Source organism: Hoeflea sp. YIM 152468 (genome assembly GCF_029210485.1).
GTDB lineage: Bacteria > Pseudomonadota > Alphaproteobacteria > Rhizobiales > Rhizobiaceae > Hoeflea.
Genome location: NZ_JARGET010000029.1, coordinates 1 through 347295, shown reverse-complemented (window position 1 = coordinate 347295; position 347295 = coordinate 1). Strand labels below are relative to the sequence as shown.

Here is a 347295-nt window from a genome sequence, read left to right as displayed (position 1 = left end):
TGAATCACGATAAAACTAGTCAGGGAAGCCCTGCCGATTCAGTCAGAATGCCCGCCGCTCTAGCTGCCCATCGCTGATAGGGCTGCTTGCCAACCGGCTGCGTCTCAAGGCTTGCCTTTAGGATTGATGATGCTTCATCAGGCGTAAAATGCTTGGCTCGCAGCTTCTTGGCCTTGGGGGCCTTCATTTTGAAGCCCGCCACCGGATTAGATCGGACTATCTGGTTATCCACGGCCCATGTGAAGACGCTGCTTAAGGCTGAAATATCGCCATACTTGATGGTGCGGGCCGACACCGGCTTTCCAGTTGTTGGAGAGGATTGATTCAGTCTCCAGTCCTTGAAGGCTATAATGTCTCTTGTCGTTACCCGCGTAGCATCATCATGCTGAAGAAACTCAGCAAGGGTCTTGAAAGCGCGTTCATAAGTCTCATGGGTGCTTTGGGATTTGCCTAGCCGCTCGGCTTCCGCCCACCACCGGTCAACCAAGCCCTTCAGGGAAACGGTTGCTTGTCGCGCATCGGCGGAAGAGGGGCGAGTTGCGGGCTCTTCCCATGCGGGAAAGCGGCTTGCATTGGGGTCACCCGTGAAGTCGGCTTCAAGGGCTTTCCTCGCGGAATATGTCATTCCCTGCTCAATTGCCCTCGCGCATTCTTTTAGCAGGACCTCGCGGCTATTGGTGCTCACGGCAGTAATGCCATGATTCATCAAAACGCGGTCTAGGAGCGGCCCGATCCGCTCCCCGAGCGCCAAGGTATTGTCAGTTTCTCTCAGATTGCGAAAGTGCTGCGCGGTACTCTGTTGGCCCAGGGCGATTTCATCAAGGGACGGTCTAATGATGATCGGGTTTCGGTTCTCATCGAACTCTACGCCGAGCGAATGAAGCCGGTCCACATCGATTGCCCAGGCATCATAGAAGGCCTTGGACAGGGAAACTGCTTGGCGGTGGGTGAGGTCGATTTCACCGCCCGCCCTAGCCGCCCTGAAGATCGCTTCAAGATAGGCTTCGGCCTCAGCCTGTCGGATTTTCACTTCCGAGGGGTCGTTTGATCGAAGGGAGAATCGGATGGCTTTCGTACGTGGGCCAATCGAGACAGTGGCAATATGTCCCCCGAACGGAATCGAGAGTGTCTTGCCGACAAGTTTGGAGGCGACTTCCTGCGGGATCCGCCTATTGAATTGCCTGAACTGTGAGCCTTTGCGCCGCATGGGTCTCGTTAAGCGATACAACATTGTTACACACCTTTGTAACACACATAGGTGAGCGCAACATCCTGTTTGAGCTTAACTTTTTGATTCCCTTGGTAGTAGGGAATGAATGGTGCCCAGAAGAGGACTCGAACCTCCACACCGTTGCCAGTACCAGCACCTGAAGCTGGCGCGTCTACCAATTCCGCCATCTGGGCATTGGAGCCGATTTAGGAGGTCCACGCGCTCGTGTCAATGACCGAATGGCTCGCGCAGTGTTTTAATTGGTGCACAGCAAGATAAATTCGTCTGCTGGGGCACAAGCGGCCACAGATCGCGGTCAACCGGACCGCGGCTGGTTGGAAAACTGCCAGCCTGTTCGCGCCCCTTCATGTCGCAGTTCAATCTTTCGAGGCCATGCGCGGCGCGTTATGCAGGTCTATGACCCAATCGCCAGAAACATTGACAGTCGACCGTGGTTCCAGCGCCTACGACCCTTCGCAGGCCTCGCAGGCCTCGCAGGCTTCGCTGGCTACGCGGGGCGGGCTGCTGGTGTTTGGCGCGGCCATGACCTGGAGTTTTGGCGGCGCCATCGCCCGTGGTCTTAACGTCAGCGATCCCTGGACCATCATTGCCTGGCGGTCCTTTTTCGCTGCCCTGTTCCTGCTCGCCTTCATGCTGTGGCGCGACGGACCAGCAGGCACTGTGCGGCTGTTTCGAACCATGGGGCTGCCGGGCGTGGGCGTGGGGCTCTGCTTTGCGACTGCATCGATTTCCTTCGTGGTTGCGCTCGGCTACACCAGCGTCGCCAATATACTGCTGATGCAGGCCGGCGTGCCACTGATCGCAGCGCTGCTCGGTGTCGTCTTCCTCGGCGAAGCGGTGGACCGGGTCACCTGGGCGGCAATTCTTGCGGTGATTGCCGGCATCGGGGTGATGGTGTCCGATTCCTTCGCTGCCACCGTGTCCTTCATTGGTGACGGGCTGGCCCTGATGATCGCGGTGTTCTTCGCCGCAGCCACGGTCATCACCCGGCGCTATTCCGGCGTCAGGATGACGCCGGCGGTGTGTTTTGGCGTGATGGTCGGCACAGCCGTCGGCGTAACCCTGTCATCAGGGCTGATCGTCAGCGCAAGCGATCTTGGCCTGCTGTTCGTGTTCGGCGCCCTCAATCTGGGACTTGGCATGGCAATGTTTGCCACCGGCGCACGGCTGATCCCGTCGGCGCTGGCGGCGTTGATCTCGACCATGGAGCCGGTGTTCGGGCCAGTCTGGGTCTGGCTGATTCACGCCGAAGTGCCGGCGCCCAGAACGCTTGTCGGCGGCGGCGTGGTGTTCCTGGCGCTGATCGGCCACATCTTGTGGCAATGGCGCCTGAGCCGCCGCACCGCGTTGCCGCTGCCCAACTAAGGCACGTCGCGTTCAAATGGGTTGATTTGGACGCGAGGCGCTGTAGAGCGCATTCGCTGCAATGCCGGCTGACAGTCGGCGGAGCATGTCAGTCGCTGATCTTCAGCGCCTCGATGAAGGCTTCCTGCGGAATGTCGACCTTGCCGAACTGGCGCATGCGCTTCTTGCCGGCCTTCTGCTTGTCCAGGAGCTTGCGCTTGCGAGTGGCGTCGCCACCATAGCATTTTGCGGTCACATCCTTGCGCATCGCCGAAATCGTCTCGCGCGCCACCACCTTGCCGCCGATCGCCGCCTGGATCGGGATCTTGAACATGTGCCGCGGGATCAGCTCCTTGAGCTTTTCGCACATCACACGGCCACGCTTTTCCGCTGCCGAGCGGTGCACCAGCATCGACAACGCATCCACCGGCTCGTCATTGACCAGGATAGACATCCGCACCAGATCGCCTTCCTCGTGGCCGGTGATCTGGTAGTCGAAGCTGGCATAGCCCTTGGAGATCGATTTCAGCCGGTCGTAGAAATCAAACACCACCTCGTTGAGTGGCAGCGCATAGGTCATCATCGCCCGTTTGCCGACATAGGACAGGTCGGTCTGGATGCCGCGGCGATCCTGGCACAATTTCAGGATGGTGCCGAGATGTTCGTCCGGCGTCAGGATCGTGGCCTTGATCCACGGCTCCTCGATGTTCCTGATCTTGACCACATCGGGCATGTCGGCCGGATTGTGCAGTTCGATCACATCGCCATTGGTCATGTTGAGCCGGTAGATCACCGACGGCGCTGTGGCGATCAGGTCGAGATTGAACTCACGCTCCAGCCGCTCCTGGATGATTTCCAGGTGCAGAAGGCCGAGAAAGCCGCAGCGGAAACCAAACCCGAGCGCTGCCGAGGTTTCCATTTCAAACGAGAACGAGGCATCGTTGAGCCGCAGCTTGCCCATGGCGGCACGCAGTTCTTCAAAATCGGCGGCATCGACCGGAAACAGGCCGCAGAACACGACCGGCTGCGCCGGCTTGAAGCCTGGAAGGGCCTCCGCCGTCGGGCGCTTGTCTTCGGTGATGGTGTCACCGACGCGAGTGTCGGCCACTTCCTTGATCGAGGCGGTGATGAAGCCGATTTCACCGGGTCCGAGAGAGTCCATGATCACCAGCTTGGGGGTGATGACACCGATCCGCTCGACCGTGTAGCGGGCGTCCGTGCCCATCAGCCGGATCTGCTGGCCCTTCTTCATTTCGCCATTGATGACCCGCACCAGCACGATGACGCCGAGATAGGTGTCATACCAGCTGTCGACCAGCATCGCTTTCAGCGGATCCTTGACCGTGCCGCCCTTGGGCGCTGGCAGGCGGGTGACGATGGCCTCCAGCACATCGGGTATGCCGATGCCGGACTTTGCCGAAATCATCACCGCGTCGGAAGCATCAAGCCCGATCACCTCTTCGATCTGTTCCTTGATCCGGTCAGGCTCGGCCGCCGGCAGGTCGATCTTGTTGAGCACCGGCACGATCTCGTGGTCGGCATCCAGTGCGGCATAGACATTGGCCAGCGTCTGCGCCTCGACCCCCTGGCTGGCGTCGACCACCAGCAGCGAGCCTTCGCAGGCCCGCAGCGAGCGGGACACTTCATAGGCGAAATCGACATGACCCGGCGTGTCGATCAGATTGAGCACATACAGCTCGCCGTCCTTGGCGGTGTAGTGCAGCCGGACGGTCTGGGCCTTGATGGTAATGCCGCGTTCTTTCTCGATATCCATCGAGTCGAGCACCTGCTTGCTCATCTCTCGTTCGGCTAGACCACCGCAGGTCTGGATCAGCCTGTCGGCCAGTGTCGATTTGCCGTGATCGATGTGCGCGACGATCGAAAAATTGCGAATATGGGAAAGGGGCGTGTTTGTCATACGCGCGATTTAGCAGTCCTGCAGAAAAACGCAATCGCGGAAACGTCCTGACCCATGGGTTCTCGCCACTGGCGCATCCTTTGGGGGACCGGGGTTTTCCGTCGGCGGGGTCCGCCGCCGTGCTCTCCCTTCATTCATGTCCACCGGGCGACCGGCACAGGCGCAAGCGGCCTTCCGCTCTGGCGGAAAAGCTCAAGCCGACCGCGTCCACGATCCGCACCGCGCTCACGTCGGCACCGGCTTTTGCGGCGATAACATTACGACGGCAATGCAACCCGATCAGGTTGCCAAGACGATCGCACCTGTTGTGCGGCTGTTTTCCAGATCGGCGTGCGCGCGCTGCCTCCGATAGCTTGCAGACCGTGGGCGGTTCGATCTTCAGCGTCCCTGTTCGCACAGCATCAAACAGCCGTTCACACTACATCTGCATCTGGCTGCGTGTCGCAGTGTAGTGCCCGTAATTCGGACGCGACAGGGTTAGGGGTTTCGATGCCATGGAGCCGATATCCTTCTCGCCAATCGGCCCGGACGCCTGACCGAAGCTGACAAGATGGCCGCGGATGGCCAGGGCTGCGATCGACCGGTCGAGGCTGTCGCGGCCGATGGCGCGGGCCCATTGCACCAGAAGCGAACCGACACCGCCGGCTGCGGCATGGACCTCCCTGTATTCCGGGCGCTTCAGGGGCACTGCCTAAAAGGTTACTGCCTTGAATTTGCGTGCTTGTTCCGTCGGCGCCTGTTCCGTCGGTAGGCGCTCCATCGATGAGGCGCCATAGAAGCCATGCCAGTTTCGGGTCCGGTTGAGCACGAAACTGGCATCCTCGGGCGACGACACCGGTCCGCCATGAACCAGGACGATCGCATCCTTGTTGACCTTCAATGCGGCCTCAGCCCAGGCGTCGACCATCGCCGGGCAGTCTTCCAGCCTCACCGGCGTGCGACGACAATGTTATTGCCGCGAACATGCAGAAATCGTCTCCAACATCACCAACCGCAACACCCATGGGGCGGCAGAGGCCATGCGGGTGCATCTGGCAAGCGTGCTGGGCGACATGTTTCCGAATTGACAGGAGGTTGTCCACAGGCCACAGGCCAGGTTCTGGAGTGAGGTTTTCCGGCGAGGTGAGGCAGTCCTGTCGCATTGTAGCGGGGTGCAAGCCAAATACAGGCCATTCCGGACAGCAGCCTTATCATGTGAGGGTGACCACGAATGTGAGGATGAACACAGAGAGGCTTGTCATCACATTAAAAATGTTTGATATTCCGGCCGTTCAAGTTTGAAACCAACTGGGAGGATTGGCTATGGAAGACCAGAACAAAAAATCCGTATCTCGACGCTCGTTCTTGAAAAAGGGCTCGATGATCGGTGGCGTCGCTGCGGCTGGCGCATTGTCCGCGCCGGCAGTGCTGGCGCAGGCGCCATTGGTGGTAAAGATGCAGACTTCTTGGCCTGCCTCCGACATCTGGATGGACTTTGCCCGTGAATATACCGCCCGTGTCGAGGAAATGTCCGGCGGGCGCCTCAAGATGGACCTTTTGCCTGCCGGTGCGATCGTCGGCGCGTTCCAGGTCATGGATGCCTGCAATGACGGCGTTCTCGATGCGGCGCACACTGTGCCGGTCTACTGGTATGGCAAATCCAAGGCTGCATCGTTCTTTGGTACCGGCCCGGTCTTCGGCGGTTCGGCAACCACCATGCTCGGCTGGTTCTACCAGGGCGGTGGCGCTGAGCTGTACCGCGAACTGACGCAGGATATGCTTGGCCTCAATGTTTATGGCTATATGGGCATGCCAATGCCCGCGCAGCCCTTCGGCTGGTTCAAGGGCGAAGTGAATACCGTCGCCGATATCCAGGGGTTCAAATACCGTACAGTCGGCCTGGCAGCCGACCTGCTGCAGTCGATGGGCATGTCCGTCGCCCAGCTTCCCGGTGGTGAAATCGTTCCGTCCATGGAACGCGGCGTGATCGACGCCTTCGAGTTCAACAACCCCTCGTCCGACCGCAGGTTCGGCGCTCAGGACGTTGCCAAGAACTATTATCTTTCGTCCTACCACCAGGCGTCCGAAGCCTTCGAGTTCATCTTCAACAAGGACTTCATGGACGATCTCGACCCCGACCTTCAGGCTATCCTGAAATATGGTGTCGAGGCCTCAGCCACCTCGAACCTCGCGCTTGCGATGCGCGAATATTCGAAGGACCTGGCGGAGCTGCAGTCCGATGAAGGCGTCACGGTGCATCGCACGTCGAAGGAAATCCTTGCCGCGCAGCTGGGGGCCTGGGACACGCTCATTGCCGATCTGGAAGGCGACGCCTTCAACAAGAAGGTGATGGACAGCCAGCGTGCATGGGTCGAGAAGGTCGCTTATTACGAGCTGATGAACGCCCCGGACCTGGGGCTGGCCTATGAGCACTACTTCCCTGGCAAGCTGAAGATGTAAGCCTGACCGGGTGAATGCTGCAATGGTCCGGCGGGCAATGCTCCGCCGGACCCCTCTGGCACAAAAAGTGGTTGAACATGGTTCAATATATCCGTTTCGCAGATAGCTTGTCCGCGGCCTTCGGCAAGGCGTTCGCCTGGCTGATCATCATGATGGCCTTCGGCACGGGCTATGAAGTGGTGTCGCGTTACCTCTTCAATGCCCCCACCCCCTGGGCGCTCGATGTCTCCTTTATCATGTATGGATCGCTGTTCATGATGGGCGGCGCCTACACGCTGTCGCGTGGCGGTCATGTGCGGGGTGACTTCGTGTATCGTCTCTGGCGTCCACAGACCCAGGCGAAAGTGGATCTGTTGCTCTATCTGCTGTTCTTTTTCCCCGGAGTGACGGCGTTGATCGTGACCGGCTGGAAATATGCGTCCCGTTCCTGGGGCTACGGTGAGGTCAGCGTCAACAGTCCAGCGGGCATCCCGATCTATCAGTTCAAGACGGTGATCATGGCTGCGGGCCTTCTCTTGTTCATCCAGGGTATTGCTCAGGTTTTCCGATGCATTGTCTGCATGCGCACCGGCCACTGGATTGAGGCCGATGAAGACGTGCGCGAAACCGAAGATCTATTGTTGACGAAGGCCAACGAGGCCGAAACTGGCGGACACATATGACCGACCCTCAAATTGCCTTGATGATGCTGGGCCTGTTCATCTTCATGGTGTTCCTGGGCTTTCCGATCGCATTTACACTGATGGCCATGGGCATCGGCTTTGGCTACTACGCCTATTTCGATCCCTCGCGGATGTGGCGCTCCTATTTTCGCCTCGATGAGATGGCGAGCACCTGGGAGAGCATATCCCTCTGGGTAGACGGGCTCTTCAACAACCGCATCTTCGACCTGTTCATCAACCAGACCTATACGGTGATGGCCAACGAGGTGCTGACGGCGGTGCCGCTGTTTTTGTTCATGGGGTACATCGTCGAGCGCGCCAACATCGTCGACCGGCTGTTTTCGACGCTCAACCTCGCCTCCAAGCGGATACCGGGATCAATGGGCGTTGCCGCGCTGATCACCTGTGCGCTGTTTGCGACCGCCACCGGCATTGTCGGCGCCGTGGTCACGCTGATGGGGCTTTTGGCGTTGCCTGCGATGCTGAAAGCCCGCTACGATCCGGCGTTTGCCTCCGGCATCATCTGCGCCGGCGGAACCCTCGGCATCCTGATTCCGCCCTCGATCATGCTGATCGTCTATGCCGCGGCGTCGGGTGTCTCCATCGTCAAGCTCTATGCCGGCGCGCTTCTGCCCGGCTTTACCCTCGTGGGTCTGTACCTGGTTTATATTGTCGGCCGGTCGCTTCTGCAGCCAAGCGTTGCGCCACGCCCGACCGACGAGGAAGTGCCAGATGTGCCGATGGGCCGGTTGCTGTTCCTGATCGCCACTTCATTCTTTCCGCTGGCGTTTCTGATCATTGCTGTGCTGGGCTCGATCCTGTTCGGCCTGGCCACACCAACGGAGGCCGCCTCGATCGGTGCGCTCGGCGGCATAGCTCTCGCTATCGCTTATGGGGCCATGACCTGGCAGCGGCTGCGCGAAAGCGTTTATCTGACGGTGCGGACCACGGCGATGGTGTGCTGGCTGTTTGTCGGCTCCTATGTGTTCTCTTCGGTGTTTTCCTATCTGGGCGGCGAACAGATCATCTCCGAATTTGTCATGGGGCTGGATCTGACGCCGCTGCAGTTCCTGTTGCTGGCCCAGCTGATCATCTTCCTGCTGGGATGGCCGCTGGAATGGTCGGAGATCATCATCATCTTCGTGCCGATCTTCCTGCCGCTGCTGGCGATCTTCGACATTGATCCGCTGTTTTTCGGCATTCTTGTCGCGCTCAATCTGCAAACATCGTTTCTGACACCGCCGATGGCCATGTCAGCCTATTATCTCAAGGGGATAGCGCCGCCGGAGGTGAAGTTGACGCAGATCTTCACCGGGGTCATGCCGTTCTTGTTCATGGTCTTCCTGTGCATGGCGCTGATGTATACCTTCCCGCAGATCGTCTACTACCTGCCGGAACGCTTCTATGGGAACTGATCCGATGACGATGACCGGTCTGAGTGCCGTGGAGGCGCGGGACAGGATGGCCAGCGGTGCGCTGAGCGCCGTTGACTATATGCGGGGCTGCCTCGACCGGATTGCGGCCACGGACGGTGAAATCCAGGCTTTCGAATGGTTCGATGCGGATTTTGCTCTTCGCCAGGCCGAGGGTGCGGATCAGCATCGCAAGTCCGGCCGCCCCATCGGGCCGCTGCACGGGCTGCCGGTGGCGTTGAAGGACGTCATCGACACCCGCGGCATTCCGACGGCCAATGGCACCCAGGTCGATGCCGGTCGCGTTCCCGAACACGACGCGGTCATCGTCGAGAAGTTGCGCGCGGCGGGCGCCATCATCATCGGCAAGACGGTCACGACAGAACTTGCGTTCATGCACCCGAGCAAGACACGCAACCCGGTCAATCCGGCCCATACACCCGGCGGGTCGTCCTCGGGCTCCGCCGCTGCTGTTGCAGCGGGTATGGTGCCGCTGGCTGTCGGCACCCAGACCGGCGGATCCGTTATCCGGCCAGCCGCCTATTGCGGCATCACCGGCTTTTTGCCATCGACGGGCAGCATCCCGCGCACCGGCGTACTGACGCAGTCGCCAACCCTTGACCGGCTCGGGGTATTCGCGCGCTCGGTCGAAGACGCGGCAATGCTGGCCGAGGTGCTGTTCGGCCATGATGATCTCGACAAGGCGACTGCGCCGGCACCGTTTCCGCGCCTGTTGTCTGTGGCGTCCGCCGCTGTGCCGGTGCGGCCGCAATTCGCATTTGTCCGCACGCCTTACTGGGACAAGGCCACCGAGGCTTGCCAGCAGGCGTTGGAGGAATTGGTCGACGAATTGGGCGAGGGCTGTTTCGAGCCGGTCCTGCCTGAGGCCTTCGGCGAGGCGGCAAGTGTGCGCGAGCGGATCAATCTGGCGGAAATGGCCAAGTGCTATCATCGCTACAGGCGCGACGGTGCCGATCAATTGTCACTGCGCCTGTCCGAAGCGCTCGAGCGGGGTGGCAAGGTTACCGCGCATGACTACATCGCGGCGCTGGACTGGCCTGACTATCTCTATTCCGCCCTTGATGCTGTTTTCCAGCGATGTGATGCGATCCTGACGCCTGCGGCTCCCGGATCTGCACCAAAGGGTCTGGAGAGTACCGGCGATCCGGTGTTTAATGGGATCTGGACGCTGTGTGGCACGCCGGCGATTACGCTTCCGCTGTTTGCCGATGAGGACGGCATGCCGATGGGGGTGCAGCTTGTCGGACCGCGCGGTGGTGATGCCCGCCTGCTTAGAACCGCCAGGTGGCTGGTGAAGCATATCGAAACCGACGGCCAGGGAGACTGACGACCATGGAACGGATTCTCACGATTTTCGCCTTCATCATCCTCTGCGGCTTTCTGGGTGTGCTCGTCTACAAATTGCCACGGCTCGACCTTGGCGCGGTGGTCGCGCTGACCGTTGGGATGGCCTTCTACGACCTGTTCATTCACAAACGACCGTCACGCTGAAGCCTCAAGGCCGGCACTGCCGGAACGATTGTTTTGGCTGTGGAGAGGTTTTGGCGGCGGGCAGCCGGATGGGTTCGAGACGGCGCCTTCTCGGGACATTTCTCCGGCAGGCATGACTGCTCGAACTCGGGCCTGTGTTCAGGGCATCGGCTCACATGTGCATCGACATGACTTTCCGCACGCTGGCGCGCTCCTGCATGGCGGAGAAGTGCCTGGAAATGGCCGGGAAGTCATCGAGATTGACGCCGTCGCCCTTCATCCAGCGGGTGATGACGAACAAATAGGCATCACACATCGAATAGGTGGGGCCCATCACCCACGGCCCCTTGAGATAATGGTGTTCGATGATGCGGGCACAATCGGTCATGTTGGCTGTCACCTTGTCGCGCAATGTGGCTTGAGCATCCGTGTCGTCGGTCCAGCGGCTGCCACGCTGCTTGTGGGCATGATTCACATGCACGGTGGCGGCGAGATAGATGTTGAAAGCCTGCGCCTGGGCAAAGCTGAACCGGTTGCCCGGCGCCAGATTGGCGTCAGGGAAAATCTGCGCGATATAGGCCAGAATCGCCGGTGTTTCCGTCAGCGTGCCCTCCGCCGTAATCAGCGCCGGCACCCGGCCTTTCGGATTGATCGCCAGATAGTCGGCTGACTGCTGTTCGGCAGCGCCAAAATCCACCAGCCGGGCCGTGTAGTCGGCGCCGGCGTCTTCGAGCAGGATGTGCGGTGCCAGTGCGGCGGTGCCCTTGGCGTAGCAAAGCGTAATCATTGTGCGGCCTTCTCTCAGTTCCGGGTCATTGTTTCCCCGACACTAGCCAAAACCGCCGTCTTGCAAAGCGGTTTTTGCGTAATTGCTGATTACATAAATGATTAGTAATTATTCCTTTTTGTTAGGAACGCTCACAGCTATAAATACGGCTCTACCATTCAGGTTTATCGAGGCGGTTTTGTTGGCAAGCATGCAGGAAATGGACGTATCGGTCTGGCGCGGCGATGCGGGCGGTGGCGGGCTTGAGCAATTCAAGGTTCCGGCTCAGGAAAGTCAGACCATTCTCGATGTGGTGGCCTGGATCCAGCAATATGCCGACCCGACGCTGTCCTATCGCTACGCCTGCCGGGTGGGCATGTGCGGCTCCTGCGCGATGATGGTCAACGGCGTGCCGCGCTGGACCTGCCGCACCCATGTCAACAAGGTGCTCAAGGACAACGCCATCACCATCGCGCCGTTGCGCAACCTGCCGGTGATCAAGGATCTCGCCACCGATATGGACCCGTTTTTCGACAAATGGGTGGCCGCTGGCGGTGTGCACCACCCGGGCAAAAGCCGCGACGACGCCATCGAGATCCTCGACCCGGCAACGCCTGCACGCGTCGAGACAGACACCGGCATCGAATGCATCAATTGTTCGGTCTGCTATGCCGCTTGCGACACTGTGGCCAACAATGCCGATTTTCTCGGACCCGCGGCGCTGCAGCGGGCCTGGACCCTCTATCTCGATCCCAAGGACGCCGATCCGAGCGCTATTCTTGATGCGGTGTCGGGCAGGGGTGGGTGCCACAATTGCCACAGCCAGGGCAGCTGCACGCTCTATTGCCCCAACGAACTCAATCCGATGAAGGCGATTGCCGGCCTCAAGCGCGTCACTGCCGCAGCCTTCTTCAAGGGCGGGCGATAGCCATGCTCGATCTCCGGCTCTATATGGCGCAGCGGCTGAGCGCGATGGTGATGATCCCGCTGACACTCGGTCATATCGCGGTGATGATCTATGCCATCCAGGACGGGCTGAGTGCCGCCGAAATTCTTGGCCGCACCCAGGGCAGTGTCATCTGGTTTGTATTTTACGCCGTGTTCGTGCTGGCGGTGTCGCTGCATGCCTCCATCGGGTTGCGCGTCATCGTGCATGAGACGCTGGGGCTGAAAGGTCTTGCGCTGGAGGTGTTCATGTGGCTCACGGGCCTGCTGCTGCTTGGCACCGGCCTGCGCGCGGTCTTGGCGGTGACGCTATGATGATCCGACCGCACCGGACCCAGCCGCTGTGGATGGCCTATCTGTTGCACCGGCTTTCCGGACTCGGTCTGGCGCTGTTCCTGCCGGCGCATTTCTACCTGCTGGCACTGGCGCTGAACGAGCCGCAAAGGCTCGACGACTATCTGCGCTTTGCCGACAATCCTCTGGTCAAGATCGCCGAGTTCGGCCTCGTCTTTCTGCTCGCGGTTCACGCCTTTGGCGGTCTGCGTCTTCTGGCGCTGGAATTCCTGCCCTGGTCGCCGCGGCAGAAAACCCTGGCCGCGTCGGCGGTCGCCGCCGCCTTTCTGGTGGCCGGCACATTTTTTCTGCAGGCAGTATGAGCATGAGCAAGATCACAATCGACCGTCACGACACTGACATTTTGATCCTCGGCACCGGCGGTGCTGGAATGTTTGCGGCTTTGCACGCGCTGCAAACCGCGCCGGCAGGCACCAGAGTAACCATTGCGGTCAAGGGCCTGATCGGCAAATGCGGCTGCACCCGCATGGTACAGGGCGGCTACAATGTGGCGCTTGGCGGCGGTGATACGGTCGAGCGGCATTTCATGGACACCATCAATGGCGGCAAGTGGCTGCCAAACCAGGATATGGCCTGGAAGCTGTGCGAACAGGCGGTGGTGCGGGTGCGCGAACTCGAAAACGAGATCGGTTGCTTCTTTGACCGCAATGCCGATGGCACGCTGCACCACAAGGCCTTTGCCGGCCAGACCGCCGACCGGACCGTGCACAAGGGCGACCTCACCGGCATCGAGATCATCAACCGGCTGATGGAGCAGGTGCTGTCGCGGCCGGTGGAGAAACTGCAGGAACACCGCGCCATCGGCCTGATTCCAACGAAGGACGGCTCGGGGCTGGCCGGCGTGCTGATGATCGACATGCGGACGGGTAAATTCCGCTTTGTCCGCGCCAAGACCGTGCTGATGGCCACGGGCGGCGGACCGACCATGTACAAGTACCATACGCCATCGGGCGACAAGACCATGGATGGGCTGGCCATGGCGCTGCGCGTCGGCCTGCCGCTGCGCGACATGGAGATGGTGCAGTTTCACCCGACAGGCCTGCTTGCCGGCGACCACACCAAGATGACCGGCACGGTGCTGGAGGAGGGGCTGCGCGGGGCCGGCGGGCAATTGCTCAATGGCGCCGAACGCCGGTTCATGTTCGACTATGACGGTCTCGGTGAGCGCGCCACCCGCGACGTGGTTTCCCGCGGCATCTATGCCGAAATGCAGAAGTCCAACACGTCGCGCAATGGCGGCGTCTATATCAAGATGAGCCATCTCGGGCCTGAAATGGTGCGGCAGAAATTCTCCGGCATGGTCAAGCGCTGCGCCGATTCCGGCTTCGACCTGGCCGGCGGACTGGTGGAAGTGGTGCCAACGGCGCACTACTTCATGGGCGGCGTGGTGGTCGACACCGACACCCGCACCGAAATGGAAGGCCTCTATGTGGCCGGCGAGGATGCGGGCGGCGCCCATGGCTCCAACCGGCTTGGCGGCAATGGCGTGGCCAATTCCACCGTCTATGGCGGGGTGGCCGGCGACATCATGGGCATGGATATCCGCAGGATGGGCGCGCTGCGTGATCCCGACGAGAACGTGCTTGACGCGGAGGTGGCGCGCGCCTGCCAACCGTTCGGCCGCAAACCGGCGAACATCCAGGAACTGCGGCACGAATTGCAGGAAGCCATGTGGGAAGATGTCGGCGTCATCCGCACCCGGCGCGGCATGGAGCGCGGTCTTGGCCGCATTGCCGACATATCCGATGAACTGAGCGAGGTCGGCGTCGCGACCGGCAACCTGGCCTTCAACCTGACCTGGCACGACTGGCTCAATGTCCGCTCACTATGCGATGTCTCCGAAGTCATCACGCATGCAGGGCTGGCGCGGGAGAATTCGCGCGGCGCGCATTATCGCGAGGATTTCCCCGAGCCGGGTGACCTCGACAGCTCCTGTTTCACGGTGGCGCGGAAGTCAGGCCATGACATCGAGGTGGATTGCGAGCCAGTGCAGTTTACCATCGTCCGGCCGGGCGAAACCATCCTGCCCGCAGGTGAACCCGAAACTCTGGTGGAGGCGAACTGATGATCCCCATAGACATCATTCAAAAGACGGCCGAGACCCTGATGGACAAGGCGGCAATCGAAATTCCGCAGGATTATCTTGATGGTCTGCAGGCCGCCGCCAATGTCGAGGACGGCGATCTTTCGTCTTTCGTGCTCGAGGCGATGCTGGAAAACTACAAGGCGGCCAAGGAAGACCGCCGCGCCATGTGTGGCGACACCGGCACCCCGCGCTGGTACGTCAAGATGGGCAACGAAACCCGGATCGAGGGTGGCCCGATCGCGCTTGAGGCGGCGCTGCGCCGGGCCACCGCCAATGCCACCAACGGCGTGCCGCTCAGGCCCAACCGGGTGCATCCGCTGTGGCGCACCGATCATGACAACAATGTCGGCATCGGCGCGCCCGAGATCGAATATGGCTATGAGCCCGGCGGCGAATGGATCGACCTGATCACGGTTCACAAGGGCGGATTGTTCGGCACCGACTACCGGATGCTGTTTCCCTCCGATGGCATCCAGGGCATCAAGCGCTTTTATCTCGATTGCCTGGTGGCCTTCGGCAAGCGCGGTCTTGCCTGCCAGCCGGCCATCATCGGAATCGGGCTTGGAGGCTGCAAGGACACCTGCATGGTGCTGGGCAAGCGCGCTGCCTGCCTGCGCGTGGTGGGGTCCCGCAATTCCGATCCGCGCATCGCCGAACTGGAGCTGGAGCTCAAGGAACTGGGCAACTCCATCGGCATGGGCGCCATGGGCTTTGTCGGCAAGTCGATGGTCATCGACGCCAACATCGAGGTAGGCTATTGCCACACTGGCGGCATGCAGATGTCGGTGCATGCGTTCTGCCTGTCATCGCGCCGCGCGGTGGCGCGGGTCTTTGCCGACGGACGGGTGGAATACCGCACCGATCCGGACTGGTTCACCGATTATCAACGCCGGGAGACAGTGGAATGGGACATGCCTCAAAACCACGAAAAATCCGCCTGAGCACCACACCGACACCGGAAGCCCTAGCCGAATTGCGGCTGGGCGACGTCGTCTATCTCGACGGGCTGATCTATACGGCGCGTGAAGGCGTCTACAAGCGCGCGCTCGAGGACAAGGCCAATATCCCGATGGAATTGCCGGGCGAAAGTGCTGCCAATTTCCATTGCTCGCCCGCCGCCGCGATCAACGAGGACGGCACATTCCGGCTTGGTGCGGTGACCGCCACCGCCTCGTTCCGATTTTCCAAGTGGATCGGCCAGTGGATGGCCAAATCCGGCGCCAAGCTGATCATCGGCAAGGGCGGCATGAGCGTCAAGGATTATCAGGAACACTTCGTTCCCAATGGCGCCATCTATCTTACCACCGTGGGTTATGGCACCGGCGCCTTGCTTGGTCGCGGCGTCAAGCGGGTCAAGACGGTGCACTGGAACAAGGAACTCGGCCTGGCCCAGGCGATGTGGGTGTTTGAAGCCGACAACATGGGCCCGTTCATCGTCGAGAGCGATCTGGCCGGCAATTCGCTGTTTGAACGCGAGAACGCCAAAATTTCCGCAAATCTGGAGAAAGTCTACGAAGGCACAGTTCCGGCGGTGCTCAAACGCTTTGGTGAAACCGATGATCGCTCCGACGAAATGATAGGGTAGGCCATGACAACGAATGACAATCCGTTCATGGGTTACAGCGGCCGCATCGCCACCCAGGATGGTGTTTACAGCCAGTCAGAGGTGGGCCTCGCCAACCGCAACTCCGGCATTTTGCTGGAGACTCTGGCGCTCGATGTGACGCCTACAGGCCTGCATTATCTGCTCACCCATTTCGATGTGCCGCTGATCGACCCCGGACAGTATCGACTCGATTTCTCCGGCGGGTTCAATGCACCCTTCGAACTCGATCTTGATGAGATCAAATCGTTGCCGCAGGTGACGCTGCCGGTGACTTTGGAATGCGCCGGCAATGGGCGCTCCGGCGTCTCGCCGCGTTCGCATTCGATGCCGTGGGCCTACGAGGCGGTTGGCACATCGGAATGGACCGGCACGCCGCTCAAACCGCTGATCGAGCGGGCGGTGCCGAACGCCGATGCGGTGGAGATTGCCTTCCTTGGCGCCGATTACGGTTTCGACAAGGGTGTCGGGCACTGTTTCGGTCGCTCGCTGACCATGACGCAGATCGCAGATCTGGACGTCATGCTGGTCTATGCCATGAACGGCCAGCCGCTGCTGCCGCAGCATGGGGCGCCGCTCCGGTTGATCGTGCCCGGCTGGTATGGGATGGCCAGTGTCAAATGGCTGGACCGCATTGAGGCGCTGAGAGAACCCTTTGACGGATTCCAGCAGGTCCGTACCTACCGATTCCGCGAGCATGACGGGGATCCCGGCCGGCCGGTTACCACCATGCGGGTCAAATCTCTGATGGTGCCCCCCGGCGTTCCAGACTGGGGAACGCGAAAGCGCTACCTCGAACCGGGGCCGGTGACGCTGCTTGGCCGCGCCTGGTCTGGCGGCGGGGTGCCGATTGCCAAGGTCGAAGTGGAACTTGACGGAGAATGGCGCCAAGCCCGGCTTGAGCCGCAGATTTCCAGATATGCCTGGAGCAAATGGACCTGTGACTGGTCTGCCAGCCCCGGCAAGCATGTGCTGCGCTGCCGCGCCACCGATGCGGACGGACACATACAGCCACTTGACCCGCCGTGGGATGTCTCCGGCTTTGCCAACAACGCGGCACAGAAGGTGACTGTTTTCGTCGGCGAACCCTGACCCGGCAGCCTCCCAGCTTTTTGAACGCTCGCCCGAATGAAAAGCAAGTCTGAGTGACCGCGGCTCCCGCCCGCCGGTCCAATCCCGAATTGTGACATGAACCAATGAGCCGACTGACTGATTTCGCCTGTTTCCGCAAAGCCCGATTGTTGTTTCCGGGGGTTCTTACCTCGCTGACAGTGGCCTTGGCGGCAAAATTCATCTCTGAGCATTATGGCGCGCCGGTGATGCTGATGGCGCTGCTGATCGGTATGGCGTTCAATTTTCTTGTCGAGGACGGCGGCATCTGCGTCGCCGGCATCGAGTTTTCCTCGAAAGTGCTGCTGCGCTTCGGCGTGGCCTTGCTCGGCCTCGGCATCACCGTACAACAGATCGCCTCAACCGGCTCGGAAGTGTTGCTGATCACGCTCGGCGGCGTGGCGTTGACGATTGCCCTGGGGCCGGTGCTCTCGCGCGGACTCGGTCGCGGCACCCGCTTTGGGCTGCTGATTGGCGGTGCGGTGGCCATATGCGGCGCGTCGGCGGCGCTGGCGATTTCCTCTGTTCTGCCGAAAGGCGAGACACTGGAGCGCGACACTGTTTTTACCGTTATCGGGGTGACGGCGTTGAGCACGCTGGCGATGATCCTCTATCCGATCATTGCCGAACTCATGGAATTGTCGGACGTCGCCACCGGCGTCTTTTTCGGGGCCACGATTCACGATGTTGCGCAGGTTGTCGGCGCCGGCTATTCGGTCTCGGACCAGGCCGGCGAAACCGCCACTTTTGTCAAGCTGTTGCGGGTGGCGCTGCTGGTGCCGATCGTCGTGGTTCTGTCATTTGTGTTTTCCGGCTCGCGCGAGCCCGGCACCAGGCGGTCGCTGCCGATCCCGTTCTTCGTTATCGGTTTTGCCGCCCTGGTGGTCGCCGGTTCCTATGATGTCGTGCCGGTCGAGGTCAAGGACGGGTTGCTGGCTTTCTCGCGCTGGTGCCTGGTGGTTGCGATTGCCGCACTGGGCATGAAAACCTCGCTGCGCAAGCTCGGCGATGTCGGCGGCAGTGCCATCGTGCTCATCTGCACGCTCACCGGCATTCTGGCGGTGTTCGCGCTGACGGCGATCAAATTCCATATGGGTTGAGACGGGGTGGCTGGGTTTTTCAATGCCGGACCAGGTCAAGCGTCCGGTATCGCGCCAGGCTCTCCGGCAGTTCATCGAAGCCCAGGCCGGGCGCGTCCGTGATGGCAAAAACCCCCTCCTTGCACATGCCGTCGGGAAAGAAGGCGTCGCGCAGCGGATTGGTGTTGATGTCGACCTCCAGGAGGCCGTCGCTGCCGACAGCCGCGAGCAAATGGCCGGAGGCGATCAGGCCAATGCCGCCGCCGAGAAAATGCGGGCAATAGGTCCGTCCGCCGGCGCGAATGGCCTGTCCGATCCGGTGGCAGCCGGTGATGCCGCCCCATTTGGCGACGTCGGGCTGGATGAAGCCGAGATGGCCCGCCTCGATGGCGGCGTCGAAATCGTCAAAGCCGGTGATGTTCTCACCGGCAGCCAGCTTGATGCGGCTGGAATTTGCCAGTTCCGCCCAGTGCCCGGCTGGCATATCGGCCCGGATCGGCTCTTCCAGCCAGCCCAGCCCGAGGTCGCCAGCCTGAGCGACAAAGCGGAGCGCCTGCCGCAGATCCCAGGCCTGATTTGCATCGGCGAACAAGCGCTCGCCATCGTGCCGCCCGGCACAGAGCGCGCGCAGCAGGGTGAGGTCGGTGTCGGCGTGAAAGCCGATCTTTACCTTCATCGCCCGGTAGCCCAGTTGTCTCACCCTGGGCACAATATCGTGTGCCGCGCCGATATGAATGCCGCTGGCATAGGCGGGCACGGCCCTGGCCGCGTCCGGATTGAGATGGAAAGCCAGCGAGACGCCTTTGCGGCGGGCGAAGAGATCGTGCAGAGCGGTGTCGAGCCCGGCAATCACCTGCGCGAAGGGGCCCCATTCGCCACATTGCAACGCCCGGATATGGGTTGTGGTCATCAGATGCTGGAACAGGTCGGAGGCGGCTTCAGCCCGAAAGCCGATCACCAGATCGGCGATGTCTTCCATCAACAACCGCGCCCGGTGCTCGGCGCCGGCTGCGGGCCAGTTGGCAAAGATTTCGCCCCACCCGAAAGCCCCCTCTGCATCGGTGAGCCGCACGAACACCGCCGGGCGGTTGGTCATGGCGCCGAACGACGTCATCACCGGAGTGGTGACCGGTACGCGGTAGGTGGAGACTTCGACGCGGGCAATGCTGATACCTGTCACCAGAAAAACTCCCTTGCAAGCAGGACCGTGCCGGAGATGAACATCAGGGCAATGATCAGCCGGCGGAATTGATCGTCATTGAGCCGTTTGAAGGTGATGATGCCGATCTGGGCGAAGGTCAGCGTCACCGGCAATGTCACCGCGAACAGCTTCAAACTATCAAAACCATAGACGCCTTTGATTGCAAATCCGACCGCCGTGAGTCCCAATACGATGACGTTGAAGGGTTGCAGCACGGCGCGGATTTCCGCCTTCGGCCAGGGCCGCATCGAACACCACATCGTCGGCAGTGCCCCTGAAAGCGAGGCGGCGCCGCCCAGAACGCCACCGAGAAATCCAACAAAGCCGTCAGCGATGGGGGTCGGCCGCTCGAACCGGGGCAGGGCGCTGCGCAGCGAGAAGAAGCCGCCATAAAGAATCATCATCGCGGCGATGACCAGCTTGATCACCAGCGGTGGAAAAACAGACAATGCCGCAATGCCCATCGGAATGCCGACCAGAGCAGGCATCAGAAAGCGGGCCAGCCGCCCGGGATTGTCGAGCACCGAGCTCCGTACCACCCAGACGCCCTGCAGCCCGCTGATCACCGACATAAGGGCGACCAGGGAGACGGCTTCAAGCGGCGGCAGGATCTGCAGCCAGAAACCCAATGCGAACATCGCGGTGCCGAAGCCGGCCAGACCATTGACGAACCCTCCGAGCGCGGCGCCTGCGGCCAGTATGGCAATGAACTCAAGTGTCACTTGGGGGCGGTGTCCTCAAAGTTCTGGGCGGGAATGCGCCGATCCGGACCGCTTCGAGCAGCTTGCCGTGAATTTCCTCTATCACCCGCGCCTTGGTGGTGTCGCCGCGGCTGATCAGGCCCAGATGGCGCACGGGGCCGTTGGGCAGCGGCAGACGTTTCAGCGGCAACGGGTTGGCGTTCTGGAAACAGCGGCGAGGGGCGATGGAGACGCCGAGATTGCACAGCACCATGGTGGAGATCGCCTCCAGCCCTTCCAGTTCCATGCTGTCGTGTACATCGATCTTCTGATCCTGCAGCCAGGTTTCGATCAGGCTCCCGACCACCGCGTCACGGCTGAAGCGGATGAAGGGGTTGGACTTGAGCAAATGCACCGGGTCGTTGCTCTCGGTTTCCAGCGAGGCCAGCAATTGTAGCGGCTCTTCCGCGACTTGGAGCCAGTTGAGACCGCGCGGGATGAGCTTTGGTCTGGAGATCACAGCGGCGTCGAGGTGGCCGCGTTCCACCTGGTGCAGCACCTGGGTGGTCAGGCCCGGCTGGACGGCCACATGCAGATCGGGGAAGGCAGATTTCAGCAGCGAAATCGTCATAGGCACCAGGCCGGCAAGTGTCGTCGGCACCGCGCCAAGCAGCAGGTCGCCCCTCAGCCCGTCGTCGCCGAGTACGGAGGGAACCAGATTGTCATAGGCGCGCACCACTTCGCGTGCCTTCGCCACCAATGTGCGGCCGACCGGCGTGAGTTCCGGGGTCCGCTTGGAGCGGTCGAAGATAACAATTTCCCATTCTTGTTCCAGCGCTTTCATCTGCTGGCTGACAGCGGCATGCGTGACGAATACTGCGTCGGCGGCAGCGCTGAAAGTTCCGTGCTCCGCCACCGCAAGAAGCGTTTTCAGCAATCGTATCGTCATCGCTCTTCCAGAATTAATGTAAGCAAAATCTACACAACTTGTAACCATTTGTGGCTTTTTACAAATGTGACTTACCAATATGGTTTTTGCAATGGCTTACTTGGTTGAACGAGCGACAAATCTGCCCGGACAATCCGCGGATCATGCAACTGGGAGGAAGACATGAACTTAACAAAACTAGGCATGGCGTGCGCACTCACGCTCGGAATGATGACGACGGCGGCTCTGGCCGAGTATCCTGATCGCCCGGTCAACATGATCATCCCCTACGGCGCGGGCGGCGCCACCGACATTTCCGCACGCGCAATCGCCGAGGCTCTGACGGAAGCCGCTGGCACGCCAATGGTGATGTCCAATGTCACCGGCGCCGGTGGCGCCACCGGGTCGGTTGCGGTGCAAAACGCCAAGGGAGATGGCTACACCATGCTGTTCGCCCGGGTTGGCTCGCATACGGTCAATCCGGCGATGAAGGCAACGTTGCCGTATACGCTCGATGATTTCCGCTTTGTCACTGTCTATGAGATCAACCCGGTCGTCTGCGCGGTGACGCCGGCCTCCGGGATCACTTCGATGGATGATCTGATTGCCAAAATCAACGAGGGCGGCGTTTCCTATTCGTCGTCGGGGGTCGGATCGCTGCTGCAATTGGCAGCGGTGATGGTGATGAAGGAATTCGGCATCGGCAATCCGCTCGAGGCGACGGTTCACATTCCGCAAAAGGGGGGCGGCGCGGCGGCAACGGCTGTGCTCAACGGCACCGTCACCTTTATCTGTACCAACTCGTCCGCCCTTGCCGGCTTTGTCGCCAATGGCCAACTCACTCCGCTTCTGGTGACCACGCCAGAGCGGCTGAACGGCTTTGATGCGCCCACGGCGGCCGAACTTGGCAAGCCAGCGCTCGAACAGCTTGTCGGCTGGACCGGCATTGCCGGCCCGGCGTCGCTGACCGATGATGTCGCGACAAAATGGGGCGAGTGGATGGCCACTGCTGTCCAGGACGAGAAATTCCTCGCGGTCATGGAAAAGGCCGGTTCGGTCATCGAGCTGATGAGCCCGGAGGAAGCCAAGGCTTTCATCGACGGTCAGTATCAGACCTTCCGCAAGCTGGTTGATGATCTCGGCATGCGTATCGAGGGATAGTTCTATCGCCGGCTGTGATTGAAGAATGCGTCGGATCAGGTCAAGATCCGGTGCATTCTGCGACGGGGAGGAAGCTAAGGTGCACGATCGGACACTCCACATTCAACTGGGCATCGGGGCCATCGTCGCAGCGGCTTTCCTGCTGCTTGTCGCCATCCCGGTCTGGGTTTCTTCGCCCAGCAATGTTCCCAATATCATTCTGTCTCCGCTGTTCTGGCCCTGGGCGCTTGCTGGCCTGACCGGGATCACCGGTTTCGGCATGATCCTGACGTCGATCCGTCAGCCCGCAGCCACCAAACCCGAGGTTTGCGATGTCGATGACGCACCAAAGGCCTGGGGCCGTCTTGCCAGCATCGCCGCCGTCATGGCTGTCACCATGCTGATGCTTCCCCGCATCGGCATGGTCTGGACCTCGATGCTGGTGTTCGCAGTCACCGCATTTCTCGTTCGCACCAATCATCCGAGGATTGCGCTGACCAGCGCGGTTCTGGTGCCGCTGGTGCTCTACGCATTCTTTGCCCATGTCGCCGGTGTTGCGGTTCCGCAGGGTGATTTCGTGAGGCTTCCGTGAGTTTTATCGACAATCTGATGATGGGTCTGTCGATGGTCGCCAATGTCGGGAGTTTCCTTGCGCTCGGCACGGGTGTTGCGGTCGGTGTGTTCGCCGGCGCGATTCCCGGAATGTCGGCCACGATGGCCGTGGCGTTGACCTTGCCCTTTACGTTCGCGCTGCAGCCGATAACCGGCATCCTGTTGCTGCTCGGCGTCTACAAGGGCGGTATCTTCGGGGGCTCCATTCCCGCCATCCTGATCAAGACGCCGGGCACCCCGGCCTCCTCGGCCACAGTCCTTGACGGTTATCCGCTGGCGGAAATGGGCCAGGCCGGCAAGGCACTCGGCATGGCGCTGTGGGCTTCGTGCACGGCTGACTTGATTTCCAACCTGGCACTGATCCTGTTTGCCGGTTTTCTTGCCTCCTTCGCGCTCAGTTTCGGTCCGCCGGAGTTCTTCACCCTGATGCTGTTTTCGCTGACCATCATCGCCGGCGTGTCGGGCGAAAGCCTGTTGCGTGGCGCACTGTCGGCAATGCTCGGCCTGTTGCTCGCCACGGTTGGCCTCGATCTGATCTATGGCACCAACCGGTTCACCTTCGGCAATGCCAATCTGATGGGCGGACTCAACTTCATCGCTGTGCTGATAGGATTGTTTGCCATTCCCGAAATCATCGCCATGGTCTGGAATCCGAAGGTCTTTGATGGTCAGAAGCGATCGATGGGCAAGAGCTGGGTGTCCTTCGCCGACTACAGGCGTTGCTTCAAGTCGATTGTCCGCGGCAGCTTCATCGGCGTCTTTCTGGGCGCCATCCCCGGCATCGGCGCTGCCCCGTCAGCCTTCCTGTCCTATTCGGAAGCACGGCGGACGTCACCCAACAGGGACAAGTTCGGCAAGGGCGAACTCGAAGGTGTCGCCGCCGCAGAGGCGGGAAACAACGGGGTAGCCGGTGCGACCCTGATCCCGCTGCTGGCGCTGGGAATTCCAGGTGACGTCATCACGGCCATAATCATTGGCGCGTTCATGATCCACGGCCTTCAGCCGGGGCCAATGATGTTCATTCTCAATGCCGACATCATCTATGCCTTGTTCATCGGCCTCATTGTCAGCTCGGTTTTTCTGTTCTTCATCGGTTCGGTGGCCATCCACGGGTTCAAGTATGTTGCCGACATTCCGCGCGGCGTTCTGTTTCCGGCCGTGCTGGTTCTGTGCATCTTCGGCGTGTTTGCGGTCAACAATTCGATCTTCGATGTCGGCGTCATGTTCGCTATGGGCTGGGTCGGTTATTTCATGCTGCGCTATAGAATCCCCGCTGCCCCCTTTCTCATTGCCTTCATCCTCGGCCCGCTGCTGGAGGACAATTTCCGCCAAGCCATGCTGATGTCGGGCAGTTCGCCGGTGATCCTGTTCCGGGGGCCAATCACCTGGTTCTTCTGGGCACTGACGGTGATCACGGTGTTTGCCATCATCCGGGCCGGTATCAAGGCGACGCGCAGACAGGGGCCGCTCAAGGTGGAAAGCCAGACATGATGCGCTGTGCCGGTTCTTACTGGTGATTGCTGCAACTGCTGGAGAATGAAACAGGCATGACCCGACGGGTCAGAGCCGGACAAGGATGAATGCAATGCGTGGTGCAGACCTTCTGGTGCAGACCCTGGGCCTGGCCGGAGTGACGAAAATCTTCTCGTTATCGGGCAACCAGATCATGCCGGTCTATGATGCCTGCCTCGATGGGGGCATCGACATCATTCACACCCGCCACGAGGGCGCTGCGGTGTTTATGGCCGATGCCTGGGCGCAGCTGACCGGTGAAATCGGTGTCGCCCTCGTGACCGCTGCGCCGGGAGCCGCCAATGCCATGGGACCCCTGTTTTCGGCCCGGCAGTCGGAAAGTCCGGTGCTGCTTTTGACCGGAGATTCGCCGCGCGGCCAGGACGGCAAGGGCGCCTTCCAGGAGTTCGATCAGGTTCCGATGACGGCGCCGCTGACCAAATTGTCGATGCGCGCCGAATCTGCGGCCACGCTTGGTGACACGATCGCGCTGGCGATCCGCACCGCGCTGTCGGGCAGGCCGGGACCGGTGCATGTGGCGTTGCCTTTCGACGTCGTCGAGGCGGATTGCGGTGGCGCGTCTCTGCCCTCTGCGGCGGCGATGGCGCGCGACCATGGTGGCATGAACGACACCGATCTGGACTCCATCATCGAGATGCTGGCGGCGGCGGCAAGGCCGTTGGTGCTGTGCGGTCCGGCCTTGAACGCCACCCGCCAGGGCACGGTGCTCACCGCCTTGCAGGATGTGCTCGACGCGCCCGTGGTCGCAATGGAGAGCCCGCGCGGGCTCAGGGATCCGTCACTCGGGAATTTTGCACGGGCACTCGAGCGGGCGGATCTGGTGATCTCGCTGGGCAAGCCGATCAATTTTACCCTCGGCTTTGGCGCGACTGCGGTTGCCGGGGCCGATTGCCGTTGGATAGTCATCGACAGCGATGCCGCCGAACGCGCCCGTGCGGCCCTCAATCTCGGTGACCGGCTTGCGCTGGTGATCGACACCAACCCGCTCGATGCCGCAGACCAACTGATGGATGCGTGCAAGGGAGCGGAAGCCCGCCGGGGCTGGCGCGGCGAGGTGGCCGGGCTGATTTCCTGCCGCTGCTATGATGTCGCCGCGCCGGGCGCCGATGGCAAGATCACGCCGGCGCAACTTGCCGCTGCCGTGCAACGACAGATCGAAGCTGCCAATGAAGCCGTTCTGATCTGCGATGGCGGCGAATTCGGCCAATGGGCGCAAGCCGGCACCCACGCCGCCGAGCGGATCATCAACGGACCATCGGGTGCAATTGGCGGCGGGCTCTGTTACGCGCTCGCGGCCCGCACCGCGCGTCCTGATGCCACCGTATTCGCGCTGATGGGCGACGGCACCGTCGGCTTCCATCTTGCCGAGTTCGAGACAGCGGCGCGTGAAAATCTGCCTTTCATTGTGGTCATCGGCAATGATGCCTGTTGGAACGCGGAGCATCAGATCCAGTTGCGCGACTACGGCCCGGACCGGCTGATTGGCTGCCAGCTCAGCGGCGCGCGGTATGATCGGGCGGTGGCAGCGCTTGGCGGACATGGCGAGTACGTTACCGATCTTGCCGATCTCGATGCTGCGCTCGGCCGGGCCGTGGCGTCAGGCAAGGTGGCTTGTGTCAACGTCGTCATTGACGGCCAGCCAGCCCCGAGCGGATCGGCGCACTGAGAATCGCCGCCGGTTGCCTCGGCCTGGGAACAGGTGGCTCCCCGGGAGCAATGCTGAGCAGCCAGCCCGGCGGTTCATGGCCAGTTGTGGCCTGCCAGTTTTCAGCGGCCGCGCACCCGGTTTGCAGCACCGGATCAATCTCAGCCCTGACATGCCGCTTGCGCCCACATTGGGTGACAGATTTTTTTTGGGTTTGACTTCGCTGGCGAAACCGGCCGAAATACCTGCTTGGAAGACTGATTTCAGCAAGCCATGGTGGCGCGGATTGGTTCCGCTTGAGCGTCCTGCGCTCCGGCGTGGACGCTTGATGCAGATAAGCGGCCTTGGAAGAACAGAGATGGCGAGTCGCCTGTCGCGTCCAGATGGTCGCGCGGCTCTGCGGAGGATGATGTGAATGATGGGTGTTGGCGAAGGTGAAGCGTCGTGATTGATCCGCGCAAACGAGACTTTCTGACAGGCTTGTTCGAGACAGCGGTTGCGCGCGCCGACCCCCGGCGGGCACTGCGTGATGCGCTGCCACCAAAACCCAAGGGCAAAACCGTGGTCATCGGTGCCGGCAAGGGGGCCGCGCAACTGGCGGCTGCGTTTGAAGACCTGTGGGATGGTCCGCTGACCGGTACGGTGGTGACGCGGTATGGCTATGCCGCCCCCTGCCGGACAATCAAGGTGCTTGAGGCCAGCCATCCGGTGCCCGACAGCGCAGGGCTTGCCGCATCGGAGGCCCTGTTTGATGCCGTGTCAGGTTTGAGCGAGAACGACCTCGTCGTTGCGCTGATCTGTGGCGGCGGGTCGGCGCTTCTGCCGGCGCCTCCGGACGGGCTTTCGCTTGCGGATGAGCAGGACCTCAACCAGGCGCTGCTCGCATCGGGTGCCCCGATCGGGGTGATGAATGCCATCCGGAAACATGCGAGCCGCATCAAGGGTGGACGGCTGGCTGCTGCGGCCGCGCCCGCCAAAGTGGTGTCGCTGGTTGTGTCCGATGTGCCCGGCGACGAGGCCTGTCAGGTGGCGTCCGGCCCGACGATCCCTGATCGCGTCACGCTGCCGGAGGTTCTGGCGATGGTGTCAGCGCGCAACATTGCGCTGCCTGAAAAGATCCAGGCCCATCTTGCCGCGGGCAAGGACTTGCCGCCGCGTCCCGACGATCCGGTGTTCGCCAGCAATGAGGTTCGCGTTATTGCCTCGGCGCGATTGTCGCTGGAGGCGGCTGCCGAAATGGCCAGGCGTGCCGGCGTTGATGCCGTCATTTTATCGGATGCAGTGGAAGGCGAAGCCCGCGATGTCGGCTTGGTTCATGCTGCCATTGCCAGGGAGGTGGCGAGCCGCGACCGGCCATTCACCAAGCCGGTGGTCATCCTGTCGGGTGGAGAGACAACGGTGACCTTGCGGGGCAAAGGCAAGGGTGGACGCAACACCGAGTTCCTGCTGTCCTTCGCCGCTGCCATCGACGGGATCGACGACATCGCCGCCGTTGCGGCCGATACGGACGGAATAGACGGTTCGGAAGACAATGCCGGTGCTTTTGCCGACGGCGGCACGGCGCAGCGGCTCAGAGCTGAAGGTCTGGATCCGCTTGCGCATCTTGGTTCGAACGATGCCTGGACCGCGTTCAACGCGATCGGCGACCTGTTCGTGCCCGGGCCGACCGGGACCAATGTCAACGATTTCCGTGCGATCCTAATCGGCAACCTGCCTGATTGAAGCTGAACTGCCTGATGGTCGCGCCGCCTCTCCTTCACGCGCCGGACTTCTGCCATTTGCCGGTCGAAAATGGTGTCATGCACCCGACAATTGCTTGCGGACGCTGTCGAGCAGGCGGCGGTGGATGTGAGAGTGGCGATTGCGCAGATGCATCGCCACGTAAACCGACTGGGGGATGCTCGGCGCGTCCTCGATGAAGCCGAAGCCACCGGTCGCCACCATTTCCGCAGCCGAATCCTCCAGAACGTAAGCCGTGCCGCCAAGCGCTGTCAGCAGACCGCAAACGGTGATGTTCTGGCCGCTCGACAAGGGCGCCTCGGCGAGTCTGGCGACCACCTGGCGGTGAACCTTGTCAAAAGCAGGTGAGTAGTTGGTGAAGATGTAACTTTGCGGCTCGATGTCGGCGATGCGCCGAACATTTGAGCTGATCATCCGGTAGGCAAGCTCGCCGATGAGTTCGTGATGCAGATCGGGCAGGTTCTTCGGCGTGAACATGATCGACAGATCGATCTCGCCCGCCAGCAGATCGATGCTCATCTGGTTGGAGAAATCGAGTTCGATGTAAAAAGCGGCGTCAGGCAGCACCTTGCGGAAACCGGCGACCCAATCGGCGATGTGGCTTGAGGCCAGATCATGCTGCATGCCGATGCGCATCGATTCCGAAAAATTGCCGGTGTTTTGAACCGAGCGCCGGGCTTCGGTCCATTGATGACGCAGGGTGCGGGCGTGATCGAGCAGCCGGTATCCGGCAGGTGTCGGCTCGGTTCCGGCGCGGCTGCGGGTGAACAATCTGCGCCCGAGTGTTGTCTCAAGCGCGTTGATTCGACCCGAGACCGTGGACTGGGTAAGGCTCAAGCGCTCGGCTGTGCGATTGAAGCTCTTTGTCTCCATCAGGTCGAGGAATGTTTCAATCAACTCGATTTGCACAGCGGCTCTCCCCCCAAAAAATGTTGCTTTGCACCCTAATCGGATTTTCCGATTAATAAAGGCATTCTGACGGAATTGCGGATTGGCAGAACCGGTCAGATACTCCTGCACAGCAGCTGTTTGCGGGAGAGTGGTGTGAGTGAGATTGCAGCGCATGCGCGGGTTGTCATTATCGGAGGCGGCGTGGTCGGGGTCTCGGCGCTTTATCATCTCGCGAAAGCCGGGTGGACCGACTGCGTTCTGCTCGAGAAAAACGAGCTGACGGCGGGCTCTACCTGGCATGCAGCGGGCAATGTGCCGACATTTTCTGCGTCCTGGTCGATCATGAACATGCAGCGTTACTCGGCCGAACTGTATCGCGGGCTGGCCGATGCCGTCGAGTATCCGATGAATTACCATGTCACCGGCTCGATCCGGCTCGGCCATTCGAAAGAGCGGTTGCGCGAGTTCCAGCGGGTCGCGGGGATGGGCCGCTACCAGGGCATGGATCTCGACATTCTGGCGCCCGGCGAGATCAAGTCCCGCTATCCCTTCGCCGAGACCCATGATCTCACCGGCGCGCTCTACGATCCCTATGACGGGGACATTGACCCGGCGCAACTGACCCAGGCTTTGGCCAAGGGTGCGCGCGATCTGGGCGCCAAAATCTATCGCTTCTGCCCGGCTATTGGGGTGCGCCGCGAAAACGACGAATGGCTGATTTCGACCGGCAAGGGCGACATTCGCTGCGAATACGTGGTCAATGCGGCAGGCTATTATGCCCGCGAAATTGGCAAGATGTTCGGCCGTGACATGCCGATGATGGTGATGAGCCATCAGTACATGCTGTTTGACGAGGTGCCGGAACTGGCAGCCTGGAGCAAGGAAGTCGGCCACAAACTGCCGCTGATGCGTGACGTCGACAGTTCCTACTATCTCAGGCAGGAGAAGAACGGCTTCAATCTGGGCCCCTATGAACGCAATTGCCGGGCGCATTGGGCCACGCCGGATGACCCGATGCCAGCCGATTTCTCGTTTCAGCTGTTCCCTGACGATCTCGAACGGCTGGAGTGGTACATCAATGACGCGGTCGAACGGGTGCCGCTCTTGGGCACCGCGGGGCTGACCAGGAACATCAACGGGCCGATCCCCTATACGCCGGACGGCAACCCGCTGATCGGGCCAATGCCCGGCGTGCCGAATGCGTTTGAGGCCTGTGTCTTTACGTTCGGCATCTGTCAGGGCGGCGGTGCGGGCAAGGTGCTGGCCGAATGGGTGATGGAGGGTGAAACCGAGTGGGACATGTGGTCTTGCGATCCGCGCCGCTTCACCGGCTTCTGCGATCAGGACTATGCGACCGCCAAGGGCATGGAAGTCTATGGCCACGAATACGCGATGCATTTTCCCCATCATGCCTGGCCCGCTGGCCGCAACAAGAAGCTCTCGCCGGTGCATGACCGGATCGCGAGCCTTGGCGCTCAGTTCGGCGCCTACAATGGCTGGGAGCGGGCCAACTGGTATGCGCGGCCTGGCGACGACGTGAGCGAGGAGGCGACACAGACATGGAACCGTGCGGGCGCCTGGTTCGAGGCGGTCAAGAGCGAATGCCTGGCAGTGCGGGACGCGGCGGGCATTCTCGATCTGCCGGGATTTTCGCGTTTCCGGGTCGAAGGCGCTGGCGCGCGCGACTGGCTCAATTCGCTGATCACCGGCACAGTGCCGGCACCTGGCCGCATCGGGCTTGGCTATTTCGCCGATGCCAAGGGCCGCATCGTCACCGAGATGTCGCTGATGGCGCTGGATGAGAATTTCTTCTTCCTGATCACGGCCGCGACGGCGCAATGGCATGATTTCGAATGGCTGACCAAACATCTGCCGGGTGGCACCGATATTGTCATCCAGGATGTCACCGAGGCGTTTTCCTGCCAGATCCTGACCGGACCGAAATCCCGCGAAATCCTGTCCGGCATCACTGATGCCGATTTGAGTAAGCCATGGCTAACGCATCAGTCAGCGCAGATTGCAGGCGTCTGGTGCCAGTTGGTGCGGGTCTCCTTCGCCGGTGAATTGGGCTGGGAAATCCATTCCAGGATCGAAGATACAATGCGGATCTTTGATGCCGTGATGGACGCTGGCGAACCGCATGGACTCAGACCGTTCGGCATGTTCGCGCTCAATTCGCTGCGGCTGGAAAAAGGCTACCGCGCCTGGAAGGGTGACCTGTCGACCGACTACACCATCCTGCAGGGCGGCCTGGGCCGCTTCGTCAAATGGGACAAGCCGGACTTCCTCGGCAAGCCGGCGCTCGAGGCGGAGAAGCAGCGCGGGGTCGCCAAGCGGTTCGTCACGCTGACCGTCGAGGCCGGCGAATGCGATGCACCCTACATGTCGACGCTCTGGCACGGTGGCAAGGTGGTGGGCGAAACCACATCCGGCGGCTGGGGTCACCGGATCGGCAAGTCGATCGCGCTCGGCATGCTGCGGGCCGATCTGACGGAGCCGGGCACCGAGCTTGAAGTCGAGATATTCGGTGAGCGGTTCCCTGCCATCGTGCAGGCTGACCAGCCATTGTGGGATTCGAAAAACGAGAGGATCCGGGCATGAGCGTTACCGTCCCCGACAAGGCCCGCGCGGTCATCGTCGGTGGCGGGGTGTCGGGCTGCTCGGTTGCCTATCATCTGGCCAAGCTCGGCTGGCGCGACATCGTGCTGCTCGAGCGCAAGCAACTGACCTGCGGCACCACCTGGCACGCAGCCGGCCTGATCGGGCAATTGCGGGCGTCGCTCAACATGACGCGGCTCGCCAAATATTCGGCCGACCTCTACGTCAAGCTGGAGGCCGAAACCGGCGTTGCCACCGGCATGCGGCAATGCGGCTCGATCACGGTGGCGCTGAGCGAGGCGCGCAAGGAGGAGATCTACCGCCAGGCCTCGCTTGCCCGGGCTTTCGACATCGATGTGCAGGAGATCGGGCCTGACGACGTTCTGACGATGTATCCGCATCTCAATGTTTCCGATGTCACAGCAGCGGTGCATCTGCCGCTCGACGGGCAATGCGATCCGGCCAATATAGCCATGGCGCTGGCCAAGGGTGCGCGGATGAACGGTGCCCGCATCATCGAAGGCGTCAAGGTGACGGCGATCACCAGTGCTGATGGAAAGGTCACCGGGGTCGACTGGCAGCAGGGGGAGAGCAACGGGTCGATCGCGGCTGACATCGTGGTCAATTGCGGCGGCATGTGGGGCCGCGATCTTGCAGCCCAGTCCGGTGTGACGTTGCCGCTGCATGCCTGCGAACATTTCTACATCGTCACCGAAGCGATTCCGGACCTGACACGACTGCCGGTGCTCCGCGTGCCGGATGAATGCGCCTACTACAAGGAAGATGCGGGCAAGATGCTGCTTGGCGCCTTCGAGCCTGTCGCCAAACCCTGGGGCATGGGCGGCATTCCGGAAGATTTCTGCTTTGACCAGTTGCCGGAAGATTTCGACCATTTCGAGCCGATCCTCGAACAGGCGGTCAACCGGTTGCCGCTGCTTGCCACCGCCGGCATTCATACCTTCTTTAACGGACCGGAGAGCTTTACCCCGGACGACCGCTACTATCTGGGCGAAGCGCCGGAGGTCAGTGGCTACTGGGTTGCCGCCGGATACAACTCCGTCGGTATTGTCTCGTCGGGCGGCGCAGGATTTGCGCTGGCGCAGTGGATCAATGATGGTGAACCGCCGTTTGACCTGTGGGAAGTCGATATCCGGCGGGCGCAGCCGTTCCAGAAGAACCGGCACTATCTGCAAAGCCGCGTCACCGAGACCCTCGGTCTGCTTTACGCCGACCACTTCCCCTACCGGCAGATGGAAACCGCACGCGGCATCCGGCGGTCGCCAATCCATGAACAGCTCAAGGCGCGCGGTGCCGTGTTTGGCGAAATGGCCGGCTGGGAGCGGGCCAACTGGTTTGCCGATGCGGGTCAGGACCGCGAATACTCATACGCCTGGAAGCGGCAGAACTGGTTTGACAATCAGAAGCGCGAGCACACAGCGGTGCGCGAGGCCGTCGGCCTGTTCGACATGACCTCGTTCGGCAAGATCCGTGTCGAGGGGCGGGATGCGCTGGCCTTTGTGCAACGGCTCTGCGCCAATGAGATGAATGTCGAGCCGGGGCGGATTGTCTACACCCAGATGCTCAACACCCGGGGCGGTATCGAGTGCGATCTGACGGTCACCCGGTTGTCGGCGACGGCGTTTCTGCTGATTGTTCCGGGCGCCACGCTGCAGCGGGATCTGGCTTGGCTGCGGCGTCATCTGGGTGACGAATTTGTCGTCATCACGGACGTGACTGCGGCGGAATCGGTCCTGTGCGTCATGGGCCCCGATGCCCGCTCGCTGCTGCAGGCTGTCAGCCCGAATGAATTTTCCAATGCGGCACAGCCGTTCGGAACGGTGCGCGAAATCGAGATCGGTATGGGCCTCGCCCGCGCTCACCGCGTTACCTATGTCGGCGAACTCGGCTGGGAACTCTATGTGTCTTCCGACCAGACCGCCCATGTGTTTGAAGCGCTGGCGGAAGCCGGCGCCGATCACGGGCTGAAACTCTGCGGGCTGCACACGCTTGATTCCTGCCGCATCGAAAAGGGCTTCCGGCATTTCGGCCATGACATCACCGATGAGGATCACGTGCTCGAAGCCGGTCTCGGTTTCGCAGTCAAAACCCAAAAGGGTGAGTTCATCGGTCGTGACGCGGTATTGCGGAAGCGCGATGAAGGGCTGTCGCGCCGGCTGGTTCAGTTCCAGCTCACCGATCCCGAGCCGCTGCTGTTCCACAACGAGGTGATCGTCCGCGACGGCGAGATCGTCTCGATCATCACGTCGGGCAATTACGGCCATCATCTCGGAGGCGCCATCGGGCTTGGCTATGTGCCCTGCGCGGGCGAGAGCGCGCAAGAGCTGCTTGGCTCCACTTACGAAATCGAGATTGCCGGGGAGCGCCATGCAGCAATTGCGTCCCTCAAACCGCTTTACGACCCCGGCTCGCTCCGCGTCCGGATGTGACCTGAAATCTTCTTTGGACCTCAAGGAGACCACGATGGAAGCCGCACCTGAAACCAACACTGCACTTGAGTCTCCCCCGGTTGAAAAGCTGAGCCGCCGATCTGGCGGCCGCGCCAACCGGGTTGCGGTCAGGACCGCGCCGCTGGCCGACAGTCTGAGGCCGATCCGGGCCGGGATGAGTGGTGGGCAATACTCGCCGCTGTCCCATGCCAATGTCCTGCGTATTCACCAGGCAGCGCTTGACGCGCTGGAAACCATCGGGCTTTCCCAGGCGCCGCCATCGGGTGTTGAAATTCTCACCGGCGCCGGGGCGATCCTCGGCGATGACGGGCGGATACGGTTTCCGCGCGCGCTGGTTGAGGACATGCTGGCGCTGGTCAACAAGGACCTGGTGCTGTTCGGCCGGGATCCCAAACATGATCTCGATCTGTCGGGCACCCGGGTCCACTACGGCACTGCCGGTGCCGCGGTGCATGTGGTTGATATCGAAAACCGGAGCTACCGCGAATCCACCGCGCAGGATCTGTATGACGCGGCACGGATCACCCACGCGCTCGACAATGTCCATTTTTTCCAGCGCGCCATGGTCTGCCGCGACGTTGTCGACAATTACGAGATGGACATCAACACCATCTACGCCTGTTGCGCCGGCACCACCAAGCATGTCGGCACCAGCTTTTCCGATCCGTCGCATTTGGAAGGCTGCATGGAACTGATCCACATGATCGCGGGTGGCGAAGCGGCCTGGCGGGCGCGGCCATTCGTGTCGAACTCCAATTGTTTTGTGGTGCCGCCGATGAAATTTGCGGAAGAGAGCTGCATCACCATGGAGAAGTGCATCCGCGCCGGCATGCCGGTGCTTCTGCTGTCTGCCGGGCAGGCGGGCGCCACAGCGCCGCCGTTGCTGGCAACCGCGATCGTGCAGGCGGTGGCCGAATGCCTGGCGGGTGTTGTCTATGTCAACGCCATGGCGCCGGGTCATCCGGCCGTGTTCGGCACCTGGCCGTTCGTGTCCGATTTGCGCTCGGGCGCAATGTCGGGCGGTTCGGGCGAACAGGCTCTGCTGACGGCGGGCTGCGCCCAGATGCACCGGTTTTACGGACTGCCAGGCGGCGCTGCCGCAGGCATCGCCGATGCCAAGCTGCCGGACATGCAGGCAGGCTGGGAGCAGGCGATTTCCAACACCATGGCAGGGCTCAGCGGCCTCAACATGGTTTATGAATCCGTCGGCATGCACGCCTCTCTGCTCGGCTTTTGCATGGAATCCCTGGTGCTCGGCGATGATCTTCTGGGACAGGTGCTGCGCTGCGTGCGCGGCATTGATGTCACCGAGGACGGCGTCAGCCTTGATGCGATGCGCGAGGTCTGTCTTGAAGGTCCCGGCCATTATCTCGGCCATCCGCAGACACTGCAGGTGATGCAGACCGAGTATGTCTACCCGGCGGTGGCTGACCGGACCAGCCCGAAGGAATGGGCGGAGACCGGCAAACCGGATCTGGTGCAAAAGGCCATCGCACGCAAGAACCGGATTCTTGCGGAATCGTCGGCACCCCAGCTTGACCCGGCGGTGGATGCGGCAATCCGGGCGGCGTTCAATATCTATGTGTGAAGTCAATTCGATGACGTTCAGGCGCTGATCGACCACCGACAGGTTTGCGTTACTGATCGAGAACATTTGGGAGCACTGCGATGCGCTACGGTTTTATCGGTCTGGGCAATCTTGGTGGACATCTGGCCGCGAGCCTGTTGCGCGAAAATTTTGATGTCACGGTCACGGATCTCGACCCGAAGCTGGGCCGGCGCCATCTCGGCATGGGCAAGGGGTGTCTCTGGGCCGACACGCCGGCGGAGCTGGCGCGCGGCTGCGATGCCATCATCACCTGTCTGCCGTCGCCGGCGGTGTCTGAAAAAGTGCTCACCCAAATGCTGACCACGGCCCGGCCCGGAACAACCTGGATCGAGATGTCGACCCTGGGCCGCGACGACATTTTAAGGCTTGCCACGGTCGCGTCGGCAAACGGCGTCGAAACCATGGAAGCCCCGGTAACCGGCGGCGTGCATCTGGCGGCGCAGGGCAAGATCACCGTGCTTGCCGGCGGCGAGGCGCATCTGTTCGACAAGCACAAGCCTGCGTTTGAGGCCATGGGTGACAAGATTTTTCACATGGGGCCGCTCGGCTCGGCCTCGCTCATCAAGGTGATCACCAACATGCTGGCCTTCATCCATCTGGTGGCCGATGGCGAAGCCTTGATGCTGGCCAAGCGCGGCGGCCTCGACCTGAGGACCGCCTGGGAAGCGATCGCCGCCAGTTCCGGCTCCAGTTTCGTGCACGAGACCGAGGGGCAGCTCATTCTCAATGGCAGCTATGATGTGGCCTTCACCATGGATCTGGCGCTCAAGGATCTCGGGTTCGCAATGAATTTCGGGCGTGAGTTCGGCGTGCCGATGGATCTGGCGGGGTTAACCAACCAGGCCTTCGTGCGTGGCAAGGCTGCCTATGGCGGTCAGGCGCAATCGACCCAGATCGTGAAATTGCTGGAAGACGCCCTCGAAACCGATCTGCGTGCGCCGGGTTTTCCATCCAGACTTGAATAGAGCGCCATTGCGCCGCACATATCTGGGACATCATCGCTGTCAGGAGCGAGACTGATGTCGATCAATACGCGTGTGCGCCTCGTGATGCATGATTGCCTGGCAATAGCTGCGAACAGGAGATGTCATGTTCAGAAATGCCGTCCAACTATTCGAGATATTCGGCTTCAAGCTCAAGGTCGATCCCAGCTGGCTGCTGATTGCGGCGCTGATTGTCTGGAGCCTGTCGACGTCGTATTTTCCGGGTATTTTCCCCGGCCGGAGCAGCACGCTTTACATCGTTCTGGGCATTGTTGCGATGCTTGGCATGTTCACATCATTGATCCTGCATGAATTGTCGCACTCGCTGGTGGCGCGATCTTACGGATTGAAAATAGGCGGGATCACGCTGTTCATATTCGGCGGCGTGGCGGAGCTTGAGGAAGAGCCGCACGATCCGAAGTCGGAATTCCAGATTGCCATTGCCGGGCCGCTGATGAGCCTGTTTCTGTCCGCCCTGTTTTATGGTCTGGCACATCTGGCTGCCACCGGGACCGAGATCGGACTGGTGGGTGCCGTGTTCGGCTATCTCGGACTGATCAATCTGGTGCTGGCGGTGTTCAACATGGTTCCCGCGTTTCCGCTTGATGGCGGACGGGTGCTCAGAGCCGCGATCTGGCATGTGACGCAAGACCTGATGCGGGCCACGCGCATTTCCAGCCGCATCGGAACAGGCTTTGGTCTGTTCCTGATGCTCACCGGCGCCCTTGCGGTTTTTTCCGGAGGTGGGATTGGCGGCTTCTGGCAAATCCTGATCGGCTTTTTCATTCTCAATGCGTCGACCGGCAGCTATCAGAATCTGCGGGTCAAAGCGGCACTGCGCGGCAAGACGGCCCGAAGCCTGATGAGCGAACGGGTGCATACGGTTGATCCCGACACGTTGATCAGCAGTCTGGTTGACGATGTGATGTTGCGCCACGGGGTCAGCTTTGTGCCGGTCATTTCAGGCGAAAAATTGCTTGGTTATGTCGATGCCGCCGGAGTGCGTTCGGTCGACAAGCAGGAGCAGGCGGTGCGGCGTGTTGCCGAGATCCTGGTGCCAGCGGACCCGGACAATACAGTTCAGCCGTCGATACCGCTCAATGCGGTGTTCAAACAGATGGCCGCCTCATCGCGGCGCAAGCTGATGGTTGCGGAGGGAATGCACCTGGTGGGCGTGATCTCCCTGTCCGACCTGATGCAGCATCTGGCGCTCGAGCGGGAGCTTGGCACGGCGCCGTGACCCGGCAAACCGCTGCCGCGATACACGCTTGTGTAAAGCCTGTCGCGACGTCCGGGGTCCGGAAGGCGGCCGGATGGTCTGTTGCTCGAGGGCGTCTGGCGCAAGACTGCGGCTGGCGCTTCAAGCTGTCTCGTGAATCGCACGAGGCTCTGGCGGGTATCTGTGCCGTTTGTCTCCTGCAGGTCGATGTGTCAGCTTCATCGCGGGCTCGGCAGGGTTACTGATTTGCGCCATTGCGAGAGAAACCGTGCCCGCTTGGCGCGGTCAAGTGAGACCAGCAGTGCCGGCGTCAGCGGGATCGGTCTGAGCGCCAACTCATCGTCACCACTCAATCGTGCCAGTGCCGCCGGACCGTTTAGCGGTGTGAGCAGCCGGGTTTCGCCGTCAAGGATCGCCCGGCCTTGTGGCGACAGCGCCAGTTCCAGAAAGGCGCGCGCCGCAGGCGCGTCGCGGGCTTCGCGCGGAATGTAGCCGGCTCGGGACAGCACCAGCGTATAGTCGCTCGGCAAGATGACGCCGATGCGTTCATCGCTTTCGGCGCGAGACAGGGCATAGGAGCCCAGCACATTGTAGCCGACAAAGGCGCGGCCATCGGCAACCCGGTCGATGACTTCCGAGCTGCAGCAGAAGGTGGCGACGCTGTTGCGGCCGAAGCCTTCGATCAGCCGGCCCCAGGTGCTCGCTTCGGTGGAATCCTGAAACGCGAACAGGTATCCGACGCCGGAGTTCTCGATGTCATAGGTGGCGATGCGTCCGTTGAGTTTGTCCGACTGCCGCATCAGATCGATCAGGTCGAAGCGGCTGTGTGGAGGGCCCTCGGCAGCGAAGGCTTCCTTGTTGTAGACCATCACTGCCGGCTCATAGGTCAGGCCGATCAATTCGCCGCGCCACTGCGCCCAGTCCGGCAGGCTTGTCAGCACCGGTGTTCCGATAACACGCGCGCAGCCGCCATTGACCAGCCGGACCTGCTGGGCGATCGAGGACGAGATCACCAGATCGGCGAAAAAGTTGGCGCTGGCACAAGCTTCCGACACACTTTTGTCGAGGCTGTTTGAGGTGTCCTGGATATAGGTGACGGACATGCCCGGATTGATCGCCTGAAAGGCCGATATCAAGGGCTGCATGAAATCGATGTCGGTGACACTGGCGATAACAAGATCCGAGGTGGTGCTGCCGATGGCGTCAAAGCGCGTGACGGTTTCTGCAGCGTGCGACAGACCCGCCAGGCCAGCAACGAGGCTGATGGCGGTTGTCAGCACGAATCCCGTGAGCCGTTTCATTGGGCAATTTCCCCCTCGGAAAACGGTGCAGCCGGGGCAGTGAGCGGCAGCTCGATGCCTACCTCGAAAGTGTCACCTGCTCCACCTGCGGTCCGCAACGTCCCCTGGTGGAACTCGGCGACTTCAGCAACAATTGCCAGGCCGAGACCGGCGCTTTGGGCGTTGGAGGGGTCCCGCGCGAAACGCTGCCCGATTCGCTGAAGCTGATCGGGGCTCATCCCCGGACCCTGATCGTGGGCTGCAATCAAAGCTCTGCCTTGACTGGTAACACTGACCCGCAAGCAGACCGGCGGCCTGCCGTGGGCGAGCGCGTTGGTGATCAGATTGCGCGCCGCTTCGCGCAAGCTGAAGGCGTCGCCTGCCACCATCACCGGATCGGCGGGCAGGTCAAGTTCGATGCCTTCGGCGCCGCCGGTTCTACGGGCTTCGCGTTCAGCCTCCACGGCCACACGCCTCAGATCGATCTGTTCCAGCGTGGCTGAATCAGCCCTGTGAGTGACCAGCGCATGAGACAGCAGTTGATCCGTCAGGCGGCTTACGCCGATCGCCCGGTCACGGATGCGCCGTTGCAGCGCCTTGAGCTTGCGCGGGTCCGTTTCTTCCATGGCCAGTTCGGTTTTGGCCCTCAGTGCCGTGATCGGAGTCCGCATCTGATGCGCGGCGTCGGCAACAAAACCCTGCATGGCGCTGACGCGCCTGTCGAGCCGGGCCATGAAGCGGTTGATGGCGGCGACCAGAGCCTCGACCTCGCGCGGTGTGGTGGTGGAAAATGGTGTAAGATCCTTGGGGTCCCGGGCCAGCAGTGCGCGTTCGATCCGGCGTAGCGGACTCAAAGCCAGGTGCATGGCCAGCAGCGCCAATGCCAGAGTAACCCCGCCAGCAACGATGACACCGATGATGGCGCGCGCAACAATTTCGTTTGCCAGTTCGGCGCGGGCACGCAAGGTTTGCGCCACAATCACCGTAATCGGGCCGCGCACCGCGCGTTCCGCAAGAAACCGCTGCATCTTGATGGCGCGCACCGCTTCGCCGGAAAACACGGTGTCATAAAGCAGCGGATCGGACTCGCTGCCGGAGGCTTCGGGCAACGGAAAGCTCTCGTCCCCGGTCAATGTCTCGCCGTCCGGTGCGATGATCCGGTAAAATATCCGGTCTTCGGCAGCCAGCGACAGCAGGCCAAAGGCCGACAGCGGGATATCGATCATGGTCTCGCCTTCCACAACACTGATGCGCTCGGCGATTTGCAGGGCGGCTCCGGTCAGCAGCCGGTCGAAGGCGCGTGTGGCGGCGGTTTGCCCGTAACTCAAGGCGGCCACAACCGTGCCGGCTGCAGCAAGTGTGAGCAGCAGGGTGAGCAGCACCGTCAGCCGCCATGCAATGGAACGAAACCGGCCGGCCGGCAGAGATGGCATGCTGTCGCTCACCGGGCGACCATCTTTGATGTCGGTGATAGGGCCTGATAGCCCAGCCCCCGCAGGGTGCGGATTTCGAGGTCCGCACCGCAAAGCTTGCGCCGCAACCTGCCGACATAGAGTTCGATGGCATTTGGTCCGGCGTCCGCTTCCATGCCGAACAAACGGGTGACAAGCTCGTCTTTCTCCAGAACGCGGCCCTTGTGGATGAGGAATATCTCCAGCAGCACTTGTTCACGTGGGGTGAGCTGGAGTGGTTCCCCATTCACTGTCGCCAGACGCGTGGCCATGTCGAATTCCAGATTGCCAGCGGAAAGGCGCGCACCAGCCTCGCCGGAGCGGCGGCGTACAATGGCGCGCACCCTGGCTTCGAGCTCGCCCAGATCAAACGGCTTGACCATGTAGTCATCGGCGCCGAAATCGAGAGCGCCGATCTTGTCGTCGACGGCCAGACGTGCGGTCAGGACCAGCACTGGCACGGCATCCTTGCGCTGCCGCAGCCATTTGAGAAAGTCCAGGCCGGACCCGTCAGGAAGGTTGATGTCGAGGACCACAAGATCGTAGGCTGAAGCAGAGGCAAAATGCTTGGCATCCTCCAGCGACACAGCGCGATCGCAGATATGCCCGCCACGGCTTAACCGTTCGGTGATGGCTTCTGAGACGTCGTCAGTGTCTTCGACGACCAGAAAATGCATCTCGATTTCCTCCTGCGCTCAAACACCCGGCTGACAGCTTGTTGACAGCTTGTTACGTTAGCATAGCCACCATTCCGCCTTAGAGGAAAGGCGGTGTGTTCATTCGGGAGAAAATCATGAAGAACTTTGTTACGCGGCTTGCCGCGACCGCTGTTGCAGTCGTTTCCTTGACGGCTGCCGCTCACGCCTTTGATCCGGGTTCCACCGAGTGCATTGCACCAGCCAACCCTGGCGGCGGCTGGGATTTCACTTGCCGTCAGGTCGGCAAGACATTGCAGGACCTCAAGCTCATTCCTGGCACCATGCAGGTGACCAACATGGCCGGCGGCGGTGGCGGCGTGGCCTTTGCCGAAGTCGTCAACAAGCGCAACGACACCAACAATCTCGTGGTGGCGGCCTCCTCGGCGACATCCACCCGTCTGGCGCAGGGCGCCTTTCCGGGCAACACAATGGATCAGGTTCGCTGGATCGGTGCCGTGGGTGCGGATTACGGCATTATCGCCGTTGCCAAGGATTCACCGATCACCACACTGCCCGAGCTGATGGAGAAGATCAAAACAGATCCGACATCGGTTTCGATCGCCGGTGGCTCTGCAGTGGGCGGTTGGGATCATCTCAAGGTGCTGATCGCCGCCAAGAAGTTCGGCATCGATGATGTTCGTACCATCAAATACGTGGCCTTCGATGGCGGCGGCGAGGCTGTCACACAGTTGCTCGGCGGTTCGGTTCAGGCTTTCACCGGCGACGCCTCCGAAGCCAAGGGATTTGTCGATTCAGGCGACATCAAGGTGCTGGCCGTGCTCGCGCCGGAGCGGCTTGAAGGTGACTTCGCATCGTTTCCGACAGCCAAGGAGCAGGGCATTGATGTGATCGGCGCCAACTGGCGCGGTTTCTACGGCCCCGGCGGCATGTCCGACGAAGCCTACGACTATTGGGTCAACGCCATCGGTACCGTTTACGACAGTGCCGAATGGAAGGACGTGATGACCCAGAACGGCCTGGCTCCGCTCGACATGCGTGGCGCCGACTTCCAGGCCTTTGTGGCTGAATCGGTCGATTCGATCACCACGATTTCCAAGGAAATCGGCCTGATCCAGTAAGCAACTGCCGATGCGTCTCCGCCCGGAAAGCGGGCGGAGACTTTTGACTTCCAGCGCGGCAGGCTGGGCATCACGGGGGAGGGCGCCATGAGCGACCGGATATTGGGGGGCATGGGCCTCCTGTTAGCTGCATTTTTTATCTGGCAAGCGACGCTGATCAAGGAAAGCTTCATTTCCGATCCGGTCGGCCCCAAGACCTTTCCGATCATCATCGGTCTGCTGGTCGGCATTTCCAGCCTGGTGATTCTGCTGAAGCCGGATGAAGAGCCGGAATGGCCTGATTTCCGCCGGCTGTTTGAAGTCGGCATGACGGTCGCGGTGATGGTGGCCTATGCCTATGCATTGCCGAGCGCCGGCTTTGTCGTGTCCACGGCTGTTGCTGCCAGTTTTCTGTCCTGGCGGCTGGGCACACCGCCGCTCCAGGCCGTCATTGCTGGTCTGGTTATCGCCGTCGGCATCTATGTCGTTTTCCATCTCATCCTGGGTCTGTCGCTGGCGCGCGGCCCATGGGGTTTTTGAGGCAGGGTCATGGATACACTTTACGCACTTGCACACGGGTTCTCCATTGCGCTGACATTCCAGAATCTTGGTCTGGCGCTGATCGGCTGCTTTCTCGGGACCATCATCGGCGCGCTGCCCGGGCTCGGACCATCGAACGGGGTGGCAATTCTCATTCCGCTGGCCTTCACGCTCGGCCTTCCGGCGGCGCCGGCTCTGATCCTGCTGACCAGCGTTTATTACGGCGCCATGTATGGCGGCCGGATCTCCTCGATCCTGCTCAACATTCCCGGAGACGAGCCAGCCCTGATGACGACGCTGGACGGCTACCCGATGGCCAAGAAAGGCATGGCCGGCGAAGCGCTGGCTTTGTCAGGCATTGCTTCTTTTGTTGGTGCCTTCTTCGCCACCTGGGGCCTGGTGTTCCTGGCGCCGCAGTTGGTCAAGGTAGCGCTGCTGTTCGGACCGGCTGAGTATTTTGCCCTGTTCGCGCTGGCTTTTGCCACGCTTGGCGGCATCGCCAGCAAGAACCAGGCAAAGGCGGCGCTTGCCGCAGGGCTGGGTCTCGGGATTGCCATGATCGGCGTTGACGGCCAGACCGGAGTGCCGCGCTTCTCGTTCGGCGAAGTTCATCTGTATGATGGAATCGATTTCCTGGTGGCGATTGTCGGCCTGTTCGCCCTGTCGGAAGTGTTCATCTTCCTTGAACACCGCGGGACAACAAAGGCCACCGGCGACGCCAGCAGCGTCAAACTTGGCCGTCTGACGCCGCCGTTGTCGATGCTCAAGCAGACCACTCCCACCATGGCGCGGTCGACAGTTCTGGGCTTTATTGCCGGTGTCTTGCCAGGCGCGGGGGCCTCGCTCGGGTCCTTCATTGCCTATTCGGTGGAAAAGCGGCTGGTCGACAAGAACAAGACCTTCGGCACCGGCGATCCGCGCGGCGTGGCGGCGCCCGAGGCGGGCAACAACGCGGCCGCTGGCGGGGCTCTGGTGCCGATGCTGGCGCTCGGCGTGCCGGGGTCGGGCACCACCGCGGTGCTGCTTGCGATGTTGCTGGCGCTCAATATCACACCCGGACCGCTGTTGTTTACAAACAATCCGGATGTCGTCTGGGGACTGATTGCGGCGCTGTTCATCGGCAACGTCATGCTTCTGATCATGAACATTCCGATGGTCAGCCTGTTCGTGCGGGTGCTGCTGGTGCCGCCGCGCTATCTGATGCCTGCGGTGGCGATGATCTCGTTTGTCGGCATTTACGGTATCTCCGGCTCGACCTTCGACCTGATGGTGATGGTGTTCTTCGGCGTGCTGGGCTGGCTGTTGAGAAAACTGGAAGTGCCGCTGGTGCCGGTGATCCTCGGCGTGCTTCTGGGCAATCAGATGGAGGCCAATATGCGCCGTGCCATGACCATTTCCGATGGCGACTGGAGCGCGCTGTTTGCCTCGCCGCTGTCCATCGGACTTTGGCTGTTCGCATTCTTCGGCTTCATCATGCCGATTGTCGCGGGCCGGTTTTTCCGGACCAAATATCCCCGCACGGACAGTGAGTTGGATCCGGATTGAGGATTGGCAGAGCAAACCACTGGTCAGAGCGTTGATAAACCAATAGGTTTTCGCAGATTGCGGCTGATTCCTCCCGCACCTGCCAGCCTCTCGCACCCGCCCAGGAGAAACACAGAATGAAGACGGGTTCGTGGAAGTTTCCACTGATCACATTTGGCATCTCCTTGCTTGGCGCCGGATTGACTTACGCCTTGTCCTTCCCGGCACCGTTTCTCACCGGTCCGGCCGTTGCGGTGACACTTGCCGGGCTGGCCGGGATCAGGACCGAGGCGCTGCCGCAGCGCTTGCGCGATGGAGTGTTCGTTGTTCTTGGACTGACCATCGGCCAGGGGGTGACGCCCGAAGTGTTCGAAGCGATGCGAAGCTGGCCGGTGACGCTGGTGGCGCTCGCCGCCAGTCTGTTTGCGATCATATTTCTCACCCGTGCGGCGCTGGTGCGGTTCTGGTCGATGGACAAGCCGACTGCCTTCCTCTCCTCTTCCCCGGGACATCTGAGCTACGTGCTTGGATTGACGGAAGGGGTAAAAGCCGATCTCCGGACCGTGAGTATCGTGCAATCGATTCGGGTTCTTGCTCTTACACTGCTGGTGCCCGTGGCGGTGACGGTGACGGGACAGGTGCCCGAGGGGGCGATTGAGGCTGCCGCTGAAACGGCGCTCGGTCCGTTGGTGGCGATGGTCGTTGCCGCGGGAATTGCGGGGTATGTCCTGCAGCGGCTTCGGCTGCCCGCGGCCTATCTGATTGGCGGCATGCTGGTGTCAATCATTGCGCATGTGAGCGGGCTGGTAACGGGGGTTACGCCCGCCTGGCTTGCGGCGATTGCCTTCATTTCGCTGGGTGGCTTGATCGGTTCGCGGTTTTCCGGCGTGAGCTGGGTGCAAATGCGCCGGGCCCTGAGTGCCGGTGTCTTTGTCACGCTGCTCGGGGTGGCCCTGGCTGGCGGGTTCGGGCTTGTGGCCCACTGGATCACCGGAATGGACCTGATCGCCATACTGATTGCCTTCGCCCCCGGCGGGCTCGAGACCATGGCGGCGATGTCGGTCATTCTGGATATTGATCCGACCTTTGTGGCAAGCCATCATGTGGCGCGCCTGCTGATGCTGACCGTGATCGTGCCGTTTTTCGTCCTGCGCCGCCGCGACGAATAGTCTGCTGCACCGCTTTTCCCGGTTTCCGGCATTTTATTGCGGCGCCACCTGGACTATGAGGGAGGGGTCAGAAACGATAAACCGTGGAGTGCATTGTGAGCGTTACCAAAGAACAGGTTCTGGCCAAGCTGAAATCGGTCAAGGGACCGGATCTGGAAGGCAATATCGTTGATCTTGGACTGGTCTCTGAGGTTTTCATCGCCGATGCGAAAGTGTATTTTTCGCTGACTGTTCCCGCCGCGCGTGCGCAGGAGCTTGAGCCGTTGCGCGAAGCCGCCGAGCGGGCCACCAAAACAATTCCGGGCGTCAAGGGCGCCATGGTGGCGTTGACGGCCAGCCGCGAACCCGGCTCGACGGCGCCCACAGCCCCGCGCCCGGCGCCGCAGCGCGCCGCTCCTGCGCATGCGCCGGCGAAACCCGCCCAGCCGCAAGGCAAACCCAAGACAGATGTGCCGGGAATCGCCACGATCATCGCCGTCTCATCGGGCAAGGGCGGTGTCGGCAAGTCCACCACCGCCGTCAATCTGGCGCTCGGATTGCAGGCGACCGGTCTGCGTGTCGGAATTCTTGATGCCGATATTTACGGGCCGTCCATGCCGCGCCTCCTGGGTATTTCGGGCCGTCCCGAGCAGTTGGAAGGCCGGATACTCAAGCCGATGGAGAATTATGGCCTGAAGGTCATGTCGATGGGATTTCTGGTCGACGAGGACACGCCGATGATCTGGCGTGGCCCGATGGTGATTTCGGCGCTGAACCAGATGCTGCGGGAAGTCGCCTGGGGCGAGCTTGACGTTCTGGTCGTCGACATGCCGCCCGGCACCGGCGACGCCCAGCTGACGATGGCGCAGAATGTACCGCTGGCAGGGGCCGTCATCGTCTCCACACCGCAGGATCTGGCGCTGATTGATGCCCGCAAGGGTCTCAACATGTTCAACAAGGTCAACGTGCCGGTGTTGGGCATCGTCGAGAACATGAGCTACTTCATCTGCCCCGATTGCGGCGGCCGGCACGATATTTTCGGCCATGGCGGCGCCCGCGATGAAGCCGCCCGCATCGGCGTTCCGTTCCTGGGCGAGGTGCCCCTGGCGATGCCCATTCGCGAAACCTCGGACGCGGGCCGGCCGGTGGTGGCTACCGCCGCTGACGGGCCGCACGCGAAATCCTACCTCGAGATTGCGGCCAAGGTCCGCGCCCGGCTGGAGGAGCTGTCGGGAGACGGTGCGCGCAAGATGCCGGAGATCGTGTTCGAGTAGAGCGCCGGTCAGTCGCCGGCACTTAACTGGGTAAACATTGCCAGCAAGCCCTGATCGAGCGCGTCGTTTTGCGGCTCGCTCTGCGATGAGGTGCAGGCGATCACGGTGTCTGTGGCCGGATCGCAATAGAGAAACTGCCCATGAATGCCGGCGGCCAGATACGCGTTTGAACCGCCGCCGACCTGATACCAGTTGTTGCGGTACCGGCCGGTTTTGAGAAAGTCGGCTTGCGTTCCGCGGGCCCAGGCCTCCGAATCACCGTTTTTCTGCATGTCGTCGATCCAGCGCTGCGAGACGATCCGGTTTCCATTGACGGTTCCGCCATTGATCAGCATCTGTCCAAGCGCCAGCAGATCATGCGGGCGGCAGGAAATGCCCCCGGCGGTGCGCGGCGCGCCCTGCGGGTCCACCGTGACATAGGCGTCGGCGGAGGCGCCAAGGGGTTGCCACAGAAGGCGGGAGCACAGGTCGGTAAAACGCTCACCCGAGACCCGCTCCAGCACGATGCCGAGCAGGTCGGAATTGGGCGAGAGATACCAATGGTCGGTGCCGTGCGGACCCGAGGCTTTGCGCAGGCTGCACAAGAAGGACAACATGGCCTCGTCCTTGCCGGATGGCGGATTCCAGGACATGGCGCGACGGTAGCGAGCATAGTCCTCCTCGGACAAATAGGATTCGTCGAAATCCAGACTGACCCGCATGTCCAGCAAATGCTGCACGGTGGCGTCGGCAAAGGCGCTGTTGCGGGTTTCGGGAACCAGCTCGCCGATTGGTGCGGAAGGGTCAAGAATTCCCTGATCCTCAAGCATGCCGGCGACCAGCGCTGTGATGGATTTGGCGATCGAGAAGATCAGATGCGGGTCGGTGCGGTCGATACCCTTGGCGTGCCACTCGCAGACAATCCTGCCCTGCCTGGAGAGCAGGAAGCTGTCCACCTGACTGTGTCCGAGCAGATCCGCTATGCTATGGCGAAGGCCTGCCGCTGCCGGCCGGCCAAGCAGATCGGGATTGTCCACCAGTTTGGGCAACGACGTGGCGTCAGCCGTCTTTATGCGCGCGGAGCGCACCATTTCCGCCACATTCCGGAAGCTCCAGAAGCTGTAGGGACGGGTGCGCCAATTGGCGAGTGTGACTGCTTCGCGCGGGAAGCCATTCACCGCCTCGAATTCTGTGGATTTCGGCATGACATTCCTCATTTCGGCGCCTCTCGCCGCAGTGCGGTAAAAAAACTTGAATGTAAGGGTTTCCTTTTTCTGGAAGCATTCTAAACTGGGTACTCTTCCGATTGGAAGTGCAGCCTGAAGTCCGGAGCCAGATAATGCGGTTAACACGACAAACCAATTATGCCATGCGGATATTGATGTATTGCGCAGCGAACGAGGCGCCCCTGAGCCGCATCGGCGAGATCGCCAAGGCCTACTCGGTGTCGGAACTGTTCCTGTTCAAGATCCTGCAGCCGTTGACCAAATCCGGGCTGATCCATTCGGTGCGCGGGCGCAATGGCGGCATCCGGCTTGGCCGCGAGGCTGACAAGATATCGCTGCTGGACGTGGTCAAGGTGACGGAAGATAATTTCGCCATGGCAGAGTGCTTCGAGAACGATGCGAGCGAATGCCCGCTGGTGGATTCCTGCGCGCTGAACTCGGCGTTGCGAAAGGCGCTGGGCGCGTTTTTCGACGTGCTGGCAGAGTATTCGATCGATGATCTGGTCAAGGCCCGGCCTTCGATCAATTTCCTGCTCGGGCTTGAGGAACAATCAACCGTGCCCGCCGCGTAAATTCATACGTCCAGTTCCAGACCGATCTTGCGGCCCTCGTAAATCGCATAGGGCGCCTGCCTTGGGGCCGCAGCATCCCCGATTTCCCGGAAGTCTACACCCTGCTGCCGCAGAGCCAGGGCCAGACTGTTTTCGGCCCGGTTGGCGGTGGCGAACACCAGCGTCTCTGCCTCGATCTCGGTCTCGCTGCCATCAAGGAAGGACTGGACTGTTGCCAACGTCCCCGTCCAGCGGGTGACGGCACTTTCGACGATGAACCTCACTCCCAGCCCGATCAATGTCCGGCGCAACGGAAAATCCGCGGCAGTGCGCTGCAGCTCCATGCCAATCATCGGATCTGGGGTGACGATGGTGACCTCATGCGTCTCCTCGGCTAGCTTCCAGGCGGTGCCGCAGCCTTTCCAGTTGCCGCCCTCATCCAGCACGATGACACGCTTTCCCGGCCTTGCCTGCCGCGCCATGATTTCTTCAGCCGAATGTACCCGGCCATTCTCGATCCCGGCGAGAGTTTCGAGATGCGGAATGGCTTTCTGAAATCCGGAGTGGGCGGGTGTCGACCCCGTCGCCAGGATGACCACGTCTGCCCGCTCGGCAACAACATCATCTGCATCCAGATAGGCATTGAGCCGCACCTCGACCTGGAGCTTCGTCAATTGCCGCTCATACCACTCGATGAGGTCGATGATCTGGCCGCGCCGCGGTTGTAATCCGGCGAGACGGAAAGCACCGCCAAGGTGGTGGGACGCCTCCGCCAGCACCACGCGGTGGCCGCGTTCGGCGCTGACGCGCGCCGCTTCGAGGCCTGCCGGGCCGCCGCCGACCACCAGCACGGTTTTGCGTTCTTGAGCCGGCGAGACCCTGTCGCCGCCCCATTCTGCCTCGCGGCCCGCCGAAGGATTGACCACGCAGGATATCCAGTAATCCCGCGACCGTCGGCCCCAGCACATCTGGTTGCAGGACAGGCAGCCGCGAATGTCCTCGGGCCGCCCCTCGCGCGCCTTGTTGGCGAGATGCGGATCGGCGATCTGGCCCCGGACAATGGACACCAGATCGGCCTGTCCCTCACCAAGCAGGGTTTCGGCGTTGTGAGGTGTCCGGATGTGGCTCTCGGCGGTCACCAGCGCGTGTCTGACCACGCCCTTGAGTGCGCCCGCCAGATCAGCGCCGAGTTTTTCAGGATAGATGAAGCTCGGGATCAGCTTGTAGAAATCGAAGTAACTGCCGGTTCCGCAGGTGACATAGTCGATCATCTGCTCGCGATCATGGCGCTCGATGATCTCGCTGATGGCTTCGCGCTGCAGCGCCACTTTGACATCTGGTTCGTCATTGACGGCCAGGCCGATGACGAAATCATCACCGCAGGTCTTGCGGATGCGGTTGATGATGTCGCGGGAGAAGCGGGTCCGGTTTTCGAGGCTTCCGCCCCATTTGTCGTCGCGCCGGTTCGACCACGGCGTCCAGAACTGGTCGACCAGGCCATGATAGGCGGCCCAGACTTCAACACCATCAAAGCCGGCCTCCCGGCACCGCCGCGCGGCGTCGACGAAGCCGGTGATGGTTTCCTCGATTTCGTTCTCGCTCATGGTGTGAGAGCCGTCGCTGTCGTGGTAGCTCGGCATGCCCGAGGGGGACCAGGCCGGATGAAAGGCGTTGTCCTGATCACCGTGGCTACCGATATGATAAAGCTGCTGGATGGCGACGGCGCCGTTGTCCTTGATCGCGTCGGTGACCTTTCGGAAATGCGGGATCACGGCATCGTCGCTGTGGCGGAAATTGCCGCGTGTCAGCACCGCGGCGGCATGAACCGGCATCGGTTCGACCACCACCATGGCAGCACCGCCCATGGCCCGTTCGGCGTAATAGGCGGCGTGGCGTTCGGTTGGCAGGCCCTCGACGGCCATGTTGGCGGTGTGGGCGCCAAAGACGATGCGATTGCGCAAGCTGTGACCGCGCAAGTCAACCGGGGCAAACAGTCTCTTGAAATGGCGAGCGGTCATTGATGCCTTCCCCAAGGGTCTGGCGGGCATATTAGCATGGGAGCCTTGCCCCATTGTGCTGGCCGCGAAACCGGCTGCTCTAATTGCGCTTGCGGCACGAGGATCGCATCGCCAGCGCCGACCGTTGCCGCGGTGGGGTTGTAAGCATCGGCCGGCTAATTTAAACGATTGAAACAGTAAAAACAGACTATGGGCGCAACAATCCTGAGAGGGAGCAAGCCGTGGGCAAGACACAATCGCCGGAGTGGTGGCGCGGCTGCGTCATCTACCAGGTCTATCCACGGTCCTTTCAGGACACATCTGGCGATGGAATTGGCGATATTCGCGGCATCATCAATCGGCTCGACCACATCGCCTCCCTGGGGGTCGATGCCATCTGGCTGTCCCCCTTCTTCAAGTCGCCGATGGCGGATTTCGGTTACGACGTGTCGGATTATTGCGATGTTGATCCGATGTTCGGAACTCTCTCGGATTTTGACGAGTTGATCGAGTGTGCCCACGCCAGAGGGCTCAAGATCATCATCGACCAGGTGATCTCGCATTCGTCCGACCAGCACGCCTGGTTTCAGGAGAGCCGAACGAGCCGGGACAATCCGAAAGCCGACTGGTATGTCTGGGCCGATGCCAAGCCCGATGGCACCGCACCCAACAATTGGCTGTCGGTTTTCGGTGGGCCGTCGTGGGAATGGGATACGGTGCGGCGGCAATACTACATGCACAATTTCCTCGCCTCGCAACCGGATCTCAACTTCCACAATGGCGATGTCCAGAGCGCCATTCTCGACACGGTGCGGTTCTGGCTCGACCGCGGTGTCGACGGCTTTCGTCTCGATACGGTCAATTTCTATGTTCACGACAAGCAGCTGCGGGACAATCCGCCGCTAAGCTTTGATGCGGAGGACGGCAATTTCATGGGTGTCGATGCGCCCGACACCAACCCCTACGGGTTTCAGGATCATCTTTACGACAAGTCACAGCCGGAGAACATTGTCTTCCTGCAGCGGCTCCGCGCCTTGCTGGACAGCTATGAAGGCCGGACAACGGTCGGTGAAGTCGGCGACGGCCGCCGCTCGCTCAAGACCGTTGCGGCCTACACCAATGGCGGCGACAAGCTGCATATGTGCTACACCTTCGATATGCTTGGCGGAGAGTTTTCGGCCGAACACTTCCGCCGCAGCATCGCCAATTTCCAATCGGTGGTGAAAGACGGCTGGGTCTGCTGGGCCTTCTCCAACCATGATGTCGAACGGCACGTCTCCCGCTGGACGCAGGACGGCGATGATCCCGAGCATCTTGCCCGCCTCGCCATTACCCTCTTGTCATCCTTTCGCGGATCGATCTGCCTGTACCAGGGCGAGGAGCTGGGGCTCAACGAAGCCGATATTGCTTTTGAAGACCTCACCGATCCCTACGGCATCCGCTTCTGGCCGGCCTACAAGGGGCGGGACGGCTGCCGCACACCGATGGTCTGGGAGAAAAACGCAGTTCATGCCGGGTTCTCGGATGCGGCCCGAACCTGGCTTCCCATTCCTGAAGCCCATCTGCGGCAGGCGGTGGACCAGCAGCACCATCGGAGCGGATCTTTGCTCAATCACTACCGAAACACGCTGACATTCCGCAAGTCGCACGCCAGTCTTGTCGACGGGCCGATGGCATTCCTTAAGACCAATGGCGATCTTCTCGCCTTCATTCGGGGTGAGGGGAGCGAACGGCTGCTGTTCGTGTTCAATCTCGGCCGGCGGCCTGTCCAATGGACCCCGCCATCGGATCTTGCGATTGCCGAAGTGACCCGGTTGCCGGGGTTTGCGCCGGTCCATGACGGAGACACGGTCACCCTGGCAGCACTGGATGTCTTCTGTGCCCGGCTGAGCTGAACCCGGCCAGTCCAGATTGCGAGGCCCGCCTAGGGATCGATGATCTCGAAGGCATCGACATCGATCATGCCACGGTCCGAGATCTTGAGATGCGGGATCACCGGCAGCGGCAGAAAGGCCAGTTGCAGAAAAGGTTCGTCCAGCGTGCCGCCAAGCGCCTTTGCCGCCTGGCGCAGCGGGATCAGGGTCTCGCGCACATGCTCGTAAGGCTGATCACTCATCAGTCCCGCCACAGGCAGGGCGATTTCCGCCACCACCTTGCCGCCGGCGGCGACGACGAAACCACCACGGATTTCGCTCAGGCGATTGGCGGCCACGGCCATGTCGGCTTCCGACGCACCGACAACGCAGATGTTGTGGCTGTCATGGCCGACGGTGGAGGCGATGGCGCCGCGCTTGAGGCCAAACCCCTGGACAAAACCGGTGGCGATGTTGCCGTTCCGGCCGTGCCGCTCGATCACCGAGATCTTGAGAATGTCACGGCTCAGATCAATCTGCTTCTCGCCATTGTCGATCGCCAGGTCGAGATCGCGGCGCTCGGTGATGATCTTGCCGGGAACGATGCCGATCACCGGGGTCTGGCTGTGGTTCTTGCGCACGGTGAAGGAGCCGGTGTCGACCTGTGGCGCGCGAACGCTGTCGGTGCCGACGAGATCGGTCACGGCGCGGGTGGCAAAGAGCGCATCAGTGACCTGACGGCCGGCGGAAAACACCATCTGCGCATTGCAGCCCTCAAGGCTGTCGAGCACAACCAGATCGGCGCGCCAGCCCGGCGCCACCAGACCGCGATCCCTGAGCCCAAAGGCACGGGCAGCCGAGATCGAGGCGGCGCGGTAGATTGCCAGCGGTTCGACGCCCTGGGCGACGGCATGGCGGATCATGTAATCAAGGTGGCCGTGTTCGGCAATGTCGAGCGGGTTGCGGTCGTCGGTGCACAGCGCCAGGAAGGCCGAATTGCGTTCGGTGATGATCGGGATCAGCGCATCGAGGTCGCGCGACACCGAGCCTTCGCGCACCAGCACATGCATGCCCTTGGACATTTTCTCCAGCGCCTCTTCAGCGGTGGTGGATTCGTGCTCGGTGCGGATGCCGGCGGCGAGGTAGCCATTCAGCCCCAGCCCGCGCAAAAGCGGAGCGTGGCCGTCGATATGGCCGCCCTGAAAGGCTTCCAGCTTGGCCATGCAGGCGGGGTCCCTGGCCAGCACGCCGGGAAAATTCATGAATTCGGCGAGGCCGATCACCTGTGGATGATCGCGGAAGGGCAGCAGGTCGTCGATATCAAGCCGCGCGCCGGCGGTTTCAAGATGGGTGGCAGGCACGCAGCTCGACAGCTGCACGCGGATGTCCATGATGGCCTGTTCGGCGCAATCGAGGAAGTAGCGGATGCCGGTGGCGCCGATGACATTGGCGATCTCATGCGGATCGCAGATCGCCGTGGTGATGCCGCGCGGCAGCACGCAGCGGTCAAACTCATGCGGCGTGACCAGCGAGCTCTCAATATGCAGATGGGTGTCGATGAAGCCGGGCACGACAATCCTGCCGGAGATGTCGATCTCCTCAATGCCGCTGTAGCTTTCCAGCGTCCCGACGATGCGGTCGTCGCAAATGGCGATGTCGCCCTGGCGCAGCGCGCCGGTGGTGAGGTCGAACAGCCTGCCGCCCTTCAAGACGATGTCGGCAGGCGCTTTGCCCGCACCCTGGTCAATCATGTCGCCAAGTCTGTCTGTCATGGCTGGTCCCCGTGCCGTGAATGCATGGTGCGATCAAATCTCTTCCTGTGATCGATAACGGATCGGCCTTGGTTCGAAGAGATATGGCGTTCTTTGCGCATCCAGTCGGCTGCGCCGCTCTGTGGATCAAATCAAAAACCGGCCGGCTTGTCAGCCGGCCGGTGGAGGTTACCCGAAAACCGGGCTTACATCTTGTCTGTGACTTCCGAAGTCCACGCGCCTTGCGGCTCCTTGGTGATGATCCCCTGATCGAGCAGCGCCTTTGCGGTCCGCTCATAGGCTTCCGGGATCAGCTTGGCATCGGGTTCGCCGATCAGCTTGGCCACTTCGCCCATCATCCGGGTCTGGTGGTTTTCGTCCTGGCCGCCATTGTCCATGACGATGCCGGCGGCTTCTTCGGGATTGGCAATGGCGTAGGCCCAGCCCTTCATCGAGGCTTCGACGAACTTGACCATTTTCTCGACATAGGCCGGATCCTTGAGATCCTCTTCCATGGCATAAAGACCGTCTTCAAGCAGGTCGTTGCCCATGGCGGAATAGTTGAAGACAACGAGGTCTTCCGGCTTGTAGCCGGCGTCCATCAACTGCCAGTATTCATTGTAGGTCATGACCGAGATGCAATCCGCCTGCTTCTGGATCAGCGGCTGCACGTCAAAGCTCTGCTTGAGCACGGTGACGCCATCCGCGCCGCCTTCGGTCGACAGGCCAAGCTTGTTCATCCAGGCAAAGAACGGATACTCGTTGCCGTAGAACCAGACACCCAGGGTGCGGCCCTTGAAGTCAGCTTCGGTCTGGACCGGACCGTCGGCCGGGCAAACCAGCTGCATGCCGGCCTTCTTGTAAGGCTGGGCGATGTTGACCAGACCAACGCCCTTTTCGCGGGCCGCGAGCGCGCCACCCATCCAGTCGACGATGACGTCAGCGCCACCGCCGGCAATAACCTGTTCGGGTGCGATGTCGGGACCGCCGGGCTTGATTTCGACGTCGAGACCGGCTTCTTCGTAAAAGCCCTTGTCCTTGGCAACATAGTAGCCAGCGAACTGGGACTGTGCGACCCATTTGAGTTGCAGTGTCACCTTGTCGGCAGCACTGGCAGCGCCTGCCATCAGTGTCATGGTGAGTGCCAGTGTCAGTCCTAATGTTTTTTTCATTTTTGGTTCCTCTCTGGTTGCGGCTTCAGGGCTATCTATCTGCGATAGCTCGGATGCCAGAATGTGACAGAGCGCTCAAGAAGTGCAAGCGCCCCGTAAAACAGTGACCCGACAATGGCCGCCATGGCGATCTCCGCCCAGACCATGTCGAGGTTCATCCGACCCACTTCGGTCGAAATGCGAAAGCCCATGCCGACGATCGGCGTCCCGAAAAACTCGGCGACGATGGCACCGATCAGCGCCAGGGTGGAGTTGATCTTGAGAGCATTGAAGATGAAAGGCATTGCCGCCTGTAACCGCAGCTTGAGCAGCACCTGCCAGTGGGTGGCGCCATAGGTGCGCATCAGATCGCGTTCCATGTCACTGCTGGCGGCGAGGCCTGCCAGCGTGTTGACCAGCATCGGGAAGAACGTCATCACGATCACGACCGCTGCCTTGGATTGCCAGTCGAACCCGAACCAGATTACCATCACCGGCGCAATGCCGATCATCGGCAAGGCCGAAACCATGTTGCCGATGGGCAGCAGACCATTGGCGAAGAAGCGAAACCGGTCGGCGAGGATGGCGACCAGAAAGCCGGTCAGAGAGCCAACCACATAGCCGAACAGAACCGCCTTGAGCACGGTCTGTTTGAAATCGGCGGCAAGGATCGAGGTCGAGTTGGTGATCTTGAGCCCGATGGCTGAAGGTGGTGGCAGCAGCACAAAGGGCACGCCGGCGCCCCTGACAATGCACTCCCACAGGATCACCACCCAGAGGCCGAACAGCGCTGGAACAATGATGGCCGTGCCGCCGCCGCCATCGCTGCCGCGGCTGCCGTCGCCCGAGAGCACGGTGACAAGACGCCAGCCCAGAAGCCAGGCTGCGCCCAGGGCAGCAAAGTAGCCCCGGCTCGCGGTGCCGAAGGCATCGGCGAGGCCGCCAATCAACACCGCCGCGGCGCCGAAGCTTGCCAGCGTCAGGACCGCGGCTTCCAGAGCGAAGCTCAGCCGCAGCATCGACGCAAGCGCGCCTGCGAGCAGAATCGCCACCACGATCAGCGGCGTGCCCGAACCCATGCTGTCGGTGAAGGGAACAGCGGTGAGGCTGTACAGAGTTGCCAGCAGCGACATCAGCGCCTGCCAGTTGGGGCGAAACACGCTCATTGGCTCTTGGCTCCCATGCGGGTGTTGACGAAACGTCCGACAACATCAACGGCGGTGACGAGAAGGATCGCAACAATCGAACCGGCGATCAGGGCCGCGAAGATGTCGACCGTCTGGCTGTAATAGGATCCGGCCAGCAGTTTGGAGCCGATGCCGGCAACCGCGCCGGTGGGCAATTCGCCGACAATGGCGCCAATCAGGCTGGCAGCAATCGCCACTTTCATCGAGGTGAAGAAAAACGGCACCGAAGCCGGAATGCGCAGCTTCCACAAGGTCTGCATCCTGTTGGCGGAGTAGGTCCGCATCAGGTCGAGATGCAACACGTCGGGCGAACGCAGGCCCTTGACCATGCCGACGGCAACCGGGAAGAACGACAGATAGGTCGAGATCAGCGCCTTGGGCAACAGTCCGGTGACGCCAATGGCGGCCAACAGCACGATAATCATCGGCGCGGTCGCCAATATCGGAATCGTCTGCGAGGCGATGATCCAGGGAAGGAACGAACGGTCGAGCGCCGGGATATGGACAATGCCGATGGCGATCGCAACGCCGAGCGCTGTCCCCATGGCAAAACCAAGCAGCGTCGCCGACAAGGTCACCCAGGAGTGGTAGACCAGACTGCGCTTGGACCAGGGTTTGACGGTCAGCGTGTTCTTCCACAGATTGGTTGCAACCTGATGCGGCGCCGGCATGGTTGGTTTCGGCTGACTCATGGTTTTCTTGAGGAATTCGACGCTGGTGCGGGTCTCGCCGGCCCGCCGGTCGAAATCACGCTGGAAGGGCGCGTTCATCGAATAGGCAGCGAAGTACCAGGCGATGAGGATCACCAGCAGGATTGAGCCGACCGGAACCAGCCGGTCCTTGATGAAGCCTGTAGCGGTCATCCGTGCCTCCCTTGCGGCCAGACAATCAGCGCGACCGCGATGATCCCGAGCGATATGCCGCCGATCTGCATCGTGGTCGGACGTTCGCCAAAAATCAGCAGCCCGATCAGGTTGATCAGGACCAGTTGCAGCACGGCGGAGAGTGAAATGGCGATGGCGAGACCGCCTTCGCGCATCACCCGCACCATCATCAGATTTCCTGCGGTGTACAGCGCGATGGCAAACACCAGCAACCAGACCGATGGCCGGTCGACATAGAGCCGGAGGCTGCTTGCCGCGATCATGAAAATCACCATCACGGCTGACAGCCAGATCATCAGCGAGCCACTCATTGCACACCTCCCCGCCAGCACGGCCCCCGGGTCGCAATCCGCTTTTCAGTGGTGTCGCCGCGACGGGTGGGAGCGTCACGTAAGCCTTTGCGCTTGCAAAAACGCAAGGCGGCAGCGTTGCGTTCGAAGACGCTGAGATCGAGAGCGTCGCGGTGTGCTGTCCTGGCTGCATCGAGCCGCACCTTGCCGATGCCCTCGCCACGCCCGCCGGGCCGCAGAGAGAGCGCGGCAACCATGCCGTCATGGGTGGGGAGCGCGCTATTCATCATAGCTGTGTCCGGCTTTCAGGCCCTCACGGACCTGGTGGGCGATCCTGAGGAACTCCGGCGTCTCGCGAATGTCGAGCGCCCGGTCGGTGCCCAGATTGCAATCGATGATCTCGTGGATGCGGCCCGGACGCGGGCTCATGACCACGATCTTGGTCGACAGGAACACGGCTTCCGGGATCGAGTGGGTGACAAAGACCACGGTCTTCTTGGTCTTGGCCCACAGCTTCAGGAGTTGCTCGTTCAAGTGGTCGCGGACAATCTCGTCGAGCGCGCCAAAAGGTTCGTCCATCAGCAGCATCGCCGGCTCGACCGCCAGCGCCCGGGCGATGGAAGCCCGCTGCTGCATGCCGCCCGAAAGCTGCCAGGGGAACTTCTTCTCGAAACCCGTCAGATTGACCAGTTCCAGATTGCTGACGATCCGTTGATTGCGGGTCGCCTTGTCGAGCCCCATCACTTCCAGCGGCAGAGCAACGTTCTCTTCGATGGTGCGCCAGGGCAGCAGCGCCGATTGCTGAAACACATAGCCGTAGGCCCGGGCAAGACGTGCCTCATCCGGTGTCATGCCGTTGACCGACACCGTGCCGCCGGTGGGCGTTTCCAGATCGGCGATGACCCGCAGCAGCGTGGTCTTGCCGCAGCCCGACGGGCCGATCAGCGAAACGAATTCGCCCTCGGCGATATCCAGCGTGATGTCTTTCAGCGCATGAACCGGACCGTCATTGGTCTCGAAGGTGAGGTCCAGATTTTGGGCAGAGATGACTGTCTCAGGCATGTTTTGCCGCTTTTGTTTTCATTGTATTCCCCGATATTTGATAGTTTTTTCAGACCTGGCCTTCAGTGTGCCCGACCCCGGCAAGTCTTCTGCTTACACCCCGCTTGCCGGAATGCCCGCGCGTTCGACCTTGCGCGGCGAGGACAGCTCCTTCCAGGTCGACAGCGCCTTGTTGGTTGGTGTCACCGGCTCGCGCTTGACGAACTCGCCGTGGCCTTCCTGCGGCCTGACCTCGCCATCGTCGACGGCAACCCGGCCGCGGGTCAGGGTGTAGCGCGGCAGACCCTTGACCTGCTTGCCTTCAAAGACGTTGTAATCGATCGCCGACTGCTGGGTCTTGGCCGAAATCGTCTTGGATTTCTCCGGATCCCAGACCACCAGATCGGCATCGGCGCCAACCAGAACCGCACCCTTCTTCGGATAGCAGTTGAGGATCTTGGCGATGTTGGTCGAGGTGACGGCGACGAATTCGTTCATGGTCAGCCGGCCGGTGGCGACGCCATGGGTCCAGAGCATCGGCATGCGGTCTTCGAGACCACCGGTGCCGTTGGGGATCTTGGTGAAATCGCCGACGCCGAAGCGTTTCTGTTCGGTCGAGAAGGCGCAATGGTCGGTGGCCACCACCTGCAGCGAGCCTGCCGACAGGCCTGCCCAGAGCGAATCCTGGTGCATCTTGTTGCGGAAGGGCGGGCTCATCACCCGGCGCGCGGCGTGGTCCCAGTCGGGATTGGCATATTCGCTCTCGTCAAGGGTGAGATGCTGGATCAGCGGTTCGCCCCAGACCCGCATGCCCTTCTGGCGGGCGCGGCGGATGGCTTCGTGACTCTGCTCGCAGGAGGTGTGCACCACATAAAGCGGGGTGCCGGCCATGTCGGCGATCATGATGGCGCGGTTGGTGGCTTCGCCCTCGACTTCCGCCGGGCGCGAATAGGCATGGGCCTCGGGGCCGTTGTTGCCTTCGGCCAGCAGCTTTTGCTGCAATTGCGCCACCACGTCGCCGTTTTCGGCGTGGACCATGGCGATGCCGCCGAGTTCGCCGACACGCGAGAACGAGGAGTACATTTCGTCATCATCGACCATCAGCGCACCCTTGTAGGCCATGAAGTGCTTGAAGGTGGTGATGCCCTTGTCCTTGACCACGGTCTCCATCTCGTTGAACACCTGCTCGCCCCACCAGGTGATCGCCATGTGGAACGAGTAGTCGCAATGGGCGCGGGTCGACTTGTTGTCCCACATCTGGATCGCCTCGAGAAGCGACTGGCCGGGTGCGGGCAGGGCGAAATCGATCACCATGGTGGTGCCGCCCGACAGCGCCGCGCGGGTGCCGCTTTCGAAATCATCGGTCGAATAGGTGCCCATGAACGGCATTTCGAGATGGGTGTGCGGGTCAATGCCGCCGGGCATGACATAGCAGCCGGTGGCGTCGAGCGATGTCTCGCCGACCAGATTGGGGCCAATGGCGGTGATGACGCCGCCCTCGATCAGCACGTCTGCCTTGTAGGTCAGATCGGCGGTGACGATGGTTCCGTTCTTGATGACGGTGGTGCTCATGATGCACGTCCTCTTGCTGTTCCAAATTTTGTTTCGATCAGCCGTCTTGGCGCGGCTTTCTCTGTCATTCTGATGCTCTAGTCCGCATAGCCGGGGTTTTCCCGGTCGAGCACCTGTTTCATTTCCTCAAAATGCGAAAACTCGGCGTCCTTGTAGACGTCCCATTCCTGTGCCACCGATTCGGCCAGTTCGTCATTCATGATGTTTAACGGCTGGCCGGTGGAGTAGGCCAGCACCATGGTGCGCGCGGCGCGTTCGAGATGGTACATGGCGTCAAAGGCTTCGGCGACGGTCGGGGCAACGGTGGTGACGCCGTGATTGGCCATCATGACGGATGAATGATTGCCGATGGTGGATGCGATGCGCTCGCCCTCGGCTTCCTCCGATGCGATGCCGCCAAACTCCATGTCCATCGCCAGCCGGTTGAAAAACCGCGCTGTCACCTGATCGACCGGCTTGATCGACGGGTCTTTCAGCGTCGCCAGAGTGGTGGCGTAGGGCGGATGCAGATGCAGCACGACGCGGGCGTGCGGCACGCGGCGGTGAATGGCGGAGTGGATTGCCCAGGCCGACGGATCGGGCGCGTTGTCGCGCTTCATCGTCTCGGGATCGTCGGCATCGACCAGCAGCAACTCGCTGGCCTTGGCGCGGGAGAAGTGTTTCCAGCGCGGATTGACGAGAAATTTCCTGCCGTCGGGCGACACCGCGGCGGAGAAGTGATTGGCGACGCCTTCGTGCCAGTCGTAATAGGCCGCCAGTCTGAGGGCTGCTGCAAGGTCTATGCGAAGTTGGCTCTCGTCGCTGCTCGTAAGCGGCAGGACGTTGGCTGATGCAGTCATATCGTTACCTCGGGCCGTTGCTGAGATGGAGCCATCCCCCTCCCCTTGGAGGGGAGGGGTTAGGGGTGGGGGGCACATTGGTCATTTCATCAACCCCAATTCATGCAGAATCTTCTCGATACAGGAGTCAAACGAATCCGCCAGTTCTCCGGTGTTAAATCGGATCACGCGATACCCGGCCTCTGCCAGCCAGGCGTCGCGATTTTTGTCCTTTGTCATCCCAGATGGAGTGAAATGATGCTCTCCATCCACTTCAATCACAAGCCTGGCCGAGTGAATCGCGAAGTCTGCTACATATGGGCCTATCGGGGTTTGCCGGCGGACGTGAATTCCGTAAAGTTTTTTGAAATCTTTCAAGTCTTGCCAAAGCTGCTTTTCGCCATCGGTCATGGTGCGGCGAAGCTGCCGCGCCCGCGACAGGGCTTTGGGTGAATTCAAGCTTGGTGACACAATGAGCCCCCCACCCTCAATCCCTCCCCTCCAGGGGGAGGGAGGTTTGCTCAGTGCAATAGGCACCATCACTCCACCACCCCTGCGGTTTCGACCACCGCATGCATCAGCACATCGCAGCCGGCGCCGGCCCACTCTCTGGTGATCTCTTCGGCCTCGTTGTGCGAGAGACCGTCAACACAGGGGCACATCACCATGGCGGTCGGCGCCACGCGGTTGATCCAGCAGGCGTCGTGGCCGGCGCCGGAAATGATGTCCATGTGCGAGTAGCCCAGCCGTTCGGCTGCGTCGCGCACGGCCTTGACGCAGGTCTGGTCAAATTCCGGCGGGTCGAACTGGCCGACGATCTCGGCCTCGAAACCCACACCAAGCGCGTCGCAGAGTTTCGGTGCTTCCGCCATCAGCCGCTCGACCATGCCGTTGAGCGTATCAATTTCATGGCTGCGGAAATCGATTGTGAAGACCGCCTTGCCGGGGATGATGTTGCGCGAATTGGGATAGATGTCGATATGGCCGATGGCGCCGACGGCGTTGGGTGCATTGTCCATGGCGATCTGATGCACCAGTTCGGTGATCTGGGCCAGCCCGCGGCCGGCATTGAGACGCATCGGCATCGGCGTCGAGCCGGTGTGGCTTTCCTTGCCGGTGACGGTGCACTGGACCCAGCGCAGGCCCTGACCATGGGTGACAACGCCGATGTCCTTGTGGTTGGCTTCGAGGATCGGGCCCTGCTCGATATGCAGCTCGAACAGCGCATGCATCTTGCGGCTACCGACCTGCTCGTCGCCCTTCCAGCCGATGCGCTCAAGCTCGTCACCGAACCGCTTGCCCTTGGCGTCCTCGCGGTCATAGGCCCAGTCCTGCTGGTGCACGCCGGCAAAAACGCCGGAAGCCAGCATGGCGGGGGCAAAGCGGGTGCCTTCCTCGTTGGTCCAGTTGACCACGACGATCGGATGTCTGGTCTTGATGTCGAGATCATTGAGCGTGCGGACCAGCTCGAGCCCGGCCAGAACACCGAGCACGCCGTCATATTTGCCGCCCGTTGGCTGGGTGTCGAGGTGGGAGCCGACATAGACCGGCAACGCATCGGGATCGGTTCCCGGCCTTGTCATGAACATGTTGCCCATGGTGTCGACGCCCATGGAAAGCCCCGCCTGTTCGCACCATTTGCGGAACAAATGCCGGCCTTCGCCGTCCTCGTCGGTCAGGGTCTGGCGGTTGTTGCCGCCGGCGATGCCGGGCCCGATCTTGGCCATGTCCATGAGCGATTCCCAAAGCCTGTCGGCGTTGATGCGAAGATTGGCTGCGGGTGCGGACATGGTCGTCTCCTATTTCAGTTCGACTTCGACAAAGCTCATCATCTTTGTCCCGGCATTGATGATATCGTGCTCGACTCCGAGCGGGCGGCGATAGGCTTCGTCCGCAGTCCCGGCTCATTGATCTCCATGACGCGCGCGGTGACCGGGGTGACGACATGGTCATGGCCGCGAACATGCCATCCGGTTTCAGCCCCTGAAGCAAAATCGAAGCGCGTCACACAGACGCGGTCATCATCGACCAGGGTGGTTGCGGTGGCAAGCTCACGGGTCATGGGTCAGCTCGGGAAGGTAAACACGGCGCCGGACTTGATGCCGTTGGGCCAGCGCGTGGTGATGGTTTTCAGACGGGTGTAAAACCGGATGCCTTCCGGGCCATAGATCGAATGGTCACCGAACAGCGAGCGCTTCCAGCCGCCGAAGGAATGATAGGCCACCGGCACCGGGATCGGCACGTTGACACCTACCATGCCGACTTCGATTGCGTCGGAGAAGGCGCGGGCGGCGTCGCCGTCGCGGGTGAAGATCGCGGTGCCGTTGCCATATTCATGGTCGTTGATCATCTTGACGGCGTCATCGAACGTGCCGGCCCGGACAACGGACAGGACGGGACCAAAAATCTCTTCCTTGTAGATGGTCATGTCGGTGGTGACCCGGTCAAACAGCGTGCCGCCGACAAAATAGCCGTTCTCGTAGCCTTGCAGCGAGAATCCGCGTCCGTCGACGACCAGTTCGGCGCCTTCGGACACGCCCTGGTCGATGTAGCCGAGCACCTTTTCCTGGTGCATCTTGGTGACCACCGGGCCCATTTCGGCGGCCTCGTCGGTGGCCGGGCCGATCTTCAGCGCCTCGACCCGCGGCTTGAGCTTGGCCACCAGCGCATCGGCGGTCTTGTCGCCCACCGGCACCGCAACCGAAATCGCCATGCAGCGTTCGCCGGCTGAGCCGTAGCCCGCGCCCATCAGCGCATCGGCGGCCTGATCCATGTCGGCGTCGGGCATGATCACCATGTGGTTCTTGGCGCCGCCCAGAGCCTGCACCCGCTTGCCGTTGGCGGTGCCGCGCGAATAGACATATTCGGCAATCGGCGTCGAGCCGACGAAGCTGATCGCCTTGACGTCGGGGTGATCGAGCAGCGTGTCGACGGCAAGCTTGTCGCCATGCACGATGTTCAAGACGCCATCGGGGAAGCCTGCTTCCTGGAACAGCTTCCAGGCCAGCATCGGGGCGGAGGGATCACGCTCGGAGGGCTTGAGCACGAAGGTGTTGCCGCAGGCAATGGCGATCGGGTACATCCACATCGGTACCATGGCCGGGAAGTTGAACGGGGTGATGCCGGCCACGACGCCAAGCGGCTGACGGTCGGCGATGGAATCAATGCCGGGGCCGACATTGCGGGAGAAATCGCCCTTCAAGAGATTGGGGATGCCGCAGGCGAATTCCACCACTTCGATGCCGCGGGTGACTTCACCAAGCGCGTCATCATGGGTCTTGCCGTGCTCGCGCGAGATTTCACGGGCGATGTCGCCGGCGTGACGGTCAAGCAGTTCCTTGAGCCTGAACATGAAGCGGGCGCGCTTGAGCGGCGGCAGATCGCCCCACGCCGGCTGTGCCGCCTTGGCGGAGGCCACGGCTGCGTTGATTTCCTCGACCGTCGATAACGGCAATTCCGCGATCTGTTCGCCGGTGGCCGGGTTGAACACCGGTGAGCGGCGGTCCGATCCGGATATCGTCAGTTTGCCGTCAATGGCATTTTCAATGACCTGCATGGTTACGCACCTCCTTCGAGAACATTGCGCAGTTTTTCGAACAATTCGTCGATCTGGTCCCTGGTGATGATCAGGGGCGGCGAGAGCGCAATGATGTCGCCGGTGGTGCGGATCAGCAATCCGTCATCATAGGCCTTGAGGAAGGCCGAGAAGGCGCGCTTGGTCGGTTCGCCGGCAATCGGATCGAGCTCGATGGCGCCGATCAGGCCGGTGTTGCGAATGTCGATGACATGCGGGCAATCCTTCAGCGAATGCAACTGCTCTTCCCAGTAGGGCGCGATGTCGGCGGCGCGGGTGAGCAGGCCTTCTTCCTTGTAGGTGTCGAGCGTGGCAAGCGCCGCTGCGGAGGCGATCGGATTGCCGGAATAGGTGTAGCCGTGGAAGAACTCGATCATGTGCTCGGGGCCTTGCATGAAGGCGTCGTGGATCTCGGAGGTGACAAAGACCGCGCCCATCGGAATGACGCCGTTGGTCAGGCCCTTGGCCGAGGTGATCATGTCCGGCATGACATCGTAATGCTGGGCGGCAAAGGGGGAGCCAAGGCGGCCGAAGCCAGTGATGACCTCGTCGAAAATCAGCAGGATGCCATGCTTGGTGCAGATCTCGCGCAGTTTCTTGAGGTAGCCCTTCGGCGGGATCAGGACCCCGGTGGAGCCTGCGACCGGCTCGACAATGACAGCGGCGATGGTCGAGGCGTCGTGCAAGGTGACGATGCGCTCGAGTTCGGAAGCGATGTCGCCACCATGCTCGGGCTGACCCCTGGTAAACGCGTTCTGGGCCGGCAGGTGGGTGTGTGGCATATGGTCGACGCCGGTCAGCAACGTGCCGAACATCTTGCGGTTGGAGACGATGCCGCCGACCGAGATGCCGCCGAAATTGACGCCGTGATAGCCGCGCTCACGCCCGATCAGGCGGGTGCGGGAGCCGTTGCCTTTGGTGCGGTGATAGGCCAGCGCCACCTTCAGCGCAGTCTCGACCGATTCAGATCCGGAATTGGTAAACAGCACATGGTTCATGCCATCGGGTGCAATGTCGACCAGACGGTTGGCCAGCTCAAACGCCTTGGGGTGACCCATCTGGAACGCGGGTGCGTAATCCAGCTCGCCAGCCTGCTGGGCAATGGCCTCGGTGATCTTGGGGCGGCAGTGTCCGGCATTGACGCACCACAGGCCGGCGGTGCCGTCCAGGATCTGGCGGCCATCGGAGGCTGTGAAGTGCATATCCCTGGCGCCGACCAGCATGCGCGGGTTCTGTTTGAACTGGCGGTTGGCGGTAAACGGCATCCAGAAGGCCCGAAGGTCATTGGGGGATGTGTTGAGCCGGTTTGACATGGTTGACGCGCCTCCTGACGCATGGGTTCCCTATCGTGGGTCAAGTGCCAATTCGAAGGCTTTATTTCCACATGCAAGCTGTGTTACGAAATTCTTGACTGTTTGATAAAACTCTAGCAGGGCCAATCACCCGGTCAAGGCCAATTCGGCGTTGTCCAAAAGCGAGCTGAAGTGACGGCTCAGGATCGATCGAAAGGGCAACATGGAGCGCTGCACTTGAAAGCACGGGCCACAGAGACCCAGCGCAAGACGCGCATCCAGAAGGAAAACGAGGCGCGCATCCTCGATGCAGCTCTTGAATCATTTTCGGCGCACGGTTTTCGCGGCGCCACGATCGATCAGATTGCCGACCATGCGGGCATGTCGAAACCGAACCTGCTTTATTATTTCCGGCGCAAGCAGGATATATACGAGGCGCTGATTGCCAGGCTGCTCGATACCTGGCTCGAGCCGTTGCGGGAATTGAATCCTGCCGGCGATCCGTTGCCGGAACTGCGATCCTACATCCGCCGCAAGCTCGAGATGGCGCGTGACTTCCCGCGCGAAAGCCGCTTGTTTGCCAACGAGATTCTGCAAGGCGCGCCGCGCATCAAACGCTTGCTGGAAAGCGACCTCAAGCCGCTGGTCGATGAAAAGGCCGAGGTCTTGCGAGGCTGGATGAAGGCCGGGCAGATCAATTCGGTCGACCCCCGGCATCTGATTTTCTCGATCTGGTCAACAACCCAGCATTACGCCGATTTCGATGCCCAGGTGCAGGTCGTGCTCGGGCCTGATCGTGGCGCAGAAGGCCGGTTCGAGGACGCGGCAAGATATCTCGAGACCCTGTTCCTCGATGGGTTGCGGCCGCAAGTCAAACCCGATTCCGGGCCACGCGTGCGCAGCTTCTGATCGCCTGATGGCCAGGTTGCCGTCAGTCGATCAGGCCGACGGCGCGGCGGGCTTCCTCGGTCCTGAGCGAGAAGTCGCCGCCATCATGGCCGCGCGCTGCGTCGGTGCTCAGCCAGGCGATAGCCTCTCCCACCCATTCGGGCGTGATGTGCCTGGCCCAGTCGAGTTGGCTGACCGGATTGACGCCGGAATCCCGGATCGAGCGCTGCATGCTGGTGGCAACGGTTCCGGGCGAGAGGCCAACAACCCGGATGTTGTCGGCGGCGTTTTCCACATGAGCGCAGCGGGTCAGCGACAGGACGCCGGCCTTGGTGGCGCAATAGTGGCTCCAGCCCTCGAGTGCGCCGGTGGCAGCGCCTGAGGACATGTTGATGATCACGCCGCTACCGTTTTTCTTCATCACCGGAATGGCTGCCCGCAATCCGTGATAGACGCCCTTGAAATTGATATCGACAATTTGCCCCCAGGCTTCGGGGTCCGACTCGGCGAGCCGGGCGATGGGATCGATCACACCGGCATTGTTGACCAGGATATCGAGACTGCCAAACTGCTCGACTGCCTTTTTGACGGCAGTGTCGACATCGGCATAGCGTGCGACATCACAGGTGACCGCCAGCGCCTGGCCGCCGATCTCGGCGGCAATCCGCGCGGTGTCGCCGGTTGACCGGGCCGCCAGCACCACATTGGCGCCGTAGCCGGCGAGGATGCGGCTTGCCGCTTCGCCAATGCCGCGGCTTGCGCCGGTGATCAGGGCGGTCTTGCCGGTCAAATCGATGCTCATGCGTGTCTCCTTCGTGGCTGCGCCGCTCGGTCCTTGATGGCGCGCAATCAACGCGGCGATTGGGCTTGGTCGCTGTCATCTGAAGTGATGCAAGCTCATAAAGCAAGAAACCCGGATGCGTGTCTGGTGCTGCGAGAGCGCGGGGGGTAGGCGGGTGAGCCGGTGGAGAGCGCCGGGGCGCTCTCCTGGCATGTCGATCAAGGCGATTTGGCTGATCAGCCCGGCATCCCGCTATACGGCGCCGGTGTATTCGCCGCGTGCCGGATAATCATTCTTGATGGCGAAATCGAGTGCGCCGACCAGTTCGGAGAAATGCGGACGGACAAACGGCATGGTCTGCACGGACGCATAAAACAGTGTCTGCTGCGGGGTCACCATGAACAGGCCGGGTTCGGAAAACAGTGCCGGTTCCTCGATGCCGATTGAGGTCTTGCCACGCGAGGTGGAGATATAAAGCCCCCATTCGCGGGCCTTGGCCAAGGACAAATCGTAACCGAAGCGCAAAGTGTCCGCGCCAATCTTTTCAGCCATCTGCCGTGTCCGCTCCTGGCCATCCGAGCTGATCGCGATGGTGGCCACGCCGCGCTCGGCGAAATCGGCTGTGCGCTTTTGCAATTCGGTCAGGTAGGTGGCGCAGATCGGGCAGTGCAAGCCGCGGTAAAAACAGATGATGGTGCCGCGCTCGGACGCGTCGGCGGAAAGGTCGAAATCGCCGTGAGCGAGCGTTGGCAATTTCAGGTCGGGGGTTTTCTGGCGAGGCATGAGCATCGGGGAGGCCTTTCAAAGCGGAAATTGCATGAGCAGGGATTGCGACGCCACAATAGCGGAGTTATTATCCGTAAACGCCAAATAATCTGACCATAACACCGGAGTTGCCGTCATGGATCGACTGACCACGCTGATGGAACGGTTCGCACTGCAGGTGAAGCCGGCGGCGTTGCCCGCCGCTACACTGGTGGTGATCGCAGACCACGAAGGTGTTGCCGCGCAGGTCTGGTTCGGACGACCCGGCCTTGGGGCCGGGTTGGATGCGGGCCGGGTGGTGTTTGCGGCTGAAGTCGATTGGGGCGGTGCATCCAACCCGCTGCTGGCGGCATTGCCTGACAGATTCGGGTATCCGCTGTCTGCGGATCCGGAAACCGCGAGCCTGGTCAACATCATGTGCCAGGAATTCGAGGCGGCCCGTTGCGGCTCCGCTTCCGTCGTCAACCGGCTGGGAGAAGTGCTGATCGTGCGTCTGCTCAGAGCCCAGATCGAGGCTGGCTCGACAGAGCCGGGCCTGCTTGCCGGTCTCTCCGAGCCGCGGCTCAGCCGGGCCATCGTTGCCATTCATGAAAGTCCGGGCCGGCCCTGGCGCAATGATGACCTGGCGGAGATCGCCGGTCTCTCGCTGAGCCGGTTCTCGGAAACGTTTCTGACGATCGTGGGCGAAACGCCGGCGGCCTATCTGCGCAGATGGCGGCTCGTTCTGGCTCGCCAGGACCTGCAGAAGGGCGATCGTGTCGACGCAGTGGCACGGCGCTATGGTTACGATTCCGCCGAGGGATTTGCCCGGGCGTTCAAGCGCAGCTACGGGCTCAATCCGTTGGCGATGCGCAGTCTCGGCTCAAGAGATCGGGGTGAAGAGCGTGCGGCATGACGCGGTGAATGATTTCGCTGCAGGCAGCCGGGTCTGGCGAAACCAGGTCAACCGGACGTAAATCCGCGCTGCTGAATCACTTTGTTGGTCCACGGCTGCACGATCGCATCAGCATCGGTGTCGAGCAGGATCGGCGGCTGACCTGTCATCATTGCGACACCGGCGCATAGCTGTAGCGAAAATCATCCATGTCGCGTTCGATACGACGCAGATCTGATTGCAGCCGGCCCATATCCCGCTCCAGGTCGCGAATTTTCCAGCGGTTGTCGTCGATCCGGCGCTCGATGGTGCGGCGGTCATCGGTGCCGGCGCTGATCAGGGTTTCATCGTCACGAATGTCCTGTTCAATGCCGCGAATGCGCGATTGGAGACTGCCGAGTTGGCTTTTCTTCTGATGCTGCAGACGTCCAAGGTCGTAGCCTTCACGAAACCCCGGCTCCAGCTCGAGAGGGCAGACATTGGCATAGGCCTTGCCCTGGCTGCCGACACTCAGGCCGTTAAGCGGCGTGCAATAGCGCGGCAGACCCTGCTGATAACCCTGATACCAGAGGGTCTGATCGGCGGTGACGCCGGCCTTGGTGCAGGCCTTGACGTGACTGGCGAAGCGATCCTGCGGGGCGTAGCCATTGGCGCCATCCTGCTCGCCGATCACCCGCCAGTCGGCAACGGCGCACTCTTCCTTCGACATCGTCTGGCAAGATGCGAGGACAAGACAGGCAATCAGGATCAGTGCGGTTGGAATTCTCATCGGACCCCCCGGCCAATTGAGCTGCAGCTCCGGAACGATAGCAATCCCGACACAGCCAGGCAACTGACCGGTGCATGGCGCGCGCCCGGGACATGACAAAGGCCCTGTTTTGCGAAAAACAGGGCCTTTGCAGATTGCTTCGTCTGGCTGGCTTACTCGGCAGCCTGCTTGGCCATCGGATTGTTCGGATGCGTGGTCCAGTTGGCGTAATCCGGGTCGATCGGTCGGCCGGTGCGGGGATCCGATCCCTCGGTCATCTCGACCATGGTGATGCAGTCATCGACCGGACAGACATTGACGCAGAGATTGCAGCCGACGCACTCGTCGTCCATCACCTCGAAATGCCGCACACCGTCAACCATCGATGTGATGGCCTGGTGCGAGGTGTCCTCGCAGGCGATGTGGCAGCGACCGCATTTGATGCACAGGTCCTGATCGATCCGGGCCTTGGTGATGTAGTTGAGGTTGAGATACTGCCAGTCAGTGACATTTGGGACCGCACGGCCCTGGAAGTCGGCGATGGTGGCATAGCCTTTCTCGTCCATCCAGTCGGACAGGCCTTGCGTCATTTCCTCAACGATCTTGAAGCCGTAGGTCATGGCCGCGGTGCAGACCTGCACCGTGCCGCAGCCCAGCGCAATGAATTCGGCGGCGTCGCGCCAGGTCTGCACACCGCCGATTCCGGAGATCGGCAGGCCGCGGGTTTCCGGATCGCGGGCAATTTCGGCGACCATGTTGAGTGCGATCGGCTTGACAGCGGGGCCGCAATAGCCGCCATGCGAGCCCTTGCCATCAATCGTTGGCATCGGTGCAAAACTGTCGAGATCGACCGAAACAATCGACGAAATGGTGTTGATCAGTGACACCGCGTCGGCGCCACCGGCCTTTGCGGCCCGCGCCGGATAACGCACATCGGTGATGTTGGGTGTGAGCTTGACGATCACCGGCAGGCGGCAATATTGCTTGCACCATTCAGCGACCATCTGAATGTATTCGGGAACCTGACCGACAGCCGCCCCCATGCCGCGCTCGCTCATGCCGTGCGGGCATCCGAAATTGAGCTCGATGCCGTCGGCGCCGGTGTCCTCGACGCGGGGCAGGATCGCCTTCCAGCTGGCTTCCTCACACGGCACCATGATCGAGACGATCATCGCCCGGTCGGGCCAGCGTTTCTTGACCTCGGCAATCTCGCGCAGGTTGATTTCGAGATCCCGGTCGGTGATCAGTTCGATGTTGTTGAGACCGAGCAACCGCCGGTCGGGACCCCAGATGGCGCCGTAGCGCGGCCCATTGACGTTGACGACCGGAGGCCCGGCCTCACCGAGGGTCTTCCAGACGACGCCGCCCCAGCCGGCCTCGAATGCGCGTTCGACATTGTAAGCCTTGTCCGTGGGCGGCGCAGATGCGAGCCAGAACGGGTTGGGGGATTTGATGCCGAGAAAATTGGTGGACAGATCAGCCATGATATCTCTTCCTCTCTCAAGCCATCAGGGCTTTGTGAATGCTTTCTGCAGCGGTCTTGCCGTCCTCGACGGAGACCACGGTGAGATCTTCGCCACCGGCAATGCAATCACCGCCGGCCCAGACTTTCGGATGCGACGTGCGGCGACCATCGCCAACGCGTATGCGGCCTTTTTCCAGCTCGATCGAACCACCGGCCAACGGGCCGGCATCCGGTGTCTGGCCGATGGCCTTGAACACCTGATCGGCGTCAAGGGTAACCAGTTCGCCGGTGCCGACAAGCTTGCCGCCGGTGTCCAGCTCGGTCTTTTCCAGTGTGATCCCGGTCAGAACGCCACCGGAAACGTTCAGACTGCTCGGCATCAGCCAGTGCCGTATGACAACGCCATGGGTCTGAGCCAGCTCCTGCTCATAGAGCGAGGCGTTCATGTATTCCTGGCCGCGCCGGTAGACGACGGTGACGTCCTCGGCGCCGAGCAGCTTCGACTGCATGGCGGCATCAATTGCGGTCATGCCGCCGCCAATGACGACGACACGGCGGCCGATTTCAAGTTGAGACAGGTCTTCTGCCTGACGCAGCACGCCGATGAAATCGACGGCGTCGACAACGCCTGCGGCGTCCTCGCCCTCAAGCCCCAACGCATTGACGCCCGGCAAACCCAACCCAAGAAACACCGCATCGAAATCCGCGGTCAGCTGGTCAAGCGTGACATCGCGGCCCAACGCCTTGCCATTCTCGATGCTGATGCCGCCGATCTGGAGGATGAAATCAACTTCATCCTGCGCAAAATCATTGGTGGTCTTGTAGGAGGCGATTCCATATTCGTTGAGTCCGCCGGCTTTCTCGCGGGCTTCGTAGACAACGACATCATGACCGAGACTGGCCAGCCGGTGGGCGCAGGACAGGCCAGCCGGGCCGGCGCCGATGACGGCGACTTTCTTGCCCGTCGATGCGGCGCGGGCAAACGGGTGCGGTTGCTCGCGTTCCATGAAGGTGTCGGTGGCATAGCGCTGCAGCAGCCCGATCTTGACCGGCTTGCCTTCGGCGATTTCGCGCACACAGGCTTCCTCGCACAGCGTTTCCGTCGGGCAGACGCGGGCGCACATGCCGCCCATGATATTCTCTTCGAAGATCGTTTTGGCAGACCCGACCGGGTTGGCGGCCTGGATCTTGCGAATGAACATCGGAATGTCGATCGACGTCGGACAGGCGGTCATGCAGGGCGCGTCGTAGCAGAAATAACAGCGATCCGCTTCGACAAGCGCTTCGTGCGGAGTCAACGGTGGATGGATATCGGAAAAATTATCGGCATAGTCGGCGCTGGAAAGACGATTGGCCTTTACATCGCTGGTCTCGGACAAAGTCATCAGGACCCCCCTCATTGCGAGAACCTCGTTGGGCGCGGTATTTTCGGAGCAACTCCTCAGTGCTTCCGACGCCGCCTAGGAGAAAGAATGAAACGGTTTTATCAAAAGGTCAAATTTTTTATCGAATGATCAAAAAATGACCCTGGCTCTCCACATTGCGCTTTGGCAGAAGACCGGTAAAAATGATGCGAATCAAGGAGCTTGGCTGTGACTGACTACCCGATTGCGGACTATGACGATGCCTACGCAAATGGCGCTCACATTGCCGGAGCCGCGGATTTTCCGCCTCGCTGGGCCGGATTGGCAGAGGAATTTCGCGGTCAGTTGGACAAGGCGGGGAGGGCGCGGCTCGATCTCGGTTACGGCGCGGCGGTGCGCAACCGTCTCGACCTGTTCCTGCCGGAGGGGCCTGCCCAAGGGCTTGCGGTGTTCGTCCATGGCGGCTTCTGGAAGGCGTTTGACAAGTCCTCCTGGTCACATCTGGCTGCCGGTCCGCTGGCGCATGGTTATGCCGTGGCGATGCCAAGCTACACGCTTTGTCCCGACAACCAGATTGCAGGCATCGCGCGCGAGATCGCCGCGGCCGTCAGTTTTGCCGCCAAGCAGATTTCCGGGCCGCTGCGTCTGACCGGGCATTCGGCCGGTGGCCACCTGGTCACCCGGCTGATCAGCGGGGCGCCGTTGTTGTCAGACGATGTCCTCAGCCGTGTCTGCGGCGTCACCTCGATTTCCGGGGTACACGATCTGAGACCGCTGATGCAGACCGGGATGAACGACGTCTTGCAGATCGATGCGGCGGAAGCGCAAGCCGAAAGCCCGGTGCTGCTGGCGCCGCTTGCGCCGGTGCCGGTCACGGCCTGGGTTGGGGCTGAGGAACGGCCGGAATTTGTTCGCCAGAACCGGGCGCTCTACGAGATGTGGCGCGGCTTTGCCACGCCGATGCATCTCCATGAGGATGCCGGCAGGCATCATTTCGATGTGATTGACGGACTTTCCGACCCGGATTCGCCGTTGTGCCGGGCCTTTCTCGGGCTCGCCGGGTGACCCGGGCCGGGTCAGGCCATGAGCGGCCATGACCGGCTATGTCCGGCCGATGGCGCTGGCGGATTAAAGGTTTCTTCACGGCAGAGGTCTAACTTCGCGGCGAGTATTTCTGCGGCCCGGTCATCAGCACCGTGACGCATGCCGATCACGGAGCCCGGAATCTGCCATGATGCACACCAGGGCCATGACGGGCCTCCTTGTCTTGCTGGCGGGTCATGCCACATCGTCGAATGCCACAGCGGGCGAGATGCTGCCCGATCCCGCGTTCGCGCAAAGCTCGTTTGCGGGCGAGTGGTGGGCTACGCCCAACATCAAACTGGACTACAAACCCGGCGCGCTGTGTGGGCTTGTGGCGGGCGGCTCGGGCCAGCCCTGGGACGCCATTCTGGGGTTCAACGGTCTCAGCCTTGAAGCCGGCGAGCGGTACCGGCTGACGCTGGTCGCTTCGGCTGCTCCGGGCGGGCCGATGCGGGCGCTGGTGCAAAAGGCGGCAGAGCCCTGGACCGCGGAAGGTGAAATCAACCGCCGGCTTGCGGTTGACAAGCAGAGCCTGAGTGAGAATTTCCTGGCCCGACAGACCCACCCGGAGGCGCAACTGGTGTTCCAGCTCGGCGGCGCAGATGCGCCCTGGCGGTTCTGCCTGCATTCGGCATCGTTGCAGTCGGGTCTGGAGCCGGCGTCGGCCAAGGCTGCGGAGGCAGTTCCGGCAATACGGGTCAACCAGCTTGGCTATTTCCCCGATGGTCCAAAGCGCGCCACCCTGGTGCGCAACGACAATACGCCGGTTGAGTGGACACTGCTGTCGGCCACTGGCGCGACGGTAGCATCAGGGCGCAGCAAGCCCTTAGGCCACGACGCGTCTTCCGGGCTGAATGTGCACACGCTCGATTTCAGCACTTACCGCACCCCCGGCGAGGGCTACCGGCTTGTTGCCGGCGGCGAGACCAGCCCGGTTTTCGCCATTTCCGCCACCGCCTATGGCCTGTTGCGCGAAGATGCACTGAGCTATTTTTACAAGCTGCGCAGCGGCATTGAAATTAGCGAAGAGCTGGCCGGCAAAGGCTATGGCCGTCCGGCGGGGCATGTGGGCATCAGGCCCAACCGCGGCGATACGGCGGTCGGCTGCGTTGACACCCGCACCGCGCGCAAGGTTTACGGCAAGGCCTGGAGCTGCGGCTACAAGCTCAATGTTGCCGGCGGCTGGTATGACGCCGGTGATTTCGGCAAATATGTGGTCAATGGCGGGATCGCCACCGCGCAACTGCTGGCGAGCTATGAGCGGGCGCTGAACCATGGCGGCGGCGGTTCTGCGGCGCTCACGGACAATCTGGTGCGCATCCCCGAGGCTGGAAACGGTGTTGCCGACATTCTCGACGAAGCCCGCTGGGAGCTCGATTTTCTGATCTCGATGATGGTGCCCGAAGGTGAGGCGCTGGCCGGAATGGCGCACCACAAGGTGCACGGCAACCGCTGGACGGTGGGGCCGATCCTGCCGCACCGTGACCGGGAGGAGCGGGTGCTGCACCGGCCATCGACGGCGGCCACCCTTAATCTGGCGGCAGCGGCAGCCCAGGGTGCACGGCTTTTTGCCGCGATCGACAAGACCTATGCCAAGCGGCTGCTGGCGGTTGCTGAGCGCGCGTTCCGTGCCGCAGAAGCCAACCCGGCGCTTTACGCGCCGTCCACCAATGGCAGTTTTGGCGGCGGCGATTATGAGGACGACGATGTCAGCGACGAGTTCTACTGGGCCGCGGCTGAGCTGTATCTGAGCACCGGCGATCGTGCCTGGCTTGAGCGCGCCAAGGCGTCGCCGCATTGGTCGGGGCAGGTGTTTCACGCCGATGGCTTCAACTGGCGTTCGGTGGCGGGGCTGGCCCGGCTTCAACTGGCCTCGGTGCCGTCGGATTTGCCGCAGAGCGATCTCAAGGCGATCCGGTCATCGGTCACGCAGGCCGCCGACAGCTATCTCAAGGCGCAAACGAGGGAGGCTTTTGGCTTCATGTACCGGCCGGAACAGGGCTTCGGCTGGGGGTCGAACCACTCGCTGATCGAAAACATGATCGTCGTCGCCACCGCCTATGACATCACCGGCGACCGGCGCTATCTGCAGGCGGTGCGCGAGAGCATGGACTATATTCTGGGGCGCAATGCGTTGGGAATATCCTATGTCACCGGCTACGGGACGACGTACGCGCACCGGCAATATTCGAACATCTTCGCCGCCTCCACCGATCCGTTCTACCCGCCGCCACCCGACGGGGCGCTTGCCGGTGGTCCGAACAGCGGGCTGGCCGACGATTATGCCATCGGCAAGCTCACCGGCTGCGCGCCGCAAGCCTGCTATGTCGATGACGCGCGGTCCTATTCGACCAACGAGATCGCCATCAACTGGAATGCGCCACTTGTCTGGATTGCCTCGTTTCTCGCCGACGCAAACTAGCGCCCGACCGGTGGCGATGGACAGCGCAACCGCATCTTAAGCCATGCCTGCGACAATAATCCAAACAGACAGTCCGGGATTTCGTTCATGACCACGATCGCGCTTGTCGGCACAGGTTTTGTCGCCGACTACTACATGACCACACTGGCCAATTATCCCGAACTGCGGCTGGCCGGAGTCTGGGATCGCGACGCTGGGCGGCTTGGCCAGTTCTGCCGTTTTCATGATGCGCGGGCTTACGGCTCACTTGAAGAGTGCCTTGATGATCCCGAGGTTTCCATCGTCGTCAATCTGACCTCTCCGGAAAGCCATTTTGCGCTCAACTGCAAGGCTTTGAACGCCGGAAAGCACGTCTACTGCGAAAAGCCGCTGGGCATGAGCTACGATGAAGCCAGTGAAGTCGTCGCGCTTGCCGAGCGAAAAGGCCTCACCATCTGTGGCGCACCGGCCAACGGGCTTTCCGACGCGCAAGCGCTGACAGCGGAGCTGATTGCCGGTGGCCGGATCGGCGCGCCGCGGCTGGCCTATGCCGAGATGGAAGACGGCCCGGTGTTCAAGGACAACTGGCCGACATGGCGCTCGCGTTCAGGCGCCAAATGGCCCGGAGTGCACGAGTTCGAAATCGGCTGCACGCTGGAGCACGCCGGCTACGGCCTGTCCTGGCTGGTGGCGTTGTTTGGCGCGGTCGAGAGCGGGCAGGCCTTCTCCGCATTGACCTTTCCCGACAAGGGCCCCGGCACCGGCGGGCTTGCGATGGCGCCGGATTTTTCGGTCGGGTGCCTGTCGTTCCGGTCGGGCGTGACGGCGCGGCTGACCTGCGGCCTTGCCGCACCGCGTGACCGGTCGCTGACCATCGTCGGCGACGAAGGCACGCTTGTCGTGCGCGATCTGTGGGATGACCGCTCGCCGGTGCATCTGAGCCGGTTCGAGGGCCGCCGGCCGTTGCTGCAACGTCTGGCCGGCAGGATCGAGCGCCGGCGCGGGCGGGTGTTGCCGCTCAGGCTGACCCATGGCCGCGCCGTTGCCTATCTGGCTCCGCCGAAGGCAGGCAAGCTTGCCTCGTTTCCATCACAGATCGATTTTGCGCGCGGCATAGCGGTCATGGCCGATGCCATCGCGGCCGGAGAGGCGCCGTTCTTCTCCGGCACGCGGGCCTTGCATCTGACCGAACTGGCATTGGCGCTCAATGCCGGTGTGGGGAGGTTCACACCGCGCTCTGTATTTTAGCGCGTTTCATCCTGCGACGGTGGCTGGCTGAGGATGGTCTCGATGATGCGGAGAGTGATCACGCTGTCGTCAAGGCTGTTGTCTGGTTGCCGGGTCATTCCCTGGCGAATGGCGTTGGATGCCGCTTCGATCTCAAACTGCAGGCCGGTGCCTGGAAAATCAAACCCGTGCCGGGTGGTGGCAGGCAATGGCAGGTGCCGGAACAGTTTGCGGCGGATCCGGGCCGGCAGCGCGTTGCCGCCTGGCTGGGCGAGATCCGCCAGACGGCGGCTGGGGTAAATCGCAAAGCCTTGCGCCTTGATGAACACAGGCCCGATCACCAGCACCCCCTTGTCGCCTTCGATCACCATGCGGTTTGCACCATTGCGGTCAAGGCTGCAGCCGATCCGGGCATCCGCGCCGGCAAACGCCATCCGCACCTCCGCGGACATGTCGACGCCTGACGGCGCGGCGCGCCAGCTTGCCGAGACCGAGTCGGGTTCGCCGAGAAAGTAACGTGCAAGCGAGATGGGGTAGACGCCCAGATCGTGGAGTGCGCCGCCGCCTTGGGATTTATCGAACAAGCGGCTGTGCGGGTTGAAATCCCGCTTCCAGGCGAGATCGGCCTCAAGCCGACGGACGGTGCCGATCGAACCGTCGCGCAGCGCGGCACGCGCGGCTTTGATTGCCGGCAGATAGCGGCTCCACATCGCCTCCATGACGAAGACGTTGGCGCTACGGGCAGCAGACTGAATTTCCACAGCCTGCGCCAGGCTGGCGGTCAGGGGTTTTTCCACCAGCACCGGGATGCCCGCAGCAATGCAATCGAGGCTCTGGCGGTGATGCGCCATGTTGGGCGTGGCGATATAGACCGCGTCGACAGCTTGTGCGGCAATCATCTCGCTCAGGGAGGCAAAGGCCGCGACACCGGGCTGCCGGCCGGCGAAGTTCTGCGCTCTCGATGGGTCGCGCGAGCAGACGGCGGCAAGCGAGGCGCCACGGGCCAATGGCATGTCGGACGCGAACTGCTTTGCGATGGCGCCGGTTCCGGCTATGCCCCAACGGATGATCTTCGGCTGTGTCATGCCTGGTTTATAGGCGCAGGCTGGTGAAGGCGGGGTAAAAATCAAACTGTGGGGCGGCAGCCGTGATTCGTCACCTGACCCGGCTCACCAGGGCAGTGCGGCGCCTTGATAGTCAAAGAAGCCACCGCTTTCGGCCGGAGTAAGCCGGTCGAGCACGTCAAGCAGAAGTGCTGCCGTGTCTTGTGGCTTTCGCACGGTCAGGCCTTTTTTGGCAAAGCCTGATGACAAGCTGGTCTCGACGGTTCCCGGGTGCAGCGCCACGCAGATTGCATCGGGGGATTTCCGAGTCAGTTCGATTGCGGCGCTGTGGACGAACTGATTGAGCGCGGCCTTGGAGGCACGATAGCTGTACCAGCCACCCAGGGCATTGTCGCCGATCGACCCGACTCTGGCCGACAGGGTGGCAAAGACCGCTTTGCCGTCTTTTGCCAGCAGCGGCAGGAAGTGTTTCATCACAAGCGCGGGGCCCATGGCGTTGACCGCAAAGGCGTGGGCCATATGTTCGGGGGTAATCGCGGCAAGGGTTTTTTCCGGTCTGAAGCCGGAGCCGTGCAGGAAGCCGGTGGCATTGAAGACGAGCCGAAGCTCGAGGTCCACTGCAGCGGCAGCTTTTGCCGCGCGGATGATGGTGTGTTCGTCCAGCAGATCGATGTCGGGATCTGACGCGCGCGAGTAGCCGATCACCCTGGCAAACACGCCAGATTGGGTCAGGGCTTGGGATAGCGCGGCGCCTATGCCGCCGGTGTCGCCAATAACGACTGCCAACCCGCCGCTCATCATGCTGTTCATGAAACTGCTCCGTTCACGCGCCCGGTCAGACTGTCTTGTTCATTTGGTGTGGCGGGCCATGACCATCATGTAATCGGCCATGAACATCTCCGGATCGGTGTCGACCATGACCAGATGGTCAGGTCTGCCATCAAAGCAACGGGCTCGGCTCTGCGTGCCGCCGGGCTGGAACAGGGTCTGGCCAATGGCCGGACCGTCGGTGACAACTGCCAGCGCCCCCTTTTGCAGACGGAAGGCACCGGGAACGGTCAACCAGGATAGCGCCATCACATCATGGGGTACACAGCCGCCGATCCCGAGATAGGACCGGTAGAACCGGGCGTAGAATTCGGCCATCTCAGCCAACGGTTCGCCCAGAAGCGGAGATTCCTTCGCCAGTGCCTGCATGTAATCGGGCGTAAACACCACCGGCATGGTGCAATCCAGCGGTGCCAGAACCAGCGGCCACTCGGCGGCCAGTACCTGGTCGGCAGCGTGCGGATCGTTCCAGAAATTGGCTTCGGCCACAGGTGTGACATTGCCCTTGCGATGCACCGCGCCACCCATGACGACAACGGCCTTCAGACGGGTGACGATTTCGGGGTCCCGTTCGAGCAGCCGGGCCAGATTTGTCAGCGGTCCGATCGCACAGAGCACGACCTCACCGGGAAAGCGTTTTGACGCCTCGATGATGTAGTCGACGGCGTCCAGCCCATGCTTGGCTCTGCTTGTGGCGGGAATGGATACGCCGCCAAAGCCGTTGGCGCCGTGCACCAGATAACCCGGTTCATTGGCCGGTATCAAAAGCGGCGCAGGCTCGCCTTCGGCGACATCCGCATCCGATCCCCAATGCTCAAGCAAGGCAAGCGCATTGCGGGTCGATTCATCCGTGCGGACGTTGCCGAATATGGTGGTCAGCGCCAGCACCTCGATGTCGGGATGGGCGATGGCATAGGCAATGGCCATGGCGTCGTCGATCCCGGGATCGGTGTCGATAATGATTTTGTGCTTCATGGATGGTCCCCGTACCTGACTGCGGCATGCAATGCCATGCGCAACGGTTCGCCGCAAGGCAATCAGTCGTCAAGGTAAGCCAGGTGCAAGTTTGTTCGTTCATTTCTGCTGTTGACCGGCGGCAAAGCGGGAGGCTTCCCGCTGTCGTGGGACGGACGTTACCTTGCCGGGTGACGTCCGTCAGCCGCTGGAGACTGCCTTGATACGAGCCGGTCTGATGACAGGGGAGGCAGGGTGACTTGCCCGCATGCGGCCATCCACCTGGTTTGAAGTTGCCGGCACGACTGCGCGCCTTGCCTGCAGGTAAAACATTGCCGGTGAGATAGGTTTCCATCAATGCAGCTTGGTACAGGCCGGTAATCGCAATGCAGAATCCGGGTGAGACTTCGACCTTTGCAGCGGTATTTGGGGTGGCAAGACTGATCGTCCCGAGCCTCGCCTATGGGAAAATAATAACCCCTGAATTTCGCCTGTATATTAATGTTATCTAAAGTTCGCAGTATTGTTAACCGTATCTTAAAGTGAATGCCCCAATTGTCATCCAAAAGGAGACAAACATGGGCCCTCTCAAGACATTTTTTGCCGTCAGCACTTCATTGATGATGATCTCGCCGGTGCTTGCCGAACCGATGAAGCCTGATGTGCATCAACTCATTACACCTTCAATTATTGAAGAGATGCGGAGCTGGATCGAGACCGACATCGTCAGAATTTCGATCGAAGCCCAGAATGCGCGCCTGCAGAAGTTGCCCCAGGACCAGATTGACGCCCTCGACAAGCAATGGGTGGCGGAACGCGAAAGCGACGACAAGCCGTTGATTGCTGCGACATTGTCCAACCCATTGTCGGTCTACCTGACACGGCTGCAAGGCAAGTCACTTGGTCTTTATGCCGAGATATTCGTGATGGATCAGAATGGGCTGAATGTCGGCCAGAGCTCGATCACCAGCGATTTCTGGCAAGGCGACGAAGCGAAGTTCCAGAAGACCTATGACGTCTCGGGCGAGGCCCTCTTCATCGATGAGCCGGAATGGGATGACGATTTCAAGATTTGGCGCGGGCAGGTCAGCTTCACGGTGACCGATGAGGCAACATCGATCGGGGCGGTGACAATGGAAGTCAACCTGACCGAATTGCAGCGCCGCGTCGCCGCAGGCGCGTGATCCGCCAGCACCACTCCATCAGGTAACGCACGGGTAAACCGAGGCGTCATCGTCAAGACCCAACAGGACATAAACCATGCTCAAGAACCTATCTGTCAGCACCAAGGGGTTCGCCGCCTTCGCGATCCTTGCTTTCATTGCAATTGGCGCCTCCGCTTTTATCTATGCACGGGCGGTGACTGCGACCGATCTCGTCGAGCATAGCCAGATCATGGGCGAATTGCTCGACGAAACAGCCGAATTGTCGGGCCAGGTCAATCAGGCAAACCTAGCCCTGAAGAATTTCCTGCTGACCGGTAACCGGGATTTCGTCAACGAATACACCAGCACCAGCGCCGGTATCGATGCCCAGGTAGCATCTCTGAAGGATCGCTATTCCGAGCATGCCGCCGATGAAGTCGCGATGCTGACCGACGCCACTTCGGTGATCGCTGAATGGCGCACTTCGGTAGTCGAGCGTCAGATCGGGCTGATGCGTGATCCCATGACGGTTGAACTGGCCCGGGTGCTGGAACTGACAGGCAGCGGCTCGAAGCTGCTGAGTGATTTTGATGTCAAGATCGGAACAGTCACAGCCAATGTCCGGGAGGCGGCTGCGGTCGCATCTGCAGACCAGATGTCGGCCTTGTCGGCGGTTGAGACAATCAGTCTGGCGGCATCCGTCATCGTCGCGCTTGTTGCCGCCTTGATGGGCTTTTTGAACTTCCAGTTGGTGTCCCGTCCGCTTGGACGTCTGGCCGATGTGACGGCAAGGCTCGCCAATGGCGAACTCGATGTGGCCATCGACAAGGGCGGCAAGGACGAGATTGGCCAGATGGCGGAAGCCATGCAGGTTTTCCGCGAGGCGGCGATCGCCAACCAGCAATTGCAGGCCGATGCCGAGCAGAACCGCAAGCAGGCAGAAGCCAACCGCATTGCCGATCAGGAGCGGGCCGAAGCCGACGCGGCTGAGCGCATGAAAATCGCCACCTCCGGGCTTGCGACGGGTCTCAAGCGACTGGCTGCGGGCGATCTCTCCTTCCAGCTCGACGAAACCTTCGCGCCGGACTTCGAACCGCTGCGTCATGACTTCAATCAGTCGATCCGTCAGTTGGGCGGAACCATGGCGTCCATCACCGACAGCGTATCGATGATGGAAACCGGAACCCGCGAAATTGCCAACGGCACTGATGACCTGTCCAAACGCACAGAGCGCCAGGCTGCAGCACTTGAAGAAACAGCGGCGGCTGTCGAGGAAATCACCTCCAACGTGGTCAGCTCCACCAAACGAACCGAAGAGGCGCGTGGCGTTGCCTCCCAGGCCAATTCCTCCGCGACTCAGTCGTCGGAAGTCGTCGGGCAGGCCGAAGATGCGATGCGCCGCATCGAAGAGAGCTCGAAGCAGATTTCCAACATCATCGGCGTGATTGATGAAATTGCATTCCAGACCAACCTGCTGGCGCTCAATGCGGGCGTCGAGGCAGCGCGGGCTGGGGAAGCCGGCAGGGGCTTCGCCGTTGTTGCCCAGGAGGTGCGCGAGCTGGCGCAGCGATCGGCCAATGCGGCAAAGGAAATCAAGGAGCTTATCGAGAACTCCTCGACCGAAGTTTCCAGCGGTGTCGACCTTGTCCGCAAAGCCAGCGAAGCGCTGCGCACAATCGGCGGCTTCATCACCGACATGAACCTGCACATGGATGCGATCGCGATTTCGGCGAAGGAACAATCCACTGGCCTGTCGGAAGTCAATCAGGCGGTCAATTCGATGGATCAGACCACCCAGCAGAATGCTGCGATGGTGGAGCAATCCAGTGCAGCCTCATCGGAACTGGCGAAGGAAGCAGCCAAGCTGCGCGACTTGATCTCGCAGTTCAAGATCGATGGTGCCGCAACCGCCCAATCGGCCGCCCTGCACGAAACCGCCCGAACCATGGCGCGGGCGGCTCAACCGGCGGCCCCGGCTGCAAAGACTGCCCGGCCGCAGATGCAGAGCCAGGGCAATGCCGCGGTTGCACAGGAATCCTGGGAAGAGTTCTAAGTCCGGCCAAGCGGACCGGGCTTCACTGACAATGGAGAGAACCCGCTTCGAAAGAAGCGGGTTTTTTCGGCCTCCATATCCGGTGTCTGCCGCACCGAGAGAAGCAGACATCAATTACGTTCCTGAAACTAGGAGTTGCCGGATAAGCGGCAGGCTTCAGCGGCAGTAAATATTGGCCAGGGTTCGCAACATTTCGAGAACCGGTTCGGAATTAATCGAGTAGTAGACAGACTGCGCTTCGCGGCGGGTCTTGACCAGTTGGCGTGTTCTCAGTTTGGCCAGATGCTGGGACAGTGCCGACTGGCTCAGATCCACTCTTTGTGCAAGCGTCCCCACCTGCATTTCGCCCTTGGCAAGGTTGCAAAGGATCATCATCCGCTTCTGATTGCCCATTGCCGCCAAAAGATCGGCAGCTTCTTCTGAATGGGATTCAAGATGTTGCGCATTAATCATGTCAAATATTCCATCGTCTTCCCGCGTTGCCACGGCCTCAATAAATAATCCAAATACTCAAAAACTCATGCAACATATTTCAACCATAAAACGGTCAATGTACACCCCTATTATTTGACAGCGTACGCGAGAGTTCGGCAAGCGTGGAACGAAGCTTCGATGCCTGCTCGAGGGGCGCGTCAAATTCGATGCGCAAGAGATCATCGCCATGGACAAGGTCCAGGCCCGCGCAATCAATCCCGCAAACCTTCCAGCCTGTCTTTTTCGATTTGCCCAAGCCCCGGGCATAGGCATCCACGGCGTCGGGATGGTCAGCATTCATGTGTGCAATTGCGCCCGGCTCGATATCGGCAACATCGGCGATGGCTGGCGACGTGATAAGAAGATCCGAGCGGTCCAGCACAAAGGCCCTGCCGAAGCCGCCGTTCAGGCTGCCGGACACCGGGGCCATCCGGAAAAATGCGAAGTCGGGGAAGTCAGCATACAGCGCAGCCTTGGGATGGCGCGCTATGAAGCGGGCCCGCAGCCTTGCATGGGCAGGATCATCGCGGGCAACGCGCTCGGCTCTGGTTCGTACTGTAATGCGGGGATGGGCCAGCGGGTCGCCCTTGCCGGGCTCACCGAAAAGCAGCGAGGCTCGCGCGTCGGCGAGCAGTGCGGTTGTGTGGGTTGAAAGTCCCGAGACCAGGATCAACGGGGTTCCGTCAACGTCGGTTCCGGTCAGAACCCGGCTGGCGAACGGAAAACCGGTCTCGGGCTCGAGCACACCGATGGCACCAAACCGCGCGCCACGGATGAGGCGCCGTGCAAGACGACGTGCCTCCTCATCGGTGTCGCGAATGGTCTTGACCTGTTCTTTCACCGCCCGGCCGCCCGCTATTTCGGCGCCATGCGGATCGCGCCGTCAAGCCGGATGGTTTCGCCATTGAGCATGACATTGTCGATGATGTGCATGGCGAGGCTGGCGTATTCTTCCGGCTGTCCCAACCGTGAAGGGAACGGCACCGAGGCGCCAAGGCTGTCCTGAACTTCCTGGGGCATGCCGAGCAACATCGGGGTGGCAAAAATACCCGGCGCGATGGTCATCACCCGGATGCCGAAGCGGGCGACTTCGCGGGCAATCGGCAGCGCCATGGCGTGAACGCCGCCCTTGGAAGCGGCATAGGCCGCCTGGCCAATCTGGCCGTCAAAGGCCGCGACCGAGGCGGTCGAAATCACGATGCCGCGTTCGCCGTCGGCAAGCGGGTCGAGCTTGGCTGCACGGTCGGAGAAAAGCCGCAGCATGTTGAAGCTGCCGATCAGATTGACCTCGATGACCTTGCGGAACAGGTCGAGATCATGCGGACCTTCACGGCCAACGACGCGGCCGGCTGGCGCAATGCCGGCGCAGTTGATCAGGATACGGGCTTCGCCATGGGCCTTTGCAGCTTCAGCAAGTGCGGCTTCGGCGGCTGCGGCGTTGGAGACGTCGCAGGCAATGGCCTTGCCACCGATTTCGGCGGCAATTTTTTCTGCCTGGTCGATATTGATATCGAGCAGCGAGACCTTTGCGCCGGCGGCTGCCAGTGCCCGTGCCGTTGCGGCGCCGAGGCCCGAACCCCCGCCGGTTACGATGGCGGCTTTGCCCTTAACTTCCATATTTCACACTCCTTGGCTGCAATCTGTTTGTAAGCACCGGTTTCAATCAGCGGTGGTGCCGCGTCAGGCCCCGGACAATATCGTCGGCAGTGATGGAACCTGTCACCACGCCCTTGTCAATCACGCCAATTGTCCCGTTTCGCTTGGTCAACGCATCCATCACGTCGGACAACGGCGTATCGGGTGTGACCGAAGCCGACAGCGGCGATTGGCCGCGCGATGCATCGGGTTTGCCGGGGGTCATGACATCGCGCGCCGTCAGCATGGCGATCGGGTTCATGTTGGCGACGAAATCGGCGACATATTCATTGGTCGGCGAATTGACGATTTCGCGCGGGGTGCCGCACTGGATGATGCGGCCGCCTTCCATGATGGCAATCCGGTTGCCGAGTTTCATGGCCTCATCAAGGTCATGGCTGACGAAGACAATGGTTTTGCCAAGCCGTGACTGGAGTTCAAGCAGCTCATCCTGCAGCCGGGTTCGGATCAAGGGGTCAAGCGCGGAGAACGGCTCGTCCATCAGCAGGATCGGTGCGCCGGTGGCGAAGGCGCGGGCCAGGCCGACCCGCTGTTGCATGCCGCCAGACAGTTCCGCAACCATCCGCTCCGACCAGTCGGACAGGCCGACAAGCGCCAGTTGTTCCTTCACCCGCTGGTCGCGTTCCTTCCGGGGAACGCCGGAAATTTCCAGGCCGAAGCCGACATTGTCGGCGACGGACCGCCAGGGCAGCAGGCCAAACTGCTGAAACACCATCGACACGGTGTCCATGCGCAGTTGCTTGAGCAGTCTGTCGTCGCAGGCTCCGACATCAAATGTCTCGTCACCGCATTCGACGATGAGTGTGCCGCGGCTGATCGGGTTGAGGCGGTTGACGGCGCGCAGAAGCGTGGATTTGCCTGACCCCGACAGTCCCATCAGCACCAGGATTTCGCCTTCATTGATATCGACTGTGCAATTGTGCACGCCGAGAACGTCGCCGGTCTCCTCCTGGATCTCGGTGCGTGACTTGCCGGCGTCGGCAAGCGCCAGGCTCTCGGCGGTGTTGTCGCCGAAGATGATGGAGACATTGTCAATGCGGACCGAGCCGCGATCAGCATCCAGACTCATGATGTGGCTCCGATGCGTACCCGGCAGATGCGGTCCAGAATGATGGCGAGAATGACAATGGCAATGCCGGCTTCAAGCCCGAGCGGAATGTTGACCGTGTTGAGTGCGCGCACCACTGGCTTGCCAAGCCCGTTTGCGCCGATCAGGGCGGCGATGACGACCATCGACAGTGACAGCATGATGCATTGGGTGAGACCCGCCATGATGGTTGGCAGGGCGGCGGGCAGTTCGACCTTTCGCAACAATTGCTGCGGCGAGGCGCCAAAGGCCATTCCGGCCTCGACCATTGGTCTTGGGACCGATGTGATGCCCAGATAGGTCAACCGGATCGGGGCCGGGGAGGCGAAGATGATCGTGACCAGCAGGCCTGGAGCAAGGCCGAGACCGAAAAGGATGAGCACCGGGATCAGATAGACGAAGGTCGGCATCGTCTGCATCAGATCGAGCACCGGTTGCACATAGGTGTAAAGCTTGGGCCGGTGCGCCAGCCAGATGCCGATCGGCACGCCGATGAGCATGGACATGAAGGCTGCCGAAATCACCAGCACGAGGGTTTCGACGGTTTCCTTCCAGAGTCCCTGATTGATGATGAACACCAGTCCGAGAACAATGCCGAGCGCCAGTTTCCAGGATTTCTGAATGCGCCAGCCGATCAGCGCAACCACCAGAACCAGGGCCAGCGACGGCAACCACAAAAGCCCGTCAATCATGCTGTCGAGCAGGAACTTGAGCGAGTCGGCGATGGAATCGAAAGCGAACTCGAAATTGTCGGTGAGGAAGTTGAAGAAGCTCTTGCCCCACTTTCCGACCGGAATTTTCCAGGCCGTGATGATGTCCGTGATGCCGTCCATGACTTGTCCCCCGACGCACAATTCGGTCCGGGGCGGCTTTGGCAGCCCCGGACCGTTGTGTCTTTATTACATGCCGAGCTTGGCAGCGACAGCCGCGGCAGCATCGCCGCCGTCGAAAGTTGTCACGCCTTCAAGCCAGGGCTTGACCGCATCCGGATTGGCCTTCAACCAGGCCAGACCTGCGGCGTCGGCGTCTTCACCCTTGAGGATGTCGTCCATGATCTTGTTTTCCATCGACAGCGTGAAGGACAGGTTCTTGATCAGGGTTCCTGCATTGGGGCACTCGTCGGTGAAGCCGGCGCGCACATTGGTGTGCACGGTGGCTGCGCCAAAGCCGGAATCGCCCATGCCATCAAGGTATGCGATCGACATCTCGCCCATGATCGGATGCGGGGTCCAGCCGAGAAATGCGATCCATTCCTCGTTCCGGATCGCCTTTTCCGCCTGCGACAGCATGCCGGCTTCCGAGCTTTCAACCAGCTCGAAGCCGTCCAGGCCATTGGCCGGATCTTCGATCATTTCCAGCACGATGCGGTTGCCGTCGTTGCCCGGTTCAATGCCGTAGATCTTGCCGTCGAACTTGTCCTTGAACTTGCCGATATCAGCAAGGCTCTTGACCCCGCCTTCCGCGGCATAGGTCGGCACGACCAGGCCGTAGCCGGCGCCATCAAGGTTCTTGGCAACGGTCTCAACCGAGCCGTCATCAAGGAAAGGCTGCACATCGGCGGCCATCGACGGCATCCAGTTGCCGAGGAAGACATCCATGTCCTTGTTCTTGAGTGACTGATAGGTGACCGGCACGCTGAGCACCTGCACCTCCTGCGTGTAGCCCAGGGCTTCAACCACGACACCGGTGACGGCTGTGGTGGCCTGAATGTCGGTCCAGCCGACATCGGCAAAGCGAATGGTCTTGCACGCTTCCGCGTCTGCTGCGTGGGTTGTTGCGGTTCCTGCGAGCAGAATGGCGGCAAATGTAAGAGTCAGTTTTTTTATCATAGTCGGTATCTCCCGTGTTCCGATCGAAGAAACAACCACCTCTGGGCAATGAACTCAACCCGCCATGCGTTCAAAATTCGGAGCGCAGGCCAAAACGGCTGTTGAAAGCAGCGGGGCAGGGGTGGAGTTTGGCACCGGCAGTTGGCAGTAAGGATCATACCGGCAGCCTGAAACGCCACGCTGGCGGTTGCGGCCTTGATCCGGGCTCGCGGGAACACCGGGCATTAAGGGGGTCACCTTGGCCAAGCTGTATTTCAGTTATTCGACAATGAATGCGGGCAAGTCGACGCTTTTGCTGCAGGCGTCGTACAATTACCGCGAACGCGGCATGCGCACGGTGCTGTTCATCGCCGCCTTCGATGATCGTGGCGGGGCGGGACGCGTTGCCTCGCGGATCGGACTGGATTGCGAGGCCCACACCTTCCGTCGCGAAGATGATTTGTTCTCGATTTTCGAAACGCTGCAAGCCGAAGGCGAAATCGCCTGCGCCTTCGTCGACGAGGCGCAGTTTCTCACCGAGGCTCAGGTGTGGCAATTGGCACGCGTCGCCGATCGTCTGTCAATTCCGGTGATGACCTATGGCTTGCGCACCGATTTTCGCGGACAGCTGTTTCCTGGTTCCCAGACCCTGCTCGCCATTGCCGATGAATTGCGGGAAGTTCGCACCATCTGCCATTGCGGACGCAAGGCGACCATGGTTGTGCGCATGGATGATCAGGGCGACGTCATCCGCGAAGGCGCTCAGGTCGAAGTCGGAGGCAACGAGAAATATGTGTCGTATTGTCGCCGTCACTGGGACGACGTGATGAGCCCGGGAGCGGCTGAATAGCGGGATCGATGTGCCCTGGCCGGGTTTGTTTTGACGAAGAGCGGCCAGTTGACACTTGCGCAGCGGTCGCAGCGAGATTGATCTCGCAGCAGTGCGCGTTATAACCATGCTTATCTGCAATTGCGAACGGAGTCATTTATGCGTATTTCCCTATCCATGCTGTTTGGGGCCGTTATTGCGGCGGCCGTTTCTGTTCCCACCGCAGCCCTTGCTGACGGCGATGCCGCCAAAGGCGCCAAGGTTTTCAAGAAATGCGCCGCCTGCCATACCGCAGTGGAAGCCAAGAACAAGGTTGGCCCGCATCTGGTGGATATCATCGACCGTCCGATCGCCTCGGTCGAAGGCTACAAATATTCAAAGGCGATGAGCGAATATGCTACCGAGGTTCCAACATGGACCGTCGAGGCGCTGGAAGCCTACCTGCGCAGCCCGAGAGGCGTGGTCAAGGGCACCAAGATGGCCTTCGCCGGGCTCAAGAAGGATGATGAAGTCGAGAATGTCATCGCGTATATGACAGACCCGGCCGCGGCCGAGTAAAGCCGGTCAACAATAATTCGCATTGAAAGGCTGTTCCTTCGAGAGCAGCCTTTTTTTTCGCCGTTATTGTACCTACCTGTTTCTGGCTTGAGGTTTGCGGCACGACTATCCGGTGCTAAAAGCATCTGAGGAATTTCTACTTACGATCAATAAGGGTCGCGCTGGTTTTTTGGCGCAGCACAATGGGGAAGCCGGGCATGGCGAATATCAAGAGTTTGGACGCGGAAATCGAAAAAACCCGATCCGTTGTCGAGGAAATGCGAACCAAGATCGAGGCTTCCGGGAGTGTGCTCGAGAAGCTGTCAGAAGCCGACGCGGAACTTGGCGATCCGCAATTCGACATCGAAAATGCCCGGATCCAGGATGTGCTGCGCCAGCAGCGGATGATGGAAACCAACATCGCCGATCTGATCATCGGGCTGGAAGATGCGACCAATGTTTTCGGAGCCGAATTCGAAAGCATGAAGGGGTTTTCCGGTATGGAAAGCTTCGTGGCGATTTTTTCCAAGGGGCGGGCGCAGCGCATGCGCAGCGATCGCGTCCGCAACATGTCGTTGTCGGGCAACCTTCAGGAACTGCTGAAGAAATCCGACACCATCACCAGCATCCTGAAAGACCAGAAGGACATTCTCGACAGCCGCTACAAGACTTCCGAGGCCAGCCTGATCAAGGTCATCGAGCGCCGCAAGGTGACGATGGCCAATCTCGAGGCCACGCAACAGCGGATCGTCGAGCTCAATCCGCAGCTGATGGACATCGAAAATCAAATTGCGGCGTCCACCGACCAGAAAACCCGCACCGACCTTGAGAGCGACCGCTCCAAGCTTGCCACCGAATACAATGAACGGCAGGCCAAAGAACAGGAGCTGCTGGCCGAGAGCCAGACGCTCGAGCGCTACACCTCGATGTTCCAGACATTTGTGGATTCGCTCAACAATCAGATCGCGGCACAGAACACGCTGATCAACAAGCTGACCATCGATACCGAACAGCGCATCGTTCTTTACAAGGCGCTTGAAGACTCGCTGAAAACCGCGGCGCAGCAGGATGTCGCCCACAAGATCAACACGCTTGGCAGCCGCGTCGATACCGCGGCAGAAGAAACCATGGCCGGCATTGGCGCCGCAGCGCAGACCCATATCGGCGACCTTCTGGAAATGCACGAGAAGAACATGTTGTCGACCAAGGACATCCAGCGCCGCAAGCAACTGGCCGACGATGCCTTCGCCCGGCGCTTCTCCGAGGTGCTGGAGAAGCACAATTCCGCCAACTACGTGCAACCCTGAGCCCGGCATGGTGACGCGGGGGGATTGTCATGCGCGCTGACACCGGCGCGGCCGGAGCCTATTTCAGGTCGATGCATGCGGCCTTGAAAGGCTTGCGTGTCTACCTGGCCGACGCCAATTCACCGCTCTACGCCCATGGCCTGATCGGACAGGTGATCATTCCCTATGTCGACCGGCTGGAAGCAACGTTTTCGGCCTGGGAAAACCGCGTCGGCTTTCTCGACCGGTTCAGGATCAGCCGGGCGGACAGCGGCTTTCCGATGTTTCAGAATGTGCTGACGCTGGAAAATGACCGGGCGAGTGCGGACGAGCGGTTGGCGGCGATCGCCGATGTCGAGACGCTGAAGGCGGAGATGGCCGACTTCATCCTGCGCCACAAGCAGTTTCCCAGCGCGTTGCAGGCGCAAATTGCCGAGCGGCTCTATCTGGAAGACATTGGCAAGGACGCGGTGTTTGCCCCCTTCATTCTGCCCGAAACGATCCGCGTTTCCGTCAATCCGAAGAACGGCCGGCCATTCTATGTGGTTCACTGGGGTGTTTTTGACGGCAGCCAGACGCTGCCCATGGTCTATATGGCAACGATCGAGGATTCGAGCGAAGCCATTGCCAAGATGCTGGTGGGACCAGATCGCAAGCTCAAGCCGGATCTGGAAATCCCGCTGCCGGTCGGCGGCCTGCTCAACCCCGAATTCGCCCGCGGCTTTGATGTGTTCGCGGAAAAGAACGGCGCCTATTCGCTGTCGCCCGCCACAATTGCCCAGAACATGGATGCTGATTTCGAACATCTGCACCCCAAGCAATTGCGGCGTTTCGTGCTCGGCCCGTTCTACTCGTCCGGCGTGACCGACAACAGTGACCGGATCTCGACCATCCTGTCGAAGGTCCGCAAGGACGAGAACGCCTGGCTTCTGACCTGGACCCTGCAGGAAGTCTTTTCCAAGGCGGAAAGCCCGGCCAGGCGGGGGCTGTGGAATTCGGTGCCGGCGCGGGATGTGTATCATATCGAAACCGACGATCTGGAAGCGGCACGACAGGGCGTCAGCGCCTATCAGAAGCACGCGCTGGTGCCGCACGACGCCTATCAGGCGCTTTATGCATCCGGCGAGGCCGAGAGCATCTTCTCGGGCTTTACGGTGCATGTGGTGTCGGGCAATCAAGTCATCAGCGAGGTCTAAGCGCATGAGCCAGTCGACGGGATTGACGACGATTTCCGAGGAAGACATCGCCCGGCATCAGGCGGTGGCGCAGTCGATGGTGAGCCGCGTTGTGGTGATGGTGGCGCAGGAAGGCGGTTCCACGACGCCGCTGGCCGGCACCAACCGGCGGTTTGTTTCCACGGTCTCAACCCGGGGCATGCGCCAGACGCGTGAGGTTGAGCTGGGCCAGACCATCCAGGCTGTCCGCGCCAATGACCCGATGCTGTCGATCCCGCAGCACACGCTGTTGTTTCGCACCCGCCGCGGAATTTCGGTGGCGCTCGCGGTGGCGGAAATGTTTGCCCGGCAGACAGATCTGGAAAGCCTGCAATCCCGCAATGCCGGCGCTCCGTTGCAGGGCGTGGAGGCCGAACGGTTCAAGCGCCTGCTTTCGGCTTCGGCCTATGTGGCGGCGTTCACGCTTGCGGCCTATATCCTGCAGACGGTTGATGGCGAAAGTGAACCGGCCAACGACACCAAGGAGCCGGATTTTCAGTTTGATACGCCGCAGGATGCGCTCAAGTCGATCATCGCAGCGCTTGATCAGGCGATTGCCGGAGCGCCGGACGAGATCGCGATGATTTCCCGGGCGCGGGCCCTGGCGCGCGAGGCGATCGAAGGGCTGATCAGCCGGCGCGGCCGGTTTGACGCGCTGAGCGCCTTTGCCCAGTCACATCTGCGGCTCGAGAGCGACAATTTCACCCTCGATGGTTTCGATGTGGCGCCGGGGCAGCGCCGCAAGCCGCTGGTGATGAGCTTCAAGAAGCCGGGCGAGATCATCGGCAACCATCTGGCCAAGCACCAGGCGATGCGGTTGTCGCGCATGGTGATGGCCTATGATTTCGACCGGCAGCTCAATCCGTTTGTCGAACTCGGCGGCTTCCTGTTCACCTTCATCGGCGACGGTGCGCCGGGAACCGGCAAGACCATCCTGATCCAGATGCTGGCGGGCCTGATCAATGAGTATTGCGAGATTGCGGGCTACCCGTTCCACTACGAGAATTTCGGCGTCGACCAGATTTCGTCCTATCAGGGCAAATCGGGCCAGAACTGCAAAGCCTTCGTCGACAATGTGCTCAACCCGCGGGCCATCGGTTTCGGCACCATTGACGACATCGATCAGGTTGCCGCCAAGCGCTCGGATGACCGGGCATCGGCCGGACAGCAGGAAGTTACCGCCGTGCTGATGGAGAGTTTCGCCGGCGCCTCCACGGTGGTGCGCGGCAATTGCAGCTTCGGCATGTTTTCCAACTATCCCGAAAATGTCGACGATGCGCTGAGGCAACGCGCCGGTGCCCGCTGGCTGGTCGATGGGCCGCAATCGCTGGATGATTACATCGATATCTTTGCGTTGCTGGCGGGCAAGAACCATTCGATCCCGCTGGGGCAGCATGATCTGTTTGCCAGCCAGGAAATCAAGCAGGCGGTGGCGCGATCCTATGACGGGCATGACCGGCCGCAGGAAGAGGGGTTGCTTTCGGTCTGGGAGCGGTTCGAGAAAGAGCACGGCAAGGTTAAAACCATTGCGGACATCGGCGCCTATCTGCACCGGATCAAGCTGGCCGAGCCGCGCTTTACCGGCCGGGCGATCAAGAACATCACCGACGCCATCAAGATGCGGGCCATGGATATCGACCTTCCCGACGCGTGGTTCGAGACCCCCGAAGCGTTCATGCACAAGCCCTATGACGACAAGATCGCGATGATCTCGGAGCTGCGCAAACCGTTCACGATTGAAATGGTGCTGCAGGAAATCAACCGTTACGCCGATTCCGAATTCCGCTACACCGACCGCTCGGATGCATCCGCTGTGGACGACATCATCCGGCGTGAACGGCAACGCGAGCGGGCCATCCGCGACATCGAGACCCTGAAGCGGGACGGGCGCTGGCAGCCATGAAGCGACTTGTCGACAATGAGCTGATTTTCGGCCGGCTGCTTGCGATTGATCAGCCGCACCTCATCGCGCGCTACAACAAGGCGCTGAAGGCTTTCGGGCTGCCGCAAACCGCGCGCGCCGCATTTCGTATCGACATGACCGGGTTCTCGCCTGAAATTGCCGAAGATCTTGGTGATATCCAGTATCTCGACCCCAATGGCGTCAATCGCCGCTTTGTCATCCTGACGCCGGAACAGGAAAACCTGCCGGTGGTCCACACCCAGTTTTCCAACACCGCCGGACTGATGCACGAATTCTTCGACGGAAATCGCCGCGCGGTGCATGCAGTGACGATCAAGGACGCGCTGTTTGGCGAGATCGAAGACCCGATCGAGGTGGTCACCGGCGTCGAGGATCTGCTGTCGATCGACGAGGTCCGTTTCCGGGTGATGTCGGCGGAAAACATGCTCGGAAAAGCGGCCGAACTGCGCGCCCTGATTGATCGGCTCCAGACCTCGAAAAACGGCTGGCGTGACGATGATCTGCTCAACCGCATGGTCGAGCTGTCGCGCGAGACCGGCGACATCAGACAAAATGCTCTGGTGCCGGACAAGCTGGTGTTTTCGCAAAAGTCCTATTGGGCCAATCATTTCGGCGGGGTGTTCATTTTCCGCGACGAGCGCACCACCACGGTGATCTGTGACAGTCATGCGCCGGGGTTCAAACGGTCGCGTCCGTGGGAAGTCAGCTATATCGACATCGCTGACAGAACCCGGATTTTTGACTATCTGTCGAAATCGGGACGGCTGCAATTGCCGCGGGCGTCGTGGGTGGAGCCGTCCGGGTTCTTCGCCCATCGCGCCGAAATGGCGGTGGACGATCTCATTCGCCGGGTTGATCCTGCCGTCGACCTTGCCGGGACCGACAGGGTGTGGCTGCAAACCTGGATGCACCGCAATGCGGCGCTGATTGCCGAGGAAGGTGTGTATCCGTTCCTGCAGGAAGCCATGCGGGAAGTGGCCTCCACCGGTCAAATCAAGATGAGCGAGATCCGGGCCGACCGGCGGTTGCTGCTGTGCCGGGCGGTTCCCGACCATCCGGACCAATGGCTCATCAACCGGCTGCTGGCGCGGCTGGCGCCATTCGATTTTCTGAGCCGCTTTGTCTTTGACAAGCAGGGCTTCTATACAGCCTATGAAGACTATTCCGAAAGCTACCGGGCTCATGTTGTGGATGTACTCGGGACCACCTATCTCAATAACAAGGCGGCGCTGAGGTCGCGATTGTATGGACTGGAAGGATACCAAGACGATGCTTGACCCGGTGATTGCTTTTTTCGAGCGCATCTTCAATGCCATCGGCAGGGGCGTCGGCATGGTGATGGCGGTCGTGCTTTGGCCGTTCGTCACCGTCGCGGGCTGGTATCGGCGCCGCGGCTTCATCCTCAAGGCCATCGTCGGCGGCATCGTTCTGATTTTTCTCGGGCTCTACGGCTATTTTTTCTGGCAGACCCAGGCCTGGTCAGGGTTCGATCCGGAATATCCGGGCAAGCGCGAAATGTTTGCAGCGACTCCGGGAGCCAAGCTCGCCGATGACACCTGCGCGCCATCGGCGATGGTGTCGGTGACCTCGGATCTGATCGATTTCAACGTCAACCAGAATGCCTGGATTTCCTCGATGATCCTCTACAAGGTCGGGTTGTTCGGCGTTGATTGGGATCATACGCCGTTTTTTGACAACAAGGCGGCGTTTCAACGCGGTGTGAACCAGGCGATCCGCCGGACCACGGTCGAGTTTGTCGATACGCTTGGCCGGGTGCGCGGCACCAGTCAGGTCGATGGCGACCTGCAGGATGCGCGCGGCGCCATGCAGTTTGACGAATACACCTGGTATCTTGGCGTAAGCCCGTTCGGGCCGAAAACACCGACGCCATCGTTTTATCGCTCGGCCATCGACGATCTGCAGGCGTTCAACACGCGTCTGGCCGGGTGCGACGCCGTCTATGATGCGCGCACGGACAATCTTGTCCAGTTTATCGACCGCATCGCATCGGATGTCGGATCGACGTCCGCCATTCTTCGGGATCGCTCGGAGCACTACAATTCCGGCTGGTTTGACACCCGGGCTGACGACAGGTTCTGGTTTTCCTATGGTCAGCTCTACGGCTATTACGGAATTCTCAAGGCCACACGGGAGGATTTCCGCGACGTGGTTGCACAACGCAATCTGAGCCAGCTTTGGGACGATATGGACATGCAATTGTCGGCGGCGCTGAAGATACAGCCGATGGTGATTTCCAACGGCAATGAGAGCGGCTGGATCATGCCGACGCATTTGGCCACCATGGGCTTCTACGTGCTCAGGTTCCGCTCAAATCTGGTGGAGATCCGCGCTATCCTGGATCGGTGACGTCGTCGCGCCGGAAAGGATTGTCTGTGCCGGCTGCGCCAATCAGGCGGGTGTGGCCGGCGCGCGCTGTCGGGAAAGCCGGTGTTTTCGGCGCTCGCGCGGCGCGCGATTTCAGCAGATGATATGCAACCGGAACGCCTTGGCGACCAGCTGGGTTCGGTTCACGCAATCAAGCTTGCGCATGGCGCTGTTCAAATAGGCGTTAACAGTGTGGTCAGACAGCGAGACTATGGCCCCGATTTCGGCCGAGGTCTTGCCGTTGGCTACCCAGTGCAAGACCTCGAGTTCGCGGGGGGTGAGGCTGTTCCCGCTGGTTTGGGTGGTGTTGCCCTTGAGGCCGGAGTATTTGTCGTAGACGTGCATGACATATATTCCGAGCTCTCCCATCTCCGTATGGTCAAGGTTGGGGCGGTCGCCAAGGAACCCCACTGCCGCGCGTTCACCGGCTGCGCTGTGGACGGGAAAGTAAACGCCGATGGTCAAGGAATGGCGGGCGAAGAGCTCAAGGGCAAGGTCGGCTTCAGGCGACGGCCTTCCGATGTTGATGGTGTCAGGTGTCCAGGACACCGGAATGGTGGAGCGGCGAAGCGAGTCGAATGCCGGTGAACTCTTCACCAGGCCAATGGCGTCATAGGTTTCCATGAAACCGGCCGGCAGGTCTGACAGCACGATGCGTGGCTGCAATTGGGTGTCGGCAACCGCGGGAATATCGACAACCAGGAAGGCTTTGAAGTCGAAGAAACCCGCAAGATCGCGCAGAAACCCGGCCAGCGCGATTTCACTGTCGATCGTGCCTAGACTGGCAAGAAGGGCTTCGTGACGTTTGATCAATTGCTAACCACCGTTCAATTTGAACCTGAAAATTTATACTGTCAGGCCAAACGGTATCAGGATCCGGGAACCATAGCAGAAATCAATCGCGGAAAATGCAACCGTCTGAAAAAAGTCCGGCGGCGCTGATCTAGACCGGCAATTTATCCGTGTTCTTGACTTCTTCCATGACAGGATAGGTATGTGTCTCGCGAACGCCCGGAAGAGACAGGATGACATCCGAGAGAAACGCCCGGTAGGATTCCATGCCTTCGACCCGCGCCTTGACGAGATAATCAAAGCCGCCGGCCACCATGTGGCACTCCATCACATCATCGGACCTGCGAACGGCTTCTGAAAATGCTTCAAATACATCCGGTGTCGTGCGGTCGAGTTTTACCTCGACGAAAACCAGCATGCCGCGATGAAGCTTCTCGGGAGAGAGCTTGGCCATATAGCCCTGTATGTAGCCGTCCCGGCCCAGGCGCTTGAGGCGTTCGGCCGTCGCGGTCGGCGACAGGCTGATTGTGTCGGCCAGCTCAAGATTGGTCAGCCGCCCATTGTCCTGTATGGCGCGCAAGATCTTGCGGTCTATGCGGTCGATTTCCTTCATCAATTCCCCTAAATTTGCACATAATCCAGTTTTTTACGCTATCTGATCTCCAATATATGGTGAGATTTTCCAAAAAATACAAGATATGAATGTGGCATTCACGGGAGATGTTAATGTCAACTGCAACCAAGCAAGTGTTCACCGCCTTTCACGCCGCACACGCGCCAGACGACGACCGCCTGATTGGGGAGTTCAGCGCAAAGCTCGATTTCAGCCCGACCCAGAACAGGGCGATTGATGCACGTGCGACGAAATTGATCAAGGCGATCCGTTCCGACTCGGGCCAGATGGGCGGGGTCGAGGATTTCTTGCGCGAATATGGCCTGTCGACCCGTGAGGGGTTGGCGTTGATGGTTCTGGCGGAGGCATTGCTGCGGGTTCCCGATGCGCTGACCCAGGACCGGTTGATCGAGGACAAGCTCAAGGAAGGCGGCTGGAGCGACCATGAGGCACAGGGCGACACCTGGTTCGTGTCGGCCTCGGCCTGGGCGCTGGCGATGTCGGCGCGGGTGATCAAGCCCGGCGAAACGCCTGAAGGCGTGATGCGCGGGCTGGTCAAGCGCATGGGCATGCCGACAGTGCGGACCGCAACACGCCAGGCGATGCGGTTTCTCGGGCATCATTTCGTGCTCGGCGAAACCATCGAGGATGCGCTGGGGCGGGCGGCCAAGAATGAAGCGCGGGGCTTCCGCCATTCCTACGACATGCTGGGGGAGGGCGCACGCACCCGGGCCGACGCCAAACGCTACTTCAAATCCTATGCCGACGCCATTGCCGCCATCGGCAAGTCCGCCAACAAGGTGTCGGCCGGCCGCAAGCTGCCCGACCGTCCGGGAATCTCGGTGAAACTCTCGGCGCTTCATCCGCGCTACCTCGCCACGCACCGCGCGCAAGTGCTTGAAGAGCTGGTTCCTGACGTGATCAAGCTGGCGCAGATGGCGAAGTCTCATGATCTCAATTTCACCATCGATGCCGAAGAGGTGGATCGGCTGGAACTGTCACTCGATGTGATCGACCAGACATTCGCCGATCCGTCCCTTGCCGGATGGGATGGTTTCGGACTGGCCATTCAGGCCTATCAGAAGCGGGCACCGCAGGTGATCGAGCACATTGCCGGCCTGTGCCGCAAACATGATCGCCGGATGATGGTGCGGCTGGTCAAGGGCGCCTATTGGGATACGGAAATCAAGCGCGCGCAGGAGCGCGGTCTTGCAGGATATGCGGTGTTTACCCGCAAGGCGGCGACCGATCTGTCCTATCTCGCCTGTGCCGGTCAGTTGCTTGGTCTGCGCGACGTGATCTATCCGCAGTTTGCCACCCACAATGCGCTGACGGTCGCCACCATTGTCGAGATGGCCGAGGACCGCAGCGGCTTCGAGTTCCAGCGCCTGCATGGGATGGGCGAGGTGGTGTATGACAGCCTCTCCCAAAGCAACGACCGGGTGCCGTGCCGGATCTACGCTCCTGTTGGCGGCTATCGCGATTTGCTGGCCTATCTGGTCCGCCGTCTTCTGGAGAATGGCGCCAATTCCTCCTTTGTCGCTGTGGCTGGCGACAAGTCCATTCCGGTGGAAGCGCTGCTCGAGCGGCCCGATGTCAAGCTTGGACTTGGCAAAGGTCAATCCGCGCGCAACAGCCAGATCCCGCTGCCGCTGGCGATCTATCCGGACCGCCCCAATTCGCGGGGGCTGGAATTTGGCGACCGTTTGCAGCTCGCTTCCCTGGTTGCGGGCATGGAGCGGTCAGCCGGAACGGTCAAAGCCGGTCCGCTTGCGCCGGGGCTGAAAGGCGGCGCGGTGCAGGACGTGCGCTCCCCTTCCGATCCGGCCAGAGTGGTCGGCACCGTGCAATTTGCCGATCCGAAGGATGTCGACAAGGCGGTCGGCATTGCCATGCAGGGATTCAAGAGCTGGTCGCGCTCCGATCCCGGACAGCGGGCGGCAGCGCTGGACCGGGCGGCGGATCTGCTCGAGGACCGGCGCGATCACTTCATGGCGCTGTTGTCGGCCGAAGCCGGCAAGACACTGGATGACGGCATTGCCGAAATCCGCGAGGCGGTGGATTTCCTGCGCTATTACGCGGCGCGGTCGCGCGACATGTTCAGTCAGATGGAACCGATGCCGGGACCGACCGGCGAGGACAACCGGCTGGGCTGGCGCGCGCGCGGCGTGTTCGTCTGCATCTCGCCGTGGAATTTCCCGCTGGCGATTTTCCTGGGCCAGATCACCGCAGGTCTGGCTGCGGGCAATGCGGTGATCGCCAAGCCGGCGGAACAGACGCCGCTGGTGGCGCATGAGGCGATCGGGCTGTTGCATGAGGCTGGTGTGCCCAAGGATGTGCTTCTGTGCCTGCCGGGTGCAGGTGATGTCGGCGCCGCGCTGACTTCGCACCCGCGCATCGGCGGCGTGGCGTTTACCGGCTCGACCGAGACGGCCCGGGCGATCAATCGGACGCTGGCCGCCAAGGACGGTCCGATCGTGCCGTTCATTGCCGAGACCGGCGGACTCAACGCGATGATCGTCGACGCCACGGCGCTGACCGAACAGGTGGCTGACGATGTGGTGATGTCGGCGTTCCGCTCCGCCGGTCAGCGCTGCTCGGCACTCAGGCTGCTGTTCGTGCAGGACGATGTTGCCGATCAGATGATCGAGATGATTGAGGGCGCCGCGCGTGAGTTGAACCTCGGCGATCCGTCGAAAGCCTCGACTGACATCGGCCCGGTGATCGACGAAGCGCAGCGCCAGATGCTGGCGGATCACATCGCCACGATGTCAAAGACCCAGAAGCTGGTCTATGCCGGGGATGTCCCGAATGAGGGGCTGTTCTTTGCGCCGCACATTGTCGAACTCAGGGATGCGGCTGCGCTTGACCGGGAAATCTTCGGTCCGGTTCTGCATGTGGTGCGCTACAAGGCGAAGAAACTGGACGCCGTGCTGGACGCCATCGACGCCACCGGCTTCGGACTGACGCTGGGGGTGCACACCCGGATCGAAGCCACCGTGCGCAAGGTGATCGACCGCCTCGACACCGGCAATGTCTACGTCAACCGCAACATCATCGGGGCGGTTGTCGGCACGCAGCCCTTTGGCGGCTCGGGGCTTTCAGGCACCGGCTTCAAGGCCGGCGGCCCGCATTACCTGATGCGCTTTGCGGTCGAGCAGGCGGTCTCGGTCAACACCGCGGCAGCCGGCGGCAATGCCGGGCTGATCGCGATGGGAGATGGCTAGCCAGGGCGGACGGGCCGACTGCGCCGCGCATCCGGGTGGTTGCGCGGCGCCTATCAGCGCCGGTATTGCGGACGAGGCTCGGGGGTGAACTCGATCGACGCGGTCACACCGCCCGATGCAATCTTGAGATCGAGTTCGCATCTGAGTTCCATGCAGGCGATCTCGGCGATTTTCATGCCCAGTCCACCGGATTGGCTGCTGATTTCCGGTGGCATGCCGATGCCGTTGTCCGAGCAGGTGACGCTGACGGTGCCGGCGGGGAGATGAGCAAGTTCAACCCGGACAACGCCCGCGCGTTGATCGGGGAAGGCGTGCTTGAAGGAATTGGCGACGAACTCATTGACCAGGGTGCCGACCGAGACCGCCTGCTGTGACCCGATTTCAACCGATACCGGGACATATTCCATGGTGACATTGGGCGGTGTTGTCTCTGCCAGGTAGTCGACGATGTTCTTGAGATAAACACCGAGATCGACATTGGATCCGGCATCGGTCTTGTAAAGATATTCATGCAGTGTCGACACCGCATCTATCCGGGTCATGATCTTTGCAACAGCCTGTTTGGCTTCCTCCGATTGCAGGCGCCGCTGCTGGATGCGGGCGAAGGCAGACAGCGACTGCAGCGAATTCTTGACCCGATGATCGACTTCCTGGCGCATCATCGCGGCCGACCCCAGCGCCTTGCGCATCTCGAACTGCATCATTACCTGGCGGGCGAGCACCTTGATGGTATCGCGCTGCAGCGGGGTGAGGCTTCTGGGCTCATGGTCAAGGACGCATAAGGTGCCGATTGGCAGGCCGTCGGCAGTCTTCAGCAAGGCGCCGGCATAAAACCGCAAGCCCGGATCGCTGCAGCACAACGGATTGTCGACCATTCGAGGGTCCTTCATCGTGTCTTCGATCTCGATGAACTCGTCTTCGAGAATGGCATGTGAACACAGTGAGGTCTCGATCGGGGTTTCGCGCATGGCGAACCCGACCGAAGCCTTGAACCATTGCCGGTCGGCATCAACCAGACTGACAAGTGCGATCGGCGTGCCGCAAACAGCAGCAGTCAGCTGCGCGATGTCGTCGAAATCCTTTTCGCGGTCCATGTCGAGCACTTCATAGGCATACAGCGCTCTTAGTCTTTCGCTCTGGCAGGGGTGCAGTGCCGCTTTCATGCGCTATACTCTCTGGCAAATGGTTCTAACGTCAAATGATCAGCTTTCTGTTGGTATCACGGTCGTGGCCCGGAGCGAGGCTGCCGGTAACCACCGCATTGTCATGGGGAGAAGGAAGGCGGAGCATCCAGGTGCGTGGCTTCGGCACTGCTCCACCGCGGTCCGCATCCAGTATACCTTCAGACCATGGCAATCCCTAACCTGTCTTGTATTTTCCGAATTCAGGCGGCTCCGGCAGGTCAGTGATTTCTCCGGGTTGCTTCGATCTGGCTTTGCCCTTTTATAGTGACCTGCGGTTTCGGCGCAACATATCGTGCTGCTGGCGAGGCAACAGGGAACCTGAATTGGAAAAACCCCCACTTTTCTGTGCGCCGCGGTGCGGTGTCGCAATTGGCGCATTGCGCGTCCCGTTTCATGCAAGCATTCTGTGCACTTTCAGGCTCTATTCGCCGGCAAGGTTACGCGGGGGCTGCGGACCATTTTGGCAAGAGGAATAACGGCACAATGGCTGAGTACAAATCCGATATCGAGATTGCCCGCGCGGCGACCAAGAAACCAATCATGGAGATTGGCAAGAAGCTTGGCATCCCTGAGCTTGATCTGGTGCCTTACGGACATGACAAGGCCAAGGTCTCGGCCGATTTCATTGCGCGCCAGAAAAGCAAGAAGGACGGCAAGCTGATTCTGGTCACCGCGATCAACCCGACGCCGGCAGGCGAGGGCAAGACCACCACCACGGTGGGGCTCGGAGACGGGCTCAATCGCATCGGCAAGAACGCAATGATCTGCATCCGCGAAGCCTCGCTCGGGCCGAACTTCGGCATGAAGGGCGGAGCCGCTGGCGGCGGCATGGCGCAAGTGGTGCCGATGGATGAAATGAATCTGCATTTCACCGGCGATTTCCACGCGATCACCAGCGCCCACAATCTGTTGTCGGCGATGATCGACAATCACATCTACTGGGGCAACGAGCTTGAAATCGATGCACGGCGGATTGTCTGGCGCCGGGTCATGGACATGAATGACCGGGCGTTGCGTGACGTGGTGGTCAATCTCGGTGGCGTCGCCAACGGCTTTCCGCGCCAGACCGGATTTGACATCACGGTGGCGTCGGAAGTCATGGCGATCCTGTGCCTCTCCAAGGATCTTGAAGATCTGCAGCAGCGGCTTGGCGCCATCGTCGTGGCCTACCGCCGCGACAAGACCCCGGTTCATTGCCGCGATATCAAGGCTGATGGCGCCATGACGGTGCTGCTCAAGGACGCGATGCAGCCCAACCTGGTGCAGACGCTGGAAAACAATCCGGCCTTTGTGCATGGCGGACCCTTCGCCAATATCGCCCATGGCTGCAACTCGGTGATGGCAACGACGACGGCGCTGAAGCTCGCCGATTACGTGGTCACGGAAGCCGGGTTCGGTGCCGATCTCGGGGCGGAAAAATTCTTCGACATCAAGTGCCGCAAGGCCGGTCTCAAGCCCGACGCAGCGGTGATTGTCGCCACGGTGCGGGCGATGAAGATGAATGGCGGCGTCAAGAAGGACGACCTCGGCCCCGAAAACATTGCAGCGGTTGAAAAAGGCTGCGCCAACCTTGGACGGCACATCCAGAATGTGAAGAAATTCGGCGTGCCGGTGGTGGTGGCGATCAACCATTTTGTCACCGACACCGAGGCCGAAATCCAGGCGGTGAAGGATTATGTGGCAACGCTCGGTGCCGAGGCGATTGTGTGCAAGCACTGGGCGAAGGGGTCGGCCGGTATCGAGGATCTCGCCCGAAAGGTGGTCGAGATGGCGGAATCCGGCCAGGCCCAGTTTGCGCCGCTCTATCCCGATGAAATGCCGTTGTTTGAAAAGATCGAGACCATCGCGACCTCGATCTATCACGCCGGTGAGGTGACGGCCGAAAAATCGGTGCGTGAACAGCTCCGTCAATGGGAAGCGCAGGGCTATGGCAATCTGCCGATCTGCATGGCCAAGACGCAGTATTCCTTCTCGACGGATCCGAACCTGCGGGGCGCGCCAGTTGGCCACAGTGTCGCCGTGCGCGAAGTGCGGCTTTCGGCAGGCGCCGGGTTTATCGTCGTCATCACCGGCGAAATCATGACCATGCCGGGTCTGCCCAGAACCCCGTCTTCGGAAAAGATCTGTCTTAATGACAAGGGTCAGATCGAAGGCCTGTTCTAACAGGAAGGCCGGGCGGCAGGTTCGCCCGGCCAACTGCCTGAGGCTTGCCCATCACTCGCCGGTCACTGGCCGGTCACTCGCCGGTCACTGGCCCCGTTGCTGGCCCCGTTACTGGCAAAGCCGGTAGCCGCGCTTGCGCTTGATGATGTCGAGATGAAGATGGTTGGCATGAGCCGCATTGGTGCCGGGTCCCAATACGGTGGTGAAATGCAGGCAGGCGCCGCCGCGCACCGCACGCTGAAACGCTTCTTCGATGTCACCATCGCCCTTGCGCGGTGAAATGCCGATCGGTTTGCGGTCGGAAAACCCGAACTCCATGATGTCGATGGCGTTGCCGGTTGCGTGTTCCGACAATTTGCCCGTGGCGCTGTTGTTGCGGCGGCGGCAGGCATAGGTCGATCCGTGATTGATGGCGGCAAGCCGGGGCTTGTCGGGCAGGCCGGAGGTTGCCGGAAGGACGACCTTGTCAGTCCAGTTGGCCAGCGCCAGCGCGGTCTGACAGCGCATTTGCGACGCGGGAGACAGGCTGACGCCACGGATGATCTGGTCGATGCTGTAGGTTGCGTCCATGCCGCACCCCTTGTCACCGCGCACGGAATCCTGGCGCTCGAACACCGCGCCCAGCTTGCGCAATTGCGCTTCGCAGTGAGCCAGCGCGGTTTCGTCGGCTTTGGCGACGGCACTTTCCGGCAGCGATGCGGGTTCGTCTGATGCGCCGGTTTTTTGGTCACGGGATGGGGTGGCCGCCTCTGCGCTGGCCGGGCCGTCCGGGTTTGTCATGCCGGGTGAGGGGGCTGGCGCGGGATGCGGGACGGCTGTTTCAGGCGAAGCCGGCCGGCGCGGATTGCTATCGGGGATCGGTCCGTTTTCGGGCAGTTCACTGCCCATGCAGACCACCAGCAGGACCGGGAGGGCCAGCAGCCGTCTCATGCGATCAGTCCCTGAACTCGACAACAACACCCTCGCTCACCATGTGGGCGAGCTCGCCCGCGTCCCAATTGGTCATGCGGACGCAGCCGTGGCTGCTGGTCTTGTCAATCCTGGAAGGGTGGGGCGTTCCGTGAATTCCGTAGGTCGGTTCGGACAGGTCGATCCAGACATTTCCAACCGGACCGTTTGGCCCCGGCGGCAGCGTCAGCGGCTGCTTGTTGTTTCCCTGAACAAAGTTTTCCGGGTTGTAGCTGTATGTGGGATCGATGGCGACGGCGGTCACGCTGTGGCTGCCCGTCGGGGAGGGTGTGCTGGCGCTGCCGATGGTGACCGGATAGATCGCGATCAGTGTCCCCGTGGCGTCATAGGCGAGCAGCCGTGCATCACTCTTGTCGGCGACAAGGCTTGCAACCTGAGCCTCGTTGTCGGTGCCCGGGTCGGCCACGGCAATGGTTTCACCCGCAGAAAATGCCATGCCCGGATTGAGGTCGGCAAGAAATTGCATATCCATGTGAAAGCGTTCGGCCAGCTTCTCCTGAACGCTGGTGAAGCCGATCTGATCGAGTTTTGCCAGTTCGGCGTAATCGTCTGGAAGCTTGGCGGAGAGGCCGGACAAATCGTCATCGGTGATGGTGTAGGCAACGATCACGTCGTTGCCCATGGCCTGCAGCGTGTCCCACAACAGGGCGTCGATCTTTCCGTCCACGGGAAGCTTGTTGACTTCCTCGAAGCCGCGGATCGCCTTTTCCAGGTTTTCGCCAGAGTATCCATCAATGACACCCGGCGAGGCGCCGGCCCGGTCGAGCAGGATCTGCACCCGCACGGCGAGCGGGCTTCGGCCTTCCGGCAAGTCTTCGCCGGTGAAGATTGCGGCATTGATGGCAGCAGGCTCGATTGCATCCGCGCGGGCTTCGACAATGGTGGTGGCTGCCGCGAGGGCAGCGGCGGCCAAGGCGAGACCGGTTTGGATTGTGTCCATCGTTTTTCACGTCCTCGTTTCGGGCAGAGCCTTGTTGCCTGCATATGCGGCACGAGGAGGTAACGCCCGAGACGCCAAAAAGATGCATCAGACCGGGCAATGGGATATTCCCCGGCTGACTGGCCGGCGCCTGGCCGGACGCCGGCGCGGGTCTTCAGGGCCTGCCAAAATCGCGGCTGACCTGACCCCAGGCGCAATGCGGGAAATAGGGATAACTGTCGGTCACAAAATACACGAACTTGCCATTGAGCGTGCCGCCATTGCATTGATCGAGCTTGTCCGAACCACCGGTGAACTGCCAGTCCTGCACATAGGTGCCGTCGTGCTTCCCGCCGGGGCCGCCATTGCGGGTTCCCGGCTTGAGCGTGTAACCGGATTTGGCCTCCGAGCCGAGGTAATGGATCTCGAAGCCGTCGGCAGCAAAGCCGACCAGGCTGGATTTGGCGCCCTTAAGAAATCCGGTCGGCTTGGCGTGGTAGTGGTAGAGGCCGCGCTGATCGACATGGGCGTTGTTCTGGTCCAGCCCCAACATCGTGCCGGCGCCCTTGCCGTCAAGCAGCCAGCCCGATGAGGGGTCACGGCTGAAACCGCGCGGTGAGGCGGCATCGTAGTAATCGGCAGTGCCGGGACGGATCATGACGCCATTGAGTGCAAAGCCGGTCGAGCCGCGCAAGGGTGTTGCGCGTGAAGTCTTGACCGGATTTTCGGGCACGCAGACCTCGATGAATTGCGCGGCGATGGAGTTGGGGTTGCCCGAATTGGGGAATTTGCCCGTGGCATGATCGGGCAGTCCATTGGATGTCATGCAGATAGTGCCGCGGCTTTTGGTGATCGATACCGATCCCGATGCAGCCTCGGCGGCGATGACGCTTGCAGCAATGCCGGCAATGGTCACGCCGGCGATGAGAAGATAGGACAATGGGCGGTCCATGAGGTTCCCCTTTGCGGTTGATTGTTTGAATGCGGACCGGGTGAAGGTGCCGGTTCCCACCTTTCCGTTGCGTGACCGGTAGATTAAGCATTTGTCATGATAGGCTGGGTTCGCGGCGCATCTTGTGGAACGAAACGCCGGCTTGCGGGTTACAACCTCAACACGGAGAAGGGGCCGGGGACTGCATGACGAGATTTACCCGAACGAACCGTGTCACGGAGTGGCTCGTACGCGGCATCCGCAACGGCAATGTGCACCGGCTGCCGGTCGTGCTGTTTGCGATTGTGACGCTGGGTGTTTACGCGTTCATCGAGATCGCGGAAGAAATGGCCGAAGGCGAGATCCGCAAAATTGACGAGATGGTGTTTCTCAGCCTGCGGATGCCGGGCGATCCGGCGAGTCCGGTGGGCCCGGCCTGGCTTCAGGAAACCGCTGTCGAGGTCACTGCCATCGGCGGGTTTCCGCTCATCATCCTGACGCTTGCGGCAGTCGCCGGGTTCTTCATCATTACTAAGCGCTACGGGGCTGCTCTTTATGCGGTGCTGTCGGTCGGGTCGGGGGCGCTGCTCAGCCACACATTGAAGCAATATTACGGGCGTCCGAGGCCTGACCTGGTCGATCACCTCGACACGGTGCACACGCTGAGCTTTCCCAGCGGGCACGCCATGATGACCACTGTCGCCTATTTGACGATGGCTTCGCTGGTGGTGGGATTTCTGCCGGATCGTCGGGCGCGAATTTACGTGCTCGCGGTGGCGGTGTTCGTGGCTGTCATCGTTGGTGTCAGCCGGGTTTATCTGGGCGTGCACTGGCCCAGCGATGTCGCCGCAGGCTGGGCGCTGGGCGCCGCCTGGGCGAGTTTCTCCTGGCTGATCCTGCATGTGCTTAACCACCATACCGGCCGCCACATCAAAACCGGGGACAGGCCATGAGTGTTGCGGTGGCAAAATCGACGAACTGGCACGATTGGTTCAAGCCCTTCGCGCGACTTGGATATGGCGCCCGCGGCCTGGTCTATCTGGTGCTGGCGTTCTTCATCATCAGCGCGGCGCTGACTACGGGAAGCGGCGGCGATGCCAGGGATGCGGTCGATTTCATCACCCAATCCACCGCAAGCGCCATTCTGACGCCGTTGCTGATCGTCAGCCTTGCCGGTTACTGCTGCTGGCGTTTGGTCCAGGCCTTGTTTGATACCGATGATCACGGGATTGACCCGAAAGGTCTGGCGGTCCGGGCCGGGCTGCTCGGATCGGCAGCGACCTACGGGTTCCTGATGGTCTACACCTTGTCCCTGTGGTGGGGGGGAGCCGTATCATCAGGCGGTGGGTCTGGTGTTGGGTTTGCCCGCACGGCAGCCACGTTCATTGGCGCCGGGCCCATGTCGATCATTCTCAGTGTGATCTTTGCCGTTGTTGGCGCTGCTCATGTGTGGAAGGCTCTGCATCGCAAATATCGCGATCATATCGAGGCCTCGCAGGCGCACCTTCGGTGGATCGATATCGCCGCCATCGGCGGGCTGACGGCCCGCGGCGCCATTTTTCTCGTCATCGCCTTCTTGCTGTTGCGGCACGGCCTTGCGGGCGAGGAAGGCCGTGCCGGTTTAGCAGAAGCGCTTGATTTTGTCGCCAGTCTCCCGTTCGGCGCCTGGTTGCTGGGCGCCATCGGGGCCGGCTTCTTTCTTTTTTCCGCCTATTCTTTGGCGGAGGCGATCTGGCGGCGCATCAATGTTGAAAACGCCTGAAGCCCTTCTCGATCAACGCGTGAGCGCGGCATTGTAGACCGGCTGGGGAGAATGGTGCGCGAGTTCCTGTTTGAGCCGTTGCTGCCGTGCCGCCTCAGGCTGGAACAAGACGGCTTCGATGACCAGGTGATCGGATGCGGAGTCGTCCGGTCCGGGCAGTGAAATTTCTGCCGCCTCCGGCAATCCCAGCAATGCCAGCCCGCGTGCGGTGTCCAGGGACAGGCATTCTCCGACCATCCCATCCATTGGCGTTTGCGTGATGATGGCGGTTTGCGGCTGCTTGTCGCCAATGCGGTAGCGCAGACGCGTGTTCAAGGTCACGAAGTTGGCTTCAATGTCTTCGCAAAACACCACGATGGTGGTGTCGAGCTTGTGCTTGAGAACCTGTCGAACAGGATCAGCCAGCATGTGCCGGCGGTCATACATGGTTTCAAGGATTGCAAAATCCTTGCTGGTCAACGTGCATTTCTGATTTTTCCACATGTCGGAACTCCGGCCGCGCCGGTTTGGGAGGCGCGTGTGATGGGTCAAGGAACACCGTCGCCCCTGCACCGGAATGGGTCCGATGCAGGGGAGTGGACCCGGTCAGAAGAAACACCCCCATCGGGTGAGAGAAATCGGTTCGCCGGTAGATCATTCCGCCACCACGGGCTGCTGGGTCTGCGTGACCTCGGTGACCGTCAAGTCGTGGACCTGGCCGCTGCGGGTTGCAAAGCTGATGGACTGTCCCGACTTCAGGCCGATCAAAGCCGAGCCGACCGGTGTCGTAATCGAGATGCGTCCATCATCGATGTTGGCATCAGCGGGATAGACCAGCGTCACGGTCTTACTCTGATTGGAGTCAACCTCATAGGTCACGGTGGATCCCATCCGGACCACACCGGCATCGATGGCTTTATCGCTGACGACGCGCGCGCGGTCGATTTCTTCGGCCAGAGCCGCCGCTATCTCCGGGCTGCGTTGTTCATAGGCAGCCGCCAGGTTGTTGAGGCGGGCGTAATCGGTTTCGCTGATTGTAATTCTGGGCTTGCGCCGGTTTTTCTGTAACATTGGATCATCCACGTATTCTTGCTGCCCAGGCCAAAGCTGACGCGGGGAGATGTTGAGACTGATTTTCTGGTTGATGCGCCGTGAGATGCGGAGAGTTCGATGTGTCTTCAGACAGTATCGGACGCTCGCATAGCACTCCCCGCGGTTCGGGGGCGCAGGTTGCCGAACCGGGGGTCAGATTTCCGCGATGGGAAAGGCCCTGAACAAACGAGTGATATGGGTTCGGTACATTTTCATAGCATGAATGTGGTGTAAGCTCCCGCCGATGTCAAGGTACCGGCCATTGGGGGGAAGCCGATGTCGCGGTCATTCCAGACGTTTGCCCGCGGGCGGCGCGGCAAGCAATTGGCAGGGGCACGCGGGCGGAAAATGCTGTCCTTCAGCCATGCAACGTGGTGTGCCCTGTGGAAAGCATCTGTTTGATCTTCCCTTGTAGCCCATCGTGACCTGCGCTATGAGACGGGCATGACACTGCATGTGACACAGAACAATTGGTGGTGGGTTCGCTTCTAGGCGGCCTTGACCACGCATGCGCGTTAGAGATCAACAAGCCGCCCGGGACCTGGAAGGTCCGGCGGCTTTTTTGTCTGATCCGCTGGACCTGACGTTGCCGGCCGGCTCAAACGGAGCTTGAACATGAGCACGACGGTACTTTCGGACGGCGCGGCGCAGTATCAGACGCGCGGCGGGATTGTGGTGACGCGACGACGGCGTGAGACGCCTTATGCGGATGCGGTATCGAGCTATATCGATGCGCTCGACAGCCGGCGCGGCGCGGTGTTTTCATCGAATTACGAGTATCCCGGCCGCTACACCCGCTGGGACACTGCGATTGTCGACCCGCCGCTGGGAATTTCGTCGCAAGGCCGGAAGCTGACAATCGAGGCTTACAATGGCCGCGGCGAAGCGCTGATTTCCATTCTGGCCGACAGGCTTTCCGGCCATGCGGACTTTTCGATCTCGGACCAGGCGGCAGGCAGGATTGACATTGACATCACCCAATCTGACCGGATGTTTTCCGAGGAGGAGCGGTCTCGGGCTCCGACGGTGTTTTCGGTGCTGCGGGTGATTGTCGACCTGTTTCACTCTTCCGAAGATGGCAATATCGGCTTTTACGGGGCGTTTGGCTACGATCTGGCGTTCCAGTTCGACCCGGTGCCAGCCAGGCTCAGCCGGCCGGAGGATCAGCGCGACCTGCTGCTTTTCCTTCCGGATGAAATTCTGGTGGTCGACCATCATGCGGCCAAGGCCTGGATCGACCGCTATGACTTTGCCCTCGGTGAGGTAACCACTGAAGGCTGTGACAGCGGCATTGTCAGCGAACCATTTGAGCCTTCCGATCAGGTTCCGCCGCGCGGCGACCATGCGCCTGGTGAATATGCGCAACTGGTCAAGCGCGCCAAGGACAGCTTCCGGCGCGGCGATCTGTTCGAAGTGGTGCCCGGGCAGACCTTCTTCGAACGCTGCGAAGCGCGGCCGTCGGAGATCAGCCGGCGGCTGAAAGCCATCAACCCGTCGCCCTATTCGTTCTTCATCAATCTCGGAAACCAGGAATATCTGGTCGGCGCATCGCCCGAGATGTTCGTGCGGGTCAACGGCAGACGGGTCGAAACCTGCCCGATCTCGGGCACCATCAAGCGCGGCGAAGACGCGATTTCGGATTCCGAGCAAATCCTCAAACTGCTCAATTCGAAGAAGGACGAGTCGGAACTGACCATGTGTTCGGATGTCGACCGCAACGACAAGAGCCGGGTCTGTGAACCGGGATCGGTCCGGGTGATCGGCCGCCGCCAGATCGAGATGTATTCGCGGCTGATTCACACGGTCGATCATATCGAAGGCCGTCTGCGCGATGGCATGGATGCGTTCGATGCGTTCCTGAGCCATGCCTGGGCGGTGACGGTGACCGGTGCGCCAAAATTGTGGGCGATGCGGTTTCTGGAGAACAACGAGAAAAGCCCGCGGGCCTGGTATGGTGGCGCCGTCGGCATGGTCAGCTTCAATGGCGACATGAACACGGGACTGACGCTCAGGACCATCCGCATCAAGAATGGAATTGCCGAGGTGCGGGCCGGCGCCACGCTGCTGTTCGATTCCAACCCCGAGGAAGAAGAGGCCGAAACCGAACTCAAGGCTTCGGCCATGCTGTCGGCGATCCGCGATGCCAGGCTGGGCAATGCCGGCTCCACCGGACGGGAGACGGCCAAGGTGGGCGAAGGTGTGTCGATCCTGCTGGTTGATCACGAGGATTCCTTTGTGCACACGCTGGCCGGCTATTTCCGTCAGACCGGAGCCGAGGTCACGACCGTCCGGGCACCGGTGGATGACCAGATGTTTGACCGGGTGTCGCCCGACCTTGTGGTGCTGTCGCCGGGTCCGGGAAGCCCGAAGGATTTTGATTGCGCCGCCACGATCAGGAAAATTCGCGCCCGCGAGTTGCCGGTGTTTGGCGTCTGCCTCGGTCTGCAGGCGCTGGCGGAAAGCTTTGGCGGGTCGTTGCGGGAGCTGGCTGTGCCGGTTCACGGCAAGCCGTCCCGGATCCGGGTGTTGCCGGACGGGATCATCTTTTCCGGACTGGCCAGGGAGGTGACGGTGGGGCGCTATCATTCAATATTCGTCGACTACGCCACATTGCCAAAAGAATTCCGTGTTACCGCGGAAACCGATGACGGGGTGGTCATGGCCATAGAACATGAGAGCCTGCCGATTGCTGCGGTGCAGTTCCACCCGGAATCGATCATGACGCTGGGTCAGGATGCCGGCATGCGGATGATCGAAAATGTGGTGGCGCATCTGGTGCCCAAGGCAAAGGGGAATGGGGCATGAAACAAGACTTTCAGCCAAGTCCGGGTCTGGCCGGCGCCTTGCTCGTCACCTCACTGCTCCTTCTGGTCTCTCTGGTCTTTCTGTCAGGGAGCCTGGCCCCGGCCTGGGCGCAAGCAGCGGACAGCATCGAAGCGGGCCGCGATCTGGTCGAGGTCAATTGCGGAAAATGCCATGCGGTGGGCGTGGCGGACGCCAGCCCGCACAAGGATGCCCCACGGTTCCGCAAGCTGTCGGACAGTTTTCCCATGGATGCGCTTGAGGAAGCCTTTGCCGATGGCCGCATCTATTCGGGCCATCCAGACATGCCCGAGTTCATTGCGACACCTGACCAGGTTGATGCTATCATTGCCTACATCGCTTCGTTGCAGGATTAGGTTCCGTGCCCCAGGCCAACACGTCCATTCGCCGGCTGGCGTTCTGGTCCATTCCCCTGGCCTTCGCGGTGATGGGAGTGAAATTTGTCGCCTGGCATCTGACCGGATCGATCGCACTCTATTCCGATGCGCTGGAATCCATCGTCAATGTGATCGCGGCGCTGGCGGCTTTCGTCGCCATCGGATACGCCCAGAAACCGGCTGACATCGGCCATCCCTACGGCCATCACAAGGCCGAGTATTTCTCAGCCGTGCTCGAGGGCGTTCTGATCGTGGTGGCGGCGTTGCTGATCGTGCATGAGGCGGTGGGCGGACTGATGGCGCCCAAGCGCATCGAGGCCGCCGGGCTTGGCCTTGCGGTCAATGCGAGTGCGGCGGTCATCAACGGGATCTGGGCGTTTGTGCTGTTGCGCGTCGGACGCAGGTACCGCTCACCAGCGCTGCTGGCCGACGGCCATCATATCGTGTCGGACGTGGTCACCTCTGTGGGGGTGATTGCCGGGCTTGGTCTCGCCGTGGCGTTCGACCAGCCGCGGCTTGACCCGCTGCTGGCGCTGATCGTGGCCTGCAATGTGCTGTGGCAAGGGTGGAAGGTGATCGCCTCGTCACTCGACGGGCTGATGGACCGGGCGGTCGATCCGGTCGATGAACAGCGCATACAGGACATCATCAAGGCTGAAGCGGATGGCGCCATCGAAGCCCATGATATCCGCACGCGGCTGGCGGGGCGGGTGTCCTTCGTCGAATTTCACCTGGTCGTCGATGGCGGGATGACGGTCGAACACTCGCATGAAATCTGCGACCGGCTGGAGACCGCGCTCAAGCAAGCGGTGGAAGGCGTGCAGGTGATCATTCACGTCGAACCCGCTCACAAGGCCAAGGATGAAGGTGTCGTGCTGGGCTGAAAACCCCGGCATGAGCCCCGGGGTATTGGGTGCCCCGTCACCCGCCAAACTTCTCCAGCGCCAGGCAAAAGACAGCCGCATCGACATTGCCGCCGGACATCGTGACGATCACGTCCTCGGCTTGGATCTCGCCCGGATGAAACAGCGCGGCCGCCAAAGCCACGGCGCCTCCGGGTTCGGCGACCAGCTTGAGCCGGGAAAAGGCAAGAGCCATGGCGTGAAGCGCCTCGTCTTCGGTGACGACCAGCCCTGGGCCGGCAAGCTGCGAAAGGATCGGAAAGGTGATGGCGCCCGGCTGCGGGGTGATGATTGCATCACACAGCGAGCCGGACAGGCGGCTGTTGCGTTCGATGCGGCCCGACACCAGGCTGCGGGCCATGTCGTCAAACTCTTCGGGCTCGACGGTGCGCACCCGCAAGTTGGGGGCATCGGCCTGCAAGGCCAGCGCGATGCCGGAGGCAAATCCGCCGCCGCCGCAGCAGACCAGCACATCGGCCCGGGTGATGCATTCGGCGGCAGCCTGTTCGGCAATCTCCAGGCCGCAGGTGCCCTGGCCTGCAATCACCAGAGGCTCGTCATAGGGCCGGATCAGCGTCAGGCCCTGGTCTGCGGACAGCCGGGCGCAGATCGCATCCCGATCTTCTGTCGCGCGGTCAAAGGTCACCACCTCGGCGCCCATCGCCCGGGTGTTGTCGATTTTCATTTGCGGCGCGTCCGATGGCATGACAATGACCGCGCGCACACCATGCCGGAGAGCCGCCAGCGCCACGCCCTGGGCGTGATTGCCGCTGGAAAAGGCAATGACCCCACGGGCCCGGGCTTCGGCGTTCAGTCCCGACACCGCAGACCAGCCGCCGCGAAACTTGAAACTGCCGGTGTGCTGCAGGCATTCGGGCTTGATCCAGACACGGCGGCCGGCGATCTCGTCGAGGAAGGCAGAGCGGAGCAAGGGCGTGCGCCGGACATGGCCTTCAAGCCGGGTCCGGGCGGCGCGGATCATCTCGATGTTCATCCGATAGTCCTCAATTTGGTTGCGTGGCTGACCCGAGCGGGAGCAAGGCTGGTTCTCCAGGGAATTTCACAGGTTTGTCAAGATTTCGCGTGCATGTCGATGCATGTTCGCGGACTGGCGGCGAACATTGCTGAGTGCACGTCAGTCAACCCTGCTGGCTGCCGCGCAACGATTAAATTCACCCGTGCCTTGACAGCGCCGCAATTATCAGGCCTAAGGGCGCAACTGGATAGGGGCCATTTCGGCCGCTGCACGCGTCTTCGTTGATTAGCGTGTTCTGACTTCCCCTAACGTCCACCTTTAAATTTTCGTATCGGCCAGCGGCGATGCGCCCAACCCGAACTCCACCGACTGCGGATTGTCCGTAGCGGGTGGACTATTTGTGATCGGGCATGGTTCGCGAATGGCGGCGCCTCAGCGCACGCCCCGACGTATGCCCAAAATACGAAAGCTTTTGCATGATTTTCTCACAACTCGGCCTCTCCAAGGCCCTTCTCGACACGCTTGACGGCCTGCATCTGACAACGCCGACGCCGATCCAGGTGCAGGCAATCCCGCCTGTGCTCGAAGGCCGCGATGTCATCGGCCTGGCCCAGACCGGCACCGGCAAGACCGCAGCTTTCTCGCTGCCGATCCTGCATCGGCTGGCGCCCGGCAAGAAGGCCGCGCCGAAGAAGGTGCGCGCACTGATCCTGTCGCCGACCCGCGAACTCTCGGCCCAGATCGCCCGCAGCGTCAAGGATTACGGCCGCCGTCTGCACCTGACCTCGACCGTGGTGGTTGGTGGTGTGTCGATCCGTCCGCAGATCAAGGCATTGGCCGGCGGCATCGATATCCTGATCGCCACTCCGGGCCGGCTGATGGACCTGATCGAGCAGCGCGCCGTGTCTCTCAACGAAATCGAAGTGGTGGTGCTCGACGAGGCTGACCAGATGCTCGACATCGGCTTCATGCCGGCCATCAAGCGGCTTCTCGCCATGACCCCGAGCACGCGGCAGACGCTGCTGTTCTCGGCAACCATGCCGAAGGAAATCCGCCAGCTTTCAGACCGGCACCTGAAGGATCCGGTCGAAGTGTCGGTCATCCCTGCCAAGAAGACCGCTGACCGCGTCGAGCATTCGGTCATGCACATGCAGCCGGGTGTGAAGATGGGTGCGCTGGCATCGCTGATCCGCGACCGCAAGGGCGAACGCGTCATCGTCTTCACCCGCACCAAGCGCGGTGCCGACAAGGCTGTCAAACGGCTTGAAACCGACGGCATCAACGCTGCCGCCATTCACGGCAACAAGTCTCAGGGCCAGCGCGAGCGTGCGCTTGCGGGCTTCCGCGCCGGCACCGTGCCGGTGCTGATCGCCACCGACATTGCTGCCCGCGGCATCGACGTGCCCGGCGTCAGCCTGGTGGTCAATTACGAATTGCCGAACGTGCCGGAAGTCTATGTTCACCGCATCGGCCGCACCGCGCGCGCCGGCGCCGAGGGCACGGCCGTGACCTTCTGTGCTCCGGACGAACGCTCGCTGCTTCGTGACATCGAAAAGATGCTGAAGACCGAGATCCCGGTCGAAAAGGCGCCGGAAGGCACCTATGTCGATGCCCTGGCGGATCCCGACGGCGATTTCGCGCCGCTCAACCGCACCCAGCGGCCGCGCCAGGGTGCCCGGCCGCAAGGCCAGGGCGCCAAGCCGCAAGGCCAGGGCGCCAAGCCGCAAGGTCAGGGGCGCAAGCCCGGCCAGGCCGGAAAGCCGCAGGGCCAGGGCCGCAAACCGGGCGACAACCGGCACCGGCCGGCAGGCGCAGCCAACCAGAATGGCGACCAGCCTGCAGCCAAGGCGCGTCGTCGCCGTAGCGACCGCCGTCCGCGGCCGGAGCAGGCCGGCGACAAGGCCGCCGCAGCCCAGGGCTGAGCCCACCGGTTTGAACGTTTGCGGAGCTGATATGGGCTTCGGCAGGCACCACTGAATGCCCAGGCGGCGCAGCGATAAATCGCTGCGCCGCCTGCCTGTTTAAGGACGTTTCGGTTTGCGCCATTGTTTCGCGGGCCGGATCGTACTATCTGGCAGGCACATGAAACACACGGAGACTGGCTTATGAGCGACGAAGACGACAAGACGACAGAACTGCCGCTGGGCAAGGAAGCGGAAGCAAACCTGTTCAAATCGCGCTCGATCTTCATCTATGGCGGTATCACCCAGGAACTGGCGCACAAGGTCTGTGCCCAACTGGCGGCGCTCGCCGCTGCCAGCGATGACGACATCCGGATTTTCGTCAATTCACCGGGTGGTCACGTGGAATCGGGCGATTCGATCCATGACATGATCGGCTTCATCAAGCCGAAGGTCTGGCTCATCGGCACCGGCTGGGTCGCCTCTGCCGGTGCGCTGATCTATGTGTCGGTGCCCAAGGAGCAGCGCCTGTGCCTGCCCAACACCCGCTTCCTGCTGCATCAGCCCTCGGGCGGCACCCGCGGCATGGTCTCCGACATCGAGATCCAGGCCCGCGAGATCATCAAGATGAACGAGCGGCTGAACAAGATCTTCGCCAAGGCCACCGGCCAGAAGGTGGAAAAGATCGCCGCCGACACCGACCGCGATTACTGGCTGACGGCCGAAGATGCGAAAGCCTACGGTCTGGTCGGCAGGATCATCACCAGCCAGAGCGATATCTGAATCTGGCCGCAGTGATGCACGGATCAAGACCCCGCTGGTGCGAGCCGGCGGGGTTTTTGTTTGGACTGCGCCGGCTTGCTCGCGCAACGCCCTATTTCGATTTGTGCTTCTTGGCCTGCTTGATCATCTTGCCGAAGGCCTTGTCCCTGGAGCGGCGCTGGGCAAGGGTCGCGGTGTTGTGCTGGTCCTCGGCAACAAGCTTGCGCCACCGCGCCAGCCGGGCCGCGTCGATGTCACCACGTTCCAGTGCCGCCTGCACCGCGCATCCGGGCTCGCTGATGTGGGTGCAATCGTTGAAACGGCACTCCAGCGACAGCGCATCGAGATCGGAAAAGACTTCGGCCACGCCGGCTTCGGCTTCGGTCAGTTGCAGCTCGCGCACGCCCGGCGTGTCGAGCACGGCGCAGCCGTCGGGCAGCAGGTGGAGCTGCCGGTGCGAGGTGGTGTGGCGGCCCTTGGCATCATCTTCGCGAATGGCCTGGGTGGCGGCGGAGTTCGTTCCCGACAATGCATTGGTCAGTGTCGACTTACCTACTCCGGACGAGCCGAGAAAGGCGACGGTCTGACCCGGCCTGCACCAGGGCGCCAGTTTCGTCTTCGGCTCGTCGCTCCTGGCATTGAGCGTGAGCACCGCGACATCTGTGGAAATGGTCTCGGCCTGCGTGACATAAGAGGCGGGATCATCGCACAAATCCGGCTTGGTCAGCAGGATCACCGGGGTCACCCCGGCATCGAAGCCGAGGGCGACGTAGCGTTCCAGCCGGGCCAGGTTGAAATCGAGATTGCACGAGGTGACGATGAATACGGTGTCGATGTTGGCGGCGATCAGCTGGACGGAACGGTCATGGCCGGCGGCACGGCGCTTGATCAGGCTCTTGCGCTCGAGCAGGCGGCTGGCGCTCGGCAATTGGTGATCAAACAGCAGCCAGTCTCCGACGGTGGCGTCGGCGCGGGGCGGAATCATGCTGTCGAGGCGATCGCCGAGCACGCGCAGCCCGTTGCGGTGAACCTCGGTGACCCGGACAGGGGGGGTCTGCGTCAACTCGTCGATGCTGATCTGCTGGGCGAAGAAGGGTTGCCAGCCCAGGCTTTGCAACCCCGAGACCGGAGGTTTCGGGGTCTCGCCCCTGGCTGTGGACGGCAGAAACACAGAATAATCACGCGGCATCGAGTGTGGCTTTCATGCTCGGGACCCCAAGAGCTGCATGGGCAGACATCGGTCGCCAGGCGGATGCTGGCGTGAAAGGGATGTCATAGGTTCAGTACAGCGTTATAGGGTAGCATTCTACGGCATGGACGGGGAAAAACGATTCTGTTTTGCATCCGATGCCGCAAAAATGTGAGGCTGATCGCTTGATCCCGACACTTGAAACCGAGCGGCTGTGGCTCAGAGCACAGACCATGGATGACTGGCCGGCCTATGCGGGGCTGATGATGTCCGATCATGCAGTGTTCATGGAGGGACCGCACACGCTGGGGGATGCCTGGGGGATGTTCTGTCACGATCTGGCGCAATGGCATCTGCTGGGTGTTGGAGCGCTGATGATCGAAGAGCGCGAAACCGGGCAGTGTCTGGGCCAGGTCGGCATCAATCACGGACCGCTGTTTCCCGAGCATGAACTGGGCTGGCTGGTCTATCCCGATCATCAGGGCAGGGGCTATGCCTATGAGGCGGCGCTGGCATTGCGTGACTGGGGCATCAGGGTCCGCGGGCTCACATCTCTGGTCAGTCACATCGATCCGGATAATCACCGCTCGCGCAAACTGGCCGAGCGGCTGGGCGCTAAGCTGGAGATCGATCCGGATCGTCCGGGACCGGAGGTTCTGGTGTATCGGCACAAGATGTGAGGCCGGTTCGCAAGCAGCCACATTTTCCTGAGTGAAGGAGACGACCTAATGCCGAAAACCATTCTCATTACCGGTTCGACAGACGGCATCGGGCTGGAAACCGCCAAGCTGCTGGTTGCGGCCGGACACAAGATGCTGCTGCACGGGCGCAATCCGGCCAAGCTTGCCGATGTGGCGAAGCGGCTTGCGGCGTTGCCGGGTGCGGGCGCGATCGAGACCTTTGTTGCCGACCTTTCGCGCATGGCCGAGGTTGAAACGCTGGCCCGCGAAATCTCCGCGGCGCATGATCATATCGATGTGCTGATCAACAATGCCGGCATCCTCAAGACCGACACTGCCATCACCGCGGCGGGGCTTGATGTGCGCTTCGCGGTCAACACGATCGCGCCCTATCTGCTGACCCGGCAGCTGCTGCCGCTGATGCGTCCGGATGGCCGGGTGGTGAACCTGTCGTCGGCGGCGCAGGCGCCGGTTGATCTCAAGGCCCTTGAAGGCCAGCGCCAGCTCTCCGCCATGGAAGCCTATGCGCAGAGCAAGCTGGCGCTGACCATGTGGTCGCGTCACATGGCCGAAGACCTCAAGGACCAGGGCCCGGCGATCATCGCGGTCAATCCGGGGTCGCTGCTTGCCAGCAAGATGGTCAGGCAAGGGTTCGGCGTGGCAGGCAGCGACCTCGCGATCGGCGCAACCATCCTGGTGCGGGCGGCGCTGGAGGCGGAGTTTGCCGCAGCCTCGGGGCGTTATTTCGACAATGACAATGGCCGCTTTGCCGCGCCGCACCCCGACGGGCTCGATGACGGCAAGTGCGCCGAGGTGGTGCGCGTGATCGAGAGTCTGATCAGGGCCTGAGACGCTTCGCCCCGGCGGCTGTTGTGGCCGGGACGGACTGAGCCGCGCCTTGCCCGATACGAAAAACAGGCCCCCGCCGGATTTGCCAGCGGGGGCTCGATGTTCACTCGCTTACAGGCAGCCTGAGGCTGTCAGGAAAAGTCGAGCGCGCGGTCGCCGTTCTCATCCTTGATGCGGGTCGGCAGACCGTTGTGGTTCAAGATGTTGAGGAACGGTTTGGGGTCGAGTTCCTCGACATTGACCATCTTCTTGGCATCCCACTCGCCGGTGGCGACCAGCATGGCGGCGGCGACCGGGGGCACGCCGGCGGTGTAGGAAATGCCCTGGCTGCCGACTTCATTGTAGGCGTCCTTGTGGTCGGCGACGTTGTAGATGAAGACTTCGCGTTGCTTGCCGTCCTTGGTTCCCTTGACGAAATCGCCGATGCAGGTCTTGCCGGTGTAGTTTGGCGCCAGCGATGCCGGATCGGGCAGGCAGGCCTTGACCACCTTCAGCGGGACGACTTCATCACCATTGGCCAGCGTCACCGGCTGTTCCGAAAGCAGGCCGATGTTCTTGAGCACGGTGAAGACGTTGATGTAGTGATCGCCAAAGCCCATCCAGAAGCGCACATCGGCGCCGTCCATGTTCCTGGCCAGCGAGTGGACCTCGTCATGACCGCAGAGATAGGCCTTCGAGGGGCCGACCACCGGAAGGTCGAACGTCTTGCCGATTTCGAACATCTGGTTGGTCTGCCATTCGCCGCCCTGCCAGGAATAGACCACACCGGTGAATTCGCGGAAATTGATTTCCGGGTCGAAATTGGTGGCGAAATACTTGCCGTGACTGCCGGCATTGATGTCGACGATGTCGATATCGCTGACCTGATCGAAATAGTCGTTCCTGGCCAGCGCCGCATAGGCATTGACCACGCCGGGATCAAAGCCGGCGCCCAGGATGACGGTGACGCCCTTTTCGGCGGCTTCGTCGGCGCGCTTCCATTCGTAGTTGCCGTACCAGGGCGGGGTTTCGCAGATCTTGCCCGGCTCTTCGTGGATGGCGGTGTCGATATAGGCGGTGCCGGTGTCGAGGCAGGCGCGCATCACCGACATGTTCAGGAACGCGGTGCCGACATTGATGACGATCTCGGACTTGGTCGCCTTGATCAGCGCCTTGGTGGCGTCGATGTCAAACGCGTCGAGCGCATGACCGGCCAGAACGCCGGGCTGCTTCAGGGCGTTCTTCTCATGCACCGAAGCGATGATGGCGTCGCATTTGGATTTGGTGCGCGAGGCGATGTTGATGTCGCCAAGCACATCATTGTTCTGGGCGCATTTGTGGGCGACAACCTGGGCGACACCGCCGGCGCCGATGATGAGGACGTTCTTTTTCATGATGGGGACTAACTCCTGTGTCCAATCGTCAGATGCCTTACGAGAGGCCGTGTTCGAAATCCGTGTAATCAAACTCACGGACCGTTCTGATGCTGCCATCGAGTTCGCGGATGGCGATTGACGGCATTCTCACGCCGTTAAACCAGTTTTTCTTGACCATAGTGTATCCGGCGGCGTCCTGGACCGAAATCCGGTCGCCGATGGAAAGTCTGTCCGGGAAACTGAACTCGCCGAAAATGTCGCCGGCGAGGCACGACTTGCCGCAGATCATGTAGCGGTGGTCGCCCTGATTGGGTTCAATCCTGGCGTTTTCGCGGTAGATCAACAGATCCAGCATATGGGCCTCGATGGAGCTGTCCACAATGGCGAGGTCCTTGCCGTTGAACAGCGTGTCGAGCACGGTGACTTCCAGCGTCGTCGATTTGGTGACCGAGGCCTCGCCGGGCTCGAGATAGACCTGCACATCAAACTCGCCGGAAAAGCGCTTGAGCCGCTCGGCGAATTGCTCGAGCGGATAGTCTTCGCCGGTGAAATGGATGCCGCCGCCGAGGCTGACCCATTCGGCCTTCTTCAACAGCGGCGCAAACTTCTGCTCGATGTTGGAGAGCATCTGGTCAAACAGCGCGAAATCGCCGTTTTCGCAATTGTTGTGGATCATGAAGCCGGAGATCATCTCCATCACCGGTTCGACCTGTTTGAGATCCCACTCGCCCAGCCGCGAATAGGGCCGGGCCGGATCGGCGAGATCGAATGTCGAGGACGACACGCCGGGATTGAGCCGCAAGCCGCGGGTGATGCCGGCGGCGTTGTCGGCAAAGCGGGTGAGCTGACCGATCGAATTGAAGATGATCTTGTCGGCGTGGGACACCACCTCGTCGATCTCGTGATCGGCGTAGGCGACCGAGTAGGCGTGGGTTTCCTTGCCGAATCTTTCCCGGCCCAGCCGCACTTCGTAGAGCGAGGAGGAGGTGGTGCCGTCCATGTAGTCGGCCATGAAATCGAACACGCCCCAGGTGGCAAAGCATTTGAGCGCCAGCAGCGCCCTGGCGCCGGAGAGCTCGCGCAGCCGGGCGATCTTCTCCATGTTCTGGAGCAGCTTCGACTTGTCGATCAGATAATAGGGGGTCTGGATCACGGTCTCATCCGTTTGGTTGCTTGGGGGAAGGGCGCTTGCAATCGGCGGATCCATGGCTGTCGCGGCAGCCGGAGCCTCGCGCTTGATGGGGAATTAGGCAAATCGGCTGTCATAGGCAAGGGCTGATGCGGGATTGGGGTGAAAAAGGGGGCTGGTGATCGCCAAAGAACCCCTCCCCAACCCCTCCCCACAGGTGGGAGGGGCTCAACCTGGCCGGGCCTACTCGGTTCAATCAAGCCTATGCGGTTTGGGCGCTCCCTTGTTCCGGGCAGGATGCCGGACACACGGAGCCCCTCCCCCTTGAGGGGAGGGGTTGGGGAGGGGACTTTTCTGATGCCTGCCACGCCAAATCCTCCGCGCGCGAAAAATAAAATTCGCCGGCGGCTTTGGATCGTAAAGTCCGGAGGGCCGCACGCGGGCTTTGCCTCTGGAATAGGTAAAAATGGGTGGCGCAGCCTGCGCACGGCCCGAAACTCGCCGGATGATGTCCGCATCCGACAGGCGGCGCCTCGCACTCTGCGGGAGTTTATCCCCGCCCCGGATTGCTCCGGCCGCGATCTGGACTGACCGCGGGCGTGGTTTTCGGGGTCCGGCACGGACGCTGAAGGGTCATGAGACCTGTCATGTCCGCCACAGGCCCGGACCGGCGTCTCGATTCCGTGCCCGCCAGATGGCAGGCCCGGAGAAAATCCGGCCCGGTGGCTGGCTTTGCACGTGTCTCGAACGAGACCCGCCCGCCAGCGGAGCCCCGATGGCTTCCGCCTCCTTGCGCGACCTGCCGCACGTTACCGCAGACCGCAAAAGGCCTTCCTCCCGCCTGGTCGAAACCGTTCGCGAACCATCCGGCAGCGGAAGTGCAAAGAGTGTGTCACGGGTTTGGAAGGTGGGGATAAAAGGGGCACTAATCTTCGTAGTATGTTGCGGCGCGCGCCCTCTCCACCCTTGTGGGGGAGAATGCGAATTTCAGCATCTTAGCGTCAGCTAAGTGCCAGAAATTCCAAGAGAGGGGGCCTGTTTCGGCACCGGAAACTTCCCCCTCACCTGAAAAATCTATGACTTGGCGCTCACGCACCAAGATCATGATTTTTCTTCCTCTCCCACAAGGGGAGAGGAGGCGCATGTCAGCCTTCTGCGGCAGCCCCCCACCCGAATCGCCTGCGCTCGCGCTTGTCTCTCCAAGGGTATTGATCCGGGGCCGGTGTTTGCGGTTTCATCGGGGACAGCTTCCTGTCACAGATCATCTTCCCAATTCTGTCCGCCGTAAAACAGCCGCAAGATGGTGACGGCCTGGTTAGAGACCATGAACGCGACGGTGACGCGCTTCTCGAACCCGATGACGCGCAGGCCTGTTCGGATGTCATCACGGGCATGACCGCGCTGTGATGCCAGATCGAAGCCGCTGCAATAGCGTTCGATTCGGTCGATGTAGGTCATCGCGATACCGGGGCTGGCTTTGGCGCTGATCCATTCATAGAGCGCAAACAAATCCGCCCGCGCTTCCGGAGCAAAGATAACGTCGCGCGGTTTCACACCGAGCCTTTTGTCTTTTGAGCGTGCAGCGTGCGAATTTCTTCAAATACAGAATTTGCCGGAATTCCGCGCGAGGGATCCGCAAGCATTGCATCGTAGGTTGGCGCAACCTGGTTGCGCAGCCAGTCCTCAACGGCGCGGTCTCGCTCCTGCAGGGCGCGAAGCCCGGCTCGAATGACTTCGCTTGCCGACGCGTAGTCGCCGGAGCTGACTTTCTGATCGATGAAGTTCGCGTGCTCATCGGGAAGGCTGATTGTTCGCTTGTTCATGATTTATCCTTTTTCACTAGGATATGGCAAAGTATGACTAATTCATACCAGATTATCATCAGCTGTAGAATGTACAAATAGCAACCTTAGTGCGCGAGCCCGTATCAACATTGCCCCCTTGCCATCCCGCCCCGCCGTCGCTAATAATCACAGCCATGACCTCGACAACGCGCCCCTCCGAGACCTCGTTTGCCCGCTTTGCAGCGGCGGCGGTTTCGCATGCGCGGCTTGGGTCCCTTCTGCTTCTCGCACTTAGCGGCGATCGCCGGGCTCGTTGAGGAGCGTCCGGCGGTCGAACCCGCCGGCGACGCTGCTCCTCTCGCGACTTTACATTTTTTCCTGAATGCAACATGACGGCCTGAGGCCGGTTGATGTCCGCTCTGCGCGGCTGCCGGGATTTGGGCCAGGAAACGAGAGAAGACCATGACCGCACAGACTTCATCCGGACCGAAGGGCATGCCGACGGCATCGCAAAAATACCACGCCTACCCGCTGATCGATCTTGCCGACCGGACCTGGCCGTCCAAGCGGATCGACAAAGCGCCGATCTGGTGCTCGGTGGATCTGCGCGACGGCAACCAGTCGCTGATCAATCCGATGGGGCATGACCGCAAGGCGCGGATGTTCCAGTTGCTCATCGACATGGGGTTCAAGGAGATCGAGATCGGGTTTCCCTCGGCCTCGCAGACAGACTTTGATTTTGCCCGCTGGTGCGTGGAAGAAGGCGGGGTGCCCGACGATGTGTCGCTGCAGGTGCTGGTGCAGTGCCGGCCGGAGCTGATCACCCGCACCTTCGAGGCGCTGGAAGGCGCCAACCGGCCGATCGTGCATTTTTACAATTCGACGTCGGAATTGCAGCGCCGGGTGGTGTTTGACAAGGATGTGGCCGGAATCAAGCAGATTGCCGTCGATGCGGCGAAGATGATCAGGGACATGGCGGAGAAGGCGGGCGGAAATTTCCGCTTCGAGTATTCGCCGGAAAGCTTTACCGGCACCGAGCTGGAGGTGGCGCTGGAGATCTGCAACGCCGTCATCGAGATCATCCAGCCAACCCCGGACAACAAGCTGATCCTCAACCTGCCGTCGACGGTGGAAATGGCGACGCCCAACATCTATGCCGACCAGATCGAGTGGATGTGCCGCAACATCGACAACCGCGACAATGTGCTGATCTCGCTGCACCCGCACAATGACCGCGGCACCGGCATTGCCGCCACCGAACTGGCGCTGATGGCGGGCGCGGACCGGGTCGAGGGCACGCTGTTTGGCAATGGCGAGCGCACCGGCAATGTCGATGTGGTGGCGCTGGCGCTCAACATGTTCACCCAGGGCGTGGACCCGCAGCTCGACTGTTCGGATATCGAGCGGATCAAGGATGTGTTCGAATATTCCAACGAGATGAAGATCCCCGAGCGGCACCCTTATGTCGGCGAACTGGTCTACACGGCGTTTTCCGGCTCGCACCAGGATGCGATCAACAAGGGCATCAAGGCGATCCGCAAGGCCAACAAGCCGGAATGGGAAGTCCCCTATCTGCCGATCGATCCCAATGATGTCGGCCGCTCCTACGAGGCGATCATCCGGATCAACTCGCAATCGGGCAAGGGCGGCATCGCCTATGTGCTGAAGGAGGATTACGGGCTCGACCTGCCGCGGGCGCTGCAGGTGGAATTCCGTGAGGAGATCCAGAAGATTACCGATGACGAAGGCGTCGAGCTGCCGCCGAAGCGGATTTACGAGAGCTTCCTCGAGCTCTATGTCAGCCAGCCCGGCGCGCGGCTGGGCTTTGTCGATCATCACACCCACACCGATCCGGACAACAAGGGCGTGCGGGTGGTGTCGGCCGAAATCACCGACGGGGGCGTTACCAGGCACATCGAAGGCCGCGGCACCGGGCCGATCGACGGATTCGTCAATGCGCTGACCGCCTATCTCGGCATCGAGATGACGGTGGCGAATTATTCCGAACATTCGCTGCAGCACGGCTCCAATGCGGCGGCGATCTGCTACATGCAGATGGAAACGGCCGCGGGCAAACTCCATGGCGCCGGCGTCAACACCAACATCGTCGCCGCATCGCTCGAGGCGGTGGTGTCGGCGGCCAACCGGGTGCTGGCAGCGCAAAAGGGCTGAGTTGAAACCAGCCACCGCCGGGCTTGAACGCGCGGCGGTGGCTGCCTTGCGTCTCCACAGCGCCGCGCCTCCAACGGGATGCGCAGGGGGCGCTGTGGCAGTTTTTGAATTGATGCTGTCGCGTTCAAATGAATACACGGGAACGCGACATGCCTTGGGAAAGCGACGCCATGAGCGGACTTCACATTGATATCTCGGGACCAGAGGACGGTATCCCGCTGGTGCTGCTGCACGGCTTTGGCGGCGATGGCTCGGCCTGGGATGCGGTCAGGGCGGGATTGCCGGGGACGGTGCGGGTGATCACGGTCGATCTGCCCGGCCATGGCGGCTCGCTTCATGCCGAGGGGCGCGGCGGCGCCGGACGGATGGCCAAGGCGATTCTGGCCGGGCTTGCGGAGACCGGCGTCGACAGCTTCCATCTGGCCGGCCACTCGATGGGCGGGGCGGTGTCCGCGCTGATGGCGATGCGGGCGCCCGACCGGGTCAGATCGCTGACGCTGGTCGCGCCCGGCGGCATGGCCAGCGCCATCAATGCCCGATTGCTGGCCCGCTATGCCAAGGCCACATCGGCGGCCGAAATCCGCGCCTGTCTGACGGAGATGTCGGCGCCGGGATTCGTCACGTCACAAGCGGTGATTGACCATGTCGCCGCCGCCCGGTCACAGCCGGGTGTGCTTGCGGCGCTGGATGAGGTCTATCAGGCGATGTTCCCGAACGGGCCGGACGAGGGGCAAGGCGTGCTGCCCGCCGCGGCGCTCGCGGCGCTGGCCATGCCGGTGCTGGTGATCTGGGGCACGCAGGACCCTGTTCTGCCCTGTCCGAAGCCCTCCGCGCTGCCGGCCTCGTTTGCCTACAGCGTGCTGCCGGAGCTGGGCCACATGCTGCCCGAGGAAGCGCCGGATGCGATCATCCGGGTGCTGGGCCAGGCGCTCACCAGCGGCGGCTGAAGAAGCCGCTCACCCCCGCCAATGCGGGCACTGCGGCCCTTTACCACGTCTGCAATCGCGTGCTGCCGCATTGTCGCCATCAATGCCGGCCTGTGGTAAGGAGTTGTTAACCAACCCCTGCTGGAACAATGCCCATGACCGACCGTCCCAAGACACCTGCCAATGATCGCCGCCTGTCCGATATCGTGCGTGAAGTGAAGATTGCCACCGCCGACCGCACCGATGTGGTGGTCGACATGCGCGATGCCGACCGGGCCCGGCTGGAGCTGCTGGCCGAGGAACTGCAGCCTGTGATCGCCGAGATCGAACCGTCCGATGACCGGTTCGACTTCGGCGTCTCCACCGGATTGCAGCCGCGGCTGTGGATCGATGCGGTGAGCCATGTGCATATGGGGCACGACCGAAGGGTGTTCCGTTTTGTCCGCGATACGCGGCTGGGCCGCAAGGTGCTTTCGGACACCAGCGACATGGCGGCAACAGCGGATGCGGTCAGCCGCTACATTGCCGAGCGGGTGATCGAGCGGGAGCGCATTCTGGCAGGCGATTTCGAGCAGATGCGGTTCGAGGCCCAAGCCGGCGATGCGGGCGCGGCTCAAACCGGCGCGGTTCAAGCCGGCGATGCGGGCGCGGCGATGCCTGAGATCGGGTCTGCCAGTGCCATGACGGCGCCCGCCGACGCCAAGGCCGCGGTGGCGCCAAAGCCGACCGGACAGCCGGATGCGGCGGCCGCAAAAGCCAAACCCGCTCCCCCGTCTGCGCCAGCTCGCACCGGTGGCGCCGGCCTGGTGCTGGGCGTGTCCTGGTTCATCCTGGGCTGTGTTGCCGGGGCGGCGGCGCTCGTGGTGGCGTTCTGGGACCGGCTGTCGGCGATGATCAACTGAGCGTTTTTTCCACACTGATCAGCCCGGCCTGATTTTCGACGAAACCTGCAGCACCGGTGCCCAGTTGCATGCGCTTGTGGGTGATGTGCCAGTCGCCCGGCTCGCCCGCGATCTCGAACAGATTGAAACCCGCCAGCGGTTTGCGACCGCCGGGTCCCTGGCTCGATGACGCGATCCCGACGACGGGAACCGCACCGTCCTTGCCCTTGAGGTGGTGCAGCGTGTCGAGATGGGTGTGGCCGTGCAGGACCAACTCGGCGCCGTGCTGCTTCAGCATCTTGGCAAAATGGCCGACCCCGCGCATGCGCTTGTGCCAGAGTGCGGCATTGCGCACCGGCGGATGGTGGATCAGCACCACCCGGAACAGGCCGTCCTGTCCGGCCTGGTCGAGCAGCTTGCCCGCCGCACGGGCCTGCTTGTGGCCGAACTCGCCGGTGGCCATGAACGGCAGCGTGGCATTGGCGGTGGAGCAGCCGATCAGCGCTATGGGGCCGCGGCGGCGATAGCTCGGAAACAGTGTCCCGTCGGGCCGGGGGGCATCGGAGTTGAGCCAGGGCCGCCAGGCCTGGGTGGCGCGGGCCAGAGCGCCCGGCACATAGGCGTCGTGATTGCCCGGAACCAGCGTGGTCTTGTGGGGCGCGAAATGGGTTTCGAGCCACAGCCGCGCGGCTTCGATTTCCGCCCGTGTCGCCAGATTGACCAGATCGCCGGTGATGGCGACGTGATCGGGGCCCGCCTCGCGCAATCCCGCCAGCACCAGCTCGAGCGTGTTGCCAAAAAGATGCTTGCGGCGATTGCGGTGCCAGTTCACATAACCGGTGATCCGCTTGGATGCGAGTTCGGCCACGGACACCCGCGGCAGGGGTCCGAGATGGATATCGGAAATATGAGCAAGTCGGTACATGATGTGAGCAATAACGGTCCAGACATTCCCCCGCAACCCGATGCCGGCGACGCCGCGCCGCCACCGGAGATGCGCCACTGGCGCGCCCGGCTGGTCACGCGGGTTCTGCATGTGTGGTTCGCGCTGTCGCGCGGCATGACGCTGGGGGTGCGCGCGGCAGCGTTTGACGCGGCGGGACGGGTGTTTCTGGTGCGCCATTCCTATGTGCCGGGCTGGCATATGCCAGGCGGCGGCGTCGAGCGTGGCGAAACGCTGATGCAGGCGCTGATCAAGGAGTTGCGCGAGGAAGGCAATCTGGACATCGACGGGACGGCGGAGCTGTTCGCGGTCTATTTCAACGCCCGCACCAGCCGTCGCGATCACGTTGCCTTCTACCGCTGCACCGTGCGGCAATCCGCGCCGAAACCGGCGGATCGGGAAATCGTCGAAAGCGGGTTTTTTCCGGTTGATGCGCTGCCGGACGGGGTGACGGCTGCAACCCGGCGGCGGCTGGCGGAGCTTGCGGGCGATGCGGCGATCAGTGACAGGTGGTAAGACAATCCTTGCTGCGGCCCCAGCGCCGTCCGGTGCCGTTGTCGCCGGATCGGCTGAGGGTTGCTGACAGAAATTGACACAGCAAATTCCACGGGCCCTTGCATGCAGCCAGCAACTGCTTAACTCTGACCGACTGCGTTCGTTGATTTCAGGCCCGGTTTCACAGGCAAAAACTGCTCCAGCATGCGGGCATCCGCACTCGAAGAAGAAGATCATGGCAGCAATAGTTTCGGTAAAAAACCTTTCCAAACACTATGATGGCGGCTTCCAGGCGCTCAAAGATGTCAATCTTGACATCGAGCAGGGGGAAATCCTGGCTTTGCTGGGGCCGAATGGCGCCGGCAAGACCACGCTGATTTCGATCATCTGCGGACTGGTCAAGGCCAGCTCGGGAAGCGCCACGGTCGGCGGCTTCGATGTTGTCGGCGACTTTCGCCAGGCCCGGTCGCTGATCGGGCTGGTGCCGCAGGAAATCGCGCTGGAGCCGTTTCAGACGGTGATCGACGCACTGCGCTTTACCCGCGGCCTGTTCGGCAAGCGCAACGACCCGGCGCTGTTGAAGGATATTCTCGAGAAGCTGTCGCTGTGGGACAAGAAAGACGCCAAGACGATGGAGCTGTCGGGCGGCATGAAACGCCGCGTGCTGATTGCCAAGGCGCTGTGCCATGAGCCGCGGGTGCTGTTTCTCGATGAGCCGACCGCCGGTGTCGATGTCGAGCTGCGCAAGGAAATGTGGGACGTGGTGCGCCAGCTCAAGGCGGATGGCGTCACCATCATCCTGACCACCCACTACATCGAAGAGGCCGAAGCCATTGCCGACCGCGTCGGGGTCATCAGCAAGGGTGAATTGTTGCTGGTGGAGAAGAAGGAAACGCTGATGCAGCGCATGGGCATGCGGCAGATGCGGGTCGAGCTGATGCAGCCGCTCGAGGTCATGCCCGAGATCCTGAAGCCCTATGAACTGGATTATTCCGCCGATGAGCGAACCTTGATCTATTCCTATGAGGCCAATGGCGAACGCACCGGCATTGCGTCGCTTTTCGCCGACCTGAGCAAGGCCGGGATCATCCTGCGCGACGTGGAAACGCGGCAAAGTTCGCTTGAGGATATTTTCGTCGGACTGGTGGAGGGCAAGTGATGAATTTCCAGGCAGTCAGATCCATCTATTCCTTCGAAATGGCGCGGTTTTTCCGAACCCTGTCGCAGAGCCTGATATCGCCGGTGCTGTCGACGTCGCTGTATTTCATCGTCTTTGGCGCAGCCATCGGCTCCCGCATCGAAGAGATCGACGGCGTCAGCTATGGCGCTTTCATCGTGCCCGGGCTGATCATGCTGTCGGTGCTGACACAGAGCATTTCCAACGCCTCGTTCGGGATCTATTTTCCGAAATTTCTCGGCTCGATCTACGAATTGCACACCGCGCCGGTGTCATTTGTGGAGATCGTGCTCGGCTATGTCGGTGCGGCGGCCACCAAATCGGCGCTGATCGGGCTGGTGATTCTGGCGACAGCCGAATTCTTCGTCGATTTCGAGATCCTGCACTGGGGCGCGATGCTGGCGTTCCTGGCGCTGACCTGCATCTCGTTCAGCCTGTTCGGCTTCATCATCGGCATCTGGTCGAAGAATTTCGAACAGTTGCAGATGGTGCCGCTCTTGGTGATCACGCCGCTGGTGTTTCTGGGCGGCAGTTTCTACTCGATCTCGATGCTGCCGCCATTCTGGCAGACGGTGACGCTGTTCAACCCGGTGGTCTATCTGATCTCCGGCTTTCGCTGGGCCTTCTACGGGGCCGCCGACATCAACATCGGCGTCAGCCTGATGATGATCGCCGTGTTCATGTTCATCTGTCTGGGCATCATCGCCTGGACCTTCAAGACCGGCTACAAGATCAAGACCTGAGACCTGACCGTAAGCTGATCTGGAAACGGCGCGTCCGGTTGCGGGCGCGCCGTTTCTGTCCCAAGATTCCTGTTGCCGGTCCGTGACCCTCAGGCGGCTTTGGGCAGGCTGTCGCGGCCATGCGGCTCGAGCAGGTCAAGCGCAGGTCCGACGGGCACGATCCCGGTCGGATTGATGGTGTCATGGCTGCGGTAATAATGGTTCTTGATGTGATCCATGTTCACGGTCCCGGCAATGCCCGGCATCTGGTAGAGCTCACGCAGATAGCCTGACAGGGCAGGGTAGTCGGCGATGCGGCGGATGTTGCACTTGAAATGGCCGACATAGACCGGATCGAACCGCACCAGCGTGGTGAACAGTCTCCAGTCCGCCTCGGTCAGCATGTCGCCGACCAGGTAGCGGCTGCCTTGCAGACGCGCGTCAAGCATGTCGAGCGTGTCGAACAGTTCGGTGACGTGCTCCGCATAGGCGTCTTGCGTGGTGGCAAAACCAGCCTTGTACACGCCGTTGTTGACCTTGTGGTAGACGGTGTCGTTGATCGCATCGATCTCGCCGCGCAGGTGGGCCGGGTAGTAATCCGGCGCCGGCCTGGCGATTGCATCAAAGGCCGTGTTGAGCATGCGGATGATTTCCGAGGATTCATTGGAAACGATGGTGCCGGTCTTCTTGTCCCACAACACCGGCACCGTCACCCGGCCGGTGTAATCGGGGTTGGCCGCGACATAGACCTGCCAGAGGAAGTCAGCGCCGCCAATGTGATCGGCGGTGGCGCCATCGCGGTCATGAAACTCCCAGCCGTTCTTGCCCATATAGGGATCGACAACCGACACCGAGATGGCGTCTTCCAGCCCCTTGAGCTGGCGGAAGATCAGGGTTCTGTGCGCCCAGGGGCAAGCGAGACACACATAGAGGTGATAGCGCGCGGCCTCCGCCGCAAAGCCGCTCTCACCGGACGGGCCGGCGGCACCGTCAGCGGTCACCCAGTTGCGAAAGGAGGACTCCTTGCGCTTGAAATGCCCACCAGTTGATTTCGTATCGTACCAGACGTCCTTCCAGACGCCATCGACCAGCATACCCATGATAAGTCTCCTTTGGACCAAGACATAAGGCTGCAAACGGCAAAAGCGAAGGCAATGAGTGTGAACGGTGCGTTTTGCATTGGACGACACCGGTCTGCTTTGCTATGGGCGAAGCACCAATGCCTGTCGCGTTCGAATGAGTTGATTGGAACGGCACCGTATCTGCATTGGTTGAAAGCGACACGGCGTCCTTTGCGCATCCTGTGGAGGCGCGGCGCTGTAGAAGGAAAACCGGATGCCAGCCACGGCCTTGCGACGACGCTGAAGAAGACCTTGCCCCGCACATCGTGCGGGACCGTCCGCACGTCTTGTCGTTTCTTTCCGGAATACTGCCATGCTCTGCCCCAACCTTGTCTTTCTCACCGAAGACGCATCGCATGATGCGGCCATAGATCTCATCAATGAAGAAGCTTTCGGCCCCGGCCGGTTCGTGCGTGCCGCCGAGCGCGTGCGCGAACAGGGACCGCACGACCGCAAGCTGTCCTTCGTTGCCTCGGATGGCGGAGAGATCATTGCTTCGGTGCGGATGACGCCGATCTTCGCCGGTGCTGTCGCAGGCCATCTGCTTGGACCTCTGGCGGTGCGGCCCTCGCACAAGAATCTCGGCATCGGCCGCGAACTGGTCCGTATCGCCCTGAACGCCGCCCAGGCATGCGGCAGCGAGGCTGTGCTGCTGGTGGGCGACCCTCCCTATTACGCCCCGCTGGGGTTTGAGCGGACCAAAGCCGGCGCGCTTGCAATGCCGGGGCCGTTTGATTCACACCGTCTGCTGGCCGCCTGTTACAATGGCGTCGAGGCCATGGCGCTTGCAGGCGTTATCCGGCATCGTGACCGCGGATAAAGCCGCAAACCGGCGATGGAGACGGTTTGACAGGGTGAATTCCGGGTTTCTTTGAAGCTAGTGTTCGACCATGTTTTCAAGGGTTTACTCGAAAAATTGACGCCGACTGGGGGTGCGTTGCAACAGCCGCGCGGTTGCACTGCAGCAGCTGCCGTTCTAGATAGGGCTATATGTTTTATCGAGACGACCACGCCGACGACCTGTCTTTGCCCGGTCTTTGGCATGTGAATATCTGTGTGGGCGCTGGCTCCAGCGGAACCACCCTGGCCTCTTCCGGGGCGCAGCGCGCGGAGGTTTGTTCGCGCCTGATCGACGGCGTTGGCCGGGAACTGCCAGTGCCGATCTGCCACCCCCTTTTCCTGGCAGCGGAGGCGGCCCGATGACCATTTCAATTCCAGACATTGATTCCCTGAAGTCGCGCCGGCTGGTGCTGGCGACGGATCTCGACGGCACCTTTCTTGGCGGCAGCGACGACGACCGCAAACGGCTGTATGGCTGGATCGAGGCCAATCGCGAAACCGTCGGCCTGATCTTCGTCACCGGACGCGACCCGAAATTCATTGCCGATCTTTGCCGCGACCACGGGGTGCCCTGGCCGGAATTCGCGGTCGGCGATGTCGGCACCACCATCGCCATGGTGTCGCCGGAGAGCGGCATCGCCCCGATCGAGCATCTCGAAGAAGAAATTGCGGCGCGCTGGGGCAATGGCGGTGACCGGGTCCGCGAGACCCTTCACGGCCATCCGGGGCTGACGCTGCAGCCGACGGAATTCCGCTACCGGGTCAGTTATGATCTTGATGCCGACAGCTTTGACTCGTCTGCCTGGGAGACCGTGCAGGGCATGGGGTTCCAGCCGCTGATTTCGGACAACAGATATTTTGATGTGCTGCCCCATGGCATCAGCAAAGGTCCGTCGCTCAGACGGCTTGTCGACTACCTGTCAATCGAGCCGGCGCGGGTCTTGTGCGCCGGCGACACCCTCAACGATCTGTCGATGCTGGAATGCGGCCTGCCTGCGGTCGCCGTCGGCAATTCGGAACCCGAACTGGTCAAGCGCGTTGCCCATCTTGAGCACCTGCACATGGCAAAAGCCCATGGCGCGGCAGGCATTCTGGAGGCGATCCGTGCCTTCAACATGCATGACCTACCAGAAGGATATTGAATTCATGGCCAGTGATCTCGTCATCGTTTATCACCGTCAACCCTATGAGGAAGCCGAAGAGAACGGCAAAACCGTGCTCAGGGAGAACAAGAGCCCGAACGGAATCGTGCCGACGCTGAAGGGATTCTTCGGCCGCGTTGAAAAGGGCGCCTGGGTGGCCTGGAAGCTGGCCGAGGATGCGGCCAATCCGGATTTCGAGCGGGTCATCGAGATCGAGGACAGCTACGGCAAGTACTCGGTCACCCGCCTGCCGCTGACGCCTGACCAGGTGTCGAGTTTCTATCACATCACCTCGAAAGAGGCGTTCTGGCCAATTCTGCATTCGTTCAAGGAACGCTACAATTACGATCCCGTCGACTGGCCGACATTCCGCGAGGTCAACTGGGCCTTTGCCGAAGCGGCTGCTGCGGAAGCAGCCCCCGGCGCCGTCGTCTGGGTGCATGACTACAATCTGTGGCTGGTACCGGGATATTTGCGCAAGCTGCGGCCAGACGTGCGGATTTCGTTCTTCCACCACACACCGTTTCCCGCCGCCGACATGTTCAACGTGCTGCCCTGGCGGCGCGAGATCGTCGACAGTCTTCTGGCCTGCGACGTCATCGGATTCCACATCCCGCGCTACGCGGTGAACTTCGTTCATGTGGCCCAAAGCTTGCTGGAAGTCGGCTCGGTGGTGCGCAAGGACGTCAACCCCGATTTCGTCTGGGAGGGCACGGCGCTGTCAGACCGCCGGGTGCCTGAATCGGTGATGTATCAGGGCCGCAAGATCCGTATTTCCAGCGCCCCGGTGGGCATCGACTGGGACTATATTCAGGACCAGGCGGCGTCCGAGCAGACCCGCGAGAACGCCAGTGCAATCCGCTCCGAGCTGGGCGATTGCAAGCTGATCCTGTCGGTCGGCCGGACCGATTATACCAAGGGCGGCGTGCAGCAGCTGGAAAGCTATGAACGGCTGCTGCAGGCGCATCCCGAACTGCACGGCAATGTGCGGCTGATGCATGTGTCCGTGGGCGCCAACCGCAGCATGGCGGCGTACGAGGAAATCCAGGCGGAGATCGAACAGGTGGCGGGCCGGATCAACGGCACGTTCGGGTCGTTCGAATGGCAGCCGGTGGCGCTGATCTCGACCGCCGTGCCGTTCAAGGATCTGATTGCCTATTACCAGTTGGCCGATATCTGCTGGATCACCCCGCTGGCTGACGGCATGAACCTGGTGTGCAAGGAATATGCGGCTGCGCGGGTGGATGGTGACGGCGTTCTGGTGCTGTCGGAATTCGCCGGCGCGTCGGTGGAGTTGTCGTCTGCCATCATCACCAATCCGTTCTCGCATCGCTCCATGGACCAGGGAATCGAGCAGGCGCTGGCGATGCCGGAGGCCGAGCGGCGGCAACGCATGGCGATGCTGCGCAAGACGGTTCAGACCTACGGCATCAAGGCCTGGGCCGAGGACCAGATGAGCTATTTCGACGCCGTGCCGCCGCTGTCTCAGGCGAGCTGAACGGCATTCGGCGATAATCAGGTGGCACTGGCGGCGGCGACAGCGATGTGGCCGCCGTTTTTCTTGTGCCGGGGTCAGCGGCCCTCGCGGAACCATGTGGCGCCGAGCGCCAGGATCATCAAGGCAAGACCCAGAAGGCCGCCGAACAGCGGAACAGAGCGCACCCCCTTGAGCACGCTTTCATTGCTGGCGCGCAACCCCATCCGCTCGCCGGTGTCGATGCGGGATGACCGTGTCGGCAGGATTTGCGGCAGATCGCTGGCGGTGGCATTGACCCGCCGTGTGAGCCCGCCGCTTTCCGCCGAGATTGGGGAGAGCACATCGGCAGTCGACACCGTGGCGCGAAACTCAGGCGCGTCGACCGCACCGACATGGGCAACAGCCTGCAGCTCATCCGAGGTGACCTCGACCAGTCCGGGCTGATCAAGCGTGATCTCGGCCCTGAACAGACCTGCGTCCGCCGGCTCGAGTTCGATGTCGCGGGTTTCACCCGAGGGCAAGGTGATGGTCGCGGTGCCGGTGCTGTCGCTCATGGTCTGGCGTTCGATCACCAGCCGGCGGCCATTGGCGGTGGCGCGAAGCGCTTCCTCTTCCAGCGACGGTTCCTTCATCAGCCAGTGGGCGATACGGCGATACAGCGCCACATGCGGCCCGCCGCCTTCAAAGCCGCGCGCCCAGAGCCAGCCATGATCGGACAAGAGCATCGCCACCCGGCCTTCGCCATAGCGGTTGAGCACCAGAAGCGGTTCTGCGTCAGCGCCGCGCATGACCGCGTCTCCGATCGTGTCATGCACGCCGACGGTGCGGAACCAGCGACCCCAGGCCGGCGGTTCGCTCGCAGCACCAGGCAGGGTCCGGGTCACGGGATGGCGCTTGCCCTCGTCCGACAGGCGCGGATAGTAGCCTGCAGCGGTCACCGCACCCGTCGGCATCGCCGGAAGGGCAGGCGCCAGCGGGGTCTCGGCAATGGATTCGAGCCCGGCATATTCCGGCCCGGCCGCGACCAGCAGCGCGCCGCCATCCTCCACATAACGGGCGATGTAATCGTAATAGAGCACCGGCAAAACGCCGCGGTTCTGGTAGCGGTCGAAAATGATCAGATCGAATTCGTCAATCTTCTCGATGAACAGTTCCCGCGTCGGGAAGGCGATCAGCGAGAGTTCCGAAATCGGGGTGCCATCCTGCTTTTCCGGCGGACGCAGGATGGTGAAATGCACCAGATCGACCGAGGCGTCGGATTTGAGCAGATTGCGCCAGGCGCGTTCTCCGGCGTGGGGCGCACCGGAGACCAGAAGCACGCGCAGGTTTTCGCGGATGCCTTCGATCAGGGTGACGGCGCGGTTGTTGGCCGGCGTCACTTCACCGGCGATCCCGTCGACCGCGAATTCGAGGATGTTCTCGCCGCCCCTGGGCAGCTTGAGATAGAAGGAGGCTTCCTCGCCTGTGGCGGTGGTTTCGGTCGAAATCAGCTTGCCGTTGACCCGCACCGCCACATCCACCGGCGTGGCAGCGGCAGCGGCGCCATCGTCACTGACCCGGTAGACGATTTCCTGATCCTCGCCGACAATGCCAAACCGCGGGCTGCGCACCACGTCGACGCGGCGGTCAATCTCGCCTTCGTCGCCGACGATCAGCCCGTGCAGCGGTGCATCCAGTCCGAGCGCGGAAAACGACCCGGGCACGTCATGGATCTGTCCGTCGGTGATCATCACGGCACCGGCCAGCCGCGAACTCGGCACATCGCGAATGCCGGAGGCCAATGCGTCAAACAGCCGGGTCGAGGGCGATTGTGCGTCCGCGTCGCTCTGGGCTTCGATGACACGGGTTTCAAAGGCCGGATAGCGGGCGATACGTTCGGAGAGCGCTTTGAGCGCCGCGTCTGTGCGCGCCGTGCGGTCGGCACTGGTCTGGCTCGGGCTGCGGTCGACGACGATGGCAACCACGCTCCTGACCGGCTCGCGGTCCTCGAAATTGGCGACAGGGTTGGCCAGCGCCAGCAGAATCGCTGTCAGCGCCAGGGCCCTGAGAGCGGCACCGCGCACGCGCCTGAGAAGGGCCCAGCCGACCAGCAGCAGCGCCACGCAGGCGAGCGGAACAAGCAGGGCAAAGGGCAGGAACGGATCAAAGGCGAGACTCATCTTACTGTCCCAACCTTTCCAGCAACGCCGGAATGTGAACCTGATCGGCCTTGTAGTTGCCGGTCAGCATGTACATGACGATGTTGACGCCGGCACGGTAGGCATATTCGCGCTGCCAGGGATCTGACGGAACGGTCGAAAACATCGGAAAGCCCTGGTCGTCGACGGCCCAGGCCGCGGCCATGTCGTTGCCGGTAATCAGGATCGAGGACACGCCATCACCCGAACGGGCCGGGCGTTCATTGGGGGTGTCGACATCCGGTGTGGCCTCGACCCACAACGGGCCGTCGGCATAGCGACCCGGAAAGGTCTCGAGCAGGAAGAAGGATTTGGTCAGCACGTGGTCAACCGGAACCGGCTCGAGCGGCGGAATGTCGAGGCTGGCGAGAATTTGCTGCAAGCGCAGTGTCAGCGTGCTGGAGCCGCCGCCGAGATCGGCAATCCGGTCGCGGGTGTCAAACAGCACCGTTCCGCCGCTCTTCATGTAGGCATCGATGCGGCTGATGGCGGCGGTGGACGGCATATCGGCATCGTCGCTCATCGGCCAGTAGATCAGCGGATACAGGGCCAGTTGATCGGTTTCGATGTCGACGCCCATCGCCGTGCCGGGTTCGAGCGCGGTGCGACTTGCCAGATAGCGTGACAGGCTGTCGAGCCCGAACTTGCTGGCATTGTCGGCCTCGCGGTCTCCGGTGAGGACATAGGCGAGCCGGGTGCGGTCAAGGCTTGCCAGCAGGTCCGCGTCACCGGGCTGCTCGTCCTGGGCATGGGCGGGTGCGGACGCGAGCAGCAGCGTCAGCGAGAGCCCAGCGGCACCGATGAGGAATATTGCGGGCGCCGGCCTGAAGGTTTTCAGCCGCAAGGCGCCGTTGAGCAGCAGCACGATCAGGGTGTCGGCTAGCAGCGCGACCAGCGCCGCACCGAACAGCCAGGGCCGGAAGTCAATCGCGGTGTCACCGGTGATCGGCGCACGGGTGACAGGCACCTGGAATTCCGGGATATCGATCGGGGTCAGTGTTTCACCCACGGAAAACAGGTTGAGCGCGACAAATCCATCCTCCGCCCCATACAGGCCCGGCGGATTGTCAGCACCGGCCTGCGGGACCTTGCCGGTGGTGAGATCGAGCGGTTTGGCGTCGCCGGTCGCAGGCAACAGCGCGCCATTCGCATCCAGCAGACGCCAGGGCAGCAGGATGCCGGAGCCGCTTTCGCTGCCGCCGCTGATGGCGCGGGACAATTGCACCACGCGGCGGAGCATGTCGACGAAGTGACCGGAAATCGGCAGGTTGGACCAGCCGGCTTCGGCGGTGACATGAAACAGCACAATGCGGCCTGCGCCGCGGTCGGCGGCGGTCACCAGCGGGGTGCCGTCGGCGAGGCTGGCCCAGGTGCGGGCGGCAAGATCAGCCGATGGTTCGGCCAGCACCTGACGGCTGACGGTGACGTCGCGCGGGGTGGGTAGGCCGGCAAAGGGGCTGCCGGCCGGGTAATCCGCCAAGGGCTGGGGTTCGATCCAGGAGAGCGCGCCACCGAGTTCACGCTCCCCCTTGCGCAACTGTACCGGGGCCAGCAGATCGTCCGCCGGGGCGGCGGCCAGACGTGGTCCGGCAAAGCGGATCAGGGTTCCGCCGCGTTCGATCCATTGGTTGAGCGGCGTGCTGACATCTTCCGGCAGAACGCCGATATCGGCCATGATGATGACCGCCGGAGCCTGTGCCAGCAGCTTGGGAATGGCCGTGGACATGTCGGCGCTGGCGGCCGCTATCAGGTCGGCGTAAGGCAAGAGCGCGCGGTTGATGTAATAGAGCGGCGAAAGCAGCGGCTGGGCAATGTCGGCGGCTTCCCCCGAGATCAGCGCCACCCGGCGGCGGCGGAAACTGTCGTCGAGCAACCGGGCCGACCCGGCCGTGTCGATGCCGCGGATATCGAGCCGGGCGATGTCGTTGCGAATTTCAAACGGCGCGGAAATGGCGCCGGTGGCTACAGCCTCAGCGGCCTCGAAACGGAGCTCGCCGGTGGCGATCTCGCGGCCCTTGCTGTCGCGCGCAATCAGCCGGTGAGTCTCGGCTGCGGCCGTGTCGATCCGGCTTGCGGTGATGGACAGCGCATCCGCGCCGTTGTCGGCCTCAGTCAGGGCCAGCACGGTGGCATCGCTGGCGCCGATGAGGCGGATTGCCGCCGGTTCGAGCGCAGACAGGCGGGTGAGGGCCTCGGCAGCATCAGGCGTGCCGACGCCATCGGTGAGATAGGCGATGGTGCCGGGCCGGGTGTCGCCCAGAGCCGCGATCAGGGCACTGACCGATGCGGCGCGATCGGGCCGCAGCGGGCGGGGTTTGGCAGCCCGCAAGCGATCGCGGGCCTGTTTGAAGGTGGCCGGTGTGGCGTCCTGGCGACGCTCCGCGGTGAACACGATCGAGACCGGCAGTTCAAGCGCTTCGGCTTCCGTGATCAGGGCATCAGCAGCCCGCGACCGTGCCTCCCAGTCAGGCGCGCTGGCCCAGCCATTGTCGATGATCAAGGCCAGCGGTCCTTGCGGCGACAGCGCCCGGTCCTGCGGGTTGAGAACCGGCTCGGCAAGCGCCAGAATCACCAGGGCGGCAATCAGCAACCGCAACAGGGTCAGCCACCAGGGGCTGCGGGCGGGTGTCTGCTGGGGTTTGAGCACGGAGGCAAGGATCGCCATGGGTGCAAAGGGCTCGGCCTGCGGGCGCGGCGGGGTCAGCCGCAGCAGCCACCAGATCACCGGCAAGGCCAAAAGCCCGAACAGGATCGCCGGTGCGCCGAAGGCGAGGGGGATGCCTGCGATCATCAGGTGCCCGCCTTTCCGGCAACGGGGATGCCCGTCAAATGACCGTGCGCCAGCACCAGCGCTTCGGAGGCGGGGCGGTCGGTGCGATGGGCAAGATGGCTCCATCCGAGCTTGCGCACGCCTTGGGCCAGGGCTTCGCGGCGGGCGAGCCAGGCCCGGCGGTAATCGACGGCAACCGCTTCAGCCCGCCCGGCGACGAGTTTCTGACCGGTTTCGGGATCGCGGAATTCGGTGCGTCCGGAATAGGGGAACGTCTCTTCGGCGGGGTCGGAAATCTCGATGAGGTGGCCGCGGATGCCGCGCCGGCCGGCTGGGCCGATGCAGGATTGCAGGGTTTCGGCCGCGTCGAGAAAATCACTGATCAGCACCACATCGCTCATCCGGCCGACCTGACCGAGATCGGGCAAGGCGGTTTGCAGCGGTGCATGCGCCAGCGCCAGCGCCAGCCGTTCGGCGGCATTGCGCGAGGCGACAGGCTCCATCACGCCCGGGCAGCCGACACGTTCGCCAGAGCGCGACAGGATTTCGGCCAGCGCCAGCATCAAGACCAGCGCCCGGCTTTCCTTGGCGACCATGGCGGCACCGGATTTGTACAGCATCGAGGGCGACTGATCGGTCCACAGCCAGATCGTGTGCGCCGCCTCCCATTCGCGGTCACGGACGTAGAGATGGTCGTCGCGGGCCGAGCGCCGCCAGTCGATGGCTGACGGCGATTCGCCGTCGACATAGGGCCGGAATTGCCAGAAGGTCTCGCCAATGCCGCGTTTGCGGCGGCCGTGCCAGCCGGCAATCACGGTGTTGGCAACACGCCGGGCCTCGGCCAGGCAATCGGGCAGCAAGGCCGCACGCTGGCGTGCGCGGGCCAGGGCATCGATCCGCGCCGTGGGTGGGGTCAATTGGCCGATGGGGGCCATGGTTTACCCCGCCTTCGGCGTAACGAGGCCGGCAATGACGTCGCGGATGCCGATGCCCTCGGCACGTGCGGCGAAGGTTAGCGCCATGCGGTGCTGCAGGATCGGTTCGGCGAGCGCGCGGACATCGTCGATCGACGGCGCCAGCCGGCCGTCATAGAGCGCTCTGGCTCGGCTGCACAGCATCAAGGCCTGACCCGCCCGCGGACCGGGGCCCCAGGAGACGGTTTCATCGATTCGGGCATTGCCGTGGCCGGGGCGGGCGGCGCGGACCAGGTCAAGGATCGCATCGACCACCGATTCGGGCACCGGCATCTGCCGGATCAAGGCCTGGATGGCGACCAGCCGGTCGACGGTGATGGCCGGCCGGGCGAGTGAGTCCTGGCCGCCGGTGGTCTCCAGCAGGATCTGCCGTTCCGCAGCCATTTCCGGATAGGGCACATCCACCTGCATCAGGAAACGGTCAAGCTGGGCTTCGGGCAGCGGGTAGGTGCCTTCCTGCTCCAGCGGGTTCTGGGTCGCCAGCACATGGAAGGGGCGTGGCAGATCGTGCGGGGCGCCGGCCACCGTGACATGATATTCCTGCATCGCCTGGAGAAGGGCTGACTGGGTGCGCGGCGAGGCGCGGTTGATCTCGTCGGCCATCAGCAGTTGCGTAAACACCGGACCGGGGACAAAGCGGAACGAGCGCCGCCCGGTTTCGTCCTGGTCCATGACTTCGGAGCCGAGGATGTCGGAAGGCATCAGATCCGGCGTGAACTGGATGCGGTTGGTGCCCAGTCCCAGAACCGTGCCAAGAGTGGAGACCAGCTTGGTCTTGGCAAGTCCGGGGACCCCGACCAGCAGCGCGTGGCCGCCCGAGAGCACCGCGATCAAGGTCTGCTCGACCACGCTCTCCTGACCGAAAATGACTTCCGATACCGCGTGCCTGACAGCCGATATATCCGCCAGAGCGTGTTCGGCAGCGGCAATGACCGCTTTTTCGTCGATTGGCTTTGCGCCGGTGTCGATACGTCCCATGGGGTTCTCCGCTCTGTGCTGGTCTAGGCTGCCAAACAGCTTATTCTACGCTGATAGGCTGACAAGAGCCGTTGAGATGACTATCTGGTTACCTGTAACCATAGCTGGACAGGACAATGGCGAAAACAAGGACCGACACGAAAACAGACCCGGCCGATCTTGCCGCGCTGATTTCGCGCGCCCAGGCCGACCGCAACACCGGCAAGGATGGCTTGCCGCCGATAGAGCGCTGGAATCCGCCCTATTGCGGCGATATCGACATGGAAATCCGGGCCGACGGCACCTGGTTCTACATGGGGACGCCCATTGGCCGGCCAGCGCTGGTGAGGCTTTTCTCGACCGTGTTGCGCCGTGACGAAGACGGCAAGACCTATCTGATCACGCCTGTGGAAAAGATCGGCATCCGCGTTGCCGATGCGCCTTTCCTGGGCGTCGAGATGACAAGATCGGAGGATGCGGCGGGACAGGTGCTGACATTCAGGACCAATGTCGGCGATGTGGTGGCTGCCGGACCGGACAATCCGCTGCGATTCGTCATCACCGGCGAGACCGACCAGCTCAAGCCCTATCTGCTGGTGCGGGGCCGGCTGGAAGCGCTGATCAACCGGGCCGTAACCTATGATCTTTTGGCGCTGGGAGAGGAAACCGAATTTGACGGAGAACGGATCTATGCGATCCGCTCCGCCGGCGCGGTGTTTCCGGTGATGCCGATGGCCAGGCTGGAGGCAGGGCTTTGAGCAGGCCTGTGGCGGAAATGCCAGCGAGATTTGACGCGGCGGGATTTCGAGAGCGGGCCCGGCATCATGATCCCGATCGGGCCTTCGGCGCCGAACCGGCGCATCTGGGTCACGGCGATCATGTGCTCAACCCGGGGCTGGTGACCGGGCTGGTTGACGGCAAGCTGCGTGATGCGGCGGTGCTGGTGCCGGTGATCGAGACAGGCGCGGACGCGCAAGTGATCCTGACGCGGCGTGCGGCAGCGATGCGCCAGCATTCGGGCCAGGTGGCCTTTCCCGGCGGCGCGATCGATCCGGAAGATGCCAGCGCCGAAATCGCCGCCATGCGCGAGGCCGAAGAGGAAATCGGGCTTGACCGGCGGTTTGTCGAACCGGTCGGACGGCTGCCGGTCTATATGACCACCACCGGATTCCGGATCACGCCGGTGCTGGCGGTGGTGCATCCGGGGTTTTCCATCACCCCGAACCCCGCCGAGGTGGATGCGGTGTTCGAAACGCCGCTTTCGTTCCTGATGAACCAGGCCAATCACCAGCGCGAAAGCCGGGTCTGGCAAGGGGTCGAGCGGCATTATTATGTCATGCCTTTCGGTGAACACCATATCTGGGGCGTCACTGCCGGGATCATCCGGACCTTGTATGAAAGGCTCTATGTATGAGCATTGCCGATAGCGTGGCCGAGCAGAGCTGGTTCCGGGACCCGGCGCTGAGCCGGATATTCGCCCTTCTCAATCAGCAGGGTGAAGAGGTGAGGGTGGTTGGCGGCGCGGTGCGCAACGCGCTGATGGGATTGCCGGTCACCGATACCGATCTCGCCACCACCTGGGCGCCCGAGCAGGTGGCGGCGCGAGCCAGGGACGCGGGCATCCGCTCGGTGCCGACGGGGATAGATCATGGCACGGTGACGCTGGTGATCGAGGGCCGCGGTTTCGAGGTCACGACGCTGCGCCATGACGCCGAGACCGATGGCCGGCGCGCCAGGGTGGCGTTCGGCCGCGACTGGCAGGTGGATGCGGAACGGCGGGACTTCACCATCAATGCGCTTTACGCCGACAGTGGCGGCCGGATCATCGACCTGGTCGGCGGGCTTGACGACATCGCCACGCGCACGGTGCGGTTCATTGGCGATGCCGATGCGCGCATTGCCGAGGACTATCTGCGCGTGCTGCGCTATTTCCGCTTTTTTGCCCATTACGGCACCGGACGGCCGGATGCGGCGGCGCTGAAGGCCTGCGCCAGAGCCCGCGGCAAACTCGGACAGCTGTCGTCCGAACGGGTGTGGAAGGAACTCAAGACCCTGCTTGAGGCCCGCGATCCGGGCCGGGCCTTGTTGTGGATGCGCCAGGCCGGGGTGCTGACAGCGGTGCTGCCGGAGAGCGAGAAATGGGGTATTGATTCGATGGGCGGGCTGATTGCTGCAGAGACCGCGTTGGACTGGGAACCCGATCCGATGCTTCGGCTGATGGCAATGGTGCCCCCGGATGCCGGGCGCATGCGCGCGCTTGCGGCGCGGCTGAAGCTGTCACGCGCCGAGACCAGCCGCCTGGTCAGTTGGGCCGAGGCGCCGGCGTTCGAGCCGACGCTGGCGATCACCGCGTTCGAGCGGATGCTGTATCGGATTGGAACCGAGCCGCTGATCGACAGAACTCGCCTGTCGCTGGTGTCCGCCCGGACACGGGCCGAAACTGCTCCAGAGGCGCTCACCGAAGCCGCGGGTCACAGCCGTCATCTGGCCCATGCGCTGACATGGCAGCGCCCGGTGTTTCCCGTGGCCGGGGCTGATCTGATCGCCATCGGCGTAAAACCGGGCCCCGAGATGGGAGCCCGGCTGGCAGCCCTGGAAGAGCGCTGGGTCGAGAGCAATTTCAAGCTCGGAAAGGCCGCGTTGCTGGCTCAAGCCGACTGACCGCGGCCCCGATCGCCTTGCTCACTCAGGCCGCGTCCTGATCGTCGGAGGTGCGGGCCTTGATCTGCTCGACGATTGATGGGCGGATCTCGGTCTCGCCGTGGGTCTGACGCAAATGATCGATGACGCGGGAGACGATGTCCGCCTCGCTTTGAGAGCGGGTGTGCCAGTTGCAGCCCGGAACAAGCGATCCACAATGGAAGGTCTTCATGGCCAAGTCCTCCTATTCAATGCTGAAAACCAAGTAGCCGTCTGGCCGGCACGCCGGCCAGCGCCTGGCAATGATAGCATATTCTGCGGTTTTTGGCAGCTTCAGCGCCGCGCGCGGCTTTGGCGAGCCTGTGCACGCCGGGCCCCGAGGCGCGCACACACAGTTTGTTAACCTTGTTTTGCTACCGGTACGGACGGGGGCGTGTCTGGAGCGCGCTTCGGATTGGATGCGGCGCTTTGGTCGGATGCGCGGCGCTGGAGATGAAACAGGATCGGCAGATGAATCCGGGTCGGGGTACGTTTGAAGATGTTCTGGACCGCCTGGGGCAGGAGCGAGCGGATGCTGCCTTGCCCGGCTCCGGGTTCTGGGCCCGGATACGCGGCCTGAATGCAAGTTTCGTCGGACCGACTTCCAAACCGGACACCCAGCAGGACAGCGAACGGGTGCATGCGGCCTATTACGACCATGCCGGCGCTGTGGTTGCGCCGCCACCGCCACCGCCAGTGCCCGCAGTTGACGTTTCGATGTTCAAGCGGCTCGGCCCGGAAGACATTGCCAGTGACATCAATCTGCTGGCTTCGGACACGCGGACCGACCTGCAAAACAAGCGGCGCGCGTTTGCCCGCACAAACCACCCTGATCGTGCGCCGGAGGAATGGCGCGACGCGGCCACGATCCGGATGAAGGTGGCCAACCGCCTGGTCGACGACGCGCTGAGAAAGATCAGCTTGCAACGGTCCTGAACGGACGCTCCGGCGTCACACGCGACATGAGCTCGTCTTCGACTTGCCGGGTGCCTTACGGGTACATCACCACCGGCGGCAGCGAAGACAGGATCGAGGTGACATTGCCGCCGGTCTTGAGCCCGAAGATGGTGCCACGGTCATAGAGCAAATTGAACTCGACATAACGACCGCGGCGGATCAGCTGCTCGGTGCGCTCTTCCTCGCTCCAGGGCTTGGCGAAATTCGACCGCACGATCTTCGGGTAGACAACATTGAAGGCCCGGCCGACATCCTGGGTGAAGGCAAAATCCGCCGCCCAGCCGCCGGCTTCGTCGCTGCTGTGCTGCCAGTCGTAGAAGATACCGCCGGTGCCGCGCGGTTCATCGCGATGCGGCAGAAAGAAGTAGTCGTCGCACCAGGCCTTGAACTTCGGATGGTCGGCGACCGCATGGCGGTTGCAGGCGATTTCCATGGCACGGTGAAACAGCATGGTGTCCGGGTCGGACTGGATGCGCCGGGCGTCGAGAACCGGCGTGAGGTCGGCGCCACCGCCAAACCAGTGGCTGGTGGTGACCACCATGCGGGTGTTCATATGCACGGCGGGCACATGCGGGTTGAGCGGGTGGGCGATCAGCGAGATGCCTGATGCCCAGAAACGCGGATCTTCCTCGGCGCCGGGAATCTGGGCGCGGAATTCCGGAGAAAATTCGCCGTAAACGGTGGAGGTGTGGACGCCGACTTTCTCGAACAGGCGGCCCTTCATCAGCGACATCGTGCCGCCGCCGCCAGCCCCTTCATCGCGCAGCCACGGCGTGCGCTCGAAGCGTCCGGCTTGGCCAGGACACTGAGGATGGTCGGTCTCGTCTTCGAGAGCCTCGAAGCTGGCGCAGATCTGATCTCGCAACTGCTCGAACCAATGCCGTGCTTGGGTCTTCTTGTCTTCGATGTCGTCGGGTAGGCCGACCGGCAGGCTGGGGCGTTGCATACGGGATCCTCAATGGTTGTGTTGGCCACCCATATCAGCAGTGCCGGAATGATGTAAGCATCCGTTTTGACGCGGGCGGGGCGAAATTGTCTTGACTCGCGGAGCAAGAACTTTTGGGCTAGAATTTCCTTGCCCTGGCCGAGGAAGGATCATGAACCGGTATCAACAGCGCCCGCCCCTTGATGGCTTGCGCGCCCAGATTGCCCGCGCCCGCAAGCGCAAATCCGATGAGACATCGGGTGGTTTCGTGCGCGAAACCTACCGGCTGAGCCGCGGGCAGGCGCGCGAAAAGGCGCGGGAATGGTTCTCGACCTGGCCCAAGGCCGCCTATTGGACCGAGGTTGAAAGCTGGCGCGTGCTTCCCGGCGACAGCGACACCATCGAATTCACCATGCGCAGGCTGCCCACCGCGGACTGAGCCCAGGCCGCATCCCAGCGATGGCCAGCCTCAAGCTTTCCGGTCAGCAACCGCTTGCTCAAGCACCAGACGTGGGCCGGGGCCGCGCTCTCGCGCCTTGTCGCCGGGATTGTAGAGTTTGCAGGCGTCCAGCGACAGGCAGCCGCAGCCGATGCAGCCGTCAAGCCGGTCGCGCAGCCGCTCCAGCATGCCGATGCGGGCATCGAGATGGGCGCGAAAGCCGCGGCTGATCTTTTCCCAATCGCGTTTGTTGGGCGTGCGCTCCAGCGGCAATTGCCTGAGCTGGATGCGGATGTCTTCGAGCGAGAACCCCAATTGCTGGGCGATCAGGATGAAGGACAGCCGCCTTATGTCGGAGCGGAGGAACATGCGCTTTCCGCCGGGCGTGCGGCGGGCGGAAACCAGTCCCTCATCATCGTAATAGCGGATCGCCGAAACGGCGAGGCCGGTGCGGGCAGCCACCTCGCCGATGCTCAGAAGCCGCTGATTGGTGTTTGCCGGCATTGCTGAAAAAACCTCTTGACCTCAAGTTCACTTGAGAAAGTAGCATGGGTCACGTCACAAACAAACCCCATCGCCTTCAGGAGCAACAGCATGTCCCCATCCACTCTCGAACATATCAATTTCACCGTGATCGATGCGGCAGCCACTGCCAGATGGCTGTGCGATGTGTTTGGCTGGAGAATCCGCTGGCAAGGCCCGGCGCTCAATGGTGGTTTGTCGATCCATGTCGGAACCGATGACGCTTACCTGGCGATCTACACCCCCGAGGCGGTGCGGCCGCGCTTGAGCATCGAAAAGGACCGGGTCGGCAGCCTCAATCACGTGGGCGTCGTCGTGGGTGATCTCGACGCGGTCGAAGCGAAAATCAAGGCGCTGGGCTATGCGCCCTACAATCACGCCGACTACGAGCCGGGACGGCGGTTTTACTTCGACGACGAGAACGGCGTCGAGTTCGAGGTCGTCAGCTATGACTGATGCGGTCCTTAGTTACAGCCCGAAGCGGCGGTTGATCTCGCCGGCGATGATGGCGACGCTCATGGCCAGATTGAGGCTGCGCCGGCCCTCGAGCATCGGAATGGTCAACCGTGCATCGGCCGCGTCATGGACCCTTGGCGGCACGCCGACGCTTTCGCGTCCGAACAGCACAACGTCCTGGCGGGTCAGGGTCTGGTCGCTGCCATCGATATAGGGCGTGGCGGACCGGGTGGTCATCAACACCAGCCGCCGGCCTTCGCCCTGGCGCCACAGCTCAAACTCTTCCCATCCGTCGTGACGGGTCAGCGCCGCCATCTCGATGTAATCCATCCCGGCACGCTTGAGGGCGCGGTCGGTCATGTCGAAACCGGCCGGTCCGATAACATGGATGCCCAATCCGAGACAGGCGCCAAGCCGTAAGATGGCGCCTGTGTTGCCGGGAATGTCGGGCTGGTAGAGGGCGATAAGCGGCTTGGTCATGGAGACAGTGTCTGTGATCATTTTGGCACAATATCAAGCAAGGATGCGCTGATGGGGGCAGAATTCCGCCGCGCCGGTCTGATCGAGGTCAGGAATGTGCGACAGAATACCCCGTCTTTGACGCAAAGCTGATGCAGACTGTCAGGCAGAGCATGGATATCAGCCTTGCGCCGGCGGTCACCGCCACCGAGCGCAAGGGCGGATCGCAGCCTGAAGAGCGGTGCCAGCTTCAGCCCCCGGAGTGAAGGGTGGCAAGCACCATCGCGTGACCTTTGCGCCGGAGCGTCCTATCTGTAATCAGGCAAAATCGTCTGGCACGGACAGCAAGCTCTGGACCCAGGCAGGCCAAGCGGCGGCTTTGCCGCAGCCTCGCACCGGGGGCGGCGCGGAATCTTATTCGAGGAGACATCCATGTTTGGATGGTTTGAACGCCGATTGAATCCCTACCCAGCCGCAGCGCCGACCGCGCCGCCGGAAGGGCTGGTGGCGTTTTGCTGGCATTATTCGCGCGATGCGGCGCCCTGGCTGATCGCCATGGGGGTCCTGACCGCGCTGATCTCGATCGGCGAGGTGATGCTGTTCGGATTTCTGGGCTCGATTGTCGACTGGCTGGCAAATTCCGACCCGCAAGGCTTCCTCGAGCGCGAATCGGGCCAGTTGATCCTGATGGGCCTGATCGTGCTTGTCGGTCTGCCGCTGGTCGTGGCGCTGCATTCGCTGATCATCCACCAGACGCTTCTGGGCAATTATCCGATGATCGCGCGGTGGCAGATGCACCGCTATCTGCTGCGCCAGAGCCTGAGCTTCTTTTCCAACGAATTTGCCGGCCGGGTCGCCACCAAGGTGATGCAGACGTCGCTGTCGATTCGTGAATCGGTGATGAAGCTGCTCGACGTCTTCGTCTATGTCTCGGTCTATTTCGTCGCCATGATCGGCATGGTGGCGAGTGCCGAATGGCGACTGGTGCTGCCCTTGCTGTTCTGGCTGGCCGTCTATATCGGCCTGATCACGCATTTCGTGCCGAAGCTCAAGCGGATCTCGACCGATCAGGCCGACGCCCGCTCGGCGATGACCGGACGGGTGGTCGACAGCTACACCAACATCTCGACGGTCAAGCTGTTCTCCCATGCGGGACGCGAAGAAGCCTATGCGCAGGAAAGCATGGACATGTTTCTGGCCACGGTTCACCGGCAGATGCGGCAGGTGACGCTGTTCCAGTCGCTGATCTATTTGAACAACTCGGTGCTGGTGTTCGTGGTTTCGGCAATGTCGATCGGTTTCTGGCTGACCGGCATTGTCTCGGTGGGCTCCATTGCCATCGTCATCGGGCTTGCGCTCCGGATCAACGGCATGTCGCAGTGGATCATGTGGGAGGTGTCGGGGTTCTTCGAAAACATCGGCGTGGTCCAGGACGGCATGGGTATGCTGAGCCAGCCGCATGATGTGGTCGACCGGCCCGGCGCTGGCGCCATCGTCGCCAGAAAGGGCGGCATCGAATTCGAGAAGGTCCGGTTTCACTACGGCAAGCAGAGCGGGGTGATCGAAAACCTGTCGCTGGCGATCAAGCCGGGCGAAAAGATCGGCCTTGTCGGCCGTTCCGGCGCCGGCAAGACGACCCTCGTCAACCTGCTGCTCAGATTTTACAATCTTGAATCCGGGCGGGTGCTGATTGACGGTCAGGACATCTCGCAGGTGAGCCAGGACAGTCTGCGCTCCCAGGTCGGCATGGTCAGCCAGGATACCTCGCTCTTGCACCGGTCGGTGCGCGACAACATAGCCTATGGACGGCCCGACGCCACCGAGGAAGACATTCTGGAGGCCGTGCGCAAGGCCAATGCGCTCGATTTCATCGCCGGACTCGAAGATCTCGGCGGGCGCAGCGGGCTCGACGCCCATGTCGGCGAGCGCGGGGTCAAGCTCTCGGGCGGCCAGCGGCAGCGCATCGCCATCGCACGGGTCTTCCTCAAGGATGCCCCGATCCTGGTGCTTGACGAGGCCACCTCGGCGCTTGATTCCGAAGTCGAGGCGGCGATCCAGGAAAACCTGTTTGCGCTGATGGAAAACAAGACTGTGATCGCCATCGCCCACCGGCTGTCCACCATTGCCGAGATGGACCGGCTGGTGGTGCTGGATCAGGGCGAGATCGTCGAGGTTGGCAGCCATGAGCAGCTGATCAGCGCGGGCGGCATCTACGCCGATTTGTGGTCGCGGCAGTCAGGCGGGTTCATTGATGCGCCTGCCAGCACCAATGCGGCCGAATAGAAGGAGCACCATCTTGCCAAACACACCACCGGCTCTATTCTCCCGGCCATGATTTTCCGCCCCCTGCTCGACCTTTTCGAAGGCTGGATTGATCCCTTCGTCCAGCGCTCAACTTACCGGCCGCCCAGATCGACCGCGCATTTCCTGTGGCATTATGTCTCTCAGGCGAGGGGCGCGTTCGCGGCGATGCTGGCGCTTGGCGGTCTGGTGGCGCTGCTGGAGGCGGCGCTGTTCTATTTCGTCGGCCGGCTGGTCGACGTGCTTGATGCGGCTGACCCCGATGCCGGCTGGGACGGGCTGATCGCGTCGCACGGCCAGACCTTGGCCTTCATGCTGTTCGTGGTGGTGCTGGCCCGGTTCGTCGTCGTCACGGTCGCAGCCCTGGTCGAAGAGCAGACGGTCGTTCCGGGATTTTACAACATGGTCCGGTGGCAGGCGCATGCCCATGTGTCGCGGCAGAATCTGGCGTTCTTCCAGAATGATTTCACCGGCCGGATCGTCACCAAGGTCTGGTCCTCCGGTCAGGCCACCGGCGATTTCATGGTGTCGCTGCTGCAGGTGGTCTGGTTCATCATGATCTATACCGCCACCACCATGGCGTTGGTGGCCCAACTCGACTGGCGTCTGTCTGCGCTGGTGCTGGTGTGGATCGTTGTCTTCGGCTTTCTGGCGCGCTTTTTCGTGCCCCGCATCCGCCGCCATGCGCGGGCAAGTGCCGAGGCCTCAGCCATGCTGAGCGGGCGGATCACCGACAGCTACTCCAACATTCAGACCCTCAAGCTGTATGCGCGCGAAGCCGACAATGACCGCTACATCCGTGAGGGGTTTGACCAGTTCATTGCCGCGATCCTGCCCTTTACCCGGCATCTGACCGGCGTGCGCGCCGCGCTGGCGGCGCTGTCGGGGATGATGATTGCGGTGATCGCCGGGTTTTCCATCAATCTGTGGCTGGCCGGGGCGATTTCGGTCGGTTCGGTGGCGTTCACGCTGTCGCTTGTGCTCAGGCTCAACATGCTGCTGGGCCGGATGATGACCCAGCTCAACAGCCTGATGCGCAACCTCGGCACCGTGCAGAATTCGGCCGATCTGGTGGCGCGACCGATTGGTCTTTCCGACCGCGAGGGCGCCGGTGCTCTCAAGGTCACAAATGCCAGCATCCGCTTTGAGCGGGTGAGTTTTGGCTACGGCTCCAAGCTGCCGGTCATTGATGATTTGTCGCTGAGCATTGGCCCGGGGGAAAAGCTCGGCCTTGTCGGCCGGTCCGGTGCGGGCAAATCAACCTTCGTCAATCTGCTCTTGCGGTTTTATGATCTGGAGTCGGGCCGGATCGAGATCGATGGCCAGAACATTGCCGATGTCAGCCAGGAATCGCTCCGCCAGGCGATCGGCATGGTGACCCAGGACACCTCGCTGCTGCACCGCTCGATCCGGGAAAACATCGTCTTCGGACGCCCCGATGCCGATGATGCGGAGATCCTCGAGGCAGCGCGCCGGGCCGAGGCGCTGGATTTCATCCAGGGCCTTTCGGATCAGCGCGGCCGCAGCGGACTCGACGCCCATGTCGGCGACCGTGGCGTCAAGCTGTCGGGCGGTCAGCGGCAGCGAATCGCCATTGCCCGGGTGATGCTCAAGAACGCACCAATCCTCGTGCTGGATGAAGCGACATCGGCGCTCGATTCGGAGGTCGAGGCGGCGATTCAGGCAAATCTCGACGAACTCATGCGTGGCAAGACCGTGATCGCCATCGCCCACAGGCTCTCCACCATCGCCCGCATGGACCGTCTCGTGGTGATGGACAATGGCCGGATCCTCGAGCTCGGCAGCCATGCGCAGCTGATTGCCCGTGGCGGTCTTTACGCCGATTTGTGGGCCCGGCAGTCGGGCGGCTTCATCGGCGTGGACGAGGCTGCGGAATAGTTGCCCAACAATCTCCGCGACAATCTGCCATTCTCCCGTGTCTGGTCTGGACTTTAGCTTCTATCCCGCATAGAAACCGCGCGATTGACAGAATTCCGCCGCATTGTCGGCATCGGCCGAATCTGCTTATAGCGGATGAGCCAGATCTGCCTGAGGCAGTGAGACGGAAGAATGTCCGGACGCAGCTTGAAGAGGACGTTGAGCGGTGAGTGAGCCAATGACACAAAGCGAAGGCGCGGGCGAACCTACCCGTCGCGATTTTCTCTACATAGCCACCGGGATGGCAGGCGTGGTCGGCGCGGGCAGTTTTGCCTGGCCGTTCATCGATCAGATGCGGCCTGATGCATCGACCCTGGCGGTCTCCTCCATCGAGGTCAATGTCGAGAGCCTCGAGCCGGGCATGTCGCTGACGGTGAAATGGCGCGGCAAGCCGGTGTTCATCCGCAACCGGACGGCGGCCGAGATCGAAGAGGCCAAGGCCGTCGCGGTCGCCGATCTCAAGGATCCGGTGGCGCGCAACGCAAATATCGCAGCCAGTGCCGAGGCAACCGACGTTGACCGTTCGGCCGGTGAAGGCCTGGAAAACTGGCTGGTGATGATCGGCGTCTGCACCCATCTGGGCTGCATACCGCTCGGCCAGGCCGGTGAATTCGGTGGCTGGTTCTGTCCGTGCCATGGCTCGCACTACGATACAGCCGGCCGTATTCGCAAAGGTCCGGCACCGGAAAACCTGCCCGTGCCGGTGTTTTCCTTTGTGTCTGACAGCGTAATCAAAATCGGCTGAGGGGGCTTTTGACCATGAGTAGCGATCACTCGACTTACCAACCCACGTCCGGTTTCGGAAAGTGGATCGATACGCGCCTTCCGCTGCCGCGGCTGGTGCATGACAGTTTCGTCTCCTATCCGGTGCCACGGAACCTCAATTACGCCTACACCTTCGGCGGCATCCTGATGGTGATGCTGGTGGTGCAGCTGTTGACCGGCATCGTGCTGGCGATGCATTACGCCGCCGACACGGCGATTGCCTTCCAGTCGGTTGAAAAGATCATGCGTGACGTCAATTCGGGCTGGCTGTTGCGCTACATGCACGCCAACGGCGCGTCCTTCTTCTTCGTTGCGGTCTACCTCCATATCGCCCGCGGCATGTATTACGGCTCCTACAAGGCGCCGCGCGAAGTGTTGTGGATCCTCGGCGTCGTCATCCTGCTGCTGATGATGGCCACGGCCTTCATGGGCTATGTGCTGCCCTGGGGCCAGATGTCGTTCTGGGGCGCCACGGTGATCACCGGATTCTTTACCGCTTTTCCAGGCATTGGCGAGCCGATCCAGCAATTGCTGCTGGGCGGCTTCGCGGTCGACAATCCGACACTCAACCGCTTCTTCTCGCTGCATTACCTGCTGCCGTTCATGATCACCGGCGTTGTGATCCTGCACGTCTGGGCCCTGCACGTGACCGGTCAGACAAACCCGACCGGAGTTGAAGTGAAGTCGAAGACCGACACCGTGCCGTTTACACCCTATGCGACGGTCAAAGACGGTCTGGCGATGAGTATCTTCCTGATCGTGTTCGCCTACTTCATCTTCTTCATGCCGAATTTCCTCGGTCATGCGGACAACTACATCCCGGCCAACTCGCTGAAGACACCGCCGCACATCGTTCCGGAATGGTACTTCCTGCCCTTCTACGCGATCCTGCGCGCCATCACCTTCAACATCGGGCCGATCGATTCCAAGCTTGGTGGCGTGCTGGCCATGTTCGGCTCGATTGCGGTGCTGTTCGTGCTGCCATGGCTCGATACATCCAAGGTCCGCTCGGCGGTTTACCGCCCCTGGTACAAGCTGTTCTTCTGGATTTTCGTTGCCAATGCGATTTTCCTCGGCTGGCTCGGCGCCAAGCCGGCGGAAGGCGCCTACACCACGATGGCCCAGTTTGCGACGCTGTATTATTTTGGGTTCTTCCTGATCATCCTGCCAGTGCTTGGCCTGGTGGAAACCCCCAAGCGGTTGCCAAACTCGATCACGGAGGCCGTGCTTGCCAAGAATGGCGGCACCGGCGGGGCTGCGGCATCGACGTCCGCGTCATCAGAAACACGCGGCTGAGCAGCGCGACGGAAAGGAAACGAAGATCATGAGCAAGCTTTTCGCAAGCATCGTTCCGCTCGCACTGGCCGCCATCATTGGTGTCGGCCCCGCATTTGCCGCGGAAGAGGAAGGCGCAACCCCGCATTACCCGATCAAGATGCCGAAGGAAGTCGACTGGTCCTTTGCGGGTCCATTCGGCACGTTCGACAAGGGTCAGCTGCAGCGCGGCCTGAAGGTCTATGTCGAGGTCTGTTCGGCCTGTCATTCGCTGGACATGGTGGCGTTCCGCAACCTCGAGGATCTGGGCTATTCGGAAGACCAGGTGAAGTCGTTCGCGGCCAATTACGAAGTTGAAGACGGACCGGATGCCGACGGGGAAATGTTCTCCCGGACAGCCGTGGCATCGGATTATTTCCCTTCGCCTTACGCCAACGAGGCAGCGGCCGCTTCCGTCAACAACGGCGCGCCGCCACCGGATTTCTCGCTTCTGGCGAAGGCGCGCTATGTCGAACGCGGTTTCCCGCAGTTCATCTTCGACATCTTCACCGGCTACAGCGAAAGCGGACCGAATTACATCTATTCGCTGCTGACCGGCTACGAGGAGCCGCCGCACGGGATGGAAGTTGCCGAAGGCACCTATTACAATCCGTACTATCTGGGCGGCCCGGCGCTGGCGATGGCCGAGCCGATCTCCGACGAGCAGGTCACCTATGATGATGGCGCACCGGAAACCCTGGACCAGTACTCCAAGGACGTCTCGGCATTCCTGATGTGGGCAGCCGAACCGCACATGGAAGAACGCAAGCACATGGGCTTCATGGTCATCGTGTTTCTGGCCATCTTCACGGCGCTGATGTTCCTGACCAAGAAGGCTGTGTTCTCGCGCAAGGAACACTGAGTTCTGACCAGTACGCTGGTTAAAAAACGCCGCCTCCGGGCGGCGTTTTCATGTCTGCGGCAATGAGGCCATCATCGTGGGTGGCAGCGCCTCGCCGGGGCGTTGGAAAAAATTTCTGGACCTTTGAAACAGCGCCTGTAGTTTGCCTTGCCGACACACGCCCTGGTGCGATCTTTGCACGCCGCCGACCCAGACAAATGGAGAGTCTTTTGTGACCGATCTTGAAAACGAGCTGCGTGCTTCGATCCGCACGATCACGGATTATCCGAAGCCCGGCATTTTGTTTCGCGACATCACCACGCTTCTGGGCGCGCCGCGGGCGTTCCGACGGGCCGTCGATGAGCTGGTTCACCCCTATGCGGGTCTCAGGGTATCAAAGATCGCGGGAATCGAGGCGCGGGGCTTCATTCTCGGCGGCGCCATGGCGCATCAGCTGTCAGCCGGCTTTGTGCCGATCCGCAAGAAGGGCAAGCTGCCGCACGATACGGTGCGCGTCGCCTACAGCCTTGAATATGGCATTGATGAAATGGAGATGCACACCGATGCCGTGGCCGAAGGCGAAAGCGTGATCCTGGTGGATGATCTGATCGCCACCGGCGGCACGGCGGAAGGCGCAGTCAAGCTGCTGCGGCAGATGGGCGCCAACATCATCGCCGCGTGTTTCGTGATCGATCTGCCCGATCTGGGCGGCCGCAGGAAGCTCGAGGATCTGGGTGTCCAGGTGCGAACGCTGGTTTCCTACGCCGGGCACTGAGGTGGCGTGGGCCGGGAAAGCGGATGCCGCAGCACTCGGAGCGGCGCGCACACGGCCTCTGCCGCAGCGGCTATGATGCCGCCTCGCCGTCGTCGGGAAACCTGATCAGGGCTGCTGAATCGAAGCTCATCACCAGATCGCCGGCCGCATCGCGCGCTTCCGATACGGTTTCGAAGATCGACCAGCCCGGACGGGACTTGAGCGGGCGGGTTCCCTTGATCACCCGGGCATAGAAGATCTCATCGCCGGCAAAGACGGGCTTGAACCAGCGCAGATTGCGAAAGCCCGGGGACGGCCCGAATTCCGGGATCGCGCGGCCTTCGGCGCGCGCTTTGTCGATTTCGGTCGCCAGCGAGCGGATGTTGAGTTTCATCCAGGTGGCCGCGGTGTGCCAGCCGGAGGCACACAAGCCACCGAAGACACTGTCTCTCGCCGCGTCCTTGTCAACGTGGAAACGCTGTGGATCGAACTGGCGGGCAAAATCGATGATCGATTCCTCTGTGAAGACAAAACTGCCCAACTCCTGACGGGCGCCGGGCTGATAGGCGGGATCGTTGGTCATGATACGGGCCCTTCGATCTGCCGCAGACGGAGCATGACCGGGTTTTCCGATTCCAGCACGGTCTCACCGGCCTGATTGCGCAACTCGTGGCGCAGGCTGACAATGCCGATGCCCGGCCGGGACCGGGATTGACGCCGATCAAGCACCCGGGTTTCGCCCGACAGCACATCACCGGCCAGCACCGGCTTTTTCCATTTGACGAAATCGATGCCCGGCGCGCCTTCGGCCGCGGCTCGCAACAGGTAGGAATCGGCCATCATTCGCATCATCATCGCGCAGCTGTGCCATCCCGATGCCGCCAGACCTCCCAGGATCGACTGCCGTCCGGCTTCGGCATCAAGATGCATCGGCTGGGCGTCGTACTCCATCGCAAAGGCGATGATCTCGTCGGTGGTGACATTCTTGGGGCCGAGCGGAAACACCGTTCCCGGTGAAAAATCCTCGAAATGAAGAAGCTCTTCCTTGGGCATGGGGATGTGTCGCTTTCTTTCGGTCATTGCACGGCCAATCTAGTGGACTTCCTTTAAGTATGAAAGGTCGTCTCGCCATCGATGCCGCGAATTCTTCTGCCGCTGACAGCCCGGCATCGCGCCGCAGCCTGAGAGCCTCCCAGCGTGACGCCGGGATGACCGGGCGGAGGGGAGCGCCATGGGCTCAATCGGCGGACTGGCTTCAGCGCCAGGTGATGGCCTTGCCGGTGGCTTCGACATTGACCGGGTGGCGCGAGCCCGGCAGGATCAGCGGCGGCGCGTGGCGGGTTGAAAGCAACACTTCGCTGGCACGGGCCTCACCATTCCGGTAGCGGCGAAGACTGCCGGAAAACTGGTCTGGTGAGATGCCGGTGGACTGGCCGGCATATTCCAGCGCCAGCGCGTCGTCGGTCTCGTGCGAGAGCAGCGTGGCGAGGGCCAGACTGTCAGCCCGCGCCTGCAGCCGGGACTGGGTAACTTCGAGCGACATCCGGTTGAGAAGAAATGCCCCTGTGAGCACGATCAGCACTGCGGCACAGACCGAGGCGAGTATGGTATGACCCCGGTTCGAACAACCCTTTGCATGCACGTCGCAACCCCTTGCTCCTGACAGTCTCAGCCATCTTCAGGCCACACAATAGCCACAATTCGCCAAGGAACCGGCAACAAGCGCGATGGCATTGATGCCATTGCGGCAAGGCTTTGTTAAGATTTCTGTCGCCGTGATGTAGGCATGGTTGCGGGCACTGCCGGGCGATGCACAGACGGTCGATGTACAGGCGGGCGATGCACAGGCGGTCGAACGGCCAATGCAGAGCTGCCGCCTGCAAGGGGCATCTGCATCAATCGCAATGGCGCTGTGGCGGGTGTGATCAGGTGTTGAAGCGGAACAGGATCACGTCGCCATCCTGGACGACATAGTCCTTGCCTTCGTCCCGCGCCTTGCCGGCTTCCTTGGCCGGAACTTCGCCGCCCAGCGTGACATAGTCGTCATAGGCGATGGTGAAGGCGCGGATGAAGCCGCGTTCGAAATCGGTGTGGATGACGCCTGCCGCGGCCGGCGCCTTGGTGCCGCGCTCGATGGTCCAGGCGCGGGTTTCCTTGGGGCCGACAGTGAAATAGGTAATCAGATCAAGCAGATGATAGCCGGCGCGGATCAAGCGGTCGAGGCCGGCTTCTTCCAGGCCGAGCGCTGCAAGATATTCCTGCGATTCCTCTTGCGGCAATTGCGCCACTTCGGATTCGATGGCTGCGGAAACGACGATGCTCTCGGCTCCCTGTTCGGCCGCCATTTTCGCGACGGCTTCGGTGTGGGCATTGCCGTCCACCGCATCGGCTTCTGCGACGTTGCAGACATAAAGCACCGGGTGCGCGGTGAGAAGGTTGAGGCCCCTGAGAATGGCCAGATCCTCGTTCGCCAGTCCCTTCAGCATCGTGCGCACCGGCTTGCCGTCCTGCAGCAGCTTGAGCGACGCTTCCATCATCGGCAGCACCGTCAGCGATTCCTTGTCCTTGGAGGCGGCGCGCTTGCGGGTCTGCTCGGTGCGGCGCTCGAGGCTCTCGAGGTCGGAGATCATCAGCTCGGTTTCGATGGTGTCGGCGTCGCTGACCGGGTCAATGCGACCCTCGACATGGGTGATGTCGTCATCCTCAAAGCAGCGCAGCACATGCACGATGGCGTCGACTTCACGGATGTTGGCGAGGAACTTGTTGCCCAGGCCTTCGCCCTTTGATGCGCCGCGCACCAGGCCGGCGATATCGACGAAGGAAATGCGGGTGGGAATGATTTCCTTGGAGCCGGCAACGCCTGCAAGTTTCTTCAACCGCGGGTCGGGCACCGCGACTTCGCCGGTGTTGGGCTCAATGGTGCAGAACGGGTAATTCGCTGCCTGTGCGGCGGCGGTCCGCGTCAGCGCGTTGAACAGTGTGGACTTGCCAACATTGGGAAGCCCGACAATTCCGCATTTAAAACCCATGGATTTGCTCGTCTCATGTCTGAAGGGGAGTTGCCGCAGGCTATGCGGGAAAGGGCGGTCACGGTCAAGCCCTGCGCCCTGTGCGGATCAACTGCGCTGAACGTTTTGTTGGCGATACGACCTGGTTTTCAGTCCTTGTTGCCGAACAGTTTTTTCAGCATATCGGCCATCGGGCCAGAGGTCGGCAATCGCTTCGGCTGGGCCGGGTTGCGGGCCTGACGGATGTGAGATTGTGCCGCCTGAGCCGGTTTGGCGGCATCAGCCGCACCGGGTCTGGCCGGCTTGGCCGGCTTTGGCGCCGCTGTTCCGGTGGCCAGGGCGACCTTGTTGAGAAAACCTGCATCGTCTTTGCGTGCGAAGAATTCCGCGTTGTCGGCGATGGCGTCGAGCAACGGCTGCAGCCAGTCCGCGTCGGATTTGGCGAAATCGCCGAGCACGTGCGGATTGACCCGGTCCTTGTGGCCGGGATGGCCGATGCCGATCCTCAAACGTTTGTAATCCTTGCCGCAATGGGCGTCGATGGATTTCAGTCCGTTGTGGCCGCCATTGCCGCCGCCGATCTTTAACCTGAGCTTGCCCGGGGCAAGGTCAAGCTCGTCGTGCATGACGATGAGATCGGATGCCGCGATCTTGTAAAACCGCATCGCCTCACCGACGCTGTCGCCGGACAGGTTCATGAAGGTCATGGGTTTGAGGATCAGGACTTTTTCGCCGGCAAGGGTGCCCTCGGCGATTTCACCGCGGAATTTCTTCGAAAATCCGGAAAACGAATGGCGGCGGGCAATTGCGTCCGCCGCCATGAAGCCGACATTGTGCCGGTTCCTGGCGTATTGAGAGCCGGGATTTCCAAGTCCTGCGATGAGCAACATGGAGCCTGATCCTCAAATTGCCGCCAAGCGGCTTATTCTTCGTCGCCTGCTTCTTCTGCACCATCTTCTGCAGCGTCGTCATCGCCAGCGGCGTTGTCGTCACTCTTCAGACCAGCAGGCGAGGCAATGGTGGCGATGGTGAAGTCGCGATCGGTGATCGTCGGCTCAACGCCTTCAGCCAGTGTGATGCTGGAGATATGGACGGCCGCGCCGAGTTCCAGACCGGTGAGATCGACCGTGATCGAGTCCGGAATGGCGTTGGCCGGGCACTGGAACTCAACCGTATGGCGCACGATGTTGAGCACGCCGCCGCGCTTGAGGCCGGGAGACTTCTCTTCGTTGATGAAGTGAACCGGAACGTCCACGGTGACCTGGGTGTTTTTCGACACACGCAGGAAATCGACATGCATCAGGAAGTCGCGGACCGGATCAAGCTGGTAATCCTTGGGCAGGACGTTGTGCTTGGTGCCGTCGACGTCAATCGTCACGAGAGTGGTCATGAAGCTTCCGTCGTGGATCTTCTTGGTCACATCCTTGCGCGATAGCGCGATCGAAACAGGGTCTTTCCTGTCACCATAGATGACAGCGGGAATCAAACCGTTGCGGCGAAGTTCACGGGCGGACCCCTTACCAACCTGTGCGCGCGCCTCGGCCTTGAGCTCGTATGAGTTGCTCATGGCATTTCCTTTCGAGGTTCTAATCTGGGGCTGCTTCCCGGTGACCGGCTTGCGACGGCTCCAGAAAAACATCAAGCGCCGTTGCCGGCGCCTCATCCGCGTTGCCTCCAAGGGTGTCTGCACGGACGTGGCGGCTATAGCTCAGCAACCGCGCGATTGCAAGGTTTGTGGTGGAACCGGCAACGCTTTTACCGGCACGCGGTGCGGGGGAGGGCATAGCCGCAACTCTGCCTTTCCGGTGCGTCCGATCACCGCTGCGCTGATCCGGCCCGCCGGCAGCTTGACGGTCAATCCGCATTGACGGTGAATGCCGGTGCGGATAGATTCGGATCACGGGGAATCCGGACCTCCCGTTGAGAGCTTCAGGCTCCAAGCTCCGCGAACAACGCACGTTTTTGCGGGGCAGAGATCATGACACACAACCACACTCAGACATCGATATCTCCGACTGTTCTGGCACACAGGCCGGGTCGCGCCGTCGTCATTGTTGACGTCCGCAAGCCGGCTGCGCGCCGCGCATCCGGTGCGGCCATTGCCGGTGCAGTCTGGCGGCACCCGGTCGAAGTGGACCATTGGGCCGATGAATTCAAGGGCCGCACCGTGGCGGTGTATTGTGTTCATGGCCATGAGGTAAGCCAGACGGTGCGGTCTTTCCTGACAGGGAAGGGAATAGAGACCATGATCCTTGAAGGCGGCTTTGAAGCGTGGCAACAGGCCGGGCTCCCGGTCGAAGCGCTGGATGATGCCGATGCTTGACCGCTCCGCCCCACGCCCCTCCTGGGACACACTTTTCCGCGTCTTCGGACGGATCGGACTTTTGTCGTTTGGCGGTCCCGCCGGACAGATTGCGCTGATGCACCGCGAACTGGTGGAGGAGCAGGGCTGGCTCGATGAGCCGCAGTTTTTGCACGCGCTGAATTTCTGCATGCTGCTTCCGGGCCCGGAAGCGATGCAACTGGCCACCTATTCGGGGTGGCTCATGCGCGGGGTCGGCGGCGGTCTGCTGGCCGGGTTGCTGTTCGTCCTGCCCGGATTTGCCGTCATCATCGCCCTGTCGGCGATCTATTTCTACCATGGCGATCTGACCGTGGTGGCGGGTATCCTGTTCGGGCTCAAGGCCGCAGTGCTGGCCATCGTGGTCGAGGCGCTGATCAAGGTGTCCCGGCGCGCCCTCAGGTCCCGGCTGGGCTGGGTGCTGGCGGTTGCAGCCTTTGTCGCCATCGCGCTGCTGAAACTGCCGTTTCCGCTGATCGTTCTGGGCGCCGGCGTCATCGGAATTGCCGGTTCGGTCATCGGCGGGAACAGCCGGCAGGAGAGGACTGTTGTACCAGACAGGGACCTGGCCGGATCGCTGCCGGGATTGACCTGGCCGACGGTGCGCACCGTGGCGGTCTGGGGTCTGCTCTGGCTGGTGCCACTGGCGGGATTGCTGGTGCTGCCGGGCATTGCCGATGCTTTCGTTCTGATGGCGGTGTTCTTCTCCAAGGCGGCCATCGTCACCTTCGGCGGCGCCTATGCCGTGCTTGCCTATGTCGGGCAGCAAGCCGTCGAGGTGCATGGCTGGCTCAGGCCCGGTGACATGCTGGCGGGGCTTGGGCTTGCCGAGACAACGCCGGGGCCGCTGATTCTGGTTCTGGTGTTTGTCGGCTTTCTCGGTGGCGCGCGCGAAGCCGGTCTGGATCCGTTGCTGGGCGGTCTCTTCGGCGGCACGCTGGCGCTGTTTTTCACCTTTGTTCCGTGCTTTTTGTGGATCTTTGCCGGCGCGCCGCATATCGAGCGGCTGCGCTCGGTGCAATGGCTGTCGGCCGGGTTGTCGGCGATTACCGCCGCGGTGGTTGGCGTCATCTGCAATCTGGCGGTCTGGTTCGGGCTCAATGTGCTGTTTGGAACGGTCGGCGCGATTGGGCTGGGGCCGCTTGAATTGCCGACACCTGACCTGACCACGCTCAATGTGGCCGCTCTTGCCATCGCCCTGGGCGCCGGCGTGGCGTTGCTGCGCTTCCACCTCAACCTGTTTGTGGTGCTCGGTGCGGCGGCTCTGGCCGGCGTGATGGTGGCGGTTGTCTAAACTGCAGACCGGCTGCTCCGTTCCCGATTTGGCCGTGACGGTGTGTCAACCAATGCGCCCGGAGCGGGTGCTGGACTTGGCGGTATCAATGGTTATCTGCAGCAGGTAGGGCCGCCTCCCAAGCGACCGCCCGCAGATGCTATTGAAAAGAGAGAATCAAGATGAAAACTGTCGCAGTTCTGGTCGGCTCGCTGAGCCGGGGATCGCTCAATCGCAAATTTGCGCAAAGCCTGGGCAGGCTTGCCGCCGACCGGCTCACATTCAAATTTGTCGAAATCGGCGATCTGCCGCTCTACAACAACGACCTGTGGGAAAATCCGCCGGAACCGGTGTTGCGGATGAAGCGGGAGGTGGAAGCCGCCGATGCGGTTCTGTTCGTCACCCCGGAGTACAACCGCAGTTTCACGCCGGCGATCAAGAATGCCGTCGACTGGGGTTCGCGCCCCTGGGGCGAGAATTCCTGGGCCGGAAAACCTGCGGCGATCACCGGGACTTCGCCGGGTGCGATCGGCACCGCTGTTGCGCAAGATGCGCTCAAGAGCGTGGTCAGCGTCGTCGGCATGACCCTGATGGGCCAGCCGGAGGTGTATTTCCAGTACAAGCCGGAGCTTTTCGATCAGGACAACAGCATCGTCAATGAGGACAGCCGGACCTTCCTCAATGGCTGGGTCGACAGGTTTGCCGCGTTCATCGACCGGGTTGGCTGATGCAAAAGCCGGGGCGTGCGCGTCATGCTCCGGCTTTTGTCAACTCACAGATATCGGCACACTCAGTCGAACAGGCTGGAGACCGATTGCTCTGCGGCGGTGCGGTTGATGGCTTCGCCGATCAGGGATGCGGTCGAAATCACCCGGATGTTGGACGCCGACTGGATCGCCTGTGTCGGCTGGATCGAGTCGGTGATCACCAGCTCCTTGAGCTTGGAGGATGCGACACGCGCAACCGCACCGCCGGACAACACGCCATGGGTGATGTAGGCGGTTACCGATGTCGCGCCATTGCCCAGAAGCGCTTCGGCCGCGTTGCACAATGTGCCGCCCGAATCGACGATGTCGTCGATCAGCAGACAGTCCTTGCCGGCCACGTCGCCGATGATGTTCATGACTTCGGATTCGCCGGGACGATCGCGGCGCTTGTCGACAATGGCAAGCAGCGCATCAAGCCGTTTGGCCAGCGCGCGGGCCCGCACCACGCCGCCGACGTCAGGAGACACGACCATCAGGCTGGATGCCGGGTAGTGTTCCTTGATATCGCGCGACAGCAGCGGGATCGCGAACAGATTGTCGGTGGGAATGTCGAAGAAGCCCTGGATCTGACCTGCATGCAGATCCAGCGTCAGCACCCGGTCGGCGCCGGCCTCGGTGATCATGTTGGCGACCAGTTTGGCCGAAATCGGGGCGCGGGGGCCCGGTTTGCGGTCCTGACGGGCATAGCCGAAATAGGGGATCACGGCGGTGATCCGCCGCGCCGATGCACGACGGAAGGCGTCGATCATGATCAACAGTTCCATCAGATGGTCATTGGCCGGGTAGGAGGTTGACTGGACAACGAAAACGTCCTCACCCCGTACATTTTCCTGGATTTCGACAAATATCTCCTGGTCGGCGAAACGCCGGACAGTGGCCTTGCCCAAAGGCACATTGAGATAATTGCAAATGGACTCCGCCAAACGCCGGTTCGAGTTTCCCGCGAAAACCTTCATTTGGGACCGCCTGTTTTTTTCGGCCGCGTCGCGCCATGCGCAGGATCACGCATGGGGACGGGGCGCCAACCCGTTGGCTCGCGTTTTAGCGGCGGATTTGATGAATGCAAGCACGCATCCGCCAGGAATGCGCTTTTTTCTGTTGAACGTCTCAATAAAATGACCCCGGTTAGACACTGAACACAGGCCGGCGGCCGGTCACAGACCCCGCCAGGCGGCATAATCGGCAAGCGAACGGGCTGCGATGCGTTCCATCACCTCTGCCGGTACGGAAGCCCAGGGATCTCCGCTGCTGCCCGGAAACTGTTCCTGGCCCTGGATCCGGTTCAGCCGGTTTCCGGTGGCATCGAGAATGTCCCAGACATAATACACCGTGGTCGTGCCATCAAAACTGTCAGCGGAGAAATAGCCTTTGAGGACATGATCTCCACCCGGATCCGATGCGCTCAGGATCGACAGGCCGCGATTGCGCGCTTCGGCCGCCAATTGCCGCGACAGCGGTGTGACGGCATTTACCGGCGCTCCGATGACCGGCATGAAGCGGATTTGTCCGCGCACCTGTCCCGCGGGCAGCGTGGCATTGTTCTGGGCCGGCGCGGCAGCCGTGCCCGCCGCAGGCTGACCGGTGGCAGGCTGCCCGAAGGGCGCCGTGTCAGCCCCGGGCACCGGATCAATACCGACAGGCGTTTGAGAATCCGAAGTCAAAGCTGATGGCGCTGCATCGCCCGGGATTGGCTGCAGGGTCTGCTCGGTGCTGTTGCAGCCGGCAAGCCCCAAGGCCGTCGCGCCGATAATTCCGATGATCTTGATGCGTGGCATCATGTTTCCCGCCCGTTTCCCGCCTTGTTATGAAATTCTGAAGCCGGGCCTGTCAATCTTTGAACCTGTTGCGAGGCTTGAACCTGCTCAAAGGATAGCTGAAATCAACGAAATGGCCTCGCTAGGATGCGATTATCAGATCGAGTGGCTTGAGCGAAAGAGATTCGGGGGCGTCCTCGGTGGTCAGGTAGGTCTGGCCCAGAGTCATCGCCGACCCGGATTCGGAGTCCATGATGATCATGTGCACGAACAGCGTCATGTTCGGCGCGATTTCGAGCGGATTTCCGGCATGAAACATCTGGTGTTCCATCCAGCTCGGGGTGAAGCGGGCGCCCAGCGAATAGCCGCAGGCATTGAGCCGGTGGCGGGTCAGGCCGCGCTCATCCATCACCTCGGCATGGGCGTCGAAGACATCGCCGAAGGTCGTGCCAGGTTTCAAGATGGCGATGATCGCATCCATCGCCTGACGGCAGGCTTCGTACAGCTCTACATGGCGCGGTGTCGGTTCGCCGATGATGACCGTGCGCATCATGGCGGCGTGGTAATGGGCGAAGGCGCCGGCCCATTCGAGTGTCAGCTGGTCGTCCGTGGTCAGCTGCCTGCGTCCGGCCTTGTAGCGGCACAGCAACGCGTCTTCGCCGGAGCCGATGATGAATTCGTTGGCTGGATAGTCGCCGCCGCCGGAAAACACCGCCCCCTGCATGGCAGCAAGGATGTCGGCTTCGCCGGCGCCCGGCTTGATCAATGGCAGCGCCGCGTCAAGCGCCGCGTCGGCCAGAGCGGCGGCGCGCCTGACATGGGCAATTTCGGCCGGGCTCTTGATCAGGCGCAAATGGCTGACGAGATAGGAGGCGTCAATCATTTGGGCGAAACTCTGCAACTGATTGTCGAGCTTGCGGCAATTGGCGCCAGTCAGGCCGTGGGTGTCGTATTCCACGCCGATCCGCTCTCCCAGCAGATCGAGATCGGCCAGAAGATTCTTCAGGTCGAGTGCGGGATCGGCATTGGTGCGGTCGGTCCAGACCACGATGTTCTCGATGATCGAGGTCTGGCGGGCCTGGCGCAGATCAGCCGAGCGGGTCAGCAATGTCATCGAACCATCGGCTTTGACCACAAGACACTGGAAGAAACAGAATCCAAACGTGTCGTAGCCGGTCAGCCAGTACATGCTTTCCTGGGCAAAGAGCAGCATGGCATCGAGCTTTTGCTCGCGCATGCTCTGGGTCATTTTATCCAGACGGGCGGCGTATTCCTCGCGTTCAAAATGCAGGGCCATGGGCATCCTCCTTGATGGTTATGGCGGAAACTTGTCGTCCGTAATCAGGTTCGTTGCGATGGGTGGCACGCCGGTACGAATACCATGCTTCTTCATCGGCATAAGTGCAATCGGACAGCATTTCCGCTTTCACTCCGGCGCGGGACAGCCGGTCGACGGTCAGTTGGCGCAGATCGAACAAGGCATGGCCGGATTTGTCCGAGGCGCGGAAATAAACGGTGTTTGTGGGGTCGGCGTCAATGAAACGGTCGATGAATTCCGGCCCGACCTCGTAATGGGACTGGCTGATCGACGGACCCAGCACGGCGGCGATGCGACCAGGATCGGCGCCGAGGCGCTGCATTGCCGCGATCGTGGCTTCCACAACACCGTCAAATGCGCCCCGCCACCCGGCATGGGCTGCGCCGATAACACCCGCCTCCGGGTCGGCAAACAGCACCGGCCCGCAATCGGCGGTGAGCACGCCAAGCAGCAGACCCGGTGTCCTGGTCACCAGCGCGTCCGCCTTGGGGCGCTCGGTGCGGTTCTCCAGAGTGGCGATGTGAACCGTCGGTGAGTGGACCTGATGCACAGTGACCAGCCGGTCGACGCTCAGATCGAACCAGCCGCTGACCCGTGACCGGTTTTCCATCACATCGGCGCGGTCGTCCGCGGAGCCGAGGCCGACATTCAAACCCCGGTACAGGCCCCTGGAAACCCCTCCGGTGCGGGAGAAGAACCCGTGCGAGATCCGGGTGCCGGTGGCCAGATGATCGAGAAATGCACTGCGCACCGGGCTTGGTGGGCTGCGGTCAACCGTCATGCGTTGGTCCTCCCGTGGGGCCCGAGGGCGCGCCGAATCCGCAAATCTTGCCTTTCTGCGGGCGGATGTTGATCACCAAGGCGCGGTCTGTCAATTCTTGCATTCATTCGGGCTGGAGATCAAAGGGCGCAATGACGGCGGGGCCGCCGCTGATTGCAAGCACCTTGAACAGCGCGCCCATCCGGCCTTCCCCCTCACCGGCGAGCCGGTTGACGGCATCGTGGATGGTTGCCTGGGTCAAGGCATCGCGTCCCGATCCCAGCGCGCCGGCGCGTTCGACTATTCCCAGGCCTTGCAGGAATTCGCCCTGGTTGATGGGGCGATGGAGATAAGCGCCCGCGGCGGCTGCCGCTTCGGCCAGGGCCTGGAAATCGACATGGCTTGTCAGGTCGGCTTCGCCCGGGCGGGCCAGAGGCGGATCGAATTCATGCCGGTAGACAGCCTGCAAGGTGTCGCCAAAGCCGCTGTGCAGATGGCCATAATCGATGGTCAGCGCGGTGCCGCCATCGCGCACCAGCTTGGCGGCCACGGCCTGCATGAGCGCTGTTCGCGCCGGTGAGACTTCGAAGATTTCGCCTTCAGGCACCCGGGCTTCGTCAAGGGGCAGCAGTGATGGGTCGAGTCCGGTCTGGCCAAGGCCGAACGTAAGCGCGCCGGTGTCATCAAGTCCCACCATGCGCTCGCGAAATCCGTCCCGGGTCTTGACGAATTGCCGCACCGGAATGGCGTCGAACAATTCGTTGGCCACCATCAGGGTAACGCCTGCCGGGGTTTCCTCGAATGTCTGATGCCAGGCGATGCGTTGCTTGATCTTGACCAAGGTCTGTTGCTGAACAATCCGCAGCCGCTCGCTGGTTTCGACCATGTGGATGGTGGCCTTGGCATAAAGCTCGGGCGCCAGACGGGCGATTACTCGCAAGGCGTCGGACATCAAGGTGCCGCGGCCGGGGCCGATTTCCACGATCCGCACTTTGGAGGGTGCGCCATGGGCCTGCCAGGCGTGGACGAGAAACACGCCGATCATTTCGCCGAACAGCTGCGAGATCTCCGGCGCTGTGACGAAATCGCCCGAACGGCCAAAAGGCTCATGGCTCTGGTAGTAGCCATGATCCGGGTCTGCCAGGCACAGCGAGAAGTAGTCCGATACCCTGAGTGGACCGGACTGCGCGATCAGGTGAGCGAGTTTCTGGGCAAGAGGGGTCATAGCAAGGGCCTTCCCGGGCTTGCTCAGCGGGACGATCGGGCGCGGGCTGGCGCGGTGGCGATTGCCCACAGGCCAACGGCCAGCATCGGCAGCGACAGCACCATGCCCATGGTCAGCCAGCCGCCGGCGAGATAGCCGATATGGGCGTCGGGTTCCCGGTAGAACTCGACAATGATGCGCGACAGCGCATAGCCAGTGACAAAGCTTCCGGCAACCAGTCCCGGTTGCTTCAGCGCCTGGCGGCGGTAGATCAGCCAGGCGAGAATGGCCAGCAGCAGCAAGCCTTCAAGCGCTGCTTCGTAAAGCTGGGTCGGATGGCGCGGGAACGGGCCTCCGGTCGGAAACACGAAGGCCCAGGGAACGTCCGTCAATTTGCCCCAGAGTTCGGAGTTGATGAAATTGGCCAGCCGGCCGAACAGCAGCCCGACTGGGACGACAGCGCAGACCACATCGAAAAGGCTGAACAGCGGAATGGCGCGTTTGCGGGCAAACAGCACCATCGCCGCCAGCGTGCCAAGCAATCCGCCATGGAACGACATGCCTCCGTTCCAGATCTCCAGAGCGCGGACCGGATTGGCCGACACGGCGGCGAAATCATAAAACAGGATGTAGCCAAGCCTGCCGCCGGCAACGATGCCAATGGTTGCCCAGATGAGAAAGTCATCGATGTCGAGCGCGGTCATGCGTGCGTTTCCGGCCGGCCAGAGGCGACCTGTCCCGACCAGGCGTCTGGCATAGCGCCACCCGAGAAGGATGCCCGTCACATAGGCCAGGCCATACCAGCGGATCTGCACCGGTCCGATGCCGAAAATCACCGGATCAATCTCGGGAAAAGCCATGAGCGACAGCAGTGCTGCGGTATGTTCCAAGGTGCTTCCTTCCTGCCTTTCGGGGTTTCGAACCCCCCAAAGCCGTATTTTCATCACCAGTTCAAGGCTATTTTTCGCCCGGCGGACGCACGATTTGCCCCAGTGACATGGCATATGGGCTTTGCGCAAGCCTTGCGCCGCGAGCGGCAGCTTGTAACATATTGAGCGAGCGCCTACCTCAGACGTCTCGCACGTCACTTGAAACAACCGGAAACAGGCCGGGTACAGACCCGGAGCAGGGATGACCATCATGAACAGCGGACCCAACAGACTTCTTGATGAACTTGCCAAGCTGATGACCGATGCCGCAGGCGCTGCACAGGGTGTCCGCCGCGAGATGGAAACGGCCATCCGCAGTCAGCTTGAACGGTTGCTCAATTCCATGGACCTGGTCAAGCGGGAGGAATTCGAAGCCGTCCGCGACATGACGATCAAGGCGCGGGAAGAAAATGATGCGCTTTCGGCGCGGTTGGATGCGTTGGAAAAAAAGCCGTCGGACGACGCCTGAACAGCCCGGCCAGGAACTTGTTCGATGCCGCCGGTGATGCGCGGACAGCGAATATGGTCGCGTGGCGAATTCTACCCAACTTTTTTTGCACAGGTTATCCACCGGTCACTGATCTGCAAAAAGCCTTTTGCGTGAGTCAGTTATGAGTCACGGCGGAATCAGTTTGGCAGCTTGGTCCACAGCCTTGAGCTGACAAAATGCTCTCGGGGGGCTGGCGCTTGGACTCTGCACTTATACACTGATTTTAAATGATGATTCGGAACGGGCAGCGGAATGCCCCGTCGGGAGTCGCAATTGCGAGCCCCCTTGGGGTGCGAGCGAATCGTCAGCAAAAGGCATATTGGCCGGCGCCGCAGCGAGCGGTGCGCAGGCTCAGGACATAGAACTAGGGTGGGGCATGAATCTCAGCAATTTCGAATTCGAACGCCATTCCAATCCCGTAGACATGATCGAATTCGTGGCGGCGGCGAATGATTGGACGTTTGAGCGTTCCGGCGAGCACGAGATCGCCATGACAGTGGAGGGACACTGGGCCGATTATCATGTCTCGTTCTCCTGGATGGAGGACTGCGAGGCCCTGCATATTGCCAGTGCCTTTGACATCCGGGTTCCCGATGTCCGGGTGACCGAGGTGATGAAGCTTCTCTCGCACGTCAACGGCCAGGTGCTGATGGGCCATTTCGACCTGTGGCAGCAGGAGCATGTCGTCATCTTCCGGCAATCGCTGCTGCTGGCCGGCGGGGCCGAACCGACCAACCGTCAGGTCGAGGTGCTCCTGTCGAATGCGCTTGATTCCTGCGAGGCCTATTTCCAGGCGTTCCAGTTTGTCGTCTGGTCGGGCATGGATGCCAAATCGGCGATCACGGCGGTCATGTTCGAAACGCGTGGCGAGGCATGAGATGATTTCCATCGACCGTCCTCTGGTTCTTGTTGGCGCCGGCAATATGGGCGGCGCCATGCTCAATGGCTGGCTGGATGCGGGGATGGATCCGGCCACCATCGTGGTGCTTGATCCCACGCCGTCCGAAACCATGGCCAAGCGGCTGGCGTCTGCCGGAGTTCAGTGCGTCGGCTCGGCGCCCGACGGGATGACGGCGGGGGTTCTGATGCTGGCGGTCAAGCCGCAGATCATGGATGATGTCCTGCCCGGGCTGACCGGACTGGTCGGGCCACAGACCGTGAGCCTGTCGGTGGCTGCGGGCAAGACCATAGCCTATTTCGAAGCCCGGCTTGGCGGTGCCGTGGTGCGCACCATCCCCAACACGCCGGCGATGGTTGGTCGGGGGATTACCGGGGCGGTGGCCAATCCGGCGGTCACTGCCGAGGCCAGGGCCGAGATCGACCGCTTGCTGTCGGTCTGCGGCCCGGTCGAGTGGGTCGAGGACGAAGCGCTTATCGACGCCATTACGGCGGTGTCGGGCAGCGGCCCGGCCTATGTGTTTTATCTTGCCGAATGCATGGCTGAGGCGGGACGCAAATGCGGCCTGCCGGCGGACCTCGCCATGCGCCTGGCACGCGCGACCGTCTCGGGGGCTGGTGAGCTAATGCACCGGTCGCCGGACGGCGCTGCGACACTGCGGCAGAACGTGACGTCGCCCAATGGCACAACCGCTGCAGCGCTTGCCGTGCTGATGGCCGACGACGGGATCCAGCCGGTGTTTGACCAGGCCCTGCAGGCGGCGGCAACGCGGTCTCGTGACCTGGCCGGCTGATCCGCCCCACTCCTCACTCAGCATGAAAGAGGTGCTCATGAGTCAGACCATCAGCTGGGATGATTTCGACAAGGTCGTCATCCGCACCGGCACGATCGTGGCCGCCGAGCCATTTCCGCAGGCGCGCAAGCCGGCAATCAAACTGCGGATCGATTTCGGACCCGGGATCGGCGAGAAGAAATCGTCAGCTCAGATAACCGTGCATTATTCCCCCGAAGAGCTTGTTGGCCGCCAGGTTCTGGCGGTGGTCAATTTTCCGCCACGCCAGATCGGCCCTTTCATGTCGGAAGTGCTGACGCTGGGGTTTGCCGATGAAAACGGCGACATCGTGCTGGCCGCCACCGACAAGAAAGTCCCCGACGGCGCCCGGCTGGTGTGAGCCTTGGCCGGATGCGAGGGCGGCTTGCCGGCCGCGTTCGACAGCTGCGGCGGCTGATGGTTGCGGATGAACCGGCTCCGGCGCGGAGCTTCACAGCACCTTGAGACCGAGACCGGCGAGAAGTATGGCCGCCTGGTGTTTTGAAATGATCGCGCCCCTGAACCTTGAGGCGTCGGCCAGTTGCAGGTTGCCGAGATCGCTGCTGCGCAGGTCTGCGGCCTGGAAGCGGGCATGGGTCACATTGGCATCCCGCAAATTGCAGCGCATAAGCGTTGCTTCGCGGAAGTCTGCCCCGGCCAGATCGGCGCCCTGAAAATCAATCTCCTCCAGTTGAGCGCGGCGGAACGACAGTCCGCGAAGCTGGGCGCTGACCAGCAGGCAACGCTCAAACGCCAGACCAAGCGTGCGGGCGTCAACGATTTGCATGCCGGTGAGTTTGCAGTCCTGGAACAGGGCGGCTGAGAGGATTGCGCGTGTCCAGTTGGTGTTGTTGAGATCGCAGGAGATGAATCTGGCATCGGTCAGGTCGCAGGAGGAAAAATCCGCCCGTGCGGCGCGGCAGCGGACAAATTCGCAACCGTTGAAATCGACCCCCTTGAGCTGTGCGTCGGTAAGATTCCATCCGACAAACCGAACCGGCGCGGCCTGGGGCTGCAGCGCGGCTTGGACATCTTGCCTGGTTGCCGGGACAGCCGGATCTGCGGCAATTTCTACACAGCCATGGGGCACGGGACGATGGACCTTTCTCAGGGGAGGGGGCTTGTCAGGCGCAAAGGATTGCAGCCATGCCTGCGGCTAGACCGGCAGCCGGATGGTTGCGCGCAGGCCGCCCATGGCGCTGTCCGACAATGTGACATCGCCGCCATGGCTGCGGGCGATGTCGCGAACGATGGCCAGGCCGAGCCCGGTGCCGGTTTCATCCTGATTGCGCGCCGCATCCAGCCGGTAAAACGGCCGGAACACGTCTTCTCGCGCGTCCGCAGGGATTCCGGGCCCGTCATCATCAATGGCAATGGTGAGCCATTTCTTGCGGTTCTGCGCCGCAATCGAAACCTCATCGGCATGGCGTGCGGCGTTGGAGACCAGATTGGTCAACAGCCGGGTGAAGGCGTTCGGGCGCACATTGATTTCGTCATCGCCGGTGACGGATACCTTCACGGTGGCGCCGCGCAACCTTCCATCGGCGGCAATCTTCTCGACAACGCTGCTCAGGCTGACCGTGCCGACATCCTCCTCCGCCTCGCCCCGGGCGAAAGAAAGATAGCTGTCGAGCATCGACTGCATGTCGTCGATGTCCTTGTTGAGATCCTCCAGCTCGGGCCCGTCGCTGACCAGCGCCAGCTGCAGCCGGAACCGGGTCAGAATGGTGCGCAAGTCATGGCTGACGCCCGAGAGCATGGCGGTGCGCTGTTCGAGTTGTCGTTCAATGCGTTCGCGCATCTTGATGAAGGCCAGACCGGCGCGCCGGACCTCGTCTGCGCCGCGGGGTTTGAAATCGTCCGGCATGCGCTGGCCCTTGCCGAAACTCTCCGCCGCCTGGGTCAGCTTCAGGATCGGCCGGATCTGGCCGCGCAGAAACAGAATGGCGATGGCCAGCAGCACCAGCGAGGTGGCCACCATCCAGACCAGGAATATGTGGGTGTTTGAGGCGTAGGCCTGGCTTCGCTTGGCAAACACCCGGAGGATGCTGTTGTCGAGCTTGATCCGTATTTCGACAATGTTGGAGTTGCCCACGGTGTCAATCCAGAACGGCAACTGGATCTGGCGGGTGATCTCTTCGGACAGGATATGGTCGAGGATCGAGAAGAACGGTTTTGGCCGCGGGGCGGGCAAATCGCCGGGCGGTTCGATGGCGATGTTGAGTTCGAGCCGCTCGCGGGCGATGCGGATGATGTTCTCAGCATTGGCATCCTGCGGAAACGTGTCGAGCACATCAATGATCGCGGCAATGTCCCGGGTCACGGCCATCGACAGCCGTTGGGTCACAGTCTGCCAGTGCCGCTCCATGAACACAAAGGCGACGACGGATTGCAGCAACACCATCGGAATGATGATGATCAGCAGCGCCCGGGCATAAAGACGGGTCGGAATCCGCTTGGTGAACCAGCGCGTAACACGGCGCAAGCCGCTGGGCGGATAGCGTTCATACTCTCTGCGGATGGAATCCATGCTGGTCATGTCAGTGTGCCCATTGCCCCTCAGGCGGCCGGTTCGCCGCACACGCTGTCTCCTTTATAACCAAGCGGAACAGCAAAGGGCTACAGGGAGTTGCTGAATTTGCTGTTTGGCCGCAATCTCGCAGGGCATTCTGGCGGGCCGCATGCGAAAACGCCCCGCGACGGGCGTCGCGGGGCGTTGTGTCAAAGACTGCGGCCCTCAGGCGGCCGAAGACGGCTGGGCGTCACGCCGCCCGGGCGCGCGCCGCGGGGCGGCTGCCGGCGCCCGCCGACGAGATCTCGAACCGTTCGACCATGTCTGTGAGCCTGGTGGCGCTGCCGGCAAGCCGGTGCATGACGGCGTTGGCTTCCTCGACCATTGCCGCGTTCTGCTGCGTGACCTGGTCCATCTGGTTGACCGCGCTGTTGATTTCGGTGAGCCCGGTTGTCTGTTCCCGGGCGGCGGTCGCAATCGAGGCAATATGCTCGTTGATCGCGTTGACCTGTTGCGAGATCGTGCCAAGCGCCGAGCCGGTTTCGTTGACCAGCTCAACGCCGCTGGAGACTTCCGCGCCGGATTTGGTGATCAGCACCTTGATGTCCTTGGCAGCACTTGCCGAGCGCTGTGCCAGTTCGCGCACTTCCTGCGCGACGACGGCAAACCCCCTTCCGGCTTCTCCGGCGCGGGCCGCTTCCACGCCGGCATTGAGCGCCAGCAGGTTGGTCTGGAAGGCGATTTCGTCGATCACGCTGATGATCTTGGAAATTTCATCCGAGGCCGATTCAATCCGTGCCATGGCGTCGACCGCATTGGAGACCACTGCGCGGGAACTGACGGTGCTCGTCTGCGCCTTCTCGGCCATGTCGCGGGCTTCTTCGGCGCGGGTTGCCGCGCTCCGAACCGTCACCGTGATCTGGTCAAGCGCGGCAGACGTTTCTTCGAGCGAGGCAGCCTGCTGCTCGGTGCGGCGGGACAGATCGTCGGTGGCTGCCTGCATTTCGGTAGCACCGGAATTGATCTCCTGCGTTTCCCCGAGCACCTCGCTCATGGTCTGGTTCAGCCGTTCGGCGGCATTGTTGAAGTCGGTGCGCAGTTTTTCGAACTCGCCAGAGAAGGGCTGCTGCAGCTGGATCTGCAGATTGCCGTTGCTCAACTCGCTCAGCCCCGCACCCAATGCGGCAACCGCGACCTCGATTTCGCGGTCATGGGCGGCCTTTTCGTCTTCACGGTGCTGGCGTTCGCCGTCTGCCTGGTCGCGGGTCCGGATCGACTCCGCTTCAAGCGCATTCTTCTCGGCGGCGCCATCGCGAAGAACCACCAGCGAGCGTGCCAGCGAGCCGATTTCGTTGCGTTGTTGCTGGCCGGGCACCTCAATGTCGAGATTGCCATCTGCAAGGGCGGTTGCGACATCGGTCAGGCGCGGGATTCCGCCCAGAACCTTCCTGGTGACGAGAACCGCGATTGCGGTGGCGGCGAGCAGAACCAGAATGGCAACGGTGCTGATGGTCCATGTCAACTGACTGGCGATGGCGTCGATATCGGCCGAGCGAACACCGGCGTAAAGAATGCCGATCGTATCGCCACTGGGGGAATAGATGGGCTCGTAGATGGTGTAATAGGGCGTTCCCAGGATCACCGCTTCGCCGCGGAAGGTCTTGCCCGCCGTCAGGACCGGGTACACCGCGCCGTTCTGGCCAAGCTGGGTACCGACGGCGCGATTGCCATCGGGCTTGATGATGTTGGTGGTCTTGCGCCAGAAATCCCTGGTTTCGGTTTCCCAGGCGAAAATCGTCACCGTCTGGCCGGTCATGCGGCCGATCGTGTCGATCATCTCATGCGTTTCGAACTCGGACGGGATCGCCTGCATTTCGATCCGCTTGACATTGCCATCCTTGGCCCAGCTCACGGTGGTGCCGGGCACATCGCGCGCGACGATCGTCGCCGCAGTCCGCAAGCTTGCGTCCTGGCTATCGATCGCCTGTTGCTGAATCTGGCTGGTGATATTGGCCGATACCGCCAGCTCGACAATGCCAAGTGCGATGAGAAGAAGCGAGGTTGTCATAACTGTGACAGTTTTGACGAGTCCAAAGCGTGAGAATATTGACATGATCTGCCCCCCTGAGTGCAGAGCAGATTACTGTTCAATGGTTAATGAAGTAGTGGTGCAAAGGGCGCGTGCAGATCAGTGGTTGGGGGGGCCGCTTTACTGTCGAGTGTACACGGAGCTTCCTTTGCCGGCGCCTGGAGCCTAGACTGTCGTTTCAACGCTCAATCGATAGCCGATACCGCGCACGGTCTGCAGCCAGACCGGGTTGGCGGGATCCTCCTCGATCTTGCGGCGCAGCCGGTTGATCTGCACGTCGATGGTGCGCTCGCCCACCTCGATGTCGGCGCCGACGAGTTCATGGCGGGGCACGGTGTCGCCGGCGTTTTCGGCAAAGGTGACCATGATCTCGCGTTCGCGGTCGGTCAATCTGACCGGTTCACCCGACTTCTTCAGTTCCCGCCGGGCGATGACGAATGTAAACGGTCCGAACACCACCTGCTCGATCTTGGGCGGGGCAGGCTGGCCACCGCGCTTGAGGATGTTGTTGATCCTGAGCACCAGTTCGCGCGGGTTGAAGGGTTTTGCCAGATAGTCATCGGCTCCGGCCTCGAGCCCGTCAATTCGGGCTTCACCCTCTGCCAGAGCGGTCAGCATCAAGATCGGCACCGTCTTGACCTCGCGCAGCGAGCGGGTCAGTGACAGCCCGCTTTCGCCCGGCATCATCACATCGATGACGAGCAGATCGAAATTGATGCCTTCGAGCTTGCGGCGGGCCTCGCCAGCGTCCGAGGCTGTGGTGACGCGGAACCCCTGCTCGGTCAAATACCGTGACAGCAGATCGCGGATGCGGGTGTCGTCATCGACGACAAGAAGATGCGCCGCATCATCATCGGGCAAAGTGGTGGTCATCGGTCTCGTCCCTCCTTCGGCGCATTGAGGCCGGGCGCCAAACCGCCGTCGGCGGTGTCGATCATGCCGGAAAGGAACGTCTTGATGACCTCACGTCCACTTTCATCCAGTTTCTCAAGTGCATTGGCGATGCGGCAAGACTGTGGCCTTGCCAGCGCCAAAGCCAGTTCGCGTCCGCGTTCGGTCGGGTAGAGGCGGCGTTGCCTGCGATCCTCGGGGCCGGTCACCTGGTTGATGTAGCCCGAGTTGATCAGCTGCTTGAGGACGCGGGCCAGCGATTGCTTGGTGATTTTCAGTGTATCAAGCAATGCCGCCACAGTCAGTCCAGGTTCGCGATTGACAAAATGGACGACACGGTGATGGGCGCGGCCAAATCCGAAGGTGTCCAGAATGGCGTCAGGATCGGAGGTGAAGTCACGATAGGCGAAAAACAGCAGTTCGATAATCTCGAAATCAATGCCCTCTGCGTCGCCACCCGGTTGGTCAAGGATTTCGCCGGATTCGGGCTTGATTGCGCCAGAACGGTTCATGAAGACGTTTCCTTTCGAATATGTCAGCTATGTTGACATAAATTGACGCAATTGCTAGCACTCAATTGCGCGCGAGGTTGACTTGCCTTGCCCGCCGGCTTGCCATTGCCCGTCTCCTGCGCCGGTTCCCGGCGCCTGGCGCCACGGTCACCGACACCGGCTTTAAACAACCACGATCATGGCGGCAAGCCGCCCGGAGAAAACGCGATGGCGCCCGTACCTTTTGACCAGCTTGATGGCGAAATCTGGTTTAATGGCGAGTTCTTGCCCTGGAAAGATGCGAAAATCCATGTGCTGACCCACGGGCTGCATTATGCCAGCGCCGTGTTCGAGGGCGAGCGCGCCTATGGCGGCGAGATTTACAAGCTGACCGAGCACAATGAGCGGCTGCATGAGTCCGCCGAGATCCTGGGTTTCAAGATCCCCTACAGCGTTGCCGAGATCGATCAGGCCTGTATCGACCTGTTGGCGCGGCAGGGATTTGCGGACGCTTATGTCCGGCCGATCGCCTGGCGCGGCTCCGAGATGATGGGAGTGTCGGCGCAAACAAATCGTATCAACCTGTCCATCGCGATCTGGCAATGGCCGAGCTATTTCAAGCCGGAAGAGCGGATGAAGGGCATTCGTCTCGATATCGCCGAGTATCGCCGTCCGGATCCGCGCACCGCACCGTCGCGCTCGAAGGCTGCCGGTTTGTATATGATCTGCACGCTCTCCAAGCATCGCGCCGAAGAGCGCGGCTATGCCGATGCGCTGATGCTCGACTGGCGCGGTCAGGTGGCCGAAGCCACCGGCGCCAACATCTTTTTCGTGCGCGACGGCAAGATTCACACACCGACGCCGGACTGCTTTCTCGACGGCATCACCCGCCGCACGGTCATCGGCCTTGCGAGGAAGCGCGGCTACGAGGTGATCGAGCGGGTGATCATGCCGGACGAACTCGACAGTTTCGAGCAGTGTTTCCTGACCGGCACAGCGGCCGAAGTCACACCGGTGTCGGAGATCGGCCCGCACCGCTTCACGGTCGGCGAGATCGCGATGAACCTGGTCAATGACTACATGGCCGAGGTGCAGCCAAAACACGCCGCCGCCGAATAGACACGCCTCGCGGTCCTGACAACACGCCGGCGTTTTTGTTGGTGCTGCGCCCCTGCGGCGGCGCCGGTCGCGCCGTGGCGGTCAATCCGGATGCCGTGCGCCGGCCTGCTTTTTACTGCTGAAATGGGCCGCGAATTTGCCTGCCCTTGCCCTTTGATTGTTGCGCCTGATCCTGCATATTGACGGCAATGGGCGCGGATCCGGGGCGGATTTGTGGAATGATGCGCGAAATTCGCCAGCGCAATCGGGCAGTTGGAACACGATCATGCACCTCGATGAGTTTGACCGCAAACTGTTGCGCTTGCTGCAACGGGATGGTCGCCTGACCAACAACGAATTGTCGCAGAAGATCAATCTGTCGGCATCGCAATGCTCGCGGCGGAGAGCCCGGCTGGAGCAGGAGGGGGTGATCAAGGGCTACCGTGCAGAGCTTGACCGCGACCGGCTCGGCATCGGCATCGTCAATCTGATCACCGTGACGCTGGCCACCCACAACCGTGACAACGCGCAGCGCTTCGCCCGGCTGATAGACAGCTTGCCCGAAGTGCTGGAAGCCTATTCGCTCACCGGTGAGATGGACTATATCATCAAGGTGGTTACGCCGGACCTGCGCAGCCTGTCCACCTTCGTCAGCGAGGTGCTGTTGCCGCATGAATCGGTGCAACACGTCAAGACCGCGATCGTGCTCGATATCCTGAAAGAAAGCGGCGCGCTTCCGGTTTGACTGCCAGGCCGGCATTGCGCCCGGTGTTGTACCCGGCATTGCACATGCGGTGTCGTGGGCAAGCCAATGGGGAACATATCCGGCCGCTGGCCCGTTCGGTTGGCGGGCCGATTGGTTCATGTTAGGCAGAAAGCCGATTTAAGAGGTGTTGGAAACAGTATGGAAGACTTGATGACGAGTGCATCCGAATCCGATCTCGGGCAAATTCTGGGATCATGGGGGCAGGCTTTTGACGGCCTTCAGATTCTGGTCGTGAGCTATGCCGTTTCGGTGATCGGTGCGATCCTGATCCTGATCGTCGGCTGGACCGTGTCGCGGCTGCTGGGACGCTGGGTGCGAAGCCTGCTGACCCGAACACGCCGGGTCGATCCGACCGTCGTGGGTTTTTTCTCGATCTTCGTCCGCTATGCCGTGCTGGTGGTCGTTCTCGTCATGGTGCTGGGTCAGTTCGGCGTGCAGACCGCCTCGATCATCACGGCGCTTGGCGCTGCTGGTCTGGCGATCGGTCTTGCGTTGCAGGGCACGCTGCAAAACATCGCCGCCGGCATCATGCTGCTGGTGCTGCGGCCGTTCAGGGTCGGCGAATATATCGATGCTGACGGGATTTCCGGCACTGTTGAGGAAATCGGCCTGTTCGCCACGGAACTGAAGACGCTGGATGGATTGTACCGGATGGCGCCCAACTCGCAATTGTGGAATGTCCCGGTGACCAATTACTCACGGCTGCCCGAGCGGCGCTATGATCTGGTCATCGGTATCGGCTACGAGGACGACATCGGCAAGGCGCAAGCGGTTCTCATGGATCTGGCCCAGGCCGACGACAGGATTCTGGCGGACCCGGAGCCCTGGGCCTATGTTTCCGAGCTTGGCGACAGCGCGGTTGCCGTCACCTTGCGCTACTGGACCAAGTCGCCGGACTGGTGGACCACGAGCCGCGAGCTGACCAAGGCGGCAAAACTTGCCTTTGACGACAACGGTATCTCGATCCCGTTCCCGCAAGTCACCTATTCCGGCTCGCTCGAGCTTGACAACGCAACCTCACCCGAGCCCGGAAAAGCCGGGGTGTCCTGACGGGTGTCTCCACACCGGGCCTCTTCCGGGCCCGGGCGACCAAGGAGCAGTGCGGCCCGGACGCTGACGTCTCGCGTCCGCCGTTTCACCTTCCTTCCAATCAGTCGATCAACAAGGGAAATCAATCATGGGAAACTTGCAGGCGGGCATCATCCCCGTCACTCCCTTCCAGCAGAATTGCACGGTGCTGTTTGATCAGGAAACCAAGGCCGGGGTGGTGGTCGATCCGGGCGGCGATGTCGATGTGATCTTGCAGACAATTGCCGAGAATGGCCTGGCCATCGAGGCGATCTGGCTGACGCACGGGCATATCGATCATGCCGGGGGCGCCGACCAGTTGCGCGAGAAGCTCGGCGTCAAGATCATCGGGCCGCACGAGGCGGACCTGGTGCTGTTGTCGGGTCTCGAAGACCAGGCGAAGATGTTCGGACTGGACATGGAGGTGCGCAATCTCACGCCCGACCAGTGGCTGAAGGACGGCGACAAGGTTTCGTTCGGCACCCATGAATTCGAGGTGTTTCACACCCCTGGCCACGCGCCCGGGCATGTGATCTTCTTCAACCGCGCCGCGGGATTTGCCCATCTGGGCGATGTCTTGTTTGCCGGGTCCATCGGCCGGACCGACCTGCCTGGCGGCGATCATCAGACCCTGCTCAATTCTATTCGCGACAAGGTGTTTGCACTGGGTGACGAGGTCGGGTTCATCTGCGGCCATGGCCCGGGCGGCAAGATCGGTGACGAGCGCCGGACCAATCCGTTCCTGAAGGGCCTGTAAGGGTCTCCCACACAAATGAAAAAACCGGCCTTCGCATCCGCAAGGCCGGTTTTTGGTTTGGACACCGGAATGGTGCAAGCTGAGCGTCAGTTGGCGACGCAGAAATGATCGCGCCCGTCATAGCCGCGGAAGGTTCCGGTCGAGGCATTGAAGGAGCGGTACTTGTTGGCGCAGAAGCGGTACCATGCCTGGCTCCAGGGCTCGTAGCTGCTGCCGCGGACCGCCCGGGGGGCCGAGGGCTGCTGGTAGATCACCCGCGGATTGTTGTTGCTGTTGGCGATGGCTCCGCCGATGATGGCGGCGGCGCCGAGCCCGAGGATACCCAAAGCGATGGCATCACCGTCACGGTTGCGTCCGTGATGCCGCTTGCCGCTATAATGGGGCTGTTTGTATGCGCCGCGCCGGCCATTTTTCCAATGACGCTGACGGTATTCGCCACCCCGGCCATTGTTCCATTGACGCTGCTCCTGCTGCCAGGCACCACTTTCCGCCTGTGCCGTGGTTGCCGCCAAAGGTGTATAAGCCGTGGCCATTGCAAGCAATGCGATGCTGAGTTTCTTGGCGATTGTGTTCATCGGGATGTCCTTTCCGGTTGACGTCTCTGGCGACCGGTCTTTCCGGCTTGCACACACCCTATCGGTCACAAGCTGAACGGTGGCTGAACGAAAACCTTGTGCTCCTGATCGAATGATAGCCAATACCTTAAATCCGGCAAAACTCTGGCCCCAAGATTCTGGCCGCAAGATTCTGGCCAAGGTCAGGGCCAAAAAAAACCCGGCGAATGCAGCGCCGGGCTTCTCGTCAATGTGGCGCTTCAGGCGAAGCGCAGATTGACTGCTTTCGGCCCCTTGCCGCGGCGATCGGGCTCGGTGTCGAAGGCAACCTTCTGGTTTTCTTCAAGGCTGTTCATTCCCGAGGCCTGGACTGCGGAGATGTGAACAAAGATGTCCGCACCACCATTGTCCGGCTTGATGAAGCCAAAGCCCTTGTCGACGTTGAAAAATTTTACGGTACCAGTTTCGCCCATGCTGTCAGGTCCTTTGATTGCCTTCCGGGCACCGCTCGGGTTATCCGGCCGGCGAGCGTCATGTCATATCCCGCATTCGCGCGAGGGTTATGGCAGGCAGTTTTTGAAGTGTCTGGAAAGGTCCTGATTTTAACGACTTCGCTGCATCACGCGGGTGCGCGTGAGGGCTTTTAATCAAGTCGTCCGAAGTTTTTTGTGCGGCTTCGGCTCGCATGTTTCTGGTCTTCCCGTGTTCGCAAATTGCCCGAACCTACTAAAGATGAGTGGTTTGTTTGAAATTGGCAAGCAAAAGTTTGAGTCTGTTTGCCGATGTTGCTGCTGTTGCCTGGCCGGATCGTTTTGCGCGATCCGGCCAAGCTTTTGCGATTATTCGACGATCGCGATCTCGTTGGCCTGAGTTGTGCCGTCGTCGAACATGATCATCACGGTCTTGCCGGCTTCAATGCCTTCGAGCTCCAGGCCTTCGGCAAGAGTGTAGACTTCACCGGATTCCAGTTCGATCGTGGCGGCAGCCGGATCCAGAGTCTTGACGACGCCTTCGATTTCGCCGGCAAAGGCGGTCGAGAGCAGGGCAGCAGAAGCAAAAGCGAATGCAACGATCTTTTTCATGTGTTTTTCCATAGGTTGTGACCCCTGTCCGCAACCGGCCGGCAGGTTTGCCGGACTGGTGTCGGTGGCGGCGGGACGGCGTTCATATGCGCCAGCTCAAGGACCCGCACAAGCGGGGTAAAGATATATTTTTCAAGGCGCAAAGCGGCACAATTTCGCCATGATCCGAAAAGATCAATCTGCCTTTTGACTGCTGTTGCGCCAGGGTTTTGGAAAGCCTGGCCAAGGCAGATCGCGCCCGGCCAGGCTGAGGGGTTTACTCCACCACAGCGACAGATGTGGCGTCGGTGGTGCCGTCATTGTAGGTGATGACAACCTTGCCACCTGGCTGCACACCATCGAGCTCGAGGCCGTCGGCCAGGCTGAAGGCCTCGCCGCTTTCCAGCACGATCATGTTGGTGGCCGGGTCATAATTCTGAACCACGCCCTCGACCTCGCCTGCGTAGGCCGCACCGGCCATACCCAAAACCGAAACCGTGGTGATAAAGAGCTTGTTCATGGTCGTCTCCCTTTTGTAGACAAACGCATCCAGGGTGGTGCGTGCAGATCCAGACTAGGGGCGTCCGGCACCGGTCTGCAAATCACTTGGGGTAAATAAATCTAACAAAATCAAAGACATAATATTGCCTTATTGTGAGCCATCACGGGCGTGAAGACGCTGTCGCGCAGACCGGAAGACGGCAAATCACTGATTGGGCAACGGGTCGGGCTTGCCCCGGTTCCGCCCGATTTGTGGCAGACCGGCGGCTTGCCCGCAGGCTCAACGATCACGAACCTCGGGCGGGCTCCGGTCGCGGCGCCTCAGGCCACAGGTCTGGGCCTGAGTACCGGGCCGATTTCGGCCAGCAAAATGGCCAGAAAGATCAAACCCCCACCCGCATAACCGAGCATCGGGATCCGTTCACCGAGGATGAGTGCGCCGAACAGGGCTGCGAACAGCGATTCCGTTGACAGGAAAATCGCCGCCTGCGGGGCGGTCGTGTACCGCTGGCCGATGACCTGGAGCGTGAAAGCAAGCCCGGTCGCAAAAACGCCGGCGTAAAGGATTTCCGGAAGAGCGGCGACAATCGCTGCGCCATCGACGGTTTCACTGGCCAGCCCGACGCCAAGACCGAGAACGGAGGCGACGGCAAACTGCACAAAAGACAGCGTCAGGGGGCGCCCGCTCGGCCCGACAAAGCGTCCGACGAGAATAACCTGGATCGCCCACATCACCGCGCAGGCAATGGTCAGGAGATCACCAGCATTGAGATCGCCGAGACTGCCGCCCGCCAGCATCCAGATGCCGGTGAAGGTCAGCGCCACCGCCGGCCAGATCACCGGATGCGGCGGCTGCCGCAGCACAAGCAGCGTGATGAAGGGAACAAACACCACGTAGAGCCCGGTCAGAAACCCCGAATTGGTGACCGTGGTGATGGTGAGCCCGACCTGCTGCAATCCCATGCCCAGAAACAGCACCGCACCGATCGCGACAAAGCCGCCAAGATGGGCGGAAGACACCGGCGAAGCCGTCTTCTGCGACTCCCGCCAGGCAAACGGCGCCAGCAGGATCGCGGCGACGAGAAAGCGCAGCCCGATGAAGAGAAACGGACCGATCTTGTCCATGGCCGTGGATTGGGCGACAAACCCTGCGCCCCAGGTGGCGCCGGCGAGCAGAAGCAGAAGATTGGCGAGATAACGCGGCATGGATCCGGCCCGGGCAGGAGAGATGGGGACGCACGGCGAAGGTGTGCCGTGCCTGTGGTGTTTCGCAGGAGCGCTCTGCAAATGCAGCAGTTCAAAGCGGTGAAATTGTCATTCTGGCGCGGTTTGAATGCGTGGCGGTCTAGCAGGAGCGTTCATGCCGGGCAAGCCAAAAGCCGGACCTCCAGGCGGCAGATATGGCTGGAGACCTGCAGCGCCGCGCATCCCACTCGTTGCCCAAAGGACGCGGTAGCGGCTTGACCCACTGCATGCGTTTATTCGTCCAAATGAATCCCTTTGCACGCCGCCTGCATGAGGACCCGCACCGGTGCGAGAGCCGGGGTTGAAGCCAGGTCCACAGGATGATCTGGCTGGCCGCTGACGGCATGCCGAAACCGGCACGCGATCTTGCCGGAGCCGCTATCGGTGCAATGCGATGCGGGCGCTATCGCGCGCCAAACAGGGTCTCGAGCCGAGCGCGGTTCTTGCCGAAGTCCTTTTCTCCCAGCTGCGCCCGGCTGTAGGCCATGACACCGGTCCGCCCGTCTGGCATGGCTCGGGCTTCCAGATGGATCATGTCGGGGAACCGCAGCCGGGGCGAATAGGTGACAAAGCGTGCCTTGGTCGGGTCAGCCGCGTCATCGAGCCGGCGCGTCAGCGGATAGGTTGTCAGCAACAGGCCGGACAGGCGCTCGATCGCAGCGGCCGGCGTTTCATCGACCGGCTGGATTTCAAAATCCGGTTCGGCACACAGCCCGGGGCTGCAGGCAAGGGCGTCATTGGCGGTCGTACTGCGCGCATTGGTGCTGAAATCCCGCGGTCCGGTATCGGGCGATCCGGCGATCAGTTCCCAACTGCGCTCGCGCCCGATCAGCAAAAAGGCGAGGGCCGCCACGAGAAGAAGGGAGATCGCGCCCAGAAAGATGGTTTTCAGCATGGATGTTCTCGTCTTTTGCAACCGACGATGATCCATGCGGCGCATGGATCCGGTTTTTGGGGGTCACTAAATCAGTCGATTGACGGTGGCGTGCGCGACAGACGCAGGATCGCGCCTTCATCTTCGTCGGTCACCATCAGCACGGCGCCGTCGGGGGCGACACGGACATCGCGAATGCGTCCATAGCTTCCCTTGAGCATGCGTTCTTCGGACAGCACTTCGCCGGTATCGTCGTCAAGGTCAAGCCGCACCAGCATTTGAAACCGGAGAGCGCCGACCAGCAGGTCGCCGTCCCACTCGGGGAACATGTCGCCGCGATACACGGCCATCCCGCCCGGTGCAATCGAGGGATCCCAATAGTGGACAGGTTGTTCGAAACCTTCGGCTGCGGTGCCGATGCCGATCTCGGCGCCGGAATAGTGACGCCCGTAGGAGATCCTGGGCCAGCCATAATTGCGGCCGGCTTCGGGTCGGTTGACCTCGTCACCGCCACGCGCGCCGTGCTCAACACTATAAAGAATGCCGGTTTGCGGATCGATATCGATGCCTTGCGGGTTGCGGTGCCCCTTCGACCAAAGCTCAGGCGCGCCGCCGCCGTCGGCATAGGGGTTGTCCGGGGGAACCGCACCTGTGGGCTCGATCCTGAGCACGGCGCCGGCATGATCGTCCATATCCTGGGCTCGTTCGCCTTCGCCCCGGTCGCCGATGGTGAAGTACAAGCGGCCGTCCGGCGCCACGGCGATGCGTGAGCCGAAATGGTGGCTGGCAGGGGTGAAGCGGTTCATGCGGAAGATCTCTTCCACGCCGGTCAGCGCGGTGCCGTCATCGGACAGGCGGGCGCGGGCGACCGCGGTGCCCAAGCCGTTGTTGTCATGGGCACTGTAGCTTAGGAAAATTGACCTGCTGGTGGCGAAATCATTGGCCAGCGCGATGTCGAGCAACCCGCCCTGGCCTTCGGCTGCGATGTCCGGCAGCCCGGAGATCGGGCCGGAAAGCTTGCCATCGCGCAGCAGACGCAGCGCGCCGCTGCGCTCGGTGACCAGCAGCGCCCCATCCGGCAGCGGTTCCACGCCCCAGGGATGGTCAAGGCCGGTGGCCAGCACCTCGACATCAATGCTCACCTTCTTGGTGGGGACGGTATCGCGCGCCAGAGCGCCGGCTGCGTTTGCGAGCACAAGAAGCGAGCCGAGCCCAAGGATGGACAGGGTGCGCAGATGCGTGATCGGAAATCGGGGTTGCGGCATGGGTCACCTCTTGTGCTGTCTTCGCTGGAGCTGCGTGCTGTCAATATGGGGATCAGAAGCCGCGGGAAAAGACCCGCCTCCCGTAACCTTGCCGGTGACGGTCGCGAAAATCCCGCTACACTTGAGGCCGATGGACAGCGTTGATTCGCATTTGCAGCAGATCGGACCCGAGTCCGAGGTGACCCGCGGCCGCGTGGTCTGGCAGGCGAGCCCGCTTGCCTTGTTCTTGCCGGGGCTGGTGGTGGCGGCAGGCTATGGCCTGTTGTGGCTGGTGCTCTATGTCAATGGCAGGGATGGCGGCGCTCTGGCGCGTGTCTGCCTGCTGGTCCTGGTGGTGATCGTGCCGTTTCTGTTCGCCCATGCCGGTTTGCGGCTGTCAACAACACGGCTGACGCTGCGTGGCGCACATCTGGAAGCGCATCCCGGGTTTCCGGCGCGTGATCCGGTGATCGTGGTCTATCCGGCGGTCACCCGGCTCTCTTTACGCCGCGGCCTTTCGGGCTGGATCACCGGTGCCGGATCGCTGAGAATCGAACGAACCGATGGAGCTCCGGTGGTCGTGTCCGGATTGGCTGATCCCCAGGCGGTGCTTGCCGAGCTGTCAGCCCGAAGGGAGGGGCTCAGCGCGACGGCTGTTGCGGGCCGAGCTTGATGGTGCCGGAAGGTTTGCTTGCGGGGTGTGAGTCCTGAACGCCGTGGACCGGGGCCATGGGCCGCTGAGCCATGACGCCGGGCTCGGCGCGGGACTGGATAACCAGCACCGAGATCAAGATCAGGCATCCCATCAGCGCCATCAGTGCAATGCGCACGATCGCGGCGTTCTCCCGGCGAGCGGGTTTTGCGGGAAAGAAATCGTCGTCCTGAAACATGGTCTTGTTCCTGTGGTGTGCTGATGTGGGACACCTTACGCTCGCGAACGCGTCGCCAATCCGGCCGGATTGTGGCGGGCGGGGTTTTTTGTCGTGTCAAGATTGTGTTTCGGGTTAACGGGTGCGTTTGCCGAAGGTTACGGCGCGGCGCGGCGGATGCGCGCGCGGGATCCTGTCGGCCTGCTGCGGCGTTGGATCACCCAGCTCCGCGGATGTGCGAAGGCTGCGGGTGAGTTCGCCCGGCTGCGCCATTTCGGGATCGGGAAAGCGGTCATCGAAGGTGACCGGCACGATGGCCGGCCGGGCCAGGGCGTATCCCTGCATCAACTGGACACCGATAGCCTGGCAGAAATCAATCTGGTGGTCTTCCTCGAGCCCTTCGAACAACACGGTGATGCCGCGTTCGATGAACTGGTCCACCATCAGCTTGAGCAGACCCTGGCCAGCGGAGGTTTCGGTGAAGCGGCTCACCCATGCCGCGTCGAACTTCAAGACGTCGGGTTTGAGTTCATTGACGCGCCTGGTATCGGAATCGTCAGCGCCGTAATCGTCGACCGCGATCTTGAACAGCCGTGAGCGCAGACCGCTGACGAGTTGGTGCAGCACCTCTTCATTGCCGCTGCCCTGTTCGGTGATTTCGCAGACGATGCGGCCGGGTCTCAGGCCGGCCCGAACGGTGGCATCGACCATTCGATCGACTTCCGCGTCGATGTTGGCGACCTGGTCAAACAGGCCGGGATTGAAATTGATGAACAGCCGCGCCTTGCGGCGTCCGAGCTTGCCCATATTGAGAATGTGCAATTCGCGGCACAAGGTGTCGACGGCAATGGCATCGGCCTTCTCGACCGACGAGAAGAACTGGTAGGGGGGAACCGGCTTGCCGTCCTGCTGGGCACGGATCAGCGCCTCGAAGGCTTCGATTGTCAGGTGACCGTGTTCGTTCTGGCTGAAGATTGGCTGAAACGCGGATTGCAACACATACGGCCCGTAGGAGGTGGTGTAAAAACCCCGGTCGTCTTGCAGGAAATGCGATTCGCGACGCCCTGGCATCTCGCACAGGTCTCCGTTGGCGTGCAGCTTGGACCCGCGAGCATGGGCCGAAATGCTTTCGGCAAGGTTAATCCGGCGCCAGACTGCCGCCTCCGGCTTGCATCGGGCGCCTTGTTGCGACATAGAAGCACCGGGCGCGGGGGCCGCGCCTGCAGTGGTGCGATCCTGACAGATTCTGACTATCTGCCAGGGCAGACCGCCCCACCGGATCAATAGCGTGTGGGCTGACTTTTCAAAACAAATGGCTACCATCTGTTTCGGTCAAACCACAGGCATCACGTCTTAGCACCGGAGCGCATTTCATGGCCTTTCTCGCCAACGCCCTTTCCCGGGTCAAACCGTCCGCCACCATTGCCGTCAGCCAGAAAGCACGGGAACTCAAGGCCAAGGGCCGCGATATCATCGGGCTTGGCGCCGGTGAGCCGGACTTTGACACGCCCGACAACATCAAGGCTGCAGCCATCGATGCGATCAATCGCGGCGAGACCAAATACACCCCTGTTTCAGGCATTCCCGAGCTGCGCAAGGCGATTGCCGCGAAGTTCAAGCGCGAGAACAATCTCGACTATGACTGGCAGCAGACCATCGTCGGCACCGGGGGCAAGCAGATCCTGTTCAATGCCTTCATGGCGACACTGAACCCGGGCGACGAAGTCGTCATCCCGGCGCCCTACTGGGTCAGCTATCCCGAGATGGTGGCGATCTGCGGCGGCACCTCGGTGTTTGTTCCGACCAAGATCGACAACGGCTTCAAGCTCGCCGCCGCCGATCTGGAAGCCGCGATCACGCCAAAGACCAAGTGGCTGATGTTCAATTCGCCGTCCAACCCCTCGGGCGCGGCCTATACCGAAGCGGAACTGAAGGCGCTGACGGACGTGCTGATGCGCCATCCGCATGTCTGGATCCTGTCCGACGACATGTACGAGCACCTGACCTATGGCGACTTTGTCTTCACCACGCCTGCCCAGATCGAGCCGGCATTGAAAGACCGGACACTGACCATGAACGGCGTCTCGAAAGCCTATGCCATGACCGGCTGGCGCATCGGCTATGCGGCCGGCCCGCTGGAGCTGATCAAGGCGATGGACATGATCCAGGGCCAGCAGACTTCCGGCGCCTGCTCGATCGCGCAATGGGCTGCGGTCGAAGCGCTCAACGGCACCCAGGACTTCATTCCGAAAAACCAGGAAATCTTCCGCGGCCGCCGCGATCTGGTGGTGTCGATGCTCAACCAGGCCAAGGGAATCAAGTGTCCGGTGCCTGAAGGCGCCTTCTACGTCTATCCGTCCTGCGCCGACCTGATCGGCAAGACGGCGCCATCGGGCAAGGTGATCGAGACCGACGAGGATTTCGTCACCGAACTGCTCGAAACCGAAGGCGTTGCCGTGGTGCACGGGTCGGCCTTCGGCCAGGGCCCGAATTTCCGCATTTCCTATGCCACGTCAGAGGCTTTGCTGGAAGAAGCCTGCAACCGGATCCAGCGCTTCTGCGCAGCCCTGCGCTGACGAGCCGGACTAGCAGATGCCGCGGCGAATTCCGCCGGGGTCAAAGACTTGCGGCCGCCTCAAAGGGCGGCCGTTTGCGTCAGGTCCAGCGCAGCAGCCAGTAGCCGGCAGCCGACACGGCTGCGGTCAGCGCGGTTCCCCAGGCCATATCGATGAGGCTCATCGTCAGCGGCCAGTTCTTCAGTGTCGCCAGATTGGTGATGTCGTAGGTGCCGTAAGCGGCAAATCCGAGGATCGCGCCAAGCAGCACCGCTTCCATGAGCGAGCCCGAGCGCGCCGCGGCGGCCGAAGCCAGGATGACCACGGCGGCCGAATAGACCACGTAGAACAGGGCGGCAATCGGCAAGCGCGGCGTGTCGAGCATCAGCGCGCCGAGCTGACGGCTGTAGAACCCTCTGGCGACCAGACCGAGCCAGATCGCATCGACAACAAGAATGAAGACTGCCGAGCCGGCCCAGGCCTTGAGAAAACCGGCCGGGATCATGGCTTGGCTCCCGCTTCAGAAGCTGTGGCCAGTGCCGGCCTATCGGGGTGCAGGGCTTGTCGGGTCATGGTTGGCCTTTCGCAATGGCTGGGAAATCGGCGCAAGGCCGGTTAGGGCAGGGGTTCAGGTTCGGTGAGGCCGGCATAGGTCTTGGGAACCAGCGCCCGCAGAGCGCCGGGGTGACAGATACATTCGACCTCTCGCTCCAGCGGAATCATCTCGCCATCAATCGCAGCCCTGGTGCCGGCACGGGAGCTCGAGAATTTCAGCACGACCTTGCGGGCCGCCTCAACGCTCATGTCGGGGTCTTCCTTGAGCTTGCCGATTGCGGCCCGCAGGGTCATGCGCAGCACCGTGCCGGAGCCGAGCGCGCGGGAGCGGTAGACCCCGAGCACGCCCTCGTCGAGCAGCGGCGCATACGCCAGCGGGGTGTCGCCGAACAGATTGTTGGAGATTGCGACAGCGGAAACAATCTGCCGCCGGCGTCCGCTTCCGGTGTCGATGTCGATGCCGAAGCGGGGCGGCCGCATGATCACCTGAGCCAGCGATTTGACGGTCGAGGTGATCTTGCGCAGACGGGTCGAGGTGTCGAGGTGTTCGCGCTGCTGCACCAGGCGGGCGTGCAGGCCGACCGAGTACTGGTGGACATAGGGCCGGCCATTGGCGGTGGCGATATCCAGCGGACGCTCCTGGGCCGTGGCGAGCGCATCCAGTGCCTCGGCCGGATCAAGCGGCAGGCCGAGGCTTCGGGCAAACAGGTTCATGGTACCAAGCGGCAGCACGCCAAGGACCTTGCCGCTTTTGAAGCAGATGCCTGCGGCTGCCGAAATGGTGCCGTCGCCACCGCCGGCGACAATGATATCGGTGCGGTCGTCAGCGCCGGCCTGTTCGAGCGTTTGGATAAGGTCGGAACCGGAGACCAGTTTCACCGTGCAGTCGCCGTCAGGTCGCGCCAGCCGGGCTGCGGCCATGTCGCCGAATTCCCTTGCATCCATCCCGCGTATCGTGCCGCCGTCCTGATTGAGGATCAAGGTGATGCGCATGGAAACTCCTGGCGGCGTGGAAGTGAAGGCAGCGAACATCAAACGGTGGTGGGACGGTAAGGTTCCATCGCACGCCTGTTGCATCGGATACGCAAGGGCAGGGTCTGTGGATCACCTTCGGGCGGCTGTGCCGGTTTTGCCGGCGGGTTGCCCAAACGGACGCCAAAAAAAATGGGCCGCGAGATTGCTCTCGGGCCCAAAGGTATGAAGGTCAAAAACCTCCAGAGGGGAACAGCTCATGCGGCGGCACTGGGAGGAGTAGGCCGCCAAAGGTGCATCAGCTAGAGGTGATATGATGCTTCCTTGAGCAATGTGCAAGGGTTTGGGGCACATGACAGCCATGCGACAGCCGCATGGCCATTGAAGCGGCAATTGCACAGGATTCCGGCAAAAAAAATGGGCCACGAGATTGCTCTCGGGCCCAAAGGTATGAAGGTCAAAAAACCTCCAGAGGGGAACAGCTCATGCGGCGGCGCTGGGAGGAGTAGGCCGCCAAAAGTGCATCAGCTACAGGGGATATGATGCTTTGTTGGGCAGTGTTCAAGGCACTGATGCGCATGTCTGCCATGCGACAGCCGCATGCTCTGCAGCCAGGCAGTCGAGCCCGGATTCCGGGCAAAAAAAAGGGGCCGCGAGATCGCTCTCGGGCCCGATAGGTATGGAGGTTAAAACCTCCAGAGGGGAACAGCTCATGCGGCGGCACTGGGAGGCCTAGGCCGCCAAAGGTGCATCAGCTGTAATCGATATGATGCTTTATTGAGCAATGAGCAAGCCAGCCTTTCGCATGCCTGCCATGCGAAGGCCGCATGACTGCATGCAAATACATCTTTTCGCGCTTTGGTTGTTTTCAGGCGCGCGCCGGCGTTTCGCTTGCTCAGCAGGTTGCGTCAATAACTCCAGTTGCGCGCCTTGGAGACGAGAAAATCCCGGAACGCCTTGAGTTTGGCTGCGTTTTTCATTTCTTCGGCGTAACAGAAATAGGTGTCGAAGGTGGGAATGTCGGCCGCCAAATTGAGCTGTACCAGCGCCAGATCGCGATTGATCATGTAACCGGGCAACAGCGATATGCCTGCGCCGTTGAGGGTGGCGCGGCGGATTGCCGGCAGATTGTTGATCTGCAATTGCACATGGCGCCGGTTTTCCGGCGTCCGTCCGGCGGTTTCGAGCCAGTTCACGTCGGTCAGATAGGCCGGAGCCGGCTCGCCGAAGGTGATGATGCGGTGGTTGTCGAGATCCGCGATGGATTTGGGCTCGCCATGGCGCGCAACATAGGCGGGCGAGGCATAGACATGCATGTGCACGGTGAACAAGCGCCGCTGAATCAGATCAGGCTGTTGCGGCTGGCGCAGACGGATGGCGCAATCTGCCTGACGCATATTGACGTCGAGCTCTTCATTGTCGAGCAGCAACTGCACTTGAACGTCGGGATAGAGCTCCTGGAATTCCTGCACCTTCTCGGTCAACCAGCCCTGTCCGAATCCGACGGTGGTGGTGACACGCAATTTGCCCGACGGCCGCTCGCGGGTCTCGGTCAGCTGGTTTCTGACAGATTCCAGCTTCATCAGCACTTCATGCGCGGTCTGGTAGAGGATCTCGCCCTGCTCCGAAAGGATCAGGCCGCGGGCATGGCGGTGAAACAGCTTGGCGCCGATGTCCATCTCCAGCGCGGCGACCTGGCGGCTGATCGCAGATTGTGACAGATGCAGCTTTTCCGCCGCGTGGGTGAAGGAGCCAGCCTCCGCCGCGGCATGAAAAATGCGCAATTTATCCCAGTCGAGTGACACCAATGCCCTTTCCCCCTGGCCCGTTGTTCGGGCCGATTTTTTGGCGCTTGTGCGCCTATTCGGCTGCTTCGGCGTGCCTGACATGTCCTGCCAGATAGCGTTCTGCCTCCAATGCGGCCATGCAGCCCATGCCCGCTGCCGTCACTGCCTGGCGGTAGATGTCGTCGGTCACATCACCAGCGGCAAAGACACCAGGTACATCTGTGGCAGTGGAATCGGGTGCTGTCCACAGATAGCCATTCGGCTTGTGCTTGAGCTTGTCCTTGAAAAGGCTGACCGCCGGCGCATGGCCGATGGCAACGAAGACGCCGTCAATCGGCATATCTGATGTCTCTCCGGTCTTGCGATTTCTCAGCTTGACCCCGGTGACCGAAGCCGGCATCGGCGGTTGCGCCGGGGTTCCCAGATACTCCAGCACTTCAGTGTCCCAGATGACATTGATGTTGGGCTTGTCGAACAGCCGCTGCTGCAGGATCTTTTCTGCGCGGAATTCGTCGCGGCGATGGACCACCGTCACCTGGGCGGCGAGGTTGGACAGATACAGCGCCTCCTCGACCGCGGAGTTGCCGCCGCCGACAACGACGACGTTCTTGCCGCGGTAGAAAAAGCCGTCACAGGTGGCGCATGCCGAGACGCCGAACCCCATGAATTCCTTCTCGGTCGGGATGCCCAGCCATTTGGCTTGCGCGCCGGTGGCAATCACCAGCGCGTCGCAGGTCCAGACGGCGCCTGAATCGGTGGTCACGGTAAAGGGGCGCTGGGTCAGCTCCACGGAGGTGACGAGGTCGCTGACGATCTCGGCGCCGACATTCTCGGCCTGTTTGAGCATCTGCTCCATCATCCACGGGCCTTGCACCGGTTCGGCATATCCGGGATAGTTTTCCACATCTGTCGTGATCATCAATTGACCGCCTTGCTCCATACCGGCAATGAGCACCGGATTGAGCAGCGCACGGGCGGCATAGATCGCCGCAGAGTAGCCGGCTGGGCCGGAGCCGATGATGAGAACGGGAACATGGCGAGTGGACATAGGTCGATCCTGAAGCAAGTTGTGCGAGGTGCCAGTGTGGGCCATCCCCGGTGGGGCATCAATGGCGAATGTCGGTTTCTGACCGCCGGCGTCATGATGCAGCGCGAATTTCTCCCTATTTAGGTGCGAGCCAGTACGGGTTTCAAGCGTCCGGCTCACTTACACACAGAACATCGCACCGGAAACGCGGCGCAAGGCTTTACAGACACTGCGCTGTGACGCAATAAAGTTTCGCAAATCCGCCCTTCCGGTGCGGACATTGATAGCAAACACAGGAAAAAATTCCATGGCGATCAAAGCCGAACTTGATGCAATTGATCTCAAGATCCTGCGTGAATTGCAGAGCGACGGCCGGATGACCAATGTGGAACTCTCAGAGCGGGTTGGCATCTCGGCGCCGCCGTGCCTGCGCCGGGTGCGCAAGCTCGAGCAGGCGGGGATCATTCGCGGGTACCGGGCGCTGTTGAAAGCGCCAAGTCTCGGCTTCGATCTGGTGGCGTTCTGCATGATCGGCCTCAAGCATCAGTCGGACGCCAAGCTCAAGGCCTTCGCCGCCACGACCAATCAATGGCCGATCGTCCGGGAAACCTGGATGGTGTCGGGGGAAAGCGATTTCCTGCTGCACTGCGTCGCCCGCAATCTCACCCATTTCCAGGATTTCGTCATCGAGGAACTGACCGCCACCGACAATGTCGACACGGTTCGCACCCTGCTGACCATCCGTCAGGTCAAGGATGAGGGGCTGGTGGCGCTCTGAGCGGCGGAGGATTTCACCTGGCTTGAAAGCTCAGGCGCTGGAAAAAGTCGATGAAATTCCGTCCGATCGCCTCGGGCGAGAATTCGGACTTGATCCGGGCCGCTGCGGCCTCGCCGATCTGGCGGCGGAGGCCGGCGTTCTGGTTCAATCGCCGCAATGTATGGATCCAGTCCTGGCGCGCCGCCGGCAGCACGGCCCCGGAGACGCCGTGTTCGATCATCTCTGCCGAACCGCCAATATTCATGCACAGGGCGGGCACGCCTTGCTGCATCGCTTCGCCGTGGGCCAGGCCAAAGGATTCACCTGGTGAGCGCGTCGGCGTCACGTAGGCGTCGAAGATCGACATGATCCGCCGGGCATCGGGGACAGGTCCGAGACACCGCACCTGATCGCCGCCCGCCGCCCTGATCCTTGCGCCGCCGGATTGATCAAAGCCTGCTCCGGCCAGGGCCAGAACCGCCTTGGGGCCGACTTCGCCAATCAGCCCGGCAACGAAACCGAGATTCTTGATCTCGCGGTTGTTGCAGACGCTGCCGACAACAAAATCATCCGGGCCGAAACCATAGGATGCCCGCAGCCGGTCGCGGTCAGCCGGATCGAGTGGCGGCAAGATGGCGATGGAATGATGAATGAACTCAAGCCGCTCCGGACCGATGAGGCGACCGATGGCCGGCGCCGCTGCCCAGTTGTTCACCAGCGCCCTTGAAGGTGCCAGAATACGGGTGAAGCGGCTGTTGAAATGCAACAGGTGGTCAAGCGGGCTCAGGACGTTGAGACTGCCGATATTGCCGACCTCAAGCACCATCGGAACCGGCAGCGACCGAAACGCCATATAGGCAGCCAGAGCGACACGGCGTTTCGGGCCTATCTGAATCACATCGGGCTGAAAATCCGCGTATCGGGCACGCAACGCGTCAATGGTGGCGCGCTTGGGAAGGTATTTTCGCAGCTTCGACTGATTTTTCTGCTCCCCGCCAACGATCTGATCGAAGCCAATCTGCTCAAACCGGACGCCCTGCGTCGCTGCGGCGTCGAACGCGTCCTGGTAAACGCTCCGGGTCGTTTCATTCAGGGTCATGATCTTCATTTCACGGCTTCCGTTCATCTGCTGCCCCGCCGCGCCCACCCGGCGCGGGAGTTCAGGCCTTGCTCAACCCGGCATTTCCGATGCGGTTTGCCATCCATGAGGTTATGCCCACGTCACTTTCGATTTCAAGCCTTTGCCTTGCCGGCCCTGCGCGGAGGGCGTCAGGCCGGGCCATCAGATGTAGTCGATCTCGATATCGGGTTTGTCTGGATTGTTGGGGGTGTCGAGATCAGGTCCGTGGATCGAATGTGGGAAACCGTGGGGATTGTGCCCGGCAAAATCGAGGTCCGGGGCGATGTCCTGGCGGGAGAAGGACAGCTCGAGAACGCCCGGTATGCCGCGCGCATCATATTTCGACGTGTTGTTGACATGGATATGATCGAGGACATGGGTGGTGCCGAGGTCGCGGACAAAATCGAGCAGGGCAGGCAAACGGGTGTGCAGGTCGTGAAACTCGATGGCGATGCCGGCAAACCGGTCGGCATGGGCAAGGATCTCATGACTGATCTCGTACTCGCCGCCCTCGATGTCGCATTTCAAGAAGACGGAATTGCCGGTGTCAGCGAGGGCCTCGAGCGCCGAGCCGAGGGTGGAGCAGGCGGCACCGTCGGTTGCACCGATCCTTTTTTCGAAATGCCGCACAGCGGCAGTGTCGATGAAAAACGGCCGGTAATCGCGGTAGGCGCGGATGCGCGCCTGGCGCTTGGGCGTGTTGAGGAAATATTTGAGCACCGAGCGGAGATATTCCCGCCGGAGCTCTGTTTCGTTGATGGTGTGATCGTAGCAATCGATGCTGGTGACGGTCGAGGCGGCGAGCATCCGGCGCTCGAAGTCCCAATTGTAGCCGAGACCGAAAGACAGCATGCTGTGACAGCGCGAAATGAGATCGCTGGCGAACACGTAGCCGCCGTCGAAATGGCTGCCGACACGCACGAGATTGTTGCGTCCTGCCGGACGCAGCGCTGCGGGCAGGCGGACGATTTTCTTCTGCATCATGGTGTCGCTCCCGTGACGGGGCCGAAATGGGCGGCCAATGCGGCGGCAAGCCGCGATGGGAAGGTCTGCTGGTGAAGCAGGGCGCTGTCGCGGGCCCTGTCGCCGATGGCGGCCAAATCCGCGCCGGAGGTGGCGAGCAGGGCCTCGATCGTGGATTCCAGGGCGGTGCGGTCGACGTGGAAATTGGTTCCCAGATGGCGCGGTTCGGTCCGCGACCAGGCGACCAGCCGGCCTGTCTGGGGTGTGACGAGCTCGTTCATCGGCGGCGCGTCGGTGGTGACCACCAGGGCGCCGCAGGACATCGCTTCGAGAATGTAGTGGCCCCAGCCTTCCGAGCGGGAGGGGCAAAGATGGATGCCGCATTGGTTTTGCAAGCGGCGCAGATCCGCCTCGGCCAGATAGCCGGACACAAGCGTGACATTGTCGGGCACCCGCGTCGGGGCATTCGCGGCCTTTTGAACCAGCACCAGCTCGGGCCAGTGCGGATTCTTGTGCCACAGCGCCAGAATCTCTTCCGTGCCCTTGAGGGTTGAGCCGCCGGCCAGATGAAAGAACCGATGCCAATTCTTCAAGACACCGGGGAGGTGGCGGTCGGGGGTGGCAAATCCGGTAAAGGCGGTGGGGACGCCAAGCCTGGAGAAAATCGCTTCGGCGTGACGGCTCTTGGCCAGCACCAGGTCAATGCGCTTGAGCCGCGCGAGATGACGCTCGGGAAAGCGTTCCTGGTTCGGAATCAGCAGGTTTGCCGTGCCGGCGGGGAACCAGGCGGGAAAGGCGCGCTCGAGATGGAAGACGATGTCAACGCGCCGGGTGCGGGACAGAAATGGTACGAACCGTGCAAGCAATCCGCGTTTTGGCGTCACCGTCTCGACCTCAAAGCCCTGGCTTTCGAGGGCCGCCATCAGGAGGCCGCTGTCCTGGCTCAACCCATAGGCATTGTCGCGCGCCACGATGATTGCTGTCTTCATCGCTGCGCCCACAGTTCCTCGTACACCTCACTCAACGCCCTGGCCTCGCCGGCGAGACCGAAGCGGCTGCGGGCGCGTTCAAGCCCTGCGCGGCCGTGCGCCTCGGCGCGTCCGGGATCAGCGAGATAGGTTTCGATCGCCTGCGTCAGCGCGTCGCCGTCGCCGGCGGGCACGACCTGGCCGGTGACATCGTCTTCGACCAGATCGCGATAGGCGCCAGCATCGCTTGCAACCACTGCGGTTTGCGATGCCATGGCCTCGAGCGGAGTGAGCCCGAAGCCCTCGTTTCGCGACGGGGCGACGCACAGCGTGACCCGCCTCAGCCATGGCTTGACGTCGGCCACTTCGCCCATGAAGACGATGCGGCTGGAAAGGCCGGAGGCCTCGATCCTGGCCTTCAAGGCGTCGGTGAAGCCCTGGTTGTGTGCGGTTGTGCGGCCGAAGATGGCGGCGGTCCACTCGGGATAGCGCGGCAGCAGCGAAATCAGCGCGTCGACGAGGAGATCGGTGCCCTTCTGCGCGCGGATGCGCCCGAAGCAACCAAGGCCATACCGCCCCGGAAGCCCCGATGTCGACCAGTCGCGCTCAGCGTCGGAGGGCGGGTGGAAGCGGTCGAGATCGACGCCATGCGGGATGATCACATGCGGCAGTTGCAAGAACGCGGCCGAACGGCTCGATGTGGTGACGATCCGGTCCATGCGCCGCATCAGCCAGCGGGTGTAGCCGGTGTGGTGACGCTGGGCGGCGGAGGTGAAGACAAGCCGCAACGGGGCCCGAAAGACATGGCGCAGCACGAGGCCAGCCAGCATCTCGGTGTTGCGTCTTGCATGCCAGATTCTGAAACGGCGCCGGCGCGGACGCACGAGCAGGCCCGGAAGCTGAAACCACGAGATGCGGGGCAGGTCATCGGGAAGGCCCGGCCCCAGCACGGCAATGCCGACGCCTTGCCGTCGCTGTTCGGGCACAAGCTGGATCACGGTCGAGGTGACCCCGGACAAGCGGCGCTTCAGATTGGGTGCGACAACTTCGACGTCCCCCATATCGATCCTAGCGGACATCGCGGGCTGCACGGGTTCGCGCCAACGGCAAGGACTTGAGGCGAGAGGCCAGGCTGGTGCACATGGCGGTCAGCCCCAATTCACCGCCAGAATTTCGTAAGCCTTGGAGCCGCCCGGCGCGACAACTTCGACGCTGTCGCCGACCGATTTGCCGATCAGGGCGCGCGAAATCGGCGACGAGATCGAAATCCGGCCCGCCTTCACGTCAGCTTCCTGGTCGCCGACGATCTGATAGGTTCTTTCCTCATCGGTGTCCTCATCGACCAGCTTGACGGTGGCGCCAAACTTGACGGTGTCGCCCGACAGCTTCGACACATCGATGATCTCGGCCCGGCCGACAAAATCCTCGAGCTCGCCGATGCGGCCCTCATTGTGGCTCTGGGCTTCCTTGGCGGCATGATATTCGGCATTTTCGGACAGGTCGCCATGGGCGCGCGCTTCGGAAATTGCCTCGATGATCCGCGGCCGTTCGGATTGCTGGCGCCAGCGCAGTTCTTCCCGCAGCTTGGTGTAGCCTCCTTGCGTCATCGGAACCTTTTCAACCATCTGTCTTATCCTTGTCATGTCGTTCTGCCGCCAGGTCAAATGGCGGCAGCGCGCAAAAATGAAACGGCCCCCGAAGCAGATACTTCGTAGCCGTTCCTGTGTTTCCGGTTTCAGGCTTATCAAATACGGTAAAAAAATTCACCTGAAAAAACAGGCGGTCTTTTTGCCGGACTCAGAGCCAAAGCAGCTTAAGGCCTGTGCCCGTGTGCTTCAAGGGCGGGATATCGGACTTGCGCGAGAGCTTTTCAAGGCATGCGGGCGGGCGCGAGCGACAATAGGTCTCCGTTTTGCCATGCCCGCGTTCAGCCTCCGGATCCGCTGTGGCGGGTCTTCACCACCTCGAAGGATTGCGGCAGGTTGGGCGGGGTGTAATCGGGGCGATGGCGAAGCCGTGCCATCACCGCTTCATGCAGCTTTGCGCCCTCGGGGATCTTGCGGCGGTCAAACACCGGAAAATAGAATCTTCCGATCTGCAACTGGCGGTAAAAAGAGGTTCTGGGGATCTTGCGCGGCAGAAACTCGACAATGGCCCAGGCCGCATTCATCGAAGGGTTGATGTCGGCCAGCGGATCGGGCGCGCCATAGCGCTTGCTGATCCTGGCGGCCTGATCATCGGCGGTTTCAGGCTCGGTCCGGGCGTCTGTCTTGCCGGCGGCATCGAGCGGCGTTCCGTGCGCCAGCAGGTCGAACACCGCCTCCTTGCCAACAACACCGGCGGCCACGGCTTCGCGGTAAAGCCATTCCAGCGGGATCTTGGCAAGTCCGCTCCTGGCGTCGGGATGACCGCCACCGACGTCGCCATGGCAGCCTGCGAACCAGACCTCCTCGAAATCCTGAGGCCGTTTTTCATAGGATCTGGTCTTGCGCGACCACGCTTCATACTCCTGCCCCGGCTCCCACAGGGCGGGCTGGAAATAGGTGCGTTGCTCGTCGATCGCCAAAGCCTGGCGGACGATCTTCACCCGGTCATTGCGGTTGGTGTAGGCCTTCTGGGTGGTGGTCAGCCATGGGAACCCGGCGGTGGCATCAAACACCGAAGCCACCGTGTCCCACAGGCCGAGAAACTCGATGCGAATCCCGGAGCCTCTGAGCACCTTCTGGAAATGGCCTATTTCCGCGTCAAAGCCCGCAGAGCCCGGTTCACCCAGCCGCGCATAGGCACGCCAAGCATAGCGCACCAATTGCAACTGCTCGGGCCGCACCAGCCCGAAAATGCGGATGAAGCCGGCCAGCAGGCGGGCCGTATAGGCGCCGCGGGAAAAGCCGAAAACATAGATCCGGTCGCCATACTCGAAGGTCTCGACCAGAAATTCATAGGCCTGCATCACATTGTCAGAAATGCCCGCGCCGGTGGCCAGCCCCAGGATGATGCGGGTTTTCGATTTGGCCCGCTGCCACCAGCCGCTCAGGCCAAAGGTGCCGACGCCGGGCTGGTAGAACACCAGCTGCCTGTTCGAGCGCTCGAGGCTGCCATACAGTCTGAGCACATTGGTGCGGTCGCCGGAGATCTGGTTCGACGTGCCATCGAGCAGAATGACGATGTTTCTGGCCACGGACAGGCCCTCCACGCGGCAGAGAATACGGCATAATCGGGAAGGCGGCAATCAGGCGGGGAGAAGCGAGCGCAGCTTAAGGCCTGTGCCCGCGTGGTTCAAAGGGCGGGATATCGGATTTGCGCAAGAGCTTTTGCCGCGCCGGCATTTTCCGCGGCACGCCAGTCATGGTCATCGATGGCGCGGGGTGAGGATGCCGCGACACCGCCGCCACAGAATCGTCACAGGATTTGGCGGAACTTTTCGCCGGTGGTCGCGTTCGCGCGGTAGGAGGTTTGCAAAATGAATGTCCGACTTGTCCAGTTCGTTGCCCTGATCATGGCAGTCCTGGCGCTGGTTCCGTCCGCAGCCCACCTGTTTGAACTGCCCGGCAAGACGGACCTTACGGTGACAGATTATTATGTCGTGCAGAGCATCTACAGTGGCTGGGCCCTGTTCGGGGCGGTGTGGATTGCTGCTCTGATCGCCAGCGCGGTGCTAGCAGTTCTGGTTCGGCGCCAGCGATGGCCACTGCGGCTGGCGACGATGTCCTCACTGTGCTTCGTACTGATGTTCGCGATCTTCTTCATCTGGACCTCTCCGGCCAATCAGGCCACCGCCAACTGGACCAGCATTCCGGCCAACTGGGAGGTGCTCAGGGCGCAGTGGGAGTATTCGCACGCCGTCAATTCGGTGATCGTCTTTGCTGCGGTGTGCTGTGTTTATTTGTCTGCCGTTACGTGGCGTCCGTCGGGTGGCTGATCGATGCCTTGGCGGGTTGCGTTGGCGCTGGCAGTCAGTGTCGCCCATGGTCAAGTCTGGCTTTCACCTCAGTTCAATCCGGGAGATATCGATGTATCGCGCTTTCTTCACGGCCGGCATTTTCCTGCTGGCATTCATCGGGACAAGCTATGGCCAGGTCAACATGATCGAGCAAGGGAGGGCGCGTACAGAAGCCTTTTTCGCGGGGCAGCTTGAGTCCGTATGGCGGGATATGACTCCTGAGCTGCAGGGCCAATTGGGCAGCAAGACGGCTTTGTCGGATTTCCGCCAGCAGTTGAAAACCGATCTGGGCAAGGAACGCCGGGTGCGCGACGAGACCGTTCAACCCGGCAATGACGGCATGATTTCCTATATCCGCACCGCAGACTGGTCGGAGGTGTCCGGTGCGGTGCGGATGACCTGGACTTTCGATCCGTCCGGGCAGATCGCGGGTTTCCGTGTTCGGCCAGCGGCGGTGGCGGCGGACAGCCGCTTTCTCGACTATGCCACCAAGGCGGAGATGCAGCTTCCCTTCACCGGCCGCTGGTATGTGTACTGGGGCGGGCGAACGCTCGAGCAGAATTATCACGCCGTAAACCCGGCCCAACGTTTCGCCTATGACTTTCTCATCATGCGCGACGGATCGAGCTTTGCCGGCGATGACCCGACACGGATCGAAAGCTATTACTGTTGGGGCGAACCGATCCTGGCTCCCGCCGATGCAACGGTGGTGGCGGCAGTGTCCGATAGGGACGACAACCTCATTGGCCGGACCGATGCGGCCAAGCCCCTCGGCAACCATGTCGTTCTCGATGTTGGAAATTCCGAATTCATCTTCCTCGCTCACATGCAAAAAGACAGCCTCGAGGTAGCGCCTGGGGATTCGGTGACTGCCGGTGACAGGCTCGGCCGGTGCGGCAACAGCGGCAACAGCTCGGAGCCGCATGTGCACCTGCATATGCAGACGACCGCCAAGCTTGGACAAGGTGAGGGGCTGCCCGTGCAGTTCCAGAATTTCGAAGCCGATGGCAGTTTTTTCGAACGTGGCGAGCCAGTCAAAGGCCAGCAAGTCTCTCCGCAGTGAAACATCGAGCCGGGGCTGGATTTGCGACAGGTGATTGAGCAGTGGATAGAAGTGTTGGGCCATCGCACCCATGAAGCCGCTTGCGGGCAGGCTAATTGCCACCTTCACCCTGCTGGAGGACCCGCTGCAGCCGGTCGAAATTCTGCTCGTTGGCGGCGTGCAGAAACTTTTCCATCGCCTCGGTGTCTTCCGTGCGGTCAAACAGCATCCGCCACGACAGGCGCGCATGCGCTCCCTCATCGGCAAAGCTCATCTCGAGCGTGAAGCGATGAACCGGTTCGTGATGCGTCATCCGCACCGTCCGGCCTTCGACAACCTCGTCAAACGTCCAGCGGTTGTGAAAGTCGGTGCCGTTGTCGGCGGTCATGGAGATCCGCCACTGTCCGCCGGGCTTCAGATCAAAAGCCGTGATGGTGTTGCTGAAGCCCTCCGGCCCCCACCATTGCGCCAGTTTGTGCGGGTCGGCATAAGCGTCGTACAGCGTTGCCCGGTCAACGGGGAACAGGCGGTCGTTGCAGATTTCGATTTTATCGGTCATGTCCGTTCACTCAGCTTGCGTCTAATCTCCGGCGCCACGTGCTTGCTTGCTTCGAGACTTTCCATTCCGACGATTTTGCCTCTCTCGTCTAAGCCAAGAACGAGCCCTTCGGAGGCTTCTTCGTTCTCCGGTTCGCCGGGAAACCGGATATAGGCTGCGCCGGCAGCCGGATCAAATTTTCGGTGGGCGTCATTGAGGCCATCTTGCCCGGCGATCGCGAATCACCGGGACAAGTCGGATGTCGACAGCATTCTCCACACAGATCACGCGCGCTACGCGGCCTTGTCGCTGCGGTGCTTGTGCTGTGGATACGCCATTACCGCCGTCATGCCGGACTTGATCCGGCATCCAGCGGGCGAGCGTCCGCGAGCCGGACGATACTGACTGCGGTCGGTGCGTGTTTTGGGCGTCTCCCACCGCGCGGACGCGCGGTGGCTGGATCCCGGCGCGATGGCCGGGATGACGGAAGCTGAGATCACAAGCCGCCTCAAGAGAAGGTGCCGACCCCTCACGCCGCCGGAAAGTAACTCTGCAGCGGCTGCACTTCGAGGTTGCCGGCCTTGAGTGCGGCAATCGCCTGGGCGGCCGAGAGGCTGCCGGCCATGGTGGTGAAATAGGGCACCTTCTGCATCAGCGCGGCGCGGCGCAGCGATTTCGAATCCGAGATGGTCTTGGCGCCTTCGGTGGTGTTGATCACCAGCTGCACCTGACGGTTGCGGATCGCGTCCTCGATGTGCGGCCGGCCCTCGAGCACCTTGTTGACGTGCTCGACCTCGAAACCCTGCCCGCGCAGGAACTCGGCGGTGCCCGAGGTGGCCATCACCTTGAAGCCGTTGTCGACCAGAATGCGGATTGCCTCGAGCACGCGCGGCTTGTCCTCGTCGCGGACCGAGACAAACACCCGGCCCGAGCGCGGCAGGTCGACGCCGGCGCCAAGCTGGGCCTTGGCAAAGGCCAGCGCATAATCCCGGTCGAGCCCCATGACCTCGCCGGTCGAGCGCATTTCCGGTCCCAGCAGCGTGTCGACACCGGGGAATTTGGCAAACGGGAACACCGCTTCCTTGACCGCGATATGGGTCAGTGTGCGATGGTTGGGCACCTCGCCATAGACGGCGAAGGCGTCGGCCAGCTTCTCGCCGGCCATCACCCGTGTTGCCACCTTGGCAATCGGCGAGCCGACGGTCTTGGCCACGAACGGCACCGTGCGGGACGCGCGCGGATTGACCTCGAGCACGTAGATCACGTCATCCTTGATGGCGAACTGAACGTTCATCAGGCCGCCGACATTGAGCGCCCTGGCCAGGGCGACGGTCTGGACTTCCAGCCGGTCGACCATCTCGGACGAGAGCGTGTGAACCGGCAGCGAGCAGGCGGAATCGCCCGAGTGAATGCCGGCTTCCTCGATGTGCTCCATGATGCCGGTGACATTGACGTCGGTGCCGTCGCAGATGCAGTCGACATCGACTTCGATGGCGTTGGTCAGATAGGTGTCAAACAGCAGCGGGTTGGTGCCGAGCAGGGTGTTGATCTGGCCGGTCTTGTCGTTGGGGTAGCGCGCCTTGATGTCCTCGGGCACCAGTTCGGGCACGGTGCCGAGCAGATAGTTCGACAGGCCCACCTCGTCGCGGATGATCTGCATGGCGCGGCCGCCAAGCACGTAGGATGGCCGCACCACCAGCGGGAAGCCGATGTCGGTGGCCACCAGACGGGCCTGTTCGACCGAATAGGCGATGCCGTTGTTGGGCTGGATCAGGTCGAGCTTGTGCAACAGCTTCTGGAAGCGGTCGCGGTCTTCGGCCAGATCGATCATGTCGGGCGCGGTACCCAGGATCGGAATGCCGGCCTTTTCCAGAGCTTCGGCGAGCTTGAGCGGGGTCTGGCCGCCCAACTGGACGATGACGCCCTTGAGCGTGCCGGCCTCCTGCTCCTTGGTCAGGATTTCGAGCACGTCCTCATCGGTCAGCGGTTCGAAATAGAGCCGGTCGGAGGTGTCGTAATCGGTGGAAACGGTTTCCGGGTTGCAATTGACCATGATCGCCTCGTAGCCGGCGTCCTTGAGCGCGAAGGCGGCATGGCAGCAGCAATAGTCGAACTCGATGCCCTGGCCGATGCGGTTGGGGCCGCCGCCGAGGATCACCACCTTTTCCCGGTCCGACACGCGGGCCTCGCAGGCGAGGCTGCCGGCGAACGGAACTTCGTAGGTTGAATACATATAGGCCGTCGGAGACGCGAATTCGGCGGCACAGGTGTCGATGCGCTTGTAGACCGGGCGCACGCCCAGGGCTCTGCGCTGCTTTGCCACTTCGTGGCCGCGCTTGCCGGTGAGCGAGCCCAGCCGCGCATCGGAGAAGCCCATGGACTTGACCAGCCGCAGGTTCTCCGCATCGGTGGGAATGCCGTGCTCGCGGATGCGGGCTTCCATGGCCAGAATGTCCTCGATCTGGGCCAGGAACCAGGGATCGATCTTGCAGATCGCATGCACCTCTGCCGCGCTCATGCCAAGCCGCAAGGCCTGCGCCACCATGCGCAACCGGTCCGGCGTCGGCGTGCCGATGGCGGCCTTGATGGCGTTGTCGTCGTCGCCCTGGCCAAGGCCGGGAATTTCGATCTCGTCGAGTCCGGTCAGACCGGTTTCCAGCCCGCGCAAGGCCTTTTGCAGGCTTTCGGCGAATGTCCGGCCAATGGCCATGATTTCGCCGACCGATTTCATCGCCGTGGTCAGCAGCGGCTCGGCGCCGGGAAACTTCTCGAAGGCAAAGCGCGGAATCTTGGTGACGACATAATCGATCGACGGCTCGAACGAGGCCGGTGTGGCGCCACGGGTGATGTCGTTTTCAAGTTCATCCAGCGTGTAGCCGACGGCGAGCTTGGCGGCGACCTTGGCGATCGGGAAGCCGGTGGCTTTCGAGGCCAGCGCGGACGAGCGGGACACCCGCGGATTCATCTCGATGACGACGAGGCGGCCATCGGCCGGGTTGACGGCGAACTGCACGTTGGAGCCGCCGGTCTCGACGCCGATCTCGCGCAGCACCGCGATCGAGGCGTTGCGCATGATCTGGTATTCCTTGTCGGTCAAGGTCAGCGCCGGGGCCACGGTGATGGAATCACCGGTGTGCACGCCCATCGGATCGATGTTCTCGATCGAGCAGATGATGATGCAATTGTCGGCGGTGTCACGCACCACCTCCATCTCGTATTCCTTCCAGCCCAGCACCGATTCCTCGATCAGCACTTCGGTGGTCGGCGAGGCATCAAGCCCGCTTTCGATGATGTCGAAGAATTCCGAGCGGTTGTAGGCAATGCCGCCGCCGGTGCCGCCCATGGTAAACGAGGGACGGATGATGGCGGGCAGGCCGATCAGGTCGAGCGCCTGGGCGGCCTGGGACATGGCGTGGCTCATATAGCGCTGCTTGCGGTCGGACTCGCCCAGATTCCAGGTGTTTTCCAGCGCGTCGAGCGCGGAATCGAGGGCGTCGCCCGAGAGCTTGTCGCGCAACACCTTGCGCTCGGCCTCGTGCAGCTTGCGGTCGGTGTCCTTGATCTCGGTGGCGTTGGCCAGAAACGAACGCGGCGTCTCAAGCCCGATGCGGGCCATCGCCTCGCGGAACAGCGCCCGGTCCTCGGCCATGTCGATGGCGGCGGGCTTGGCGCCGATCATCTCGACATTGTAGCGCTCGAGCACGCCCATGCGCTTGAGGGAAAGGGCCGTGTTGAGCGCGGTCTGGCCACCCATGGTCGGCAGCAGCGCGTCGGGACGTTCGCGGGCAATGATCTTGGCGACGACTTCCGGCGTGATCGGCTCGATATAGGTGGCATCAGCCAGGCCCGGATCGGTCATGATGGTCGCCGGGTTGGAGTTGACCAGGATGACCCGGTAGCCCTCTTCCTTCAGCGCCTTGACCGCTTGCGTGCCGGAATAGTCGAACTCGCAGGCCTGACCAATGACAATGGGACCGGCGCCAATGATGAGGATCGACTTGATATCATTACGTTTTGGCATGGTCCGGGTCCGATTCTAACACGCTCCGCGCAAAAACTCCCCCGTCGGCAATCTCGTTGAGGAGATTCGGGTCGGAAGAGGCCGCGCGCAAAATCTAAGGCTAGACGCGGCTTATAGGGAAATGCGGCACAGGAGGGAACCCCCAATGCGGGATTGTTGTGGGGAAAGTGGGAGCGTCGACGCGGCAGAGGCTGTCCCCTCTTTGCGTCGGCCGGTCGACGACGCCGTCATCCCGGCTCGCGGACGCTCGCCCACTGCATCCCGGCTCAAGACCGGGATGAGGGAAAGCCGGGTCCCATCGCATGGCCCGGACGCTAGATGTTGAGGTGACTCTGGCCTTTGCCGGGAAGGGTGCGCCGGCGGCTTCGGCTTGCGTGATGTTTGAGGCGGCGGCGAAGCGCCCTACTTGCCGCGCTTCTGCAGATCCAGCAGCCATTCCACCACATCGGCCTTTTCATGGTCGAACAGCCGGAAGGTGGTCATGGGGAAATGGTCAGCTTCGAGAAAAGTCTCAAACCAGGCGCGGTCGCGGCCGTCGATGGCAACGATGGCCGAATAGGGCGGGGCCATCTCGGCGGTGAGCGTTTCGCCCTCTCGGACATGGCAATCGCGGCACCATTGATCGACCACCGCCTGGCCCCGGGTGACGGCGGCGGACTCGGCCAGCGCCGGGGTGGCTGCGGCAACCAGCGCGATGAGGCCGGTCAGGCTGGCTACCAGCGGGCCGGTTGTTGTCTTCGGCATCAGGGCAATCTCCATACCTTATCCTACAGGCTCGCCATCAGGTGACCCTGATCTTGATCAAGCCGCCGTGGTTCGAGATTTTGAAGCCGTGCCGCAGCCTCGGGCGAAGGAGGTCTTACCCTTTGGCACGGTTTCGCATTGAACTAAACGGCCCTGTAGCGCATTAAGGGAACACCAGCCACCAGGAGCGTGAAGACATGGATTGGAAAGGCCGCCGTCAGAGCGACAATATCGAGGACCGGCGCGGCCGTGCGCCTCGCGGCGGCAATCCGTTCGGGCGTGGCGGCATCCGGCTGCCCTCGGGCGGTGTGCGCCGCTCGGGCATGAGCATCAAGACCATCATCATCATCGGCGTGATCTATCTTGGGCTCAAGCTCATCGGCATTGATCCGTTGCAACTGCTCGGCGGGGCAAATCCGGGCGGGCAGCCGCCGGCACCGGCAAACCAGATCTCCGAAACCCGCAAGGACGAGATGACGCAGTTTGTCGCCACCGTCCTGGCCGAGACCGAAGATGTCTGGAACGGCGTGATGCAATCGCAAGGCTTCGAGTATGCCGAACCCAAGCTGGTGCTGTTTTCCGGTGCGGTCACGTCCGCCTGTGGCAATGCAAGTGCGGCGTCCGGCCCGTTCTACTGCCCCGGCGACCAGAAGGTCTATATCGATCTGAGCTTTTTCGATGAGCTGGCGCAACGGTTCAAGGCGTCGGGCGATTTCGCCCAGGCCTATGTGCTGGCGCACGAGGTCGGTCACCATGTGCAGAACCTGATCGGCGTGCTGCCGAAATTCAACCAGATGCGCCCGTCGATGAGCCAGTCGGAAGAGAACCAGATGTCGGTCCGGGTCGAGCTTCAGGCCGATTGCTTTGCCGGCATCTGGGGTCATTACACGGCGCAGAAGGGCCTGCTGGAGCGCGGCGACCTGGAAGAAGCGCTCAATGCGGCGCAGCAGATCGGCGACGACACGCTGCAGCGCCGGACACAGGGCTATGTGGTGCCCGAAAGCTTCAACCACGGCACCTCGGCACAACGCAAGGCCTGGTTCGCCCGCGGCTTCGAAGAGGGCCGTCTCGACGCCTGCGACACGTTCAACAATCCGGTGTGACGCGCGTACGTTGGCGTTGCCAATGCGGATGTCTGTTGTTATCGCTGCGCCAGGGTGGAGCCGAGCGGACGCATGCATGCTGCCCAGGCGGCTCGGGCAGGTGTCAGGGCTTGCGCTTGCCGGGGCCGCCGGCTTGCGCTGCCGGACCGTCGCGGCGCACCACTTCCACCGGCGTGCGCATGATGATCTCGCGATGCGGGAACGGGATCGAGATGCCGGCCTGCCGGAAGGCGTCCCAGAGCGCCAGCAGCACCTGGCCGCGCACATTGGTCAGGCCCGCCTGCGGGTCCCTGATCCAGAACCGCAACTTGAAATCCAGCGAAGAGGCGCCAAAGGCGGTCATCCAGCAGACCGGGGTCTTGGAGGGCACGACGCGGCCGACGGATTTGGCCGCCTCGATGGCAATGCGGGAAACCTGGTGCGGATCGCTGTCATAGGCGACACCGAAATCGACATCGAGACGGATGAAGTCATCGGAGAACGACCAGTTGACCACCTGCTGGGTGATGAAATCCTCGTTTGGAATCAGGTATTCGCGTCCGTCCCGGGTGATGACGGAGACAAAGCGGGCGCGCAGTTCCCGGATCCATCCGAAGGTCTCGCCCAGCGTGATGGTGTCGCCGGGCTTGATCGAGCGGTCCATCAGGATGATCACGCCGGAGATGAAGTTTGACACCACTTTCTGCAGGCCGAAGCCAAGACCGACGCCGACTGCGCCGGAAAATATCGTCAGGGCGGTGAGGTCGATGCCGGTTGATGACAGTGCCATCATCACCGCGATGACGATGAAACTGATCTTGATGACCTTGCCGGCGAGAACCTTGAACGACGGCGACAGGTCCTCGACGACATTGATGCGGCTGTCGAAGAAATTGCCCAAGAGACTGGCCAGCCAGAGAAAGCCCGCGGTGATGATCACCGTGCGCAGAACGAACAGCACCGATATGCGCAGATCGCCAAGCTGGATTGCAAGCTGATCGAGAAAGGCGGTTGCTTCCGGACGCAGGTCCAGTATCCCCAGCGCCACATAGATGAATATGGTCAGCGCGATCAGCCGCGAGACGGTTCTGTTGTGGATGATCCGGCTTGAGACCGAGATGGTCAGCCAGGCCCAGCCAAGCGCCAGAGCCAGCGCCATCAGGTAGGTGCGTGATGGCCAGGTCAGTTCCAGCGTCACCAGCCGGGCGATGGTCAGCAGCAACAGAAAAATCACCCAGTGACTTCGGCGCATCACCGCGATGATGACCCGAAGCAATCCCGGCTTGCCCTTGATCGTGCGGGCCCGGCTTTCAAGCCAGGGTTCGACCTTGCGCGAGATCAGCCATCCGGTCGCATAGCACAGCGCCACAATCAGGATCTGATAGAAGGTCCAGGGCTGGGCGAAATAGGCCTTTGCCGTCCCCCAGAAGATCACAAGAGCTTGCGCTAGATCGGGGATATCGATGCTGTCCATCACCCCACTATGAAATCTAATGACCGATTTGAGAAGGGCCTAATGCAGGCCGGGCGCCGTGCCGGAGATGCGGATCGCCGCCGTGTGCCGATAGAATGGCCATGCCTGCAAATCGGCAGCGTGCTTTCCAGGACGCCGGCTCCGGTGTATCCCCTCCTTGCCAAGCTACGGGCCCCGGCGCATAAGCGGCTTTCAAGAACGGAGCATTTGATGAACGTGCAGACCTCTGCGGCAAGAGACCGGCAAAGCTGGGGCGCCCATATATGGGCAACGCTGGCGCTCGGACTGCCGCTTGTCGGCACCCAGATTGCCCAGATCGCCATTGCCACCACCGACGTTGTCATGCTCGGCTGGTACGGGACGGAAGAACTCGCATCCGCGGTCCTCGGATCGCAGGCGTTTTTCGTCGTGTTTATCTTCGGCTCGGGCTTTGCCAATGCGATCCTGCCGCTGGCAGCCCAGGCGGAAGGCCGCAATGACCCCACCCATGTTCGACGGTCGGTGCGCATGGGGATGTGGATCCTGCTGCTCTACGCCACCGTGGTGATGCCGTTCCTTTGGCATCTTGAACCGGCGCTGATCGCACTGGGTCAGAAGCCCGACCTTGCGGCGCTGGCCAGCGACTATATCCGCATCGCGCAATGGGGCATGTTCCCGGCGGTGATGATGATGGCACTCAGGTGCTTCTTCGCCGCCCGCTCGCGCGCCGCAATCGTGCTCTGGTCGGCGCTGCTTGGAGCGATGGTCAACGGCGTTCTCAATTACGGGCTGATTTTCGGCCATTTCGGCATGCCGGAAATGGGCGTGCGGGGGGCGGCGATTGCCTCGGTGTTCAGCTCGACGGTGATATTCCTGATCATGGCCGGCTGGGCCCTCTGGCATCCGCGGCATCAGGAGTATCGGCTGTTCCAGCGGTTCTGGCGGCCCGAATGGCCGGCTTTCTTCGAGGTGTTCCGGCTCGGGCTGCCGATCGGACTGACCATTCTCGCCGAGACCGGGCTGTTTCTGGCGGCTTCATTGATGATGGGATGGCTTGGCACCATCCATCTGGCGGCGCATGGCATCGCCATTCAGCTGGCCTCGATCAGTTTCATGATCCCGCTCGGGCTCTCCAATGCGGCGACCGTGCGTGTTGGCCAGGCCTATGGCCGGGGCGACAAACCAGGGCTGGCACGCGCTGCGCACACGGTGATGGCGTTGGCCGCAGTGCTGTCGCTGTCTGCCGCGGCGCTGTTCTGGCTCTTGCCCGAGCCGCTTATCAGCCTGTTTCTCGATGAGGCCAATGTCGATGCGGCCGAATTGCTCGCGGTGGCGGTGCCGCTGCTGCTGGTGGCTGCGGCATTTCAGGTGGTCGATGGTATCCAGGTGGTCGGCGCGGGGCTGTTGCGCGGCATCAAGGATACCCGCATACCGATGATCATGGCGGTGATCAGCTACTGGCCGATTGGCCTGTCGGCGGCCTATGGGCTGGGTTTCGGCCTCGGGCTTGGCGGTCCCGGAATCTGGGCCGGGCTGGCGGTCGGTCTCGGGGTGGCGGCGGTGCTGCTCAATCTGCGTTTTGCCCGGCGGCACAGGTTTCTGGACGTCGCCTGAGGCGGGCGGCGGCAGGCATTGGAGCCAGCCGGTCGTGTTCCTCCCTGCTGCGGGCAAGTGCTATTACAGTTTGGTAACGACTTTTCCATACTCATTTGTAACTCTTGCCGGTTATGTAAGCATGCATGAATATTGCGGCGTTTAGAACACTGGCACTGGGTTTGCATAAACGGCTCGCCGTCTATGCCCATCCCTCCACGTGTGTGGGATACCGCTCCGTTCAGAACTTCACGGGGCGTTTTGTTTCACTCATCATCCTCGCGGTACTCCTTGTCCCGGTTTTTGTCCTTCAGTTCAGCATTTCTGGCTATCCCATTATTGCCGCCGTAATGTTTGTATGCGGTGCAGCCATGATTTCCACCTTGTGGATTTACAGGCGATCTGGCCGATGTGACGTCGCGCGAACTCTCTTTATTTCACTGTTGTTTCTGTTTTTGACCTGGCAGGTGCTGTATTTCGATACTGTGTTTGCGCCCGGGTTGATGTGGTACGTAACCATCCCGATTATCTCGGTCATTCTTGGCGGGTATTACTACGGCTTTATCTGGCTTTGTCTGGTTTTGGCCGCGTCTTTGTCTGCATATCTGATCATTCGGCGCGATGCGATCGGCGGATACGATATTCACAGTTTTGAATTTCTGTACATCGTCAGCTTGCTGGTACTGGAGATGTCGGTTTTCATTTTCATCTCGATGATCGAATCTGCGCGTGCGGCCTCCCACCGGAGACTGGAGAACGTCAATGAAATCATGAAAATCCGTGCAGGAACCGACGAGCTGACAAACCTCTACAATCGGCGCGCCTTCAACGAATTGCTTCTGGAGCGATCTCTCCGGCTTTCGGCGGATGACCGTATTGCTGCGATGATCTTCGATGTTGATGGTTTCAAGGCGGTCAACGACACATTCGGACATGATGTCGGTGACAAGCTTCTGCAGAAAGTTGCCAGGCAACTGCAAGCTCTGTCCAATTCGCACGGGGGAATACTGGCGCGATTGGGGGGTGACGAATTTGCGGTGTTTATCTGGGGCGAGCGCGTCGACGTCAAGGCGGACTTGATAGCGACCGGCGCGTTGGCGATTGTGCATGAAACCATCGAGGTGGAAGGGCGCCATGTGGATATCGGCATCAGCGTGGGTGTTGCGCTTGGTGACGCTTCTGTCGAAGCGATGGAGCTTCTGCACCGGGCCGATGTCGCCATGTATGAAGCCAAGAGAAGCGGCAGAAGCCGCATTTGTGTCTACGACACCGGTCTGGCGTCAAACCGGCAACTGCGAACCGAACTGGCGGAAGAGCTGCGTCTTGCCGTTGAAGAAGCAAGGATCTCGGTCGTCTACCAGCCAATCGTTGACGCCAAGACCCGAAATCTGACGGGGGTTGAGGCGCTCTGTCGCTGGACACGCGAGAATGGACATTCCGTTCCGCCTGATGAATTCATCCCGATTGCCGAAGAGTACGGCCTGATCAATGATCTGGGCCTGCACGTCATAAGGACGGCAGCCCGGACGGCAGTCAATTGGCCGAACCTGAAGCTGTCGGTCAATCTGTCGCCTGTCCAGTTTCGGTGCTCGACACTGGTGGAGGATATTCTGTGCGTCTTGGGCGAGGAAGGTTTCCCGCCCGGGCGGCTGGAGCTCGAAGTTACCGAAGGATGGCTGATTGACAATGAAGACCGGGCCCAGCCGCTGATCACAGCGCTGCGGACGGTCGGCATCATGATCGCCCTGGATGATTTCGGAACCGGATATTCAAGTATAGGCTATCTTCGCAAATACCAGTTCGGGCGGCTCAAGATCGACAAATCCCTGGTGACCGATCTCATCGAGGATCCTAAAGCCCAGTCCATCGTCCAGGCCGCGGTCTTGTTGGCGAAGGGGCTTTCTCTCGATGTCACTGCTGAAGGGGTGGAAAAGGAAGAACAGGCGCGCATTCTCCAGTTGATCGGATGCAGCAATCTTCAAGGCTATTATTTCGGCAGGCCACAAAGCGCCTTCGACATAGATGTGCTTCTTCGCGGGGCAAAGCCTGCAGGCCCGGCCCTGAAGGATGGCCGGTAACCGGAACTCGCCGTCGAGCTGCGGTTGTGCATGTCGCGTTCAAACGGGCTCATCTGAAGTCAACACTCGCGCCTTGCTACAAAGTGCGCAAGTGCCGCAGCACCCCGTCCTAACCATGGCCGTCGTTCGGACCAGTCGCAACAAAGCCGCCGTCGCCTGCCCCTTGGCGGCGGGCACGGCGGATTGACGCACAAGGCCGGGGTTGGTCTCAGCGCTCGGCTGCGGTCTCGAAGCCCTTGCGTTCGCCGATCATGGTCATGAAGCGGCGGAACAGGTAGTGGCTGTCCTGCGGGCCGGGCGAGGCCTCCGGGTGGTGCTGGACCGAAAACACCGGCTTGCCGACGAGCCGCAAACCGCAATTGGAGCCGTCAAACAGCGAGATATGGGTTTCCTCGACACCTTCGGGAAGGCTTTTGCCGTCGACTGCAAAGCCGTGGTTCATCGAGACAATCTCGACCTTGCCGGTGGTGTGGTCCTTGACCGGGTGATTGGCGCCATGGTGGCCCTGATGCATCTTCACGGTTCGGCCGCCAAGCGCCAGTGCCAGGATCTGGTGGCCCAGGCAAATGCCGAACACCGGTATGCCGCTGTCGATCAGATCGCGGATCACCGGCACCGCATATTCGCCGGTGGCTGCCGGATCGCCCGGCCCGTTGGACAGGAACACCCCGTCGGGCGACATCGCCAGAATATCCTCGGCGCTGGCGGTGGCGGGAACCACCGTGACCTTGCAGCCCATCCCGCTCAACAGCCTCAGAATGTTGCGCTTGACGCCATAGTCGATGGCGACGATGTGGGCGAGGGAGCCGGCGCCCTCGGCAAAGCCTTCGTTCCAGACCCAGGGGCCTTGAACCCAGCTCGACGACTGGCCCGATGTTGCCTCCTTGGCCAGATCGCGGCCCTCGAGCCCGCTCCACCTGGCAGCTTCGGCCGTGAGCGCGGCGATGTCGAAATTGCCGGAAGGATCATGGGCGATCACTGCATTGGGAGTGCCGTTCTCGCGGATCCAGGCCGTCAGCGCGCGGGTGTCGACGCCCGACAGGCCGATGATGCCGCGAGCCTTGAGCCATTGGTCAAAATGCTCGACCGCGCGGTAGCTCGATGGCTGGGTGATGTCGGCCTTGATGACCGCACCGACGGGGCCGATGCGGGCGGCAGGCGTCAGGTCCTCGATGTCTTCGTCATTGGCGCCGATATTGCCGATGTGCGGAAAGGTGAAGGTGACGATCTGGCCGAGATAGGACGGGTCGGTGAGAATTTCCTGGTAGCCGGTCAGAGCGGTGTTGAAGCAGACTTCGGCGCGGGCCTGGCCAATGGCGCCGACACCCGTTCCCTTTATCACGGTTCCATCGGCAAGAACCAGAATGGCGGTCGGCTTTGTCTCAGTCCAGGGGCTCGTGGTCATGTCAACTCCGTTCACGGCGCTCGGCCGCTTCATCGCCGGGGGGAGCCCCTTGATGTTTGTCCGGGGCATCGCCATCTAGTGAGCCGGAAGCCAGCCGCGGTAAGCAGTTCCCGCGATGGATGGGTCTTCGTCCGGTCTTTCAAAAGCCGGTAAATAGAGAAGGCGCAGGCTGCGGTCAATCGATACCGTGGCGTGGACCAGCCAATAAATAGCTTGAACAGGATGCAGGCGAGGGGGTAATCCTCTGATTCCGCCTGCGCGGGCCCGAATGGGTAATGAAGGAACTGCCGGAGAAAGTCTGATCATGCGTGAACGTTTTACTGAAACGCTCAAGGATGCCATTCGCGGCAAGGATCCGCGGCGTATATCAACGTTGCGGTTGATCCAGGCGGCGATCAAGGATCGCGACATTGCCAATCGCGGTGCAGGCAAGGACCCCGTCAGCGATGACGAGATCCTGCAGATCCTGACCAAGATGATCAAGCAGCGCGAAGAGTCGGCCACAATCTATGAAGAGAATGCGCGGCTGGAGCTTGCCCAGCAGGAGCGCGATGAAATTGCCATCATTCGCCAGTTCCTGCCACAGCAACTGCCGGAAGAGGAAGTGCGCGAATTGTGCAAATCGGTGGTGGCGGAAACCGGCGCTTCGGGCCTGCGCGACATGGGCAAGTGCATGAACGTGCTCAAGGAACGCTATCCCGGCCAGATGGATTTCGCCATGGCCTGCGGCATGGTCAAGAACCTGTTGCAGTAGCCTGCGGCCAACAGGGCGCTTTACCGTGCCTGTTGGCCTGCACTGAAATTCGACTTTACCCCAGGTGTCATGAACGGCTTGCGTCCTCATTCAGGGCGCGGCCGGATGGCCTTGTTTGGACGGCAGCACACAGGCCTTCTGCAAGGCAGGCGGTGTGCTGTGTGGCGAGCTGTGGTGTTTTCGTCAGGGTAGGGGCCGGGCGCGTCAGTGCTCTGGGCGGTGAATCTATCGCGCTGTGACAACTCCTGAGTGGTAAGCGGCCCAAGCTTGATCTATGATGGCGCCCACCGGGCGGGATGGTGTTTCCTGCATGCGGTGTTCAGCACCACATGGGGTGTAGGCCCGATCTGTTCCGAGCCTTTCGGACAGGCCTGGCTGCCAGTCAGCGCTTTGTCTCCGGGGCGCGCGGCTCGTGTTGGTTTGCGGGGAAAACGTTTGAGGTGGCAGCCTAGCAGGTGTAACCAGTGGTACCGGGCGTTGCAGATTCGTGCTGTCCTGGATCTGTGTCAGCGGGACAACTGCAGCGGGTGCGGTTAAATCTCTGGAGTTGGTCCGCTCCATGGGCATATCGGATGATTGAATGAAGGCGCAAGCAACCAACGCGGCCTTGTCGGCACCATTGTTCGAATCCGTCGTCAGGATTCGCACGATTTTTGATGCCATGCAGGTCTTGCGACAGGCCTGCACCGAGTATGACTTCCGCTATTTTTCGGTGATTTCGCTCCAGAATACCCCCGCTGACACGCCTCAGACCATTGCGCAACTGTCGCTGATTTCGAGCTGGCCGCCGGAAATGACCGCTGAGTATGACAAGCTGGAGCTGGCCAGGAACAGTCCGATTCTGAACGAATTGCGGAAGAAAATAACCCCGGTTCTGATCGACATCAAAGCGCTCAACCGTGGTCTTTCAACGCAGAAGCAACTGCGCGCCGACAGGTTGTTCACGCAATATGGGCTGACCATGGGCGTGAGTTTCCCCATCCACGATATCGGTGGCCTGAGATATGCGGTTTGCTTCCTTGGCGGCCGCGCGCTTCTGTCGGACCAGGAATTGTCGGCGCTTGCCATGTTTGCCACCATGCTGGTCGAACAGATTTCGAAGATCAATATTGCCGACCAGCCGGCGAAACCGATTCTCAACAGGCGCGAAGTCGAAATCCTGTGCTGGACCGCTGAAGGCAAAACCAGTCCCGAGATCGCGCGGATTACCGGGCTTTCTGAGCACACCATCAACCGCTACGCCACCATTGCCACCAGGAAACTGGGATGTTCGAACCGAACCCAGGCGGTCGTTTGCGCCATCCGGCTGGGACTGTTCAGCTGACCTGACCTGACCTGACCTGACCTGACCTGGCCGGCGGTAGCCGGCGACGGTCGCCATCCAGTGGCCATCTCTGTGCGCGATCCCGGCGACAGCGATACAGCGCCACGCAATCGGCAGGATGTTGCAAGAACGTTGTATCTGCTTGAATCAATGCATGGACGTTGCCGCTCAGACCAATCCATCTGAACACGACCTGCCCAAGCGCCGCTGGAGCGCCGGTGCTTGTGCATAACGGGGAGTGGCGTGCTTGAGCCTTTGCCAGCGGTAACCGGCGTGCCTATATAGACGGGATCTTCAACCAGGCTGTTTTTGCGCCGGAGGCGCGCCCGATCTTGCGGTTTTCTCCGTCCTTTCTCGACGATATCCGTGAACGCGTTCCGATCTCGGACGTGATCGGCCGGCATGTGACCTGGGACCGGAAAAAGACCAACACATCGCGCGGCGACTGGTGGGCCTGCTGTCCCTTCCATGGCGAAAAATCGCCGAGCTTTCACTGCGAGGACCGCAAGGGCCGGTATCATTGCTTTGGCTGCGGCGTCTCGGGCGACCATTTCAGGTTTCTCACCGAGCTTGAAAGCCTGAGTTTTCCCGAGGCGGTCGAGCGCGTCGCCGATATGGCCGGCATCGCGCTGCCTGCGCCCGACCCGCAAGCGGCGCAACGGCAACGCCAGCGCGCCAGCCTCGAGGATGTGATGGAGATGGCTGCCGCCTTCTTCGAGGCCGAGCTTCAGGGCCCCCAGGGTGCCAAGGCGCGGGCCTATTTGCGCGACCGCGGGCTGTCGGGCCGCACCATTGCAGCCTTCCGGCTCGGCTACAGTCCCGACAGCCGCAGCGCGCTGAAAGAACATCTGGCTTCGCGCGGCGTCGGCAAGGAGCAGATCGAGGCTTGCGGGCTGGTGGTGCACGGTCCCGAAATCGCCGTCTCCTATGACCGCTTCCGCGACCGCATCATGTTCCCCATCCTGTCGTCGCGGGAGCGGGTGATTGCCTTTGGCGGTCGCGCCCTGTCGCCAACGGCGCCGGCGAAATACCTCAATTCCAACGAAACCGAGCTCTTCCACAAGGGCAATGTGCTGTACAATTTCACCCGCGCCCGGCGCGCCTGCGGTCCCGACGGCACCTTGATCGTGGTCGAGGGCTACATGGACGTGATCGCGCTGGCGCAGGCAGGCATCGACAATGTGATCGCGCCTTTGGGCACTGCGCTGGGCGAAAATCAGCTCAAGCTGGCCTGGCGGGTGACGCCACATCCGGTCTTGTGTTTTGATGGTGACGAGGCCGGCCAGCGTGCCGCCAACCGCACCGTTGATCTGGCGCTGCCGCTGATCGGCCCAGGCCGGTCGCTCCGGATCGCCGTGCTGCCGCCGGGCAAGGACCCCGATGATCTGGTGCGTCAGGATGGCCGCGAGCCGTTCGACCAGGTGATCGAATCGGCGCGTCCGCTGGCTGACATTGTCTGGTCGCGCGAGGCGGGGAGCGGGGTGTTTGAAACCCCTGAAAGCCGCGCCGAGCTGGAAGCCAAGCTGCGGCAGACCACTGCGCTGATCGCCGATGAAAGCCTGCGCCGGCATTATCAGCAGGACATGCGCGACCGCATGCAGGCATTTTTCGGCACCGGCCATCGCTTTGGCAATCAGGACAAGGGCAGATCCGGCGGTGGTGCTTACGGCCGCGGCGGATATGGTGGCGGCGGGCGGGACGGCAAACGCGGTGGCGGGCTGCAGTTCGTGCGTTCCTTGGCGGTGTCGGACCGGCTGAGCCAGTCCGGCTTGGTGCGCGGCCATGGCGCCATGCCGTCCTTGCGTGAAACCGTGCTGGTGATGACGGTGGCCAATCATCCGCAGATGCTGCACCACGAATTTGATGAGCTGTCAGCGCTGGAATTCGACGACAAGGGCCTGATGCGGGTCTGGCAGGTCATGCTCGACGCCGCCTCGGTGGGCGGACGGTTCGACCGCGAACGGCTGTTCGAGGCGCTCGAAGCTGACGGGCAGGGCGCTTTCATTGCCCGCCTCGAGACCCAGATCCGGAACGCGCGGATCTGGACGGCGACAGTCGAGGCGGCGGCCGAAGATGCGCATGAAGGCTATCAACAGGCGCTGGCACTGCACAAGCGCACCCGCGAGCTCAAATGGCAAAGGGCCGAGCTGGAGCGCGATATTGCCGAAGCCACGGAAGCCGGCGACGGCGAGGCGATTCCGGGCTTGATGCTGGCGCTGCAGGAAGTCCACCTCGAAGCGGCGCGGCTGGAAAACCAGGAGGCCATCATCGACGGCTTTGGCGTGCTGTCGGGCCGGGCCAAGGGCGGACGCGGCAGTTAGAACCGCGCCCTGTTGATCGACCGAGGTTTTCGCCTGTCCGTCGCCCCGCTCAGCGCGCCCTGCTTTCAAGCTGTCGGGCGGCAGGTGCGCAGCGGCAATTTGCGCGGCCGCACTTGTGAAATCGAAAGTGGCTCCTACATAGGGAATCTGGAGATTGTCCGGGAAACGCAGCCGATTGCGCGCTAATCCTCCCAACTGGGCGGTTTTTGGCTGATAAGCCTTGACGAAAAGGTTTTTTATGGGAATCACCTGTTGGACACAAGCGCGCGAGATTACAGGGCTCGACGGGTCTGAATCGATATTGCGTTTTCCAGGCTCCGCATGACTGAAGAGTTAAAGGCCGCAAACTTGAATGATCGGCATGGTTAACAGGGTATTAGGTATCCGTACGCCACAACATACCGGATGATTCGCGAAACGGCCGGCCGCCATCATGGCGGGCGGCATGCGCCAGTTTCTGGCGCGGGCGAAATCAACCGACTGAAATCCGGGGAAAGTGACTGCCCATGGCAAGCAAGGTAAAAGAAGCAGCAGACGAGACCGAGAACGAGCGCGAGGCCACCACGCCTGACGGGCCGTTGCTCGACCTTTCGGATGATGCCGTCAAGAAAATGATCAAGACCTCGAAAAAACGGGGTTATGTGACCATGGACGAGCTCAATGCTGTGCTGCCCTCGGAGGAGGTAACCTCCGAACAGATCGAAGACATCCTGTCGATGCTCTCCGATATGGGCATCAATGTGGTCGAGGAAGACGAGGCCAACGAAGACAAGGAAACGGAAGAAGAGACCGAGACCGAAAGCGAAGGCACCGAAGTTGCCACCGCAGCCGGTTCGGCCGTTACCACCACCAAGAAGAAAGAGCCCACGGACCGTACCGACGATCCGGTGCGGATGTATCTGCGCGAAATGGGTTCGGTGGAGCTTCTCTCCCGCGAGGGCGAGATTGCCATCGCCAAGCGCATCGAGGCCGGCCGCGAAACCATGATCGCGGGGCTTTGCGAAAGCCCGCTGACCTTCCAGGCGATCATCATCTGGCGCGAGGAGCTCAACGAGGGCTCGACACTGTTGCGCGAGATCATCGATCTGGAAACCACCTATTCCGGCCCCGAGGCCAAGGCTGCGCCGCAGTTCCAGAGCCCTGAAAAGATCGAGGCCGACCGGAAGGTCGCCGAGGAAAAGGAAAAGGCGCGTGCCGAGAAGGCCAAGTCCGACGACGTCACCAATGTCGGCGGTGAAGGCCAGTATGATGACGACGATGACGACGATGACGAGAACAATCTCTCGCTCGCGGCGATGGAAGCCGAGCTGCGTCCGCAGGTGATGGAAACCCTCGACACCATCGCCGAGACCTACAAGAAGCTGCGCAAGCTGCAGGACCAGCAGGTCGAGGCACGCCTTGCCGCCACCGGCACGCTCTCGCCGGCACAGGAACGCCGCTACAAGGAACTCAAGGACGCGCTGATCACGGCGGTCAAGTCGCTGTCACTGAACCAGAACCGCATCGACAGCCTGGTCGAGCAGCTGTACGACATCAACAAGCGTCTGGTGGCCAATGAAGGCCGTCTGCTGCGTCTGGCCGAAAGCTACGGCGTCAAGCGCGATGACTTCCTGGTGCAGTATTCCGGCGCCGAACTTGATCCCAACTGGATGAAGTCGATCGCCAATCTGTCGGCCAAGGGCTGGAAGGAATTCGCCAAGTCCGAATCCAGCAACATCCGCGACCTGCGCACCGAGATCCAGTTTCTGGCCACCGAAACCGGCATTTCGATCTCCGAATTCCGCCGCATCGTGCAGATGGTGCAGAAGGGCGAGCGCGAGGCGCGCATCGCCAAGAAGGAAATGGTCGAGGCCAATTTGCGGCTGGTGATCTCGATTGCCAAGAAATACACCAACCGCGGCCTGCAGTTCCTCGATCTCATCCAGGAAGGCAATATCGGCCTGATGAAGGCGGTGGACAAGTTCGAATACCGCCGCGGCTACAAGTTCTCGACCTATGCCACCTGGTGGATCCGGCAGGCGATCACCCGCTCGATCGCCGACCAGGCCCGCACCATCCGTATTCCGGTGCACATGATCGAGACGATCAACAAGATCGTCCGCACCTCGCGCCAGATGCTGCACGAGATCGGCCGCGAGCCGACGCCGGAAGAGCTGGCGGAAAAACTCGCCATGCCGCTGGAAAAGGTGCGCAAGGTGCTGAAAATCGCCAAGGAGCCGATCAGCCTGGAAACGCCGGTCGGCGACGAGGAAGATTCGCATCTGGGTGATTTCATCGAGGACAAGAATGCGATCCTGCCGATCGACGCGGCGATCCAGGCCAATTTGCGTGAGACCACCACCCGCGTGCTGGCCTCGCTGACGCCGCGCGAGGAACGCGTGCTCAGGATGCGCTTCGGCATCGGCATGAACACCGACCACACGCTCGAGGAGGTCGGCCAGCAGTTCTCGGTCACCCGCGAACGTATCCGCCAGATCGAAGCCAAGGCGCTGAGAAAACTCAAGCACCCGAGCCGCTCCCGTAAGCTGCGCTCGTTCCTGGATAGCTGACGTCTTCCTTCTCTCCCCTTGAGGGAGAGAAAGCAAAAGCAACCATTTGGCCGAAGGCTCAACGTTGGATTTTGCAAGTGAAGCGGCAGCCCCAATTTCAAAACCCGGCCATTGCGCCGGGTTTTTTGCTGCCGGTCCTTCGGCATCCGGGCACCGTCGCAAACCCCCGTCATTCCGGCCCTTGAGCCGGAATCCAGCCACGACGCGTCCGCGTCGTGAAAAGAGTCGTTTGGCTCGCGGACGCTCGCCCGCTGGATGCCGGATCGGGGTCCGGCATGACGGAAAATGGTAAGCTCCTCCAGGAACCGCAACGACGGCCGATAGCCCCCTTTCCTCCAGTGTTCATCGCATGGGCTGCGCGCACATATTCGGGGCATGAAGCGTGTGAGCCTCACCCCGGCCGCTGCTTAGAACTGCACGCGAAGGCCGAAGGAGGCTATGACGCGGGTGGCCGAGTCCGACGAGAAGCCGGCGTTGGCCTGTTCGCTGGGATTTTGCGGCGCGCTGAAGCTGGTGACTTGCGGCAGGTAGGAAAACTCCACCTTGCTGCCCAGACGCCAGCCGGGCGCAATTTCATAGGACGCACCCAGCGAGACGCCGGCCCCGACGGTAAATCCGCTCTCGGAATAGCTTCGCGTCTCGTTGATCTGGGTGCCGAATGCGCCGGTATTATGAGAGTAGTAGCCTTTGCCGGTATGATAGCCGAGATAGAGATCGGCGCCGATGCTGGTCTTGAATTTGCCATCCAGACACGGCGGCAGCCCGATATGGGTTCCCAGGCGGACACCGAAATACTCGTCCTTGGCGTCGAGATCATAGTTCTGGTAGAAGCCGTTGAACGGGGTTCCGTTGAAGGTCAGGTCGGACCGTCCGGTGGCATCTGTATCCAGGGTCTCATAAAACAGCCCCAGGCGGCCGCGGACACGAAGCCCGTCACGGTCATCGTCAGCGTCATCGCTGCTCCCGTCAAACCCCGGCACCGCAAATTTCAGCCCCAGATTGGCGCGGTGCCAGCTGTTGCCCAGTGTGCCGCTGCTGTCGAGCCCGAAGCCATTGGTGCTGGCGATCACGCCGGTGCCGTACATGGGGTGCTGCTGGAGAAAGGTGAACCCGGTTTGCGTGACATTGTCTGCGCCGATCACCGAACTTCCCTGATAGCCTTCATCGCCCCAGGCGCCCTCGTAATCGATATAGGCGCCGACCAAGGGCAGATCACCGATTTTTGCGTCGCCGTAATCGCCTGAGGTGCGAAAGCCGACCCTCAGGCCATCGCGCCTGATCCAGTTGCCGTAGGTGGCGCCGAACAGCTCGTTTGAGGGCCCGCCGGCGCCCCGGACCACCGTGCCCCCGCCAATGCTGTGGGTGTTTTTCAGCCACGACGTCTGGTAGTCGACATAGCCGGTAAGTCTCAGGCAGGTCTCGGTTCCCGGAATGTAGAAGAAACCACTGCCGTAGCTATCGCAGACCCGGACATATTCGTCAGGTTCCGCCACCGCGTGACCCGGAACCGCAATGCCGAGTGCCGCTATTGAACATATCGCTGCCAGATTGGTCCGCATGATTAGCCCCCTTGTTCCGCGTAGCCCGCGTTCCGCAGTGAGCGGGTTTGGAAGGCCGCGTGAATCGTGCAGGCCGATTATACATCCGCTTTGCAAGTATTGCAAAAAAAATGACGCAGCGTCAGGTGGGAGGTAGCAAGGATAGGATTTGACGTTTTGCAGTTGAGGTGGCTAAAGGATTGATAGGATAGTAAGGTTCCGTCTATCTATCCTTGTTCTCTGCTTGTAATTCCCGCTAAAGGCGTGATTGTTTCTGGCTTTACTGACTGCGGTTTCAGAACATGCGCCACCATCTGGCCAATCAGGCCGGGATTCAGTGCCGGGCAATGCCAGTCCGCCAGCGTCGCCGCATGAACACCGGCAAGTGTCAGGGTCCGAGCTGGCAGCACCAGGCGGGGCCTGCAGCGGCCAGCCGGCGAAATTCCGGTCCGCGTCATGCGCCGCCTGTTGTGTGCTCGCCGGCGCCGTCTGAGCGCTGGTATCGGCCGTATGGCCGGCAGGCTGAGAGCCGGGCTCGGGATCGGCGGGCGGCGTGCCGGTTCAGTCGGTGGGCATCAGAAAGACTTCGCGCACATCATTGCGCGGCTTGGCCGCAAGCGCGAACATCACCGCCTCGGCCACATCCTCGGGCTGCAGCTTGTCGGGCTTGGCCTCGTCGAAAAATCCGGTGTTGACCATGCCCGGCGCCACCACCGTGCAGCGGCCGCCCCATTCTTTCATTTCTTCGGCCAGATTGCCGGCAAAGCCATGCACGAACCATTTTGACGCGCCGTAGACCGAGCCGGGGATATGCACCCGGCCCGCCGCCGAGCCGGTCATCAGCATGTGGCCCTTGCGCGGACGCAGATGCGGGATTGCCGCCTTGGCGGTGTAGAGCAGGCCAAGGATGTTGAGCTGGACCAACCGCTGCCATTCTTCCGGATCGCCCTGTTCGGTGCCCGCGTTCCTCACCCCCATGCCGGCATTGGCAAAGGCGGCATCGACGCGGCCATAGGTGTGCTTGAGCATGGCCAGCGCCTGGTTCTGGTCGTCCAGGCTGGTGGCGTCGCCGGGCAAGGCCAGCGAACGGTCGCCGAGTTCTTGCGTCAGTGCCTTGAGCTTGTCTTCGGAGCGGGCGAACAGCCCGACATTCCAGCCGGCCCGGCGTGCGGCCCGCGCCGTGGCGGCGCCAATGCCGCTCGAGGCGCCGGTGATGAAGAGGGTTTTTGCTGGCATGGATCTGCTCCTTGAATCTTGGCTGTCGCAGAGCCAACGCCTGAGCCGGCTTGCCGTTCCACCCGGCGTACAGGCGGCAGAGGCCGGATTTGGTGCGACCGGCCCTCGTTCCGCCCGAATTTCTGCTATGGATCTGGGCATGAAGCGAGTGCGGGAGATCATGTCGAACCGGTTGAGCGGAGCCCTGGCGCTGTCGCTGCTCGCTCACGGGCTGATCGTGGCGGCGCTGCTGATCACCCTGCCGCTGCCCGAGCCCGACGCCGAACCGGACGATCAGGTGATCGAGGTGACCCTGGTCGAGCCTCCGGAGGTTCCGCCGGAGCCGCCGCTGGAGAGGGCGGAAGCGCCGGAACCGGAAGTCTCCGAACCGGACATGCCCGAGCCGGAAACGCCCGAACCGGAAACGCCCGCGCCGCCAGCGGCGGACGCCGGGGAAGCGGCCGACGGCGTGCCGATTCCGGTGCTGCGACCGGTGTTCCGTTTTGGCGAACAGGACAGCGGCCCTGAACTGGCGCTCGACGGCGGCGCAGCCGAAGCACCGGCGGCGCCGGGCCCCGACGATGCTACCCCTGAAGCCGACACTACGGAGTCGCAGCAGCCCGAGGACCCGCAAGACCAGCCCGAGCCCGAGCCGGAGGCGGATGCCGCGCCGACGCTGGCGCTCCCGCTCGACATCACGCTGCCCGAAGCCGATCTGGACGGCGCCCCGGACAGTCTGGCCGAGGCGGACACCCAGACCGTCCTTGCTCCGGCCTTGATTGAAGCGCCGGCTCAATCTGCCGCCGCCGCGCCCTCCGGCACCGATGCCGAGGCGGCAGACCCCGGCGCGCCTCTGGTGTTGGCGGAAGCCCGGCAATTGTTCTCCACCAGCATCAGCGGCAATCCGGTGGCGATGGCGGCAATGGGCAGCCTGCCGCGCGGCCTCAGAGCCAGCCAGCTCTGCACCTCGGAGTTGCGCGAGCAATTGCGCAATGCGCCCGAGCGCTTCGGGCTGGAACTGCTGCCGTCCTACCGCCTCGACACTGGCAATGTTCTGACCGAGACAAACGCCGCCTTCCGTGCCGATGGCGCCTGGTATTCGCTGTCCTTCCGCTGCACCGTCGACGACGCCGCGCTGCAGGTCACCGGCTTTGCCCACAAGGTCGGCCAGAAGATCCCCCGCTCGCAATGGGATTCGCGCGGCTTTCCGGCATTTTGAGACAGCCGTCTCCACCGATCACCGCGCAGACCCTAGACGAATTCTTCACCATGATTTCAGGAAGTTGGCTGCTGCGGGCGGTGGCGGAAGTGTCATTAAGGCTCCTTTTATGAACGATGCTTACATCCTTTGGGCGAGGTGGTTTCATTGTGAAATGCCGTGCCGTCTTGAGGGAGCGAGAGCATGCGCAGGCTGTATTTGACGACCAAAGCAATTTTTCAGTGCAGGCGTGGCAATTTCGGCCTGTTCGCAGCAGCCCTGCTGCCGATGCTCTTTGCCGGGGCAGGGCTGGCCGTGGATTATGCCAATATGTCGCGCGCCAAGGTTGAATTGCAGAACATGGTCGATGCCGCAGTCCTGGCTGCATCGAAAAAAACCGCAACCACCCCTGAGCGCAAGCAGATCTACCAGGACCTGCTCCAGGCCCAGGTGCAAACCGTCAGTGACATGACCCTGGTCGACCAGAGCATCGATCAGACAGTCGGGGTGAATTTCATCCGCTCCGATGCCTATGCAAGTGTGGAAATTCCGTTGGTGTTCATCGGCAATTTCATGCCCAACAGGGTATCGGCGGCAGCCTCGACCTATTTTTCGACCCGGGCCATCGAGATTGCGATCGCGCTTGATAACACCGGATCGATGGGAAGCGGCGGCATTGCGGCGTTGAAGGAGGCCTCTCACGCCCTGCTCAATGCCCTGGGGGAAGTTGACACCTCGCAGCAGAGCCTGAAGGTCGGGCTCATTCCGTTCGTCACAGCAGTCAATGTCAAGGGTGAAGGCTACAACAGTGCCTGGATAGATACGTCCGGCAAATCGCTTTACAATGGCTGGACGTTTCTGACCGAGGCTCAGCGTGCCACGAGAAAATCGTCAGGCCACAACAATGCTGATTTCAGTGCGGGCAACTATCCCCACCATAGCAATCTGTTTGCCTGGTCGGGCACAACCTGGAAAGGCTGCGTCGAGGCCCGGCCGGCCCCTTACAACACCAGTCTCGATTCGCCGGATGCGGGCAAACCCAACACCTTGTTCGTACCCTATTTTGCCGCCGATGAACCCGGCAACCGTGTCACCAGCGGCGGCAACAGCTCCACCGGCTTCAACAATTCCTGGCTCCATGATGGCATGTCCGGTGACGGTGCCACGGTCCAGCGTTCGATCACCAAATACAAGACGCAGACTGCGGTCCCCCGGGATTTCAAGGATGACACCGGACCTTTGACAATGGGGCCAAATCGCGCCTGCCCGACGCCGATCGTGCCGTTGACGGCGACGCTGTCGAAAGTCAGGACCGGCATTGATGCTATGCAGTACTGGAATGGATCGGGCACCAACATTGCCGAAGGCCTGGCCTGGGGGTGGCGCGTGCTGTCGCCGCAGGAACCTTACGCCCAGGCCGCTCCCTTTGGCCCGGATGCCGCGTCAAAAATCCTGGTGATCATGACCGATGGCACCAATGTGTCCTACGGGGCCAGCAACACCATCAACAAATCCGACTATGGCTCCTACGGATTTCTGGCTGACAAGCGGATCAATTCGGCCACCACACAGTCGGCGGCCGAGGCCTATCTCAACACCTCGACGGCAAACATGTGTGTGGAGATCAAGAAGCTCGGGATCGAGGTCTACACGGTGCTTTACAAAACCTCGTCTTCCTCGGTGGTGAACCTGTTTTCCAATTGCGCCAGCCGCAAGGAAAACTTCTTCATGGCCAGCGATGTGGTGTCCCTGAAGAAGGCATTTTCGGCCATCGGACAGTCGGTCTCCAGCGTGCGGCTGGTCAACTGAGGGCTGAGCCGGTCCGGCTTCAGCAAAATAATCTCGCCGCATTTTGTCCCCACCTTCCAAACCCGTGCGACACTGATTGCACTTCCGCTGCCGGATGGTTCGCGAACGTTGCGGGCCAGGCGGGGGGAAGGCCTTTTGCGGATCTGCGGTAACGTGCGGCAAATATGCTGCACGACGGACGCCCTGCGGACGGCAGTCGATTGTTGCGCAATCCCTCAACCCCGTCACCCCGGACCTGATCCCGGGGTCCAGCCACCGCGTGTCCACGCGGTGAGAGACTTTGTGATTGAACGCAGGCAAAGGGTCGTCCGGCTCGCCGACGCTCGCCTGCTGGATCCCGGCTCAAGGCCGGGATGACGGAATCTGAAAGAACCACGCCCACGGAATTCCACCTCCCCCTTGAGGGGAGGTCGGAGCGACAAGCGTGAGCGCAGGCGATCCGGGTGGGGGTATTTGTGGCGGGGCCGATAAGCCGCCTTCGGCAACAAGGTGGAGGCCTACCCCCACCCCTGCCCCTGCCCCTGCCCCTCAGGGGGAGGGGAAAAGCGGGCCATTCCAATCAAAACAACCCCTTGTCCAAAACCCACCGCCTTTTCATCCCCACCTTCCAAACCCGTGCGACACTGATTGCACTTCCGCTGCCGGATGGTTCGCGAACGTTGCGGGCCAGGCGGGGGGAAGGCCTTTTGCGGATCTGCGGTAACGTGCGGCAGGTCGCGCAAGGAGGCGGAAGCCATCGGGGCTCCGCTGGCGGGCGGTCGAACTTGATCGTGCAAAGCCAGCCACCGGGCCGGTTTTTTTCTCCGGGCCAGCCATCTGGCGGGCACGGAATCGAGACACCGGACCGGGCCTGTGGCGGACATGACGCGCCTGATACGGCGATCAGCGTCCGTGCCGGACCCTTGAGAACCACGCCCGCGGCCGGTCCAGGCTGCGGCCGGAGCAATCCGGGACGGGGATAAACTCCCGTAGCGTGCGAGGCGCCGCCTGTCGGATCGATCGGACATCATCCGGCGAGTTTCGGGCCGTGCGCGCGCTGCGCCAGCCTGTGTGCATGGCGGGGTCAGATGACTGCATCCGTCCCCGAACGGACATGCACACACATAAAACCATTTTCCGTAAGGCAAAGCCTGCGTGCGGCCCTCCGGACTTGAATCTGATCAAACCCGCCGATGCAGATTGCCGGCGGGAGATTTGGCGCGTCGGCAGAACGGAACGGAAGCGACGGTTGCGGCGTTGGGCCGGAGAAGGGATGAGATCCAACATTCCCGTCAAAGCAGCCCGGTGCAGGCCTTGCCTCCTGACCTTGCCCTGTGCCACCTGTGAGCCACCGTGATTCCAGCCTGGAGCCAGCCATGAGCCGAGACACCACCATCGCCCTGATCCGCCGTTACCTTGAGGCGTTCAACGCCAAGGATTTCGACACCATGCTTGCCTGCCTCGACGATGAGGTGATCCATGACATCAACCAGGGCGGCCGCGAGATCGGCAAGGAAAAATTCCGCTGGTTCAATGCCAAGATGTCCCGGCATTACGACGAGGAACTCGGCGACATCGCCATCATGGTCGATGAGACCGGATTGCACGGCGCCGCCGAATTCACCGTGCGCGGCAGCTATCTGGCCACAGACGAGGGCCTGCCCGAGGCCCATGGCCAGCGCTATTCGCTGCCGGCGGGGATCTTCTTCGAGATCGAGGACGGGCTGATCACGCGGGTGTCCACCAGCTACAATCTCAATGACTGGATCGCCCAGGTCAAAGCCGGCTGAGGCGCTGCTGCCATGACAGCCTCGGCGGATCTGCACTATTCGGTTCTGAGCCCGGCCGGCATCGCTGCTGCGCTTGCGGATCTGGCGCAATTGCGGATCGCGGTGTTCGCCGCCTGGCCCTATCTCTATGATGGCGATGCGGACTACGAGGCGGGCTATCTCAGCCGCTTCGCCGCATCGCCGGGCGCGGTGGTGGTGGCGGCGCGCGATGATGCCGGACGCATGGTCGGGGCGGCAACGGCGGCGCCGCTCACCGATCATGCCGAGGAGTTTGCCGCGCCGTTCGCCGGTGCCGGTCTGGATCCGGACCAGTTCTTCTATCTGGCCGAATCGGTGCTGCTGCCCGAATTTCGCGGGCGCGGCGCGGGCCGGGCGTTCTTCCAGCTGCGCGAGGCCGCCGGCCGGGCGCAAGGCTTTGGCCGCGCGGCGTTCGCCTCGGTCATCCGCCCCGCCGATCACCCGGCGCGGCCTGATGCGTATTTGCCGCTGGACCCGTTCTGGCGGCGGCTCGGCTACCAGCCGCTTGTGGGCGTGCGGGCGGAGTTTTCCTGGCGCGACATCGGCGAGGCGCAGGAGAGCAGCAAGCCGTTGCAGGTGTGGTGCCGTGATTTGTAGCGCGGGTGGCGCCCGGGCAGACATTTGTGAACCGCAGATGAACGGCCGGTTCCGGTTCGGTTCAGACAGGGCGGAGTAGTGTGGGGTCAATCAATCGGATCAACCGGTTGATGCAAGGGATCATCACTCAGGCGCAAACACCGCCAAATCTGGAGAACCGCCATGAACAGCTTCATCCGCAATACACTCGCCGCCCTCGTCGTCGCCACGGCCGGCGTCGCCGCCTCCGCCCCCGCAGCCAGCGCTGGCGACATCGGCTTCAGCCTGTCGATCGGCGGGGCGGGCAGTTCCATCGTGGTGCGCGATCGCGACCGGCGCGGCGGCTGGAACCGTTTTGAAGGTCATCGTCGCGACAGTGGCCGCAACCGCAGCGCCTGCCAGCCGCATCGCGCCGTCAACAAGGCCCGCCGCATGGGCTTGCGCCGCGCCCATGTCGTCCGTGCCAATCACCGCCGCGTCGTCGTCGAGGGCTTGCGCCATCACCGCTCGGTGCGGGTTGCCTTTGCCAATCAGCGCAGCTGCCCGGTGCTCAACGTCCGCCGCTGATCCATGTCGTGCAAACGTGTGCAGCGGTTTTGCGACAACGACATGCATAAACAAAGAGCCTAAGGCGCGTCACCCGGAACCGGTTTGATACGACGCGCTTGAGGCGGCACAGGAAAGCCGCTTTCACGATCACCCCGGGGGCCTCTCCCGGGGTTTGTCACGATGCAGCCAGTGCCTGGTGTGGGCGGTCTTATTGCTGCGCCAGTTCCCAGCTGACACTGACGCTGACGCGGTATTCGTTTTCGCCCGAGGCCACCGGAACCGAACTGTCGGATTTGGCCGACATCATCGCCATCTCGGCGCGGACCATCGGCATCGGCGGAGCGCTGAGCGAATTTTCCGAAATCTGGGTGATGCGGCCAAGGCCGACGCCGAGCGCCTCGGTCAGGGTTGCCGCCTTGGCCTTGGCCTTGACGACCGCGTCGCGCCGGGCCGCCTCGCGGATGGTTTCCTGGTCGTCATTGGTGAAGATGACATCGCCGCCCTGGTTGACGCCGAGGCTGACCGAGGCATCGAGAATGGCTCCCAGACGGCTGAGATCGCGGATGCGCAGCGTCAGCGTGTTGTTGACCGTGTAGCCGGTGATCCGCGGCTGTTCGGCCTGGCCGTCTCTGTTGGGCGGGTAGAACCAGCGCGGCTGGATCGAAAAGGCGCCGGTCTGCAGATCGCGCTCGGCAATGCCCTCGTCCTTCATCGCCGCGAGAACCTGGGTCATGGCCTCATTGTTGGCGTCCAGCGCCGCCCGCGCGGTCTCGGCCTCGCGCACCACGCCAAGCGAGACCACCGCCATGTCGGGGGCAATGGTGGCCACACCTTCGGCGCTGACGGTGATCACGCCGGGGTCGGGGCGCCTGGTCTCGTCAGCGACAGCCGCCAGCGGCGTTGAAAGCAGGGTGGCGGCGAGCGCGGCAGTGAACAGGGCGCGGCGGCCGGCGAGAGAAACAAAGCTCATGAAACATCTCCGAAGTGGTAAATATCGTCCCGATGCCCAACGTGATGGCGGGGCAATGTGGACGCATTGCGGCAGCGGGCGGTTTGCCGGTCTGACGGCGGCCGCGCCAAGCCAGTTCCGCCAGCCTCAGACTACCATCGCCGCCGGGCCGTGTCGCCAGGCGGGTGCTGCGGGGCCGAATCGGCGTCCGCAACGGGGCGTGTCCGCAAACCCGTCTCATCGATGTGGCGTGGGGCGGCGTGGTGTCGGGCGGTGTGGCGTCGGGTGGTGTGCTGCTTTGCCCCCGGCGTGCCAGACGCGGTGGCTCCGAGGCCCGCCAGTCCAGCGCTTTCGGGGTGCAAGCGGGTTGTGCAACCGGCTTGGTCCACGCGTGACAGCAGCGTCTTGTGAAGGCTCGGATTTTCGGCTAAACCGCCATCGTCCGGACGGCGCGTCCGGCCGGAGGACTTTGCCTGCAATCATCCGGTTGCGGCTCCGAGGCGGCGCCTGGCGCTGTCGAGGAACTCCGGGCCTGTAGCTCAATGGTAGAGCCGGCGGCTCATAACCGCTTGGTTGCAGGTTCGAATCCTGCCGGGCCCACCACACTTTTCCCCTTCCCGAAACCGGGCGATCGCGGTGCTACAGAGTGCACGCCGGACAATGAGATTTTGGCCGGGGTGTGAGAGGTCGGGTAGCGCGTGCCGGCGCGCGGCTTGGCTGAGGCGCGCCGGCTGGCATCGGCCGGAATGTCGGCGTTGAGGCGCCTGCGTCCTTCAATCCTGGTCTTTCAGCCCGATCGCCACCTGGGCACGGCGCAGCGCGGCGAGCACAAAAACCCCCACCAGTGTCACCATGGCTGCAATCGACCAGTAGCCAAGGCCGGTGGCGAGGCCGATGGCGGCAGAAATCCACAGGCTGGCGCCGGTGGTCAGGCCGCGCACTTCGCCCTTGGAAAAGACGATGATGCCCGCAGCGAGAAAAGCCACGCCATTGGTCACCGCCTCGACCAGCCGCAGCGGATCGGCCTGGACCTCATCGCCGGCCATCGGCGTGTCCAGCATCGTCAGGGTGATCAGCGCGAAAGCCGCCGCGGCGACGCCCACCAGAATGTTGGTGCGCAGGCCGGCGCTGTTCTTGTGGATCTCGCGTTCGTAGCCGATCATGCCGCAGAAAAGGATCGTTCCGACAATGCGAATGGCGATGATCACATTCGGCGGGCCGCCGCCTGAACTCAACTCCGCGGTAATTTGCTGCCACATGCCAACGCCTCCTGATTTTGCAAGCCATCACGCCCTGCCCGGCAGCGCGGGCAGGGAAGGTCGTTGCCCGCGCGGCTACCCGATTACCTAAGCCGGCAGCTGCCATCGGCAAGATGGAGCGGGCTGGCCGGTTGCGGATTTTTGCGCTCAAGCCTGAGTGCGGGAGCTTGTCGCTGCGTTGCTGATGCTGGGGCGGTGGCTGAAGCCTGAGCTGCCAGACCACACGGCCTCTGAAGCGAGCGGCCCCCAGCGCGGGCGAATTTCGAAAGCTTCGTGCAAATGTCATGTTTTGACCTGTGCGCTGGTTGACAGGAAAACGGTCAGTCAATAAACATGATCGCGAATGTCATGTTTAATTCTGAGATCCTATGGAGTATCCAATGGCCACTGCCACCACCCGCGTTCTAGCCCTCATTGCCTCTGTCTCGGCGGTCGCGGCCCTTGCCGTGCCCGCCCACGCCGAGGGCGAGGTCAACATCTATTCGTCGCGTCACTATGACACCGACGAACGGCTCTACAGCGATTTCACCGAGGCCACCGGGATCAAGATCAATCTGATCGAAGGCAAGGAAGACGAACTGATCGAGCGGATGAAGGCCGAAGGCGTCAACAGCCCGGCTGACGTGTTCATTACCGCCGATGCCGGCCGGTTGTGGCGCGCCGACGAGGCCGGCCTGTTTTCAGCCGTTCAATCGGATGTGCTTGACGCCCGGATCCCTGCAAGCCTGCGTCATCCCGAAGGTCACTGGTTCGGTATTTCCAAGCGCGCCCGGGTGATCTTTTACGACAAGGACAAGGTGAGCGAGCCGCCGCTCACCTACACGGCACTGGCCGACCCCAAATACAAGGGCCTGGTCTGCGCCCGGTCGAGCTCCAACATCTACATGCTGTCGCTGCTTGCGGCCTATATCGCCCACAATGGCGACGAGGCGGCGAAGTCCTGGGCGCAGGGCCTCAAGGACAATCTGGCGCGTGATCCGCAAGGCGGCGACACCGATCAGCTCCGAGGCCTGGTTTCGGGCGAATGCGGCATCGCCGTGGCCAATACCTATTACTTTGCCCGTGGCGTCGCCGGTCAGGTCGACGGCCTGAGCGAAGGCATCGACAAGATCGGCATCGTCTTCCCGGATCAGGACGGCAACGGCGCGCATGTCAATATTTCCGGTGTCGGCGTCGTCGCCCATGCGCCCAATCGCGACAATGCGGTCAAGCTGATCGAGTACTTCACATCGGATCAGGCGCAGGCCTATTTCGCCAATGGCAACAACGAGTATCCGGTGGTTGAGGGCGTCGCGGCATCCTCGGTGGTCGAGGGCCTGGGCAGCTTCAAGGCCGATACGCTCAACCTCAACCAGCTTGGCAAGAACCAGGCCCGGGCGCAGGAAATCTACAACGAGGTCGGCTACAAGTAAGCCACCCCCGCATTTCCTACCCGCCCGGGGCGGATTTACCCGACGCGGAGAAAAGGCCCGGACATTTGGCGTCCGGGCCTTTTTGTTTGGGGCGTTTGCTGCGGCGGGCTGCGGGATTGTCTGATTGGTCGCTGTTGCTGAACTGATCCGGCGCCCAGTAAGCCGACGAAACAGGAGCCGCTGGAATTGCTTTCCGCTGGATTCTCCCTGCAAACGCATCCGGCAGCGCTCTCAAGGGATACGCAAGCGGCGACAAACTTGCGGCGTGGTCCCTTGCCCAGGATCTGAACGCGCTCGCCTTGGCGGCGGTTCATCATCGCGGCCGGATTATTCCGGCGCATGATCTCCCTGGCGCCGAGGCCACTCCCCTCGCAGCTTCTCAATTCCATAAGGCGGTTTGAAATTTCCCTCTTTGAGAGCATTTTTAACGCAACCTTGACGAGTCTTAAATGGTTCGTTACCACGTCAATAGTTTGCTTTGGGATCGGAGGCATGTCGTGTTCAAAAGGCTGCTGCTGTACGTCGCGCTCACGGTTTTAGGTCTGTCAAATGTGGCAGCAACAGAACCTGCCGATCTGTCTTGCGAAAACACCGACATTATCAAGAAGTACGCCTGCCTAATCTGGCAGGAAGCCGAGGGTTCAGTGGTCCCGAGAGTTGCCCCGGTCGAATTCTATGCGGCATTGCAGGCGCTCAATGTCGTGCAGAACACGGTCACAAGTGGCAGGTATTCCTATTTGAAGAGGATGATGGCGCAGGAGTTCGTTTCCCATGTCAAGGCGGATGTCTGCCTGGATGCCGGATACGGCATTTGCGGCAATCACATCATTGTCTTCTCTGCCCTCATGGAAGAACTGGATATTCCGGTTCGAATGGTCCAGTTCTTTTACATCAGCAATGGTGGAAGAACTTCTCATGTTGCCGCGGAGGTCAAGATAGGAGAAAAGTGGGTTTTTCTCGACGTGTCTTGGGGATCTGTCTATTTCAGCGACCCAGACGACAGATCTTCCTATCTATCTTTTGAAGATATTAATCGTATTGGTTACGAGAACGTCTATCCGCTGCGCAACGAGCTTTCGACATGGTTCTTTTCACGTAAGGACACCAGTTACGATACCTTTGGCCACATGACCGCCGAGAACCGCGATATCGTTGTTGATCGCGTCGGCGACATCATAGCGCTGCTCGAATGGACAGATGGAAATGCATCCTGGAAAGGTCGCCAGATATATTCCTATTTTGGCGACGGCCGCGAGAATGGGACGCGGGACGGGATCAGGATTTACTGGGACCAGCCGAAGGGAGATTACCGATTTCACATGACCTATGGCAGGGGTGGTTGCGTTAGCCCGTCCCAAATTTGCGTTAATGATCAATGCGGCGAACTAGGGAAAACGGAGACGGCATTCGATTTTACCACGCCAGGCGAACGCGTGGTTTTGTCCGTGCGAACTGACGATGACGTTTGCTATGTCAACCCGAAGGAGCTTCAAATCACTCGGTTGCCTGACGCCATTCGCTAGTCTCCAATCGGCTTTCGCTTCGTTTGACGTGCCGATCACCGGTTGAGGCGGCAATGTCCTGTCCCGTTATCAGTGAGCGGGCGGAAGCGACCATTAGCCCCGCCAGATCTCTCAACAATTCCTGTGCCGGCGAGGTGATCGCGGCAATGCGGGTCGTCCTCACGCCGAAGGCACCAGCGCGTCGATCTTTGGCCGGATCACCCGGCTTTGGGGACGGCCGGACTTGCCGATGGTGTGGCACAGCAGGATGACTGGCAGCAAGCCGAAGGCGACGATCATCAGCGAGGGCAGCGCCGCCTGGGTGAGGCGCTCGTCGGAGGCCAACCGGTAGGCCTGCACCGCCAGCGTGTCAAAATTGAACGGCCGCATGATCAAGGTGGCCGGCAGCTCCTTCATCACATCGACAAAGACAATCAGCAGCGCCGTCAGCAGGCTGGGTCTGAGCAGCGGAATATGCACCTCGATCAGCATCCGCCCCGAGCTGCGGCCCAGGGTGCGGGCGGCGGCGTCGATGTTGGGCTTGATCGCCGAAATGCCGGTGTCGAAGGCGCCCAGCGCTGCGGCGATGAAACGCACCATGTAGGCCACCACCAGCAAACCAATGGAGCCTGTGAAAAACAGGCCGGTGGAGACATCGAAGCTGGAGCGCGCCCAGGCGTCGATGAAATTGTCGAGCGCGGCAAAGGGCACCAGCAAGCCGACAGCGATCACGCCGCCGGGCACGGCGTAGCCGATGCCGGCGGCGGCGGCGGAAAACCGCGATGCAAGGCTGGGCGCGATACGGGCGCAAAAGCCGATGATGATGGCGCCGGCCACGGTGACCAGCGCGGTGATCGACGCCAGTGTCAGCGAATTCTGCACATAGCCCATGTAGCGCGGCGAAAACGGCGACCTGCCGGCGCTGATCGCCATGTCGGCCAGCACCACCAGCGGAATGGCAAAGCCGATCGCCACCGGCAGCACGCAGGCGGTCAACGCCGCGGCCGCGTGCCAGCCGCGCAACTGATGCCGCTTCATGGTCTCGTTGCGCAAGCCGGCGGGAAAGCGCTTGGCCGCGCCGCGCTGGGCCCGTTCGAGCAGCGCGAAGGCAAGCGCCACCACGAGCAGGCAGAGTGCCAGTTGCGACGCCGCCATGCGGTCGCCCATCGAGAACCAGGCGCTGTAGATGCCGGTGGCGAAGGTCTGAACGCCGAAATGCGCCACGGTGCCGAAATCGGCGATGGTTTCCATCAGCGCCAGCAGCACACCGCCGGCAATCGCCGGACGCGCCATCGGCAGGCTGACCCGCCAGAACGAGGACCAGGGCGTATGGCCCAGGGTGCGGGCGGCGAAATAGGCGGTGGGGGATTGCTTGACGAAAGCGGCGCGGGCCAGAAGATAGACGTAGGGGTAGAGCACGAAGATCAGCATCGCCGCGGCGCCACCCAGCGAGCGAACCTCCGGGAACCAGTACTCTTGCGGCCCCCAGCCGGTGACCCGGCGCAGGGCAGTCTGGACCGCGCCGGGGTGGTCGAGCAGGTCGGTATAGGCGTAGGCCAGCACATAGGCAGGAAAGGCCAGCGGCAGCGCCAGCACGATTTCGAAGGTGCGGCGGAAGGGAAAGCTGCAGGTTGTCACCAGCCAGGCAGTCGACGTGCCGACGATGGCGGTGCCGACGCCGACCAGCGCGACCAGCTTGACCGTGGTCAAGGCATAGTCCGGCAGCACGGTCGCCATCAGGCTGTTCCAGGTGTCGAGCGTGCCCGACACGGCCGCAAACCCAACCGCCAGAATCGGAGCGAGGCAAAGCAGGGATACGATCCAGGCAGCAGTCTTGAGTGTGCGTTCGCCCAACGGCCGGCTCTTTCTTTTGCGTCCGGCGTCGTCCCGTTCAGGGAGGTTCTGCCGAGGACCGAGACGTCGCGCATCTCCGCCGCAACGGAATTGACAGCGGCAAACGCCTCGGACATTGATTGTGGAGTAATTCATACAGGTTTTAGCGTCAACCGCATGCGATGTTTCGCCGCCGCGCCGTCGTCGCAGAACGTTCAGGATCCGGCATGATTGTCTGTCAGTGCAATATTCTGTCAAAACGCGAAATCGAGGCTGCGGTCGAAGCGCTGATCGCGGATGATCCGTGGCGGCTGATCGTGCCCTCGACCGTGTATCACGCCATGCGCCAGCGCGGGCAGTGTTGCGGCTGCTTTCCCGATGTGGTGGCCATCATCGCCGAGGTGACGGCCCGGGTTCGCCCCGCCACCACAGCGGCAATCAGGGCTGGCGCAAGACCTCAACCCGATTGACGGCTTGTCAGCCATTGCTTAAGTCAGGCGGGAGACACCGACCCTTGGCGTGCGGCCAGTTTTGCGCGCCTTAAACCAAAGGCAGATGACGCATGGATCTACGCCCCCTCACGCCCACCTATTCCGTTGCCGGACAGATTTCCGTCGAAGACCTGACCGCGATCAAGGCCGCCGGTTTTCAATCGATCGTCTGTCATCGTCCCGATGGCGAAGTGCCCGACCAGCCGAGCTTTGACAGCATCAGGCAGGCGGCCGAAGCGCTCGGCATCGAAGCCCGCCACATCCCGGTCGGCCCCACCGGCGTGACCGCCGAGGCGGTGCGCGAGATGCTGGACGCGGTCGAGGAAATGCCGTCGCCGATGCTGGGCTATTGCCGCTCCGGCGCCCGCTCAACCGCGATCTATCAGCATACAGAACACATGCGCGGCTGACAGCGCTTCAAGCCAATGCGTCTTTACGCCGGGCGCGGTGATGCCGTTGCCATGCGAGACAAGCGCGAGGGGCCTATGGCTTCACGCCGGTGCCTGAGATCTGGGTCAATGTCCGGGTCGGCGTGATGGCTTCGCGGTCGAGCTTGACCTCGATGATCGCCGGGATGCCGCTGGCGCGGGCCCGCTCGAAGGCCGGGGCGAATTCGGCTGTTGTCACCACCGTTTCGCCGTGGCCGCCATAGGCGCGGGCAAGGGCAGAAAAATCCGGGTTGGTCAGGTCGGTGGCGCTGACCCGGCCGGGATAGTCGCGCTCCTGATGCATGCGGATGGTGCCGTACATCGAATTGTTGACCACGACGACGATGATCGGCAGCTTGTGCTGCACGGCGGTGGCAAATTCCTGGCCGTGCATCATGAAGCAGCCGTCGCCGGCAAAGGCCACCACCAGGCGCTGGGGGAAAGCCTGCTTGGCGGCCACGGCAGCGGGCACCCCATAGCCCATGGAGCCGCAGGCCGGAGCCGCCTGGGTGGCGAAGTTTCTGAACCGGACATAGCGATGAACCCAGGTGGCGTAATTGCCGGCGCCATTGGTCAGAATCGCATCGTCGGGCAGGTAATCGCGCAGCCAATCGATGATCGGCCCCATATGCACATCGCCGGGCCCGGTTTCAGGCGGAGTCGACCATGTCAGATACGCCCCGTGCATATTGGCGGTTCGCTCGGCGCGGGCCGGGGTGGTGTCGACTTCCAGTGTCGACAGCGCTTCGGCGAAAGAGGCCGGATCGGCGTTGATCGCCAGTGTGGGCCGGTAGACCCGGCCGAGTTCACCGGCGTCGGCATGGACATGGATCAGTGGCTGGGCCGGGAAGGGCACATCGAGCAGGGTGTAGCCCGAGGACGGCATTTCGGAAAACCGGCCGCCGATCAGCAACACCAGATCGGACATCCTGATCTCGTCGGCCAGTGCCGGATTGATGCCGATGCCGACATCGCCGGCGTAGCAGGGATGCAGATGATCAAACAGCATCTGGCGGCGGAACGAGCAGCCGACAGGCAGCTGCGCCCGCTCGGCAAAGCGCTCGATCTGGCGCACGGCTTGCTCGGTCCAGCGGGTGCCGCCAAGGATCATCACCGGGCGTTCGGCGCGGGAGATGCGTTCGGCCAGATCCTTCATCTCCGGCGCGCCGGGGCGGATTGCCGCCACCGGGTTGGGCAGGATCTCGGCGGGCGGATTGGCGACCACTTCGCGCAGCACATCCTCGGGCAGTGACAGCACCACTGGGCCGGGACGACCGGACATGGCGACGGAAAATGCACGATTGACAAATTCGGGAATGCGGGTCGGGTCGTCGATCTCTCCGACCCATTTGGCAAATTCGGTGAGGGCGCGGCGGTACTCCACTTCCTGGAAGGCCTCGCGCTCGCGGGCATCGCGCTGGACCTGACCGATGAACAGGATCAACGGGATCGAATCCTGGCGTGCGATGTGCAGACCGGCGGTGGCGTTGGTGGCGCCGGGACCACGGGTGACAAAGCAGATGCCGGGCTTGCCCGTCAGCCGGCCCCAGGCGTCGGCCATCATCGCGGCGCCGCCTTCCTGGCGGCAGACGGTGATGCCGACATCCGAATCAACCAGCGCATCGAGCACGGCGAGATAACTCTCGCCGGGGACGCAGAACAGACGCTCGACGCCATTGGCCTTGAGCGTGTCGACAATCAACTGGCCGCCGGTTTTCATGTATGTGTCCTCTTGGTCTTGATGGTTTCGAGTTCGCGCAGCACTTCATCGGTGTGCTGGCCCAGACGCGGGCTCGGGCGGTCATAGTGCAGTGGCGAGGCCGGAAGAAGAATCGGCGCCCGCACCGAGGGGATTTCGGTTCCGGCCTGGTCGGTCAGATCCAGTCTGAGCCGGCGGGCTATCGCCTGCGGATCATCGAACATTTCGGCGATGGTGTTGATCGGTCCGGCGGGCACGGCGTTGGCCTCGCAGGCCGCCAGCATGCCGGCTTTGGTCCATGCGCTCATCTCGGAGATGATGTCCTGGCGCAGCCGCTCGCGATTGGCAACGCGCAACGGGTTGGTCTGGAAATCGGGATCGGCGCCGAGGTCTGCCGCGCCCAGCAGCTTGCAGAAGCGCTGAAACTGGCCGTCATTGCCCACGGCGATGATGATGTGTCCGTCGGAAACCGGAAACACCTCGTAAGGGGCGATGTTCAAATGGGCATTGCCCATCTGCTCCGGAGCCTTGCCGGACACCAGATAATTGAGATTCTGGTTGCCCAGAACGCCGGCCTGGGTGTCAAACAGCGCCATGTCGATCATCTGGCCTTCGCCGGTCTTCTCTGCGTGGCGCAACGCCGCCTGGATGGCGATCACGGAATAAAGGCCAGTGAAGATGTCGGAGATGGCGACGCCGGCCTTTTGCGGCTCACGGCCTTTCTCGCCGGTGATCGACATCATGCCGGCCATGGCCTGGATGATGAAATCGTAGCCGGCGCGCGGCGCGTAAGGCCCGGTCTGGCCGAAGCCGGTGATCGAGCAATAGACCAGCGCCGGATTGGCAGCTTTCAGGCTGCCGTAATCGAGGCCGTATTTCTTCAAGCCGCCAACCTTGAAGTTCTCGATCACCACATCGGCGGTGGCGATCAGATCGCGCGCGGTCTCAGCCCCTTGGCGACTGGCGATGTCGAGCGTGATCGAGCGTTTGCCGCGATTGGCCGAGTGATAATAGGCGGCGGAGAGATTTTCGCCATCGGCGCCGGTGACGAAGGGTGGACCCCAGCGGCGGGTGTCGTCGCCGCCGTCGGGGTGCTCGATCTTGATCACGTCGGCGCCGAGATCCGCCAGCAGCTGACCGGCCCAGGGGCCGGCCAGAATGCGCGCCAGTTCGATCACCCGGACACCGGCAAGCGGCGCCTCAGACATGGGCGGCTTCTGCGCGCGTGTGCATTGCCTTGAATTCCTTCTGACGCATCAGCTTGCGCTGGTAGCGGCCCTGGACAACCTCGACCAGCACCATGGTGGCGAGGATGAAGTAGAATGTGGCTTTCGACATGACCAGCACATCGTAGCCGAAGAACGCCAGGTGGGCCAGATGACCGCCTTCGCTCATCAGCATCATACCGACCAGCAACAGCACAAACAGGCCGAGCACCTCGTACATCCGGTTTTTCTTGAGGAAGTTGGCGACCGCATCGGCCATCAGCACCATCAGCGCCCCGGAAACCACGATGGCAGCGGTCATGACCACGAAATTGTTGGTCAGGGCGACGGCGGACAGAACCGTGTCGAAAGAGAAGATGAGGTTCATGGCGAGAATCCAGAACAAGGCTTTGCTGACGCTTTTGGACCCGCGTGAAGCCTGATCCTCCTCATGCTCTTCAAGGCTCATCATGTGGGTGATTTCCTTCAGGGCCGTGTAGATGAGGAACACGCCGCCCGCCAGCACGATCAGCGCATGACCGGAAACCTCGCCTTCCACATAGGGAATGCCCGCGACGCTGAACAGCGGTTCCTGAAACGACTGGATGAGCTGGAGGACGACAAAGAGCAGCACGATGCGCAGCACGATGGCGAGGATGATGCCCCAGCGGCGGACGAAGGCCTGCCGTTCGGGCGAAACCCGCTTTGCCTCAATGGAGATATACAAAAGATTGTCGAAACCCAGCACGGTCTCGAGTGCGGTGAGTACGAGAAATGTGGTCAGGTTCTCGAATGTAAAAAGTTCAGCAAACATGGTCGGTCTCCGGTTCGCGGGTGTCTGTTAGCAGGTTTTCCCGGAGTGTGTCACGCCCGCACCTGCCCGGTTTTAACGCGCGATCGGCAAGCCAGTTCCGTGGGGCGGTGTTGGGTGCGGGAAGTGTCATGGTGCGGGAGAAAGAGACGTGTCGAGCCAGGAGACGAAATCGGCCATCGACTGCTCACGGTTGATCTCGTTGAGTGTTTCGTGGCGGGTGTGGGGAAGGATGGTGGTGGAGACAGAAATCAGCCCGGCTTCCTGCATCCGATCGGCCAGCCACCGGACCGCCGCGCCGTTGTCCGTGGCGGGGTCTTCGGCTCCGCCAACCAGATGCACCGGCAAAGCTTTTGGCAGCCGCGCCAGGGCTGTGGCGTCGCCGCCTTGATAGATCAGCGCAAACACATCGCGCCACATGCTGACCGTCGCGTCCCAGCCGCTCAACGGATCAATGACATAAAGGTCGACCTCGACCGGGTCGTGCGACAGCCAGTCAAAGTCGGTGCGGCGCTTCGGCATGGCGTTGGCCCAGGCCTGAAAGGTCAGTCTTGGCAGGATCGCGCTGGGGGTGTCGGAGCCCTTGAAGACCGCTTCAACCGCCAGCACGGCCTGAGCCGCACGGCCGGAAATCCCGGCGTTGAAATTCGAATTCCAGATGGCCAGCGCGCTGCTTGCGGCGGGATGGGTCTCGGCGAAATTGAGCGCCACCAGCCCGCCCATGGAATGGCCGAACGTGATCACCGGCAGGCCCGGATGCCGCTCGCCGATCAGCGCATGAATGGCGGCAACATCGGCCACCACTTTCGATGCGCCGTCTTTGGAGGCGAAGGCGCCGGGGATCGAGTCAGGCGCACGGGTGGCGCCATGGCCGCGGTGATCATGGGCATAGACATGGTAGCCGTGGGCAGCGAGAAAACGGGCAAAGCGCTGGTAGCGGGCCGCGTGTTCGGCCAGGCCGTGGTTGATCTGCACGACCGCGCGCCCAGCTTCGTCAGCCGGCACATGGCGGACCGCCAGTCTGGCGCCGCTCGGGCTCGAATGGAGAAATGGAGAAAAATCGCTCATGCGCCATTGGTCATGGCCGCGAGGTGAAAATCAAGAGACTTGTTGCTCGATCAACCGATGAAACCCTCCGCTCTGACGCGGCGGGGGAGGTTCGTCGGGACTGCCACTGTCAGTGGCCGATTGCGGCCTTGTTGCAGGCCTGGTCATCGGCCCCCCTGCAATCGGCGGGTTGCCCTTATCGCAAAAATCGCTAGGTGAGTTGTCAACAAGCCATGGAGTGCCGACACGTGAGCGATCTGACCCTGACCCAAGCCATCGACAACATCTACACCTCGATCAAGAACGACAACGAAGATCTGGACAGTCACATTGCCGCGCTGAAGGCCGCGATGGCGCGTGACGGCGTCAAGGAAGCCGTGTTCGAGCCGGCCAGGCTGGCGCAGTCCAATCGCCAGGGGCGCAAGATCATGCAGTCCTACTTCAAGAAAAAAGGCGTGACTGTCAGCTTTTCCGCCTGAGTGACGTTCGGCTGCCATGACGCCGCAAACCGCTGCGGCGCCAGATCGGACGGTTTTCCCGCGGCACCGCCGGGATCGCCGACGCCCCTGTGGCGTTGACGATAGGGTGCTGACCGACGGTCCGGCAGGATCAGGCGGCATTCGAGTGTCCTCAATGGGCGCGCATGGGCGAATGGCATATGAGCCTAGGGGCTGATTGCGATCGGCCCTCGGCTGTGCCGGCATTGTTTGCACGCCACTCTGACTCGTTCCCGAGCTGCGGCAGAGCATCCGGTGCCGTCTGGCTACGCACAGACAGTGCTTTTCCTTTGGGCGTGGTTTGGGTAGGATTTGGGTGCGCGCGAAAGCGCGGGTCGCTCGGGGAACAGTTTTGGGAGCGAGGGGGGCCGGGATGACTGGAGATGGCGATCTCGACGCGATGGATCTCGATGCGGTTCTGGGGGATGAGGAAAACAGCGCGTTGAAGCCTCAGGCGTCGAACCAGGCTCGGGCGCGTCCCGCCTATCGCGGCGGCACCGCCATTCTGGTGTTTGTGCTGGGTGTGGCCTGCGGAATTCCGGCGGCAATCTTCATGCCGGGCTTCCTCACCGATCACGGCTCGGTGGTGCTGGGTATCGTGCTCGGCGCATTGCTGTTTGCCCTTGTCGTCCTGTCCTTGATCTTCGTGTTCCGGCAACCGCTTTGGCGCTGGGTGTTCCAGCGCACGGAAGTCGAGGTGACACAGTTTGCCGGCCCGCTGGCTGATGTGGCGCGGTATGCGGCCGGTCAGCAGGTCAATGAGGCGACGCAGGCAGCGAAGAGTTTTGCCGAGATTGCGCTGGCCCGCTATGCCTGGATCACCACCCGGCGGTGGCTGGTGGCCTCGATCACCGGGCTGATTGCGGCGATGGCGGCCCTGGCCGGCTCAGCGCTGCTGTTCGAGCAGAACAAGCTGTTGAGAGTGCAATCGGGGCTGCTGGTCGAGCAAAACCAGCGCATCGATTTCCAGAATGCGCTGATTGATACCCAGATCCAGTTGGCCGAAGCCGAGCGCAGCGCCCAGATCGGACCGGAGGTGGTGGAGATCGGGGCTCTGATCGGGGCCGAGCGGCAGCGCTATCTCGATGGCGGCGGCGACATCGAGAATTTCGGGCTTGGCGATCTCAGCAGCTCGACGCGCGGGCGCATCGTTGCGGCAAGCCTGGTGGCGCGGCCTTACCGCTATCTCTCGCCATCCAACGCCAATCCGCGCGACACCGATGGCCTGATGCGCACAGCACTGGCCCGGCGGCCCGATGCGGTTGCCAATCAATCGGTGCTCGACGATGGCCCTGCGCGGCCCGAGGCAGAGCGTCTGGTCGATCGTGCAGTCAGCCCGGAGCGCGGCGATCTGCTGACCATGCTGACGGCCAACGGGGTGCTTGAGACTGAAGCCCTGACATTCCTGGGCGCGGATTTCTCCTTTGCCGAATTCCGCCGCGAGGTGGCCGGCGGGCTGTCGATGCGGCATGCGCGGCTGGCGTTCGCGGATTTTTCCTGGACGCGGATGATCGAGTGCAGGTTCGGCGCGGCGCAGCTCGACCATGCGCGGATCGAAAACGCCGTGGTGCGCGGGTCGGACTTTTCCTCGCTTGCAGCCGCACAGGTGGCCGCGCCCTTCAGTGCGGCCGGACTTGACTATCTGCCGACCAGCATGGCCGGGATCAGCTTTCAAGGCAGCGTGATCCACGCCACCGGCTTTGCCCGCGTCAATGCGATAGCGCCGGTGTTCGACGGCGCGGTGGTGGCGATGGCGGATTTCACCGGCGCATCGATCGGCGGCGCGAGCTTCCGTGATGCCATGATCATCGACAGCGTGTTTGAGGGAGCCAGCCTGCTGTCGATGGACCTGGAAGGCGCAATCGTGTTTGAGCAGACCTTTCTTGCGCGGCTCAAGCAGGCGGCAGCGCCGGGGTCTTTCGTGGCTGAGCGCTGGACGCTGGCCCCTGTTCCGGCGGGCGAGGTGGCCAGCCATCCGGGCTATGTCGAGATGACCAATCACGTGCCGGAGAGCGCCTATGCCGGCCTGCAGGCCTGGCGCATAAGCCGGGTTGCACAGGCCCAGGACTGATCGGTCGGGGAGTGTGTCTTCGCCTCATTGCCCTTCGCGGCGCTTTCGAATAGACAGCACTCAACAATCCAAATCATGTCTGGAGCGCATCGTGGCACGGCAGTTCATCTATCACATGGCGGGGCTCAACAAGTCCTTTGGCGCCAAAAAGGTCCTCGAAAACGTCCATCTGTCATTCTACCCGGATGCCAAGATCGGTATTCTTGGTCCCAACGGCGCCGGTAAATCGACGGTTCTCAAGATCATGGCCGGGCTCGATAGCGAGTTCACCGGCGAGGCCTGGCTGGCTGAAGGCGCGACGCTTGGTTACCTGCCGCAGGAACCAAAGCTCGATCCGGCCAAGACGGTGCTGGAAAACGTCATGGAGGGCGTGGCCGAGAAACAGGCGGTGCTCGACCGGTACAACGAACTGATGATGAATTACTCCGACGAGACCGCCGACGAGGGCGCGCAACTCCAGGATGTCATCGACGCGCAGAACCTGTGGGATCTCGACAGCCAGGTGGAGATGGCGATGGAAGCGCTGCGCTGCCCGCCCGGTGACGCCGGCGTCGAGGCACTGTCGGGCGGTGAAATGCGCCGCGTGGCGCTGTGTGCGCTGCTGTTGCGCCAGCCGGATCTTCTGCTGCTTGACGAGCCGACCAACCATCTTGATGCCGAAAGCATCGCCTGGCTCGAGAAGCATCTGCGGGAATATCCCGGCGCGGTGATCATGATCACCCATGACCGCTACTTCCTCGACAATGTGACGGGCTGGATACTCGAGCTCGACCGCGGCAAGGGCATTCCCTACGAGGGCAATTACACCGCCTATCTGGAAGCCAAGGCCAAGCGCATGAAGCAGGAGGGCCGCGAGGACGCCGCCCGGCAGAAGGCGCTGAGCAGCGAGCAGGAATGGATTGCCTCGTCGCCGAAGGCCCGGCAGGCCAAATCCAAGGCGCGTATCCGTGCCTATGACGAACTGGTCAAGGCCGCCAATGACCGCCGCCCGGGCGAAGCCCAGATCATCATCCCCACCGGCGAACGGCTCGGCAACCAGGTGATCGATGCGGAAGGCATTTCCAAGGCCTATGGCGACCGGCTGTTGATCGATGATCTGACGTTCAAGCTGCCGCCCGGCGGCATCGTCGGCGTCATCGGCCCCAACGGCGCGGGCAAGACCACCCTGTTCCGGATGATCACCGGGCAGGAAAAGCCCGATTCCGGCACCATCACCATCGGTGACACGGTTCAGCTCTCCTATGTCGACCAGAGCCGCGATTCGCTTGATGGCAACAAGACCGTCTGGGAAGAGATTTCCGACGGCAACGACATCATCAAGCTGGGCCGGCACGAGATGAACAGCCGCGCCTATTGCTCGACCTTCAACTTCAAGGGCGGCGACCAGCAGCAGAAGGTCGGCACCTTGTCCGGCGGTCAGCGCAACCGGGTGCATCTGGCAAAACTCCTGAAATCCGGCGGCAATGTGCTGCTGCTCGATGAGCCGACCAACGATCTCGACACCGAAACGCTCGGTGCCCTGGAAGAGGCGCTGGAAAACTTCGCCGGTTGCGCCGTCATCATTTCGCATGACCGCATGTTCCTCGACCGGCTGGCCACCCACATTCTGGCGTTTGAAGGCGACAGCCACGTGGAATGGTTCGAAGGCAATTTCGAGGATTACGAGCAGGACAAGATCCGCCGTCTGGGCGCCGACAGCGTCAATCCGAAGCGGGTGACCTACAAGCCGTTGAAGCGGTAGAATCTGAATTTCGGGGACGGCTTACTTTTCACTGAATGCCAACTTTTTGCGTGATGCCGGAAAGCAAACTGTCCCCGAAACTCACTCGATCCGGCAGCAGAACGGAAAGAACGGGGCACTGAGGCCCGGCGCGCCGGTGGGCGTGAAGGTGAAATCGCGCACCGCGTCGCTCTCATCGGTGCAGCCGCCCGGCGTGTAGGCGATCGAGCCCGTGACCGGGTGGCTGGTTTCAAGCTGCCAGGGGTTTTGCGAGGCGAAGCTGATGCTGCCCGGTGTGGTCTGAATTCCATCGCCGGAAAAGGCGTCGATGAAATTGGCACTCATGCCGCCGTCACAGCTCAGTTCCAGCGCCCAGTTGGGTTCAAATCCCGAGCAGATCATGGTCTGCCCGGTTTCGAGCAAGCCGTTGCAGGACAGATCCGCGGCGAATGCCGCCACCGGATGGCTCAAGGTGAGGGCAAGGCTCAGGCACAGCGGCCTTGCGAGGTTGTGGGCAAGCATCATCGACGATCTCCCTGATCATGTCTGTCAGCTCCCCACGACGTAATCCTAGCACATTTTGATGGCGGCGTGAATTGAGGCGGCCTGTCCGGCTTGCAGGCCGGGCTTGCTGGCCGGGGGCGTGGATTGACGATGGATGGCGCGGTGCCGAGATCATCGGTCACGGATTTTGATTGGTCCAATTGCTGCGCATTCGCTATGGCAGGGATGATGCAAACGCCAGTCCGGAGTGACCGATGACCCTGCCGCTGTTTCCCGATGACGCCATGGCGCTGCCTGACATCCTTCCTGCGCGCCGGCTCAAGGGCCGGGTGACAGCGGCGCTCGACGCCAGGGGCGGGGATTTCCTGACCGAACCGGCGGCATCGCTGGAGATGGACATCAACGGAATCAAAGGTGATTTCCATGCCGGGCCGACCCGCAAATCCGGCGGCCGCGAGCCCTGGTATCCCCGTGGCACGGAAATTCGCAATGAACGGCAGCTGTCGATCGTGGCGACGGACGAACTGGCGCTGGCCGCGGCGCTGATGGGCATCGAGCGGATCGAGCCGGGCTGGATCGGCGCCAATCTGGTGCTGGATGGCTTTGCCCAGCTGTCGATGCTGCCACCGCGCACGCAACTGTTTTTCGAAGGCGGCGTGACGCTCAGAATAGATGGTGACAACGGGCCGTGCCGCCTGGCCGGCGCTGCAATTGCCCGCAATTACCCGGACATCGACCAGACCGCGCTGGAACTTGGATTCGTCAAGGCCGCCAAGCGCCGCCGCGGCGTCGTCGCCTGGGTGGAAAAGCCCGGCGTCATCCACACCGGCGAATCGGTGACGGCGCATATCTGGGAACAATGGATCTACGCACCGGTCTGATCCGGCGCAGGATTGGGTGAGCGACCCTGGCCAGCGTCGGCACAGGGCGTTGGCGCCGCCCTTGCGACACCGGTTTTGGCACCAGCGACATTGTGCTTGCCTTGCCCCCGAAGATGACATAAACATATCTTTATATCATTTTCGAGGTTGTCAATGCTGTCCCACTCTCCCCTCTCACTTGAGGAATGCGTCGAAGTTCTCAAAGCCGCCGGTGAACCCACACGCCTGCGTTTGATCGCGCTTCTGAGCCAAGGTGACTTGACGGTCAGCGAAATGACCGAGGTTCTGAGCCAGTCGCAGCCGCGGATCTCGCGGCATCTCAAACTGCTCGGCGAGGCGGGACTGGTGGAGCGCTACCAGGAGGGGGCCTGGGCCTATTTCCGGCTGACCCGCGACGGTATGCGGGCCAAGTTGATGCAGCATGCGCTTGCTGCAGCCTCGCCCTCGGACGCCTCTCTGGCACGGGATGCCGAACGTCTGGCGTCCGTCAAGCAAGCGCGAGCGAGCCGGGCCGAGGCCTATTTCTCGGCCAATGCAGAGAGCTGGAACGAGCTCAGAAGCCTGCATGTTCCCGATGACAAGGTCGAGGCGGAGATCCTCAAGCTGCTCGGGCGGACGCCATTTGACGGATTGCTGGATCTGGGCACCGGAACCGGAAGGGTGCTGGAACTGCTCGCCGACCGCTATCGCCGCGCCATCGGCATCGATTCGAGCCGCAACATGCTTTCCATTGCCCGCGCGCAACTGGATGAAGCGGGCATTACCCATGCTTCGGTACGCCAGGGTGACATCTTCAATCTGCCGCTCGAGCGGGAGAGTTTTGACGTGGTCACCATTCACCAGGTGCTGCATTTTCTGCATGATCCGCTGCCCGCTATCACCGAAGCTGCGCGGATGTTGCGGCCGGGCGGCCGGCTGGTGGTGGTCGATTTCGCATCGCACGAGCATGAAGAGCTTCGTCTTGAGCACGCCCATGCACGGCTCGGCTTCAGCCAGGACCAGGTTGCCGAATGGCTCGAGCAGTGCGGACTCACGGTCGAAAAGATTGTCGACCTGCCCCCCGACAGCGGCGACACGCGCGCGCTCACGGTCACCTTGTGGCTGGCCCGTGATCCACGCCTGTTGATCGCATCCGACATCCCATCTTCCAGCACAGGAACCGCGTAATATGTCCAGCTCCTTCCGCGCCAGCGCAGAGGCTCTTTCCGAACGCATCAAGGTGTCATTCGAGTTTTTCCCGCCCAAGAACGGCGATATGGAAGGTCAACTCTGGGACAGCATCACCCGGTTGGCCCCGTTCCAGCCGGATTTTGTCTCGGTGACCTATGGCGCGGGTGGATCGACCAAGGAGCCGACGCTGAACACCATCACCCGGATCAGCCGCGAGACAACACTTGCACCAGCCGCGCACCTGACCTGTGTCGGCTCCGACAAGGTCTCTGTCGACGCCGTCGCGCGGGAATTTCAGGCTGTCGGGGTCAAGCATTTTGTCGCGCTCAGAGGCGATTCGCCGGACGGGGTAGGGGCCGCCTACAAGCCGCACCCGCAAGGCTATGCCAACGGTGCCGAGCTGGTGGCGGGCCTGCGCAATATTTCCGATTTCGAGGTTTCGGTCTCGGCCTATCCCGAACGGCATCCCGAAAGCCCGGATTTCGCCACCGACATCGACATGCTCAAGCGCAAGGTCGATGCGGGTGCGACAAGGGCGATCACCCAGTTCTTCTTCGACAATGATGTCTATGAGCGTTATGTCGAACGGGCGCGGCGTGCGGGTATCTATATTCCGATCGTGCCGGGGATCCTGCCGATTCACAATTTCGCCCAGGTTGCACGCTTTTCCAAACTCTGCGGTGCGTCGGTGCCCGACTGGCTGGCCCGGCGATTTGACGGGCTGGAAAAGGATGCCGAAACCCGCGCGCTGGTGGCCGCGGCTCTGGCGGCAGAGCAGGTCAACGATCTGGTCGAGCGCGGCATAGACGACTTTCATTTCTACACGATGAACCGGGCCCAGCTGGTCTATGCAATCTGCCACATGCTGGGTTTGCGCGGCGATGAGACCACAGCTGTGGGTGCGGCAGCCTGAGTGCCGCTGTCCCGCGTCCTGACCGAGTCCTGAAGCGGCACGGGAGGGCAGCCGGCGTCATATTGCGCCGCAGATGCCCGCATTCGGCTGCCAGCCGCAAACGAGAAACGGGAGCGCCGAAACGCTCCCGTCTTTGTAACTCTTGTCTGCTATTCAATGACCTCCATCGCTAGATGAAGAGCATTGCTCCAACAAATATGAACGCTGCACAGATCACAAGGGCATTGAGCGACTGCGTAAATCCCATGGTGGTCCTCCATCGCGTTTGCTGACAAATAATAGTCGCTGGCGTGGCACCGTGCAAAGAAAATTCGTTGCTGCAGTGCAGCGAAAACCCGCCATTGTTACCCTGGTTGCACAGTCATCCTGTTGAAAATGCAAGGTTAATCGGGCGTTCATTTTCTGTTAAGAAATCACCAAATACCTCTCATGAGTGAAAATTTGCGCGCCACACCCGGTGAGATTCGCCATATTTTTGCCGCATAACGGGATGTGGTTTTTGATCGGTTCGGGCCAACCGACTGGAATCACTGCCGGAACCGCTGCGGTCGCACCGTATTGTCCCTTGCGGCCTTTGTGGGCTAGCCCCTGAAGGCCGCCTCAAGCCGTGCAGCGGCGGTGAGCAAGGCCTGGTCCCGGCCAAAACGGGCGACGGCCTGGATGCCCAGCGGCAGGCCAGCCTCATCGGCAAGACCCGGAATGTTGATTGCCGGGGTTCCCAACAGGGTCCACAACCGGTTGAAACGCGGATCCCCCGTCGTCGTCAGTCCGCGTGGCGCTGCGCCGGGGGCTGATGGGGTGAGCAGGATATCGACCTCGCCAAACAGGGCGCGCGCGGCGCTGCGGCCGCGCTTGGCATGTTTGCGAGCCTCGTCATACTGAGAAGGCGTGATCGCCTGGCCGCGCTCAAGGGTTTCAATCAGCACCGGGCTGAGGGCGTCGCGCGAGCGGGCCAGGTCCGGACCGCAGGCAAGGCCCGCTTCATGGTCCTGAATGACGAGATGGGCCTCGCGGGCCACAGCCAAGGCCTCCGGTTCACCGATTTCGCCGACGTCAAAGCCGGCATCGGCGGCCAGATCTGCTGCTTTGGCAAGGGCTTGGCGCATGTCTGGATCGGCATCCGCAAGCTGGGCACACCGGTAAAGCGCAACCCGGATGGTCGAGGGATCAAGCGGAGGTTCGTCTGGACGCGGCGCAAGATCGCGGCCGGTCAACAAGGCTGTCAGCACCGCCACATCTTCTATCCCGGCCGCAAACAGGCCGGCAGTGTCGAGCGAAGGCGCAAAATGCTTCATTCCCGAGGTCGGCAGCAGGCGGAAGCTCGGCTTGAAGCCAGCGACGCCGCAAAAGGCTGCCGGGCGGATCACCGAGCCACCGGTCTGGGTGCCGATCGCTGCCGGGATCATGCCTGCGGCGACGGCGGCAGCCGAGCCGGAGGACGAGCCGCCTGGCGTGTGCGCATGATTGTGCGGATTGACGGTCTCCGCGGGATGAATGAATGCCAATTCGGTGGTCACGGTCTTGCCGATGATCGTGGCGCCCTGCCTGCGGGCAAGATCGACAATGGCGGCATCGACCCGCGGACGATGATCGCGATAGGCCGGCGATCCATAAGATGTCGGTTGATCGAAGGTGTCGAAGATATCCTTGATGCCGATGGCAATGCCTGCAAGCGGACCCTCAGTGCGGATCGTGGCGTCGAGGTCCCTATGGGCGAAGGCCTTGATGCGGGGATCCTTGCGGCCAATGGCATCGCGGCACAGCGCTACCATCAGCTCAGGTGTTGCCTTGCCGGCGTCGCGTGCTTTGACCAGCGCCGCCAGGCTCATCATGCGGTTGATGTTCATTTTCCCTCCAGGCAACTTCAAATCCACCGGACCTATCGCCTGCCTCTTATGCCGAGCCGGTTGTCGAGAGACAAGAGGCCGAGCGCGATGAGACCGAGACCGAGGGCTTCGGTGAGCGACAGGGTTTCGCCGAGAAACAGGATGCCGAGCACGATTGCAGCCGGTGGCACCAGCAGTGTCACCAGCGAGGCGGAGGTGGCACCAGCGACACTGAGAATGCGGAAGAAAAGGATATAGGCAAAGGCGGTCGACACCAGCGCCAGCGCCAGTATGGCCGCAATCACCTCGAGCGAGGGCACTGGAAGCGTCCAGGGCTGATCGACGAGAACCGCCAGGGGCAGCATGATGACGCTTGAGGCGGTGAGCTGGCCGGTGGCGGTGATCCGTGGCGGCACACCTTTGAAGCGCTTGCCGAAGGTGGCGGCGAAGCCATAGGAGATGGCGGCGCCAATGGCTGCCAGCATGGCCCAGAGCGGGCTGTCGGCCAGCCCCAGAGCCGAGGGGCCGATGAGCAAGATCATGCCGGCCAGTCCGAGGCCGCAGCCAATCAGCTTGGCGGCGGTGATTTTCTCGTCTGTTGTCAGAACCTGGGCCACCAATACCGCCCAGACCGGCGTTGTGGCATTGAGAATCGACGCCAGGCCAGCGCCGATCTGGGTCTGGCCGATGAAAATCAGGGTGAAGGGAATGGCGTTGTTGATCAGGCCCATGATCATGAGTGCGCGCCAGCGGCTGGTCAGTGTCTGGTAGAAGCCGGGCATGCGGCCAAAGGCAATGTGCAGCGCAATCGCCGCCAGAGCGACCCGAAACAGCACCAGCGTCATGGGCGGCACATGCTGGACGGCGATGCGGCCGAAAAAAAACGATCCGCCCCAGATGAAGCCAAGCAGGACAAGCAGGCCCCAGGTGGCAAGATCCATGGAACGGTTGGCTGTGTGAGGCATGTCGGGTTTCCTTGCGCTGCTGGATGGTGCTTGCCACAGGCGCAAGTTGGGTGCCACCCGAAATCAGCCTTGAGTTTCAGACAGCGCCAATTGCCGGGAGTCCAGCCTGTTGATACTGTCGCGGCCAACCTTGGAGATGCAGATGCAACGATTCACCACCGGTACCGACGCCGCCCTCGCGCTCAGACCGGATCATCCGCTCTATTGTTTCAGGCCGGAGGTGTTGAAACAGGATGCGGTCCAGTTCATGAAGCTGTTTCCCGGTGACACGGCCTATGCGGTCAAGACCAATGGCGAGCCGATGGTGCTCAAGACACTGGTCGAGGCCGGGGTGAAGATCTTTGATGTGGCCTCGCCGGGCGAGTTTTCCGCTGTGCGGGCTGCCTCGAAGACTGCCGAGATGCTCTACATGCATCCGGTCAAGGCGCAATCTGATATTCGCCTTGCGCTGGAAACCTACGGTATAAGGGTGATGTCGCTCGACCATGAGGACGAGATCGCCAAGGTGCTCAGGATCGTCCGGGCGCTCGATCTCGATCCCGCGGCTATCAGCATCTTTGTGCGGCTGCAGACCAAGGGCCATGCGATGTATGAGCTGTCGAAGAAATTCGGCGCCGCTCCTGGCCATGCGGTGGAACTGGTGCAGCGGTTGCACAAGATCGGCTTCAAGGTGGGGCTGTGTTTTCACGTCGGCAGCCAGGTGGAGGAGGCGGAATCCTATGAGCTGGCGCTCAAATCCGCCGACTGGGTGCGTAACCGCGCCGGCGTGCCACTGGTGGGGCTTGATGTCGGTGGCGGATTCCCGGCGGTCTATGGCCATAATCCCAACCGCAAGGCCAGGCCGATGCCGCCGCTCGAGGAACTGATGGGCGAACTCCGCTCCAACATCAGCGAATGGGGTTTTGACGAGATGCCGCTGGTGGCGGAGCCGGGGCGGGTGATTGTGGCGCGGGCATTTTCGCTGATCGTGCGGGTGCTGTTGCGCAAGGGAAAGCGGCTCTACATCAATGACGGCATCTGGGCTTCGCTGTCGGACAGCTGGACCGGCAAGATCACGCTGCCGGCACGCTTCATCCCTGATCCGGCGCGCCGGATCCGCAAGGGCAGGGCCGAAAATGTGGTGCCGTTCAAGGTCTGCGGCGCGACCTGCGATTCCGTTGACATCCTGTCGCGGCCGTTCTGGCTGCCGGAAACCGTTGACACCGGCGACTGGATCGAGATCGGCCATATCGGCGCCTATTCGCTGTCGCTCAGGACCCGCTTCAACGGCTTCTACCCCGATGATTTTGTCGAGGTGACGACGCCGTTCGGCGGTGAGGGGGCCCCGGACAGTTTCGCCAGCCTCGAGACAATGGCGGATTGATCGGCCTGCGGGCAGGTGGGCTTGCCGGCCGGCCTTGCCGCTTTTCGTTGCCGTGCGACATGATGGACAGGCGCAAGGGAACAAATCCGGCGGGTCAGGGGTTGACCGGTGCCGGCACTGGTGGAACGGGGCAGCGCTCCGGGCCCTCCCGATGACGGCTTTGCAGAGTTTCAACCGGTCTGGAAGGCACGCATGGACACTCCGATCTTTTTTGACGACTGGGCCGGTATCGGCCGAATTCTCATCATCGGGGTTCTGGCCTATGCGGCGCTGATCCTGATGCTGCGGATTTCGGGCAAACGGACGTTGAGCAAGTTCAACGCGTTCGATTTTATTGTCACCATCTGCCTGGGCTCGATGCTGTCGTCGATTATCATCACCAAATCCGTACCGTTGATGGAGGGTGTGGTGGCGCTGGCGTTGCTGATTATCCTGCAGTATTTCATCACCTGGCTTTCGGTGCGCAGCCCGGCCTTCCAGTCCCTGATCAAGAGCAACCCGACGCTGCTGGTTCATCGCGGGATCTATCAGGAAAAAGCGATGCGGGCCGAGCGGGTGTCAAGGCAGGAAATCGCCGCTGCGGTGCACGCCAGCGGCAAGTCCGAGCTGTCAGCCAACCAGTCGGTGGTGCTGGAGACCGATGGCTCGCTCAATGTGTTCGAGGCGGTGTGACCAGGGTCTGGAGCAGGTCTGGCCCGCCGCTCGGCCTCCCCGCGCGCATCTGTCACGCGCATTTCGGGGGACTCCTGCGATACAATGACGGAACCGGAGATCGAGCCATGCCCAAACTGATCCGCTTTGTACTACTCAACTCCGCATTCGGGGTGCTGATCGGCTGGCTGGTGGCTGCAGCCGTTGTTTATTTCAACATCAATGGATTTGGTGATCTGATCTGGCACTCATCGAGCCGGACGGTAGCCGTGTTTGTTCTCCTGGTTTCGTTCGGCAGTACCTTCGGATTTGCGGTGATGGCGACCGCGGTGATGCTGATGCCGCGCGACAAGGACGAGTTCGACAAGCTTTAGCAAAACTCTGCAAACGAGAACCGCATTGCGCGCTCTGTGCCGCAAGCCCTGAACGTCCGCCTCCGGTGCCATCGAGACACTGCCTGGCGCTGAAGCGGCGGGGTTGGTGAACGGTGATTTCGCGGCAGTGCGGTCTCGAACAACTCTCCGGAGATGAAAGACGCAAGTGCTTGTTGCCATGCAAAGCAGCAAGTTTGACTTAAGTTTGTTTTCCATTTGCTGCAAAGCACTCTAGGTTTGATTGCCAGGGAGTGATTGATGGAAGACCAGATTGTCGATGCGGTCGAAGCGGTGGGTGGGGCCATGGAGAAGGCTGTCGCCCAAGTGGTGGATCAAGCCGTCGGCCAGGGCGGCCATCACGGAGATGCGATGGTGGCCATCGCGATCGCGGTGGCCATCGCGGCGCTGCTCGGCCTGGGTTTCATGCGCATGAGACAACCGCCGCTGGTGGGCTTCATCCTGGCCGGTCTGGCGCTTGGCCCCACCGGTCTGGGCGTGATTTCGTCGTCCGAGAATGTCGCGCTGCTGGCCGAACTGGGTGTTGTGGTGCTGCTGTTCTTCATCGGCATGGAACTGTCGATCAAGGCGTTCGTGCTGAGCATAAAACAGGCAGTTCTGGTGGCTGTCGGGCAATTGATCGCCTCGATGCTGCTGGCCGCCCTGCTGGCTTTCGTGCTCGGCGCCAGTGCTTCGGAAACTCTCATACTGGGCTTCATCATCGCACTTTCGAGCACCGTGGTGGCGATGAAGATGCTGGACGAGATGGGGGAATTGCGCGGCGCGCCCGGACGGATTGCGGTTGGTGTGCTGATCGCGCAGGATATTGCCGTGGTGCCGATGCTGATCCTAGTCTCGAGTCTCGGCGGCGACACCTTCGACCTCGGCGAGGTAACCTTCAAAGTGGTGGTTGCGGTGCTGCTTTTGGCCGGGCTGCTGTGGTGGTTTGGCCGCAATCCGAAGCTCAAACTGCCTTTCGCCACGGCGATCGAGAACAATGTCGATTTGCTGGCGATCGGCTCGCTGGCCTTGTGTTTTTCCGCCGCCGCGCTGTCCGGTCTGGCCGGCCTGTCACCGGTCTACGGTGCGTTTCTGGCGGGCATCATCGTTGGCAACTCGACGCTCAGGAGCCGGGTTATCCCGGTGATCGAGCCGATCCAGAGCATCCTTCTGGTGGTGTTTTTTCTCTCCATCGGCCTGCTGATCGACCTGAACTTCATTCTTGCCAATGTCTGGCTTGTGGTCGCAGCGGCGTTTCTGGTGGTGGCGCTGAAAACCGTCCTCAACATTTTCTTGTTGCGGCTGACCGGGTCGGACCCCAAGACTGCGCTGATCGCCGGGCTGTCGATGGCGCAGATCGGCGAGTTCTCCTTCGTGCTTGCGGCCGCCGGATTTGCCTCGGGTGGTTTCGGCTCCGACATCTATCGTCTGGCGATTGCGGTCACCGCGATTTCGCTTCTGGTGTCGCCGCTGTGGTTCAATCTGATGGAGCGTGTCGAAGATCTCGCCAGTGAGGGGCTGGGATCCTACAAGCAGGCGCTGTCACAAGCCTATGAAGATGAACTCGACGGTGTGGAGAACATCATGTGGTGGGCGCGGGCGCGCTATCGGGCTGTGCGTTTCGCGCTTTACCAGCGCCGGGCCCGGCGTTCGGCGAGCAAGGCCGAAGCCGACGCGGCTGTGCGGTCTGCCGCCCAGGCTGGCCCGGCAGCGGCGGATATTGACAAAGCCGAAGACATTACCCCAAACGGTTCCGGCTCTGAGGCAGCCGTTGCCGGCCCTCCGCCGCCTTCGATCAATCAGGCGGCGGCCGGGCCCCTGGACGAGGGTGATGCACCCTTACCCAAGCCTGCGAGCCGGTAGTGCCGTGGCTTACAACCGGCTGAGCAAGGCCTGATCCGGCCATCCATCGGCGGGCAGGCCGAGACGGAGTTGCTCGGCACGCACGGCGGCGCGGGTACCGCCGCCCAGAATTCCGTCGATCTTGCCCACATCATGGCCAAGCGCGGCGAGCTTTTCCTGAAGACGCTTCATGTTCGCATCGTCGAGGCCATCGCCGGGATTGCCCGCATCATAGGGCTTGGCGCCGGCAAGCCGGGTGGCGAAATAGGCTGCCGAGTTGGTGTAGATGAAGCTCTGGTTCCATTCGAGATAGATCGAGAAATTCGGAAACACCAGAAAGGCCGGTCCATTCCGCCCCTGAGGAAACAGCAGATCAGCGGGAAGATCTGCTGTTGTGGGTGCGCCATTGCGGAACGTGACCCCGAGCGCGGTCCAGTCGCCGAGCTTCATGCCCTGTCCAAGTCCGGACTTCTCATAGGGAAAAGAGCCTGAGGGCACGGAGACTTCGGCCAGCCAAGGCTCGCCCGCCCGCCAGCCCAGAGCCTTGATGAACTTGGCGGCGGTCATGATCGCGTCTTCGGACGATGTCTTGAGATTGACGTGGCCATCGCCATCGCCATCGACACCATGCTCGATAATGTCACGCGGCAGCATCTGAACCTGGCCAATCTCGCCGGCCCAGGCGCCGGTGGTGGTGGATGGATCAAGGTCGCCATGGCCCACCATCTCGACGGCGGCGAGCAATTGCGGGCGGAACAATTCGGGTCGGCGGCAATCATGGGCCAGCGTCGCCAGTGCATTCATGGTGTTGAAATCGCCCTGTACCGCGCCGAAATCGGTTTCCAGCCCCCAGAAGGCGGTAATCACGGCCGCAGGCACGCCATACTCGGCCTCCGCCCGGGCAAAGGTGTTGGCGTATTGCTTCATTTTCTTGGCGCCGACCTGCAGGCGGTTGGCACTGACCGAGCGCCTGGAAAATTCGAGAAAGGTCTGGCGGAAAACGCCCTGCGCCCGGTCGCGCGACAGCACCTTGTTGTCGATCGTGGCACGGCGCAGCGCATGTTGCGCGACATCGGGGCTGATGCCACGGGCAATCGCCTCGGCTTTGACGCCTTCGAGGAACTGGGCAAAATTGCCGCCGCAGGCCGGCGCCTGGGCCATGGCGGAAGTCGCCAGCATGCTTGACAGGGCAAGGGCGAGGGTGAATTTCGGTGTCATGATGGCTTCAACTCCTGATCAGATGGCGAACTCACCCGAGATTTGTGGCGATGATGAGATGATGTGCGACCGGCTCCAGAACGGGTGGGGCTGGTACGCAATGATGCATGGGCAGGCGAGGGTGCTGCGAGCGCGGGAACCAGACTGCGCCAGTGGCTAAACCAGATCGTCACGGTGACCACAACGCCGGCTGAAGCCAGGGCTCGGGGAGGAGAAGCCTTCCCTCAGCCGGGGACGGGATCGAGCCCAAGCTGAGACTTTGCCAGGCATCGCGCCATTGTTCCGGCAACGGGTAGGGTGGGGCAACGCCGGTGCCGGTTTTAAAGCCGCTGCGGCGGTAATAGGCGGGATCACCGAGCACATAGACCTGGCTGATGCCGGCGGATCTGAGTTGCGTCAAGCCTTCACGGATCAACCCTGTGCCGATGCCCTGCCGCTGCCAGTCTGGCGCGACGGCGAGCGGCGCCAGCAACGCGGCGCTGGTGTCGCTGCCGGAAATGCCGCAGCTGGTGAACAGGATATGGCCGGCGAGTGCCGCCTCGGCTTCCGCGACCAGCGAGAGGATGCCCGAGTCTTGCCCGAGCAATTGCCGGACCAGCGGCAGCAGATCCTCATCCGGGAAAGCGGCGGAATAGAGACTGTCGAAGGCCGGGATATCGTTCGGCCGGCTTTGACGGATACGGAAGGCGGACATCGGCTGGCCTGTTTGCTGACGCGATCAAGTGGCGCCAGACTACCTGATCCAGCAGGATATCAAAGCCGGCGCCGGCTCACCTGGCGTATTTTTTCAGCCATTCGCGCCATTGCTGCTTGTTTCCCGCAAAGGCGTTGATGTCGGTGTCGCCCTTGATGCCGTTCATCATTCCGGTGCCGGTGTATTGCCAGAAGCTCCAGGGATGGTCGGGATAGATGTCCTGCGGATGGGCGGCGACTGACCTGAGCCAGAACTGGTGATCCTTGAAATGGCCATCCAGGTTTTCGCGGTGGAAATCGACCGGGGTGTAGATGATCGGCCGCTTGCCGTAATGGCGGCCGACGATCTCCATCCAGACCTTCATTTCCTCGCGCACGGTGTGTGGATCGGGGCGGCTTGTGCAGGTTTTTGACGCGTGGTTCCACTCGACATCGAGCACAGGCGGCATCTGCACCGATTGGCGCGGCACATTGGCGATGAACCAGGCTGCCTGTTCGCGGGCCGGGCGGCAGAAATAGTAGAAATGATAGGGCGCGTGGGCGATGCCGGCAGCGCGGGCGCCGCGCCAGTAGCTTTCAAATCTGCTGTCGGTGTGATCGCCGCCTTCGGTGGCCTTCATGAAAGCAAACGCAATGCCGGCCTTGCGGACCTCGGCCCAGTCAATATCGCCCTGCCACTTGGAAACATCGATGCCGTGGACCGGATAGCGGTCGGGATGGCGCTTGCCGAAATCAACCGGTTTTCTGTCGCCATAGCGACCGTTGCCGGGCGCTGGCAGCTTGGCGACATTGGGTGCGGCTGAGGTTGCGGCAGGCCGTTTGGAATTGCCAATCGGCTGCAGATCAGCTTCCAGACTGGAGGAACTGCACCCGCTCAGCGCGAGAAGGCCTGCTGCAAGCAGCGCGGATATGCGCCGACCTGCGCCGGTTGTCATATCCGAGCGCGCCGGCCTTGACCGTGTCCCGCATCCGGACATGGCAACATTTTTTACAAAGAGCGCCGAAGCGGTCTGGCGGAAGAGCATGGACGTGCCTTTTGGCGAAACAGTGTGCGGCATCAAGGCTCTACACAGTTGGACAATGCGTTTTGATCCCGCTGCAAAGCTGTGCCAGGCCGGGATGTCCTGCCTGTATAACGGCAAAAGCTTAAAAATTGAAAAACACGTTAAATCATATGTTTACCATAAAAATAGCCGGTCATTTTTTGTTAAAACGTTGCGGTCCATGGTGTTTGCGGGAACAGGAGTTTTTGGCATGATGCTGAATTCGTATGTGCCAAACGCATTCAGGCGATATGCAATCGCCGCTTTGGCAATCGCAATGACAACTCCGCTGGCGGCGATCGTCTTCGAGTTTGGTGTCGGTGCAGGCCTGGCGCAGGCAGGGCACGATTTTCTGGTCAGTCCCTTCGGCCTGGCTGCCATGGCCGCCCCTCTGGGAATTACCGGGCTGGTCGCCGGACTTGGATATCGGCACGACCGTTTGGCGCGACAGATCCGCAGCGAAAGGGCCGTCACCGAACAGCTCCGGCAAGCCGCCTATCACGACAGCCTGACCGGATTGCGCAACCGCCACGCGCTGGGCGAGGATGCCGAACGGATCCTGGCCTGCCAGACGGGAAAATCCGCCCCGTCGGCGCTGCTCCTGTTTGATCTCGACCGATTCAAATACATCAATGACACGATGGGTCATGCCGCGGGTGATCTGGTGCTCAAGTTTCTCGCCACGCGCCTGCAGGCTCGTTGTGGCGCCGGGCAGCGGATCTACCGGCTGGGGGGGGATGAGTTCGTCCTGTTCTGGGAGGGCGCGCCGGACAAGGCGTCGATCTCGGCCTTCTGTGAAGGACTGACCCATTGCGTGTTTCAGCCGGTTGAGAGCGATGCCGGGCCGATCGACACGGCGGGCAGCATCGGCATCGCCGTCAGGGACGGCGACACATCCACACTGTCGGAGCTGCTCAAGCGGGCCGATCTCGCGCTTTACCATGCCAAGACAAGGTCCAGGTCGAATTACAGCTTTTTCACTGCCACCATGGACTGCGATCAGCGCAAACGGCTTGAGATGGAATCGGCGATGCGGGAGGGCATTGCCAACGGCGCATTCCATCTCGACTACCAGCCGGTGGTCAAGGTTTCCACGCTCTCGGTGTCGGGGTTTTCCGGCCGCTTGCGCTGGACCCGCTGCGATGAGGGCGATCTGGCGCAGCAGGATTTTCTGCCGATGGCTGAAACCAGTGGCTTGATCGTGCCTCTGGGCAAGTGGATGCTGCAGCGCGCGCTGATTGACGCTGCGGGGTGGACGGAAAAGACGAGTGTCACCTTGCCGGTTTCTGCCGTTCAACTGCGTGATCCGGAATTCGCCTCGTCGGTGATTGACGCGCTGGATGCTGCGGGTTTCGAGCCCGGCCGGCTGGTGCTTGACGTGGCGCCTGATGCGGCCCCCGATGCGACCCGGGGCGAAGCCAATCCCGTGCTGGGTACGCTTGAGCGCCTGCGCGACAAGGGCGTGAAAATCTCGGTCAGTGAGTTTGCCGCCAGCATCGCCGGCCTGTCGATGGCGCGCGCCTTTCCGGTCGATCGCGTTCGTCTCGATCTTGGCGGCATCAAGACGATTGCCGGTGCGCAGCGCATGGAGCAGATGCTGACGCTGTTTCTGCAGCTTGCCTCGACGGTTGAAACGCCGGTTACCCTGACCGGCATCGACACGCAGGACGATCTGAAAAGCGCCTGTGCCGCAGGTGCGGACGAGGTGGAGGGCACGTTTGCCGGGACGAGATTTTGTCCGGCGCAGGCGTCAGAGTTTGCCGCTTGCGTGGACAGCGCGATCAGAACCGACCCGGAAGAGCTCGATCTGCGCAAGGCCGGCTGAGCGCCGGCCCCGCAGGTGCGGCTGATGCTGGCTTCAGGTCTTTCCGGCGCCGCCGGCCGTCGGCGTGGTCAAAATCACTGCCTCACCGGCTTCGAGGATGGTCTGGTCGCAGGCTTTGAGCGTTTCAATGCTGCCATCGCGGCGACGCACCTGGGTTTTTCCGACCTGGCCTTCACTGCCGCCGTCGATCCCGAGCGGGGGGCGGTTGCGGTGAGAGGACAGGATCGCCAGGTCCATCCGCTCGAGAAAGCGGATCGTCCGCTTCGTGCCGTCGCCAGCGCTGAACTTTCCGGCACCACCCGAGCCCGCGCGGATATGGAAGTCCTCAAGTTCGACGGGGAACCGCATTTCGAGGATTTCCGGGTCGGTGAGGCGGGAGTTGGTCATGTGGGTGTGCACGCCCGAGGTGCCGCCAAAACCGCGGCCGGAGTTCTCAAAGCCTGCGGGTGAACCCGAACAGATGGTCTCGTAATACTGATGCTTGTCATTGCCGAAGGTGAGGTTGTTCATCGTGCCCTGGCTGTTGGCCAGCGCTCCGAGCGCCCCGAAAATCGCATTGGTGACATGTTGCGAGGTCTCGACATTTCCGGCGACAACGGCGCGCGGATAGGCCGGTTTGAGCATCGATCCCTCGGGAATGATGATGCGGATCGGCCTGAGGCAGCCGGCGTTCATCGGGATCGGCTTTTCGACCATCACCCGGAAGCAGTACAGCACAGCGGCGCGGGCCACCGGCTCGGGCGCGTTGAAGTTGTTTGCCATGGCGTCCGACGTGCCGGTGAAGTCTATCGTCGCTTCGCGCTTTTCGCGGTCGACGGAGATCTTGACCCTGATCACCTGGCCGGTGTCGGTGGGATACTCGTACGCGCAGTCGGACAGGGTGGAGATCACCCGGGCGACACTTTCGGCCGCATTGTCCTGGACGTGGCCCATATAGGCTTCGACCACATCGAGCCCGAAATCGGCGACCATCTTTCTCAGATCGGCGACGCCCTTTTCGTTGGCGGCGATCTGGGCTTTCAAATCGGCGACATTCTGGATGACGTTGCGCACCGGGTAGGGGTGATCGGTCAGAATCCGGATCAGTTCCTTCTCGCGGAAATGCCCCCGTTCGACAATGCGGAAATTGTCGATCAGCACGCCTTCCTCATCGACCGTGGTGGCGAGCGGGGTCATTGATCCCGGGGCTGTGCCGCCGACATCTGCGTGATGGCCGCGCGACGCCGACCAGAACAGGATTTCGCTGCCGTCGTCAGAAAACACCGGGGTGACAACGGTGATGTCGGGCAGGTGAGTGCCGCCATTGTAGGGTGCGTTGAGCGCAAAGACGTCGCCGGGGTGGATGTCGCCTTGGTTTAACCGGATGATGGTTTCCACCGAACGGTCCATGGATCCCAGATGCACCGGCATGTGCGGCGCATTGGCAACCAGCGCACCAGTGCGGTCAAACACGGCGCAGGAGAAATCCAGCCGCTCCTTGATGTTGACCGAATAGGCGGTGTTCTGCAGCGTCACGCCCATTTGTTCGGCAATCGACATGAACAAATTGTTGAACACTTCGAGCATGATCGGGTCGGCCTGATCGGCGCCGATGGCCAGCGCTCGGTCGAGCTTCTGATACCGGGTCAGGACGACATGATCGAGGATGTTGACGCGGGCTTCCCAGCCGGGCTCGACCACAATGGTCTGGTTGGGTTCGATGATCAGCGCCGGGCCGGCAATCCGGTGACCGGGGCGGAGCCGGTCGCGACGCAGCACACAGGCGTCGCGCCACTCGCCGTTCGAGTAGATCGAGCGGGTTTCGCCGCCATCGGCGTCAAGCGTGGTCATCAGGTGTTCAGGCTCGGTGCGGCCATCCTTGCGGTCGTCGAGACCTTCCACCGAAATCGCCTCGATGATGACAGTCTTGTTGTCATAGACAAACCCGAACTGGGCCTTGTGGGCTTTTTCAAATTCAGCGCGGGCGGCGTCGAAATCGAAATCCGAAAATGCCACCGGGATTGTGGTGTCGGTGCCGTCATAGCGCAGTTGCAACAACGGCCGCCAGCTGATGGCGTCCTCGGGCACGCCCTGGGTTGTCAGTTCCTCGAAGACGCCTTTGCACAAGCTGTCGATCAGCAATTTGACGTCGAGGCGGCTGTCCTCGCCGAGCGGCTTGATGAGAGCTTGCTGGCGGCTGGCAAAGACACTGGCCATGCCGATGCCGTAGGCGGACAGGAGGCCGGAGAAGGGGTGGATCAGGATTGATTCCATGCCCAGCGCATCGGCCACCAGGCAGGCGTGCTGGCCGCCGGCGCCGCCAAAGCAGTTGAGCAGATAGCGGGTAACGTCATAGCCGCGCTGAACCGAGATCTTCTTGATGGCGTTGGCCATGTTTTCAACCGCGATGGTGACGAAACCCTCGGCTATCTCCTCGGCCGACTTGCCGGGATGGTTGCCGGCGAGGTCGGCGAAAGCCTGGCCCACCGCATCGGCGTCGAGCGGCTGGTCTTGTTCAGGGCCGAAGATGGCGGGGAAGAAATCGGGTTGCAGCTTGCCGAGCATGACATTGGCATCGGTCACGGTCAGCGGTCCGCCGCGGCGGTAGCAGGCGGGACCGGGATTGGCGCCGGCGGAATCGGGGCCGGCGCGGAAGCGGCCTTCATCAGCGTGCAGGATCGAACCGCCGCCAGCGGCCACAGTGTGGATGCGCATCATCGGCGCGCGAATGCGGACCCCGGCGACTTCGGTGTCGAAGGCGCGCTCGTAATCGCCATCATAATGGGCGACATCGGTGGACGTGCCGCCCATGTCGAAGCCTATGACCTTGTCGAACCCGGCCAGGGCGGCAGTTTCGACCATGCCGACAACGCCGCCGGCGGGGCCCGAGAGGATGGCGTCCTTGCCGCGGAACATGTCGGCCGCGGTCAGTCCGCCAGACGACATCATGAATTGCAATGTCGGACCCGGCTCGCCCGATGGCGTGGCGCCAAGTTCGCCCGCGACGCGATCGACATACCGCCGCAGGATCGGCGAGAGATAGGCGTCGACCACCGTGGTGTCGCCACGGCCGACCAGTTTGGCCAGCGGCGACACCTGGTGGCTGACCGAGATCTGGGCAAAGCCTGCGCGCTTGCATGCATCCTCGACGACGATTTCGTGGATCGGGTTCTGCCAGGAATGCATCAGCACAATGGCGACGGAATCGATGCCGTCGGCGCGGGCGCTGGCAAGCTCGGGCTCGAGCGCCTCAAGGTCGGGGCCGCGCACCGGCTTGCCGTCTGCCATGGTGCGCTCGTCGACCTCGATGACGCGCTCATAGAGCTGTTCGGGGAGGATGATTTCCTTGGCAAAGATGTCGGGTCGCGCCTGATAGGCTATTCGCAGCGCATCGCGAAACCCCCTGGTGATCACCAACAGCGTGCGGTCGCCCTTGCGCTCCAGCAGCGCATTGGTGGCAACCGTGGTGCCCATCTTGACGTGGCCGACACGCGCGGCCGGAATCGGCGCGCCCTGATCGACCTTGAGCAGGTCGCGGATGCCCTGAATGGCGGCGTCGGGGTAGGCTTCGGGGTTTTCCGACAACAATTTGCGCTGGTGCAGCGTGCCATCGGGAGCGCGGCCGATGATGTCGGTGAATGTGCCGCCGCGGTCGATCCAGAAATCCCAAAACTCGGTGGTCGCCATCGGTGTCTCCCTGCGGACAAAACTGCCAAACAAATATTTAGGTTGATCTTCTCACAAAACGTTGACAAATTGTCAACGTAACTTTTACACCAAGTTGGCTGGCAGGCGGCAGGGCCCATCGATAAGGGCCCGCCCTGCATCTCAGCCGGAGGAGAACCAACATGAAGTATAATTTTGCCCTGACAGTCGCCGCAGGCATGCTGGCCGCTACACTTTCCACTGCTGCACAGTCTGCTGAATGGGATATGCCGACTCCGTATCCGGATGCGACATTCCACACGGTCAACATCAATCAGTTTGCCGAGGACATCAAGACCGCAACCGATGGCGGCCTGACCATCACGGTTCATTCCGCCGGTTCATTGATCAAGCATGGCGAGATCAAGAATGCCGTGCGGGGCGGCCAGGTGCAGATTGGCGAATTCTTCCTGTCCCTGCTGACCAATGAAGATGCCGCCTACGGGCTTGATTCCCAGCCGTTCCTGGCCACCAGCTATGACGAGGCGGCAAGGCTGTGGGAAGCACAGAAGCCGGTGATCACCGAGCTGCTGGCCAGGCAGAAGCTGGTGCCGCTCTATGCGGTTCCATGGCCGCCGCAGGGGCTTTACACCAACACCGAAATCAAGACCGTTGATGATCTGAAGGGTCTGAAGTTCCGCTCCTACAACGCCGCACTGGAAAAGTTTGCGAGCCTGGCGGGCGCCGCACCCACCCAGGTTGAAGTGCCCGACATCCCGCAGGCATTCTCGACCGGTCAGGTGGAGGCGATGATCACCTCGCCCTCGACCGGCGCCAATGGCAAGGCCTGGGACTATGTCTCGCACTATACGCCGATCAATGCCTGGGTTCCGAAGAATATCGTCGTCGTCAACAAGGCCGCCTTTGACGGACTTGATGAGGCAACGCGGGCTGCGGTTCTCGAAGCAGCCGCTGCTGCTGAACAGCGTGGCCTGGAAATGAGCATGAAGGAGACCGACGCGCAGACCGCAGTTCTCAAGGAAAACGGCATGACGGTGGTCGAGCCGAGCGCCGAGCTTCTGGAAGGTCTGATGAAAATCGGCGGGCAGATGCAGGCTGAATGGCAGCAAAGCGCTTCCGAGCAGGCCAAGGCAATTGTCGCCGATTACGCCAACTGATTGACGGTTGACGGTTGACGGTTGGCGGTTGGCGGGTTGCCCGCCAGCCGTCGCTGTGCACATGTAGCGGAGGCTTACGGGGCGCGTCAGCGGGAGGGGAATGTGCGAAAGCTACTTGATGGTGTTTACACCGGCAGCGGGCTGCTCTCTGCAGGGCTGATCGCAGCAATCTGCCTGCTGGTTACCGCCCAGGTCTTGCTCAACCTGATCACCAAGTATGGTCCCTTCGCGTTCAACATGACCATCCCGTCTTACGCGGATTTTGCCGGCTACATGCTGGCGGCGTCGACGTTTCTGGCGCTGGCCTACACGCTGATGCGCGGCGGCCATATCCGGGTGACGATGATACTGAACACGGTTCCGTCGGCATGGCGGCTGCTGGCTGAGCTGTTTTGCCTTGCCGTTTGCGCCGCGGTTGCCGGGCTCGCCAGCTTCTACATGTACCGGCTGGTTCACGAATCCTGGGAGTTTGGCGACATGTCGTCAGGCATCATCGCCATCCCGCTGTTCATTCCCCAATCTGCGGTCCTCGCCGGGCTGGTGATCCTGACCATGGCGCTTGTCGATCTGACGGTTCAGACCGCCCGTGCCGGCCGGCCGGTCATCGAACAGATGAACACCGAATGAGGCCGGACTGATGTCAGACATGGTTGCGATCTTCATTCTGTTTGCGACGCTGCTGCTGCTGCTTGGCGCTGGTGTCTGGGTGGCGTTCGCGCTGATCGTGACGGGGGCGTTGGGCATGGTGATGCTGTCCGGTGCGCCGATCGGGCCCATTCTCGCCACCACCTTGTGGGGACACAGCACATCCTGGGCGCTGGCTGCCTTGCCGATGTTCATCCTGATGGGCGAGATCCTGCTGCGTTCGCGGCTGTCGCAGGACATGTTTACCGGCCTGTCGCCCTGGCTCCGGCGGCTGCCGGGACGGCTGCTGCATGTCAATGTTTTCGGCTGCGCGATCTTTGCCGCGGTGTCGGGATCCTCGGCAGCGACGGCTGCGACCATCGGCAAGATGTCGGTTCCTGAACTGAGCGAGCGGGGCTATCCCACGGACATGGTGCTCGGCACCCTGGCCGGGTCGGCGACGCTCGGGCTGCTGATCCCGCCCAGCATCATTTTGATTGTCTATGGCGTCGCCACCGAACAGTCCATTGCCAGGCTCTTCGTGGCGGGCATCGTGCCGGGGCTGATGCTGGTGGCGATGTTTTCCGCCTATGTCATAGCCTATGCGCTGGTGTTTCCATCGCGCATTCCCGGTGACGACGAAAGCATGCCGCTGATGGCCAAGATCCGGGCATCGGGACGGCTGGTTCCGGTGCTGGCGCTGATCGCCGGGGTGATCGGATCGATCTATCTCGGAATCGCCTCGCCAACCGATGCCGCGGCGGTCGGGGTGGTGCTGTCGGTCGTGCTCGCCTGGGTCAACGGGTCCTTGTCGTGGCGCATGCTGCGGGAAAGCCTGATGGGCGCCACCATCACCTCCTGCATGATCGCCTTCATCCTCGTTGGCGCTGCCTTCCTGTCGGTGTCGATGGGGTTCACCGGTATCCCGCGAAATCTGGCGGCCTGGATTGCCGGCATGGGATTGTCGCCCTATGCTTTGCTGGCGGCGCTGACCTTGCTGTTTATCCTGCTTGGGTGCGTCCTCGACGGCATTTCCGTGGTGGTGCTGACCACTTCGATCATCATGCCGATGATCCTGGAAGCCGGCATCGACCCGTTGTGGTTCGGCATCTATCTGGTGATCGTGGTCGAGATGTCGCAGATCACCCCGCCCGTGGGTTTCAACCTGTTCGTCATTCAGGGCCTGACCGGGTTCGACATCCTGCGCATCGCCAAGGCGGCGCTGCCGTTCTTCCTGCTGCTGCTGCTGTCGGTGGCGCTGATCACGATTTTTCCCGGCCTTGCCACCTATCTGCCGTCGCTGATGGGCAATTGACGCGCTATAGCGAACTGGCGGCGCGGGACGCCTGATCGTAAAGGCCGGACAGGGTGCGCAGCACGGTTGCGGTCTCGCGCAGATCCTTGGGCATGTTTTCAATGTGCTTGAGGTTGTCGACCAGGCACTGTTCGCGCACTTCGCGGTATTTGATGCACAGGGCTTCACCTTCGGCGGTGACGCTGTAGAACAGTTCCTTGCCGACCTTGTTGCCGTATACGAGTTTGGCTTTTTGCAGCTTTTTCAGGGCGTAATTGACAGTATGGGTGTCTTCGATGTTGAGCTGGAAACAGATGTCGGACAGCCGTTTCTTGCGGCTGCGGTGATTGATGTGGTGCAGAACCAGAATCTCCAGCGTGGTCAGGCCGCTGTAGCCGGCAGCAACCATGCAGCGGCCCACCCAGCGGGCAAAGCCATTGTAGGCAAGGATCAGACCGTACTCGAATTCGGAGGACTGCCAGCCTTCCTCGGTTGCCAGGTGACGGGATGAGACAATCATGTCCTGAGGTTTTGTCGAGGTCGCCTGAGGAGGTTTCTGTTCAGTCATGGCCGTTACCTATTCATTTCGCCGGGATTTCACAGACAAAACATAAGCGATAACCGGGTCTTTTGCGACAGGATAAATCAGCGCGCCAGAGTGAGGCCTGCCTCACAGGTCGCAAGGCTGCGGTGCCGGCCATCTCCCGCCCTTGACCATTGATGCCACTCTTTGCAGAACAGGGCCCATGGTTTCGCGGCCGTGCCTGCAGCGTCGCCGATCGTTTCCTTCCTTCCAAGCGGCGTTGTCTTCAGCCGACCTTGGCCTTGCGCCCGCACCAGACCACGAAGCCGACGGCGACGGCGAAACCGAGCGTGACCGCAGTGATGGTTTCGCCCAGCATCAGCGCTGAAAGACCGAGTGTGACAAAGCTTTGCAGCAGTTGCACCTGCCCGACGCGGGCGATGCCGCCAATCGCCATGCCCCAGTTCCAGAAGATGAAGCCGGCGAACATCGAGCCGAGCCCCAGATAGGCAAGCGCAACCACCGCATAGGCATCGGGGGCGCGGATACCGGTCTCCCAGGTCCAGAGCGTGCCGGCGAGCGACAGCGGCGCGGTGACAACCAGCGCCCAACTGATGACTTCCCAGCCTGGACGGGTGCGGGAGAGCTTGCCGGAGATGACATAGCCACAGGCAGCCGAAAGGGCCGCGCAGCCCAGCCAGACATCGCCGATGCCAGGTTCGATGTCGGCGCCCGACAGCGAGAAGACGATCACCAGCGCAGCCCCGGCGGCGCTCCAGGTCCAGAATGCCAGGCCGGGGCGCTCGCCGCCGAACAGGGCGGCAAAACAGGCGGTCATCAGGGGCAACACGCCCAGCACAACGCCGCCATGGGAGGCGGGGACGGTCTGCATGGCGACGCTGGAGAAACCGGGAAAACCGTAGACCAGCAGGATGCCCGCAGCGAGCAGCGAAAGCGTGTGCTTGCGCGGAAACGGCCTGGAGAGCAGATACAACGTCGCGCCTGCGACCAGGGCGGCGATGGCGGCACGGCCACAGGTGATGAAGGCCGGTGAAAAACCTTCCAGTGCGATCCGGGTGAAAGGCAATGTCGCGCCGAAAAACAGCACGCCGATGAACCCGAGCGCCAATCCGGCGAGCGGGTGCGCTGGCGCAGGCGGGGAGGGAGCACAGGGCCGGGCAGCATCTGCCGTGCCCGGCCTGACTGGGGGGAGCGTGTCGGACATCCCACCTCCATAGCGGGACAAGATCGGCGCGGCCAACGAAATCCGATGATGGATGAGATCGTTAAAGATGATGGATGGGCAAGAAATTGTGCACTGCGCCATACTCGATTTTCCCAACCAAATCGCGTAAGAACAAATCATGTCTATGTTCAGCCGCCTGTTTGAAGCCATTGGCGAAACCGCCGCCACCGCCTTTTCAGGCGTTGTCGAAGCCGTGCGCACGGTGTTTGCGGGGGATCCCGAAACCCGGCGCCGAGTGGCGTTTTCGGTCGCAGTCATCGCCCTGTCAGCCAAGATGGCCAAGGCCGACGGCATTGTCGCGCCGGAAGAAGTCAGGGCCTTTCAGGAGATTTTTGCGTTTCCCGAGGCTGAAGCCGCCAATGTGGCGCGGCTTTACAATCTCGCCAAGCAGGATGTGGCCGGATATCAGGCCTACGCGCAGCGGGTTGCCGGGATGTGCGGTTCGGGCGATGCCAATTGCGCGATGCTAGAAGATGTTCTCGACGGGCTGTTTCACATCGCCAAGGCGGACGGGGTCATTCACGACAAGGAGCTCGAATTTATCGCCAATGTGGCCGATATCTTCAAAGTCGACGAGGCGCATTTCAACCAGATCATGGCGCGGCATGTGCATCCGAACGGCCTCAACCCTTATGCCGTGCTTGGATTGCCGGAATCTGTCTCCTTTGACGAGGCGAAGAAGCGTTACAGGACGCTTGCGTCCGAAAACCATCCTGACCGGTTGCGTGCCCGCGGCGTGCCTGATGAATTTCTCAGCATCGCCAACGACCGGATGGCTACGCTCAATGATGCCTTTGCGTTGATCGAGAAAGCGCGTGCGGCTGCATGAGTGCGTTTGAACCTGACTTTGCCGCCGCCCGCGTCTGCCCGTCACCCAATCACGGCGACCGCAAGCAGGGGCGCTCGCCCGACATGCTGATCCTGCATTATACCGGGATGCCGACAGCGCAAGCGGCACTGGACTGGCTCTGCACCGAGGAAAGCCACGTTTCTTCACATTATTTCATCGATGAGGCCGGGGTGATCACCCAACTGGTTCCCGAGGCGCGGCGGGCCTGGCATGCGGGACAAAGCACCTGGAAGGGCGAGACCGACATCAATTCGGCCTCGATCGGTATCGAAATTGCCAATCCGGGGCATGGGGCAGGCTCACCCCCCTTCCCGGATGTGCAAATCAAGTCGGTGATCGCATTGTGCCGCGACATCATCGCACGCAATGCCATCGCTGCCGAGCGGGTGCTGGGCCATTCTGATATTGCGCCGATGCGCAAGCAGGATCCGGGCGAAGTGTTTCCATGGAACCGGCTGCATGCCGAGGGCATCGGCCATTGGGTCGAGCCGCTACCGGTTGGCGGTGGCCGGTTTTTCCAGGAAGGCGATGTCGGCCAGCCGGTCGAGGCGCTTCAGACGATGCTGGCGCTTTACGGCTACGATGTCGATGTTGACGGCTCCTTCAGCACCCAGATGACCGCGACCATCAGCGCGTTTCAGCGCCATTTCCGGCCCGAACGGGTGGATGGCATTGCCGATGCCTCTACCATCGGCACCCTGCACAAACTGCTCTCCGCCTTGCCCACCGTCGCCTGACGCTCGACGATCGCCCGGAGTTAAATGTTACAGGTTGAAACGCAAGTTTATTGCGATGCAGCATTTTTTTGTTGCCGAACCATAAATACGCCCGTGTTTGCCCCAATTGAGAACGCTCCAACGCACGGATCGCGCACCGGCCTCAGGCCACATGCGGGTCCAGGCTGACAAGAAACGCGCCAAGGGTGTGCCCCATTTGCCGCCAGAGAGCGGGTGGGCAAGGCGCCATCGGAGTTTATCACACTATGCGTCTAGTACTTTCGGCTGCTGCTGCGGCCCTGTTTTCCTTTGCTCTGTCGGGCTGCGAAACCACCGCCACATCCGGCGAGATCACCGGTTCGATCTCCAAAAGCAGCATCAAGGGGTCCGAACTGACCTTCGGCTATTCATCCCGTCCGCACGGCAAGTTGATATCCCAATACGCCAAGACCCATGGGGTTCCGGAATCTCTGGCTCATGCGGTGATTTCAGTCGAAAGCAATTACCGGGCTAATGCGCGCGGATCGGCAGGCGAGGTCGGGCTGATGCAGATCAAGCCGGCGACGGCACGGATGATGGGCTACAGGGGCACGACCAAGGGGCTGTATAATCCGGAAACGAATATCAAGTTCGGCATGAAGTATCTGGCCAAGGCGCACCAGCTGGGCGGCGGCACCACCTGCGGCACGATCCTCAAATACAATGCCGGACATGGCGCCAAGCGGATGAATCCGGTCTCGAAGCGCTATTGCGGCAAGGTGGCAAAGTTGATGAAGTAAGCGCGAGGCGAGCCGCGTTTATCATCCTTGTGAGTTGTAAACGCCGTCGGCGGAAAAAGGTTCCCGAATAACTAAAACAGTTTGCGGCCGTCGATCAGGCGGCCGTTCTGGTTGCTCCGCCGCCGTGGGCGGCTGCTGTGCGAGCGCACGAAGCCGTTTGGTCAATTGGCGCGTCTGTGTGATCATGGCACCGGACGAGAATGTCACGCCTCCAGATCAAGGCAATCCAATTGCATGCGGCGGGCAAAGCGGAGCAGTGCGATGGCCTATGACCGTGAACTGATTTCCAACGGCAACCCGATGGAAGCGATCGTCGGCTTCAGTCGCGCCGTACGGGTGGGTCCGTATCTGTCCATCGGCGGCACGGCGCCGGTCGGAACCGATGGCAAGACCGTGGGTCTCGGCGATGTCGCAGCCCAGACCAGACAGTGCCTCGAAATCATCAAGGCAGCACTGGAGGCCGCCGGGTCGGGACTGCACGATGTGGTGCGGACACGGGTGATCCTGACCGACATCGACAACTGGAAAGCCGCCATTGATGTCCGCAAGGACTATTTTCGCGATATCCGGCCGGTCGATACCATCATGGCGGTTGACCGCTTCGTCAATCCGGAGTGGCTGGTGGAAATCGAAGCTGATGCGGTGATCGCGGGCTGGGATGGCTAGCTCCATCCGGGCTTGCGGCATTTTTCTGGTCATCGCCGCCAGCATGGTCTAAGGAGAGCGCGCCAGTCGGCCGGGCAGCCGCGCCTTGCAGCGTCGAAAGACAGCAGGGTGAGGAAAGTCCGGGCTCCACGGATAAACGGTGCCGGATAACGTCCGGCGGGGGCGACCCCAGGGAAAGTGCCACAGAAAGCAAACCGCCCCGCCTTCTGATTGCCGGCGCCTGAGTGTCAGGTTTGGCCGGCGATGAGATGGCGGGGTAAGGGTGAAAGGGTGGGGTAAGAGCCCACCGCGCGACCGGTAACGGAAGCGGCACGGTAAACCCCACCGGGAGCAAGACCGAATAGGGATGACGCAGGGCGCAAGCCCGACCCTTTTTCCGGGGTTGATCATCCGGGTAGGTTGCTTGAGGTGCGCGGCAACGCGTATCCCAGAGGAATGGCTGCCACGTTTTCGCCGTCAGGCGGAGGCCATACAGAACCCGGCTTACAGGCCGGCTGGCACCTTTTTGTTCATGACCGGGTGGCGTCTCAAGGTCGCTCTGGTTCACTGCCGGGGCGGCGGTCTTCGAGGCCGCGTCTGGGCTCTGCCTTCGGGGAACCAATCACCATCAGCTTCGTTGTGCGCCAGACGGGAGCCATCCTGTCTGACCAGACCCAGGTCATTCCACGCGAAAACATTCGTTTGAAAGGAAGCCGCCATGAAGACCCTGTCCGATGCTTTTGAACACACTCTGCAAGACATCTACTACGCCGAAAATGCGCTGGTCAAAGCGCTCCCCAAGGTTCAGCAGGCCGCCAATGGCAAGAAACTGAAGGATGCGATTGGTGAACATCTCGAAGAAACCAAGGGGCAGGTGAAGACGCTTGAAAAGGTCTTCAAGTCCATCGGCAAGAAAGCCTCTGGCGAAAAATGCGATGCCATCGAAGGCCTGATCAAGGAAACCGAGAGCATCATCGAAGACGCAACCGGTGTTGCCAAGAACGCCGCCCTGATCGCCGCCGCCCAGGCGGTAGAGCATTACGAGATCGCCCGTTACGGCACCTTGCGTGAATGGGCCAAGGTCCTCGGCCACTCGGAAGCGCATGACCTGCTTACCGCCATTCTTGATGAGGAAAAGGCCGCCAACAGCAAGCTGACCAACCTCGCGGTCTCCTCCGTCAACGCGGAATAGAGCCAGGCGAAACCTATCGGAGGTCACCCAATCCGGGGCGGGAGGGGCGGTTCGGCGCCGCCCTTCCTGTCCGTCGCTCTGATGGCTGGGTGACCATCGTCTGTGAGATCAATCACCTTCGGTGATCTGGACCTTGTCCGGCCAAAAGGCAATGTGCCCGGCGAGCTGCTCTGCACCATCCAATGGCCTGTCATAGCTCCAGGCAATTTCTGCGCCGTTGTATGCGAGGTAACTTGCATCGCCTTTCAGGGGGCAGTGGCTGGTCTTGTCGAGTGGCGCGAGAGCCGCGACGATGTCCGATGCGGGAACATAGATTGCGGGGTCATAAAGCGATTTCCCCAGTTCCAGAACACGCAGTGCGTTGCGGGTTTGTGCGATCAAGACACCGTCACCAAAAATCCGGACCATCCGCTTCACCGGTTTGATGACCATGAGATGATCGGGATTTGCCGGGTTGCGAATGGCGCCTTCCAGCAAGGGGAAGCTGTTGGCCGCGGTGGCTGAAGTTTGCATTGTCTCACCCGTTTGTCATGCTCTACGGACGCCGCTTGTCAGCGTCGCCCTATCCTATCATCAAGCCTTGAGATTGGATATGGGAGGCCGCCTTTTTCAAGCTGCGCCCTGGTCTGTCTGAGATCGGCATGGTTGCGTCCTGACGACCGGCAAACAGCGTCGCCGCAGCCACAGGATGGGCTCCGCCAGGTTTGAGCGGCAGGTCGTGTGAGACGCAGCATGGCGCAATCAGACACGTGAAACTGTCCCTCAGAGGTGTTATATTCTTAGCATGAGCGATGAAGACGACGACGATTCAGGATCTCCGGTGTGTTTTGCGCACATGCTGGTCGACGGCCATGTCGTCGATCCGCAAACATGGAAAGACGTGTCGGTGTTTCGCAAGGCCGAGCGGACCCGTCTCTATGCGGCGCGGCAGAAACTGCCGCTTGAGGACCGCAGCGCCATTGCCGCGTCCATTGCCGCGCAGTTGTCCGGGATTTTGGACCCGCTGACCGGGCGCACCATTGCGGTGTATTGGCCGATCCGGGGCGAGCTCAATCTGCGGCCCTTCATGGTGGATGCCAGCCAGCGCGGCGCACGGATCTGTCTGCCGGTGGTGGTGGAGAAAAACCAGCCGGTGGAGTTTCACCTCTGGACACCGGACGGCGCCATGAAACGAGGCATCTGGAACATTCCGGTGCCGGCGAAGGCCGAAGCCGTGGAGCCGGACGTGGTGATCGTGCCGCTTCTGGGTGTGGATGAGAACGGCTACAGGCTCGGCAATGGCGGCGGCTATTACGACCGCACGCTGGCACGGCTGCCCGGCGATCTTCTCACCATCGGCGTCGGTCAGCCGTTCGCGCGAATGAAGACAATTTTTCCGATGCCCTGGGACATTGCGATGAAGATGGTGGTGCTGGGGGATGGAACCAGTTTCGAGACCGCGGCAGCGACCGGAGTCTAGGCCATTGGCCGAGGGACACGGGTCAGAAACGGTTCAATCAGCCGAGGCGAAATGGGCGCCGTTTATCTCGCGCAGCAGCTTGCGCTTCATGGCCCGCTCGTAGTCGCCGAAATCACTGGCGGTCTCGACGAAAGCGCCCGGTCCGCGGATCACATGTGCCCGGTAATAGGCTACCGGATCGGGCTCGGCGCCCTCGATGACGAGGCCGTTGACGGTGACATTGGAAAAATCGAAGTTGCGGTAGGCAAGCGGCGGCCCGAAGCCCTCGTTGTTGACGCCGTCGCCGGAGACGTCGATGACGCTGCGGCTGCAGTTCAGCGGCGCCTTGCGCAGCCGGGTGGCGGCATGGCCCAACGCATAACCCAGCGCCGTGGGGAATTCGCTGTGCACGCGTTGATGGGTCTCGATGCGGTCGGCGAAACCGGAAATGTCGTCGTCACTGGCCAGCAGTGCCCAGGGGGCAATATCCACCTGCTGGTCGCGCCCGCTCCATTCCAGAGCGATTGCCTGTATGCCTCCCGCCGCAGCAATCGAACGGCGCACCGACGGATCACGCAACGCATTTGCCAGACCACCGGTCTGCAGCGCGAATTCGTCCGCATCAACGCTCGATGACACGTCCAGAGCCAGCACCAGGGAAAGCCCGCAGACGGGCTGTGCCGCAACAGGCGAGGGCGCGCCTGCGGCCAAGGCAGACAGGCTGCCCGTGACAATGGTGAATATGGCTGCAATCCGGATGCTGTGCCCTCATTTCTTCCCTGATACATCCGCCGCCGGACGCGGGACGTGATGTTGCATCATCGTTCAAACCGGCCGGAAAGCCAAACCCTGAAGAAATCGCCGTGGTGAGACGCCGCCGGGAGCTTCCGGTTCAGACATCGGGCTGTTGACATGAAGAGGATGTGCGGATCGATTTCAATGCAGCGTTCCGGCGAATTGGGTTGAGTGGCGTGAGGCGTTCCGACACCTCTGCGCAAGGGCTGAAATCATGCGAAGGGACAATGGTTCCGTGGCCCTGTGTGCCGGCCGGGCCGGGTTTCGCCCTGTTCGTCAAGACGGCGCGCATTTGCCGCTGAAGACAGGTCCGGCCTGATCCGGGCCAGAGTCCGGCGCATGGCTGGCGGAAGAGGTCGAAAAAATGCAAATTGCGATTGGGCATTTTTCATGCGAAGACCGGGCTTCAGGATCGAGGTTCTGGATTCAATCGATGTTGGGAGAAAACAAGTTGAAAAATAACACTGCAATTCTGGCATTGGGCCTGTGCGCCAGCCTGGTCGCCTCGAGCGCGTTGGCTGAAACGCGCATCACCTACAAATCCGCGAAAACCGGATCGTCCTATTACCAGATGGGCGTTCAGCTGGCAGAAGCCATGAAGGCCGGAACCAATGGCGATATCATCGTCACGGTGGAAGAGAGTCAGGGCTCGGTGCAGAACGTGATGGAAGCCAAGGCCCGCGGCGGCGATTACGTGTTCACCACGCCACCGGCGCTGGTTGGCCTGGCGCAGGGCGGCAAGGCCATGTTCGAAGGCAAGGGCGACCCGAAGTTCGACGAGATCCGGGCGCTGTTTCCGATTCCGTCGCTGACCATGCATTTCGTCATGTCGGCTGACAGCGGCGTTACTGATTTTGCCGGCATGGAAGGCAAGACCATCCTCTTGGGCAAAGGCTCGTTCGGCGCCACCGAAGGCGAGAAGTACCTGCAGCTGTTCGGCCTTGAAGGCAAGGTCAACCTGGCGGAAGTCGAGCTCTCCAATGCGGTGCCGGCCCTCAAGAACGGCCAGATCGACGGCTTCGTCACCGCTGGCTCGTGGCCGGCTCCAAACGTCATTGAGGCTGCAGCTTCCACCGATGTGGTGGTGCTGTCGTTGAGCGATGATCAGATCGCCCAGTCGAAGCGGTCGAGATTGACGATACCGGCAGGCACCTATAGCGGCCAGACTGCCGACATCGCTACCACCTCGCTGCCGGTTGTGGCGTTCACCACCACGGCGATGAGCGATGATGCTGCCTACCAGCTGACCAAGACCTTCTGGGAAAGCAAGGCTGCCATGAGCGAAGATGCGCCCTGGTGGAAGGGTGTCGACACTGAGCTGATGGGGAACATCAGCACCAAGCTGCACCCCGGCGCCATTCGCTATTACAGCGAAGCCGGCATCGAGCTGACGCCCGAGCAGCAATAAGCCACTCGCAGCACTTCCCGGCCTGTGCGCCGGGGAGTGCTGGTTTGGACCTTTCACCATCCTCTTCAAAACCACCAGGAGCCAGCCGGATGCGAATGGCCATGATCGCCAGCGCCGCCGTTTTGGTGGCCTTTCATCTCGGGCTGATCTTCTGGGGCCTGGTGCCAAACCTGGTCAGCCGGCCGCTGCATCTGGCGCTGGCGCTGCCATGGATTTTCCTCTTTGCCGATGGCGGCAGGCAGGGCCGCTGGTCAGGCGCCGTGGTTTGCGCGCTTGGCATGGCTGCAAGCCTCTGGGTCGCCTGGCACCACGCTGCACTGGGCGACCAGTACGGGTTTCTCGAAGGCAATCTTCAGATCGGGATCGCAGTCATACTGCTCGTGGTGGTGCTGGAAGCCGCCCGCCGGGCGATCAGTTGGCCGCTGCCGCTGGTGGCGTTGCTGGCGCTTCTGTATGGGCTGCTCGGGCAATACATCCCCGGCGAGTTCGGCCATTCGGGCACGCCGCTGGCGAGTTTTCTCGGGACGCTGACCATCGCCGAAGGCGGCATATGGGGCAGCCTGGCTGGCGTGTCGGTCAGCGTCGTGGCGATCTTCGTGATCTTCGGCGCGGTGCTCAATGCCGGTGAGGCCGGGCAGGGGTTCATGAACATCGCCTCCGCTGCGGCCGGACGGCTCAAGGGCGGAGCTGCCAAGGTCTCGGTAATCTCGTCGGCGCTGTTTGGCTCGATCTCCGGCTCGGCCTCGGCCAATGTCGCCTCCACCGGCGCGATCACGCTGCCGGCGATGACCAGGCTCGGCTATCCCAGGCGGCTGGCGGCGGCGGTTGAAGCGGTGGCGTCGTCTGGCGGACAGATCATGCCGCCCCTGATGGGGGCTGGCGCCTTCGTCATGGTCGAGCTCACCGGCGTACCCTACACCGCCATCATGGCGGCGGCGGTGTTGCCGGCGCTGTTGTATTTCTTTGCCGTCTGGGTCGGCATCAACGCCTATGCCGGGCGCTACGAGCTGGCGGGCCTGGCCGAGGAAGACCGTCCGGGTTTGCGCGCCGTGATCATCACCTCGGCCTTCTTCGCTGTTCCCTTCGCCGTGCTGATGTGGGGCATGTTCGTCACCGGCATGACGCCACAATATGCTGCGAGCATGGCCATCCTGGTCGGCTTCGTGATGCTGTTTTTCCATGCCGATGGCCGTTTCGATTTCCGCCGCACATTGGACAGGCTTGAAAATGCCGTGACGGGCGCTGCGCGGCAGGTGTCGATGATCGCCGCCATCATCCTGTGCGCCTCGATCATCATCGGCGTGCTGTCGATCACCGGGCTTGGGGTCAAGATCACCTCGCTGATCCTGTCGGCTTCGGGCGGGCTGTTGTGGCCGTCGCTGCTGCTGACCGCACTTGCCTGCCTGGTGCTGGGCATGGAGGTGCCGACGACGGCGGCTTACGTCATCTGTGTGTCAGTGGCCGGTCCGGCGCTGACCAAACTGGGGCTGGAGCCGCTGCAGGCGCATTTGTTCGTGTTCTGGTTCGCCTTGCTGTCGACCATCACGCCGCCGGTCTGCGGCGCGGTGTTCATTGCCGCGGGCATGATCGGCGAAAACTGGCTCAAGGTGGCGGTGACCGCCATGAGCCTCGGCGTCGGGCTTTACATCATTCCGCTGACCATGGTCGCCAATCCGTCGATCATGCAAATTGCCACCGACCCGTTGCCGGCACTGGTGGCGCTGGCGCAGATCGGACTGGGGCTGGCGCTGATTTCCTACGCCCTGATCGGCGTGTTCAAGCCGCTGCCCCGCATCGGCCTCGGCGTTGCCGGCTTCGCGGTGCTGTTCGGGCCGGCGATCGTGATGGGCTGACGGAGCCGCAGCTATCGATGTGACGGGAGCATCTTGTCTGTCGCGGCTTATTCTGGTCGCTTGAGGTCCAACCCTGGGCTCACCTTTCCTGCTTGATGCCGAGCCGGGCAGCAATTTCGTGCTGCATCAGCCCGGTCTCCTTGGCTGGCCATTTGAGTCTGGATGCCCGCTCGCCGGTTGCTGGCGTGTGGCGGCGCGTGGTCCTGTCGCCGCGATCGCCGCGCGCCATCTGGAACTGGTCAGCAACATCTGCACTTTCTGCGCTCCGGGGGCGCCTCGATAGTCGCTGCAGCATCCCGCACGACGCGCTCTCTCGGTGGCGCTCGGAATGAGCGGCAGCCGAACAGAACCGTTCGGTCCGATTGGGCTGGCATCGCCCCGTCCGGCACGCCGGGGGGCTATCTTTCTCGGTCTCCCCTCACGCTCTGTCCCCCATGCCTAACCCTTCGTTAATCATAACGGGATATTTTTGACCCCTAACTCACGGTCGAGATGGGGAGCGGATCCCATTGACGCCCATGGTGGCCCATGTTATCCCAAAAGCCCAAGATCAGCAGGCGGGCATCCGCCGTTTCAACCAAATCCGGACTGCGGTTGCCGCGAGGTGCCGCTCAGGCGGCTTTCGCCGCCCAGAGGCCTGTTTGGTGATGAAGCGGAGCCACAGCGAGGGGTCGATGGCGTGGGGCAAATGGACGGAAACGGCGGTACAGAGTCATGAACCGGTTCCTGTCGAACGCGACAAACAGGATCGACGCGAAGGGCCGGGTTTCGGTGCCCTCGATGTTTCGTTCTGTTCTGGCCCGTTCGGCTGTCGACGAGCTCTACGTCTGGCAGGATTTCGTGTTTCCGGCGGTCTCGATGGCCGGGCCGGAGGTGCTCGAACGCTTCGAGCGGATGATCGGATCGCAGGATCCGTTCTCGGCGGAGGCCAACAAGATGTCGCTGCTCATTCATGGCGGCGGCGTGTTCATGAAGCTCGACGGCGAGGGACGGCTTCTGGTGACGGATTTCATTCGCGATTTCACGGGCATCACCGACAGGGTGACGTTCGCGGGGCGAGGCGATCATTTTCAGCTCTGGGAACCGGCGGCATTCGAGGAAATGCAGTCGCGGGCCCGGAAAGAACGGACGGCCAGTTCCTGACCGTTCGCAACGGATGGAGAAACGGAATGGTGGCGGACAAGGGCGACGGTGAAACTGACGCTCCTGGCGGACCGGTCCGCCACATTCCGGTTCTTCTCCAGGATGTTCTGGCGACGCTGGCGCCGAAACCCGGCGAGGCCATCGTCGATGGCACCTTCGGCGCCGGCGGCTATGCAGCGGCAATCCTGGCGGCGGGCGCTGAGGTCACAGGCTTTGACCGCGATCCCGATGCCATCGCGGCCGGTGCTGCCATGGTTGCGGCATCCGGCGGCAGGCTGAAGCTCATTCATGACCAATTTTCCGCCCTGCTCGACCATGTTGAGGAAGCCAGCCTTGATGGCGTGGTGCTCGACATCGGCGTGTCGTCGATGCAGATCGACGAAGCCGAGCGCGGCTTTTCCTTCATGCGCGACGGGCCGCTCGACATGCGCATGGCACAGTCGGGCGTCAGCGCGGCCGATGTGGTCAACCGCGCCAAAGTCTCGGACCTGACCCGTATATTCGGCATACTTGGCGAAGAGCGCCACGCCGGCAGAATCGCCCGTGCCATCGAGACTGAGCGGCAGAAAGCGCCATTTGCCACGACCCGGCAACTGGCGGGGCTGATCGAGAAGGTCTCGCCACGGCGCCAGCAGGACAAGATCCATCCGGCGACACGAGTGTTTCAGGCCTTGAGAACCTACGTCAACAACGAGCTTGGCGAACTGGCGCAGACGCTGTTTGCCGCCGAGCGTGCGCTCAAGCCGGGCGGACGGCTGGTTGTGGTCAGCTTTCATTCGCTGGAAGACCGTATCGTCAAACGCTTTTTTCTCGACCGGTCCGGAAAGGTCTCGGGCTCGCGGCACATGCCCATGGTTGCCGAACGTGCCTCCATTTTTACGCTGATCGGCAAGCAGCCGATCGTGGCGGACGAAGCCGAATGCGCGCTCAATCCACGCGCCCGGTCGGCCAAGCTTCGCGCCGGCCTGCGCACCGCTGCACCGGCGGGAAAGACCAGCGTCGACATTCTTCCCGTTCCCAATCTTGCTGCACTCGCGGCGTTAGGAGGCTGAGCCATGTTGCGAACTGTTGACCTGGTGCTGGTCTGCGCGATGATCGCGGCCGCCACGCTCACCTACCAGATCAAGCATGCGGCTGAAGGCAAGCTGTCCGTCGTGCGTGAGCTGCAGGCGGAGATCAAGCTGCAGGAAGAAACGATAGACCTGCTGGAAGCCGATTGGAGCCTGCTCAACCAGCCCTCCAGGCTACAGCGGCTGTCGACCGCGTTCGAGGCCGAGCTTGGCCTCAAGACGATTGAGGCGGCGCAAATGGCGCTTCCCGGCGAATTGCCCGGCCGGGCCAGTGATTTCGAGCCGCAAATCGCCGAAGGCGAGACAGATGCGACGTTGACAACCGGATCGGTGACGCCATGAGACAGCCGGGCGCATTCTTGGCCGGGCTTCGTCCGGCACGCAACTCAGCAGGCAGCCGCAGCCGGTCAGCAAGCGAATTCGAGGGGGTGCGCAAGGCGCAAGGCGCGCAGGCGAAAAATCGCATTCTCATCGCCATCGGCTGCTTTTTCGTGTTTTATGCGGTCATCGGCGGACGCCTGGTGCAGTACGGCTTGCGCTCGCCGGAGACGGTCTCCTCGATTGCGAGGGCGGACCAGTTGCTGATCTCGCGCCCGGATCTTCTCGACCGCAATGGCGAAGTTCTGGCGACCGATATCCGCACCGTGTCGCTGTTTGCCGAACCCAACAAGATTGTCGACGCCGACGAAGCGGTCGAGCTGCTTGCCACCGTGCTGCCTGATCTCGACATGCGCGGCATCCATCGCAAATTGTCGTCCAACTCCCGCTTCCAGTGGCTCAGACGGCAATTGACGCCGAGACAGCAGAGCCAGATCCTGTCGCTGGGCATTCCCGGTATCGGGTTCCGGCCCGAAACACGGCGGTTCTATCCCGGCGGGCCAACGGCTTCGCATGTGATCGGCCATGTCAATATCGACAACAAGGGCATTGCCGGGATGGAGAAATTCGTCGACGGGCAGGGGCTTGGCGCGCTGGCGGCGGCCGGATTGACGATCAACGAGGACCTCGAGCCAGTGCGGCTGTCGCTCGACCTGAGAGTGCAGCATGTGGTGCGCGATGAACTCGCGGCCGCCATGGATCGCTACAAGGCGATTGCCGCTGCGGCGGTCGTGCTCAATATCCATACCGGCGAAGTGGTCGGCATGTCGTCGTTGCCTGATTACGATCCGAACAATCCGGTTGAAGCGTTGCAGAAGGACCGGCTCAACCGGATGTCGGCCGGCACCTACGAGATGGGCTCCACCTTCAAGGCCTTTACCACGGCGATGGCGCTGGATTCGGGCAAGGTGAAAATCACCGATTCCTTCGATGCGCGCGGCTCGATCCGCATCGGTGGATTCACCATCAGGGATTTCCATGGCAAGAACCGGGTGCTGACCGTCCCCGAGATCTTCATCTACTCGTCCAATATCGGCACGGCCCGGATGGCGGACATGGTCGGGATCGACGGACACAAGGAGTTCCTGACCCGGATGGGGTTGCTGACCCGCATGCAAACGGAACTGCCGGAGGTGGCGACACCGAACCAGCCTTCGGTCTGGAAGAAGATCAATTCAATCACCATTTCCTTTGGTCACGGTGTTTCCACCACACCGCTGCAGACTGCAGTTGCGGCCGCCGCATTGATGAACGGCGGCAAGTTGATCGAGCCGACCTTCCTGCCGCGCAGCGTTGACGAGGCTGAAAAGGTCGCCGTTCAGGTGATAGATCCAAGCACCAGCAAAAGCATGCGCGATCTGATGGAGCTGAACGTCACCCAGGGTTCGGGCCGGCGCGCCGATGTCGAAGGTTTCCATGTCGGCGGAAAAACCGGCACGGCAGAGAAAGTGGTCAATGGCCGCTATTCGTCGGCAGTGCGGTTCAATGCCTTTCTCTCCGCGTTTCCGATCGACAAACCGGAATATGTGGTGCTGGTGGTCATAGACGAACCCAAGCCCGAGGAAGGGAAATCTTCAGCCACTGCCGGTCTCAATGCTGCCCCGATGGTCAGCGCGATCGTCCGCCGGTCGGCCGCCTTTCTTGGGGTGAAGCCGCACTTCGGAAATGGCGCGCAAGAGTTGACTTTGTCATACTGAAAACACATGCGGCGGGCAGGCATCTCCCATCATGATCGAAAACCACCCGCCAATTTAACGAAAGACCCGAGCACTTCATGAAACTGTCCGCGTTGATCGCCGCCCTTCCCGCCGGAACACTGGCCGCTTCGTCTGAAGCGGATCTCGAATTGTCTGTCACCGGCTTGACGGCCGACAGCCGGGCGGCCGCACCCGGCTGTCTGTTTTTCGCGCTGGCCGGGGTAAAGACCGACGGTGCCCGGTTTGCCGCGCAGGCGGTCGCCAAAGGCGCCGTGGCAGTGGTTGCGGCCAAAGACGCCGCATTGCCTGAGATCATCGTACCGGTGTTGCGGACGGAAGATCCCCGGCTGGTGCTGGCGCGGATGGCTGCAGCGTTTTTCGGACCTCAACCTCGGGTCATGGCTGCGGTCACCGGCACCGCCGGCAAAACCTCGGTGGCCTCGTTCCTGCGCCAGATCTGGGCTCAGGCCGGCGAACAGGCGGCGATGCTTGGCACCACCGGGGTGACGGCGCCGGGACGAGCCGAGTACGGCACCCTGACCACCCCCGATCCGGTGGCGCTGCACCGGCTGCTCGCCGAACTGGCCAGCGGCGGCGTGACCCACGCGGCGATGGAGGCCTCCAGTCATGGCCTCGACCAGCGCCGCCTCGACGGTGTGAGCTTGAGCGTTGCCGGGTTCACCAATCTGGGCCGTGATCACATGGACTACCATCCGACCATGGATGACTACATGGCCGCCAAGATGCGGCTGTTTGCGACGCTGCTGCCCAAGGGGGCGCCGGCGGTGATCTTTGCCGATGACCCCTGGTCGCAACGGGCGGTCGAGGTGGCCGAGCGCGCCGGGGCGCGGGTGCTGACCGTTGGCCGCAAGGGCGGCTTTTTGACCCTCAAGCGGGTCGAACATCTGCGCCACAAACAGATTGCCGAAATCCATATGGATGGCCGGATCTTCGAGGTGCATCTGCCGCTGGCCGGCGATTTCCAGATTTCCAATGCGCTGGTGGCAGCCGGCATGGCGATTGCCACCGGCACATCGGCCGACAAGGTGATGGCCGCGCTCGATCATCTGACCGGCGCCTCGGGCCGGCTTGAACTGATCGGTTCGACGGCCAATGGCGCGCCGGTCTATGTCGATTATGCCCACAAGCCCGAGGCACTGGAGAATGTGCTGGCGGCAGTGCGACCGTTCACCACAGGCAGGGTGATGGTGGTGTTCGGCTGCGGTGGTGACCGGGATCGCGGCAAGCGCCCGATCATGGGTGAAATCGCCACACGGCTGGCCGATGTCGTCATCGTCACCGATGACAATCCGCGGTCGGAAGACCCGGCAACGGTTCGGGCCGAGATCATCGCGGCGGCGCCCGGCGCCAGCGAGATCGGCGATCGCGCCGAGGCTATCGGGCAGGCGATCTCGATGTTGCAGGCCGGGGACACGCTGATCGTGGCCGGCAAGGGGCATGAAGAGGGGCAGACGATCGGCGACAGGGTGCTGCCGTTCTCCGATCATGCGGAAATCCGCAAGGCTCTGGGAGAGCGGGCATGAGCCATTTATGGACCTCGCAAGAGATGACCGCCGCCATGGAAGGCCGACCTGTCGGCGCTTTGCCCGAAGGCGTCAACGGCATTTCGATCGACAGCCGCACGGTGGGCGAAGGCGATGTCTTCTTCGCCATCAAGGGTGACCGTTTCGACGGCCATGATTTCGCCAGTGTCGCCATTGCCAATGGTGCGAGCCTGCTGGTGGTGGCGGAATCGAAATTGCCGGCGCTTGGCCGGCTGACCGCACCGATGATCGTCGTTACCGATGTGCTGGCAGCACTTGAGGATCTGGCCCGCGCCTCCCGCGCGCGGTCCGAGGCCAGAATTATCGCCGTCACCGGCTCGGTGGGCAAAACCTCGAGCAAGGAAATGTTGCGCCGCGCGCTTGAGCCGAGCGGTGAGGTTCACGCCGCAGTCGCCTCGTTCAACAATCACTGGGGCGTTCCGCTGACGCTGGCCCGGATGCCCGCGAGCGCCGCCTATGGCGTGTTCGAAATCGGCATGAACCATCCGGATGAAATCCGCCCCCTTGCAAAGATGGTCAAGCCGCATGTGGCAATCATCACCACAATCGCCGCCGCGCATATGGGCAATTTCAAGAATCTGAACGAAATTGCCGCGGCCAAGTCCGAGATCATGGAAGGTCTGGTCGAGGACGGTCACCTGCTTCTCAACCGTGACAACGAAAAATACGGCTGGTTGAAAAAACGCGCCGCCGAACTCGGCGTGGCCCATGCACATTCCTTTGGCGACAACGCCAAGGCGGAGTTCCGGCTGCTCAATTGCAAGCTCTTGCCCGAGTGCTCGACCATCACCGCGCGGATCGGCGAGGAGGAAGTTGCCGTCAAGATCGGCGCACCCGGGCGTCACCAGGTTCAGAATGCGCTGGCCGTGATCGGCGCCGTGCACCTGGTGGGCGCGAACCTGGCCAAGGCAATCCATGCGCTGGCCGGTCTTTCGGCCGAAAAGGGCCGCGGTGCGCGACACACGTTGAAAGTCGACGGAGGCTCGTTTGCCCTGATCGATGAAAGCTACAATGCCAACCCGGCCTCGATGCGGGCGGCTCTTGACCTGCTGCGCGATGCGCCGGTCCGGCTGAGGGGACGGCGCATCGCCGTGCTCGGAGACATGCTGGAGATGGGTCGCTTTGCCGAGCGGGTGCATCGCGATCTGGCGGCGCCCTTGCGCGAGGCCGGTGTCGATCTGGTCTGCCTCGCCGGACCTGAAATGGCCGCATTGCGCAACGAATTGGGCACCGATATCGAAACCGTGTACCGTGACGATGCCAGCGGATTGGCCGACTATCTCACGACGGTGCTGCGGGATGGCGATGTGGTGATGATCAAATCATCGCTCGGAATTGGTTTTGGACGTATCGTCAAGGCGTTGCTTGACAAGTATCCTGCGCTGCCCGAGAGCAGCGCTCAAGATTAAAACAGCGCAGGGGACCGAGGTTTATGCTCATCTGGTTGGTAGATTTGGCGGACACGGTCCAGTTTTTCAATCTTTTCAGATACATCACATTCAGAACCGGTGCGTCGATGTTTACCGCGGCGCTGATCGTGTTTCTGTTTGGTCCCCGAATCATCGCCTCGCTGAAGGTGCGTCAGGGGCGGGGACAGCCGATCCGCGCCGATGGACCGCAGACCCATTTCCTCAAGGCCGGAACGCCGACCATGGGCGGACTGATGATCCTGGCCGGCATCGTCGGATCCTCGCTGCTGTGGGCCGACCTGTCGAGCGTCTATGTGGTGACGACCCTGCTGGTCACGCTCGGCTTTGGCGCCATCGGATTTTACGATGACTACCTCAAGGTCACCAAGCAGAGCGACAAGGGCTTTTCCGGCAAGGCGCGGCTGGGACTGGAGTTCATCATCGCCGGTGTGGCGGTGTTCTTCATCATGCAGGCCTCGATGGCGGCGTCGACGGTCAACGGGGCGGCTTTCGGCTCGTCGGTCGCCTTTCCGGTGTTCAAGAACCTGCTGCTGGATCTGGGCTGGTTCTTCATCGCCTTTGGCGCCTTCGTGATCGTTTCGGCCGGCAATGCGGTCAACCTCACCGATGGCCTCGATGGTCTGGCCATCGTTCCGGTGATGATCGCAGCCGCTTCCTTCGCCGCGATTGCCTATCTCGCCGGCAACGCGGTGTTTGCCAATTACCTGCAAATCCATTTTGTTCCCGGCACCGGTGAACTGGCGGTGATCCTCGGCGCGGTGATCGGTGCCGGACTGGGGTTCTTGTGGTTCAATGCGCCGCCGGCGGCGATTTTCATGGGCGATACCGGATCGTTGGCGCTTGGCGGCCTCATCGGCACGGTGGCGGTGGCCACCAAGCACGAGGTTGTCATGGTGATCATCGGCGGCCTGTTCGTCATCGAGGCGCTGTCGGTGATCATCCAGGTGGCCTGGTTCAAGCTGACCGGCAAACGGGTGTTTCTGATGGCGCCGATCCACCATCATTTTGAAAAACTTGGCTGGACCGAAAGCCAGGTCGTGGTCCGGTTCTGGATCATTTCGGTCGGGCTGGCGATGATCGGTCTCGCGACGCTGAAGTTGAGGTAGTTGATGATTGCGGCGTCAACATTTCAGGGCCGGCGGGTAGCGCTGTTCGGGCTGGGCGGATCGGGACTTGCCACGGCAAAGTCGCTCGCTGCCGGCGGCGCAGAGATCTCGGCCTGGGACGACAATCCCGCCCAGGTGGAGGCAGCGCGCGCGGCAGGGATCGCTGTTGCCGATCTTCGCGGCCTGGACTGGAGCTCGATCACGACGCTGGTTCTTGCGCCGGGCGTGCCGCTGACCCATCCCAAGCCGCACTGGACGGTGGAGCTTGCCACCCGCCACGGCGTCGAGATCATCGGCGACATCGAGATTTTTGTGCGCGAACGGCGGGCGCATGCGCCCGGGAGCCCGTTCATCGCCATTACCGGAACCAACGGGAAGTCCACCACCACTGCGCTGATTGCCCATCTGGTGGCGCATAGCGGCCGGGATGCGCAATTGGGCGGCAATATCGGCACGGCCGTGCTGACCCTTGCGCCGGCGGCGGCTGACCGGGTTCATATTGTCGAATGCTCATCCTATCAGATCGATCTGGCGCCATCGCTCGACCCGAGCACCGGTTTGTTGCTCAACCTCACACCCGATCACCTCGACCGGCACGGGTCGATGCAGCATTATGCCGACATCAAGGCGCGGCTGGTTGCGCATAGCGACGTGGCAATTGTCGGTGTCGATGATGCCTGGTGCCGCGGGATTGCCGACAGGCTGGAACTCCAGGGACGCCAGCTCAGACGCGTTTCCAAGGATCAGCCACTGGCAAGTGGCCTGTTTGCGCAAGGTTCGGTGATCCGGCAGGCGCAGGACGGGCAGGTGCATGATCTTGTCGATCTCGGCCCGATTGCCACATTGCGCGGCTCCCACAATGCGCAGAACGCGGCTGCGGCGATTGCCGCGTGCCAATCGGTTGGGTTGAGTGACGATGAGATCCGTGCCGGTCTCGCCACCTTTCCCGGCCTCAAGCACCGGATGCAGCCGGTCGCGCGGCGTGGACGTGTGGTCTTTGTCAATGATTCCAAGGCCACAAACGCCGAAGCCGCGGCGCCGGCGCTGCAAAGCTTCGAACCGATCTACTGGATCGCCGGCGGCTTGCCCAAGGAGGGCGGGATTGCCGCATTGGAGCCTTTCTTTCCGCGTATCGCCAAGGCCTATCTGATCGGCGAGGCGGCGGCTGGATTTGCCGCGGCGATCGGCGCTCATGCCGATTTCGAGATTTCCGGCACACTGGGCAAGGCGGTTGCCGCCGCTGCGCGGGATGCGGCGCAGGACGCGGCCGAGATGCCGGCTGTGTTGCTGTCGCCAGCCTGCGCCAGTTTCGATCAGTACCGCAATTTCGAGGTCAGGGGCGATGCCTACGTCAGCCTGGTGTCGGGTCTGGCTGATATCGAAATGCTGATCGATGCCGACAACATTGGAGAACACCATGGTTAGCCGCGTTGAACGTGGACCGGTCGCGGACTGGTTCTGGACCATCGACCGCCTTTTCCTGGCAGCCTTTGTCGGCTTGATGGGAATCGGGCTGATGCTTTCATTCGCCGCCAGCCCGCCTGTGGCCGAGCGGCTCGGCCTCGACAGCTTCCACTTTGTCGAGCGTCACGGCGTGTTTTTGCTGCCCGCCCTGGCGGTGATGGTCGGGGTTTCGTTCTTCAGCCCGCGACAGGTGCGCCGGGTGGCGCTGGTGACCCTGATGGTTTCGATCGCCATGATGATTCTGGCGCTGTTTATAGGTGTCGAGATCAAGGGCTCGCGCCGCTGGGTCTCTGTGCTGGGCATTTCGGTTCAGCCCTCGGAATTCATGAAGCCTGCCTTCGTCATCATTTGCGCCTGGCTGTTTTCGGAGCGGTCGCGGCATCCCGAAATCCCCGGCAATCTGTTTGCCATCATCCTGTTCGGCATCGTTGCCGCCCTGCTTGTGGCGCAGCCGGATCTGGGCCAGACGATGCTGACCGCGATGATCTGGGGCGGCATGTTCTTCATGGCGGGAATGTCGTGGTTCTGGATCACGCTGCTTGGCGGGGTGGCCATTGCCGGCTTCATCGCCGCCTATTTGGTGTTCCCGCATGTGGCCGAACGCATCAACGGCTTCCTGTTTGGCGAAGGTGACAGTTTTCAGGTCGATACCGCGCGCGAGGCGATCATCCGGGGCGACTGGCTGGGCCAGGGCCCGGGTGAAGGCACGATCAAGCGAATCTTGCCGGACAGTCACACCGACTTCGTCTTTTCCGTCGCGGCCGAGGAGTTTGGCATCGTGTTCTGCATGGTGCTTGTGGCGCTGTTTGGTTTTGTCGTCATTCGCGGGCTGATCCGCGCCGGACGCGAACAGGATGATTTCACCCGGCTGGCGGTCGCCGGACTGTCGCTGGCGATCGGTTTCCAGTCCTTCATCAATATCGGCGTCAATCTCGAATTGCTGCCCGCCAAAGGCATGACGCTGCCTCTGATTTCCTATGGCGGCTCGTCGATGATCGCAACCGCAATCACCGCCGGTTTCGTCCTGGCCCTGACCCGGCGCAGGCCCGAAAGCCGGGCGCAGCCACGCACCATCTACCGGCCGGCGGCAAGTGTGGCGGCGGAATAGCGTGATGATGGAACCGAAACTGTTTTTGTTGTCGGCAGGCGGCACCGGCGGACATCTGTTTCCGGCCGAAGCCCTGGCGCATGAATTGACCGCGCGCGGCCACCGGGTGCATCTGGTCACCGACAGCCGGGCGGAACGGTTTTCAGGCAAGTTTCCGGCCTCCGAGATCCATGTGGTGCGCTCGGCAACCATCGGCTCGAAGAACCCGGTCAAGCTGGTCAAATCCTTGTGGACGCTGTTCAAGGGGGTGCGCGAGGCAGGCGCCCTGTTGCGCGAGATCCGGCCGGATGCGGTGATCGGCTTTGGCGGATACCCGACCATCCCGCCATTGCTGGCGGCCTCGAATGCCGGCCTGCCCACGCTTGTGCATGAACAGAATGCGGTGATGGGACGCGCCAACCGGGCGCTGGCGTCACGGGTCAAGGCCATCGCCGGCGGGTTCTTGCCTGAAGGCAAGGGGGCTCATGCCAGCAAGCTGGTGATTACCGGCAACCCGGTGCGGCCTGAAGTGATTGCCGCCGCAGCGATTCCCTACATCCCCTCCGAGGACGGTGAAACCTTCCGGCTGGTGGTGTTTGGCGGCAGCCAGGGGGCGCAGTTCTTTACCGATGCGGTTCCCTCGGCCATCGCGCTGTTGCCCGATCCGCTCAGGGCGCGGCTGGAACTGACCCAGCAGGCGCGTCCCGAAGACGAAACCCACGTCCGGGCGCGGCTTGAAGAGCTTGGTATCAAGGCCGAGGTTTCGCCGTTCTTCACCGATATGGCAGCCCGCATCGGTGCGGCGCATCTGGTGATCTCGCGTTCGGGGGCGTCCACCGTCTCGGAGATCGCGGTGATCGGCCGCTCGGCGATACTGGTGCCTTACCCGCATGCGCTCGATCATGATCAGGCCGCCAATGCCCAGGCCCTGATGGCCAAGGGCGGGGCCAGCGTGGTCAAGCAGTCCGACCTGACCGCACAGCTTCTGTCGGACATGATCGCCGACCGCATGAAAGACCCGGCCGGACTGGCGGCAACCGCTGCGGCGGCCCAGGCCACGGGAAAACCTGATGCTGCGCGCTTGCTTGCCAATCTGGCAGAAGCTATTGCGGAGGGCATCAGTGTTGATCAATTCAGGAGCTCGCCCGCATGAAGATGCCACAAACCATAGGCCTGGTGCATTTTGTCGGCATCGGCGGCATCGGCATGAGCGGTATTGCCGAAGTGCTGAACAATCTGGGCTACAAGGTGCAGGGGTCGGATCAGTCCGAAAGCGCCAATGTGCAGCGACTGCGCGACAAGGGGATTGAGGTCTATATCGGCCATTCGGCGGCCAATCTCGGCAGCGCCGAAGTGGTGGTGGTCTCGACCGCGATCAAGCAGAACAATCCGGAACTTGTCGCTGCGCGCGAGCAGCTTCTGCCGGTGGTGCGCCGGGCCGAAATGCTGGCCGAACTGATGCGCTTCCGCAACGCCATCGCCATTGGCGGCACCCATGGCAAGACCACGACCACCTCGATGGTCGCCGCGCTGCTTGACGCCGGCGGGCTTGATCCCACCGTGATCAATGGCGGCATCATCAATGCCTATGGCACCAATGCGCGCATGGGCGACGGCGAATGGATGGTGGTCGAGGCCGACGAGAGCGACGGCACGTTCCTCAAACTTCCCGCCGACATCGCCGTGATCACCAATATCGACCCGGAGCATCTGGATCATTACGGCACGTTTGATGCTGTCCGCGCCGCGTTCCGGCAATTTGTCGAGAACGTGCCGTTTTACGGCTTTGGCGTGATGTGCCTCGATCATCCTGAAGTGCAGGCGCTGGTGTCGCGCATCGAGGACCGGCGGGTCATCACCTATGGCGAAAATCCGCAATCGGACGTGCGCTTTTGCAACCATCGCATGGATGGACCGGCTTCGATCTTCGACGTGGTGATCAACAGCCGCAAGACCGGGGAAACTGTCGAGCTCAAGGACTTGCGGCTGCCGATGCCGGGCAAGCACAATGTCTCCAACGCTGTGGCGGCGATCGCGGTGGCGTTCGAGTTGGGCCTGACGCCCGGGCAGATTGCCAAGGGACTGAGCCAGTTCGGCGGGGTCAAGCGCCGGTTCACCCATACCGGGAGCTGGAACGGTGCCGAAATCTTTGACGATTACGGGCACCACCCGGTCGAGATTAAGGCGGTGCTGTCGGCTGCCCGCGATGCCTGTCAGGGACGGGTGATCGCGGTGGCGCAACCGCATCGCTACACCCGGCTTGAAAGTCTGTTTGACGATTTTTCGGCCTGCTTCAACCAAGCCAACACGGTGATCATGGCGCCGGTCTATGCTGCGGGCGAGGATGAAATCGAGGGCATCAATTCGGACACGCTGGTTTCGAGCATAAAGGCTGCCGGCCATCGCGATGCGCGGCTGATCGACGGCCCGGCAGCACTTGCGCCGCTGATCGCCGAGATCGCGCAGCCGGGTGACTTCGTCGTCTGCCTCGGCGCCGGCACCATTTCCCAATGGGCCAACCAGTTGCCCAAGGAACTGGCGGCGCTCCCGCTTCCGGCGCACGGCGAGGGGGCTGCATGAAGTCGCTTCAGGTCAATGGCGAACGGCTTCTCACATCACTGGGAGACACGCTCGGTGCGGTGCGCGGACGGCTGACGCCAAACGCCGACATGTCGAAGATAACCTGGTTCCGCACCGGTGGACCGGCTGAAGTTCTGTTTCAACCGGCCGACGAGGACGATCTGGCGACGTTCCTGGCCGCTCTGCCTGACGAGATTCCGGTGCTTCCGGTCGGCATCGGGTCCAATCTGCTGGTGCGCGATGGCGGTATCTCCGGCGTCGTGGTGCGGCTGTCGGCCAAGGGCTTCGGCCGGGCTGAACAGGTGTCCGACACACGGCTTGCCGCAGGCGCGGTGTGCCCGGACAAGCATCTCGCAGCCCTGGCGCTTGAAACCGGACTTGGCGGATTTCATTTCTATCATGGCATTCCCGGCGCCATCGGCGGGGCGCTCAGAATGAACGCCGGCGCCAATGGCGTGGAAACCCGCGAGCGGGTTGTCGAGGTTCATGCCATCGACCGCAAGGGCGAGCGGCATGTGCTGTCCAATGCCGATATGGGCTATGGCTATCGGCACTCGTCGGCGGCCAAGGACCTGATCTTCACCCGGGCGATCTTCGAAGGGACACCGGCGGACCGCGACGAGATCCGCGCGGCCATGGATGCCGTCCAGCACCATCGCGAAACCGTGCAGCCGATCCGCGAGAAGACCGGCGGCTCGACCTTCAAGAACCCTGAAGGCAACTCGGCCTGGAAGGTGATCGACGAAGCCGGCTGCCGCGGGCTGACCGTGGGCGGGGCGCAGATGTCGCCGATGCATTGCAACTTCATGATCAACACCGGCGAAGCCTCGGGCTATGAGCTCGAAAACCTCGGCGAAACCGTGCGCGCGCGCGTGCTCGAAACGTCGGGCATCCGGCTCGAATGGGAAATCAAGCGCATTGGCCTGTTCGAACCGGGGCAGGTGGTGCAGGAGTTCCTCGGGCAGATGGTGTAAGCGCCGGGCCAGCGGCAGCGCCTCAATCCCTCAATCCCTCAATCCCAGCGCCGCCTTCACCGCCTCATGCGGCAGCGCCGGAACGAAGTTTCCGTCGCGTCCGGTCATGGCCTCGTTGGCGATCATCGCGTTGAGAATGGCTTCCTCGGTCGCCTGCACCACGGCTTCGAAGAAACCATCGATATCCTCGTCGGGAACAAAGCGCACGGTGCGCATCGCGCCGCCGCCAAGATCCGAGGCGGCGGTCGAAAACGCCAGGAACAGATCGCCCGAGCCGTGGGTGGCCATGCCGCCGGTCCTGCCGATGCCGAAGCTGGCGCGGCGGGCCAGGCGCTTCAATTGATGCGGCAGAAACGGCGCGTCGGTGGCGATGACGACAATGATCGAGCTGAGATCGGTGTCGCCGGTTTTGGTCACCATGGCCGGAAGCTCCGGATCGGCACCGATGGTCCTGCCCAGCACCGTGAGGTGACGGCGGGTGCCGAAATTGGCCTGCACGAACACGCCAATGGTGAACGCCTCGCCGTCGTAATCCAGCCGTCGGGACGACGTGCCGGAACCGGCCTTGAAGCCAAAGCACTTCATGCCGGTGCCGCCGCCGACGCTGCCTTCCTCGATGGCGCCGCCGCGGGCCGCTTCAATCGCTTCGATCACATGCCGGGCCTCGACATGGAAGCCGTTGATATCGTTCAGGAAACCATCATAGGTCTCGGCTGCCACAGGCAAGGCGAAATCATCATGGTAGCGTTCGGCCAAATACTCGACTGCCCAGCGGATCGTCGCATCACGGGCGATGCCGCAGGAATGGGTGTTGGTGATGGTGACCGGCAGCGCCATCTTGCCGGTCTCCTCGATATAGTGGCTGCCGCTTAGCTCGCCATTGCCGTTGAGGCTGAAAAAGCCGGCGAACAAGGGCTGCTCAATCTGGCCAAATGGGCGCGGCACAATCGCGGTCACCCCGGTTCGCACCGGACCCTTGCCCGTCACCAAAGGCCCTTCGCCGGTGATGATCGTGCTGTAGCCCACGCTGACGCCCGCAACATCGGTGATGGCGTTGAAAGGCCCGCTTGCGCCTTCAAACCGCAGGCCCAGACCCTTGGCGCGCAGCTTGCCCGACGGTGTGTTTTTCCAGGCTGGGATCATGGAGCGTCTCACTCTGGATGCTGTCTCTGGGAAGGCTTACTCAGCAGGGGATGAGGATCTGAACGAAGGCCAAAGCCTGTGCAGACCGGATGGTGGATTGCACCGGCAGAGATTGTCAAAGCTGACGGGCGGGAACAAGTCAAGATCCGCCTCCCGCGGGCCACTTTTTTGGCCTTGCGGGTTCATCCCCCGAACCGGCGATGTCCGACCCCCGGCCTGTCGACGCGCCGCGGATGGGGCTTGCCCAACAGAAGGCTTTTCACGCGGACTGGGCGTGTGGGACCGACCCGTCGCCCAAGCGGCTGTCCTGATCGCGGATCACTTGCAAAGCCGCTTCCGCAGGCATGGGTCTGCCATACAGATATCCCTGGATCAGGTCAGGCTGAAGCTCGGCCAGGATGTTCATTTCATCCCGGGTCTCGACGCCTTCGAGAACGCAGCGCAGATCGAGCTTGCTGCACAGACCGATGATGCCGGCAACGATTTCCCGCGTTTTGGTGTTGTGGGAAACCTTGCGGATGAAACTGCGGTCGATCTTGACCTTGTCGAGCGGCAATTGATCGAGATACTCGAAGCTTGAATAGCCGGACCCGAAATCGTCCAGCGCGATTTTGCAGCCGCTGGCGCGCAATTCCTCAAGCAGGGTTTTTGAAGTCTCGATGTCGGTCATCACCGCGGTTTCGGTGATCTCGAATTCGATGCGGCTTGGCGAGATGCCCGAACGCATGATCTGGCCCAGCAAGGACAGGATGAAAGACCGGTCGGATATGTCCTGGCCTGAGAGATTGAAAGACAGGCTTATGTCAGGTGGCCATTCTGCCAGCCTCTTGAGCCCCTGCTTGAAGAGAATGGTGCTCACGCGGCGGATATGGCCGGAGCGCTCTGCTGCTCGGATGAACTGATCAGGCCGGACCAGTCCAAGCTTCGGGCTGTGCCAGCGCGCCAGCGCTTCAAAGCCGACAACCCGTTGCTGACGGGGTGAAAACTGCGGCTGAAACAGAAGATACAGCTCCGTCTCGAGATTGCCTTCGCGCAACGCGCGCTCAATGGCGATGGCTTGCTTCATTTCGGCGTCTTCGGCTGTATCGAACAGAAAACACTGGCCGCCGAGCTGGGCCTTGGCCTTGAAGAGGGCGTAATCGGCTTTCTCATAGAGCTGCGCGCCGGTGGAGCCCATGGCTGGAAAATGGGACAACCCGGCCGAGACGCCGACAGACAGAGCCATGTGATCGATCGGGTAAGGGCGGCTGATCGCGTCGATGACGCTGGTGCCGAAACGCCTGATCTCCTCTTCGCACAGCGTTCCCTGCACGATGACGACAAATTCATCCCCGCCAATGCGCCCGAACGTGGTGTCGGGGAGATCGAGATTGCCAACCCGCTCGACAATGGCACACAGCAGGTTGTCGCCCAGGATATGACCGTAGACATCGTTGATCGCCTTGAATCCGTCGAGGTCAAAGATGCCCATCCAGAAGGGTCTGCGTTCAGAGATGAGATCGTCTATCTTCTGGAAAATGGCGCGGCGGTTGGGTATGCCGGTGAGCATATCGGTGTCGGCGAGGCGTTGGGCTTTTGCGGTCAGGTCATCGGCGAGCAGGCGCGCATCTATCTGACGAAGGATGGCGCTCCTGAGAAGCGCGGACATGCTGATGGACGCGAAGGCGGTGGCGACGCAGATGGAGACATACTCTGCCAGGCGTTCGTCCGGCAGTGACCAGGCAAGAAAGTAAAGTGTCGTCAACGACAGAAACACGCTGAACAGGACTACTCGAAGCGTTGCCCCGGTTATTGAGAATATGACCGCCATCAATACAAAATATATATATCTGGCCTGTTCATTGTAGACGAGAAGGTAGCTCAATACATTTATGTAGATGAGCAGGTTGATCGCCAGATTAACAAGCTCCAGCTGACCCAGGGTTACTCTCTCATTGCCGAGAAGGTATCTTCTGAACAGGTAGTAGCTCACGGCAGTGGTGGCGCTTATGAAGCAGTATATAGCGAGAATCAGTCCCGTCTGGGTCTGCCAGTGTTCCCATGTAACGTAAATGTAGTACACCGATGCCGGTATCAGGATGGGGCGGAGAATCGGGACATAGGCCTTGGCGATGGCCTGCTGCCGTGCGGGATCATTCGTTGTCCGGAAGAGAGCGAGAAGCTTGGTCAGCGCGCTGGAGACGCCGCTTTGATTTCCGCTCGCCGGGCCTGGCTGGTCGCATTGAGAGGGGAGTTGAGACATCGTTCGATCGCTCTATGCTTGCGGTCTATCTGCGGTTGCAGCCTGATGGGGCTGGCGTATAAAAACGATCGTATCGTCAAAGTTCTTAATTAGCGCCCACTTGAATGGGTCGATTTTGAACGAGTTTCGCGAATCTTGTTGTATTCGGTGCTTTATCCGGCCTTGGCGGTGGGCCTGGCGTCTCAATCCTGCCGCAACAATCGGCTTATGAAGCCAATCCTGAATTCGGGGCGCATGCCGTCAATGCGGACCAATGGGCTCTCTGACTCCGGACAGGCCTGCTTGCCTTGCGTCCCCGTGCGCAGCAGTCAAGGCCGGCGAGGCCGGCTGCAGATTGCTTCCGGTGTCGGCAAACTTTGCGCTGCACGCAACGGTTTGGCGCAATGTTGATTTTTTATACTGACCGGCACTGGGTCTGACCGATATGTCTGGAGCGGGGCTGAAAAGCTGTGGCGGTGATGTTCGCAGATCTCCGGTAGAGGCCGATTCGCGGCAAGGTAAGGGATGACAATGCCAACCGAAAAAGTGACCAAAACCAAGCATGTCGCCGTGCTGTACGGCGGTATTTCATCTGAACGGCCGGTCAGCCTGTCTTCGGGCAAGGCCTGTGCCGATGCGCTGGAAGAGGGCGGCTACCGGGTGACCCGGGTCGATGTCGGGCACGATGTCGCCTCGGTGTTGGCCGAGCTCAAGCCCGATGTCTGCTTTAACGCGTTGCACGGCCCTTATGGCGAAGACGGCGCCATTCAGGGCGTGCTCGAGTATCTGGGCATCCCCTACACCCATTCTGGCGTCACGGCGTCGGCGCTGGCGATGGACAAGCGGCTGTCGAAGATTGTGGCCAAGGCCGTGGGCATTCCGGTGGCGGAATCGCGGGTGATGAACCGGCACGATTTTACCTCTGCTCATCCGATCGCGCCGCCCTATGTGGTCAAGCCGGTCAATGAAGGCTCGAGCTTCGGCGTTGTCATAGTCGGCGAAGGTCAGTCTCACCCGCCGCAGGTGATCACCTCGAACCAGTGGAAATATGGCGACGAAGTCATGGTCGAGCGCTACATCGCCGGCCGGGAGCTGACCTGCACGATCATGGGCGATGTGGCTTTGGCGGTTACCGAAATCGTGCCGCAAGGACACAGCTTTTATGATTATGATTCAAAATATGTCGCAGGAGGCTCCAAACACGTTTGTCCCGCAGAAATTTCACCATTTGTTTACCAAAAAATACGTAAGTTGAGTTTGAAGGCGCATCAGGCAATCGGCTGCCGCGGCGTGAGCAGGTCGGATTTCCGTTACGATGACCGTTTCTCCGAAAATGGAGAGGTTATCTGGCTCGAAATCAACACCCAGCCCGGCATGACACCGACGTCTCTTGCGCCTGAAATGGCCCTGCAAGCGGGGCATTCATTTGTGGAATTTGTCAGTTGGATGGTGGAGGACGCTTCGTGTCGTCGATAACGGGAAACAAGGGCAGGGCCGCGCGTGCGGTGAACGTATCGGGACGTAGCACGTTCCGGCGCGCATTCGTCCTGCCGCGTTTCCTGCGTCGTCCGGTGCGGTACTCGATCGCGCTGGCCACAGGCCGCGTCGACATCAGCCCGCATGTGGGGTCGGTGGCGGCATTCGCCTTTCTGGCGACAACCGGGATCTACGGCATGACGCTCGGCGGCCACATCCACGCGGTCACGCAGGCGGTGACCACGGGCGTGGGCTTTGCGCTTGAGGATGTGCATGTGATCGGCAACGCCGAAACCTCCGACATCGACATTTTGCAGCAACTGGGTCTCGACGGTTCGACTTCGGTGGTGGCGATCGACGCCCATGCGGCGCGCGAGCAGCTTATGGAGTTGCCCTGGGTGACCGATGCCCAGGTTCAGAAAATCTACCCGCGCGGAATGACGGTGCGGCTGATCGAGCGCGAACCGGTCGGGATCTGGCAGCATGGCGACCGGCTGATGCTGATCGATGCGCGCGGCGATGTGATTGCCCCGCTGACCGGTTCCCGCCATGCGGCGCTGCCGCTTTATGTCGGTCTTGGCGCCGATCGTCATGCTGATGAGCTGGAAGCGCGGCTGTTGTTCCATCCGGAATTGCGCGACCGCGTCAAGGCTGCGATCCGCATTGCCGACCGGCGCTGGGATCTGCGGCTCGACAATGGCGTGACATTGAGTCTGCCCGCTGATGATGTCGGCGCGGCGCTCAAGCGCTTTGCCGAATTCGATGCCGGCCGCGATGTGCTGTCGCGGGATATCACGGTGGTCGATCTGCGGCTTGAAGACCGGATCACGCTGCGGCTGTCCGAGGCCTCGTTCGAGCGCCGCAAGAACGCGCTTGAAGCCCGCGCAAAATTGATCAAGGCGGGTAAAAAGTCGTGAGCCTTTTCCGCCCATCCTCCATGCTGCCCCGGCTCAAGCCGCTGTCACCCAAGCGTGTCAGCATTGCCACCGTGCTCGACATCGGGTCGTCGAAGGTTGTCTGCATGATCGGCCGGTTGACGCCGGTGGAAGGTGCGGAAGTCCTGTCCGGACGGACCCACAGCATCGAAATTCTCGGCATCGGCCATCAGAAATCCCGCGGGCTCAAGGCCGGCGTCATTTCGGACATGGACGCCGTGGAAAGTTCGGTGCGGCTTGCCGTCGATGCGGCGGAGCGGATGGCAGGCATGACGGTGGAAAGCCTGATCGTCAATGTCACAGCCGGACGTCTGAATAGCGAAACCCATTCCTCATCGGTCAATCTCGGTGGTCATGAAATTGCCGCGGGCGACCTGGCCAAGGTGGTCAACGCCGCGACACGGCAAAGCCAGATCAATGACCGAGCCATCCTGCATTCACTGCCGTCGAGCTACATGCTTGACGGAGAACGCGGTATCCGTGATCCGGCCGGCATGTATGGCGACCAGCTCGGCGTCGATATGCATGTGCTGACCGCAGACCGGGCGCCGCTGAAGAATCTGGAGCTGGCGATCAATCGCGCGCATCTCACGGTCGAGGCGATGGTGGCAACACCCTATGCGTCCGGGCTCGCAGTATTGGTCTCGGACGAGGCGGAAATGGGCTGCGCAGCCATCGATATGGGCGGCGGGACCACAACCATCTCGGTGTTCTCCGAAGGCAAGCTGGTCTATGCCGATGCGATCGCGCTCGGCGGTCACCATGTCACCATGGATCTGGCCCGCGGTCTGTCGACGCGGCTTGACGATGCCGAGCGGATCAAGGTGGTGCATGGATCGGCGCTGCCGCAGGCAAGCGAAGACCGGGACGTGATTTCGATTCCGCCGTTTGGCGAGGATGAGCGTGATCTGCCGACCCATGTGCCGCGCGGGCTGGTCTCGCGCATCGTGCGGGCCCGGGTCGAGGAAACGCTGGAAATGCTGCGCGACCGGATCCAGCAGTCGGGCTACGGCTCGCTGGTGGGCAAGCGTATCGTGCTCACCGGCGGTGCGAGCCAGATGACCGGCCTGTCCGAAGCTGCCCGAAGAATCCTGGCGCGCAACGTGCGGATCGGCCGGCCTCTGGGGGTCTCGGGCCTTCCGGCAGCGGCCAAGGGGCCGACATTTTCAACGGCGGTAGGCCTGATGATCTTTCCTCAGGTCGCCCATCTTGAATCCCACGGCGCAGGCGAGAGCGGCTTTGCCGTCATGGCCGGCGCAGGAGGCCGTTTGTACCGTATGGGGCAATGGCTCAAGGAAAGTTTTTGATTTTACCGAATTGGCCCACGCGGCGGTGCGGCCATACCAACGGAAGGAACGGGTGCCATGACCATTAAACTGCAGAAGCCGGACATCACCGAGCTGAAGCCGCGCATCACTGTGTTCGGAGTCGGCGGCGGCGGCGGCAACGCCGTCAACAACATGATCAATGCAGGCATGCAGGGCGTCGAATTCGTCGTCGCCAACACTGATGCGCAGGCGTTGACGACTTCCAACGCCGAACGGCTGGTCCAGCTCGGCGTTGCGGTCACCGAAGGGCTTGGCGCCGGATCGCAGCCGGAAGTCGGACGTGCGGCCGCCGAAGAATGCATCGACGAGATCCTCGATCATCTCAATGGAACGCACATGTGCTTTGTCACCGCAGGCATGGGCGGCGGCACAGGCACCGGCGCAGCACCCGTCGTCGCCCAGGCAGCCCGCGACAAGGGTATCCTGACCGTCGGCGTGGTCACCAAACCGTTCCATTTCGAAGGGCAGCGGCGCATGCGGCTGGCCGAAGCGGGCATCGAGGAACTGCAGAAATGCGTTGACACGCTGATCGTTATCCCGAACCAGAACCTGTTCCGCATCGCCAATGACAAGACCACCTTCGCCGACGCTTTCGCGATGGCCGACCAGGTTCTTTACTCCGGTGTTGCCTGCATCACCGACCTGATGGTCAAGGAAGGCCTGATCAATCTCGACTTTGCCGACGTTCGCTCGGTGATGCGCGAAATGGGCCGGGCGATGATGGGCACCGGCGAAGCATCGGGCGAAGGCCGCGCCATGGCTGCAGCAGAAGCTGCGATCGCCAATCCCCTGCTCGACGAAACCACCATGAAGGGCGCGCAAGGTCTGCTGATCTCGATCACCGGCGGCCGCGATATGACGCTGTTTGAAGTTGATGAGGCCGCCACCCGCATTCGCGAGGAAGTCGACGCCGACGCCAACATTATTCTGGGCGCGACCTTTGATGAAGAGCTTGAAGGCCTAATCCGGGTTTCGGTTGTCGCGACCGGCATTGACCGTATTGAATCCGCTGCCGAACAGCGCCCGATGGCAACATCGCGTTCAACAGGCCGGCCGGCAGCGGGCGCCCAGTCTCAGGCTGCGCGTGCGGCGGCAGACCACCCGGCCGGCGCAGGCAAGGATGCGGTCGCCGAGGCTATCCGTGCGGCCGAATCCGACCTGGAAAAAGACCTCGATATCGCCAGCGAAATCGAGCTTGCCGCCCAAATGCAGGCGGCCAAGCCGGCACCGGCGCCTCAGCCCGGTTTCCAGCCCAACAGCCGTCTGTTTGCCAATGAAGCCGGTGTCGCACCGCAGCCGGCTGCTGCCACATCGCCGCGTCCGGCCATGAACACAGCGCAAGCGGCAACCCCACACCCGGCTCAGGCCGCACCGGAAATGCGCATGGAACCCCGGACCACGCAGATGCCGCGGGTCGAGGATTTTCCACCCGTGGTCAAGGCCGAAATCGAACATCGTGCCGCGCCGCAGGGCCACGCCGAGGACCGCGGTCCGATGGGCTTGCTCAAGCGGATCTCCAGTTCGCTGGGTCGTCGCGATGAGGATGAGGTCAATCATGCTGCCCAGGCCGCCCCTGCACCGCAGGCCCGGCGTCCGCTGTCACCCGAGGCCAGCGTCTATGCGCCGCGCCGCGGTACGCTCGACGATCAGGGCAGAGTGACACCGGCCACCCGTGCAACGCATGAAGATGAGCAGCTGGAGATTCCGGCATTCCTGCGCCGTCAGGCCAAGTGAGTCGGTTACGAATACGGATGTCTATTCGGCATGGCGGCTTGACGGTCGCCATGCCGTTTTTCTAACTATTTGTTTGGACGAGGGTTTCGAGCTCCCTTGAATGTTACTGCTTCGTAACAGAAGGAAAAAAAGCGTGATTTGGAAACTCGCCGGTGCCGCCGTATCTTGCCTCTCGACATCAAGGGGATGGAGCAATCGAGTGCGCTGGGGAAGCGCGGGATTGGTCCGGACAGTTGGGGATAACATGGTCGCAACAGGCTGTGTCGGATACGCGGGAACAGGCGAACTTCATGAGTAGCGACGTAGTAGGCCTTCAGACCACGATAGCGCGGTCGTTTTTTCTTTCCGGCATCGGTGTTCATTCCGGTGAAAACGTGTCCATTTCCTTCCATCCTGCTGATCCCGACACCGGCATTGTCTTCAATCGTGAGCTTCCGACAGGCGACACAGTAAGCGTACGCGCTGTATCCTCCCAGGTCGGCTCGACCGACCTTTGCACGCTTCTGGGCAAAGCCCCCGACCGCTCGGTTGCAACGGTCGAGCACCTGATGGCGGCTCTCTACGCGCTCGGCGTCGACAATATCAGCATTGATCTGGATGGCAGCGAAGTCCCGATCATGGATGGCAGCGCCGCTGTCTTCATCGAAGCCCTGGATGCGGCTGGTCTCGTCAATCACTTGGTCAAGCGCCGCTATATTCGCGTCATCAAGCCGGTGCGGATTGAAATGGGCGGCTCCTGGGCTGAATTCAGTCAGCATAACGGCACACGCTTCGAAATCGATATCGATTTCGATACGCCGCTGATCGGCCGTCAGTCCTGGAAGGGCGAAGTCACCGCCGATACCTTCCGCCGCGAGCTGTCCCGTGCCCGCACCTTTGGCTTCATGCGCGATGTTGAGCGTCTGTGGGCATCCGGGCATGCACTGGGCTCTTCGCTGGAAAACTCGGTTGTCATTGGCGACGATGAAAAGGTCATCAATGCCGAAGGGCTTCGCTTTCGTGACGAGTTCGTTCGTCACAAGACGCTGGACGCCGTGGGTGATCTGGCTCTGGCCGGTGCACAGTTCATCGGCTGTTACCGCAGCTACCGCGGCGGCCACAAGCTCAATGCACTGGCACTGAGGGCGTTGCTGGCCGATCAGACGGCCTATGAAGTGGTCGAAGCCCCGGCCCGCCGGGATACCGCGCGCCATGGTGAACTGGTTGCGGTCAATGCCGCGGTGTTTGCTCCCTGGGCTCTGTAACACCCCGAGGCTTGGAACTTTCCCAGCCTGTCCGGCCTAATCTCGTGATATCAAATGGGTACTTTGCCACAAAATTGCGGCAAAGCGTCTTCATGACGTTGCGAAGTGCGGCTGTTTCCGGATAGAAACTCTGGTCTGTTACGTGGTTCGTTGGAATTTGCGGCTGTTGAGAGGTTTGCAGGATGGATACTTCGGTCAAGCGCGGGCGCGGGCGCGCGTTTCGTGTCGCCCTCATTGTCACCGGAATGGTCGGCGTGGCATCGGTCGTCAGCGGCTGTCAATCGGATCCGGACATCGACATCACTGCCTATGCGCAGTCGATCGAACCTGCGGATGTGCTCTACAATCAGGGGCTTGCCAACCTGCAGGCGGGCGAGCTGACGGAAGCCGGACGAAAATTTGCCGCCGTCGACAAGCAGCACCCCTATTCCGAATTCGCCCGCAAGGCGATGGTGATGAGCGCTTTCACCAATTACCGGCAAGGCCAGTATTCCGAGGCGATCAACACGGCCTCACGCTATCTGAGCCTTTATCCCAATGATGAGGACGCGGCCTACGCACAGTACATTGTCGGGCTGGCCTATTACCGGCAGATCCCCGAGGTCACGCGGGATCAGCGCACGTCGGCCAGAGCCATCGCGGCCTTTACCGAAGTGATCGAACGTTATCCCGATTCGGAGTATGTCGAAGACAGCCAGTCCAAGCTGCGCTATGCGCGCGATCAGCTGGCCGGCAAGGAAATGCAGGTCGGCCGCTACTATCTCGAACGCAAGGAATATGTGGCTGCGGCCAACCGGTTCCGCCAGGTGGTCGAGACCTATCCGAACACCCGCCAGATCGAGGAAGCGCTGGCTCGTCTGGTCGAGACCTACTACGCGATGGGACTGGAAAGCGAGGCGCAGACTGCGGCGGCGGTGTTGGGGCACAATTTTCCCGACAGCCAGTGGTATGCAGATTCCTACCAGCTGTTGAAAACACGGGGTCTGGAACCGCGTGAAAACAAGGGCTCCTGGATATCGCGTGCCGGGTCCCGCCTGGTCGGCGCCTGAAGCAGGCAGCCATGCTTGTCCAGCTGTCGATCCGCGATATCGTCCTGATCGAGAAGCTTGATCTCGAATTTGACGCCGGTCTGTCGGTCCTCACCGGCGAAACCGGTGCCGGCAAATCCATCCTGCTTGACTGCCTTTCGCTGGCGCTCGGCGGCCGCGGAGATGGCAGCCTTGTGCGCCATGGCGCCGACAAGGGCCAGGTCACAGCAGTTTTTGATGTCGACAGCGACCATCCGGTGCGCAAGCTGCTGCGTGGCAATGACATCGATGAGGATGGCGATCTGGTGTTTCGCCGGGTGCAATCGGGCGATGGCCGGACGCGGGTGTTCATCAACGACCAGCCCGCCAGCGTGGCGCTGATGCGTGAGGCGGGTGCGCTGCTTGTGGAAATCCACGGCCAGCATGATGACCGGGCGCTGATCGATACCGGCGCACACCGGGCGTTGCTCGATGACTTTGGCGATCTCTCCGACCGGACTGCGGATGTCGGTCGCAAGCATGAGGCCTGGCGCGAGGCGGAGCGGGCGCTCAAGGCCCACAAGGCGCGGGTGGAGGCGGCGCGGCGGGAGGCCGATTTCCTGCGATCGTCTGTTGACGAGCTGGAAAAGCTCACCCCGGTCGAGGGTGAAGAGGAAGAGCTTGCGGTTCGCCGCTCGATGATGATGAAGTCCGAGAAAATGGCCAGTGACATCAACGAGGCCAACGAAATTCTCAATGGTCAAGGCTCGCCGATGCCGGTGATCAGCGGGCTGGTGCGGCGGCTTGAACGCAAGGCCCAGGAAGCCCCCGAACTGCTCACCGATACGGTGGCAGCCCTTGATGCGGCGTTGAATGCGCTGGCAGAGGCGCAGACCGCGGTGGAGGCGGCGCTCAGGATGGCGGACTTCAATCCGCGTGAGCTTGAGGAGACCGAGGAGCGGCTGTTCGCGCTCAGGGGGGCGGGGCGCAAATACAATGTGCCGGTCGAGGCCTTGCCCGAATTGGCGGCGCGGATGATTGCCGAGTTGTCCGAGCTTGATGCCGGCGAAGAACGGCTCGGCGCCATGGAAGTCCGGGTGCACGAAGCTAGAGCGGCGTTCCGGCATGCGGCCGAGCAACTGTCCGAGCGCAGGCACACCACCGGGAAGGCACTGGCAGACGCTGTGATGGCCGAGTTGCCGGCGTTGAAGCTGGAGCGGGCCGAATTCCTCGTCGAGATCTCAAGTGACATCGAGCAGGCCGGCCCTACCGGGATCGACGCCATTGCCTTTCATGTGCGTACCAATCCCGGTTCGCGACCAGGTCCAATCATGAAAGTCGCATCCGGCGGCGAGTTGTCACGTTTTCTGCTGGCGCTGAAAGTGGCGCTGGCCGATCGCGGTTCGGCGCCAACGCTGGTGTTTGACGAAATTGATACCGGGGTCGGCGGGGCCGTGGCTGATGCCATCGGCAAACGGCTCAAGCGGCTCGCTGCCGGTGTTCAGGTGCTTTCGGTCACCCATGCACCGCAGGTCGCTGCGCGCGCCGCCACGCATCTGCTGATCGCCAAGGGGCCGTCGCAACCCGGCTCGGCAACCGTATCGACACGGGTGAGCACCATGGGGGCTGACGCCCGGCGCGAGGAAATTGCCCGCATGCTGGCAGGCGAACACGTCACCGACGAGGCACGCGCGGCGGCTGCGCGGCTGCTTGATGTGGCAGACTGAACAGACCGGGCTCTTGCTGTCGTGATGCCGGAACCGGCCCTCCCGGTCGGTCCTGTTGAAAAGCCGATGACCCCTTGAGGCGGGCCAAGACCCGCAGGCCCTGCCGGCATTGATCTGTGGGCGCCCGACATTGGTTGGACTTGCTTCGGTTTTGTGGAGAGGTCTTTTCATTTGCCGGAATCTCTCTAAAACGGGGCTGATTACCGGAGCCCCTCTATGACCCAGCAGCCCAAGCCTGTCGCAGACCTGTCGGAAGCAGAAGCAAAGGCAGAACTCGAGCGCCTTGCCGCCGAGATTGCCCGCCACGACGAGGCCTATCACGGCCGCGACGCGCCAGTGATTTCGGACGCGGATTATGATGCGCTGAAGCAGCGCAATCTCGCCCTTGAGGAGCGGTTTCCGGCGCTGGTGCGGGCGGACAGCCCGCGCTTCAAGGTCGGTGCGACGGTGGCAGAGGGTTTTGGCAAAATCACCCACAAAGTGCCGATGCTGTCGCTCGACAACGGGTTTTCCGATGATGACGTGCGTGATTTCGTCCATTCGGTCTACCGCTTTCTCGGCCAGCTGCCGGACCAGTCGATCGGCTTCACCGCCGAGCCGAAGATCGACGGGCTGTCGATGTCGATCCGCTATGAGGATGGCAGGCTGGTCACGGCCGCGACCCGCGGCGACGGCACCACCGGGGAGAATGTCACCGCCAACGTCAAGACCATCGCCGAGATCCCCGACAGGCTGCCTGCGGGCGCGCCGGCGGTGGTGGAGATACGCGGTGAGGTCTATATGGCCAAGGCGGATTTCCTGACGCTGAATCAGCGGATGGCGGCGGAAGGCAAGCAGACCTATGTCAATCCGCGCAACACTGCTGCCGGGTCCTTGCGCCAGCTTGACGCCAAGGTGACAGCCAGCCGCAAGCTGAAATTCTTCGCCTATGCCTGGGGGGATATTTCGGAGCTTCCGGCCGACACCCAGCACGGCATGATCGAGGTGTTTAAAGATTGGGGTTTCCCGGTCAATCCGCTTACAAAACGCCTGCACAGCATCGAGGAACTGATCGGCCACTACAACGAGATCGGGCTTGCCCGCGCCGATCTGCCCTATGACATCGACGGTGTCGTCTACAAGGTCGACCGGCTCGATCTGCAGGCGCGGCTCGGGTTTCGCTCGCGCAGCCCGCGCTGGGCCATTGCGCACAAGTTCCCGGCGGAAAAAGCTGTCACCAAACTCACCGCCATCGACATCCAGGTCGGCCGCACCGGGGCGCTGACCCCGGTGGCGCGGCTGGAGCCGATCACCGTCGGCGGCGTGGTGGTGACCAATGCGACGCTGCACAATGCCGAGGAAATCGAGCGGCTCGGGGTCCGCATCCATGATACGGTCGAGATCCAGCGCGCCGGCGATGTCATTCCGCAAATCCTGCGGGTGGTCGAATCTCCGGCCAATGCGGTTTCGTTCGCGTTTCCGAAAACCTGTCCCTGCCACCTGAAAACGCCGGTGATCCGGGAAGAAACCGCCGGTGGGGCCGAAGGCGTCATCCGGCGCTGTTCGGGCGAATTCGCCTGTCCGTTCCAGCGCAAGGAACACCTCAAGCATTTCGTCTCGCGCAAGGCTTTCGACATTGACGGCCTGGGCGAAAAACAGATCGAGTTCTTCTACGACGACACCTCGCTGCCGATCCGCCAGCCGGCCGATATCTTCACGCTCAAGGCCCGCGACGAGGCCAATGGCCTGCAGCGGCTGAAAAACCGTGACGGCTATGGCGACACGAGCGCGCAAAAGCTGTTCGACGCCATTGAGGCGCGGCGCAGCATCGCGCTCGACCGGCTGATCTTCGGCCTCGGCATTCGCCATGTTGGCGAGCAGACGGCCAAGACCCTGGCGCGCGCCTATGGCAACTGGGCAGCCGTGCACGAAGCCGCGATTGCGATTGCTGACGGCGACAAGGCGGCGATCGAGGAGATGGACGCGCTCGATGACATCGGCCCGGCGGTGGTGGAAGCCGTGGGCCGGTTCTTCGGCGAGCCGCACAATATCGACATGGTGGAGAAACTGGTGGCGCAGCTGAGCGTTCTGGAAGCTGAAAAACCGTCTCAGGATTCACCTGTCGCCGGCCTCACCGTTGTGTTTACCGGCAGCCTCGAAAGGATGACCCGCGACGAGGCCAAGGCGATGGCCGAACGGCTTGGCGCCAAGGTGGCGGGCTCGGTGTCAAAAAAGACCGATATCCTGGTCGCCGGACCCGGCGCCGGCTCGAAGCTTACCAAGGCGCAAGATCTTGGCCTGCGCACCCTGACCGAGGACGAGTGGTTCGAGTTGGTGGGGTAAGGCAAGACGCGTCAACCGGGGGCGATCGGCCGATGAGCTGAAGCATGTTGCATTCACCTGCATCGCCTGGAATGCCGAATTCCGTTTGTTTTCCAGCGGCTTGGAGCTTTACTCAGCCGCGCCGCACTGCGTCACCCGACAGCATGATCAGGCCGTAGCTACGCGACATCACGCGATTTTTTTGCCTTGACCCTGGCCCGTGTGCGCGCCGATACCCGGCGGCGGCGGGGCGATCACGGTCTGGTTCTTGCCCCTGCGCTTGGCCTCATAGAGCGCGGCGTCGGCCCGCTTGATCAGCGTCTGAGGTGTCTGGTCACCCTGCCATAGAGCCAGTCCGATGCTGATGGTCACCTGGCTTGCAGATTCATCTTCGGAGGTTTTCAAGGGGAAGGTTTCCACGGATCTGCGAATCCGCTCGGCTACGGCAAGGGCATCGCTTGCGGTCGTGCCGGTCAGCACCACGAGGAATTCCTCGCCGCCATAGCGCGAAACAATGTCGCCGTCGCCGAGCGCAAGGCTGATCTTGTTACCCACGCCCTTTATGCAGTCGTCGCCGGCGGCGTGGCCGAGGCTATCATTGAGCTGTTTGAAGTTGTCGATGTCGAGCATCAGAAAGGCGATAGCCGGCTTGGCGAAACTGGCGTCGCTCCAGATCCGCTCAATGTCCTCCTGGGATGACCGGCGGTTCTGAAGTCCGGTCAACGGGTCGAGATTGGCGATCAGCTGCAATTCGGCATTCAGGCTTGCCAACGCCTCCTGGTCACGCAGTTCCCGGATTTTCGACTTGAAACTTTTCCACTGACTCCTCAGGGCGGCTTTTCGCGTCGAGGCGAATGTAATGATCACGCTGCTGTAAAAACAGCTTGTGCTCAGGGCCACCAGAGGATCGGCGACCGGCCCGGTGACGATCATGCCGGCATGGAGAATGATTGCTGCGACAACTGCCGCGGCCGTCCAGCGAAACTCGATGGGAAAGAACAGGATTGCGGTGGCCACCGTGAACAGTGCTCCCGTGAGATAGCGTTCAAACAGCAAGACGCCGCCCAGCGCACCCAGCGCTCCGGACCCGATCATCATGGTCGCCGATACCGCAACCAATGTTGCGCCCTGGAGCCACCGCGGTCGTTGCCGTCCCCAGAGCAGGTAGAGGCCTAACAGGATGGTTGACATGATGCAGCCGCGGATGAGCAGTGTCGCTATCAACAGGGAGGGGCTGACAAAATAGTCAAACGACATCAGGAGGAAATTGAAGACGAAAGCTGCCTGCAGCCAGGCCCGCGCCTTGAGCGAATGCGCTGCCCAGCAATAGCTCTCGTAGAGCGCGCCGAGCGCCGGGGAGGCATCAAGCAAACGGCTGTCCGGAGTGAGCAGCCGGTCAGGAACCATGGCTCGATCAGTCATCGCTGTTTTGAGCGACTCATTGTAGATGCGCCCGCTGAGTGCCCGGTGATCGGTTTGCATGGTGTTCCTCACTGCGCCGGAACCTAGCGCCGGAGTGTTAAGAAGGACTTTCCGGGAACAATAATTTGCGCCCTTCACAAGGCAGGGCCAATTGGGCCGAGACGGTGGATCTGCCGGCGGCGAAGATCAACAGAAAATGCGGCCGCGGCGCGCTGGTGTCGGCTTACAATGCTCCTTGTTGCCGTGCCGCGGCTCGGCCAAACCAATGGCTGCAACCACGTGGCGGCGCCTGCGTTACAGCCGCGCCTCACACCAGCACGGCACGCAGCAAGACAAACAGCACGCCTGACAGCATGGCTGCCGCCGGTACGGTGATCACCCAGGCAGCGATGATCTGCAGGAAATGCGAGCGGCGCACCAGCTTGCGGCGGCGCTGCTCATCGGTGCGCGACGGCGTGCTGTTTTCGTCCTCGGTCGCATTGATCCGGTGCCGGGCAACGTAGTCGGCGCGACGGGAGGAGTTCTCCGTGTACCATTCACGGAAGAAGCCGACGCCGAACACCGCGCCGACGGCGATATGGGTTGAGCTCACCGGCAGTCCGAGCCAGGAGGCAAGGATCACGGTGATGGCCGCCGACAGCGCCACGCAGTAGGCCCGCATCGGGTTGAGCTTGGTGATCTGGTTGCCGACCATGCGGATCAGTTTGGGTCCGAACAGCAGCAGGCCGAGCGAGATGCCGGCGGCTCCGACTGCCATCACCCAGAGCGGAATCACCACCTTGGGCGCGACTTCGCCAAATTCAGCGGTGTGGACGATGGCCGCCAGTGGGCCAACGGCGTTGGCCACGTCATTGGCGCCGTGGGCAAAGGACAACAGCGCAGCGGAGAAGATCAGCGGCAGACCGAACAGCTGTCTCAGCGACTGGTTGCGGTTTTCAAGCCCGCGTGACTGGCGCGCAATTATCGGCCGGACGACGGCCCAGGTCACCACGGCAAAGCCGAGGCCGATCAGCAGTGCCGTGCCGAACGAAACGGAGATGATCGCCTTCAGCCCCTTGAGCGCCAGATAGGTGGCGAAGGTGCCCGACATGATGCCAATCAGCACCGGCACCCAGCGCCGGGCGGCGGAAATCTTGTCGTCCTGATAGATAATCGCGGTCTTGATGAAGGCAAGAAACAGCGCCGCGATGACACCGCCGAGAAACGGCGAGATCACCCAGCTGGCGGCAATGGAGCCCATGGTCGGCCAAGTGACGGCGTCAACGCCGGCTGCGGCGATGCCCGCGCCCATCACTCCGCCGACGATCGAATGGGTGGTCGAAACCGGCGCGCCGATCCAGGTCGCCAGATGGATCCACATCGCAGCCGAAACAAGCGCTGCCATCATCACGGCAATGAAGATGTTGGGGTCGGAGACCGCAACCGGGTCGATGATGCCCTTGGAAATGGTGTTGACCACGTCGCCGCCGGCAATCAGGGCACCGGCACTTTCAAACACCGCCGCAATCGCCAGCGCCACGCCCAGCGTCATCGCCTGTGAGCCGACGGCGGGGCCGACATTGTTGGCCACATCATTGGCGCCGATGTTGAGCGCCATGTAGGCGCCGATCATGGCCGCGGCGACGATCACCACGGCGCCGGGCTGTCCGGTGACGAACACGGCGGCAATGATGGCGCAGAGGAAGATGAACAGCACCGCAAGGCCGGGCGTGACAAAGCCGCGGTTGAGCAGGCCTGTGGCCTCCTCCAGGACGGCGATCTTGTCGAGGTCCTTGTCGAGCGTCGGCTTGCGGTAGGTGTCAACCATGTGAGGAGATGTGTCCCGTGTTCCGGTCAGACCCGGCGAAGGCCGGATGCAACAGGTCTGCAATTGTGTAAACGCAGTCGATGGACGCGTGGGGCGGTTCCGTCAAGTCGCGCCGCGAGGGTATCAACGGCTTTTCCGCCTGGATAAGCCGTTTGACTGGCGTCAACAGATAAATTCAGGCATTTCCGGTTATTTTGTGGTGTAGACCTGGCAAGCCGGTCATCTTTGCTCTGACAGCAACCCGCCGGCAAGCCCATAGACCCGCACAGGCGGGGTGCACCTGTCCGACCCTGCTGGAGATCCCATGAGCAAACTGTTTGAAGAACTCGACTACCGTCCGACCCCGATCGGGGCGTTGGTGCTCAGGCGGCGGCATGAGGCCCGCCTCGGGGTCGACATTCTGGAAATCAAGCTTGGCGAAGAGCACCTGATGTCGGATCTGTTCACCGCGTCGGAGATCGCGCTGGCGCAATTGGGGCTGGCTGCGTGTTCTGGCGAGGGGCTTGATGTGGTGGTTGGCGGGCTGGGGCTCGGCTACACCGCCAGGGCGGTGTTGGATGAGCCGCGGACCGGGTCGCTGATTGTTGTGGAGTATCTCGAAGCGGTCATCGACTGGCACCAGACCGGCCTGCTGCCGCTTGGACCGGATCTCACCGGGGATCCGCGCTGCCGGCTTGTGGAAGGTGATTTCTTCGCCATGGCGCAGAACGCGACCGGGTTTGACCCGGGCGCGCCCGGGCGAACTTTCGATGCGATCCTGCTTGATATCGACCATTCCCCCGATGCGCTTCTCGATCAGCGCAGCACCAGCTTCTATCAGCCCGAGGGACTGGCCAAGCTGGCCCGGCATCTCAAGCCCGGTGGGATCTTCGGTCTGTGGTCGGATGAGCGGACGGACGACGCCTTTACCGGTCGGCTGGCGAAGGTCTTCGCGGAGGCCTGGGCCGCGCCGGTCACATTTCACAATCCGCTGCAGGACAGGCCGTTCACCCAGACCGTCTATCTGGCCCGGACGGCTTCTGGTTGCTGATTGCCGACGTCGGCGCTCGTATTGCCTCGCGCCGGCATCGCTGCTCAAGAGCTGCGGACAAAGACGCAGCCCGGCCGATTTGCACCTTTGACTGCGATTACCTGCAACTGTGACTTAATCAGCAATTAAGATGGGTGGCATAGTCGCCGCTATTCAGTCACCACGTGCCGATTAAACCCAGTTGCGATGACCAATGCCCATGATGACAGTCGTTACTTGTATAGTGGAAGACCACAATATCTGGCTGGTGCTGGTCGCCGCTTTTGTCTGCGCGTCGGGCTCGTGGGCGGTGATCTGTCTGTTCGAGCGGGCCTCGCGCACGGCCGGGCTGCAGCGGGCGGGGTGGCATTTTCTCGCTGCCGTCGCTGCTGGAGCGGCGATCTGGTGTACGCATTTCATCGCCATGCTGGCCTACCAGCCCGGAGCGCCGGTTTCGCTTGACCCGGTGCTGACGATGGTCTCGTTGCTGGTCGCCATTGGCGGGGCCGGCTGTGGTTTCATTGTTGCGGCAAGCGGATTGACGCGCTTTGCGCCTGTGCTGGGCGGTGCGAGTGTGGGTATGGCGATTGCGGTGATGCATTACACCGGAATGCTTGCCTACCGGGTGCAGGGCATCATCACCTGGGACATGGGCTACTTGCTGACATCGATTGTGCTGTCGGTAACGCTGTCCGCGATCGCGGTTGAGTTGATCACGCGGAAACCCCGCCGTGGATACCGCTCCCTTTCAGCCGGCGTCTTTTTCCTCGCCATCATCGTCCTGCACTTCACCGGCATGACCGCTTTCAAGGTGACGCCGCTGCTTGTCGACAATGAGTTTTCCAACCCTGCGGCAATGCAGGCTCTGGCTCTCGCAGTCGCCAGCGTTGCCCTGGTGATCGTCGGCGCGGGACTTGCCAGCTACATGATCGATGACAGCGCCCGCACCGAAACGCTCGACCAGTTGCGCCATCTGGCGCTCAGCGACAGCCTCACCGGCTTGCCCAACCGCTCCAGCTTTTCCAGCCGCCTCGAGCGTAAACTGGATCTGGCCAACGAGACCGGCGGCCAGGTCGCATTGATCGGTATCGACCTCAACGGGTTCAAGGAGATCAATGACCTGCACGGTCACGGCGCAGGCGACAGAGTGCTGCAGGTGCTGGGTGATCGGATGAAAAATCTCCTGCAGGACGGGGAGTTCATAGCGCGCACCGGAGGTGACGAATTCACCGCCATCCAGCGGTTTGTCAGCTATGCCGGGCTTGAGGAGTTCATCAACCGGCTGCGGACTGCCTTGTTTGAACCGGTCAAGGGGGCAGACTTTGAATTTGTGACCGGGGGCAGCCTTGGCGTGGCGCTTTACCCGGACAATGCCACGTCGGCGGAAGCCTTGATCACCAATGTGGATCTCGCCATGTACCGCGCCAAAGCCCATATCTCCCACAATGTCTGTTATTATGATCAGTCGACGGATGACATCGTGCGGGCCCGCCGCGGTCTGGCCAAAGACCTGCGCGAGGCGTTTGAAAACAATGAGCTTGATATTCACTATCAGGTCCAGACCGTGGTTGCCACCAAGCGGATCAGCGGCTTTGAAGCCCTGTTGCGCTGGAACCACCCGGTTCATGGATGCATGTCGCCGGCCGAGTTTATCCCGCTGGCTGAAGAAAGCGGGTTGATCCTGCAACTGGGCGAATGGGTGCTCCGGGAGGCCTGCGCCGACGCGGCCTCCTGGAAGCCGCCCTTCAAGGTCGCGGTCAATCTCTCTCCGGCCCAATTTGTCCATGCCGATTTGTCCAAGCTGATCATCGAGGTGTTGATGTCGACCGGGTTGCCGGCCGACCGGCTGGAGCTGGAACTGACCGAATCGGCAATTCTTCAAGACAAGGAAGGCGCCTTCAGCGTGCTGCGGCGGATCAAGGCGCTGGGGGTCAATATCGCGCTTGATGACTTCGGCACCGGCTATTCGTCGCTGGACATGTTGCGGTCATTCCCGTTCGACAAGATCAAGCTCGACCGTTCCTTCATCCACGAGGCAGAAGACAGCCTTTCGGCCAAATCGATCATTCGTGCCGTCATGGCGCTGGGCAAGAGCCTTGGGATCCCGGTCCTGGCCGAAGGCATTGAAACCGAAGGGCAGTTGACGCTGCTTGGCGATGAGGGCTGCGACGAGGTTCAGGGCTTTCTGCTCGGCCGTCCGGTCCCGATCAGCCAACTGGTGGACAGCGGCATGATCAGCCTCAACGGACGCGACGTGCGCACGGTGCGGACGCGACGGGGTGATGCAGTGGCGGAGGATGCTCACACGCCGGAGCCGGCAAGGCCGACTGCCTGACGCCTCAATGCCTGAAACCGCGGCGCCGCAGGGTCCGGCTGTCTGCTGATGCCACTGCACCGGCTCGACATTGGCGCTTTGGTTGCATTGTTTTTGCGGCGCCGGGCTGGCGGTTCGGTGTTTGCTGCCTGCCTGCCGGGCTTCAGGCCACTTCATGCCGGCTTCAATCCAATTCATTTGACTGGTCAGCAATGCTGACCTATCCATCGGGCTCAGGAGAGTATTGCATGCCCCCAACCCGTTCGGAATTTATCCAGGGCGTTCGCGCCAGTCTGCCGATCGTGGCCGCCTCGGCGCCCTTCGGCCTGTTGTTTGGCGCGCTGGCGGTCGACCATGGCCTGACTGTCGGCGAAGCGGTGTTGATGAGCGCGCTGGTTTTCGCCGGCGCCAGCCAGATGGTCGGGCTGGAACTGTTCAGCGCCCATGTCGCCCCCTGGATCATCGTGCTGTCAGTGTTCGCTGTCAATTTCCGCCATGTGCTGTATTCGGCGGCGCTCGGACGCCGCCTGGTGCTGATGTCGGGGTGGCAGAAGGCGATCGCATTCTTCTTCATGACCGACCCGCAATACGCGGCAGCAGAAGCCCGGGCCGACAGCAAGACGCCGGTGACGCTGAACTGGTATATGGGTATGGGGTTGCCGATTTATTCCTTCTGGGTGCTGGAAGGCTGGATCGGCGCACTGTTTGGCCGGCTGATTACTGATCCGGCGGCACTTGGCATCGATTTCCTGCTGCCCATCTACTTCATGGGGCTGGTTCTTGGGTTCCGGGAGCGGCCCAACTGGCTGCCGGTGGTCATTGCCTCAGGCTTGGGTTCGGTTGCGGCCTTCTACACCGTGGGCTCGCCCTGGCATGTCAGTTTCGGCACGCTGGCGGCTGTCGTGGTCGCATTGGTCCTGCCGGCGCCCGCGGACGCTGCGGATGTGGAAGCGGTCGAGGTGACGCCATGAACGGCGTGTTCCTCGGTCTGCCGGTCAATATCTGGACCATTCTTGCTGCTGCGATCGTGACCTATGGCACGCGGATTGGCGGGCATCTTTTGCTGTCGCGCTTCAAGCGGATTCCGCCGCGCATTGATGCGGCGCTCAATGCAGTTCCGGCCGCGGTGCTGACCACGCTGGTGGCGCCGGCAGTCATCACCGGATCGGCTGAAGCGCTGACCCTTGCGGTCTGCCTGCTCATCGGGCTCAGGGCGCCGGTGATGGCGATGTTGGGCATTGGCTGGGCGATGATCGTGGCTCTGAGGGCCGCAGGGCTTTAATCCAGCCGCATCTTGCATCTGCAAAAACCGAGCTTTGTCCCGCGCCGGCCCCCCCCCGAGATGACCGGAGCGGTGGCGGCGGTTTGCGCCCGTATTCTGATGGCTTTTCGCAGTGACGGCTTTTCCCTGCTGCTGCCGCTCGATGCTTCCGGCAGCAGACACAACGCTGTGCCTCGACGTGAATCTCAAACAATCTACTAAATATTTACCCAAGTAGATGTTAACCAGTTTTTAACCAATCAATTGCGCTGGAAGTGATGCTGCAGTAAAAAATACATCTAGTGGCAGCGGGGGCTCCAGGGTGCAAAGCAAGAGTAAATATAGCTTATATTACGCAATCACTGCTATCAGTTTTGCGTCAATTGTGGTGATGTGGTTCAGTCTCGATCGCCGGCTTCTTGAGAAATACTACTATAAATGGCAAATTCAGGACTGGGAAGTCATCGAGTTCCCGCTTTTGATCGCAACAAGCGTTTTTGCCTGTCTCATGGCAAAAGGCCTGTTGCAGGGCTTGTCGAAACCAGATCACGGACGGTCGCTGGACCTTGACCGTTTAGGCTGGAGCCTGCTGATCGGCAATCTGATCATTGTTGTTGCGACGGTGACCCTCATTGTGTTCGGCCGGGACTACCTTGGACGCAATGTGAAGGAACTGGGCCATATCGCTGTCGCGCAGGAATTGCTGATTCTGCTGGGGCTTGTGTTGATAGCTGCGACAGCCTGGAGAGCCCGCAACAGCGATCTCAGGACCGTCTTCGGCCTCAGGGCAGCCTGGCTATGCGGTGTCCTGGGATTTGCCCTTTTCCTGCTGCTCATGGAAGAAATCTCATGGGGGCAGCATTTTGTCGGCTGGGGGACCCCCGATGCCTTCAACCGGAACATTCAGAACGAGACGAATCTCCATAACTTCTACACCAACCGATTCGAATTCGTCTATTATTCGCTGGCGTTTGTCTGTTTCGTGCTGCTGCCGATCCTGGCGCCGCAAATTCGGAGTCAGATGCTCGAACCGCTCAAGATCTTCATTCCCCCTGCCTCATTCGGGATTGCGGCGATCCCGGTGGCCGGGTTCATGTACGAAAACTGGGGTATCCTGATCTTCCAGATCTATTTCCTGATCGGCGTCTGCCTGGCGTTTCTCGCGGCCACCGCGATGCAGGGAAAGGCGCGTTGGTCGGTTGTCGCCGTCGGTCTGGCCATGGTCTTTTCCCAGATTGTCTATCTCGTTTATGGCCACAAACTGGTGTCCAGCTACGAGATCGGTGAAATGCGGGAACTCTCCATTTCCTTCACCCTGGCTGCCTACAGTGTTTGGCTGCTGGCCGAGACACGCGAGATAACTCACCGCGGCCAGCCGGGCAGGGCAAGAGAGGAGCAGCTTGTCGATGGCATGCCCAATGGTGGCAGTGCGAGTTGGGCGAGATTCGTTGGATGGGGATAGGCGACAGGTGGCGGGCGTCCTTGCGCTCCTGATAGCGACCAGCCGGGTTCCGGTTTGAGCCGCGGACTTGCCGGACAGTCCTGTCCGGCAAGCCCCTTGTCAGGCTGACAATCTGCGGTTCACAGCGCCGCTGTCGCCGCCTCCAGCCAGTCGCGCGCCGGGTCGTCGGCGAGCAGCGGCGACAGCTCGGCCCGGACCCGGTCGTGGTAGGCGTCGAGCCATTGCCGTTCCACCGTGTCCAGCAGATCCGCAAGGATCAGCCGCTTGTCGATCGGGCACAGTGTCAGCGTCTCGAACCCGAGCATCGGCTTGTCGCCACCGTCGATGTCGCGCGGTTCATGCACGGTGACCAGATTCTCGATCCGGATGCCGAAGGCGCCGTCGCGGTAGTAACCCGGTTCATTCGACAGGATCATGCCGGGCAACAGCGCCTGGGTGCCGCGCCGTGAAATCGTCTGCGGTCCTTCATGCACCGAGAGGTAACTGCCGACTCCATGGCCGGTGCCGTGGCCGAAATCGGCGCCCGCCTTCCACAGCGCGCTGCGGGCAAAGGCGTCGATGTCGATGCCGCGGGTGCCCTCGGGGAAGCGCAGCAGGCTGATTGCGATCATGCCCTTGAGCACCAGTGTGAAGAAGCGTTTCTGCTCGTGAGGCACATCGCCCACTGCAATGGTGCGGGTGATATCGGTGGTGCCGGCCACGTACTGCCCGCCGGAATCGATCAACAGCATCTCGCCGGCGCCGACGCGCCGGTTGGTCCTGGTGTTGACCCGGTAGTGCATGATCGCGGCATTTGGACCGGCACCGGATATGGAATCAAAGGAGAGCGCTTTCAACGGCATCTGCATGGCTTGGCCGGTGCTGCGGCGAAAGCCTTCAAGGCTTTTCACCGCGCCGATTTCATCCAGCGAGCCCGCGGGCTGATCGTCAAGCCAGGCCAGAAACCGGACCATCGCCGCGCCGTCCTGACGGTGGACGCGGGCGCTGCCGGCAATTTCGGCCTCGTTCTTGCGGGCGCGGGGCAGGCGGGCGGGGTCGGGTGCATGTGTCACGCTTCCGCCGGACTTCCTGATCAGCATTTCTATCGCATGCGGTGCCACCGCCGGATCGACAAGAACCGTGCGCGCATTTCTGCCCAGGGCCACGAGCGCGTCGTCAAACCCCGATGGCGGTTCAAGATCAGAGAGCTGGGTAAGATAGGCCTCGGCTTCCACACCGGCCTTGCGCTTGTCGATGAACAGGACCGGCCGGCCACTGGCGGGAATGATGGCGCGTGACAGCGGGTGCGGCGTTGACGGCAAATCCTGACCGCGAATGTTGAAACTCCAGGCGACGGAGGACGGGTCAGCCAGGATCACCGCATCGGCGCCCGCCTCTGCCAGAGTCCGGGCGATCATCTCGAGTTTCTCCCGTGCCGGCACGCCGGCAAATTCGAGCGGCTGGATCGAGACCGTGCCGAGCGGCGGCTGCGGCTGGTCGTCCCAGATGGCATCGACCGGGTTGCGATCAAGAGACACCAGCCGGCCGCCCAACGTCTTCAGCGCAGCTTCGAGCCGCTCGACCTCGCTCGTCGACCAGGTCCAGGGATCGATGCCGAGCCTGAGCCCGGTAAGCCCGGAGGCTTCGAGAAAGCTCGCCAGCGGCGTGGCGATCAGGTCCTGATACTCGAACACCACCGGATCGGTCTGGGTCCGCACCTGGGCTGCGTAACGCCCGTCGACAAAAATGTGCGCCTTCTGCCTGAGCACCAGCGTCAATCCGGCGGACCCGGTATAGCCGGTCAACCAGGCAAGCCGCTCGGCGCAATCGGGCACATACTCGCCAAGATACTCGTCTGATCGCGGCACGGCGACGGCGTCAATGCCCGCAGCGTCAAATCCCGCGCGGAGGCGGGCGATGCGGTCGGCTGCCTGGTCTGGCGAGGAGAGCACTTCAAATTTCTGAAACATCTTGGGATTCCCGAATGTGATTTGATGTCACCTTATGACAGGCGGGGCAGCAGCTTGAAATGATGCTTTCAAGACTTAGTTGAAATGAAGCACTCCAGGCGCCAGATGCAATAGCTGATCCACGGGATCGGCGACCTGCTTTGGCCGCTATGGCCCTGCCGGTCGCGGCAGCAGCCGATGCTGACGGGTGCGCTGCAGCAAAATCTATCTCTTTGTTAATAAAAAGGCATTTATCTCGAATCATCCATGCGCCGGGTACATAGCTGCACTGCAACATAAGGCCTGCACATTCGGACAGGAAGTCCTATCTTTAAGGCTGGGAGACAGAACAACTACTGACCCAAAGGAATTACCAAATGTCCGGCAACATCTTTCAGAATGCTTTCAATCGTATCGTCAGCGCCCGCGAACGTCAGGTTCGCCGCTATGTAAATGGTGCGCTGCTGTCGATGGACGACAAGCAGCTCAAGGCACTTGGCCGCACCCGCGAAGAACTTCGCCGCGAAGGCGCCCAGGCGTACTACTTCTAGGCCCATCGGATGTGCCCGGAGGTTGAAGGCTCAATCTCAGACGATCGGAAACGGCTCCCTCGCGGGGGCCGTTTTTGTGTGATGGCGGTCAATTGCCGCCGGTTTCATTTCAGATGGATCGTTACCCAGCCATTGCGCCACAGGGTCGCGACATGACGCATGCCCTGACCACTGAAAGCGGCAAGCACCTGCCAGCGCTGGTTGGCGAGAATGCCCGACAGGATCACCGAGCCGCCCGGCGCCAGATGGCGCTTGATATCGGGGGCCATGTGCATCAGCGGCCGGGCCAGAATATTGGCGATGATCAGTCCGAAAGGACCGGCAGCGGAAAAGGCGGTGGAGTGAAACCCTGTCGCAGTCACGCAGGCAATCTGTGCGGCAGCCTGGTTGTGGCGGACATTGTCGCGGGCGACGCGGGTGGCGACCGGGTCGATATCGGTGGCCAGCACCTGCACCGGCCCGAGCCTGGCGGCGGCAATCGCCAGAACGCCGGAGCCGGTTCCCAGATCCAGCACGGGATCCACGCCGCGCGGCCCGCCGGGATGGGCGCGCATCACTCTTTCGATCATTTCCAGGCAGCCTGCCGTGGTGCCGTGATGCCCCGTGCCGAAAGCCTGGCCGGCTTCCAGTTCGATCGCCAGCTCATGGCTGCGCACTGTCGCCCGGTCATGGGCGCCGTGCACGACAAAGCGGCCTGCGCGGACTGGCTTCAGCCCTTCGAGTGATTTGGCGATCCAGTCGGTCTCGCCGAAAACTTCCAGGCCGATCTCGGCCTCGGCAAACTCGGCCCCGATTACGGTGCGGATGCGCGATTTCAGATTGTCATCGGGATCGCCCGCCGCATAGACCGAGACCTCCCAAAGCCCGCGATCCTCGTCAATCTCCATGGTGGCGACAGGCAGGCCTTCGTCCTCGAAGAAGCTGTCGAGCAGATCCAGCGCCAGCCTGGCACCGGCTTCTCCGGTGCGGAAATAATAGCGGTGGTCGCTCACGGGAGTTTCTTTCCTTCATCTGCCGTTGCCTGGCTGGCAGGCGTCACTTCCGCCTTGCGGGTGGTCTTGCTGGCAGCTTCGACGCGGGCCTCATCCTTGGGCAGGGCGAAGCTCAGGATCCGGTCATTGGGCCCGGGCGAACTGGACGAGGCGGTGGCAAACACGATCGCGCCGGACGGTTTGATCCACAGCAGGATCAGAGCGCCCTCGGGCCGTGAGGCTTCATAGGCGTCCCAGCCGAATTCATCGGTCAGGCGGGTGAGCTGGAAGGTCCAGCCCTTGAGCAGTTTATCCCGCAGCTCGAGAAAGCTGACCGGTTCCTCCGTCAGCGAGCGCCCGCCGAGGGTAAAGTTCAAGGCCTGGCGTGCCTTTTCGTCCGTGCGGCCGATCTGGAACACGTGGCTGCGCCCCAGCTCCGGCCCGAAATCGGTGGATACGAGCGCGTTGTAGGCGTCATTGTCGCTCGTGGCGATCAGGTTGGAAAAGCGCTTCGGATCGATGCTGTGGTGGGCGGATTCCGACAGCACTTCGCCAAAATAGACCGGAATGTTGGCGAGCCGCGCTTCGGCTAGATGGTTCCAGTTCTGGTCCGCGAGCATCACCGGGACCTCGGCCTTGTGCAGCTTGATCGCCAGCGCCGTCGACCAGCGTGATCCGCCAACGATGAGGATGCCCGGCTTGGAGGCTTTCTTCAGGCCCAGGAAGCTTGCCAGAGGCCCCAGGGTAAAGCCGTGCAGCACGATGGTGGTGACAACGACAGCGAAGGTGAAGGCGACCATCCGGCCTGCATCCTCGACGCCGATATCGGCAAGCAGTGCTCCAAACAGCCCCGAGACCGCCACGGCGACGACACCACGCGGCGCGATCCAGGCGCTCAGCAGGCGTTCCTGAACCGTGGCGCCGGAACGAATCGTGGCAAGCATGATGGCGACGGGGCGGATCACCAGCAGCAGCGAGGCGACAAACAGCGCTGCCTGCCAGTCAAGCGAACGGATATCATCAAGGCTGAGCGACGCCGTCAGAATAATGAACACACCTGAGACCAGCAGCGTGGTGATGGTTTCCTTGAACCGGCGCATGTCGGTGAGCGAGGCGATGCGGCTGTTGGCCATTACGATGCCCATGACGGTCACGGTGAGCAGGCCGGCTTCCTCAAGCACCATGTTGTTTGCGGCATAGACCGCCACCACGGTCGCCAGCAGCACAGGCGCCTTGAGAAATTCGGGCACATTGCCGTTGCCGAATGACCAGACGATCAGTTTCGCCGCCGCCCAGCCGCTGGCAATTGCCAGGCCAAATCCGAAAGCCACCAGCATGACGACATTGTCAGCCTCATGCACCCCGATGAAGACCAGAATGACCTCGAAGGCGACGACGGCGAACAGCGCGCCGATCGGGTCATTGACAATGGCTTCCCAGCGCAACAGTGAGGCGGGACGCGCATCCAGCTGGGCCTGACGCAACAACGGCATGATCACCGTCGGTCCGGTGACCACCAGGATGGCGCCCAAGACGGTGGCTGTCGACCAGCTCAGCCCGCCGATGTAATGGGCGGCGACCGCTGCCATGCCCCAGGTCAGCGGTCCGGCATACATGATGATGCGGCGGACCGCGGTCGAGGTCTCGCGGATTTCCTTGAAATTGAGCGTCAGCCCGCCTTCAAACAGGATGATCGCCACCGCGATCGACACCATCGGCCGGTAAATCGAGCCAAAATCGGCTGCCGGGTCAAGAAAGCCGGTCGCCGGGCCGGCAATGAAGCCTGCCACCAGCAACAGCACGATGGCCGGCAATTGCAAACGCCAGGCAAACCACTGCGCGGCGATGCCTGCCGCGCCGATCACGGCCAGTTTGAGAACAATCTCGTCCATGCCAATCCCCCGTCGCGCCGCGCCCCGGCTGCGAATGCCGTGCGTCCCGTTCTATTGAACGTCCGTCAAACGCTGTAAAGCGTTGAATTGGTGCGCGCGGGAAAAAAATTCTGGTGACATAACCGGGCCGCTGTCGGCCTCAGAGCAGGTTTTCGAGCTTTTTGACTGCAATTTCAGGGTTTTCACCCCAGGCAATGGTGCCCTTGAACCTGCCATCAGCATCCAGCAGAAACACCGAAGCCGTATGGTCCATGGTGTAATCACCCTCTGGCGCCTTGGTATCGATCGGCACTTTCTTGGCGTAGATGTTGAACCCCTTGACCGCAGCGGACACCTTGTCAGCTGGCCCGGAGATGCCAATCACCCGGTCGGTCACACCCGACACATAATTGCCCAGCAGCTCCGGCGTGTCGCGCTCGGGATCGACAGTGATGAAATAGGCGCCGATCCTGTCGCCCTCGGGATCGACCTGGCGGAGCCATCCATCCATCTCGAACAGTGTCGTAGGACAGACTTCCGGGCAATGGGTGAAGCCAAAGAACAGCGCTGTCGGCCGGCCGCGGAAGGCCGCTTCGGTGATCGGGCTGCCCGACTGGTCAACAAGCTCGAAGGGCACACCGTAAGGCTTGGCGGCGATTGCGCTGTCGCTGGCCTGCCATTCATAGGTCAGCCAGCCCAGCGCCACGGCCATTGCGGCAATCAGGCCCCAGAGAACAAGGCGTATGGCTTTCATCGACGTCTCCAGCTTGGTTCCCACCACGCCGGATGGCCGGGCGGCGGGGCGTATATCGCATCAATCTATCAGAAGCACCAGGCAAGGCCGTTGGCGGCCAGTGCATTGAGCAGCGCCGCTCCGTTGGCCTGCCAGGCGGCAAAGGCCAGTCCGGACAGCATCGCCAGGGCGAACAGGCCCAAAGACTGGGGAAGCATCTGTTTCCACAGGCTTGGCTGGCACGGGTTTGATGGGCGGTCGGGCGCGGTGGTCATGGGACTTTATCTAGCGCGCGCTGGGGCCAAAGCCAAGCAGTGACAGCGGAGCGTGACAAAAAGCGCGCACCGCGGTTGTGCTTTCCCGCATCTTTCATTCCCGCTGGCCGCAACCCATATGGACTGTCACCGGTTTGACCCGGTCGCAGGGTAGCGGGGAACTCCCGGACCCGCTCAGGCGTTGCCCCCGCAAGGAGACCTTTCATGACCATTCCCACCTGCATCCGTTCCAATGGTTCGGCCGGCCTTTGTGCCAGCCTTCTCGCTGCATCCCTGCTCTTCACCCCGATGCTGACCTCCGCCGCGCAGGCCGAGCAGGTGGGCGAAGTCGGCGTCGACTGGCTTGGCAATGACATCCTCATCGATGCGGTCAGAGACCCCCAGGTCGACGGCGTCACCTGCCATGTCGCCTATTTCGACCGTGGCGTCATCGACCGGCTGCAAAAGGGCAACTGGTTTGAAGATCCGTCGAACGCCTCGATCTCCTGCCGCCAGACCGGACCCATCACCATCAAGGACATCGATCTCGATGAGGACGGCGATGTGGTGTTCAAGGAATCGCGCTCGCTGATCTGGAAATCGCTGGTGGTGCGCCGGATCTACGACAAGACCAACGACACGCTGGTCTATCTGGTCAATTCGCAGCAGGTCCAGGACGGCTCGGCCAAGATGAACATCTCCACCGTGCCGCTCTACGGCCAGGAGGTGGTGTGGGAGAAGGGGAGGCCTTGAGCGCTGCCTGATTTGTGGTAGACGTAGTTGGTCTTCCTGGGAGCAATTCTTGACGAGTGGCCAGTCGCAACACGAAATTGGCAGCCTTGAATCGCGGGGCATTGCACTTTTTGAAAGCAGCATTCAGCCGAGTGTCAGCCTTTCCTCGGGTCGTCTGATTTCCGATGGTCAGGATCTGGATATTGCACGCGCGGTGGTCTCGGACATCTTCGTCAATCACCGGATAAAGGGTGGTCCCGCGTCTTCGTTGCGGCCGATCAATGTCAGCTGTCGGCATATGTCCTCCGTCTCCCTTTGCTACCTCGATTACGGCTGCAGCCTGGAGATACAGCCTGATCTGTTCGAAGACTTCTATCTGATGCTCATTCCGCTCGAGGGGGCATCACAGGCAAGGTGCGGGAACCGGATCTATCAGGGGGCGACGGGCACCTCGATGATCTTGCCGGCCGAACAGGAAACATCGATCCTGTGGTCGGATATGACCCGAAAACTCGTGGTCCGGATCGACCGCCGCAAACTGACCGCCAAGCTTGAAGCTTTTCTGGGAGTGAGCCTGAGGCGATCCCCTCGCTTCAGTATGGAGGCTCAGGCAGTGCTGACTCCGTCAAGTCCGTTGCGCCAGTCCCTGCAGGGCATGCTGTCGATTGCCTGTAACCCCGAGATCACCGGCAAAAACATGATAATGCCGGCATTCGAGGAGGCGTTGTTTTCCGCGGTGCTGCATATGCATCAAAGCGATATGTCGGATGCTATCCGGGACGGCGCCGTCTCTTCAGCCTGCCCCAGGGCCGTGCGGCGCGCCGAGTTGTATGTCGAGGACCATCTTGCGGAGCCGATCTGTATCGAGGATCTGGCTGAGGCTGCCGGTATCTCGGCCCGCTCTCTCTTCGATGCCTTCCGCCGTTTCCGGGATATGTCGCCAATGCGCTACGTGCGTTTCCGGCGCCTGCAGCAGGTGCACAGGATATTGTTGGAAGAGGATGCCGTGGCTCCGATCTCCGAAATCGCCGCGGAGTGGGGCTTTGGCCATCCGGGCAGATTCGCAAGCGAATATACCCGGCAATTTGGCGAATCCCCGTCACAGACGCGCCGCAAGGCATAGCTGCGGCTGATTCAATACCGGTGCGTCTGACGAATGGCTCTCCGCAGCAACAGCATGGTTATCCGCCAGTCTGCGGGTGGCCATGCCCGGCAAGTTCCTGACGTTTCTCACCCCCCCGACACTGACTGCAGATGCGCGGCGCTGTAGGCCGCAAATGCTACCGGCTGTCCACTTTCCGCAATGAAAGGACAGTTGCCGCAGCAAACGTCGCTCGGTTCGCTTTCCGGACTTGCGTGATTCCGTCGCAGCAATTGGGATGCCGGCTGACAGCACACCAACGGGAGAGCAGAGATGAGTGAATTGGCAGGAAAAGTCGTAATCATAACGGGCGCGTCCACCTTGCTGGGGCAGGGCATTGTGTCGGCCTTTGCCCGCGAGGGCGTCCGCGTGGTGATGGCCGATATCGACGTGGAAAACGGTCAGTCGCTGGCTGACGCAATGGGTGACGATGTCGTGTTTGTCCACACCGACATCACCGACGACGCCAGCATCGACGCCTGCATTCAAACAGCCGTGGATCGGTTCGGAGGCGTCGATTATCTGGTCAACATGGCTTCGACCTATCTCGACAACGGCATTGCCACCTCGCGTGAGGACTGGCTCACATCACTGAATATCAACCTTGTTGGCGGTCAGATCTTCTCGCAGAAAATCGCACCGGTGATGGAGCGGCGTGGCGGCGGAGCCATCGTCAATTTCGGGTCCATTGCCGGCAAGGTCTCGCAGCCGGGACGGATGACCTATTCAGCGGCAAAAGCGGCGATTCTCCGGATCACCGGCAATGCTGCCATGCAGCTTCAGCCGCAGAACATCAGGGTGAACAGCGTTTCTCCGGGCTGGACCTGGTCGAGCATCATGAAAATGGCAACTGGAGATACGCGGGAGAAAGCCGACACCGTGGCGGCCCCGTTTCACATTATGGGTCGTACCGGCAATCCGGATGAAGTGGCTGAAGCGGTCCTCTTCCTGTGCTCGGAGAAGGCCCGTTTCATCAACGGGACCGATATTGCCGTGGATGGCGGCTACACGGCTTTGGGACCGGAAGGCATGGAGGATGCCGTTGCCAAATTGATGGCGTGACCCGTCATCGGGAAGAGGAGGATATCCGCATGAACGTACCCGTTAATCCGCGCGACCTGCGAACAGCCTTCGGCAAATTTGCAACCGGCATAACCGTGATCACCGTGCGCTCAGGCGATCAGGACCACGGTATGACGGCCAATTCGTTTGCTTCGGTATCGATCGATCCGCCGATGTTGCTGGTCTGCGTTTCGAAAAAGGCCAGATCATTGGGCGTGATTTCCGAGTGCCGGCAATTTGGCGTCAGCGTTCTGGCTGAGGATCAACAAAGTGTGTCGAACCATTTCGCTGGAAAGCCCGTTTTCGACAAAGTCGTGTTCGCCAGTCTCGGTGGGGTGCCGACGATCAAGGGCGCGATCGCACAGTTCGGATGCCGGCTGGACGCCATCTACGATGCCGGAGACCACGCCATTCTCGTCGGGGAGATCTCTGCCTACTCCTATTGCGAGGGCAGACCGCTTCTCTTCCAGGATGGCGGCTATCGGGAGCTTTCGATTGCCCCGTTGGACTAAGTCGACGCGAGGCATTCAAAACCAAGAAACAGGGGGAAGACACCATGAGTAAAATCGCGATTATCGGCTCAGGCATTAGCGGCCTGATGGCTGGCATCGGGTTGCTCGAACAGGGACATCACGTAACCATCTATTCCAATTTGAGCGCCGAAGACTGGTTGACCAAGGTACCGCCGACGGGCACGGCCTGCCGGTTTGCCGCATCCATCGACCTGGAAGAGGAGTTCGGTCTCAATTTCTGGAAGGACTCCACGCCGATCAACGGCGTGCATCTGACATTCTGCCCCAAGCCGGGGCGACAGCTGATCGACCTGATGGGGCGGCTGGATAGACCGGCGCTGGCGATTGATGTGCGTCTTCAGTCGTACACGTGGACACTGGAGTTCGAGAAACGAGGTGGAATGACCGTTGTCGCGCAGGTCGACATTCCGATGCTTGAGACAATTGCAGCGGACAATGACCTGACGCTGGTGGCGGCTGGCAAGGCCGACATCGGCAAGCTGTTCGCAATTGATGAGACCCGCTCGGTCTATGACAAACCCCAGCGCAAGCTGGCCATGTTCGTTGTCAAGAACGTCGCCATGGACCGGTCGCGCGACGGCATCCTGATGAACCACGCGATCAAGTTCAATTTCTTTGGTTCCGAGGGTGAACAATTCAGCGTTCCTTACTGGCACCGGGACGGCTATCAGTGTTTCAACTCGATTTTCGAGGCCAAGCCGGGCCGTGCCTTCGACACGTTCGACGATTGCAAGACCGGGGAGGACGTGCTCGATCAGGCCAAGGCGCTGTTTAAACAATACATCCCCTGGGACTATCCGTGGCTCAAGGATGCTGAACTGGCGGACCCAAAAGGTTGGCTGAAAGGTTCGGTGCATCCCTGCTACAAGGACCCCGTGGGCACGCTGCCGTCTGGCGCCAAGGTGATGGCTGTCGGCGATACTGCAAACGCCATGGACCCGATCGCCGGACAGGGCGCCAACAATGGCTACCGGCAGATTCGTGTGCTTCTTGAAGCGGTGAAGGACAATGTCGAGGGAGACTATTCCGCGGACTGGATGAGGTCGACCTTCGATACCTATTACGAGCAAATCGGCAAATCCACCAACGCCTTCAACAACATCCTTCTCGATGAAATCTCACCGGCCGGAATCCGCATGCTCTGTGCTCAGTATGGAAGCACTGGGGCTATTGATGACACGTCGGTCCAGCAGAAGATTGCCAACGACTTTGTCAACAATTTCGACAATCCGAATCTGTTGACGGATTGCTTTCTCGATGAAGGCATCGCCAAAGCATACATTAACCGCCTGACCGGAGGAAAAGCCGCCAGCACGGATGTGAAAGCGAAAATGTCGATTGCGCTGGGCCAATTGCGCCAGGTTTTCGGCAGACCCAGGACTGATCACCCGCTTGCCAATCCCAGATTGGGGTAGCACGCCAGATGAGCTGGCCAGGGGGCGCGTCTCGGGACAAGAAAGCTGCGGCGTCGCCCTCAATACCCGACCGTCGCCGATCCGGTCCGGCGCGGGTCCGAGGCGCCGAGCAGCAGGCCGGTTTCGGCATCGACATGGATCGACTGGGTCGAGCCCATGACGCTGTTGACCGCAATCGTGTGGCCCCTGGCCTCAAGTGCTGCCACCGTGTCGCGGCTGAGCCCGCCATCCTCGACGCGGATTTCGTCGGGCAGCCATTGGTGATGGATCCGGGCGGCGAAGGTGGCTTCGGCAACGTTCATTCCGTGATCGACCATGTTGGAGATCACCTGCAGCGTGGTGGTGATGATGCGCGAGCCGCCGGGGCTGCCGGTGACGAGATACGGCTTGCCGTGCTTGAGCACAATGGTCGGGCTCATCGACGACAGCGGCCGCTTGCCCGGTTCCACCGCATTGGCGTCGCCGCCGATCAGGCCATAGGCATTGGGCACGCCCGGCTTGGCGGAAAAATCATCCATTTCGTTGTTGAGCAGCACGCCTGTACCTGCCGCGGTCATGCCCGAGCCATAGGAGAAGTTGAGCGTGTAGGTGTTGGACACCGCGTTGCCATCCTTGTCCACGATGGAGAAATGCGTGGTCTGGTCGCTCTCATAAGACGCCAGCTTGCCCGGCTTTATCGTGTCTGACGGTGTGGCGCGGTTGCGGCTGATGCCGTCGCGGATGTTTGCCGCATAATCCTTCGAGATCAGGGCCGTGACCGGCACATCGGCAAAATCCGGGTCGCCCAGATATTCCGAGCGGTCGGCATAGGCGCGTTTCATCGCTTCCGCCATCAGATGGATGGTGTCGGATGAATTGTGGCCGAGGAAGCCGATCGGATAGCCCTCCATCACATTGAGGATCTGGATGATGTGGGTGCCGCCGGAGCTTGGCGGCGGCATCGAGACGATGTCGTAGCCGCGATAGCTGCCGCTGACCGGGGCGCGCAGAACCGCCTTGTAGTTCGCCAGATCCTGCACCGTCATCGCGCCGCCGGCGTCCTGCACCGAGGCGGCAATCTTCTCCGCCACCTCGCCGGTGTAGAACCCGTCTGGGCCTTCCGCTGCGATCTTTCTCAGGGTTGCGGCCAGATCCGGTTGTCTGATCAGATCGCCGGGCTCATAGAAGCTGCCGTCTTCCTTGTAGAAGATCGCCGCCGAGGCCGGCCAGGTCTTGAGCCGCTTCTCCAGCCCTTTCAGACTGTCGGCCAGATCGGCGGTGACCACGATGCCGTCTTCGGCCAGCCTGATCGCAGGTGCCGCGGCCTCAGCCAGCGTCAGGGTTCCATAGGTCTCGAGCGCCAGTTGCAGGCCGGCGACGGTGCCGGGCACGCCGACGGCGAGGCCGTGAAACCGCGACAGAGTGCTGTCGGCATTGCCGTCGGCATCGAGATACATGTCGCGGGTGGCACTGGCGGGCGCCATCTCGCGGTAGTCAATCGCCCTGGTCTGTCCGCTTTTTGCATCGTGCACCAGCATGAAGCCGCCGCCGCCCAGGTTTCCGGCGCGCGGCAGGGTGACGGCAAGTGCCAGCGCCACGGCGACGCCGGCGTCGACCGCATTGCCGCCGTCTTTCAATACCTGCAGCCCGACTTGCGCCGCGACGGCCTCCTGCACCGAGACCATGGCGGATTTCGCCCAGACCGGATGCACCGCATCCATCGAGCTGTAGATCGCCGCTTCCTGTGCGGCGGCTGCGATGGGAGCCAGGGCAATGGCGGCGGAGGCGAGGGCGGTAAGGCAGCGGATCATAACGGGCATCCTTCGTGTTGTGCGGACGGAGTGTGACCAGGTGCCCGATTCAATCACATTGGCAGCGGCGGCGCCACATCGAAACCGTCCGACATGGGAGTCTCACGTCAAGTGTCCGAGTGTGGTAACGATGTTCAGGTCAAGCATTGTAGAAACTATCGGGAGCGAAAGTTTGGTAAAAGCAAGAATTGCGGCTTTGATGATCGCACTTTGCCCATTTTTGACAACGCCGGTTGTGGCCGAAGAAGTCATCGCCGAGTATCTGGCATGGCTCGATGTCCGAGACACGGTGAACTCGAAGGGCGTGAAACTGAAATCGTTTGGTGCTGTGCTGGCTCAGGACCGCGCCAATTTTCATCGCTTCGGGATCCGGCAGGAGCTGGATACCGACGATGCGGTTTTCGGCAGCCGCGACATGCGCGAAAAGCTGCCACAATTGTACAAGGCGGGACGATCTGTGGACGCTTACATCCGCAGGGATGTAATGAGCGGGCGCGGCCATTACGTCTTTGTCAGGGTGATGGGGCAAGGCGGACGGGTGACCCATGTCGATGTCCATGAAGGGGCGGGCTGAGCAAGCGCAGGGGAGGCCGTGCCAGCTTGGCCACTCTCTGCGGGCGATTGGCAGCAGGCCGTTCGAAGCCTGGATGCGCCGTCAGGCGCGCGCCGATTGCGGAGTTGCCCTTTTCCAGGCGGCTGACATTGCCTATGTGGGGCAGATGAATGCACGGCGCGTTTGCAAAGGCTGACAATGGCGTTTCTCGGGATATTCGGTGTGCTGGTGGTGCTTGCTGCCATCTATGGCCCGCATTATTGGGTCGGGCATACCATGCGCCGTCATGGTGCCGAGCGGCCGGATTTTCCTGGCACCGGCGGAGACATGGCGCAGCATCTGATCAAGCGGCTGGAGCTGACGGGTGTCGGCGTCGAGGCCACCGAGGTGGGTGATCATTACGACCCGGAAACCCGCATGGTGCGGCTGTCGCAGGCCAACTATAACGGCGCCAGCCTGACCGCCGTGGCGGTGGCCGCGCACGAGGTCGGACATGCGCTGCAACATCATCGCGGCGAGCGCGGGCTGGCGCTGAGGCAGAAGCTGGTCGGCCTCGCCATGATGACCGACCGGATCGCCTCGATCTTCTTCCTGGCGGCGCCGGTGCTGGCCATCGTGCTGCGCGCGCCGGTGGCCCTGTTCGGCATGGCGCTGATCGGCATCGGCCTGCTTGCCATCCGGATTGTGGTGCATCTGGTCACCCTGCCGGTCGAATATGATGCGAGTTTCAACAAGGCGCTGCCGATCCTGCGCGAGGGTGGGTATCTCGCCGACCAGGATCTTTCCGGCGCCCGCAGTGTGCTCAAGGCCGCAGCGCTGACCTATGTCGCCGCCGCACTGATGAGCTTGCTCAATCTGGCACGCTGGGTCAGGATTTTGCGCTGAGACAGGCTGTTTGCGTGGACTGAAACCAGACTTGAATTCCCACTGTCCTGATACATTTGATCAGATCTACGAAACGATGTGATGTTGAGGGAGAATGCCATGACCACCAGACGCAGCTTTATTGTCGGCGGCGCCGCCGCTGTAGGAGCCATCACGCTGCTGCCATCGCTCGGCCTTGCCGCCGCGCATGCGGCGAGCTTCAACCTGATGGACGGCAAGATTGTCATCCATCCGGTCGAACACGCCTCCTTTGTGATGGAGAGCCCTGCAGGAACCATCTATGTCGACCCGGTTGGTGAGGCCGGTCTCTATGAGGCGCTGCCCAAGCCGGACCTGATCCTGATCACCCACCGCCATGGCGACCACTACAATGCCGATCTTCTGGCTGCCCTTGCCGAGGCGCCGATCCTGACCAATGCCGATGTCAAAGCCATGATGCCGGAAGCTCTGCAGGCGCGCACCGACATTGTTGCCCCAGGCGGCAGCACCGAGATGATGGGTGTCGCGATCGCCGCCATCGCGGCCTACAACACCTCTGCCGACCGGCAGGATTTCCACCCCAAGGACCGCGGCGATCTCGGTTTCGTGCTGACAATCGACGGCGCACGCGTCTACATCTCCGGCGACACCGAAGGCACACCGGAAATGCGGGGGCTGGAAAATATCGACCTGGCCTTTGTCTGCATGAACCTGCCGTTCACGATGGACGCCGAACAGGCAGCCGCAGCGGTGGCGGATTTCGCGCCGGCCATGGTGGTTCCCTACCACTATCGCGGCCGCGACGGCGGCACCCAGGATCCGCAAGCCTTTGCAAAAATGCTGAGCGAGGCCGGCGGTTCGAGCGAAGTCAAGCTGCACGACTGGTACAACGGCGGATTGGGCTGAGCCTTGACCGGCTTTCGCGTCAGTTCCGGGTCCATGCTGTCAGCGTGGACCCGCTTTGCTTGTCGGTGCACAAACCCGGGCCGGCACGAATTTCACACTGTCAATTGCATCTTCTGTCCGGGCAGGTAGAAGAGACCCGGTCGGTCAGGTCTGTCCCGACATTCGTCTGCCGAGCCCGAAGGAATGCCCTTGACCACCCCCGATCGTATCGAAGAGCTGTTGAACGCCACCCAAGCTGCCTTTGCCAGCGGAGCGCTGGTGCAGCTCAAACTCGGCGGCTATCACGGCTCCGAGCCCGAGCTGAAATCGGTTCTGGTCAAGAAGATCACGACCAAGGCCGGCGACAAATACTCGTTTACCTGGCGCTACAAGACCCGCGACACGATCAAGAATTTTGCTGAACCCGAGGCGCTGGCGCTGCTGCGCGACGGCCTCGAGCGGGACTTCCGCAGCGCGCAACTGGCGACCACAGAGTTCGACATGCTGTTCGAGCGCAATGGTGAAAAGATGCGGCTCAAGCGCACCGTTGTGGCGGGCCGCGAAGCGCCGTCGACCGATCACAACCGGGCCAAGAACCGGCCGCTCACCGAAACCGGCAAGCCCTGGCTCAGGGCGCTCGGGATCGTCGGCAAGACCGGCGCGGTGCGCCACGACGCACAGGACAAGTTCCGCCAGATCAACAAGATGGTGGAGATTTTTGCGCCGCTGATTGCCGCGATCAAAGCCGAGCGGCCGCTGATTGTCGACATGGGCGCGGGCAAGGGCTATCTCGATTTCGCGCTCTATGATTACCTCGCCACTGTCGCCAAGCGTCCGGTCAGCCTTGTCGGTGTCGAGATGCGCGCGCCATTGGTTGAAGACGGCAATGCCACGGCGCGGGCATCAGGCTTTGACGGCCTGAGCTTTCGGACAGGCAGCATCATGGAGTTCGATGCCTCTGGCGCGGATGCGGTGATCGCGCTGCATGCCTGTGACACGGCCACCGACGACGCGATCTTCAAGGGCATCAGTGCCGGGGCGTCGCTGATTGCCGTGGCGCCGTGCTGTCACAAGCAGATCCGCCGGCAGATGGAAGCGGGCGAGGCTGATGCGCGGTTCGAGCCGCTGTTGCGGCACGGCATCTTCGTCGAGCGGCAGGCGGAGATGGTCACCGACACGCTGCGCGCGCTGCTCCTCGAACTCAACGGCTACAAGACAAGGGTCTTCGAGTTCGTCTCCGATGCCCACACGCCGAAGAACAATCTGATCGTGGCGGAAAAGGATGGCCGCGCCGGTCGCGACCGCGCGGCGGTGCTCAGGCAGATCACTGATCTCAAGACCATGTTCGGCATCGAGCAGCATTACCTCGAAGATCTGCTCGGCCTTTGACGGCGATGGGCGTGAGCTGAAGGCTTCGCTTCGGACATTCACTGAACCGTTCATTCGGGCAACAATCCCGCTTGCCGGCCGGATTTCCGGCCTGTCTTGCCCCGTCTTGTCTTGCCGGTTCAGCGCGATGGATGCGGTCCGCTCCGGCATTTGACGCATGAATATCGCATGATCTTCGGTTATTCCGGTCATCGCGCGCATATCTTCTGCAAAATCCAGCCAGATTGCGCGGTTCGCGCATGCGATTTCAGTTACTACGGATGAAACCGCACAGGAGAGAATGCCGATGAGCAGCAAGATCCACTTCCATCAATCCGTTGCCCGCGCGGCCCGTGATCACGGGGTCGAAACGATGTTCGGGCTGATGGGCGACGCCAATCTGTTCATGGTGGACAGTTTTGTGCGGGAGTGCGGCGGCAGGTTTGTTCCGGCGGCGCATGAGGGCAGTTCGGTGCTGATGGCGCTGGCCTATTCCCATGTCGCGGGCAAGGTCGGGGTCGCGACAGTCACCCATGGCCCGGCGCTGACCAATTGTGTGACCGCGCTGACCGAAGGCGTGCGCGGCCATATCCCCATGGTGCTGCTGGCCGGCGATACGCCGGTGGCCAACCCGCGCCATCTGCAAGGCATCGATCAGCGTGAACTGGTCAAGGCGACCGGGGCCGGGTTCGAGCAGGTGCGCGCGCCCGAAACGGTGGGAATGGACGTCGCCCGCGCCTTCTACCGGGCCCAGGTCGAACGCCGCCCCATCGTCTTGAACATGCCATCCGACTTCATGTGGCTGGAGATAAGCCACAAGGTCGAGGTGCTTAACGTTTTCACCGCCCCGGGCGGCGTTGCCGAGGGCAATACGCTCGACCAGGCCATCGGCATGATCGCCTCCGCCCGGCGTCCGCTGATTCTGGCGGGTGCGGGCGCGATTGCGGCGCGGGATCAGTTGATCCGGCTCGCCGACCGGCTGGAAGCGCCGCTTGCCACCACGTTGAAAGCCAAAGGCCTGTTTGGCGGCCATTCCTACGATATCGGCATTTTCGGCACGCTTTCCACCCCCGCCGCCTATGATCTGATCGCCCAGTCCGATTGCATTGTCTGTTTCGGCACCGGTCTGCACGATTTCACCACCGACCGCGGCAAGCTGATGAAGGACAAGCGAATCGTGCAGGTGGATATCGAGCCGACCGCCATCGGTGGCGGGCTGCATCCGGACGCCGCCCTTCTGGCCGATGCGGGCCTGACCGCCGAGACCATATTGTACTGGCTGGATGAGGCAGAGATTCCGGCGAGCGGCTTCACCCGGGATCTCGACATCTCGATGCTCACGGCGCATCCGGCGGGCACGGGCAAGGCCGCCGATGGGTTTGTCAATTTTGTCCACGCGCTCGAGCGGCTGGAACAGGTGCTGCCCAGGGATCGTGTGCTGGTCACCGATGGCGGCCGGTTCATGACCGAAGTCTGGTGCCGCATCTCCGCGCCCGATCCGAAGAGTTTCGTCGTGACGGCCAATTTCGGCTCCATCGGGCTTGGTCTGCAGGAAGCCATTGGCGCCGGCCTGGCCGCTCCCGGCCGGCCGGTGGTGCTGTTCAGCGGTGATGGCGGTTTCATGATGGGCGGCATCAACGAATTCAACACCGCCGTGCGGCTTGGGCTCGACCTTATCGTCATCGTCGCCAACGATTCTGCCTATGGCGCGGAACATATCCAGTTTCTTGACCGGCAGATGGACCCGAGCCTTTCGGAATTTCACTGGCCGTCTTTCGCCGCGATAGCCAGGTCCCTGGGCGGGCAGGGGATCGAAGTGCAGTCGGACGAGGAATTGGAAACGGCGCTTGCGGCGCTTGAGAGCCGTGACCGTCCTGTCCTGATCGAACTTCGGCTCGATCCGCATGATGTTCCGCGCATGCGGATCTGATGCAAGGTCACGCGCCACCTGATTGATGCCGTGCTTGCCGGAGCGGCGAGCGCAAATCCGGACCTCGCGGCCGGGCTTGACCGGCAATGGGTCTTCAGCCTGCTTCCATTCGAAGCTGGTAAATCCGCGCGTGGCGGATCGCTCAGACAATCTTGTCGATGGCGGCTTTGAGCGACTCGTCGGAATAGGGCTTGGTCAGCAATACGGCGTCCGCGTCAGCGCCTTCGGGCGTCCGGCTCTCTCCGGTGGCAAAGACAATGCCGATCTGGGGTCTGAGTTTGCGAATCTGCTTGGCAAGTTCTCCACCGCGCATGTCAGGCAGGCCGACATCGGTGACCAGAATGTCGAATACCTGATCAGTGGCGGCTTTCAGCGCTTCGGCCGCGGTGCCGGCCTCGATGACGGTATGCCCCATATCCGCGAGCATGTCGGCGGTGTTGATGCGGATCAGGGCTTCATCTTCGACCAGCAACACCGTCAGGGTCTGGCTGCCTGCTGGCGCGGCTTCTGGCGTTTGCGGGGAATTTGTCTGATGCGACTCGGGAAGCTGGGGCGGCATGGCACGCTGTTTCTGATTGGCGATGAGATGGCGAATGCGTCCGTCGAGCGCTTCCCGGGTGTAGGGCTTGGACAGCAGATCGACGCCGGCATCGAGCTTGCCGCCATGGACGATGGAATTTTCGGTGTAACCTGAGGTGAACAGCACCACCAGCTCGGGGAGCTTTTGCTTGGCGAGCTTGGCCATTTCCGGACTTTTCAGGCTGCCCGGCATCACCACATCGGTAAACAGCACATCGACCGGCGCGCCGCTTTCAATCACCGCAAGGCCGCTTTGGGCGTCGCGTGCGGTGAGCACATGGTAGCCAAGATCGCTCAATGTCGCCACCACGGTTGCGCGCACGTCATCGTCGTCCTCGACCACAAGAATGGTCTCGGAGCCGCCGACGGCAACGGCTTCTGCGCCAGGGGTGTCCTCATGTTCATCTGCCATGGACCTTGGCAGATACAGCTTGACGGTGGTGCCGTGGCCCGGCTCGCTGTAGATGTTGACGTGGCCGTCGGACTGCTTGACGAAGCCATAGACCATCGACAGTCCAAGGCCGCTGCCCTTGTTTTCGGGTTTGGTCGAAAAGAACGGTTCGAAGGCCTGCTCCAGCGTTTCTTTGGTCATGCCCGTGCCGGTGTCGGAGACGGAAATGAGAACGTAGTCTCCACTGTGCAGGTCTTCATGGAGGGCGGCATGGCTGGCGTCGAAATGGGTGTTGCTGGCTTCGATGGTCAGCTTGCCCTCGTCACCCATGGCATCGCGCGCATTGATGGCGAGGTTGAGGATGGCGTTTTCCACCTGAGTCGGGTCTGCCGATGTGTTCCACAACCCGTCGGCAATGATGATCCTGATGTCGATCGCTTCGCCGATCGAACGGTGCAGCAGATCTTCCATCCCGGTCAGGAACCTGCCGGCATTGATGACTTTCGGTTCCAGCGCCTGGCGGCGTCCGAATGCCAGCAGCTGGCTTGCCAGCTTGGCGCCGCGATTGACGCCGGCCAGCGCGTTGCTGACGCGGGCTTCTGCGCGTTCATTGCCGGCCACATCCTTGGCCAGCAATTGCAGGTTTCCGGCCACGACCTGGAGCAAATTGTTGAAATCATGGGCGACACCACCGGTCAGCTTGCCGATGGTCTCCATTTTCTGGGATTGCTGCAGCTTCTTCTGCGATTGCAGCAGTTCCTCGGTTCGCTCGGTGATTCGCTGTTCAAGCGTGGCATTGAGTTCGGCCAGTGCCGCCTCGTTGAGTTTGGCGTGCTCGATATCGGTGTTGGTGCCGATCCAGCGGCGCACCTCGCCCTCTTCGGTCTTGATCGGGGTGGCCCGGACCACATGCCAGCGGAAGCTGTCGTCATGGCGCCTGATGCGGAATTCGGTCTGGTAAACCTCCCCGGTTTCTATGGCGTCAGCCCAGGCCGCAGCGGCGTCGGGAAAATCGTCAGGGTGGACGATCGAGGCCCAGCCATGGCCGCGCAGTCGATCGGCGGTTTCACCACTGTAGGCCAGAACCCGGTCATTGAGCCATTCGATCTGTCCGTCCGGCGTCGCCGTCCAGATGTGGTTGAGCATCGATTGGGACAGGGTGCGGAACTCTTCCTCGCTGGCCTTGAGCGTCAGTTCAGCGCGCTTTTTGGTGGTGATGTTGGTGAACAGCACTGCGACATTGTCCGATCCCACCCCGTCGATCGGGAAAGCCTGAACCTGGAACCAGCGATCATCAAGCTCGCTGGCCGCGCTCTCGCAGTTGTTGGGGTCGCCCGTGCGCGCCACCTTGCCATAGAAGTCGAACCAGAACTGCTCATGACCGGGCGCGATATCCAGCATGCGCTTGCCGACCGGGTCCTTGATGCCGGTCTGGCCGGTGAAGGCCTTGTTGGCCTCGAGAAACTCATAGTCGACCGGCTTTCCGTCCTGGTCCCAGATCATGCGGATGACGCAGAATCCGGAGTCGAGATTTTCGAACAGGTTGCGGTAGCGTTCCCGTTGCGCCTGCGCCTCCATTTCGGCGGTCCGGCGCGCGGTGATGTCAAACAGCACACCGGGAAACCGGGTCGGTTTGCCTTGTGTGCCTTCGACCAGCTTTCCCTGGGCCAGGACATGGGAAATTGTCCCGTCGGGTCGCCGCACCCGGTACTCGGCACTGTAGGCGCCGCCGGTTTCGATGGTGCGGACGATCTCGGCGGCCACCCGGGCGCGGTCGTCCTGATGAATGTTGTTGATGAAATCCTCGAGCGGCAGCCCGTTCCTGGCTTGCTCCTGATTGAGTCCGAAGGTGGTGGCGAAGCGGCCGTCGGTGAAGATCAGGTCGTCCGCAACGTCCCAGTTCCAGGCGCCGATGATGTCGGTATTGGTCATGGTCAGGTCGAGACGCTCGAGCAGATGCTTGGTCTGAGAGCTCCTCAGCGCCACCACGCGTCCGGCATCCGGAGTGGGAACTGCCACGGAATCGAGGTCGACCGGTCCGTTTGCGCCGATGAAAAAGCCCCGCTCGTCGTAGATCTCGCTGTAGGGTTGTCCAATGACTTGTCCGGCCTTCCAGCCCAGCAGACGCTCCGCGCCATCGCTCCAGCCGGTGATGCCGCCGTCGGGGTCAAGAAAGATAAGCGGTGCTGAAAGTGTCGTATCCATGCGTCTTTGCTGCCAAAAGAGAATTCTGTGCCCCGGAAGTTTTCAATCCGGCAGCCATACGGGATGCCGCTTTTCTTTACCATATAGGCGCTGCCTGCCTAGATACATAATTCGCTAGCGGAGTGCGTGGCCGGGTGGCAGGCGGCAGGACCTGTCAGATCTGCCCGGGGCCGGTTCAGGCGGGACACGGCGTGGCGGCTGCCTGTTCGACGTCGTCTCTATCGCGGCCAGGACATCTTGATGGCGCCGGGGGCATGCCGCTCAATTCCAGGGCATGCCCGAAGCAGAGCTCAAATCATCCGTGTAAGGCGGGCAAAGGCAAGCGTTGCAACAACAGGAAAACCGGGTTTGTGGGCGATGTAGCGCGGCGTTTCTGCGCCATGAAACCGGCGCTTGAATGCCGCCTGATTTCTGAAATTGAACAATCGTCCATTGCTGATCCTTGCTGTTCCAATCATCTCAAGCAGTCTGCAGAAAAGCCTGTTCTGGTTAAAGTCATGCCCGGCTTGATGATTGTCCCATCCAGCCAAAGGCGCAAGACCAAGAGAGAGAACCTCAATCTGTTCGGCCTGGAAAATATCCGCGCATGATTTGGTCAATCCCATTTCTGCATAGGCCGAGGCAGTCGGCTTGCGCCGTTTCAGCGCGGTCACATAGCCTGAAAGCCTGCCATGTCTGAACATTGGCTCAAAGACGATGAAAGCCTCTGGTGCACCGTCCTTGTCAAACAGGAAAAACCGCCTGACCGGGTCATCATGCTGGCCAAAATCAAGTTGGCGGTTGATGAAGCCCATTTCGCGGCGGCCAACAACGCGCGTTTTGCGCCAGGCTTCGTTGAACTGGCCGGCGAGAGCACAGGCTTCATCCGGGCTTTTGATTTCCTTGATGCTGAACCCCTGGGTCTTGTTCCAGGACTCGCGATAGCGGATCGATTTCATCATGCTGCCACTGAATGTTTCGGGCGTCAGCTCAAGCTCGGTATCAAAGCCGAACAGGGCTACTTGCCGTCCCATAGTCTGCAATGCCAGCGCGGTGCTGACACTTATTTCCACAAACATGGAGCAGGGTGCCAAGGCAAGGAAATCAGCCAGGAGTTTGACTTTGGCGTCGGGTGCAGCCACGGGGTCGCCCAGAGCAATGACCTGTCCCATTTTCATGCCATAGGCAAGATAGCCCGCCGGCCCGCCAAAATACCGCAAGCCCGGTTGCACCGCAGAAAGCCACGCGGTGGAAAAATCACCATATTGACGCACGAGTGCGATGCGGGCTGCACGATCCAGTTTCGGGTCGGGAAGCACCGGCAGATTGCGGTCCAACCAGGCATCAATGAGGACGCGTGCCTTACCCATTCGGACAATTCATCACAAGACGGGCGTGCGGGCAATGACTGCCCGAAACAGCACGGCGCCAAGGCCGGCCATCGGCGCATCGCGGATCTCGATTTGGGTGCATCCACGCTCTTCGAGCGATGCCGGATGATCCCAGATTCTGGTGTTGCCCATCAGGCCAAGCATCTTGTAAAACAAAGGCCCGAGCTTGAGATAGCCCTGCTTCAAATTCCGCGTGATCACATTGCCGGAAGGCGGCGCCATATCTGCAATCATGATCAAGCCACCGGGTTTGACCAGTCCAATGGCCTTGTCAAGAAATTGCCCCATCACCGGTGCAGGAAACATGTTGAGAAAGTAGTTGAGACAAACAGCATCATAAGGCTCATCGACTTCATGATTGATTGCGTCGCCGCAGATCAAAACAGCCGAGACATTCTTGCGCGTCAACTGTGCCTGCAAACGCGCCAGCATGTTGCTTGAAAGATCAATCGCATGAACATCAGCGCCGTGCCGGGCGGCGGCGACGACATCGTCACCCTGGCCGGCGCCCATGTATAAAACGCAATCCCCCTTGTTGATGAATTCCAGTTGCGCCCGTTTGCTGCGCTCGATTGCGCCGAGTGAATAGACCTGCGCCAGCGGACGGTAGACCGAGGCAACCAGGTCATAATTGCGCCTGGTTGGACCGATCTCGACCGGAGTGGATTCAAGCTCGGAACTGTCCATTTCAGGGTCTTGCGGGTCATCTCTTGTCATTGATCCGGGGTGCTCCAGCGATAGATCCGCGCAACTGAATTGAACTGTAATGACAAGGTGCCATCCGGTCGCGACTGACGAGTTCTTCGGCGGCCGTGCGGTCAGATGAAGCCTCAGGCGCTGTCATTTCGGTCGACCCGCGGTTCGCCCTTGGCGAGGTTTTCCTTAACAGCCCTGGTCCGCCGCGACCGTTTCAGCGGCCGATGGAATGGCCGCCATCAACGGTGATCGAACTGCCGGTCATGTAGGCCCCCGCCTTCGATGCCAGCAGG

308 protein-coding genes, 2 tRNA genes, 1 other RNA gene and 1 pseudogene are annotated in these 347295 nt (G+C 61.7%); 170 read left to right on the top strand and 142 right to left on the bottom strand.

All coding sequences use genetic code 11. The features are described 5' to 3' along the window. Positions 1-19 precede the first annotated feature (19 nt). A complete protein-coding gene (locus tag PZ897_RS16750; protein WP_275753657.1) occupies positions 20-1231 on the bottom strand; it encodes a phage integrase N-terminal SAM-like domain-containing protein in 1212 nt (403 codons plus the stop codon). An 86-nt stretch (positions 1232-1317) separates the two neighbouring features. Further along, positions 1318-1404 (bottom strand) — tRNA-Leu (locus PZ897_RS16745). Positions 1405-1627: 223 nt separating this feature from the next. Here PZ897_RS16745 and PZ897_RS16740 point away from each other — a divergent pair. After that, on the top strand, positions 1628-2596 hold the full coding sequence (locus PZ897_RS16740) for a DMT family transporter (protein WP_275753656.1): 969 nt from the start codon (positions 1628-1630) through the stop codon (positions 2594-2596). An 88-nt stretch (positions 2597-2684) separates the two neighbouring features. On the opposite strand, the gene lepA is transcribed toward PZ897_RS16740, so the two are convergent. From lepA to PZ897_RS16725, 3 genes are all read right to left on the bottom strand, one after another. Then, positions 2685-4502, bottom strand: coding sequence for a translation elongation factor 4 (lepA, locus tag PZ897_RS16735; RefSeq protein WP_275753677.1), 1818 nt, complete (start codon positions 4500-4502; stop codon positions 2685-2687). Between the two features lie 409 nt (positions 4503-4911). Then, positions 4912-5181, bottom strand: coding sequence for a hypothetical protein (locus tag PZ897_RS16730; protein ID WP_275753655.1), 270 nt, complete (start codon positions 5179-5181; stop codon positions 4912-4914). Positions 5182-5184: 3 nt separating this feature from the next. After that, positions 5185-5373, bottom strand: coding sequence for a phosphoenolpyruvate hydrolase family protein (locus PZ897_RS16725; protein ID WP_275753654.1), 189 nt, complete (start codon positions 5371-5373; stop codon positions 5185-5187). Here PZ897_RS16725 and PZ897_RS16720 point away from each other — a divergent pair. From PZ897_RS16720 to PZ897_RS16695, 6 genes are all read left to right on the top strand, one after another. Beyond that, positions 5360-5560: an FCD domain-containing protein gene (locus PZ897_RS16720; protein WP_275753653.1), complete on the top strand. Its 201-nt coding sequence runs from the start codon at positions 5360-5362 to the stop codon at positions 5558-5560. The two genes, PZ897_RS16725 and PZ897_RS16720, sit on opposite strands and share 14 nt — an antisense overlap. Positions 5561-5795: 235 nt before the next feature. Next, positions 5796-6932 carry a TRAP transporter substrate-binding protein gene (locus PZ897_RS16715; RefSeq protein ID WP_275753651.1) on the top strand — a complete coding sequence of 379 codons (1137 nt, stop codon included), beginning with the start codon at positions 5796-5798 and terminating at the stop codon, positions 6930-6932. A 77-nt stretch (positions 6933-7009) separates the two neighbouring features. Next, positions 7010-7594 (top strand): TRAP transporter small permease subunit, encoded by a 585-nt coding sequence (locus PZ897_RS16710; RefSeq protein WP_275753650.1) that lies wholly within the window; start codon positions 7010-7012, stop codon positions 7592-7594. Beyond that, complete coding sequence (locus tag PZ897_RS16705) at positions 7591-9009, top strand: TRAP transporter large permease subunit (RefSeq protein ID WP_275753649.1); 1419 nt, start codon at positions 7591-7593, stop codon at positions 9007-9009. The genes PZ897_RS16710 and PZ897_RS16705 overlap by 4 nt, the downstream gene beginning before the upstream one ends. Beyond that, the gene (locus tag PZ897_RS16700; protein ID WP_275753648.1) at positions 8999-10354 is read left to right on the top strand and encodes an amidase; all 1356 of its coding nucleotides are present in this window, start codon (positions 8999-9001) and stop codon (positions 10352-10354) included. Before PZ897_RS16705 ends, PZ897_RS16700 begins: the two co-directional genes overlap by 11 nt. 5 nt (positions 10355-10359) lie before the next feature. Next, complete coding sequence (locus tag PZ897_RS16695) at positions 10360-10518, top strand: hypothetical protein (RefSeq protein WP_275753647.1); 159 nt, start codon at positions 10360-10362, stop codon at positions 10516-10518. A 151-nt stretch (positions 10519-10669) separates the two neighbouring features. Here PZ897_RS16695 and PZ897_RS16690 read toward each other — a convergent pair whose 3' ends face one another. Further along, the gene (locus tag PZ897_RS16690; RefSeq protein ID WP_275753646.1) at positions 10670-11284 is read right to left on the bottom strand and encodes a glutathione S-transferase family protein; all 615 of its coding nucleotides are present in this window, start codon (positions 11282-11284) and stop codon (positions 10670-10672) included. Positions 11285-11474: 190 nt separating this feature from the next. Between PZ897_RS16690 and PZ897_RS16685 the strand changes: the two genes are divergently transcribed. The 8 genes from PZ897_RS16685 to PZ897_RS16650 all read left to right on the top strand — a co-directional run bounded on the left by PZ897_RS16685 (position 11475) and on the right by PZ897_RS16650 (position 18461). Next, positions 11475-12191 (top strand): 2Fe-2S iron-sulfur cluster-binding protein, encoded by a 717-nt coding sequence (locus tag PZ897_RS16685; RefSeq protein ID WP_275753676.1) that lies wholly within the window; start codon positions 11475-11477, stop codon positions 12189-12191. A 2-nt stretch (positions 12192-12193) separates the two neighbouring features. Continuing rightward, the gene (locus PZ897_RS16680; RefSeq protein ID WP_275753645.1) at positions 12194-12523 is read left to right on the top strand and encodes a succinate dehydrogenase; all 330 of its coding nucleotides are present in this window, start codon (positions 12194-12196) and stop codon (positions 12521-12523) included. Then, complete coding sequence (sdhC, locus tag PZ897_RS16675) at positions 12520-12864, top strand: succinate dehydrogenase, cytochrome b556 subunit (protein ID WP_275753644.1); 345 nt, start codon at positions 12520-12522, stop codon at positions 12862-12864. The genes PZ897_RS16680 and sdhC overlap by 4 nt, the downstream gene beginning before the upstream one ends. A 2-nt stretch (positions 12865-12866) precedes the next feature. Further along, positions 12867-14627: an FAD-binding protein gene (locus PZ897_RS16670; protein ID WP_275753643.1), complete on the top strand. Its 1761-nt coding sequence runs from the start codon at positions 12867-12869 to the stop codon at positions 14625-14627. Next, positions 14627-15589, top strand: a complete 963-nt coding sequence (locus PZ897_RS16665) for a fumarate hydratase (RefSeq protein WP_275753642.1) — start codon at positions 14627-14629, stop codon at positions 15587-15589. The genes PZ897_RS16670 and PZ897_RS16665 overlap by 1 nt, the downstream gene beginning before the upstream one ends. After that, a complete protein-coding gene (locus PZ897_RS16660; RefSeq protein ID WP_275753641.1) occupies positions 15553-16233 on the top strand; it encodes a fumarate hydratase C-terminal domain-containing protein in 681 nt (226 codons plus the stop codon). Before PZ897_RS16665 ends, PZ897_RS16660 begins: the two co-directional genes overlap by 37 nt. Before the next feature lie 3 nt (positions 16234-16236). After that, positions 16237-17343 (top strand): sulfite oxidase, encoded by a 1107-nt coding sequence (locus PZ897_RS16655; protein ID WP_275753640.1) that lies wholly within the window; start codon positions 16237-16239, stop codon positions 17341-17343. 104 nt (positions 17344-17447) lie between these two features. After that, positions 17448-18461 (top strand): YeiH family protein, encoded by a 1014-nt coding sequence (locus PZ897_RS16650; protein ID WP_275753639.1) that lies wholly within the window; start codon positions 17448-17450, stop codon positions 18459-18461. A gap of 19 nt (positions 18462-18480) precedes the next feature. On the opposite strand, the gene PZ897_RS16645 is transcribed toward PZ897_RS16650, so the two are convergent. Genes PZ897_RS16645 through PZ897_RS16635 form a run of 3 tightly spaced genes read right to left on the bottom strand, consistent with a single transcriptional unit; the run spans position 18481 to position 21270 of the window. After that, positions 18481-19620: a mandelate racemase/muconate lactonizing enzyme family protein gene (locus PZ897_RS16645; RefSeq protein ID WP_275753638.1), complete on the bottom strand. Its 1140-nt coding sequence runs from the start codon at positions 19618-19620 to the stop codon at positions 18481-18483. After that, positions 19617-20363 (bottom strand): sulfite exporter TauE/SafE family protein, encoded by a 747-nt coding sequence (locus tag PZ897_RS16640; protein ID WP_275753637.1) that lies wholly within the window; start codon positions 20361-20363, stop codon positions 19617-19619. Before PZ897_RS16640 ends, PZ897_RS16645 begins: the two co-directional genes overlap by 4 nt. Further along, positions 20353-21270, bottom strand: coding sequence for a LysR substrate-binding domain-containing protein (locus tag PZ897_RS16635; protein WP_275753636.1), 918 nt, complete (start codon positions 21268-21270; stop codon positions 20353-20355). Before PZ897_RS16635 ends, PZ897_RS16640 begins: the two co-directional genes overlap by 11 nt. 162 nt (positions 21271-21432) lie before the next feature. On the opposite strand from PZ897_RS16635, the gene PZ897_RS16630 reads away from it, so the two are divergent. The 5 genes from PZ897_RS16630 to PZ897_RS16610 all read left to right on the top strand — a co-directional run bounded on the left by PZ897_RS16630 (position 21433) and on the right by PZ897_RS16610 (position 27901). Beyond that, positions 21433-22410 carry a tripartite tricarboxylate transporter substrate binding protein gene (locus tag PZ897_RS16630; protein WP_275753635.1) on the top strand — a complete coding sequence of 326 codons (978 nt, stop codon included), beginning with the start codon at positions 21433-21435 and terminating at the stop codon, positions 22408-22410. 79 nt (positions 22411-22489) lie between these two features. Further along, positions 22490-22981 carry a tripartite tricarboxylate transporter TctB family protein gene (locus PZ897_RS16625; protein ID WP_275753634.1) on the top strand — a complete coding sequence of 164 codons (492 nt, stop codon included), beginning with the start codon at positions 22490-22492 and terminating at the stop codon, positions 22979-22981. Continuing rightward, complete coding sequence (locus PZ897_RS16620) at positions 22978-24492, top strand: tripartite tricarboxylate transporter permease (protein WP_275753633.1); 1515 nt, start codon at positions 22978-22980, stop codon at positions 24490-24492. The genes PZ897_RS16625 and PZ897_RS16620 overlap by 4 nt, the downstream gene beginning before the upstream one ends. 94 nt (positions 24493-24586) lie before the next feature. After that, positions 24587-26200 (top strand): thiamine pyrophosphate-binding protein, encoded by a 1614-nt coding sequence (locus tag PZ897_RS16615; RefSeq protein WP_275753631.1) that lies wholly within the window; start codon positions 24587-24589, stop codon positions 26198-26200. Between the two features lie 426 nt (positions 26201-26626). Next, positions 26627-27901 carry a glycerate kinase gene (locus PZ897_RS16610; RefSeq protein WP_275753675.1) on the top strand — a complete coding sequence of 425 codons (1275 nt, stop codon included), beginning with the start codon at positions 26627-26629 and terminating at the stop codon, positions 27899-27901. A 75-nt stretch (positions 27902-27976) separates the two neighbouring features. Here PZ897_RS16610 and PZ897_RS16605 read toward each other — a convergent pair whose 3' ends face one another. After that, positions 27977-28828 carry a LysR family transcriptional regulator gene (locus tag PZ897_RS16605; protein WP_275753630.1) on the bottom strand — a complete coding sequence of 284 codons (852 nt, stop codon included), beginning with the start codon at positions 28826-28828 and terminating at the stop codon, positions 27977-27979. Between the two features lie 135 nt (positions 28829-28963). Here PZ897_RS16605 and PZ897_RS16600 point away from each other — a divergent pair, with 135 nt between their 5' ends. From PZ897_RS16600 to PZ897_RS16580, 5 genes are all read left to right on the top strand, one after another. After that, positions 28964-31411, top strand: a complete 2448-nt coding sequence (locus PZ897_RS16600; RefSeq protein WP_275753629.1) for an FAD-dependent oxidoreductase — start codon at positions 28964-28966, stop codon at positions 31409-31411. Continuing rightward, complete coding sequence (locus PZ897_RS16595; RefSeq protein WP_275753628.1) at positions 31408-33855, top strand: FAD-dependent oxidoreductase; 2448 nt, start codon at positions 31408-31410, stop codon at positions 33853-33855. The genes PZ897_RS16600 and PZ897_RS16595 overlap by 4 nt, the downstream gene beginning before the upstream one ends. Before the next feature lie 34 nt (positions 33856-33889). Beyond that, positions 33890-35464, top strand: a complete 1575-nt coding sequence (locus tag PZ897_RS16590; protein WP_275753627.1) for a trimethylamine methyltransferase family protein — start codon at positions 33890-33892, stop codon at positions 35462-35464. An 80-nt stretch (positions 35465-35544) separates the two neighbouring features. Beyond that, positions 35545-36450 (top strand): NAD(P)-dependent oxidoreductase, encoded by a 906-nt coding sequence (locus PZ897_RS16585; RefSeq protein ID WP_275753626.1) that lies wholly within the window; start codon positions 35545-35547, stop codon positions 36448-36450. Between the two features lie 124 nt (positions 36451-36574). Beyond that, on the top strand, positions 36575-37708 hold the full coding sequence (locus tag PZ897_RS16580) for a site-2 protease family protein (RefSeq protein ID WP_275753624.1): 1134 nt from the start codon (positions 36575-36577) through the stop codon (positions 37706-37708). A gap of 197 nt (positions 37709-37905) precedes the next feature. Here the strand turns inward: PZ897_RS16580 and PZ897_RS16575 are convergent, their stop codons facing one another. The 3 genes from PZ897_RS16575 to PZ897_RS16565 are packed head-to-tail and all read right to left on the bottom strand — an operon-like array spanning position 37906 to position 41095. After that, positions 37906-38988 carry an ABC transporter substrate-binding protein gene (locus tag PZ897_RS16575; RefSeq protein WP_275753623.1) on the bottom strand — a complete coding sequence of 361 codons (1083 nt, stop codon included), beginning with the start codon at positions 38986-38988 and terminating at the stop codon, positions 37906-37908. Beyond that, a complete protein-coding gene (locus PZ897_RS16570) occupies positions 38985-40400 on the bottom strand; it encodes a sensor histidine kinase (protein ID WP_275753622.1) in 1416 nt (471 codons plus the stop codon). Before PZ897_RS16570 ends, PZ897_RS16575 begins: the two co-directional genes overlap by 4 nt. Before the next feature lie 8 nt (positions 40401-40408). Further along, complete coding sequence (locus PZ897_RS16565; RefSeq protein WP_275753621.1) at positions 40409-41095, bottom strand: response regulator transcription factor; 687 nt, start codon at positions 41093-41095, stop codon at positions 40409-40411. A 116-nt stretch (positions 41096-41211) separates the two neighbouring features. On the opposite strand from PZ897_RS16565, the gene PZ897_RS16560 reads away from it, so the two are divergent. From PZ897_RS16560 to PZ897_RS16540, 5 genes are all read left to right on the top strand, one after another. Continuing rightward, positions 41212-42195 (top strand): tripartite tricarboxylate transporter substrate-binding protein, encoded by a 984-nt coding sequence (locus PZ897_RS16560; protein WP_275753620.1) that lies wholly within the window; start codon positions 41212-41214, stop codon positions 42193-42195. An 87-nt stretch (positions 42196-42282) separates the two neighbouring features. Then, on the top strand, positions 42283-42714 hold the full coding sequence (locus PZ897_RS16555; protein ID WP_275753619.1) for a tripartite tricarboxylate transporter TctB family protein: 432 nt from the start codon (positions 42283-42285) through the stop codon (positions 42712-42714). Positions 42715-42723: 9 nt separating this feature from the next. Then, positions 42724-44259 (top strand): tripartite tricarboxylate transporter permease, encoded by a 1536-nt coding sequence (locus PZ897_RS16550; protein WP_275753618.1) that lies wholly within the window; start codon positions 42724-42726, stop codon positions 44257-44259. A gap of 116 nt (positions 44260-44375) precedes the next feature. Next, positions 44376-45407, top strand: a complete 1032-nt coding sequence (locus PZ897_RS16545) for an AbrB family transcriptional regulator (protein WP_275753617.1) — start codon at positions 44376-44378, stop codon at positions 45405-45407. Positions 45408-45499: 92 nt separating this feature from the next. Further along, complete coding sequence (locus PZ897_RS16540) at positions 45500-46660, top strand: Mrp/NBP35 family ATP-binding protein (protein WP_275753674.1); 1161 nt, start codon at positions 45500-45502, stop codon at positions 46658-46660. An 8-nt stretch (positions 46661-46668) separates the two neighbouring features. On the opposite strand, the gene PZ897_RS16535 is transcribed toward PZ897_RS16540, so the two are convergent. Continuing rightward, positions 46669-47844 carry a serine hydrolase gene (locus PZ897_RS16535; RefSeq protein WP_275753616.1) on the bottom strand — a complete coding sequence of 392 codons (1176 nt, stop codon included), beginning with the start codon at positions 47842-47844 and terminating at the stop codon, positions 46669-46671. A gap of 134 nt (positions 47845-47978) precedes the next feature. On the opposite strand from PZ897_RS16535, the gene rirA reads away from it, so the two are divergent. Then, positions 47979-48437 carry an iron-responsive transcriptional regulator RirA gene (gene rirA / locus PZ897_RS16530; RefSeq protein ID WP_275753615.1) on the top strand — a complete coding sequence of 153 codons (459 nt, stop codon included), beginning with the start codon at positions 47979-47981 and terminating at the stop codon, positions 48435-48437. Between the two features lie 2 nt (positions 48438-48439). On the opposite strand, the gene PZ897_RS16525 is transcribed toward rirA, so the two are convergent. Then, positions 48440-50434, bottom strand: a complete 1995-nt coding sequence (locus PZ897_RS16525; protein ID WP_275753614.1) for an FAD-dependent oxidoreductase — start codon at positions 50432-50434, stop codon at positions 48440-48442. A 221-nt stretch (positions 50435-50655) separates the two neighbouring features. Between PZ897_RS16525 and PZ897_RS16520 the strand changes: the two genes are divergently transcribed. Continuing rightward, a complete protein-coding gene (locus PZ897_RS16520; RefSeq protein ID WP_275753613.1) occupies positions 50656-52308 on the top strand; it encodes an alpha-amylase family glycosyl hydrolase in 1653 nt (550 codons plus the stop codon). Positions 52309-52337: 29 nt separating this feature from the next. Here the strand turns inward: PZ897_RS16520 and ade are convergent, their stop codons facing one another. The 14 genes from ade to PZ897_RS16450 all read right to left on the bottom strand — a co-directional run bounded on the left by ade (position 52338) and on the right by PZ897_RS16450 (position 65847). Further along, a complete protein-coding gene (ade, locus tag PZ897_RS16515) occupies positions 52338-54038 on the bottom strand; it encodes an adenine deaminase (protein WP_275753612.1) in 1701 nt (566 codons plus the stop codon). 185 nt (positions 54039-54223) lie between these two features. Then, positions 54224-55189 (bottom strand): ABC transporter substrate-binding protein, encoded by a 966-nt coding sequence (locus tag PZ897_RS16510; protein WP_275753610.1) that lies wholly within the window; start codon positions 55187-55189, stop codon positions 54224-54226. A 35-nt stretch (positions 55190-55224) separates the two neighbouring features. Further along, on the bottom strand, positions 55225-56334 hold the full coding sequence (locus tag PZ897_RS16505; RefSeq protein ID WP_275753609.1) for an ABC transporter permease: 1110 nt from the start codon (positions 56332-56334) through the stop codon (positions 55225-55227). Next, positions 56331-57218 (bottom strand): ABC transporter permease, encoded by an 888-nt coding sequence (locus PZ897_RS16500; RefSeq protein ID WP_275753608.1) that lies wholly within the window; start codon positions 57216-57218, stop codon positions 56331-56333. Before PZ897_RS16500 ends, PZ897_RS16505 begins: the two co-directional genes overlap by 4 nt. Next, positions 57215-57550: a hypothetical protein gene (locus PZ897_RS16495; RefSeq protein ID WP_275753607.1), complete on the bottom strand. Its 336-nt coding sequence runs from the start codon at positions 57548-57550 to the stop codon at positions 57215-57217. Before PZ897_RS16495 ends, PZ897_RS16500 begins: the two co-directional genes overlap by 4 nt. Further along, positions 57547-57819: a hypothetical protein gene (locus PZ897_RS16490; RefSeq protein WP_275753606.1), complete on the bottom strand. Its 273-nt coding sequence runs from the start codon at positions 57817-57819 to the stop codon at positions 57547-57549. Before PZ897_RS16490 ends, PZ897_RS16495 begins: the two co-directional genes overlap by 4 nt. Next, positions 57809-58591 carry an ABC transporter ATP-binding protein gene (locus PZ897_RS16485; protein WP_275753605.1) on the bottom strand — a complete coding sequence of 261 codons (783 nt, stop codon included), beginning with the start codon at positions 58589-58591 and terminating at the stop codon, positions 57809-57811. The genes PZ897_RS16490 and PZ897_RS16485 overlap by 11 nt, the downstream gene beginning before the upstream one ends. A 93-nt stretch (positions 58592-58684) precedes the next feature. After that, positions 58685-60142, bottom strand: coding sequence for a dihydropyrimidinase (hydA, locus tag PZ897_RS16480; RefSeq protein ID WP_275753604.1), 1458 nt, complete (start codon positions 60140-60142; stop codon positions 58685-58687). A gap of 77 nt (positions 60143-60219) precedes the next feature. Next, positions 60220-60981 carry a class II aldolase/adducin family protein gene (locus PZ897_RS16475; protein ID WP_275753603.1) on the bottom strand — a complete coding sequence of 254 codons (762 nt, stop codon included), beginning with the start codon at positions 60979-60981 and terminating at the stop codon, positions 60220-60222. A gap of 81 nt (positions 60982-61062) precedes the next feature. Beyond that, on the bottom strand, positions 61063-61419 hold the full coding sequence (locus PZ897_RS16470; protein ID WP_275753602.1) for a DUF559 domain-containing protein: 357 nt from the start codon (positions 61417-61419) through the stop codon (positions 61063-61065). Positions 61420-61499: 80 nt separating this feature from the next. Continuing rightward, entirely contained in the window at positions 61500-62750 is a 1251-nt protein-coding gene (locus PZ897_RS16465) for a Zn-dependent hydrolase (RefSeq protein WP_275753601.1), read from the bottom strand. A 38-nt stretch (positions 62751-62788) separates the two neighbouring features. Next, positions 62789-63022, bottom strand: coding sequence for a hypothetical protein (locus PZ897_RS16460; protein ID WP_343217466.1), 234 nt, complete (start codon positions 63020-63022; stop codon positions 62789-62791). A 3-nt stretch (positions 63023-63025) separates the two neighbouring features. Then, complete coding sequence (locus tag PZ897_RS16455) at positions 63026-64516, bottom strand: CoA-acylating methylmalonate-semialdehyde dehydrogenase (RefSeq protein ID WP_275753600.1); 1491 nt, start codon at positions 64514-64516, stop codon at positions 63026-63028. A gap of 2 nt (positions 64517-64518) precedes the next feature. Further along, complete coding sequence (locus PZ897_RS16450; RefSeq protein ID WP_275753599.1) at positions 64519-65847, bottom strand: aspartate aminotransferase family protein; 1329 nt, start codon at positions 65845-65847, stop codon at positions 64519-64521. Between the two features lie 216 nt (positions 65848-66063). On the opposite strand from PZ897_RS16450, the gene PZ897_RS16445 reads away from it, so the two are divergent. Further along, a complete protein-coding gene (locus PZ897_RS16445) occupies positions 66064-66735 on the top strand; it encodes a TetR family transcriptional regulator C-terminal domain-containing protein (RefSeq protein WP_275753598.1) in 672 nt (223 codons plus the stop codon). Positions 66736-66757: 22 nt separating this feature from the next. Here PZ897_RS16445 and PZ897_RS16440 read toward each other — a convergent pair whose 3' ends face one another. Next, on the bottom strand, positions 66758-67516 hold the full coding sequence (locus PZ897_RS16440) for an SDR family oxidoreductase (RefSeq protein ID WP_275753597.1): 759 nt from the start codon (positions 67514-67516) through the stop codon (positions 66758-66760). A gap of 231 nt (positions 67517-67747) precedes the next feature. Then, positions 67748-68284: a peroxiredoxin-like family protein gene (locus PZ897_RS16435; RefSeq protein WP_275753596.1), complete on the bottom strand. Its 537-nt coding sequence runs from the start codon at positions 68282-68284 to the stop codon at positions 67748-67750. Between the two features lie 112 nt (positions 68285-68396). Here PZ897_RS16435 and PZ897_RS16430 point away from each other — a divergent pair, with 112 nt between their 5' ends. Next, entirely contained in the window at positions 68397-69155 is a 759-nt protein-coding gene (locus PZ897_RS16430; RefSeq protein WP_275753595.1) for an AraC family transcriptional regulator, read from the top strand. Positions 69156-69303: 148 nt separating this feature from the next. Here PZ897_RS16430 and PZ897_RS16425 read toward each other — a convergent pair whose 3' ends face one another. The 3 genes from PZ897_RS16425 to PZ897_RS16415 all read right to left on the bottom strand — a co-directional run bounded on the left by PZ897_RS16425 (position 69304) and on the right by PZ897_RS16415 (position 72732). Continuing rightward, a complete protein-coding gene (locus PZ897_RS16425) occupies positions 69304-69903 on the bottom strand; it encodes a DUF2799 domain-containing protein (protein ID WP_275753594.1) in 600 nt (199 codons plus the stop codon). 152 nt (positions 69904-70055) lie between these two features. Then, a complete protein-coding gene (preA, locus tag PZ897_RS16420) occupies positions 70056-71366 on the bottom strand; it encodes an NAD-dependent dihydropyrimidine dehydrogenase subunit PreA (RefSeq protein WP_275753593.1) in 1311 nt (436 codons plus the stop codon). Positions 71367-71382: 16 nt separating this feature from the next. Then, positions 71383-72732 carry an NAD(P)-dependent oxidoreductase gene (locus PZ897_RS16415; protein WP_275753592.1) on the bottom strand — a complete coding sequence of 450 codons (1350 nt, stop codon included), beginning with the start codon at positions 72730-72732 and terminating at the stop codon, positions 71383-71385. A 207-nt stretch (positions 72733-72939) separates the two neighbouring features. Between PZ897_RS16415 and PZ897_RS16410 the strand changes: the two genes are divergently transcribed. From PZ897_RS16410 to PZ897_RS16400, 3 genes are all read left to right on the top strand, one after another. After that, positions 72940-73776 (top strand): alpha/beta hydrolase, encoded by an 837-nt coding sequence (locus PZ897_RS16410; RefSeq protein ID WP_275753591.1) that lies wholly within the window; start codon positions 72940-72942, stop codon positions 73774-73776. Between the two features lie 166 nt (positions 73777-73942). Continuing rightward, on the top strand, positions 73943-76216 hold the full coding sequence (locus tag PZ897_RS16405) for a glycoside hydrolase family 9 protein (protein ID WP_275753590.1): 2274 nt from the start codon (positions 73943-73945) through the stop codon (positions 76214-76216). A gap of 87 nt (positions 76217-76303) precedes the next feature. Then, complete coding sequence (locus PZ897_RS16400) at positions 76304-77443, top strand: Gfo/Idh/MocA family oxidoreductase (RefSeq protein ID WP_275753589.1); 1140 nt, start codon at positions 76304-76306, stop codon at positions 77441-77443. On the opposite strand, the gene PZ897_RS16395 is transcribed toward PZ897_RS16400, so the two are convergent. From PZ897_RS16395 to PZ897_RS16385, 3 genes are all read right to left on the bottom strand, one after another. Then, positions 77440-78507 carry a Gfo/Idh/MocA family oxidoreductase gene (locus tag PZ897_RS16395; protein WP_275753588.1) on the bottom strand — a complete coding sequence of 356 codons (1068 nt, stop codon included), beginning with the start codon at positions 78505-78507 and terminating at the stop codon, positions 77440-77442. The genes PZ897_RS16400 and PZ897_RS16395 overlap by 4 nt on opposite strands. An 84-nt stretch (positions 78508-78591) precedes the next feature. Continuing rightward, positions 78592-79296, bottom strand: a complete 705-nt coding sequence (locus PZ897_RS16390; protein WP_275753587.1) for an SDR family NAD(P)-dependent oxidoreductase — start codon at positions 79294-79296, stop codon at positions 78592-78594. Between the two features lie 39 nt (positions 79297-79335). Then, entirely contained in the window at positions 79336-80289 is a 954-nt protein-coding gene (locus PZ897_RS16385; protein WP_275753586.1) for a nucleoside hydrolase, read from the bottom strand. Positions 80290-80846: 557 nt separating this feature from the next. On the opposite strand from PZ897_RS16385, the gene PZ897_RS16380 reads away from it, so the two are divergent. Both PZ897_RS16380 and PZ897_RS16375 read left to right on the top strand, forming a co-directional pair. Continuing rightward, positions 80847-81452, top strand: coding sequence for a hypothetical protein (locus PZ897_RS16380; RefSeq protein ID WP_275753585.1), 606 nt, complete (start codon positions 80847-80849; stop codon positions 81450-81452). A 76-nt stretch (positions 81453-81528) separates the two neighbouring features. Next, positions 81529-83466 carry a methyl-accepting chemotaxis protein gene (locus tag PZ897_RS16375; RefSeq protein ID WP_275753584.1) on the top strand — a complete coding sequence of 646 codons (1938 nt, stop codon included), beginning with the start codon at positions 81529-81531 and terminating at the stop codon, positions 83464-83466. A 156-nt stretch (positions 83467-83622) separates the two neighbouring features. Here PZ897_RS16375 and PZ897_RS16370 read toward each other — a convergent pair whose 3' ends face one another. The 6 genes from PZ897_RS16370 to choX all read right to left on the bottom strand — a co-directional run bounded on the left by PZ897_RS16370 (position 83623) and on the right by choX (position 88512). Continuing rightward, entirely contained in the window at positions 83623-83919 is a 297-nt protein-coding gene (locus PZ897_RS16370) for a metalloregulator ArsR/SmtB family transcription factor (RefSeq protein WP_275753583.1), read from the bottom strand. A gap of 94 nt (positions 83920-84013) precedes the next feature. Continuing rightward, positions 84014-84781 (bottom strand): DUF2470 domain-containing protein, encoded by a 768-nt coding sequence (locus PZ897_RS16365; RefSeq protein ID WP_275753582.1) that lies wholly within the window; start codon positions 84779-84781, stop codon positions 84014-84016. 14 nt (positions 84782-84795) lie between these two features. After that, positions 84796-85557: an SDR family NAD(P)-dependent oxidoreductase gene (locus tag PZ897_RS16360; RefSeq protein WP_275753581.1), complete on the bottom strand. Its 762-nt coding sequence runs from the start codon at positions 85555-85557 to the stop codon at positions 84796-84798. Between the two features lie 46 nt (positions 85558-85603). Next, positions 85604-86665, bottom strand: coding sequence for a choline ABC transporter ATP-binding protein (gene choV, locus PZ897_RS16355; protein WP_275753580.1), 1062 nt, complete (start codon positions 86663-86665; stop codon positions 85604-85606). Continuing rightward, entirely contained in the window at positions 86662-87516 is an 855-nt protein-coding gene (choW, locus tag PZ897_RS16350) for a choline ABC transporter permease subunit (protein WP_275753579.1), read from the bottom strand. The genes choV and choW overlap by 4 nt, the downstream gene beginning before the upstream one ends. Before the next feature lie 66 nt (positions 87517-87582). Next, positions 87583-88512, bottom strand: a complete 930-nt coding sequence (choX, locus tag PZ897_RS16345) for a choline ABC transporter substrate-binding protein (RefSeq protein ID WP_275753578.1) — start codon at positions 88510-88512, stop codon at positions 87583-87585. 238 nt (positions 88513-88750) lie between these two features. Here choX and PZ897_RS16340 point away from each other — a divergent pair, with 238 nt between their 5' ends. The 7 genes from PZ897_RS16340 to PZ897_RS16310 all read left to right on the top strand — a co-directional run bounded on the left by PZ897_RS16340 (position 88751) and on the right by PZ897_RS16310 (position 96648). Next, complete coding sequence (locus PZ897_RS16340; RefSeq protein ID WP_275753577.1) at positions 88751-89341, top strand: thymidine kinase; 591 nt, start codon at positions 88751-88753, stop codon at positions 89339-89341. A 138-nt stretch (positions 89342-89479) separates the two neighbouring features. After that, positions 89480-89878 carry a cytochrome c family protein gene (locus tag PZ897_RS16335; protein ID WP_275753576.1) on the top strand — a complete coding sequence of 133 codons (399 nt, stop codon included), beginning with the start codon at positions 89480-89482 and terminating at the stop codon, positions 89876-89878. Between the two features lie 197 nt (positions 89879-90075). Beyond that, the gene (locus tag PZ897_RS16330; RefSeq protein ID WP_275753575.1) at positions 90076-91164 is read left to right on the top strand and encodes a hypothetical protein; all 1089 of its coding nucleotides are present in this window, start codon (positions 90076-90078) and stop codon (positions 91162-91164) included. Positions 91165-91193: 29 nt separating this feature from the next. Beyond that, positions 91194-92339, top strand: a complete 1146-nt coding sequence (locus PZ897_RS16325; protein ID WP_275753574.1) for a hypothetical protein — start codon at positions 91194-91196, stop codon at positions 92337-92339. Between the two features lie 4 nt (positions 92340-92343). Further along, complete coding sequence (locus tag PZ897_RS16320; RefSeq protein WP_275753573.1) at positions 92344-94260, top strand: AAA family ATPase; 1917 nt, start codon at positions 92344-92346, stop codon at positions 94258-94260. Continuing rightward, on the top strand, positions 94257-95558 hold the full coding sequence (locus PZ897_RS16315; protein WP_275753572.1) for a DUF6638 family protein: 1302 nt from the start codon (positions 94257-94259) through the stop codon (positions 95556-95558). Before PZ897_RS16320 ends, PZ897_RS16315 begins: the two co-directional genes overlap by 4 nt. After that, on the top strand, positions 95551-96648 hold the full coding sequence (locus PZ897_RS16310) for a DUF2333 family protein (RefSeq protein WP_275753673.1): 1098 nt from the start codon (positions 95551-95553) through the stop codon (positions 96646-96648). The genes PZ897_RS16315 and PZ897_RS16310 overlap by 8 nt, the downstream gene beginning before the upstream one ends. A 111-nt stretch (positions 96649-96759) precedes the next feature. Here the strand turns inward: PZ897_RS16310 and PZ897_RS16305 are convergent, their stop codons facing one another. Together PZ897_RS16305 and PZ897_RS16300 are read right to left on the bottom strand one after the other, a co-directional pair. Next, entirely contained in the window at positions 96760-97479 is a 720-nt protein-coding gene (locus PZ897_RS16305) for a LuxR family transcriptional regulator (protein ID WP_275753571.1), read from the bottom strand. 130 nt (positions 97480-97609) lie between these two features. Next, positions 97610-98071, bottom strand: coding sequence for an Lrp/AsnC ligand binding domain-containing protein (locus PZ897_RS16300; protein WP_275753570.1), 462 nt, complete (start codon positions 98069-98071; stop codon positions 97610-97612). 113 nt (positions 98072-98184) lie between these two features. On the opposite strand from PZ897_RS16300, the gene putA reads away from it, so the two are divergent. After that, entirely contained in the window at positions 98185-101298 is a 3114-nt protein-coding gene (putA, locus tag PZ897_RS16295) for a bifunctional proline dehydrogenase/L-glutamate gamma-semialdehyde dehydrogenase PutA (protein ID WP_275753569.1), read from the top strand. Between the two features lie 53 nt (positions 101299-101351). Here putA and PZ897_RS16290 read toward each other — a convergent pair whose 3' ends face one another. After that, positions 101352-102461, bottom strand: a complete 1110-nt coding sequence (locus PZ897_RS16290) for a histidine kinase dimerization/phosphoacceptor domain -containing protein (RefSeq protein WP_275753568.1) — start codon at positions 102459-102461, stop codon at positions 101352-101354. A gap of 504 nt (positions 102462-102965) precedes the next feature. Between PZ897_RS16290 and PZ897_RS16285 the strand changes: the two genes are divergently transcribed. Continuing rightward, on the top strand, positions 102966-104645 hold the full coding sequence (locus tag PZ897_RS16285; RefSeq protein WP_275753567.1) for a formate--tetrahydrofolate ligase: 1680 nt from the start codon (positions 102966-102968) through the stop codon (positions 104643-104645). Between the two features lie 108 nt (positions 104646-104753). Here the strand turns inward: PZ897_RS16285 and PZ897_RS16280 are convergent, their stop codons facing one another. From PZ897_RS16280 to PZ897_RS16270, 3 genes are all read right to left on the bottom strand, one after another. Continuing rightward, on the bottom strand, positions 104754-105575 hold the full coding sequence (locus PZ897_RS16280) for an extensin family protein (RefSeq protein ID WP_275753566.1): 822 nt from the start codon (positions 105573-105575) through the stop codon (positions 104754-104756). A 4-nt stretch (positions 105576-105579) separates the two neighbouring features. Further along, complete coding sequence (locus tag PZ897_RS16275; RefSeq protein WP_275753565.1) at positions 105580-106554, bottom strand: L,D-transpeptidase; 975 nt, start codon at positions 106552-106554, stop codon at positions 105580-105582. A gap of 154 nt (positions 106555-106708) precedes the next feature. After that, positions 106709-107485, bottom strand: coding sequence for a YHYH protein (locus PZ897_RS16270; RefSeq protein WP_275753564.1), 777 nt, complete (start codon positions 107483-107485; stop codon positions 106709-106711). Between the two features lie 185 nt (positions 107486-107670). Between PZ897_RS16270 and PZ897_RS16265 the strand changes: the two genes are divergently transcribed. Both PZ897_RS16265 and PZ897_RS16260 read left to right on the top strand, forming a co-directional pair. Further along, a complete protein-coding gene (locus PZ897_RS16265; protein ID WP_275753563.1) occupies positions 107671-108417 on the top strand; it encodes a phosphatase PAP2 family protein in 747 nt (248 codons plus the stop codon). After that, positions 108414-109226, top strand: coding sequence for a DUF1206 domain-containing protein (locus PZ897_RS16260; RefSeq protein ID WP_275753562.1), 813 nt, complete (start codon positions 108414-108416; stop codon positions 109224-109226). Before PZ897_RS16265 ends, PZ897_RS16260 begins: the two co-directional genes overlap by 4 nt. A 12-nt stretch (positions 109227-109238) precedes the next feature. On the opposite strand, the gene PZ897_RS16255 is transcribed toward PZ897_RS16260, so the two are convergent. Together PZ897_RS16255 and rnk are read right to left on the bottom strand one after the other, a co-directional pair. Continuing rightward, entirely contained in the window at positions 109239-109709 is a 471-nt protein-coding gene (locus PZ897_RS16255; RefSeq protein ID WP_275753561.1) for a nucleoside-diphosphate kinase, read from the bottom strand. Between the two features lie 150 nt (positions 109710-109859). Next, entirely contained in the window at positions 109860-110276 is a 417-nt protein-coding gene (rnk, locus tag PZ897_RS16250; RefSeq protein ID WP_275753560.1) for a nucleoside diphosphate kinase regulator, read from the bottom strand. A 636-nt stretch (positions 110277-110912) separates the two neighbouring features. On the opposite strand from rnk, the gene PZ897_RS16245 reads away from it, so the two are divergent. The 3 genes from PZ897_RS16245 to PZ897_RS16235 are packed head-to-tail and all read left to right on the top strand — an operon-like array spanning position 110913 to position 114381. Beyond that, positions 110913-113102: an anthranilate synthase gene (locus PZ897_RS16245; RefSeq protein ID WP_275753559.1), complete on the top strand. Its 2190-nt coding sequence runs from the start codon at positions 110913-110915 to the stop codon at positions 113100-113102. Next, complete coding sequence (locus PZ897_RS16240; RefSeq protein ID WP_275753558.1) at positions 113099-113476, top strand: cytochrome c; 378 nt, start codon at positions 113099-113101, stop codon at positions 113474-113476. Before PZ897_RS16245 ends, PZ897_RS16240 begins: the two co-directional genes overlap by 4 nt. A gap of 5 nt (positions 113477-113481) precedes the next feature. Then, positions 113482-114381, top strand: coding sequence for a cation diffusion facilitator family transporter (locus PZ897_RS16235; RefSeq protein ID WP_275753557.1), 900 nt, complete (start codon positions 113482-113484; stop codon positions 114379-114381). A gap of 37 nt (positions 114382-114418) precedes the next feature. Here PZ897_RS16235 and PZ897_RS16230 read toward each other — a convergent pair whose 3' ends face one another. Then, positions 114419-115393 (bottom strand): threonine/serine dehydratase, encoded by a 975-nt coding sequence (locus tag PZ897_RS16230; protein ID WP_275753556.1) that lies wholly within the window; start codon positions 115391-115393, stop codon positions 114419-114421. A 458-nt stretch (positions 115394-115851) separates the two neighbouring features. Here PZ897_RS16230 and PZ897_RS16225 point away from each other — a divergent pair, with 458 nt between their 5' ends. Both PZ897_RS16225 and PZ897_RS16220 read left to right on the top strand, forming a co-directional pair. Beyond that, on the top strand, positions 115852-117297 hold the full coding sequence (locus PZ897_RS16225; RefSeq protein WP_275753555.1) for a DEAD/DEAH box helicase: 1446 nt from the start codon (positions 115852-115854) through the stop codon (positions 117295-117297). A 183-nt stretch (positions 117298-117480) separates the two neighbouring features. After that, complete coding sequence (locus PZ897_RS16220; protein WP_275753553.1) at positions 117481-118059, top strand: ATP-dependent Clp protease proteolytic subunit; 579 nt, start codon at positions 117481-117483, stop codon at positions 118057-118059. Between the two features lie 91 nt (positions 118060-118150). On the opposite strand, the gene rsgA is transcribed toward PZ897_RS16220, so the two are convergent. Further along, complete coding sequence (rsgA, locus tag PZ897_RS16215; protein ID WP_275753552.1) at positions 118151-119227, bottom strand: ribosome small subunit-dependent GTPase A; 1077 nt, start codon at positions 119225-119227, stop codon at positions 118151-118153. A gap of 185 nt (positions 119228-119412) precedes the next feature. On the opposite strand from rsgA, the gene PZ897_RS16210 reads away from it, so the two are divergent. Together PZ897_RS16210 and PZ897_RS16205 are read left to right on the top strand one after the other, a co-directional pair. Continuing rightward, complete coding sequence (locus PZ897_RS16210) at positions 119413-119907, top strand: GNAT family N-acetyltransferase (protein WP_275753551.1); 495 nt, start codon at positions 119413-119415, stop codon at positions 119905-119907. A 48-nt stretch (positions 119908-119955) separates the two neighbouring features. Further along, positions 119956-120756, top strand: a complete 801-nt coding sequence (locus tag PZ897_RS16205) for an SDR family NAD(P)-dependent oxidoreductase (protein WP_275753550.1) — start codon at positions 119956-119958, stop codon at positions 120754-120756. Between the two features lie 131 nt (positions 120757-120887). Here the strand turns inward: PZ897_RS16205 and PZ897_RS16200 are convergent, their stop codons facing one another. The 4 genes from PZ897_RS16200 to PZ897_RS16185 form a co-directional block, all read right to left on the bottom strand. Next, complete coding sequence (locus PZ897_RS16200) at positions 120888-122129, bottom strand: saccharopine dehydrogenase family protein (protein WP_275753549.1); 1242 nt, start codon at positions 122127-122129, stop codon at positions 120888-120890. A 37-nt stretch (positions 122130-122166) separates the two neighbouring features. Then, a complete protein-coding gene (locus PZ897_RS16195) occupies positions 122167-123264 on the bottom strand; it encodes a carboxynorspermidine decarboxylase (RefSeq protein ID WP_275753547.1) in 1098 nt (365 codons plus the stop codon). A gap of 1230 nt (positions 123265-124494) precedes the next feature. Continuing rightward, complete coding sequence (locus tag PZ897_RS16190; RefSeq protein WP_275753546.1) at positions 124495-124794, bottom strand: type II toxin-antitoxin system RelE/ParE family toxin; 300 nt, start codon at positions 124792-124794, stop codon at positions 124495-124497. Beyond that, on the bottom strand, positions 124791-125063 hold the full coding sequence (locus PZ897_RS16185) for a type II toxin-antitoxin system ParD family antitoxin (protein WP_275753545.1): 273 nt from the start codon (positions 125061-125063) through the stop codon (positions 124791-124793). The genes PZ897_RS16190 and PZ897_RS16185 overlap by 4 nt, the downstream gene beginning before the upstream one ends. A 423-nt stretch (positions 125064-125486) precedes the next feature. Here PZ897_RS16185 and leuA point away from each other — a divergent pair, with 423 nt between their 5' ends. The 3 genes from leuA to PZ897_RS16170 all read left to right on the top strand — a co-directional run bounded on the left by leuA (position 125487) and on the right by PZ897_RS16170 (position 129024). Next, on the top strand, positions 125487-127196 hold the full coding sequence (gene leuA, locus PZ897_RS16180) for a 2-isopropylmalate synthase (RefSeq protein WP_275753544.1): 1710 nt from the start codon (positions 125487-125489) through the stop codon (positions 127194-127196). Positions 127197-127366: 170 nt separating this feature from the next. Further along, positions 127367-128143 carry an alpha/beta fold hydrolase gene (locus PZ897_RS16175; protein ID WP_275753543.1) on the top strand — a complete coding sequence of 259 codons (777 nt, stop codon included), beginning with the start codon at positions 127367-127369 and terminating at the stop codon, positions 128141-128143. A 134-nt stretch (positions 128144-128277) separates the two neighbouring features. Further along, a complete protein-coding gene (locus PZ897_RS16170; RefSeq protein WP_275753542.1) occupies positions 128278-129024 on the top strand; it encodes a hypothetical protein in 747 nt (248 codons plus the stop codon). Here the strand turns inward: PZ897_RS16170 and PZ897_RS16165 are convergent. Continuing rightward, positions 129017-129928, bottom strand: coding sequence for a metallophosphoesterase (locus tag PZ897_RS16165; protein WP_275753541.1), 912 nt, complete (start codon positions 129926-129928; stop codon positions 129017-129019). The two genes, PZ897_RS16170 and PZ897_RS16165, sit on opposite strands and share 8 nt — an antisense overlap. A gap of 69 nt (positions 129929-129997) precedes the next feature. Between PZ897_RS16165 and PZ897_RS16160 the strand changes: the two genes are divergently transcribed. The 3 genes from PZ897_RS16160 (at position 129998) to PZ897_RS16150 (ending at position 132361) form a co-directional block, all read left to right on the top strand. Further along, positions 129998-130462, top strand: coding sequence for an NUDIX domain-containing protein (locus tag PZ897_RS16160; RefSeq protein ID WP_275753672.1), 465 nt, complete (start codon positions 129998-130000; stop codon positions 130460-130462). A gap of 214 nt (positions 130463-130676) precedes the next feature. Beyond that, the gene (locus PZ897_RS16155) at positions 130677-131600 is read left to right on the top strand and encodes an ABC transporter ATP-binding protein (protein ID WP_275753540.1); all 924 of its coding nucleotides are present in this window, start codon (positions 130677-130679) and stop codon (positions 131598-131600) included. Continuing rightward, positions 131600-132361, top strand: a complete 762-nt coding sequence (locus tag PZ897_RS16150; protein WP_275753539.1) for an ABC transporter permease — start codon at positions 131600-131602, stop codon at positions 132359-132361. The genes PZ897_RS16155 and PZ897_RS16150 overlap by 1 nt, the downstream gene beginning before the upstream one ends. Before the next feature lie 89 nt (positions 132362-132450). On the opposite strand, the gene PZ897_RS16145 is transcribed toward PZ897_RS16150, so the two are convergent. Then, positions 132451-133440: a glutathione S-transferase family protein gene (locus tag PZ897_RS16145; RefSeq protein WP_275753538.1), complete on the bottom strand. Its 990-nt coding sequence runs from the start codon at positions 133438-133440 to the stop codon at positions 132451-132453. A 334-nt stretch (positions 133441-133774) separates the two neighbouring features. Here PZ897_RS16145 and PZ897_RS16140 point away from each other — a divergent pair, with 334 nt between their 5' ends. The 3 genes from PZ897_RS16140 (at position 133775) to ggpS (ending at position 136941) form a co-directional block, all read left to right on the top strand. Continuing rightward, positions 133775-134281 carry an N-acetyltransferase gene (locus tag PZ897_RS16140; RefSeq protein WP_275753537.1) on the top strand — a complete coding sequence of 169 codons (507 nt, stop codon included), beginning with the start codon at positions 133775-133777 and terminating at the stop codon, positions 134279-134281. Between the two features lie 379 nt (positions 134282-134660). Next, positions 134661-135443 (top strand): HAD family hydrolase, encoded by a 783-nt coding sequence (locus tag PZ897_RS16135; RefSeq protein ID WP_275753536.1) that lies wholly within the window; start codon positions 134661-134663, stop codon positions 135441-135443. Between the two features lie 4 nt (positions 135444-135447). Beyond that, entirely contained in the window at positions 135448-136941 is a 1494-nt protein-coding gene (gene ggpS / locus PZ897_RS16130; protein WP_275753535.1) for a glucosylglycerol-phosphate synthase, read from the top strand. Between the two features lie 74 nt (positions 136942-137015). Here the strand turns inward: ggpS and PZ897_RS16125 are convergent, their stop codons facing one another. Genes PZ897_RS16125 through PZ897_RS16110 form a run of 4 tightly spaced genes read right to left on the bottom strand, consistent with a single transcriptional unit; the run spans position 137016 to position 143819 of the window. After that, entirely contained in the window at positions 137016-139079 is a 2064-nt protein-coding gene (locus tag PZ897_RS16125) for a hypothetical protein (protein ID WP_275753534.1), read from the bottom strand. 1 nt (position 139080) lies between these two features. Beyond that, positions 139081-141888: a DUF4159 domain-containing protein gene (locus PZ897_RS16120; RefSeq protein WP_275753533.1), complete on the bottom strand. Its 2808-nt coding sequence runs from the start codon at positions 141886-141888 to the stop codon at positions 139081-139083. Beyond that, the gene (locus PZ897_RS16115; RefSeq protein WP_275753532.1) at positions 141888-142802 is read right to left on the bottom strand and encodes a DUF58 domain-containing protein; all 915 of its coding nucleotides are present in this window, start codon (positions 142800-142802) and stop codon (positions 141888-141890) included. The genes PZ897_RS16120 and PZ897_RS16115 overlap by 1 nt, the downstream gene beginning before the upstream one ends. 3 nt (positions 142803-142805) lie before the next feature. After that, complete coding sequence (locus tag PZ897_RS16110; RefSeq protein WP_275753531.1) at positions 142806-143819, bottom strand: MoxR family ATPase; 1014 nt, start codon at positions 143817-143819, stop codon at positions 142806-142808. 116 nt (positions 143820-143935) lie between these two features. On the opposite strand from PZ897_RS16110, the gene PZ897_RS16105 reads away from it, so the two are divergent. Genes PZ897_RS16105 through PZ897_RS16095 form a run of 3 tightly spaced genes read left to right on the top strand, consistent with a single transcriptional unit; the run spans position 143936 to position 146459 of the window. Beyond that, entirely contained in the window at positions 143936-144556 is a 621-nt protein-coding gene (locus PZ897_RS16105; protein ID WP_275753530.1) for a DUF1285 domain-containing protein, read from the top strand. Positions 144557-144564: 8 nt separating this feature from the next. Then, positions 144565-145212, top strand: a complete 648-nt coding sequence (locus PZ897_RS16100) for a CoA pyrophosphatase (RefSeq protein ID WP_275753671.1) — start codon at positions 144565-144567, stop codon at positions 145210-145212. After that, a complete protein-coding gene (locus tag PZ897_RS16095; protein ID WP_275753529.1) occupies positions 145209-146459 on the top strand; it encodes a CCA tRNA nucleotidyltransferase in 1251 nt (416 codons plus the stop codon). Before PZ897_RS16100 ends, PZ897_RS16095 begins: the two co-directional genes overlap by 4 nt. A 25-nt stretch (positions 146460-146484) precedes the next feature. On the opposite strand, the gene PZ897_RS16090 is transcribed toward PZ897_RS16095, so the two are convergent. Further along, on the bottom strand, positions 146485-146670 hold the full coding sequence (locus PZ897_RS16090; RefSeq protein ID WP_275753528.1) for a DUF1059 domain-containing protein: 186 nt from the start codon (positions 146668-146670) through the stop codon (positions 146485-146487). A 278-nt stretch (positions 146671-146948) separates the two neighbouring features. Here PZ897_RS16090 and PZ897_RS16085 point away from each other — a divergent pair, with 278 nt between their 5' ends. Then, positions 146949-147413, top strand: coding sequence for a hypothetical protein (locus PZ897_RS16085; protein WP_275753527.1), 465 nt, complete (start codon positions 146949-146951; stop codon positions 147411-147413). 55 nt (positions 147414-147468) lie between these two features. Here the strand turns inward: PZ897_RS16085 and hemF are convergent, their stop codons facing one another. Next, complete coding sequence (gene hemF, locus PZ897_RS16080) at positions 147469-148380, bottom strand: oxygen-dependent coproporphyrinogen oxidase (RefSeq protein ID WP_275753526.1); 912 nt, start codon at positions 148378-148380, stop codon at positions 147469-147471. 151 nt (positions 148381-148531) lie between these two features. Between hemF and PZ897_RS16075 the strand changes: the two genes are divergently transcribed. Next, the gene (locus PZ897_RS16075; protein ID WP_275753525.1) at positions 148532-148798 is read left to right on the top strand and encodes a hypothetical protein; all 267 of its coding nucleotides are present in this window, start codon (positions 148532-148534) and stop codon (positions 148796-148798) included. Between the two features lie 30 nt (positions 148799-148828). Here PZ897_RS16075 and soxR read toward each other — a convergent pair whose 3' ends face one another. Beyond that, positions 148829-149302: a redox-sensitive transcriptional activator SoxR gene (gene soxR / locus PZ897_RS16070; RefSeq protein ID WP_275753524.1), complete on the bottom strand. Its 474-nt coding sequence runs from the start codon at positions 149300-149302 to the stop codon at positions 148829-148831. A 90-nt stretch (positions 149303-149392) separates the two neighbouring features. Between soxR and PZ897_RS16065 the strand changes: the two genes are divergently transcribed. Continuing rightward, on the top strand, positions 149393-149776 hold the full coding sequence (locus PZ897_RS16065) for a VOC family protein (protein WP_275753523.1): 384 nt from the start codon (positions 149393-149395) through the stop codon (positions 149774-149776). Between the two features lie 12 nt (positions 149777-149788). Here the strand turns inward: PZ897_RS16065 and PZ897_RS16060 are convergent, their stop codons facing one another. Continuing rightward, positions 149789-150256 carry a tRNA (cytidine(34)-2'-O)-methyltransferase gene (locus tag PZ897_RS16060; protein WP_275753670.1) on the bottom strand — a complete coding sequence of 156 codons (468 nt, stop codon included), beginning with the start codon at positions 150254-150256 and terminating at the stop codon, positions 149789-149791. A 411-nt stretch (positions 150257-150667) separates the two neighbouring features. Here PZ897_RS16060 and PZ897_RS16055 point away from each other — a divergent pair, with 411 nt between their 5' ends. The 6 genes from PZ897_RS16055 to PZ897_RS16030 all read left to right on the top strand — a co-directional run bounded on the left by PZ897_RS16055 (position 150668) and on the right by PZ897_RS16030 (position 158169). Continuing rightward, on the top strand, positions 150668-152518 hold the full coding sequence (locus PZ897_RS16055; RefSeq protein WP_275753522.1) for an ABC transporter ATP-binding protein: 1851 nt from the start codon (positions 150668-150670) through the stop codon (positions 152516-152518). A 48-nt stretch (positions 152519-152566) separates the two neighbouring features. Then, positions 152567-154435, top strand: a complete 1869-nt coding sequence (locus PZ897_RS16050; RefSeq protein ID WP_275753521.1) for an ABC transporter ATP-binding protein — start codon at positions 152567-152569, stop codon at positions 154433-154435. A gap of 205 nt (positions 154436-154640) precedes the next feature. Beyond that, positions 154641-155219 (top strand): ubiquinol-cytochrome c reductase iron-sulfur subunit, encoded by a 579-nt coding sequence (petA, locus tag PZ897_RS16045; protein ID WP_275753520.1) that lies wholly within the window; start codon positions 154641-154643, stop codon positions 155217-155219. 14 nt (positions 155220-155233) lie between these two features. After that, positions 155234-156535 (top strand): cytochrome b N-terminal domain-containing protein, encoded by a 1302-nt coding sequence (locus PZ897_RS16040; protein WP_275753519.1) that lies wholly within the window; start codon positions 155234-155236, stop codon positions 156533-156535. 28 nt (positions 156536-156563) lie between these two features. Continuing rightward, the gene (locus PZ897_RS16035) at positions 156564-157415 is read left to right on the top strand and encodes a cytochrome c1 (RefSeq protein ID WP_275753518.1); all 852 of its coding nucleotides are present in this window, start codon (positions 156564-156566) and stop codon (positions 157413-157415) included. A 211-nt stretch (positions 157416-157626) separates the two neighbouring features. Continuing rightward, positions 157627-158169: an adenine phosphoribosyltransferase gene (locus PZ897_RS16030; RefSeq protein ID WP_275753517.1), complete on the top strand. Its 543-nt coding sequence runs from the start codon at positions 157627-157629 to the stop codon at positions 158167-158169. A 70-nt stretch (positions 158170-158239) separates the two neighbouring features. Here the strand turns inward: PZ897_RS16030 and PZ897_RS16025 are convergent, their stop codons facing one another. The 6 genes from PZ897_RS16025 to PZ897_RS16000 form a co-directional block, all read right to left on the bottom strand. Beyond that, entirely contained in the window at positions 158240-158731 is a 492-nt protein-coding gene (locus PZ897_RS16025; RefSeq protein ID WP_275753516.1) for a MaoC family dehydratase, read from the bottom strand. Further along, positions 158728-159201, bottom strand: coding sequence for a MaoC family dehydratase (locus PZ897_RS16020; protein ID WP_275753669.1), 474 nt, complete (start codon positions 159199-159201; stop codon positions 158728-158730). The genes PZ897_RS16025 and PZ897_RS16020 overlap by 4 nt, the downstream gene beginning before the upstream one ends. Before the next feature lie 202 nt (positions 159202-159403). Further along, positions 159404-159790, bottom strand: coding sequence for a hypothetical protein (locus PZ897_RS16015; RefSeq protein WP_275753514.1), 387 nt, complete (start codon positions 159788-159790; stop codon positions 159404-159406). A gap of 283 nt (positions 159791-160073) precedes the next feature. Further along, on the bottom strand, positions 160074-161177 hold the full coding sequence (gene ychF / locus PZ897_RS16010; RefSeq protein WP_275753513.1) for a redox-regulated ATPase YchF: 1104 nt from the start codon (positions 161175-161177) through the stop codon (positions 160074-160076). A gap of 128 nt (positions 161178-161305) precedes the next feature. Beyond that, the gene (gene pth, locus PZ897_RS16005) at positions 161306-162046 is read right to left on the bottom strand and encodes an aminoacyl-tRNA hydrolase (protein WP_275753512.1); all 741 of its coding nucleotides are present in this window, start codon (positions 162044-162046) and stop codon (positions 161306-161308) included. Positions 162047-162078: 32 nt separating this feature from the next. Further along, positions 162079-162723 carry a 50S ribosomal protein L25/general stress protein Ctc gene (locus PZ897_RS16000; RefSeq protein ID WP_275753511.1) on the bottom strand — a complete coding sequence of 215 codons (645 nt, stop codon included), beginning with the start codon at positions 162721-162723 and terminating at the stop codon, positions 162079-162081. 411 nt (positions 162724-163134) lie between these two features. On the opposite strand from PZ897_RS16000, the gene PZ897_RS15995 reads away from it, so the two are divergent. The 3 genes from PZ897_RS15995 (at position 163135) to PZ897_RS15985 (ending at position 165498) form a co-directional block, all read left to right on the top strand. Next, positions 163135-163479: a rhodanese-like domain-containing protein gene (locus PZ897_RS15995; protein ID WP_275753510.1), complete on the top strand. Its 345-nt coding sequence runs from the start codon at positions 163135-163137 to the stop codon at positions 163477-163479. Beyond that, on the top strand, positions 163472-164791 hold the full coding sequence (chrA, locus tag PZ897_RS15990) for a chromate efflux transporter (RefSeq protein WP_275753509.1): 1320 nt from the start codon (positions 163472-163474) through the stop codon (positions 164789-164791). Before PZ897_RS15995 ends, chrA begins: the two co-directional genes overlap by 8 nt. 161 nt (positions 164792-164952) lie before the next feature. Beyond that, positions 164953-165498, top strand: coding sequence for an NAD(P)H-dependent oxidoreductase (locus tag PZ897_RS15985; protein WP_275753508.1), 546 nt, complete (start codon positions 164953-164955; stop codon positions 165496-165498). A gap of 62 nt (positions 165499-165560) precedes the next feature. On the opposite strand, the gene PZ897_RS15980 is transcribed toward PZ897_RS15985, so the two are convergent. The 6 genes from PZ897_RS15980 to lgt all read right to left on the bottom strand — a co-directional run bounded on the left by PZ897_RS15980 (position 165561) and on the right by lgt (position 171463). Continuing rightward, positions 165561-166493, bottom strand: a complete 933-nt coding sequence (locus PZ897_RS15980; protein ID WP_275753507.1) for a ribose-phosphate pyrophosphokinase — start codon at positions 166491-166493, stop codon at positions 165561-165563. A gap of 198 nt (positions 166494-166691) precedes the next feature. After that, positions 166692-167312 (bottom strand): hypothetical protein, encoded by a 621-nt coding sequence (locus PZ897_RS15975; RefSeq protein ID WP_275753667.1) that lies wholly within the window; start codon positions 167310-167312, stop codon positions 166692-166694. A 121-nt stretch (positions 167313-167433) separates the two neighbouring features. Further along, positions 167434-168588, bottom strand: coding sequence for a Xaa-Pro peptidase family protein (locus tag PZ897_RS15970; protein ID WP_275753506.1), 1155 nt, complete (start codon positions 168586-168588; stop codon positions 167434-167436). Continuing rightward, positions 168572-169390, bottom strand: a complete 819-nt coding sequence (gene pgeF / locus PZ897_RS15965) for a peptidoglycan editing factor PgeF (RefSeq protein ID WP_275753505.1) — start codon at positions 169388-169390, stop codon at positions 168572-168574. The genes PZ897_RS15970 and pgeF overlap by 17 nt, the downstream gene beginning before the upstream one ends. 103 nt (positions 169391-169493) lie before the next feature. After that, positions 169494-170594, bottom strand: coding sequence for a class I SAM-dependent methyltransferase (locus tag PZ897_RS15960; RefSeq protein WP_275753504.1), 1101 nt, complete (start codon positions 170592-170594; stop codon positions 169494-169496). A 23-nt stretch (positions 170595-170617) separates the two neighbouring features. Beyond that, on the bottom strand, positions 170618-171463 hold the full coding sequence (gene lgt / locus PZ897_RS15955) for a prolipoprotein diacylglyceryl transferase (RefSeq protein WP_343217465.1): 846 nt from the start codon (positions 171461-171463) through the stop codon (positions 170618-170620). A gap of 250 nt (positions 171464-171713) precedes the next feature. On the opposite strand from lgt, the gene PZ897_RS15950 reads away from it, so the two are divergent. From PZ897_RS15950 to PZ897_RS15935, 4 genes are all read left to right on the top strand, one after another. Beyond that, positions 171714-171971, top strand: coding sequence for an accessory factor UbiK family protein (locus tag PZ897_RS15950; RefSeq protein ID WP_275753503.1), 258 nt, complete (start codon positions 171714-171716; stop codon positions 171969-171971). A gap of 397 nt (positions 171972-172368) precedes the next feature. Then, the gene (locus PZ897_RS15945) at positions 172369-172869 is read left to right on the top strand and encodes a YbjN domain-containing protein (RefSeq protein ID WP_275753502.1); all 501 of its coding nucleotides are present in this window, start codon (positions 172369-172371) and stop codon (positions 172867-172869) included. Position 172870: 1 nt separating this feature from the next. Then, positions 172871-173683: a pyrroline-5-carboxylate reductase gene (proC, locus tag PZ897_RS15940; RefSeq protein ID WP_275753501.1), complete on the top strand. Its 813-nt coding sequence runs from the start codon at positions 172871-172873 to the stop codon at positions 173681-173683. A gap of 37 nt (positions 173684-173720) precedes the next feature. Continuing rightward, on the top strand, positions 173721-174062 hold the full coding sequence (locus PZ897_RS15935; protein ID WP_275753500.1) for a tRNA-binding protein: 342 nt from the start codon (positions 173721-173723) through the stop codon (positions 174060-174062). 90 nt (positions 174063-174152) lie between these two features. Here PZ897_RS15935 and PZ897_RS15930 read toward each other — a convergent pair whose 3' ends face one another. The 5 genes from PZ897_RS15930 to PZ897_RS15910 all read right to left on the bottom strand — a co-directional run bounded on the left by PZ897_RS15930 (position 174153) and on the right by PZ897_RS15910 (position 179705). Then, on the bottom strand, positions 174153-174791 hold the full coding sequence (locus tag PZ897_RS15930; RefSeq protein WP_275753499.1) for a pentapeptide repeat-containing protein: 639 nt from the start codon (positions 174789-174791) through the stop codon (positions 174153-174155). Positions 174792-174857: 66 nt separating this feature from the next. Then, positions 174858-176240 (bottom strand): ATP-binding protein, encoded by a 1383-nt coding sequence (locus PZ897_RS15925; protein ID WP_275753498.1) that lies wholly within the window; start codon positions 176238-176240, stop codon positions 174858-174860. A 223-nt stretch (positions 176241-176463) separates the two neighbouring features. Beyond that, positions 176464-178281 carry a methyl-accepting chemotaxis protein gene (locus PZ897_RS15920; protein WP_275753497.1) on the bottom strand — a complete coding sequence of 606 codons (1818 nt, stop codon included), beginning with the start codon at positions 178279-178281 and terminating at the stop codon, positions 176464-176466. Between the two features lie 186 nt (positions 178282-178467). Beyond that, positions 178468-179175, bottom strand: coding sequence for a response regulator (locus PZ897_RS15915; RefSeq protein WP_275753496.1), 708 nt, complete (start codon positions 179173-179175; stop codon positions 178468-178470). After that, on the bottom strand, positions 179172-179705 hold the full coding sequence (locus PZ897_RS15910; RefSeq protein WP_275753495.1) for a MarR family transcriptional regulator: 534 nt from the start codon (positions 179703-179705) through the stop codon (positions 179172-179174). The genes PZ897_RS15915 and PZ897_RS15910 overlap by 4 nt, the downstream gene beginning before the upstream one ends. A 207-nt stretch (positions 179706-179912) precedes the next feature. Here PZ897_RS15910 and PZ897_RS15905 point away from each other — a divergent pair, with 207 nt between their 5' ends. The 4 genes from PZ897_RS15905 (at position 179913) to PZ897_RS15890 (ending at position 183373) form a co-directional block, all read left to right on the top strand. Further along, positions 179913-180803 (top strand): branched-chain amino acid aminotransferase, encoded by an 891-nt coding sequence (locus PZ897_RS15905; RefSeq protein WP_275753494.1) that lies wholly within the window; start codon positions 179913-179915, stop codon positions 180801-180803. Between the two features lie 265 nt (positions 180804-181068). Further along, positions 181069-181527, top strand: a complete 459-nt coding sequence (locus PZ897_RS15900; RefSeq protein WP_275753493.1) for an Lrp/AsnC family transcriptional regulator — start codon at positions 181069-181071, stop codon at positions 181525-181527. A gap of 171 nt (positions 181528-181698) precedes the next feature. Then, complete coding sequence (locus PZ897_RS15895; protein WP_275753492.1) at positions 181699-182598, top strand: mechanosensitive ion channel domain-containing protein; 900 nt, start codon at positions 181699-181701, stop codon at positions 182596-182598. 127 nt (positions 182599-182725) lie between these two features. Continuing rightward, the gene (locus PZ897_RS15890) at positions 182726-183373 is read left to right on the top strand and encodes an MBL fold metallo-hydrolase (protein WP_275753491.1); all 648 of its coding nucleotides are present in this window, start codon (positions 182726-182728) and stop codon (positions 183371-183373) included. Between the two features lie 86 nt (positions 183374-183459). Here PZ897_RS15890 and PZ897_RS15885 read toward each other — a convergent pair whose 3' ends face one another. From PZ897_RS15885 to PZ897_RS15855, 7 genes are all read right to left on the bottom strand, one after another. After that, positions 183460-183948, bottom strand: coding sequence for a BA14K family protein (locus PZ897_RS15885; RefSeq protein WP_275753490.1), 489 nt, complete (start codon positions 183946-183948; stop codon positions 183460-183462). 239 nt (positions 183949-184187) lie between these two features. Then, positions 184188-184400, bottom strand: a complete 213-nt coding sequence (locus PZ897_RS15880; RefSeq protein WP_275753489.1) for a cold-shock protein — start codon at positions 184398-184400, stop codon at positions 184188-184190. Positions 184401-184766: 366 nt separating this feature from the next. Continuing rightward, complete coding sequence (locus tag PZ897_RS15875; RefSeq protein WP_275753488.1) at positions 184767-185009, bottom strand: DUF1344 domain-containing protein; 243 nt, start codon at positions 185007-185009, stop codon at positions 184767-184769. 256 nt (positions 185010-185265) lie between these two features. Further along, positions 185266-185508 carry a DUF1344 domain-containing protein gene (locus PZ897_RS15870; RefSeq protein WP_275753487.1) on the bottom strand — a complete coding sequence of 81 codons (243 nt, stop codon included), beginning with the start codon at positions 185506-185508 and terminating at the stop codon, positions 185266-185268. 302 nt (positions 185509-185810) lie between these two features. After that, complete coding sequence (locus PZ897_RS15865) at positions 185811-186695, bottom strand: DMT family transporter (protein ID WP_275753486.1); 885 nt, start codon at positions 186693-186695, stop codon at positions 185811-185813. 442 nt (positions 186696-187137) lie between these two features. Then, entirely contained in the window at positions 187138-187629 is a 492-nt protein-coding gene (locus PZ897_RS15860) for a DUF1499 domain-containing protein (RefSeq protein ID WP_275753485.1), read from the bottom strand. Positions 187630-187700: 71 nt separating this feature from the next. Beyond that, complete coding sequence (locus PZ897_RS15855; protein WP_275753484.1) at positions 187701-188873, bottom strand: PQQ-dependent sugar dehydrogenase; 1173 nt, start codon at positions 188871-188873, stop codon at positions 187701-187703. Positions 188874-189003: 130 nt separating this feature from the next. Between PZ897_RS15855 and PZ897_RS15850 the strand changes: the two genes are divergently transcribed. Further along, on the top strand, positions 189004-189525 hold the full coding sequence (locus PZ897_RS15850) for a hypothetical protein (RefSeq protein ID WP_275753483.1): 522 nt from the start codon (positions 189004-189006) through the stop codon (positions 189523-189525). Here the strand turns inward: PZ897_RS15850 and PZ897_RS15845 are convergent. After that, positions 189494-189742, bottom strand: coding sequence for a hypothetical protein (locus tag PZ897_RS15845; RefSeq protein WP_275753482.1), 249 nt, complete (start codon positions 189740-189742; stop codon positions 189494-189496). The two genes, PZ897_RS15850 and PZ897_RS15845, sit on opposite strands and share 32 nt — an antisense overlap. 114 nt (positions 189743-189856) lie before the next feature. Then, on the bottom strand, positions 189857-190792 hold the full coding sequence (locus PZ897_RS15840; RefSeq protein WP_275753481.1) for an EAL domain-containing protein: 936 nt from the start codon (positions 190790-190792) through the stop codon (positions 189857-189859). 302 nt (positions 190793-191094) lie between these two features. Between PZ897_RS15840 and PZ897_RS15835 the strand changes: the two genes are divergently transcribed. Continuing rightward, entirely contained in the window at positions 191095-192297 is a 1203-nt protein-coding gene (locus tag PZ897_RS15835) for a pyridoxal phosphate-dependent aminotransferase (protein WP_275753479.1), read from the top strand. Positions 192298-192376: 79 nt separating this feature from the next. Here the strand turns inward: PZ897_RS15835 and PZ897_RS15830 are convergent, their stop codons facing one another. The 4 genes from PZ897_RS15830 to trxB all read right to left on the bottom strand — a co-directional run bounded on the left by PZ897_RS15830 (position 192377) and on the right by trxB (position 196638). Continuing rightward, entirely contained in the window at positions 192377-192781 is a 405-nt protein-coding gene (locus PZ897_RS15830) for a DUF2177 family protein (protein WP_275753478.1), read from the bottom strand. A 110-nt stretch (positions 192782-192891) separates the two neighbouring features. Continuing rightward, complete coding sequence (locus PZ897_RS15825) at positions 192892-193824, bottom strand: diacylglycerol kinase family protein (RefSeq protein ID WP_275753477.1); 933 nt, start codon at positions 193822-193824, stop codon at positions 192892-192894. 887 nt (positions 193825-194711) lie between these two features. Then, on the bottom strand, positions 194712-195608 hold the full coding sequence (locus PZ897_RS15820; RefSeq protein WP_275753665.1) for a LysR family transcriptional regulator: 897 nt from the start codon (positions 195606-195608) through the stop codon (positions 194712-194714). A 55-nt stretch (positions 195609-195663) separates the two neighbouring features. Beyond that, on the bottom strand, positions 195664-196638 hold the full coding sequence (gene trxB / locus PZ897_RS15815; RefSeq protein WP_275753476.1) for a thioredoxin-disulfide reductase: 975 nt from the start codon (positions 196636-196638) through the stop codon (positions 195664-195666). Positions 196639-196924: 286 nt separating this feature from the next. On the opposite strand from trxB, the gene PZ897_RS15810 reads away from it, so the two are divergent. Next, positions 196925-197395, top strand: a complete 471-nt coding sequence (locus tag PZ897_RS15810; RefSeq protein WP_275753475.1) for an Lrp/AsnC family transcriptional regulator — start codon at positions 196925-196927, stop codon at positions 197393-197395. A gap of 13 nt (positions 197396-197408) precedes the next feature. Here PZ897_RS15810 and PZ897_RS15805 read toward each other — a convergent pair whose 3' ends face one another. The 6 genes from PZ897_RS15805 to PZ897_RS15780 all read right to left on the bottom strand — a co-directional run bounded on the left by PZ897_RS15805 (position 197409) and on the right by PZ897_RS15780 (position 203603). Beyond that, entirely contained in the window at positions 197409-198500 is a 1092-nt protein-coding gene (locus PZ897_RS15805; protein ID WP_275753474.1) for a glycosyltransferase family 4 protein, read from the bottom strand. Between the two features lie 156 nt (positions 198501-198656). Then, on the bottom strand, positions 198657-199478 hold the full coding sequence (locus PZ897_RS15800; protein WP_275753473.1) for a hypothetical protein: 822 nt from the start codon (positions 199476-199478) through the stop codon (positions 198657-198659). Further along, positions 199475-200446, bottom strand: a complete 972-nt coding sequence (locus PZ897_RS15795) for a glycosyltransferase (protein ID WP_275753471.1) — start codon at positions 200444-200446, stop codon at positions 199475-199477. The genes PZ897_RS15800 and PZ897_RS15795 overlap by 4 nt, the downstream gene beginning before the upstream one ends. Beyond that, entirely contained in the window at positions 200443-201504 is a 1062-nt protein-coding gene (locus PZ897_RS15790; RefSeq protein ID WP_275753470.1) for a glycosyltransferase family 4 protein, read from the bottom strand. The genes PZ897_RS15795 and PZ897_RS15790 overlap by 4 nt, the downstream gene beginning before the upstream one ends. A gap of 69 nt (positions 201505-201573) precedes the next feature. Then, entirely contained in the window at positions 201574-202050 is a 477-nt protein-coding gene (greA, locus tag PZ897_RS15785; protein WP_275753468.1) for a transcription elongation factor GreA, read from the bottom strand. Positions 202051-202352: 302 nt separating this feature from the next. Then, positions 202353-203603 (bottom strand): DUF2235 domain-containing protein, encoded by a 1251-nt coding sequence (locus PZ897_RS15780; protein ID WP_275753467.1) that lies wholly within the window; start codon positions 203601-203603, stop codon positions 202353-202355. Positions 203604-203885: 282 nt separating this feature from the next. Between PZ897_RS15780 and PZ897_RS15775 the strand changes: the two genes are divergently transcribed. Further along, on the top strand, positions 203886-204344 hold the full coding sequence (locus tag PZ897_RS15775) for a DUF1772 domain-containing protein (protein ID WP_275753466.1): 459 nt from the start codon (positions 203886-203888) through the stop codon (positions 204342-204344). 91 nt (positions 204345-204435) lie between these two features. After that, entirely contained in the window at positions 204436-205428 is a 993-nt protein-coding gene (locus PZ897_RS15770) for a M23 family metallopeptidase (RefSeq protein ID WP_275753465.1), read from the top strand. Positions 205429-205519: 91 nt separating this feature from the next. Here the strand turns inward: PZ897_RS15770 and PZ897_RS15765 are convergent, their stop codons facing one another. From PZ897_RS15765 to PZ897_RS15750, 4 genes are all read right to left on the bottom strand, one after another. Beyond that, on the bottom strand, positions 205520-205966 hold the full coding sequence (locus PZ897_RS15765) for an SRPBCC domain-containing protein (RefSeq protein ID WP_275753463.1): 447 nt from the start codon (positions 205964-205966) through the stop codon (positions 205520-205522). Further along, positions 205963-206181 (bottom strand): DUF2283 domain-containing protein, encoded by a 219-nt coding sequence (locus tag PZ897_RS15760; RefSeq protein WP_275753664.1) that lies wholly within the window; start codon positions 206179-206181, stop codon positions 205963-205965. The genes PZ897_RS15765 and PZ897_RS15760 overlap by 4 nt, the downstream gene beginning before the upstream one ends. A 293-nt stretch (positions 206182-206474) precedes the next feature. Beyond that, on the bottom strand, positions 206475-209966 hold the full coding sequence (gene carB / locus PZ897_RS15755) for a carbamoyl-phosphate synthase large subunit (protein WP_275753461.1): 3492 nt from the start codon (positions 209964-209966) through the stop codon (positions 206475-206477). A gap of 402 nt (positions 209967-210368) precedes the next feature. Then, the gene (locus PZ897_RS15750; RefSeq protein WP_275753460.1) at positions 210369-210710 is read right to left on the bottom strand and encodes a hypothetical protein; all 342 of its coding nucleotides are present in this window, start codon (positions 210708-210710) and stop codon (positions 210369-210371) included. 197 nt (positions 210711-210907) lie between these two features. Here PZ897_RS15750 and PZ897_RS15745 point away from each other — a divergent pair, with 197 nt between their 5' ends. Next, positions 210908-211813: a neutral zinc metallopeptidase gene (locus tag PZ897_RS15745; protein WP_275753459.1), complete on the top strand. Its 906-nt coding sequence runs from the start codon at positions 210908-210910 to the stop codon at positions 211811-211813. A gap of 103 nt (positions 211814-211916) precedes the next feature. Here PZ897_RS15745 and PZ897_RS15740 read toward each other — a convergent pair whose 3' ends face one another. Then, positions 211917-213266: a mechanosensitive ion channel domain-containing protein gene (locus PZ897_RS15740; protein WP_275753458.1), complete on the bottom strand. Its 1350-nt coding sequence runs from the start codon at positions 213264-213266 to the stop codon at positions 211917-211919. A gap of 210 nt (positions 213267-213476) precedes the next feature. Here PZ897_RS15740 and PZ897_RS15735 point away from each other — a divergent pair, with 210 nt between their 5' ends. Further along, the gene (locus PZ897_RS15735) at positions 213477-214859 is read left to right on the top strand and encodes an MATE family efflux transporter (protein ID WP_275753457.1); all 1383 of its coding nucleotides are present in this window, start codon (positions 213477-213479) and stop codon (positions 214857-214859) included. Between the two features lie 446 nt (positions 214860-215305). Next, complete coding sequence (locus PZ897_RS15730; protein ID WP_275753456.1) at positions 215306-216916, top strand: EAL domain-containing protein; 1611 nt, start codon at positions 215306-215308, stop codon at positions 216914-216916. 208 nt (positions 216917-217124) lie between these two features. Here PZ897_RS15730 and carA read toward each other — a convergent pair whose 3' ends face one another. Next, positions 217125-218321 carry a glutamine-hydrolyzing carbamoyl-phosphate synthase small subunit gene (carA, locus tag PZ897_RS15725; RefSeq protein ID WP_275753455.1) on the bottom strand — a complete coding sequence of 399 codons (1197 nt, stop codon included), beginning with the start codon at positions 218319-218321 and terminating at the stop codon, positions 217125-217127. Between the two features lie 304 nt (positions 218322-218625). On the opposite strand from carA, the gene PZ897_RS15720 reads away from it, so the two are divergent. The 4 genes from PZ897_RS15720 (at position 218626) to rpoD (ending at position 225269) form a co-directional block, all read left to right on the top strand. Further along, entirely contained in the window at positions 218626-219075 is a 450-nt protein-coding gene (locus tag PZ897_RS15720; RefSeq protein WP_275753454.1) for a GatB/YqeY domain-containing protein, read from the top strand. A gap of 580 nt (positions 219076-219655) precedes the next feature. Beyond that, the gene (locus tag PZ897_RS15715; RefSeq protein WP_275753453.1) at positions 219656-220399 is read left to right on the top strand and encodes a LuxR family transcriptional regulator; all 744 of its coding nucleotides are present in this window, start codon (positions 219656-219658) and stop codon (positions 220397-220399) included. Between the two features lie 332 nt (positions 220400-220731). Further along, on the top strand, positions 220732-222720 hold the full coding sequence (gene dnaG / locus PZ897_RS15710) for a DNA primase (protein ID WP_275753452.1): 1989 nt from the start codon (positions 220732-220734) through the stop codon (positions 222718-222720). 506 nt (positions 222721-223226) lie between these two features. Next, positions 223227-225269, top strand: coding sequence for an RNA polymerase sigma factor RpoD (gene rpoD / locus PZ897_RS15705; RefSeq protein WP_275753451.1), 2043 nt, complete (start codon positions 223227-223229; stop codon positions 225267-225269). A 407-nt stretch (positions 225270-225676) separates the two neighbouring features. Here the strand turns inward: rpoD and PZ897_RS15700 are convergent, their stop codons facing one another. Then, the gene (locus PZ897_RS15700; RefSeq protein ID WP_275753450.1) at positions 225677-226828 is read right to left on the bottom strand and encodes a porin; all 1152 of its coding nucleotides are present in this window, start codon (positions 226826-226828) and stop codon (positions 225677-225679) included. 540 nt (positions 226829-227368) lie between these two features. Beyond that, positions 227369-228043 carry an SDR family oxidoreductase gene (locus PZ897_RS15695; RefSeq protein ID WP_275753449.1) on the bottom strand — a complete coding sequence of 225 codons (675 nt, stop codon included), beginning with the start codon at positions 228041-228043 and terminating at the stop codon, positions 227369-227371. A gap of 139 nt (positions 228044-228182) precedes the next feature. Here PZ897_RS15695 and PZ897_RS15690 point away from each other — a divergent pair, with 139 nt between their 5' ends. From PZ897_RS15690 to PZ897_RS15670, 5 genes are all read left to right on the top strand, one after another. After that, positions 228183-229241 carry a DUF930 domain-containing protein gene (locus tag PZ897_RS15690; protein WP_275753448.1) on the top strand — a complete coding sequence of 353 codons (1059 nt, stop codon included), beginning with the start codon at positions 228183-228185 and terminating at the stop codon, positions 229239-229241. Between the two features lie 183 nt (positions 229242-229424). After that, the gene (locus PZ897_RS15685; protein ID WP_275753447.1) at positions 229425-231029 is read left to right on the top strand and encodes a pilus assembly protein; all 1605 of its coding nucleotides are present in this window, start codon (positions 229425-229427) and stop codon (positions 231027-231029) included. Between the two features lie 1355 nt (positions 231030-232384). Next, positions 232385-232798, top strand: coding sequence for a ketosteroid isomerase-related protein (locus PZ897_RS15680; RefSeq protein ID WP_275753446.1), 414 nt, complete (start codon positions 232385-232387; stop codon positions 232796-232798). A gap of 12 nt (positions 232799-232810) precedes the next feature. Next, the gene (locus PZ897_RS15675; RefSeq protein WP_275753445.1) at positions 232811-233413 is read left to right on the top strand and encodes a GNAT family N-acetyltransferase; all 603 of its coding nucleotides are present in this window, start codon (positions 232811-232813) and stop codon (positions 233411-233413) included. Between the two features lie 162 nt (positions 233414-233575). Beyond that, positions 233576-233959 (top strand): hypothetical protein, encoded by a 384-nt coding sequence (locus PZ897_RS15670; protein WP_275753444.1) that lies wholly within the window; start codon positions 233576-233578, stop codon positions 233957-233959. A 190-nt stretch (positions 233960-234149) separates the two neighbouring features. On the opposite strand, the gene PZ897_RS15665 is transcribed toward PZ897_RS15670, so the two are convergent. Continuing rightward, positions 234150-234911 carry an SIMPL domain-containing protein gene (locus PZ897_RS15665; protein WP_275753443.1) on the bottom strand — a complete coding sequence of 254 codons (762 nt, stop codon included), beginning with the start codon at positions 234909-234911 and terminating at the stop codon, positions 234150-234152. 507 nt (positions 234912-235418) lie between these two features. Between PZ897_RS15665 and PZ897_RS15660 the strand changes: the two genes are divergently transcribed. After that, positions 235419-235493: transfer RNA gene (locus PZ897_RS15660), tRNA-Ile, on the top strand. Positions 235494-235663: 170 nt separating this feature from the next. Here PZ897_RS15660 and PZ897_RS15655 read toward each other — a convergent pair. After that, entirely contained in the window at positions 235664-236149 is a 486-nt protein-coding gene (locus PZ897_RS15655) for an MgtC/SapB family protein (protein WP_275753442.1), read from the bottom strand. Between the two features lie 380 nt (positions 236150-236529). On the opposite strand from PZ897_RS15655, the gene PZ897_RS15650 reads away from it, so the two are divergent. Together PZ897_RS15650 and PZ897_RS15645 are read left to right on the top strand one after the other, a co-directional pair. Then, positions 236530-237561, top strand: coding sequence for a Fe(3+) ABC transporter substrate-binding protein (locus PZ897_RS15650; RefSeq protein WP_275753441.1), 1032 nt, complete (start codon positions 236530-236532; stop codon positions 237559-237561). A 497-nt stretch (positions 237562-238058) separates the two neighbouring features. Next, positions 238059-239084, top strand: a complete 1026-nt coding sequence (locus tag PZ897_RS15645; RefSeq protein WP_275753440.1) for a transglutaminase domain-containing protein — start codon at positions 238059-238061, stop codon at positions 239082-239084. A gap of 159 nt (positions 239085-239243) precedes the next feature. On the opposite strand, the gene PZ897_RS15640 is transcribed toward PZ897_RS15645, so the two are convergent. Then, the gene (locus PZ897_RS15640) at positions 239244-240917 is read right to left on the bottom strand and encodes an iron ABC transporter permease (protein WP_275753439.1); all 1674 of its coding nucleotides are present in this window, start codon (positions 240915-240917) and stop codon (positions 239244-239246) included. Between the two features lie 206 nt (positions 240918-241123). Here PZ897_RS15640 and PZ897_RS15635 point away from each other — a divergent pair. Together PZ897_RS15635 and PZ897_RS15630 are read left to right on the top strand one after the other, a co-directional pair. Continuing rightward, a pseudogene (locus PZ897_RS15635) lies at positions 241124-241282 on the top strand ((2Fe-2S)-binding protein); the annotation flags it as partial. Between the two features lie 176 nt (positions 241283-241458). Beyond that, complete coding sequence (locus PZ897_RS15630; RefSeq protein WP_275753437.1) at positions 241459-241797, top strand: TIGR01244 family sulfur transferase; 339 nt, start codon at positions 241459-241461, stop codon at positions 241795-241797. 73 nt (positions 241798-241870) lie between these two features. On the opposite strand, the gene PZ897_RS15625 is transcribed toward PZ897_RS15630, so the two are convergent. The 4 genes from PZ897_RS15625 to PZ897_RS15610 form a co-directional block, all read right to left on the bottom strand. Next, complete coding sequence (locus tag PZ897_RS15625; protein ID WP_275753436.1) at positions 241871-243535, bottom strand: thiamine pyrophosphate-binding protein; 1665 nt, start codon at positions 243533-243535, stop codon at positions 241871-241873. Then, on the bottom strand, positions 243532-244722 hold the full coding sequence (locus tag PZ897_RS15620) for a CaiB/BaiF CoA-transferase family protein (protein ID WP_275753435.1): 1191 nt from the start codon (positions 244720-244722) through the stop codon (positions 243532-243534). Before PZ897_RS15620 ends, PZ897_RS15625 begins: the two co-directional genes overlap by 4 nt. Next, positions 244715-245533 carry a tellurium resistance protein TerC gene (locus tag PZ897_RS15615; RefSeq protein ID WP_275753434.1) on the bottom strand — a complete coding sequence of 273 codons (819 nt, stop codon included), beginning with the start codon at positions 245531-245533 and terminating at the stop codon, positions 244715-244717. Before PZ897_RS15615 ends, PZ897_RS15620 begins: the two co-directional genes overlap by 8 nt. Before the next feature lie 126 nt (positions 245534-245659). Next, positions 245660-246598 (bottom strand): alpha/beta hydrolase, encoded by a 939-nt coding sequence (locus PZ897_RS15610; protein ID WP_275753433.1) that lies wholly within the window; start codon positions 246596-246598, stop codon positions 245660-245662. A 227-nt stretch (positions 246599-246825) separates the two neighbouring features. Here PZ897_RS15610 and PZ897_RS15605 point away from each other — a divergent pair, with 227 nt between their 5' ends. From PZ897_RS15605 to ettA, 3 genes are all read left to right on the top strand, one after another. Beyond that, positions 246826-247056 carry a hypothetical protein gene (locus PZ897_RS15605; protein WP_275753432.1) on the top strand — a complete coding sequence of 77 codons (231 nt, stop codon included), beginning with the start codon at positions 246826-246828 and terminating at the stop codon, positions 247054-247056. A 391-nt stretch (positions 247057-247447) separates the two neighbouring features. After that, a complete protein-coding gene (locus PZ897_RS15600; protein WP_275753431.1) occupies positions 247448-249145 on the top strand; it encodes a pentapeptide repeat-containing protein in 1698 nt (565 codons plus the stop codon). Between the two features lie 91 nt (positions 249146-249236). Continuing rightward, a complete protein-coding gene (ettA, locus tag PZ897_RS15595) occupies positions 249237-250886 on the top strand; it encodes an energy-dependent translational throttle protein EttA (RefSeq protein ID WP_275753430.1) in 1650 nt (549 codons plus the stop codon). A gap of 81 nt (positions 250887-250967) precedes the next feature. On the opposite strand, the gene PZ897_RS15590 is transcribed toward ettA, so the two are convergent. Beyond that, positions 250968-251390: a hypothetical protein gene (locus PZ897_RS15590; protein WP_275753429.1), complete on the bottom strand. Its 423-nt coding sequence runs from the start codon at positions 251388-251390 to the stop codon at positions 250968-250970. A gap of 233 nt (positions 251391-251623) precedes the next feature. Here PZ897_RS15590 and PZ897_RS15585 point away from each other — a divergent pair, with 233 nt between their 5' ends. From PZ897_RS15585 to metF, 3 genes are all read left to right on the top strand, one after another. Then, positions 251624-252250 (top strand): MOSC domain-containing protein, encoded by a 627-nt coding sequence (locus PZ897_RS15585; protein WP_275753428.1) that lies wholly within the window; start codon positions 251624-251626, stop codon positions 252248-252250. A gap of 153 nt (positions 252251-252403) precedes the next feature. Beyond that, the gene (locus tag PZ897_RS15580) at positions 252404-253417 is read left to right on the top strand and encodes a metalloregulator ArsR/SmtB family transcription factor (RefSeq protein WP_275753427.1); all 1014 of its coding nucleotides are present in this window, start codon (positions 252404-252406) and stop codon (positions 253415-253417) included. 1 nt (position 253418) lies between these two features. Continuing rightward, the gene (metF, locus tag PZ897_RS15575) at positions 253419-254333 is read left to right on the top strand and encodes a methylenetetrahydrofolate reductase [NAD(P)H] (RefSeq protein ID WP_275753426.1); all 915 of its coding nucleotides are present in this window, start codon (positions 253419-253421) and stop codon (positions 254331-254333) included. Positions 254334-254914: 581 nt separating this feature from the next. Here the strand turns inward: metF and PZ897_RS15570 are convergent. Both PZ897_RS15570 and PZ897_RS15565 read right to left on the bottom strand, forming a co-directional pair. Next, positions 254915-256180 carry an amidase gene (locus PZ897_RS15570; protein ID WP_275753425.1) on the bottom strand — a complete coding sequence of 422 codons (1266 nt, stop codon included), beginning with the start codon at positions 256178-256180 and terminating at the stop codon, positions 254915-254917. 32 nt (positions 256181-256212) lie between these two features. After that, the gene (locus PZ897_RS15565; protein WP_275753424.1) at positions 256213-257124 is read right to left on the bottom strand and encodes a DMT family transporter; all 912 of its coding nucleotides are present in this window, start codon (positions 257122-257124) and stop codon (positions 256213-256215) included. Positions 257125-257266: 142 nt separating this feature from the next. Between PZ897_RS15565 and PZ897_RS15560 the strand changes: the two genes are divergently transcribed. From PZ897_RS15560 to PZ897_RS15545, 4 genes are all read left to right on the top strand, one after another. Next, on the top strand, positions 257267-258487 hold the full coding sequence (locus PZ897_RS15560; protein WP_275753423.1) for an alanine racemase: 1221 nt from the start codon (positions 257267-257269) through the stop codon (positions 258485-258487). A gap of 192 nt (positions 258488-258679) precedes the next feature. Next, positions 258680-259159: a YetF domain-containing protein gene (locus tag PZ897_RS15555; protein WP_275753422.1), complete on the top strand. Its 480-nt coding sequence runs from the start codon at positions 258680-258682 to the stop codon at positions 259157-259159. A gap of 107 nt (positions 259160-259266) precedes the next feature. Then, positions 259267-259512: a hypothetical protein gene (locus PZ897_RS15550; protein ID WP_275753421.1), complete on the top strand. Its 246-nt coding sequence runs from the start codon at positions 259267-259269 to the stop codon at positions 259510-259512. 258 nt (positions 259513-259770) lie between these two features. Further along, the gene (locus PZ897_RS15545; RefSeq protein ID WP_275753420.1) at positions 259771-261372 is read left to right on the top strand and encodes a cation:proton antiporter; all 1602 of its coding nucleotides are present in this window, start codon (positions 259771-259773) and stop codon (positions 261370-261372) included. A 9-nt stretch (positions 261373-261381) separates the two neighbouring features. Here the strand turns inward: PZ897_RS15545 and PZ897_RS15540 are convergent, their stop codons facing one another. The 3 genes from PZ897_RS15540 to PZ897_RS15530 all read right to left on the bottom strand — a co-directional run bounded on the left by PZ897_RS15540 (position 261382) and on the right by PZ897_RS15530 (position 264197). Continuing rightward, on the bottom strand, positions 261382-262530 hold the full coding sequence (locus tag PZ897_RS15540; protein WP_275753663.1) for a lytic murein transglycosylase: 1149 nt from the start codon (positions 262528-262530) through the stop codon (positions 261382-261384). Positions 262531-262738: 208 nt separating this feature from the next. Then, positions 262739-263263: a GNAT family N-acetyltransferase gene (locus tag PZ897_RS15535; protein ID WP_275753419.1), complete on the bottom strand. Its 525-nt coding sequence runs from the start codon at positions 263261-263263 to the stop codon at positions 262739-262741. Between the two features lie 76 nt (positions 263264-263339). Continuing rightward, complete coding sequence (locus tag PZ897_RS15530) at positions 263340-264197, bottom strand: GH25 family lysozyme (protein WP_275753418.1); 858 nt, start codon at positions 264195-264197, stop codon at positions 263340-263342. A 385-nt stretch (positions 264198-264582) separates the two neighbouring features. On the opposite strand from PZ897_RS15530, the gene PZ897_RS15525 reads away from it, so the two are divergent. After that, complete coding sequence (locus PZ897_RS15525) at positions 264583-266130, top strand: EAL domain-containing protein (RefSeq protein ID WP_275753417.1); 1548 nt, start codon at positions 264583-264585, stop codon at positions 266128-266130. A gap of 33 nt (positions 266131-266163) precedes the next feature. Here the strand turns inward: PZ897_RS15525 and PZ897_RS15520 are convergent, their stop codons facing one another. After that, a complete protein-coding gene (locus PZ897_RS15520; RefSeq protein WP_275753416.1) occupies positions 266164-269796 on the bottom strand; it encodes a hydantoinase B/oxoprolinase family protein in 3633 nt (1210 codons plus the stop codon). Positions 269797-269957: 161 nt separating this feature from the next. On the opposite strand from PZ897_RS15520, the gene PZ897_RS15515 reads away from it, so the two are divergent. The 3 genes from PZ897_RS15515 to PZ897_RS15505 all read left to right on the top strand — a co-directional run bounded on the left by PZ897_RS15515 (position 269958) and on the right by PZ897_RS15505 (position 272871). After that, a complete protein-coding gene (locus tag PZ897_RS15515) occupies positions 269958-270932 on the top strand; it encodes a TRAP transporter substrate-binding protein (RefSeq protein WP_275753415.1) in 975 nt (324 codons plus the stop codon). A 102-nt stretch (positions 270933-271034) separates the two neighbouring features. Beyond that, positions 271035-271559 (top strand): TRAP transporter small permease, encoded by a 525-nt coding sequence (locus PZ897_RS15510; protein ID WP_275753414.1) that lies wholly within the window; start codon positions 271035-271037, stop codon positions 271557-271559. Positions 271560-271569: 10 nt separating this feature from the next. Next, positions 271570-272871 carry a TRAP transporter large permease subunit gene (locus PZ897_RS15505; RefSeq protein WP_275753413.1) on the top strand — a complete coding sequence of 434 codons (1302 nt, stop codon included), beginning with the start codon at positions 271570-271572 and terminating at the stop codon, positions 272869-272871. Between the two features lie 4 nt (positions 272872-272875). On the opposite strand, the gene PZ897_RS15500 is transcribed toward PZ897_RS15505, so the two are convergent. Next, positions 272876-273418, bottom strand: a complete 543-nt coding sequence (locus PZ897_RS15500; RefSeq protein ID WP_275753412.1) for a winged helix DNA-binding protein — start codon at positions 273416-273418, stop codon at positions 272876-272878. Positions 273419-273659: 241 nt separating this feature from the next. Next, positions 273660-274598 (bottom strand): DMT family transporter, encoded by a 939-nt coding sequence (locus tag PZ897_RS15495; protein ID WP_275753411.1) that lies wholly within the window; start codon positions 274596-274598, stop codon positions 273660-273662. A gap of 139 nt (positions 274599-274737) precedes the next feature. Between PZ897_RS15495 and PZ897_RS15490 the strand changes: the two genes are divergently transcribed. The 6 genes from PZ897_RS15490 to PZ897_RS15465 all read left to right on the top strand — a co-directional run bounded on the left by PZ897_RS15490 (position 274738) and on the right by PZ897_RS15465 (position 278801). Next, the gene (locus PZ897_RS15490; RefSeq protein WP_275753410.1) at positions 274738-275448 is read left to right on the top strand and encodes a DnaJ family molecular chaperone; all 711 of its coding nucleotides are present in this window, start codon (positions 274738-274740) and stop codon (positions 275446-275448) included. After that, complete coding sequence (locus PZ897_RS15485) at positions 275445-276206, top strand: N-acetylmuramoyl-L-alanine amidase (protein WP_275753409.1); 762 nt, start codon at positions 275445-275447, stop codon at positions 276204-276206. The genes PZ897_RS15490 and PZ897_RS15485 overlap by 4 nt, the downstream gene beginning before the upstream one ends. Before the next feature lie 245 nt (positions 276207-276451). Beyond that, entirely contained in the window at positions 276452-276964 is a 513-nt protein-coding gene (locus PZ897_RS15480; protein ID WP_275753408.1) for a transglycosylase SLT domain-containing protein, read from the top strand. A 261-nt stretch (positions 276965-277225) separates the two neighbouring features. Beyond that, entirely contained in the window at positions 277226-277630 is a 405-nt protein-coding gene (locus PZ897_RS15475; protein ID WP_275753407.1) for a RidA family protein, read from the top strand. Positions 277631-277692: 62 nt separating this feature from the next. Further along, an RNA gene (gene rnpB / locus PZ897_RS15470) (RNase P RNA component class A) lies at positions 277693-278132 on the top strand. Between the two features lie 195 nt (positions 278133-278327). Next, positions 278328-278801, top strand: coding sequence for a ferritin-like domain-containing protein (locus PZ897_RS15465; RefSeq protein ID WP_275753406.1), 474 nt, complete (start codon positions 278328-278330; stop codon positions 278799-278801). Between the two features lie 108 nt (positions 278802-278909). Here the strand turns inward: PZ897_RS15465 and PZ897_RS15460 are convergent, their stop codons facing one another. Further along, positions 278910-279278, bottom strand: coding sequence for a DUF427 domain-containing protein (locus PZ897_RS15460; RefSeq protein ID WP_275753405.1), 369 nt, complete (start codon positions 279276-279278; stop codon positions 278910-278912). A 307-nt stretch (positions 279279-279585) separates the two neighbouring features. Here PZ897_RS15460 and PZ897_RS15455 point away from each other — a divergent pair, with 307 nt between their 5' ends. Next, complete coding sequence (locus PZ897_RS15455) at positions 279586-280260, top strand: 5-formyltetrahydrofolate cyclo-ligase (protein WP_275753404.1); 675 nt, start codon at positions 279586-279588, stop codon at positions 280258-280260. Between the two features lie 33 nt (positions 280261-280293). On the opposite strand, the gene PZ897_RS15450 is transcribed toward PZ897_RS15455, so the two are convergent. Further along, positions 280294-280950 (bottom strand): DUF1194 domain-containing protein, encoded by a 657-nt coding sequence (locus PZ897_RS15450; RefSeq protein WP_275753403.1) that lies wholly within the window; start codon positions 280948-280950, stop codon positions 280294-280296. A gap of 535 nt (positions 280951-281485) precedes the next feature. Between PZ897_RS15450 and PZ897_RS15445 the strand changes: the two genes are divergently transcribed. The 14 genes from PZ897_RS15445 (at position 281486) to murB (ending at position 298789) form a co-directional block, all read left to right on the top strand. After that, on the top strand, positions 281486-282442 hold the full coding sequence (locus PZ897_RS15445; protein ID WP_275753402.1) for a TAXI family TRAP transporter solute-binding subunit: 957 nt from the start codon (positions 281486-281488) through the stop codon (positions 282440-282442). A 95-nt stretch (positions 282443-282537) separates the two neighbouring features. Beyond that, positions 282538-284295, top strand: coding sequence for a TRAP transporter fused permease subunit (locus PZ897_RS15440; protein ID WP_275753662.1), 1758 nt, complete (start codon positions 282538-282540; stop codon positions 284293-284295). Between the two features lie 714 nt (positions 284296-285009). Next, the gene (gene mraZ, locus PZ897_RS15435) at positions 285010-285438 is read left to right on the top strand and encodes a division/cell wall cluster transcriptional repressor MraZ (RefSeq protein ID WP_275753401.1); all 429 of its coding nucleotides are present in this window, start codon (positions 285010-285012) and stop codon (positions 285436-285438) included. A gap of 26 nt (positions 285439-285464) precedes the next feature. After that, positions 285465-286490, top strand: a complete 1026-nt coding sequence (gene rsmH / locus PZ897_RS15430; protein ID WP_275753400.1) for a 16S rRNA (cytosine(1402)-N(4))-methyltransferase RsmH — start codon at positions 285465-285467, stop codon at positions 286488-286490. A gap of 3 nt (positions 286491-286493) precedes the next feature. Beyond that, a complete protein-coding gene (locus tag PZ897_RS15425; RefSeq protein ID WP_275753399.1) occupies positions 286494-286850 on the top strand; it encodes a hypothetical protein in 357 nt (118 codons plus the stop codon). Continuing rightward, positions 286847-288583: a penicillin-binding protein 2 gene (locus PZ897_RS15420; protein WP_275753398.1), complete on the top strand. Its 1737-nt coding sequence runs from the start codon at positions 286847-286849 to the stop codon at positions 288581-288583. Before PZ897_RS15425 ends, PZ897_RS15420 begins: the two co-directional genes overlap by 4 nt. Before the next feature lie 77 nt (positions 288584-288660). Continuing rightward, on the top strand, positions 288661-290127 hold the full coding sequence (locus tag PZ897_RS15415; RefSeq protein ID WP_275753397.1) for a UDP-N-acetylmuramoyl-L-alanyl-D-glutamate--2,6-diaminopimelate ligase: 1467 nt from the start codon (positions 288661-288663) through the stop codon (positions 290125-290127). After that, on the top strand, positions 290124-291557 hold the full coding sequence (locus PZ897_RS15410) for a UDP-N-acetylmuramoylalanyl-D-glutamyl-2,6-diaminopimelate--D-alanyl-D-alanine ligase (RefSeq protein WP_275753396.1): 1434 nt from the start codon (positions 290124-290126) through the stop codon (positions 291555-291557). The genes PZ897_RS15415 and PZ897_RS15410 overlap by 4 nt, the downstream gene beginning before the upstream one ends. Before the next feature lie 23 nt (positions 291558-291580). Then, positions 291581-292684: a phospho-N-acetylmuramoyl-pentapeptide-transferase gene (mraY, locus tag PZ897_RS15405; RefSeq protein WP_275753395.1), complete on the top strand. Its 1104-nt coding sequence runs from the start codon at positions 291581-291583 to the stop codon at positions 292682-292684. Positions 292685-292687: 3 nt separating this feature from the next. Further along, the gene (murD, locus tag PZ897_RS15400) at positions 292688-294109 is read left to right on the top strand and encodes a UDP-N-acetylmuramoyl-L-alanine--D-glutamate ligase (RefSeq protein WP_275753394.1); all 1422 of its coding nucleotides are present in this window, start codon (positions 292688-292690) and stop codon (positions 294107-294109) included. Then, the gene (gene ftsW, locus PZ897_RS15395; protein ID WP_275753393.1) at positions 294102-295256 is read left to right on the top strand and encodes a putative lipid II flippase FtsW; all 1155 of its coding nucleotides are present in this window, start codon (positions 294102-294104) and stop codon (positions 295254-295256) included. The genes murD and ftsW overlap by 8 nt, the downstream gene beginning before the upstream one ends. A gap of 7 nt (positions 295257-295263) precedes the next feature. Then, complete coding sequence (murG, locus tag PZ897_RS15390) at positions 295264-296388, top strand: undecaprenyldiphospho-muramoylpentapeptide beta-N-acetylglucosaminyltransferase (RefSeq protein WP_275753661.1); 1125 nt, start codon at positions 295264-295266, stop codon at positions 296386-296388. Further along, the gene (gene murC / locus PZ897_RS15385; RefSeq protein ID WP_275753392.1) at positions 296385-297815 is read left to right on the top strand and encodes a UDP-N-acetylmuramate--L-alanine ligase; all 1431 of its coding nucleotides are present in this window, start codon (positions 296385-296387) and stop codon (positions 297813-297815) included. Before murG ends, murC begins: the two co-directional genes overlap by 4 nt. Beyond that, positions 297812-298789 carry a UDP-N-acetylmuramate dehydrogenase gene (gene murB / locus PZ897_RS15380; RefSeq protein ID WP_275753391.1) on the top strand — a complete coding sequence of 326 codons (978 nt, stop codon included), beginning with the start codon at positions 297812-297814 and terminating at the stop codon, positions 298787-298789. Before murC ends, murB begins: the two co-directional genes overlap by 4 nt. Before the next feature lie 30 nt (positions 298790-298819). On the opposite strand, the gene PZ897_RS15375 is transcribed toward murB, so the two are convergent. Both PZ897_RS15375 and PZ897_RS15370 read right to left on the bottom strand, forming a co-directional pair. Beyond that, positions 298820-299932, bottom strand: a complete 1113-nt coding sequence (locus PZ897_RS15375) for a P1 family peptidase (protein ID WP_275753390.1) — start codon at positions 299930-299932, stop codon at positions 298820-298822. Between the two features lie 259 nt (positions 299933-300191). After that, complete coding sequence (locus PZ897_RS15370; RefSeq protein ID WP_275753389.1) at positions 300192-302174, bottom strand: EAL domain-containing protein; 1983 nt, start codon at positions 302172-302174, stop codon at positions 300192-300194. A gap of 510 nt (positions 302175-302684) precedes the next feature. Between PZ897_RS15370 and PZ897_RS15365 the strand changes: the two genes are divergently transcribed. The 8 genes from PZ897_RS15365 to ligA all read left to right on the top strand — a co-directional run bounded on the left by PZ897_RS15365 (position 302685) and on the right by ligA (position 313926). Continuing rightward, on the top strand, positions 302685-303629 hold the full coding sequence (locus PZ897_RS15365) for a D-alanine--D-alanine ligase (RefSeq protein ID WP_275753388.1): 945 nt from the start codon (positions 302685-302687) through the stop codon (positions 303627-303629). Then, a complete protein-coding gene (locus tag PZ897_RS15360) occupies positions 303617-304546 on the top strand; it encodes a cell division protein FtsQ/DivIB (protein ID WP_275753387.1) in 930 nt (309 codons plus the stop codon). Before PZ897_RS15365 ends, PZ897_RS15360 begins: the two co-directional genes overlap by 13 nt. Next, positions 304543-305871, top strand: a complete 1329-nt coding sequence (gene ftsA / locus PZ897_RS15355; protein ID WP_275753386.1) for a cell division protein FtsA — start codon at positions 304543-304545, stop codon at positions 305869-305871. Before PZ897_RS15360 ends, ftsA begins: the two co-directional genes overlap by 4 nt. Before the next feature lie 57 nt (positions 305872-305928). Continuing rightward, a complete protein-coding gene (gene ftsZ, locus PZ897_RS15350) occupies positions 305929-307626 on the top strand; it encodes a cell division protein FtsZ (protein ID WP_275753385.1) in 1698 nt (565 codons plus the stop codon). A gap of 290 nt (positions 307627-307916) precedes the next feature. Next, positions 307917-308870, top strand: coding sequence for a UDP-3-O-acyl-N-acetylglucosamine deacetylase (gene lpxC, locus PZ897_RS15345; protein ID WP_275753384.1), 954 nt, complete (start codon positions 307917-307919; stop codon positions 308868-308870). A gap of 182 nt (positions 308871-309052) precedes the next feature. Continuing rightward, a complete protein-coding gene (locus PZ897_RS15340) occupies positions 309053-309919 on the top strand; it encodes an outer membrane protein assembly factor BamD (RefSeq protein ID WP_275753383.1) in 867 nt (288 codons plus the stop codon). 11 nt (positions 309920-309930) lie between these two features. After that, on the top strand, positions 309931-311604 hold the full coding sequence (gene recN / locus PZ897_RS15335; RefSeq protein WP_275753382.1) for a DNA repair protein RecN: 1674 nt from the start codon (positions 309931-309933) through the stop codon (positions 311602-311604). Positions 311605-311820: 216 nt separating this feature from the next. After that, a complete protein-coding gene (gene ligA / locus PZ897_RS15330; protein ID WP_275753381.1) occupies positions 311821-313926 on the top strand; it encodes an NAD-dependent DNA ligase LigA in 2106 nt (701 codons plus the stop codon). 168 nt (positions 313927-314094) lie between these two features. On the opposite strand, the gene PZ897_RS15325 is transcribed toward ligA, so the two are convergent. Together PZ897_RS15325 and PZ897_RS15320 are read right to left on the bottom strand one after the other, a co-directional pair. Next, a complete protein-coding gene (locus tag PZ897_RS15325) occupies positions 314095-315387 on the bottom strand; it encodes a GGDEF domain-containing protein (protein WP_275753380.1) in 1293 nt (430 codons plus the stop codon). A gap of 247 nt (positions 315388-315634) precedes the next feature. Then, positions 315635-317134, bottom strand: a complete 1500-nt coding sequence (locus tag PZ897_RS15320) for an inorganic phosphate transporter (RefSeq protein WP_275753379.1) — start codon at positions 317132-317134, stop codon at positions 315635-315637. 304 nt (positions 317135-317438) lie between these two features. Here PZ897_RS15320 and PZ897_RS15315 point away from each other — a divergent pair, with 304 nt between their 5' ends. The 5 genes from PZ897_RS15315 (at position 317439) to PZ897_RS15295 (ending at position 323180) form a co-directional block, all read left to right on the top strand. After that, positions 317439-318164: a spermidine synthase gene (locus tag PZ897_RS15315; RefSeq protein WP_275753378.1), complete on the top strand. Its 726-nt coding sequence runs from the start codon at positions 317439-317441 to the stop codon at positions 318162-318164. 199 nt (positions 318165-318363) lie between these two features. Continuing rightward, positions 318364-320478 (top strand): EAL domain-containing protein, encoded by a 2115-nt coding sequence (locus tag PZ897_RS15310; RefSeq protein ID WP_275753376.1) that lies wholly within the window; start codon positions 318364-318366, stop codon positions 320476-320478. A gap of 227 nt (positions 320479-320705) precedes the next feature. Next, the gene (locus PZ897_RS15305; protein WP_275753375.1) at positions 320706-321428 is read left to right on the top strand and encodes an AzlC family ABC transporter permease; all 723 of its coding nucleotides are present in this window, start codon (positions 320706-320708) and stop codon (positions 321426-321428) included. Beyond that, entirely contained in the window at positions 321425-321739 is a 315-nt protein-coding gene (locus PZ897_RS15300; RefSeq protein WP_275753374.1) for an AzlD domain-containing protein, read from the top strand. Before PZ897_RS15305 ends, PZ897_RS15300 begins: the two co-directional genes overlap by 4 nt. 367 nt (positions 321740-322106) lie before the next feature. Continuing rightward, positions 322107-323180 carry a hypothetical protein gene (locus tag PZ897_RS15295; protein WP_275753373.1) on the top strand — a complete coding sequence of 358 codons (1074 nt, stop codon included), beginning with the start codon at positions 322107-322109 and terminating at the stop codon, positions 323178-323180. A gap of 119 nt (positions 323181-323299) precedes the next feature. On the opposite strand, the gene PZ897_RS15290 is transcribed toward PZ897_RS15295, so the two are convergent. Beyond that, positions 323300-325129, bottom strand: coding sequence for an aminopeptidase P family protein (locus tag PZ897_RS15290; protein WP_275753372.1), 1830 nt, complete (start codon positions 325127-325129; stop codon positions 323300-323302). 356 nt (positions 325130-325485) lie between these two features. On the opposite strand from PZ897_RS15290, the gene PZ897_RS15285 reads away from it, so the two are divergent. Next, a complete protein-coding gene (locus PZ897_RS15285; RefSeq protein WP_275753371.1) occupies positions 325486-325659 on the top strand; it encodes a hypothetical protein in 174 nt (57 codons plus the stop codon). Between the two features lie 104 nt (positions 325660-325763). On the opposite strand, the gene PZ897_RS15280 is transcribed toward PZ897_RS15285, so the two are convergent. The 4 genes from PZ897_RS15280 to PZ897_RS15265 form a co-directional block, all read right to left on the bottom strand. Next, positions 325764-326651: a 50S ribosomal protein L11 methyltransferase gene (locus PZ897_RS15280; protein WP_275753370.1), complete on the bottom strand. Its 888-nt coding sequence runs from the start codon at positions 326649-326651 to the stop codon at positions 325764-325766. Next, a complete protein-coding gene (locus tag PZ897_RS15275) occupies positions 326648-328522 on the bottom strand; it encodes a sodium:proton antiporter (RefSeq protein ID WP_275753369.1) in 1875 nt (624 codons plus the stop codon). The genes PZ897_RS15280 and PZ897_RS15275 overlap by 4 nt, the downstream gene beginning before the upstream one ends. A gap of 139 nt (positions 328523-328661) precedes the next feature. Continuing rightward, entirely contained in the window at positions 328662-329255 is a 594-nt protein-coding gene (locus PZ897_RS15270; protein WP_275753368.1) for an SCO family protein, read from the bottom strand. A gap of 68 nt (positions 329256-329323) precedes the next feature. Further along, a complete protein-coding gene (locus PZ897_RS15265; protein WP_275753367.1) occupies positions 329324-329509 on the bottom strand; it encodes a hypothetical protein in 186 nt (61 codons plus the stop codon). 288 nt (positions 329510-329797) lie between these two features. Here PZ897_RS15265 and PZ897_RS15260 point away from each other — a divergent pair, with 288 nt between their 5' ends. The 5 genes from PZ897_RS15260 to PZ897_RS15240 all read left to right on the top strand — a co-directional run bounded on the left by PZ897_RS15260 (position 329798) and on the right by PZ897_RS15240 (position 334371). Further along, a complete protein-coding gene (locus tag PZ897_RS15260; protein ID WP_275753660.1) occupies positions 329798-330241 on the top strand; it encodes a CreA family protein in 444 nt (147 codons plus the stop codon). A gap of 193 nt (positions 330242-330434) precedes the next feature. Beyond that, positions 330435-331343, top strand: a complete 909-nt coding sequence (locus PZ897_RS15255; protein WP_275753659.1) for an AraC family transcriptional regulator — start codon at positions 330435-330437, stop codon at positions 331341-331343. Positions 331344-331634: 291 nt separating this feature from the next. Next, positions 331635-332423, top strand: coding sequence for an SDR family oxidoreductase (locus PZ897_RS15250; RefSeq protein WP_275753366.1), 789 nt, complete (start codon positions 331635-331637; stop codon positions 332421-332423). A 29-nt stretch (positions 332424-332452) separates the two neighbouring features. Then, on the top strand, positions 332453-332935 hold the full coding sequence (locus tag PZ897_RS15245) for a flavin reductase family protein (protein ID WP_275753365.1): 483 nt from the start codon (positions 332453-332455) through the stop codon (positions 332933-332935). Between the two features lie 44 nt (positions 332936-332979). Next, on the top strand, positions 332980-334371 hold the full coding sequence (locus PZ897_RS15240) for a styrene monooxygenase/indole monooxygenase family protein (RefSeq protein ID WP_275753364.1): 1392 nt from the start codon (positions 332980-332982) through the stop codon (positions 334369-334371). A gap of 59 nt (positions 334372-334430) precedes the next feature. Here the strand turns inward: PZ897_RS15240 and ggt are convergent, their stop codons facing one another. Further along, positions 334431-336170, bottom strand: a complete 1740-nt coding sequence (ggt, locus tag PZ897_RS15235; RefSeq protein WP_275753363.1) for a gamma-glutamyltransferase — start codon at positions 336168-336170, stop codon at positions 334431-334433. Positions 336171-336360: 190 nt separating this feature from the next. On the opposite strand from ggt, the gene PZ897_RS15230 reads away from it, so the two are divergent. The 5 genes from PZ897_RS15230 (at position 336361) to PZ897_RS15210 (ending at position 341761) form a co-directional block, all read left to right on the top strand. Beyond that, a complete protein-coding gene (locus PZ897_RS15230; RefSeq protein WP_275753362.1) occupies positions 336361-336735 on the top strand; it encodes a hypothetical protein in 375 nt (124 codons plus the stop codon). Between the two features lie 177 nt (positions 336736-336912). Beyond that, positions 336913-337599 (top strand): zinc metallopeptidase, encoded by a 687-nt coding sequence (locus PZ897_RS15225; protein WP_275753361.1) that lies wholly within the window; start codon positions 336913-336915, stop codon positions 337597-337599. Between the two features lie 99 nt (positions 337600-337698). After that, positions 337699-338484, top strand: coding sequence for an MBL fold metallo-hydrolase (locus PZ897_RS15220; protein WP_275753360.1), 786 nt, complete (start codon positions 337699-337701; stop codon positions 338482-338484). A 189-nt stretch (positions 338485-338673) separates the two neighbouring features. Then, a complete protein-coding gene (locus PZ897_RS15215; protein ID WP_275753359.1) occupies positions 338674-339852 on the top strand; it encodes an SAM-dependent methyltransferase in 1179 nt (392 codons plus the stop codon). A gap of 286 nt (positions 339853-340138) precedes the next feature. Continuing rightward, positions 340139-341761 carry a thiamine pyrophosphate-binding protein gene (locus PZ897_RS15210; RefSeq protein ID WP_275753358.1) on the top strand — a complete coding sequence of 541 codons (1623 nt, stop codon included), beginning with the start codon at positions 340139-340141 and terminating at the stop codon, positions 341759-341761. 142 nt (positions 341762-341903) lie between these two features. Here PZ897_RS15210 and PZ897_RS15205 read toward each other — a convergent pair whose 3' ends face one another. The 3 genes from PZ897_RS15205 to PZ897_RS15195 all read right to left on the bottom strand — a co-directional run bounded on the left by PZ897_RS15205 (position 341904) and on the right by PZ897_RS15195 (position 347023). Then, on the bottom strand, positions 341904-344936 hold the full coding sequence (locus PZ897_RS15205) for a PAS domain-containing protein (RefSeq protein WP_275753357.1): 3033 nt from the start codon (positions 344934-344936) through the stop codon (positions 341904-341906). 290 nt (positions 344937-345226) lie between these two features. Beyond that, a complete protein-coding gene (locus PZ897_RS15200) occupies positions 345227-346285 on the bottom strand; it encodes a phosphatidylglycerol lysyltransferase domain-containing protein (protein ID WP_275753356.1) in 1059 nt (352 codons plus the stop codon). Positions 346286-346297: 12 nt separating this feature from the next. After that, complete coding sequence (locus PZ897_RS15195) at positions 346298-347023, bottom strand: class I SAM-dependent methyltransferase (protein ID WP_275753355.1); 726 nt, start codon at positions 347021-347023, stop codon at positions 346298-346300. Positions 347024-347295 lie beyond the last annotated feature (272 nt).

Coding starts and splice junctions, on each gene's coding strand:
- PZ897_RS16750 (WP_275753657.1), bottom strand. CDS start 1,231: ATGTTGTATCGCTTAACGAGACCCATGCGGCGCAAAGGCTCACAGTTC.
- PZ897_RS16740 (WP_275753656.1), top strand. CDS start 1,628: ATGACCCAATCGCCAGAAACATTGACAGTCGACCGTGGTTCCAGCGCC.
- PZ897_RS16715 (WP_275753651.1), top strand. CDS start 5,796: ATGGAAGACCAGAACAAAAAATCCGTATCTCGACGCTCGTTCTTGAAA.
- PZ897_RS16710 (WP_275753650.1), top strand. CDS start 7,010: ATGGTTCAATATATCCGTTTCGCAGATAGCTTGTCCGCGGCCTTCGGC.
- PZ897_RS16705 (WP_275753649.1), top strand. CDS start 7,591: ATGACCGACCCTCAAATTGCCTTGATGATGCTGGGCCTGTTCATCTTC.
- PZ897_RS16700 (WP_275753648.1), top strand. CDS start 8,999: ATGGGAACTGATCCGATGACGATGACCGGTCTGAGTGCCGTGGAGGCG.
- PZ897_RS16695 (WP_275753647.1), top strand. CDS start 10,360: ATGGAACGGATTCTCACGATTTTCGCCTTCATCATCCTCTGCGGCTTT.
- PZ897_RS16690 (WP_275753646.1), bottom strand. CDS start 11,284: ATGATTACGCTTTGCTACGCCAAGGGCACCGCCGCACTGGCACCGCAC.
- PZ897_RS16685 (WP_275753676.1), top strand. CDS start 11,475: ATGCAGGAAATGGACGTATCGGTCTGGCGCGGCGATGCGGGCGGTGGC.
- PZ897_RS16680 (WP_275753645.1), top strand. CDS start 12,194: ATGCTCGATCTCCGGCTCTATATGGCGCAGCGGCTGAGCGCGATGGTG.
- sdhC (WP_275753644.1), top strand. CDS start 12,520: ATGATGATCCGACCGCACCGGACCCAGCCGCTGTGGATGGCCTATCTG.
- PZ897_RS16670 (WP_275753643.1), top strand. CDS start 12,867: ATGAGCAAGATCACAATCGACCGTCACGACACTGACATTTTGATCCTC.
- PZ897_RS16665 (WP_275753642.1), top strand. CDS start 14,627: ATGATCCCCATAGACATCATTCAAAAGACGGCCGAGACCCTGATGGAC.
- PZ897_RS16660 (WP_275753641.1), top strand. CDS start 15,553: ATGGGACATGCCTCAAAACCACGAAAAATCCGCCTGAGCACCACACCG.
- PZ897_RS16655 (WP_275753640.1), top strand. CDS start 16,237: ATGACAACGAATGACAATCCGTTCATGGGTTACAGCGGCCGCATCGCC.
- PZ897_RS16650 (WP_275753639.1), top strand. CDS start 17,448: ATGAGCCGACTGACTGATTTCGCCTGTTTCCGCAAAGCCCGATTGTTG.
- PZ897_RS16635 (WP_275753636.1), bottom strand. CDS start 21,270: ATGACGATACGATTGCTGAAAACGCTTCTTGCGGTGGCGGAGCACGGA.
- PZ897_RS16630 (WP_275753635.1), top strand. CDS start 21,433: ATGAACTTAACAAAACTAGGCATGGCGTGCGCACTCACGCTCGGAATG.
- PZ897_RS16615 (WP_275753631.1), top strand. CDS start 24,587: ATGCGTGGTGCAGACCTTCTGGTGCAGACCCTGGGCCTGGCCGGAGTG.
- PZ897_RS16595 (WP_275753628.1), top strand. CDS start 31,408: ATGAGCGTTACCGTCCCCGACAAGGCCCGCGCGGTCATCGTCGGTGGC.
- PZ897_RS16590 (WP_275753627.1), top strand. CDS start 33,890: ATGGAAGCCGCACCTGAAACCAACACTGCACTTGAGTCTCCCCCGGTT.
- PZ897_RS16585 (WP_275753626.1), top strand. CDS start 35,545: ATGCGCTACGGTTTTATCGGTCTGGGCAATCTTGGTGGACATCTGGCC.
- PZ897_RS16580 (WP_275753624.1), top strand. CDS start 36,575: ATGTTCAGAAATGCCGTCCAACTATTCGAGATATTCGGCTTCAAGCTC.
- PZ897_RS16575 (WP_275753623.1), bottom strand. CDS start 38,988: ATGAAACGGCTCACGGGATTCGTGCTGACAACCGCCATCAGCCTCGTT.
- PZ897_RS16570 (WP_275753622.1), bottom strand. CDS start 40,400: ATGCCATCTCTGCCGGCCGGCCGGTTTCGTTCCATTGCATGGCGGCTG.
- PZ897_RS16565 (WP_275753621.1), bottom strand. CDS start 41,095: ATGCATTTTCTGGTCGTCGAAGACACTGACGACGTCTCAGAAGCCATC.
- PZ897_RS16560 (WP_275753620.1), top strand. CDS start 41,212: ATGAAGAACTTTGTTACGCGGCTTGCCGCGACCGCTGTTGCAGTCGTT.
- PZ897_RS16555 (WP_275753619.1), top strand. CDS start 42,283: ATGAGCGACCGGATATTGGGGGGCATGGGCCTCCTGTTAGCTGCATTT.
- PZ897_RS16550 (WP_275753618.1), top strand. CDS start 42,724: ATGGATACACTTTACGCACTTGCACACGGGTTCTCCATTGCGCTGACA.
- PZ897_RS16545 (WP_275753617.1), top strand. CDS start 44,376: ATGAAGACGGGTTCGTGGAAGTTTCCACTGATCACATTTGGCATCTCC.
- PZ897_RS16535 (WP_275753616.1), bottom strand. CDS start 47,844: ATGCCGAAATCCACAGAATTCGAGGCGGTGAATGGCTTCCCGCGCGAA.
- rirA (WP_275753615.1), top strand. CDS start 47,979: ATGCGGTTAACACGACAAACCAATTATGCCATGCGGATATTGATGTAT.
- PZ897_RS16525 (WP_275753614.1), bottom strand. CDS start 50,434: ATGACCGCTCGCCATTTCAAGAGACTGTTTGCCCCGGTTGACTTGCGC.
- ade (WP_275753612.1), bottom strand. CDS start 54,038: ATGACAGACAGACTTGGCGACATGATTGACCAGGGTGCGGGCAAAGCG.
- PZ897_RS16510 (WP_275753610.1), bottom strand. CDS start 55,189: ATGAAAAAAACATTAGGACTGACACTGGCACTCACCATGACACTGATG.
- PZ897_RS16505 (WP_275753609.1), bottom strand. CDS start 56,334: ATGAGCGTGTTTCGCCCCAACTGGCAGGCGCTGATGTCGCTGCTGGCA.
- PZ897_RS16500 (WP_275753608.1), bottom strand. CDS start 57,218: ATGACCGCTACAGGCTTCATCAAGGACCGGCTGGTTCCGGTCGGCTCA.
- PZ897_RS16495 (WP_275753607.1), bottom strand. CDS start 57,550: ATGAGTGGCTCGCTGATGATCTGGCTGTCAGCCGTGATGGTGATTTTC.
- PZ897_RS16490 (WP_275753606.1), bottom strand. CDS start 57,819: ATGATGAATAGCGCGCTCCCCACCCATGACGGCATGGTTGCCGCGCTC.
- PZ897_RS16485 (WP_275753605.1), bottom strand. CDS start 58,591: ATGCCTGAGACAGTCATCTCTGCCCAAAATCTGGACCTCACCTTCGAG.
- hydA (WP_275753604.1), bottom strand. CDS start 60,142: ATGAGCACCACCGTCATCAAGAACGGAACCATCGTCACCGCCGATCTG.
- PZ897_RS16475 (WP_275753603.1), bottom strand. CDS start 60,981: ATGACTGCATCAGCCAACGTCCTGCCGCTTACGAGCAGCGACGAGAGC.
- PZ897_RS16465 (WP_275753601.1), bottom strand. CDS start 62,750: ATGTCCGCACCCGCAGCCAATCTTCGCATCAACGCCGACAGGCTTTGG.
- PZ897_RS16460 (WP_343217466.1), bottom strand. CDS start 63,022: ATGACCCGTGAGCTTGCCACCGCAACCACCCTGGTCGATGATGACCGC.
- PZ897_RS16455 (WP_275753600.1), bottom strand. CDS start 64,516: ATGCAGGTCATTGAAAATGCCATTGACGGCAAACTGACGATATCCGGA.
- PZ897_RS16450 (WP_275753599.1), bottom strand. CDS start 65,847: ATGTCAAACCGGCTCAACACATCCCCCAATGACCTTCGGGCCTTCTGG.
- PZ897_RS16440 (WP_275753597.1), bottom strand. CDS start 67,516: ATGAGCATCGATTTGACCGGCAAGACCGCCCTGATCACCGGCGCAAGC.
- PZ897_RS16435 (WP_275753596.1), bottom strand. CDS start 68,284: ATGCTCATGCCTCGCCAGAAAACCCCCGACCTGAAATTGCCAACGCTC.
- PZ897_RS16430 (WP_275753595.1), top strand. CDS start 68,397: ATGGATCGACTGACCACGCTGATGGAACGGTTCGCACTGCAGGTGAAG.
- PZ897_RS16425 (WP_275753594.1), bottom strand. CDS start 69,903: ATGAGAATTCCAACCGCACTGATCCTGATTGCCTGTCTTGTCCTCGCA.
- preA (WP_275753593.1), bottom strand. CDS start 71,366: ATGGCTGATCTGTCCACCAATTTTCTCGGCATCAAATCCCCCAACCCG.
- PZ897_RS16415 (WP_275753592.1), bottom strand. CDS start 72,732: ATGACTTTGTCCGAGACCAGCGATGTAAAGGCCAATCGTCTTTCCAGC.
- PZ897_RS16405 (WP_275753590.1), top strand. CDS start 73,943: ATGATGCACACCAGGGCCATGACGGGCCTCCTTGTCTTGCTGGCGGGT.
- PZ897_RS16400 (WP_275753589.1), top strand. CDS start 76,304: ATGACCACGATCGCGCTTGTCGGCACAGGTTTTGTCGCCGACTACTAC.
- PZ897_RS16395 (WP_275753588.1), bottom strand. CDS start 78,507: ATGACACAGCCGAAGATCATCCGTTGGGGCATAGCCGGAACCGGCGCC.
- PZ897_RS16390 (WP_275753587.1), bottom strand. CDS start 79,296: ATGAACAGCATGATGAGCGGCGGGTTGGCAGTCGTTATTGGCGACACC.
- PZ897_RS16385 (WP_275753586.1), bottom strand. CDS start 80,289: ATGAAGCACAAAATCATTATCGACACCGATCCCGGGATCGACGACGCC.
- PZ897_RS16380 (WP_275753585.1), top strand. CDS start 80,847: ATGGGCCCTCTCAAGACATTTTTTGCCGTCAGCACTTCATTGATGATG.
- PZ897_RS16375 (WP_275753584.1), top strand. CDS start 81,529: ATGCTCAAGAACCTATCTGTCAGCACCAAGGGGTTCGCCGCCTTCGCG.
- PZ897_RS16370 (WP_275753583.1), bottom strand. CDS start 83,919: ATGATTAATGCGCAACATCTTGAATCCCATTCAGAAGAAGCTGCCGAT.
- PZ897_RS16360 (WP_275753581.1), bottom strand. CDS start 85,557: ATGGAAGTTAAGGGCAAAGCCGCCATCGTAACCGGCGGGGGTTCGGGC.
- choV (WP_275753580.1), bottom strand. CDS start 86,665: ATGAGTCTGGATGCTGATCGCGGCTCGGTCCGCATTGACAATGTCTCC.
- choW (WP_275753579.1), bottom strand. CDS start 87,516: ATGGACGGCATCACGGACATCATCACGGCCTGGAAAATTCCGGTCGGA.
- choX (WP_275753578.1), bottom strand. CDS start 88,512: ATGATAAAAAAACTGACTCTTACATTTGCCGCCATTCTGCTCGCAGGA.
- PZ897_RS16335 (WP_275753576.1), top strand. CDS start 89,480: ATGCGTATTTCCCTATCCATGCTGTTTGGGGCCGTTATTGCGGCGGCC.
- PZ897_RS16330 (WP_275753575.1), top strand. CDS start 90,076: ATGGCGAATATCAAGAGTTTGGACGCGGAAATCGAAAAAACCCGATCC.
- PZ897_RS16325 (WP_275753574.1), top strand. CDS start 91,194: ATGCGCGCTGACACCGGCGCGGCCGGAGCCTATTTCAGGTCGATGCAT.
- PZ897_RS16320 (WP_275753573.1), top strand. CDS start 92,344: ATGAGCCAGTCGACGGGATTGACGACGATTTCCGAGGAAGACATCGCC.
- PZ897_RS16315 (WP_275753572.1), top strand. CDS start 94,257: ATGAAGCGACTTGTCGACAATGAGCTGATTTTCGGCCGGCTGCTTGCG.
- PZ897_RS16310 (WP_275753673.1), top strand. CDS start 95,551: ATGCTTGACCCGGTGATTGCTTTTTTCGAGCGCATCTTCAATGCCATC.
- PZ897_RS16300 (WP_275753570.1), bottom strand. CDS start 98,071: ATGAAGGAAATCGACCGCATAGACCGCAAGATCTTGCGCGCCATACAG.
- putA (WP_275753569.1), top strand. CDS start 98,185: ATGTCAACTGCAACCAAGCAAGTGTTCACCGCCTTTCACGCCGCACAC.
- PZ897_RS16290 (WP_275753568.1), bottom strand. CDS start 102,461: ATGAAAGCGGCACTGCACCCCTGCCAGAGCGAAAGACTAAGAGCGCTG.
- PZ897_RS16285 (WP_275753567.1), top strand. CDS start 102,966: ATGGCTGAGTACAAATCCGATATCGAGATTGCCCGCGCGGCGACCAAG.
- PZ897_RS16280 (WP_275753566.1), bottom strand. CDS start 105,575: ATGAGACGGCTGCTGGCCCTCCCGGTCCTGCTGGTGGTCTGCATGGGC.
- PZ897_RS16275 (WP_275753565.1), bottom strand. CDS start 106,554: ATGGACACAATCCAAACCGGTCTCGCCTTGGCCGCCGCTGCCCTCGCG.
- PZ897_RS16270 (WP_275753564.1), bottom strand. CDS start 107,485: ATGGACCGCCCATTGTCCTATCTTCTCATCGCCGGCGTGACCATTGCC.
- PZ897_RS16265 (WP_275753563.1), top strand. CDS start 107,671: ATGACGAGATTTACCCGAACGAACCGTGTCACGGAGTGGCTCGTACGC.
- PZ897_RS16260 (WP_275753562.1), top strand. CDS start 108,414: ATGAGTGTTGCGGTGGCAAAATCGACGAACTGGCACGATTGGTTCAAG.
- PZ897_RS16255 (WP_275753561.1), bottom strand. CDS start 109,709: ATGTGGAAAAATCAGAAATGCACGTTGACCAGCAAGGATTTTGCAATC.
- rnk (WP_275753560.1), bottom strand. CDS start 110,276: ATGTTACAGAAAAACCGGCGCAAGCCCAGAATTACAATCAGCGAAACC.
- PZ897_RS16245 (WP_275753559.1), top strand. CDS start 110,913: ATGAGCACGACGGTACTTTCGGACGGCGCGGCGCAGTATCAGACGCGC.
- PZ897_RS16240 (WP_275753558.1), top strand. CDS start 113,099: ATGAAACAAGACTTTCAGCCAAGTCCGGGTCTGGCCGGCGCCTTGCTC.
- PZ897_RS16230 (WP_275753556.1), bottom strand. CDS start 115,393: ATGAACATCGAGATGATCCGCGCCGCCCGGACCCGGCTTGAAGGCCAT.
- PZ897_RS16225 (WP_275753555.1), top strand. CDS start 115,852: ATGATTTTCTCACAACTCGGCCTCTCCAAGGCCCTTCTCGACACGCTT.
- PZ897_RS16220 (WP_275753553.1), top strand. CDS start 117,481: ATGAGCGACGAAGACGACAAGACGACAGAACTGCCGCTGGGCAAGGAA.
- rsgA (WP_275753552.1), bottom strand. CDS start 119,227: ATGCCGCGTGATTATTCTGTGTTTCTGCCGTCCACAGCCAGGGGCGAG.
- PZ897_RS16205 (WP_275753550.1), top strand. CDS start 119,956: ATGCCGAAAACCATTCTCATTACCGGTTCGACAGACGGCATCGGGCTG.
- PZ897_RS16200 (WP_275753549.1), bottom strand. CDS start 122,129: ATGAAAAAGAACGTCCTCATCATCGGCGCCGGCGGTGTCGCCCAGGTT.
- PZ897_RS16185 (WP_275753545.1), bottom strand. CDS start 125,063: ATGAACAAGCGAACAATCAGCCTTCCCGATGAGCACGCGAACTTCATC.
- leuA (WP_275753544.1), top strand. CDS start 125,487: ATGACCGCACAGACTTCATCCGGACCGAAGGGCATGCCGACGGCATCG.
- PZ897_RS16175 (WP_275753543.1), top strand. CDS start 127,367: ATGAGCGGACTTCACATTGATATCTCGGGACCAGAGGACGGTATCCCG.
- PZ897_RS16170 (WP_275753542.1), top strand. CDS start 128,278: ATGACCGACCGTCCCAAGACACCTGCCAATGATCGCCGCCTGTCCGAT.
- PZ897_RS16165 (WP_275753541.1), bottom strand. CDS start 129,928: ATGTACCGACTTGCTCATATTTCCGATATCCATCTCGGACCCCTGCCG.
- PZ897_RS16160 (WP_275753672.1), top strand. CDS start 129,998: ATGCGCCACTGGCGCGCCCGGCTGGTCACGCGGGTTCTGCATGTGTGG.
- PZ897_RS16155 (WP_275753540.1), top strand. CDS start 130,677: ATGGCAGCAATAGTTTCGGTAAAAAACCTTTCCAAACACTATGATGGC.
- PZ897_RS16150 (WP_275753539.1), top strand. CDS start 131,600: ATGAATTTCCAGGCAGTCAGATCCATCTATTCCTTCGAAATGGCGCGG.
- PZ897_RS16145 (WP_275753538.1), bottom strand. CDS start 133,440: ATGGGTATGCTGGTCGATGGCGTCTGGAAGGACGTCTGGTACGATACG.
- PZ897_RS16140 (WP_275753537.1), top strand. CDS start 133,775: ATGCTCTGCCCCAACCTTGTCTTTCTCACCGAAGACGCATCGCATGAT.
- PZ897_RS16135 (WP_275753536.1), top strand. CDS start 134,661: ATGACCATTTCAATTCCAGACATTGATTCCCTGAAGTCGCGCCGGCTG.
- ggpS (WP_275753535.1), top strand. CDS start 135,448: ATGGCCAGTGATCTCGTCATCGTTTATCACCGTCAACCCTATGAGGAA.
- PZ897_RS16125 (WP_275753534.1), bottom strand. CDS start 139,079: ATGAGTCTCGCCTTTGATCCGTTCCTGCCCTTTGCCCTGCTTGTTCCG.
- PZ897_RS16120 (WP_275753533.1), bottom strand. CDS start 141,888: ATGATCGCAGGCATCCCCCTCGCCTTCGGCGCACCGGCGATCCTGTTC.
- PZ897_RS16115 (WP_275753532.1), bottom strand. CDS start 142,802: ATGGCCCCCATCGGCCAATTGACCCCACCCACGGCGCGGATCGATGCC.
- PZ897_RS16110 (WP_275753531.1), bottom strand. CDS start 143,819: ATGGGACGTATCGACACCGGCGCAAAGCCAATCGACGAAAAAGCGGTC.
- PZ897_RS16105 (WP_275753530.1), top strand. CDS start 143,936: ATGGCGAAAACAAGGACCGACACGAAAACAGACCCGGCCGATCTTGCC.
- PZ897_RS16095 (WP_275753529.1), top strand. CDS start 145,209: ATGAGCATTGCCGATAGCGTGGCCGAGCAGAGCTGGTTCCGGGACCCG.
- PZ897_RS16090 (WP_275753528.1), bottom strand. CDS start 146,670: ATGAAGACCTTCCATTGTGGATCGCTTGTTCCGGGCTGCAACTGGCAC.
- PZ897_RS16085 (WP_275753527.1), top strand. CDS start 146,949: ATGAATCCGGGTCGGGGTACGTTTGAAGATGTTCTGGACCGCCTGGGG.
- hemF (WP_275753526.1), bottom strand. CDS start 148,380: ATGCAACGCCCCAGCCTGCCGGTCGGCCTACCCGACGACATCGAAGAC.
- PZ897_RS16075 (WP_275753525.1), top strand. CDS start 148,532: ATGAACCGGTATCAACAGCGCCCGCCCCTTGATGGCTTGCGCGCCCAG.
- soxR (WP_275753524.1), bottom strand. CDS start 149,302: ATGCCGGCAAACACCAATCAGCGGCTTCTGAGCATCGGCGAGGTGGCT.
- PZ897_RS16065 (WP_275753523.1), top strand. CDS start 149,393: ATGTCCCCATCCACTCTCGAACATATCAATTTCACCGTGATCGATGCG.
- PZ897_RS16060 (WP_275753670.1), bottom strand. CDS start 150,256: ATGACCAAGCCGCTTATCGCCCTCTACCAGCCCGACATTCCCGGCAAC.
- PZ897_RS16055 (WP_275753522.1), top strand. CDS start 150,668: ATGTTTGGATGGTTTGAACGCCGATTGAATCCCTACCCAGCCGCAGCG.
- PZ897_RS16050 (WP_275753521.1), top strand. CDS start 152,567: ATGATTTTCCGCCCCCTGCTCGACCTTTTCGAAGGCTGGATTGATCCC.
- PZ897_RS16040 (WP_275753519.1), top strand. CDS start 155,234: ATGAGTAGCGATCACTCGACTTACCAACCCACGTCCGGTTTCGGAAAG.
- PZ897_RS16035 (WP_275753518.1), top strand. CDS start 156,564: ATGAGCAAGCTTTTCGCAAGCATCGTTCCGCTCGCACTGGCCGCCATC.
- PZ897_RS16025 (WP_275753516.1), bottom strand. CDS start 158,731: ATGACCAACGATCCCGCCTATCAGCCCGGCGCCCGTCAGGAGTTGGGC.
- PZ897_RS16020 (WP_275753669.1), bottom strand. CDS start 159,201: ATGCCCAAGGAAGAGCTTCTTCATTTCGAGGATTTTTCACCGGGAACG.
- ychF (WP_275753513.1), bottom strand. CDS start 161,177: ATGGGTTTTAAATGCGGAATTGTCGGGCTTCCCAATGTTGGCAAGTCC.
- pth (WP_275753512.1), bottom strand. CDS start 162,046: ATGTTGCTCATCGCAGGACTTGGAAATCCCGGCTCTCAATACGCCAGG.
- PZ897_RS16000 (WP_275753511.1), bottom strand. CDS start 162,723: ATGAGCAACTCATACGAGCTCAAGGCCGAGGCGCGCGCACAGGTTGGT.
- PZ897_RS15995 (WP_275753510.1), top strand. CDS start 163,135: ATGACACACAACCACACTCAGACATCGATATCTCCGACTGTTCTGGCA.
- chrA (WP_275753509.1), top strand. CDS start 163,472: ATGCTTGACCGCTCCGCCCCACGCCCCTCCTGGGACACACTTTTCCGC.
- PZ897_RS15985 (WP_275753508.1), top strand. CDS start 164,953: ATGAAAACTGTCGCAGTTCTGGTCGGCTCGCTGAGCCGGGGATCGCTC.
- PZ897_RS15980 (WP_275753507.1), bottom strand. CDS start 166,493: ATGAAGGTTTTCGCGGGAAACTCGAACCGGCGTTTGGCGGAGTCCATT.
- PZ897_RS15975 (WP_275753667.1), bottom strand. CDS start 167,312: ATGCCACGCATCAAGATCATCGGAATTATCGGCGCGACGGCCTTGGGG.
- PZ897_RS15970 (WP_275753506.1), bottom strand. CDS start 168,588: ATGGCCCTGCATTTTGAACGCGAGGAATACGCCGCCCGTCTGGATAAA.
- pgeF (WP_275753505.1), bottom strand. CDS start 169,390: ATGACGGTTGACCGCAGCCCACCAAGCCCGGTGCGCAGTGCATTTCTC.
- PZ897_RS15960 (WP_275753504.1), bottom strand. CDS start 170,594: ATGACCCCTCTTGCCCAGAAACTCGCTCACCTGATCGCGCAGTCCGGT.
- PZ897_RS15950 (WP_275753503.1), top strand. CDS start 171,714: ATGAACAGCGGACCCAACAGACTTCTTGATGAACTTGCCAAGCTGATG.
- PZ897_RS15945 (WP_275753502.1), top strand. CDS start 172,369: ATGAATCTCAGCAATTTCGAATTCGAACGCCATTCCAATCCCGTAGAC.
- proC (WP_275753501.1), top strand. CDS start 172,871: ATGATTTCCATCGACCGTCCTCTGGTTCTTGTTGGCGCCGGCAATATG.
- PZ897_RS15935 (WP_275753500.1), top strand. CDS start 173,721: ATGAGTCAGACCATCAGCTGGGATGATTTCGACAAGGTCGTCATCCGC.
- PZ897_RS15925 (WP_275753498.1), bottom strand. CDS start 176,240: ATGACCAGCATGGATTCCATCCGCAGAGAGTATGAACGCTATCCGCCC.
- PZ897_RS15920 (WP_275753497.1), bottom strand. CDS start 178,281: ATGACAACCTCGCTTCTTCTCATCGCACTTGGCATTGTCGAGCTGGCG.
- PZ897_RS15915 (WP_275753496.1), bottom strand. CDS start 179,175: ATGACCACCACTTTGCCCGATGATGATGCGGCGCATCTTCTTGTCGTC.
- PZ897_RS15910 (WP_275753495.1), bottom strand. CDS start 179,705: ATGAACCGTTCTGGCGCAATCAAGCCCGAATCCGGCGAAATCCTTGAC.
- PZ897_RS15905 (WP_275753494.1), top strand. CDS start 179,913: ATGGCGCCCGTACCTTTTGACCAGCTTGATGGCGAAATCTGGTTTAAT.
- PZ897_RS15900 (WP_275753493.1), top strand. CDS start 181,069: ATGCACCTCGATGAGTTTGACCGCAAACTGTTGCGCTTGCTGCAACGG.
- PZ897_RS15895 (WP_275753492.1), top strand. CDS start 181,699: ATGACGAGTGCATCCGAATCCGATCTCGGGCAAATTCTGGGATCATGG.
- PZ897_RS15890 (WP_275753491.1), top strand. CDS start 182,726: ATGGGAAACTTGCAGGCGGGCATCATCCCCGTCACTCCCTTCCAGCAG.
- PZ897_RS15885 (WP_275753490.1), bottom strand. CDS start 183,948: ATGAACACAATCGCCAAGAAACTCAGCATCGCATTGCTTGCAATGGCC.
- PZ897_RS15880 (WP_275753489.1), bottom strand. CDS start 184,400: ATGGGCGAAACTGGTACCGTAAAATTTTTCAACGTCGACAAGGGCTTT.
- PZ897_RS15875 (WP_275753488.1), bottom strand. CDS start 185,009: ATGAAAAAGATCGTTGCATTCGCTTTTGCTTCTGCTGCCCTGCTCTCG.
- PZ897_RS15870 (WP_275753487.1), bottom strand. CDS start 185,508: ATGAACAAGCTCTTTATCACCACGGTTTCGGTTTTGGGTATGGCCGGT.
- PZ897_RS15865 (WP_275753486.1), bottom strand. CDS start 186,695: ATGCCGCGTTATCTCGCCAATCTTCTGCTTCTGCTCGCCGGCGCCACC.
- PZ897_RS15860 (WP_275753485.1), bottom strand. CDS start 187,629: ATGCTGAAAACCATCTTTCTGGGCGCGATCTCCCTTCTTCTCGTGGCG.
- PZ897_RS15855 (WP_275753484.1), bottom strand. CDS start 188,873: ATGCCGCAACCCCGATTTCCGATCACGCATCTGCGCACCCTGTCCATC.
- PZ897_RS15850 (WP_275753483.1), top strand. CDS start 189,004: ATGGACAGCGTTGATTCGCATTTGCAGCAGATCGGACCCGAGTCCGAG.
- PZ897_RS15845 (WP_275753482.1), bottom strand. CDS start 189,742: ATGTTTCAGGACGACGATTTCTTTCCCGCAAAACCCGCTCGCCGGGAG.
- PZ897_RS15840 (WP_275753481.1), bottom strand. CDS start 190,792: ATGCCAGGGCGTCGCGAATCGCATTTCCTGCAAGACGACCGGGGTTTT.
- PZ897_RS15835 (WP_275753479.1), top strand. CDS start 191,095: ATGGCCTTTCTCGCCAACGCCCTTTCCCGGGTCAAACCGTCCGCCACC.
- PZ897_RS15830 (WP_275753478.1), bottom strand. CDS start 192,781: ATGATCCCGGCCGGTTTTCTCAAGGCCTGGGCCGGCTCGGCAGTCTTC.
- PZ897_RS15825 (WP_275753477.1), bottom strand. CDS start 193,824: ATGCGCATCACCTTGATCCTCAATCAGGACGGCGGCACGATACGCGGG.
- trxB (WP_275753476.1), bottom strand. CDS start 196,638: ATGTCCACTCGCCATGTTCCCGTTCTCATCATCGGCTCCGGCCCAGCC.
- PZ897_RS15810 (WP_275753475.1), top strand. CDS start 196,925: ATGGCGATCAAAGCCGAACTTGATGCAATTGATCTCAAGATCCTGCGT.
- PZ897_RS15805 (WP_275753474.1), bottom strand. CDS start 198,500: ATGAACGGAAGCCGTGAAATGAAGATCATGACCCTGAATGAAACGACC.
- PZ897_RS15800 (WP_275753473.1), bottom strand. CDS start 199,478: ATGATGCAGAAGAAAATCGTCCGCCTGCCCGCAGCGCTGCGTCCGGCA.
- PZ897_RS15795 (WP_275753471.1), bottom strand. CDS start 200,446: ATGAAGACAGCAATCATCGTGGCGCGCGACAATGCCTATGGGTTGAGC.
- PZ897_RS15790 (WP_275753470.1), bottom strand. CDS start 201,504: ATGTCCGCTAGGATCGATATGGGGGACGTCGAAGTTGTCGCACCCAAT.
- greA (WP_275753468.1), bottom strand. CDS start 202,050: ATGGTTGAAAAGGTTCCGATGACGCAAGGAGGCTACACCAAGCTGCGG.
- PZ897_RS15775 (WP_275753466.1), top strand. CDS start 203,886: ATGAATGTCCGACTTGTCCAGTTCGTTGCCCTGATCATGGCAGTCCTG.
- PZ897_RS15770 (WP_275753465.1), top strand. CDS start 204,436: ATGTATCGCGCTTTCTTCACGGCCGGCATTTTCCTGCTGGCATTCATC.
- PZ897_RS15765 (WP_275753463.1), bottom strand. CDS start 205,966: ATGACCGATAAAATCGAAATCTGCAACGACCGCCTGTTCCCCGTTGAC.
- carB (WP_275753461.1), bottom strand. CDS start 209,966: ATGCCAAAACGTAATGATATCAAGTCGATCCTCATCATTGGCGCCGGT.
- PZ897_RS15750 (WP_275753460.1), bottom strand. CDS start 210,710: ATGCCGAAGACAACAACCGGCCCGCTGGTAGCCAGCCTGACCGGCCTC.
- PZ897_RS15745 (WP_275753459.1), top strand. CDS start 210,908: ATGGATTGGAAAGGCCGCCGTCAGAGCGACAATATCGAGGACCGGCGC.
- PZ897_RS15740 (WP_275753458.1), bottom strand. CDS start 213,266: ATGGACAGCATCGATATCCCCGATCTAGCGCAAGCTCTTGTGATCTTC.
- PZ897_RS15735 (WP_275753457.1), top strand. CDS start 213,477: ATGAACGTGCAGACCTCTGCGGCAAGAGACCGGCAAAGCTGGGGCGCC.
- carA (WP_275753455.1), bottom strand. CDS start 218,321: ATGACCACGAGCCCCTGGACTGAGACAAAGCCGACCGCCATTCTGGTT.
- PZ897_RS15720 (WP_275753454.1), top strand. CDS start 218,626: ATGCGTGAACGTTTTACTGAAACGCTCAAGGATGCCATTCGCGGCAAG.
- PZ897_RS15715 (WP_275753453.1), top strand. CDS start 219,656: ATGAAGGCGCAAGCAACCAACGCGGCCTTGTCGGCACCATTGTTCGAA.
- rpoD (WP_275753451.1), top strand. CDS start 223,227: ATGGCAAGCAAGGTAAAAGAAGCAGCAGACGAGACCGAGAACGAGCGC.
- PZ897_RS15700 (WP_275753450.1), bottom strand. CDS start 226,828: ATGCGGACCAATCTGGCAGCGATATGTTCAATAGCGGCACTCGGCATT.
- PZ897_RS15695 (WP_275753449.1), bottom strand. CDS start 228,043: ATGCCAGCAAAAACCCTCTTCATCACCGGCGCCTCGAGCGGCATTGGC.
- PZ897_RS15690 (WP_275753448.1), top strand. CDS start 228,183: ATGAAGCGAGTGCGGGAGATCATGTCGAACCGGTTGAGCGGAGCCCTG.
- PZ897_RS15685 (WP_275753447.1), top strand. CDS start 229,425: ATGCGCAGGCTGTATTTGACGACCAAAGCAATTTTTCAGTGCAGGCGT.
- PZ897_RS15680 (WP_275753446.1), top strand. CDS start 232,385: ATGAGCCGAGACACCACCATCGCCCTGATCCGCCGTTACCTTGAGGCG.
- PZ897_RS15675 (WP_275753445.1), top strand. CDS start 232,811: ATGACAGCCTCGGCGGATCTGCACTATTCGGTTCTGAGCCCGGCCGGC.
- PZ897_RS15670 (WP_275753444.1), top strand. CDS start 233,576: ATGAACAGCTTCATCCGCAATACACTCGCCGCCCTCGTCGTCGCCACG.
- PZ897_RS15665 (WP_275753443.1), bottom strand. CDS start 234,911: ATGAGCTTTGTTTCTCTCGCCGGCCGCCGCGCCCTGTTCACTGCCGCG.
- PZ897_RS15655 (WP_275753442.1), bottom strand. CDS start 236,149: ATGTGGCAGCAAATTACCGCGGAGTTGAGTTCAGGCGGCGGCCCGCCG.
- PZ897_RS15650 (WP_275753441.1), top strand. CDS start 236,530: ATGGCCACTGCCACCACCCGCGTTCTAGCCCTCATTGCCTCTGTCTCG.
- PZ897_RS15630 (WP_275753437.1), top strand. CDS start 241,459: ATGGATCTACGCCCCCTCACGCCCACCTATTCCGTTGCCGGACAGATT.
- PZ897_RS15625 (WP_275753436.1), bottom strand. CDS start 243,535: ATGAAAACCGGCGGCCAGTTGATTGTCGACACGCTCAAGGCCAATGGC.
- PZ897_RS15620 (WP_275753435.1), bottom strand. CDS start 244,722: ATGTCTGAGGCGCCGCTTGCCGGTGTCCGGGTGATCGAACTGGCGCGC.
- PZ897_RS15615 (WP_275753434.1), bottom strand. CDS start 245,533: ATGTTTGCTGAACTTTTTACATTCGAGAACCTGACCACATTTCTCGTA.
- PZ897_RS15610 (WP_275753433.1), bottom strand. CDS start 246,598: ATGAGCGATTTTTCTCCATTTCTCCATTCGAGCCCGAGCGGCGCCAGA.
- PZ897_RS15600 (WP_275753431.1), top strand. CDS start 247,448: ATGACTGGAGATGGCGATCTCGACGCGATGGATCTCGATGCGGTTCTG.
- PZ897_RS15590 (WP_275753429.1), bottom strand. CDS start 251,390: ATGATGCTTGCCCACAACCTCGCAAGGCCGCTGTGCCTGAGCCTTGCC.
- PZ897_RS15585 (WP_275753428.1), top strand. CDS start 251,624: ATGACCCTGCCGCTGTTTCCCGATGACGCCATGGCGCTGCCTGACATC.
- PZ897_RS15580 (WP_275753427.1), top strand. CDS start 252,404: ATGCTGTCCCACTCTCCCCTCTCACTTGAGGAATGCGTCGAAGTTCTC.
- metF (WP_275753426.1), top strand. CDS start 253,419: ATGTCCAGCTCCTTCCGCGCCAGCGCAGAGGCTCTTTCCGAACGCATC.
- PZ897_RS15570 (WP_275753425.1), bottom strand. CDS start 256,180: ATGAACATCAACCGCATGATGAGCCTGGCGGCGCTGGTCAAAGCACGC.
- PZ897_RS15565 (WP_275753424.1), bottom strand. CDS start 257,124: ATGCCTCACACAGCCAACCGTTCCATGGATCTTGCCACCTGGGGCCTG.
- PZ897_RS15560 (WP_275753423.1), top strand. CDS start 257,267: ATGCAACGATTCACCACCGGTACCGACGCCGCCCTCGCGCTCAGACCG.
- PZ897_RS15555 (WP_275753422.1), top strand. CDS start 258,680: ATGGACACTCCGATCTTTTTTGACGACTGGGCCGGTATCGGCCGAATT.
- PZ897_RS15550 (WP_275753421.1), top strand. CDS start 259,267: ATGCCCAAACTGATCCGCTTTGTACTACTCAACTCCGCATTCGGGGTG.
- PZ897_RS15545 (WP_275753420.1), top strand. CDS start 259,771: ATGGAAGACCAGATTGTCGATGCGGTCGAAGCGGTGGGTGGGGCCATG.
- PZ897_RS15540 (WP_275753663.1), bottom strand. CDS start 262,530: ATGCTGGCGACTTCCGCCATGGCCCAGGCGCCGGCCTGCGGCGGCAAT.
- PZ897_RS15535 (WP_275753419.1), bottom strand. CDS start 263,263: ATGTCCGCCTTCCGTATCCGTCAAAGCCGGCCGAACGATATCCCGGCC.
- PZ897_RS15530 (WP_275753418.1), bottom strand. CDS start 264,197: ATGACAACCGGCGCAGGTCGGCGCATATCCGCGCTGCTTGCAGCAGGC.
- PZ897_RS15525 (WP_275753417.1), top strand. CDS start 264,583: ATGACAACTCCGCTGGCGGCGATCGTCTTCGAGTTTGGTGTCGGTGCA.
- PZ897_RS15520 (WP_275753416.1), bottom strand. CDS start 269,796: ATGGCGACCACCGAGTTTTGGGATTTCTGGATCGACCGCGGCGGCACA.
- PZ897_RS15515 (WP_275753415.1), top strand. CDS start 269,958: ATGAAGTATAATTTTGCCCTGACAGTCGCCGCAGGCATGCTGGCCGCT.
- PZ897_RS15505 (WP_275753413.1), top strand. CDS start 271,570: ATGTCAGACATGGTTGCGATCTTCATTCTGTTTGCGACGCTGCTGCTG.
- PZ897_RS15500 (WP_275753412.1), bottom strand. CDS start 273,418: ATGACTGAACAGAAACCTCCTCAGGCGACCTCGACAAAACCTCAGGAC.
- PZ897_RS15495 (WP_275753411.1), bottom strand. CDS start 274,598: ATGTCCGACACGCTCCCCCCAGTCAGGCCGGGCACGGCAGATGCTGCC.
- PZ897_RS15490 (WP_275753410.1), top strand. CDS start 274,738: ATGTCTATGTTCAGCCGCCTGTTTGAAGCCATTGGCGAAACCGCCGCC.
- PZ897_RS15485 (WP_275753409.1), top strand. CDS start 275,445: ATGAGTGCGTTTGAACCTGACTTTGCCGCCGCCCGCGTCTGCCCGTCA.
- PZ897_RS15480 (WP_275753408.1), top strand. CDS start 276,452: ATGCGTCTAGTACTTTCGGCTGCTGCTGCGGCCCTGTTTTCCTTTGCT.
- PZ897_RS15475 (WP_275753407.1), top strand. CDS start 277,226: ATGGCCTATGACCGTGAACTGATTTCCAACGGCAACCCGATGGAAGCG.
- PZ897_RS15465 (WP_275753406.1), top strand. CDS start 278,328: ATGAAGACCCTGTCCGATGCTTTTGAACACACTCTGCAAGACATCTAC.
- PZ897_RS15455 (WP_275753404.1), top strand. CDS start 279,586: ATGAGCGATGAAGACGACGACGATTCAGGATCTCCGGTGTGTTTTGCG.
- PZ897_RS15440 (WP_275753662.1), top strand. CDS start 282,538: ATGGCCATGATCGCCAGCGCCGCCGTTTTGGTGGCCTTTCATCTCGGG.
- mraZ (WP_275753401.1), top strand. CDS start 285,010: ATGAACCGGTTCCTGTCGAACGCGACAAACAGGATCGACGCGAAGGGC.
- rsmH (WP_275753400.1), top strand. CDS start 285,465: ATGGTGGCGGACAAGGGCGACGGTGAAACTGACGCTCCTGGCGGACCG.
- PZ897_RS15425 (WP_275753399.1), top strand. CDS start 286,494: ATGTTGCGAACTGTTGACCTGGTGCTGGTCTGCGCGATGATCGCGGCC.
- PZ897_RS15420 (WP_275753398.1), top strand. CDS start 286,847: ATGAGACAGCCGGGCGCATTCTTGGCCGGGCTTCGTCCGGCACGCAAC.
- PZ897_RS15415 (WP_275753397.1), top strand. CDS start 288,661: ATGAAACTGTCCGCGTTGATCGCCGCCCTTCCCGCCGGAACACTGGCC.
- PZ897_RS15410 (WP_275753396.1), top strand. CDS start 290,124: ATGAGCCATTTATGGACCTCGCAAGAGATGACCGCCGCCATGGAAGGC.
- mraY (WP_275753395.1), top strand. CDS start 291,581: ATGCTCATCTGGTTGGTAGATTTGGCGGACACGGTCCAGTTTTTCAAT.
- murD (WP_275753394.1), top strand. CDS start 292,688: ATGATTGCGGCGTCAACATTTCAGGGCCGGCGGGTAGCGCTGTTCGGG.
- ftsW (WP_275753393.1), top strand. CDS start 294,102: ATGGTTAGCCGCGTTGAACGTGGACCGGTCGCGGACTGGTTCTGGACC.
- murG (WP_275753661.1), top strand. CDS start 295,264: ATGGAACCGAAACTGTTTTTGTTGTCGGCAGGCGGCACCGGCGGACAT.
- murC (WP_275753392.1), top strand. CDS start 296,385: ATGAAGATGCCACAAACCATAGGCCTGGTGCATTTTGTCGGCATCGGC.
- murB (WP_275753391.1), top strand. CDS start 297,812: ATGAAGTCGCTTCAGGTCAATGGCGAACGGCTTCTCACATCACTGGGA.
- PZ897_RS15375 (WP_275753390.1), bottom strand. CDS start 299,932: ATGATCCCAGCCTGGAAAAACACACCGTCGGGCAAGCTGCGCGCCAAG.
- PZ897_RS15370 (WP_275753389.1), bottom strand. CDS start 302,174: ATGTCTCAACTCCCCTCTCAATGCGACCAGCCAGGCCCGGCGAGCGGA.
- PZ897_RS15365 (WP_275753388.1), top strand. CDS start 302,685: ATGCCAACCGAAAAAGTGACCAAAACCAAGCATGTCGCCGTGCTGTAC.
- ftsZ (WP_275753385.1), top strand. CDS start 305,929: ATGACCATTAAACTGCAGAAGCCGGACATCACCGAGCTGAAGCCGCGC.
- lpxC (WP_275753384.1), top strand. CDS start 307,917: ATGAGTAGCGACGTAGTAGGCCTTCAGACCACGATAGCGCGGTCGTTT.
- PZ897_RS15340 (WP_275753383.1), top strand. CDS start 309,053: ATGGATACTTCGGTCAAGCGCGGGCGCGGGCGCGCGTTTCGTGTCGCC.
- recN (WP_275753382.1), top strand. CDS start 309,931: ATGCTTGTCCAGCTGTCGATCCGCGATATCGTCCTGATCGAGAAGCTT.
- ligA (WP_275753381.1), top strand. CDS start 311,821: ATGACCCAGCAGCCCAAGCCTGTCGCAGACCTGTCGGAAGCAGAAGCA.
- PZ897_RS15325 (WP_275753380.1), bottom strand. CDS start 315,387: ATGCAAACCGATCACCGGGCACTCAGCGGGCGCATCTACAATGAGTCG.
- PZ897_RS15320 (WP_275753379.1), bottom strand. CDS start 317,134: ATGGTTGACACCTACCGCAAGCCGACGCTCGACAAGGACCTCGACAAG.
- PZ897_RS15315 (WP_275753378.1), top strand. CDS start 317,439: ATGAGCAAACTGTTTGAAGAACTCGACTACCGTCCGACCCCGATCGGG.
- PZ897_RS15310 (WP_275753376.1), top strand. CDS start 318,364: ATGATGACAGTCGTTACTTGTATAGTGGAAGACCACAATATCTGGCTG.
- PZ897_RS15305 (WP_275753375.1), top strand. CDS start 320,706: ATGCCCCCAACCCGTTCGGAATTTATCCAGGGCGTTCGCGCCAGTCTG.
- PZ897_RS15300 (WP_275753374.1), top strand. CDS start 321,425: ATGAACGGCGTGTTCCTCGGTCTGCCGGTCAATATCTGGACCATTCTT.
- PZ897_RS15290 (WP_275753372.1), bottom strand. CDS start 325,129: ATGTTTCAGAAATTTGAAGTGCTCTCCTCGCCAGACCAGGCAGCCGAC.
- PZ897_RS15285 (WP_275753371.1), top strand. CDS start 325,486: ATGTCCGGCAACATCTTTCAGAATGCTTTCAATCGTATCGTCAGCGCC.
- PZ897_RS15275 (WP_275753369.1), bottom strand. CDS start 328,522: ATGGACGAGATTGTTCTCAAACTGGCCGTGATCGGCGCGGCAGGCATC.
- PZ897_RS15270 (WP_275753368.1), bottom strand. CDS start 329,255: ATGAAAGCCATACGCCTTGTTCTCTGGGGCCTGATTGCCGCAATGGCC.
- PZ897_RS15265 (WP_275753367.1), bottom strand. CDS start 329,509: ATGACCACCGCGCCCGACCGCCCATCAAACCCGTGCCAGCCAAGCCTG.
- PZ897_RS15260 (WP_275753660.1), top strand. CDS start 329,798: ATGCTGACCTCCGCCGCGCAGGCCGAGCAGGTGGGCGAAGTCGGCGTC.
- PZ897_RS15250 (WP_275753366.1), top strand. CDS start 331,635: ATGAGTGAATTGGCAGGAAAAGTCGTAATCATAACGGGCGCGTCCACC.
- PZ897_RS15245 (WP_275753365.1), top strand. CDS start 332,453: ATGAACGTACCCGTTAATCCGCGCGACCTGCGAACAGCCTTCGGCAAA.
- PZ897_RS15240 (WP_275753364.1), top strand. CDS start 332,980: ATGAGTAAAATCGCGATTATCGGCTCAGGCATTAGCGGCCTGATGGCT.
- ggt (WP_275753363.1), bottom strand. CDS start 336,170: ATGCCCGTTATGATCCGCTGCCTTACCGCCCTCGCCTCCGCCGCCATT.
- PZ897_RS15230 (WP_275753362.1), top strand. CDS start 336,361: ATGATCGCACTTTGCCCATTTTTGACAACGCCGGTTGTGGCCGAAGAA.
- PZ897_RS15225 (WP_275753361.1), top strand. CDS start 336,913: ATGGCGTTTCTCGGGATATTCGGTGTGCTGGTGGTGCTTGCTGCCATC.
- PZ897_RS15220 (WP_275753360.1), top strand. CDS start 337,699: ATGACCACCAGACGCAGCTTTATTGTCGGCGGCGCCGCCGCTGTAGGA.
- PZ897_RS15210 (WP_275753358.1), top strand. CDS start 340,139: ATGAGCAGCAAGATCCACTTCCATCAATCCGTTGCCCGCGCGGCCCGT.
- PZ897_RS15205 (WP_275753357.1), bottom strand. CDS start 344,936: ATGGATACGACACTTTCAGCACCGCTTATCTTTCTTGACCCCGACGGC.
- PZ897_RS15200 (WP_275753356.1), bottom strand. CDS start 346,285: ATGGGTAAGGCACGCGTCCTCATTGATGCCTGGTTGGACCGCAATCTG.
- PZ897_RS15195 (WP_275753355.1), bottom strand. CDS start 347,023: ATGACAAGAGATGACCCGCAAGACCCTGAAATGGACAGTTCCGAGCTT.